This is a genomic window from Actinophytocola sp. KF-1, from assembly GCF_054661535.1.
The window spans coordinates 1-447,874 of record NZ_BAAFVK010000001.1 but is presented as its reverse complement, the minus strand read 5'-3'; the positions used below and the strand labels follow the sequence as shown (position 1 = coordinate 447,874).

451 protein-coding genes, 5 tRNA genes and 2 pseudogenes (1 of these 458 cut by a window edge) are annotated in these 447,874 nt (G+C 71.2%); 230 read left to right on the top strand and 228 right to left on the bottom strand.

Going from position 1 to position 447,874, the window contains the following annotated elements:
- The 13 genes from typA to dapC all read left to right on the top strand — a co-directional run.
- Positions 1–1,771, top strand: the 3' portion of a protein-coding gene (gene typA / locus ACYQ77_RS02290) for a translational GTPase TypA (protein ID WP_459706884.1). Its footprint begins 134 nt before the window's first position; only the last 1,771 of its 1,905 coding nucleotides appear in the window; the start codon falls outside the window, past its left edge; the stop codon is at positions 1,769–1,771.
- Positions 1,772–1,836: 65 nt separating this feature from the next.
- The gene (locus ACYQ77_RS02285; protein WP_459706882.1) at positions 1,837–3,522 is read left to right on the top strand and encodes an ABC transporter family substrate-binding protein; all 1,686 of its coding nucleotides are present in this window, start codon (positions 1,837–1,839) and stop codon (positions 3,520–3,522) included.
- Between the two features lie 488 nt (positions 3,523–4,010).
- On the top strand, positions 4,011–5,717 hold the full coding sequence (locus ACYQ77_RS02280) for a peptide ABC transporter substrate-binding protein (RefSeq protein ID WP_459706880.1): 1,707 nt from the start codon (positions 4,011–4,013) through the stop codon (positions 5,715–5,717).
- 122 nt (positions 5,718–5,839) lie between these two features.
- Positions 5,840–6,772: an ABC transporter permease gene (locus ACYQ77_RS02275; protein ID WP_459706878.1), complete on the top strand. Its 933-nt coding sequence runs from the start codon at positions 5,840–5,842 to the stop codon at positions 6,770–6,772.
- Positions 6,773–6,788: 16 nt separating this feature from the next.
- Positions 6,789–7,748: an ABC transporter permease gene (locus ACYQ77_RS02270; RefSeq protein ID WP_459706876.1), complete on the top strand. Its 960-nt coding sequence runs from the start codon at positions 6,789–6,791 to the stop codon at positions 7,746–7,748.
- 28 nt (positions 7,749–7,776) lie between these two features.
- The gene (locus ACYQ77_RS02265; protein ID WP_459706874.1) at positions 7,777–8,823 is read left to right on the top strand and encodes an ABC transporter ATP-binding protein; all 1,047 of its coding nucleotides are present in this window, start codon (positions 7,777–7,779) and stop codon (positions 8,821–8,823) included.
- 53 nt (positions 8,824–8,876) lie between these two features.
- A complete protein-coding gene (locus ACYQ77_RS02260; RefSeq protein ID WP_459708113.1) occupies positions 8,877–9,881 on the top strand; it encodes an ABC transporter ATP-binding protein in 1,005 nt (334 codons plus the stop codon).
- A 72-nt stretch (positions 9,882–9,953) separates the two neighbouring features.
- Entirely contained in the window at positions 9,954–10,901 is a 948-nt protein-coding gene (locus tag ACYQ77_RS02255; RefSeq protein WP_459706873.1) for an ABC transporter permease, read from the top strand.
- A gap of 4 nt (positions 10,902–10,905) precedes the next feature.
- Positions 10,906–11,856 carry an ABC transporter permease gene (locus tag ACYQ77_RS02250; protein ID WP_459706871.1) on the top strand — a complete coding sequence of 317 codons (951 nt, stop codon included), beginning with the start codon at positions 10,906–10,908 and terminating at the stop codon, positions 11,854–11,856.
- The gene (gene mshB, locus ACYQ77_RS02245; RefSeq protein WP_459706869.1) at positions 11,856–12,698 is read left to right on the top strand and encodes an N-acetyl-1-D-myo-inositol-2-amino-2-deoxy-alpha-D-glucopyranoside deacetylase; all 843 of its coding nucleotides are present in this window, start codon (positions 11,856–11,858) and stop codon (positions 12,696–12,698) included. Before ACYQ77_RS02250 ends, mshB begins: the two co-directional genes overlap by 1 nt.
- Positions 12,695–13,090, top strand: coding sequence for a hypothetical protein (locus ACYQ77_RS02240; RefSeq protein WP_459706867.1), 396 nt, complete (start codon positions 12,695–12,697; stop codon positions 13,088–13,090). The genes mshB and ACYQ77_RS02240 overlap by 4 nt, the downstream gene beginning before the upstream one ends.
- Before the next feature lie 86 nt (positions 13,091–13,176).
- Positions 13,177–13,503, top strand: a complete 327-nt coding sequence (gene fdxA, locus ACYQ77_RS02235; protein WP_459706865.1) for a ferredoxin — start codon at positions 13,177–13,179, stop codon at positions 13,501–13,503.
- On the top strand, positions 13,500–14,585 hold the full coding sequence (gene dapC / locus ACYQ77_RS02230; protein ID WP_459706864.1) for a succinyldiaminopimelate transaminase: 1,086 nt from the start codon (positions 13,500–13,502) through the stop codon (positions 14,583–14,585). Before fdxA ends, dapC begins: the two co-directional genes overlap by 4 nt.
- Here the strand turns inward: dapC and ACYQ77_RS02225 are convergent.
- Together ACYQ77_RS02225 and dapD are read right to left on the bottom strand one after the other, a co-directional pair.
- Positions 14,574–15,380, bottom strand: coding sequence for a CHAD domain-containing protein (locus tag ACYQ77_RS02225; RefSeq protein ID WP_459706862.1), 807 nt, complete (start codon positions 15,378–15,380; stop codon positions 14,574–14,576). The genes dapC and ACYQ77_RS02225 overlap by 12 nt on opposite strands.
- 14 nt (positions 15,381–15,394) lie before the next feature.
- Positions 15,395–16,366, bottom strand: a complete 972-nt coding sequence (gene dapD / locus ACYQ77_RS02220; protein ID WP_459706861.1) for a 2,3,4,5-tetrahydropyridine-2,6-dicarboxylate N-succinyltransferase — start codon at positions 16,364–16,366, stop codon at positions 15,395–15,397.
- A 43-nt stretch (positions 16,367–16,409) separates the two neighbouring features.
- Between dapD and dapE the strand changes: the two genes are divergently transcribed.
- From dapE to ACYQ77_RS02180, 8 genes are all read left to right on the top strand, one after another.
- The gene (gene dapE / locus ACYQ77_RS02215; RefSeq protein WP_459706859.1) at positions 16,410–17,474 is read left to right on the top strand and encodes a succinyl-diaminopimelate desuccinylase; all 1,065 of its coding nucleotides are present in this window, start codon (positions 16,410–16,412) and stop codon (positions 17,472–17,474) included.
- A 349-nt stretch (positions 17,475–17,823) separates the two neighbouring features.
- Positions 17,824–18,141 carry a DUF6235 family protein gene (locus tag ACYQ77_RS02210; RefSeq protein ID WP_459706857.1) on the top strand — a complete coding sequence of 106 codons (318 nt, stop codon included), beginning with the start codon at positions 17,824–17,826 and terminating at the stop codon, positions 18,139–18,141.
- A gap of 27 nt (positions 18,142–18,168) precedes the next feature.
- Positions 18,169–18,696: an NADAR family protein gene (locus tag ACYQ77_RS02205; protein WP_459706855.1), complete on the top strand. Its 528-nt coding sequence runs from the start codon at positions 18,169–18,171 to the stop codon at positions 18,694–18,696.
- A 10-nt stretch (positions 18,697–18,706) separates the two neighbouring features.
- Entirely contained in the window at positions 18,707–19,477 is a 771-nt protein-coding gene (locus ACYQ77_RS02200; protein WP_459706853.1) for an LOG family protein, read from the top strand.
- Positions 19,478–19,559: 82 nt separating this feature from the next.
- Positions 19,560–20,429, top strand: a complete 870-nt coding sequence (gene folP / locus ACYQ77_RS02195) for a dihydropteroate synthase (RefSeq protein WP_459706852.1) — start codon at positions 19,560–19,562, stop codon at positions 20,427–20,429.
- Positions 20,429–21,349, top strand: coding sequence for a glucosyl-3-phosphoglycerate synthase (locus ACYQ77_RS02190; protein ID WP_459706850.1), 921 nt, complete (start codon positions 20,429–20,431; stop codon positions 21,347–21,349). Before folP ends, ACYQ77_RS02190 begins: the two co-directional genes overlap by 1 nt.
- 33 nt (positions 21,350–21,382) lie before the next feature.
- Complete coding sequence (locus ACYQ77_RS02185; protein ID WP_459706848.1) at positions 21,383–21,694, top strand: DivIVA domain-containing protein; 312 nt, start codon at positions 21,383–21,385, stop codon at positions 21,692–21,694.
- Positions 21,691–22,266, top strand: a complete 576-nt coding sequence (locus ACYQ77_RS02180) for a DNA-3-methyladenine glycosylase I (RefSeq protein WP_459706847.1) — start codon at positions 21,691–21,693, stop codon at positions 22,264–22,266. Before ACYQ77_RS02185 ends, ACYQ77_RS02180 begins: the two co-directional genes overlap by 4 nt.
- Here the strand turns inward: ACYQ77_RS02180 and ACYQ77_RS02175 are convergent.
- Entirely contained in the window at positions 22,255–22,839 is a 585-nt protein-coding gene (locus tag ACYQ77_RS02175) for a DUF4245 domain-containing protein (protein ID WP_459706845.1), read from the bottom strand. The two genes, ACYQ77_RS02180 and ACYQ77_RS02175, sit on opposite strands and share 12 nt — an antisense overlap.
- 148 nt (positions 22,840–22,987) lie before the next feature.
- On the opposite strand from ACYQ77_RS02175, the gene glpX reads away from it, so the two are divergent.
- The 4 genes from glpX to ACYQ77_RS02155 all read left to right on the top strand — a co-directional run bounded on the left by glpX (position 22,988) and on the right by ACYQ77_RS02155 (position 26,232).
- On the top strand, positions 22,988–24,055 hold the full coding sequence (gene glpX / locus ACYQ77_RS02170; protein WP_459706843.1) for a class II fructose-bisphosphatase: 1,068 nt from the start codon (positions 22,988–22,990) through the stop codon (positions 24,053–24,055).
- A 139-nt stretch (positions 24,056–24,194) separates the two neighbouring features.
- Entirely contained in the window at positions 24,195–24,962 is a 768-nt protein-coding gene (locus ACYQ77_RS02165; RefSeq protein ID WP_459706841.1) for a S1 family peptidase, read from the top strand.
- Positions 24,963–25,067: 105 nt separating this feature from the next.
- Positions 25,068–25,652 carry a L,D-transpeptidase gene (locus ACYQ77_RS02160; RefSeq protein WP_459706839.1) on the top strand — a complete coding sequence of 195 codons (585 nt, stop codon included), beginning with the start codon at positions 25,068–25,070 and terminating at the stop codon, positions 25,650–25,652.
- A gap of 70 nt (positions 25,653–25,722) precedes the next feature.
- Positions 25,723–26,232, top strand: a complete 510-nt coding sequence (locus ACYQ77_RS02155) for a L,D-transpeptidase (protein ID WP_459706838.1) — start codon at positions 25,723–25,725, stop codon at positions 26,230–26,232.
- Between the two features lie 634 nt (positions 26,233–26,866).
- Here ACYQ77_RS02155 and ACYQ77_RS02150 read toward each other — a convergent pair.
- Together ACYQ77_RS02150 and ACYQ77_RS02145 are read right to left on the bottom strand one after the other, a co-directional pair.
- Positions 26,867–27,187 carry a DUF2784 domain-containing protein gene (locus ACYQ77_RS02150; protein WP_459706836.1) on the bottom strand — a complete coding sequence of 107 codons (321 nt, stop codon included), beginning with the start codon at positions 27,185–27,187 and terminating at the stop codon, positions 26,867–26,869.
- Complete coding sequence (locus ACYQ77_RS02145) at positions 27,188–28,183, bottom strand: NAD(P)/FAD-dependent oxidoreductase (protein WP_459706834.1); 996 nt, start codon at positions 28,181–28,183, stop codon at positions 27,188–27,190.
- Between the two features lie 89 nt (positions 28,184–28,272).
- Between ACYQ77_RS02145 and ACYQ77_RS02140 the strand changes: the two genes are divergently transcribed.
- Positions 28,273–29,667, top strand: coding sequence for a class II fumarate hydratase (locus ACYQ77_RS02140; protein ID WP_459706833.1), 1,395 nt, complete (start codon positions 28,273–28,275; stop codon positions 29,665–29,667).
- Here ACYQ77_RS02140 and ACYQ77_RS02135 read toward each other — a convergent pair.
- The gene (locus ACYQ77_RS02135) at positions 29,619–30,479 is read right to left on the bottom strand and encodes a DMT family transporter (protein ID WP_459706831.1); all 861 of its coding nucleotides are present in this window, start codon (positions 30,477–30,479) and stop codon (positions 29,619–29,621) included. The genes ACYQ77_RS02140 and ACYQ77_RS02135 overlap by 49 nt on opposite strands.
- A gap of 131 nt (positions 30,480–30,610) precedes the next feature.
- On the opposite strand from ACYQ77_RS02135, the gene pdxR reads away from it, so the two are divergent.
- Complete coding sequence (gene pdxR, locus ACYQ77_RS02130; protein ID WP_459706829.1) at positions 30,611–31,987, top strand: MocR-like pyridoxine biosynthesis transcription factor PdxR; 1,377 nt, start codon at positions 30,611–30,613, stop codon at positions 31,985–31,987.
- On the opposite strand, the gene ACYQ77_RS02125 is transcribed toward pdxR, so the two are convergent.
- Positions 31,974–32,993, bottom strand: coding sequence for a MerR family transcriptional regulator (locus tag ACYQ77_RS02125; protein WP_459706827.1), 1,020 nt, complete (start codon positions 32,991–32,993; stop codon positions 31,974–31,976). The two genes, pdxR and ACYQ77_RS02125, sit on opposite strands and share 14 nt — an antisense overlap.
- A 151-nt stretch (positions 32,994–33,144) precedes the next feature.
- Between ACYQ77_RS02125 and ACYQ77_RS02120 the strand changes: the two genes are divergently transcribed.
- Together ACYQ77_RS02120 and ACYQ77_RS02115 are read left to right on the top strand one after the other, a co-directional pair.
- A complete protein-coding gene (locus ACYQ77_RS02120) occupies positions 33,145–34,656 on the top strand; it encodes an ATP-dependent DNA ligase (protein ID WP_459708111.1) in 1,512 nt (503 codons plus the stop codon).
- 13 nt (positions 34,657–34,669) lie between these two features.
- Positions 34,670–36,142: a GuaB1 family IMP dehydrogenase-related protein gene (locus ACYQ77_RS02115; protein WP_459706825.1), complete on the top strand. Its 1,473-nt coding sequence runs from the start codon at positions 34,670–34,672 to the stop codon at positions 36,140–36,142.
- A gap of 68 nt (positions 36,143–36,210) precedes the next feature.
- Here the strand turns inward: ACYQ77_RS02115 and ACYQ77_RS02110 are convergent, their stop codons facing one another.
- Together ACYQ77_RS02110 and ACYQ77_RS02105 are read right to left on the bottom strand one after the other, a co-directional pair.
- Complete coding sequence (locus ACYQ77_RS02110) at positions 36,211–36,891, bottom strand: DUF998 domain-containing protein (RefSeq protein WP_459706824.1); 681 nt, start codon at positions 36,889–36,891, stop codon at positions 36,211–36,213.
- Between the two features lie 74 nt (positions 36,892–36,965).
- Entirely contained in the window at positions 36,966–38,309 is a 1,344-nt protein-coding gene (locus ACYQ77_RS02105) for a PhoH family protein (RefSeq protein ID WP_459706822.1), read from the bottom strand.
- Between the two features lie 590 nt (positions 38,310–38,899).
- Here ACYQ77_RS02105 and ACYQ77_RS02100 point away from each other — a divergent pair.
- Positions 38,900–39,178 carry a hypothetical protein gene (locus tag ACYQ77_RS02100; RefSeq protein ID WP_459706820.1) on the top strand — a complete coding sequence of 93 codons (279 nt, stop codon included), beginning with the start codon at positions 38,900–38,902 and terminating at the stop codon, positions 39,176–39,178.
- Between the two features lie 53 nt (positions 39,179–39,231).
- On the opposite strand, the gene ACYQ77_RS02095 is transcribed toward ACYQ77_RS02100, so the two are convergent.
- Entirely contained in the window at positions 39,232–40,023 is a 792-nt protein-coding gene (locus tag ACYQ77_RS02095) for an isoprenyl transferase (protein WP_459706819.1), read from the bottom strand.
- A 48-nt stretch (positions 40,024–40,071) separates the two neighbouring features.
- Here ACYQ77_RS02095 and ACYQ77_RS02090 point away from each other — a divergent pair, with 48 nt between their 5' ends.
- From ACYQ77_RS02090 to ACYQ77_RS02080, 3 genes are all read left to right on the top strand, one after another.
- The gene (locus ACYQ77_RS02090) at positions 40,072–40,509 is read left to right on the top strand and encodes a CoA-binding protein (RefSeq protein ID WP_459706818.1); all 438 of its coding nucleotides are present in this window, start codon (positions 40,072–40,074) and stop codon (positions 40,507–40,509) included.
- A 67-nt stretch (positions 40,510–40,576) separates the two neighbouring features.
- Complete coding sequence (gene trhA / locus ACYQ77_RS02085; protein ID WP_459708107.1) at positions 40,577–41,239, top strand: PAQR family membrane homeostasis protein TrhA; 663 nt, start codon at positions 40,577–40,579, stop codon at positions 41,237–41,239.
- 38 nt (positions 41,240–41,277) lie between these two features.
- Complete coding sequence (locus tag ACYQ77_RS02080) at positions 41,278–41,808, top strand: pyridoxamine 5'-phosphate oxidase family protein (RefSeq protein WP_459706816.1); 531 nt, start codon at positions 41,278–41,280, stop codon at positions 41,806–41,808.
- Here the strand turns inward: ACYQ77_RS02080 and ACYQ77_RS02075 are convergent.
- Positions 41,783–42,649 carry a LysR family transcriptional regulator gene (locus tag ACYQ77_RS02075; RefSeq protein WP_459706814.1) on the bottom strand — a complete coding sequence of 289 codons (867 nt, stop codon included), beginning with the start codon at positions 42,647–42,649 and terminating at the stop codon, positions 41,783–41,785. The two genes, ACYQ77_RS02080 and ACYQ77_RS02075, sit on opposite strands and share 26 nt — an antisense overlap.
- Before the next feature lie 70 nt (positions 42,650–42,719).
- Between ACYQ77_RS02075 and ACYQ77_RS02070 the strand changes: the two genes are divergently transcribed.
- Complete coding sequence (locus tag ACYQ77_RS02070) at positions 42,720–43,868, top strand: MFS transporter (RefSeq protein ID WP_459706812.1); 1,149 nt, start codon at positions 42,720–42,722, stop codon at positions 43,866–43,868.
- Here ACYQ77_RS02070 and ACYQ77_RS02065 read toward each other — a convergent pair.
- Together ACYQ77_RS02065 and ACYQ77_RS02060 are read right to left on the bottom strand one after the other, a co-directional pair.
- The gene (locus ACYQ77_RS02065) at positions 43,842–44,444 is read right to left on the bottom strand and encodes a hypothetical protein (protein WP_459706810.1); all 603 of its coding nucleotides are present in this window, start codon (positions 44,442–44,444) and stop codon (positions 43,842–43,844) included. The two genes, ACYQ77_RS02070 and ACYQ77_RS02065, sit on opposite strands and share 27 nt — an antisense overlap.
- 160 nt (positions 44,445–44,604) lie before the next feature.
- The gene (locus ACYQ77_RS02060; protein ID WP_459706808.1) at positions 44,605–46,611 is read right to left on the bottom strand and encodes a thioredoxin domain-containing protein; all 2,007 of its coding nucleotides are present in this window, start codon (positions 46,609–46,611) and stop codon (positions 44,605–44,607) included.
- Between the two features lie 73 nt (positions 46,612–46,684).
- Here ACYQ77_RS02060 and ACYQ77_RS02055 point away from each other — a divergent pair, with 73 nt between their 5' ends.
- From ACYQ77_RS02055 to ACYQ77_RS02035, 5 genes are all read left to right on the top strand, one after another.
- Positions 46,685–47,050, top strand: a complete 366-nt coding sequence (locus tag ACYQ77_RS02055) for a hypothetical protein (protein ID WP_459706806.1) — start codon at positions 46,685–46,687, stop codon at positions 47,048–47,050.
- Positions 47,051–47,258: 208 nt separating this feature from the next.
- Complete coding sequence (locus ACYQ77_RS02050) at positions 47,259–47,408, top strand: hypothetical protein (RefSeq protein WP_459706804.1); 150 nt, start codon at positions 47,259–47,261, stop codon at positions 47,406–47,408.
- A gap of 58 nt (positions 47,409–47,466) precedes the next feature.
- The gene (locus ACYQ77_RS02045) at positions 47,467–48,975 is read left to right on the top strand and encodes a serine hydrolase domain-containing protein (RefSeq protein WP_459706802.1); all 1,509 of its coding nucleotides are present in this window, start codon (positions 47,467–47,469) and stop codon (positions 48,973–48,975) included.
- On the top strand, positions 48,972–49,889 hold the full coding sequence (locus ACYQ77_RS02040) for a sensor histidine kinase (protein ID WP_459706800.1): 918 nt from the start codon (positions 48,972–48,974) through the stop codon (positions 49,887–49,889). The genes ACYQ77_RS02045 and ACYQ77_RS02040 overlap by 4 nt, the downstream gene beginning before the upstream one ends.
- Positions 49,886–50,527, top strand: a complete 642-nt coding sequence (locus ACYQ77_RS02035; RefSeq protein WP_459706798.1) for a response regulator — start codon at positions 49,886–49,888, stop codon at positions 50,525–50,527. The genes ACYQ77_RS02040 and ACYQ77_RS02035 overlap by 4 nt, the downstream gene beginning before the upstream one ends.
- On the opposite strand, the gene ACYQ77_RS02030 is transcribed toward ACYQ77_RS02035, so the two are convergent.
- Together ACYQ77_RS02030 and mca are read right to left on the bottom strand one after the other, a co-directional pair.
- On the bottom strand, positions 50,524–50,820 hold the full coding sequence (locus tag ACYQ77_RS02030) for a hypothetical protein (RefSeq protein WP_459706796.1): 297 nt from the start codon (positions 50,818–50,820) through the stop codon (positions 50,524–50,526). The two genes, ACYQ77_RS02035 and ACYQ77_RS02030, sit on opposite strands and share 4 nt — an antisense overlap.
- 35 nt (positions 50,821–50,855) lie before the next feature.
- Positions 50,856–51,737: a mycothiol conjugate amidase Mca gene (gene mca, locus ACYQ77_RS02025; protein WP_459706794.1), complete on the bottom strand. Its 882-nt coding sequence runs from the start codon at positions 51,735–51,737 to the stop codon at positions 50,856–50,858.
- A gap of 139 nt (positions 51,738–51,876) precedes the next feature.
- Here mca and ACYQ77_RS02020 point away from each other — a divergent pair, with 139 nt between their 5' ends.
- Both ACYQ77_RS02020 and greA read left to right on the top strand, forming a co-directional pair.
- Positions 51,877–52,317 carry a DUF4307 domain-containing protein gene (locus ACYQ77_RS02020; RefSeq protein ID WP_459706792.1) on the top strand — a complete coding sequence of 147 codons (441 nt, stop codon included), beginning with the start codon at positions 51,877–51,879 and terminating at the stop codon, positions 52,315–52,317.
- Between the two features lie 176 nt (positions 52,318–52,493).
- On the top strand, positions 52,494–52,991 hold the full coding sequence (greA, locus tag ACYQ77_RS02015; protein WP_459706790.1) for a transcription elongation factor GreA: 498 nt from the start codon (positions 52,494–52,496) through the stop codon (positions 52,989–52,991).
- 22 nt (positions 52,992–53,013) lie between these two features.
- Here the strand turns inward: greA and ACYQ77_RS02010 are convergent, their stop codons facing one another.
- Positions 53,014–53,502 (bottom strand): Lrp/AsnC family transcriptional regulator, encoded by a 489-nt coding sequence (locus ACYQ77_RS02010; RefSeq protein WP_459706788.1) that lies wholly within the window; start codon positions 53,500–53,502, stop codon positions 53,014–53,016.
- A 144-nt stretch (positions 53,503–53,646) separates the two neighbouring features.
- Here ACYQ77_RS02010 and hppD point away from each other — a divergent pair, with 144 nt between their 5' ends.
- Positions 53,647–54,816 carry a 4-hydroxyphenylpyruvate dioxygenase gene (gene hppD, locus ACYQ77_RS02005; RefSeq protein ID WP_459706786.1) on the top strand — a complete coding sequence of 390 codons (1,170 nt, stop codon included), beginning with the start codon at positions 53,647–53,649 and terminating at the stop codon, positions 54,814–54,816.
- 92 nt (positions 54,817–54,908) lie between these two features.
- Here hppD and ACYQ77_RS02000 read toward each other — a convergent pair whose 3' ends face one another.
- The 5 genes from ACYQ77_RS02000 to ACYQ77_RS01980 form a co-directional block, all read right to left on the bottom strand.
- Positions 54,909–55,178: a hypothetical protein gene (locus tag ACYQ77_RS02000; RefSeq protein ID WP_459706785.1), complete on the bottom strand. Its 270-nt coding sequence runs from the start codon at positions 55,176–55,178 to the stop codon at positions 54,909–54,911.
- 79 nt (positions 55,179–55,257) lie between these two features.
- Positions 55,258–56,415, bottom strand: coding sequence for a cystathionine gamma-synthase (locus tag ACYQ77_RS01995; RefSeq protein ID WP_459706783.1), 1,158 nt, complete (start codon positions 56,413–56,415; stop codon positions 55,258–55,260).
- 56 nt (positions 56,416–56,471) lie between these two features.
- On the bottom strand, positions 56,472–57,041 hold the full coding sequence (locus ACYQ77_RS01990; RefSeq protein WP_459706781.1) for a hypothetical protein: 570 nt from the start codon (positions 57,039–57,041) through the stop codon (positions 56,472–56,474).
- Between the two features lie 90 nt (positions 57,042–57,131).
- Entirely contained in the window at positions 57,132–58,358 is a 1,227-nt protein-coding gene (locus ACYQ77_RS01985; protein ID WP_459706779.1) for a hypothetical protein, read from the bottom strand.
- Between the two features lie 117 nt (positions 58,359–58,475).
- Positions 58,476–59,852, bottom strand: a complete 1,377-nt coding sequence (locus ACYQ77_RS01980) for a cystathionine beta-synthase (protein ID WP_459706778.1) — start codon at positions 59,850–59,852, stop codon at positions 58,476–58,478.
- Positions 59,853–60,048: 196 nt separating this feature from the next.
- Between ACYQ77_RS01980 and ACYQ77_RS01975 the strand changes: the two genes are divergently transcribed.
- Positions 60,049–60,894 carry an SGNH/GDSL hydrolase family protein gene (locus ACYQ77_RS01975; protein WP_459706776.1) on the top strand — a complete coding sequence of 282 codons (846 nt, stop codon included), beginning with the start codon at positions 60,049–60,051 and terminating at the stop codon, positions 60,892–60,894.
- A 13-nt stretch (positions 60,895–60,907) separates the two neighbouring features.
- Complete coding sequence (locus tag ACYQ77_RS01970) at positions 60,908–62,128, top strand: acetyl-CoA C-acetyltransferase (protein WP_459706774.1); 1,221 nt, start codon at positions 60,908–60,910, stop codon at positions 62,126–62,128.
- Here ACYQ77_RS01970 and ACYQ77_RS01965 read toward each other — a convergent pair.
- Entirely contained in the window at positions 62,125–63,225 is a 1,101-nt protein-coding gene (locus tag ACYQ77_RS01965) for a hypothetical protein (RefSeq protein ID WP_459706772.1), read from the bottom strand. The genes ACYQ77_RS01970 and ACYQ77_RS01965 overlap by 4 nt on opposite strands.
- Before the next feature lie 65 nt (positions 63,226–63,290).
- On the opposite strand from ACYQ77_RS01965, the gene ACYQ77_RS01960 reads away from it, so the two are divergent.
- Together ACYQ77_RS01960 and ACYQ77_RS01955 are read left to right on the top strand one after the other, a co-directional pair.
- Positions 63,291–63,794, top strand: a complete 504-nt coding sequence (locus ACYQ77_RS01960; RefSeq protein ID WP_459706770.1) for a SigE family RNA polymerase sigma factor — start codon at positions 63,291–63,293, stop codon at positions 63,792–63,794.
- A 3-nt stretch (positions 63,795–63,797) separates the two neighbouring features.
- Complete coding sequence (locus ACYQ77_RS01955) at positions 63,798–64,160, top strand: hypothetical protein (protein ID WP_459706768.1); 363 nt, start codon at positions 63,798–63,800, stop codon at positions 64,158–64,160.
- Between the two features lie 675 nt (positions 64,161–64,835).
- Here the strand turns inward: ACYQ77_RS01955 and ACYQ77_RS01950 are convergent.
- Genes ACYQ77_RS01950 through ACYQ77_RS01940 form a run of 3 tightly spaced genes read right to left on the bottom strand, consistent with a single transcriptional unit; the run spans position 64,836 to position 66,953 of the window.
- Entirely contained in the window at positions 64,836–65,027 is a 192-nt protein-coding gene (locus ACYQ77_RS01950; protein ID WP_459706766.1) for a hypothetical protein, read from the bottom strand.
- Positions 65,028–65,067: 40 nt separating this feature from the next.
- Positions 65,068–65,661 (bottom strand): histidine phosphatase family protein, encoded by a 594-nt coding sequence (locus tag ACYQ77_RS01945; RefSeq protein WP_459706764.1) that lies wholly within the window; start codon positions 65,659–65,661, stop codon positions 65,068–65,070.
- The gene (locus ACYQ77_RS01940) at positions 65,658–66,953 is read right to left on the bottom strand and encodes a geranylgeranyl reductase family protein (RefSeq protein WP_459706762.1); all 1,296 of its coding nucleotides are present in this window, start codon (positions 66,951–66,953) and stop codon (positions 65,658–65,660) included. Before ACYQ77_RS01940 ends, ACYQ77_RS01945 begins: the two co-directional genes overlap by 4 nt.
- 171 nt (positions 66,954–67,124) lie before the next feature.
- On the opposite strand from ACYQ77_RS01940, the gene ACYQ77_RS01935 reads away from it, so the two are divergent.
- From ACYQ77_RS01935 to ACYQ77_RS01925, 3 genes are all read left to right on the top strand, one after another.
- Positions 67,125–67,796 (top strand): DUF4328 domain-containing protein, encoded by a 672-nt coding sequence (locus ACYQ77_RS01935; protein WP_459706760.1) that lies wholly within the window; start codon positions 67,125–67,127, stop codon positions 67,794–67,796.
- A gap of 39 nt (positions 67,797–67,835) precedes the next feature.
- On the top strand, positions 67,836–68,906 hold the full coding sequence (locus tag ACYQ77_RS01930; protein ID WP_459706758.1) for a hypothetical protein: 1,071 nt from the start codon (positions 67,836–67,838) through the stop codon (positions 68,904–68,906).
- A gap of 191 nt (positions 68,907–69,097) precedes the next feature.
- Positions 69,098–69,631, top strand: coding sequence for a dienelactone hydrolase family protein (locus ACYQ77_RS01925; protein WP_459706756.1), 534 nt, complete (start codon positions 69,098–69,100; stop codon positions 69,629–69,631).
- On the opposite strand, the gene ACYQ77_RS01920 is transcribed toward ACYQ77_RS01925, so the two are convergent.
- From ACYQ77_RS01920 to ACYQ77_RS01885, 8 genes are all read right to left on the bottom strand, one after another.
- Positions 69,621–70,307: a demethylmenaquinone methyltransferase gene (locus ACYQ77_RS01920; protein WP_459706754.1), complete on the bottom strand. Its 687-nt coding sequence runs from the start codon at positions 70,305–70,307 to the stop codon at positions 69,621–69,623. The two genes, ACYQ77_RS01925 and ACYQ77_RS01920, sit on opposite strands and share 11 nt — an antisense overlap.
- Before the next feature lie 21 nt (positions 70,308–70,328).
- Positions 70,329–71,447 carry a glycosyltransferase family 4 protein gene (locus ACYQ77_RS01915; RefSeq protein WP_459706752.1) on the bottom strand — a complete coding sequence of 373 codons (1,119 nt, stop codon included), beginning with the start codon at positions 71,445–71,447 and terminating at the stop codon, positions 70,329–70,331.
- An 87-nt stretch (positions 71,448–71,534) separates the two neighbouring features.
- The gene (gene paaE, locus ACYQ77_RS01910) at positions 71,535–72,590 is read right to left on the bottom strand and encodes a 1,2-phenylacetyl-CoA epoxidase subunit PaaE (protein ID WP_459706750.1); all 1,056 of its coding nucleotides are present in this window, start codon (positions 72,588–72,590) and stop codon (positions 71,535–71,537) included.
- Positions 72,591–73,094, bottom strand: a complete 504-nt coding sequence (paaD, locus tag ACYQ77_RS01905; protein WP_459706748.1) for a 1,2-phenylacetyl-CoA epoxidase subunit PaaD — start codon at positions 73,092–73,094, stop codon at positions 72,591–72,593. It abuts the gene before it with no gap.
- A gap of 393 nt (positions 73,095–73,487) precedes the next feature.
- On the bottom strand, positions 73,488–74,378 hold the full coding sequence (gene paaC, locus ACYQ77_RS01900; RefSeq protein ID WP_459706746.1) for a 1,2-phenylacetyl-CoA epoxidase subunit PaaC: 891 nt from the start codon (positions 74,376–74,378) through the stop codon (positions 73,488–73,490).
- A gap of 73 nt (positions 74,379–74,451) precedes the next feature.
- Positions 74,452–74,739 (bottom strand): 1,2-phenylacetyl-CoA epoxidase subunit PaaB, encoded by a 288-nt coding sequence (gene paaB / locus ACYQ77_RS01895; RefSeq protein WP_459706744.1) that lies wholly within the window; start codon positions 74,737–74,739, stop codon positions 74,452–74,454.
- Positions 74,736–75,662: a 1,2-phenylacetyl-CoA epoxidase subunit PaaA gene (gene paaA / locus ACYQ77_RS01890; protein WP_459706742.1), complete on the bottom strand. Its 927-nt coding sequence runs from the start codon at positions 75,660–75,662 to the stop codon at positions 74,736–74,738. Before paaA ends, paaB begins: the two co-directional genes overlap by 4 nt.
- A 41-nt stretch (positions 75,663–75,703) precedes the next feature.
- A complete protein-coding gene (locus tag ACYQ77_RS01885; RefSeq protein WP_459706740.1) occupies positions 75,704–76,132 on the bottom strand; it encodes a DUF3592 domain-containing protein in 429 nt (142 codons plus the stop codon).
- Between the two features lie 219 nt (positions 76,133–76,351).
- Between ACYQ77_RS01885 and ACYQ77_RS01880 the strand changes: the two genes are divergently transcribed.
- Together ACYQ77_RS01880 and add are read left to right on the top strand one after the other, a co-directional pair.
- Complete coding sequence (locus tag ACYQ77_RS01880) at positions 76,352–78,733, top strand: immune inhibitor A domain-containing protein (protein ID WP_459706738.1); 2,382 nt, start codon at positions 76,352–76,354, stop codon at positions 78,731–78,733.
- 98 nt (positions 78,734–78,831) lie between these two features.
- Entirely contained in the window at positions 78,832–79,806 is a 975-nt protein-coding gene (gene add, locus ACYQ77_RS01875) for an adenosine deaminase (RefSeq protein ID WP_459706736.1), read from the top strand.
- 19 nt (positions 79,807–79,825) lie between these two features.
- Here the strand turns inward: add and ACYQ77_RS01870 are convergent, their stop codons facing one another.
- The 5 genes and pseudogenes from ACYQ77_RS01870 to ACYQ77_RS01850 all read right to left on the bottom strand — a co-directional run bounded on the left by ACYQ77_RS01870 (position 79,826) and on the right by ACYQ77_RS01850 (position 84,946).
- A complete protein-coding gene (locus ACYQ77_RS01870; RefSeq protein ID WP_459706735.1) occupies positions 79,826–80,677 on the bottom strand; it encodes an aldo/keto reductase in 852 nt (283 codons plus the stop codon).
- Positions 80,674–80,856 carry a DUF397 domain-containing protein gene (locus tag ACYQ77_RS01865; protein ID WP_459706733.1) on the bottom strand — a complete coding sequence of 61 codons (183 nt, stop codon included), beginning with the start codon at positions 80,854–80,856 and terminating at the stop codon, positions 80,674–80,676. The genes ACYQ77_RS01870 and ACYQ77_RS01865 overlap by 4 nt, the downstream gene beginning before the upstream one ends.
- Before the next feature lie 326 nt (positions 80,857–81,182).
- Positions 81,183–81,575, bottom strand: a pseudogene (locus ACYQ77_RS01860) (transposase); the annotation flags it as partial.
- 490 nt (positions 81,576–82,065) lie between these two features.
- Positions 82,066–83,751 carry a 2-succinyl-5-enolpyruvyl-6-hydroxy-3-cyclohexene-1-carboxylic-acid synthase gene (gene menD / locus ACYQ77_RS01855; RefSeq protein ID WP_459706732.1) on the bottom strand — a complete coding sequence of 562 codons (1,686 nt, stop codon included), beginning with the start codon at positions 83,749–83,751 and terminating at the stop codon, positions 82,066–82,068.
- 28 nt (positions 83,752–83,779) lie between these two features.
- The gene (locus ACYQ77_RS01850; protein WP_459706730.1) at positions 83,780–84,946 is read right to left on the bottom strand and encodes a hypothetical protein; all 1,167 of its coding nucleotides are present in this window, start codon (positions 84,944–84,946) and stop codon (positions 83,780–83,782) included.
- A gap of 51 nt (positions 84,947–84,997) precedes the next feature.
- On the opposite strand from ACYQ77_RS01850, the gene ACYQ77_RS01845 reads away from it, so the two are divergent.
- Positions 84,998–85,921: a 1,4-dihydroxy-2-naphthoyl-CoA synthase gene (locus ACYQ77_RS01845; protein ID WP_459706728.1), complete on the top strand. Its 924-nt coding sequence runs from the start codon at positions 84,998–85,000 to the stop codon at positions 85,919–85,921.
- On the opposite strand, the gene ACYQ77_RS01840 is transcribed toward ACYQ77_RS01845, so the two are convergent.
- On the bottom strand, positions 85,915–86,799 hold the full coding sequence (locus ACYQ77_RS01840) for an arylamine N-acetyltransferase family protein (protein WP_459706726.1): 885 nt from the start codon (positions 86,797–86,799) through the stop codon (positions 85,915–85,917). The genes ACYQ77_RS01845 and ACYQ77_RS01840 overlap by 7 nt on opposite strands.
- Positions 86,800–86,837: 38 nt before the next feature.
- On the opposite strand from ACYQ77_RS01840, the gene menE reads away from it, so the two are divergent.
- Genes menE through ACYQ77_RS01820 form a run of 4 tightly spaced genes read left to right on the top strand, consistent with a single transcriptional unit; the run spans position 86,838 to position 90,414 of the window.
- A complete protein-coding gene (gene menE, locus ACYQ77_RS01835) occupies positions 86,838–87,950 on the top strand; it encodes an o-succinylbenzoate--CoA ligase (RefSeq protein WP_459706724.1) in 1,113 nt (370 codons plus the stop codon).
- Positions 87,951–87,975: 25 nt separating this feature from the next.
- Positions 87,976–88,293 (top strand): DUF6191 domain-containing protein, encoded by a 318-nt coding sequence (locus ACYQ77_RS01830; RefSeq protein ID WP_459706722.1) that lies wholly within the window; start codon positions 87,976–87,978, stop codon positions 88,291–88,293.
- A 45-nt stretch (positions 88,294–88,338) separates the two neighbouring features.
- Positions 88,339–89,526, top strand: coding sequence for a hypothetical protein (locus tag ACYQ77_RS01825; protein ID WP_459706721.1), 1,188 nt, complete (start codon positions 88,339–88,341; stop codon positions 89,524–89,526).
- 12 nt (positions 89,527–89,538) lie between these two features.
- On the top strand, positions 89,539–90,414 hold the full coding sequence (locus ACYQ77_RS01820) for a 1,4-dihydroxy-2-naphthoate polyprenyltransferase (protein ID WP_459706719.1): 876 nt from the start codon (positions 89,539–89,541) through the stop codon (positions 90,412–90,414).
- Here the strand turns inward: ACYQ77_RS01820 and cds1 are convergent.
- From cds1 to ACYQ77_RS01805, 3 genes are read right to left on the bottom strand one after another with little or no spacing between them, the layout of a single operon-like run.
- Positions 90,400–91,497 (bottom strand): L-cysteine desulfhydrase Cds1, encoded by a 1,098-nt coding sequence (gene cds1 / locus ACYQ77_RS01815; protein ID WP_459706717.1) that lies wholly within the window; start codon positions 91,495–91,497, stop codon positions 90,400–90,402. The genes ACYQ77_RS01820 and cds1 overlap by 15 nt on opposite strands.
- On the bottom strand, positions 91,498–91,785 hold the full coding sequence (locus ACYQ77_RS01810; RefSeq protein WP_459706716.1) for a DUF4229 domain-containing protein: 288 nt from the start codon (positions 91,783–91,785) through the stop codon (positions 91,498–91,500).
- A gap of 10 nt (positions 91,786–91,795) precedes the next feature.
- On the bottom strand, positions 91,796–92,260 hold the full coding sequence (locus tag ACYQ77_RS01805) for an Lrp/AsnC family transcriptional regulator (RefSeq protein WP_459706715.1): 465 nt from the start codon (positions 92,258–92,260) through the stop codon (positions 91,796–91,798).
- Between the two features lie 145 nt (positions 92,261–92,405).
- On the opposite strand from ACYQ77_RS01805, the gene ACYQ77_RS01800 reads away from it, so the two are divergent.
- Both ACYQ77_RS01800 and ACYQ77_RS01795 read left to right on the top strand, forming a co-directional pair.
- Positions 92,406–92,621 carry a BldC family transcriptional regulator gene (locus tag ACYQ77_RS01800; protein WP_324922875.1) on the top strand — a complete coding sequence of 72 codons (216 nt, stop codon included), beginning with the start codon at positions 92,406–92,408 and terminating at the stop codon, positions 92,619–92,621.
- Positions 92,622–92,698: 77 nt separating this feature from the next.
- Positions 92,699–92,923, top strand: a complete 225-nt coding sequence (locus tag ACYQ77_RS01795) for a hypothetical protein (RefSeq protein ID WP_459706713.1) — start codon at positions 92,699–92,701, stop codon at positions 92,921–92,923.
- Between the two features lie 272 nt (positions 92,924–93,195).
- Here the strand turns inward: ACYQ77_RS01795 and ACYQ77_RS01790 are convergent, their stop codons facing one another.
- The 20 genes from ACYQ77_RS01790 to ACYQ77_RS01695 all read right to left on the bottom strand — a co-directional run bounded on the left by ACYQ77_RS01790 (position 93,196) and on the right by ACYQ77_RS01695 (position 113,461).
- Positions 93,196–94,620, bottom strand: a complete 1,425-nt coding sequence (locus ACYQ77_RS01790; RefSeq protein ID WP_459708105.1) for a MinD/ParA family ATP-binding protein — start codon at positions 94,618–94,620, stop codon at positions 93,196–93,198.
- A gap of 316 nt (positions 94,621–94,936) precedes the next feature.
- Entirely contained in the window at positions 94,937–95,704 is a 768-nt protein-coding gene (locus ACYQ77_RS01785; protein ID WP_459706711.1) for a hypothetical protein, read from the bottom strand.
- 101 nt (positions 95,705–95,805) lie between these two features.
- The gene (gene ccsB / locus ACYQ77_RS01780; protein ID WP_459706710.1) at positions 95,806–96,759 is read right to left on the bottom strand and encodes a c-type cytochrome biogenesis protein CcsB; all 954 of its coding nucleotides are present in this window, start codon (positions 96,757–96,759) and stop codon (positions 95,806–95,808) included.
- Entirely contained in the window at positions 96,759–98,297 is a 1,539-nt protein-coding gene (gene resB, locus ACYQ77_RS01775; RefSeq protein WP_459708104.1) for a cytochrome c biogenesis protein ResB, read from the bottom strand. The genes ccsB and resB overlap by 1 nt, the downstream gene beginning before the upstream one ends.
- A 100-nt stretch (positions 98,298–98,397) precedes the next feature.
- Positions 98,398–99,150, bottom strand: a complete 753-nt coding sequence (locus ACYQ77_RS01770; protein ID WP_459706708.1) for a cytochrome c biogenesis CcdA family protein — start codon at positions 99,148–99,150, stop codon at positions 98,398–98,400.
- A gap of 61 nt (positions 99,151–99,211) precedes the next feature.
- Positions 99,212–99,790 carry a TlpA disulfide reductase family protein gene (locus ACYQ77_RS01765; RefSeq protein WP_459706706.1) on the bottom strand — a complete coding sequence of 193 codons (579 nt, stop codon included), beginning with the start codon at positions 99,788–99,790 and terminating at the stop codon, positions 99,212–99,214.
- Complete coding sequence (locus ACYQ77_RS01760) at positions 99,787–100,419, bottom strand: histidine phosphatase family protein (RefSeq protein WP_459706705.1); 633 nt, start codon at positions 100,417–100,419, stop codon at positions 99,787–99,789. The genes ACYQ77_RS01765 and ACYQ77_RS01760 overlap by 4 nt, the downstream gene beginning before the upstream one ends.
- Positions 100,416–101,711: a glutamate-1-semialdehyde 2,1-aminomutase gene (hemL, locus tag ACYQ77_RS01755; protein ID WP_459706703.1), complete on the bottom strand. Its 1,296-nt coding sequence runs from the start codon at positions 101,709–101,711 to the stop codon at positions 100,416–100,418. Before hemL ends, ACYQ77_RS01760 begins: the two co-directional genes overlap by 4 nt.
- An 18-nt stretch (positions 101,712–101,729) precedes the next feature.
- Positions 101,730–102,050, bottom strand: coding sequence for a hypothetical protein (locus tag ACYQ77_RS01750; RefSeq protein WP_459706701.1), 321 nt, complete (start codon positions 102,048–102,050; stop codon positions 101,730–101,732).
- Between the two features lie 13 nt (positions 102,051–102,063).
- Positions 102,064–102,597 carry a hypothetical protein gene (locus tag ACYQ77_RS01745; protein ID WP_459706700.1) on the bottom strand — a complete coding sequence of 178 codons (534 nt, stop codon included), beginning with the start codon at positions 102,595–102,597 and terminating at the stop codon, positions 102,064–102,066.
- A 4-nt stretch (positions 102,598–102,601) separates the two neighbouring features.
- Positions 102,602–103,039, bottom strand: coding sequence for a hypothetical protein (locus tag ACYQ77_RS01740; protein WP_459706698.1), 438 nt, complete (start codon positions 103,037–103,039; stop codon positions 102,602–102,604).
- Positions 103,036–103,746, bottom strand: a complete 711-nt coding sequence (locus tag ACYQ77_RS01735) for a hypothetical protein (RefSeq protein ID WP_459706696.1) — start codon at positions 103,744–103,746, stop codon at positions 103,036–103,038. Before ACYQ77_RS01735 ends, ACYQ77_RS01740 begins: the two co-directional genes overlap by 4 nt.
- Positions 103,747–103,775: 29 nt before the next feature.
- Positions 103,776–104,747, bottom strand: a complete 972-nt coding sequence (hemB, locus tag ACYQ77_RS01730; RefSeq protein WP_459706694.1) for a porphobilinogen synthase — start codon at positions 104,745–104,747, stop codon at positions 103,776–103,778.
- Positions 104,748–104,806: 59 nt separating this feature from the next.
- On the bottom strand, positions 104,807–106,351 hold the full coding sequence (locus tag ACYQ77_RS01725; protein WP_459706692.1) for a bifunctional uroporphyrinogen-III C-methyltransferase/uroporphyrinogen-III synthase: 1,545 nt from the start codon (positions 106,349–106,351) through the stop codon (positions 104,807–104,809).
- Positions 106,352–106,377: 26 nt separating this feature from the next.
- Complete coding sequence (gene hemC, locus ACYQ77_RS01720; RefSeq protein WP_459706690.1) at positions 106,378–107,343, bottom strand: hydroxymethylbilane synthase; 966 nt, start codon at positions 107,341–107,343, stop codon at positions 106,378–106,380.
- Positions 107,340–108,755, bottom strand: coding sequence for a glutamyl-tRNA reductase (locus tag ACYQ77_RS01715; RefSeq protein ID WP_459706689.1), 1,416 nt, complete (start codon positions 108,753–108,755; stop codon positions 107,340–107,342). The genes hemC and ACYQ77_RS01715 overlap by 4 nt, the downstream gene beginning before the upstream one ends.
- Entirely contained in the window at positions 108,752–109,522 is a 771-nt protein-coding gene (locus tag ACYQ77_RS01710) for a redox-sensing transcriptional repressor Rex (RefSeq protein WP_459708102.1), read from the bottom strand. Before ACYQ77_RS01710 ends, ACYQ77_RS01715 begins: the two co-directional genes overlap by 4 nt.
- A 219-nt stretch (positions 109,523–109,741) precedes the next feature.
- Entirely contained in the window at positions 109,742–111,295 is a 1,554-nt protein-coding gene (locus ACYQ77_RS01705) for a molybdopterin-dependent oxidoreductase (RefSeq protein ID WP_459706687.1), read from the bottom strand.
- A 452-nt stretch (positions 111,296–111,747) separates the two neighbouring features.
- Positions 111,748–111,981: a glutaredoxin family protein gene (locus ACYQ77_RS01700; RefSeq protein ID WP_459706685.1), complete on the bottom strand. Its 234-nt coding sequence runs from the start codon at positions 111,979–111,981 to the stop codon at positions 111,748–111,750.
- 1 nt (position 111,982) lies between these two features.
- The gene (locus tag ACYQ77_RS01695) at positions 111,983–113,461 is read right to left on the bottom strand and encodes an AMP-binding protein (RefSeq protein ID WP_459706683.1); all 1,479 of its coding nucleotides are present in this window, start codon (positions 113,459–113,461) and stop codon (positions 111,983–111,985) included.
- A 212-nt stretch (positions 113,462–113,673) separates the two neighbouring features.
- Here ACYQ77_RS01695 and ACYQ77_RS01690 point away from each other — a divergent pair, with 212 nt between their 5' ends.
- The 5 genes from ACYQ77_RS01690 (at position 113,674) to ACYQ77_RS01670 (ending at position 116,968) form a co-directional block, all read left to right on the top strand.
- On the top strand, positions 113,674–114,294 hold the full coding sequence (locus tag ACYQ77_RS01690) for a sigma-70 family RNA polymerase sigma factor (RefSeq protein ID WP_459706682.1): 621 nt from the start codon (positions 113,674–113,676) through the stop codon (positions 114,292–114,294).
- A gap of 37 nt (positions 114,295–114,331) precedes the next feature.
- A complete protein-coding gene (locus ACYQ77_RS01685; RefSeq protein WP_459706680.1) occupies positions 114,332–115,510 on the top strand; it encodes a DUF5667 domain-containing protein in 1,179 nt (392 codons plus the stop codon).
- Between the two features lie 114 nt (positions 115,511–115,624).
- Complete coding sequence (locus ACYQ77_RS01680; RefSeq protein WP_459706678.1) at positions 115,625–116,527, top strand: HAD family hydrolase; 903 nt, start codon at positions 115,625–115,627, stop codon at positions 116,525–116,527.
- Entirely contained in the window at positions 116,524–116,646 is a 123-nt protein-coding gene (locus ACYQ77_RS01675) for a hypothetical protein (RefSeq protein WP_459706676.1), read from the top strand. Before ACYQ77_RS01680 ends, ACYQ77_RS01675 begins: the two co-directional genes overlap by 4 nt.
- Before the next feature lie 4 nt (positions 116,647–116,650).
- Positions 116,651–116,968: a hypothetical protein gene (locus tag ACYQ77_RS01670; protein WP_459706675.1), complete on the top strand. Its 318-nt coding sequence runs from the start codon at positions 116,651–116,653 to the stop codon at positions 116,966–116,968.
- Here the strand turns inward: ACYQ77_RS01670 and ACYQ77_RS01665 are convergent.
- From ACYQ77_RS01665 to proC, 5 genes are all read right to left on the bottom strand, one after another.
- On the bottom strand, positions 116,965–117,900 hold the full coding sequence (locus ACYQ77_RS01665) for a lysophospholipid acyltransferase family protein (protein ID WP_459706673.1): 936 nt from the start codon (positions 117,898–117,900) through the stop codon (positions 116,965–116,967). The genes ACYQ77_RS01670 and ACYQ77_RS01665 overlap by 4 nt on opposite strands.
- Positions 117,901–117,951: 51 nt before the next feature.
- Positions 117,952–118,872 carry an NAD-dependent epimerase/dehydratase family protein gene (locus tag ACYQ77_RS01660; RefSeq protein WP_459706671.1) on the bottom strand — a complete coding sequence of 307 codons (921 nt, stop codon included), beginning with the start codon at positions 118,870–118,872 and terminating at the stop codon, positions 117,952–117,954.
- 213 nt (positions 118,873–119,085) lie between these two features.
- Positions 119,086–119,187: a 30S ribosomal protein bS22 gene (locus ACYQ77_RS01655; RefSeq protein WP_018684825.1), complete on the bottom strand. Its 102-nt coding sequence runs from the start codon at positions 119,185–119,187 to the stop codon at positions 119,086–119,088.
- A 144-nt stretch (positions 119,188–119,331) separates the two neighbouring features.
- A complete protein-coding gene (locus tag ACYQ77_RS01650) occupies positions 119,332–119,550 on the bottom strand; it encodes a helix-turn-helix domain-containing protein (RefSeq protein ID WP_459708100.1) in 219 nt (72 codons plus the stop codon).
- A gap of 134 nt (positions 119,551–119,684) precedes the next feature.
- The gene (gene proC, locus ACYQ77_RS01645) at positions 119,685–120,500 is read right to left on the bottom strand and encodes a pyrroline-5-carboxylate reductase (RefSeq protein WP_459706668.1); all 816 of its coding nucleotides are present in this window, start codon (positions 120,498–120,500) and stop codon (positions 119,685–119,687) included.
- A gap of 351 nt (positions 120,501–120,851) precedes the next feature.
- On the opposite strand from proC, the gene ACYQ77_RS01640 reads away from it, so the two are divergent.
- Entirely contained in the window at positions 120,852–121,484 is a 633-nt protein-coding gene (locus ACYQ77_RS01640; RefSeq protein WP_459706666.1) for a ribosomal protein L7/L12, read from the top strand.
- On the opposite strand, the gene ACYQ77_RS01635 is transcribed toward ACYQ77_RS01640, so the two are convergent.
- From ACYQ77_RS01635 to ACYQ77_RS01600, 8 genes are all read right to left on the bottom strand, one after another.
- Positions 121,481–122,329: a thioesterase family protein gene (locus ACYQ77_RS01635; protein ID WP_459706664.1), complete on the bottom strand. Its 849-nt coding sequence runs from the start codon at positions 122,327–122,329 to the stop codon at positions 121,481–121,483. The genes ACYQ77_RS01640 and ACYQ77_RS01635 overlap by 4 nt on opposite strands.
- 58 nt (positions 122,330–122,387) lie before the next feature.
- Positions 122,388–123,314 carry a proline dehydrogenase family protein gene (locus tag ACYQ77_RS01630; protein ID WP_459706662.1) on the bottom strand — a complete coding sequence of 309 codons (927 nt, stop codon included), beginning with the start codon at positions 123,312–123,314 and terminating at the stop codon, positions 122,388–122,390.
- Positions 123,315–123,415: 101 nt separating this feature from the next.
- Positions 123,416–124,195, bottom strand: a complete 780-nt coding sequence (locus tag ACYQ77_RS01625) for a sugar phosphate isomerase/epimerase family protein (RefSeq protein WP_459706660.1) — start codon at positions 124,193–124,195, stop codon at positions 123,416–123,418.
- Positions 124,192–125,421 (bottom strand): hypothetical protein, encoded by a 1,230-nt coding sequence (locus ACYQ77_RS01620; RefSeq protein ID WP_459706658.1) that lies wholly within the window; start codon positions 125,419–125,421, stop codon positions 124,192–124,194. Before ACYQ77_RS01620 ends, ACYQ77_RS01625 begins: the two co-directional genes overlap by 4 nt.
- 118 nt (positions 125,422–125,539) lie before the next feature.
- On the bottom strand, positions 125,540–126,478 hold the full coding sequence (locus tag ACYQ77_RS01615; RefSeq protein WP_459706656.1) for a Ppx/GppA family phosphatase: 939 nt from the start codon (positions 126,476–126,478) through the stop codon (positions 125,540–125,542).
- A gap of 44 nt (positions 126,479–126,522) precedes the next feature.
- Positions 126,523–127,209 (bottom strand): response regulator, encoded by a 687-nt coding sequence (locus ACYQ77_RS01610; protein WP_459706654.1) that lies wholly within the window; start codon positions 127,207–127,209, stop codon positions 126,523–126,525.
- Positions 127,206–128,351, bottom strand: coding sequence for a sensor histidine kinase (locus tag ACYQ77_RS01605; RefSeq protein ID WP_459708098.1), 1,146 nt, complete (start codon positions 128,349–128,351; stop codon positions 127,206–127,208). Before ACYQ77_RS01605 ends, ACYQ77_RS01610 begins: the two co-directional genes overlap by 4 nt.
- Before the next feature lie 116 nt (positions 128,352–128,467).
- Positions 128,468–129,337, bottom strand: coding sequence for an oxidoreductase (locus ACYQ77_RS01600; protein WP_459706653.1), 870 nt, complete (start codon positions 129,335–129,337; stop codon positions 128,468–128,470).
- Positions 129,338–129,431: 94 nt separating this feature from the next.
- On the opposite strand from ACYQ77_RS01600, the gene ACYQ77_RS01595 reads away from it, so the two are divergent.
- Complete coding sequence (locus ACYQ77_RS01595) at positions 129,432–130,058, top strand: DNA-binding response regulator (RefSeq protein ID WP_459706651.1); 627 nt, start codon at positions 129,432–129,434, stop codon at positions 130,056–130,058.
- Positions 130,059–130,212: 154 nt separating this feature from the next.
- Here ACYQ77_RS01595 and ACYQ77_RS01590 read toward each other — a convergent pair whose 3' ends face one another.
- From ACYQ77_RS01590 to ACYQ77_RS01570, 5 genes are all read right to left on the bottom strand, one after another.
- Complete coding sequence (locus ACYQ77_RS01590; protein WP_459708096.1) at positions 130,213–130,962, bottom strand: phosphoglyceromutase; 750 nt, start codon at positions 130,960–130,962, stop codon at positions 130,213–130,215.
- Between the two features lie 410 nt (positions 130,963–131,372).
- Entirely contained in the window at positions 131,373–131,879 is a 507-nt protein-coding gene (locus ACYQ77_RS01585) for a type III secretion system chaperone family protein (RefSeq protein ID WP_459706649.1), read from the bottom strand.
- Positions 131,876–133,156 carry a D-inositol-3-phosphate glycosyltransferase gene (gene mshA, locus ACYQ77_RS01580; protein WP_459708094.1) on the bottom strand — a complete coding sequence of 427 codons (1,281 nt, stop codon included), beginning with the start codon at positions 133,154–133,156 and terminating at the stop codon, positions 131,876–131,878. The genes ACYQ77_RS01585 and mshA overlap by 4 nt, the downstream gene beginning before the upstream one ends.
- Positions 133,157–133,207: 51 nt before the next feature.
- Positions 133,208–134,026: an alpha/beta fold hydrolase gene (locus ACYQ77_RS01575; protein ID WP_459706647.1), complete on the bottom strand. Its 819-nt coding sequence runs from the start codon at positions 134,024–134,026 to the stop codon at positions 133,208–133,210.
- On the bottom strand, positions 134,027–135,211 hold the full coding sequence (locus tag ACYQ77_RS01570; RefSeq protein ID WP_459706646.1) for a L,D-transpeptidase: 1,185 nt from the start codon (positions 135,209–135,211) through the stop codon (positions 134,027–134,029).
- A gap of 159 nt (positions 135,212–135,370) precedes the next feature.
- Here ACYQ77_RS01570 and ACYQ77_RS01565 point away from each other — a divergent pair, with 159 nt between their 5' ends.
- Both ACYQ77_RS01565 and ACYQ77_RS01560 read left to right on the top strand, forming a co-directional pair.
- A complete protein-coding gene (locus tag ACYQ77_RS01565) occupies positions 135,371–136,084 on the top strand; it encodes an SDR family oxidoreductase (RefSeq protein WP_459708092.1) in 714 nt (237 codons plus the stop codon).
- A gap of 10 nt (positions 136,085–136,094) precedes the next feature.
- A complete protein-coding gene (locus tag ACYQ77_RS01560; protein ID WP_459706644.1) occupies positions 136,095–136,271 on the top strand; it encodes a hypothetical protein in 177 nt (58 codons plus the stop codon).
- A 22-nt stretch (positions 136,272–136,293) separates the two neighbouring features.
- Here ACYQ77_RS01560 and ACYQ77_RS01555 read toward each other — a convergent pair whose 3' ends face one another.
- Positions 136,294–137,361 carry a UDP-N-acetylmuramate dehydrogenase gene (locus tag ACYQ77_RS01555; RefSeq protein ID WP_459706642.1) on the bottom strand — a complete coding sequence of 356 codons (1,068 nt, stop codon included), beginning with the start codon at positions 137,359–137,361 and terminating at the stop codon, positions 136,294–136,296.
- A 25-nt stretch (positions 137,362–137,386) separates the two neighbouring features.
- On the opposite strand from ACYQ77_RS01555, the gene ACYQ77_RS01550 reads away from it, so the two are divergent.
- Complete coding sequence (locus ACYQ77_RS01550; RefSeq protein WP_459706640.1) at positions 137,387–137,875, top strand: DUF2505 domain-containing protein; 489 nt, start codon at positions 137,387–137,389, stop codon at positions 137,873–137,875.
- On the top strand, positions 137,854–138,651 hold the full coding sequence (locus tag ACYQ77_RS01545; protein WP_459706639.1) for a class I SAM-dependent methyltransferase: 798 nt from the start codon (positions 137,854–137,856) through the stop codon (positions 138,649–138,651). Before ACYQ77_RS01550 ends, ACYQ77_RS01545 begins: the two co-directional genes overlap by 22 nt.
- Here ACYQ77_RS01545 and ACYQ77_RS01540 read toward each other — a convergent pair.
- Positions 138,638–139,468: an ADP-ribosylglycohydrolase family protein gene (locus ACYQ77_RS01540; protein ID WP_459706638.1), complete on the bottom strand. Its 831-nt coding sequence runs from the start codon at positions 139,466–139,468 to the stop codon at positions 138,638–138,640. The two genes, ACYQ77_RS01545 and ACYQ77_RS01540, sit on opposite strands and share 14 nt — an antisense overlap.
- 62 nt (positions 139,469–139,530) lie before the next feature.
- Between ACYQ77_RS01540 and ACYQ77_RS01535 the strand changes: the two genes are divergently transcribed.
- The 4 genes from ACYQ77_RS01535 to ACYQ77_RS01520 all read left to right on the top strand — a co-directional run bounded on the left by ACYQ77_RS01535 (position 139,531) and on the right by ACYQ77_RS01520 (position 143,061).
- A complete protein-coding gene (locus tag ACYQ77_RS01535) occupies positions 139,531–140,283 on the top strand; it encodes a MerR family transcriptional regulator (protein WP_459706636.1) in 753 nt (250 codons plus the stop codon).
- A 257-nt stretch (positions 140,284–140,540) separates the two neighbouring features.
- Complete coding sequence (locus ACYQ77_RS01530; RefSeq protein ID WP_459706634.1) at positions 140,541–141,257, top strand: maleylpyruvate isomerase N-terminal domain-containing protein; 717 nt, start codon at positions 140,541–140,543, stop codon at positions 141,255–141,257.
- A 10-nt stretch (positions 141,258–141,267) separates the two neighbouring features.
- On the top strand, positions 141,268–142,119 hold the full coding sequence (gene purU / locus ACYQ77_RS01525; RefSeq protein ID WP_459706633.1) for a formyltetrahydrofolate deformylase: 852 nt from the start codon (positions 141,268–141,270) through the stop codon (positions 142,117–142,119).
- Complete coding sequence (locus ACYQ77_RS01520; protein ID WP_459706631.1) at positions 142,120–143,061, top strand: isopenicillin N synthase family dioxygenase; 942 nt, start codon at positions 142,120–142,122, stop codon at positions 143,059–143,061.
- An 80-nt stretch (positions 143,062–143,141) separates the two neighbouring features.
- On the opposite strand, the gene ACYQ77_RS01515 is transcribed toward ACYQ77_RS01520, so the two are convergent.
- The 5 genes from ACYQ77_RS01515 to ACYQ77_RS01495 form a co-directional block, all read right to left on the bottom strand.
- Complete coding sequence (locus tag ACYQ77_RS01515; RefSeq protein ID WP_459706629.1) at positions 143,142–143,993, bottom strand: SCO6745 family protein; 852 nt, start codon at positions 143,991–143,993, stop codon at positions 143,142–143,144.
- A 108-nt stretch (positions 143,994–144,101) separates the two neighbouring features.
- Positions 144,102–144,644, bottom strand: coding sequence for a YbaK/EbsC family protein (locus ACYQ77_RS01510; RefSeq protein ID WP_459706627.1), 543 nt, complete (start codon positions 144,642–144,644; stop codon positions 144,102–144,104).
- A complete protein-coding gene (locus tag ACYQ77_RS01505) occupies positions 144,641–144,934 on the bottom strand; it encodes a DUF2516 family protein (RefSeq protein WP_459706625.1) in 294 nt (97 codons plus the stop codon). Before ACYQ77_RS01505 ends, ACYQ77_RS01510 begins: the two co-directional genes overlap by 4 nt.
- A gap of 107 nt (positions 144,935–145,041) precedes the next feature.
- Positions 145,042–145,698: a hypothetical protein gene (locus ACYQ77_RS01500; RefSeq protein WP_459706623.1), complete on the bottom strand. Its 657-nt coding sequence runs from the start codon at positions 145,696–145,698 to the stop codon at positions 145,042–145,044.
- A gap of 5 nt (positions 145,699–145,703) precedes the next feature.
- Positions 145,704–146,096 carry a helix-turn-helix domain-containing protein gene (locus ACYQ77_RS01495; RefSeq protein ID WP_459706622.1) on the bottom strand — a complete coding sequence of 131 codons (393 nt, stop codon included), beginning with the start codon at positions 146,094–146,096 and terminating at the stop codon, positions 145,704–145,706.
- A 129-nt stretch (positions 146,097–146,225) separates the two neighbouring features.
- On the opposite strand from ACYQ77_RS01495, the gene ACYQ77_RS01490 reads away from it, so the two are divergent.
- The gene (locus ACYQ77_RS01490; protein WP_459706620.1) at positions 146,226–146,939 is read left to right on the top strand and encodes a VOC family protein; all 714 of its coding nucleotides are present in this window, start codon (positions 146,226–146,228) and stop codon (positions 146,937–146,939) included.
- Here the strand turns inward: ACYQ77_RS01490 and ACYQ77_RS01485 are convergent.
- Both ACYQ77_RS01485 and ACYQ77_RS01480 read right to left on the bottom strand, forming a co-directional pair.
- Entirely contained in the window at positions 146,883–147,548 is a 666-nt protein-coding gene (locus tag ACYQ77_RS01485; protein WP_459708090.1) for an AAA family ATPase, read from the bottom strand. The genes ACYQ77_RS01490 and ACYQ77_RS01485 overlap by 57 nt on opposite strands.
- 22 nt (positions 147,549–147,570) lie before the next feature.
- Positions 147,571–147,918 carry a TFIIB-type zinc ribbon-containing protein gene (locus ACYQ77_RS01480; protein WP_459706618.1) on the bottom strand — a complete coding sequence of 116 codons (348 nt, stop codon included), beginning with the start codon at positions 147,916–147,918 and terminating at the stop codon, positions 147,571–147,573.
- A 127-nt stretch (positions 147,919–148,045) separates the two neighbouring features.
- Between ACYQ77_RS01480 and ACYQ77_RS01475 the strand changes: the two genes are divergently transcribed.
- Genes ACYQ77_RS01475 through ACYQ77_RS01465 form a run of 3 tightly spaced genes read left to right on the top strand, consistent with a single transcriptional unit; the run spans position 148,046 to position 151,696 of the window.
- A complete protein-coding gene (locus tag ACYQ77_RS01475; protein ID WP_459706617.1) occupies positions 148,046–149,398 on the top strand; it encodes an MFS transporter in 1,353 nt (450 codons plus the stop codon).
- Entirely contained in the window at positions 149,395–151,305 is a 1,911-nt protein-coding gene (locus tag ACYQ77_RS01470) for a helix-turn-helix domain-containing protein (protein WP_459706615.1), read from the top strand. The genes ACYQ77_RS01475 and ACYQ77_RS01470 overlap by 4 nt, the downstream gene beginning before the upstream one ends.
- 43 nt (positions 151,306–151,348) lie before the next feature.
- The gene (locus ACYQ77_RS01465; RefSeq protein ID WP_459706613.1) at positions 151,349–151,696 is read left to right on the top strand and encodes a YdeI/OmpD-associated family protein; all 348 of its coding nucleotides are present in this window, start codon (positions 151,349–151,351) and stop codon (positions 151,694–151,696) included.
- A gap of 439 nt (positions 151,697–152,135) precedes the next feature.
- On the opposite strand, the gene ACYQ77_RS01460 is transcribed toward ACYQ77_RS01465, so the two are convergent.
- The gene (locus ACYQ77_RS01460) at positions 152,136–153,395 is read right to left on the bottom strand and encodes a tannase/feruloyl esterase family alpha/beta hydrolase (protein ID WP_459706611.1); all 1,260 of its coding nucleotides are present in this window, start codon (positions 153,393–153,395) and stop codon (positions 152,136–152,138) included.
- A gap of 151 nt (positions 153,396–153,546) precedes the next feature.
- On the opposite strand from ACYQ77_RS01460, the gene ACYQ77_RS01455 reads away from it, so the two are divergent.
- Complete coding sequence (locus ACYQ77_RS01455; RefSeq protein WP_459706610.1) at positions 153,547–154,494, top strand: extracellular catalytic domain type 1 short-chain-length polyhydroxyalkanoate depolymerase; 948 nt, start codon at positions 153,547–153,549, stop codon at positions 154,492–154,494.
- A gap of 416 nt (positions 154,495–154,910) precedes the next feature.
- Here the strand turns inward: ACYQ77_RS01455 and ACYQ77_RS01450 are convergent, their stop codons facing one another.
- From ACYQ77_RS01450 to ACYQ77_RS01440, 3 genes are read right to left on the bottom strand one after another with little or no spacing between them, the layout of a single operon-like run.
- Positions 154,911–157,235, bottom strand: coding sequence for an FtsX-like permease family protein (locus ACYQ77_RS01450; RefSeq protein ID WP_459706608.1), 2,325 nt, complete (start codon positions 157,233–157,235; stop codon positions 154,911–154,913).
- Positions 157,232–157,909, bottom strand: coding sequence for an ABC transporter ATP-binding protein (locus ACYQ77_RS01445; protein ID WP_459706606.1), 678 nt, complete (start codon positions 157,907–157,909; stop codon positions 157,232–157,234). Before ACYQ77_RS01445 ends, ACYQ77_RS01450 begins: the two co-directional genes overlap by 4 nt.
- Positions 157,906–158,430, bottom strand: coding sequence for a PadR family transcriptional regulator (locus ACYQ77_RS01440; protein ID WP_459706604.1), 525 nt, complete (start codon positions 158,428–158,430; stop codon positions 157,906–157,908). The genes ACYQ77_RS01445 and ACYQ77_RS01440 overlap by 4 nt, the downstream gene beginning before the upstream one ends.
- A gap of 108 nt (positions 158,431–158,538) precedes the next feature.
- On the opposite strand from ACYQ77_RS01440, the gene ACYQ77_RS01435 reads away from it, so the two are divergent.
- Both ACYQ77_RS01435 and ACYQ77_RS01430 read left to right on the top strand, forming a co-directional pair.
- On the top strand, positions 158,539–159,000 hold the full coding sequence (locus tag ACYQ77_RS01435; RefSeq protein ID WP_459706602.1) for a CGNR zinc finger domain-containing protein: 462 nt from the start codon (positions 158,539–158,541) through the stop codon (positions 158,998–159,000).
- Positions 158,970–159,908, top strand: coding sequence for a serine/threonine protein phosphatase (locus ACYQ77_RS01430; protein WP_459706600.1), 939 nt, complete (start codon positions 158,970–158,972; stop codon positions 159,906–159,908). The genes ACYQ77_RS01435 and ACYQ77_RS01430 overlap by 31 nt, the downstream gene beginning before the upstream one ends.
- Here ACYQ77_RS01430 and ACYQ77_RS01425 read toward each other — a convergent pair.
- A complete protein-coding gene (locus ACYQ77_RS01425; RefSeq protein ID WP_459706598.1) occupies positions 159,893–161,206 on the bottom strand; it encodes a DUF445 domain-containing protein in 1,314 nt (437 codons plus the stop codon). The two genes, ACYQ77_RS01430 and ACYQ77_RS01425, sit on opposite strands and share 16 nt — an antisense overlap.
- Positions 161,207–161,235: 29 nt before the next feature.
- On the opposite strand from ACYQ77_RS01425, the gene ACYQ77_RS01420 reads away from it, so the two are divergent.
- Both ACYQ77_RS01420 and ACYQ77_RS01415 read left to right on the top strand, forming a co-directional pair.
- Positions 161,236–162,396 carry a pyridoxal phosphate-dependent aminotransferase gene (locus ACYQ77_RS01420; RefSeq protein ID WP_459706596.1) on the top strand — a complete coding sequence of 387 codons (1,161 nt, stop codon included), beginning with the start codon at positions 161,236–161,238 and terminating at the stop codon, positions 162,394–162,396.
- A 243-nt stretch (positions 162,397–162,639) separates the two neighbouring features.
- Positions 162,640–163,407, top strand: coding sequence for a hypothetical protein (locus ACYQ77_RS01415; protein WP_459706595.1), 768 nt, complete (start codon positions 162,640–162,642; stop codon positions 163,405–163,407).
- Between the two features lie 380 nt (positions 163,408–163,787).
- Here the strand turns inward: ACYQ77_RS01415 and yczR are convergent, their stop codons facing one another.
- Positions 163,788–165,200: a MocR-like transcription factor YczR gene (gene yczR / locus ACYQ77_RS01410; protein WP_459706593.1), complete on the bottom strand. Its 1,413-nt coding sequence runs from the start codon at positions 165,198–165,200 to the stop codon at positions 163,788–163,790.
- A 61-nt stretch (positions 165,201–165,261) separates the two neighbouring features.
- On the opposite strand from yczR, the gene yczE reads away from it, so the two are divergent.
- Complete coding sequence (yczE, locus tag ACYQ77_RS01405; RefSeq protein WP_459706591.1) at positions 165,262–165,891, top strand: membrane protein YczE; 630 nt, start codon at positions 165,262–165,264, stop codon at positions 165,889–165,891.
- Positions 165,892–165,991: 100 nt separating this feature from the next.
- On the opposite strand, the gene ACYQ77_RS01400 is transcribed toward yczE, so the two are convergent.
- Positions 165,992–166,816 (bottom strand): hypothetical protein, encoded by an 825-nt coding sequence (locus tag ACYQ77_RS01400; RefSeq protein ID WP_459706589.1) that lies wholly within the window; start codon positions 166,814–166,816, stop codon positions 165,992–165,994.
- Positions 166,817–166,877: 61 nt separating this feature from the next.
- Between ACYQ77_RS01400 and ACYQ77_RS01395 the strand changes: the two genes are divergently transcribed.
- Complete coding sequence (locus tag ACYQ77_RS01395; RefSeq protein WP_459706588.1) at positions 166,878–167,087, top strand: helix-turn-helix domain-containing protein; 210 nt, start codon at positions 166,878–166,880, stop codon at positions 167,085–167,087.
- On the top strand, positions 167,088–167,597 hold the full coding sequence (locus ACYQ77_RS01390; RefSeq protein ID WP_459706586.1) for a Clp protease N-terminal domain-containing protein: 510 nt from the start codon (positions 167,088–167,090) through the stop codon (positions 167,595–167,597).
- Between the two features lie 368 nt (positions 167,598–167,965).
- Here ACYQ77_RS01390 and ACYQ77_RS01385 read toward each other — a convergent pair whose 3' ends face one another.
- Positions 167,966–169,270, bottom strand: a complete 1,305-nt coding sequence (locus ACYQ77_RS01385; RefSeq protein ID WP_459706584.1) for a UDP-glucose dehydrogenase family protein — start codon at positions 169,268–169,270, stop codon at positions 167,966–167,968.
- A 190-nt stretch (positions 169,271–169,460) separates the two neighbouring features.
- On the opposite strand from ACYQ77_RS01385, the gene ACYQ77_RS01380 reads away from it, so the two are divergent.
- From ACYQ77_RS01380 to ACYQ77_RS01325, 12 genes are all read left to right on the top strand, one after another.
- Positions 169,461–170,783 carry a nucleotide sugar dehydrogenase gene (locus ACYQ77_RS01380; protein WP_459706582.1) on the top strand — a complete coding sequence of 441 codons (1,323 nt, stop codon included), beginning with the start codon at positions 169,461–169,463 and terminating at the stop codon, positions 170,781–170,783.
- Positions 170,764–171,963, top strand: a complete 1,200-nt coding sequence (locus ACYQ77_RS01375; RefSeq protein ID WP_459706581.1) for a glycosyltransferase family 4 protein — start codon at positions 170,764–170,766, stop codon at positions 171,961–171,963. The genes ACYQ77_RS01380 and ACYQ77_RS01375 overlap by 20 nt, the downstream gene beginning before the upstream one ends.
- Positions 171,964–172,159: 196 nt before the next feature.
- Positions 172,160–173,425: an exopolysaccharide biosynthesis protein gene (locus ACYQ77_RS01370; protein WP_459706579.1), complete on the top strand. Its 1,266-nt coding sequence runs from the start codon at positions 172,160–172,162 to the stop codon at positions 173,423–173,425.
- Positions 173,422–174,885, top strand: a complete 1,464-nt coding sequence (locus ACYQ77_RS01365; protein WP_459706577.1) for a Wzz/FepE/Etk N-terminal domain-containing protein — start codon at positions 173,422–173,424, stop codon at positions 174,883–174,885. Before ACYQ77_RS01370 ends, ACYQ77_RS01365 begins: the two co-directional genes overlap by 4 nt.
- Positions 174,886–174,895: 10 nt before the next feature.
- Positions 174,896–176,791, top strand: a complete 1,896-nt coding sequence (gene asnB / locus ACYQ77_RS01360) for an asparagine synthase (glutamine-hydrolyzing) (RefSeq protein ID WP_459706575.1) — start codon at positions 174,896–174,898, stop codon at positions 176,789–176,791.
- 11 nt (positions 176,792–176,802) lie between these two features.
- Positions 176,803–179,583 (top strand): bi-domain-containing oxidoreductase, encoded by a 2,781-nt coding sequence (locus ACYQ77_RS01355; RefSeq protein WP_459706573.1) that lies wholly within the window; start codon positions 176,803–176,805, stop codon positions 179,581–179,583.
- Positions 179,580–181,556 (top strand): heparinase II/III family protein, encoded by a 1,977-nt coding sequence (locus ACYQ77_RS01350; protein WP_459706572.1) that lies wholly within the window; start codon positions 179,580–179,582, stop codon positions 181,554–181,556. The genes ACYQ77_RS01355 and ACYQ77_RS01350 overlap by 4 nt, the downstream gene beginning before the upstream one ends.
- Positions 181,557–181,575: 19 nt before the next feature.
- Positions 181,576–183,078, top strand: coding sequence for a right-handed parallel beta-helix repeat-containing protein (locus ACYQ77_RS01345; protein ID WP_459706570.1), 1,503 nt, complete (start codon positions 181,576–181,578; stop codon positions 183,076–183,078).
- A gap of 9 nt (positions 183,079–183,087) precedes the next feature.
- Entirely contained in the window at positions 183,088–183,945 is an 858-nt protein-coding gene (locus ACYQ77_RS01340; protein WP_459706568.1) for a class I SAM-dependent methyltransferase, read from the top strand.
- Between the two features lie 2 nt (positions 183,946–183,947).
- Positions 183,948–185,129, top strand: coding sequence for an O-antigen ligase domain-containing protein (locus ACYQ77_RS01335; RefSeq protein ID WP_459708088.1), 1,182 nt, complete (start codon positions 183,948–183,950; stop codon positions 185,127–185,129).
- 8 nt (positions 185,130–185,137) lie between these two features.
- Positions 185,138–186,337 (top strand): glycosyltransferase, encoded by a 1,200-nt coding sequence (locus ACYQ77_RS01330; RefSeq protein ID WP_459708086.1) that lies wholly within the window; start codon positions 185,138–185,140, stop codon positions 186,335–186,337.
- Positions 186,315–187,418, top strand: a complete 1,104-nt coding sequence (locus ACYQ77_RS01325) for a nucleotidyltransferase family protein (RefSeq protein ID WP_459706567.1) — start codon at positions 186,315–186,317, stop codon at positions 187,416–187,418. Before ACYQ77_RS01330 ends, ACYQ77_RS01325 begins: the two co-directional genes overlap by 23 nt.
- Before the next feature lie 136 nt (positions 187,419–187,554).
- On the opposite strand, the gene ACYQ77_RS01320 is transcribed toward ACYQ77_RS01325, so the two are convergent.
- Together ACYQ77_RS01320 and ACYQ77_RS01315 are read right to left on the bottom strand one after the other, a co-directional pair.
- Positions 187,555–188,691 carry an asparagine synthase-related protein gene (locus tag ACYQ77_RS01320; protein WP_459706565.1) on the bottom strand — a complete coding sequence of 379 codons (1,137 nt, stop codon included), beginning with the start codon at positions 188,689–188,691 and terminating at the stop codon, positions 187,555–187,557.
- Positions 188,692–188,747: 56 nt separating this feature from the next.
- Positions 188,748–188,888, bottom strand: coding sequence for a lasso RiPP family leader peptide-containing protein (locus ACYQ77_RS01315; RefSeq protein ID WP_459706564.1), 141 nt, complete (start codon positions 188,886–188,888; stop codon positions 188,748–188,750).
- 121 nt (positions 188,889–189,009) lie between these two features.
- On the opposite strand from ACYQ77_RS01315, the gene ACYQ77_RS01310 reads away from it, so the two are divergent.
- Entirely contained in the window at positions 189,010–190,743 is a 1,734-nt protein-coding gene (locus ACYQ77_RS01310; RefSeq protein ID WP_459706562.1) for an ABC transporter ATP-binding protein, read from the top strand.
- A 141-nt stretch (positions 190,744–190,884) separates the two neighbouring features.
- Here the strand turns inward: ACYQ77_RS01310 and ACYQ77_RS01305 are convergent, their stop codons facing one another.
- Positions 190,885–191,100: a hypothetical protein gene (locus tag ACYQ77_RS01305; RefSeq protein ID WP_459706560.1), complete on the bottom strand. Its 216-nt coding sequence runs from the start codon at positions 191,098–191,100 to the stop codon at positions 190,885–190,887.
- A gap of 62 nt (positions 191,101–191,162) precedes the next feature.
- Between ACYQ77_RS01305 and ACYQ77_RS01300 the strand changes: the two genes are divergently transcribed.
- Both ACYQ77_RS01300 and ACYQ77_RS01295 read left to right on the top strand, forming a co-directional pair.
- On the top strand, positions 191,163–191,990 hold the full coding sequence (locus ACYQ77_RS01300) for a helix-turn-helix domain-containing protein (RefSeq protein ID WP_459706558.1): 828 nt from the start codon (positions 191,163–191,165) through the stop codon (positions 191,988–191,990).
- A complete protein-coding gene (locus ACYQ77_RS01295) occupies positions 191,987–192,142 on the top strand; it encodes a DUF397 domain-containing protein (protein ID WP_459706557.1) in 156 nt (51 codons plus the stop codon). The genes ACYQ77_RS01300 and ACYQ77_RS01295 overlap by 4 nt, the downstream gene beginning before the upstream one ends.
- Here the strand turns inward: ACYQ77_RS01295 and ACYQ77_RS01290 are convergent.
- Genes ACYQ77_RS01290 through ACYQ77_RS01280 form a run of 3 tightly spaced genes read right to left on the bottom strand, consistent with a single transcriptional unit; the run spans position 192,104 to position 193,670 of the window.
- Positions 192,104–193,018 (bottom strand): AAA family ATPase, encoded by a 915-nt coding sequence (locus ACYQ77_RS01290; protein ID WP_459706555.1) that lies wholly within the window; start codon positions 193,016–193,018, stop codon positions 192,104–192,106. The genes ACYQ77_RS01295 and ACYQ77_RS01290 overlap by 39 nt on opposite strands.
- A complete protein-coding gene (locus ACYQ77_RS01285; protein ID WP_459706553.1) occupies positions 193,015–193,422 on the bottom strand; it encodes a lasso peptide biosynthesis B2 protein in 408 nt (135 codons plus the stop codon). The genes ACYQ77_RS01290 and ACYQ77_RS01285 overlap by 4 nt, the downstream gene beginning before the upstream one ends.
- Positions 193,419–193,670, bottom strand: a complete 252-nt coding sequence (locus ACYQ77_RS01280) for a PqqD family protein (RefSeq protein WP_459706551.1) — start codon at positions 193,668–193,670, stop codon at positions 193,419–193,421. Before ACYQ77_RS01280 ends, ACYQ77_RS01285 begins: the two co-directional genes overlap by 4 nt.
- 98 nt (positions 193,671–193,768) lie before the next feature.
- On the opposite strand from ACYQ77_RS01280, the gene ACYQ77_RS01275 reads away from it, so the two are divergent.
- On the top strand, positions 193,769–194,410 hold the full coding sequence (locus ACYQ77_RS01275; protein ID WP_459706549.1) for a phosphatase PAP2 family protein: 642 nt from the start codon (positions 193,769–193,771) through the stop codon (positions 194,408–194,410).
- 242 nt (positions 194,411–194,652) lie between these two features.
- On the opposite strand, the gene ACYQ77_RS01270 is transcribed toward ACYQ77_RS01275, so the two are convergent.
- The 15 genes from ACYQ77_RS01270 to ACYQ77_RS01200 all read right to left on the bottom strand — a co-directional run bounded on the left by ACYQ77_RS01270 (position 194,653) and on the right by ACYQ77_RS01200 (position 211,441).
- Positions 194,653–195,321 (bottom strand): response regulator, encoded by a 669-nt coding sequence (locus tag ACYQ77_RS01270; protein ID WP_459706547.1) that lies wholly within the window; start codon positions 195,319–195,321, stop codon positions 194,653–194,655.
- Complete coding sequence (locus tag ACYQ77_RS01265) at positions 195,291–197,543, bottom strand: ATP-binding protein (protein WP_459706545.1); 2,253 nt, start codon at positions 197,541–197,543, stop codon at positions 195,291–195,293. The genes ACYQ77_RS01270 and ACYQ77_RS01265 overlap by 31 nt, the downstream gene beginning before the upstream one ends.
- A gap of 206 nt (positions 197,544–197,749) precedes the next feature.
- The gene (locus tag ACYQ77_RS01260; protein WP_459706543.1) at positions 197,750–199,045 is read right to left on the bottom strand and encodes a glutamate-1-semialdehyde 2,1-aminomutase; all 1,296 of its coding nucleotides are present in this window, start codon (positions 199,043–199,045) and stop codon (positions 197,750–197,752) included.
- Complete coding sequence (gene rfbC, locus ACYQ77_RS01255; RefSeq protein WP_459706541.1) at positions 199,023–199,592, bottom strand: dTDP-4-dehydrorhamnose 3,5-epimerase; 570 nt, start codon at positions 199,590–199,592, stop codon at positions 199,023–199,025. Before rfbC ends, ACYQ77_RS01260 begins: the two co-directional genes overlap by 23 nt.
- Before the next feature lie 2 nt (positions 199,593–199,594).
- The gene (locus ACYQ77_RS01250; RefSeq protein WP_459706539.1) at positions 199,595–200,368 is read right to left on the bottom strand and encodes a class I SAM-dependent methyltransferase; all 774 of its coding nucleotides are present in this window, start codon (positions 200,366–200,368) and stop codon (positions 199,595–199,597) included.
- 68 nt (positions 200,369–200,436) lie between these two features.
- Complete coding sequence (locus ACYQ77_RS01245) at positions 200,437–201,630, bottom strand: polysaccharide pyruvyl transferase family protein (RefSeq protein WP_459706538.1); 1,194 nt, start codon at positions 201,628–201,630, stop codon at positions 200,437–200,439.
- The gene (locus ACYQ77_RS01240) at positions 201,627–202,559 is read right to left on the bottom strand and encodes a glycosyltransferase family 2 protein (RefSeq protein WP_459706536.1); all 933 of its coding nucleotides are present in this window, start codon (positions 202,557–202,559) and stop codon (positions 201,627–201,629) included. Before ACYQ77_RS01240 ends, ACYQ77_RS01245 begins: the two co-directional genes overlap by 4 nt.
- Entirely contained in the window at positions 202,556–203,749 is a 1,194-nt protein-coding gene (locus ACYQ77_RS01235) for a hypothetical protein (RefSeq protein ID WP_459708084.1), read from the bottom strand. Before ACYQ77_RS01235 ends, ACYQ77_RS01240 begins: the two co-directional genes overlap by 4 nt.
- 58 nt (positions 203,750–203,807) lie before the next feature.
- Positions 203,808–205,061 carry a DUF4910 domain-containing protein gene (locus tag ACYQ77_RS01230; RefSeq protein ID WP_459706534.1) on the bottom strand — a complete coding sequence of 418 codons (1,254 nt, stop codon included), beginning with the start codon at positions 205,059–205,061 and terminating at the stop codon, positions 203,808–203,810.
- On the bottom strand, positions 205,054–206,076 hold the full coding sequence (locus ACYQ77_RS01225; protein WP_459706532.1) for an NAD-dependent epimerase/dehydratase family protein: 1,023 nt from the start codon (positions 206,074–206,076) through the stop codon (positions 205,054–205,056). Before ACYQ77_RS01225 ends, ACYQ77_RS01230 begins: the two co-directional genes overlap by 8 nt.
- Positions 206,077–206,078: 2 nt before the next feature.
- Positions 206,079–206,723, bottom strand: coding sequence for a PIG-L deacetylase family protein (locus ACYQ77_RS01220; protein ID WP_459706531.1), 645 nt, complete (start codon positions 206,721–206,723; stop codon positions 206,079–206,081).
- Positions 206,720–207,502, bottom strand: a complete 783-nt coding sequence (locus tag ACYQ77_RS01215; protein ID WP_459706529.1) for a sugar phosphate nucleotidyltransferase — start codon at positions 207,500–207,502, stop codon at positions 206,720–206,722. Before ACYQ77_RS01215 ends, ACYQ77_RS01220 begins: the two co-directional genes overlap by 4 nt.
- Complete coding sequence (locus ACYQ77_RS01210; RefSeq protein WP_459708083.1) at positions 207,499–208,725, bottom strand: methyltransferase domain-containing protein; 1,227 nt, start codon at positions 208,723–208,725, stop codon at positions 207,499–207,501. The genes ACYQ77_RS01215 and ACYQ77_RS01210 overlap by 4 nt, the downstream gene beginning before the upstream one ends.
- Positions 208,725–210,224 (bottom strand): sugar transferase, encoded by a 1,500-nt coding sequence (locus ACYQ77_RS01205; RefSeq protein WP_459708080.1) that lies wholly within the window; start codon positions 210,222–210,224, stop codon positions 208,725–208,727. Before ACYQ77_RS01205 ends, ACYQ77_RS01210 begins: the two co-directional genes overlap by 1 nt.
- 347 nt (positions 210,225–210,571) lie before the next feature.
- Positions 210,572–211,441, bottom strand: coding sequence for a hypothetical protein (locus ACYQ77_RS01200; RefSeq protein ID WP_459706527.1), 870 nt, complete (start codon positions 211,439–211,441; stop codon positions 210,572–210,574).
- Between the two features lie 89 nt (positions 211,442–211,530).
- Between ACYQ77_RS01200 and ACYQ77_RS01195 the strand changes: the two genes are divergently transcribed.
- The 3 genes from ACYQ77_RS01195 (at position 211,531) to ACYQ77_RS01185 (ending at position 213,671) form a co-directional block, all read left to right on the top strand.
- Positions 211,531–212,337, top strand: coding sequence for a DUF6585 family protein (locus ACYQ77_RS01195; protein WP_459706525.1), 807 nt, complete (start codon positions 211,531–211,533; stop codon positions 212,335–212,337).
- A 581-nt stretch (positions 212,338–212,918) separates the two neighbouring features.
- Entirely contained in the window at positions 212,919–213,362 is a 444-nt protein-coding gene (locus ACYQ77_RS01190; protein WP_459706523.1) for an ATP-binding protein, read from the top strand.
- A gap of 108 nt (positions 213,363–213,470) precedes the next feature.
- On the top strand, positions 213,471–213,671 hold the full coding sequence (locus tag ACYQ77_RS01185) for a hypothetical protein (RefSeq protein WP_459706521.1): 201 nt from the start codon (positions 213,471–213,473) through the stop codon (positions 213,669–213,671).
- Between the two features lie 204 nt (positions 213,672–213,875).
- Here the strand turns inward: ACYQ77_RS01185 and ACYQ77_RS01180 are convergent, their stop codons facing one another.
- The 3 genes from ACYQ77_RS01180 to ACYQ77_RS01170 form a co-directional block, all read right to left on the bottom strand.
- Positions 213,876–214,142, bottom strand: a complete 267-nt coding sequence (locus ACYQ77_RS01180) for a GntR family transcriptional regulator (protein ID WP_459706519.1) — start codon at positions 214,140–214,142, stop codon at positions 213,876–213,878.
- Positions 214,143–214,425: 283 nt separating this feature from the next.
- The gene (locus ACYQ77_RS01175) at positions 214,426–214,965 is read right to left on the bottom strand and encodes a GNAT family N-acetyltransferase (RefSeq protein ID WP_459706517.1); all 540 of its coding nucleotides are present in this window, start codon (positions 214,963–214,965) and stop codon (positions 214,426–214,428) included.
- Positions 214,962–215,717 (bottom strand): GntR family transcriptional regulator, encoded by a 756-nt coding sequence (locus ACYQ77_RS01170; protein WP_459706515.1) that lies wholly within the window; start codon positions 215,715–215,717, stop codon positions 214,962–214,964. Before ACYQ77_RS01170 ends, ACYQ77_RS01175 begins: the two co-directional genes overlap by 4 nt.
- Before the next feature lie 118 nt (positions 215,718–215,835).
- Here ACYQ77_RS01170 and ACYQ77_RS01165 point away from each other — a divergent pair, with 118 nt between their 5' ends.
- The 12 genes from ACYQ77_RS01165 to ACYQ77_RS01110 all read left to right on the top strand — a co-directional run bounded on the left by ACYQ77_RS01165 (position 215,836) and on the right by ACYQ77_RS01110 (position 225,746).
- Positions 215,836–216,075, top strand: a complete 240-nt coding sequence (locus ACYQ77_RS01165) for a hypothetical protein (RefSeq protein ID WP_459706513.1) — start codon at positions 215,836–215,838, stop codon at positions 216,073–216,075.
- A gap of 178 nt (positions 216,076–216,253) precedes the next feature.
- Positions 216,254–216,550, top strand: a complete 297-nt coding sequence (locus tag ACYQ77_RS01160) for a hypothetical protein (RefSeq protein ID WP_459706511.1) — start codon at positions 216,254–216,256, stop codon at positions 216,548–216,550.
- A gap of 120 nt (positions 216,551–216,670) precedes the next feature.
- The gene (locus ACYQ77_RS01155; RefSeq protein ID WP_459706509.1) at positions 216,671–217,063 is read left to right on the top strand and encodes a hypothetical protein; all 393 of its coding nucleotides are present in this window, start codon (positions 216,671–216,673) and stop codon (positions 217,061–217,063) included.
- A 104-nt stretch (positions 217,064–217,167) separates the two neighbouring features.
- Complete coding sequence (locus tag ACYQ77_RS01150) at positions 217,168–217,608, top strand: NUDIX domain-containing protein (RefSeq protein WP_459706507.1); 441 nt, start codon at positions 217,168–217,170, stop codon at positions 217,606–217,608.
- Positions 217,605–217,820, top strand: coding sequence for a hypothetical protein (locus ACYQ77_RS01145; RefSeq protein WP_459706505.1), 216 nt, complete (start codon positions 217,605–217,607; stop codon positions 217,818–217,820). Before ACYQ77_RS01150 ends, ACYQ77_RS01145 begins: the two co-directional genes overlap by 4 nt.
- Entirely contained in the window at positions 217,820–218,209 is a 390-nt protein-coding gene (locus tag ACYQ77_RS01140; protein WP_459706503.1) for a hypothetical protein, read from the top strand. Before ACYQ77_RS01145 ends, ACYQ77_RS01140 begins: the two co-directional genes overlap by 1 nt.
- Positions 218,206–219,474 carry a hypothetical protein gene (locus ACYQ77_RS01135; protein WP_459706501.1) on the top strand — a complete coding sequence of 423 codons (1,269 nt, stop codon included), beginning with the start codon at positions 218,206–218,208 and terminating at the stop codon, positions 219,472–219,474. The genes ACYQ77_RS01140 and ACYQ77_RS01135 overlap by 4 nt, the downstream gene beginning before the upstream one ends.
- Before the next feature lie 14 nt (positions 219,475–219,488).
- Complete coding sequence (locus tag ACYQ77_RS01130; RefSeq protein WP_459706500.1) at positions 219,489–221,774, top strand: zonular occludens toxin domain-containing protein; 2,286 nt, start codon at positions 219,489–219,491, stop codon at positions 221,772–221,774.
- A 246-nt stretch (positions 221,775–222,020) separates the two neighbouring features.
- The gene (locus ACYQ77_RS01125; protein WP_459706498.1) at positions 222,021–222,995 is read left to right on the top strand and encodes a bifunctional DNA primase/polymerase; all 975 of its coding nucleotides are present in this window, start codon (positions 222,021–222,023) and stop codon (positions 222,993–222,995) included.
- Positions 222,992–224,050, top strand: coding sequence for an AAA family ATPase (locus tag ACYQ77_RS01120; RefSeq protein WP_459706496.1), 1,059 nt, complete (start codon positions 222,992–222,994; stop codon positions 224,048–224,050). Before ACYQ77_RS01125 ends, ACYQ77_RS01120 begins: the two co-directional genes overlap by 4 nt.
- A gap of 59 nt (positions 224,051–224,109) precedes the next feature.
- Positions 224,110–224,394: a helix-turn-helix domain-containing protein gene (locus ACYQ77_RS01115; protein WP_459706494.1), complete on the top strand. Its 285-nt coding sequence runs from the start codon at positions 224,110–224,112 to the stop codon at positions 224,392–224,394.
- On the top strand, positions 224,394–225,746 hold the full coding sequence (locus ACYQ77_RS01110; RefSeq protein WP_459706492.1) for a tyrosine-type recombinase/integrase: 1,353 nt from the start codon (positions 224,394–224,396) through the stop codon (positions 225,744–225,746). Before ACYQ77_RS01115 ends, ACYQ77_RS01110 begins: the two co-directional genes overlap by 1 nt.
- Before the next feature lie 55 nt (positions 225,747–225,801).
- On the opposite strand, the gene ACYQ77_RS01105 is transcribed toward ACYQ77_RS01110, so the two are convergent.
- The 4 genes from ACYQ77_RS01105 to ACYQ77_RS01090 form a co-directional block, all read right to left on the bottom strand.
- Positions 225,802–225,878, bottom strand: a tRNA-Phe gene (locus ACYQ77_RS01105).
- Between the two features lie 82 nt (positions 225,879–225,960).
- Positions 225,961–226,034: transfer RNA gene (locus tag ACYQ77_RS01100), tRNA-Asp, on the bottom strand.
- A 192-nt stretch (positions 226,035–226,226) separates the two neighbouring features.
- Positions 226,227–226,302, bottom strand: a tRNA-Glu gene (locus tag ACYQ77_RS01095).
- A gap of 104 nt (positions 226,303–226,406) precedes the next feature.
- Entirely contained in the window at positions 226,407–226,655 is a 249-nt protein-coding gene (locus ACYQ77_RS01090) for a hypothetical protein (protein WP_459706490.1), read from the bottom strand.
- A 380-nt stretch (positions 226,656–227,035) separates the two neighbouring features.
- Here ACYQ77_RS01090 and ACYQ77_RS01085 point away from each other — a divergent pair, with 380 nt between their 5' ends.
- Positions 227,036–227,248, top strand: coding sequence for a heavy-metal-associated domain-containing protein (locus ACYQ77_RS01085; protein WP_459708078.1), 213 nt, complete (start codon positions 227,036–227,038; stop codon positions 227,246–227,248).
- Between the two features lie 415 nt (positions 227,249–227,663).
- Positions 227,664–228,035 carry a hypothetical protein gene (locus ACYQ77_RS01080; protein ID WP_459706488.1) on the top strand — a complete coding sequence of 124 codons (372 nt, stop codon included), beginning with the start codon at positions 227,664–227,666 and terminating at the stop codon, positions 228,033–228,035.
- A gap of 67 nt (positions 228,036–228,102) precedes the next feature.
- Here ACYQ77_RS01080 and ACYQ77_RS01075 read toward each other — a convergent pair whose 3' ends face one another.
- Positions 228,103–228,306, bottom strand: coding sequence for a cold-shock protein (locus ACYQ77_RS01075; RefSeq protein WP_133905397.1), 204 nt, complete (start codon positions 228,304–228,306; stop codon positions 228,103–228,105).
- Between the two features lie 359 nt (positions 228,307–228,665).
- On the opposite strand from ACYQ77_RS01075, the gene ACYQ77_RS01070 reads away from it, so the two are divergent.
- Both ACYQ77_RS01070 and ACYQ77_RS01065 read left to right on the top strand, forming a co-directional pair.
- Positions 228,666–229,871 carry a L,D-transpeptidase gene (locus tag ACYQ77_RS01070; protein ID WP_459706486.1) on the top strand — a complete coding sequence of 402 codons (1,206 nt, stop codon included), beginning with the start codon at positions 228,666–228,668 and terminating at the stop codon, positions 229,869–229,871.
- Positions 229,872–229,962: 91 nt separating this feature from the next.
- Positions 229,963–230,799, top strand: a complete 837-nt coding sequence (locus tag ACYQ77_RS01065; protein ID WP_459706484.1) for a helix-turn-helix transcriptional regulator — start codon at positions 229,963–229,965, stop codon at positions 230,797–230,799.
- Here the strand turns inward: ACYQ77_RS01065 and ACYQ77_RS01060 are convergent.
- The 6 genes from ACYQ77_RS01060 to ACYQ77_RS01035 form a co-directional block, all read right to left on the bottom strand.
- Complete coding sequence (locus ACYQ77_RS01060; protein WP_459706482.1) at positions 230,772–231,335, bottom strand: hypothetical protein; 564 nt, start codon at positions 231,333–231,335, stop codon at positions 230,772–230,774. The two genes, ACYQ77_RS01065 and ACYQ77_RS01060, sit on opposite strands and share 28 nt — an antisense overlap.
- Positions 231,332–232,021, bottom strand: coding sequence for a hypothetical protein (locus tag ACYQ77_RS01055; RefSeq protein ID WP_459706480.1), 690 nt, complete (start codon positions 232,019–232,021; stop codon positions 231,332–231,334). Before ACYQ77_RS01055 ends, ACYQ77_RS01060 begins: the two co-directional genes overlap by 4 nt.
- Positions 232,015–232,293: a hypothetical protein gene (locus ACYQ77_RS01050; RefSeq protein ID WP_459706478.1), complete on the bottom strand. Its 279-nt coding sequence runs from the start codon at positions 232,291–232,293 to the stop codon at positions 232,015–232,017. The genes ACYQ77_RS01055 and ACYQ77_RS01050 overlap by 7 nt, the downstream gene beginning before the upstream one ends.
- On the bottom strand, positions 232,290–233,498 hold the full coding sequence (locus tag ACYQ77_RS01045; RefSeq protein WP_459706476.1) for a WXG100 family type VII secretion target: 1,209 nt from the start codon (positions 233,496–233,498) through the stop codon (positions 232,290–232,292). Before ACYQ77_RS01045 ends, ACYQ77_RS01050 begins: the two co-directional genes overlap by 4 nt.
- Positions 233,498–233,968 (bottom strand): hypothetical protein, encoded by a 471-nt coding sequence (locus tag ACYQ77_RS01040; protein ID WP_459706474.1) that lies wholly within the window; start codon positions 233,966–233,968, stop codon positions 233,498–233,500. Before ACYQ77_RS01040 ends, ACYQ77_RS01045 begins: the two co-directional genes overlap by 1 nt.
- Before the next feature lie 107 nt (positions 233,969–234,075).
- Positions 234,076–234,243 (bottom strand): hypothetical protein, encoded by a 168-nt coding sequence (locus tag ACYQ77_RS01035; protein WP_459706472.1) that lies wholly within the window; start codon positions 234,241–234,243, stop codon positions 234,076–234,078.
- 53 nt (positions 234,244–234,296) lie between these two features.
- On the opposite strand from ACYQ77_RS01035, the gene ACYQ77_RS01030 reads away from it, so the two are divergent.
- Entirely contained in the window at positions 234,297–234,851 is a 555-nt protein-coding gene (locus ACYQ77_RS01030) for a PaaI family thioesterase (protein ID WP_459706470.1), read from the top strand.
- An 11-nt stretch (positions 234,852–234,862) separates the two neighbouring features.
- The gene (locus ACYQ77_RS01025; protein ID WP_459706469.1) at positions 234,863–236,068 is read left to right on the top strand and encodes a metallophosphoesterase; all 1,206 of its coding nucleotides are present in this window, start codon (positions 234,863–234,865) and stop codon (positions 236,066–236,068) included.
- On the opposite strand, the gene ACYQ77_RS01020 is transcribed toward ACYQ77_RS01025, so the two are convergent.
- The 3 genes from ACYQ77_RS01020 to ACYQ77_RS01010 form a co-directional block, all read right to left on the bottom strand.
- The gene (locus ACYQ77_RS01020) at positions 236,065–238,584 is read right to left on the bottom strand and encodes a serine/threonine-protein kinase (RefSeq protein ID WP_459706467.1); all 2,520 of its coding nucleotides are present in this window, start codon (positions 238,582–238,584) and stop codon (positions 236,065–236,067) included. The genes ACYQ77_RS01025 and ACYQ77_RS01020 overlap by 4 nt on opposite strands.
- A 760-nt stretch (positions 238,585–239,344) precedes the next feature.
- Complete coding sequence (locus ACYQ77_RS01015; protein WP_459706465.1) at positions 239,345–240,331, bottom strand: glutamate ABC transporter substrate-binding protein; 987 nt, start codon at positions 240,329–240,331, stop codon at positions 239,345–239,347.
- Positions 240,328–241,689 carry a hypothetical protein gene (locus tag ACYQ77_RS01010; RefSeq protein ID WP_459706463.1) on the bottom strand — a complete coding sequence of 454 codons (1,362 nt, stop codon included), beginning with the start codon at positions 241,687–241,689 and terminating at the stop codon, positions 240,328–240,330. Before ACYQ77_RS01010 ends, ACYQ77_RS01015 begins: the two co-directional genes overlap by 4 nt.
- A 229-nt stretch (positions 241,690–241,918) precedes the next feature.
- Here ACYQ77_RS01010 and ACYQ77_RS01005 point away from each other — a divergent pair, with 229 nt between their 5' ends.
- Positions 241,919–242,539, top strand: coding sequence for a DUF5134 domain-containing protein (locus ACYQ77_RS01005; RefSeq protein WP_459706461.1), 621 nt, complete (start codon positions 241,919–241,921; stop codon positions 242,537–242,539).
- A gap of 5 nt (positions 242,540–242,544) precedes the next feature.
- On the opposite strand, the gene ACYQ77_RS01000 is transcribed toward ACYQ77_RS01005, so the two are convergent.
- On the bottom strand, positions 242,545–243,147 hold the full coding sequence (locus ACYQ77_RS01000) for a PadR family transcriptional regulator (RefSeq protein ID WP_459706459.1): 603 nt from the start codon (positions 243,145–243,147) through the stop codon (positions 242,545–242,547).
- Positions 243,148–243,199: 52 nt separating this feature from the next.
- Between ACYQ77_RS01000 and ACYQ77_RS00995 the strand changes: the two genes are divergently transcribed.
- The 5 genes from ACYQ77_RS00995 to ACYQ77_RS00975 all read left to right on the top strand — a co-directional run bounded on the left by ACYQ77_RS00995 (position 243,200) and on the right by ACYQ77_RS00975 (position 249,413).
- Positions 243,200–244,405: an FAD-dependent oxidoreductase gene (locus ACYQ77_RS00995; RefSeq protein WP_459706458.1), complete on the top strand. Its 1,206-nt coding sequence runs from the start codon at positions 243,200–243,202 to the stop codon at positions 244,403–244,405.
- Between the two features lie 355 nt (positions 244,406–244,760).
- The gene (locus ACYQ77_RS00990; protein WP_459706456.1) at positions 244,761–246,713 is read left to right on the top strand and encodes an AfsR/SARP family transcriptional regulator; all 1,953 of its coding nucleotides are present in this window, start codon (positions 244,761–244,763) and stop codon (positions 246,711–246,713) included.
- A gap of 468 nt (positions 246,714–247,181) precedes the next feature.
- Entirely contained in the window at positions 247,182–248,045 is an 864-nt protein-coding gene (locus tag ACYQ77_RS00985) for a hypothetical protein (protein ID WP_459706454.1), read from the top strand.
- An 89-nt stretch (positions 248,046–248,134) separates the two neighbouring features.
- Positions 248,135–248,776 (top strand): sensor histidine kinase, encoded by a 642-nt coding sequence (locus ACYQ77_RS00980; RefSeq protein ID WP_459706452.1) that lies wholly within the window; start codon positions 248,135–248,137, stop codon positions 248,774–248,776.
- Entirely contained in the window at positions 248,754–249,413 is a 660-nt protein-coding gene (locus ACYQ77_RS00975; protein WP_459706450.1) for a response regulator, read from the top strand. Before ACYQ77_RS00980 ends, ACYQ77_RS00975 begins: the two co-directional genes overlap by 23 nt.
- Before the next feature lie 250 nt (positions 249,414–249,663).
- Here ACYQ77_RS00975 and ACYQ77_RS00970 read toward each other — a convergent pair whose 3' ends face one another.
- Entirely contained in the window at positions 249,664–250,602 is a 939-nt protein-coding gene (locus tag ACYQ77_RS00970) for an NADPH:quinone reductase (protein WP_459706449.1), read from the bottom strand.
- A gap of 70 nt (positions 250,603–250,672) precedes the next feature.
- Here ACYQ77_RS00970 and ACYQ77_RS00965 point away from each other — a divergent pair, with 70 nt between their 5' ends.
- Genes ACYQ77_RS00965 through ACYQ77_RS00950 form a run of 4 tightly spaced genes read left to right on the top strand, consistent with a single transcriptional unit; the run spans position 250,673 to position 255,947 of the window.
- Positions 250,673–251,188, top strand: coding sequence for an SRPBCC family protein (locus ACYQ77_RS00965; protein ID WP_459706447.1), 516 nt, complete (start codon positions 250,673–250,675; stop codon positions 251,186–251,188).
- Between the two features lie 4 nt (positions 251,189–251,192).
- Positions 251,193–252,764 (top strand): class I adenylate-forming enzyme family protein, encoded by a 1,572-nt coding sequence (locus ACYQ77_RS00960; protein WP_459706445.1) that lies wholly within the window; start codon positions 251,193–251,195, stop codon positions 252,762–252,764.
- A 2-nt stretch (positions 252,765–252,766) separates the two neighbouring features.
- Positions 252,767–254,605 carry an FAD/NAD(P)-binding protein gene (locus ACYQ77_RS00955; RefSeq protein WP_459708076.1) on the top strand — a complete coding sequence of 613 codons (1,839 nt, stop codon included), beginning with the start codon at positions 252,767–252,769 and terminating at the stop codon, positions 254,603–254,605.
- Between the two features lie 37 nt (positions 254,606–254,642).
- Positions 254,643–255,947 carry an FAD-binding oxidoreductase gene (locus ACYQ77_RS00950; protein WP_459706443.1) on the top strand — a complete coding sequence of 435 codons (1,305 nt, stop codon included), beginning with the start codon at positions 254,643–254,645 and terminating at the stop codon, positions 255,945–255,947.
- 953 nt (positions 255,948–256,900) lie between these two features.
- On the opposite strand, the gene ACYQ77_RS00945 is transcribed toward ACYQ77_RS00950, so the two are convergent.
- On the bottom strand, positions 256,901–258,268 hold the full coding sequence (locus ACYQ77_RS00945; RefSeq protein ID WP_459706442.1) for an MFS transporter: 1,368 nt from the start codon (positions 258,266–258,268) through the stop codon (positions 256,901–256,903).
- Between the two features lie 25 nt (positions 258,269–258,293).
- Positions 258,294–259,766, bottom strand: coding sequence for an FAD-dependent monooxygenase (locus tag ACYQ77_RS00940; protein WP_459706440.1), 1,473 nt, complete (start codon positions 259,764–259,766; stop codon positions 258,294–258,296).
- A 108-nt stretch (positions 259,767–259,874) separates the two neighbouring features.
- Here ACYQ77_RS00940 and ACYQ77_RS00935 point away from each other — a divergent pair, with 108 nt between their 5' ends.
- The 7 genes from ACYQ77_RS00935 (at position 259,875) to ACYQ77_RS00905 (ending at position 267,465) form a co-directional block, all read left to right on the top strand.
- Positions 259,875–261,089, top strand: coding sequence for an aspartate kinase (locus ACYQ77_RS00935; protein WP_459706438.1), 1,215 nt, complete (start codon positions 259,875–259,877; stop codon positions 261,087–261,089).
- Positions 261,086–261,895, top strand: coding sequence for a 2-amino-3,7-dideoxy-D-threo-hept-6-ulosonate synthase (locus tag ACYQ77_RS00930; RefSeq protein WP_459706436.1), 810 nt, complete (start codon positions 261,086–261,088; stop codon positions 261,893–261,895). The genes ACYQ77_RS00935 and ACYQ77_RS00930 overlap by 4 nt, the downstream gene beginning before the upstream one ends.
- A gap of 9 nt (positions 261,896–261,904) precedes the next feature.
- Positions 261,905–263,008 (top strand): 3-dehydroquinate synthase II family protein, encoded by a 1,104-nt coding sequence (locus ACYQ77_RS00925; protein WP_459706434.1) that lies wholly within the window; start codon positions 261,905–261,907, stop codon positions 263,006–263,008.
- 4 nt (positions 263,009–263,012) lie between these two features.
- On the top strand, positions 263,013–263,753 hold the full coding sequence (locus tag ACYQ77_RS00920) for an amidohydrolase family protein (protein ID WP_459706432.1): 741 nt from the start codon (positions 263,013–263,015) through the stop codon (positions 263,751–263,753).
- Positions 263,750–265,048 carry an AMP-binding protein gene (locus ACYQ77_RS00915; protein ID WP_459706430.1) on the top strand — a complete coding sequence of 433 codons (1,299 nt, stop codon included), beginning with the start codon at positions 263,750–263,752 and terminating at the stop codon, positions 265,046–265,048. Before ACYQ77_RS00920 ends, ACYQ77_RS00915 begins: the two co-directional genes overlap by 4 nt.
- A gap of 12 nt (positions 265,049–265,060) precedes the next feature.
- Positions 265,061–266,230 (top strand): FAD-dependent monooxygenase, encoded by a 1,170-nt coding sequence (locus ACYQ77_RS00910; protein ID WP_459706429.1) that lies wholly within the window; start codon positions 265,061–265,063, stop codon positions 266,228–266,230.
- Between the two features lie 92 nt (positions 266,231–266,322).
- On the top strand, positions 266,323–267,465 hold the full coding sequence (locus ACYQ77_RS00905; RefSeq protein ID WP_459706427.1) for a Fic family protein: 1,143 nt from the start codon (positions 266,323–266,325) through the stop codon (positions 267,463–267,465).
- A gap of 13 nt (positions 267,466–267,478) precedes the next feature.
- Here ACYQ77_RS00905 and ACYQ77_RS00900 read toward each other — a convergent pair whose 3' ends face one another.
- From ACYQ77_RS00900 to ACYQ77_RS00870, 7 genes are all read right to left on the bottom strand, one after another.
- Entirely contained in the window at positions 267,479–269,323 is a 1,845-nt protein-coding gene (locus ACYQ77_RS00900) for an anthranilate synthase family protein (protein WP_459706426.1), read from the bottom strand.
- A complete protein-coding gene (locus tag ACYQ77_RS00895; protein WP_459706425.1) occupies positions 269,320–269,967 on the bottom strand; it encodes an isochorismatase family protein in 648 nt (215 codons plus the stop codon). The genes ACYQ77_RS00900 and ACYQ77_RS00895 overlap by 4 nt, the downstream gene beginning before the upstream one ends.
- Positions 269,968–269,976: 9 nt before the next feature.
- On the bottom strand, positions 269,977–270,762 hold the full coding sequence (locus tag ACYQ77_RS00890) for a 2,3-dihydro-2,3-dihydroxybenzoate dehydrogenase (protein ID WP_459706423.1): 786 nt from the start codon (positions 270,760–270,762) through the stop codon (positions 269,977–269,979).
- Positions 270,759–271,895, bottom strand: coding sequence for a 3-deoxy-7-phosphoheptulonate synthase (locus tag ACYQ77_RS00885; protein WP_459706421.1), 1,137 nt, complete (start codon positions 271,893–271,895; stop codon positions 270,759–270,761). Before ACYQ77_RS00885 ends, ACYQ77_RS00890 begins: the two co-directional genes overlap by 4 nt.
- 603 nt (positions 271,896–272,498) lie before the next feature.
- Entirely contained in the window at positions 272,499–272,882 is a 384-nt protein-coding gene (locus ACYQ77_RS00880) for a VOC family protein (protein ID WP_459706419.1), read from the bottom strand.
- A 40-nt stretch (positions 272,883–272,922) separates the two neighbouring features.
- Positions 272,923–273,591: a response regulator transcription factor gene (locus ACYQ77_RS00875; protein ID WP_459706417.1), complete on the bottom strand. Its 669-nt coding sequence runs from the start codon at positions 273,589–273,591 to the stop codon at positions 272,923–272,925.
- A complete protein-coding gene (locus ACYQ77_RS00870) occupies positions 273,588–274,736 on the bottom strand; it encodes a sensor histidine kinase (protein ID WP_459706415.1) in 1,149 nt (382 codons plus the stop codon). Before ACYQ77_RS00870 ends, ACYQ77_RS00875 begins: the two co-directional genes overlap by 4 nt.
- A gap of 162 nt (positions 274,737–274,898) precedes the next feature.
- On the opposite strand from ACYQ77_RS00870, the gene ACYQ77_RS00865 reads away from it, so the two are divergent.
- The 6 genes from ACYQ77_RS00865 to ACYQ77_RS00840 all read left to right on the top strand — a co-directional run bounded on the left by ACYQ77_RS00865 (position 274,899) and on the right by ACYQ77_RS00840 (position 281,164).
- Positions 274,899–275,357, top strand: coding sequence for a DUF1707 SHOCT-like domain-containing protein (locus ACYQ77_RS00865; RefSeq protein WP_459706413.1), 459 nt, complete (start codon positions 274,899–274,901; stop codon positions 275,355–275,357).
- Between the two features lie 13 nt (positions 275,358–275,370).
- Positions 275,371–275,838 carry a hypothetical protein gene (locus tag ACYQ77_RS00860; protein ID WP_459706411.1) on the top strand — a complete coding sequence of 156 codons (468 nt, stop codon included), beginning with the start codon at positions 275,371–275,373 and terminating at the stop codon, positions 275,836–275,838.
- Positions 275,835–276,596 (top strand): ABC transporter ATP-binding protein, encoded by a 762-nt coding sequence (locus ACYQ77_RS00855; protein ID WP_459706409.1) that lies wholly within the window; start codon positions 275,835–275,837, stop codon positions 276,594–276,596. Before ACYQ77_RS00860 ends, ACYQ77_RS00855 begins: the two co-directional genes overlap by 4 nt.
- Complete coding sequence (locus ACYQ77_RS00850) at positions 276,596–279,169, top strand: ABC transporter permease (RefSeq protein WP_459706407.1); 2,574 nt, start codon at positions 276,596–276,598, stop codon at positions 279,167–279,169. Before ACYQ77_RS00855 ends, ACYQ77_RS00850 begins: the two co-directional genes overlap by 1 nt.
- 82 nt (positions 279,170–279,251) lie before the next feature.
- The gene (locus ACYQ77_RS00845; protein WP_459706405.1) at positions 279,252–280,463 is read left to right on the top strand and encodes a helix-turn-helix domain-containing protein; all 1,212 of its coding nucleotides are present in this window, start codon (positions 279,252–279,254) and stop codon (positions 280,461–280,463) included.
- 77 nt (positions 280,464–280,540) lie between these two features.
- The gene (locus tag ACYQ77_RS00840; protein WP_459706403.1) at positions 280,541–281,164 is read left to right on the top strand and encodes a hypothetical protein; all 624 of its coding nucleotides are present in this window, start codon (positions 280,541–280,543) and stop codon (positions 281,162–281,164) included.
- 19 nt (positions 281,165–281,183) lie between these two features.
- Here the strand turns inward: ACYQ77_RS00840 and ACYQ77_RS00835 are convergent, their stop codons facing one another.
- Positions 281,184–281,519, bottom strand: a complete 336-nt coding sequence (locus tag ACYQ77_RS00835) for an aldo/keto reductase (protein WP_459708074.1) — start codon at positions 281,517–281,519, stop codon at positions 281,184–281,186.
- Between the two features lie 64 nt (positions 281,520–281,583).
- Between ACYQ77_RS00835 and ACYQ77_RS00830 the strand changes: the two genes are divergently transcribed.
- Together ACYQ77_RS00830 and ACYQ77_RS00825 are read left to right on the top strand one after the other, a co-directional pair.
- The gene (locus ACYQ77_RS00830; RefSeq protein ID WP_459706401.1) at positions 281,584–281,979 is read left to right on the top strand and encodes a transposase; all 396 of its coding nucleotides are present in this window, start codon (positions 281,584–281,586) and stop codon (positions 281,977–281,979) included.
- On the top strand, positions 281,903–282,481 hold the full coding sequence (locus tag ACYQ77_RS00825) for an IS5 family transposase (protein ID WP_459708072.1): 579 nt from the start codon (positions 281,903–281,905) through the stop codon (positions 282,479–282,481). Before ACYQ77_RS00830 ends, ACYQ77_RS00825 begins: the two co-directional genes overlap by 77 nt.
- On the opposite strand, the gene ACYQ77_RS00820 is transcribed toward ACYQ77_RS00825, so the two are convergent.
- Positions 282,467–282,928 carry an aldo/keto reductase gene (locus ACYQ77_RS00820; protein WP_459706399.1) on the bottom strand — a complete coding sequence of 154 codons (462 nt, stop codon included), beginning with the start codon at positions 282,926–282,928 and terminating at the stop codon, positions 282,467–282,469. The two genes, ACYQ77_RS00825 and ACYQ77_RS00820, sit on opposite strands and share 15 nt — an antisense overlap.
- A gap of 68 nt (positions 282,929–282,996) precedes the next feature.
- Entirely contained in the window at positions 282,997–284,004 is a 1,008-nt protein-coding gene (locus ACYQ77_RS00815) for a medium chain dehydrogenase/reductase family protein (protein ID WP_459706398.1), read from the bottom strand.
- A gap of 168 nt (positions 284,005–284,172) precedes the next feature.
- Between ACYQ77_RS00815 and ACYQ77_RS00810 the strand changes: the two genes are divergently transcribed.
- From ACYQ77_RS00810 to ACYQ77_RS00770, 9 genes are all read left to right on the top strand, one after another.
- Positions 284,173–284,643, top strand: coding sequence for an ester cyclase (locus ACYQ77_RS00810; RefSeq protein WP_459706396.1), 471 nt, complete (start codon positions 284,173–284,175; stop codon positions 284,641–284,643).
- Positions 284,643–285,563, top strand: coding sequence for an NAD(P)-dependent oxidoreductase (locus ACYQ77_RS00805; protein WP_459706394.1), 921 nt, complete (start codon positions 284,643–284,645; stop codon positions 285,561–285,563). The genes ACYQ77_RS00810 and ACYQ77_RS00805 overlap by 1 nt, the downstream gene beginning before the upstream one ends.
- 102 nt (positions 285,564–285,665) lie before the next feature.
- Entirely contained in the window at positions 285,666–285,983 is a 318-nt protein-coding gene (locus ACYQ77_RS00800; protein WP_459706392.1) for a TcmI family type II polyketide cyclase, read from the top strand.
- Between the two features lie 15 nt (positions 285,984–285,998).
- On the top strand, positions 285,999–286,247 hold the full coding sequence (locus ACYQ77_RS00795) for a phosphopantetheine-binding protein (RefSeq protein ID WP_459706390.1): 249 nt from the start codon (positions 285,999–286,001) through the stop codon (positions 286,245–286,247).
- A 9-nt stretch (positions 286,248–286,256) separates the two neighbouring features.
- Positions 286,257–287,150 (top strand): cupin domain-containing protein, encoded by an 894-nt coding sequence (locus ACYQ77_RS00790; protein WP_459706388.1) that lies wholly within the window; start codon positions 286,257–286,259, stop codon positions 287,148–287,150.
- A 155-nt stretch (positions 287,151–287,305) separates the two neighbouring features.
- A complete protein-coding gene (locus tag ACYQ77_RS00785; protein ID WP_459706386.1) occupies positions 287,306–288,571 on the top strand; it encodes a beta-ketoacyl-[acyl-carrier-protein] synthase family protein in 1,266 nt (421 codons plus the stop codon).
- Positions 288,571–289,788: a beta-ketoacyl synthase N-terminal-like domain-containing protein gene (locus tag ACYQ77_RS00780; protein WP_459706384.1), complete on the top strand. Its 1,218-nt coding sequence runs from the start codon at positions 288,571–288,573 to the stop codon at positions 289,786–289,788. The genes ACYQ77_RS00785 and ACYQ77_RS00780 overlap by 1 nt, the downstream gene beginning before the upstream one ends.
- Positions 289,785–290,102 (top strand): antibiotic biosynthesis monooxygenase family protein, encoded by a 318-nt coding sequence (locus ACYQ77_RS00775; protein WP_459706382.1) that lies wholly within the window; start codon positions 289,785–289,787, stop codon positions 290,100–290,102. Before ACYQ77_RS00780 ends, ACYQ77_RS00775 begins: the two co-directional genes overlap by 4 nt.
- A 14-nt stretch (positions 290,103–290,116) precedes the next feature.
- Positions 290,117–290,584 carry a hypothetical protein gene (locus tag ACYQ77_RS00770; RefSeq protein WP_459706380.1) on the top strand — a complete coding sequence of 156 codons (468 nt, stop codon included), beginning with the start codon at positions 290,117–290,119 and terminating at the stop codon, positions 290,582–290,584.
- A gap of 390 nt (positions 290,585–290,974) precedes the next feature.
- Here the strand turns inward: ACYQ77_RS00770 and ACYQ77_RS00765 are convergent, their stop codons facing one another.
- A complete protein-coding gene (locus ACYQ77_RS00765; RefSeq protein WP_459706378.1) occupies positions 290,975–291,391 on the bottom strand; it encodes a nuclear transport factor 2 family protein in 417 nt (138 codons plus the stop codon).
- A gap of 269 nt (positions 291,392–291,660) precedes the next feature.
- On the opposite strand from ACYQ77_RS00765, the gene ACYQ77_RS00760 reads away from it, so the two are divergent.
- The 8 genes from ACYQ77_RS00760 to ACYQ77_RS00725 all read left to right on the top strand — a co-directional run bounded on the left by ACYQ77_RS00760 (position 291,661) and on the right by ACYQ77_RS00725 (position 298,031).
- Positions 291,661–293,247 carry an MDR family MFS transporter gene (locus tag ACYQ77_RS00760; protein WP_459706376.1) on the top strand — a complete coding sequence of 529 codons (1,587 nt, stop codon included), beginning with the start codon at positions 291,661–291,663 and terminating at the stop codon, positions 293,245–293,247.
- Entirely contained in the window at positions 293,240–293,674 is a 435-nt protein-coding gene (locus ACYQ77_RS00755) for an ester cyclase (RefSeq protein WP_459706374.1), read from the top strand. The genes ACYQ77_RS00760 and ACYQ77_RS00755 overlap by 8 nt, the downstream gene beginning before the upstream one ends.
- Before the next feature lie 14 nt (positions 293,675–293,688).
- Positions 293,689–294,165 carry an HAD family hydrolase gene (locus ACYQ77_RS00750; RefSeq protein ID WP_459706372.1) on the top strand — a complete coding sequence of 159 codons (477 nt, stop codon included), beginning with the start codon at positions 293,689–293,691 and terminating at the stop codon, positions 294,163–294,165.
- Between the two features lie 38 nt (positions 294,166–294,203).
- On the top strand, positions 294,204–295,301 hold the full coding sequence (locus tag ACYQ77_RS00745; protein ID WP_459706371.1) for an RCC1 domain-containing protein: 1,098 nt from the start codon (positions 294,204–294,206) through the stop codon (positions 295,299–295,301).
- Between the two features lie 15 nt (positions 295,302–295,316).
- Complete coding sequence (locus tag ACYQ77_RS00740) at positions 295,317–296,042, top strand: DUF4386 family protein (RefSeq protein ID WP_459706369.1); 726 nt, start codon at positions 295,317–295,319, stop codon at positions 296,040–296,042.
- Positions 296,043–296,105: 63 nt separating this feature from the next.
- A complete protein-coding gene (locus ACYQ77_RS00735) occupies positions 296,106–296,768 on the top strand; it encodes a DUF4386 family protein (protein WP_459706367.1) in 663 nt (220 codons plus the stop codon).
- Positions 296,769–296,782: 14 nt separating this feature from the next.
- On the top strand, positions 296,783–297,523 hold the full coding sequence (locus ACYQ77_RS00730) for a dienelactone hydrolase family protein (RefSeq protein WP_459706366.1): 741 nt from the start codon (positions 296,783–296,785) through the stop codon (positions 297,521–297,523).
- 1 nt (position 297,524) lies between these two features.
- A complete protein-coding gene (locus ACYQ77_RS00725; RefSeq protein ID WP_459706364.1) occupies positions 297,525–298,031 on the top strand; it encodes a GNAT family N-acetyltransferase in 507 nt (168 codons plus the stop codon).
- A 269-nt stretch (positions 298,032–298,300) separates the two neighbouring features.
- On the opposite strand, the gene ACYQ77_RS00720 is transcribed toward ACYQ77_RS00725, so the two are convergent.
- Complete coding sequence (locus ACYQ77_RS00720) at positions 298,301–299,464, bottom strand: acyltransferase family protein (RefSeq protein ID WP_459706362.1); 1,164 nt, start codon at positions 299,462–299,464, stop codon at positions 298,301–298,303.
- Positions 299,465–299,542: 78 nt separating this feature from the next.
- On the bottom strand, positions 299,543–300,709 hold the full coding sequence (locus tag ACYQ77_RS00715) for an acyltransferase family protein (RefSeq protein WP_459706360.1): 1,167 nt from the start codon (positions 300,707–300,709) through the stop codon (positions 299,543–299,545).
- A gap of 181 nt (positions 300,710–300,890) precedes the next feature.
- Between ACYQ77_RS00715 and ACYQ77_RS00710 the strand changes: the two genes are divergently transcribed.
- Genes ACYQ77_RS00710 through ACYQ77_RS00695 form a run of 4 tightly spaced genes read left to right on the top strand, consistent with a single transcriptional unit; the run spans position 300,891 to position 305,135 of the window.
- Complete coding sequence (locus tag ACYQ77_RS00710) at positions 300,891–301,664, top strand: SDR family NAD(P)-dependent oxidoreductase (protein ID WP_459706359.1); 774 nt, start codon at positions 300,891–300,893, stop codon at positions 301,662–301,664.
- Positions 301,665–301,683: 19 nt separating this feature from the next.
- Positions 301,684–303,261 (top strand): outer membrane protein assembly factor BamB family protein, encoded by a 1,578-nt coding sequence (locus ACYQ77_RS00705; protein WP_459706357.1) that lies wholly within the window; start codon positions 301,684–301,686, stop codon positions 303,259–303,261.
- Between the two features lie 21 nt (positions 303,262–303,282).
- Positions 303,283–304,287: a methyltransferase gene (locus tag ACYQ77_RS00700; protein WP_459706356.1), complete on the top strand. Its 1,005-nt coding sequence runs from the start codon at positions 303,283–303,285 to the stop codon at positions 304,285–304,287.
- Positions 304,281–305,135, top strand: a complete 855-nt coding sequence (locus ACYQ77_RS00695) for an LLM class flavin-dependent oxidoreductase (RefSeq protein ID WP_459706354.1) — start codon at positions 304,281–304,283, stop codon at positions 305,133–305,135. The genes ACYQ77_RS00700 and ACYQ77_RS00695 overlap by 7 nt, the downstream gene beginning before the upstream one ends.
- 16 nt (positions 305,136–305,151) lie before the next feature.
- Here the strand turns inward: ACYQ77_RS00695 and ACYQ77_RS00690 are convergent, their stop codons facing one another.
- On the bottom strand, positions 305,152–305,955 hold the full coding sequence (locus ACYQ77_RS00690) for an SGNH/GDSL hydrolase family protein (protein WP_459706352.1): 804 nt from the start codon (positions 305,953–305,955) through the stop codon (positions 305,152–305,154).
- Between the two features lie 97 nt (positions 305,956–306,052).
- Between ACYQ77_RS00690 and ACYQ77_RS00685 the strand changes: the two genes are divergently transcribed.
- Genes ACYQ77_RS00685 through ACYQ77_RS00660 form a run of 6 tightly spaced genes read left to right on the top strand, consistent with a single transcriptional unit; the run spans position 306,053 to position 309,412 of the window.
- Positions 306,053–306,538, top strand: a complete 486-nt coding sequence (locus ACYQ77_RS00685; protein ID WP_459706350.1) for a cupin domain-containing protein — start codon at positions 306,053–306,055, stop codon at positions 306,536–306,538.
- Positions 306,539–306,544: 6 nt separating this feature from the next.
- Positions 306,545–307,471 carry an amidohydrolase family protein gene (locus ACYQ77_RS00680; RefSeq protein ID WP_459706348.1) on the top strand — a complete coding sequence of 309 codons (927 nt, stop codon included), beginning with the start codon at positions 306,545–306,547 and terminating at the stop codon, positions 307,469–307,471.
- Positions 307,468–308,208, top strand: a complete 741-nt coding sequence (locus tag ACYQ77_RS00675; RefSeq protein ID WP_459706346.1) for an SDR family NAD(P)-dependent oxidoreductase — start codon at positions 307,468–307,470, stop codon at positions 308,206–308,208. Before ACYQ77_RS00680 ends, ACYQ77_RS00675 begins: the two co-directional genes overlap by 4 nt.
- A 23-nt stretch (positions 308,209–308,231) precedes the next feature.
- Positions 308,232–308,609, top strand: a complete 378-nt coding sequence (locus ACYQ77_RS00670) for a SchA/CurD-like domain-containing protein (RefSeq protein WP_459706344.1) — start codon at positions 308,232–308,234, stop codon at positions 308,607–308,609.
- A gap of 58 nt (positions 308,610–308,667) precedes the next feature.
- The gene (locus ACYQ77_RS00665) at positions 308,668–308,811 is read left to right on the top strand and encodes a hypothetical protein (protein ID WP_459706342.1); all 144 of its coding nucleotides are present in this window, start codon (positions 308,668–308,670) and stop codon (positions 308,809–308,811) included.
- 10 nt (positions 308,812–308,821) lie between these two features.
- On the top strand, positions 308,822–309,412 hold the full coding sequence (locus ACYQ77_RS00660) for a phosphoribosylanthranilate isomerase (RefSeq protein ID WP_459706340.1): 591 nt from the start codon (positions 308,822–308,824) through the stop codon (positions 309,410–309,412).
- A 9-nt stretch (positions 309,413–309,421) separates the two neighbouring features.
- Here the strand turns inward: ACYQ77_RS00660 and ACYQ77_RS00655 are convergent.
- The 20 genes and pseudogenes from ACYQ77_RS00655 to ACYQ77_RS00560 all read right to left on the bottom strand — a co-directional run.
- Positions 309,422–310,243 (bottom strand): annotated as a pseudogene (locus tag ACYQ77_RS00655) (DMT family transporter); the annotation flags it as partial.
- Between the two features lie 9 nt (positions 310,244–310,252).
- A complete protein-coding gene (locus tag ACYQ77_RS00650; RefSeq protein ID WP_459706338.1) occupies positions 310,253–311,554 on the bottom strand; it encodes a Gfo/Idh/MocA family protein in 1,302 nt (433 codons plus the stop codon).
- Entirely contained in the window at positions 311,551–312,642 is a 1,092-nt protein-coding gene (locus tag ACYQ77_RS00645; protein ID WP_459706337.1) for an Ldh family oxidoreductase, read from the bottom strand. Before ACYQ77_RS00645 ends, ACYQ77_RS00650 begins: the two co-directional genes overlap by 4 nt.
- Complete coding sequence (locus ACYQ77_RS00640) at positions 312,639–313,913, bottom strand: M20/M25/M40 family metallo-hydrolase (protein WP_459706335.1); 1,275 nt, start codon at positions 313,911–313,913, stop codon at positions 312,639–312,641. The genes ACYQ77_RS00645 and ACYQ77_RS00640 overlap by 4 nt, the downstream gene beginning before the upstream one ends.
- A complete protein-coding gene (locus tag ACYQ77_RS00635) occupies positions 313,906–314,733 on the bottom strand; it encodes a sugar phosphate isomerase/epimerase family protein (RefSeq protein WP_459706333.1) in 828 nt (275 codons plus the stop codon). Before ACYQ77_RS00635 ends, ACYQ77_RS00640 begins: the two co-directional genes overlap by 8 nt.
- Entirely contained in the window at positions 314,730–315,833 is a 1,104-nt protein-coding gene (locus ACYQ77_RS00630; RefSeq protein WP_459706331.1) for a DegT/DnrJ/EryC1/StrS family aminotransferase, read from the bottom strand. The genes ACYQ77_RS00635 and ACYQ77_RS00630 overlap by 4 nt, the downstream gene beginning before the upstream one ends.
- Entirely contained in the window at positions 315,830–316,951 is a 1,122-nt protein-coding gene (locus tag ACYQ77_RS00625; protein ID WP_459706329.1) for a DegT/DnrJ/EryC1/StrS family aminotransferase, read from the bottom strand. The genes ACYQ77_RS00630 and ACYQ77_RS00625 overlap by 4 nt, the downstream gene beginning before the upstream one ends.
- Entirely contained in the window at positions 316,948–317,907 is a 960-nt protein-coding gene (locus ACYQ77_RS00620; RefSeq protein ID WP_459706327.1) for a Gfo/Idh/MocA family protein, read from the bottom strand. The genes ACYQ77_RS00625 and ACYQ77_RS00620 overlap by 4 nt, the downstream gene beginning before the upstream one ends.
- Positions 317,904–318,689, bottom strand: coding sequence for a tryptophan synthase subunit alpha (gene trpA / locus ACYQ77_RS00615; protein WP_459706325.1), 786 nt, complete (start codon positions 318,687–318,689; stop codon positions 317,904–317,906). Before trpA ends, ACYQ77_RS00620 begins: the two co-directional genes overlap by 4 nt.
- Positions 318,673–319,866: a tryptophan synthase subunit beta gene (gene trpB / locus ACYQ77_RS00610; RefSeq protein WP_459706324.1), complete on the bottom strand. Its 1,194-nt coding sequence runs from the start codon at positions 319,864–319,866 to the stop codon at positions 318,673–318,675. Before trpB ends, trpA begins: the two co-directional genes overlap by 17 nt.
- Complete coding sequence (locus ACYQ77_RS00605) at positions 319,863–320,645, bottom strand: indole-3-glycerol phosphate synthase TrpC (protein ID WP_459706322.1); 783 nt, start codon at positions 320,643–320,645, stop codon at positions 319,863–319,865. The genes trpB and ACYQ77_RS00605 overlap by 4 nt, the downstream gene beginning before the upstream one ends.
- A gap of 12 nt (positions 320,646–320,657) precedes the next feature.
- On the bottom strand, positions 320,658–321,947 hold the full coding sequence (locus ACYQ77_RS00600; RefSeq protein ID WP_459706320.1) for a nucleotide sugar dehydrogenase: 1,290 nt from the start codon (positions 321,945–321,947) through the stop codon (positions 320,658–320,660).
- A gap of 232 nt (positions 321,948–322,179) precedes the next feature.
- Positions 322,180–323,055, bottom strand: coding sequence for an LLM class flavin-dependent oxidoreductase (locus ACYQ77_RS00595; protein WP_459706318.1), 876 nt, complete (start codon positions 323,053–323,055; stop codon positions 322,180–322,182).
- Positions 323,056–323,060: 5 nt separating this feature from the next.
- Positions 323,061–323,264, bottom strand: a complete 204-nt coding sequence (locus ACYQ77_RS00590; RefSeq protein WP_459706316.1) for a hypothetical protein — start codon at positions 323,262–323,264, stop codon at positions 323,061–323,063.
- Positions 323,225–323,668 (bottom strand): hypothetical protein, encoded by a 444-nt coding sequence (locus tag ACYQ77_RS00585; RefSeq protein WP_459706314.1) that lies wholly within the window; start codon positions 323,666–323,668, stop codon positions 323,225–323,227. The genes ACYQ77_RS00590 and ACYQ77_RS00585 overlap by 40 nt, the downstream gene beginning before the upstream one ends.
- 1 nt (position 323,669) lies before the next feature.
- Positions 323,670–324,296, bottom strand: a complete 627-nt coding sequence (locus ACYQ77_RS00580; protein WP_459706312.1) for an NAD(P)-dependent oxidoreductase — start codon at positions 324,294–324,296, stop codon at positions 323,670–323,672.
- Positions 324,297–324,926: 630 nt separating this feature from the next.
- Positions 324,927–326,363, bottom strand: a complete 1,437-nt coding sequence (locus ACYQ77_RS00575; RefSeq protein ID WP_459706310.1) for an FAD-dependent oxidoreductase — start codon at positions 326,361–326,363, stop codon at positions 324,927–324,929.
- Positions 326,363–326,758: a nuclear transport factor 2 family protein gene (locus ACYQ77_RS00570; RefSeq protein WP_459706308.1), complete on the bottom strand. Its 396-nt coding sequence runs from the start codon at positions 326,756–326,758 to the stop codon at positions 326,363–326,365. Before ACYQ77_RS00570 ends, ACYQ77_RS00575 begins: the two co-directional genes overlap by 1 nt.
- 10 nt (positions 326,759–326,768) lie before the next feature.
- Positions 326,769–327,800 (bottom strand): alpha-ketoacid dehydrogenase subunit beta, encoded by a 1,032-nt coding sequence (locus ACYQ77_RS00565; RefSeq protein WP_459706306.1) that lies wholly within the window; start codon positions 327,798–327,800, stop codon positions 326,769–326,771.
- 10 nt (positions 327,801–327,810) lie between these two features.
- Positions 327,811–328,764: a thiamine pyrophosphate-dependent dehydrogenase E1 component subunit alpha gene (locus tag ACYQ77_RS00560; protein WP_459706304.1), complete on the bottom strand. Its 954-nt coding sequence runs from the start codon at positions 328,762–328,764 to the stop codon at positions 327,811–327,813.
- A 202-nt stretch (positions 328,765–328,966) separates the two neighbouring features.
- Here ACYQ77_RS00560 and ACYQ77_RS00555 point away from each other — a divergent pair, with 202 nt between their 5' ends.
- Positions 328,967–330,106 carry a trans-sulfuration enzyme family protein gene (locus ACYQ77_RS00555; protein ID WP_459706302.1) on the top strand — a complete coding sequence of 380 codons (1,140 nt, stop codon included), beginning with the start codon at positions 328,967–328,969 and terminating at the stop codon, positions 330,104–330,106.
- A 110-nt stretch (positions 330,107–330,216) separates the two neighbouring features.
- The gene (locus ACYQ77_RS00550; RefSeq protein WP_459706300.1) at positions 330,217–331,536 is read left to right on the top strand and encodes a hypothetical protein; all 1,320 of its coding nucleotides are present in this window, start codon (positions 330,217–330,219) and stop codon (positions 331,534–331,536) included.
- Positions 331,537–331,694: 158 nt separating this feature from the next.
- Here the strand turns inward: ACYQ77_RS00550 and ACYQ77_RS00545 are convergent, their stop codons facing one another.
- The 4 genes from ACYQ77_RS00545 to ACYQ77_RS00530 all read right to left on the bottom strand — a co-directional run bounded on the left by ACYQ77_RS00545 (position 331,695) and on the right by ACYQ77_RS00530 (position 339,605).
- Complete coding sequence (locus tag ACYQ77_RS00545) at positions 331,695–336,590, bottom strand: DNA repair ATPase (RefSeq protein WP_459706298.1); 4,896 nt, start codon at positions 336,588–336,590, stop codon at positions 331,695–331,697.
- Complete coding sequence (locus ACYQ77_RS00540; protein WP_459706296.1) at positions 336,587–338,647, bottom strand: flotillin family protein; 2,061 nt, start codon at positions 338,645–338,647, stop codon at positions 336,587–336,589. Before ACYQ77_RS00540 ends, ACYQ77_RS00545 begins: the two co-directional genes overlap by 4 nt.
- Positions 338,648–338,659: 12 nt before the next feature.
- Entirely contained in the window at positions 338,660–339,229 is a 570-nt protein-coding gene (locus ACYQ77_RS00535; protein ID WP_459706294.1) for a hypothetical protein, read from the bottom strand.
- A gap of 103 nt (positions 339,230–339,332) precedes the next feature.
- A complete protein-coding gene (locus ACYQ77_RS00530) occupies positions 339,333–339,605 on the bottom strand; it encodes a GlsB/YeaQ/YmgE family stress response membrane protein (RefSeq protein ID WP_459706293.1) in 273 nt (90 codons plus the stop codon).
- A gap of 120 nt (positions 339,606–339,725) precedes the next feature.
- On the opposite strand from ACYQ77_RS00530, the gene ACYQ77_RS00525 reads away from it, so the two are divergent.
- The gene (locus ACYQ77_RS00525; RefSeq protein ID WP_459706291.1) at positions 339,726–340,130 is read left to right on the top strand and encodes a VOC family protein; all 405 of its coding nucleotides are present in this window, start codon (positions 339,726–339,728) and stop codon (positions 340,128–340,130) included.
- 809 nt (positions 340,131–340,939) lie between these two features.
- Here ACYQ77_RS00525 and ACYQ77_RS00520 read toward each other — a convergent pair.
- The 4 genes from ACYQ77_RS00520 to ACYQ77_RS00505 all read right to left on the bottom strand — a co-directional run bounded on the left by ACYQ77_RS00520 (position 340,940) and on the right by ACYQ77_RS00505 (position 345,345).
- A complete protein-coding gene (locus tag ACYQ77_RS00520) occupies positions 340,940–341,194 on the bottom strand; it encodes a DUF6752 domain-containing protein (RefSeq protein WP_459706290.1) in 255 nt (84 codons plus the stop codon).
- Positions 341,191–342,726: a class I SAM-dependent methyltransferase gene (locus ACYQ77_RS00515; protein WP_459706289.1), complete on the bottom strand. Its 1,536-nt coding sequence runs from the start codon at positions 342,724–342,726 to the stop codon at positions 341,191–341,193. The genes ACYQ77_RS00520 and ACYQ77_RS00515 overlap by 4 nt, the downstream gene beginning before the upstream one ends.
- Positions 342,727–342,802: 76 nt before the next feature.
- Entirely contained in the window at positions 342,803–344,038 is a 1,236-nt protein-coding gene (locus tag ACYQ77_RS00510; RefSeq protein WP_459706288.1) for an MFS transporter, read from the bottom strand.
- On the bottom strand, positions 344,005–345,345 hold the full coding sequence (locus ACYQ77_RS00505; protein ID WP_459706286.1) for a GH1 family beta-glucosidase: 1,341 nt from the start codon (positions 345,343–345,345) through the stop codon (positions 344,005–344,007). Before ACYQ77_RS00505 ends, ACYQ77_RS00510 begins: the two co-directional genes overlap by 34 nt.
- Before the next feature lie 109 nt (positions 345,346–345,454).
- Here ACYQ77_RS00505 and ACYQ77_RS00500 point away from each other — a divergent pair, with 109 nt between their 5' ends.
- Positions 345,455–346,249 (top strand): hypothetical protein, encoded by a 795-nt coding sequence (locus tag ACYQ77_RS00500; protein WP_459706284.1) that lies wholly within the window; start codon positions 345,455–345,457, stop codon positions 346,247–346,249.
- Between the two features lie 10 nt (positions 346,250–346,259).
- Here the strand turns inward: ACYQ77_RS00500 and ACYQ77_RS00495 are convergent, their stop codons facing one another.
- Positions 346,260–346,808, bottom strand: a complete 549-nt coding sequence (locus tag ACYQ77_RS00495) for a GNAT family N-acetyltransferase (protein WP_459706282.1) — start codon at positions 346,806–346,808, stop codon at positions 346,260–346,262.
- Positions 346,809–346,852: 44 nt separating this feature from the next.
- Here ACYQ77_RS00495 and ACYQ77_RS00490 point away from each other — a divergent pair, with 44 nt between their 5' ends.
- Positions 346,853–347,443: a TetR/AcrR family transcriptional regulator gene (locus ACYQ77_RS00490; RefSeq protein ID WP_459706280.1), complete on the top strand. Its 591-nt coding sequence runs from the start codon at positions 346,853–346,855 to the stop codon at positions 347,441–347,443.
- Here the strand turns inward: ACYQ77_RS00490 and ACYQ77_RS00485 are convergent.
- Positions 347,427–347,927 (bottom strand): hypothetical protein, encoded by a 501-nt coding sequence (locus ACYQ77_RS00485; RefSeq protein ID WP_459706278.1) that lies wholly within the window; start codon positions 347,925–347,927, stop codon positions 347,427–347,429. The two genes, ACYQ77_RS00490 and ACYQ77_RS00485, sit on opposite strands and share 17 nt — an antisense overlap.
- Positions 347,928–347,997: 70 nt before the next feature.
- Here ACYQ77_RS00485 and ACYQ77_RS00480 point away from each other — a divergent pair, with 70 nt between their 5' ends.
- Positions 347,998–348,846, top strand: coding sequence for a LysR family transcriptional regulator (locus tag ACYQ77_RS00480; protein ID WP_459706277.1), 849 nt, complete (start codon positions 347,998–348,000; stop codon positions 348,844–348,846).
- Here ACYQ77_RS00480 and ACYQ77_RS00475 read toward each other — a convergent pair whose 3' ends face one another.
- The gene (locus tag ACYQ77_RS00475; protein ID WP_459706275.1) at positions 348,847–349,416 is read right to left on the bottom strand and encodes a TetR/AcrR family transcriptional regulator; all 570 of its coding nucleotides are present in this window, start codon (positions 349,414–349,416) and stop codon (positions 348,847–348,849) included. It abuts the gene before it with no gap.
- A 76-nt stretch (positions 349,417–349,492) separates the two neighbouring features.
- On the opposite strand from ACYQ77_RS00475, the gene ACYQ77_RS00470 reads away from it, so the two are divergent.
- Entirely contained in the window at positions 349,493–350,140 is a 648-nt protein-coding gene (locus ACYQ77_RS00470; RefSeq protein WP_459706273.1) for a class I SAM-dependent methyltransferase, read from the top strand.
- 532 nt (positions 350,141–350,672) lie between these two features.
- On the opposite strand, the gene ACYQ77_RS00465 is transcribed toward ACYQ77_RS00470, so the two are convergent.
- From ACYQ77_RS00465 to ACYQ77_RS00440, 6 genes are all read right to left on the bottom strand, one after another.
- Entirely contained in the window at positions 350,673–350,957 is a 285-nt protein-coding gene (locus ACYQ77_RS00465; protein ID WP_459706272.1) for a type II toxin-antitoxin system PemK/MazF family toxin, read from the bottom strand.
- 38 nt (positions 350,958–350,995) lie between these two features.
- Positions 350,996–351,307: a hypothetical protein gene (locus ACYQ77_RS00460; RefSeq protein WP_459706270.1), complete on the bottom strand. Its 312-nt coding sequence runs from the start codon at positions 351,305–351,307 to the stop codon at positions 350,996–350,998.
- A gap of 289 nt (positions 351,308–351,596) precedes the next feature.
- Positions 351,597–352,115 (bottom strand): hypothetical protein, encoded by a 519-nt coding sequence (locus tag ACYQ77_RS00455; RefSeq protein ID WP_459706268.1) that lies wholly within the window; start codon positions 352,113–352,115, stop codon positions 351,597–351,599.
- Between the two features lie 461 nt (positions 352,116–352,576).
- Positions 352,577–353,146, bottom strand: a complete 570-nt coding sequence (locus ACYQ77_RS00450; RefSeq protein ID WP_459706266.1) for a DUF6932 family protein — start codon at positions 353,144–353,146, stop codon at positions 352,577–352,579.
- A 514-nt stretch (positions 353,147–353,660) separates the two neighbouring features.
- Positions 353,661–354,326, bottom strand: a complete 666-nt coding sequence (locus tag ACYQ77_RS00445) for a YdcF family protein (protein WP_459706264.1) — start codon at positions 354,324–354,326, stop codon at positions 353,661–353,663.
- A 9-nt stretch (positions 354,327–354,335) separates the two neighbouring features.
- Positions 354,336–355,100 carry a GntR family transcriptional regulator gene (locus tag ACYQ77_RS00440; RefSeq protein WP_459706263.1) on the bottom strand — a complete coding sequence of 255 codons (765 nt, stop codon included), beginning with the start codon at positions 355,098–355,100 and terminating at the stop codon, positions 354,336–354,338.
- A gap of 217 nt (positions 355,101–355,317) precedes the next feature.
- On the opposite strand from ACYQ77_RS00440, the gene ACYQ77_RS00435 reads away from it, so the two are divergent.
- The 15 genes from ACYQ77_RS00435 to ACYQ77_RS00365 all read left to right on the top strand — a co-directional run bounded on the left by ACYQ77_RS00435 (position 355,318) and on the right by ACYQ77_RS00365 (position 363,026).
- Positions 355,318–355,674 carry a hypothetical protein gene (locus ACYQ77_RS00435; protein ID WP_459706262.1) on the top strand — a complete coding sequence of 119 codons (357 nt, stop codon included), beginning with the start codon at positions 355,318–355,320 and terminating at the stop codon, positions 355,672–355,674.
- A gap of 219 nt (positions 355,675–355,893) precedes the next feature.
- Positions 355,894–356,073 carry a hypothetical protein gene (locus tag ACYQ77_RS00430; RefSeq protein ID WP_459706260.1) on the top strand — a complete coding sequence of 60 codons (180 nt, stop codon included), beginning with the start codon at positions 355,894–355,896 and terminating at the stop codon, positions 356,071–356,073.
- Positions 356,073–356,249 (top strand): hypothetical protein, encoded by a 177-nt coding sequence (locus tag ACYQ77_RS00425; RefSeq protein WP_459706258.1) that lies wholly within the window; start codon positions 356,073–356,075, stop codon positions 356,247–356,249. Before ACYQ77_RS00430 ends, ACYQ77_RS00425 begins: the two co-directional genes overlap by 1 nt.
- A complete protein-coding gene (locus tag ACYQ77_RS00420) occupies positions 356,250–356,516 on the top strand; it encodes a hypothetical protein (protein ID WP_459706256.1) in 267 nt (88 codons plus the stop codon).
- Between the two features lie 6 nt (positions 356,517–356,522).
- Positions 356,523–356,786: a hypothetical protein gene (locus ACYQ77_RS00415; RefSeq protein ID WP_459706254.1), complete on the top strand. Its 264-nt coding sequence runs from the start codon at positions 356,523–356,525 to the stop codon at positions 356,784–356,786.
- Positions 356,786–356,989 (top strand): hypothetical protein, encoded by a 204-nt coding sequence (locus ACYQ77_RS00410; RefSeq protein ID WP_459706253.1) that lies wholly within the window; start codon positions 356,786–356,788, stop codon positions 356,987–356,989. The genes ACYQ77_RS00415 and ACYQ77_RS00410 overlap by 1 nt, the downstream gene beginning before the upstream one ends.
- 102 nt (positions 356,990–357,091) lie before the next feature.
- Complete coding sequence (locus ACYQ77_RS00405; RefSeq protein ID WP_459706251.1) at positions 357,092–358,480, top strand: FtsK/SpoIIIE domain-containing protein; 1,389 nt, start codon at positions 357,092–357,094, stop codon at positions 358,478–358,480.
- Between the two features lie 2 nt (positions 358,481–358,482).
- Complete coding sequence (locus ACYQ77_RS00400; RefSeq protein ID WP_459706250.1) at positions 358,483–358,734, top strand: hypothetical protein; 252 nt, start codon at positions 358,483–358,485, stop codon at positions 358,732–358,734.
- A 2-nt stretch (positions 358,735–358,736) separates the two neighbouring features.
- The gene (locus tag ACYQ77_RS00395; protein ID WP_459706248.1) at positions 358,737–358,949 is read left to right on the top strand and encodes a hypothetical protein; all 213 of its coding nucleotides are present in this window, start codon (positions 358,737–358,739) and stop codon (positions 358,947–358,949) included.
- A complete protein-coding gene (locus tag ACYQ77_RS00390) occupies positions 358,949–359,359 on the top strand; it encodes a hypothetical protein (protein WP_459706246.1) in 411 nt (136 codons plus the stop codon). Before ACYQ77_RS00395 ends, ACYQ77_RS00390 begins: the two co-directional genes overlap by 1 nt.
- A 5-nt stretch (positions 359,360–359,364) precedes the next feature.
- A complete protein-coding gene (locus ACYQ77_RS00385; RefSeq protein WP_459706244.1) occupies positions 359,365–359,565 on the top strand; it encodes a hypothetical protein in 201 nt (66 codons plus the stop codon).
- Between the two features lie 23 nt (positions 359,566–359,588).
- Complete coding sequence (locus tag ACYQ77_RS00380) at positions 359,589–360,236, top strand: DUF2637 domain-containing protein (protein WP_459706242.1); 648 nt, start codon at positions 359,589–359,591, stop codon at positions 360,234–360,236.
- Positions 360,237–360,316: 80 nt separating this feature from the next.
- Positions 360,317–361,666 carry a replication initiator gene (locus ACYQ77_RS00375; protein WP_459706241.1) on the top strand — a complete coding sequence of 450 codons (1,350 nt, stop codon included), beginning with the start codon at positions 360,317–360,319 and terminating at the stop codon, positions 361,664–361,666.
- The gene (locus tag ACYQ77_RS00370; protein ID WP_459706239.1) at positions 361,663–361,848 is read left to right on the top strand and encodes a helix-turn-helix transcriptional regulator; all 186 of its coding nucleotides are present in this window, start codon (positions 361,663–361,665) and stop codon (positions 361,846–361,848) included. Before ACYQ77_RS00375 ends, ACYQ77_RS00370 begins: the two co-directional genes overlap by 4 nt.
- Positions 361,848–363,026 carry a tyrosine-type recombinase/integrase gene (locus ACYQ77_RS00365; protein ID WP_459706237.1) on the top strand — a complete coding sequence of 393 codons (1,179 nt, stop codon included), beginning with the start codon at positions 361,848–361,850 and terminating at the stop codon, positions 363,024–363,026. Before ACYQ77_RS00370 ends, ACYQ77_RS00365 begins: the two co-directional genes overlap by 1 nt.
- Before the next feature lie 64 nt (positions 363,027–363,090).
- Here the strand turns inward: ACYQ77_RS00365 and ACYQ77_RS00360 are convergent.
- Positions 363,091–363,166: transfer RNA gene (locus tag ACYQ77_RS00360), tRNA-Lys, on the bottom strand.
- 43 nt (positions 363,167–363,209) lie between these two features.
- Positions 363,210–364,661: an FAD-binding protein gene (locus ACYQ77_RS00355; protein ID WP_459706235.1), complete on the bottom strand. Its 1,452-nt coding sequence runs from the start codon at positions 364,659–364,661 to the stop codon at positions 363,210–363,212.
- A 133-nt stretch (positions 364,662–364,794) separates the two neighbouring features.
- Here ACYQ77_RS00355 and ACYQ77_RS00350 point away from each other — a divergent pair, with 133 nt between their 5' ends.
- A complete protein-coding gene (locus ACYQ77_RS00350; protein WP_459706233.1) occupies positions 364,795–365,205 on the top strand; it encodes a helix-turn-helix domain-containing protein in 411 nt (136 codons plus the stop codon).
- A 3-nt stretch (positions 365,206–365,208) separates the two neighbouring features.
- Here ACYQ77_RS00350 and ACYQ77_RS00345 read toward each other — a convergent pair whose 3' ends face one another.
- On the bottom strand, positions 365,209–365,565 hold the full coding sequence (locus ACYQ77_RS00345; RefSeq protein ID WP_459706231.1) for a hypothetical protein: 357 nt from the start codon (positions 365,563–365,565) through the stop codon (positions 365,209–365,211).
- Positions 365,562–366,107: an RNA polymerase sigma factor gene (locus tag ACYQ77_RS00340; protein ID WP_459706230.1), complete on the bottom strand. Its 546-nt coding sequence runs from the start codon at positions 366,105–366,107 to the stop codon at positions 365,562–365,564. The genes ACYQ77_RS00345 and ACYQ77_RS00340 overlap by 4 nt, the downstream gene beginning before the upstream one ends.
- A gap of 160 nt (positions 366,108–366,267) precedes the next feature.
- Between ACYQ77_RS00340 and ACYQ77_RS00335 the strand changes: the two genes are divergently transcribed.
- Positions 366,268–366,993: a class I SAM-dependent DNA methyltransferase gene (locus ACYQ77_RS00335; RefSeq protein ID WP_459706228.1), complete on the top strand. Its 726-nt coding sequence runs from the start codon at positions 366,268–366,270 to the stop codon at positions 366,991–366,993.
- A gap of 54 nt (positions 366,994–367,047) precedes the next feature.
- Here the strand turns inward: ACYQ77_RS00335 and ACYQ77_RS00330 are convergent, their stop codons facing one another.
- Positions 367,048–368,748, bottom strand: a complete 1,701-nt coding sequence (locus tag ACYQ77_RS00330; RefSeq protein WP_459706226.1) for a bifunctional metallophosphatase/5'-nucleotidase — start codon at positions 368,746–368,748, stop codon at positions 367,048–367,050.
- A 111-nt stretch (positions 368,749–368,859) separates the two neighbouring features.
- Here ACYQ77_RS00330 and ACYQ77_RS00325 point away from each other — a divergent pair, with 111 nt between their 5' ends.
- Positions 368,860–369,336 carry a MarR family winged helix-turn-helix transcriptional regulator gene (locus tag ACYQ77_RS00325; RefSeq protein WP_459706224.1) on the top strand — a complete coding sequence of 159 codons (477 nt, stop codon included), beginning with the start codon at positions 368,860–368,862 and terminating at the stop codon, positions 369,334–369,336.
- Positions 369,336–369,716 (top strand): ester cyclase, encoded by a 381-nt coding sequence (locus ACYQ77_RS00320; RefSeq protein ID WP_459706223.1) that lies wholly within the window; start codon positions 369,336–369,338, stop codon positions 369,714–369,716. The genes ACYQ77_RS00325 and ACYQ77_RS00320 overlap by 1 nt, the downstream gene beginning before the upstream one ends.
- A gap of 11 nt (positions 369,717–369,727) precedes the next feature.
- On the opposite strand, the gene ACYQ77_RS00315 is transcribed toward ACYQ77_RS00320, so the two are convergent.
- From ACYQ77_RS00315 to ACYQ77_RS00290, 6 genes are all read right to left on the bottom strand, one after another.
- Positions 369,728–370,051, bottom strand: a complete 324-nt coding sequence (locus ACYQ77_RS00315) for a hypothetical protein (RefSeq protein ID WP_459706221.1) — start codon at positions 370,049–370,051, stop codon at positions 369,728–369,730.
- On the bottom strand, positions 370,048–370,254 hold the full coding sequence (locus tag ACYQ77_RS00310) for a hypothetical protein (RefSeq protein WP_459706219.1): 207 nt from the start codon (positions 370,252–370,254) through the stop codon (positions 370,048–370,050). The genes ACYQ77_RS00315 and ACYQ77_RS00310 overlap by 4 nt, the downstream gene beginning before the upstream one ends.
- A 118-nt stretch (positions 370,255–370,372) precedes the next feature.
- On the bottom strand, positions 370,373–372,553 hold the full coding sequence (gene helR / locus ACYQ77_RS00305) for an RNA polymerase recycling motor ATPase HelR (RefSeq protein WP_459706217.1): 2,181 nt from the start codon (positions 372,551–372,553) through the stop codon (positions 370,373–370,375).
- Between the two features lie 146 nt (positions 372,554–372,699).
- The gene (locus ACYQ77_RS00300; protein WP_459706215.1) at positions 372,700–373,902 is read right to left on the bottom strand and encodes a PQQ-dependent sugar dehydrogenase; all 1,203 of its coding nucleotides are present in this window, start codon (positions 373,900–373,902) and stop codon (positions 372,700–372,702) included.
- A gap of 127 nt (positions 373,903–374,029) precedes the next feature.
- Positions 374,030–375,115 (bottom strand): sensor histidine kinase, encoded by a 1,086-nt coding sequence (locus ACYQ77_RS00295; RefSeq protein WP_459706213.1) that lies wholly within the window; start codon positions 375,113–375,115, stop codon positions 374,030–374,032.
- Positions 375,115–375,771, bottom strand: coding sequence for a response regulator transcription factor (locus ACYQ77_RS00290; protein WP_459706211.1), 657 nt, complete (start codon positions 375,769–375,771; stop codon positions 375,115–375,117). The genes ACYQ77_RS00295 and ACYQ77_RS00290 overlap by 1 nt, the downstream gene beginning before the upstream one ends.
- A 97-nt stretch (positions 375,772–375,868) precedes the next feature.
- On the opposite strand from ACYQ77_RS00290, the gene ACYQ77_RS00285 reads away from it, so the two are divergent.
- From ACYQ77_RS00285 to ACYQ77_RS00265, 5 genes are all read left to right on the top strand, one after another.
- Positions 375,869–377,023 (top strand): glycosyltransferase 87 family protein, encoded by a 1,155-nt coding sequence (locus ACYQ77_RS00285; protein WP_459706209.1) that lies wholly within the window; start codon positions 375,869–375,871, stop codon positions 377,021–377,023.
- A gap of 11 nt (positions 377,024–377,034) precedes the next feature.
- Positions 377,035–377,550: a hypothetical protein gene (locus ACYQ77_RS00280; protein ID WP_459706207.1), complete on the top strand. Its 516-nt coding sequence runs from the start codon at positions 377,035–377,037 to the stop codon at positions 377,548–377,550.
- Between the two features lie 310 nt (positions 377,551–377,860).
- Positions 377,861–378,961: a hypothetical protein gene (locus ACYQ77_RS00275; RefSeq protein ID WP_459706206.1), complete on the top strand. Its 1,101-nt coding sequence runs from the start codon at positions 377,861–377,863 to the stop codon at positions 378,959–378,961.
- Between the two features lie 1,082 nt (positions 378,962–380,043).
- Entirely contained in the window at positions 380,044–380,196 is a 153-nt protein-coding gene (locus ACYQ77_RS00270; RefSeq protein WP_459706204.1) for a hypothetical protein, read from the top strand.
- Positions 380,197–381,480: 1,284 nt separating this feature from the next.
- Entirely contained in the window at positions 381,481–382,677 is a 1,197-nt protein-coding gene (locus tag ACYQ77_RS00265; protein WP_459706202.1) for a pentapeptide repeat-containing protein, read from the top strand.
- 134 nt (positions 382,678–382,811) lie between these two features.
- On the opposite strand, the gene ACYQ77_RS00260 is transcribed toward ACYQ77_RS00265, so the two are convergent.
- A tRNA-Ser gene (locus ACYQ77_RS00260) sits at positions 382,812–382,896 on the bottom strand.
- 543 nt (positions 382,897–383,439) lie between these two features.
- On the bottom strand, positions 383,440–384,987 hold the full coding sequence (locus ACYQ77_RS00255) for a M28 family metallopeptidase (RefSeq protein WP_459706200.1): 1,548 nt from the start codon (positions 384,985–384,987) through the stop codon (positions 383,440–383,442).
- Between the two features lie 150 nt (positions 384,988–385,137).
- Here ACYQ77_RS00255 and ACYQ77_RS00250 point away from each other — a divergent pair, with 150 nt between their 5' ends.
- On the top strand, positions 385,138–386,121 hold the full coding sequence (locus ACYQ77_RS00250; protein ID WP_459706198.1) for an NAD(P)H-quinone oxidoreductase: 984 nt from the start codon (positions 385,138–385,140) through the stop codon (positions 386,119–386,121).
- On the opposite strand, the gene ACYQ77_RS00245 is transcribed toward ACYQ77_RS00250, so the two are convergent.
- Positions 386,114–387,322: a cysteine desulfurase-like protein gene (locus ACYQ77_RS00245; protein WP_459706196.1), complete on the bottom strand. Its 1,209-nt coding sequence runs from the start codon at positions 387,320–387,322 to the stop codon at positions 386,114–386,116. The genes ACYQ77_RS00250 and ACYQ77_RS00245 overlap by 8 nt on opposite strands.
- Positions 387,323–387,398: 76 nt before the next feature.
- Between ACYQ77_RS00245 and ACYQ77_RS00240 the strand changes: the two genes are divergently transcribed.
- Positions 387,399–387,932, top strand: coding sequence for a bacterial proteasome activator family protein (locus tag ACYQ77_RS00240; protein WP_459708070.1), 534 nt, complete (start codon positions 387,399–387,401; stop codon positions 387,930–387,932).
- A gap of 289 nt (positions 387,933–388,221) precedes the next feature.
- Here the strand turns inward: ACYQ77_RS00240 and ACYQ77_RS00235 are convergent, their stop codons facing one another.
- Complete coding sequence (locus tag ACYQ77_RS00235; protein ID WP_459706194.1) at positions 388,222–388,707, bottom strand: methylated-DNA--[protein]-cysteine S-methyltransferase; 486 nt, start codon at positions 388,705–388,707, stop codon at positions 388,222–388,224.
- Between the two features lie 110 nt (positions 388,708–388,817).
- Here ACYQ77_RS00235 and ACYQ77_RS00230 point away from each other — a divergent pair, with 110 nt between their 5' ends.
- From ACYQ77_RS00230 to ACYQ77_RS00220, 3 genes are all read left to right on the top strand, one after another.
- Positions 388,818–389,558: an isocitrate lyase/PEP mutase family protein gene (locus ACYQ77_RS00230; protein ID WP_459706192.1), complete on the top strand. Its 741-nt coding sequence runs from the start codon at positions 388,818–388,820 to the stop codon at positions 389,556–389,558.
- 353 nt (positions 389,559–389,911) lie between these two features.
- Positions 389,912–390,280, top strand: coding sequence for a hypothetical protein (locus ACYQ77_RS00225; protein WP_459706190.1), 369 nt, complete (start codon positions 389,912–389,914; stop codon positions 390,278–390,280).
- A 397-nt stretch (positions 390,281–390,677) separates the two neighbouring features.
- Positions 390,678–391,439 (top strand): hypothetical protein, encoded by a 762-nt coding sequence (locus ACYQ77_RS00220; protein WP_459706188.1) that lies wholly within the window; start codon positions 390,678–390,680, stop codon positions 391,437–391,439.
- On the opposite strand, the gene ACYQ77_RS00215 is transcribed toward ACYQ77_RS00220, so the two are convergent.
- The 5 genes from ACYQ77_RS00215 to ACYQ77_RS00195 form a co-directional block, all read right to left on the bottom strand.
- Positions 391,436–391,921 (bottom strand): DUF6328 family protein, encoded by a 486-nt coding sequence (locus ACYQ77_RS00215; protein ID WP_459706186.1) that lies wholly within the window; start codon positions 391,919–391,921, stop codon positions 391,436–391,438. The two genes, ACYQ77_RS00220 and ACYQ77_RS00215, sit on opposite strands and share 4 nt — an antisense overlap.
- A gap of 9 nt (positions 391,922–391,930) precedes the next feature.
- The gene (locus tag ACYQ77_RS00210) at positions 391,931–392,812 is read right to left on the bottom strand and encodes a DUF1266 domain-containing protein (RefSeq protein ID WP_459706185.1); all 882 of its coding nucleotides are present in this window, start codon (positions 392,810–392,812) and stop codon (positions 391,931–391,933) included.
- Positions 392,809–393,687, bottom strand: a complete 879-nt coding sequence (locus ACYQ77_RS00205; protein ID WP_459706183.1) for a DUF1266 domain-containing protein — start codon at positions 393,685–393,687, stop codon at positions 392,809–392,811. The genes ACYQ77_RS00210 and ACYQ77_RS00205 overlap by 4 nt, the downstream gene beginning before the upstream one ends.
- Position 393,688: 1 nt before the next feature.
- Positions 393,689–394,186, bottom strand: a complete 498-nt coding sequence (locus ACYQ77_RS00200; RefSeq protein WP_459706181.1) for a hypothetical protein — start codon at positions 394,184–394,186, stop codon at positions 393,689–393,691.
- A gap of 65 nt (positions 394,187–394,251) precedes the next feature.
- Positions 394,252–394,899 carry a TetR/AcrR family transcriptional regulator gene (locus ACYQ77_RS00195; RefSeq protein WP_459706179.1) on the bottom strand — a complete coding sequence of 216 codons (648 nt, stop codon included), beginning with the start codon at positions 394,897–394,899 and terminating at the stop codon, positions 394,252–394,254.
- A gap of 170 nt (positions 394,900–395,069) precedes the next feature.
- On the opposite strand from ACYQ77_RS00195, the gene ACYQ77_RS00190 reads away from it, so the two are divergent.
- Complete coding sequence (locus ACYQ77_RS00190) at positions 395,070–395,654, top strand: TetR/AcrR family transcriptional regulator (protein WP_459706177.1); 585 nt, start codon at positions 395,070–395,072, stop codon at positions 395,652–395,654.
- Here ACYQ77_RS00190 and ACYQ77_RS00185 read toward each other — a convergent pair.
- Entirely contained in the window at positions 395,640–396,146 is a 507-nt protein-coding gene (locus ACYQ77_RS00185) for a hypothetical protein (RefSeq protein ID WP_459706175.1), read from the bottom strand. The two genes, ACYQ77_RS00190 and ACYQ77_RS00185, sit on opposite strands and share 15 nt — an antisense overlap.
- A 43-nt stretch (positions 396,147–396,189) precedes the next feature.
- Between ACYQ77_RS00185 and ACYQ77_RS00180 the strand changes: the two genes are divergently transcribed.
- Positions 396,190–398,526, top strand: a complete 2,337-nt coding sequence (locus tag ACYQ77_RS00180; RefSeq protein WP_459706173.1) for a serine/threonine-protein kinase — start codon at positions 396,190–396,192, stop codon at positions 398,524–398,526.
- Here the strand turns inward: ACYQ77_RS00180 and ACYQ77_RS00175 are convergent.
- From ACYQ77_RS00175 to ACYQ77_RS00160, 4 genes are all read right to left on the bottom strand, one after another.
- Positions 398,523–399,014 carry a signal peptidase II gene (locus ACYQ77_RS00175; RefSeq protein WP_459706171.1) on the bottom strand — a complete coding sequence of 164 codons (492 nt, stop codon included), beginning with the start codon at positions 399,012–399,014 and terminating at the stop codon, positions 398,523–398,525. The two genes, ACYQ77_RS00180 and ACYQ77_RS00175, sit on opposite strands and share 4 nt — an antisense overlap.
- A gap of 146 nt (positions 399,015–399,160) precedes the next feature.
- Positions 399,161–399,955, bottom strand: coding sequence for an FHA domain-containing protein (locus ACYQ77_RS00170; protein ID WP_459706169.1), 795 nt, complete (start codon positions 399,953–399,955; stop codon positions 399,161–399,163).
- Positions 399,952–400,761 (bottom strand): FHA domain-containing protein, encoded by an 810-nt coding sequence (locus tag ACYQ77_RS00165; protein WP_459706167.1) that lies wholly within the window; start codon positions 400,759–400,761, stop codon positions 399,952–399,954. Before ACYQ77_RS00165 ends, ACYQ77_RS00170 begins: the two co-directional genes overlap by 4 nt.
- Positions 400,762–400,796: 35 nt before the next feature.
- The gene (locus ACYQ77_RS00160) at positions 400,797–401,315 is read right to left on the bottom strand and encodes an ArsR family transcriptional regulator (RefSeq protein ID WP_459706165.1); all 519 of its coding nucleotides are present in this window, start codon (positions 401,313–401,315) and stop codon (positions 400,797–400,799) included.
- 42 nt (positions 401,316–401,357) lie between these two features.
- Here ACYQ77_RS00160 and ACYQ77_RS00155 point away from each other — a divergent pair, with 42 nt between their 5' ends.
- Genes ACYQ77_RS00155 through dusB form a run of 3 tightly spaced genes read left to right on the top strand, consistent with a single transcriptional unit; the run spans position 401,358 to position 406,232 of the window.
- Positions 401,358–402,557 carry an MFS transporter gene (locus tag ACYQ77_RS00155; protein ID WP_459706163.1) on the top strand — a complete coding sequence of 400 codons (1,200 nt, stop codon included), beginning with the start codon at positions 401,358–401,360 and terminating at the stop codon, positions 402,555–402,557.
- A gap of 10 nt (positions 402,558–402,567) precedes the next feature.
- The gene (locus tag ACYQ77_RS00150; protein ID WP_459706161.1) at positions 402,568–405,051 is read left to right on the top strand and encodes a DEAD/DEAH box helicase; all 2,484 of its coding nucleotides are present in this window, start codon (positions 402,568–402,570) and stop codon (positions 405,049–405,051) included.
- A 44-nt stretch (positions 405,052–405,095) separates the two neighbouring features.
- Positions 405,096–406,232, top strand: a complete 1,137-nt coding sequence (gene dusB / locus ACYQ77_RS00145) for a tRNA dihydrouridine synthase DusB (protein ID WP_459706159.1) — start codon at positions 405,096–405,098, stop codon at positions 406,230–406,232.
- Here the strand turns inward: dusB and ACYQ77_RS00140 are convergent, their stop codons facing one another.
- The 3 genes from ACYQ77_RS00140 to ACYQ77_RS00130 are packed head-to-tail and all read right to left on the bottom strand — an operon-like array spanning position 406,233 to position 409,479.
- Positions 406,233–408,311, bottom strand: coding sequence for a serine/threonine protein kinase (locus ACYQ77_RS00140; RefSeq protein WP_459706157.1), 2,079 nt, complete (start codon positions 408,309–408,311; stop codon positions 406,233–406,235).
- An 8-nt stretch (positions 408,312–408,319) separates the two neighbouring features.
- Positions 408,320–408,898, bottom strand: coding sequence for a hypothetical protein (locus ACYQ77_RS00135; RefSeq protein WP_459706156.1), 579 nt, complete (start codon positions 408,896–408,898; stop codon positions 408,320–408,322).
- A complete protein-coding gene (locus ACYQ77_RS00130; RefSeq protein ID WP_459706154.1) occupies positions 408,895–409,479 on the bottom strand; it encodes a hypothetical protein in 585 nt (194 codons plus the stop codon). Before ACYQ77_RS00130 ends, ACYQ77_RS00135 begins: the two co-directional genes overlap by 4 nt.
- 142 nt (positions 409,480–409,621) lie before the next feature.
- Between ACYQ77_RS00130 and eccD the strand changes: the two genes are divergently transcribed.
- Together eccD and eccB are read left to right on the top strand one after the other, a co-directional pair.
- Positions 409,622–411,004: a type VII secretion integral membrane protein EccD gene (gene eccD / locus ACYQ77_RS00125; RefSeq protein WP_459706152.1), complete on the top strand. Its 1,383-nt coding sequence runs from the start codon at positions 409,622–409,624 to the stop codon at positions 411,002–411,004.
- Between the two features lies 1 nt (position 411,005).
- Entirely contained in the window at positions 411,006–412,421 is a 1,416-nt protein-coding gene (gene eccB, locus ACYQ77_RS00120) for a type VII secretion protein EccB (RefSeq protein ID WP_459706150.1), read from the top strand.
- Between the two features lie 159 nt (positions 412,422–412,580).
- Here eccB and ACYQ77_RS00115 read toward each other — a convergent pair whose 3' ends face one another.
- From ACYQ77_RS00115 to eccCa, 3 genes are read right to left on the bottom strand one after another with little or no spacing between them, the layout of a single operon-like run.
- Positions 412,581–414,041, bottom strand: coding sequence for a hypothetical protein (locus tag ACYQ77_RS00115; protein ID WP_459706148.1), 1,461 nt, complete (start codon positions 414,039–414,041; stop codon positions 412,581–412,583).
- Between the two features lie 11 nt (positions 414,042–414,052).
- Positions 414,053–414,340, bottom strand: coding sequence for a hypothetical protein (locus tag ACYQ77_RS00110; RefSeq protein WP_459706146.1), 288 nt, complete (start codon positions 414,338–414,340; stop codon positions 414,053–414,055).
- Between the two features lie 14 nt (positions 414,341–414,354).
- On the bottom strand, positions 414,355–418,347 hold the full coding sequence (eccCa, locus tag ACYQ77_RS00105) for a type VII secretion protein EccCa (RefSeq protein WP_459706144.1): 3,993 nt from the start codon (positions 418,345–418,347) through the stop codon (positions 414,355–414,357).
- 171 nt (positions 418,348–418,518) lie between these two features.
- Between eccCa and ACYQ77_RS00100 the strand changes: the two genes are divergently transcribed.
- Positions 418,519–418,830 carry a hypothetical protein gene (locus tag ACYQ77_RS00100; protein WP_459706142.1) on the top strand — a complete coding sequence of 104 codons (312 nt, stop codon included), beginning with the start codon at positions 418,519–418,521 and terminating at the stop codon, positions 418,828–418,830.
- A gap of 34 nt (positions 418,831–418,864) precedes the next feature.
- Positions 418,865–419,164: a hypothetical protein gene (locus ACYQ77_RS00095; RefSeq protein ID WP_459706140.1), complete on the top strand. Its 300-nt coding sequence runs from the start codon at positions 418,865–418,867 to the stop codon at positions 419,162–419,164.
- A 54-nt stretch (positions 419,165–419,218) separates the two neighbouring features.
- Here the strand turns inward: ACYQ77_RS00095 and mycP are convergent, their stop codons facing one another.
- Positions 419,219–420,484: a type VII secretion-associated serine protease mycosin gene (gene mycP / locus ACYQ77_RS00090; protein ID WP_459706138.1), complete on the bottom strand. Its 1,266-nt coding sequence runs from the start codon at positions 420,482–420,484 to the stop codon at positions 419,219–419,221.
- 122 nt (positions 420,485–420,606) lie between these two features.
- Here mycP and ACYQ77_RS00085 point away from each other — a divergent pair, with 122 nt between their 5' ends.
- Genes ACYQ77_RS00085 through ACYQ77_RS00070 form a run of 4 tightly spaced genes read left to right on the top strand, consistent with a single transcriptional unit; the run spans position 420,607 to position 429,058 of the window.
- The gene (locus tag ACYQ77_RS00085; RefSeq protein ID WP_459706137.1) at positions 420,607–420,993 is read left to right on the top strand and encodes a YbaB/EbfC family nucleoid-associated protein; all 387 of its coding nucleotides are present in this window, start codon (positions 420,607–420,609) and stop codon (positions 420,991–420,993) included.
- A complete protein-coding gene (locus ACYQ77_RS00080) occupies positions 420,990–421,331 on the top strand; it encodes a hypothetical protein (RefSeq protein WP_459706135.1) in 342 nt (113 codons plus the stop codon). The genes ACYQ77_RS00085 and ACYQ77_RS00080 overlap by 4 nt, the downstream gene beginning before the upstream one ends.
- Before the next feature lie 12 nt (positions 421,332–421,343).
- Positions 421,344–428,690, top strand: a complete 7,347-nt coding sequence (locus ACYQ77_RS00075; RefSeq protein ID WP_459706133.1) for a WXG100-like domain-containing protein — start codon at positions 421,344–421,346, stop codon at positions 428,688–428,690.
- Positions 428,687–429,058 carry a hypothetical protein gene (locus ACYQ77_RS00070; protein WP_459706132.1) on the top strand — a complete coding sequence of 124 codons (372 nt, stop codon included), beginning with the start codon at positions 428,687–428,689 and terminating at the stop codon, positions 429,056–429,058. Before ACYQ77_RS00075 ends, ACYQ77_RS00070 begins: the two co-directional genes overlap by 4 nt.
- Here ACYQ77_RS00070 and ACYQ77_RS00065 read toward each other — a convergent pair.
- From ACYQ77_RS00065 to ACYQ77_RS00040, 6 genes are all read right to left on the bottom strand, one after another.
- Positions 429,055–431,178, bottom strand: coding sequence for a transglutaminaseTgpA domain-containing protein (locus ACYQ77_RS00065; RefSeq protein WP_459706130.1), 2,124 nt, complete (start codon positions 431,176–431,178; stop codon positions 429,055–429,057). The genes ACYQ77_RS00070 and ACYQ77_RS00065 overlap by 4 nt on opposite strands.
- Positions 431,175–432,335: a DUF58 domain-containing protein gene (locus tag ACYQ77_RS00060; protein WP_459706128.1), complete on the bottom strand. Its 1,161-nt coding sequence runs from the start codon at positions 432,333–432,335 to the stop codon at positions 431,175–431,177. The genes ACYQ77_RS00065 and ACYQ77_RS00060 overlap by 4 nt, the downstream gene beginning before the upstream one ends.
- Entirely contained in the window at positions 432,335–433,294 is a 960-nt protein-coding gene (locus tag ACYQ77_RS00055) for an AAA family ATPase (RefSeq protein ID WP_459706126.1), read from the bottom strand. Before ACYQ77_RS00055 ends, ACYQ77_RS00060 begins: the two co-directional genes overlap by 1 nt.
- Positions 433,291–435,435: a fibronectin type III domain-containing protein gene (locus ACYQ77_RS00050; protein WP_459706125.1), complete on the bottom strand. Its 2,145-nt coding sequence runs from the start codon at positions 435,433–435,435 to the stop codon at positions 433,291–433,293. Before ACYQ77_RS00050 ends, ACYQ77_RS00055 begins: the two co-directional genes overlap by 4 nt.
- 76 nt (positions 435,436–435,511) lie before the next feature.
- Positions 435,512–436,762 carry a sensor histidine kinase gene (locus tag ACYQ77_RS00045; protein WP_459706123.1) on the bottom strand — a complete coding sequence of 417 codons (1,251 nt, stop codon included), beginning with the start codon at positions 436,760–436,762 and terminating at the stop codon, positions 435,512–435,514.
- Positions 436,759–437,430, bottom strand: coding sequence for a response regulator transcription factor (locus tag ACYQ77_RS00040; protein WP_459706121.1), 672 nt, complete (start codon positions 437,428–437,430; stop codon positions 436,759–436,761). The genes ACYQ77_RS00045 and ACYQ77_RS00040 overlap by 4 nt, the downstream gene beginning before the upstream one ends.
- 167 nt (positions 437,431–437,597) lie before the next feature.
- Between ACYQ77_RS00040 and ACYQ77_RS00035 the strand changes: the two genes are divergently transcribed.
- From ACYQ77_RS00035 to ACYQ77_RS00005, 7 genes are all read left to right on the top strand, one after another.
- Positions 437,598–438,944, top strand: coding sequence for a type VII secretion protein EccE (locus ACYQ77_RS00035; protein ID WP_459706120.1), 1,347 nt, complete (start codon positions 437,598–437,600; stop codon positions 438,942–438,944).
- The gene (locus ACYQ77_RS00030) at positions 438,941–439,639 is read left to right on the top strand and encodes a LuxR C-terminal-related transcriptional regulator (protein WP_459706118.1); all 699 of its coding nucleotides are present in this window, start codon (positions 438,941–438,943) and stop codon (positions 439,637–439,639) included. Before ACYQ77_RS00035 ends, ACYQ77_RS00030 begins: the two co-directional genes overlap by 4 nt.
- Entirely contained in the window at positions 439,639–441,285 is a 1,647-nt protein-coding gene (locus ACYQ77_RS00025) for a right-handed parallel beta-helix repeat-containing protein (RefSeq protein WP_459706116.1), read from the top strand. The genes ACYQ77_RS00030 and ACYQ77_RS00025 overlap by 1 nt, the downstream gene beginning before the upstream one ends.
- A gap of 55 nt (positions 441,286–441,340) precedes the next feature.
- Positions 441,341–441,991 carry a response regulator transcription factor gene (locus tag ACYQ77_RS00020; RefSeq protein ID WP_459706115.1) on the top strand — a complete coding sequence of 217 codons (651 nt, stop codon included), beginning with the start codon at positions 441,341–441,343 and terminating at the stop codon, positions 441,989–441,991.
- Positions 441,992–442,034: 43 nt separating this feature from the next.
- Entirely contained in the window at positions 442,035–442,499 is a 465-nt protein-coding gene (locus tag ACYQ77_RS00015; protein ID WP_459706113.1) for a hypothetical protein, read from the top strand.
- Positions 442,500–442,879: 380 nt separating this feature from the next.
- On the top strand, positions 442,880–443,605 hold the full coding sequence (locus ACYQ77_RS00010) for a GGDEF domain-containing protein (protein ID WP_459708069.1): 726 nt from the start codon (positions 442,880–442,882) through the stop codon (positions 443,603–443,605).
- Positions 443,606–443,873: 268 nt separating this feature from the next.
- The gene (locus ACYQ77_RS00005; protein ID WP_459706111.1) at positions 443,874–447,755 is read left to right on the top strand and encodes an LCP family protein; all 3,882 of its coding nucleotides are present in this window, start codon (positions 443,874–443,876) and stop codon (positions 447,753–447,755) included.
- The last annotated feature ends 119 nt before the right edge of the window (positions 447,756–447,874 follow it).

Below are 447,874 nucleotides of genomic sequence, written 5' to 3'. Positions count from 1 at the left end.
CCGCGCCGAACCCGTGGACCGGGTCATGGACTCCGGCGACCTGGAACGCGAGAAGGGCATCACGATCCTCGCGAAGAACACCGCCGTGCACCGCGAGACGCCGGACGGTCCGGTCACGATCAACGTGATCGACACCCCCGGCCACGCGGACTTCGGCGGTGAGGTCGAGCGCGGCCTGTCCATGGTGGACGGCGTCGTGTTGCTCGTCGACGCGAGCGAGGGCCCGCTGCCCCAGACCCGGTTCGTGCTGCGCAAGACGCTCGCCGCCGGCCTGCCCGTCGTGCTCGTGGTGAACAAGGTGGACCGGCCGGACGCGCGCATCGAGGAGGTCGTCGCCGAGACGCACGACCTGCTGCTCGACCTCGCGACCGAGCTGGACACGATCGACACCAACATCCTCGACCTGCCGGTCGTCTACGCCTCCGCCCGCGCGGGCCGCGCGTCGCTCACCGCACCCGCCGACGGCGGCCTGCCGGACAGCGAGAACCTCGACCCGCTGTTCGACGTGCTGCTCGAGCACGTGCCGCCGCCGTCGGGCGACCCGGAGGCGCCGCTGCGCGCGCTGGTCACGAACCTCGACGCGTCCAGCTTCCTCGGCCGCATCGCGCTGTGCCGCGTCCACTCCGGCACCATCCGCAAGGGCCAGCAGGTCGCGTGGTGCCGCGAGGACGGCAGCGTCACCACCGTCAAGATCACGGAACTGCTGCTCACGCAGGCCCTGGAGCGGGTGCCCGCCGCGAGCGCCGAGGCCGGCGACATCGTCGCGATCGCGGGCATCCCGGAGATCACCATCGGCGACACGCTCGCCGACCCGGCCGACCCGGAGCCGCTGCCCCGCATCCACGTCGACGAGCCCGCGATCTCGGTGACCATCGGCGTGAACAACTCCCCGCTCGCCGGCCGCAACGGCGGCACCAAGCTGACCGCGCGGCTGCTGAAGAACCGGCTCGACTCCGAGCTGGTCGGCAACGTGTCCGTGCGGGTCCTGCCGACCGAGCGGCCGGACGCCTGGGAGGTGCAGGGCCGAGGTGAGCTGGCGCTCGCGATCCTCGTCGAGACCATGCGCCGCGAGGGCTTCGAGCTGACCGTCGGCCGCCCCGAGGTGGTCACCAAGAAGATCGACGGCCAGCTGTGCGAGCCGTTCGAGCGGCTCACGGTCGACGCGCCGGAGGAGCACCTCGGCGCGATCACCCAGCTGCTCGCCGCCCGCAAGGGCCGCCTCGAGCACATGGGCGGGCACGGCACCGGGCGCGTGAAGGTCGAGTACGTCGTGCCGTCGCGCGGCCTGATCGGCTTCCGCACCGACTTCCTCACCGAGACCCGCGGCACCGGCATCGCGAACGCCATCTTCGAGGGCTACTTCCCGTGGGCGGGCCAGATCCGCGGCCGCCACTCCGGTTCGCTCGTCGCCGACCGGTCCGGCTCGGTCACCAGCTACGCCATGATCCAGCTGGCCGACCGGGGCACGTTCTTCGTCGAGCCCGGCGCGGACGTGTACGAGGGCATGGTCGTCGGCGAGAACCCGCGTGCCGAGGACCTGGACGTCAACGTCACCAGGGAGAAGAAGCTCACCAACATGCGCTCCTCCACCGGTGACGAGCTGGAGCGGCTCGCCCGCCCGCGCAAGCTGGCGCTGGAGGAGGCGCTCGAGTTCTGCGCCCCCGACGAGTGCGTCGAGGTCGCGCCGGACGTCGTGCGGATCCGCAAGGTCATCCTCGACAGCACCCAGCGCGGCCGGGCCAAGGCGCGGGAAAAGGCACGCGACGCCTGAACCCGGAACCCGGTAGCCACCTGACACGTCGATTCGGGAGGATGGCAGGGTTCCGGGGTGGGGAGGTGAAGCTGTTGCGGAAGGTGCTGCTCGCGTTCGTCGCGCTGGTCGCCGTCCTGGTCGCGACAGCCGGCTGCACCCCGGCGCCCCGGCTGGTGGACACCCCGATCTCCTCGCCGGCGAACACCCCGGTGGACACGGGCGAGGTCGTGGTCGGGGTCGACACGATCGCCGGGGGCTACAACCCGCACAACTTCGCCGACCAGTCCGCCATCACCACGGCGCTGTCGACGCTGCTGCTGCCGTCGGTGTTCCGGCCCGGCCCCGACGGCACGCCCCGGCTCGACCGGACGCTGATGACGTCGGCCGCGGTCACCAAGTCCGAGCCGTACACCGTCACCTACCAGATCCGCGCCGACGCCTCCTGGTCCGACGCGGCGCCGGTGGCCGCCGAGGACTTCGTCTACCTGCGCGAGCAGATGACGAGCCAGCCCGGCGTGGTCGACTCGGCGGGCTACCGGCTGATCTCCGACATCAACGCCCGCGACGGCGGCAAGGTCGTCGAGGTGGTGTTCAGCGAGCCCTACCCGGGGTGGCGGACGCTGTTCGACAACCTGCTGCCCGCGCACATCCTCAAGGACGCGCCCGGCGGCTGGGCGGGTGCGCTGCAGACGAACTTCCCGACCACCGCGGGCCCGTTCACGGTCAAGACGCTGGACAACGACCGCGGCGAGGTCGTGCTGGAGCGCAACGACCGGTACTGGGAGCAGCCCGCCACGCTAGACCGGATCGTGCTGCGGCGCACGGAACAGGACACGCTGGTCGACGCGCTGGCGCAGGGCCACGACCAGATGGCGCTGGTGCGCACCGACTCGGTCGGCGCCAAGACCATCGGCGACCTCGCACCCGACGTCGCCACGTCGACGGTGGCGCGGCCGTCCGTGACCACCGTGTACCTGCGGCCGTCCCAGCAGCTCACCGACCTGCCGGTGCGCCAGGCGCTGGTCGCCATGCTGGACCGCACGCAGCTGGTGACCGTCGGCACCGGCAACGGCCCGGCCGCGCAGCTGCGCGCCGACGCGCAGGTGCTCGCGCCGACCGCGCCCGGCTACACGGCGACCAAGCCGGGGACCGTCGCCTTCAACCCGGCCACCGCGCAGACCCTGCTCACCGGCGCCGGCTACACCAGGACCAGCGCGGGCTGGGCCCGTGACGGCAGGCCGCTCGAGCTGGTCATCGGCGCCGCCGAGGAGCGGCCGGCCGACGTGCGGATCGCGAAGGACGTGCAGCGCCAGCTCGCGGCGGGCGGCGTGGCCGCCGAGGTCGCCGAGCTGCCCGGCCGCGAGCTCTACCAGCGGCTCTACGCGACCGACGGCACCGACGGCACCGACGCGGGCGAGGTCGTCGACATCGCGGTCACCTCCCGGCCCACCGGTGGCGACCCGGCCACCATGCTGGCCACCGACTTCGGCTGCGTCACCAGCGCCACCCCGCCGCGGCCGGTCAACCCGGCCGGCTACTGCGACGTGGCGATCCAGCCGACCATCGACGCCGCGCTCACCGGTTCACTCTCCGTGAGCGAGGCGTTGACCTCCGTGGAACCGGCGCTGTGGCGGGCGTCGATCGCGATCCCGCTCTACCAGGAGGCCGACGTGCTGGCGGTGCGCGGCGAGCTGGCAGGTGTCACGGCGGGCGCCGGGTTCGCCGGACCGTTTGCCGGCGCGGCATTCTGGAAGCGTTCCCCGAGTTAATCGAAAGCGGCCCGGTTACGGCGCTGTCACATTTGCCGCACACACTGTTCCCGGATTTACCAGTTTCCCGTTCCCGTTTCAGCGCGGTGGTCGGTTCCCAGGTGGACATCACTGCGTAACCGCCCTTTTAGGTGGCAACCCCCCGTTGGTCGGTTACCAGCCACGGTTTTCAGCGCGCCGTAATCAGGGCATCGCCCGCCGCCACCACCGTGTCACCCTTTGGTCACGATCAAGCCCAATCCCGTGACGGGGCCATGCGGAGTTCCTACCGTCCTGCAACGGTGCGTCGGCGACAGGGCTCCGACGCGTCACAAGATCGACATGACACGTGGTCAGCACAGCACAAAGAGACGACCTCGCGGCTGCACGGTGCTTCCCCCGACCTGGCCCCCGCCGCGCGGTACCCACCGGCTCCGTGCACGATGTGTCACGACAACACCGGGCGCACGCTCGTCGAGTGCGTGCTCGCTCATGGAGGAACTATCTTGATGAGGAAACAAGCGTGGCTCCGGGCCGCGGCCGGCCTCACGGCTGCCGCGCTGGTGCTCACGGCCTGCTCTCAGAAGTCGAACGAGGGCTCCGGCGACAGCGGTGGCGACAACGCCGCCCCGTCCGCGGGCTGGCCGGAGACCCCGGACGTCGAGATCAAGGAAGGCAAGCCGGGCGGCACGTTCCGCTTCGGCATCACCGAGCCGACCGCGATCGACCCGTACAACGCCCAGGAGTCCGAGGGCCTGCTGGTCACCAAGTACCTGTACACGGGTCTGATCCAGGTCGACCCCGACGGTGCGCCGCAGCCCGGTGTCGCGGACAAGTGGACGCCGAACGACGACTGCAGCGAGTGGACCTTCGACCTGAAGACGGGCACGAAGTTCCACAACGGTGAGGAAGTCACCTCCGCGTCGTTCAAGCGCGGCTGGGAGCGCGTCGCCGCCAAGTCGTCGGCGTCCGAGGTGGCCTACCACCTCGCCGGCATCGAGGGCTTCGACGAGATGCAGGCCGGCACCGCGAACGCGCTCTCCGGCGTCACCGCGACCGACCCGGCCAAGCTGGTCGTCAAGCTGACCGAGCCGAACTGCGAGTGGTTCCTCCGCACCTACCACCCGGTGTTCAGCCCGGTGCCGTCGACGGCGGGCTCGCCGACGACGAACACCGCGTACGTCGAGGCCCCCATCGGCAACGGGCCGTTCATGATGGACGGCAAGTGGGAGCACGACAAGGGCATCAAGCTCAAGCGCTTCGAGGACTACTCGATCGGCCACAAGGCGTACCTGGACTCCGTCGAGATCACGATCACGGCGAACGGTAGCGACGACGAGTACGCCGGCTACCAGAACGGCTCCTTCGACTGGGCGCGCATGCCGACGCCGGTGCTCGAGCAGGCCCGTGCGACCTACGAGCCGCAGGACCAGTGGATCACCCGCAACACCAACGGCATGAACTACCTGCTGGTGATGGTGACGCAGAAGCCGCTCGACGACGTGAAGGCCCGCAAGGCCCTCTCGATGGCGATCGACCGCAACGCGATCATCAACGGTGTGTTCAAGGGCTCGCAGACCCCGGCCGACTCGCTCGTGCCGCCGGTGTTCAAGGACGCCTACCAGAAGGGTCTCTGCGAGGCCTGCACCTTCAACCTGGACGAGGCCAAGAAGCTCGCCAAGGAAGCCGGCCTCACCGAGGGCACCGAGCTGAACTTCCAGTTCAACGTCGACGCGGGGCACGAGGAGTGGACCGCGGCGGTCAAGGACCAGCTCGAGACCAACCTGGGCCTGAAGGTCAACCTGTCCGGTGTCCAGTTCACCGACCTGCTGAACAACGAGCAGCAGCCGGGCGCGACCGGTATCTACCGTGCCGCGTGGGGCGCCGACTACCCGACGCCGGAGAACTTCCTCTCGCCGCTGCTGGCGACGTCCTCCATCGGCGCGGGCCCGACCGAGCCGGTCCTGGGTGACAACCGCGGCCGCTACAGCAACTCGAAGTTCGACGACCTGCTGAAGGAAGGCCGGGCGTCGAAGGACGAGGCGGAGCGGACGAAGAAGTACCAGGAGGCGGAGAAGATCGCGATCGCCGACGACCAGGCGCTGATCCCGCTGTGGAACCGCACCCAGCACCGTCTGGCGAACACCGAGAAGTTCATCAACCTGCGCATGGACTTCAGCGAGAACCCTGACCTCTACGAGATCAGCATCAAGTAACTGAATACCCTGGGTGGCCGTGGTCCGTACGCCGGACCACGGCCACCATCGGGTTGGGACCTCGATTCCAAACAGGGACGGGGTTTCGGGAACGCAACGCTGAAGAAAGCCGGCGCTAACCAATGGGGAAGTTCGTAATCCGCAGGCTCGCCCAGGCCGTCATGGTCGTGATCGCGGCGACGATCCTGCTGTTCATCGGTCTGTTCGTGCTCGGGGACCCGTTCGCCTCCACCGGCGACAAGGTGGTGCCGCCCGAGACCCAAGCGATCCTGCGTGAGAAGTTCGGCATGGACCAGTCCCTGCCGATGCAGTACCTGACCTACCTGGGCAACCTCGTGACCGGCGACCTGGGCATCGACCTGAACCAGCGCCGCCCGGTGTCCGAGATGCTGGGCGCGGCCCTGCCCAACACCGCGCGGCTGGCGCTGATCGCGATCATCATCGACATCGTCATCGGTGTGGTCGCCGGCATCATCGCCGCCGTCTGGCGGTACTCCTTCTGGGACGTCCTGGTCACCATCGTGACCACCCTCGCCATCGGCGTGCCGACCTTCGTGATCGGCGTCTGGCTGCGCCAGACCGTCTCCGGGGTCTGGATATTCCCGCAGGTACCGAGAACGTTCACCGAAACGGCGCCGTGGTACGCGGAAGTGCTGCTCCCCGCACTGACCCTCGCGATCGTCGACGCGGCGTTCATCGCGCGGCTCATGCGCGGCTCCATGCTGGAGGTGCTGCGGATGGACTACATCCGCACCGCCCGGGCCAAGGGCCTCGGCGAGCGCACCGTGATCATGAAGCACGCGTTCCGGAACTCGATCATCCCCGTCGTGACCTACGTGGGCATCGGCATCGGCGTGCTGCTGGGCGGCGCGATCATCACCGAGACGCTGTTCCAGTACAACGGCATAGGCTTCCTGCTGTACCGGTCGATCCTGCAGAACAACAACCCCGTGATCATGGCGATCGTGACGTTCGCCGTGCTGGTGTACGTGCTCCTCAGCATGATCGTCGACATCTTGTACGCATACTTGGATCCACGGATCAGGCTGAGCTGAGCGAGGCGGAACTGACATGACCACCACACCTGACCCGGCCACCGCCGCACAGGCGGTGTTCGTCGAGGCACCGTCCCACGACGAAGGCAGCCCGGAAGAACCCATCACGCCCGGCAAGGCGAAGCAGCCCTCGCGCGGCCAGTTCGCCGACATGTGGCGGCGGTTCAAGCGCAACAAGCTCGCGATGCTCGGCCTCATCGTCGTCGGGATCCTCGTCGTCGTCGCGATCCTGCAGCCGTTCATCTCGCCGTACGACCCGTACGACCAGAACCTGCTGAACACGCTGGCGCCTCCCGGCGGTGACCACATCATGGGCACCGACGCGCTCGGGCGCGACCTGTTTTCCGAGCTGCTGTACGGCCTGCGCCTCGCGCTGCTGGTCGGCCTCCTGACGATGCTCGGCTCGATGATCGTCGGCGTCGCGCTCGGCGCGCTCGCCGGCTACCGCGGCCGGTTCGCGGACGCCTTCGTCATGCGCACGACCGACATCTTCCTGGCGTTCCCGTTCCTGATCGGCGCGATCCTCGTGGTCCGCACGTTCGGCACGGGCGTGCCGCAGGTGATCATCGCGCTGGTGATCCTCGGCTGGCCGACGGCCGCACGGCTCATGCGCGGCCAGATCCTGGCGCTGCGCGAGTCGGAGTACGTCGAGGCGGCGCGCTCGATCGGCGCGTCCGACTGGCGCATCGTGACCAGGCACATCATGCCGAACGCCATCCAGCCGGTGTTCATCTACTCGTTCACCAGCATCGGTGTCGCGGTCGTCGCGATGGCGTCGCTGGCGTACCTCGGCGTCGGCGTGCCGCCGGACACCCCGGAGTGGGGCCGCCTGATCAACATGGGCATCGAGCAGGTGCGGGTCTCGGGCAAGGACTACCTGTGGATCTTCCCCAGCGCCGCGATCTGCCTGACCACCCTGGTGTTCGCGTTCGTGGCCGACGGCCTGCGCGACTCGCTGGACCCGAAGCTGCGATAGCCAGCCAGATTCAAGGAGAACCGCCCAGATGACCGGCTCTGCCGACATCGACCTCGACGGGCCACCAGCCCCACTGCTCGAGGTACGTGACCTGCGGGTCCACTTCAAGACCGACTACGGCATCGTGAAGGCTGTCGACGGCGTCTCGTGGAGCGTGAACGAGGGCGAGACCCTCGCGATCGTGGGCGAGTCCGGCTCCGGCAAGTCGGTGTCCGCGATGACGATCCTCGGCCTGGTGCCGTCGCCACCCGCGACGTTCCCGTCCGGCGACATCTACCTGCGCGGCCGCTCGCTGCTGAAGATGCCGGAGAAGCAGCAGCGCAAGCTGCGGGGCAGCCAGATCGCGATGATCTTCCAGGACCCGCTGACCGCGCTGAACCCGGTGTTCAAGGTCGGCGACCAGATCGCCGAGATGGTCCGCACCCACCAGGACGTGTCCAAGCACACGGCCAAGAAGCGGGCCCTGGACCTGCTCGGCGAGGTCGGCATCCCGAACCCGAAGGTGCGGATCAACCAGTACCCGCACGAGTTCTCCGGCGGTATGCGCCAGCGCGCGATGATCGCGATGGCGCTGGCCAACGACCCGCACGTGCTGCTGGCCGACGAGCCGACGACCGCGCTCGACGTGACCGTGCAGGCGCAGATCATGGCGCTGCTGGAGAAGCTGCAGGAGGACCGCAACACCGCGATCGTGCTGATCACGCACGACCTCGGCGTGGTGGCGTCCTACGCGGACCGGATCAACGTCATGTACGCGGGCAAGATCGTCGAGTCGGGCACCGCGGACGAGATCTTCTACTCGCCGCGGCACGCCTACACCTACGGTCTGCTGTCCTCGCTGCCGAGGATGGACCAGACCCGGCAGGAGCGCCTGCAGCCGATCAAGGGCATCCCGCCGTCACTGGCGAAGGTGCCGCAGGGCTGCCCGTTCCACCCCCGCTGCGCGTTCGCGACGGACGCCTGCCTGCCGCAGGTGCCGCCGCTGGAGCCGGTGGACGGACAGCAGCACCTCGCGGCGTGCGTGCACAGTGACCGCGTGGCGATGGCGTACGACGAGAGGGTGGCAGCAAAGTGACGGCGGCAGCTCCCCAGGGTGGGCTGGGCACGGCCGAGGCCCCCGGGCAGCCGATGCTCGAGGTGAGCAACCTCGTCAAGCACTTCCCCATCCGCTCCGGCGTGTTCTTCAAGCGCACGATCGGCCAGGTGAAGGCGGTCGACGGGGTCAACCTGGACGTCTACCGCGGGCAGACGGTGGCGCTGGTCGGCGAGTCCGGCTGCGGCAAGTCGACGACCGCGCGGGCGATCCTGCGCCTCCTCGAGCCCACGGCAGGCAAGGTCGTGCTCGACGGCGTCGACGTGACCGGGCTCGGCAAGAACGACCTGCGCAAGGCCCGCCGGGACATGCAGATCGTGTTCCAGGACCCGTACGCGTCGCTGAACCCGCGCATGACGATCCGGCAGATCCTGTCCGAGAAGTACCACCTGCTCGGGCAGGAGGTGAACCGCAAGACCATCAGCGACCTGCTGGACACGGTCGGCCTCGCCGAGGAGTACGCGGACCGCTACCCGCACGAGTTCTCCGGTGGTCAGCGCCAGCGCGTCGGCATCGCCCGCGCGATCGCGATGAACCCCAAGTTCATCGTGCTGGACGAGCCGGTGTCGGCGCTGGACGTGTCGATCCAGGCCCAGATCGTCAACCTGCTGGAGGACCTGCAGGACGAGCTGGGGCTGACGTACCTGTTCATCGCGCACGACCTGTCCGTGGTCCGGCACATCGCCGACCGCGTCGCGGTGATGTACCTGGGCAGCGTGGTGGAGATCGCCGACCGGGACGACCTGTTCGACCGGCCGCACCACCCGTACACCCAGGCGCTCATCTCCGCGGTGCCGATCCCGGACCCGAAGCTGGAGCGGCAGCGCGAGCGCATCGTGCTGCGCGGCGACGTGCCGAACCCGGCCAACCCGCCGTCGGGCTGCCGGTTCCGCACCCGCTGCTGGAAGTTCGAACAGCTGGCCGAGTCCGACCAGCGCCGTTGCATCGAAGAGCCGCCGCCGCTGTACGACGTCGGCGGCAGCTCAACGCACCAGGCGTCGTGCCACTTCGCCTCGTTGCGCGAGGTCGTGCGCGCCTGACGCGCCGGGAAGGCGCGTCCGGGACCCGCTCGACGTCCCGGACGCGCCTTCCGTGCTCTTGAGGGGGGCGGGATGGTCACGTTCCTCGTGCGCCGGTTCGCACGAATGATCTTCGTCCTGGTCGTGACGACCTTCGGCGCGCTGGTCGCGGTCACCGAGTGGGGCGACCCGTTCCGGATGATCGGCGAGCGGATGCAGACGCCGGAGGCGCGGGCGATGCTGAACGAGACGTTCGGCCTCGACCAGCCGCTGGTCGTCCGGTACCTGCACTTCATGGGCAACCTGGCCACCGGCGACCTCGGCATCGACTTCGAACGGCGGCGCCCGGTGTTCGACCAGCTCGCCGCCGCCGCGCCGAACACGTTCCGGCTCGCGCTCGCCGCGCTGGCGGTCCAGGTGGTCGTCGGCGTCACGCTCGGCGTCGTCGCCGCCTGGCTGCACCGCTCGTTCACCGACATGGTGATCACCGCGGCCGCGATCGTGATCACCATCGTCCCGCTGTTCGTGATCGGCGTGGTGCTGCGGCACACGCTGTCGGGCGTCTCCGTGTTCGGCTGGGAGGCGTTCCCGCTCATACCGCGGTCCATCGGCATCGAGACCACCTGGCTGCAGGACCTGCTCCTGCCCGCGCTGACGCTCGGCGTCGGGGCGCTCGCCTACACGGTCGGGCTGGCGCGGGGCTCGATGCTGGAGGCGCTGGCCGCCGACTACATCCGCACGGCCCGCGCCAAGGGCCTCACCGAACGCAAGATCGTCTTCAAGCACGCGGCCCGCAACGCCATGATCCCGGTCGCCGAGCTGTCCGCCATGCAGCTCGGGGCGCTGATGGGCGGCTCTGTCATGATCGAGGCGATCTTCCAGTACCCGGGTCTCGGCTACCTGTTCGTGCGATCCATGAACGAGAACAACCACCCGGTCATGCTGGCCGTGACCCTGTACTCCGTGGCGGCGTTCGTCGTCGTGCTGATGCTCGCCGACGTCGTCACCGCCTGGCTCGACCCACGTATCAGGACGGGGTGAGGAGATGGGCAAGTTCCTGCTCCGCAGAACGGCGAACGCCGTGCTCGTGGTCCTCGTGACCACGTTCGGGGCCCTGGTGGCCGTCACGGAATGGGGCGACCCGTTCCGGATGATCGGGCCGCGCATGCAGACGCCCGAGGCCAGGGCGATGCTCAACGAGACGTTCGGCCTCGACAAGCCGCTGTTCGTCCGCTACCTGGTCTACGTGGGGAACCTGTTCTCGGGTGACCTCGGCATCGACTTCGAGCGCAGGCGGCCGGTGATCGACATGCTCGCCGAGGCCGCGCCGAACTCGCTGCGGCTCGCGCTCGTCGCGCTCGCCATCCAGGTCGTCGTCGGGGTCACGCTGGGCATCGTCGCGGCCCGGCTGCGGCACTCGTTCGTCGACACCGTGATCACCTTCGCGTCGATCACCCTCACCGTGATCCCGCTGTTCGTGCTCGGCGTGTGGATCCGCAACGCGTTCTCCGGCCGCTCGGTCTTCGGCTGGGAGGCGTTCCCGCTGATCCCCAGGACCATCGGCATCGAGACCACGTGGCTGCAGGAGCTGATCCTGCCCGCGATCACCCTGGGGATCAGCGCGCTCGCGTTCACCGTGGTGCTGGCGCGTGGCGCGATGATCGAGGTGCTCGACGCGGACTACATCCGCACGGCGCGGGCCAAGGGGCTCACCGAACGCAAGGTCGTCTTCAAGCACGCCGCCCGCAACGCGATGATCCCGGTGGCCGAGCTGTCGGCCGTGCAGCTCGGCGCGCTGATGGGCGGCACGATCCTCGTCGAGGCGATCTTCCAGTACAACGGCCTCGGCTACCTGTTCGTGCGGTCCATGAACGAGAACAACCACCCCGTCATGCTCGCGGTCTCGGTGTACTCGGTCGCCTTGTTCGTGATCGTCCTGATGCTCGCCGATATCCTGACCGCCTGGCTGGACCCACGGATACGGACCTTTGACTGATGACCCTCTCAACAGCGCCGCGACTCCTGCTCGTGCACGCGCACCCCGACGACGAGAGCCTGTGGACGGGCGGCACCATCGCCCGGTACGCGGCCGCCGGTGTGCAGGTCACGCTGGTCACGTGCACCCTCGGCGAGGAGGGGGAGATCATCCCGGAGAGCCTGCGCGGCCTCGCCGCCGACGCGGCGGACCAGCTCGGCGGGTACCGCATCGGTGAGCTGCGGGCCGCGTGCGCCGCGCTGGGCGTCTCCGACCACCGCTGGCTCGGCGGCGTCGGCCGCTGGCGCGACTCCGGCATGGCAGGCGTCGGCGCCAACGCCCACCCGCGTGCGTTCGCGGGCGGTGACCTGGCCGAGCAGGCCGCCGCGCTGGCCGAGGTGCTCGCCGACGTGCGCCCGCAGGTCGTCGTGACGTACGGCCCGGACGGCGGCTATGGCCACCCCGACCACATCCGCGCCCACGAGGTCACCATGGCGGCCTGCGGGCCGGAGGTCGACCGGGTGTTCTACGCGGTCACGTCCCGGCGGGCCACCGAGGAGGGCGTCGCCGCGCTCGCCGGCCGCGACGGGCTGCCGTTCCGGCTGCCGGAGCCGGGCGAGCTGCCGGTGACCGACGACGAGCGGATCACCACCACGATCGACACCTCGGACGTGCTCTCGGTGAAGGTGGCGGCCCTCGCGGCCCACTCCACGCAGGTCAGCGTGTGGCAGGGCAGCGAGGGGGCGCAGGCGTACGCGCTGTCCAACGGCATCGCGCAGCCGCTGCCGCCGGCCGAGTTCTACCTCCTCGCCCGCGGTGACGGCGGCGGCGCGGACGCCGACCTGTTCGGCGGGCTCGCGTGACGGTCAGGGCCTGGCTGACCCTCGCGGTGCTGGTGGTGGACGCCGCCGTGCTCGCGGTGCTGGAGCTGCTGTTCCTGCCGCTGCGGTTCGACGGCTACCTGCTGCCGTACGCGCTGGGCGGGGTGCCGGTGCCCCTCAGCGCCGTCGTGGCCGCGCTGACCACCCCGTGGCTGGTCTCAGTCGCTGGGAAACTTTCGCCGAAACTGCTGGTGGCGGCGGCCCCGCTGCTCGCGTGGATCGTCGTCGTGGGGGTGTTCGGGATGTTCGGACCCGGCGGTGACCTGGTGCTGATCAGCGACTGGCGCTCACTGCTGCTGTTCGCCTGCGGCGCACTACCCTCAGCCGTCGTGCTGGGCAAGGTGCTCGCCACCACACTGGCCGCCCCACAGTGATACGAGACGATCGCTGAGAGGGATACTAGCGGCGGCCGGTAACCTCGTGCCTTGCTGGACACGCTGGACATCAAACAGGAGAAGCAGTGACCTACGTGATCGCCGAGCCGTGCGTCGACCTGCTCGACAAGGCATGCATCGAGGAGTGCCCGGTCGACTGCATCTACGAGGGTGACCGGATGCTGTACATCCACCCCGACGAGTGCGTGGACTGCGGCGCCTGTGAGCCGGTGTGCCCCGTGGAGGCCATCTACTACGAGGACGACGTCCCCGACCAGTGGAAGGACTACACCAAGGCCAACGTCGACTTCTTCGACGAGCTCGGCTCCCCGGGCGGCGCGGCCAAGGTGGGCAAGACCGCCAACGACCCGCAGTGGATCAAGGACCTGCCCCCGGTCCAGCACGACGAGTGACAAGCGGCCTCCCCGACTTTCCCTGGGACACGCTGGCGGACGCCGGTGCGAAGGCCCGTGCGCACCCGGACGGGCTCGTCGACCTGTCGGTCGGCACCCCGGTCGACGCGGTGCCCTCGGTCGTCCAGGAGGCGCTGACCGGCGCCGCCTGGATCCCCGGCTACCCGACGACCCACGGCACCCCCGCGCTGCGCGAGGCCGCCGCCGGCGCGCTCGCGCGGCGGTACGGGGTGCTGGTCGACCCGGTCGCCGTGCTGCCCACCATCGGCTCCAAGGAGCTGGTGGCGTGGCTGCCGACGCTCCTGGGCGCGGGCCCGGGCGACCTGGTCGTGATCCCGTCGCTCGCGTACCCGACGTACGAGGTCGGCGCCCGCCTGGCCGGTGCGGGCCTGCTGCGCACGGACAGCACGGTCGCCGTCGGCCCGGCGCGGCCGAAGCTCGTGTGGCTGAACTCGCCGTCGAACCCGACCGGCCGCGTGCTGCCGCCCGAGCACCTGCGCAAGGTGGTCGACTGGGCCCGCGCCCGTGGCGCGGTCGTGGTGTCCGACGAGTGCTACCTGTCGCTGGGCTGGGAGACCGAACCGGTGTCGGTGCTGCACGAGTCGGTCACCGGCGGCTCCCACGAGGGTGTGCTGGCGGTGCACTCGCTGTCGAAGTCGTCGAACCTGGCCGGGTACCGCGCCGGGTACGTCACCGGCGACCCGGACCTGGTGGCGCGGCTGCTGGCGGTCCGCAAGCACGCGGGCATGATCGTCCCGCACCCGGTGCAGGCGGCGATGACCGCGGCGCTGGGCGACGACGAGCACGTGGCCGCGCAGAAGGCCGTCTACGCGGCCCGCCGGGCGGTGCTGAAGCCGGCGCTGGCGGCGGCCGGGTTCACGATCGACCACTCCGAGGCGGGCCTGTACCTGTGGTCGACGCGGGGTGAGGACGCCTGGACCACCGTGGACTGGCTGGCGGAACGCGGCATCCTGGCCGCGCCAGGCACGTTCTACGGGCCCACCGGCGACAAGCACGTCCGCATCGCGCTCACGGCCACCGACGAACGCGTCGAGGCGGCGGCGAAGCGGCTAACCGCGTAGCACCTGCGCGCGGCGGTCGACCTCGAGCCACGCGCCGTGCCAGGCGGCACGCATGGCCTGTTGCTTGGCTCGTTCCCGCTCCACGAGACGCCCGGCGACGAACGCCTCCTCGAGGTCACCGGGCGTCAGCGCCCGCAGCCGCTCCTCGGCGACGCAGGCGTCGTGGAACTCGCCCAGCACGTCCTGGAACCGCCGCGTGGCCTTGACCAGCGCCTTGGCCGGCTTGCCGGTGGCCATCTCCGCCACGTACCGCAGCTTCTTCCCCAGGATCCGCAGGTCGTGCAGGTCGTCGTCGGCCGGGTCCGGCCCGATGGCCGCCACCTCGGTGCGGAGCCGGTCGTGCGGCTTCGCGATCTCCGCGACCAGGTCCCGCCCGGCCTCGCCCCGGCCGGACGGGGTGGCGGCGGCGAGGCCGTCGACGAGCCGCGCGTACCGCTTGCCGCGCAGTGCCTTGACCGCGCGGCGCAGCGCCTTCTCCCGGTCCGCCACCAGCCCGCCGAGCAGGCGTTCGACCGCGGCCAGCTCGTCGGCGGAGAACCCGCCGGTGTCACCGCGGAACCGCGTGAGCAGCACGTCCAGGTCCCGCAGCGGGCCGAGCCGCCCGAAGAACCAGCGCAGCTCGGCCCGCAGCTCGTCGTGCCCACCGGCCGTCTTCAGGACCGCCCGCGCCCGCCGGACGGCGACGCGCAGCCGGTGCACGCCCTCCGGGTCGGTGTCGGCCAGCGCCACCTCGGCCTGGGCACGCAGCTCAGCCACCTGCTCAGCCAGCCGGGCCCGCAGTGGATCAGCGGACATGTGCCCGATGTTAGTCAGTTCGCGTGCAATGCCGCGTTCAGCTCGATGCCGGCACCGGTGCGCGGGACGACCTCGACCGCGCCGGTCGCGGAGTTGCGGCGGAACAGCAGGTTGTCCGCGCCGGACAGCTCCAGCGCCTTCACGAGCTTGCCGTCGGGCAGCGTCACCTTCGTCCCGGCCGTGACGTACAGGCCCGCCTCGACGACGCAGTTGTCGCCCAGCGAGATCCCGATGCCCGCGTTCGCGCCGATGAGGCAGCCCTCGCCGAGCGAGATGGTCTCCTTGCCGCCGCCGGACAGCGTGCCCATGATCGACGCGCCGCCGCCGACGTCGGACCCGTCGCCGACCACGACACCGGCCGAGATCCGGCCCTCCACCATGGACGCGCCGAGCGTGCCCGCGTTGTAGTTGACGAAGCCCTCGTGCATGACGGTCGTGCCGGTGGCGAGGTGCGCGCCGAGCCGCACCCGGTCCGCGTCGCCGATCCGCACGCCGGACGGGACCACGTAGTCGACCATCCGGGGGAACTTGTCGACCCCGTACACCGTGACCGGGCCGCGGGCGCGCAGCCGCAGCCGGGTGGCGGCGAACCCGTCGACGCGGCACGGCCCGTGGTTGGTCCACACGACGTTGGACAGCAGCCCGAAGACGCCGTCGAGGTTGCACCCGTGCGGCTGGATCAGGCGGGCCGACAGCAGGTGCAGCCGCAGGTAGACGTCGTAGGCGTCGGCGGGCGGCGCCGACAGGTCGGTGATGCCGGTGCGCACCGCCACGACCTCGACGGCACGCGCGTCGTCCGGGCCGAGCAGCGCCGACACCCCGGCGCCCAGCTCGTCGGCGGCCTGCTGCTCGGAGAGCCGCTGCGTGCCCGGCACGGCGTTGTCGTCCAGCTTGGGGTTCGGGAACCAGGTGTCGAGCACGGTGCCGTCGTCGGTGACCGTCGCGAGGCCGACGCCGAGCGCTCCGGTGGTGTCTGCACTAGTCACGGCCGCAACGGTAGCCAAAGGCCCGGTGGGTAGCGTGTGCGGCGTGGCCGTTGAACTGGATCTTGCCGGTGACCCCGTCGAGCTGACCGCCGCGCTCGTGGACATCCAGAGCGTGTCCGGCGACGAGGCCCTGATCGCCGAGTCGGTCGAGGCCGCGCTGCGTGCCCAGGCCCCGCACCTCGAGGTGGCCAGGTCCGGCAACGCGGTGCTGGCCCGCACCACGCTCGGCCGCGGTTCGCGGGTGGTCATGGCGGGCCACCTGGACACCGTGCCGGTGAACGACAACTTCCCGTCCCGCAGGACCGACGGCCACCTCCACGGCCTCGGCACGGTCGACATGAAGAGCGGCGACGCGGTCATGCTGCACCTCGCCGCCACCCTGCCGGAACCGCGCCACGACGTGACGTTCGTCTTCTACGACTGCGAGGAGGTCGAGGCGGAGCGCAACGGCCTCGGCCGCATCGAACGCGACCTGCCCGAGTGGCTGGCAGGCGACCTGGCGATCGTGTGCGAACCGTCGAACGCGGTCGTCGAGGCCGGGTGCCAGGGCACCATGCGGGTCGAGCTGCGCACGTCCGGCAAGCGGGCGCACACCGCACGGGCGTGGATGGGCTCGAACGCGATCCATGCGCTGTCCGGGGCACTCGCGACGCTCGCCGCGTACGAGGCGCGCGTGGTCGACATCGACGGCTGCACGTACCGCGAGGGCCTGCAGGCCGTGCGGGTCGGTGGCGGGGTGAGCGGCAACGTCGTCCCGGACGAGGCCGTGCTGACGGTCAACCACCGGTTCGCACCCGACCGGTCACCCGCGGACGCGGAGGCGCACCTGCGGGATGTCTTCGCCGGGTACGACCTGGTGGTGACGGACATGGCCGCCGGCGCACTGCCGGGACTGTCCGCGCCCGCCGCGGCGGAGCTGGTGGCCGCGGCCGGTGGCGCGCCCGTCGCGAAGCTGGGGTGGACGGACGTGGCGCGTTTCGCCGCGCTCGGGATGCCTGCCGTGAACTTCGGGCCCGGTGATCCCGTGCTGTGCCACACGCACGAGGAGAACGTCCCGACGGCGCAGATCGGCCGCTGCGCCGAGGTGCTGCAGCGGTTCCTGTCCTGAGGCCTGGGGACTTTGTCGCTTGTCCGGCCTTGGCTGGATTCCGGACCCGTCGCCTGTGGATGACCCGGCTGTCGTCGGCCGGGACTGTCGGTGGTGGCGGCTAGGCTGGATTCCGGGGGGCCGGAGGCCGCGGTTGATCATGGTGCCCGGTCTGGCTTGATGGTTGACCTTGTCCGGCAGGCAGCAGTCCTTGTGGTGAGCTGCGCTCGGCTTCCCGCGTGGCGGAGGCCTCCCCAACCTCATTCCTTCTTCCCGCGTGCGCACCCCTGACCATTGGTTGACGCTGTTATATAACGTCGATATCGTATAAGTACGCCCCCAGGGACCTCCGCCAGACGGGAACCACGCCATGAAGAACCACAACGAGTCCGCGACCACCTTCCCCCGGTGCCGGATGCAGTTCGGCTCGGAGGTCCTGGCGGCGTGGAGCGAGCACGCGCGCCAGACCCACAAGAACGCCGTCCACGCTGCCCTCTTCTCGATGCTCGACCGCACCCTCTTCGCCACCCACCAGGTCATCGACGACCCCCACCGCCCCAGCGAGTTCTTCGTGGCCGTCAAGGAGAACCTCGTCCTCAAGCTCCGCGCCAACGGGTTCGACTCGTTCGACGTTCTCTACGTCGGCGCCTGGGAAGCCGCCCCCGGCTTCGAATTCACTCGCGCCTGACCGGCCACCCGCGCCACCATGTGCGGCATGCGTTCCGTTGCCGACGTGGAGAAGGCCGTCGCCTCCGGTGAGCGGGTGGAGTTCGTGTTCTTCTGGGGACCCGAGAACGGGCTCAGCCAGTGGCACCCGTCGTCGTTCACCGACGGCGAGCGCACGTTCGCCACCGCCGAGCACTACATGATGTGGCGCAAGGCGGTCCTGTTCGACGACCACGACACCGCCGAGCGGGTCCTCGCCGCCGACCACCCCAGGGCGGCCAGGGACCTCGGCCGCCAGGTCAGGGGCTTCGACCAGGCCACCTGGGAGGCCAACCGGTCCGGGATCGTCGTCGACGGCAACGCGCTCAAGTTCGCCCAGCACGACGACCTGCGGGCCGCCCTGCTCGGCACCGGTGACCGGGTGCTCGTCGAGGCCAGCCCGTTCGACCGGATCTGGGGCATCGGGCTGCGCGAGGACGACCCGCGCGCGTCCGATCCGGCGCGGTGGCGGGGGCTCAACCTGCTCGGCTTCGCGTTGGGTGACGTTCGCGACAGTCTCCTCGCACGGAACGCCTAGACTTGCGCGTGTGACGATTCAGCAGGAGGACAACGAGCACCCGGCGGAAAAGCAGCGCGGACCGGTCGTGCTGCGCAGGTCGCGGCGGGCCGAGACGTCGACGACCGACCAGCGGCTGCTCGACTCCCGCGGCAAGGGCGACTGGGTGCACACCGACCCGTGGCGGGTCCTGCGCATCCAGGCGGAGTTCGTCGAGGGGTTCGGCGCGCTGGCCGAGGTGCCGCGCGCGGTCACCGTGTTCGGCTCCGCCCGCACGGGACGCGACCACCCCGAGTACAAGCTCGGCATGGAGATCGGCGCCGCGCTCGCCAAGGCGGGCTACGCCGCGATCACCGGCGGTGGCCCCGGCGCGATGGAGGCCGTCAACCGCGGCTGCTCGGAGGCGGGTGGGCTGTCGATCGGCCTGGGCATCGAGCTGCCGTTCGAGCAGGGCATCAACCCGTGGGTGGACCTCGGCGTCAACTTCCGGTATTTCTTCGCCCGCAAGACGATGTTCATCAAGTACTCGCAGGCGTTCATCTGCCTGCCCGGCGGGTTCGGCACGCTCGACGAGCTGTTCGAGGCGCTGACCCTGGTGCAGACCAAGAAGGTCACCAAGTTCCCGGTTGTCCTCTTCGGACGGTCCTACTGGGAGGGGCTGTACAACTGGCTGCGGGACAGCGTCCTCGCCGAGGGCAAGATCGGCGAGAAGGACCTCGCGCTGCTGCACCTCACCGACGACGTCGACGACGCCGTCCGGGTGGTCGAGGAGGCCTACCAGGCCTGGGAAGAGACCCACTGACGCACGTTTCCCGGAGGTCACCAATTGTGACCTCGGTGTATCGCGTCCGGTTTTCCCCCGCGCCCCGTGGCACCCTTGCGTCGTGAGCACACTTCGCTTCGGCGGCCGTGAGGTCCCCCAGGACCGCGCACTGGTGATGGCGATCGTCAACCGCACCAGGGACTCCTTCTACGACCGGGGCGCCACCTTCGGTGACCGGGAGGCCCTGGCCGCGGTGGACCGCGTGGTCGCCGAGGGCGCGGACATCGTCGACGTCGGCGGCGTCCGCGCCGGCGCGCACGGCGAGCACGTGAGCACCGACGAGGAGATCCGCCGGGTCGTGCCGTTCGTCGAGCGGGTGCGGGACCGCTACCCGCACCTGGTCATCAGCGTGGACACCTGGCGGCACGAGGTCGGCCGCGCCGCGTGCGCGGCAGGCGCCGACCTGATCAACGACACGTGGGCGGGCGCGGACCCCCTGCTCGCCGAGGCGGCGGCCGAGTACGGCGCCGGCATCGTCTGCTCCCACACCGGCGGCGTCGCGCCCCGCACCGACCCGCACCGCGTCCGGTACCTGGACGTGGTGGCCGAGGTCACGGCGGAGCTCGTCGCCCGCGCGGAGCGGATGGTGGCGCTCGGCGTGCCCCGCGAAGGGGTGCTGATCGACCCGACGCACGACTTCGGCAAGAACACCTGGCACGGCCTCGAGCTGCTGCGGCGGCTCGACGAGCTGGTGGGCACCGGCTGGCCGGTGCTGATGGCGTTGTCCAACAAGGACTTCATCGGAGAGACGCTCGGTGCGGCCGTGACCGACCGGGTGGACGGCACGCTCGCCGCGACGTCCGTCGCGGCGATGGCCGGCGCGCGGGTGTTCCGCGCGCACGAGGTGGCCAGAACCAGGAAGGTGGTCGAGATGGTGGCGAGCATCAGGGGCACCCGCCCGCCGGCCCGATGCCTGCGAGCGCTGGCGTGATGCACGCCGACGCGCGGTCGTGGTTCGCGGAGCGGACGTGGCAGAGTCCTTCGTGGACGGTCCAGGAGCTGGTGGCGGCCAAGGGCGCCCGCACGGTCAGCGTCGTGTTGCCCGCGTTGAACGAGGAGGCGACCGTCGCCGACGTGATCGCCTCGGTCCGGCCGCTGGTGGGTTCCCTCGTGGACGAGCTGGTGGTGGTGGACTCCGGTTCGACGGACCGGACGGTCGAGGTGTCGCTGGCGGCCGGCGCTCGCGTGGTGCGGCGCGCCGACGTCCTCCCCGAGCTGGAACCCGTGCCCGGCAAGGGCGAGGTCCTGTGGCGGTCGCTCGCGGCGACCACCGGTGACCTGCTGGTCTTCCTGGATTCCGACCTCGTGGACCCGGACCCGGAGTTCGTGCCGAGGCTGCTCGGCCCGATGCTGCTGGAGCCGGGCGTCCACCTGGTCAAGGGCTTCTACCGGCGGCCGCTGACGTCCGAGGGTGCGTCCGGGTCCGGCGGCGGCCGGGTCACCGAGCTGATGGCGCGCCCGCTGCTGTCGACGCTGCGGCCCGAGCTGACCGGCGTGATCCAGCCGCTCGGCGGCGAGTACGCGGGCACGCGGGAGCTGCTGGAGGCGGTGCCGTTCGCGTCCGGGTACGGCGTGGAGATCGGCCTGCTGCTCGACGCGCACGCCATCGTGGGGCTGGACGGCATCGCGCAGGTGAACCTGGGGGTGCGCAAGCACCGCAACCAGCCGCTGCGTGCGCTGGGGCTGATGGCGCGGCAGATCCTGGGCACCGCACTGGCGCGCTGCGGGATGCTCCCGTCGCACGCGGGTGCGCTGACGCAGTTCGTGCAGGTGGCCGGCGAGTGGCTGCCGGACACGTCCGGTGTGGTGGTCGCGGACCGGCCGCCGATGCGTGAGTTGCTCGTCCGCTGAGAATTGTCGGTGGTGTGTGACACCATCCTCGGCGTGACAACGGCACTGATCTACCTGGTCGTCATGATGCTCGTGGCGGCCGTGGTGTTCCTGCTGGCCTCGGTCGTCTTCGGGCGCGGCGAGGAGCTGCCCGCGCTGCCGCCGGGCGCCTCGCCCACCCGCCTGCCCTCCTCGGGGGTGACGGCCGAGGACGTGCGGGACGTACGGTTCCAGCTCGTCGTCCGCGGCTACAAGATGTCCGAGGTCGACTGGGTCTTACGCCGCCTGTCCGTCGAGCTGGACGACTTACGGGCGGAGAACGCCGAGCTGCGTGAGCGCGCGGCACGCGGCGAGGCGGGCGAGTGACGGCCGCGCTGAAGGGCGCGGACGGCGTCACACGCTGCCCGTGGGGCAACACCACCGAGGACTACGCGGCGTACCACGACGAGGAGTGGGGCGTCGAGCTGCACGGCGAGGCCGCGCTGTACGAGCGGCTGTCGCTGGAGGCGTTCCAGTCCGGGCTGTCGTGGCTGACGATCCTGCGCAAGCGGGAGGCGTTCCGGCGCGCGTTCGCGGGGTTCGAGCCGAAGCTGGTCGCCGAGTTCGGCGCGGAGGACGTCGAACGCCTGATGAACGACGCGTCGATCGTGCGCAACCGGGCCAAGATCGACGCGACGATCCGCAACGCCCAGGCCATCGCCGACCTGGACGTGCCGCTCGACGACCTGCTGTGGTCCTTCGCCCCGACGGGGCGGCGGAAGCGCCCGAAGCTGCTCTCGGACGTCCCCGCCGTCACCGACGAGTCGAAGGCCATGGCGAAGGCGCTGAAGAAGCGCGGCTTCGCGTTCGTCGGCCCGACGACCGCGTACGCGCTGATGCAGGCGACGGGCATGGTGGACGACCACCTGGCGGGTTGCTGGCGCGCGTCACGGGGCTAGCGGGGTCGCCTCCTGCGCGGCCTTGGCGAGCCGCCGGAAGTCCGCCTCGGACGCGCTGCCCGTGACCAGCAGGACCACGTCGTCCAGGTCCGCCACCCAGGCGTGCTCGTCACGGCGGCCGGGGTAGGTGGTCCAGGTGGTGCCGTCGACGTCGACGGTGCCGGTCGGCTTCGGCGGCTCGGCCTGCCCGGTCTCCTTCGCGACGACCTCGCCCGCGTCCCCACCGGACTGGCTGAGCTGCACGAACGTGCCGCCGGGCGTCACGAACCCGACCCGCACGACCACGCTCGCGGTGGCCCCGGCGCCGACGGCGGTGGTCGACGTGGAGTTGGCCCGCCACCCGTCCGGCACCTCGGGCTCGCGCACCGGGAACGCCGCCGACCTGGCCGCCCGCCGCAGCTCGCCGGACGCGTCCGCGCTCGGCGCCGCGCCCGGGTCGACCGTGGGGCCGCCGGGGCTGAACTGGCAGCCGCCGTAGAACGCCAGGACCGCGCCGATGATCACCAGGAGCACGACCACCGCACCGATCATGTCCCGCATCCGCAGGCTGCCGCGCTCAGGCTTGTCCGTCACCGGCCCATACTCGCAAACCGGCCGAGACGACCCTCACGCACGCTCACCGACCACGGCATCCCGAATTCTGGGAGGATCGATGGGTCCGTGACGTGCGCGACTGCATCTACTGATCGCTCCGCAAGCTCCGCGATCCCGGGAGGACGGCATGACCACCACGACCCAGCCCAGAAGCCAGGAACGCAGGCCGGAGGAGCCGGACCGCAACCTCGCGCTGGAGCTGGTCCGGGTCACGGAGGCAGCGGCCATGGCCGCGGGCCGGTGGGTCGGCCGCGGGGACAAGAACGGCGGTGACGGCGCGGCCGTCGACGCCATGCGCAAGCTCATCGGCACCGTCTCGATGCGCGGTGTCGTGGTCATCGGCGAGGGCGAGAAGGACCACGCGCCGATGCTCTACAACGGCGAGCACGTCGGCAACGGCGAAGGCCCCGAGTGCGACGTGGCGGTCGACCCGATCGACGGCACCACCCTGATGTCGAAGGGCATGCCGAACGCGATCGCGGTGCTCGCGGCCACCGAGCGCGGCGCCATGTTCGACCCGTCGGCCGTGTTCTACATGGAGAAGCTGGCCGTCGGGCCCGAGGCCGCCGACGTCATCGACATCACCGCCCCGGTCGACGAGAACATCCGGCGGGTCGCGAAGGCCAAGCACACCGACGTGTCCGACGTGACCGTGTGCATCCTCGACCGCGCCCGCCATTCCGACCTGGTCAAGGCGGTCCGGGAGGCCGGTGCGCGCATCCACTTCATCTCCGACGGCGACGTCGCGGGCGCCATCTCGGCGGCGCGCCCCAACACCGGTGTCGACATGCTCATGGGCATCGGCGGCACGCCGGAAGGGATCATCGCGGCGTGCGCGCTGAAGTGCATGGGCGGCGAGATCCAGGGCCGTCTGTGGCCGAAGGACGAGGCGGAGCGGGACAAGGCGATCCAGGCGGGCCACGACCTGGACCGCGTGCTGCGCACCGACGACCTGGTGAGCGGCGACAACGCGTTCTTCTGCGCGACCGGCATCACCGACGGCGACCTGCTGCGCGGCGTGCACTACCGCAGCGGCGGCTGCACCACGCAGTCGATCGTGATGCGGTCGAAGTCCGGCACCGTGCGGATGATCGACGGCTTCCACCGCCTGGAAAAGCTCCGCCGGTACTCCACAGTGGACTTCGACCGGCTGACGGAGGCCGCGGCGGAGCAGCCCATCCCGCCACTGCCGTAGACCGTCCACTTCGGACTCACCCGACGATGGTAGGGAATTCGGGTCACCCCTACTTTCGAGGGTGCCCGGCGTTCCCGCAGGTCATCTACCTTCCGCAGAGTGCCCGACGCTCGGGCACGGGGCAGTGGGAGGAGAGAGAATGCGGGCACGTTCTCTGGTCGTGGGCCTTCTCGCCTGCACGGCAACGGTGTTCACCGGGATCGGTCCGGCGGCGGCCGACGACCCCGGCGTGACGCCGTACATCGTGGGCGGCGGCGACGCGGACCAGACCTACTCGTTCATGGTTTCCCTGCAGGACGGCGGCAGCCACTTCTGCGGCGGTTCGCTGATCAGCGCCGACTGGGTGCTGACCGCGGCGCACTGCGTGCAGGGCACGTCGCCGGAGGGTGTCGGGTTGCGGATCGGCAGCAACGAGTACGCGTCGGGCGGCGAGGAGGCGCAGGCCGCCGAGATCATCGTCCACGACGGCTACGACGGGACGTCGCCGGGCAACGACATCGCGCTGGTCAGGCTGGCCGCACCGGCCACGTCGGCGCCGATCGCGCTGGCCGGTGACGCGCCGGCCGGCACCGCGTCCCGGCTGCTCGGCTGGGGTCAGACGTGCCCGGAGCCGGGTGGGTGCGGCGCGCCGGACTACCTGCAGCAGCTGGACGTGTCGGTGCTCGACGCGGGTGGCTGCACCGGTATCGACGGGTCGCTGGAGCTGTGCACCAGCAATCCGGGCGGCAACGCGGGCGCCTGTTACGGCGACTCGGGTGGACCCCAGATCGTGGGTGACGGCAGCAGCTGGCAGCTGATCGGCGTGACCAGTCGCAGCGGCAACGGCGACTCGACGTGCGCGACCGGCCCGTCGATCTACACGGACGCCACGGCGTACGCGGACTGGATCGCCCAGCACACCGGCTGACCGATAAGTGCGAAATGCCGCATTCACCGAGGTGGGTGCGGCATTTCGCGTGTCACGGTTGGATCACCACGACAACGCCCACCCGGTTCGTGGCGTCTTCACCACATGCGGACGAGACTCCTGGCAGGTTTCGCGATCGCGGCCATCGGCCTCCTGTCGGCGTGCGCGAGCACCCCGACGAACGCCGCCCCAGCCCCCACCCAGCGCCCGACGTCGACCACGACGACGTCGACCGCGCCCACCACGGTGCCGGAGGTGGCGATGCCGCCGCTGCCGAAGGTGGCGGCAGCGAACGAGACGATCGTGAAGGAGACGCCCCCGCCACCACCCCCACCGGCGGGCGTCCCCTGCGGCGCGGGCGTCGATGCCTGCATCGACCTGTCCGCGAACAAGTCGTGGCTGCTCAGGGACGGTGCCGTGAGCTACGGCCCGGTCCCGATCACCCACGGCAGGCCGGGCTACGAGACCCCGCCGGGCACCTTCAACGTCGGCTGGAAGGACATCGACCACAAGTCGTCGGAGTTCGACGGCGCCCCGATGCCGTTCTCGGTGTTCTTCAACGGCGGGATCGCCTTCCACCAGGGCAGCCTGTCCGATCTGTCCCACGGCTGCATCCACCTGTCCCCGGCCGCGGCCGAGACGTTCTACAACGCGCTGTCCGTGGGCGACACCGTTCAGGTGGTTCCGTAGCGTGCAACCTTTGCCGCGTGTGCGTCGTGGGTAACCAGTGGTGCCCCCCCGATCACCGCGGAAGGTGGACATGAGACGCGGACTGGCCGCCCTAGCCCTGTTGGCAACCGCACTGCTGTCAGCGTGCGCGACACAAGCGGCGGCGGGCCCGCCCCCCAGCCAGCCCGACCCCCTGCCCACAACAACGACGACGACCACCACGACGACGACGCCGGCCCCACCCCCGCCTCCGCCTCCGTGCGGCCGGGGCATCAGCGCGTGCGTCAGCCTGTCACGGAAGCAGGCGTGGTTGATGGACAAGGGCACGATCACGCTGGGCCCAGTGCAGATCACCCACGGCGGCAAGACGAACCCCACCCCGACCGGCACGTGGCCGGTGGCGTGGAAAGACCAGGAACACACCAGCAGCATCTACGGCGACCGGATGCCGTACTCGGTGTTCTTCGCCCCGGGCGGCATAGCCTTCCACGAAGGCAAACTGAACGAGGACTCCCACGGTTGCATCCGCCTGGCGATGTCCGACGCGCAGGCGTTCTTCAGCACGCTGCAGGTAGGTGAGCTGGTCCAGGTAGCGGCCTGACACCAGCCGCCGCGGGCCCGGCTGGCCTCCGGCCCCCTCGAACCACGCTACCCGCACCCACCGACAATCCCGCCACCCCGCAGGGAAGTTGTCCACACCCCAAACAGCCGCGCCCGAGCGGGACCGCCCGAGGCGCCCACCCACTGCCCAACTCCAGACCCGCCACCGACGAACCACTCAAGCCAGAACGCCCTGCCCCACCCGCAACGGCCCGGCCCGGCTCACATCGCACCACCCAAGCCACAACCACCAGCCCGGCCCCCCAACGTCAACCGCTCCCCAAACCACCTCCCCCCGCCGAACCGATACCAGGTCCTCTTCAACAAGGGCGGCTCGCCAGCTTCAGCAGTCCAGCCAATCCTCAGTAGTGCCACCCAACCCGAGCCTTCGCGAGGCTCCCAGCAATCCGCCGCACCCGACAGCAGTCACGCCCGAGTTCACTTCCCGAACCGGGGTCGTCGCTCCGAGCCGCAGCAGTCTCAAAGCCCGGCACAGCCCCGCGCTCGCAGCGCCCACCCCGAGTTGTCCACAGCCACCCCGGCTATCCACAACCCAGCGGTCAACGCCCCGTCGTTGTCGGTCCCCGCCGGTACGCTGGTGACCGGGGGCCGGAGGCCGCCGTCCGGCGGCGGCCTCACGCGACGACCGCGCCCGCGTACGCGATGGCCACCACCACGGCCGCGAGCACCCGCGACGCCACCAGGTACTCGTCCGGGTAGAGCACTCCGTCCAGGTACTCCGCGATGAACCCGTCCGGGTCGCCGTTCCGTCCGCGCAGCCAGTTCTCCAGCTCCGTCAACGGGCACACGAACCCGAGGAACACGATCCCCAGGCCCCACAACAGGAACGGCACGTGCGCGAGCAGCGCACGCGGCCACCGCCACGCGAGGAACGCACCCAGGACGATGTAGGCCAGCACCAGGAAGTGCACGGCCATCACCGCCGTGGCGAGCACCTAGCTCACGTCGCTCGAATGGCCGGGGAACAGGTGCGCGTCCGGGTTGAGCGCCACCGCGATGTTGTTCACCGCCGTCGCCGCCTCGCCGAAGCCGGTCGCGATCAGCTTCACCTTGCCCGGGTACGCGGCGATGTCGCCCGCCGCGTAGATCCGCTCCCGCGCGGTCTTCATCGTCGTGTCGACCGCGATCGCGCGGCGCGTGATCTCCAGGCCCCACGACTCGATCGGGCCGAGGTCGGCGGTGAACCCGAGCGCCGCGACCACGGTCTGCGCGGGCAGCACGACCGGCGCCGGGTCCGACGCGACCGCCAGCTCCACCTCGGTCAGGCCGCCGTCGCCGCCGCGCAGTTCCGTCACCTGCGCGTCGGTGATGATCGGCACGCCCAGCTCCCGCACCTGCCGCACGGTCGCCGCGAACGCCCGGAACTTGTTGCGGCGGTGGACGATCGTCACCGACTTCGCGATCGGGTGCAGCGACAGCGCCCAGTCGAACGCCGAGTCACCACCGCCGACGACCACCACGTCCTGGTCCCGGTGCTCCTCCAGCACCGGCACGAAGTGCACCATCCCGCGCCCGAGCCACCCGTCGCCCGCGGGCAGCGGCCGCGGCGAGAACTCGCCCATGCCCGCGGTGATCAGGATCGCGCCGGCGCGCAGCTCGCCGCCGTCGTCGAGGCCCACGAGGTAGCCGCCGTCGTCCAGCTCCGTCACCGTCCGCGCCTTGCGGCCCAGCAGGTACGTCGGCTTGAACTGGTCCGCCTGCTCCACCAGCGCCGACACCAGATCACGCCCGATGATCGACGGAAAGCCCGCCACGTCGAAGATCTTCTTCTCCGGGTACATGGCGGTCACCTGCCCGCCCGCCTCCGGCAGCGCGTCGACGATCGCCGTGGACAGTTCGCGGAAGCCCGCGTAGTAGGCCGCGTACAGGCCGGTCGGACCCGCTCCCACGATCAGCAGGTCAACCTCGGACGGGGTCTCTACGGAACTCATGCGCACCTACCCGGCGTGGTGGGACAACGTGTCCGGCAACACCACAAGCTACCCGGGCAAGCCGCTCGTTGGGCGATCAAACTGGTTACATGACCGAGAATCAGTTCAGGATCGAGCACGACACGATGGGCGAGGTCAAGGTGCCCGCGGCGGCGCTCTGGCGGGCCCAGACCCAGCGCGCCGTCGAGAACTTCCCCATCTCGGGCCGCGGCCTCGAGCGCGCGCAGATCCGTGCGCTCGGCCTGCTCAAAGGCGCCACCGCGCGCGTGAACGAGCGCCTCGGCGTGCTGGACGCCGACGTCGCGAAGGCCATCGCCGCCGCGGCGGACGAGGTCGCGGACGGCAAGCACGACGACCACTTCCCGATCGACGTGTTCCAGACCGGCTCCGGCACCTCGTCGAACATGAACGCCAACGAGGTGATCGCGACCCTCGCCACCCGCGCCCTCGGCCGGGACGTGCACCCGAACGACCACGTCAACGCGTCGCAGTCGTCGAACGACACGTTCCCGACGACCATCCACGTCGCCGCGACCGAGGCCGTGGTCCGCGACGTCGTCCCGGCGCTGACCCACCTAGCCGAGGTCATCGAGGGCCGCGCCGCCGAGTGGGCCGACCTGGTGAAGTCCGGCCGCACCCACCTCATGGACGCGGTCCCGGTGACGCTCGGCCAGGAGGCGGGCGCGTGGGCCGCGCAGGTCCGCTACGGCATCGAGCGCCTCACCGACACCCTGCCCCGGCTCGGTGAGCTGCCGATCGGCGGCACCGCCGTGGGCAGCGGGCTGAACGCACCCGACGGCTTCGGCGCCGCGGTCGCCGAGGAGCTGGCACGGCTGACCGGCCTGCCCCTGACGGAGGCCCGCGACCACTTCGAGGCGCAGGCGTCCCAGGACAGCGTCGTCGAGGTGTCCGGCCAGCTCAGGGCCGTCGCCGTGGCGCTCTTCAAGATCGCCAACGACGTCCGCTGGCTCGGCTCCGGCCCGCGCACCGGCCTGGGCGAGCTGGCGCTGCCGGACCTGCAGCCGGGCAGCTCGATCATGCCGGGCAAGGTGAACCCGGTGATCTCCGAGGCCACGATGATGGTGGTCGCGCAGGTCATCGGCAACGACGCCGCGGTGGCGTTCGCGGGTTCGCAGGGCAACTTCCAGCTCAACGTGATGCTGCCGGTCATCGCGAGGAACGTGCTGGAGTCCGCCCGCCTGCTGTCCGCGGTCGCCCGTCTGCTGGCGGACAAGGTGTTCGCCGGCGTCGAGGCCAACGCGGACCGCATGCGTGAGCTGGCCGAGTCGTCCCCGTCGATCGTCACGCCGCTCAACCGCTACCTCGGCTACGAGGAGGCGGCCGCCATCGCGAAGCAGTCGCTCAAGGAGCGCAAGACCATCCGCGAGGTCGTGCTGGAACGCGGCCACGTCGCGAACGGCAAGCTCACCGAGGCTCAGCTCGACGAGGCACTCGACGTGCTGCGCATGGCCCGCGGCGGCTGACCGGAGCCACGCGCGACCCGCCGCGGCCGCGCGAGGCCGAGCGCACAGCCGGCGGCGACGAGCACCGCGCCGCCGGCCGCGACCAGCGTCAGCGGCTGGCGCCCGAGCACCACGGCGGCCACCAGCCCGGCGACCGGCATCAGCCCGACCAGGACACCCACGCGGTCCGCGCCCAGCACCGACATGCCCGTGTACCAGAACCCGAACGCCACCGCGGTGACCAGCGACCCGAGCACGACGATCGCCGCGACCTCGGTACCGCTCGGCGCCGGCCACGCCCCGGTGCCGTCCAGGAACGTGGACAGCACGGCCCCGCCGACCGCCGCGAGCACGCACGACCACATCGACGCGGCCAGCGCACCCATGCGCGCGACGACTCCGACACCGCCGAGCGTGAACGTCACCTCGCACGCCATCACCAGCAACGCGAGCGCCAGCCCCGGCCCGTGCCACGACCCGCCGCCGCTGAGCACGACCACGCCGAACCCCACGACCACGGCCCCCGCGATCGCGTAGGGCGACGGTCGCCTGCCCCGCAGCGCGGGGGCCGCCACCGCGAGCACCAGCGGCGACGCGCCGAGCATGGCCGCGATGAACCCGGGTGTCGCGTACCGCTGTCCCACCAGGATCGCGGCGTTGAACCCGAGCATGCCGAACCCGACCATCACGCCGAGCCCGACGAGGTCCCTGGCGGAGGGCACGGGCACTCGCCGTCCGATGGCGAGCAGCCAGCCGAGCAGGAGCACGGCGCCGATGCCGTAGCGCACGGCCTGGGCGGACAGGACGGGGTAGCCGTCAAGCAGGCCGGTCACGGGCACCGAAGCCCCGACCAGCACCGACGCGGTTGATGCGAGTCCGACGGCACGTCCGACCCGGGGAGTGGTCTCGAGTTGCACGACCACACCCTCGCCGAATTATTGGTACATACGTAAGCTCCACTTCGATGACTGCTAACTGGACCACTTTGCGGGAGCTGCTCCTCCCCGACGGCACGTCCGGTCGGGGCCGCGCCGTCGAGTCCGCACTGCGCAGTGCTATCCGCGACGGCCGGCTCGCCCCCGGCCTGCGGCTGCCGTCGAGCCGCGACCTGGCTGCCCAGCTCGGCGTCGCCCGCGGCACGGTGACCGCCGCGTACGGCCAGCTCACGGCCGAGGGCTACCTGACCGCGAAACGCGGCTCGGGCACGACCGTCGCGACCACCCTGGCCACCACGGCACCGGCAGCACCTCCGGCGCCCAACACCCGGCAGTGGCGCTACGACCTGCGGCCCGGCCTGCCCGCGCTCAGCGAGTTCCCGCGCGCCGAGTGGGTCGCGGCTACCCGCGCCGCCCTGGCCGAGCTACCGGACGAAGCGCTGGGCTACCCCAACCCGGCAGGCCTGCCGGAGCTGCGCACCGAGCTGGCCGCGTACCTGGGCCGCGTCCGGGCGGTCACCGCGTCCGCGGACGACGTGGTGATCACCCATGGCGGCGCGGAGGCCCTGTCCATGCTGACGGCCGTGCTGCGCGCGCAAGGCCACACCGCGATCGCCATGGAGGACCCCGGCCACCCCGGGCAGGCTGACCTCCTCCGTGAACACGGTCTGCAGCCGGTCCCCGTCCCGGTGGACTGCGACGGACTGGTGGTGTCCGCGCTTCCGCCGGCTGTGCGCGCGGTCGTGGTGACGGCAGCACACCAGTTCCCGCTCGGCACGACACTCCACCCGGCACGCAGGCACGCGTTGCTCGCGTGGGCCCGCGAGCGCGACGGGGTGATCATCGAGGACGACTACGACGCCGAGCACCGCTACGACCGCCCCGCACTACGCGCGATGCAGGCGATGGACCCGGGCCGCGTGGCCTACCTCGGCAGCGTGAGCAAGACCCTCGCACCCGCGCTGCGGTTGGGCTGGCTGGTGCTGCCCTCCGCGTTGCGCGCGAACATCGTGTCCCGCAAGCAATTGACTGATCTCGGTTGTTCTCCTCTCCCTCAGGCCGCGTTCGCCGGTCTGCTGCGCGGTGGCGGTTACGACCGTCATCTGCGCCGCACCCGCTCCGCCTACCGCCGCCGCCGTGATGCCTTGTTGACGGCGGTGGCCGAGCATTTGCCTGCGTGGCAACCGATCGGCGTCGCTGCCGGTCTTCATGTTGTGCTCAGGCTACCTGAGGGGACCGACGATTCCCTTGTCTCGCAACGATTGGATGACGCGGGCATCCACGCACCCGCACTGTCCGGATACACGCGGTTGGGTACGTACCCCGGACTGGTGATTGGCTACGCGGCCACGTCACCCGATCGATTACGGGACGCAGTAAGGGAAATCGCGCTCACTGTGCGATGAGGTGGGCGACGACGCAGCTGATGTTGTCCGGTCCGCCCGCGTCGTTGGCGAGCCCCACGAGGCGGTCGACGGCCTGCTGCGGTTCGTCCTCGGCGAGGACCCGCGCGATCGTGCCGAGGTCGAGCACGGTGTGCAGACCGTCGGAGCAGAGCAGGTAACGGTCACCTGCCTGCACGTCCCGCACCTGCACGCCGGGGCTCGTGTCCCCGGTGAGCGCCTTGAGGAGGATGGACCGCTGCGGGTGCGACGCGACCTCGTCCGGCAGCAGCTTTCCCTCGTCCACCATGGACTGCACGACGGTGTCGTCATGCGTGATCTGGAAGAGTTCGCCGCCGCGCAGCAGGTAGGCCCGCGAGTCGCCGATGTGGACGAGCCCGAGCTGCGAGCCCTCCCAGATGAGCGCGGTGAGGGTGGTCCCGCTGTCGTCGAGGCCCTTGACGGCTTCGTTCGCGTTGCGGGCGGCGTCGTCCATGGCGTTGAGGAGGTCGCCGACCGCGACCTGCCGGACGGCGTCGACGGCGGCCCGGGAGGCCCGGGTCCCGTGGTGGCCGAACCCGTCGGCGACGGCGAAGACCCGTTCCCCGGCGAACGCGAAGTCCTGGTTCGCGACCCTGACCAGGCCCCTGTCGGTGCGCACGGCGTACTTGACGGCAAGTGATGTGGACACGGCGGTGCCTTTCCCGGAGAGGTACTCGACGAGGACGGCCGCGAGCTGCCGCTTGTTCTCGGTGTCGTCCTCGACCCGCCGCCAGTACCCGGCCACCGCCTCGGCGGCCTGGCCTGCCGGCATGCCGAGCACGGCCCGGATCTCGGCGAGCGGCATCCCGATCCGCCGCAACCAGGCCACGACCCGCGCGGTCTCCAGCTGGTCGGGCGCGTACCGCCGGTACCCGTTGACCGGGTCCACGACGGCCGGGCGCAACAACCCCAGCTCGTCGTAGAGGCGCAAGGCCTTGGCCGACAGGCGGGACGCCCTGGCGAACTCGCCGATGGTGAGCAGCTCCACGACCTCTCCTCGTTCTGACGACGCCAGCGTGGGCCTTGCCCCTTGGTCAAGGTCAACGCCGTGCCCGGCCGGTTGTCCACAGGCCACCCGGTTGTCCACAGGCCGCGCAGCTGTCCGGAAATTGTCGGTGGTGCGAGGCATGATGGCTGACGTGTTGCTGAACGACGTGGTTGCCACCTCATCGGTGGTGTCCGCGACCCGATCCCGGTTGGCCAAGGTGGACGCCCTGGCCGACCTGCTCCGCCGTGCCGGTGACCAGGTCCGCGCCGTTGTCGCGTTCCTCGCCGGGACGCCGTTGCAGGGCCGCATCGGGGCGGGCTGGCGGACACTGGTCAAACTGCGCGAGACCCCCGCCGACCAGCCCGGTCTCACGGTCGCCGAGGTCGACCGCACCTTCGACGAGGTGGCCGTGACCAGCGGCAAGGGTTCCACCGCCCGCCGCAACGAGTTACTCGGCGGCCTGTTCGCCGCCGCCACGAAGGACGAGCAGGACTTCCTGTTGCGGCTGCTCACGGGTGAGCTGCGGCAGGGGGCGCTCGAGGGCGTCATGCTCGACGCGATCGCGAAGGCGGCCGAGGTCGACAAGGAGACGGTCCGCCGGGCGTTCATGCTCTCCGGCCAGTTACCCGACACCGCCGCCGCCGCTCTCACCGGCGGTGCGGCGGCCCTGAACACGTTCGGTCTGCAGCTGGGCAGGCCGATCCGGCCGATGCTGGCATCACCCGCGGAGAACCTGGAGGAGGCGCTCGAGGGCGGTCCGTGCGTGGTCGAGTACAAGCTGGACGGTGCCCGCATCCAGGTGCACAAGGACGGCGACGAGGTCCACGTGTACACCCGCACGCTGCGGGAGATCACGGCCGCGGTGCCCGAGCTGGTGGAGCTGGTGCGGAAGCTGCCCGCGCGGCAGGTCGTGCTGGACGGGGAGACCCTGGCGCTCGCCGACGACGGCAGGCCGCGACCGTTCCAGGAGACGATGAGCCGGTTCGGGGCGACCAGCGAGAGGGAGCTGCTGCTGCACCCGTACTTCTTCGACTGCGTGCACCTGGACGGCACGGACCTGATCGACGCACCGCTGCGGGAACGCAACGCCGCGCTGCGCGAGGCGGTGGGCGAGCTGGTGATCCCGGGCGCGCTGGAGCCGTCGCAGGAGGAGGCCGACCAGGTGCTCGCGGACGCGCTGCGGCACGGGCACGAGGGCGTGGTGGTCAAGTCGCTCGACTCGACCTACCAGGCGGGCAGGCGTGGCAAGTCGTGGCGGAAGGTCAAACCGGTGCACACGCTCGACCTGGTCGTGCTGGCGGCGGAGTGGGGGCACGGGCGGCGCACCGGCACGCTGTCGAACCTCCACCTCGGCGCCCGCGACCCGGACGGCGGGCCGCCGATCATGGTCGGGAAGACGTTCAAGGGCCTCACCGACGAGCTCCTTGCCTGGCAGACCAGCGAGTTCCCGAAGTACGAGGACCACAGGGACGACTGGACCGTGTACCTGAAGCCGCACCTGGTGGTGGAGATCGCGCTCGACGGGGTGCAGGTCAGCTCGCGGTACTCCGGCGGCGTCGCCCTGCGGTTCGCACGGGTGGTCCGGTACCGCCCGGACAAGGAGCCACCGGAGGCCGACACGATCGACACCGTACGCGCGATGCTGCCGAAGGGAGGTGCGTAAGTACGCTCGACACGTGCGCTTCTACTCGGACACACCTCCGTTCGACCTGACCTACGACGACGTCTTCCTGATGCCGAACCGCTCCGCGGTGGCGTCGCGGTTCGACGTGGACCTGGCGACCTCGGACGGCACCGGGGCCACCATCCCGGTCGTCGTCGCCAACATGACGGCCGTCGCGGGCAGGCGCATGGCGGAGACCATGGCCCGGCGCGGTGGGCTGGTCGTGCTGCCGCAGGACGTGGACCCGGCGGCGGTCGGCGACATCGTGTCGTGGGTCAAGTCACGGCACCCCGTGTGGGACACCCCGCTGGTGCTGACGCCGGGTGACGCGGTGGCGGACGCGCTGAACCTGCTGCCGAAGCGCGCCCACGGCGCGGTGGTCATCGTCGACGACGAGGGCCGTCCGGCGGGCGTCGTGGACGAGGCGGCGTGCGCGGGCGTGGACCGCTTCACACGGCTGAGCGACGTCGCGGACCCGGACGTGCTGACGATGCCGATCGGCGCCACACCCCGGGAGGTGTTCGACCAGCTGCACGGCCGCACCGCCGGCATCGCGCTGGGCGTGGACGACCAGGGCAGGCTGGCGGGTGTGCTGACCGGCGTGGGCGCGTTGCGCGCCGAGCTGTACCGCCCGGCGCTGGACGGGCGTGGCCGCCTGCGGGTGGCGGCTGCCGTCGGCGTGAACGGCGACGTGTCCGGCAAGGCACAGGCACTGCTGGACGCCGAGGTGGACACGCTGGTGGTGGACACCGCGCACGGCCACCAGGAGAAGATGATCTCCGCCCTGAAGGCCGTCCGCGCGGTGGTGGACGCGGCAGGCAGGAGTGTCCAGCAGCACGGGGACGGTGGCGTCGCGGTGGCGGCGGGCAACGTGGTCACCGCGGAGGGCGTGCGCGACCTGGTCGAGGCGGGTGCCGACGTGGTGAAGGTCGGCGTCGGCCCGGGTGCCATGTGCACGACGCGCATGATGACGGGCGTGGGCCGGCCGCAGTTCTCGGCCGTGCTGGAGTGTGCGCGGGCTGCCCGCGAGCTGGGTGCGCGCGTGTGGGCGGACGGCGGCGTGCGGCACCCCCGCGACGTGGCGCTGGCGCTCGCGGCGGGTGCGTCGAGCGTGATGGTGGGTTCGTGGTTCGCGGGAACGTACGAGTCGCCGGGCGACCTGCTGCGCGACGAGCAGGGCAACCCGTACAAGGAGAGCTTCGGCATGGCGTCGAAGCGCGCGGTGACGGCACGCACCCGAGCGGACAGCGCGTTCGACCGTGCGCGGAAGGCGCTGTTCGAGGAGGGCATCTCGACGTCGCGCATGAAACTGAACCCGGCGGCCCCGAGCGTGGAGGACCTGCTGGACAGCATCTGCTCGGGCGTCCGCTCGGCGTGCACCTACACCGGTGCGACGACGTTGGAGGAGTTCCACGCGAAGGCGGTCGTGGGCATCCAGTCGGCGTCCGGCTTCGCGGAAGGCGCCCCGCTGCCGCGCGGCTGGTAACGACGTCCGCCGACCGACCACAGAGGACGCACTGCTGACGGCTCCGGCATGGCGGGTCGGCCGGGGCGTCAGGCTGCCAGCGCGTAGCCGAACTGCGGGCGGGAGACCACCCGGATCAACTGGCCCAGCACCACCAGTTCCGACACGAACAGCAGGCGCTGCAGGAGGCCGCTCATCTCGCCCAGCGCGTCCGGCATCGGGCCCATGTGGCACGTGAGGAAGAGCGCCAGCAGCACCGACGCCACCGTCGCGCCGACGTGCAGTGCGCGCCGTCGCTCCATGCGTCGTGCCACCAGAACCGCGGTGATCGGTACGCAGAAGAACACGACTCCGGCCGCGTAGCGGTGGATCTGGGCGGACAGGGTCAGCGACACGTCGCCGAGATCCGTCGGGAACACGGCTGCCAGGAACAGGCCCAGCAGGGCCAGCCCCAAGGAGAGCTTCGGCAGAACGCCGCGGAGCAAGCCCTTCGCGGCGAGGCCAACGCCCGCCCCGATACCGGCGACGCACATCGCCAGCAGGGCCGCCGGGAACATCCAGCCCGCGCCCGGCACGAACACGTAGTCGGACATCGTCGTGTTCATGGGGTTCATGCGGTCGTACGCGACGACGTTGAGCCCGCCCATGAGCAGCGCGGCGAAAACCAGGCCCACGACACCCAGGAACACACCGATGGGCGCCGGCCGCGGCGTGGGGATCACCACGCCGCGGACCGGCAGCGAACGGGCGGTCAGAGCCAGGTTTGCCATGGCTCAACGGTCTCGTTCCGGCGACCGTCAAACCATCGGGGAAGCTCCCGAATCCGACCGGGGGTTACCCCTACCTAGGCCCCGTGGTCCTCCAGCATCTCCGTCACGAGCGCGGCGATCGGCGAGCGCTCCGACCTGGTCAGCGTGACGTGCGCGAACAGCGGATGCCCCTTCAACTTCTCGATCACCGCGGCCACGCCGTCGTATCTGCCGACCCTCAGGTTGTCGCGCTGGGCGACGTCGTGGGTCAGGACCACCCGCGACCCGGAACCGAGTCGCGAGAGGACCGTCAGCAGCACGTTGCGTTCCAGCGACTGGGCTTCGTCGACGATGACGAACGAGTCGTGCAGTGACCGACCTCTGATGTGGGTCAGCGGCAGCACCTCGAGCATCCCGCGGTCCAGCACCTCGTCGATCACCGGCTGGCTGACCAGCGCGCCGAGCGTGTCGTACACGGCCTGCGCCCACGGCGCCATCTTCTCGCTCTCGGAACCCGGCAGGTACCCGAGGTCCTGGCCGCCGACCGCGTACACCGGACGGAACACCACGACCTTGCGGTGGAGGTTGCGTTCCATCACGGCCTCCAGGCCCGCGCACAACGCGAGCGCCGACTTGCCGGTGCCCGCGCGGCCGCCGAGCGAGATGATGCCCACCTCCGGGTCGAGCAGCAGGTCGAGCGCGACCCGCTGCTCGGCGGAACGTCCGTGCAGGCCGAACGCCTCACGGTCGCCCCGCACGAGCTGCACCTGCTTGTCCTTCGTGACGCGGCCCAGCGCGCTCTGCGAACCCGACAGCAACCGCAGGCCGGTGTTCGTCGGGAAGTCGGCCGGGCTCGTCACGCCGAAGTCGGCCAGCTCGGCGACGCCGTCGCGGTAGAGCATGTCGAGCGTCTCCGCCGCGACCTCGAGGTCCACCATCCCGGTCCAGCCGGACGGGGTGACCTCGTGGGCGCGGTACTCGTCGACGTCGAGGCCCACCGACGCCGCCTTGATCCGCAGCGGCATGTCCTTTGTGATGAGCGCCACACCCGGGGTGTGCGCGGCCATGTTGAGCGCACACGCGAGGATCCGGGCGTCGTTGGTGTCGGTGCGGAACCCGGACGGGAGAACCGTCGGGTCGGAGTGGTTCAGCTCGACGTGCAGCGTGCCGCCCGCCGTCCCCACCGGGACGGGCGAGTCGAGCCGACCGTGGCGTTTCCGCAGGTCATCGAGTATCCGAAGGGCCTCTCGCGCGAACCAGCCAAGCTCCGGGTGATGACGTTTGCCCTCCAACTCGTTGATGACCACCAGCGGCAGGACGACCGCGTGCTCGTCGAACCGGGACATCGCCCAGGGGTCCGAGAGCAGCACGGAGGTGTCGAGGACGTACGTCCGGCGCTGGTCGCCAGGGTCAGGGGAAGAGGAATGCGAAGCAGTCACGGCAACTCCTCGGCGAACGCGCACCGACGTCCGCGTGTTCCTCGAAGGGCCGGGCACCTCCCTGACCAGGCGAAACGTCTGCGCCGGAGCGTCAGCCGCACCGCCCACGAGGGCCGGGTGCCGGCCCCCTCGCGATCGTTGCCGTCACGACCAGGGCCTCCCGGGACGGACCGCGTGGGCACGACCCGTCACTTTGGACGCTACCCGTGGATCGCCTTCTCGGACAGGCAGCCACGCAGGTGATTTTCGTTTCGTGACCGAGACGCGAGATCCACGCGAATGCCGCTTGCGCCGGATGACCCGACTACCCGGCGTGATCAACATCCTCGTTCGGATCATCAGCCGCCCGGGCGACACCGAGCGGCCCGCAAGCCTGCTACCAGGGACAAGTCACCAGCAGGTGATCACAGAGCGACCGCGAAGTAATCAGTCTGAGAACCAGAAATGGTGAATATTTCGGTTCTTGTAACACGATGGAGTATTCCGTGACGCGAATCGCGGAAAACACCGATAGCTTTGTGCCGACGGAGTGCAAAGAACGGACCCCGTGAAGTTTCCCGATACCCCCCAATGTTGAAGGAGATGGAAACGTGCTGAAGAAGGTTGGCGTTGTCGCCGCAGCCGCTGTCGGCCTCTCGATGATCGCTCCGGCGTTCGCCAGCGCGGCCCCGGTGGCGCAGCGTGACATGAGCGACCTGCCCGGCCTGGTGGAGGAGGGCTCGTACCCGACGTTCGGGGACGCCTACAACACCTTCATCATCGGCGGTGGCGCCCTCGGCTACGGTGCCGCCTCCCTCGTGGCCGGCGCCTACACCGGTATCGCCACGACCCCCGCGCTGATCGCGCACTCGTTCTGCGACGGGTGCTGAGCAGACGACAAAAACAACGGAGGCCCCGCTTTTCCGGGGCCTCCGTTGTTGTGTTATGAGCCGAATCGCCGGTGCCGAATGGCGTAGTCGCGCAGTGCGCGCAGGAAGTCGGTTCGCCGGAAGTCGGGCCAGTACGCCTCGCAGAACCAGAACTCCGAGTGCGCCGACTGCCACAACAGGAAACCGGAGAGCCGCTGCTCCCCGGACGTGCGGATCACCAGGTCCGGGTCGGGCTGCCCGGACGTGTACAGGTGCTCGGCGATGTGGTCGACGTCGAGGACCTCGACCAGCTCCTCGATCGTCTTCCCGGCCTCGGCCTGGCTCTGGAGCAGCTTGCGCACGGCGTCGGCGATCTCCCGGCGGCCGCCGTAGCCGACCGCGATGTTGACCTCCATGCCGGTGCGGCCCTCGGTGCGCCGCGCGGCGGCCGACAGCCGGGCCGCGGTCTCGTCCGGCAGCACGTCCAGCGCGCCGATGATCCGCAGCCGCCACGGCTGGTCCGGCTCGGCCAGCTCGTCCACCACACCCTCGATGACCTGCAGCAACGGCTTCAGCTCGGACTCCGGCCGCATGACGTTGTCGGTGGACAGCAGCCAGAGGGTGACCAGTTCGACCTCGGCTTCGCGGCACCAGCTGAGCAGGTCGGCGATGCGTTTCGCGCCGGCGATGTGACCGTGCTTGACGTCGGTGAACCCGGCCTCGCGCGCCCATCGTCTGTTGCCGTCGAGCACGACCCCGACATGCCGGGGGTGGCGGCCCGCGGCCTGCTGGATGAGCCGCTTGTCGTAGAGACCGTAAACGAGCTTCGCGGCTTTCTTGCGGAATCTCCGCCAGGCTGGTGTCACGTCCCTGCAGGGTACGCCGGTCCCCTGACGGTGGAGCACACTGGAAGCATGCGGCGAACGGAGATCGACCAGCGCTGGCAGGACCTCGCGGTGATCGAGCGGCTGGTGCACGAGTCACGGACCGTCGCGGTCGTGGGGCTCAGCGCCGACGCGGCACGGCCCAGCTTCGGCATCGCCAGGTACCTGGTGCGTGCCGGGCTGACCGTGTTCCCGGTGAACCCGGGCCTGACGTCGTGGCAGGGCCTGACCGCGTACTCCTCGCTCGCCGAGGTGCCGGAGCACATCGACATCGTGGACGTGTTCCGGCGCCCGGAGCACGTGCCCGCGATCGCACGGCAGGCGGTCGACGTGGGCGCAGGCGCGCTGTGGCTGCAACTGGGCGTGATCTCCCCGGAGGGCGCCGCGATCGCCGCCGACGGTGGCCTGGACGTGGTCATGGACCGCTGCCTCGCGGTCGAGCACCGCGAGGTCGTCGGCTGGTCGTGACCCGTTTCACAGCATTCCCGAAGCAGAACCTACGGTCCCGTAACCTGATGACGTGCCTGCCGCGACGATGAACCAACCCCCAGCACAGCACACGAAACCGCGCATGCGCGGCGTGATCCACTACTGGTCCTTCTGGGTGTCCCTGGTCCTCGGCGCCACCCTGATCTCGGTGTCCGCCGCGACGGTGTCCGCCACCGCGGCCGTCGCAACGTCGGTGTACGGCGTGACCGTGCTGGGCCTGTTCGGCGTGAGCGCGCTCTACCACCGGCGCTGGTGGGTGAGCCTGCGCGTGCGCGCGTGGATGAAGCGCCTCGACCACTCCATGATCTTCCTGTTCATCGCGGGCACCTACACGCCGTTCTCCCTGCTGGCCATGCCGAAGCCCACGGGGTACGTGGTGCTGTCGGTCGTGTGGGGCGGCGCGTTGCTGGGCGTGGCGCTGAAGCTGCTGTGGCCGCACGCGCCGAGGTGGCTGGGCACGCCCATCTACATCGCGCTGGGCTGGGTCGCGGTGTTCGTACTGCCCGAGCTGCTGGCGAACGCCGGCGTGGCCTCGTTCGTGCTACTGCTGGTCGGCGGCGCCTTCTACACACTGGGCGCGGTCTTCTACGCCACCCGCTGGCCCAACCCGTGGCCCACGATCTTCGGCCACCACGAGTTCTTCCACGCGGCGACCGTCCTGGCCGCGCTGTCGCACTACGTCGCGATCTGGCTCGCCATTTTCGCGTAGGTGTGTCGAGGACTGGGCGGCTCGTTCGACGCACAGGCATGACTGACACCAGGAAAGAGCCGGTTTCGACCACCAACCTCGACCAGTACGGGTCTGCTGAGCTGCCATGGAGCCGGGCGCGTGACGTGCTCGTCGCCGACTCGGCCGGTGCCGATCTGACGTTCTTCGTCGGCACTGTGCGGCCTGATGGGCGGCCCCATTCCGCCGGCGTGGGGGCGATCTGGGTCGACGACGCGCTGTACTTCGTGAGTGGGCCCGGTACGCGGCGTGCCCGGAACCTTGCCGTGAACCCCGCGTGCACCGTTTCTGTGCGGTTGCGGGGTGTCGACCTCGTGATGGAAGGCGAAGCCCACCGGGTCACCGATCCGGGGACCCTGGAGCGGGTCGCTGCCGCGTACCGGACCGCGGGCTGGCCTGCTTCTGTCGAGGGGGACGCCCTCACCGCACCCTTCACCGCGCCCAGTGCTGGGCCGCCGCCGTGGCACCTGCACCGGCTCACGTTGCGTACCGCGTTCGGGGTTGCCAGTGCCGAGCCGCACGGGGCTACCCGGTGGGACTTCGCGCACTGACGAGCGCGGTGAACGCTCGCACTGACGGGCGTCGGGCGCGTTCTTTCGTCGTGGCGATGTAGAGCGGCCAGCGCAGGTCTTCCACCTGCCGCTTGTGCACGGTCTCCGGGATCGGGATGCCGGTCGGCACGAAACCGATGCCGAGGCCCGCCGCGACGAACGCCGGCACCCAGCTCGAGTCCGCCACTTCGAGGGCCACCTCCCTGGTGAGGCCCGCTGCCGTGAACGCCGCGTCGACGATGGTGCGGTTGCCGAAGCCCTCCGGGCCGTCGATCCACGTCTCCTGCGCAAGGTCGGGCAGGGACACGTCGCCCGTGGTCATGGGGTGGCCTGGTGGGAGCAGCAGGTACATGGGCTCGTGCGTGATCAACGTGAGCGCGAGGTCCGGCGTGGCCGGGGTGGACAGGAACGCCACGTCGAGGCGCCCTGTCCGCAGCTCCTCAGCCAGGCCCGCCGAGCCCCTCGGCAGCACCTTCACGTGCACGCGGACGTTCGGGTGCGCCGCGCGGTAGCTCGCCAGCACCCCGGGCAGGTCCACCCCGCCGAGCGCCGACATCACGCCGACGTGCAGGTCGCCGGCGACCTCGGTGCGGACCACCTCGGCGGCCGTCGCCGCGAGGTCCAGCATGCGGCGCGCTTCCGGGATCAGCCGGCGGCCCGCGTCGGTCAATGCCGGGCGGCCCGGGCCGCGGTCGAACAGGGTGACCTTCAGCGACCGTTCCAGCGCCTTGATCGTGCTGCTCACCGCGGACTGGACCACGCGCAGCCGGGTCGCGGCCGCCGTGAACGTGCCCTCGTCGACCACCGCGAGGAAGCACTCCAGTTGTCGTAGCTCCACCATCTCGATAGTAGATGGCTTTCATCGGAAATCATCGCTTTTCAGGATGGCCGTCCGGGCACACGCTGGTGTCATGAAGTCCGGGTTCTGGATCGTCGCGGCCACGTTCCTCGTCGCGATGGCCTTCTCCACCGTGCCGACGCCGCTCTGGCCGCTCTACCAGGCCGCCGACGGGTTCCCCACGTCGATGGTCACCGTCGCGTTCTCCGCCTACGCCGTCGGGGTGCTGATCAGCCTCTTCCTCGCCGGGCACGTCTCCGACTGGGTCGGGCGGCGGCGGGTGCTGCTGCCGGGCGTGCTGCTCGAAGTGCTCGCCGCCGCGGTGTTCCTCGCCGGGCACTCGCTGCCGTTGCTGATCGTGGCGCGGGTGGTCTGCGGGCTCGGGATCGGGCTCATCACCGCGACCGCCACCGCGCACCTCGCCGACCTGGCGCCCGGGTCGCGCCGGGCCGCGCACGTCGCCACCGCTGCGAACCTCGGTGGGCTCGGCGTCGGGCCGCTCGTGTCGGGGTTCTTCGCGCAGTACGTCGACGGGCCGCTGACCACCGTGTACGCCGTCTTCCTCGCGCTGCTGGTGGTGTGCGCGTTCGCGCTCATGCTGGTACCCGAGACCGTGACGGCGACGCCGAGGCGGTACCGGCCGCAGCGGGTGTCCGTGCCCCGCGAACACCGGCGACGCTACGCCGTGGCGGCGGCCGGGGCGTTCACCGCGTTCGCCCTGTTCGGGTTGTTCACGTCGCTGACGCCGAAGCTCCTCACCGCGAGCGTCGGCACCACGTCGGCGGTGCTCGCGGGAGCCGTGTCGTGCGTCGTGTTCGTCGCCGGGGTGCTCACGCAGTTGTGGTCCGGGCGGCTGGAACTCGAGCGGCAACTCACCTTCGGGGTGGCGGCACTCGTCGCGGGGGTGGCCGTCCTGGCGGTCGCCGGCGTCGCGGGCTCGCTGCCGCTGTTCGTGGCCGCGGGGGCGCTCGCCGGGGCCGGCGCCGGTCTGGTGTTCAAGGGCGCCATGGGGTCGGCGGCCCGGATGGCCGCGCCGACCGCGCGCGGCGAGGCGGCGGCGGGGATCTTCCTCGCCGGGTACCTCGGGCTGACCGTGCCGGTGCTCGGGCTGGGCGCGGCCGCCCGGTGGGTGTCGCTCACCACCGGGCTGACCGCGTTCTGCCTGGTGATCCTGGTCGTGCTGACCGGGGTCGGGCTACAGCTCCGGGCCCTTCGCGCGTAGGTCGTCGACCTTCGACATCGCGTCGCGCAGCTCGGTCAGCCACTCCTCGGCGTGCTCGCCGACGAGCCGGACCGCCCAGGCGAGCGCCTCGGACCGGGACCGCGCGACGCCCGCGTCGACCAGCGTGTCGAGGACGAGCCGCTCCTCCTGCCGCAGCCGGGTCATCACCGGCACGGACAGGGTGGTGAACAGCTCCTCCGTGCTGCCGAGCTTCGCGCCCCACGCGACCTTGCGGCCGTAGCGGTGCTCGGCCTGGCGCGCGATCTCGATGCGCTCCTCGCGGGTGTCCTCGCGGAACCGGCTGATCCGGCCGGACTCGGCGGCCGCGCGGGCCGCGTCGTCGGCGAACTCGCCCTCCAGCGGCGGCAGCGTGCCGACCACCGTGATCTCCTCGCGGTCGACGACCACGACCGGCGACTCGGTGAACCACGCGTCCGGCAGCCTGCCCGCGAACCACGCCGACGCGTCCTCCGCCGACGGCAGGTCCGCCTGCTGCCAGCCGCCCCGGCCGCGACCGCGGCCACCGGGACCGCCCCAGCCACGTCCCGGACCCCAGCGGTGTCCTCTCGGTCCCATGTCACACCTCCTGCTTACATGATTACATCGATACCGAGCTTACGGAAGCACGGCTGAGAGGCGGCACAGGTTCGCTGCGGGCGGAAGTGGGCGCACGAAACCGACAACTCGGTGTGCGTGAGAGCGCGACTCGCGCTGTTTGGGAGGGGGACTCGCGGGGTTACGTCAGGGACTTGGTCAGGTCGGCTACTGCGGTGACCGGGCGGTCGCAGACGTAGCCGTGGCAGACGTAGGCCGCTGCCTGGTGGTCCACCAGGGGGCGGTCGCGCAGCAGCGGGGTCTGGTCGGGTTCGCCCGCCTGGATGACCGAGCCGCCCGGGGCGTGGTGCAGGGCGGTTTCGAGGAGGGCGGCCCGGCACGCGTCGTCCGCCGGGCCCACGATCGCGATCTGCAGCGGGCCCCGGGCCAGTGCTTCCGCCACGGACAGCCAGTTGCCCGCGAAGCGCGGGGCGCGCGCCGCGAGCTGACCCGCTCGGGCCACCGCCTCCTCCGCCGCGGTGCGGTAGCGCGCCGCGTCCGCCGGGCCCACCAGCGACGATGCGGTGAGGAGTGCACCAGCGAGCGCCGACGCGCCGGACGGGCTCGCGTTGTCGCTCGGGTCGGCCGGGCGCCACACCAGCGCGTCCGCGTCGTCGGCCGTGTCGTGGTAGGCGCCCGGGGCCTCCGGGTCGGCGAAGTGCGCCAGCGCCGTGTCCAGCAGCGACACCGCCGCGGTCAGCCAGCGCTCCTCGGCCGTCACCTGGTGCAGGGTCAGCAGGGCGTCCGCCAAGCAAGCGTGGTCCTCGAGGACACCCGCCGCCGCGCCGACGACCCCGTCACGGGAGGCGCGGCGGAGCCTGCCGTCGACCACGTGGGTGGACAGCACGAACTCGGCCGCCGCCACCGCCGCGGCCAGCCAGCGCGGCACGTCGAACGCGGCGCCCGCCGCGGCCAGGGCGCCGATGGCCAGGCCGTTCCACGCGGTGATCACCTTGTCGTCGCGGGCGGGCTGCGGGCGGGCCATGCGGGCGTCGAGGAGTTTGCGGCACACCTCGTGGAAGCGTTCGTCGTCGTCCGGCTCCGACAGCAGGCGCAGGGTGGACGTGCCGTGTTCGAACGTGCCGTCGACGGTCACCCCGAACAGGGCCGCCGCCCACGCGCCGTCCTCCGCGCCCAGCACCTCGGTGAGCTGGGCCGGTGTCCACGCGTAGGTCAGGCCCTCGACGCCGTCGGTGTCCGCGTCCAGGGACGCGGCGAAGCCGCCCTGGTCGGTGCGCAGCCGGTGCAGCAGGAAGTCCGCGGTCTGCTGGGCGACGACGCGGTACCGGGCGGTGCCGGTGCGCAGCGCGAGCCTGGTGTACAGGCGCAGCAGCAAACCGTTGTCGTACAACATCTTCTCGAAGTGGGGCACCACCCAGCCCGCGTCGACGCTGTAGCGGGCGAAGCCGCCGTCGAGCTGGTCGTAGATGCCGCCCGCGGCCATGGCCTTCGCCGTGCCCTCCACAATGGACAGCGCCTCGACCGAGCCGGTGCGTTCGTGGTGGCGCAGCAGGAACTCCAGCACCATCGACGGCGGGAACTTCGGCGACGTGCCGAAGCCGCCGTTGCGGCGGTCGTACTCGGCCAGCATCGCCGCGGCCGACGACGCGAGCACCTCGTCGTCCACTGTGGACGCCGGGAGGGCCGCGGTCTGCCTGCGCAGCTCCGCGACGATCCGGCCGCCCGCGTCCCGCACCTCCGCGTCGCGGGTCTGCCACGCCTCACCCACCGCGACGAGCAGCTGCCGGAACGACGGCATGCCGGGCCGCGGCGCGGGCGGGTAGTAGGTGCCGCAGTGGAACGGCTCGCCGTCCGGGGTGAGGAAGCACGTCATGGGCCAGCCGCCCTGGCCGGTCATGGCCTGCGTCGCGGTCATGTACACCGCGTCCACGTCCGGGCGCTCCTCGCGGTCCACCTTGATGTTGACGAAGTTCTCGTTCATGACCGCGGCCGTCTCCGGGTCCTCGAACGACTCGTGCGCCATCACGTGGCACCAGTGGCAGGCGGCGTACCCGACCGACAGCAGGACCGGCACGTCCCGCCGCCGCGCTTCCTCGAACGCCTCGGCCGACCAGGGCCACCAGTCGACCGGGTTGTCCGCGTGCTGCAGCAGGTACGGGCTCGTCGCGTGCGCCAGCCGGTTCGCCATGCACTCAGCCTGTCAGACGAACCGCCGTACCGCCGTCTTGCCCTGGTTTCCCCGGCGGAGGGAGTCTCGATGCATGCGCAGACGCAGCCTGGTACTCACCGCCGCGATCGTGCTCACCACGGCCGGCATCACCGTGCCGTTCCGGCAGTCCGCCGCCACCGCCGGGATCGACCCCGCCGCCGTCGAGCTGACGCTCGCCGCCGGTGCGAGCGCGACGTTCGCCGCGCACCTCACCACGCCCGTGATCGCACCGGCGCCGGACATCGTGTTCCTCGCCGACACGACCGGCAGCATGGACCCGGCGCTCGCGAACGTGCGCAACAACCTGCCCGCCATCATGGCGGAGGTCCGTGCGGCACAACCGGACGCGCGGTTCGGGGTCGCCGAGTACAAGGAGCAGGTCGACGGGCCGCGCGTGTTCCGCGTCAACGCCCCCTGACCGGCGCGGACGGCGCGGTCGTCGACGGCGCGCAGCAGTGGCTCCACGACGTCGGCGGCGGCGGGCGGCCGCAGACCGACTTCATCGACGCGCACTTCCAGCTCGCGACCGGCGCGGTCGCGTACCGGCCGGCCGGCACGCGGGTGATCGCGTGGTTCGGCGATGCCCGGTCCAACGACCCGGCCTGGGACACACCCTCGGCGACGCGGTGAACACGTTGCGCGCCAACGGGATCCGGGTCGTCGCGGTGCCCGTCACCGGCACGTCCGCGCCCGGCCTGGACGAACGCGGGCAGGCCACGACGATCACCGGCGAATCGTCGGTCGGCGTGACCGGGAACCCCTGCCGATCGTCGTAGTCGATCGTGGCCGGTCGGCAGATCCGCCGCTGACCTGCGGATTCGTACCGTTCCCGGCATGAAGTCACTGGTGGTGGGGCTGGTGCTGGCGGTCACGCCGGCACCAGCCCCCGTCGATGGTTATCTCGCCGACGCGCTCGCGGCGACCGGCCTGCCCGGGGTGTCGGTGGTCGTCACCCACGGCGACCGGGTCGTGCACGCGACCGGCGCCGGGCACGACTCGGCCGGCCGGCCCGTCACGGCGGACACGCCGATGCGGGTGGCGTCGGTGAGCAAGTCGTTCACGGCGGCGGGCGTGCTGACGCTCGTCGAGGACGGGCGGCTGTCGCTCGACGCCCCTGTCCGGCGGTGGCTGCCGACCGTGCCGGACGGCGTGACGGTTCGGCACCTGCTGAACCAGACGTCGGGGCTCGCCGACTCGACGGTGAACATCGGCGAGCTGGAGTCGGCGCGCACGCTCGCCGAGTACGCCGACCGGTTCGAGGCGACGCTCGCGGCGCCGCCGGGCACGAGGTGGTCGTACTGCAACGCGAACTACGACCTGGCGGCGCGGCTGGCGGAGGTCGTGTCAGGGCAGCCGTTCGACGAGTTCATGGCGTCGGCGGTGTTCGCACCGCTGGGCATGCACGACACGTCGGTCGGCGGCGCGGCGGCCGACGGGTACAACTCGCTGTTCGGCGTGTGGTTCTCGCGGCCGGAGCTCGATGGCGGGCCCGCGGTGAACGGGTCGGGCGGGGTGGTGACGACGGCGGCCGACATGGGGCGGTGGCTGGTCGCGCAGAACGGGCACGGGCCGTTCCCGGCGTCGTTGCCGCGGACCATGCAGGAACCGTCGGCCGTGGACGACTACGGCATGGGCTGGGCGCCCGACGGCGAGCTGCTCGTGCACAGCGGGAACCTGTGGACGTACAACGCGGTGCAGGCCATCGACCCGGCGACGGGGTACGGGTACGCGGTGATGACCAACGGGGCCGGCTTGTACGACGACACGCGGGACATCCTGGACGGGTTGGTGGCGCTCACGCGTGGGGAGTCGCCCGCGGTGCCGGGCGGGGGCAGGCAGACGTTCGAGTGGGTGCTGGCCGGGGTGGGCCTGGTCGCGCTCGCGCTGGGCGCCCTCGGCGTGGCCCGCGCACGCCGGTGGACGGTGAAACGCCTGGCGAAGCACCCGCGCAAATCCCGAGAAGAACCGGACAAAAACGCCGAAAGCCCCACCCTCAGTACGCACCTGGACCCCCACCCATTCCCGGGGGCCACCCGCCATGCCAGTCTACCGGGGGGTACCGACAATTCCAGGGCGTCGCGCGGATCTGTGGACAACCGGTGGGGCTGTGGACAACGTGGGTGGTGGGTGTGGACCTGCCTGCGGTTGGTGCCCTCCCTGCTCCCCGTGCTGGTGCTCGCGTGCTACCCGCAGGTGGTGTCGTTCATCAGTGCCGGGCGGACGGTGTTGTGGGCGCAGCTCTTCTACTTCGCGCTGCCGTTGACCGTGGTCGTCGCCGTCTGCGCCCTGGCCGGGTTCGCGGTCTTCGTGGCGCGGGTGTGGCGGCTAAGGTCGGCCTGGTGAGGCTCGGGGTGCTCGCCGTCCTCGGGCTGGTCGGCGGGCTGGACGTGGACAGCATGCCGGTGTGGCGGGTCGCCGCCTACCTGGTGCTCGGCGTCCTCGCGTACCTGCACGGGCGGCACGTCGACCAGCGCTTCGCCTGGTGGATCCTCGGCGGCGCCGCGCTCGCCGGGTGCGGGGTCGCGGTGGTCGTGAGCGTCCCCGAAGGTGTCTCCACCCTGCTGATCCTCGGCGTGGTCGTCGTGCTGCCGTGGCTCGCCGGGCGGTACCGGCGGCAGCAGGCGCTGCTCGTCGTCGCCGAGCGGGAGCGGGTGCGCCAGCTCGAACGCGAGCAGGAGCACGTCGCCGAGCGGGCGCGGCTCGCCGAACGCGGGCGGGTCGCCGCCGACCTGCACGACTCGCTCGGGCACGAGCTGGCGCTCATCGCGCTGCGGGCGGGTGCGCTGGAGCTCTCGCCCGCGCTGACCGACGAGCACCGGCAGGTCGCCGGCGAGCTGCGCGCGCTCGCCGTCGGCGCCACCGACCGGCTCCGGCAGACCATCGCGATGCTCCGCGACCGCGACGACGCGCCACCCGTCGCCGAGACCGTCGAGCGGGCCAGGGCCGCGGGCATGACCGTGCACGTCCACGGGCTCGCGCCCCTGCCCGACCTCGTCGACCAGGCGGTCCGCCGGGTCGTCCGCGAGGCGCTCACCAACGCCGCCCGGCACGCGCCCGGCGCACCCGTCACGATCGCGCTCGACGTCACCGCGCACACCGCGCGGCTCACCGTGTCCAACCCCGCCGAGGCGGTCGCGAGCACCGGCGGCAGCGGGCTCGTCGGGCTGGCGGAGCGGCTGCGGCTGCTGGGCGGGCACCTCGGCACCGCGGCCGGCGACGGCCGCTTCGACCTCACCGCGGAGGTGCCGCTCACGTGATCCGGGTCCTGCTCGCCGACGACGAGGCCATGATCCGCGCCGGGCTGAAGGCGATCCTCGCCACCGACCCCGGCATCACCGTCGTCGCGGAGGCGGCCGACGGGCGGGCGGCGGTCGAGCTGGCGCACGCGCACCAGCCCGACGTCGTGCTCATGGACATCCGCATGCCGCGGCTCGACGGGCTCGCCGCCGCGGCCGAGCTGGCGGGCACCGTGCCCGTCGTGATGCTGACGACGTTCGACGAGGACGCCTACGTCGCGCGGGCGCTCGCCGACGGGGCCAGCGGGTTCCTGCTCAAGGCCGCCGACCCGCGTGAGCTGCTGATCGCGGTGCGGGCCGTCGCGGACGGGGCCGCATACCTGTCCCCGAGGGTGGCGCACCGGGTCATCGCCGGGCTGCGCACCAGCGAGCTGACCAGGCCCGCGGCCGCCAGGAAGAAGGTCGACGCGCTCACGCCGAGGGAGCGGGACGTGCTCACGCTCGTCGGGCGCGGCCTGTCGAACCAGGAGATCGCCCGCGAGCTGCACCTGGCGGAGGGGACCGTGAAGGCCCACCTGTCGTCGATCCTGCGTGGCCTGGACGTGCAGAACCGCGTCCAGGCCGCCATCACCGCCTACGAGGCGGGGATGACGGACTAGCTCTTCTTGTCCTCGGCGGGTGCGTCCACCGGCTGCTCGGACTTCGCCTCGGCCGTGTCGGCCGGGTCGGCGGCCGCGGCCGGCTCCTGCTCCTTGTCGAACGACGCGGGCACCCGCTTGAGGTGCTTGGTCATCGACCGGACCAGGAACGCGACGGCGATGAAGAACAGCAGCAGCACCAGCAGGCCGACCGGCGACGACTTGCCGAAGTCCGCGCCCCGCCCACCCGGCTCGTTCTGCTCGGAGGGCTGGGACGCGACCTCGACGACCGCGACCGTCTGCCAGTCGGCCATGTCCGGCCCGGTGAAAAGTGGGCCGGAACCTGAAGTCATGCGCTTACCTTCTCCGTGATCCCCGAGAACAGGTCGTCCTCAGGCAGTGTCGTGTCCACCAGGGACCGCACCAGCTCGTACTCCTCGTACGGCCAGACCTCCCGCTGGATCTCCAGCGGCACGAAGAACCAGCGGCTGTTGGGGTCGATCTGCGTCGCGTGGGCGAGCAGCGCGGCGTCCCTCTTCTCGAAGTATTCCCCACACTCGACACGCGTCGTCACCCGGTCGGCGACATCGCCGCGCGATTCGTCCCATTTCTCGAGCCACTCGGTGTACGGGGACTCCAGGCCGCGGGCCAGCAGCGCCTCGTGGATGGCCGTCATCCGCTTGCGGGAGAAGCCGTGCGAGTAGTACAGCTTCAGCGGCGTCCACACCTCACCCGCCTCGGGGTAGAGGTCCGGGTCGCCCGCCGCGTCGAACGCCGCGACCGACACCTCGTGGCAGCGGATGTGGTCGGGGTGCGGGTAGCCGCCGTTCTCGTCGTAGGTGATGACGACGTGCGGCTTGAACTCGCGCATGAGCTTGACCAGCGGCGGCACCGACTCCTCGAGCGGCACCAGCGCGAAGCAGCCGTCGGGCAGCGGCGGCTTCGGGTCGCCCTCCGGCAGCCCGGAGTCGACGAAGCCCAGCCAGCGGTGCTGCACGCCGAGGATCTCGGCCGCGCGGGCCATCTCCTTGCGGCGGTACTCGACCATGTTCTCGAGCACCTCCGGCCGCTCCATGGCCGGGTTGAGGATGTCACCCCGCTCCCCGCCGGTGCAGGTCACGACCATGACCTCGTGCCCGTCGGCCACGTACTTCACCATCGTGGCGGCGCCCTTGCTCGACTCGTCGTCGGGATGCGCGTGCACCGTCATCAGACGCAGCTTCTCAGCCATGACCCTTCGGTTCCTCCCTGAACGTCCCCCGGAGTCACCCGCCGTCGGCGGTGAGCGGATACTCGGCTCGGACATACGAACCACTCCGGCGGGGTGCATTGTTCCCGCCGGCACCGACATTTTTGGTGGAGGCCCGAGGATGACCGCCCCCGGTGGCACGCTGCTGGAGGACCGCTACGGCGCGAAGCCGAAGCGCACCTCGCGGCGGACCTACTGGGTCATCGGCGCGATCGCGCTGGTCGTGAGCGGTGTGGTGGCCTGGATCGGCTATCGGAACCTCGGCACGGCCGCCATCGAAACCCAGGTCACGAGCTTTTCGAACCTGCCGGACGACCGCATGACGATGACGTTCGACGTCACCAGGGACGCGCCGGAGCGGCCCGCGGTGTGCATCGTGCGCGTGCGGGTGCTGGACGGCAGCGAGGGTGGGCGCAAGGAGGTGTACATCCCGCCTGGCGCGGGCACCATGACGATGGACACCGTCGTCACGAGCAGCGGCGAACCGGTCACCGCCGACGTGTTCGGGTGCTCCTATCAGGTACCGGCATATCTGTCCACGCACATGCCGCCATCAGGGTGAACTAGACCAATCCCCCCGGCCAATCGGACATAACGGACAAGCCTCGTCTGGCATCCGTGGTATTCTGACGTACCTGCACGGCCCCATGGCGGGCCGTGTTTTTCCATTCCGGGTGTCCGCCGCCCACCCGGGACTACCGCCCCGAATCCCCGGGATCCGGAAGTATTGACGAGGAGTTGGTGACCGTGAGCGACACCCAGGTGACCTGGCTGACCCAGGAGGCCTACGGTCGGCTCAAGCAGGAGCTCGACGAGCTGATCGCGAATCGCCCGGTGCTGGCCGAGAAGATCAACACGAGCCGCGAGGAGGGTGACCTCAAGGAGAACGGGGGTTACCACGCGGCCCGCGAGGAGCAGGGGCAGAAAGAGGCGCGGATCCGCCACCTGCAGGAGCTGCTGCGCAATGCCAAGGTCGGCGAAGCGCCCCGGAACGACGGTCTCGCCGAGCCCGGGAAGGTGCTCACCATCCGCTACGAGGGCGACGACGAGGACGAGAAGTTCCTCCTCGCCACTCGCGAGGAGGGCGCCGAGGGCGAGCTGGAGGTCTACTCGCCGGAGTCGCCGCTGGGCAAGGCCCTGCTCGGCGCCAAGGAGGGCGAGACCCGCTCGTACGAGCTGCCCAACGGGTCCACCCAGAAGGTGACCCTGATCAAGGCCGTGCCGTACGCGGGCTGAACGTGCGAGAAGGGCCCGGGCGTCAGCGTCCGGGCCCTTCTTCGTGTCCGGCGACCTTCTCCAGCAAGGGCCGCACCCGCGACGGGATCGGCGTGGACAGCGCGATGGACGTGGACGTCCTGCTGACCCACCGCACGTCGACCACCTCGTCGATCACCCGCTGCAGGTCCGCGTTCGACTTCGCCACCATCCGGACGAGGAGATCGCCCTCGCCGGTCGTGGCGTGCACCTCGCACACCTCGTCGATGGCGCGGAGCCGCTCCGTCACCTCGGCCCGCTTGCCCTGCGCGATCTCCAGCACCGCGAACGCCGTGAGGCCGTAGCCCATCGCGGCCAGGTCCACCTCCGGCGGGAACCCGGTCAGCACGCCGCGCTGTTCGAGCCGGTCCATCCGCGCCTGCACGGTGCCCCGCGCGACCCCCAGCCTGCGTGAGCACTCCAGCACGCCGAGCCTCGGCTCGTCGGTGAGCAGGAGCAGCAGCCTGGCGTCCAGCCGGTCGATTTCTCCCATCGTGCTCTCTCCCTGCGCATACTGCTCATCTTGTCCGACAACTGTGGCTTGGTTCTGTGCAGATTGTCCAGCAAATCGAGCCGCTGTTGCACAGACTGCCCTGGACGATCGATCCTGCGGTTACCGCACCACAGGGAGGACGCCATGACCGACACAATCGACGACGTCACCTTCGACCAGATGCGCCAGCTCGTCGGGCTGGTCGACTACGACGAGTCGAAGGACCCGTTCCCCGTCAAGGCGATGGACGCGGTCGTGTTCGTGGTCGGCAACGCCACGCAGACCGCGTGGTTCTACCAGGCCGCGTTCGGCATGACGCTGGTCGCCTACTCGGGCCCGGAGACCGGCAACCGCGACCACAAGTCGTTCGTGCTGAAGTCCGGGTCCGCCCGTTTCGTGATCAACGGCGGGGTCGCGCCGGACAGCCCGCTGCACGCCCACCACGCCAAGCACGGCGACGGTGTCGTGGACCTCGCGCTCGAGGTCGCCGACGTCGACCAGTGCATCGCGCACGCCCGCGCGCAGGGCGCGACCGTCCTCGAGGAGCCGCACGACGTCTCCGACGAGTTCGGCACCGTCCGCCGCGCCGCCATCGCCACCTACGGCGAGACCCGCCACACGCTGATCGACCGGTCCCGCTACGCCGGGCCCTACCTGCCCGGGTACGTCACGAAGACCTCGTCGGTGCCCGCGCGCAAGCGGCTGTTCCAGGCCATCGACCACTGCGTCGGCAACGTCGAGCTCGGCAGGATGGACTACTGGGTCGAGTTCTACAACCGCGTGATGGGCTTCGTGAACATGGCGGAGTTCGTCGGCGACGACATCGCCACCGACTACTCGGCGCTGATGTCCAAGGTGGTCTCCAACGGCAACCACCGGGTGAAGTTCCCGCTCAACGAGCCCGCGATCGCGAAGAAGAAGTCGCAGATCGACGAGTACCTCGAGTACTACGACGGCGCGGGCTGCCAGCACATCGCGCTCGCCACCAACGACATCGTCGAGACCGTCAAGGCGATGCGGGCGGCGGGCATCGAGTTCCTCGACACCCCGGACTCGTACTACGACGACCCGGAGCTGCGGGCGCGCATCGGTCAGGTGCGGGTGCCGATCGAGGAGCTCAAGGAGCACCGGATCCTGGTCGACCGCGACGAGGACGGCTACCTGCTGCAGATCTTCACGGCCCCCATCGGCGACCGGCCCACCGTGTTCTACGAGCTGATCGAGCGGCACGGCTCGCTCGGCTTCGGCAAGGGCAACTTCAAGGCGCTGTTCGAGGCCATCGAGCGCGAGCAGGAGCGCCGCGGCAACCTCTGACCCGGGCAGACGGGTCTGGGGGATCGCTCCCCGGAATTCGACAGTGGCGGTGGCCAATCTCCAAGGCCACCGCCACTGTCGCGTTTCCCGTCCTAGGGGGCCTGGTCGACCCGGCCCAGGTTGTTCAGCGCCGGCGCCACCTCGTTGCTGTCGCCCCGCTCGTCCGGCGCGGGCGGCAGGTGCTCCGGGTCGACACAGCTGCCGACCAGCTCGACCTGGCCGTCGTCGTGCTGGACGTAGTGGCCGGGATCCCCGCAGCCGGCTTCCTTGACCGTGAACACCGCGACCCCGGCCAACGCGACGGCGGCCAGCGTCGCCCCAGCCAGCGGAAGCACACCGGCTACCCGCGCCCCGACCGCCATGCTCGTCTCCTGCGTCCGAGATCCCTGTGTTGCATTCGAGAATACCCGCCGAGGGAGAACAAGTGTTGTCCGACGTGTGTCAGTCGAGCGCCTGGAGCAGGTCGCCGACCAGGTCGGTGGCCTCCTCGATGCCGACGGACAGGCGCAGCAGGTTGTCCGGCACCTCCAGCGGCGAGCCGACGGTGCTGGCGTGCGTCATCCGGCCGGGGTGCTCGATCAGCGACTCCACGCCGCCGAGCGACTCGCCGAGGATGAACAGCCGGGTGCGGGCCGCGATCGCCAGCGCCGCCTCCTCACCGCCCCTGACCTCGAACGACACCATGCCGCCGGACCGGCGCATCTGCTTCGCCGCGATCTCGTGACCGGGGTGGTCGGCGAGGCCCGGGTAGTAGACCTTCGTGACCTTCTCGTGGCCGAGCAGCGCCTCGACGACCCGCTCGGCGTTGTCGCTGTGCCGTTCCATGCGGACGGCCAGGGTCTTCGCGCCCCGCATCGTCAGGAACGCGTCGAACGGGCCGGGCACCGCGCCGACCGCGTTGCGCAGGAAGGCGAACTGCTCGTGCAGCGTGTCGTCGGAGGTGACGAGGGCGCCGCCGACGACGTCGGAGTGCCCGCCGATGTACTTGGTGGTGGAGTGCAGCACCACGTCGGCGCCGAGGCCCAGCGGCGACTGCAGGTACGGGGTCGCGAACGTGTTGTCCACGACCAGGCGCGCACCGGCGTCGGCGGCGACCTGCGCGAGCGCGGCGATGTCGGCGATGCCCAGCAGCGGGTTGGTGGGCGTCTCCGTCCAGATGACCTTGGTGTTGGGGCGCACGGCGTTGCGCGCGGCCTCGACGTCCGCGAGGTCCACGCTGGTGTACTCGACGCCCCACAGCGTCATGACCTTGTCCATCAGGCGGAACGTGCCGCCGTAGGCGTCGCCGCCGAGGATCACGTGGTCGCCGGGCCGCGTCATCGTCCGCAGCGCGACATCGGCCGCCGCCATGCCGGACGCGAACGCGAGCGCGTGCCTGCCGCCCTCGAGCGAGGCGAGTGCCTCCTCGAGCGCGGTGCGAGTGGGGTTCGCGGTGCGCGAGTACTCGTAGCCGCCCTCGCGCAGCCCGCCGACGCCGTCCTGGGCGAACGTGGCCGTCGCGTAGATCGGCACGATCACCGAACCGGTCCGCGGATCAGGCCGCTGACCAGCGTGGATAGCGCGCGTCTCGAATCCCCATCGACTCGTGTCCTCTGCCATGCCGTCAGCGTACGTGGCAGGGGTCAGGCGCCCAGCATGTGGGACTCGAGGAATAATCACCAACCCCGCGGGTAGGACCCGCCGCGCGCACCGCGCAGCCAGTTCAGCGACGGCGGCAGCACGGCGACGATCAGCAGGACGACGCCGAGCGCCAGCGCGACGGCTCGCAGCACGGCCTGCTCGTTGCCGAACTCGAACATGGCCTTGAAGTAGTTGCCGTAGTCACCGGACGGCTCGAAGTCGGGCAGCGAGCCGAGCATCGTGAAGAACAGGCCCTCGGCGAGCGCCGGGTCGAGGAGCAGCACGGCCACGGCCAGCAACGCGGCGGTCATCAGCAGGAACGCCCCCGCGACCTGCCGGACGAACACCAGGACCGCACCGAGCAGCGCGAACGCGGCGACCGCGAAGTGCATGACGTTCATGACCAGCCAGCCCGCCGGCAGGTCGGGCGCGTCGCCGATGTCGGACATCAGCATGATCGTCTGCGCGAGCAGCACACCGCCGACCCCGAGCCCCACGATCCCGGACGTGACCGCGAGCCCCGGCCCCGACTGGTTCGGGTCCGGCCCGACGTAGCCCATGGGCGGCTGCTGCCAGTTCTGCTGCGGATACCCCGGATAGCCCATTCCCGTTGCTCCCTCCCCGAAGAACGGGCCCATCAAAGCAGAAACGCCGGCCGGCCCGAGGGCCGACCGGCGAATTCTCCGCGCGTCACGTCACCACTGCGGCGGCTGCCCACCCTGCGGCGGCTGACCGAAGCCACCCTGCTGGGGCGGCTGCTGCCCGTAGCCCTGCGGCGGGCCGAAGCCCTGCTGGGGCTGACCGAAGCCCTGCTGCGGCGGCTGACCGAACCCACCGGGCGGCGGGCCGAAGCCGCCACCGCCACCGCTCAGGGCGGACTCCATGCCGAAGAACTTCTTCGTCTGCGGGAAGAAGCCCATCGCGCCCAGGGCACCGACGATGATGCCCGCGATCAGGGCGAAGATCGTCCCACCCGGCATCTCGATCGTGCCCTCCGGCGCTTCGATGCCACCGACCATGATCATCTGGATGATCGCGAAGATCAGCATCAGACCACCGCCGACGGCGAGCACGGTCGGCGCCAGCTTGTTCTTCATGAACACCAGCACACCGCCACCGATCGCGGCGAGAGCGCCGAGCAGCATGCCGATGGTGGTCAGCCACATCATGCCCGGCGACGGCAGGCCGGCCTGGTCGGCCGCGGCCTCGGGGACCGAGTCGTACAGGTCGCTGTAGTCGCCGAGGTCACCCATGTCGGTGAGGCCGATGATCGCGACGATCAGGCCGAGGACCGCGGCGATGCCCGCGATGCCCCAGGCGATCATCTGGGTGTTCTGCCCGGGACCGCCGAAGTTCGGCCCCTGCCCGAGGCCCTGCTGCTGGGCGAACCCGCCCTGCTGCGGCGGCGGGAACCCGGGCGGCGGCTGCTGCCCCGGGAAGCCCTGCTGCTGGCCGAACCCGTGCGGCGGCTGCTGACCGAAGCCCTGCTGCTGCCCGAAACCCTGCGGGGGCTGCCCGGGGAACCCACCGGGAGGCGACGCGTCGGCGCCGGGCGGCGGGGCGTACGGCGGCTGCTGCGGGGGCAGCGACCCCGGCGGCACCATCTGGGTCGCACCCGCGTCGGGCGCCTGACCGCCCGGCGTGGTCTGCTGCCCGAACGAGCCCGGCGACACGACCTGGGTGGCACCCGAGTCCTGGTCACCGGGCATCGGCTGGCCGGGCTGGATGTGCTGCGTGCGCTCCACACCGTCGGCACCGGTCTGGCCGCCCGGGGGCGGCAGCGGCTGACCCGGCTGGATCGCCTGCGTCGGGCCCGCGTTCGTCAGGGCCGGGTTCTGGCCGGAGTCCTGCGACCCGCCCTCCCCCTGCTGCGGTGGCTGGCCGCCCTGCCACGGTTGGTTCGGCGGCTGCGGAGCGCTCATCGGGTACAACCCCTCTTCACATCTACTTCACATCTACCTGATGTCGACTTGCGTGCGCGCCAACGCTAGTGCATCGTCCGGCGCTTTGCGTGTAACGCCCGAGATGACACCGACGATTCACCGGCCCGCCAGGAACCCGAGAAGGTCCTGCCTGGTGACCACACCAGCGGGTTTCCCGTCGACGAGCACGAGCGCGCCGTCGGCCGCCGACAGTGCCGCCATGGCCGCCGTGACCTGCTCACCCGCGCCGATGGTCGGCAGCGGCGGCGACATGTGGGTGTCGAGCCGGTCGGCCAGCTGCGCCTTGCCGGTGAACAGCGCCTCCAGCAGGTCCCGCTCGTTCACCGCGCCGACGACCTCGGCCGCCATGACCGGGGGCTCCGCGTTCACGACCGGCATCTGGGACACCCCGAACTCGCGCAGGATGGTCACCGCGTCGGCCACGGTCTCGGTCGGGTGCGCGTGCACCAGGTCCGGCATGGCGCCGCCGGTCCCCTTGCGCCGCAGCACGTCGCCGACGGTCGCGCCGGAGTGCTCGGGCGGCAGGAAGCCGTAGGAGGCCATCCAGTCGTCGTTGAAGACCTTCGACAGGTAGCCGCGGCCGCCGTCGGGCAGCAGCACGACCACCACGTCGTCCGGGCCGAGGCGCTTCGCGAGCTTGATCGCGGCGGCGGCCGCCATCCCGCAGGAGCCGCCGACCAGCAGGCCCTCCTCGCGGGCGAGGCGCCGGGTGACGTCGAACGACTCGGCGTCGGAGATCGCGATGATCTCGTCGGCGATCTCCCGGTCGTAGGTGGACGGCCAGAAGTCCTCGCCGACGCCCTCGACCAGGTACGGCCGGCCGGAGCCGCCGGAGTACACCGAGCCCTCCGGGTCCGCGCCGACGATCTTCACGCGGCCCTCGGACACCTCCTTGAGGTACCGGCCGGTGCCGGAGATCGTGCCGCCCGTACCCACGCCCGCGACGAAGTGCGTGATCCGGCCGTCGGTCTGCTTCCAGATCTCCGGGCCGGTCTGCCGGTAGTGGCTCTCCGGGTTCTCCGGGTTGGAGTACTGGTCGGGCTTCCACGCGCCCTCGATCTCGCGCACGAGGCGGTCGGACACGTTGTAGTAGGAGTCCGGGTGCTCCGGGGCGACCGCGGTCGGGCACACCACGACCTCGGCGCCGTACGCCTTGAGCGTGTTCCGCTTGTCCTCGGACACCTTGTCCGGGCACACGAACACGCACTTGTAGCCCTTGCGCTGGGCGACCATGGCGAGGCCGACACCGGTGTTGCCGGACGTCGGCTCCACGATCGTGCCGCCCGGCCGCAGCTCACCGGAGGCCTCGGCGGCCTCGATCATCCGCAACGCGATGCGGTCCTTGACGCTGCCACCGGGGTTGAAGTACTCGACCTTCGCGAGCACGGTCGCCGACACCCCCTCCGCCAGCGCTCCCAGCTTGACCAGCGGGGTGTTGCCCACCAGATCGGTCACATGCTCGACGTACTCCACCTGCGCTCCTCGTGAGAACTCGTCCCCCCGGCCCGCGAGCCTAGCCCGCATTACCACGGGGACATTCGTTCACCTAGCGAAATCGAGCCTTGTTCGAGTTACTCCCGAGTGACCGGACACACACTCGATAACGACCGAGCGATAACCATCGCAGAAGCGGTCACTGGCTGCGACACTGAGAGTTGGGAGGACGGCGATGGCTGGAGCGCGAGCACTCAAGGCGCTGATGTTCGCCGCCGGCTCGATCGGCGGACTGTCAGGCGCGGCATACGGCCTGCTCACGGGCCAGTCGAGGCGGGCGCGAACGATCATCGGCGTGCCGCGGGACCTGCCGTTGAACGCCGACGGGCAGTACCTGCCGGACGGCTCCGGGCCGCTTCCGCCGGTTCGTGGTGACGCTCTGTCATTCGCCATGTTGGGTGACTCGCTGGCCGCGGGCCTCGGCGCGGAGTCCCCGGAGCGGCTGCCGGGCGTGCTGCTGGCGAAGTCGCTGGCCGACGAGCTGGCCCGGCCCGTGCGGCTGGTGACGCACGCGATCAGCGGCTCCCGCACCGTCGAGCTGGAGCCGCAGGTGGACCGCGCGCTGATCGACCCGCCGGACCTGGCGCTGGTGATCATCGGCGGCAACGACGTGACCACGCGCCTGTCCATCGGCACGTCCGCGGCGATCCTCGCCGGGCAGGTCGAGCGGCTCATGGCGGCCGGCACCACGGTCGTCGTCGGCACCTGCCCCGACCTGGGCATCATCCAGCCGATCCCGCAGCCGCTGCGGACCATCGCCAGCCGGTACGGGCTCTCGCTTGCCCGTGCGCAGCGCCGCGAGCTGGACCGGATCGGCGCACGGGCGGTGTCGATCGCCGCGCTGCTGTCGCCGGAGTTCCTCGCCCGCCCGCACGACCTGTTCTCCGCCGACCGCTTCCACCCCAACGGCGCCGGCTACGAGCTCGCGGCGAACGTCCTGCTCGCCCCGTTGTGTGATGCTGTGCGGCAAGCACAAGGCCTCACCGGGGTCGGCCGCGTAGGGTCCTCGTCAGGTACCTGACGAAGGAGTTGGCATGCCAGAGGCCGTCATCGTTTCCGCGGTCCGTTCGCCGATCGGGCGGGCCGGGAAGGGTTCCCTGATCGACATCCGGCCGGACGAACTGGCCGCGCAGATGGTGCGCGCGGCACTGGACAAGGTCCCGGCCCTCGACCCGGCGGACATCGACGACCTGATGCTCGGCTGCGGCCTGCCGGGTGGCGAGCAGGGCTTCAACATGGGCCGCGTGCTCGCGGTGCTGCTCGGCTACGACCACCTGCCCGGCTGCACGGTCACCCGGTACTGCGCGTCGAGCCTGCAGACCACCCGGATGGCGTTCCACGCGATCAAGGCAGGCGAGGGTGACGTGTTCATCAGCGCCGGTGTCGAGACCGTGTCGCGGTTCGCGAAGGGCAGCTCGGACAGCTGGCCGGACACGCACAACCCGGTGTTCTCCGACGCGGAGGCCAGGACCGCAACCGCGGCCGAGAAGGGCGCGGACGAGTGGCACGACCCGCGCGAGGACGGCAACGTGCCGGACGTCTACATCGCGATGGGCCAGACCGCCGAGAACCTGGCGCTGCTGAAGGGCGTGTCCCGCCAGGAGATGGACGAGTTCGGCGTCCGGTCGCAGAACCTCGCCGAGCAGGCCATCAAGGACGGCTTCTGGGCGCGGGAGATCACGCCGGTGACGCTGCCGGACGGCCGTGTCGTCGACACCGACGACGGCCCGCGGCCGGGTGTCACGTACGAGAAGACGTCGACGCTGCAACCGGTCTTCCGGCCGGACGGCCGCGTGACGGCGGGCAACTGCTGCCCGCTCAACGACGGCGCCGCCGCGCTCGTGATCATGTCCGACACGAAGGCCGCCGAGCTGGGTCTCACGCCGCTGGCGCGGATCGTGTCCACGGGTGTTTCCGGGCTGTCGCCGGAGATCATGGGCCTCGGCCCGGTCGAGGCGTCCCGCCGTGCCCTGGCGAAGGCGGGCATGACCATCGACGACATCGACCTCGTGGAGATCAACGAGGCGTTCGCGGCGCAGGTCATCCCGTCCTACAAGGACCTCGGGATCGACATCGACAAGCTGAACGTCAACGGTGGCGCCATCGCGGTCGGCCACCCGTTCGGCATGACCGGCGCCCGCATCGCGACCACGCTCGTCAACTCCCTGCAGTACCACGACAAGCAGTTCGGGCTCGAGACGATGTGCGTCGGTGGCGGACAGGGCATGGCGATGGTCCTGGAGCGCCTCTCCTAGATCGCGTACGGCCACGCGGTGAGCGCGTAGCCGCCGAACCACCCGGACAGCAGCGCGGTGGCGGACAGCACGGCGAGCACCGTGCCGGTCCGCCGCCGCGCGAGCCCCGCAGCGACCGGCAGCAGGAGCGTGAACGCGGGCACCAGCAGGCGCATCTTCGAGTAGGTGACGCCGCTGGAGCCCGCGGTCATCACGAACAGCCCGACGCCGTACGCCACCAGCGGCCACGGCAGTTTCCTGCCCACCACGACCACGCACAGCACGAGCGCGCCCAGCACCGTCAGCACGTTGGCGGTCTCCATGAGCGGCGCGTCCGAGGTCAGCACGCGGCCGACGAACTCGGCGGTGTTCACGCCGCCGTCGAACGCCGTGCCCCACCCGGCCTCCTGCAACGCGAACCAGCCGAACAGGTCACCCGTCCGGTCCGCGACGAACAGCAGGTAGCCCGCCAGTCCCAGCGGGCAGACGACGGCGGCGAGCACCCCGCGGAACCCGCGTTCGCGCAACACCACGGCGACGATCACGATGAGGATCAGCACGCCCGCGCTCGGCCGCACGAGCCCCGCGCCGACGCAGCACAGGGACGCGAGCCACCACCGCTTTTCCATCACCCCGACGAGCGCCCACGCGGCCAGCGCGCTGAACAGGGCCTCCGAGTAGACCATCGAGAGCGTCACGGCCATCGGCGTCGACGCGAACAACGCGACCAGGACCAGCCCGGCGCGCCGGTCGTCGGCGAGCCGCGTGATGCCGTACGCGGCGGTGGTCCCGGCGGCGAGGCTGATCACGAGCCCAGCGAACACGGGCGCCACGCTGAAGAGGCTGATCAACATGGGGTAGCCGGGGAAGAACGCGAGCGTCGTGTTCTGCGTGAAGTTGCCCGCGGCGTCCACGAGCCCGCCGCTTTCCCGGTCGTACCCGTGCTCGGCGATCGAGAGGTACCAGTCGCCGTCCCAGGACTTCAGCACGTCGAACAGCGCGCGGTCGTGGGTGGCCGCCATGATCGCGAGCACGACGAGCCCGGCCAGCCGCACCGCGAGGTAGACCGCGGCGGGGGCGAGCGCGTGGCCGGTCAACGGCTGCTGCGTGGTCTGCACGCCGGTACCTATGCCGCGACCACGCGGACGGGTTGCACCGGATTCCCGCTGGCATACTCGCCGGCGTGGGGGCCCGGGACGACTTCAGCGAGTACTTCGTGGCACGGGCGCACGCACTGCGGGCCACGGCGTACCTGCTGTGCGGCGACTGGCACCGCGCGGAGGACATCACGCAGGTGGCGATGACGAAGCTGTACCTGGCGTGGCCGCGGCTGCGGGAGCACGGCATGGACGCGTACGCGCGCAAGGTCGTCGTGCGGACGTTCCTCGCGGAGAACCGCAGGCTGTGGCGGCGGCGCGAGCACCTGACGGAGTCGCTGCCGGAACCCGTGGCGGCGGAGGGCGATCCGGATCAGCGCATGCTGCTGGAGGCCGCGCTGCGGACCGTGCCGCCGAGGCAGCGGGCGGTGCTGGTGCTGCGGTACTGGAACGACCTGTCCGTCGAGGACACCGCCGACGTCCTCGAATGCTCCGCCGGCACGGTGAAGAGCCAGGCGGCGCGCGGCATCGCGGCACTGCGGAAGAAGCTGGGCCCGCACTTCGACGTGCTGTCCAAGGGCGGGAGGTGACCGGTGAACGACGACGACGAGCAGATGAGGGCGCTGTTCACCGCGGTCGGTGAGCAGCCGGGCCCTCCGCTGGGCTTCACCGCGGACGGCATCGCCCGGCGGGGGCGCCGGATCAGGTTGGCGCGCTGGGGCGCGGGCGCGGCGGCGAGCCTGGTGGTGGCGGCCGCACTGACGGTGACGGTCGCGCTGACCGCCAACCGGGAGGTCGAACCCGGCTCCCCGCTGCCCGCTCCCCCGGAACTGACGACGACGGACGTCCCGACGACACCACGCGGCGTCCCCACGACGTCGGGCAACGCCCCGGAATTCACGACCACGCACACGACGACAACCACGACGACGAACACGCCGACGACGACGGGGTAGGGCGGCCTCCGGCCCCCGGTTTCCACGCTACGGCACGCCACCGACATTCCTGGCGCACGCGGCGCGGGTTGTCCACAGGTCGACCGGTTGTCCACAGCCAAGATCGACATCCCGGGGCCTGTCGGTGGGTACCGGTAGACTGGCATGGCGGGTGGCCCCCGGGATCGGGTGGGGGTTGCCATCGCGCGCGCGAGCGGCGTGGGCCGACCCCGGCATGCCGGGCGCTGCCCGCCCGGCCCCGCGAAGCGGGGCGAAGCCCCCAACACCCTCTGAGGGTGTGCCTGCCATCCCGTCGACCTGGCGAAGCCCGATCACACCGGGTCAAGGGGGCCCGAAACCCAAAGCGCCCACATGCCCAAGCCGCCGGGCCCCCTTGACGCGGTGTGATAGCCCTCCGGGAGGTCGACGGGATGGCAGGCACCACCACGGACACCAGTCCTTGCCAAACCAGCCCCGTGCAAGACCCCCGCCATCCCGGAGACCAGCCCCTCCGGCGAGGAGGCCCGTCCGGCAGGACGCCCTCCGGCGAGGACGCCCGTCTGGCGAGGACACCACCCAGAACGGGGACAACCAAAAGAGGAACCCCGCACAAGGCAAACCAAACCACCAGCCCAGGAAAGACCCATCCGACGTGACGGACCCCCAACCGTCACCGGACGTGGAGCCTCGAGCGCGCTACGGCGTGATCGGGTTCAGCGGCACGACGTCGCCCAGTTCCTCCGAGTAGACCCAGCAGCGCGGCGAGCGGCTGCGAGCCCAGTCGATCGCTTCCTGCCGGGTCCCGTCGAACTCGCCGAGGAGGGTGCCCGCCTGCCACACCGCGTGCCATGAGCCGTCGTGCATCTTCATGACCACCGTCGAGTCCATGGGTCCACTGTGGTCAGTGTCGGCCCGGCCCGCAACTCGGTCACCACGCCTGCGCGCGTTCCGGCGGGAAACCCGTCCACCGCAACGGTTCCGGCAGGTGGGACTGGTCGTTGAACACCACCAGGTTCGGCGGCCAGCCCTGCCGGTACTGGATCACGGTCAGCGCCGCGTTCGCCGCGTTGATCCCCACCCACCGCGCGGCCGGCGCGTCGAGGGCGGCGCGCACGAACCACGTCACGATCTGGCTGTGCGTGATGATCAGGTCCGCGCGGGGCACCGGTGCGGTGAACTCCGCCAGCGCACGCTTCGCCAGGCCCGGCCCGGTCTCGTGCTGCAGCGTCGTGTAGTCGGCCACGTGCGCCAGCGCGACCGGCGCGAACTCCGGGGCCAGTTCGTCGGCCGTCGGCGCGTACGGCAGGTAGTCGCCGGCCAGCGGCGACACCGTCACCGGCACGTCCGGCAGCGCGGCCGACACCAGCGCCGCCGTCTCGGCCGCCCTCGGCACCGGGCTGTGGAACACGCCGTCCAGCCGTGTCCGGGCGAGCCGCTGCCCCAGGAGCCGCGCCTGCTCCCGCCCGGCAGGGGTCAGCGCACCCGACGCCTCGCCGTGCCGGGCCAGGTAGAGCGTCCTCACACGCTCGGGGCCATCCGGGTGGCGGCGGTGATCATGCGGTCGAACGCGTCGCCGTCCTTCGGGTCGTAGAGGCCCGCGAGCAGCTTCAGCACGAGCTTCATGAGCGTGGTCCTCGGCAGCCCGTACTTGGTGGCGGTGCGCATCACGAGCGGGTTGCCGATGAGCTTGCTGAAGATGTTGCCGAGCCGGTAGTAGCTGCCGAGCGCCTGCTTCAACGCGACGGGGTACCCGTGCAGCGCCTTCTCCCGCGCCGGGCCCTCCGCGCGTGCGAGCGCCTGCACGACCACCTCGGCGGCGATCTTCGCGGACTCCATGGCGTAGCCGATGCCCTCGCCGTTGAACGGGTTGACCATGCCGCCGGCGTCACCGACGAGCAGCAGGCCCGGCGAGTAGTGCGGCGTGCGGTTGAAGCCCATGGGCAGCGCGGCGCCGCCGATCTTGCCGGTCGCGTTGTGCTCGCGGAAACCCCACTCCTCCGGGGTGCCGTCGAGCCACGACCGCATGAGCGCGCGGTAGTCGGTCTTGCCGAACGCCTTCGACGTGGACAGGATCCCGAGGCCGACATTCACGGTGCCGTCGCCCATGCCGAAGATCCAGCCGTACCCGGGCAGCAGCCGGGGGTCGTCGGGGTTGGCGCGGTCCCACAGCTCGAGGTGCGACTCGAGGTAGTCGTCCTTGCTGCGCGGCGACGCGTAGTACCGGCGCACGGCCACGCCCATGGGACGGCTCTCGACCTTCTCGATGCCGACGGACAGCGCGAGCCGCGCGGACACGCCGTCGCAGGCGAGGACGATCGGGGCCCGGTAGGTGACGGGCGCGCGCTCCGGGCCGACCTTGGCGGTGACGCCGACGACCCGGCCGTTGCGCTCGTCGGTGACGGCGCCGGTGACGTTGGTCTGCTCCAGCAGCCGGGCGCCCGCGCGCTGCGCGGTGCGGGCGAGCATCTCGTCGAAGTCCTGGCGCGGGCGGACCACGCCGTACGGCGGGAAGGTCGCGAGGTCCGGCCAGTCCAACTCGAGGGTGACGCCGCCGCCGACCACGCGCAGGCCCTTGTTGTGCAGCCAGCCGGCTTCCTCGCGGGTGTCGACACCGAGGTCGATGAGTTGTTTCACACCGCGCGGCGTGAGGCCGTCGCCGCACACCTTCTCGCGGGGGAAGCTGCTCTTCTCGAGCAGCAGCACGTCGAGCCCCGCTCGGGCGAGGTACGTCGCCGCTGTCGAGCCTGCCGGCCCGGCGCCGACCACAATGACCTCGGCGTCCTCGGCCGGCTTGCGTCGGCTGGGCGTTCCCATGACGGCTCCTCGCGCTTGTGAAAACGTTCACGAACTGAGTGCATTTTATCCCGGGTGGAGCGATCCCGGTCGGCGCCGACGGTGTCTGGTCGATCGCTTCGCGAGCTCCGCGAAACAGACACCTGCTGACGAACGATTCCACAGTGTCACAACGCACACCTGGGGGCGGATTTGACGAGTCAGGACACCAGGCCGCTGGCTCTGCTCCCCGTGCGCCCGATCGCGGCCGTCGCGACCACCATGCTGTTCGCGAGCTGCGCGGCGAACGTGTTCGCGACGTGGACCGACTGGCACCGCTACCAGGTGGCGGCGGACTTCGTGGCCGAGGAGCCCGGCATCGGCATCGCGGACCTCGTGAGCGCGGACAACCTGGCGATGGGCGCCGTGTGGTTGACCGTCCTCGCCCTGCTGGCGGCGGCCGCGGTGTTCCTGACGTGGCTGTGGCGCACGAGGGTCAACGCCGAGCGCCTGTGCCCCGCCGAGCACCGGTTGTCCCGCGGCTGGACGGTCGGCGCGTGGTTCGTGCCGGTCGTGAACCTGTGGTTCCCGAAGCAGGTCGTGGCCGACATCTGGCGGACCAGCAGGCCGGGCGTGCCCGCGGACACGTACCGGGTGCACGGCCTCACGCAGAGCCCGCTGGTGCACGCGTGGTGGTACACGCTGCTCGCGAACATGGCGGTGGTGGTCCTGCTGCGGATCGAGACCCGGGGCGACGTGACCGTCGACGTGCTGAGGTCGGCCGCGCTGTACGGCACCGTCAGCACGCTGCTGCTCCTCGTCGCGGCCGTGCTGCTCAGCCAGGTGATCCGCCAGATCACCCGTTGGCAGTCCACGCCACGCTGACCGGGGACCGGTCCCCGGCGCGAGAGGCAGGGTGGCCCCGTGGACATGCCGAGGGTGCGGGGACTGAAGACCGACGCGACGACCCGTGCCCGGCTCGGCCCGCACCTGCTGGCGGAGCTCGAGGCGAACCTGTGGGCCGTCGACTGCCAGACGTGCGACCGGCCGCTGGGCAGGTGCACGCCGTCGCTGACCGTCGCCGACAGCGGTGGGGTCGCGGAGGCCGCGCTGCACCACCCGCGGTGCCAGAAGCCGCGCTGGGAGACGATGGCCACGCTGCCGCGGTTCGGGTCGCACCAGAGCTGGCGCGCCGGCGGGTTCGCCGTGCGCGGCATGACCGTGTTGCTGGTCAACCCGGCGTGCGAGGTCGCGATGCTCGTCGCCACCGACGCCGGCTGGCGCATGGCGAGCCTGGACGTCTACCTCCTGGCGGGCCTCGAAACCGGCTGGCCGGAGCACGGGACGACGCACCCCGGGCTCACCGGCGTGCTGGAGGACGGCACGCTGACCGTCCACTTCGCACTCGACGGCAGGCGGCTCGCGGGCTGGACGTGCGGGCTGCCCGCCGAGGCCGCGGTGGCGGTCGACCGGCGCGGCGCGGTGCTGGTGGGCGTGACGACGGCGGTCGACGTGACGACGGGTACCACGCCGGAGCTGCTGGAGTCGCTGGTCGCCCGCGGGCAGGTGGCGCTCGGGTGGGCGAGCGTGGCAGCGGAGTCGGGCGTGCTGTCCGCGGCGGTGGCAGCCGTCCGCGGCGACGCGCGCCCGCTCGCGGCGCTGGCGGACCCGGCACGGCGGGCAGGGGTGCTGCAGGTGGCGGCGGTGTCCGCGGCGCTGGCGAGCGGTGACGGGGAGGCCGCGCACATCGTGGTGGCCGACGAGCGGGCAGCGGCCCGGCTCGTGGAGCTGGGGCAGCCGCTGATGGACCGGTACGACATCGCACTCGTCCGGCTGCCCGCGGCGGAGACCGGTGGCGGGCGAGCCGTCGTGATCGGGACGCCGCGCCAGTTCGCGGCGCGCCCGCCGGGCCCCGCGACGCTGGCGATCGTTGTCGACGTGGACGACCTGCCGCCTGGGTTCGCGGACCGGTACGAACACTTCCTGTCCGTGTGACGAACGGCTCGGTCCGAGTTCCGTCGGCCAGCAAGCCTCTGACCTGCGAAAACACTCACTCCGATGCGTACCGAACCCCCACCCGATCCCGGGGGCCACCCGCCATGCCAGTCTACCGGTACCCACCGACAGGGACCGCGATGTCGATCTTGCCTGTGGACAACTCGGTGACCTGTGGACAGACTCGGCACGTGGCCCAGGTCGTCGTGTTCCACTCGGTGCTCGGACTGCGGCCCGCGGAGCTGCGTGCCGCCAAGCGGTTCCGCGCCGCCGGGCACGTCGTCCACACACCCGACCTCTACGCGGGCGCGACCGCCGCCACCCTCGACGACGGCTTCGCGATCATGGCCCGCGTCGGCTGGGACACCATCGCGCGCCGGGCCGCCGACGCCCTCCGCGACCTGCCCGCCGACACCGTCCTGGCGGGTTTCTCCATGGGCGCGGGCGTCGTCGACGCCGTCCTGCCGCACCGTACGGGCACCGCGGGCGTGCTGCTCTTCCACGGCCTCGCGTCCGTCCCCGCCGGCACCCGCGCCCAGCTGCACGTCGCCGACCCGGACCCGTTCGCGCCGCCCGCCGACGTCGCCGCGTGGCGCACCGCCGACGCCCAGGTGTTCACCTACCCCGGCGCCGGCCACTTCTACACCGACGAGGACCTGCCCGACCACGACCCGCGTGCGGCCGCGCTCACCTGGCGGCGCGCGCTCGACTTCCTCAGGGCTTGACGGCGCGGTGGAGCGCCACCACGCCGAACGTCAGGTTGAGCCACTCCACGTCGACCCAGCCGGCCTCCGAGATCAGCAGCGCCAGCGCCCGCTGGTCGTGCCAGTCGCGCATCGACTCCGCCAGGTACGAGTACGCCTCCTTGTTCGACGAGAACGGCCGCGTGATCCGCGGCAGCAGGCGCAGCACGACGTTGTAGTGGAGCCACCGGATCGGCCGGAACGGCGGCTGCGACACCTCGCAGATCACCAGCCGGCCACCGGGGCGCACGACGCGGCGCATCTCGCGCAGCGCGTCGACCGTCGGGCTCATGTTGCGCAACCCGAACGACACCGTGACCGCGTCGAAGGAGTCGTCGGCGAACGGGAGGTGGAACGCGTCGGCCGCGACCTTCGGGACGTCGCGGTGCCCACCGCTGCGGAGCATGCCGAGCGAGAAGTCGGCGGCGACGCACCACGCGCCCGACTTGGCGTACTCGGTCGTCGACACCGCGGTGCCCGCGGCCAGGTCGAGGATCCGCTCGCCGGGGCTCGCCTCCAGCACCCGCCTGGTCAGCCAGCGCCAGCGGCGGTCGAAACCCATCGTCATCACCGAGTTGGTCCGGTCGTAGCCCTTGGCCACGCCGTCGAACATCTCGGCCACGTCGCGGGGGTTCTTGTCCAGTCCGGCACGTGCCATGCGCGAACCCTACGACACCCGCTACGCCGCCAGCACGCTGGCGCTCACCTGTTCGTAGTGCGCCAGCAGCTCGTCGCACACCGCCGTCCACGTCCGCGCCAGCACCGACTCCCGCGCCGCCACTCCGAGCCGCCTGCGCAGCCCGCGTTCCCGCAACAGCTCGACGTACGACCACAGCTCGCCCGCGAACCTGTTGTCGTCGTACGGCTCCAGCAGGTAACCGGTCCGGTCGTGCGTCACCAGGTCGCGCGGACCGCCCGCGTCCGGCGCGAGCACCGGCAGACCGGACGCGAGCGCTTCCTGCGCCGCCTGGCAGAACGTCTCGTACGGGCCGGGGTGCACGAACACGTCCAGCGACGCGTACGCGGTCGCGAGTTCGGTGCCGGTGCGGAAACCGAGGAACGCCGCGTCCGGCAGCAACCGCCGCAGCCGCTCCTCCTCCGGGCCCTCGCCGACCACCACGACCCGCACGCCGGGCAGCCCGCTCAGCGTCGCGAGCCGGTGCACGTGCTTCTCCGGCGCGAGCCTGCCGACGTAGCCGACGAGCAGCTCGCCGTTCGGCGCCAGCCTCGACTTCAGCCGCAGGTCGGCGCGGTGCGGCGCGAACAGCTCGGTGTCCACGCCCCGCGCCCAGCGGTGCACGCGCGGCACGCCGTGGTCGGTGAGCGCGCGCACCGACGCGTGCGACGGCGCCAGCGTGCGGTCGGCGCCGGCGTGGAGCTTGCGGATCCACCGCCACGCCGCCCGCGCGCCGTGCCTGAGCCCGTACGCGGCGGCGAAACCGGCGACGTCGGTCTGGTAGACGGCGACGGTCGGCACCCCGAGGCGCCGCGCGGAGCGCAGCCCCGACGCGCCGAGCACGAACGGCGACGCCAGGTGCACGACGTCCGGCGCGAACTCCGCCAGCGCGGCGTGCACCCTCGGTGACGGCACCCCGATCGGCAGCGAGCTGATGACGGGCAGGTCGACCGCGCGGACGCGCCGGACCGCCGCGTGCCGGTACCGCTCCGGGCCGGGCCCGGGTGCCACGACCATGGCGTCGTGACCCCGCAGCTGCAGGTGCTCGACGACGCGGAGAACCGAGTTCGTCACACCGTTGACCTGCGGCAGGAAGCTCTCCGTGACGATGGCGACGCGCACGGCACGACCGTCGCAACCCGCACTGCCCGCGGGAGAACGGCTGCGTGACGTCCCGGCGAACGTTGCGCCAAGAGTTGTGCGCCGGTGTCAGGCGTCGTAGTCGACGGTGACCTCGGCGGACAGCGGCACCGCCTGGCAGGTCAGCACGAACCCGGCCGCGACCTCGTGTTCCTCGAGCGCGTAGTTGCGGCGCATCTCGACCTCGCCCGCGGTGACCTTGGCGCGGCAGGTGCCGCAGACGCCGCCCTTGCACGCGAACGGCAGGTCGGCGCGCACGCGCTGGGCCGCGTCGAGGATCGGGGTGTCGGCGGGCAGGTTCAGCGTGGTCTCGCGGCCGTCGAGCACGACGGTCACCTCCGCCACCGGACCTTCCACTGTGGACTCGTCGGCGCGCTTGGGCTCCGGCGGCGGCTCGTCGACGTAGAACAGCTCGCGGTGGATCCGCGCGCGGGGCACGTCGTGGGCGGCGAGCGCGACGTCCGCGTCCTGCAGCATGCCGAAGGGACCGCACAGCCACCAGTGGTCCACATCGGACGTCGGGACGACCGTGCCGAGCAGCCGCCGCAGGCGGTCGGCGTCGAGGCGCCCGGAGAACAGCTCGACGTCGCGCGGTTCGCGGGACAGGACGTGCACGAGCTGGAACCGCCCGGGGTACCGGTCCTTGAGGTCGGCCAGCTCGTCGGCGAACATCACGGTGTCGGTGCGGCGGTTGCCGTACAACAGGGTCACGTGCCCGCCCGCGGTCAGCACGGTGTCCATGATGGACAGTGCGGGCGTGATCCCCGAGCCCGCGACGATGAACGCGTGGTGCCCGGTGACGTCGTCGGGCGTGAACTTCCCCTGCGGCGGAAGGACTTCGAGCGTGTCCCCGGGCGCGAGCCGGTCGACGATGCGGGCGGAGAAGAGCCCGTTCTCGACGCGGCGGACCCCGATGCGCGGCGGCGCGCCCGCCGCGGCGCAGATGGAGTACGAGCGGCGTTCCTCGACGCCGTCGACGTCCTGGCGCAGCGTGAGGTACTGGCCGGGCCTGAAGGCGAAGGTGTCACGGAGGTGCGGCGGGACGTCGAAGGTGACGGCGACCGCGTCCGCGCACAACCGGTCGACGCGGGCGACCGGCAGTTCGTGGAAGGCGGGGCGGGCCATTCAGATCTCCTTGACGTGCTCGAACGGCTCCTGGCAGTCCCCGCAGCGGCGCAGGGCCTTGCACGCGGTGGACGAGAAGCGGGACAGCTCGGTGGTGCGCCACGACCCGCAGCGGGGACAGCGCACCTGCTGCGACGGTGGCGTGAGGTTCAACGTGACCGGCCCGGCTTTCCGCTGCGGCGGCGCGATCCCGTGCTCGGCGAGCTTGCGACGGCCGTCGTCGCTGATCCAGTCGGTGGTCCAGGCGGGGGTGAGTGCGGTGCGGATCTCGACACGCCCGTAGCCGGCGGCGACCAGCGCGCGGCGCAGGTCGGCACGCATCTCGTCGAGCGCGGGACACCCGGAGTAGGTGGGCGTGATGGTGACGGTGACGCGGTCGCCGTCCTCACGCACGTCGCGGAGCACGCCGAGGTCGGCGAGCGTCAGCACGGGCAACTCGGGATCGAGCACCTGCTCGGCGATGGCACGTGCTTGTCCACAGGTGGTGGAGTTATCCACAGCCACCCCCTTCCGACCCGCTTCTGTCGGTGGGCCCCGGTAGACTGGCATGGCGGGTGGCCCCCGGGATCGGGTGGGGGTTGGGCACCGTGCGCGCGCGAGCGATTGTCGCCGGGTTTGCCCTGGTCATGGGCCCGTCATCGGGCATTGGCGGTGCGGTGTGCCCTGACAGGCGCGTTGTGGACGTCCGCTCCTCCCCCAGGCGTGACATCGGGCGAAGACTCGGCGCCGTGCGAGCGTTGTGCACGGGCTTTGGTGGCCCGGGGTGTCCTGAACCGCGCGTTGTGGACGCGCGGGACGTCCTGACAGGCGCGTTCACGACACCAAGGCCGTTCGAGACACCGACCGCGTCCTGAACGCGCATTTCAGGACACCGCCAGCCACGGGCACGAGCAGGTTTCACCACTTCGCTCCCGGGAGCGAGCGGGCCAGGTGCTGCATCTCCGCCAGCAGGTAGCCCATCGCCTCGGTGTGGACGCCGTCGCGGCCCGACCTGCCCGCCACCGACGACATCGGTGCCACGTCCGGGCGGTCCAGTGCCGCGGCCGTGAACACCTGGTCCAGCACCTCGTCCACCTCGGCCCGCACGTCGCCGGCCGGCACCGCCACGCCCGGCAGCGCCTCCTCCACGGCGTGCGTCGTGAACAGCTCGTCCACCAGCGGCCACACCTTCGCCAGCCCCGCGACCATGCGCTCCCGCGAGAACTCCGTCCCGCCCGCCAGCCGCAGCGTCCACTGCGCCGCGTGGTCGCGGTGGTACGCCAGCTCCTTGACGCCCTTCGCCGCGATCGCTGCCAGCACCGGGTCCGCCGACGCCGTCAGCCGCTGGCACAGCGCCAGCCGCCACGTCGAGAACACCAGCAGCCGTGCGATCGTCACCGCGAAGTCGCCGCCCGGGCCGGGGCCGCAGTCGATCTCCACCAGCCGCACGTTGCGGAACTCGTGCTCGTCCCGCAGGTACGCGAGCGCGTCCTCGTCCCGCCCCCTGCCCTCGACCTCGCCTGCCCTGGTCAGCAGCAGCCGCGCCTGGCCGAGCAGGTCGAGCGCGATGTTCGACAGCGCGACGTCCTCCTCCAGCTCCGGCGCGCGCGAGCACCACTCGGTCAGCCGCTGCGACAGGATCAACGCGTCGTCGGCCAGCATCAGGCAGTACGCCGTCAGCGCCTCCGCGTCCACGTCCGGAATGGCGCGGTCCACGCCGGACAGCGGGTCGTCGAAACCGGTGCCGAACGCCCAGTGCTTGTCGTCGCCCGAATCAGTGATCGCGTCGTACGCGTTGTCGAAACTCACGACGACCCCTCGCAGGCTCGGTGTCGCCGCTCGCGGTCGCCCTGTGTTCGATGGTTCACTCCGCAAGCTCCGTTCACAGGTGCGGCACGTCCTCGGGAATCGCGTAGAACGTCGGGTGCCGGTACACCTTGTCGCCGGCGGGCGCGAAGAACGGGTCCTTCTCGTCCGGGGACGACGCCGTGATCGCCGCCGCGGGCACGACCCAGATCGACACGCCCTCGTTGCGCCGCGTGTACAGGTCACGCGCGTTGCGCAGCGCCATCTCGGGGTCCGGCGCGTGCAGCGACCCGACGTGCACGTGGTTCAGCCCGCGCTTGCTCCGCACGAACACCTCGTACAGCGGCCACGACGACCTGGTCATGCGACCGCCTCCTGACTCTGCTTGGCCGCGTACGCCGCCGCGGCCTCCCGCACCCACGCACCGTCCTCGTGGGCCTTGCGCCGGTGCTCGACGCGCTGCCTGCTGCACGGCCCGTTGCCGCCGACGACGCGCCAGAACTCGTCCCAGTCGATCTCGCCGAAGTCGTGGTGGCCGCGGTCGGGGTTCCAGCGCAGCTCGGGGTCGGGCAGGGTCACGCCCAGCGCCTCGGCCTGCGGCACGGTCATGTCGACGAACTTCTGCCGCAGCTCGTCGTTGGTGTGCCGCTTGATCCGCCACGCCATCGACTGCACGGTGTTCGCCGACTCCGCGTCCGGCGGGCCGAACATCATCAGCGACGGCCACCACCAGCGGTTCACCGCGTCCTGCACCATCCGCCGCTGCGCCTCGGTGCCGCTCATCATCGTCATCAGCAGCTCGTAGCCCTGCCGCTGGTGGAACGACTCCTCCTTGCAGACGCGGATCATCGCCCGCGCGTACGGCCCGTACGACGTGCGGCACAGCGGCACCTGGTTGCAGATGGCGGCGCCGTCGACCAGCCAGCCGATGACGCCGACGTCCGCGAACGTCAGCGTCGGGTAGTTGAAGATCGACGAGTACTTCTGGCGGCCCTCGATCAGCTTCTCGGTGAGGTCCGCGCGGTCGGCGCCGAGTGTCTCGGTCGCCGCGTACAGGTACAGGCCGTGCCCGGCCTCGTCCTGCACCTTGGCCAGCAGGATCGCCTTGCGGCGCAGTGACGGCGCCCGGCTGATCCAGTTGGCCTCCGGCTGCATGCCGATGATCTCGGAGTGCGCGTGCTGGGCGATCTGGCGGATGAGCGTGCGGCGGTAACCGTCGGGCATCCAGTCCCTCGGCTCGACCCGCTGCTCGGCCTCGACCAGGCGCGTGAAGTCGTCCTCATCCACGACCCGATGTTACACGCGGACGCGCCGAATGAGGAGAAGTGTTACAAACGGCGGCGGAGCCACCACACCGCCGGGATCACCACGGCCCACACGACCAGCAGCGTGAGCCCGACCGGCAGCAGCGTGACCACGGCGCCGCGGCCCGCGACGCGGACCAGCTCGGGGTTCTCCTGGTTGTACTCGACCTCGACGACGTCGCCGACCTTCAGGCCGGCGGGGTACAGCACGCCGACCTGCGGGACGTGCTCCGCACCGTCCGGCGTGTAGAAGCGGATCAGGGTGCGGGAGAAGTCGTCGGCGACGACCTCGGCGTTGACCTTGCCGAGGTTGCCGTCGATCGAGATGTCCTCGGTCCACGCGGCGACCACGAGCACGACGCACAGGAACGTGACGATCGCGCCGAGCGCCAGCAGGCCGCGCGAGGCCCACCGCCGCACCAGCGGCTTCCGCCCGTCCGTCACCTGGGTCACGGGCTGAGCCTAGCTCGCGGGGTCACCCGTTCGGCGGCATGGCGTCGGAGTGATAGCCGTCTCGGACCGTTGCCTTCGACCACCTGGCCCAACCCGGACTGCTTACTCCTTTTGGATTACTCCTTTCGTCGGGTCCAAAAGATATTCGCGGTCCGTAATATCTCGCTGCGCGCTAGGCCACTCCATCGGGTGACCAGCGCTGAGCCAATCCTGGAGGAAGTGTTGCAACGGAGAATTCTCGTCGGCCTGACGAGCGCCGCGGTGGTGGCGGCCGGGCTGACGGCACTCGGACCGACCGCGCAGGCGGCGCCACCGGCGGACACCAATGCGAAATCGGTCGCCGCGCCTGTCGACGACCTGCCGAGCCCCGCTGAGGAAAAGCGTCGCGCGCTGCGCCAGGAAGCGCTTTCCGACGTGCTCAGCGGTGCGAAGAAGGCGCAGAAACGCGGCTCCAGCACCGTCGTCAAGATGGGCGAGAAAGCCGCGCCGAAGACCAAGAACCGGCGGACCGCGGACCACGTCGACCAGTACGTCGAGCTGAGCCGGGAAAAAACGGACAAAATCTTCGTCGTCCTCGCCGAGTTCGGCAACGAGCGCCACCCGAACTACCCGGACCAGGACACCAACGCCAACGTGCCGGGCCCGGTCAAGTTCGACGGCCCGCTGCACAACGAGATCCCCGAGCCGGACCGCACCAAGGACAACTCCACGATCTGGCAGCCCGACTACAGCCGGGAGCACTTCCAGGAGCTGTACTTCTCGACCGACCCGGGTGCGGACTCGGTCGCGAACTACTACAGCAAGCAGTCGTCCGGCCGGTACTCGGTCGAGGGCTTCGTCACCGACTGGGTGAAGGTCCGCTACAACGAGGCACGGTACGGCCGCTCCAACGGCTACCCGTGCGGCGGCAACGTCTGCAGCAACTCCTACGCGCTCGTCGCCGACGGCGTGAACCAGTGGTACAGCGACCAGATCGCCGCGGGCGTGCCCGCCGCGGACGTCAAGGCCCAGCTGGCCGAGTACGACGTGTGGGACCGCACCGACTACGACGGCGACGGCAACTTCGACGAGCCCGACGGCTACATCGACCACTTCCAGATCGTGCACTCCGGCGGCGACCAGGCCGACGGCGACCCGATCCAGGGCGAGGACGCGCTGTGGAGCCACCGCAGCTTCGCGTACTCGAACACCCAGTCCGGTCCGGACGGGAACCTGCAAGGTGGCGTCGAGATCGGCGACACCGGCATCTGGGTCGGCGACTACACGATGCAGCCGGAGAACGGCGGCATCGGCGTGTTCTGCCACGAGTACGGCCACGACCTCGGCCTCCCGGACCTGTACGACTTCTCCGGCAGCGGCGGCTCGAACCACGTGAACTGGTGGTCGCTGATGGCGCAGCAACGCGTGTCCGGCCCCGGTGAGGTGCTGGGCTCGCGGGTCAACGACATGGACCCGTGGTCGAAGCTGCAGCTGGGCTGGCTGGACTACGAGGTCGTGGTCTCCGGCCAGACGAAGTCGCTCGAGCTGGGCCCGCACGAGTACAACTCGGCGAAGCCGCAGGCGGTCGTCGTGGTGCTGCCGGACAAGGCGGTGCAGTTCGAGTACGGCGCACCGGCCGCAGGCGAGAACATGTGGTACTCCACCACCGGCGACGACCTCGACACGTCGATGACCCGCACGGTGGACCTGACCGGCAAGTCGAGCGCGTCGCTCGACCTCAAGGCCAGGTACGCGATCGAGCTGGACTTCGACTACCTGTACGTGCAGGCGTCCACGGACGGCGGCGCGACCTGGCAGTCGCTGGACGGCACGGTGAACGGCCAGCCGTTCTCGCGCACCAGCGGTGAGCCCGCGGTGACCGGCACGTCCGACGACCAGTGGGTCGACATGCACGTGCCGCTCGACTCGCTCGCGGGCAAGCAGGCGCAGCTGCGGTTCCGCTACAAGACCGACGGCGCCACCTACGAGGCCGGCTTCTTCGCCGACCAGATCTCGATCACCGCGGACGGCCAGCAGGTGTTCACCGACGGCGCCGAGTCGGGCGCCAACGGCTGGACGCTCGACGGCTTCCGCACCGCGAAGGCGGTCGAGACGCACATGTTCGACAACTTCTACATCGCGTCGAACCGCACGTACGAGTCGTACGACAAGTACATGCGCACGGGTCCGTACAACGTGGTCAACCCGGCCAACACCGACTGGGTGGAGCACTTCCCGTACGAGACCGGCCTCGGCGTCTGGTACTGGGACACGTCCTACTCGGACAACAACACCAGCCAGCACCAGGGCGGCGGCCTCGCGCTGCCGGTCGACGCCCACCCGGCGCCGATCTACAACCTCGAGGGCGGCATGTGGCGTGAGCGGATCGCGGGCTACGACGCGCCGTTCTCGCTGGAGAAGGCGGACTCGTTCACGCTGCACGTGAACGGCAAGCCGAGCTACATCCGCGGCCAGGCCGCGGTGCCGCTGTTCGACGACACCAAGAAGTTCTGGTACGCCGAGCAGCCCAACGCGGGCGTGAAGCTCCCGGCCACCGGCACGACCATCCGCGTCGTCTCGATGAACGGCACGTCCATGAAGATCAGGATCGGCAAGAAGTAGGTGACCGGCGAAGGGCCCCGCACGCGACGCGTGCGGGGCCCTTCCCGTTTCTGCCGCCGCCTCCGTCACCCACTCGTGCGCGCGCCTAAGCTCCGGGCATGGAGGACTTCATCCGGCGGATGCCGAAATGCGAACTGCACCTGCACATCGAGGGCACCTTGGAGCCCGGGCTGCGGGACCGGCTCGCCGCGCGCAACGGGGTCTCGCTGCCGCCGCGGCCCGCCTACGACTTCCACGACCTCACGTCGTTCCTCGTCGGCTACTACGAGGGCATGTCGGTCCTCGTGCACGAGCCCGACTTCTACGAGCTCGCCTACGCCTACTTCGAGAAGGCGGCCGCCCAGGGCGTGGTCTACGCGGAGATCTTCTTCGACCCGCAGGGGCACACGTCCCGGGGCGTCCCGTTCGACACCGTGATCCGCGGGCTGCGGCGCGCACAGCTCGACGCGCGCAGGATCCTCGGCCTCCACTCGCAGCTGATCATGTGCTTCCTGCGTGACTTCCAGGCCGAGTACGCGATGGCCACGCTGCTGGAGTCGCTGCCGTACAAGGAATGGATCGTCGGCGTCGGGCTGGACTCCGACGAGCGCGACAACCCGCCGTCGAAGTTCGCCGCCGTGTTCGCGCGGGCCCGGCAGGAGGGCTACCTGCTCACCATGCACTGCGACGTCGACCAGCAGAACTCGGTCGAGCACATCCGGCAGGCGGTGGTGGACATCGGTGTCGACCGCGTCGACCACGGCGTCAACATCCTCGAGGACGCCGCGCTCGTCGCCGAGGTGAAGCGGCGCGGCATCGGGCTCACCCTGTGCCCGGTGTCGAACCGGTTCGTCACCGACGGCACCAAGTCGGCCGAGCTGAAGCGGCTGCTCGACGAGGGCGTGCGCGTCACCGTGAACTCCGACGACCCCGCGTACTTCACCGCGTACGTGCTGGAGAACCTCGTCACCGTGCAGCAGGAGCTGGACCTCAGCCGCGAGGAGATGATCACGTTGCAGCGCAACGCGATCGAGGCGTCGTGGGCGCCGCCCGCCGTGCGGCAGGAGGTGCTGGACCGCCTGGCGGCCCTGTGACACACACCCCGGCAGCACGCTACGCGCGGAAGTGCCCTTGTGCGCCGGCGGTGCGGTGCAGCTCGTCGAGCCGGACCAGTTCCTCCTCGGACAGCCGCAGCTCACCCGCGGCGACGTTCTCCGCGAGGTGCGCCGGGTCCCCGGTGCCCGGGATGACGAGCACGTGCGGACCGCGTGCGAGTGTCCACGCGAGACGAACCGGCGCGTCGGTGCCGCCGCCCGTCTCCCGGTTCGCGCCCGCGATGGAGAAGAACGGCACGAACGCCACGCCTTGCTCGCCGCACAACCGGATGAACGCGTCCTGCTGTGCGCGGTAACCGAGGCTGTACGAGTTCTGCACGGCCACCACCGGTGCCACCGCCTGCGCCTGCGCGAGCTGTGCCAGCCCCACGGCGGAGATGCCCAGGTGCCGGATCAGCCCGGCCTGCCGCAGTTCCGCGAGCGCGGCGAACCGGTCGGTGACGTCCCCCGGCCCCTCGGCCCGCAGGTACACGAGGTCGAGGTGGTCCCGCCCGAGCTGGCGGAGGTTCTCCTCCACCTGCCCGCGCAGGTCAGCGGGCCGCGCCGGTGGCCGCCACGCCCCGGACGGGTCGCGGCTCGGCCCGACCTTGGTCGCGATGACCAGGTCGTCCGGGTACGGCGACAGCGCGGAGTTGATCAGCTCGTTGGCCGACCGCAGCGACGAGAAGTAGAACGCCGCCGTGTCGATGTGGTTGACCCCGAGCTCGATCGCCTTCCGCAGCACGATGATCGCCTGACCGCGGTCGCGCGGCGGGCTGCCGGGCTCGAACGCGGGCCCGGTCTGCGGCAGCCGCATGGCCCCGAAGCCGACGCGGTTGACGACCCGGTCCCCGAGGAGCCAGGTGCTCATCGAGGCAGGAACGTCACCCACGCAGCGGCCGGGAACGACAGCACCGGCCCCGCCGGGTCCTTCGAGTCCCGCACCATCGCGAGCACGCCTTCGATGGACGCCACCTCGACGCAGGCCCCGCTGGCGCCGCTGCGGCTGCTCCTGCGCCACACGTGCTTCGACGAATCCGGTGCGGTCATCCGTACTCCTCCGGCAGGCGGACTGGGCGTACCACCATAGCCGCACCGGCGTTCCCCCGCGTGTGACGAAGAACGCCCAACCGGGTGCTCGTCCGAGCACGCGTCTTGGTGCGCCGGACGGCGAGCACTCGCGGACACCCTGGCGGTGACGAGGCGGCTCGACCTGACCGACGCGCAGCGGGCATTGCTGTCCTTGCCTCGGCCTGCGCGATCGGGTCGGCCGCGGTTGTGGTGCGGGCGGCAGGTGGTCGACGCGACCACCCGCGCAGACGAGGATCAAAGCAACGGCGGTTCCACGTTGTGGTTGCGACGGGGGATTGTCCGGTGAGTACGCGGTTGAGTGATGGGGTTGGGGTGAGCCAGCCGAGGGGTGGCGGGGTCTGCCGTTGAGTTCGGCGGCGATCGTGTCCCGGTGCTCGGCGGTGTGGATCTTCAGGTCGGTGTCTTGGGGAAGTACTGGCGGAGCAGTCCGTTGGGTGTTCTCGTTCGAGCCGCGCTGCCAGGGTGAGTGCGGGTCGCAGAAGTAGCACCACGAACCGGGTGGAGCGCGCCACCCGGGTACCGATCGCGGACCGGTTCGCCTTCCCGAAGATCAGGTCACCTTCCCAGTGGCCGGGCACCGCCCGGTCCCCGGCATCGGCCGGGCGTTCACTGATGTGGATCATGTCGGGGATCCCGGGGTGGCCGGACCGCAGGCAAGCAGCCAGCTCACAACGCAGCCCCGTCACGGGCTTGGACATAACAGCCAGCTTCGCCGGTTTCGGGCGCCGCGCCGCACCCGGGCAGCCAGATCGGCCTGGACCGCCCGGTACTCCTCCCCGCCGGGGTTACCGGCTACTTCACGGCAGACCGTGGATGCCGACCGGCCCCAACTCCTGCCCGATCTCCTGACACGAACACCCGTCGACCAGACCGCGGGAGATCTCCTCCCGCTCAACCACGACAGGAACCGGCCACTCAACCGGCGCGGGGCGCGTTATCGATCACCCGCCAGCCTGCGCGAACCACCGCCGACCCGTCTCACCCGACACCCCACCACCAACACCGCCCGCGAGACCTACAAGCAACGTCACGCCGTCGAGTGCGGCATCAACGACTCGGGCCCTACCGAGTGGTGGCTACCGGTTCGACGAAGTCGCTGTCCGTTACGAAGCCATCGGCCACGTCGACGCAATCAACTCATGGCTGTGAACGACTTCGGGTAAGGCCCTAGCGCAGCGCGGCGTTCGCCACCGTGGCGCGGAGGCGGGCGTGCAGGTCGCGGAGCAGGGCGCGGTTGGACCGCACCTCCACGACGCGTAGCCCTCGCGCGGGGGCGAGGGCCCGGCGTAACTCGTCCGGGGTCGTCGCGCTGGTGTGGTCCACGTGGTAGCCGCGGCACAGCGATGCCAGGTCGGCGCCGTGCGGGGTGCCGAAGACCCGCTCGAACGTCGGCTGGTACTCCGCCGCGCCCTGTTCCAGCAGCGTGAAGATGCCGCCGCCGTCGTCGTTGTGCACGACGATCGTCAGGTCCGGGCGCTGCTCCGGCGGCCCCACCAGCAGGCCGTTGAGGTCGTGCAGCAGCGTCAGGTCACCGACCAGCGCGTACGCGGGCCGGTCGGTCGCCAGCGCCATGCCCGCGGCCGTGGACACGTTGCCGTCGATGCCCGCCACCCCGCGGTTGGCGTGGATCGCCACGTCCGACCTCGGTTCGGCGACCAGGTCCACGTCCCGCACCGGGTTGGACGAGCCGAGGAACAGCGCCGCGCCGGACGGCAGCGCGTCCACCACCTCGGCCGCGATCCGCAGCCCGGTGGGCCATTCCTGTTCGCCGAGCAGCTTTTCCACCGCGGTGGCCGCCGCGGCGTCCGCGTGCCGCCACGCGGGTAACCAGTCCGGGTCGATGCCGTCCACACGGGACATGTCGTCGAGGTCGAGCCAGCCGCGGACGTGCGTGGCCACGTACTGCGGGTCGGTCCACTGTGGATGGTCGCCGATGCCGTACACCGGCGCCCGGCCCATCAGCCCGCGCACGCCGCGCGACAACGTGGGCCTGCCGACCACGACGACCGCGTCCGGGCGCAACGACTCCGGCAGCTCGCCCGCCGCGAGGAGCAGCGCGCCGCAGCGCAGCACGCTCGCGCCACCAGCGAGCGCGGCCGCTTGGCCGACGGGCTCCGCCACGGCAGGCCAGCCCGCGCTGGCCGCGACCGCCGCGGCGGCACGTGCCCGGTCGTCCCGGCCGCTGCCGAAGACCACCAACGTCTTCGCGGGTAACGGGAAGTCGACGCGGCTGCCCGCCATCGTGACCGGCGCGGCGGAGGTGGTCCAGCGCAACCCGTCCGGCCTGCCGTCGAGCGGCTCTGGCCAGCGCGGCTCGAAGGTGGGCACCAACGGCTCCCGGAACGGCATGTTGACCTGCACCGGCCTGCCCGCCTCGGCCTGCGCGACCGCCCGGCAGACAAGACCGCGCCACACCTGGTTCTGCCCGCCGCGCCGCTCCGCGACGGGGAACTCGACCGCCAGCGCGGCCGGGCCGAACAGGCCGCGCTGGTCGATGGTCTGGTTCGCGCCGGTGCCGTGCAGCTCCGGCGGCCGGTCGGCGGTGAGCAGCAGCATGCCGACGCCCGAGTGGTAGGCCTCCAGCACGGCCGGGTGCAGGTTGGCGACCGCCGTGCCGGACGTGCAGGCGACCGCCGCCGGCCGTCCGCTCGCCTTGCTGAGCCCCAGTGCGAGGAAGCCCGCGGACCGCTCGTCGATCCGGACGTGCATGGTCAGCCTGCCCGCCTCGGCCGCCTCGTGCAGCGCCATCGCGATGGCCGCGTTGCGTGAGCCGGGACAGACCACCACGTGCCGCACGTCGTTGCGGACCAGCTCGTCGACGATGACCGTGGCCTGGGCGGTGGACGGGTTCACGCGCCACCCACCCCCACGAGTCGCACGCTCATTCGTCCACTCCTCGCATCGCCCGTGCCCGGATCGCGGTCAGGGCCACCCGCCTGCCGTAGTCGGTCAGGCGCTGGTGCTCGCCCGGTGCGGTCAGCACGCCCGCCGTGTGCATGTCGGCCAGCAGCTCACCGGCCACCTCCCGCACGGTATCGCTCGGCGCCGGGCGGTCGTGCGCGCCCGTCTCGAAGAACACCACGCCGAGGCGGTCCATCAGCATGTCGACGTCGACCGAGCTCGCGAGCACCAGCATGGCCAGCAGGGGCAGCGCCACCTGCCGCGCCACCCGGTCCTCCGGCGCCGCGATGCCGTTCACGACCGCCTCGAACAGCAGGACCGGCTGCCGGAGCGCCAGCTCGCCGTCGTCCGTGCGCTCGCCGTTCCCGTCGAGCAGCCCGAACTTCTCCGCCAGCGCCGTCATGTGCGGGGGCCCGTCGCCCGCGTGCACCACCTGCGCGAGCGGCCGTGTGCCGGTGAGCAGGAGCTCAGGGGTCAGCTCCGCGGGTTTCGCCACGTCCGGCCCCACCCTGACCAGCAGCTCGCGCACGGTCTGGCTGCCGCTCAGGTGGTGCAGCCGGGCCATGCGCTCGGCCAGCATCAGCGCGTGCATGGTCTCCGTGTGCCCGTCCGGCGGCTGGTCGAGCACGCCGACCGCCACCGCCAGCCTGCCCGGTTCGTCACAGGGGTCCAGCTCCCCGGACGCGATCGCGCGCTCGAGCGCCCGGGTGATCGCGTCGTACAGGGCCTCCTCGCGTGGGCCCGGCCGGTCCAGCCACGTGATGTGCAGGCCGGGTGGCGGCATGAGACCCGACTCGTAGGTGGCCTGCGCGTACAGCTCGAACCCGAGCATCGGGTCGTGCGCGGCCTCCAGGATCTCCCGCGTCCGGGCACAGCGGCACAGGGCCGCGTAGCGGGGCTGGTCGAGCCGCTCGAAGAACCAGGCGGCCTCCTCGACCACCGCGTGCCAGTGCGGCATCGGGTGGAGGTCGTCCGGCGGGTCGCGGACCAGCTGCGGCAGCGTCAGCCAGAGGAAGTTCTGCACGTCGAACTGCGACATGAGGTAGTTCGGGCGGTCGTGCGAGGCCTCGTACCAGCAGGCGGCGACCACCAGCCCGGCGTCGTCACGGGCCGCGAGCTCCTCGACGACGGCCTCGACATCCGGCATGACCTCAGCTTGGCACGGCGGTCCGAGGGACCGCGATTTCTGACCACCCATATGCTCGGGCGCGTGGCTACCCCGACCGTGTCCGAGCTGTTCGACCCGACCGCCTGGCAGGTCGTCGAGGGCTTCGACTTCACCGACATCACCTACCACCGGGCCGTCTCGACCGGGGCCGTGCGGATCGCGTTCGACCGGCCGGAGGTGCGCAACGCGTTCCGGCCCCACACGGTCGACGAGCTCTACCGCGCGCTCGACCACGCCAGGATGTCGTCCGACGTGGGGTGTGTGCTGCTGACCGGCAACGGTCCGTCCCCCCGCGACGGTGGCTGGGCGTTCTGCTCGGGCGGCGACCAGCGGATCCGCGGGCGCACGGGGTACCAGTACGCGTCCGGCGAGACGGCGGAGACGGTCGACCCAGCGCGGGCGGGACGGCTGCACATCCTCGAGTGCCAGCGGCTCATCCGGTTCATGCCGAAGGTCGTGATCGCGGTCGTGCCCGGCTGGGCGGCCGGTGGCGGGCACAGCCTGCACGTCACGTGCGACCTGACGCTCGCGAGCGAGGAACACGCCCGGTTCAAGCAGACCGACGCCGACGTCGGCAGCTTCGACGGCGGGTTCGGCTCCGCCTACCTCGCCAGGCAGGTCGGCCAGAAGTTCGCGCGGGAGATCTTCTTCCTCGGCCGCACCTACACCGCCGAGGACATGCACCGGATGGGCGCCGTCAACGCGGTCGTGCCGCACGCCGAGCTGGAGGCGACGGCGCTGGAATGGGCGAAGGAGATCAACGGCAAGTCGCCGACGGCGCAGCGGATGCTGAAGTACGCCTTCAACCTGATCGACGACGGGCTGGTCGGGCAGCAGCTTTTCGCGGGCGAGACGACACGCCTCGCGTACATGACCGACGAAGCGGTCGAGGGCCGCGACTCGTTCCTGGAGAAGCGCGCGCCCGACTGGTCGCGCTTTCCGTACTACTACTGACGTGAACCGGCGAGCCACTTCTCGTGGGCTGCCGTGACTCTGTTCCACAACAACGTCTTTCTCTGGTTGTCCACATCGGACATATGGAGGCCGAACAGGTCGGCGAGGCAGGAGTGCCAGTCGGGGGCCGTGGTCAGCTCCCGGCTGGTCTCCCCGGTGGCATCGAGGCGCTTGAGGACGAGGCCGCGTAAGAAGTCGACGCCGTCCGCGTCGCGGCGGAACGCCACCAGGGTGCGCACGAAACTGGAGTCGGGGGCCGACTGGAGGCGCTCGTGCTCGGCCGTGAGGTCGGCCGGCGCCGCCTCGCCGGGCAGGAAGTCCATGCCGTGCAAAGACATGGACGGGTCGGCGTCGAACCGCCACCCACCCGGCGCGACCTCCGACGGGCGTAAGCCGTAGGTGTGCGGGCCCTGGGTGTACGTGCCCGCGCGCAGGGGCATGGGCTCGTGCGGCCCGTCGCCGAGACCGGCGTCGGCGAACCACTCGCCACCGGGGTTGTCGTCGGTCGGCAGGCCGGAGACGGTCAGGGCCAGGTGGTTGCCGTCCACGTTCGCCTTCGCGTCCGGGTGGCCCTGCACGCCGCCGACGTGCCAGTGCACGCGGAAGCCCAGCCAGCCGAGCAGCGTCGCCATCGCACCGTTCTGGTGGTAGCAGTAGCCGCCGCGGCCGCTGGTCACGTAACGGACGGAGTCGAGCGGTTCGATGGTCCGGCGCTCTCCCAGCCAGACCCACACCGACTCGTACGGCACGCGCTCCACCTGCGCCCTGTGCACCGCGAACAGCGTGGCCGCGGTGGGCGGTGGCGGCGCGTCGAAGCCCAGCCTGCGCAGGTACGCGTCCCTGAGCGGGCGGTCGACGGGTGGCCTGGTCGAAGTCATGGCGCGGAGCTTATGTGCGGTGTCCGACAATTTCGATCGTGTTGCTGACGCCTGTGGACAACTCCGCGATCGTGACCGCGCTCGCCGCCGCGCTGGACGGCGGACCTGCGGTTTTGCCGTTGTCGGCCACCGATCCACAGGCGCCGCGCCTGCGTGCTGCCATGAAGCCGGAAAAACCGGTTCTTGCCGGGACGGCCGTCGTCGTCGCGACGTCCGGCTCGACCGGCGCGGCCAAGGGCGTGGAGCTGTCGGCCGCCGCGCTGACGGCGTCCGCGACCGCCACGCACGCCCGGCTCGGCGGCCCCGGGCAGTGGCTGCTGACGTTGCCGGCCCACCACATCGCGGGTGTCCAGGTCATCGTGCGGTCGCTGCTGGCGGGCCGGACCCCGGTCGTCCGCGGGACGCAAACGTTTGCCGACGCCGTGGCCGCGATGACCGGGCCGCGCCGCTACACCTCGCTCGTGCCCACGCAGCTGCTCCGCCTGCTCGACGACCCCGCCGGGCTCGACGCGCTGCGGACGTTCGACGCCGTCCTGCTCGGCGGCGCCGCCACGCCGGAGCCGCTGCTCGCGCGCGCACGCGCGGCCGGGGTGGCGGTCAGCACGACCTACGGCATGTCGGAGACCGCCGGCGGCTGCGTCTACGACGGCAGGCCACTGGACGGCGTGCGGGTGCGGCTCGCCGACGGCGTGATCCACCTGGCCGGGCCCGTGCTCGCGAGCGGGTACCGGCTGGACCCGATGGCGACGGCCGAGGCGTTCGCCGACGGCTGGTTCCGGACCACCGACCTGGGCGAGCTGCGGCCGGACGGCACCCTCGCCGTGCTCGGCCGCGCCGACTTCATGATCAACACCGGTGGTGTGAAGGTGGCACCCGCCGCGGTCGAGGACGTGCTCACCGCCCAGCCGGGTGTCGCCGAGGCGTGTGTCGTCGACCTGCCCAGCGAGGAGTGGGGGCAGCTCGTCGCCGCGGCCGTCGTGCCCGCCGATCCCGCCAACCCACCCGAGGTCAGCGCGTTGCGCGCGGCCGTGCGCGAACGGCTCGGCGGTCCCGCGGCGCCGAAGCTCGTCCGGTTCACCGATCACCTTCCGTTGCGAGGACCGGGCAAGGTCGACCGGAACGGGGTAAAGGACCTGCTTCGCGGAACTTGACGGCCGGGCGCCACGTTGAGCGGGCATGGGAGTCCTGTGGGCCATGTCACTACCCGGGCTGGTGTTCCTGCTCGTGCTGGTGGCTGCCCTCGAGCGGTTCGGGCTGTGGGCAGGCAACCGAAGCTGGCTCCCGTGGCGCCGCAAGCGCGCGGGCACACCGGTCTCGGCCGCCGGGTTCGAGGAGCTCGACGCCTTCATGGGCGCCGGCAAGCGGCACGAGCTCGACCAGCGGAACCACTCGCTGATGATGCGGCAGGACGAGGACGACGGGGCGCCGCCCGCGATGGAGGTCGACCTGGACGGCAACCGGATCGTGCTGCGGGACCGATTACCTGGTCAGTGATCCTTCCGGTTGCGAGATCACCGAGGTGCGTCTTGGCTGCTCTGCATGAAGCTGAGCCGTTACCTGCTGGTCAGCACTGTGCTCACCGGCTCGCTCCTCGGCGTCCCCACCGCGTCCGCCGCGGCCACCGGCTGGCAGGTCGACCTCGACCGGCCCGGCACGGGCAGCACGAACGTCGCGACCGGCCCGGTGCGGCTCGGGTCGGACGACAACCGCGCGGCCAGTGCCGGCACGGCGACACGAACCGGCATGGCCGTCTACCCGCACACGCTCGCCGCGCCGGCCGGCGCGTTCACCGCCACGGTGGACAGCACCGTGCCGGACGGTGCCGAGGTCGCGGTCGACGTCCGGGGCAGGACGGACGGGCGGTGGACCGAGTGGGCCGAGATCCGGCCGGGCGCGCCGGGGGTGCTGCCGGTGGCGGCGAAGGACGTCGAGGTCCGGGTCGTGCTCAGCGCGCCGGACGGGGTGCCGTCGCCGTCGGTGGACGCGCTGACGGTCACACCGGTGGCGGGGCAACGGGCGCCCGCGACCCCGGCCGGCGCGTCGTACCGGGTGTACGCGACACGGGAGGGGCTGGTCGGTCACACCACGGCCAACGGGCACAAGATCGTCAAGCGGGACCACTTCGTGGCACTGCCCTCGCGGCGGGGGCTGTCCGCCAAGGGGTCCGGCGAGTACAGCGTCCGGGTGTGCGCGGCCAACGGCCGGTGTGAGTGGGCGCCGACGTGGGACGTCGGGCCCTGGAACACGCGGGACGACTACTGGGCCGCGCCCGGGGTGCGGCAGCAGTGGGCGGACCTGCCACAGGGCAAGCCCGCGTCGCAGGCGGCCTACGAGGACGGTTACAACGGCGGAAAGGACCAGTTCGGACGGACGGTGAAGAACCCGGCGGGCATCGACCTGGCCGACGGCACGTTCTGGGACGGGTTGAAGCTCGAGAACAACGCGTGGGTCACCGTGACCTACCAGTGGACCGGCTCGCACCCGCACGGGTTCGTGCAGACGCCCGGCCCGGCGTTGAACGTGCGGCCCGCGCCGAACAGCGACCTGCCGAACGTCGGGCTCGCGGCGAAGCACGCGCAGGTGCGGATCGAGTGCTCCGTGGCAGGCGAACAGGTCAAGGGCACGCAGGGCACCACGAACGTGTGGTACCGGCTCGCCAAGGGCATGTTCGTGTCAGCGGCCTACGTGGCCACCACGTCCGGCGGAAAGGCCGTACCGCCCTGCTAGTTAGATGGGGCCATGGCCGCAACCGCAGGACAGTGGGTGGCCGGTGCACGTGTTCGGACGCTGCCGAACTCCGTGGCGCCGGTGATCGTGGGGGCAGGCGCCGCGGGCGCGATCGGCGAGTTCAACTGGTGGGCCTCGCTGCTCGCTCTGGTGGTGTCGCTGGCACTGCAGGTCGGCGTGAACTACGCCAACGACTACTCCGACGGCATCCGGGGCACGGACGACACACGCGTCGGTCCGCTGCGGCTGGTGGCGTCCGGGGTCGCGTCGGCGTCGGCGGTGAAGCTGGCGGCGTTCGTGTGCTTCGGCGTCGCGGGTGTGGCCGGGCTGCTGCTCGTGGCACTGACCGGGCACTGGTGGCTGATCAGCGTCGGCGCGGTGTCCGTGGCGGCCGCCTGGTTCTACACGGGCGGGCCGAAGCCGTACGGGTACTCGGGCTGGGGCGAGGTCGCGGTGTTCGCGTTCTTCGGGCCGGTGGCCGTGCTCGGCACGCTGTACGTGCAGACGGGCGAGGTGACCTGGCCCGGCGTGGCGGGGGCGGTGGCTCTGGGCGCGATCTCGGCGAGCGTCCTGGTGGCGAACAACCTGCGCGACCTGCCCACGGACCGGGAGGCGGGCAAGATCACGATGGCCGTGCGGCTCGGGGACCGGCGCACGCGGGTTCTGTACTTCGTGCTGGTCGCCGTGCCGTTCGTGGTGAGCGTGGTCCTGGCGGTCGCGAACCCGTGGTCGCTGCTGGGGCTGCTCGCGGCCGTGCTGGTGGTGCCCGCACTGCGCGCGGTCGGCAGCGGCGGGACCGGTCTGGCGTTGATCCCCGCACTGCGCGACACGTCGCTGGCGATGCTCGCGTGGGCCGTGCTGACGACGGTGGCGCTAGCCCTGTCCTGACCACTCGCCGGTGGACAGGAACTTGGCCACGGTCTCCTTGTGGGGAGCGAGGTCGAGGTTGTGGGCGGCGAGCCAGTCCTGGTCGTAGTAGGTGTTCGCGTAGCGTTCGCCGCCGTCGCAGAGCAGGGTCACCACGCTGCCCTCGCGGCCGGTCGCGCGGAGTTCGGCCACGATCTGGAAGGCGCCCCACAGGTTGGTGCCGGTGGAGCCGCCGACGCGGCGGCCGAGGATCGGCTCGACGGCGTGGATCGTCGCCAGTGAGGCCGCGTCCGGGACCTTCATCATGCGGTCGATGACCTGGCCGACGAACGACGGTTCGACGCGGGGCCTGCCGATGCCCTCGATGCGGGAGCCCTGGCACGCGGTGAGGTCCGGCACGGTGTCACGCCACGCCTCGAAGAACACCGAGTGCTCGGGGTCGACGACCGCGAGGCGGGTGCGCAGCCGCTGGTAGCGGATGTAGCGGCCGATCGTGGCGCTGGTGCCGCCCGTGCCGGCGCCGACGACGATCCACTCCGGCTCCGGGTTGGGCTCGAGCGCCATCTGCTCGAAGATCGACTCGGCGATGTTGTTGTTGCCCCGCCAGTCGGTGGCGCGCTCGGCGTGCGTGAACTGGTCCATGAAGTGACCGTTCAGCTCGGCGGCGAGGCGGTGCGACTCGGCGTACAGCTGGCTCGGCTCGTCGATGAAGTGGCACCGGCCGCCCTCGCGCTCGATCAGCGCCACCTTCTCCGCGCTGGTCGTCCTCGGCACGACCGCGATGAACGGCAGGCCGAGCAGCCGCGCGAAGTACGCCTCCGACACGGCGGTCGAGCCGGACGAGGCCTCGATGACCGGCGTGCCCTCGACGATCCAGCCGTTGCAGAGCGCGTAGAGGAACAGGGACCGGGCCAGCCGGTGCTTGAGCGAGCCGGTCGGGTGGGTCGACTCGTCCTTGAGGTAAAGGCGGACTTTCCACTCGGCGGGCAGCGGGAACGGCAGCAGGTGGGTGTCCGCACTGCGGTTGGCGTCCGCGTCGATGATGTGGACGGCCTCGCACACCCAGTCGCGGGTCCGCTCGCTGCAGCGGTCGACGGCGGCCATCTACTCGGCGTCCCCGTCCGGCCCGGGCTGGTCACCGCGCAGTTCGGCGCGCAGGCGCTCGCGGGCGTCCATGCGGTCCTTGCCGCGTTCGGCGAGGGCCGCGGTGACCCGCTGGTTGAGGCCGCGGAACACCAGCAGGCCCAGCGGGAACCCGACCACGACCGCGACGGCGAGCGCCACCAGCAGCGGCACGTCGAACAGCACGAGCAGGGCGGTGACCGCGGCGATCAGCACGAGCCTGCCCAGCGTGTACAGGGTCAGGTCGCGTGCGAGGTTGTGGTCAGCCACCCGCATGACGTTACTCGTCATCCTTGCCGGCCTCCGAGGTGTTCGGCCTGCCCTCGAACCTGGTCGAGAGCACGAGCGTGGTGCGGGTGCGGGCGATGCCCTCGATGCGGCGGAGCCTGCCGAGCGTGCGCTCGAGGTCGTCGACGGTGGCGACGCGTACCTTGACGATGAAGGACTCGTCACCCGCGACGCGGTAGCAGGACTCGACCTCGTCGAGGCGGGCGAGCTCTTCGGCCACGTCCTCGTCGTCCGCGGTGTCGGTGGAGTAGATGCCGATCAGCGAGGTGACGCCGAGACCGACCGCGCTGGGGTTCACCACGGCGTGGTAGCCGGTGATGACGCCGCTGGTCTCGAGCTTGCCGACGCGCTCGTGCACGGCGGAGGCGGACAGGCCGACCTGCCTGCCCAGCTCGGCGTAGGTCGCCCGGCCGTGCTCTCGGAGTGCGGCGATGATGCGGCGGTCGACGTCGTCCACGGCGGCACTCTAGCGGGTACTTGATCGTGTCCGATCCCGCCGTTTTGTCCCTTACTACCTCTTTACCATCAGACAACCGTTCGAGTACCCGATGGTCGAGATGCAACGATTGGCGTGTCCAGTTCAGACCTACTGAGGAGGACACGTGACAGCGGCACATGTCGGTGAGCGGCTCCTGACCCCCGGCGAGGTCGCGGCGTTGTTCCGCGTCGACCCGAAGACCGTGACGCGGTGGGCGACCGCCGGCCGCATCGGTTCCATCCGCACACCGGGCGGGCACCGCCGGTTCCGCGAGTCCGAGGTGAAGACCCTGCTCGCCGAACTCACCACCGAGGCGAACCTCGGGAACGGCCACGCCTGACGCAGCGTTGACACCCCGAGGGCCCGAAATCGGTACAAAAGGGCTAACCTCGACGCCAGGACCTCGGGAGGTGGCAGATGCTGTACTTGCTCGCCGCGATCGGCGCCGTCTGCGTCGTTGTGCTGCTGTGGCGGGCGTTCGTCGCGAACCCCGAAACCGGGAGTGAGCGACGCGTGAGCCGTCCTGCCCGTCCGGCCCGTCGTCCGGCGCCCATCGCGCCCGACGACGACCCGGAGTTCCTGCGCAGCCTCAACGAGCGGAAGAACCCGCCGGACGCGGACGGCAAGCAGCCCCCGGTCTGACGAGCGATCGGGCTCGGCAGTCACGGATCGGCCGACCTCTCGCGAGGACGCCATGTCCGTGTTGTCGCTGTTCGGGTTCGTCCTGGTCGTCCTCGCGGTGGCGGGGCTGATCGTCGCCGGTCACCGCGTCGGCGGCGAGAACGCCCGCATCGAGTACCCGCGGGTCACGCGCGGCCGAGCCGGCGAAATCCCGGCTGACCCTGATCACCGAGGTGACCGGGATCGCCGGGTTCATCATCACCGTCGTCGGCCTGCTGATCCGCTGACCGCGGTCAGCGCATGTAGTAGAACTCGCTCGGGAAGCCGTCCGCGACGGTGGCGGCCAGCTCGAGCAGCGCCAGGCGAGTGGGGGCGGCCAGGCGGTCCAGCTCGATCTCCGCGCCCTCCTCCAGGTGCGGGTCGAACGGGATGCGGCAGACGGCACGGCAGCGGGCGCCGAAGTGCTGGGCCAGCTTGTCGAGGTCGACCGAGCCCGCGCGCGGGCGGACCGAGTTGATGACCGCGACCGAGCGGGAGACCAGGTCGCGGTAGCCGTGCACGTCGAGCCAGTCCAGGGTCGCCGACGCGGACCTGGCGCCGTCCACCGAGCCGGACGACACGACGACCAGCGCGTCCGCGATGTCGAGGACGCCCTTCATGGCCGAGTGCATCAGGCCGGTGCCGCAGTCGGTCAGGACGATGTTGTAGAAGTGCTCGAGCAGCGCGACCGTGCGGCGGTAGTCGTCCTCGCTGAACGCCTCCGAGACCGCCGGGTCCTGCTCGCTCGCCAGCACCTCGAGCCGGCTCGGGCCCTGGGACGTGTACGCGCGGATGTCGCTGTAGCGGTGGATCCGGTCGGCGTCGCGCAGCAGGTGGCGGACGGTGGCCGTGGTCTCGAGCGGGATCTTCTGGCTCAGGGTGCCGCGGTCGGGGTTCGCGTCGACGGCGATCACGCGGTCGCCGCGCAGGGACGAGAACGTCGAGCCGAGGGTGGTGGTCGTGGTGGTCTTGCCCACGCCGCCCTTCAGGCTCAGCATCGCGATCTTGTAGCAGCCGCGGAGCGGCTGGTTGACGCGGGCGATCAGCTCGCGCCGGTGCTGCTCGGCCGGGCTCTCACCGACGTTGATGAGGCGGCCGCTCGCCACGAAGACCGCCTTGCGCCAGCCCGACTGGGGCGGGCGCTTGGTCTGCTTGATGAGCTTGGCGGACGACAACTCCTCGCCGTGCGCTGGCTGGCCCTGGCGGACGGGGCCGGGCTGGCCCGGGTACTGCTGCTGGTACGGGAACGGCTGCGGCGGCACCTGGTGCGGGCCGGAGCCCTGCGGCACCTGGTGGGGGCCGGAGATGCCCGCCACGGGCTGGGAGCCCGACGGGGTCTGGTCCACGTAGTGCTGCGGGACCTGCTGCGAGCCCGACGGGTCCACGTACTGGGGCGAGCCGGTGGGGTTGGTGTACTGCGGCGCCACGGGCTGCGACCCGGACGGCGTCTGGTCCACGTAGTGCTGGGGCACGGGCTGCGAACCCGATGGATTCGTGTACTGCGGTGACACCGGCTGCGACCCGGACGGCGTCTGGTCCACGTAGTGCTGGGGCACGGGCTGCGAACCCGACGGGTTCGTGTACTGCGGCGACACCGGCTGCGAACCCGACGGCGTCTGCTCCGTGTACTGGACCGGCTGCCCACCCGACGGGGTCGGCTCGGTGTACTGCGGCTGCATGGGCTGCGTGCCCGGCGCGGGACCGTAGTTGGACACCAGGGGGTTGGGGCCGAAGTCGTGGGTGGGCCGCTCCGAGTCACCCGCCGGTGGTTGCGTGCCGGGCGGCACCCAGGAGAAGTCGCTCCTCGGCGCCGGTTCCTGCTCTACGCCTGCGCGGGGAACGCCCCCATCCGGCTCTCCTTCGCGCGCACTCACCGCTGGATTCCTCCCTGACGCACCGACCTGGACCGCCTCCGCACGCGACGGTAGTCGCAGGTGCTCGGCACCGTCGACCTGGGGGCGTCCGGTGTTCGCACCAGCAACCGGTGCGGAGCCGTCAGCCGCCCAGCAGGTCACCCAGCGGATTGATCATGGTGAGGGCCGGACCGGACGGCGCCGGGGCGCTCTGCGTCGACGTGGCGCTGCTGCCGGTCAGCGGGGAGAGGACACCGCCGACGACGTCGGTGACCGGCGTGAGCACGCCGCCGACCACGTCGGTCACGGGCGTGAGCAGGCCACCCTGCCGTTCCTGCTCCGGGGCCGGAGCCGGAGCAGGGGCAGGCGCGGGCGCCGGTGCGGACTGCTGCGGCGCGGGCTGCTGGGCAGCGGGTGCCGGCGTGGCCGTGCTCGCGCCACCCGCGGTGCCACCGCCCGCCTGGCTGCTGCCGCCCTGGTCGGCGCTGGCGCCGGGGGCCGAGGGCGCCTCGGTACGCGGGCCGCTCGCCGACGACGGCACGGTCTGCCCGCCGCGCGGGTCCTGCTGCTGCTCGTCGTCGGCCTGGCCGGGGACCGGGGCGCCGACGACGGGGCTGCCCGGGGTGTGGCCGGGGGACGCGGGGGCGTGCTCGGGCGCGGAGCCCGCGACGGGGGTGGCGGCGCCACCGGAGATGCCGAGCGCGCCCGCGGCGAAGGTGCCCGCGACGAGCAGTGCGCCCGCGGCGGCGCCGAACGTCCAGCGCTTGTTCGACGAGGCGGCCTCCGCGGCCTCCTCGGTGGCGATCTTCGTCGCTTCCTGGCGGCGGACACCCAGCGGGTGGTTCTCCCGGCGTAACAGCCGGTCGACCGGCAGCCGTTCTTCGCGCCCGTAAGCCCCTGCGTACGTCACAAGCCCTCCTGGCCCAGTTAAGCGTCACCCATATGGGTGTAACCCGGCGAACCCCGCAGCGGAGAGTACTGATAACGACGCGTGTTGTCCAACTACCGAGGTCAAACCCCTGCGTAGGAATGCAACCCGGTCGTTACCAGGTTGATGAAGAACAGGTTGAAGATCATCGCGGCGAACCCGACGATGTTGATCACGGCGGCCCGGCCGCCGCGCCAGCCCGCGGTCGCCCGCGAGTGGAGGTACGCCGCGTAGACGACCCACGCGATGAACGCGACGGTCTCCTTCGGGTCCCAGCCCCAGAACCGGCCCCACGACTGCTCGGCCCAGATCGCGCCGAAGATCACGCCCGCGGTGTAGATCGGGAACGCGAACACGGTCGTGCGGTAGGCCACCTGGTCGAGCACGTCCGCGGCGGGCAGGCGGGTCGCCCACGCCGGCTTCTTGACCTTCAGCAGGTACAGCACGCTCACCACGCCGGGCACCAGCACCATGCCGCTGCCGAGCGCGATCGCGAACACGTGGATCACGAGCCAGTACGACTGCAGCGCGGGCTGCACGGGCGCGGCCGTCGTGTACAGCACGACACCGCCGAGGAACATCAGCACGATGACCGGGCACAGCACCCACACGCCGAGGTGGCGGACGGTCGGGTACTTCCGCAGCACCACGAGCCACGTCCCCACGGCCACGAGGCACAGGGTGGCGCCGAACTCGTACATGTTGCCCCACGGCGCACGGCCCGTCGCCAGCGCGCGCAGCACCAGGGAGCCGAAGTGCAGCAGCGCGCCGAACGCGGTGAGCGACACCCCGAGCTTGCCGATGCGGACGGCACGGGCGACCCGGGAGGCCGGCTCGTCCGGCGCAGGCTCCGAGGACGGCTCGTCCGCGACGAGCGTGTCCCCGCCGCCGACCGCGACCAGCTCCTTCGCGGCCCTGCGCTCGCGGTACCCGAAGGCCTGCTCGTACAGGTAGAACAGCATCGCGACGACGTACGCGCCGACGGCGATGCCGTAGCACCAGTCGCTGTAGCTGGACAACGTCTCGTTGACGTCCATCATGGCTCCCTCGAAGCGGTGGCGCCTTGGTGTTCTTCTTCGCGCGGGGACAGCTCGGCGAGCAGTTCCTCGGTCAGCCTGCTGAACTCCTCGCCGTATCCGGCCTGGTCAGTGCGGGCGAGACCGCCGAACACGAGCACGGTACCGCCGCCGTCCTTCGTCGGTGTCGCACGCACCCACAGCCTGCGCCGTTTGATCACGAGCGACAGGCCGAGGCCGAACACGACCAGCACGGCGAACACCAGCACCCAGCCCTGCGCGGGGTCGTGCGAGACCTGCAGGTACACCCAGCGCTGCACGCCGTCGAAGCTGACCTTCGTGCCGTCGTCGAGCGTGATCTGGTCGCCGGGCCGCATGTTCTCGCGGGCGACGCGCTTGAGCCTGCCGGAGTCGACCATCTCCTGGTTGACCTCGTAGATCGACTGGCCGCGGCCGGAGTCGTTGCCGAGGTCGCCCTTCAGCACGTCGATCGCGACGGCCGGGTCGCGCAGGTCGGGGAAGCCCGAGCTGAGGATGTTGCCGTGGCCCATCACGGCGGTGGGTGCGAACAGGCCGGTGATGGCGAGCTGGCGCTTGCGGCGCTCGGCCGGGTCGCTGACGCCGGGTGGGTCGAACTTGGTCGCGCCCTCGGACAGGTACGTGAGCTGGTTGACCGGTCGCCACTGGACGGTCTGGGTGCGGGTCTGGCCGTCCGGGAAGGTGACGGTGAAGGTCGGCGAGTAGCCGTGGCTCAGCAGGTAGATCCGGTCGCCCGCGGTGCGCAGCGGCGAGTTGACCTCGAGCGTGTAGGGCCGCCACGTGCCGGTGTCCAGGTCGGCGCCGGACTGGTACCGCACGTCGGCGCGGTAGTAGTCGGGCTGGCCGGTGGGCAGGTAGTGCGCCCGGAAGTCGTCGACCTTCACGCAGAACGGGTTCAGGTCGGTGCCGTCGACGCGCAGGCCGGGGCGGAACGTGTCGTAGCCGACGGTGCCGATGTTGCAGAACTCCGAGCCGTTGGCCTGGACGATGACCTGGCCCTCGTACTGGAACATCTTGCCGATCGCGAGCGCGACGATCAGGCCGAGCATCGCGAAGTGGAAGACGAGGTTGCCGGTCTCGCGCAGGTATCCGCGTTCGGCGGAGACGCTGCGGGCGCCGCCCTCCTCCTCGCGCACCTCGTGGCGCCAGCCGTTGAGCCGCGCGGTGGTCCTCGCCATGACCTCGTCGGGGGTGGCGGCGGTGGTGGCCTCGCGGTGGTGCGGGAGGCGGGCCAGGTTGCGCGGCGTGAGCACCGGCTTGCCGCGCAGTGCGCGCACGTACTCGAACGAGCGGGGCAGCAGGCAGCCGACGAGCGAGATGAACAGCAGCAGGTAGATCGCGGAGAACCAGACGCTGCCGTAGACGTTGTAGAACTCCAGCCGCCCGAGCAGCTCACCCCACCAGCCGTGCGACGCGATGTACTCGTCGACCTTCTGCGAGTTCAGCGAGCGCTGTGGCAGGAGCGCGCCGGGCAGGGCCGCCACCGCGAGGAGGAACAGCAGCACGAGTGCCGTGCGCATGGAGGTGAGTCCGCGCCACGTGTTCCGGAGAAATGCGATCACGATTCCCCCTCGCAGGCTCCGGGGAATCGTTGTCCCTGTGCTCGATGGTTCGCTCCGCTCACAGGGGCAGCTCCGTCGTCGTGACCACCGTGTACTTGAGCCAGTTGGTCAGCTCGGCCCACAGGCCCGTGACGAGCAGCACGCCCACGACGAACAGCAGCCCGCCGCCGACGAGCTGGATGGTGCGGGTGTGGCGGCGCAGCCAGCCGTTGGCGCGGACCGTCCAGCGCGCGCCGAGCGCGATGAGCAGGAACGGGATGCCGAGGCCGAGGCAGTAGACGAGGACCAGCAGCAGGCCGCGGGCCGCGGTGCCGCCGGTGCTCGCGGCGATGACCATCACCCCGGACAGCGTCGGGCCGATGCACGGCGTCCAGCCGAGGCCGAAGATCGCGCCGAGGACGGGCGCGCCCGCGAGCCCCATGCGGGGCACCTTGTGGAAGCGGAACTCGCGCTGCAGGCCGGGGATGAAGCCGACGAACACCAGCGACAGCGCGATGATCACGACGCCGCCGACGCGCTGCAGCGTCGCCTGGTTGGCGAACAGCGTGTCGGACAGCCAGACGATGCTGCCGACACCGGCCGCGAACACGACGGTGAACCCGAGGACGAACAGGCCGACGGCGCCGAGCACCTTGATCTTCTTGCTCTTCTCGTCCTGCGTGTCGGCGCCGACGAGCGCGGCGAGGTAGGCGAGGTAGCCGGGGACGAGGGGGACCACGCACGGTGAGGCGAAGGACACCAGGCCCGCGAGCAGCGCGACACCAGCGGCCAGCACGAGCGGCCCGCTGGTGGCGATGGCGGTCGGGTCCACGGCGACCAGGGTAGGCGCGGGACTTAGGTCCTAGTCAGGACGGGTCCCCTCTCAGCCGCCGTTAAGACTTCTCCGCCAGCAGCTTGTCCAGGACCGGGGTCAGGTCCTCGGCGAGCAGGTCACGCAGGAAGATCATGGCCACGCGGTGCTGCTTGTCGAGCACGATCGTCGACGGGACCGCCGCCCTCGGGTAGCCCTTCAGCGGCAGCAGCGACCGGCCGGACGGGTCGTAGATCGACGGGTAGGTGAGGCCGGTGTCACGCATGAAGTCGGCGGGCTGCTGGCGGTCGTAGTCGCGGAAGTCGATGCCGAGGACCTGCACGCCCTTGTCGCCGTAGGTCTCCCACACCTTCTGCAACTGCGGGGCCTCGACACGGCAGGGCGGGCACCACGCGCCCCAGATGTTGATCACGACGACCTTGCCCTGGTACGAGGAGAGCTTGATCTGCTCCCCCTCCGCCATGAGGCTGTCGCCGCTCATCTCCGGGATCGGCTGGCGTTCGCCGCCCTCGTAGGGGATGTCGGTCTTGCCGCCCGGGCTGACGAAGTTGAACTCGGTGCCCGTCGCGACGGCGTCGGAGCCGGTCGAGCAGCCGGCGACCACGAACAGGGCGGCGAGGAGGAGTGCCAGCCGCTTCATGCGCCGGTCACCTTCGGGCTGCTCGCCCCGGCCGGTTCGCGGTAGCGGATCGCGACGAGGCTCTCGTTGTCGAACATGAGCGACGTCAGCGACGCCAGTGAGCACTGCCGACGGCGCGGGTCGTGCCACAGCCGCTTGCCCTCCAGGAACCGCCGCAGCGTCCAGATCGGCAGCTGGTGGGACACGCACACCGCCTCGTGGCCCTCCGCCGCCGCACGGGCGCGGTAGACGGCGCCGAGCATGCGGCGGGCGATGTGCAGGTACGGCTCGCCCCACGACGGCAGGAACGGGTTGTGCATGTGCGGCCAGTGCCGCGGTGAGCGCAGCGCGCCGTCGCCGATCGACACGCGCAGGCCCTCGAACACGTTGTCGGCCTCGATCAGCTGCTCGTCGGTGGCGAGGTCGAGCTGGTGGGAGTCGACGATGGGCTGGGCGGTCTGCTGCGCGCGTTCCAGCGGCGACGCGACGACGTGCGTGATGTCGTTGCCCGCCAGGTGCTCGGCCACGGTCAGCGCCTGCCGCTGCCCCAGCTCGGACAGCTTGAAGCCCTCGAGGCGGCCGTACAGGACGCCCGTCGGGTTGTGCACCTCGCCGTGCCGCAACAGGTGCACGACCGTTCTGACACTCACTTCGTCCCCTCCGCGGCGGCACGGGCAGCGGCGGGCATCGCCGCGCTGATGATGTCGAACGCCTCGTCGTCCATGGCGGCGTTGACGAACCACGCCTCGAACGCGCTCGGCGGTGCGTACACGCCGCCGTCGAGCAGCGCGTGGAAGAACGCGGGGAACCGGCCGGTGTCGGACGCCTTCGCCTCGGCGAAGTTCCGCACCGGCGACTCGGTGAAGAACACGCTGACCAGGTTGCCCGCGAACTGCACGTGGTGCGGGACGCCCGCGGCGGTCAGCTCGGCGCCGATCATCGCGCCCAGCCGGGTCGCGTTGGCGTTGAGCTGCCGGTACGTCTCGGGGGTCGCCTCCCGCAGCGACGCGAGGCCCGCCGCGACGGCGACGGGGTTCCCGGACAGCGTGCCGGCCTGGTAGACGGGTCCGGCGGGGGCGAGGTGCGCCATCACGTCCGCGCGGCCGCCGAACGCGGCGGCGGGCAGGCCGCCGGACATGACCTTGCCGAACGTGTAGAGGTCGCCGGGCACGGCGTCGATGGCGAACCAGCCTGCCGACGACACGCGGAAGCCGGTCATGACCTCGTCCATCACGAGCAGCGCGCCGTGCTGCCGGGTGATCTCGCGGAGGCCCTCGTTGAAGCCGGGCTCGGGCGGGATGGCGCCCATGTTGCCGGGCGCGGCCTCGGTGATGAGGGCGGCGATCTCGTCGCCGTGCTCGGCGAACGCGGCGCGGACGGCCTCGAGGTCGTTGTAGGGCAGGACGATCGTGTCGCCGGCCTGCGCGCCGGTGACGCCGGGCGAGTTGGGCAGCGCGTACGTGGCGACGCCGGAGCCCGCCTCGGCGAGCAGCGCGTCGACGTGGCCGTGGTAGCAGCCGGCGAACTTGACGATCTTGGACCGGCCGGTGAAGCCGCGGGCGAGGCGGATCGCGCTCATGGTGGCCTCGGTGCCGGAGTTCACGAGGCGCACGGCCGCGACCGGTTCGACGCGGTTGATGATCTCCTCGGCGAGGTCGATCTCCCCGGCGGTCGGCGTGCCGAACGACAGGCCGTCGACGGCGGCGTTCCGCACGGCCTCGACGATCGGCGGGTGCGCGTGCCCGTGGATCATCGGGCCCCAGGAGGAGACGAGGTCGACGTAGCGGTTGCCGTCGGCGTCCCACAGGTAGGCGCCCTCGCCGCGGACCATGAACCGCGGGGTGCCGCCGACCGCCTGGAACGCGCGCACCGGGGAGTTGACACCGCCCGGGGTCACCGACTGAGCACGCTTGAAGAGGGCCCGAGACTGTTCCGTCGTCACGGCCCCAGTCTTACATCGTCATCGACCGCGCTTCGGACGGGCACGGACCGCGAGCACGACCTGCCGCACGGCGTCGACGACGAGGACGGCCGCGATGGTGCCGAGCAGGATGGCGAAGGCCATCCAGCTGCCCACCCAGCGGGTGGACTCGAGCACCAGGCCGTTGGGGTAGTGCTCGACGATCTTCGCGACGCCGCGGGGCCAGACGTCGAAGGCGAACCACACGGCGACCGCGGCGGCGATCAGCTCGGCCAGCGCGACGAACGCGCGCACGGGCTTGTTCAGCCTGCCGGGCTCGGTCGGTGGCGGGGCGACGAGCTCGTCGGTGGCAGCGGTCACGCTGTCTACTTTCTCACGGTCGCTGCCGGGCCTGCAGGCGGCGCTGCTTGTGCTCGGCGAAGTACCTGGTCGACTCGGGGCGGAACATGTACACGACGGCGGTCACGCCGAACGCGACCTCGGCGAGGCTCCACATGAGCCCCAGCTCGGCGCCCACCGACGCCATGGCGGACAGGAAGCTCCAGACGCCGACGGCCGTGTAGACGGTGAGCAGGATCCGCGCCCAGTTGCGGCCCGTCCGCATCTTGATCGCGAACAGCAGCATGAGACCGGCGAAGAGCGCGATGCTGAAGCCGAGGATGACCTGGAAGGCGCCGACGGCGCCGGACACGGACATCGGCGCCTCGGTGCGCCCCTCGGGAAGGTCGGCCATCATCTGGTTGACCATGGCCGTGAGCTGGGACCGGTCGAGCAGGACGGTGAACACCGTGCCGAGTGCGCTGATGACGATGCTCGCGAGGACCGCGTGGAACGCCGAGTCGACCGCCTTGGGCCGCGTGATCGGGCCTTCCGACGGTGGCAGGGGCGGTGGGGGCGGCATGCTCACGGCGTCATTCTTCCTCTACGAGGCGGGCGAGGGCGGCTTTGAGGGCCTCGTCGTCGCGGGCCCACGCGAGGACCGTGCTGCCGTCGTCGAGGCGGACCGGGACCTCGACGGTCTTGCGGGGGACCGTCCAGCCGCCGCCGAGGACCTTGGCGCCCGGTGCGGCGCCGACGTCGGTGACCCGCGCGATGTCCTTCACGGGCAGGGCTTCGCGTCCCTGGTGCAGGGTCTCGGGGGTCAGCTCGACGCGGTAGACCTTGCGGCGCACGTTGACCCACAGCGCGAAGACGCCGAACAGGCCGATGCCGACGATGAGCCACTGCACGGTGTGCACGGGCCCGGTCAGCGCCTCGAGCCCGGCGCCGAGCGCGGCGAAGGCCGGCCCCCACAGCAGCGGCCACCGGGTCGAACCGGGTTCCGCGTAGAGGACCGGCCCGTCGCTCATCGGAGCTCGCGCGGCGGGAAATACCCGCGTGCCGACGGCGACCACAGCAGCGCGAGCCCGACCAGGCAGAACATGGCGGACAGGATGCCGGGCGGGGTGCCGTTGAGCAGCAGGTGGAACAGCACCAGGATGATGCCGAAGATCGTGACGAGGGTGCGGGCGCGGCGGGTGCCCTCGGTGGCCTTGTAGCCGAACAGGCCGAGGAACACGGTGAACGTGAGCGCCGCGATCGTGACGATCCACAGGATCTGCGTGACGCCGTTCGCGATCTGGTCCGGCGTCAGGTCGGTGCCCTTGCTGGCCTCGATCTGGGCGTCGATGATGTCCTGCTTGTAGATCAGCGAGATCACCATGCTGGCGAGCCAGATCAGGCCCGCGGCGACGAAGAAGTAGAAGGAGATGCGCAGCGTGCGCGGCGCGGGCTCCTCGAAGCGGCGCTTGGCCTGGGCACGCATGGCCGCCTCGCGGGCGGTCGGCATGACCGGCTCGTCGTCGGCGCGGATCGGGGGCGCCTTCTCGATCTTCGGCTTGGCCGTCGGCTTCGCCGCGTGCGTGGCCGCCGGCCCGGCCTTCTCCGGCTCGGCGTCGGCGGCCGGTGCAGGCTCCACCGGGTCGGGCGCCAGGGACGACGTGGTGTCCTCGTCCGGCACGGCCTTGTCCCCGTCCTCGTGGCGGTCTGCGGGGTCCGAATTGCCAGGCTTCGTCACGGCGCGCAGGTTACCTGTGCCTTTTCTCGTCAGCGCAGCCAGCCCGCCGCCTCGACCGCCCAGTAGGTGAGCACCACGTCGGCGCCCGCGCGGCGGATGGAGGTGAGCGACTCGAGGATGGCGGTGCGCCGGTCGCACCAGCCACCGGCCGCGGCGGCCTCGATCATCGCGTACTCGCCGGAGATCTGGTACGCGGCGACCGGCACGTCGGACTCCTCGGCGACCGCGCGGAGCACGTCGAGGTAGAGCATGGCCGGCTTGACCATGACCATGTCGGCGCCTTCGTCGAGGTCGAGCCGCACCTCGCGCAGCGCCTCGCGGACGTTCGCCGGGTCCTGCTGGTAGGTGCGGCGGTCGCCCTGCAGCGACGACTCGACGGCGTCCCGGAACGGGCCGTAGAACGCCGAGGAGTACTTGACCGCGTAGGCGAGGATGCCGGTGTCGGTGAACCCGGCGCCTTCCAGCGCGGTGCGGATGGCGCCGACCTGGCCGTCCATCATGCCGCTGGGGCCGAGCATGTGGGCGCCGGCTTCGGCCTGGGCGACGGCCATGCGGCCGTAGATCTCGAGCGTGGCGTCGTTGTCGACGCGGCCGTGGTCGTCGAGCACGCCGCAGTGGCCGTGGTCGGTGAACTCGTCGAGGCACAGGTCGGACATGAGGACGGTGTCGTCACCGAGTTCCGACCTGAGGTCCCGCAGCGCGACGTTGAGCACGCCGTCCGGGTCGATGCCGCCGGAGCCGGTCGCGTCCTTGTGCTCGGGGACGCCGAACAGCATCAGCCCGCCGACGCCCGCCTCGACCGCTTCGACGGCGGCTTTGCGCAGGCTGTCGCGGGTGTGCTGGAGGACGCCGGGCATGGTCGCGATCGGGACCGGCTCGGTCGCGCCCTCCTTGACGAACATGGGCAGCACGAGCTGGCTCGGCCGCACGGTCGTCTCGGCCACCATGCGGCGCATCGCGGCGGTGCCGCGCAGGCGACGGGGACGGTGCGCTGGGTACATCGGAACTCCTCGAAACCACGAAGGGCACCTCCGACGGTGTCGGAGGTGCCCTCCAGGGGTCAGCGACGGGCGCGCTTGGTCTTGCGGGGCGGCGGGAGGGCGCCTTCCGCGCGGAGGCGGGCGGCGTGCTCCGCGAGTGCGTCGACGAGCGCCGGGACCTGCGCGATCTCGGGCTGGACGTCGACCCGGAGGCCGAACTCGCGCGCGGTCTCGGCCGTCTTCGGGCCGATGCAGGCGACGAGCGTGCGGGTGTGCGGCTTGCCCGCGATGCCGACCAGGTTCCGGACGGTCGACGACGAGGTGAAGCACACCGCGTCGAAGCCACCGGTCTTGATCATCTCGCGGGTCTCCGCGGGCGGCGGGGCGGCGCGCACGGTGCGGTACGCGGTGACGTCGTCGATCTCCCAGCCGCGGTCGCGCAGACCGGCGGCGAGGGTCTCGGTGGCGATGTCGGCACGCGGCAGCAGCACGCGGTCCACCGGGTCGAGGATGTCGTCGTACGGCGGGAACTCCTCGAGCAGGCCCTCGGAGGACTGCTCGCCGGAGGGCACGAGCTCCGGGATGATGCCGAAGCCGCGCACCTTCTCCGCGGTGGACTCGCCCACACAGGCGATCTTCACGCCGGAGAACGCGCGGGCGTCGAGCCCGAACTCCTCGAACTTCTCCCACACCGCGCGCACGGCGTTGGTGGAGGTGAACACGAGCCACTGGTAGCGGCCGTCGACGAGGCCCTTGACGGAGCGCTCCATCTGGGCGGGGCTGCGCGGCGGCTCGACGGAGATCGTCGGCACCTCGGACGGGATCGCGCCGTGCAGCCGCAGCCGCTCGGACATCTCACCGGCCTGGTCCTTGGTGCGGGGCACGAGCACACGCCACCCGTAGAGGGCGCGGGACTCCCACCAGGACAGCTTGGTCCTGGCGGCGACGGCCTGGCCGACGGTGACGACGAGGTTGCCGGAGATCTCACCCGCGTCCTGCGCGAGCGTGGCGAGCGTGGAGTCCAGCGTGCGCTGGCCCGCGCCGGTGCCGTCGGCGGTGACCGCGACGGGCGTCTGCGGCGCGAGGCCGTGCTCGACGAGCGCGGACGCGGCCTCGGCGAGGTGGCTGGAGCTGGCGAGCAGCACGATCGGGCCCGGGGTCTTGGCGAGCCCGGCCCAGTCGACCTCACCGCGGACGTCGACCTCGGTGTGGGTGCCGCCGAGCGCGATGCCCGCGTAGGCGGGGACCGCGGTCGCGGCGGGGACGCCGGGCACGACGTCGAAGACGGCGGCCGTCTTCGCGACGGCCTGCGCCTCGGCGACGAGACCGGAGTGCGTGAGCGGGTCACCGGAGACGAGGCGGATCACGACGCGGCCCGCCTTGGCCTCGTTGACGAGGTCCTTCGCGACATCGGCAGGCTCGCCGACCGCGGGGCGGACCTCGGCCTCGCCCTCGATGTCGCGGCCGGCCAGCTCGAGCACGCCGGCGGGCACGTCCGGGTCGATCACCACGAGCTCGGCGCGCGCGATGAGCTCCTGCGCCCGGACGGTGAGAAGCCCGGCGTCGCCGGGCCCCGAGCCCACGAACGCGATGCGTCCGGAGGACTTACGGGTACGGGTGGTCATTCCTGGGCCACTTCCCTCTTGATTACTTATTGCTCGTCACCGGCGAGCGCGCCGGCGCCGAGCTCGAGCAGCTCGGCGGCCAACGCACGCCCGAGCTGTTCACCTTCGGTCAGGTCACCGGTGGCCGACGCGCGGATCAGGTCGACAGCAGGCCCTTCGGCCGTGCTGCCCGCTGTCCAGTTCGCGGCCGCGACCCCGCGCAACGACAGGCGGTGCACGACCTTGTCGTTCGCGTCGAGGTCCTCGACCACGTCGGCCAGAGCGCCAACCGGGGCCTGGCAGCCCGCCTCGAGCGCGGCCAGCAAGGCCCGCTCCGCGGCGACCGCCGCCCTGGTGGCTTCGTCGTCCACAACGGACTGGAGGAGGTGTTCGGTGTCCACGTCGGCCACCCGGCACTCCACCGCCAGCGCCCCCTGCGCGGGCGCGGGGAGCACCTGGATCGGGTCGAGCACCTCGGTGATCGCCTCGAGCCTGCCGAGCCGGGCGAGCCCGGCGCGGGCCAGGACGACGGCGTCGAGCTCACCGTCGTGGACCTTGCGGATCCTGGTGTCGACGTTGCCCCTGATGGGCACTATCTCGAGGCCCAGGCCGAGCGCCTGGAGCTGCGCCGCCCTGCGGGGCGACCCCGTGCCGACCCGGGCGCCCGCGGGCAGCTCGCCCAGCGTGAGCGAGTCCCGCGCGACCAGCGCGTCCCTCGGGTCCTGCCGCGGCGGGACCGCGGCGAGGGAGAGACGGGGGTCGGGTGCGGTCGGCAGGTCTTTGTAGGAGTGGACGGCGACGTCCACCTCACCGTTCGCGAGCGCGTCGCGCAGCGCGGAGGTGAACACGCCGACGCCGATCTCGGCGATGGGCGCCGACGACGTGTCGCCGGGCGTCACGACGGTGACGATCTCGACCTTGGCGCCCGCCGCCTCGAGCTGGGCGGCGACGGTGCCGGTCTGGGCGAGTGCGAGCGCACTGCCCCGCGTGCCGATGCGGATGGTCCTGCTCACCGGTCTTCACCGCCGGACATGTCAGTCCCCTGCGATAGCGTGGAATTCGGGGGGCCCCCTGCCGCGCGAATGGGACTTTCGCTCGGGGTGGTGGCCGGGGCGGGGTTGACAGCGGTCGCGGCGGCGCCCGGCTTCGCGGCGATCACCGCGGGGGTGGCCGGGTCCAGCTGGAACAGCTCGCGCAGCGCTTCCGCGTACTCGACGCCGTTCGGGCCGGACGCCAGTTCCTTCACGCGCACGGTCGGCGTGTGCAGCAGCTTGTCCACGACGCGGCGCACGGTCTGCGCCACCTCGGCGCGCGTGCCCGCGTCCAGGTCCAGCCGCGAGTCGAGGCGCAGCAGCTCGGCGTCCACCACCTCGGCGGCACGCCTGCGCAGCGCGGTGACGGTCGGTGTGACCGCCGCGGACCGCTGCGTCGCGAGGTACGCGCTCACCTCGTCGGCGACGATCGTGGCCGCGCGGTGCGTGTCCAGCCCGCTCGGCGACGCCGCGAGCCGCCGCTGCAGGCTCTCCAGGTCGACGATCGTCACGCCGGGCACATCGGCCACGTCGGCGGCGACGTCACGCGGCAGCCCCAGGTCGCACACCACCAGCGGGCGCACCCGCGCGGCCACCATGCGCGCGTCGACCACCGTGCCGGTCGCGCCGGTGCACGCGACCACCACGTCGGCGGCCGCGATGTGCGCGGGCAGGTCGTCGAGGCCCACGGCACGTGCCGGGGTGCCCTGCTCCAGCTGCAGCTCGGCGAGCCGGGCGCCGGTCTCGACCGTGCGGTTGGCGATGACGATCTCGCCGATGCCCGCGCGGCGCAGCGCGGCGGCGGACAGCCCGCCCATCGAACCGGCGCCGACGATCAGCGCGCGGCGGCCTGCCAGGCCGCCGAGCACGCGGTCGGCGTCGGCCAGCGCCTCGGAGACGACCGAGCCGCCCGCGGCGTCCAGGCCCGTCTCGGCGTGGACGCGCTTGCCGACCCGCAGTGCGCGCTGGAACAGCTCGTGCAGCGTGCGGCCCGCGGTGCCCGCCTCGCGCGCGGTGTTGTAGGCGGTGCGGACCTGGCCGAGGATCTGCGCCTCGCCGACGACCATGGAGTCGAGGCCGGCGCTGACCCGGAACAGGTGCTCGGCCGCGGCCGCCGCGTAGTGCACGTAGAGGTGCTCGTACAGCTCGGCCGCGTCCAGGCCGGAGTGCCTGCCGAGGACACCGACGACGTCCGCGAGACCGGCGTGGAAGGCCTCCACGACCGTGTAGACCTCGACCCGGTTGCACGTCGTGACCAGCGTGGCCTCGACGATGTGCTCGCACCGCATGAGCTCGTCGAGCACCTTGGCGACGTCGCCGGACGGGACCGTCGCGCGCTCCAGCACCCGCACGTCCGCTGACCGGTGCGACACACCGACCGCCAGCACACTCATCGTCTGACCACCGCCCCGTTCGGCCTGTTGTCGACACTGTGGCGCGGCGAACCGTTGACCCGGCCGTTGCTCCTGGGCTGCGGCGCCGTCTCCCCGGGGGGAGCGGTGTCCGCGCGCCTGGCCTGGTGGAACGACAGGATCTGCAGCTCGACGGCCAGGTCCACCTTGCGGACCTCGACCGTCTCGGGCACCTGCAGCACCACCGGGGCGAAGTTCAGGATGCACTCGACGCCCGCCTGCACCAGCCGGTCGCACACCACCTGGGCGGCGGCGGGCGGCGTGGCGATGACGCCGATGGTGATCTCCTTGGCCGCGCACACCGTCGGGATGTCGTCGATGTGGTGGACCGGGATCCCACCGACGGGCACGCCCATCAGGTCGGGGTCGACGTCGAAGAGTGCGGTCACCGGGAAGCCTCTGCCAGGGAACCCGCCGTAGTTGGCGAGTGCATGTCCGAGGTTACCGATGCCGACCACGGCCACGCTCTGTTCACGGGTGAGGCCGAGCACACGTTCGATCTGGTCGATGAGGACCTCCACCTCGTACCCGACACCACGCGTGCCGTAGGTGCCGATGTAGGAGAGGTCCTTGCGGAGCTTCGCGGAGTTGACGCCCGCCGCGACGGACAGCTCCTCCGAGGACACCGTGGTGATGCCCTGCTCCTTTATGCCGGACAGAACGCGCAGGTAGACCGCGAGGCGCGCGACGGCGGCCTCGGGGATCGCCCGCGGCGAGAGCGCGCCCTGACCGTTGGTCAGGGGCGGCATGGGCGCGGTCACTTCCGCAGCGTTCTCAGCGGGAACTGGCTTTCTACCGTTCGCGCCAGTCTGGCCACGCTGCGCCACGCTGATACTCCTCGAAAGACACGCCCATGGGAATGTTCATACGGTAGCCGCTTGTGAACGCAGGCACAAAGTCGCCGGTGAACGGCGGTTTTGTCCCTCCACCCCGAGTCTTGCACCGCGGGGTAACAGGGCCCTGGACGGTCAGTCGACCGAGACGTGGACCGTGTGCCACCCGGTGGCGCCGTCGGGTGCGGGCGGGGCCTCGGCTTCGGTCTGCGTGTACCCGAGGTTGTCGGTGGCGCGGACCTGGATGGTGTGCGCGCCCGGCCGCAGGTCGAGGGTGACGCGCCACATGCGCCAGGTGTTGACGTCCACTTCGGTGCTCAGCTCGGCGGGGTGCCACTCGCCGTCGTCGACGCGCACCTCGACGCCGCGGACGCCGATGGTCTGCGCCCACGCCGTGCCCGCGACCGTGGTGCGGCCGCGGCCGAGGACGAAGCCGTCGCGCGGGGTGTCGATGCGGGACTGGGTCTTGACCGGCCCCTTGGCGGACCAGCCGCGCGGGACCCAGTAGCCCTGCTTGTCGGCGAACGTGGTCAGCTCCATGTCCGTGACCCACTTGGTGGCGGACACGTAGCCGTACAGGCCGGGCACGACCATGCGCGCGGGGAAGCCGTGCTCCTGGGGCAGCGGTTCGCCGTTCATGCCGATGGCGAGCATGGCGCCGCGGCCGGGGTCCAGGAGCGCGTCGACGGGCGTGCCCGCGGTGAAGCCGTCGACGCTGGTGGAGAACAGCTGGTCGGCGCCCGGTTTGACACCCGCCTCCAGCAGCAGGTCGCGCAGCGGCACCCCGATCCAGTTCGCGTTGGAGATGAGGCCGCCGCCGACCTCGTTGGACACGCAGGCCAGCGTGACCGGCCGCTCGATCAGGCGGCGGTCGCGGATGTCGGCGAACGTGAACTCCACGGTGTCGTCGACCAGGCCGTGGATGCGCAGCCGCCAGTCCCGCGCGTCGACGCGGGGCAGGGTGAGGGCGGTGTCGATGCGGTAGAAGTCGCGGTTGCTCGTGATGAACCGTGCGGAGCCGTTCGCGGCGAAGTCGGCGCCGGGTGGCAGCGCGGGCGCGGGGCCGGCCGGTGTGAGGTCGCCGACGGCGGCGCGGGACGCCTCGACGTCCACGCGGTCGCCGACCAGCCGGCCGATCGTGCCCGCGACCCCGGCGCCGAGCACCGTGCCCGCGGTCGCGCGCAGGAACCGGCGGCGGCTCTCCCTGTCCTGCTCGACGGGCCACGCCCGGTTGTGCAGCCAGTTGAACACGACGAGCCCGACGACCGTGCTCGCGGCGGGGGCGGCGACGCCCAACTGCCCGAGGTCGGGGCGGGTGAGCACGGCGACGAACCCGACGACGCCCTGCCCGGCCGCGACGATCAGGCCCGGCGTCGGGCGCGTGCGGGACAGGAGCCCGGCCGCGGCGGTCACGGCCAGGACGACGACGGTGACGCCGATGAAGAGGACGGTCTTGTCGGCGGTGCCGAACGTGGCCTTGGCCCACTCGACGACCGCGTGCGGGGAGCTGTCCCGCACCCAGTTGCCGACCGCCAGGAACGGTGACGCCTCGGGCCCGACGAACCCCGCGACCAGGTGCCCGGCCCCGAGCGCCGCGACGAGCGAGACGAACGCGACGGTGACCGCCCGGCCCCTGGGGAGCCTGGACGCGGGATCGGCGGCCGTGGCGGGCCGGGTGTCGAGCTGCACACCTATACGTTCGGCCCGGCGGGGTGTTCGGTTCAACCTCGGCGCGATTACGGAGTTCTTACCTGGGCCGGGACGGGCCCTGGCGGGCCCCCGGCGGCCCCCGGCGGCCTCCGGCCCCCGGTTTCCAGCCTACCGGCGGGGACCGACGGAAACGGCCGCGCCGGAGCCCGCCTGTGGACAACTGCCTTCGGTGACCTCGACGGCGCGGCACCTGGGCCCGGCGGGCCGCACCCCGTGTGCACACGCTTGCGCAGCCTCCGCCCGACGCCTGAGCCACCGCCATCCGCGCAGGAGACGACCGGCGCCACCGAACCCGGACGACCTGCCCCGCAACACCCGGCTGGGTGACGCGATCCTGTGGACAACCCGCTGCTCAGCCCACGTCCCCGTCGGTGGTCGCCGGTACGCTGGTGACCGGGGGCCGGCGGCCGCCCGCGGGCACGCGCGGCGCGCTACCTCGAGGCCAGCGCCGCCCGGAAGCGGTCTTCCTCCACGCGCCAGTAGCCGTGCTCGTTGCCGTCGATGAGGATCACCGGGACCTGGTCGCCGTACTCGGCGCGCAGTTCCGGGTCGGCGTCGACGTCCGTGATCTCCCACGGCTCGCCCAGCTCGCCGCAGATGCGCTCGACGTCCGCCTCCGCCACCTCGCACAGGTGGCAGCCCTGCCTCGACACCACAGTGACCACGTCAGGCGACGCTACTCCGCAACGTCGCCCTGCGGACCTTGCCCGTCGCCGAGTGGGGCAGTTCGTCGACGAACCGCACCGCACGGGGCACCTTGAACCGCGCGAGGCGTTCGGCGCAGTGGTCGCGGGCCTCGTCCTCGGTGAGGGTCGCGCCCGCCCGCAGCACGACCACCGCGACGACGTGCTCGCCGGTGCGGTCGTCCGGGACGCCGACGGCGGCGCACTCCGCCACCTGCGGCAGCTCCTCCAGCACCCGCTCGACCTCGTTCGGGTACACGTTGAAGCCGTTCACGATGATCAGGTCGTTGGCGCGGTCGACCAGGCGCAGGTCGCCGTCGGCGTCGAGGTAGCCGACGTCGCCCGTGCGGAACCAGCCCTCGTCGTCCGGCCCGTGGGCGCCGTCGGGCCAGTAGCCGCTGAACAGGTTCGGGCCGCGGGCGGCGACGCGGCCGGTCTCGAACTCGTCGCCGTCGAACCACTCCGTCTCGTCCGGGTCGCCCGGGGCGCCGACCGGGCGGCCGTCGCTGTCGACGAGGCGCAGTTCGACACCGGGCAGCGGGCGGCCGACCGAACCGGGCTTCGCGACCCCGCTGACCAGCGTCGACGTCAGCACCGGGCCGGTCTCGGTCAGGCCGTAGCCCTCGTACACCGGCAGGCCCGTCACCTGCTTGATCGCGGACAGCACGGCAGGCGCGAGCGGCGCGGCGCCCGAGGTGAGCAGGCGGACCGTGGACATGCCCGCCGCGAGCCGGTCCGGGTCGGTCGCGGCGAACGCCTGGTACATCGCGGGCACGCCGACCAGCGCCGTCACCCGGTGCTCCGCGCACATCGCGAGCGCGCGCTCGACGCCGAACGTCTCCAGCAGCACCGCCGTCGCGCCGGCCGCGGCGACCTGCAGCAGACCGGGACCCAGGCCGTACAGGTGGAACAGCGGCACCACCAGCAGCACGCGGTCGGTGGCGGTCACCGGCGCCGGCTTGAGCTGGGCGCACTGGTCGACGTTCGCCAGCAGCGCGCGGTGGGACAGCATCACGCCGCGCGGCACGCCCGCCGTGCCCGAGGTGTAGCAGAGCACGGCGATGTCCTCGCCGCCGCGCGCGACGGGCCGCACGTCCGAGCCCGCGTCCAGGTCGGGTGCGTCGAACCCGTCGCCGACCACGAACCGGGCGCCGCTGTCCGCGAGCAGCCTCGGCAGCTCCGGCGAGTTCCCCGCGGCGGGGACCGCGATGCCGCCCGCGCGCAGCACGCCGAACAGCGCGACGCAGAACTCGGCGCCGTTGGGCAGCACGATGGCGACGCGGTCGCCTTCCCCGAGCCCCGTGTCCACCAGTCGCGCGGCGAACGCGTTGACGGCGCGGTCGGTGTCCTGCCAGGTCAGCGTGCGGCCGGAGGTGGTGTCGACCAGTGCGAGCCTGCCCGGCGCCCGCTCGGCGGCGCGGGTCACCAGATCCGCGACGTTGCCGGTCAGCGTGTCGGCCATCCGAAAACCTTTCCTTCCGCCTGCCTTTGGGGCAGTGTGGCACGACTCACTCACGTCATGGTTGATCCCTTCGTGCGTCCTGTTCCGAGAGATTCCGGGGAGCGACCCCCAGACCCCGGCGGAGCACTACCTACTATCGAGTAACTACACGTATGCTGCTGAAGTCTCCCCGGGCGGTGCGGCCCGTGGAGATTCAGCCGAGGGAGTCGAGGATGCCGTCCGTGCGCCCAGTTCAACGGGACGCAGTGGGGGCCGACGATGCCCACGGACCCGCACAGACGTCGGAGTCCAGCGCTTCGTGGGAGCTCGTCCACGCCGCGCAGGCGGGCGACCGGTCGGCGTTCGGCGAGCTGTACGACAAGTACGTCGACGTGGTGTTCCGCTACGTCCTCTTCCGGGTCGGCGACCGGGAGCTGGCCGAGGACGTCACCAGCGAGACGTTCCTGCGCGCCCTCCGCAAGATCACGTCGGTGACCTACCAGGGCCGCGACGTCGGCGCCTGGTTCGTGACCATCGCCCGCAACCTGGTCCTCGACCACGTGAAGTCGAGCCGCTACCGCCTCGAGGTGACCACCGCCGAGGTCGACGACTCACGTCCCGTCGACGGCGGCCCCGAGCAGCAGGTGCTCGCGGGCGCGACCAGGGACGCGCTGCTGGACTGCGTCCGCCAGCTGGGTGACGACCAGCGGGAATGCATCGTGCTGCGGTTCCTGCAGGGCCTGTCGGTGGCCGAGACGGCGGCGGTGATGGACCGCAACGAGGGCGCGGTGAAGGCCCTGCAGCACCGCGCGGTGCGCAGGCTCGCCCAGCTTCTGCCACCCGAGATCCGCTAGTGCGTAACTTCGGCCCCACGGAATCGTTTTCCCAGACGTGAGCAGCGAGAGCACGGACGAGCACGACCGCACCGTCGTGCGTGCCCTGCAATCGCTGGCACCGCTGACCGCGCCCACCGGCGAGGAACGCAGGCGCATCCGCGACCGCGTCCTGCTCGCGCTCGAGGACGACCCGGGCACGACGCAGGCGCCGACCGTGGCGGTCGGCGAGCGGCCGGACAAGCCGAGACCGGGCCGGTCACCGCGAGCCGGGGAGAGACCCGGGGACAGGAGACCTGCCTCCAGACCGGGGCCGTCCAGCCCCCGCAGCCGAGCGACCGGCCGCGCGTCCCGCCGTGCGGCGTTGTCGGGGGTGCGCGGCCGGTTCGCCGTCGCGGCGGTGGCTGTGCTCGCGCTCGTCGGGTCGCTCGCCGGGATGAGCCTGCTCCTGGCCAGGGACGCGCTGCCCGGTGACACGCTGTACGGCGTGAAGCGCAGCGCCGAGGCGGCCACGCTGGGCCTCACCTTCGGCGACGAGTCCAAGGCGCTCAAGCACCTCGAGTTCGCCGCCGCCCGGGTCAGCGAGATCGAGACCCTGGCACGCCGCTACCCCGACCCCGCCGACGCACCCGTCGGCGCCTACCTCACCGCGCTCACCGACTTCGAGACCGACGCCACCGCCGGGTCCCGCCAGCTCATCGCGCTCGCCACCGGCACCGACGGCAGGCTGCTCGGCTCGCTGCGCGACTGGTCGACCCAGCAGGCGTCCCGGCTGCGGGACGTGGCGCCCCACCTGCCGAGCGCGGCGCGCAACCGCGAGACCGCCACCCACGCCCTGCTGGACAAGATCACGGCCCGTGCCGAGGCCCTCTCGGCCCGCATGGACTGCTTCCAGATCACCTCCGGTTCCTACGACGACATCGGCGCGCTCCCCGCCACCAGCGCGTGCGAGCACCCGTCGCCCGCGCCCACCACGGGGGCGACGACGCCCAGTGTGCCCGCACCCACCGACAATCCCGCGCCGCCGACCGGAGCGGAGACGCCCAGCGCGCCGCTGCCGCCCGCCTCGCCGACCCCGGGCCTGCCGCCGGTCCCGCTCCCCGGCGCGACGGTGTCGGTGCCACCGCCGACCAGCGCGACACCCCCGCCCGGCAGCTCCACGCCCGAGGAGGAGCCGCCGCCGCTGATCGAACTGCCGCCGCTCCTGCCCGGGCTGCCCGGCCTGAGCATCGGCTGAGCAGCCCCCGGGGTGATGTGACGGGCACATGTGACAAGCGAGCGATCCTGTCGGACGTGCTCGCTACGCTGTCAGGTGGAACAGACGCGTAACCGAAACCGCGGAGGCGATGCCGTGTCCCTGTGGCGTGGCCGGGGGAAAGAGCCCGCGCTCGAGCAGATCGCCACGATCGCGGGTGAGGCGTCCGCCGAGGCGGCCGTCGCGCTGGAGCATGCCGACCGCGCGGCGCGGCCCGCCCCGCCGGCCGACCTGACCGCGGCGGCGTTCTTCGACGTCGACAACACGATGATGATGGGCGCGTCGATCTTCCACTTCGCCCGCGGCATGGCCGCGCGGAAGTTCTTCACCAGCTCCGACCTGGCGAAGTTCGCGCTGCAGCAGGTCGTGTTCCGGGTCGGCGGCCGCGAGACCCACGACGGCATCCGCAACGCCCGCGAGTCCGGCCTGTCGTTCGTCGCCGGGCACTCGGTGGCCGAGCTGATGGCGCTGGGCGAGGAGATCTACGACGAGCTGATGGCCGACAAGATCTGGCCCGGCACCCGCGCGCTCGCGCAGATGCACCTGGACGCCGGGCAGCGGGTCTGGCTCGTCACCGCCACCCCCGTCGACCTGGCCACGATCATCGCCCGCCGCCTCGGGCTGACCGGCGCGCTCGGCACGGTCCTCGAGAGCGAGAACGGCGAGTACACCGGCAGGCTCGTCGGCGAGATGCTGCACGGGCCCGCCAAGGCGCACGCCGTCCGCGCGCTGGCCGCCCGCGAGGGCCTCAACCTGCGGCGCTGCACGGCGTACTCGGACTCGGCGAACGACGTGCCGATGCTGTCCGTCGTCGGCACCGCCGTCGCCGTCAACCCGGACGGCAGCCTGCGGGAGACCGCCCGCAAGCGCGGCTGGGAGATCCGGGACTTCCGAACCGGCCGCAAAGCGGCGAAGATCGGGGTGCCGTCCGTGCTCGGCGCGGGGGCGCTGGCCGGGGCCGTCGCAGCGGGCCTCGCCTACCGGAAGCGGGGCACATGATCGCACTGCTGGTGCTCGTCGTCGCGGTCGTCTGCCTCGCCGTCGGGTTCGTCATGGGCCGCCGCAACGGCATCGAGTCGGAGATCCGCAGGCAGCTGCGCGAGCGCCCCGACCGCTAGCGCCGTGCACATCCACGTCGAACGGCAGGTCGTGCGCGCGGGCGCGGACTACCGCAACGTGCTCTCGACGACGCTGGGCAAGGCGATCGACGCCCCTGCCGAGGTCACCACGGGGTGCGGCATCCGGGTGCCGTACGCGACGACCTCGCCGCACCCGGAACGCGTCACCTGCCTGCCGTGCCGCGAGCACGCGCAGCGCGAGCACCGCGCGGTCGCCGACCAGCTGGAGAACCTCGCGCGGATGCCGGGCTCACCGATCAGCCCCGCGGACGCCGCGAAGGCCGCGCAACGCAGCCGCGACCTGGCGGACCGGTTCGGCTAGCCGCGGAACACGCTCTCCCGCTCGGCGACCATGCTGTCCAGCGTCCGCTGGATCGTCTCGCGGACCTCGGCGGCCACCTCGAGCACGAACGCGTTGTCGTCGGCGGCGTCCGGCGACGCGAGGTCGGTGCGGACGGGCGCGCCGAAGTCGATCCGCCACTTCGTCGGCAGCGGGATCGCGCCCAGCGGGCCCAGCAGCGGGAAGAACGGCGTGACGGGGAAGTACGGCAGGCCCAGCAGCTTCGCGAGCGGCTTGATGTCGGCGATCTTCGGGTGGATCTCCTCCGCGCCGACGATCGAGCACGGGATGATCGGCACCCCGGCCTTCGCGGCCGTGGCCACGAAGCCGCCGCGGCCGAAGCGCTGCAGCTTGTACCGCTCGCTGAACGGCTTGCCGATGCCCTTGAAGCCCTCCGGCCACACGCCGACCAGCTCACCGGCCTTCAGCAGCCGCTGCGCGTCCGCGCCGCACGCCAGGGTCTGGCCGGTGCGGCGGGCGAGCGTGCCCAGCACCGGCACCTTGAACACCAGGTCGGCGCCGAGCATCCGCAGGTGCTTGCCGCGCGGGTGGTTGTCGTGGACGGCGATCGCGGTCATCACCGCGTCCCACGGCAACGTGCCGGAGTGGTTGGCGACGATCAGCGCGCCGCCGTCGAGCGGCAGGTTCTTCTCGCCGGTGACCTCGACGCGGAACCACTTCTCGTAGACCATCCGCAGCGGCGGCATGACCACGGTGTCGGTGAGCTGGGCGTCGAAGCCGAACTCGTCGACCTCGTAGTCGCCGGTCAGGCGGCTGCGGAGGAACTCGGTGAACGACTGGGGCGGGCGCGGCGGGCGCAGCTCGGTGACCGAGGCGAGCTTGCGCGCAGGCCGCGGTGGCGCGTCGGTGCGCGCCGTCGGCAGCTGGATGACGTCGGCTTCCTGGACCGGCACGGTCGTCGTTCTCCTCAGAAGTGCTGCTGGACTGGTCAGCGATGGTGCTCGCTACGCGAGCTCCGCGCGGGAGCCGCGGACGTAGTCGTCGAACGCGGCGGTGGTGGTCCACCGCGGGGTGAACCCGAACGTGGTCTTCAGCCGGGTCGTGTCGAGGACACGGCCGTGGCTGAGCAGCCGGAACAGCCCCGGCGACAGCTCCACCCGGCCACCGGCGAGGCGGGTGGCGGGCCCGATCGCGGCCCTCGGCACCGGCAGCGGGACACGGCCCGCGCGGCGGATGGCCTGGGACAGCATGAGCACCCCGTCGCCGCCGACGTTGAACACGCCCGGCAGGTCATGGGTGATGGCGCGCTCGAACACCGCGAGCGCGTCCGCGATGTGCACGAACTGCACGCGGGCGTCGAACCCGAGCACGGTCGGCACCACAGGCAGCGAGAAGTACCTGGTCAGCGCGTTGTCCACGGCCGGGCCGATGACCTCGGCCAGCCGGATGGTGGTCACGCAGACGTCGGGCCTGCGGCGCGCGAGACCGCGGGCGTAGCCCTCGACCTCGAGCGCGTCGCCACCCCGGTCCGGCGCGTCCTGCTCGGTGAACACGGCGGGCGCACCGGCGCCGCCGCCGTACACCTCGGCCGTGGACTTCACCACGAGCTTGCGCACCGTGCTGGACCGCTGGCAGGCGGCGAGGAGCTGCATCGTGCCGATGACGTTGTGCTCCTTGAACGCCGCGCCGGAGCGCGGCGCCGCGTGCACGACGGTGTCGACCCGCGCCGAGTCGATCAGCTTGGCGATCCGCGGGTCGCGGATGTCCGCGCGGTAAAACCGGGCGCGGGTCGCCAACGACACGGACGGCGGGGCCGTGTCCACGCCCAGAACCCGTTCGATGGCGGGGTCGTCGGCCAACCGTGCGGCCAACTGGCCGCCGAGCTGGTCGGCGACGCCGGTGACGAGGACGACTTTGGGCGCCATACGACTCCGATGACCGATCACGACTGCGTCTGATGCTCGCCTCGCAAGGTCGGCGAGGCGGGGACGATCCGGCTAGCACACTGGCGGACCGGAAGGAACTCTACATCCGAATCGTGATCGACTCGTCGCTGGCAACGAGTAATTAACGCAGGTCACATGCCGTGTTGGTGGATGTCACCCTTTCGGCGGACATCCACCCCGGCACCCGCGGAACTACTTCTTCAACTTGCGACGCTGAACGCGCGTCTTGCGCAGCAGCTTGCGGTGCTTCTTCTTGGACATGCGCTTGCGGCGCTTCTTGATGACCGAGCCCATGCGGAACCTCTGCTTCAGTCGGTGGTCGGGTGAACCTGGAACGGCAACGACCACTCGACCAGTCCGGCCACGGACGCGCCCCATGACACCAGGCAACGAGCATCAAGGTTACCCGGACGTCATGGGGCGGTCGGCACCGGTCTCCTACCCCGCGTCGAAATACGCGCTGCGCAGGTAGTCGTGCACTGCTTGTTCCGGTACCCGGAACGACTTGCCCACTCGCACCGCGGGTAGCTCTCCGTTGTGCACCAGCCGGTACACGGTCATCTTCGAGACCCGCATCATCGTGGCCACCTCGGCCACGGTGAGGAACCGCACCTGTGCGAGGCCAGGCGGCTCCGGTTCTTTCTTGTTCGCCGGCATGCTCACCGCGTCCTTCGACACGTGTCGCGCCGTCAGCTTCCCCACTGACGGTATCGACACGCACGTGCTTCTCCCGAGACTAGCGGGACTGGTGTGACGAATGCGATCCCACGGACGGAATTGACTCCGAAAGATCAGTCCGCCTCGTGCTGGCGCCCCAGCTCCTGCGACCGGTCCCTGGCCGCCTCGATGGCGGCCAGCAGCGCGGCCCGCACGCCGTGTTTCTCCAGCTCACGGATGGCCATGATGGTCGTGCCCGCCGGCGAGGTGACCGCCTCCCGGAGGGTGACGGGGTGCTCCCCGGTCTTCGCGAGCATCGTGGCGGCGCCGACGGCCGACTGGATGATCAGCTTCTCGGACACCGCACGCGGCAGCCCGAGCAGGATCCCGGCGTCGATCATGGCCTCGACCAGGTAGAAGAAGTAGGCGGGCCCGGAACCGGACAGCGCGGTCACGGCGTCCTGCTGCGACTCGGGCACCCGCACGACCATGCCGACGACCGACAGCAGCTCCTCGACGGTCGCCAGGTGCTCGGTGGTGGCGTGCCTGCCCGGCGAGATCGCGGACATGGCCTCGCCGACGATCATCGGCGTGTTCGGCATGACCCGCACGACCGGCACCCCGTCGGGCAGCCGCCGCTCGTACAGCGCGGTCGGCAGGCCCGCGCACAGCGAGACCACGAGCGTGCCGGGGTCGATGTTCGGCGCCAGCTCGTCCAGCAGCGGCTCGATGTCCTGCGGCTTGACGGCCACGACGAGGACGTCTGCGTCCTTGGCGGCGGTGGCGACGTCCACGGCGCGGACGCCGTAGCGCGTGGTCAGCTCGGCGGCCCGCTCCGGGTGCCGTTCGGTGAACATGAGCTCGTCGACCCGGCGGCCGCCGTTGAGCAGCCCGGAGAGGAGCGCCTCCCCGATCTTGCCGGCCCCGAGCACCGCGATGGCATAGGTCATGCCGGACAGCGTCCCACGCCCCCTCCCAAACCCCGCGAGTCTCCCGTCGAGGACCCGCGAGTCTCCCGCCCACGACCCGCGAGTCTCCCGTCCGGGACGCGCGAGTCTCCCGTCCGGGACCGCCGAGTTGGCGGTTGGCGTCTGTCGCCGTCCGCCGCGAACCGCCGACTCGCGGGTCTGAAACGGCGACTCGCGGGTCCTGAGAGGGCGACTCGCGGGGTCTGGGAGGGGGACTCGCGGGGTTTGGGAGGGGGACTCGCGGGGGCGCTAGCGTTTGTGGGTATGTCCACGGGTGTGCAGGTTCTGGTTGGTGTCGTCGTCGCTCTGGTGCTGTTCGGTGGGTGGGTTCTGGTGCGGCGTCGGCCTGTCGAGCGGCGGCCGGTGACCTCGGCACTGGACGCGCGGTTGCGGGAGCTGGTCGAGGACGGCAAGGCCGTCGTGGCCATCAAGGAGTTGCGGGGCGCGACCGGGATGGGGCTGCGGGAGGCGCGGGAGCACGTGCTCGGGCTGGTGCCGGAGCCCAGCAGGCGTGTCACCGACCGGGTCCAGGCGCTGCTCGCCAGGGGCAGGAAGATCGAGGCGATCAAGGAGCTCCGCGACGCCACCGGCCTGGGACTGCGCGAGGCCAAGGAGTACGTCGAGCGCATGCCGGTGCCCGCGCACCACGGCAACCCCGACCACACCGGCAACCCGGACGACCTGGTGCGCGTCCGCGAGCTGGCCGCCGAGGGCAAGCCGATACAGGCCATCAAGGAGCTGCGTCAGCACACCGGTATGGGGCTGAAGGAGGCCAAGCGGTACGTGGACGCCCTCGGCGCCACCGGCGAGCCCCTCGCGCCACCGCGGGACGAGCTCAGCCTCGCGGCCATGGCGCGGGTCCGCGCACTGCTGGCGGACGGCAAGACCATCCAGGCCGTCAAGCTCGTCCGCGAGGACACCGGCTGGGGCCTCGAACAGGCCAAGGACTTCGTGGACCGGCTCTAGGCCTTCGCGGACAGGGCGAGCTGGCGGGACTGGCAGATCAGCCTGCCCGTCGAGTCCACGACGGTCGCGTCCGAGTCGAACCACGGGCCGTGCACCGCGCGGCAGTCGACGTGGATGCGGAGCCAGCCGGGGGCCGGGCGGGAGCGCAGCAGCGCGGTGATCTGGACGGTCGGGGTCCAGCCGAAGCGGCCCAGGTTGAACGTGACCGGCATCGAGATGTCACCGGCGAGCAGGGCGAACATCGGGTCCACCTGCTCGCCGCGCGGGCGGGCCCACAGGCGCAGCCGCGGCGGGTCGTTCGTCTGGCCGTGGAGGAAGCCCGCGCCGTTCGGGTCGAGCCGCACGTCGCAGCCCTCGGTGAGGCGGAACACCGACGCCATCGGCAGTGCCGAGATGTCCAGTGCGTTGCCGGGCGGCTCGGCGGGCTGGTTCGGCAGGTCCGACCACGCGGCACGCTCGCGCGGCAGCCTGCCGGTGGTCACCACGCCCTCCACACACGACTGGCCGCGCTGCTCCAGCTGCACGGCCACGACCGTGGCCTGGCGGCCCGTCTTGCGGACCTCGGTGCGCAGCAGCACCGGGCCCGGCTCGGGCGCGCGGAGGAACTGGGCGCTGACCGACAGCGGGTCGGCGACCGGCGCGCCGCTGCCCGCCGCCGCCACCGCCGCGCGCGCCAGCAGCGCGAGGAGGAACCCGCCGTGTGGCTTGCCGCCGATCGTCCACGGGCCCGACAGGGTGGCGGCGAAGGTGCCGTCGCCGAGTGAGCGCACGCGTGACGCGGTCGTGAAGGGACCGGCGCCACCGTGTCCCGGGCGCGTGTCGCCCTGGCCCGCAAGACTGCTCATGATTATTACCCTGCCACGTCCGGGGGAGCTTGATCAGATCGCGGTACCCGAAACGCGCTTACTTGCGGGATACCAAGGCGCGCAAGAAGAACGCCGTGTTCGCCGGCCGCTCGGCGAGTCTGCGCATGAGGTAGCCGTACCACTGCACACCGTAGGGAACGTAGACGCGGACCGTGTGCCCGAGCCCCGCGAGCCGCAGCTGCTCGTCCGGGCGGATGCCGTAGAGCATCTGGAACTCGAAGCTGCCCGGCTTGCGGTCCAGCGCCTCCGCACGCGTGTGCACGATCTCCACCAGCCGGGGGTCGTGGGTGGCGAACATCGGGTAGCCGTCGCCGCGCAGGAGGGTGTTCGCGCACCGCACGTAGCTGAGGTCCACGTCGTGCGCGTCGGCGAACGCCACCGACGACGGTTCGGCGTAGGCGCCCTTGCAGAGGCGCACGCGGGAGCCGTCGGTCGCGAGCCGGGCGCAGTCGTCCTCTGTGCGGTGCAGGTAGGCCTGCAGCACCGCGCCGGTCCACGGGTAGGTGGCGCGCAGCTCGGCGAGCACCCGCAACGTGGAGTCGGTGGTGGTGTGGTCCTCCATGTCGAGGGTGACCGTCGTGCCGCACTCCCGCGCCTTCGCGCAGATGCGGGCGGCGTTCTCGAGCGCGAGGCCCTCGTCGAGCGCCTGGCCGACCGCGGAGAGCTTCACGCTCACCTCGGCGCTCTTGGCCAGGCCGTCGCGGTGCAGGCCGTCGAGCAGCTCCAGGTAGGCCTGCACGGTCTGCTCGGCGAGCCCGGAGTCGGTGGTGTCCTCGCCCAGGTAGTCGAGGGTGACGGTCAGCCCCTTGGCCACGAGGCTCTTGGCGACCTCGATCGCGTCGGCGGTGGTCTCGCCTGCCACGAATCGACGAACGACGTCCCGGCTCACCGGGGCGGTCGCGACCAGACGACGGATCACGTCGTTGCCGGCCGCGGCCAGGATCAGGCTACGAAGCGGGTGCACAGCCGGGACTTTACGGCCCGCCGGTCATCCATGGGTGGCTTCCGGCTCGTGGACGGGCTCCCACGAGGTGGTAACGGGGTCCGATGTGGGCGACTCCACCCTCACTGACCAAGGTGGAGCCTCGCGAACAGCAGTGCCTCCGCGAGGTCCTTGGCACGTTCCGCCGCCGTCCGCGCACGCCGCGTGTTGATCTCCAGCACGACCTGGCCCGCGAAGCCGTCCGTGGCGAGCGACTCGCACACCTCCGCGCACGGCTGGCTGCCGCGGCCGGGCACCAGGTGCTCGTCGCGCGGCTGGCCCGTCCCGTCGGCGAGGTGCACGTGGGTGAGGCCCGCGCCCATGCGCTTGCGCAACGCCACCGCGTCCTCACCCGCGGCCGACGTGTGCGACAGGTCGAGCGTGTAGTTCCGGTAGCCGACGTCGGTGGGGTCGATCGTCGGGTCGAACGCCGACACCTGCCTGCCGAACCGGCGCACCGGGAACATGTTCTCGACCGCGATCGCGATCCCCGACGAGTCCTCCAGGTCCGCCACGAGCTCCGCGAAGCCCTCCGCGTACTTGCGCTGCCACCGGAACGGCGGGTGGATCACCACGGTCGGCGCGTCCAGGTCCTGCGCGGCCTGCACGGACCGCCGCAGCCGCTCCTCCGGGCGCGGCGACCACACCCGCTGCGTGATCAGCAGGCACGGCGCGTGCACGGCCAGCACGGGCACCCCGTACTGCCGGGAGCGGCGGCGCAGCGCGACCGGGTCCTGGCTGATCGGGTCGGCCCAGACCATCACCTCGACGCCGTCGTAGCCGAGCGTGGCGGCCAGCTCGAACGCCGTGGTCGCCGTCCGCGGCCACACCGAGGCGGTCGAGACGCCGACGTTGATCGTCACTTGTCGAGCAGCAGCAACGCGGCGGGCGAGACCGTCACGACCAGGCCGACGAGCACCGCGAGGAACGTGGTCTGCAGGTCCTCGGCGCGGCGGATCTTCCTGACGATCAGCACGAGCCCGACGATCACCGCGAGCGCGGCGACCAGCGCGGCCGCGGGCATGAAGCCCCACAGCCAGTTGAACCCGAGCCAGATCGCGGCGCCGCCGATGACGCCCAGCGCGAGCTGGCCGCCCATGATCGCCCACTCCTTGGCGGGCGACCGGACGCGGTCATCGTCGTCGTCGAGGTCGTCGTCCTCCAGCTCGTCGAGGTCGCGGTCGTAGTCGCGGTCCTCGCGCACGTCCTCGTCGACGAGGTTCTCGTACTCGGCGGAGTCGTAGCGGTCGTCGGTGTCGGGGTACTCGTCGCTCTCCGGCACGTCCGCGTACGGGTCGTGCGGCGGCGGGTACACCGGCTGGATGCGGGTGCGGCTGTCCGCGCCGGGCACCGGGCGGCGGCCGGTCATGGCGCCGTCGACCGGGACGCGGCCGGGGACCCTCGGCAGCTCCTCCGTGGTCGGCTCCGGCGGCGCCACGGGCATCGGCGGCGGTGGCGGCGGGGCCTCGACCCCGTCGAGCCGCGAGCGCAGGGACGGCTGGACGCCGCCGCGGTCCCGGGTACCGCCCGGGGGCGGCGGCAGCGGCATGCGCTGCGACGGCTGCGGGCGCGGCATCGGCTGCGACGGCTGTGGCCTGGGCAGTTGCTGCGACGGCTGCGGGGTGCCGCGGACCGGCGTGGTCGGCTCGGGGCGGGCGATGGCGGGCATGCGGCCCGACGACTGCTGCCCCGGCGACGGCTGCGGGGCGGGCTGCGGCCTCGGCAGCGGCTGGGACGGCTGCGCCGGCGGCGCGGGCATGGGCCTGGGCAGCTGCTGGGACGGCTGCGGCTGCTGGCGGCGCGGCGGTGGCGGCGGTTCCTGCTGCCGCTGCGGGCGCGGGTACTGGCCGGTCGAGTGGCCCCTGCGGTGCGAGGTGCGCTCCGGCGGCGGCATGTCGTCGCGGATGGCCTGCAGCTCGCCGGACTCCGACAGGACCCGGTCGATGATCGCCTGCGCGCCGGTGTCGCTCACGTCGTCCGCGCGCCGACGACGCCGCCGGGGGGCGCGTTCGCCCGACTCGGCGCCGTACTTGGCGAGCAGCTCCGCGACCGTGCGCTGCGGCTGCTCGGGTCCGCCTTCGTGACTCATCGACTCCACCGTGCCCGGCGCCGGCCAAATCGTCCAGCGGCGACGCGCGAGTGCCCTTCATGCTCGCAGGGATCGACCGACATTATGAACGGCCGCACGGCGCGGTGTCCGCCGAGCATCACGACTCCTCCCCATTCGCCTGGTCAAGCCGGCGCAGGATGACTCCCTCACGCAACGCCCACGGGCAGATCTCGAGTTCCTGCCGTGACAGAGCACGCATCGTGGCCTGTGCCACCAGTGCCCCCGCGACGAGCTGGTGCGCACGGCTCGGGCTCACGCCCTCCAGCTCGGCGAGGTCCGCCGCGCTCATTCGCGTGATGAACGCGATGAGCTGCCGCAACCCCGGCTCGGTCAGCGTCCGCCGCACCCTCGGGCCCGCCGACGACGGCGCGGCGCCGGTCAGCCGCGCGAGCGTGCGGAACGTCTTCGACGTGGCGACCACCCGGTCGGGTTCACCCTTCTTGGCGACCTTCTTCGCGACCGGGCCGAGCTGCTCGGTGAGCCACTCCGCGGTCTCGGCCACCTCGGCCTTGCTCGGCGGGTCGCTCGAGAACCGCTCGCGGGTGATGCGGCCGGCGCCGAAGGGGACGGACTTCGCGTAGTCCGGCGCCTCGTCCATGCCGATCGCCAGTTCGAGGGACCCGCCGCCGATGTCGAGCACCAGCAGCCTGCCCGCCGACCAGCCGAGCCAGCGGCGGGCGGCGAGAAAGGTCAGCTTCGCCTCGTCGGTGCCGGTGAGCACCTTCAGGTCGACGCCGGTCTCGTCGTGGACCGCGGCCAGGACGTCGGCGACGTTGCCGCAGTCGCGGACCGCCGAGGTCGCGAAGGCCATCAGGTCCTCGCAGCCCAGCTTGCTGGCCGACTTCTTGGCCTGCGCGACCGTGTGGACCAGGTCCTCGATGCCCGTCTCCGACAGGTCACCGCCGTCGGTCAGGCGCTCGGCGAGGCGCAGCATGGTCCGCTCGGAGGACGCGGGCATCGGGTGCGCGCCCCGATGCGCGTCCACGACGAGCAGGTGGACCGTGTTCGAGCCCACGTCAAGAACCCCAAGGCGCACGGGGCGCAAGGTTACCGGGCGGTCGCGCTTTGGGAAGTGTTTCCTTACGATTCGAACTTGTACCCGAGGCCACGCACGGTGACCAGGTGCCGCGGCGACGCCGGGTCCGGTTCGATCTTGGACCGCAGCCGCTTGACGTGGACGTCGAGCGTCTTCGTGTCGCCGACGTAGTCCGCGCCCCACACCCGGTCGATCAGCTGACCGCGGGTGAGCACCCGGCCGACGTTGCGCAGAAGGTACTCGAGCAGGTCGAACTCCTTCAGCGGGAGCGGGACCTCGGCGCCGTCGACGGTCACCACGTGCCGCTCGACGTCCATGCGGACCGGGCCCGCCGCGAGCACCTGCGGCAGCAGCTCCCCGTCCGGCGAGTCGCCGCCGCGGCGCAGCACGGCACGCACCCGCGCGATCAGCTCGCGGGCCGAGTACGGCTTCGTCACGTAGTCGTCGGCGCCGATCTCCAGGCCGACGACCTTGTCGATCTCGCTGTCGCGTGCCGTCACCATGATCACCGGCACGGTCGAGCGCTGGCGCAGGGCCTTGCACACGTCCGTGCCGCTCATCCCGGGCAGCATCAGGTCGAGCAGCACGATGTCGGCACCGTTGCGGTCGAACTCCTCGAGCGCCTGCTGGCCGGTGCTCGCGACGGCCGCGGTGAAGCCCTCCTTGCGCAGCAAGAACGCGAGTGGGTCGGCGAACGACTCCTCGTCCTCGACGATCAGCACCCTGGTCACTGCTTGCCTCCTGTGTTGACGCCGTTGCCGCCGGCGGAGTTGGGGTGGGCCGGGATGCGCAGGGTGAACGTGGAACCGGTGCCCGGGCGGCTCCACAGCTTGACCTCGCCGCCGTGGTTGGCGGCGACGTGCTTGACGATGGCGAGGCCGAGGCCGGTGCCGCCGGTCGCGCGGGACCGGGCCTTGTCCAGCCGGTAGAAGCGCTCGAACACGCGCTGCTGCTCCTCCTCCGGGATGCCGATGCCGCGGTCGGTGACCGCGATCTCGACGAACTCGCCCGCGCGGCGGCGGCTGATCGAGACCGGGCTGCCCGGCGTGGAGTAGGCGACGGCGTTCTCGAGGAGGTTGGCGAGCGCGGTGACCAGCAGCGTGCGGTCACCCTCGACGAGCAGGCAGCTGTCGGCGTCGGTCGCGATGTCGATGCCGGTGTTCTCCGCCGACAGCTTCGCCCGGGACAGCGCGTCGCGGACGACGGCGTCGACCTCGACGGCGTGCATGTCGGGCAGCCGCTCGGCGCCCTGCAGGCGGGACAGCGCGATCAGCTCGGTGACCAGCGTGCCGAGGCGGGTGGCCTCGTGGAGGATCTTGCCGGTGAAGCGGCGGACCGAGTCCGGGTCGTCCGCGGCGTCCAGCACGGCCTCGGCCAGCAGCGCCATGGCGCCGACCGGGGTCTTCAGCTCGTGGCTGACGTTGGCGACGAAGTCGCGGCGGGTGGCCTCCAGGCGGACCGCCTCGGACTCGTCGGCCGCGTCCACGGCGAGGAACCCGTCGCCGAGCGGGCGGATCTCGCCGCGGACGGCCTCCGGGCCGCGCCCGTAGGAGCGCTCCTGCGGGCGCAGCTCGATCTCGACCGGCTCCCCGGTCTCCTTGACCAGCTCGGCGGCCTTCTTGGTGTGGCCGTCGACCCGCCGGTTGCGCACCACGCCGAGTTCCTCGGCGCGCGGGTTGTGCTGCACCACGTCGCCGAACTCGTTGAGGATCACGACGGCGTCGTGCGAGGACTGCACGAGGCGCTGGAGGAGGACGGAAACGGTCGGGCCGGCCGGGGGCTGCGCCGCCGACCGGTACCTCGCTCTGGTGATCGCCGAACCGGCCAGGAGGCCGACGACGAGCGCACCGGCTGCCAGGACGATCCAGACCACGTCGGTCACGAGCGAATCGTAAGCAGGTCAGGGGTGGTGCGGACCAGTCCGGAAAGGCCGGAGGTGATTGTCCCGACACCGGAAGCGGCGTTGTTCTTCCGGACGCAAGCCCGTGTTCACCCGATCGTGTCCAAACGGGCCAGCTCGTCGTCGCTCAGCCGCAACCCGGCGGCCGCCACGTTCTCCTCGAGGTGCGCCGGGTTGCCGGTGCCGGGGATGGCGAGCACGTTCGGTCCCTTGTGGAGCGTCCACGCCAACCGGACCTGGGCGGCGGTCACGCCGTGCGCCCGCGCGACCTCGTCGACGGCGGCCGCCTCGGCGCCGGCGGCGATCGCGAAGAAGGGGACGAACGCGATGCCGTGCTCGGCGCACAGCTCGATCAGCGCGTCGTCCTCGCGGCGCGTGGTGAGCCCGTACTGGTTTTGGACGCACACCACCTGGGCGATGTCCAGCGCCTCCTTCAGGTGGTCGGGGCCGACGTTGGAGATGCCGAGGTGCCGAATGAGACCCTCTCGCTGGAGGTCGGCGAGCGCGCCGAAGCCCTCGGCTAGCGACCCCTCGCCCCGGTCCAGCGTCTGCCCGATCCGGAAGTTCACGACGTCGAGGTGGTCGAGGCCGAGCTGGCGGATGTTCTCCTCGACCTGGCCGCGCAGCTCCTCCTTCGTGTGCACGTGGTGGAAGCCGCCGGCCGGGTCGCGCCCCGGCCCGACCTTGGTGGTGATCACGAGGTCGTCCGGGTAGGGCGCGAGCGCGGAGTTGATCAGCTCGTTGGCGGAGCGGAGGTTCGAGAAGTAGAACGCGGCGGTGTCGATGTGGTTGACACCCAGCTCGACGGCCCTGCGGAGCACGGTCATCGCGCGCTCGCGGTCGCTGGGGGTGCCGTCGGCGTTCTGCATGAGGCGCATGGCCCCGAAGCCCATGCGGTTGACGGTGCGGTCGCCGAGCTGCCACGTGCCGGCCGCCGCTGCGTTGATCGAAGTGGTCATGGCTCCAGCGTGTCCACGGCGGTGTCCCGCCGCCGGGATTGGCAACTTCTTGCCGACTTCGACGGCCGGGTTGCCGCGCGGGCAGACTGGTGGCATGACGGTGACGATCGTGCGGGGCGAGGAAGAGCTGTTCGCACGGACGGCCCACCTGTTCGCGACGGCCAGCGAGATCGTCTGCGCGGCGCGCGACCTGAACACGTGGGCCACGGCCCACCGGGCCCCGGAGCGGCCGGTGCAGGAGACGAAGCCGGTGGTCCGCAAGCTGTACCAGCCCGCGACGCTGCTCAACCCGTCGTCGGCGCGGCACGTGCGGGAGGTCGCCGCCCACGCGGCGGTCCGCATCACGAACGACGCCGTGAACGAGACGATCATCATCGACCGCAGGTTCGCGATCCTGGCAGGCGACCTCGCGGACGGACAGCGCAGCTACGGCGTGGTCACCGAGGCGGCGGTGGTGCAGAACGTCCTGTCGCTGTTCGAGGCGGCGTGGCGCGCGGGGATGGACCTGGCGGTCTACGACGCACAGCACGCCGAGCTGACCACACTGGCGCCGAAGGTGATGGAACTCCTGGCATCGGGCTGCAAGGACGAGACCGCGGCCCGCACCCTGGGCCTGGGCGTCCGCACCTACCGCCGCCGCGTGGCCGAACTGATGACCGCGCTGGGCGCCGAGTCCCGCTTCCAAGCAGGCGCAAGAGCCCGAGAACTAGGCCTGATCTGACCCCCACCCCCGCGAGTCCCGCGCTCAAACACCGCGAGTCGCGCTCTCACGCACATCGAGTTGTCAGTTTCGTGCATCAACCTGCTGCACGAAACTGACAACTCGGTATGTCCGAGAGCGCGACTCGCGGTGTTCTGGGGCGGGACTCGCGGGGTTAGCGGCCCTGGTTGGCTACTGCTGCGGCTGCTGCTTCGGCTGCTGCCGGGTCCAGGTAGGTGCCGCCCGGGGTGCGGGGTTCCAGGTTGTCGTTCAGGTCGTAGCGCAGCGGGATGCCGGTCGGGATGTTCAGGCCCGCGATCGCCTCGTCGCTGATCCGGTCCAGGTACTTGACCAGGGCGCGCAGCGAGTTGCCGTGGGCGGCCAGCATGACCGTCTTGCCCGCGCGCAGGTCCGGGACGACCTCCGACTCCCAGTACGGGAGCATGCGCGCGACCACGTCCTTCAGGCACTCCGACAGCGGCGCGTCGATGCCCGCGTACCGGACGTCGGCGTCCTGGGAGAACTCCGAGCCCTTCTCGATCGGCGGCGGCGGGGTGTCGTAGGAGCGGCGCCAGAGCATGAACTGCTCCTCGCCGAACTCCTGCAGCGTCTGCTTCTTGTTCTTGCCCTGCAGCGCGCCGTAGTGGCGCTCGTTCAGGCGCCAATCGCGCTTCACCGGGATCCAGTGGCGGTCCGCCACGTCCAGCGCGATGTTCGCCGTCGAGATGGCCCTGCGCAGCACCGACGTGTGCACCACGTCCGGCAGCAGACCCGCGTCGCGGATCAGCTCGCCGCCGCGCTGCGCCTCGGCCTTGCCCTTCTCCGACAGCGCCACGTCCACCCAGCCGGTGAACAGGTTCTCGGCGTTCCAGACGCTCTCGCCGTGGCGGAGCAGGATCAGCGTTCCCACCGAGGATTCGTGCATCGATCCAGACATGTCGAGCAGCCTGCCAGAGAAAGATGAACCACACGGTCCGGGCCACCCATTCGGGCCAACCTGAGTGCTCCAATCAACACTCCGTCGAGCTTTCGAGTAAGGGTCGTAGCCGAATCGTTACCTACGGAACGCAATTACCCTATCGCGGCGCGGTTAGTGGCCTTGTGTAACCGCCCGACTTCTGACAGGTTGACAGCGCCCTTGCGGATCAGCTCCCACGCACTCCCTGATCCGAGAGGGCAGCAGTACGGCTCGTCTCCCCTGCCGAGCCGTACCCCGCCCGGATTCCCATGGGTGCCCCCCGCTCAGGGCTCCGACGCGGCGGGAACCTAACGCGCGGCGGCTCGGGATCGCGACTCCCCCCTCGCCCGAGCCGCCGCGCGAACCTGCATACAAAATCAAACCTCAGGCGTCGCCGCCGTCGATGGCGTCAGCATGTGCTCGAACGCCTTCAGGTTCGCGAGCGACTCGCCGCGCGCGACCCGCCACTCGTACTCCCGCTGGATCGACGACGCGAAGCCGATCTCCAGCAGCGTGTTGAAGTCCCCGTCCGCCGCCTCGAGCACCTGGCCGAGCAGCCGGTCCAGCTCGTCGGGCGTCACCGACTCGTGCGCGACCCGCCCCACCAGGTAGATGTCGCCGAGCTGGTCGATCGTGTACGCCACCCCGTAGAGCTTCGCGTTGCGCCGCAGCATGAACCGGTACACGTCCTCGAACGCCTCGTCCGGCCGCCTGCACACGAACGCCTCGATCACCAGCGCGTGCGGGTTCACCCGCAGCCACACGTTGGTCTGCAGCTTCTTCGTGCCGGGCAGTGTGACGAAGTAGCGACCCGCGCCGGGGCTGGTGTACTTCAGCTCCCGATCGGCCAGCGTCTCCTCGATGACCTTGTTCAGGTCACTCACACCGCCACCTCCGTCTCGAACAGCGCACGCCGGAACGCGCTCGCCGCGTCGGCGTACCCCGAGATCAGCGCGTCAGTCGTACGGTCCCACGAGAACCGGGCCGCGTGCTCGACGGCGCCGGCCGCCAGCGACGTCAGCACATCCGGCCGCAGCGCGACGTACGACAGCGCGGACGCCCACGTCGCCGGGTGGTGCCCGGTGACGAGCAGGCCCGACCGGCGGTTCGCCACCGCGACCGGCAGCCCGCCGACCGCCGCCGCGACCACCGGCGTCCCGCACGCCTGCGCCTCCAGCGCGACCAGCCCGAACGACTCGTTGTGGCTCGGCACCGCCACCACGTCCGCGGCCCGGTACACGTCCCGCAGCTCGGCGCCCCTGCGCGGCGGCAGGAACCGCACGACGTCGGCGATGCCGAGGTGCGCGGCCAGCTCCTGCAGCGCGGTCGGCGCCTCCAGCCCGGTGCCCGACGGCCCGCCGACGACCACCACGACCAGCTTCTCCCGCGCCACGGCACCCCGCGCCAGCAGCTCGGCGGCCGCGCGCAGCAGCACGTCGGGCGCCTTCAGCGGCTGGATGCGGCCGACGAACGCGAACACGGTCGCGTCCGGTGCGATGCCCAGCGCGGCACGCGCCGCGGCCTGGTCACCGGGCCGGAACATGTCCAGGTCGACGCCGGGCGCCACGGTGTGCACCTTGTCCGGCGCGGCGTCGTACAGGTCGGTGAGCTGCGCGGCCTCGACGTCGGTGTTCGCGATCAGCTGGTCCGCCTCGTCCACGACCTGCTGCTCGCCGATCTCCCGGCTGCGCGGCTCGGGGGTGTCGCCGTCGGCGAGCGCGGCGTTCTTGACCTTCGCGAGCGTGTGCGCGGAGTGCACCAGCGGCACGCCCCAGCGGTCCCGCACCAGGTAGCCGACCTGGCCGGACAGCCAGTAGTGCGAGTGCACGAGGTCGTAGTAGCCGGGTTCGTGCCTGGCCTCCGCACGCAGCACGCCCGCGGTGAACGCGCACAGCTGCGCGGGCAGCTCGTCCTTGCCGAGGCCCTCGTACGGGCCCGCGGTGACGTGCCGGACCAGCACGCCCGGCGCCAGCTCCGCCACCGGCGGCAGGTCCGACGACGTGGCGCGCGTGAACACCTCGACCGCGATGCCGCGGCGGGCCATGCGGGTGGCGGTCTGGGTGATGTAGACGTTCATGCCGCCCGCGTCGCCGGTGCCCGGCTGTTCCAGCGGCGACGTGTGCAGTGACAGCACGGCCACTCTGCGTGGCAACCGCCGCATGCGCAGCACCGAACCCACGGGATCGTCTCCGACCGTCACATCCACTCCCGACTAGTGGTTGGCGACCGGCCCCGCGAACTCGAGCAGGGCCGCGTTGAACTCCGCACGGCGTTCCACGAACGGCATGTGTCCCACTTCTTCGAACCAACGCACGGTGGCGGTGGAAATCTTCCCCGCCGCGTACTCGGCGCTCGACGGCGCGACGACCGTGTCGGCCGTGCCGTGCGCGATCAGCACCGGCACGTCGATCGCGGCGAGCACGTCCGCACTGCCCAGATCCCGCTTGAACAGCGCTTTCCGGACGCGCGGCGGCACACGGAGCATGTTGCCCACGTGCCGCTGGAGGTCGGGGCCGGGCAGCGGCTCGACGGTCATCCGCTTGGCGAACGCGGTCAGCGCCGGGATGGCCTCGTCGGGGTCCTCGGACATCATCGGCCGCATCACGCCGTCCCACGCCGGGCCGATCGCGCCGCCGGGCCGGTCCCGTCCCAGCTCGGTCACCGCGCCCGCGTACACGACGCCCGCCACCCCGGCGGTTCCGCGTTCCCGCAGGTAGTCGGTGACGACGAGACCGCCGTAGGACCAGCCGACGAGCACCGCCGGACGGCCGAGACCGGCCAGGACCCCGGCGAGGTCGGCGGCCCACACGGCCGGGTCGTCGTAGCCGTCCGACGGGGCGCTGGAGGCGCCGTGCCCGCGGAGGTCGACGGCCACCATCCAATGCCCGCTGAGAGATTGGTCACTCAGCTGTCCGGCCCACGACTCGCTGGACGCCGCCCAGCCGTGCACGAACACGATGGGCGGTCCCTGCGGATCACCGGCGGTGCGGAAGGCGATGCGGGCACCGCCCCCGCCCGTGGCGCCCGCCATTCAGTTCAGCGCCGACATCGACTGCCACTGCTCCCACGGGATGAGCCAGTCGAACACGTCGGACGTGGTCGGGAAGTTGGCCCGGGAACCGGTGATCTCCACGGGGTCGCCGATCAACGCGCTGTCGAAGTACGCCTTGGCGTCGGTCTCGTAGAGGTTGATGCAGCCGTGCGAGGTGTTCGCCTTGCCGATGTTGGCGTGGTTCTCCTCGTTCTCGTGGATGAACTCGCCGTGGTTGGAGATGCGGACGGCCCACTTCTTCTTGACGTTCGTGTACCCGTAGCGCGGGTTGGAGAAGTCGCCGACCGGCTCCTTCGACATGACGATGACCGTGCCGTTGGGCGTGTTCAGGTTCGGGTCGCTGTCCTTGCCGTTGCTGGACGGGTAGCTCGCCACCAGCGCGCCGTCGCGGTAGACGTTCATCTTGTGGTCCGGCGTGTTGACCTTCACGACCTGGTTGCGGCCGATGGTGAACTTCGTCGACAGGTCGGACTTGCCGTACGCGCCGCCGCCGTAGGCCACGCCGTACAGCTTCGCGTTCACCGTGACCTGCGTGTTCGCCGGCCAGTACTCCTTGGGGCGCCAGTCGACCTGGCTGTCGCTGATCCACGCCCACGACCCCTCGACGGGCACCGAGGTCTCCACGGTCAGCGCCTTCTCGACGGCCGCCTTGTCCTCGGGGCCGCCCTCGGGGAACTTGATGCTGACCGGCATGCCGACGCCCACCGTGGCGTCGTCGCCCGGGTTGATCGTGGCGCGCGGGGTGGCGGCGGGCGCGATCGTGTTGAAGGCGCCGGTCTTCTCGGTCACCTTGCCGTCGGCGTTCTCCGCCTTGACCGTGTACGTGTAGGCCTTCGCGTAGCCGAGCACCTCGGCGCTGGTCCAGCTCTTCTTGTCGGGCGCGATCTCCCCGGCGACCGGTTTGCCCGCCGGGTTGGTGACGGTGGCCTCGACCAGCTCACCGCCGGACACGGTGATCTTCACCGGCGAGATGGGCGAGACGTCCTTCGCGCCGATCGCGGGCTCGAACGCGACCTTCGCGGCGGGCGCCTTCTTCTCGAACGGTTTGCCGCCACCGCTGCCGCCGCTCGCCCCGTCGCCGCCGTCCGACGTACAGGATGCGAGCAGCGCAATCGCGGCGACCAGAGTCGCGACCGTGCCGAGAAACCGCCGTCCGGATCTCACGTTCCAACCTCCGCCTGGCTCTAATCCCTCTTGCCTATTGACGCCCCAGCCCCGTGATGGTGCGCGGCTGAGAGTGTGACAGTGGTCACCCGCCACCCTCTCACCGACCGGGTTACCCGCGTGTGCAGGATCGTCAACGTGAACAACCTCGGCACAGCGATTGTTACCGGAGCCAGTTCGGGCATCGGCGCCGCCACCGCCCGCCACCTCGCCGACGCCGGTTTTCGGGTGGTTCTGGGCGCCCGCCGCCTGGATCGGCTGACCGATTTGGCGGATTCCATCGGCGGTGTGGCGGTTCCGCTCGATGTGACGGATCCCTCGTCGGTTTCTTCCTTCGTCGAGGCGGCGGGCCCGTGCCGCGTGCTGGTGAACAACGCGGGCGGCGCGCGCGGCCTCGCCCCCGTCGCCGAGGCGGACGAGGACCACTGGCGGTGGATGTGGGAGACGAACGTGCTCGGCACCCTCCGTCTCACCAAGGCACTGCTGCCGGCCCTCGTCGAGTCCGGCGACGGCCACGTCGTGACGATCACGTCGATCGCGGCGACCGAGGTGTACGACGGCGGGGCCGGCTACACGAGCGCCAAGCACGCGCAGTCGGCGCTGCACCGCACGTTGCGCGGCGAGCTGCTCGGTTCGCCGGTGCGGTTCACGGAGGTGCTGCCGGGGATGGTGGCGACGGAGTTCTCCCTGGTCCGCTTCGACGGCGACGCCGACCGCGCGTCGTCGGTGTACGAGGGCATCGAGCCACTCACCGCGGACGACGTCGCGGAGGTGGTGACGTTCGCGGTGACCCGGCCCTCGCACGTCAACCTGGACCAGATCGTCATGAAGCCCCGCGCACAGGCCTCAGCGACGAGGGCGTTCCGGGCGTAGCGTCGGGTGGGTGGGTAGGCCGCCCAGTGGGGTGTCCGCGTTGACCGCGGGTGCGTTCGCGATCCTGTGCGTGGTCACCGTGATCGCGGTGATCGTGCACTGGGTGCCCGCCTACGTGCTGCTAGCGTCCGCAGCGCTCGCGGGCGGGGTCGTGTTCAACGTCTGGGCGGCCCGCGGGTCGGACTAGCCGAGCTGGAGCTGGACCTGGGCTAGAGGGAGCAGCCCACCAGGACCGGTTCCGGGTGCAGGTCGACGCCGAACTTCGTGGACACGCCGTCGCGGATTTCCCTTGCCAGGGCTACCACATCGGCGGCCTTCGCGGTGCCCCGGTTGGTCAGTGCCAGTGTGTGCTTTGTGGACAGTGTGACGGGGCGGCCGTCGCCCGGGTAGCCCTTCGCGAAGCCCGCTCGTTCGATCAGCCACGCCGCCGACAGCTTCGACGTGCCGACACCCGCCGGGTACTGGGGCACCGGGGTGTCCGCGCCGACCACCGACGCGATGCGGGACAGCACGCCGGGCAGCTCGCTGTCCGCCACCACCGGGTTCGTGAAGAACGAGCCGACGCTCCACGTGTCGTGGTCGGCGTCGTCGAGGACCATGCCCTTGCCACGCCGCAGTTCGAGCACCGCCGCGCGGGCGTCCGCCGCCGGGACCTGGCGGCCCTGCCGCACGCCGAGAACCCGCGCCAGCTCCGTGTACCGGATCGGGGCGGACAGCCCGCCGTCCGCCAGTTCGAAGCGGACGCGGAGGACCACCGCGCGTTCGGTGTTCTTCAGCATGCTCGTGCGGTAGCCGAGACCGAGCTCCGACGCGGACAGGGTGCGGATCTCGCCCGACGCGCGGTCGAGCAGGTCCACCGAGATGAGCAGCTGCGCGATCTCGACGCCGTACGCGCCGACGTTCTGCACCGGCGTTGCGCCGACCGAACCGGGGATGCCGGACAGGCACTCGAGGCCGCCCAGCCCCGCCTCGACGGTGCGGCACACGACCGCGTCCCAGTCCTCGCCCGCCTCGACGGTGAGGGCCACGCGGCCGTCGCCGAGGGAGTCGATCTTGCTGCCGCGGTTGGCGACGCGGACGACCGTCCCGGCGAAGCCGTCGTCGGAGATCACCAGGTTCGAGCCGCCGCCGAGCACCAGCAGGCGGTCCTCGGTGTCCCGGACGGCGGCGACCACCTCCTCCGCGGACTCGGCCGACACGAACCGGGTTGCGGGTCCGCCGACGCGCAGCGTCGTGTAACCGGACAGCGGCACGGCGGCGAGGGGGAGGCTCGTCATGGGCTCCAACGGTAACCTCCCGTTCATGCCCAGCCGCTTCGAGCACCGCGCCACCTTCGCCGCGACCGCCGACGAGGTCTTCGCCACCCTCGTCGACGAGGCCTTCCTCACCGCGCGCCTGCGGGACATCGGCGGCAAAGGCGCCGCGCTGCTCGACCACGAGGTCGAGGGCGACACCGCCGCCTACCGCCTCCGCCAGGGCGTCGACGCGAGCCGCCTGCCCGGCGCGGTCCGGTCCATCCTCAACGGCGACCTCGTCGTGGAGCGGGAAGAGCGCTGGCGCGGGTTCGAGTCGGCGGGCAAGGCCACGATCAGCGGCGTGCCCGCCCACATCTCCTCGCGCGGGCAGCTCACCGCGCGCGGCGCCGGCAGCGAGCTGCTGATCAGGGCCGAGGTGAAGGTCGGCATCCCGCTGATCGGCGGCAAGATCGAGAAGGTGGTCGCCGAGCAGGTCACCAAGCTGCTGGCGGCCGAGGCGGAGTACGCCGAGAAGTGGCTGGCCGAGCGCGACTGAGGCCGCTCGGCACCCCGACCCGCGGCACCACCAACCCCAACCGGCTGCGGCGCTCCGACCGCTGGGTGACCGGCACGCACGCCGTCCGCGCGGCCGTCGAGAACGCCGCGGACCCGCTGGTCGTCGACCTCGGGTACGGCGCGACGCCGGTGACGACCGTCGAGCTGGCGCGCAGGCTCGCGAGCGTGCGCGCCGACGTGCGGGTGCTCGGGCTGGAGATCGACCCGGCGCGGGTCGCGGCCGCCGAGCACGCCGCCGACCCGCCACGGCTCGAGTTCCGCCGCGGCGGGTTCGAGCTGGCGGGCACCCGGCCGGTGCTGGTGCGGGCGTTCAACGTGCTGCGGCAGTACGAGGAGGCGGAGGTGGCCGCCGCCTGGGCCGCCATGCTGGAGCGGCTCGCGCCCGGCGGGCTGGTCGTCGAGGGCACGTGTGACGAGCTGGGCCGCCGCTGCTGCTGGGTCACGCTCGACGCGGCCGGTCCGCGCACGCTCACGCTCGCGTGCCTGCCCAGCGACCTGGCGCAGCCGTCCGACCTGGCGGAACGCCTGCCCAAGGCGCTGATCCACCGCAACGTGCCCGGCGAGCGGGTGCACGCGTTGTTCACCGCGCTGGACCGCTGCTGGGCGCACGCCGCCCCGTACGCCAACTTCGGGCCGCGGGCCCGGTGGACCGAGGCGGTCGCGTTGCTGGCGCGGGACTGGCCCGTGCTCGACCGCCGCAAGCGCTGGCGGCTCGGCGAGGTCACGCTCGACTGGGCGGCGGTCACACCCAGCTAGGCAACGGCTCCGCGGACGCGCGCCACGCGGCGGGGATGCCCTCGATCCCGACGCGGGCCGCGATCACGCCGCCGACGATCGCGCACAGGGTGTCGACGTCCCAGGCCACCGTGGCGACCTCCCACACGGCCTGCTCGTAGTCCAGCGGGTGGCGGGCGAGCACCCACAGCGCGAGCGGGACCGTGTCCGGTGCGCTCAGCCGCACCCCGGTGCCCAGCTCGGCGGCCGCCTCCTCCGGGGTGGCGTCGAGCGCGACGGCCTTCTCGATCCCGTCCCGCACCAGACCCGGCGGGGTGAGCCGCAGGACCTCGGCCACCATCGCATCCGGGGGCACCGCCGCCGCGACCGCGACCGCCACGGCCCCCGCGATGCCCTCGGGGTTGGTGTGCGTGACGGCGGCCGACACCTCGGCCTCCGCCGCCGCGCGGTCCGGGTCGCCGGTGAACCACGCGCCGAGCGGCGCGACCCGCATGGCGCCGCCGTTGCCCCACGACCCGGTGCCGCCGAAGGTCGACGCCGCGAGCGTGCGCAGGTCCGCGCCCCTGGCGACCTTCGCCATCATCGCGTCGATGCCCGCGCCGTAGCCGCGGTCGACGTCGTAGTGCGCGACGAAGCTCGCGGCGAGGGCGTCCGGGTCGGCGCGGCCGTGGGTGTCGAGGACGTGGAACACCGAGCACGCCATCTCGGTGTCGTCCGTCCACGGCCACGGACCGGGCGGCAGGCGGCGCGCGGCCGCGTCCTCCTGCCGGAAGAGGGCCTCGCCGAGGGCGTCCCCGACGGCCGTGCCCACGAGGCTGGCGTAAGCGTGTTCGCGCACGGGGTGGTTAGTACCACATCGGGTTTGACTTTGACGTTGCGTCAACTTCTATCGTTCTTCTCATGGCGTGGTCGATCGCTCAGGTCGCGAGGATGTCGAAGGTGACGTCCCGGACGCTGCGGCACTACGACGAGATCGGGTTGCTGCCGCCGGCGTGGGTCGGCGGCAACGGCTACCGCTACTACGAGCAGGAACAGCTGCTGCGGCTGCAGCAGATCCTCGTCATGCGGGAGCTGGGCGTCGGGCTGGACGTGATCAAGGAGATCGTCCAGCAGGGCCGTGACCAGGTCGAGGTGCTGAGGATGCACCGGCGCTGGCTGCTGGCCGAACGGGACCGCTTCGCGCGGCTCGCGCGGACGGTCGCACGCACGATCGACGAGTTGGAAGGAGGTGAGAACGTGACATCGATGGACCACTGGTTCGAGGGGTTCGACTCCGCGAAGCAGGAGGAGTTGCGGCAGGAGGCGCGTGAGCGCTGGGGCGCCGAGCACGTGGACGCGGCGAACGCGCACGTCAAGGGCAAGTCCAAGGAGTGGTGGCAGGCCCAGGGCAAGCAGTGGGCCGAGCAGTTGGGCGCGCTGGTCGCGCTGATCGACGCCGGCCACGAGCCCGGTGACACCGAGGTGCTGGACGTGCTCGACGGGCACTACCGCTGGCTGTCCGGCTACTGGACGCCGAACCGCGAGTCCTACACCGGTCTCGGCAACACGTACGCCGACGACCCGAGGTTCCGCGCGAACTTCGACAAGACGGACCCGCGGCTGGCCGAGTTCATGCGCGCGGCCATGGCGGCGTACGCGCAGGCCCGCCTGTAAACCGTCGCCGGGCCGCCACAACGGCCCTGACCTGCGAAAACGCCGTCCGCCCAGTACGTACGGAACCCCCACCCGATCCCGGGGGCCACCCGCCTTGCCAGCTTACCGGCAGGGGGTGACAGTTCGGGGGGTTCGTGGCTGGGCTGTGGACAACCGGTGCGGTTGTGGACAAGTGGGCGGGGGAGCTGCAGATCCCCCGGTCACCCCGGCGCCGTCACGATCACCGGAGCCGGCCCCCGGCCACTAAGGTCTGGGCCGTGGAGTTCGCCGAATACCTCGAAGAGACGCGGGAGCAGGCGGCGGCGCTGCGTGCCGCGGCGGTGGCCGCCGGACCGGACGCCCAGGTTCCGACGTGTCCGGGATGGACGGTGCACCGCCTGGTGCGGCACATCGCGCGCGTGCAGGCCCAGGTCGTGCTGTCGCTGGACGCCGACCCCGCCGGGGAGGCGCCGCGCACCGAGCGGCCGCCCGAGGACTGGGACGAGCTGCTCGGCTTCTGGGACACCACCCTCGGCACGATGCTCGACGAGCTGGCGCGCCGCGGGCCCGGCGCACCCGCGTGGGCGTTCGCCGGCTTCGGCGGCACGGACTTCTGGTCGCGGCGCCAGGCCCACGAGACCGCGATCCACCGGCTCGACGCCGAACACGCCGCGCACGGCGACGACGTGCCGCACCTCGTGTTCGAGCCCGGGTTCGCCGCGGACGGGGCCGACGAGGCGCTCCACGTGATGGTCGCCCGCTTCCCCACCGACGTCGCGGGCACCGTGCTCGTGCACGCGGCCGACGCGGGGCGCGCCTGGCTGGTCACCCTGACCGAGGGCGGGAAACCCGTGATCGGCAAGGCCACCGACATCGACACCGACGCGTCGCTGGTGGGCACCGCGGACGCGGTCTACCGTGCGCTGTGGAAGCGGCCGAGCACGGCCGTGGTCAACGGGGACCCCGCTCTCGTCGCCGCGCTGCGCACTCCCTGAGAGGACGGCCATGGCCCGCCGTTACGTGATCACCTTCGGCTGCCCGGACCAGATCGGCATCGTCGCGACGATCGCGTCGTTCCTCGCCGACGCCGGCGGCACCATCGTCGAGGCCGCGTACCACACCGACCCGGACACCGGCTGGTTCTTCACGCGCCAGGAGGTCGCCGCCGACTCGTTGCCGTTCGACGCGGCCGAGCTGCGGACCCGGTTCGGCGCGACCGTGGCACCGCTGGGTGGCGAGTGGCAGATCCTCGACACCGGCGAGCGCCGCCGCGTCGTGATCCTGGTGTCGAAGGAAGGCCACTGCCTCTACGACATCCTGGGCCGGGTCGCGGCCGGGGAGCTGGACGTGGACGTGTCCGCGGTGATCGGCAACCACGCCGACCTCGCGACGATCACGGAGGCGCACGGCATCCCGTTCCACCACGTGCCGTTCCCGCGCGAGGACAAGGAAACCGCGTTCGCGAAGGTCGCCGAGCTGGTCGACGCCGCGGACCCGCACGCGATCGTGCTGGCGCGGTTCATGCAGATCCTGCCCGCCGACCTGTGCGCGAGGTGGGCGGGCCGCGCGCTGAACATCCACCACAGCTTCCTGCCGTCGTTCGTCGGCGCGCGGCCCTACCACCAGGCGCACCGGCGCGGCGTGAAGCTGATCGGCGCGACCTGCCACTACGTCACCGCCGAGCTGGACGCGGGGCCGATCGTCGAGCAGGACGTGATCCGCGTCGACCACGGCGACTCGGTGCCGGACATGGTGCGCAAGGGCCGCGACATCGAGAAGGTCGTGCTCTCCCGCGGGCTGCGCTGGCACCTGGAGAACCGGATCCTGGTGCACGGCAACAAAACGGTGGTGCTGTAGGTGCTGCCGGTCATCGACCTGTCCGGACCGGACGTGCCGGCGCGGATCGAGGCGGCGTGCCGCGAGACGGGGTTCTTCTACGTCTCCGGGCACGGCGTGCCACGCGCGCTGCGCGAGTCCCTGGACGTGGCGGCACGCACGTTCTTCTCCTTGCCGGAGCACGAGAAGGACGAGATCGCGATGGCCCGCGGCGGCAAGGCCTGGCGCGGCTGGTTCCCCGTCGGCGCGGAGCTCACGTCCGGTGAGGAGGACCGCAAGGAGGGCCTGTACTTCGGCACGGAACTGCCCGCCACGCACCAGCTTCCCTTGCACGGCCCCAACCTCTTCCCGCGCCAGGTGCCGGAACTGCGTGCGCTCGTGCTGACCTACCTCGACGAGATGACCAGGGTCGCGCAGGAGGTGCTGCGCGGCGTCGCGCTGAGCCTCGGCCTCGCCGCCGACTACTTCGCCACCGGGTACACCGCGCACCCGACCGTGCTGTTCCGGATCTTCCACTACCCGCCCGCGCCGCCGGGCGACACCGGCTGGGGCGTCGGCGAGCACACGGACTACGGGCTGCTGACGTTGCTGATGCAGGACGACAACGGCGGCCTCCAGGTGCACACGCCGGACGGGTGGCTCGACGCGCCGCCGCTGCCGGACACGTTCGTGTGCAACATCGGCGACATGCTCGAACGGCTCACCGGCGGCTGGTACCGGTCGACGCCGCACCGGGTGCGGAACACGTCCGGGCGCGACCGGTTGTCGTTCCCGTTCTTCTTCGACCCGGACTTCGGCGCCGAGGTGCCGCCGCTGCCCGACCGCGCCGCGGTCGCCGGGGACGGGCGGCGCAGGTGGGACGGTCAGTCACCGCTCGCGTTCGAGGGCACCTACGGCGACTACCTCACGGCGAAGGTCGCGAAGGTCTTCCCGCACCTGCGACGCAACCTTTCCGATCTGTGAGGCGTCTTACTCCTTGGGGCCCTTGAGCTAATCATCCAGGGCGGGGAGTTCGCGTGCGGCGGGCTCCCCGCCCGTCCATGTCAGCGACTGAGACCGAGCGTGCTCTGCCGCGGCAACAGACCCGTGTGGACGACCGCCGTGGTGACCGGCATGACGAGCTGCGCGAACCGTCCCACCCGTGCCGCGCCCAGCGCCCGGTAGGCGGGCGCGGCCAGTTCGTCGGTCATGCGCTCGACCTCGTCGCGGCCCGCGTGGCCCGCCTCGGTGGCGGTGCCGTCCTCGTTCAGCCAGCCCCGCTCGACGAGCCTGCCCGCGGCGGCGTCCCACTCGTCGTCGGACCAGCCGCGGCTCGCGAACACCGCGCGTGGCGCGGCGCCGACGCCCGCGAACGAGACCAGCGACTCGACGGGGTCGAGGCCCGCGGTGAGCAGCGCGGCCACGTGCCCGTCGCCGCGGACCTCACGCAGGACGGTCGCCGCGTGCCACAGTGCGAGGTGCGGCTCGTCCGGCCACGGCAGGCCGGCGTTGGCGGCGCCGAGCGGGCGGCCGACCGTGCTGACGGCGTCGACGAGCCGTCGGGCGAGGTCGGCGGCCGCACGCAGGTCGAGGTCCGCGGTGAGCGCGCCGAGCGCCTCGTCGATCCCGTCGCGGCGGGCGGCGAGGACGTCCTCGGGGGTGGCGATCCGCCAGGCGGCGGGGATGTGCTCGCGGACCATGGCGGGGTTGAAGCTGTAGAAGGTGGCCGCGACCAGTTCCGGTCCGGCCGCGCCGAGCGGCGCCGCGCGGAGCGGGAAGTAGGCGGGCCAGCGGGTCTCGGTGTCGAAGCCGAGCTTCGCGAAGCGGGCGACCACCTCCGGCGCGTAGTAGACGAGCGCGTGCACCGGCTCCATGAGCCGCCACATCTGCCGGACCATCCCCAGGTCGATACTCATTCTCGGATCCCCTCCAGTCTTGTCACTGACAAGATAGCGGTGGATCTTTCCGATGACAAGATCAGGGGTGTGATGAAGGGCTCCTTCATCACACGCGGGCGGGGGCGGTCAGCGGCCCAGGGACTCGATGACTTCCGCGTTCGGGAGGGCGGCCAGCGCCGGGCCGGGGATCAGGAGCTTGCTGCCGCGGATGCCGCTGCCGATGACCAGCTCCGGTGCTGCCGCGACCGCCGCGTCGATGAGCAGCGGCCACTCCGCGGGCAGGCCGAGCGGCGTGATGCCGCCGTACGCCATCCCCGTCAGCGCCACCGCGGTGTCCATCGGCGCGAACGACGCCTTCCGGACGTCGAGGCGCCTGCGCACGGTCCCGTTCACGTCGGCGCGGGTGGTCGCCAGCACGAGGCACGCCGCGAAGCGCTCCTCGCCTGCCCGCTTGCCCGACACGACGACGCAGTTCGCCGACGCGGTCAGCGGTGAGCCGTACGCCTCGCAGAACGCGGCCGTGTCGGCCAGCTCGGGGTCGATCGCGGCGACGCCGACGTCACCGGGTTCCGGCAGCGCGGCGAGCGCCTTCGCGACGGGGTCGGCCAGCAGTTCCGGGTGCTCGTTGGCGGGCTTGACGGTCAGCGAGCCCGAGATCGACCACTTCACCAGCGGTTCCCGCGCTGCACCTCGATGAGCCGCGGCCGCACGTCCACGATGTACACGAGCACGGCGACCAGGCCCGCGATCCAGAACATGAGGCCGATGCTCGCGGCGTCGAAGAGGATGAGCGCCACGGTGCCGCCCGCGGTGATGCCCAGCCAGGCCGGTTTCGTCATTCTGTCGATCGCGGTGTAGGCGTCCGGACGCTGCATCAGTGCGTGGATGAACGCGAAGACCCCGACGGGGACCGCGAGCCACTTGATGATGAAGAGGATCCACAACGCTTCTGCCGGCACGCACCCAGACTACGTGCGGACGCCGCGCCGTGACCAGTGGACCGGTATGCGGACATAACGCGCCCCCGGTACCAAACCGGCACCGGGGGCGCTGACCTGCGCGGTTGCTACTTGCCGGCAGAACCGTTGGTCTTGCGGGTCGTCGCGGCGGGCTTCTTCGCGGCGGTGCGGTTGGCGGCCTTGCGGGTCGCGCTGCGCACGTCGTGCGCGACGTCGGCGCCCACCTCCTCGACCGCCAGCGCGGCGTCCTCGGTCACGCGCTCGACCTTGCTCGCGGCCTTCTCGCCGACCGAGCGGGTGCGGCGGGTCACCTTGCCGAGGACCTCCTCGGCCAGCTCGCGGGCGTCACCGGCCACGTCGCCGACGCGCTCCTGCAGCGTGGCGATGGCCTCCTCCAGCTGGTCGATGGCCTTGCCGACGCGCGGGTCGGCCTTCAGCTTCGCCAGCGCGTCCTCGCCCTGGTCGGCCAGCTTCTGGTACAGCTTCTGGGCGGCCTCGGCGTACTCGTCGACGAGCTTGCGCAGCTCGGCCGGGTCCACCTTCTCGCGCAGGCCGGCCAGGTCGGTCGGCACGGCGGTGGTGCCCTCGTTGACCCGGGTGCGGGCCTTGTTCACCGCGTCGATCACGGCGTGCGTGGCCAGGTCGCCCGCGCCGAGCGCGGCGAGCAGCGGCGTGCGGACGCTCTCGGCGGCGGTGTTCAGCACCGCGACGGCCTGCTCACGGGCCTTGCGCACGTCTTCGGTGGTGGGCAGCAATGCGGCCATGTCTCTCACTCCTTGTTCTCAGGTTCAGACGCTGTGGCGGTGGCGTTCTCGCGGCGGAAGGACTCGTACACGTCGAGCAGCACCTGCTTCTGACGTTCGGTGAGCGACATGTCCGCGCGCACCGCGTCCACCACCGGTCCGCCCTGCGGCAGGTCGAGAATCCCGGCCTGTACGTAGAGCGCCTCCGCCGAGATCCGCAGACCCTTGGCGATCTGCTGCAGGATCTCCGCGCTGGGTTTGCGCAGGCCCCGCTCGATCTGGCTGAGGTAGGGGTTGGACACCCCGGCGAGCTTCGACAGCTGGCGCAGCGAGATCTTGGCATTGCTGCGCTGCTGCTTGATGTACTCGCCGATGTCCCGTCCGAGGTCGGCGACCTTGTCGATGGGGTTCTCGTTCATCCGCCACCTCCTCGTGACACCACCGACGGTACGCCCAAGTGCTAGCAGTTGCAAGCACGATGCTTGCAACCGTGGCGCACGTCGCAAGTAGGACTCGACTTGTCCTACATGCCCCGTAGCGTCCCCATCATGAGCATCGTGAACGAGCACCAGCCACTCGGAACGCCCACGTGGGTGACACTGCGCGTGCCGGACGTGGCCGCCGCGCAGGACTACTACGGCAGGGTCTTCGACTGGTCCTTCCAGGGCAGCCCGCTGGGCACCCTGTGCTTGCTGAGGGGCGAACCGGTGGCCGGGATCAGCGCCGGCACGGGCGGCTGGACCGTGTACCTCGCCACCGACGACTGCGACGCCACCGCCAAGGCGGTCACCGCGGCGGGCGGCACGGTCACCGAGGAGCCGCACGACGTCGGTGACCTCGGCCGGGCGGCGCTCGCGACCGACCCTGCGGGCGCGGTGTTCGGGCTGTGGCAGGGCCGGACGTTCCCCGGCTGCCGGCTCGTGAACGAACCGGGCACGCTGGTGCGCAACGACCTCGTGACCGGGAACCCCGGCCCGGCCAGGGCGTTCTACCCCGAGGTCTTCGGCTTCACCCTCGACGGCAACCCCGACCTGCCGGACGTCGACTTCACGTTCCTGCGCCGCCCGGACGGGCACGAGGTCGGCGGCATCATGGGCGTACCGGGAGCGCCGTCGGCGTGGGGCACGTGCTTCGAGGTCGCCGACACCGACGCGACGCTGGCGAAGGCGGGTGGCGGCACGGTCGACGACACGCCGTACGGCAGGTCAGCGGTGTTCCGCGACCCGTTCGGCGTCGAACTGTCGATCATCGCCCGGCCCTAGCCGCGCGCGCACCCACGCCTCGATCACGTCGGCGGTCGCGGCGACGGTCGCGGTCGTGGTGTCGAGGCGGGTCATCGGCGGCTCGGTCTCCGCGGTGCGCACCCACTCCGCGAAGTCGAGCATCTCGTCGATGCGGTCCTCGTCCCAGCCGCGCCAGGCGGGACGGGCCCGCAGCCGCGCGCGGAGCACCTCCGCGTCGCACACCAGCGCCAGGTAGTGGATGTCGCTGAACAGCACGCGTTCGGGCAGGAGCTCGAACTGCGGCGGCGCGACCGTGCCGCACAGCACGACGGGACGGCCCGACTGCCCCAGGCTCGCCGCGAGCCGCAGCCACGTCTCGCGGAACGCGGTCGAGTCACCGGTCGGGTCGCGCAACGCGCCGACCCACAACAGGTCCTGCTCCACGACGACGCACGCGTCGGCGAGCCGGTCGACCAGCACCCGGCCCACGGTGGACTTGCCCGTGCCGGACGGACCGGTGACCGCGAACAGCGGAAGACGCCGGTACGGCTCTCGGTGTCCACAAGCGACACACACGAGAACCGTGCCGGCGTCGTCGGTCTCGACCCGCGGTTCGTCGGTCCAGCGACCGCATCCCGCGCAGATCATCGGGTTCACGGGCGGGGGAACCTCAGTCGAACAACTGCTCCAGGAAGCTCTTGCGGCGCCGGTGGCCGTGACCACCGTGGTAGCCGCGCGGCGAGTCCGAGTACCCGCCGTGGCCGTAGCCGCGCGGGGAGTCCGAGTAGCCGCGGGGCGAGTCGCCGTACCTCGGCGGCGGGCCGCCGTACGGGGCCGCGGGCGCACCACCCTGGTACGGCGGCGGCGCGGCCTGGGCCGAGTACTGGCGCTCGGCGTTCAGGATGGTCTCCAGCTCGCCGCGGTCCAGGAAGATCCCACGGCAGCCGTCGCACTGGTCGATGTGGATGCCTTGACGGTCCACGGTGCGCATCGTGTTCTGACACTTCGGGCAAATCACGCCTTCAACAGTAGCGATGTCCTGATGTGGCGGGCCACCTGTGGCCGCGGTCACCACTGCGACGCGGGATGATATGTCCGGTTCACACATGGTTCACAGGCCGGTGCGAAACCTACCGTTTTCTTCCATGACCAGTGGCCCTGCTCACACCTCTCCCCGCTCACTAGCCCGGATCGTGTCGGCGAGCCTCGTCGGCACCACCGTCGAGTGGTACGACTTCTTCCTCTACTCGTCGGCCGCCGCGCTGGTGTTCAACAAGCTGTTCTTCCCCACCTCCGACCCCCTGACCGGCACGCTGCTCGCGTTCACCACGTACGCGATCGGCTTCCTCGCCCGGCCCGTCGGCGGGCTGATCTTCGGCCACTTCGGCGACAAGGTCGGCCGCAAGAAGCTGCTCGTCATCAGCCTCCTGCTGATGGGTGGCGCCACGTTCGCCATGGGCCTGCTGCCCACGTACGCGACGATCGGCGTCGCGGCCCCGCTCCTGCTGACGCTGCTGCGCCTGGTCCAGGGCTTCGCGCTCGGTGGCGAGTGGGGTGGCGCGGTGCTCATCGTGTCCGAGCACGGCGGCGCGTCCCGGCGCGGGTTCTGGGCGTCGTGGCCGCAGTGCGGCGCGCCCGGCGGCAACCTGCTCGCCACCGCCGTGCTGGCGATCCTCGCCGCCGTCCAGACGGACGAGGCGTTCCTGTCGTGGGGCTGGCGGATCCCGTTCCTGCTGTCCGCGGTGCTCGTGGTGATCGGCCTGTGGATCCGGCTCGCGGTCGCCGAGTCGCCGGTGTTCCTCGCCGCGCAGCGCAAGGCCGAGGAGCGCGGCGTCGCCGAGAAGGCGCCGATCGTGCAGGTCTTCAAGCACAGCTGGCGCCAGGTGCTGATCGCGATGGGCGCGCGGATGGGCGAGAACGTCTCGTACTACGTGATCACCGCGTTCATCCTCGTGTACATCACCGAGTCGCTCGGGCTCGCGAAGTCCATGGGCCTCAACGCGGTGCTCATCGGCTCGGCGATCCACTTCGTGACGATCCCGCTGTGGGGCATGCTGTCCGACAAGGTCGGGCGGCGCGCGGTGTACCTGTTCGGCGCGGTCGCCATGGGCGCGTGGGGCTTCGTGTTCTTCGCGCTGCTCGACACCAGGTCGTTCGCCGTGATCGCGTTCGCCACCACGGTCGGCCTGGTGCTGCACGGCGCCATGTACGGGCCGCAGGCGGCGTTCTTCTCCGAGCTGTTCGGCACCCGCGTGCGCTACTCGGGCGCGTCGGTCGGCTACCAGCTCGCGTCGATCCTCGCCGGCGCGCTGGCCCCGCTGATCGCGGTGGCGCTGCTCGACGCGTGGGACTCGACGCTGCCGGTGTCGCTCTACCTCGTCGCGATGTGCCTGATCACGGTCGTCGCGGTGCTCGTGGCCAAGGAGACCAAGGGCGCCGAGCTCGAGGAGGACGCGGCGACGGCCGCTGCCGAGGAAGCACCTCTAGTGACACGATGACCGGCGTGGACACAGCCGTCAACGACGCCGTGCGCAAGCTGCTCGACCTGCTCGCCGCCGATGCGAGCGGCGAGCAGCTCGCGCACGTGCCCGTTGCCGCGCGGTCGGCCGGGCTGTCCGACGCCGAGCACCAGGAGCTGGCCAGGGCGACCGAGGTGGCGCTGCGGATCCGGCACACGCTGACCGAGCACCGCCGCCGCGAGGCCGAGCTGCGGGCGCTGTTCGACACGGCGAGCGACCTGTCGAAGCTGCGTGACCTCGACGCGGTGCTGCGGTCGATCGTGCACCGGGCGCGGATGCTGCTGCGGGTGGACCTGTCGTACCTGTCGCTCAACGACGAGGCCGCCGGGACCACGTACATGCGGGTCACGGACGGTTCGGTGTCGTCGCTGCTGCCGCGGCTGCGCATCGGCCACGGCGAGGGGCTCGGCGGTCTCGTCGCGCAGACCGCCCACCCGTACGCGTCGGCCGACTACCTGTCGGACCCGCGGTTCGCGCACACGTCGTCGATCGACGACGCGGTGTCGGCGGAACGCATGGTCGGCATCCTCGGCGTGCCGCTCATGCTGGGCAGCAAGGTGATCGGCGTGCTGTTCGCCGCCGACCGGCAGCGCCGCGAGTTCACCGCGGAGGAGGTCGCGCTGCTGTCGTCGCTCGCCGACCACGCCGCCATCGCCATCGACAACGCGCAGCTGCTGGAGGAGACCAGGCGCGCGAACGAGACGATCAGCGCCGGCAACGAGGCGATGCGCCGGGCGGAGGACGCCCACGACCGGCTGATGGAGCTGGTGCTGCGCGGCGGCGACGTCGCGGAGGTGGCGGCGGAGGTCGCGGAGGTCCTCGGCGGCGGCATCGTGTTCTTCGACGCCGCAGGCGCCGAGCTGGCCCGCGTCGCGGCGGCCGCCCCGCCGATCGTCGGCACCGGCAACGCGCCGGTCCGGTCCGGCTTCGCCGCGGCGAACGCGAAGGTCACGTGGCCCGAGGAGGCGGTCGCCGCGTCCCGCGCCGCGGGCCGGGCCGTGCGGGTCGGCGACCAGTGGGTGTGTGCGGTGCTCGCGGGCCCCGAGTTGCTCGGCAGCCTGGTGCTGACGGGCCGCGCGGCCCTGGACGAGGCGGACCGGCGGCTGTTCGAGCGCGCGTGCGTGGTGGCGGCGCTGCTGTTGCTGCTGCGGCGGTCCGTGGCCAAGGCGGAGGACGAGGTCCGCGGCGAGCTGCTCACCGACCTGCTGACCGCGCCGGACCGGAACCCGGCGGCGCTGCTCGCGCGGGGCCGCAGGCTGGGGATCGACCTGGCCGCACCGCACGCCGTGCTGATCGCCCACGTCGACGGCGTGCCCCGGCGGCGGCTCGCGATGGCGTGCGGCCGGTTCGCGACGCTCGTCGGGTTGCACGCCGAGCAGGTGGTGCTGCTGGTGGCGGACGGCGATCCGGCGGAACTGGCCGCGCGGCTGGCGACGTCGCTGTCGGCGTCGGTGGAGGCGCCGGTGACCGTCGGCGCGTCCGGTCCCGCCGCGGGTCCCGCCGCGCTGGCCGCGGCCGCGGACGAGGCACGCCGGTGCGTGCGGTCGCTGCTCGCGCTGGGCCGCGTCGGGCACGGGGCCGCCCTGTCCGACCTGGGGTTCGTGGGGCAGCTGATCGGGGACCGGACCGACCTGGCCGGGTACGTGCGGGCGACGCTCGGCCCGGTGCTCGACTACGACGCACGGCGCGGGACCGATCTCGTCGCGACGCTGCGGGCGTACTTCGAGTGCGGGACCAACCTGACGCGCGCCAAGGACGTGCTGCACGTGCACGTGAACACGGTCGTCCAGCGGCTGGACCGGATCGCCTCGCTGCTGGGTGAGGACTGGCAGACGCCCGCGCGGGCACTGGAGATCCAGATCGCGTTGCGGTTGCACCAGTTGTGAAAGTGCTCATTCGGTGCGCACTTTGCGCTGGAGCATGGGTCGCATGGATGTCATCGAGGTGCGGTCTGTCGAGGAATGGCGGTCGTGGCTGGCCACGCACTGCGCGTCGGTTTCCGAGGTGTGGCTGGTGATCCCGCACAAGGGGCTGCCCGGGGTGCGGTACCAGGAGGCGGTCGAGCAGGCGTTGTGCTTCGGGTGGATCGACGGGTTGCACCGCAAGCACGACGCCGGGCACTCACGGTTGCGGTTCACGCCTCGGCGGGCTCGGAGTTCGTGGAGCGCGTCGAACCGGGAACGCGCGGAGCGGCTGATCGGGCAGGGGTTGATGACCGACCGCGGACAGGCGGCCATCGACGCCGCGAAGGCTTCCGGTCGCTGGGCTGTGTCCTGATCGGTCTGCGGCGCTTCGCCCTCACGGGCGAGGCATGTCCGGGCAGGGCGCGGTTGACGCCGCGGAAGCTCCCGTCGCTGGGTTGCGGGTGTCGGTTCGGTCCTGGTTGGTCTGTGGTGCTTTGTCCTCGCCGGACGGGCGTCCTCGCCGGAGGGGCTGGTCTCCGGGATGGCGGGGGTTCGGTCTCGGGTTGGGTTGGCAAGGACTGGTGTCCGTGGCTGCCTGCCATCCCGTCGACCTCCCGTGGGGCTATCACACCGCGTCATCGGGCTTCGCCAGGTCGACGGGATGGCAGGCAGGCAGTCCTTGTGTGGTGAGCTGCGCTCGGCTTGGGCGGGCGAAGCCCCGCTTCGCGGGCCGGGCGTTTCGCGCCCGGCTTCCGTCGTCGCGGTCGCCGCCGTCGGTGGGGCGGCCGGGTTCCTGCGGCTCGGCGCGGTGGTCAGCCCAGCCAGTTCTCCATCTCGGTGATCGCCTTGTGGAACTCCGGCGCCAGCGGGACGAGCTTGTCCGGGAACGCGTCCACGAGGCCGTCGGTGTGGGTGCCGTTCTCGATGCGGTGGTAGCGGTGCAGCGGGGCGCGGCCCTTGTCGCGGATCATGGCCGCGTACGTGTCGCCGCTCTGGCTGATCGGCAGCAACGTGTCGAGCGTGCCCTGCAACGTGATGAGCGGCTTGCCGATGCGGCCCGTCAGCGCGACCTTCGCGACCGCCGCCTTCACCGACGCGGGACGCGACGCGTAGTCGTAGTCGGCGTCGCAGTTCGGCGTGCCGCTCGCGCAGTACGGGACACCGGCGTCCAGGTCACCGTCGTAGGACGGGTCGAACTCCTCGCGGTACGTGCGCTGCGTGAGGTCCCAGTAGACCTGGTTGTGGAACGGCCACAGGAACTCCGAGCCCGGCGCGTACCCCGCCGCCAGCATCGCCTGGTGCGCTTCCTCCGAACCCGCCGCGTACGCCGGGTAGTTCTTCATCGCCGGCGGCAGGAACGTCAGCAGGTTCGGGCCGTTCGTCGTCCAGAGCGTGCCCTCCCAGTCGACGCCGCCGTCGTACAGCCACGGCACGTTCTCCAGCTGCCACCGCACGAGGTAGCCGCCGTTGGAGATGCCCGCCGCCAGCGTCCGGTCGGGCAGGCGGCCGTACCGTTGCGCCACAACGGCTTTCGCCGCGATCGTCAGCTGGGTGACGCGGTGGTTCCACTCGGCGACGGCGTCGCCGGGGCGGCGGCCGTCGTGGTAGAAGGTGACGCCGGTGTTGCCCTTGTCGGTCGCGGCGAACGCGTATCCCTTGGCCAGCACGAAGTCCGCGAGCGCGCGGTCGTTCGCGTACTGGCGGCGGGAGCCCGGCGAGCCGCTCACGACCAGCCCGCCGTTCCACCGGTCGGGCAGCCGCAGCACGAACTGGGCGTCGTGGTTCCAGCCGTTGTTGGTGTTCGTGGTGGACGTGTCCGGGAAGTAGCCGTCGACCTGGATCCCCGGCACACCACTGGGTTGCGGCAGCGACGCCTGGGTCAGACCGGTCCAGTCGGCCTGCACGGTGTGACCGGAGGCGACGGTGCCCGCGGTCGTCAGCTCGTCGAGGCAGGACACCACCTGGTGTTCGGCCATCGGCACGTGGAGGCGGGCGCAGTCGTGCGGTTGCGCCGCCGCGACGGCGGGGGTGGACATGGCGACCAGGGCTACAGCGACCAGGGCAGCACGCATAGCGCAGAACGTAGAAGCCTTCCGCGCGCGCGGAAATGAGTGCGGCCACCACAAACCGGGCGCCGAATGTGGTGGCGGCCACCCTGAACACACGGCGACCGCGCACCTACCGTGAGTGAGAACAGCCGAAACACAACGAGGTGGTGACGGCATGTTCCGAGCCATGGCCCTGGTGGCCGCACTCCTGTTCACGTTCGTCGGCGCGACCCCCGCGGCGGCCGCCGTCGAACCCGTGCCGAGCTTCGGGAGCAACCCCGGCAACCTGAAGATGTACCGGTACGTCCCCGCGAACCTGCCGACGGGCAGACCGGTGGTGGTCGCGCTGCACGGCTGCACGCAGAACGCGACCGGGTACGGCACCGGCTCCGGGTGGACGCAACTGGCGGACCGGCTGAAGTTCACCGTCGTGCTGCCGGAACAGCAGAGCGGCAACAACTTCAACAAGTGCTTCAACTGGTTCGAGCGCGGCGACACGACGCGCGGCCAGGGTGAGGCGGAGTCGATCGCGCAGATGGTGCGCAAGACGATCACCGACACGGGCGCGAACCCGGCACGGGTGCACGTCACCGGCCTGTCCGCGGGCGGCGCGATGACGGCGGTCATGCTGGCGACCTACCCGGAGATGTTCGCGGGCGGGGGCGTCGTCGCGGGCATCGCGTACCGGTGCGCGGCGAGCATGGTCGACGCGTTCTCGTGCATGAACCCCGGCAAGAACCTGACGCCGACCGCGCTGGGCGACGCGGTCCGGGCGGCGTCGGCGCACACGGGTCCGTGGCCGACGGTCAGCATCTGGCAGGGCAGCGCCGACTACACGGTCCGCCCGGCCAACGCGACCGAACTGGTCGAGCAGTGGACCAACGTGCACGGCATCCCCGCGACCCCGACCAGCACGGACACGGTCGCGGGCTACCCGCACGCGACGTACGCGGCGAACGGCAGGACGGTCGTGGAGACGTACACGATCACCGGCATGGGCCACGGGCAGCCGCTCGACCCGGGCACGGGCTCGACCCAGTGCGGCACGGCGGGCGCGTACCTGCTGGACGTCAACATCTGCGCCGCGTGGCACATGGGCGCCGCCTGGAACCTGGCGGCCTGACGTCACGAACGTGCGACTCGGCGGCTGACCACTCGGCGTCGGCCGCCGAGTCCTGTCCGCGACGGACAGTAGCGCGCCGAAGTCAGCAGACGAACCGCGGTGCATGGATGGATGACGAGGGTCAGCGAACTCTCCTGCGCGTACGGATCGGCCGCACACTGGACGAACTCACTTCGCTGGTGCGCAAAGAGATGGGCGCAGAACACGTTCTGCCATCCCGCCCGCACGGCCTTGCGTCGGGAACCACATCCGGTCAAACGCGCAGTGCAGCAGATGGCTGCCCGAAGGAACCCCGGTTTTTCGGCGAACCAGCCAAGCCGCGACGACGACGGTCGGTAGACCACGGCGGGATTGCCGAAGCAAGGCGAAGGGGCGCGTCCGGCGTTCCGGGCGCGCCCCTTCCGGCATCCCCCGAGCTACTCGGTCCGCAGTGCCGTCAAGCGGGTGGCGTTGCGGAGGGAGGGCATGGTCATCGCGCTCACCAGGAGGCTCAGGGCGATCGCGCCGGCGCACAGGAGCGCCACGCCTGCCCAGTCGACGACCATCGGGTCCTCGGTCAGGCGCATCACCAGGGCCGCCAGGCCGATGCCGGTGATCAGCGCGACCACCACGCCCAGCGCGATCGGCAGCGCCACCTGCCACAGCAGCGACCGGCCCAGCACGGCGCGGGGCACGCCGCTCGCCGTCAGCATCGCCAGTGTGCGGCGGCGTTCGCGGATCTGTTCCAGCGCCAGCACCAGCAGGCTCACGCCCGCCAGCAGCAGCGTGAAGATCGAGCCCGCGTACAGGGCGGTGCGGATCGCCACGTAGGTCTGCTGGTTCTCGTTCAGGTCGGGGCCCGTGTTGAACGAGTACACGTACGTCCCGATGCGGTGCTCGGCCACCGAGTTGCGGATGCCTTCGAGCTGTGCCGCCGTCAGGTCGGGGCCGACCATCGCGAAGACCGTCGCCGAGTCGTCGTCCGGCAGTGCCGCCAGGTCGATCGCGCCCGGGGTCACGATCACCGACGAGTAGACGCTCGTGCTGGCGGGGCGGTCGATGGTCCGCGCGTCCGCCGGCACCGTCCACGTGCCCGTGACCACGTAGTTCTCCGGGTCCCAGTCGGCGTTCGACTTGTTCTGGTACTCGCGCCACTCGAGCTCCGCGCCCGGCTTCGGCGGGGACGAGTACTCGTCGCGGACCAGGAAGACGTCGCCGTCGGCGCAGTCGCGGACGTGGACCAGGTCGGCGATGCCCGCGCAGTCCAGCACGACCATGCTGAACCCGGAGTCGGTGCGCTCCGTCTCGGACAGCGACGAGTACCGCATCGTGTGCACGGCCTCGACCCCGTCTGCCGCGGCCACCTCCTCCGACACCGCCGCCACCCGGTCCACGGCCGTCGACACCTCGACGGCGGGCGGTGGCAGTTCGACGCCGTCGGGCAGCCCGATCTCGCCCTCGACCGACATGAGCACGGTCTGCAGCGTGATGGCACCGGCCAGCACGACGGCGACCCCGCCGACGACCCGCGCGGACGTGCCGCTGTCCAGCTGGAGCCTGCGGATCGCGAGCAGCCACGACGTCGGCCCGCCCGCCACCTGCCCGGCCACCCGTTCGATCAGCCACGGCAGCAGCACCGGCACCCCGACCAGCAGCAGCGCGGCGCCGCCGCTCACCGCCCACGCCCACGTGTCGCTGTTGTCGTCCGCGCCGAGCTGCGTGGTCAGCAGCACCACACCCAGCACGATCAGCGCGAGCCGCCACCACAGGCGCCTGCGCACCGGCTTGCTCTGCCGCACGACGCCGAGCGGTTCGATGATCGTGCGCCGCAACGCGAACAGCGCGGTGAGCACCGACAGCGCGGGGACGAGCAGCACGATCAGGACCGTCAGCACCGGGTCGGGCACCACGTCGGAGACGTACGCCCGCTCGCCGAACAGGTCGATCTCCTCGGTGAACTGGCGCGCCACCACGAACACCACCGCGCCGAGCAGCATGCCGGCGAACGCGCCCGCCAGCGACTCGGCGGCCGCGATCCTGCGCACCTGCCGCGACCCGGACCCGACGAGCCGCAGCGCGGACAGCCTGCGGTCGCGTTCCGCGCCCGCGATCCGGCTGGCGGACGTCACGAAGATGAACACCGGCAGCAGCAGCACCACCGCGCCGACCAGCAGGAGCGCCATCATCGCCGGCTCGAGGTCGATCGCCTCGGGCGGGACGCCGAACCCGTACGCCGAGACGACGCCGGGCACGTCCGCCAGGACCTCCTCGTCCACGCCAACCCAGGCCCGCAGGTCACCGGGCAGCTCCACCATGTCCTGGGAGAGCGTGCCGATCACCTTCTCCGGGAACCGCGGCTTCAGCAGCTCCCCGTCGGGTGACGCCAGCAGGTCCGCCAGCGCGGGTGACGCGTACATCTCGCCCGGCCCCGGCAGTGCGGGCAGCGCGTCCGGCTTCGCCGCGTTCGGCCCGGTCGCCGCGACGTAGGAGACGTTGACCGGCTCGCCGAGGAACTCCGTGTGGTTGCGGTCGACGTAGGTCGGGTCGACGCCCTCGACGGGCTGGTCGGCCACGAAGTCGGCGTACTGGCGTTGTTCCCGCTGCTCCTGCATGCTGCCCGCGGACGCGGCCACCAGCAGCACCGCGGTCGCGATCGCGATCCCCACCGCCGTGAGCGTGAGCCGCGCCCAGGAGGTCCGGCCACCCCCGACGGCCAGCCGGACCCCGAGGACGAGGTCGTTCGTCCACCCCCGGAAGCTCACGCGAACTCCACCTGCCTCGTGTGGCCGTCCCGCACGATGACCTCGCGGTCGGAGTAGGCGGCCACGCGCGGCTCGTGGGTCACGAGGATCACGGCGGCGCCGGTGTCACGGGCGGCCTCGGTGAGCAGGCGCATCACGTGCTCGCCGTTCAGCGAGTCCAGCGCGCCGGTCGGCTCGTCGGCGAAGATCACCCGCGGGCCCGTGACCAGCGCGCGGGCCACCGCGACCCGCTGCCCCTGGCCACCGGACACCTCGCCAGGGCGCTTGGCGGCGACGTCGCCGACCTCGAGGCGGTCCAGCCACACGCGGGCCTTGGCCTCCGCGTCGCGGCGCTTCATGCCGCCGAGCCGCATGGGCAGGGCGACGTTCTCGAGGCACGACAGCTCCGGCACGAGCTGGCCGAACTGGAACACGAAGCCGAACTCGGTGCGCCGCAGCGTGCTGCGCGGCTGGTCGGGCATGGCCGACAGCTCCTTGCCGTCGTACACGACGGTGCCCGAGTCGGGCTGGATGATGCCCGCCAGGCAGTGCAGCATCGTGGACTTGCCGGACCCGGACGGGCCCATCACGGCCACGACCTCACCGGCGCGGACGGACATGGTGGCGCCGTCGAGGGCCTTGGTCGGGCCGAACGACTTGACGACGTCGGTCGCCGCGAGCAGGGGTTGCGTCATGGGGTCACTTGCTTTCGTAGTTCGTCGATGCGGGCCGCCGTCAGCTCCAGCCAGCGCAGGTCGGCCTCGAGGTGGAAGAGCGCGTGGTCGCAGATCAGCTGGTCGGCGAGGTCACCGTCGCGCTTGCGGGCGGTGAGCTCGCGCATGGCACGCAGGTGCGCGTGCCGCTGGGTGTCGAGCACGTCCTGGGCGTCGCGCTCCGACATGAGCGCGATGACGACCTTCGTGTAGAGCGTGCTCTGCATGTACAGCTCGGGCTTCTCCGGCGTGCCGAGCCACTTGTCGACGTCGGTGACACCCTCCGCGGTGACGGTGTACCGCTTGCGGTCCGGTCCGCCGCCCTGCTCGACGCCGCTCTCCTCGATGAGGCCGTGCTTCAGCAGCCGCGAGAGGGTCGCGTAGACCTGCCCGTAGTGCAGCGGCCGGTCGTGCCCGAAGTGCTCGTCGTAGGCCCGCTTGAGGTCGTACCCGTGCCGCGGTCCGCGTTCGAGCAGTCCTAACAGAGTGTGTCCGATCGACATGCCCGCTGACTGTACACGCGGTGTATAGCCACGGTCTATACACCTGATGAATAGCTGTCTGAGCTGGCCTTTTGTTCAGCGAACCAGCGTCGGGCCTACAGTGGTTGCGTGACTGACGTGGACTTGGTGGTCGACTTCCTGAACACCGTGGACCACGAGGCGGGCACCGACGTCGTGGCCGACCCGGCCGCCTGGCGGCGGTGGCTGGCGGACCGGGACCTCACCGACGCGAGCACCGACGTGCGTGCCGTGCGCGGCGCGCTGCGGGCCGCCGCGGGCGACCGGCGGGATGCCCCCGGCGGGGTGTCCGTGCCCGTGCTCGCGGAACTGCCCGCGGGCGGCACGCCACGGCTCGCGGCCACGGACGTGGTCGGCGCGGTGCTCGCGGCCGCCACCCGGCTGGCCGTGCTCGGGCAGTGGACACGGGTGAAGATCTGCCCGGCCGACGACTGCCGGTGGGCGTTCTACGACCGGTCCCGCAACAGGTCCCGCACGTGGTGCTCCATGCAGGTGTGCGGCAACCGGGAGAAGGCCCGCTCATGGCGGGGGCGCAGAACGGTCAGCAGGTGAACGGGCTCGCCAGGTACGACGACGGTGAGTTGGCCGAACTCGCCGGTGCCGACGGCGCCGTGGGTGTCGGCGGTGGATCGTCGGTGGTCGACGTCGACGGTGTGCCGGTGTTCGCCAAACGGATCCCGCTGACCGACCGGGAGCTGACCCGTCCCCGCTCCACCGCGAACCTGTTCGACCTGCCGTTGCTCTGCCAGTACGGGGTGGTGAGCCCGGGGTTCAACGCCTGGCGCGAGCTGGCCGCGAACGAGATCCTCACCGGGACGGGGGCGATCCCTCGGCTCCTCCACTGGCGCGTCCTGCCTGGTCGCGCGCCGGTCGCGGCCGAGCACGCCGACGTCGACGCGGTCGTCGCCGCCCTGCACGGGAGCCCCGCCGTACGGGCCCGCCTCGAGGCGCTGGCCGCCGCGACGCACAGCCTCGTGCTGTTCTCCGAGTACGTGCCGCTCTCGCTCAGGGACCGGCTGCGGGACGATCCCGCGGGCAAGGCCCAGGTGCTGGAACAGCAGCTCACGCACCTCGTGGCCGTGCTGCGCGAGCACGAGCTGCTGCACATGGACGGGCACTTCGACAACCTCCGCACCGACGGCGAGCGGCTCGTCCTCACCGACTTCGGGCTGGTGACGTCGCCGCGGTTCGAGCTGTCGGTGGCCGAGCGCGCCTTCGTGCGGCGGCACGCCACGCACGACGCGGAGTACGCCGCGATGCGCCTGGTCAACTGGCTCGCGACCGAGGTGTGCGGCGTGAGCCGCGTCCCGGCCGCGCGGAACGAGTTCGTGGGCCGGTGCGCGCGAGGCGAGATCCCGGACGGCGTGCCGCCCGCCGTGGCGGCGATCCTCACGCGCCACTCACCGGCGGCCGCCAGGATGAACAGCCTCTACTGGCAGCTGTTTCAGAGGACCAGCTGAGCCACCGTGTAGATCAGCAGGCCGGCCAGCGCGCCGACGACCGTGCCGTTGATGCGGATGAACTGCAGGTCGCGGCCCACCTGCAGCTCGATCTTGCGGGAGGTCTCCTCGGCGTCCCAGCGCTGCACGGTGTCGGTGATCAGCGTGGTGATCTCGTCGCGGTAGTTGACCACCACGTACGCGGCCGCGCCCTCGACCCAGCTGTCGACCTTCTCGCGCAGCCCGTCGTCGCCGGTGAGGCGGTGGCCCAGGTTGACCAGGCCCTCGCGCACACGCCTGCGCAGCTCGCTCGACGGGTCCTCCGCGGCGTCGAGCAGGAGCCGCTTGGCCGTCGACCACGCCGAGCCGATCACGTTCTGCACCTCGGGGTGCGCCAGCACCTGCTGTTTGACGGCCTCGGCCCGTTCCATGGTGGCCGGGTCGGTCTGGAGGTCGGCGGCGAACTCGGCGAGGAACTTGTCGACCGCGAGGCGCATCGGGTGGTTCGGGTCGGTCTTGACCAGCCACGCGAACGACAGCACCTCGCCGTAGACCTTGTCGGCGACCATCGAGTCGACGAACTTCGGCGACCAGCTCGGCGCGCGGTCGGACACCACCCGCATGACCGTCGAGTGGTTGTCCTTCACCCACTCGTAGGCGCGGTCGCAGACGAGGTCGACGAGCTTGTGGTGGGAGCCGTCGGCGAACACGCCCGCCAGCAGCTTGCCCAGCGGCGGGCCCCACGGCACCGCGACCACGCGCTTGACCACGGCCTGCTCCATGACCGCCTGCACGTCCTCGTCCCGCAGCACGGCCACCACGCCACGCACCACGGTCGCCAGCTCGGCGGTGACACGTTCGGCGTTCTCCGGCTCCGCCACCCACGCACCGAGCCGCGACGCGACGCCGACCCGGCGCAACCGCTCGCGCACGACCTGCTCGGACAGGAAGTTCGCGCCGACGAACTCGCCAAGGCTGTTGCCGATGGCGTCCTTGCGGGTCGGGATGATCGCCGTGTGCGGGATCTTGATCCCCATCGGGTGCCGGAACAGCGCGGTCACCGCGAACCAGTCGGCGAGCGCGCCGACCATGCCCGCCTCGGCCGCCGCCTTCACGTACCCGGTCCACGCCGGCTCGCCCGGCCACAGCGACATGACCACGAACACCAGCGCCGCACCGATCAGGAAGGACAGCGCGACCAGCTTCATCTTGCGCAGGGCACGCCGCTTCTCCGCCTCACCGGGGATGGGCGCGGTGCCAAACGGTTCGCTCCGCGAGCCCCGCTCACGGATGTGTTTGCTCTCGGTCAGTTGCCGCACACCACCATTGTCCGTGAGGATGCGAGACCGTGCGTCGTCCTGCTCTCGTGTCCCGCCTGACCCCCTTCACGTCGACGATCTTCGCGGAGATGACCGCGCTCGCGACCAGGACCGGGGCGGTGAACCTCGGCCAGGGCTTCCCCGACACGGACGGCCCGGCGAGCATGCTCGCCGCGGCCCAGGAGGCCATCGCGTCCGGCGTGAACCAGTACCCGCCCGGCCCCGGCCGCCCGGAGCTGCGGGCCGCGATCGCCGCCCAGCGCGCCCCGTACGGGGTGGAGTTCGACCCCGACACCGAGGTCCTGGTGACCGTCGGCGCCACGGAGGCCATCGCGTCGGCCCTGCTGGGGCTGGTGGAACCGGGTGACGAGGTCATCCTGTTCGAGCCCTACTACGACTCGTACGCGGCCTCCGTGGCACTCGCCGGGGCGACCAGGAAGGTGGTCTCCCTCGTCGACGGGGAGCGGTTCTCCGTCGACCTCGGCGCGGTGCGGGCCGCGATCACGCCGAAGACGCGGGCGATCCTCGTGAACTCGCCGCACAACCCGACCGGGACCGTGTTCACCCGCGACGAACTGGCCGGGATCGCGGCGCTCTGCGTCGAGCACGACCTGATCGCGATCACCGACGAGGTGTACGAGTCGCTGACCTACGACGGTCTGCCCCACCTGCCGCTGTGCACGTTCCCCGGCATGGCGGAGCGGACGGTGACGATCTCGTCGGCCGGGAAGATGTTCAACTGCACCGGCTGGAAGATCGGCTGGGTCTGCGCGCCGGCCGAGCTGGTCGGCGCGGTGCGCGCGGCCAAGCAGTTCCTGACCTTCGTCGGCGGCGCGCCGTTCCAGCCCGCCGTGGCGCACGCGCTGGCGCACGAGTCGGCGTGGGTGGCGAAGCTGCGGGACGACCTCGCGGAGAAGCGGACCCGGCTGTCGGAAGGGCTCGCCGCGGCCGGTTTCGGCGTGCGGCCGAGCGCGGGCACGTACTTCGTGTGCGCCGACGTCCGGCCGCTCGGGTTCACCGACGGCCTCGAGCTGTGCAGGCAGCTGCCGGAACGCATCGGCGTCGCCGCGGTACCCGTTCAGGTCTTCACCGATTCACCACAGCAGTGGAGGCACATCGTCCGCTTCGCGTTCTGCAAGAAGGACGAGGTGCTCGACGAGGCGATCGAGCGGCTCCACAAGCTGGGGTGACGGAACGCATCCGCGCGAAAACCTGAACGGGTGGGGCGGATGGGCACCGCCACGTCGGCGGCACAAAGGATCACCAGACGTGATCAACATTGCCCCATACGGCCGATACGGTGCGCTTTTGCCGTCTTTCCGGGTGGATCTCACGCGGCTAGGGTGCACAGTGTCGGTGTGGTGCTAGATAGTGTGCACTGTCGGCACGGCACCCTGCCGACTTACTCGCGTTGACGGACGGTGGTGGTCGCGGTGGAGCTGGGTCGCCTGCTTCGCCGCGGGCTGCTCCTCGCCGCCATGGCGGCGGCGGGGTGGCTCCTGTCCGTGGTGTTCGCCGGTGCCGCGGGCGCGACCGCGCTGCACGACGAGCAACCGCACACGCAGGAGCAGCCCTCCGGTGGTCTCCTCGGTGGCCTCCTCGGCGGGGTCACCCAGACGGTCAGCGGGCTCACCGACACGATCGCGGGCATCACCGCACCGGTCACCGACGTGACCACGGCGCTGCTGGTGCCCGTCGAGAAGGACACACCGGAACCGGTCGACCTGCCCGCGGTGCTGCCCGCCGACGACTGGACGACCGGCACCGCCGTGACGGAGCGCGCCGAGACGCCCCCCGCGCCCGCGCCCGCACCGAAGCCCGTCGCCCCGGCGCCGAAGCCGGTGGCACCGGAGCCCGCGCCGCCGGTCCAGGCAGCCGCCCCGGTGGCCGCCGCCCCCAAGCCAGCCGCTGCGCCGGTCACCGCGCCGCGGACCGCCGTCGCCGAGGAGCACGACCCCGCAGGCGACCGGGCAGGCACCGGCTCCGACCCGGAACCGGTCAAGTCCCCCGCCGGCCCGTCCGCGCCCGGCACCTCGGTATCGGCAGCTCACGACCACGCGGGCAACGCCCGCGCCACCCACGGCGTGCTGGTCTCGCACGCCACGCTCGCCCACCCGGCGGACGCCGGTTTCACCACTCGCAGCCGCGCGGTGAACGCCGCGGGCCGGGACGCCGGCTTACCCGCGTCCACGCCTGACTGAACGAGCCGGCGACACCGGACACCTGTGTCCCCAGCTGCCCACAACGACGTTTGACGTAACCCAGGCGGCCGAACCCACTGGTCCGAACGAACGCTCCCGGCGTCCCCCGAAAACACCACAAGCTACCCGACCTGCCGACCGCGCCCGGTCAGGTCGGGACCTGGCCCCGGCGCCGCGATGCCCCCGCGGCGCCGGGGCTCCTCCCCTCTGGCAGCTCGCCCGGCCGGCACAACGAGGGGCTGTGCCGGCCGGCCCCTGCCGAGCACCCAGAGGTGAGCAGTGCGCTGGATGGCGTTCCCCCTCGACCGACCGATCGGCCGACAGTGGACTAGGCCATCCAGCGCACTGCTTTCTACCCTGTATACAGTCCTCCGGTCCAGTCATGTGACCGGAATGAACCCGTTCTCCGCGATCGGGGCACGACATTCAGCCACTGAGGCGGCCGCGGCGGCGAGCCTGCGTACCGCTTCACCCAGCACGTCAACCGGTTGGGTGTACGGCACGCGCAAGTAGCGCTCGAGTCCCCCGTGCGGGGTGAAGAACGAGCCGGGGGCGATCCGGACACCGAAGTTCTGCGCCACGGCCGCGAGCCGCGTGCTGACCGGCGCCGGCAGGCGGCACCACAGGCTCAGCCCGCCGGCCGGCACGGTGAACGTCCAGTCCGGGCACTGGTCACGGAGCAACGTGACGAGGGTGTCCCGCCGTTCGACCAGCACACGGCGGCGGTCGAGCATCGGTTCGGGCGGTGCGTCGAGCAGCTCGCTCAGCACGAGCTGCTCGAACACGGGCGACCCGAGGTCGAGGCCGCGGCGCGTGGCGGTGAGCCGGGCGACGACCTCCGTGGTGGCGCGGATCCAGCCGAGCCGCAACCCACCCCAGTAGGACTTGCCCGCGGAGCCCACGGCGACGGCCAGGTCACCGCCGAACGCGGCGAACGGCGGCACCGGCTCGGCGGTGAAGTCCAGGTCGACGTTGGTCTCGTCGATCACGACGGGGGTGCGGGCGCGGCGGAAGGCGGCGCCGAGCCGCCTGCGCCCGTCCTCGTCGAGGCGGGCGCCGGTGGGGTTCTGGAAGTCGGGGATCAGGTAGGCGAGGCGCGGCGCGGCCTGCCGGAGCGTGGCCTCGACGCCGTCGAGGTCCCAGCCGTGGTCGGCCATGGCGACCGGCACGGGCACGGCGTGGGCGCCGAGGATGGCCTCGATGGCGTTCGGGTAGGTGGGCTGCTCGATGAGCACGCGGTCGCCGGGGCCGGTGAACAGGCGCAGCGCCATGGCGAGCGCGACGTGGGCGCCGTTGGTGACGAGGATCTGCTCGGGCGTGGTGGGCAGGCCGCGGGCGGTGTACCGGTCGGCGAGGCGGGCCCGCAGGTCGGGCATGCCCTGTTCGTAGTAGCCGTGCGAGCACAGCTCGGCGGCGAGCCGCGGCGCGGCGGTCTCGGCGGCGGCCGCGATCCCGGCGATGGCGGGTGGCACGGCACGGGCGAGGTCGATGGTGCCCGGCTCGTCGGGTGGTTCGCGGTGGGCGGCGGGCGCGGGGATCGCGGTCCACGACCCGGCGCCGCGGCGGCTGACGACGAGCCCGTCGGCCTTCAGCCGCTCCCAGGCCCCGGCGATCATCGTGCGGCTGACGTCGAGGGCGGCGGCCAGTTCCCGTTCGGGTGGCAGGGCCGTGCCCGCGGGGAGGCGGCCGTCGAGGATGAGGAGCCGCAGGCCGGCGGCCAGGTCGGCGGCGCCCTGCCGGGAGCCGTGCCGGCGCCAGTTGCCGAGCAGGTGTGCCAGACGTCTCGCGTTCACCAGGCCAATTTATGAGGATTGGTTATTGATGACAAGCCAATGGCGGTTGAAGCATGGCCACATGGCTTTGGTCGATCTTCATCAGGTTCCTGTCCGCACGTCCCCGGTCCGGCGTCTCGCCCAGTTGCTCGGCGGGCTGGCCCTGTACGGCGCGAGCATGGGCCTGATGATCAGGTCGGGTCTGGGCCTCGACCCGTGGGACGTGCTGCACGAGGCCCTGTCGGAGCTGACGGGGCTCACGTTCGGCACGGTCACGGCGCTGACCGGCGCGCTGGTGCTGCTGTGCTGGATCCCGCTGCGGCAGCGCCCCGGCATCGGCACGGTGTCGAACATCCTGGTGATCGCGGTGGCGGTGGACCTCACGCTGGCCGTGGTGGCGCCGGCGTCGGCACTGGTGCCGCGGATCGTGCTCATGGTGGCCGGGGTGGTGCTGAACGGGCTCGCGTCGGCGGCGTACATCGGCGTCCGTCTGGGCCCTGGACCGCGGGACGGGCTGATGACCGGGCTGCACGCGCGGACGGGGTGGTCGATCCGGCTCGTCCGCACGGCGATCGAGCTGACCGTGCTCACGGCGGGCTGGCTGCTCGGCGGCACGGTCGGCGTCGGCACCGTCCTGTACGCACTGGCCATCGGCCCCCTGGTGCAGGCGTTCCTGCCGTACGTCACCTGGCACGAACGCCCCACCGCCTAGCCCCGGACCTCGCGAGTCGCGCTCTCACGCATACCGAGTTGGTGTTTTCGTGCAGGTGCACGAAAACACCAACTCGATGTGTCCGAGAGCGCGACTCGCGTTACGTGAAGTCGACGACCACCAGGGCCTGGTCGTCGTGGGGTTTGGCGCGGGGCCAGCGGGTGCCGTGCGGGTCGTCGTGTTCGGCGGCGCGGACCGCGTCCAGGACGGCTTCGGCGCCCCTGGTGTGCGCGAGGTCGCGGACGGCGGCCCAGTCGGGGAACACGCCGTAGGTGTCGACGCCGCACGAGACGCCGTCGGTCGCCATCAGGACCGTGTGGACGTCGGCGCGGGGCCAGGTCGCGCGCTCGGCGTGGTGTGCGGCGTCGGGGTCGGCCTCCGCCACCCAGAACCCGCCCTCGGTGTTGCGGCGGCGGCTCATGGACGTGGCCGCGGCGCGCAGTGCCACCAGGTGGTCGTCGCCGTAGCCCGCGCCGGAGGCGAGGCGGTCGCGGTAGCCGCTGCCCCTCGGCATGGTCGCGAGGCGGTTGTCGGTCAGCAGCCGCGGCCCCGCGTCGGTGAACGCGACGACCGGGCTGTCGGCCAGCACCAGGGCCTCGACGACCGCGTCGTTCCAGCGCAGCAGCGCGACCGTGCTGGACGGGGACTCGCCGGGCACGAGGCCCTGGTCGCGGGCGAGGGCCTTGATCGCGGCGGCGAGCAGGTCGGCGAGGTCGGCGTCCGGGTAGCCGACGAGGCGGCCGGACAGTTCGCGCGCGAGCCGGGTCGCGTACCAGCCGCCGGACGGCAGCGCGGGGTCGATGGAGGTCGCGCCGTCGAGCAGCACGACCGCGTTGGGCAGCACCACCACCACGTCCTCGCTGGGACGGACCGCGCCGTCCAGCCCGACGCCGGGCCGCTCGGCCACCTCGATGCTGGGCACCATGATCAGAATATAGTTGTCAACCCAAGTTGACAGTGCCGCGCTGTCAACCTATGTTGACACCATGACGGAAGCGACACAACTGGCCGCCGCCGCGGGCGACCGGGACCCCCGGGTCGGGCTCCAGGCGGTCGCGGCGCTGCGGAAGCTCCTCGAACGGCTGGAGGCCGTGCAGGTCCGCAACGCGCGGGCGAAGGGCTGGTCGTGGCAGGAGATCGCCGCCGAGCTGGGCGTCTCGCGCCAGGCGGTGCACAAGAAACACGGGAGGGCGTAGATGTTCAACCGGTTCACCGCCGTCGCGCGGCACGTGGTGCGCGCGGCGGCGCGGCAGGCCCGCAACGAGGTGACCGACGAGCACCTGCTCCTCGCGCTCCTCGACCAGCCGGGCACGACCTCGGCGCGGCTGCTGACCGACGCAGGCGTCACGGCGTCCACGGTCGACGCGGCTTTCCGCGCGGCCGAGCGCAAGGGCGGCCTGTCGGACGCCGAGGCCGCCGCGGTGCTGAGCGAGCTGGGCATCGACGTGGACGAGGTGGTGGCGACCGTCGAACGCGCACTGGGCAAGAACGCGCTGGTCCCACCGGCGGGCCGCCCGCGCTTCACCCGCACGGCGAAGGATGTGCTCCGCGGCGCGCTCGACCAGGCGAAGTCCCTGCGCGCCCGCGAACTCGACGACCAGCACCTCCTCCTGGCACTGGCCGCCCACGAAGGCGTGGCAGGCCAGCTACTGACCACCCACGGCCTGTCCTACCTGGACATCCGAGCCCACCTGAACAGGCACTAACCCCCGCGAGTCCCCCGCCCAGACCCCGCGAGTCTCCCGTTCAGGACGCGCGAGTCTCCCGTTCAGGACGCGCGAGTCTCCCGTTCAGGACCGGTGAGTTGGCGCTTCGCGACACACGGCCGAACACACGAACCGCCAACTCGGCAGTCGCGAAGGAGGGACTCGCGGGTCCCGGAAGGGGGACTCGCGGGTCGCGAGAGGGCGACTCGCGGGTTCCGAACGGGAGACTCGCGGGGTCTGGACGGGAGACTCGCGGGGTCTGGACGGGAGACTCGCGGGGTCTGGACGGGAGACTCGCGGGGGCTGGACGGGAGACTCGCGGGGGCTGGACGGGAGACTCGCGGGGGCTGGGCGGGGGACTCGTGGGGTTAGCGGCGGCCCAGGCCAAGCCATTCGAAGCCGGCTCGGCGGAGGACGTCCGGGTCCAGGAGGTTGCGGGTGTCGACCACGATGGGGCGGTTGACGACCTCCGCGAGCTTGGACCAGTCGAGGCCGCGGAACTCCGGCCACTCCGTGAGGACCACCAGGGCTTCGACGCCCTCCGCCGCGCGGTACGGGTCGTCGACCAGGGTGATGCCGTCCAGGTCGGCCCGGGGGTCGCCGGTGCGCAGGGCCGGGTCGTACGCGGTCAGCTTCGCGCCTGCCTGGCGCAGCAGCGCGGACACCGCCAGTGCGGGGCTGTCGCGCAGGTCGTCGGTGCCTGCCTTGAACGTCAGGCCCAGGACGCCGAGGCGCACCTTCGACAGTGAGCCGCCGCGCTTGCCGGTCACGGCCAGGCGGACCTTCTCGACCATGCGCTGGCGCTGGCGGTTGTTGGTGTCGATGGTGGCGCGGATGAGCCGGAACTCGAAGTCGGCCGCGTCGGCGAGCTGCAGCATCGCCGAGGTGTCCTTCGGCAGGCAGGAGCCGCCCCAGCCGGGCCCGGGCTGCAGGAACGCCTGGCCGATGCGCTTGTCGTAGCCCATGCCCTCGGTGACGTCGGAGATGTCGGCGCCCAGGCGGTCGCACAGTTCGGCGACAGCGTTGACGTACGACAGCTTCATCGCGAGGAAGCAGTTGGCGGCGTACTTGACCAGCTCGGCGGACGCGGCGTCGGTGAGCACGGTCGGGGCGCCGAGGCGGGCGTAGAGCGCGGCCACCTTCTCCGCCGCGTCCTGCTTGTCGCAGCCGACGACGATGCGGTCGGGGTGCAGGAAGTCGTGGACCGCGGAGCCCTCGCGCAGGAACTCGGGGTTGGACACGACGGCGATGTCGTCGCGCTCGAGCAGTTCGGCGGTGCGCTGGGCGGTGCCGACCGGCACGGTCGACTTGTTCACCACGACGGCGCCGGCGGGCAGCAGCGGCCCGATCTCCTCGAGCACCGACTCGACCACGGACAGGTCGGCGACGCCGCCGACACCCATGGGCGTCGGCACGCACAGGAACACGACCTCGCTGCCCTCGACGGCCGCGGCCGCGCCGAGCACGAACGAGAGCCGCCCGGCGGCGAGACCGCCGGACACCAGGTCGGCGAGGCCCGGTTCGAGGATGTCGACCTCGCCGTTGGACAGGCGCTTGACCTTCTCCGCGTCGACGTCCGCGCACACCACGTGGTGACCGAGCGAAGCCAGGCACGCACCCGTCGTCAACCCGACATATCCGGTTCCCACCACCGCAATCCGCCGTACGAACACGGGCCGGACTCCCCTCCTGATCCCCAACACGTCAGCAAGAACGCTACATGTGTCGTAACGGGAACCCCCCGACGGCCGACTCACTGTCTGAACCAGGTGCGGTCGTCGGGGCCCCGCACAACATCCCATCGGAGGAACGCGTGGTAATGGCACGCTTCTTTTGTGCTGCCCGCGAACAGGCAGGCACGAGATGAGAGTCAGCGTCTTCGGCCTCGGCTACGTGGGCTGTGTCTCGGCCGCGTGCCTCGCGTCACGGGGCAACGACGTCATCGGCGTCGACGTCAACCCGACGAAGGTCGACCTCATCATGGGCGGGCACGCCCCGGTGGTCGAGGAGCGGATCGGTGAGCTGACGGCGGAGGTCGTGGCGACCGGGCTGCTCCGCGCGACCACGGACGTCCGCGACGCGGTCGCGCACTCCGACGTGTCGCTGGTGTGCGTCGGCACGCCGTCCGCGCCGAACGGCAGCCTGTCCACGGCCTACCTGGAGCGGGTGGCGGAGGAGATCGGCGAGGCGATCGCGGAGCGCGACACCCGCCACACGGTGGTGTTCCGCAGCACGATGCTGCCGGGCACCTGCCTGAACCTGCTGGTGCCGATCCTGGAGAAGGCGTCCGGCAAGACCGCGGGCGTGGACTTCGGCGTGGCGGTGAACCCGGAGTTCCTGCGCGAGGGCACGAGCGTCCGCGACTTCTTCGACCCGCCGAAGACCGTGATCGGCGAGCTGGACGCCGTGAGCGGGGACGTGGTCGCCGCGCTGTACGAGGGGCTGCCGGGCGAGGTGTTCCGGGTGCCGATCCCGGTCGCGGAGATCACGAAGTACGCGGACAACTCCTTCCACGCGCTCAAGATCGGTTTCGCGAACGAGCTCGGCGCGATCTGCGGGGCGCTGGGCCTGGACTCGCACGCGGTGATGGACGTGTTCCTCGCCGACCGCAAGCTCAACATCAGCCCCGCCTACCTCAAGCCGGGGTTCGCGTTCGGCGGGTCGTGCCTGCCGAAGGACCTGCGCGGCCTGGTGCACGCGGCGCACCGCGCGGACGTGTCCGTGCCGATCCTCGCGCACGTGCTGCCGTCGAACGAGGAGCACCTGAAGCGCGCGTTCGAGCTGGTGGCCCGCACCGGCAAGCGCAAGATCGGCCTGTTCGGCCTGTCGTTCAAGCCGGGCACGGACGACCTGCGTGAGAGCCCGATGGTGGAGCTGGCGGAGCGGCTGCTCGGCAAGGGCTACGACCTGAAGATCTACGACGCGAACGTGAGCATGTCGCGGCTGCTCGGCGCGAACCGCGAGTACATCGAGCAGCGCCTGCCGCACCTCGGCCAGTTGCTCGCGCCTGCCGTCGAGGACGTCCTCGCGCACGCGGACGTGTACCTGGTCGCCACGACCGACCCGGCCGTGCTGGCCGCGCTGCCCCAGGGCGGCGACGCCGACCGCACGCTCATCGACCTGGTCCGCCTGCCCGACGCGGAGACGCGCCGGACTGACAAGGGGTATGTCGGCCTTGCCTGGTAAAGCTCTGATCCTGGTCGAGAACCTGTCCGTGCCGTTCGACCGCAGGGTCTGGCAGGAGTCGCAGACGCTGCGGGACGCGGGCTGGGACGTGCACGTCATCTGTCCACAGGGGACGAAACGGGACAAGGAGCCGTACGTCGAGCTGGACGGTGTGCAGATCCACCGCTACCCGCTGACCGCGGCGACGGGCGGCCCGCGCGGCTACGTCAAGGAGTACGGCGCGGCGCTGTGGCACACGATGCGGCTCGCGCGCAAGATCAACAAGGCCGGGAAGATCGACGTGGTCCACGCGTGCAACCCGCCGGACCTGCTGTACCTGGTGGCGAAGATGTTGCGGCGCACGGGCACGCGGTTCGTCTTCGACCAGCACGACCTGTGCCCGGAGCTGTACCTGTCGCGGTTCGCCGACCGGGGCAAGGACGCCCTCTACAAGGTGGTGTGCCGCCTTGAGCAGGCCACCTACCGGGCCGCGGACGTGGTGATCTCGACGAACGAGAGCTACCGCGAGGCCGCGATCACCCGCGGCGGCATGGCCCCGGACAAGGTGTTCGTGGTGCGCAGCGCGCCGATCATCGACCGGTTCCGGCAGGTCGAGCCCGAGCCGGAGCTGAAGAAGGGCAAGCCGCACCTGCTGTGCTACCTGGGCGTGATGGGCCCGCAGGACGGTGTGGACTACGCGCTGCGGTCACTGTCGCTGCTGCGTGACGAGCTGGGCCGCGACGACTGGCACGCGGTGTTCGTCGGCGCGGGCGACACGTTCGACGAGATGGTGGCGCTGGCGAAGCGGCTGGGCATCGACGACGTGGTGGAGTTCACCGGCCGCATCCCGGACGAGGACCTGGTGCGGTACCTGTCGACGGCGGACGTGTGCCTGTCGCCGGACCCGCACAACCCGCTGAACGACGTGTCGACGATGAACAAGGTCATGGAGTACATGGCCATGTCGCGGCCGATCGTGTCGTTCGAGCTGACGGAGGCGCGGGTGTCGGCGGGCGAGGCCGCCGTGTACGCGCCCGCCAACGACGAGCTGGAGTTCGCGCGGCTGACCGCGCGGCTGCTCGACGACCCGGAGGAGCGGGCCCGGATGGGCAAGCTCGGCAAGGAGCGCGTCGAGGGCCCGCTGGCGTGGAGCAACTCGCAGAAAGCACTGCTGGCGGCTTACGAGGCCGCCACATCTTGACCAAGAGTAACCGTCGGGGTGTAACCAAAGTCAGGCCAACCGCGACGGGACTCGTGAGGCGCCCGGCCCGATCAGGTGCCGAAGTACCTCGAAAGGGGGGCCCGACGCGATGACCCACGCTGTCTCCGACACCGCTGACACGGCACGGCTCGCCATCATCTGGCATGTGCTGCGCCTCAGATGGCGGTTACTCTCAGTGATCGCAGTGTTGGGCGCCGTGGTGGGTGCGGGTGCCTCGGTGGTGTTCTCCCCCGGCTACGAGACGTCCGCGAACGTGCTGTTGCAGGGTCCGCGTGACCCGGACGAGTTGCTGACCGAGGCGCAGGTGGCGCACAGCTCGGTGGTGATGGACCGCACGGCGGCCGCGCTGCAGTGGGGCGTGTCGGGCGCGGAGCTGGCCGACGACGTGGTGGCCGGGGTCGCCGACGGCAACATCATCGAGGTCACCGCGGTCGCGGACACCCCGGAGCACGCGCAGCAGCTCGCGGACCGGGTGGCGCAGGAGTACGTGACGTTCTCCACGCAGTTGATGGCGAACTCGGCGGACCCGTCGGCGCAGCTGTCGCAGGAGCAGCAGGAGACGCTGCGCCAGCAGATCATCGAGACCAACCAGAAGATCTCCGACCTGCACAACTCCGCGGGCAAGGGGCAGACGATCGACAGCGTCGGGGTGCGGACCGAGCTGGAGTCGCTGCGGTCGGCGCTGGCGCAGGCGGTCGCGAAGCTCGACGAGCTGGAGACGGTGTCGAGCTCGTCGAAGATCGTGGTGATGGGCCCGGCGGACCGCCCGCTGGGGCCCGCGGCGCCGACGATGACGCACTTCGTGGCCGGTGGCGCGGTGGTGTTCTTCCTGCTCGGCCTGTTCGGGCACCTGTTCGTGGCCCGCACGGACAAGCGGCTGCGGGACGAGACGCAGATCGGCGCGGCGCTGAGCACGACGGTGATGGGCGCCATCGACGTGCCGGAGGAGCCGTCGGCGGCACACGCGCCGTCGTCGGTGTGGCAGCGGCTGGCCGGGCTGGTCGTGGACGACCGGCCGTGGCGGGTGGCGGAGCTGCCGCCCGCCGCGGACGAGGCGGGGCTGGAGATCCGTTACCGCCGCGCGGTGGCGCGGTTGCGCGAGCACCTGCCGCCGGGGCCGGGGCGGGTGCTGGCGGTGGTCGGCACGGACGACGCCGCCGCGCACCGGGCGGCGGCCCGGCTGGCGGACTTCGCGGCCGAGACCAGGTTGACGGTGCAGCTGGTCGAGGTGGACCCGGACCGGCCGACCGTGCCGGACGACGCGGTGCCGGGGGTGCTGGTGGTGGTCACCGTCGGCACGTGGACCGGCTGGCAGCTGGTGGGGTTGACGGAGGCCTGCGCGGACGCCGGGCACGAGGTCCTCGGCCTGGTGGTCACCCACCGCACGCGCGCGGTGGTGCGTGAGGCGCCGACCGAACCGGTCCTGGCAGGTGCGACGTGACCACGCAGTCGACCACCCCGCAGCACCTCCTCGACTTCTCGCGGCTGTGGACGGCGATCCGCCGCAGGCGCCGCATGTGGATCGGCTTCGCGCTGCTCGGGTTCCTCGCGGGCGGGCTGCTGACGGTCTTCATGCCGCCGACGCCGAGCGCCGTGACCCGGATCCTCGTGGTGCACGAGCAGGACGGCCCGTCCGACGGCGGCAGCCTGATCCGCACGGACGTGGCGTTGATGAGCACGACCAGGATCGCGGCGGACGCGGTGAAGCGGCTCAAGCTGTCGGAGCGGCCGGAGGAGTTCCTGAAGACGGTCACCGTCGTCGGTCTCACCAACAACGTGCTCGAGGTGACGGTCGAGGGCCCGACGGGCGCGGAGGCGGCGCGGCGGGCGAAGGCCATGGCGGAGGCGTTCATCGCCGACCACATCGGCCGCATCCAGTCGGCCGCGCAGGCGGAGGCGAAGGCGCTGACCGACCAGCGCGCCCAGGTGCAGGCCGAGCTGAAGCAGGTCAACGGGCAGATCTCGGGCGCGGAGGCGCAGGTCGCGCAGAACGAGGAAGAGAACGGCGAGGACGCGCCGCCGCCGTCGAACGCGGCGAACCTGGACTCGCTGTACGCGCGGCGGGCCGAGCTGACCGACCAGATCAGCCAGCTGACGCAGCAGGCGCAGCAGGCGGGGCTGGGTGCGCCGAGGGTGTCGGCAGGCACGCAGATCGTGGACGCGCCGCGCCCGGTGCGGACGTCGTTGAAGCGCACCGGCGCCACGCAGGCGGGCATCGGGATGGCGTTCGGCCTGGTCGTCGGCTTGACGCTGGCCGCGGTGAGCGGCGTGGTGCGGGACCGGCCGGTGCTGCGCAGGGACGTGGCCGAGGGGCTCGGCGCGTCGGTGATCGCGCAGCTGCCGAGCCGCGGCCGCAGGCTGCTGTCGAAGAAGGCGGCGGAGCAGGAGCACGCACGGGTCACGGCGACGCTGGTCCGGCTGGTGCACGAGGGCGCCGACCCGGTGTCCGTGCTGGAGCTGGGCGCGCCGAAGGTCGCGGCCGGCCTCGTCGCCGCGGTCGAGGCGGAGACCGGGGAGAAGCTCGGCGCCGGGTCGGTGGCGCCGGGGGCGGCGTGGACGGACCTGCCGCACCTGGGTTCGGAGACGCTGCTGGTGGTGCGAGCCGGGTTCGCGAACACGGCGTGGCTGCACACGGTGGCCCGCCAGCTCGCGGAGCTGGGCATCCCGATCGTCGGCGTGGTGCTGGTCGACCCGGATCCGCGCGACAAGACGGACGGGACGTTGTGGGACGGCCTGCACACCGCGCTGCGCGGGCGGGCGCGGCACGCGGCGTCGGCCAACGGCACGAACGGCACCAACGGCACGAACGCGGACCTGCCGACGAAGCGGTTCGCGCCGGTGTCGGCGCCGGTGCACGACCTACCCACGAAGAAGCTGGCCCAGCGCAGGACACAGGGCTGAGAGGGCATACATGTGTGGCATCGCAGGCAGCTACCTGTGGCCGGACGGCGGTCCGCTGACGGACCGGCTGACGAAGACGCTCGCGCACCGCGGCCCGGACGGGTCGGGACGCTGGTCCGGCCGTGCGGGTGACGGCGAGGTCCACCTGGGGCACCGGCGGCTGTCGATCATCGACCTGACGGAGACGGGCGCGCAGCCGATGGTGGCGGAGGGCCTGGTCCTCACCTACAACGGTGAGCTGTACAACGCGCCCGAGCTGCGCCGGGAGCTGGCGTCGCTGGGTGAGCGGTTCCGCGGCACGTCGGACACGGAGGTGCTGCTGCGGGCGTGGCGGCGGTGGGGTGTGGACTGCCTGCCGCGGCTGCGCGGGATGTTCGCGTTCGGCGTGTTCGACGAGCGGACCGGTGAGCTGACGCTGGTGCGTGACCAGCTGGGCATCAAGCCGCTGTTCTACGTGCGGCGCGGCGGCGGCGCGGTGTTCGCGTCGGAGCTGAAGGCGATCGCGAACGAGCTGGGTGACCTGACGGTGGACGACGCGGCGCTGGTGGCGTCGCTGCTGTACTACTGGGTGCCGGACAGCCGGTGCGCGTACCGGGAGGCGTCGAAGCTGCCGCCGGGTTCGTGGTTGCGGCTGCGCCCGGACGGCACGTCGGAGCGCGGCACGTACTGGTCGCTGCGCGAGGTGGCCGCGTCGGCCCGCGAGGTGTCCGATGTGGACCTCGCGGCGGTGGTGGAGGAGTCGACGAAGGCGCACCTGCTGTCGGACGTGCCGGTGGCGACGTTCCTGTCCGGTGGTCTCGACTCGAGCTACCTGACGGCGCTCGCGGCGAAGCACCAGCCCGGGATCTCCGCGTACACCATCGGGTTCCGCGCGGAGGACGCGAAGTTCGAGGCGATGCCGGACGACCTGCGCTACGCCAGGGTGGTGGCGCGGAAGTTCGGTGTGGACCTGCACGAGATCGAGATCGCGCCGCGGGTGCTGGACCTGCTGCCGAAGATGACGTACCACCTGGACGAGCCGATCGGCGACCCGGCGGCGATCAACACGTTCCTCATCTGCACCGCGGCCCGCGAGGCCGGGGTGAAGGTGATGCTGTCGGGCATGGGCGCGGACGAGCTGTTCGCGGGGTACCGCAAGCACCTGGCGAACAAGCTGGCGCTGGGCTACCAGCGGATCCCCGGTGCCGTCCGCAGGCCGGTGCACTCCCTGGTGGACCGGCTGCCGGTGGCGACGTCCCGCCGTGGCTACCGCTCGGTGCGGTTCGCGAAGCGGTTCCTGTCGTTCGCGGACCTGCCGGAGGAGACCGCGTTCCGCCGCAGCTACACCATGTACGACCGGGCGGAGCTGACGGCGCTGGTGAGCCAGGACCTGGCGGGCACGGTCGACGACGTGCTGACCGAGCACGCGGACACCTACCACGACAACGAGCTGACGGATTTCGTGAACCGCATGTGCCTCGCCGACTCGCGGATGTTCCTGCCGGGACTGAACCTCGCGTACACGGACCGGTCGAGCATGGCCGCGTCGACCGAGGTGCGGGTGCCGTTCGTGGACGTCGAGGTGGTGAAGGCGGCGTTCGCGATCCCGGGGAACCGCAAGATCGTGCGCAGGCAGGGGAAGGTGGCGTTGAAGAAGGCCGCCGAGCAGATCCTGCCGAGCGAGATCGTCTACCGGCCCAAGGGGCTGTTCTCGGCGCCGCTGCGCGCGTGGATGAGCCGCGACCTCGCGCCGCTGGTCCACGACGTCGTCGAGGATGGCCTGCTGGTGCGCAACGGTTTCCTGCGCCGCGACGCCCTGCGGCGGTTGGTTGACGAGGACAGGTCCGGTCGGGAGGACCGGTCGAAACACCTCTGGCACGTGCTGACGCTCGAACACTGGTACCGCGCCGCTCTCTCGGCTGAGTAAAGGAAAAGGTCTTGAAGCAGGTTGTGCAGAACTACAAGAGCGGCGAACTGGCGCTCCTGGACGTACCGGAGCCGGCGTGCAAGCCGGGCGGGGTGCTGGTGCGGACGCTGTACTCGCTGATCTCCACCGGGACCGAGCTGATGAAGGTCAGCGAGGCGAGCAAGTCGCTGCTCGGCAAGGCGAAGGCCCGTCCCGACCAGGTCGCGAAGGTGATGCAGAGCGTCGCGACGAACGGCCTCGCGGCGACGTACCGCAAGGTGACCAGCAAGCTCGACTCGTACACCCCGCTCGGCTACTCGCTGTGCGGCGTCGTCACCGCCGTCGGCGACGGTGTCACGGACGTGTCGGTGGGTTCGCTGGTCGCGTGCGCGGGCAACGAGCACGCGTTGCACGCGGAGCTGAACTGGGTGCCGAAGAACCTGTACGCGCCGGTGCCGGCCGCGCTGGCGCCGCAGCACGCCGCGTTCGGGACCGTCGGTTCCATCGCCATGCAGGGCGTGCGCCGCGGCGAGCCGCAGCTCGGGGACGTCGCGCTGGTGATCGGGCTGGGGTTGATCGGCCAGCTGGTGGTGCAGCTGCTGGTGGCGTCCGGCGTGACGGTGATCGGCGTCGATCCGGACCCGGTGCGGTGCGAGCTGGCCGAGTCCGTCGGTGCCTCGCTGTGCGCCGCCCCGGGTTCGGACACGGTGGAGAACGCCGTGGCCGCCCTGACCAACGGGTTCGGCGTCGACCAGGTGTACCTGGCCGCGGGCGGGTCGACGAACCAGCCGGTGGAACTGGCGGCCAAGCTGTCCCGGGACCGCGGGACCGTGGTCGACATCGGCAAGTGCAGCCTCAACCTGCCGTGGAACGCGTACTACGAGAAGGAGCTCGACGTCCGGTTCTCCCGCTCCTACGGGCCGGGCCGGTACGACCCGTCGTACGAGCTGGAGGGGCGCGACTACCCGATCGGGTACGTGCGCTGGACGGAGCGGCGGAACCTGGAGTGCTTTCTCGATCTCGCCGCCCGCGGCCGGATCGACGTCGCGCCACTGATCACGCACATCGCCCACTTCGACGACGCGGTGGAGACATATCGTTCGTTGAACGACGGCGAACTCAAGGCCGTGGCGGTCCTTTTCGACTACCCGGAATTGTCGGTGCCCGCTGGTAGCGTGGAAAACGGGGGACCCCGGGACGCGCGAATGGGACTCTCATCCGGACACGTTTCCGGGGAGGCTTCCGCGAACCCCGCCGCCGACGGTAACGTCGAAAACGGGGGGCCCCAGGGCGCGCCAATGGGACTCTCGTCCGGGCAGGTTTCCGAGGACGCTTCCCCAACCTCCACCTCCAACGGTAGCGTGGAAACCGGGGGACCCCGGGACGCGCGAATGGGACTCTCATCCGGACACGTTTCCGGGGAGGCTTCCGCGAACCCCGCCGCCGACGGTAACGTCGAAAACGGGGGGCCCCAGGGCGCGCGAATGGGACTCTCGTCCGAGGACGGTTCCACGGATGCTTCCCTCGATGCCGCCGTTGACGGTAACGTCGAAAACGGGGGACCCCCGGACGCGCGAATGGGACTCTCATCCGGACACGTTTCCGCGGACGCTTCCGCGAACGGCGGATTCGACGGTAATGTGGAAAACGGGGGGACCCCCGGTGCGCGAATGGGACTTTCGTCCGGGCTCGATTCTGCGGGTGCTTTCGCTGCTGGTGGCTCCGGCGGTAATGTTGGAATCGGGGGGTCCCCGGGTGTGCGAGTGGGACTTTCGTCCGGGGTGGGGGATGTTTCTGGGTTGACCGGGCAGGGTGGGGGTGCTGCTTCCGGGGTTCGGAAGTCGACCGTTCGGGTTGGGTTCATCGGGGCCGGGAACTACGCCTCCTCGATGTTGTTGCCGCACCTTGCCGAGAACTCGCTCGTCGACCTGCACCACGTGGTCACCACCTCCGCGCTTTCCGGGGCCAACGCCAAGCGGAAGTTCGGGTTCCGTCACGCTTCCACCGATCTGGACGACCTGCTCGCCGACGATTCCGTGGACGCCGTCTTCGTCGTCACTCGGCACAGTTCGCACGCGGCGCTCACCAACCGGGCCTTGCGGGCCGGCAAGGCCGTGTTCGTCGAGAAGCCGCTTGCCTTGTCCGAAGTGGAGCTGGAGTCCATCCGCGCGACCATCGACGAGACCGGGAACGACCGGCTGCAGGTCGGGTTCAACCGCCGGTTCGCGCCCCTGCTGAACGAGACCCGGCGGCAGTTCGGGCGGCGGGTCGGGCCCGCGTCCGTCCGCTACCTCGTCAACGCCGGGCGGCTGGACGGCGGTAGCTGGTACACGCAGTCCACCGAGGGCACGCGGTTCGCCGGTGAGGGTGGGCACTTCATCGACACCGTGTCGTGGTTGCTCGCCGACGATCCCGTTTCCGTGTACGCCACCGCCACGCCGGGGCACGCCGATCTGCAGGTGCTGCTGACCTACGCCGACGGCTCCACCGCGACCGTCACCTACACCACGACCGGCTCCGCGCAGTTCCAGAAGGAGACCATCGACTTCACCGCCGACGGCAAGGTGCTGCGGTTCGACGACTTCACCCGCGGTGCCGTGTTCGGGCGCAAGAAGTGGGTCAGCTCGCGGCTCCCCAAGGCCCGCGACAAGGGGCAGGCCGCCGAGCTGCGTGAGTTCGTCGAGGCGATCGCGTCCGGTGGGCCCATGCCCGTCCCGTTCGAGTCGCTCGCCGCCACCACCCGGGCCACCTTGGCGGTCGAGACCAGTCTCAGCACCGGCGTGCCCGTGCACATCCGCGAGCACGCGCCATGAGACCCACCTGGTACCTCCGACGCCTCTCCCGCATGGGGCCCCGTGAAGTCGCGGCCCGCGCGGTCGTCGCCGCGCGGGTGCACCGGTGGCGGCGCGTGCTCGACGACGACGTCGCGATGAACGCCGTGTGGTTGCCGCGCCGGCGGTTCCTGCCCGTGCTGCCCGACCAGGCGCTCGCCGCCGTCACGCCCGTCGCCAAGGCACAGCTCGTCGCCACCGCCGACGAGCTGATGGCCGGGCGCGCCGAGTACTTCGGCGTCGTGCGGGACGACATGGTCGCGCCGGACTGGTCGTGGGATCCCAAGACCGGCAGGCAGGCGCCGACCGACCGGTACGCGTTCGACATCCCCTACCGTGACGAGCACGCCGTCGGTGACATCAAGCAGCTGTGGGAGCCGTCGCGGCACCAGCACCTCACCGTCCTCGCCGCCGCGTACGCGCTCACCGGTGAGGAGCAGTACGCGGACAGGGTCGCCGAGCACCTGCGTTCGTGGTGGGCGGAGAACCCGCCGCTGCGCGGTGTGCACTGGGTGAGCGGCATCGAGCTGGGCATCCGCCTGATCTCGTGGGTGTGGGTGCGCAGGCTGCTCGACCGCTGGTCCGGCGCCGCCGAGCTGTTCGAGGACAACCCCGAGGCGCTGCACCAGATCTGGCACCACCAGCGGTGGCTCGCCGCGCTCGGCAGCCACGGGTCGTCCGCCAACAACCACGTCATCGCCGAGACCGCCGGGCAGCTCGTCGCTGCGTGCGCGTTCGACTGGTTCCCCGAGTCGCCGTCGTGGCGGAGCGCCGCGTTGCGGCAGTTCGACGAGCACCTGCACCGGAACACGTTCGCGTCCGGGCTCAACCGCGAGCTCGCCACCGAGTACCACGGGCTCGTGCTGGAGCTGGGGCTCGCGGCCGCCGTCGAGGCCGACGCCGCCGGGATGCGGGTGCCGGACACGACGTGGCTCGTGCTGATGCGCATGTGCGACACGCTCGCCGCGATCGTCGACGTGCGGCTCAACCCGCCCCGCCAGGGCGACGCCGACGACGGGCACGGCCTGATCCTCGACGGCGCCGGGGTGCACCGCTGGGCCAGCCTCCTGCACGTCGGCGACGAGCTGTTCGGCAGGCAGCGCTGGTGGCCGCGGGTGCCGGTCGACGACGTCCGCACCCCGCTCGTCGCGTCGCTGTCCAACGGCGCGCGCAACGACGCGGTGCGGCCGAGCAACCGGCCCGACCACCTCTCCGACGCCGGCATGACGATCCTGCGCACGGCCGAGCGGGAGCCCGGGGAGATCTGGTGCCGGTGTGACGGCGGACCGCACGGGTTCCTGTCGATCGCCGCGCACGCGCACGCCGACGCGCTGTCGATCGAGGTACGCCACGACGGCGTCGACATCCTCGCCGACCCGGGCACCTACTGCTACCACGGGCAGCCGGAGTGGCGCGGCTACTTCCGGTCCACGCTCGGGCACAACACGCTGGAGCTCGACGGCCGGAACCAGTCGCAGTCCGGTGGGCCGTTCATGTGGACCCGGCACGCACGCACCCAGGTGCTCACCGCCAACCCGGGTCAGGGCGCGGTCGCGACGTGGCGTGCGGAACACGACGGGTACGGCCGCGGCCGCGAACCGGCCGTGCACCGCAGGACCGTCCGGCTCGACCGGAAGTCCCGCGAGCTGGAGATCCACGACGAGGTGCTGTCGGCGGGCGGGCACGACTGCCGCCTCGCGTTCCACCTCGGTCCGCGGGTCACGGCGTTGCTGGACGGCAGCACCGCGCTGCTGTCGTGGGACGACCGGACGGCGGTGCTCGAGCTGCCGAGGGGCCTCGAGTGGACCGCGCACCGCGGCGCGGAGAACCCGCCGCTGGGCTGGTACTCCCCGGACTTCGGGCTGCTCGAACCCACCACCGCGCTCGTCGGCACCGGCCGGGCGGGTGGTGACCAGGCCGCATCGTTCGTGACCGTGCTCCGCTTCCCCTGCTGACCCCTCCGGAGGTTCTCCCGTGCGCACCCCACAGTGGACCCGCTGGGCACTGCTGTGCGCGCTGCTGGCGTCGCTCACGTCCTGCACGAGCAGCGCCGAGCCGACCAACGGCGACCGCACGACCGCGCCCTCGAAGGTCGCGGCCGTCTGCGGGCACACCAAACCGGGGCCCGCGCGGGCACCGGACGGCGCGATCACCGTCGACCCGGCGGTCGCCGGCGACCTGTCGGCCAAGAACGCGGCCAACCCGCCGGGCACCACGTTCTGGCTCGCGCCCGGCACCCACACGCTGGGCGCCGACGAGTACGGCTCGATCGAACCGAAGGACGGCAACACCTACCTCGGCGCGCCCGGCGCGGTCCTCGACGGCAAGGGGATCAACAAGTACGCGTTCGTGTTCCACGCGAGCGACGTCACGATCCGCGGCCTGACGATCCGCGGGTTCGTGCCGCCGCCCAACGAGGGCGTGGTGAACCACGACTCCGGCGACGGCTGGGTCATCGAGGACAACACGATCGAGAAGAACGGCGGCGCCGCGCTCATGGCCGGGTCCCGCCAGGTGGTGCGCGGGAACTGCCTGCGGGACAACGGCCAGTACGGCATCAACGCGTACAAGGACGGCGATCTCACCGACCTGGTGGTCGAGGGCAACGAGATCACCGGCAACAACACCGACGACTGGGAGACCAAGCTCGAGGGCTGCGGCTGCACCGGCGGCGTCAAGTTCTGGGCGGTCGACGGCGCCGACGTGCGCGGCAACTGGGTGCACGACAACCGCGGCGCCGGGCTGTGGGCCGACACGAACAACAACGACTTCCTCATCGAGCAGAACGTCATCGAGGACAACGACGGGCCCGCGATCTTCTACGAGGTCAGCTACAACGCGGTCATCCGCGACAACACGTTGCGGCGCAACAACATCGTCGAGGGCCGCAAGTTCGCCAACCGCGGCGACAACTTCCCGTCGGCGGCGATCTACCTGTCCGAGGCGGGTGGCGACGCCCGCGTGCCCGCCCGCACCGACAAGATCGACATCTACGACAACGTGCTCGTCGACAACTGGTCCGGCATCACCCTGTGGGAGAACGCGGACCGGTTTTGCAACAGCGCGGCCAACACGTCCGGCGGCTGCACGCGGCTCGTGCACGACATGGCGAAGTGCTCGCCACCGGGCATCTCCAAGGACCCGCTGTTCGACGACTGCCGCTGGAAGACGAAGCGGGTGGACATCCACGCGAACAAGTTCTCCGTGGACACCCGCAAGATCGGCTGCAACGCGCTGTGCGCGCGGATGGCGATCATCTCCAACTACGGCACGTTCCCGGACTGGTCGCCGTACCAGGGCGACATCGTGCAGCAGGCGATCACGTTCGCGCAGGACAACACCTGGCACGACAACCACTACACGGGCCCGTGGACCTTCATGGCGAAGGACACCGGCCGCGTCATCCACCCGGCTCAGTGGCAGTCGGCGCCGTACTCGCAGGACAAGAACAGCACGTTCGTTCAGTCGGGGGGCTGAAGGAGAGACATGAACGAGACCCAGGTACAGGACTTCTGGAACGCGCACCCGTGCGGCGACCACATCGTCGGCGGGCTGCGGCAGGAGTTCGCCGACGACTACGAGCGGTTCTTCGCCGCCTACGACCGCTGGCGCTACGACCAGGAGGGCCACATCCCGGCCTGCCTCGACCGCTTCGACTGGCAGGACAAGAAGGTCCTGGAGATCGGCCTGGGGCAGGGCGCGGAGTCCGAGCAGCTGATCCGCCGCGGCGCCCGCTGGTCCGGGCTGGACCTGACCGCCGAGTCCGTCGCCAGGGTCGGCGCCCGCCTCGCGCTCCGCGACCTGCCGCACGACGACCTCAAGCAGGGTTCGGCGCTCGCCATCCCCTACCCGGACGACAGCTTCGACCACGTGTTCAGCCACGGCGTGCTGCACCACATCCCGGACATCCGCACCGCGCAGGCCGAGATCCACCGCGTGCTCAAGCCCGGCGGCACGCTGGTCGCGATGCTGTACGCGCGGCGGTCGCTGAACTTCCAGGTCAGCATCCGGTTCGTGCGGCGCGCGGTGCTGGCGGGCGCGTACCCGTTCCGCGGCTTCGTGCGCGGCGACGGCATGCTGCGCAAGCACCTGGACAACGCGTCGTCCACCGGGCTGCGGAACTACCTGTCGCTGGAGACGTTCACGCACCGCAACACCGACGGGCCGCAGAACCCGTTCGCCCGCGTGTACTCGCTCTCCGACGTTGCTCGCGATTTCTCCTCCTTCGAGATCGTGGACTCGTTCCAGCGGTACATGCACGCACCGCCGCTGCCCGTGCACCGCCTCCCGTTCGGTGACCGGCTGGGCTGGCACCTCTGGGTGACGCTGAAGGCACGGCCGTGAGCATCGCCCCCGCGCAGACCTTCCTGCCCGAGCGGACGGCACCCCGTCTGCTCGGCGCGGTGTGGGCGCTGCTCGTGATCAACACCCTGGGCTCCCAGGGCGCGATCACGGTCATCCCCATCCCGCGGCCGGTGGCGCAGATGGTCACGATGGGGGCGGTCGTCGCTGCTTTCCTGCTGGCGCTGTTGCTGAACCCGAGGGTTCAGATGCGGTCCAGCGCGTATCTCCTCCTTCTCACGTTGCTGCTCGCGGTGAGCATCGCGTCGAGCCTCCGGCTGGAGTCCGGGTTCGGCGCCTTGTTCCGGTGCTTCCGGTTCGCCATGTTCGTCGGCACGCTCTGGCTGGTCAGCCGCTGGTGGGACGACTGGCTCTCCCTGCTGCGCCACCACGTCCGCGCGTTCGCGGCGGTGTTGTTCACCGTCGCGCTCGGCCTGGTGGTCGCCCCCGGCCTGGCCCGGCCGGAGACATACGGCGGCCGGCTCGTCGGCGCCATCTGGCCGCTGACGCCGCCGCAGATCGGCTTCTACTCGGCCACCATGACCGGCCTGGTGATCCTCCTGTGGCTGGGCAACAAGACGACACGCTCGAGCCTCGCCTGGCTCGCGGTACCCGGGATCGCGCTGCTGTTGCTGAGCCACACCAGGACGGCGCTGCTCGGGCTGGTCGGCGGTCTCGCGGTCGCGTTGCTGGCGCTCGCGACCACGTCGGCACGGGCGAGGAAGGTGTTCACCCGTTCCGCGCTGGTCGGCGGGGTCGGCGCCGTGGTCGTCGGCTCGGCCGTGCAGGCGTGGTTCCGGCGCGGGCAGGACGACCTGAGCTCGCTGACCGGCCGCGAGAAGGTGTGGGACGCGCTCCTCGCCGCACCCCGCTCCCTCGACGAGAAGATCCTCGGCGTCGGGCTGACCAACAAGTCGTTCGACGGGCTGCCGATCGACTCCAGCTGGCTGGCCGTGTACCAGGAGCAGGGCTACCTCGGGCTCACGATCGTCGCCGCGTTCCTGGTGACCCTTCTCGCCGTCGCGTGCCTGCGGCCGCCGTCGCTGCCGCGTGCCATCGCGCTGTTCCTCATCTTCTACTGCGTGATCGCCTCCTACACCGAGGCCGGGCTCGGTGACGCGTCGCCGTACCTGTTGAACCTGACGCTCGCCGCGGCGTTGCTGACCAGAACCAAGGAGGCCGGCTGATGGACGCCATGCGTGTGCTCGTCGTGCACAACCGGTACCGCTCCGAGCAGCCGAGCGGCGAGGACAACGTCGTCGACCAGGAGGTCGCGCTGCTGCGCGAGGGTGGCCACCACGTGGACCGCTTCGAGCGGCGCAGCGACGACATCGCGGACATGTCCTTGGCGCGCAAGGCACTGGTGCCGCTGCGCGTGCCATGGAATCCGGCCGCTCGCTCCGCGCTGGCCGAGCGGCTGCGGCGCGAGCGGCCGGATGTCGTGCACGTGCACAACACGTTCCCGCTGCTGTCGCCCGCCGTGCTCGACGCGTGCCACTCCGAGGGTGTGCCGGTCGTGGCCACGCTGCACAACTACCTGCAGGTGTGCCCGTCCGGCACGCTCTACCGCGACGGCGCCACCTGCACCGCGTGTGTCGGGAAGCTCCCGCTGCCCGCGCTGCGCCACGGCTGTTACCGCGGCTCCACGGTGGCGACCGTGCCGCTCGTCGTGAACCTGCTCGCGAACCGCCGCCGCTGGTGGTCCACGGTGTCCCGGTTCCTCTGCATCTCCGACGCGCAGCGCCGCACCCTGATCGCCAACGGCATGCCCGCCGACCTGCTGACCGTCAAGTACAACTTCGTCGAGGACACCCCGCTGCGCCGGACCGGCCCTGGTGATCACCTCCTTTACCTGGGGCGGCTCACGGAAGAGAAGGGTGTGCGGCTGCTCATGGCGGCCTGGGACCGGGTCACGCGTGCGGGTGGTCTCGGGGTGCCGCTCGTGATCGCGGGCGCCGGCCCGCTCGCCGACGAGGTGAAGGAGTGGACGCGGTCCCGTACCGACGTGCGGTTCGCCGGTCTGCAGGACAAGGCTTCGAGTCGTGCACTGATCTCCCGTTCCGTGGCTGTGGTGGTGCCGTCCCAGTGGCTGGAGACGTTCGGGCTGGTCGTGGTGGAGGCGATGGCCGCCGGTGTGCCCGCGGTGGTCGCCGGGCACAGTTCGCTCGCCGAGCTGGTGGACGACGGCGTGACCGGTCTGACCCACACGCCGGGCGACGCCGCGTCGCTCGCGGCGGCGCTCGGTCAGATCATGCGTACTCCCTCCTCGCTGGGGCAGGCGGCGCGTGCTCGGTATGACCGCGAGTTCACGCCGTCGGTCGGGCTCGCGAACCTCGTCGCGCAGTACCGACGCGTCATCGAGGAGAGCCGTCGTGGCGCGCAGACTGTGCGGTGAGGACAACTATCCGGCGGCCCTGCTCGCGGTCGCCGGGCACGGGTTGCCGGGTGCCACGCGACCGTTCCCGGTGGAACCGACGGCGTCATGGGACTCCCTTCTGGCGGCGGCCAAGACACATCGCGTGCTGGGACAGTTGCGGGCGGCGGTGGACTCCGGCCGACTGCCGGTGACGGACGAGCAGCGGCAGCAGGCACGTGGTGCGCACCGGGCGGTGCTGTTGCGGGTGTTGTCGTTGGAGCAGCACCTGGTGGCGCTGCACGACGTGCTGGACGGGATCGAGTGCCGGGTGTTGAAGGGCAGCGCGTACGCGCACCTCGACTACCCCGAGCCCGCGTTGCGGTCGTTCATCGACCTGGACCTCCTGTTCCGGCCGTCCGACTTCGGGCGTGCGGTGGCCGTGCTTTCCGAAGCCGGGTTCACGCGGATACTCGCCGAGCCGCGGCCTGGGTTCGACCAGCGCTTCGACAAGGGCACCACGTTGCGCGGCAACGGGTTCGAGATCGACCTGCACCGGACGTTCGTGCTCGGGCCATGGGGTGTGCGGGTCAACATCGACGAGTTGTGGGACGCCGGCGAGGAGTTCACCGTCGGGGGGCGAACGCTCGTGGCGTTGTCGGCGCAGAACCGGTTCCTGCACGCGTGTTACCACGCGGCGCTGGGTGACTGGCCGTTGCGGCTGGGGTCGTTGCGGGACGTCGCGCAGTTGCTGCCGAGCTCGATGGAGGTGCTTGACCGGGCTCGCGCGTGGGGGGTGCAGGCTGTGGTCGCCGCGGCCGTCGCCGACGCGACCCGGTTGCTCGGGCTGCCCTCGGCTGTTCCGTTGCAGGACTGGGCGCTGTCCTACGTGCCGACGCGGCGGGAGGAACACTGGCTCGGGTTGCACACGCAGGCTGACAAGACCTTTGCCGCGCAGGCGGTTGCCACCTTGCCGGTGTTGCCCGGGCTGCGGTCGAAGGCCGCTTACTTGCGCGCGTTGGTGCTGCCGGACTCGGGCTACACCGCTGGGCGGCACGGTTCCGCGTTGGCTCGTTTTCGGTTCGGGGTAAGGGAAGCGTTGCGTGGACGCGGTCGACGTTGATTCGAACATATGACCAGGTTACGCCGATTGGCGTAGTCGTCCAGCGCGTTGGCGGAGTTCACTCGTTCGGGTATTTGTGTTGACCTGGGGCCGAGTTTGGCTTCAGGGAAGGGTTTTGGCCGGGGTGATCCGCTGACTACCGGCGGGGTGTGCGAGAGGCGTTTTCTGCCAGCCACGCCTGTTGCAGCAGGGACATCGATGGGGCGTGCGGTGTCGGTGACAGCCAGTTGTCGCGTAGGGCTTCTGGGTTCACCAGGTCGGTGTCGACGCCTGTGCCGTTCCACGTGCGGGCGAACTCTCGGGTGTGTCTGGTGAACACGGCGTTCGCGAACAACGCCTTCGAGCGGCGTTCCAGTACCTCGCGCGGCAGCAGGTCGCCGAACAGGGTGCGCATGGTGGCTGTTCTGCCTGTCCAGCCCAGGAACCCCGCTCGCGCCGCTACCGCGGCCACCACTGACGGCTCGGCGAAGGCCTGTACGTACTCCACGTTCATCTCCGCGCCGAGTGCTCGCATGGTCTCGTAGCCGATGCGGGCGCAGCGGCGAGTGGCGAACTGCCACGTGTTCCGGCCGGCGTGCAGCGCGAAGGCCGCCATGTCGGCCGCGTCCTTGCGGGCCAGTTCCGCTTCCACGTCCGGGTGGAGCCACGGTCTGCGGTAGCGGCCGCGCATCGCGGTGCGGCGACGCAGCAGCGCTGGGGCCAGGGCTCCCGGGACGTCCTTGTACACCCTCGGGGAGACCCTGCCCCGTGACTTCAGGACCTTGGTCAGCGGGGTGATCCGCTTCAGGCCGAACGTCTCGTCGCCGCCCTCGCCCGTGAGGAGGACGCCGCCGCGGGCCATCGTCATCATGCGGAGTGTCGGGGCGAAGTTCGGGGGCCACACCAGGCCGTGGCCGCGGAGGATCGGGGTGGCGACCGGGCCCAGCGGGTCGTGTTCGTCGTGGACGGTCAGCACGATCCGGTTGGTGATGCCCAGGTGGTCCAGCACCTGCTGTTGCCAGGTCGCCTCGTCCGTGTCCGCCGCGTCCGGATAGGACAGTGTGATCGGGGTGGGCAGCGGTAGCCGTTCCCGGCGGGCCAGCAGCACCGCCGCGGCCAGCAGGACCGACGAGTCGCGGCCGCCTGAGAACGCCACCAGGCACGGCGAGCGGTGCAGGTGGGGCAGCAGCAGGTCGTCCAGGACCTGTCTCGGCGAACCGGCCGGGGGCATCGGCAGCGGGTCGTAGCCGTTGACCCAGCCGCCCGCCACCTCCAGGGGGTCCAATGTGTACAACAGGCGCTCCTTGTGAGCGGTGGCGGGCCCGACGGGTCGGACCCGCCACTGCCGGCTCACGAGTAGTCGTCGCGATCGCCGAGGATCGGCAGGATCCACGTCAGGTTGTCGCTGGACTGTCCGAACAGGTTCGCCTGGGTCAGGTCCGACAGGGTGCCCAGTGCGGTGATCTCCGGCGCTTCGTACGGCTGGCGCATTCTTTCACCTCCTCACGGTGTGACTGGTACGTCGCCGATCCGTCCGAATCATTACCGAATGAGACGGTCCGGGCAGTAACGAAAGCGGTGCGTAATCGACCTTCTAGGTATGCGCCGGTTGGTGAAGACCCCACGACTGATCGCCGCCGCCGCTCGGGAGGTTCGGCGGGCCGATCCGGGTGGCGCCCTGCTCGCTTCCGTCTACCAGCTGCTGGGAGCCGTTGCGGCGCTTGGGGTTGTGGCGGCGGGGAAGCTCACCTTCGACGCTCTGCTCACGCCCGGTCACGCGGCGGTGGGGCTCACGCCGTCGTTGCTGTTGCTCGCCCTCGCCACCGCGGTGTCCGGGTCCGTCGGTCCACTCCAGACACAGCAGCACCGCATGCTCGGCGAGCGGGTGTCACAGCGGGTGTGGGACCGGTTGCTGGACACCACCGCGCGTGCCGACCTCGTCACGTACGAGTCGACCGGGTTCGCCACGGCACTCGAACGGGTGCGGCAGCACGCACTCACGCGACCGTTCGCGGTCACGGCAGCGTTGCTGGGGCTCACCGGCAGCCTGCTGGGGGTCACCGCGATGTCCGTTGTGCTGCTGACAGTAGAACCGCTGCTGCTGCCGCTCCTGCTGGCCGCCGGCGTGCCCGCGGTGTTGCTGGCGCGCTGGGCCAGCCGCACCGAGTTCGCCTTCGCGCAGCGGCTCACCGGGTTGTTCCGACGGCGCCACTACCTCCAGGAGCTGCTGACCCAGCGGCCTTACGCGGCTGAGGTGCGGGCGTTCGACGCGGCCGGGCGGCTGCGTGCGAAGCACGACGCGCTCAACGCCGAGGTGAACGTGGCCCTGCGGGTGCAGGTGCGGCGCAGGCAGGTGATCGCGGCGCTCACCACGCTCGGGGTGGCCACCGCTCTCACCGGCGCGCTCGTGGCCATCGTCCAACTGGTACGGACGGGCCGGATCGACCTGGCCGAGGCCGGGGCCGCCGCGATCGCCGTGCGGCTGCTAAGCGGACAGCTCGGGACGTTGTTCGGGGCCATCGGCGGGCTGCTGGAGTCGGCGCCGTTCCTCGCGGACCTGGAGCGGTTCGTCGCGAGTGGACCGCCCGCCGGGCCTACCGGGCGCAAGCACGCGTTGCACGATCGGGTGGCGTTGCGCGGCGCCCGGTTCAGCTACCCGGGGCAGGAGCGGACCGCAGTCGACGGCGTGGACATCGAGATCCGGGCCGGTGAGGTGGTCGCCGTCGTCGGGGAGAACGGGTCGGGCAAGACGACGCTCGCCAAGCTCGTCGCCGGGTTGTACGAGCCGGACGACGGGGTGCGGCGGTGGGACGGCGGGGAGCTGGCCGCGCAGGACGTGCGCGCCTCCGTCACCGTGATCTTCCAGGACTTCGTGCGGTACCAGATGACCGTGCGGGACAACATCGTCATCAGCGGTGACGGCACCGACCCCGAGGCCGCCGCGCGGGCCGCCGGGCTGCTGCCGACCGTGCGGGCGTTGCCGGACGGGATGGACACCATGCTCGGGCGTGATCTCGACGAGGGCGTGGACCTGTCGGGCGGCCAGTGGCAGCGGGTGGCGCTCGCCAGGGCACTGCACCGGGACACGCCGTTGATCGTGCTCGACGAGCCGGCCGCCGCGCTGGACCCGCGGGCCGAGCACGACCTGTTCGCGAACGTGCGCGCCACGCTCGGCGGGCGGGCGGCTCTGCTGATCTCGCACCGGTTCTCGAGCACGCGGATGGCGGACCGGATCTACGTCATGGACGCCGGCCGGGTCGTGGAGTGCGGCACCCACGACGAGCTGATGGCCGCCGCCGGGCAGTACGCGGAGCTGTACCGGTTGCAGTCGGCGGCGTATCACTGACGCTGGATCGGGAGCCAGACCTCCCGGCACGGCCAGCCGACGCCGCACACGAGGCACAGCCCGGACCGTTCGCCGGGGCGGTGGTGCCGGAGGGTGACGACGAGCAGTTCGTACTGGGCCGTGGCTTCCAGGACGCCGGACTCATTCCGCCGATGCCTGCCCACGCTCGTCCATCTCGCGCAGGGCCATGGTGGCGAGGTGCAGGAAGTCGCGCAGCGCGGTGGCGTCGAAGACGAACTCGAACGGGTCGCGGATCCCGCCGAACGAGAACTCGACGATGTTGGCGTCGACCACGTGGTAGCGCATCGGGCAGTGGCCCCGGATGGTGACGTACGAGTTCACGCTGGGGTTTGTCATGCAATCGGATAGTAGTGTCCTTCTCGACAGCACTGGCCTGATTGCACGGGGTGACAGGAACCATGGGGAAGAGCGATCCGCGCGCGCGGGATCGGATCATTGGAGCAAAGCTGCGGGCGATCCGCACTGAGCGGGCGGATATTTCGCTCGAACGTGCGGCGGAGATGGCCGGGTGGTCACCGAGCAGGCTCAGCCGGAGCGAACGTGGGCTGCGGAACGTGACCACGGACGAGGTGGCCACACTGCTGACCGCCTGGCGGATTCCTGTCGCGGAGCGGGAGGAGGTCCTCGCCGAGGTTCAGGCCGGGTCCTCGTCGGGGTGGTGGGATCGGCCGCTGCCGGGAGTTCCGGCGCATGTGGGGGCGCTCGCCAGCTATGAAGCGGACGCCTACGAACTGGTGGACGTGTCACCCAGCGCGGTGCCAGGACTGCTCCACACTTATGAGACCGCGGTTGCCGTGATGCGGGCGAGCGGCGCACCCGAAGAAGATGTTGAGACCCGATGGATGGCTCGGCTACGGCGGCAACAGATCCTCGGGAAGGTGGACTACACGGCCTACATCGGCGAAACCGCGTTGCGGACGCCGTTCGGCGGCCGCGAGCCGCTCAGAGGACAGCTCGAACACCTTCTGGGCGCTCAGGACAGGGCGATGCGAATCCGCGTCATTCCTGCGCACCAGACGAAGGTGCTGCTCCTTCACTCGTGGATGTTGATGCGTTTCCCGAACACGAAACCCGTGGTTTATGTTGAGCTGTCGGCGGGGGCGTTCTACATCCACGACCAGGACGTGGTGCCCTACACAGCAATGCTTGAACGGCTGGATCAGGTGGCCCTGTCCCAGGATGACAGTCGTCAGCTGATCGGCGATCTGGTGAAGAGGTTGCGATGATGTGGCGCAAGTCAAGCAAGAGCAACACGGGGGACTGTGTCGAGGTGCGGCGGGATCTGGGCGCGTTGCGGGACAGCAAGCAGCCGGACGGGCCTCAGCTGCCCACGCCTGAGTTACACATGCTGATCAAGCGGTTGAAGAGCGGCCAGTAGGTCTGCCAGGACGCCGTCCGCGAAGGGCGGGCCCCAGGGGATCCGTGCTTCGAAGACCGGCACTCGTTCCACCAGGTCGCCCAGGCCCTGGAAGGTCGCGGCCATGGACGCCGTGTCGCGCCAGCCCAGGACTCTCGGGTAGCGGCTCAGTCTCAGCAAGGCTTCCGCCGCGCCCAGGCGGCGTAGCGCCACCGCGCTGACCTCCCGGCTCGGTCTCGGGACCACGCACGCGGCGAGGGGCACCGGGGTCGCCGCCAGGGTGTGCGGGCGTTGGGCCAGGCGGCCGTCGGCGGTCTCGTACGTCTCGCCTGTCGCCAGCTGGCGGGCGTTGTCACGCAGGCGGTTTTCTGTCCCGCCCGGGTGGGCCATGCCGTTCTCGACGCGCAGCACGTCATCCGTCAGCAGGGCGCAACCCAGGTTGCACAGTGCCGCCGCGAGCGTCGACTTGCCCATGCCCGACGAACCCACGAACGCGATCGCCGATCGTCGTGTCTCCACCGCGCTGGCGTGGAGGACCAGGGCTTCGTGGAGCATCAGGTGGATCGCCACCACCGCGCCCGCGATCAGCACGGGGAGCAGGGCCTCGTCGGCGTCCGGGTGCTTGTGCACCGTGATGTGCTCGAAGGCGGGGTCTCCTTCGAAGTCGCACAACGACGGGTAGCGCAACACCGTGTGGTCGCCGCGGGAGAGGGTGTAGAAGATCGTCTGGTTCGGGCGGGCCACCTCCGCCAGGCGTTCGCCCGGGGGACGTTCGTGGGGGATCTCGCGGTCGTCGCCCCGGCACAAGGTCAGGTTCGGGGTGCCGGTGCCGGGTGGCATGGGCAGCGGGATGTCGCTCGCTATGTGCAGGCCGTGGGCGCGGTAGGTGTGGGTCATACCGCGCCCAGGGTGGCGTAGCGGGCCGACTCCGGGTCCAGGGTCCGGCCGTCGACCTCCAGCCACGAGTGGGCCACGAACTCCGCGCCGTCCTTGCGCACACCGATGCGCAGCACCGGGTTCAGGTGGCGGAGCCGTCGGCCGAGGACCAGGCAACGGCGCAGGCAGGTGTTGCCGGGCGGCCAGTGGGCCACCGCGTACTGGCACGCGTGGACCGGGGTGCGGGTGTTGCGTGGCAGCACGGCCCGTTTCGTGGCGGGTGGGGTGGCGCTTTCCAGGTCGCTGGTGATGCCGAGGGTGCGGCAGACCGCGGGGAGGTCGGCACGGCGCAGGCCGCGTTCGATCCTGGCCAGCCAGTAGTAGGCCCTCGCCACCTCGAGGGCGAACCTCGCTCGGCGTCTCATGCCAGCAGCCGCGCCTGGCGGAGGCGGTCCACGAACGCGCCCACGTCCCGGCGGGCCGTCGGCTCGTCGACGTCGTACTCGGCGACGACCGCGGTGACCAGGTCGTCCAGGGACCGTTCCTCGCCGAGCAGCTCGAACACGCGGCTGCCCACGCCGGTGATGGCGAAGTACCGCGAGTTCGGCAGGTCCAGCACGATGGTCTCGCCGCCGATGGTGCGTGCGGAGATGTCGGTGGTGCGCAGTCGCATGGCATCTTCCTTCCCGCGCTCCACTGTGGATTCGGGCGAAGGCGGCATCGCGTTACCGGCGGAGAAACAATCGTGACCGCTTCGACGACATGGTGGGTGTGCGGGTCGATTCGGAGGTGCGTGCGCTGCCTGCGCGGGTCGGTCCGCCACTCGGTGTGACGTCTGCGCTCGCGGCGGTTGTGCTGGTGGCACTGGGGTTCCTGTTCGCGGGCGAGTCCGTCGGCGCGGCCGTCGACGTGGGAATCCGCAGCGATCTGCGGCACCTCGGGTCGCCGTGGCGGCAGATCGCGCTCGTCATCGACTGGACCGGGGAACCGGTGGGCGCGGCGGTGGTGCTCGCCACCATCGTGATCGTCCTGCTGCGCACGGGGAACCGGCGAGCCGCCGTGCTGGCCGTCGCGGGGCCTGCCGCCGCGGTGGTCGTGACGACCGGCATGAAGCCGTTGGTGGGACGGACGATCAACGACGGCTTCCTGTCGTTTCCCAGTGGCCACACGGCGACCGCGACCGCGTTCGCGCTCGTCGTGATGCTGGTCGTGGTGCGGGAGCGGACCGCGGTGGCGGGCATGGCGCTGATCGGCGCCGTGACCGTGGCGGCCGCGCTCGCGATGGCGTGGGCGCAGGTGCTGCTCAACGCGCACTACCCCACCGACACGCTCGGCGGGTTCTGCGCCACGTTCACCGTCGTGCCGCTCGTGGCATGGGGCATCGACCGGCTCGCCGACCGCCGCGACACGTGAGTAGGGCGGTCGCCGCCCCGGGCTGCCCCTGCCCGTGACGGCCGACCGCCGCGGGAACTCACTCTCCCTGCGCGCGGCGGCGCACCGATCCGTGCCGCCGTCACCGCGGGCTACCCACGACTGACCTGGGGGTCTCGCCGTCGCCTGTGGAGCTGGGTGCCTCTCTCGGTGCCGCGCGTGATGTTCCCGTCACTCTCCAGAGTAGGGCGGGTTCGCCCGCGCGAATGAGACACGTTCGTACCTCAAAGCTCGTCGATCGTCACCAGACCGTCCTGGAGGGCGCGCGCGACCAGCGCCGCCTTGGTCGGGGCGGCGCGGCCCGCGCTCGCGTACTTGGCCCGGACCCTGGTCAGGTACGTGTTGACGGTGTTCACCGTGATGTTCAGCGCGTCCGCCACGGTCTTCTTCGACTCGCAGTGGAACCACTCGCGCAGCACGTTGATCTCCTGCTCGGAGAGCTTCGGGCGGTTCGGGTTGGTGTCCGTGCCGAGCGCGCCGGCCAGCGCGGGCGGCGTGTAGGGCTCGTGGCGGGCGGCCGCGTGGATGGCCGCGACCAGGTGCGACTCGCCCTCGGCCTTGGTGAGGTAGGTGAACGCGCCGATGTCGAGGCAGGTCAGCGCGGTCTCCTGGTCGTCACGCATGGTGCTCACGACCACCGTGCGGCCCGCGTCGACGAGGCGTTTCAGCTCGCCGTACGCCGGGCCGGTCATGTCGAGCTGCAGGTCGAGCACCACCACGTCGGCGTCGGCGCCGGGACCGACCCACGCCGTCGAGACCGTCGGGCCCGACGCGACCACCTCGATCGGCGGGTCGGCGAGCGCGCACCACGCCCGCACCCCGGCCACCACGACCGGGTGGTCGTCCACCACCGCCACCGTGATCATGTCCGCCGCCACGTCGTCTTGACCCACAGCTTTCCCCCGTTGTCCACAGTAGACATCCTGATGGCCGGGTCGGTGGTCGTCGGCACCAGCTCCAGCGGAGCGTCCGCGACCACCGACACCGTGACCTCGTCGTCGGCGCCGAGCACCGTCACCCGCGCCGTGCTGGCGGCCGTGGCCAGCGCGGCGACCGCGGGATCGGTCAGCGCGCGGCGCACCGCCTTGGGCACCTGCGGCCGTTCGCCGCGCTCGGTGAACTGGACCGTGATCCCGTTGCGCTCGGCCAGCTCCACACAGGCCCGCAGCTCGTGGGAGAGCGGGTCGGGCACGCTCGTGTCCTCCGCCAGCAACCGCCGCACCCGCGCCGCCTCCACCGCGCACGCGCGGCGGAACACCGGGTCGCCGGGGTCGGCCTCGCCGGACGCGAGCGCGGACAGCAGCGGGGCGGTCGAGTCGGCGAGGGCGGCGTACCGCTCGGTGCGGTCGCGGTGGACCTGCTCGGCCACGGCCCGTTCGGTGCGCAGGCGCTCCTCGCGGTAGGTCACCGCCGCCGCGGTCATCGCGACCGGCCGCAGCACGACCGTGACCACGCCGACCGCCAGCTGGTAGCTGAACACGACGACCGTCGCGTTCACCGCCTCCGCCACCGTGATCGCCGCGTCGCCGCCGAGCGCGGTCTGCGTGAACGTCATCGCGTAGTGGGCGGCGAGCGCCACGGCGATCACGGCGACGCGGTAGTCGAGGACGAGCAGCAGGAGCGTCCACGCGGCGTCGCCTTCGGACCAGTGGGGCAGGCCGAGGCGCAGGTCGGGCGGGATGGCCTCGGTGCACAGCGCGGAGATGCCGAACACGACCGCCACCAGCGGCCAGCGCAGGAACCCGAGCGGGCGCTTGCGCCACAGGTGCCACGCCACGACCAGCGTCACGGCGGTCAGCACGCCCAGCGTCAGCACCTGGACGGCCAGCGACCGGTAGTGCTCCTGGTTGGCGACGAGGCGCGGCAGGTCCAGGCCGAACAGGATGATCAGGTTCATCACCACGACCGCCCACCGCAGCGCGGTGCCGACACCCGTCTTGATCGTCTCGAGGTCGGCGCCGGAACGCACCTGCTCGGTGCGGGTGGCGAGCGGGCGGGTCAGGCGGACCCGCGTGCCGTTGCCGGGGCTGCTGATCACCTCGGCAGAACCACCCGCGCGGGTGAGGCGTTCGACGATGGAGCGGGTCACCCCGTAGCGGTGGCCGTTCACGCGTGACGGGTCGAAACCGGCGCCGCGGTCGGCGACCTCGACCACCACGTCGTCGTCGCTCGTGCCGACCTTCACGGTGGCCTCGGCGACCCCCGCGTGGCGGACCACGTTCGTCAACGCCTCGCGGACACCGCCCGCGAGCGCGACCGCGTCGGCGGCGGGGACCGTCAGGGCGTCGGGCGCGTCCCAGCGGACGGTCAACGGCATGTGGCGGGCGACGTCGCGCAGGTGGGCGACCAGGTCGATCTCGCCTGCCGGGGACGCGTGGTCGCCGCTGATCGCCGCCAGGTCGCGGGCGGCCTGCGCGGACAGCCACGCGGACGGCTTGTCGGCGACGCCGGAGCCGACCATGAGCAGCGTCGCGCTCGCGGTGTCGTGCAGTGCGGCGAGGTACTCGCGTTCGTCGGCGCGGCGGGCCTCGGCGACCGCGGCGTCCCGGCGTGCCTGCTCGCTGCGGGCGACCGCGCGGTCGGCGTCGCGGGCGCCCTTGCGGACCAGCAGGTAGAGGGCGCGGGACAGGCCGGCCTCGATGACCGTCCACAGTTGCAGCGGGAGGACGTCGAGCCAGCCGGGCGAGTCCGCGGCCGCCGCGCCTGCGAGGAAGGCGGCCATGACCGTCAGCGTCGCGACGGCGTGCGCGACGAGGCTCATCTGCCACGCGTAGGCGATGACGGTGATGCCGATGACCGCGATCACCCAGGTGATGCCGTGCGCGGAGCCGGTCGGGACGGTCCACGGCTGCGTCAGGCAGACGACCGAGACGGCGACGACGTCCAGGGGGATCAGGAAGCGGCCGCGGCGCGGGTAGCGGAGGTAGTAGAAGACGGTCCAGGTGACGAAGCCGAGGACCACGAAGACGGTGAAGACCGGGGCCGTGGTGGTTTCCAGCGCGAGGGAGACCATGCCCGCGACGGCCGACATGAGGATGCGCAGGCCGATCGCGTAGCGGGTTCCGGCACGCAACAGTTCCCGCTCAGTGCTCCCGAGCTGGGTGTCCGCCGCCACGCGCCACCGCCTTGCCGGATGGATGCGTCATCGGCATGTTACCCAGCGCTGTGATCTTTCAGGCAAACGTGCCATGGCGAGGGTTGAGGTGCTGGTCATGGCGGTTGGTCGTGCAGGCCGAGCCCTGGGCACCTGCACGAAACCACCAACTCGGTATGCGTGAGAGCGTGACTCGCGGGGTTCGGGGGCGTGTGGTCCCGGGGACGTCAGGCGAACTTGCGGAAGACCGGTTTCACCGGGCGGCCGCCCAGCCATGGCGTCGGGTCGCCCGCGTCGAGGGCCTGGCGGTACACGGCGCACGCGTCCGCCACGACGTCGACCGTCCGGTCGATGTCCTCGTCCGTCAGTGCGCTGCTCACCACGAACGACGGGCCGATCACGCCGCCCAGGATGAGCCTGCGCATGAACAGCGTCCGGTACGCCTGGGACGGTCTGCCGTCCCTGTCGAGGGTCGCGAACACGAGGTTGCTGTCGCGGCCGCGGACCATCACGTGGTCGGCCACCCCGGCGTCGCGGGCCACCGCCCGCACGCCGGCGGCCAGGCGGGCGCCGATGTCGTGGAGGCGTTGGGCGATGCCCTCCTCGACGTAGGTGTCCATGACGGCCATCGCGGCAGCCAGTGCGTGGGTTTCGCCGCCGTGGGTGGTGGACAGGAGGAAGACGCGTTCGCGGGGGTCGCGCAGGCCGCCCAGTTCCATGAGGTCCCGCTTGCCGGCCAGGGCGGACACCGCGAAGCCGTTGCCGAGGGCCTTGCCGAACGTCGACAGGTCCGGGGTCACCCCGTACACACCCTGGGCACCCGCCTCGGACCAGCGGAAACCGGTGATCATCTCGTCGAAGACCAGTACCACGCCGTGGCGGGTGCACAGGTCGCGCAAGCCCCGCAGGTAGCCCGCGGGCGGGTCGGTCTGCGTCGCCGCCTCGAGGATCAGGCACGCCACCCGGTGGGTGGCGAACAGGTGCTCCACCGCCAGGAGGTCGCCGTACGGGAACGTGACCACGTCCTGCGCCGGGATGCCCGCGTCCATGGCCGTGGTGCCGATGAACCAGTCGTCCGTGGAGAAGAACGGCTGGTCCGCGCACAGGGCGATGGCGGTGCGACCGGTCACCGCGCGGGCCAGGCGGACCGCGGCGGTGGTGACGTCCGACCCGTTCTTCGCGAACTTGACCATCTCCGCGGTCGGCACGGTCGCGAGGAACTTCGCGGCCGCCTCGACCTCCAGCGCGGCCGGCCGGACGAAGTTGCTGCCCAGCTCCAGCTGCGCGCGCACCGCCTCGACGACGCGCGGGTGCGCGTGGCCGAGGCTCACGGCACGCAGCCCGGAGCCGTACTCGATGTACTCGTTGCCGTCGACGTCCCACACGTGCGCGCCGCGCCCGTGGGAGATCACCGGGGCCATGGCCTCCGGGTACTGGTCCTCACCCTTGGCGTACGTGTGGGCGCCGCCGGGCACCATGTCGTGGAGGCGCTTGTTCGCTTCAGCTGAGCGGGCGAAGTCCATCGGGTGTTCCTTCCAGCGCCGCGGCCAGGCTCGGCGCCTGCCGATCACGCTGCGACATGAGCGCCGGCGGCAACGGCCACGGGATCGCGAGCTCCGGATCGTCGAAGGCGATCGCCACGTCCTCCGCCGGGTCGTGTGCCCGATCGATGCGATAGGACACGTCGGCGGGATCGGTGAGCGCCTGGAACCCGTGCGCACAACCGGCGGGCACATACAGCGTCACCTGTGTATCGTCCGAAAGCTCCAGATGTTTCTGATTTCGGAAGGTTGGTGAGCCCGGCCGCAGGTCCACGATCACGTCGAAGACCCGGCCGTGGGAGCAGCGCACCATCTTCGCCTCCCCGCGCCCGGACCGCAGGTGCATGCCGCGCAGCACGCCACGCGCGGACCGCGACACGCTGTCCTGCACGAACCCGTCCGGGTCGATGCCCACCGACCGGACCACGTCGGCGTCGAACGTGCGGCAGAAGAAACCGCGTTCGTCGACGTGCGGGGTCGGTTCGAACAGGTACGCGCCCGCGATCTCGGGCACGGGGATGGCTTTCATCGCTAGTCCTTCGACACCAGGAAGTAGGCGTACCGCTTGTCCAGCTCGTTCTCCGGCACCAGGGTCAGACCCTCCGGGCGCAGACCGGCCCGGGTGACCATGTCCCAGAACTCGGGGACCGAGTAGGTGGTCATGCCCGCCACGCTGGTGCGGTAGCCGCGGCGGCGCGGGCGGGACCAGAAGTCGCCCTCGTGGTACTTCACCTGGATCAGCGCCAGGCCGCCCGGCGCCAGCACGCGGGACGCGATGCGCAGCAGCCGTTCGCCGTACTCGGGGGTGGGGATCAGTTCGAAGAGGTAGAAGCAGAGGAAGAGATCGCAGGTGCCGATCTCCCGCACGACCCGTTCGGGACGCGCCACCTCGGCGAGCACCGGGGTGAACGGGACGTCGGTGTGCGCGGACACCTGCCGGGCGCACTCGTCGAGGGTTTCCGGCACCACGTCGACGCCGACGAACTCGGTCGCCCTCGGTGCGAAGTGGACGGCGTTGGCGCCGCCGCCGCAGCCCCACTCCACCACGCGCCCGAGCGGGCGGTCGAACCCGACCGCACGCGCGCCGCGCTCGTACATCTCCAGGTGCCGCTTGCCGATCTCGTACCAGAGGTCACCGTCGTCGCCGAAGACGTGTGCGTCCCGCCAGTGCGAGTTCGCCTTCCACGACGCGCTTCCCGTCGACGCCCAGTAGTCCTGTGCGTCCGCGGCGATCCGGGACTCCGAATGGGACAACCCGACGCGGGTGAGGACCCGCTGTACGAGATCCTCCGCCCGGCTGCCCACCTGCCGCACACATGCCGAAACACTCGGGGGACGAACGGACCCGTGCCGCCGTTCTCCAGCCCTGATGGTCAAGACACCACTTCCTTCACGGTCGTAGCCGGCAACCCCAGAGATGCCGACAGGACCTCGAACTGGCGTGTCAGGAGTGCGGTCTTGCGTGCCGATTCCCCGGCGAGAGCCGGCGTGATCTCCCCCGCCGCGGCCGCCACCGCGGTGAACTGGTCGATCAGCCGGTCCACGTCGACGGCCCTGGCGTCCTGCGTGTACTCGCCAAGGCCCATGTCGGCCATGATCCGGTCGTTCTTCGTCGAGTAGCTGACCGAGATGGTCGGCTTCGCCTGCTTCAACGCGCAGAGCACGTTGTGGTAGCGGGTGCCGACCACCACTTCCGCCGTCGCGATCCGGGTCATGACGTCGCCGAGGGTGCTGATGGGCTCGTAGGTCACCGCGCCGTCCGGGTGCTCGGCGAGCACCTGCCGGACGATGGCCTCGTCCACCTCGTCGCCGATCAGCAGCCGTACCCGCCTGCCGCTGTCGACCAGAAATCGTACGAACCGCCGCATTCCGTCCACATAGGTCCTGTGGATGGAGTCGGCGCGGGCCCGGTCGTCGTTACTACCGTGGAAGTCCATGAGACCCACCGCGACCGTGCCGTTCTCGACGGTGACCTCGGGGCTCGCCATGGCGAACACGAGGTCCGGGTAGACCTCGTCGCGGGACGTGTCGACGCCCATCTCGGCGAGCGCGTCGCGGGTCAGCGTGTCGCGGAACGAGCGGTAGTGCGCGAGTCTCGTGGCCCAGCGGATGAAGAACCGCATCATCCGCTGCCGGATCACGTTCGACCCGACGTTGACGAACGCGACCTTGGTGCCGGTGAGCTTGCCGAAGAAGCTCAGCAGGAACAGCGACAGCGGGAAACCCCACGCCCGCAGCGGGAGCGTGTTCTCCAGCACGCCCGCGCCCGGCACGATCACCACGTCCTGGCGGCGCACCCAGCGCAGCACCCGCGCCGAGTCGCGGAACTTGCAGACCGCCTTGACGGCGACCCGCACGGGCAGCACGGGGTCGCGGTGGCGCGTGTAGTACCAGTACAGCGGCGTCGACGGGATGCCGTAGCGCTCCTCGACGACCTCGGGACCGGAGCACAGGGCGCTCATCTCGGCGTCCGGGTGGTGGTCGCGCAGGTACGCGAGCACGACCTCCAGGGAGCCGTCGTTGCCCATGTTCCCCGCGCCGAGCAACCCGAACAGACCGACCTTCACTGGTGCGCTCCCCGTGGGACGATGCCGTCGATCGACAGGACCTGGTTCTTCGGCGCCACGGCCGGCCTGCTGGAGGCGCTCACGACCTTCCTCGTGACCCGGCTGCGCAGGTACTCGGCGAGGTGGCGGTAGCACTTCCGCTTCTCCTCCGCGCTGATCGGGGCGCGGCGGATGAGGGCGACGTACGCCCACGCGTACTCGGCCAGCAGGCGTGGCGCCGGGTTGAAGCCCTTGGCCCGCTTGGGGTCGAGGTTCGCGCAGCGGCTGCGGACGCTCGGGTTGGCGCGTTCGGCGCGGGTCTCGTGGTCGCGGCGGAAGTACAGCAGCTCCGGCACCTGGTGGAAGCGGCCCTGCATGGCGACGTCCATGACGAAGACGCGGTCCGCGTGGTGGAAGCTGTCGTGCGGTTTCACGCGGCGCAGCCGCGCGGTGCGCATGACGCCGTAGAAGTCGTCGCCGCCCGGCGCGTGCAGCAGGCCGCGGAACCGTTCCGACGGCGACGGCGAGTCGGTGGGGATGCGGTAGTCGTACGGCTCGATGACCTTGCCGTGGCTGTCGATCGTCGCGTTGTAGGAGTGCGCGAGGACGTGGTCCGGGCGCTCGTCCAGCGCCTCGACGCAGCGTTCGAGGAGCGTGCGGCCGTACAGGTCGTCGTGGGACGCCCACTTGAACAGCTCGCCGCGCGCGAGGGAGAGCACGTGGTTGTGGTTCGGCGCCGCGCCGATGTTCACCGGCAGCCGGTGGTAGGTGATGCGGGAGTCGGCGGCCAGGTACCGCTTGCAGATGTCGGGGGTCCCGTCGGTCGACGCGTTGTCGGTGATGATCAGCTCGTAGTCCTCGTACGACTGGCCGAGCAGTGCGTCCAGCGACTCCGCGAGGTATTCCTCGCCGTTGTAGACCGGCAGGCCGATCGTCAGTCGCGGGGTCATGACGTCCTCGATTCCACGAGTTCCGGGGAGGGGGTGTGCTCGCGCAGCGCCGCGCGCAGTTGCAGCCACCACAGGCCCGCGCCGAGCCACATGGCGGTGGTGGAGCCCCAGCTCATGCCGACCGCGCCACCCAGCCACGCGCCGGCGAGGCCGAAGCCGAGGTAGCCGGCGGACGCGATGAGCTGGGCGCGCAGGCTCCGTGGTGCCGCGCCGAGTGCGCGAAGCCCGGCGGCCGCGCCCGCGACGATGCCGGCGCCGGTCACCGACAGGGACACGGGCAGGATCAGGGGTTCCGCGTGTGCCCACACGTCGTCGAGGACGAGCCTGCCGAACGCGTCGGGCACGAGGAAGAGCAGGATCGCGCCCCAGGTGGCGGCGGCGATGGCCTGCACGCCGCCGAGGGTGAGGCAGAAGCGGGCCAGGCGTTCCGGTGCGCGGCGCAGCACGCGGGCCGCCTCCGGCACCGCCACCAGGTTCAGGCCCATGAGCAACGCCAGGAACGGGCCCAGCAGCAGTTCGGCGCCGCGGATCGCACCGACGTCGGCGAGGCCGGCGATGGCGCCCAGCCCGTACATCCGCAACTGGGAGGCGCCCGAGTTGCTCACGTTCTCCACGAGGTAGCGGGAACCCAGCTCCTTGTGCTGCCGCAGCCACCCGGTGACACCGGCGAAGTGCGGCACGATCCCGCTCTGCAGCCAGCCGCACCCGGCGGCGAGCAGCGACGCGCCGCCCCACGCGAGGACGAAGCCCTGCACGGTGCCGTGCGCGGACGCCAGCAGCAGCAGCGGAACCATCGCCACGGCCCACACGACGTCGTTGACGAACGCCTTGTGGCCCTGGCCGTTGGCGAAGAACGCGAACCGCCAGCTGTCCTGCAGCAGCATGCCGGGCGCGACGACGGCCAGTGCGACGAACGCGCCGCCGAGCGTGCCGCCCAGCGCGAGACCGGCCACCAGGGACAGCACCCCGAACGCGGCGCCGACGGCGATCGCCGTGCCCGCCGCTCTGCTCGTCGCCTGTCGCCAGTCCGCGGTGGGCACCCCGCTGAACCGCACGACGAGCGGGTCGGTGGCGAGGCCGCGCGAAACGTTGAGCAGCACGCCGTAGGTGACCCACGCGAGGCTGAACACGCCGAACGCGGCCACGCCGAGCTCGCGGGCGACGAAGACGCCGACCACGAAGTTCGTCATGCTCGACACGGCCTGGTCGCCGAGCCCCCACGTCAGACGCCGTGCGATGCCAGGCAAGCTAACCCTCTTTCAGGAGACCGGCGGCGCACAGGGCGTCCGCCGCGGCGGCCACGGCGGGGAACGGCAGTCGGGCGCGTTCGGCGATCGCGAGCAGGTCGTGGTCGCCGTCGGACAGGTTCAGCACCCACAGCATCGCGAGCTGCGCGTCCTTCGCGTCGCTGCGGCCGCCCAGCGACTCGTACAGGCCCCGCTTGCCCAGCTGCGGTTCGCCGTACGGGCTGAGGTTGACGTACCGGCGGTTGCGGTCGAGCACGTCGACCGCCTCCCGGCACACCGCCAGCGTGTCCACCATGGACTCGGGCGTCACGAAGTCCGGGTTGTCGCCCGACGTGTGGTACTCCGGGTAGCCCGCGTACGGGGTGCGGGTGAGCGAGCCGACCCCCAGGTCGTAGCCGGGTGAGCAGTACTGGCGCTCGTCGTAGCCGTAGGGCGAGAACTCGCGGATCTCGTGCGGCCGGTCGCGGAGCACGTGCGCGAGGACGCGGTCGATCTCGGCGTTCCCTCGCCTGCTCTGCTTGTAGGTCAGCGACCCCCGGTCGCCCGCGCAGGCGAGCACGAGGCCGTGCTTGACCTTCGTGGCGTCGTTGCGGGCCAGCCAGGTGATCGCGCCGATCGTGCCGGGCGCGAAGATGAAGCGGTACGTGTAGTACGGGTCCACCAGCGACTTCGCCAGCTCCACCGCCACGGCGACACCGGCCAGGTTGTCGTTGGCGAGCGAGGGGTGGCACACGTGGCAGGACACGATGACCTCGTCGTCCACGCGGCCGGGCACCACGTGCTCGGCGTAGGTGAGCGACCCGTCGGCCAGCGTCGAGTCGATGACCACCTCGTAGTCGCCGTCCGGCATGGCGTCCAAGGTGGACTGTGCGAGGCAGAAGCCCCACGTTGGCGCGTAGTAGGACGTGCGGTACGGGACCAGCCACGGCTGCTCGGGCAGCGTGTGCAGGTGGCTGCGCAGCTCGGACAGCGGCATGCTCCGGTTCACCGGCACGCTGTAGCCGACGACGTGCAGGTTCAGCGCCTGGAAGTCCACGACCCGCTTGCCGTCGCGGGCGATGTACGCGTCGCGGATGTTCCACTCCTGCGGCACCGTCCAGTCCAGCACCTGCGTGCCGGTCGGCACCTCGTGCACGGTCAGGTCCAGGTGCTCGCCGACGACGGCGAGCGTCTCGCGCACGCCGTCGCCGGTGATGCTCCGGCACAGCGGGTACAACCGCCGCACCAGAGCGTGCATGCGGTCACCTTCAGACATGCCGCAACGTTCCATCCACGGCGCCGTCGTCCGCCCGGTCATTCAGCCACGCCAGGCGCGTGAACCGGCGGTCGAACGCCTCCTTCGTCAGCCCGTGCTTCTGGTAGGCCTCGATCAGCTCGACCGCGCCCGCCTTGACCGACCACTCGCAGTCGAAGCCCGGGATCGCGGCGCGGAAGCGGGAGAAGTCGACGCGGTAGGACCGCGGGTCGGCACCGGCCTCGCCGGTGATCCGCAGCGTCGAGCCGGGCACCGCCTCGACGACCTCGTTGGCGATCTCGGCGACCGTCACGTTGTTGCGCTCGGTGCCGATGTTGAACGCGCGGTCGTGCACGGCCTCCTTCGGCGCCACCAGCGCCGCGGCGAACGCGCGCGCGATGTCGGCGGCGTGCACCAGCGGCCGCCACGGCGTGCCGTCCGACAGCACCAGCACCTCGCCCGACAGGAACGCGTGCCCCACCAGGTTGTTCAGCACGATGTCGGCACGCAGGCGCGGCGAGTAGCCGAACGCGGTGGCGTTGCGCAGGTACACCGGCGTGAAGTGGTCGTCGGCGAGCTCGTGCAGGTCGTCCTCCACCCGCACCTTCGACTCCGCGTACGGGGTCACCGGGCGCAGCGGCGCGTCCTCGCCGACCAGGCCGTCGCCGCCGGACGCGCCGTACACCGAGCACGTCGACGCGTACAGGAACCGGCTGACGCCCGCGTCCCTGGCCAGGCGCGCGAGCCGGGTGGAGGCGCGGTGGTTGATGTCGTAGGTGAGGTCCGGGGCGAGCGCGCCCAGCGGGTCGTTCGACAGCGCCGCCAGGTGGATGACCGCGTCGAAACCCTCCACGTGCGACAGGTGCACGTCCCGCAGGTCCACCGTGTGGCCGGGCGGGTCGAGCGGCGCCGGGCCGAGCAGGCACGGCGCGAACAGGCCGGAGTCCAGCCCCACCACCTCGTGGCCGGCGGCCTTGAGCACCGGCGCCATGACCGTCCCGAGGTAGCCCTTGTGCCCGGTGAGCAGCACTCGCATGGCTAGCCCTCCCAATCGAGTAGCAGCTTCGTCACCGAGAACGCCTCCGCGTAGCGCGCGTGGCACTCGATGCCGCGGACCCGCGCCAGGCCGAGGAAGGCCTCCCGGTCGTACCAAGGACGGTGTCGCTGCGAGGCGTAGTGCTGTTGCAGCAGCTCCACCTTTTTCTCGGCGACGTCCGTCGTGAGCGGCTGGTACGCGGTGGGACGGCCGAGGTCGGCGTCCCACTTGACGATCTCGTAGCCCAGCGCGAGGTGGTTGCGGTAGACCGTCGGCACCAGCCGCGCGAGGCCGCGGTGGTCCTGGTGGGCGTCCTCGGTGCGAGGCGCGAGGATCAGGTCCGGGTCGGTGCGGGTGCGCAGCTCCTCCAGCGCCGACTTCGCCTCGTCCCAGTGCGCGGGCAGGCGGCCGTCGGGCAGCTTGTGCACGGTGACGTCCAGCTCGGCGCCCGGGCAGAACGCCGCCAGCGCCGCCCGTTCCTCGTCCTCGCGTTCCGTGCCGCCGCCGGACAGGACCAGCGCGTCGACCCGCAGGCCGGGGTTGGCCTCGCACAACGTGAGCAGCGTGCCGCCCGCGCCGATCGCGATGTCGTCGCAGTGGGCCCCGAGCGCGACCACCTCGCGGACGCGCGCGCCGAGACCGATCACGCGGGCACCTGCTCCCACAGCGCCCAGGGGCGGACGCCGCGCGTGTAGCCGTCGTCGAGCATGGTGCGTTCCTTGACCGTGTCGGTCGGCTGCCAGAAGCCGCGGTACGGGTAGGCCAGGAGCCTGCCGCGCTTGGCCAGCTCACCGCAGCCGTCGGCGACGAGGTCACCACCGCGCGGGATGTGGTCGAACACCTCCTGCCGCAGCACGAAGTAGCCGCCGTTCTCCCACAGCGGCATCTCGCTCACCGCGGTGATCGCGCCGACCTTGCCGTCCGTGCCCATCTCGACGCAGTGGAACGACGACTGGGGCGGCACGACCATCATGGAGGCACCCGCGTCGGCGTTCTCGAAGCGCTCGATCATCGCGGGCAGCGGGGCGTCGGTGAGCACGTCCGCGTAGTTGGCGAGGAACATCTCGTCACCGTCGAGGTGGTCGCGCACCCGCCGCAGCCGCTCGCCGATGGCCGACTCGATGCCGGTCTGCACGAACGTGATCGTCCAGTCCGCGATGTCCGTGGACAGCAGCTCGGCCTTGCCGTCGCGGAGCACGAAGTCGTTGGACGTGGTCTCCTCGTACTCGAGGAAGAACCGCTTGATGTGGTGCGCGCCGTAGCCCAGGCACAGGATGAACTCCGTGTGCCCGAAGTGGGCGTAGTAGCGCATCACGTGCCAGATCAGCGGGCGCGGGCCCACCATGGCCATCGGCTTGGGCACGTCGTCGGCAGCGCCGTTGCGCATCCGCATGCCGTAGCCGCCGCAGAACAGGACCACCTTCATGACTGAGCCTCGACGATCTCCAGGTGCGGGATGGGGAAGACGAGCTTCCCGCCCCATTCGCCCACATAGGACAGCTGAGCGGTCAGCTCCGCGCGGAGGTTCCACGGCAGGACCAGCACGTAGTCCGGCTTGTCCGCCGCGATCTGCTCGGGCGGCAGGATCGGGATCCGCGTGCCCGGGGTGAACCGGCCGTGCTTGTACGGATTGCGGTCCACTGTGTACTGCATGAGGTCGGTCCGGATGCCGCAGTGGTTGAGCAGCGTGTTGCCCTTGCCGGGCGCTCCGTAACCGACGACGGTCTTGCCCTGCTCGGCGGCGTCGACGAGGAACCGGAGCAGGTCGCGGCGGACCTTCGCGACCCGCTGGGCGAACTCGGTGTAGCCCGCCAGCTCGTGGAGACCGGCGGCCTTCTCGCGGGCCAGCACGTCGAGGACCCGCTGCGTGGGTTCGCCCGCGTTCTCGGTCGGCTGGGCCAGCAAGCGGATCGAGCCGCCGTGCGTCGGCACCAGCTCGACGTCCACGAGGGACAGACCGCCGCTCGCGAGCGCGCGCTGCGCCGACGCGACCGTGTAGTACTGGAAGTGCTCGTGGTAGATGGTGTCGTACTGGTTCAGCTCGATCAGCGTCAGCAGGTGCTGCACCTCGATCGACACCCAGCCGTCGTCCGCGACCAGCGCCCGCAGGCCCTCGGTGAACCCGACGACGTCCGGGATGTGGGCGTACACGTTGTTGGCGACCACCAGGTCGGCCGGGCCGTGCTCGTCGCGGACCGCCTGCCCGGTGGCCGGGGACAGGAACGCGGTCAGCGTCGGCACGCCCTTCGCGCGGGCGGCCTCCCCGACGTTCACCGACGGCTCGACGCCCAGGCAGCGGATGCCGCGCGCGACCACGTGCTGCAGCAGGTAGCCGTCGTTGGAGGCCACCTCGACCACGAACTTCGGGTCGATCCTGGCGACCTGCGCGTCGACGAAGTCCTTCGCGTGGCGCACCCACGAGTCCGAAAAGGACGAGAAGTACGCGTACTCGGTGAACGTCTCCTCGGGGGTGATCAACGGCGGCAGCTGGGCCAGCAGGCAGTCCGTGCACAGCCGCAGGTGCAGCGGGTAGGTCATCTCCGGTTCGTCGACCGCCTCGGCCGACAGGAACAGCTCGCAGGGTGGCGTGGCGCCGAGGTCGACAACGCTGGCGAGGTTCGTCGAGCCACAGAGTCGGCAGTTCATGATCAGTAAGCCCCTTGCCCGCCGAGCACAGCCCGGAAGGTCTTCCACAGGATCATCGCGTCGAGCGCGAGTGACCAGTCCTCGACGTAGCGCAGGTCCAGGCGCACCGCCTCTTCCCACGGCAGGTCGCTACGTCCGCTGACCTGCCACAACCCGGTCAGACCGGGTTTCACGAGCAGCCGCCGCCGCACGTCCGCCTCGTAGCGGGCGCTCTCCTCCGGCAGCGGTGGCCGTGGTCCCACCAGCGACATGGCGCCGGTGAGCACGTTGAACAGCTGGGGCAGCTCGTCGATCGAGTACCGCCGCAGCAGCGCGCCGACCCTGGTCACCCTGGGGTCGCGGCGCATCTTGAACAGGACCCCGGCGCCCTCGTTGGCGTCGGCGAGGTCCTTCTTGATCCGGTCCGCGTCCCGCACCATCGTGCGGAACTTCAGGATCGTGAACTCCTTGCCGTCCTTGCCGACCCGGCGCTGGCGGTAGAACACGCCGCCCCGGCTGTCGACCGCGATCGCGACGGACGCGACCAGCATGATCGGCAGACCCACGGTGAGCAGCAGGAACGCACCGATCCGGTCCACCACGCCCTTCACCACGCGGCGGACGCCGGTGAACGCGGGCGCGCTGACCCGCAGCAACGGCATGCCGAGCACACCCGAGACGTGCAGGCGCGGGCCCGCGACCTCCATGAGCGTCGGCGCCACCACCATCTCCGCGCCGCTGCCCTCGAGGCTCCACGCGAGCTGCTGCAGGCGCCGCGGTGTCCAGTACTGGTCGGCGGTGATCGCGACGATGCGGTAGCCGCCGCGGCGGACGTGGTCGGCCAGCTCGTCGAGCGTGCCGATCACGGAGACCCCGTCGACCTCCATGGCGCCGTCACCCGCGTCGCCGTCGACGGTGCAGATCGCGTCGACGCGCCACCCGACGTGCGGAGCGGCCTTCGTGCGCCTGATCAGGTCGCGGACGGTCTCGATGCCGCCCGCCGCCATCACCGGCAGCAGGCACTCGCCCTCGTAGCGTGCCCGGTGCAGCACCTGCCGCAGCAGGTAGCGGGCCAGGAGCGCGAGGACCGCCGTCGCCGGGATGACGACGAACACCCACGGCCGGGTCGACACGACACCGGTGGCGAGGCCGGCGAGCCCGAGCGCGACGGCGCCCGCGAACATGCCGCGGCCGAGCCGCACGTACTCGTCGGCGCCCTGGCCCAGCACCGTCGGGTGCCACGCGCGGTTCATCGCGAGCGAGCAGATGACGGAGATCACGGACAGGAAGCCGAGCGTGAGGTCCTTGAACAGGGCGGCGCCGTCCACGCTGAGCAGGCCGCCGACGACCACCGCGGTGACGATCGTCACCAGGACGTCGCTCGTGATCACGTAACGCCGGTACCGCGGCTCCCACCCGCCCACCGGCGGGTGCGAGGGTTCCTGCGGGAGACGGCGGTTCGCAGACAGGCCCCGCAGGATCACCGGTCTCCGCCGTGGGGCCCCTAGTTGCTGGTCACGCATCGTGGTCCCCCCAGCCATGAACGCATGCGCGCATGGCGGGTTGTTGGGCGTCCCCGCTTGCCCAGAAATGGCCTAATGTCGTTGCGACCCAACGATTCGGATTGCCCCTGCCGCTCCGCGGTCGCGTTCACTGATTCGCTCGGAACCGGGACGCCGTTACACGCACAGTGAGTCGGCCTGGAAAACGCCGCCCTGCTTACGAGTGGTTATCGGTCGGGTAACCCGCGTGACCAGCCCAGTTTCACTATTGTCCGCACCCCCGATGGTCCGTTCGGGTAACCGGATACCACTCTTCCGTAGCAGAGCGGCGTCGAGGTCCCGCGCTCGGAGACGGCGTTGCGGACAGGTCAGCGGGTGAAGCTCGTGCGGCGTGGCGGGGGCGGCGGGGCCGCCGCCTTCCTCGACCCCACGGACGCGACGATGCCACCGACGACCACCGCGAGGCCGCCGACGCCGCAGACGATCCACGCGATCGTCAGCACCTGGCTGGTCAGCGCGTCGTAGAAGGAGCCGGCCAGCTCGGGGCGCGGGCTGCGGGCGGTCACCTGGCTGCGGGCGATGAACTGGAACAACACGAGCAGCAACATCATCACGACGAGCCCGATGCCGGCGACGATCAGCACCCGGCCGCGCCGGGCGGCGATCAGCACCCCGCCGACGAGCAGGAGCAGCGACACGATCGGCAGCACCACGGACAGCTTCTCGAGCAGGTCGAACGCGGGCACCAGCTGCCGCACGGCCGGCCGGGAGATCAGCTCGACGGACGCGTCGATCCGCGGGATCTGCTCGGCGAACGGCACCCCTTCGGCCGACATCCGGTCCCGGAGCTGGGTGGTGACGTCGCCGAGGTCCAGCACGATCGCGTCGCCCTGCACGCTGAGGCTGCCGCTGTCCTCGCCGCGCAGCATGGCGAGGACCTCCGGGTGGGCCTCCTTGTTCACGGTCAGCCACAGCTGCCGGAACTCGTCGCTCGTGACGAAGGAGTTGATGCTCTGGTCGACCAGCGGCTGCGCGGCCTCCGGCACCTTGTCGCCCAGCGCCGCGTCGATCTGCGACGCGACGGACTGCTGGATGGCGGGGTCGTCGGCGAGCGGCTCGACGGCGTCGAGGTACCGCTGCTGGTCGGTCACCTCCCCGACGAGCGCGTAGGCCGCGACCGCCGGCGCGGCGAGCAGACACCCGAGCAGGACGAGGATGGTGCCGAAGGTGGTGCGCACGCGCCGCACCCTAGCGGCTCCCGGGCGGCCGTGTGTGCGAGCGGAAAGATCCTCGGCCACCGCGTCCTGCGGCACGCCAGGATGGGGGCATGGGCAAACCCGCGGTCACACCGCCGTCACCTGCCGTGCTCGAGGCCGCGAAGACCCACGACCTCGGCGCGTACGTCCGCGGCTATGTCGCCGTCTACCGGAGCAGCGACAAGCCCCCGGCGGGCAAGGGCATGAACGCGCTGATGTTCGTGGCGGTGATGGCCGCGGCGGCGCTGCCGCTGGTGCTGGGGCTGCTGGTGGCGTGGTGGCTGGGGGTGCTGCTCCTGGTGGCGTACGCGGTGGGCATCACGGTGTGGCTGCGCCGGCCGAAGGACCTGGTCCACGAGTTCCGGCACGGCCTGGTGGCGCGGACGAGGAACGAGGTGGTGCCGGTCCGCTGGGCGGACGCCACCTGCGTCTACCAGGGCGTGTCGCAGATCTACGTCAACGGTGTGTACGGCGGCACCGCCCACGAGTACCGCCTGCGCATGGCGGCCGGACGGGACGTGGTGCTGCGGGGTTCGGTGCACGAGGGCGATCCCGACAAGAGCCAGACGGACATCGACGAACTGGGCGAGGCCGTCCTCCGCGAGATCCCCCCGCGCCACCTGCGGGCGGCGGTGGACACCGTGAACGCGGGCGGCGAGGCCCGGTTCGACGGGGTGACGATCACCCTGCGCGGCATCACGGTGCCGCAGGGCAGCGTGGCCTGGCGAGAACTGCGGGACCTGGCAGCGGGCTCGGGCATCGTGTGGCTGCACACGGCGAACAAGAAGCCGTGGCAGGTCACCATCGCGGAGATCCCGAACTTCCCGGTCTTCTGGACCCTGGCGAAACAACTACACACCCAGTCCCACCACCACTGAAGAGCCCCACCACACAAACGCCCACACACAAGGACCGACACACAAGGACCGACAGAAGGACCGACACACAAGGGCCCACACACAAGGACCAACAGAAGGACCCACACACAAGGGCCCACACACAAGGACCAACAGAAGGACCCACACACAAGGGCCCACACACAAGGACCAACAGAAGGACCCACACACAAGGGCCCACACAGAAGGAACCACGCTGGGTCGGGAGCCCCCCGCACCGTGGGGCCTGCGGGGGTCGCCCCCGCAAAATAATGAAGGAAGGCCGACCCCAGCGAGGTTGCGCAGCAACCGAGCAGGGTCGACCTTCGGACTTCCGTGGCCAGGGGCGGGATCGAACCGCCGACCTACCGCTTTTCAGTTCGCCGGAACATCGTTCACCAGGGGCTACGGAGGAAACCTCACCCAGCTCACCAGCCATCCGCGCACTCGCGAACCAGCCTGAACGGACCTGAACTGAGACCCGAAGTGAGACCCGAGGCCGGTGTACCGATGTGGACATTGGGGTACAGACGACGCCGTAGGCGGCTTCAACAGAGAGGCCGCGCCGGGTCCCGGGGGTACTTATGTCTGCGAACGGTCATGGCCCACCCACTGGACCCGGTGACGAATGGACCTTCGTCGTCGACGACAACACCCCGCAACTGCTGGCCCGGGTCCGCAGATGGACCGCAACCGCACTGGCAGATCTCGGCGACGACCACCTCAACGACGTCATGCTCATCCTGGTGGAGTTGGTCAGCAACGCTTACGAACACGGGGGCGGTTGTCGCTCAGTCCGGTTGGCTCGCTCCCGCACCCCGTGCCGGATTGATGTCGAGGTTGACGACAACAACGCCGACCAGCTCACCCCTGGTGTGTCCCGCTTCGGCACGAAAGCCAACCGCGGTCGAGGGCTAATCATGATCGACAAAATCGCCGAGAGCTGGGGTGTCCGCAATGCGGACGGAGTCGGCAAGACTGTCTGGGCTCACATCTCTTGCGAGAACGCCACCCCCTGCCCCGCTTAAGCAGACGCGGAATCTGTCGAGTTTGGGCAGATCGGGGCAAGCTCCCGGCTCCGTGCGCGGGCCATTCGCGGGCCTTCGTTGGAGAGCAAAGCGGTAGAGTCTCGGGCCATGGCTACGACGTTCGCTGATCTTGAGGCACGTGTTCGAGGGCTGGAGTCGCGCACCCAGCGTGCCGAGGAGGACGTAACGGCGATCGTCACGACAGTCGTCGAAATCCGAGACGACGTGAGGTGGCTCAAGCGCGCCGTCCAGGCGCTCCTGGACGACCGGAACCTCTCCGTCCCGGAGGATGACTCCAGCGAGGACTGAGAGGGGCTCTCGACAGGCTGAACCACCCCCGGCCCGGGTGGTTCAGCCTGTCCTGTGACGCTGTGACAGGACGAGAGAGTGGGAGAGTGACACCAGACCTACGTGTCACTCGACTGTCACACCGATATCCGCAGGTCAGCCCGAGTGCAGTGACAGAGCGACAGGTGTGACACCGGCGAGGTGCGCCCGCCACTCCGCCGCTGCCTACTCGCTGGTCTTCTGTGCGACGTAGGTGCCGCGACCGTGCACGACCTTGAGTCGTCCCTGTTCGACCAGCGCAGCAATAGCCCTGCGCACGGTCGGGCGACTCACGCCGTAGATGTCGTCGGCCAGGGCTTGCTCGGATGGCAGACGTGCGCCAGGAGGCAACTCACCGCTGTCGAGGTCTGCGAGCAGGTCGGCGTACACCTGCTCCCACACCAGCTCAGGCCCGTCGTGGTCGATTCGGTCAGCACGGTTGTCCCACGACATGCGGCCACAGTAGACATCCTCTCACCTGCGAAAACGGTAAGATACGTCACGTGACGTCAAGTGACGTAAGCTGACGTAATGTCGAACAACGAACCGGACTGGGTGCCCCTCACTCGGGAGCCTCCCAGCGTCCTCTACGGCAGCGAGATATGGCTTGTGTGCCCGCTGAATGGCTTCGAGTGCGCCCGCGTGCCTCGCAACCCGTTCGGGGAGCCATGGGCTGTAGACGTGATGGCTGTACATGTAGCCCTCCATCATCGCCGGTGGGACCACCACAGGTGAACTAGACAGCATCGACAATGGTCGGCCCCAAGCTGAGACGAACCGATGCCGGCCGCTGGAAGCATGCACCCGACCCGCTCGGGTCGGGAACGATGCGCACCAGCTCGAACCCGCGATCCTGGTAGTACCGGTGCAGAGCTTGATTCGAGCGCCAGGCGTCGAGCCGTAGCCAACGACGTCCGCTTGCCTCAGCTCGCTCCCCTGCCCAGTCGAGCAACGCCGATCCGATCTCCTCTCCTCGCCCAGCTTCCTCGACCACCATTCTGTGTACATACAGCGCATTGCTTGGCTCATCCTCCGGGTACCAATACTGCGGTTCCGCGTTCGTGTCGAGAGTTATCGTGCCGATTGGCGTGCCATCCCGATGAGCCAGCCAACATGCTTCAGCCGCCACGGCGGCTTCTATGTTCTCCATCTTGACCGGATACTGCCATTGGTCGGACCCCTTGCTCCGCAACCAAGCCGCGGAGCGAATCCACATTGCGGCGACCAGGTCGATATCGCTCCGGCTTTTTGCGCGCCGAATAGCCACCGGTTTCACTTCTTCCCTCCCGTCGGGTGCACACGCTCGTAGAGGATTACGTGCCGGTCTCCGGGAAGGACGAACACGTCAACACGAACAACCTTGCCCTCTGCCGTGTAGCCCGTTACATAGTGGACTGCTACGGGCGTGCCCTGGCTTAGCCCGAGGCGTTGCACTTCCTCTGGCGTCGGCATCCGGATGTAAAACTCATCGATAGCCCTCACTTCATCTCCGATGAGGTCCTCGACAACGCGATTCGAACCCCGAGGAATATCGGCCGGGCTCATAACCGCGGTGTCTTTTACAACCTCATGCAGGTAGTAAGTGTCATTAATATTGAATGGCTCGCCGTCAACGCTGCGCACTCGCTTTCGCGCGACAACCGGTGTACCAACCTCGACGCCAAACCTCTTAGCTACAAGCTCGTTTGCCTCTTCGATACTGACTTCGATCGTTTGCGACGGCTTGCGTCCTTCTTTTGAGAGGAAAGACATGAACCGGTCCATGGTGGACGAAATTCGAGGTTCATTCTCCTGTTGCGGCCGGTAGACCATGGGGCGCTGTTCGCGAACGAACCGGCCACGGCCGGACTGCGACGCGATCAGCCCCTCTTGCTGGAGACGGTCCAGGGCTCGCCGCACCGTGACGCGGCTGACGCCGTACTTGTCGCCGAGCTGGGCTTCCGACGGAAGAAGATCGTTCGGTTTCAGGGCTCCTGAGCGGATCTGTTCCCGCAGGTCAGCAGCCATTTGGTCAGTCAACGTGGTCACCGGGCATCGGCTCCTCGGGTGAGTTGGCGGTTGACATGTCGAGCATACCTGTTGCAACATCTCTGGTGCACCTGTTACAACAGGTACACCAGATAGGCCAACGAGCGAAGGGCAAGACATGGCACCCGAAGAGGGCAAGGGCTTCTACCCGGACGGCCTGACGGTCGACGCGATCGACGCCCTGTTGAGCGAGATGGAGAGCCACTGGGCTACCTCGGCGCGGCCGACGTCGGCGCTGCTGGACGGGAGCGCTGTTCTGCGTCGCGAGCGCCGGACGACTCGCCGCGCGATCGGTGCGGTGGTGCGTGCGCTCCCGATGCGTCCGCAGACCGCTTCCCCGGCCGGGGAGGTGGCCTGAGATGTGGGACAGCCTGATTGCGGTCGGTGGGACGTTGGCCGGTGGCCTGGTGGCCAGCGTGACCCAGTTGCGTGGGGCGCGTGCTGAGCGGCGGGAGAACCGTCGTGAGGCTCGCCGGAGTGAGGCGCTGTCGGCGGTGACCGCGTTGTCGGGTGCGTTGGCGGATCACCGTCGTGCGATGTGGCAGTGCGAGGACGCGAAGCTGACCGGCAAGCCCGCGCAGGTCGTGGCGGAGCTGGAGACGGTGCAGCACGGCACCCGGTCGGCGATCAACGCGCCGATGACCACGGTCGCGATCCTCACCCCCGCCCTGGCCGGACCCGCGCGGGAAGCCGCGCAGGCCACCTACGCCATGCGTGACGCCGGTTCCGTGGACGTGTTGGAAGCGCGTCGGGCGGTGGCGCTGGGCGCGGCTGACCGGTTCGTGGAGTCGGCGGCGGAGTTCTTCGCCGAGGTCGGGCTGGTGGTCGCGTGAGCAAGTACGGCAAGTGCACCTGCGGGTCCGACCTCAACGCGAACGGCAACTGCTTCAACGACAAGTGCTGGAACTCCAACAGCAAGCGCCACGACGGCCAGAACTGAAAGGGCCTCTGCCATGAGCACGTTTCTGAAGTTGAACGCCTACGTCACCGAGCAGAACCGGCAGGGTGTGGCCGTTGCCGCGCCGACGATCACGCTCACGCTCGGGGACGGGACCACGGTGGAGTTCCCCGTGCCGTTCGTGCCGGTCGGCGGTCACCTGGCGCTGGTTCCGCGGATCTCGGTCGTGGGTGAGACCGGTGTGCGGGTCGACCTGTCGCGGTGGTCCCCGGCCTATGTCAGTGCCGCTCACATGGTCATCTTCCCGGCCAGGTTCGACTCCCAGGCTGTTGCGGTGCGGGTGGCCCGTGGGTTCGACGCGGACCCGGCCACGTCGTGGAACGACCCGCGCGACCAGATGGCCGCGTGGCTGCGTGAGTGGGGTCCGGCGAACGGGGTGCGGCCATGAGCAACGCATGGGAATCCGAGTTCACCCGGCCTGGCGCTCACTCGGCCAAGAACGCGCGCCAGACCGGGGCTCCCAACCACCTGCAAGGAAGTGGAGAGAAAGCCATGCTAGACCTGGAAACCCCGGCCCCGGACACCGCCGATGTGGTGCTGTTCGCGTTCGACGCGTCCGGTGTGCTGCACGTGCTGCTGATCAAGCGCGGGTGGGAGCCCTTCAAGGGGTGCTGGGCGCTGCCCGGCGGCTACCTCGACCCCGGTGAGACCAGCGAGCAGGCCGCGCGCCGGGAGCTGGCCGAGGAAACCGGGCTGTGCGCGCCGGAGCGGATGACACGCGTGGGCCGGTACGGCGAGCCCGGCCGGGACCCGCGCGGCCTGGTGGTGTCGGAGGCGTTCACCGCCATCCTGCCCGGCCTGGCCGCACCGACCGCCGGGGACGACGCCGCTGCGGCGATGTGGGTGCCGGTCGGCGAGCTGCGCGCGGGTGCGCTGGCGTTCGACCACGCGGTCATCCTGCGCGATGCCTACGCGTTGGGGGTGGCCCGGTGAGCGCGTCGGATGTGCTGGCCCAGTTCGGGACGTGGGCGCTGGTGAAGTTCGTGGGCGCGTTGCTGGTGTTCGTGCTGCTGGTTCTGATGCGGATGCCGGTGCGGCTGTTGGTGGTGTTCCTGGAAGCGCTGATGTCGCGTGTGGACAACGCGGTGACGGGTGTGGTGTCCCGTGCCGGTGCGCCGAGGGCTTCCGCCGGGGAGGGGGCGTGATGAGCGAGAACGGGAAGGAACTGGTGATGCGGCGAGTGGAGCCGGGTGAGCCGGTGCCGGGCGTGCCGGACCGGGCGACGCGGGTCGCGTCGTGGCTGGGGTGGCACACGCCGGAGCTGCTCGGGGTCACGGTTCCCGTGCTGGCAACGGGAATGACGCCGTGGGCATGGCTGGTGTCCGGTGTGGTCGGTGCCGGGTGGACGGTGCGCGCGGCGAAGACCGCGCGGGACCAGGCCGCGATCAAGGCCGGTCGTGACCTGCCCGCCCTCAAGTCCGGTGAAGACGTGTCCGGTGAGGACAGCGGGCGTGAGTCCGGCGAGGACCGCCCGGTGTCGGATGCGCCGGTGTCGGGTGTGGACAGCAAGCGTGCGGAAGGTGGTGCGCGGTGAACTGGCAGGAACAGCGCAGGCTCAACCAGGCCGCGCAGGCGGAGCAGGCCCGCCAGGACGCGATCGCGGCTGCGCAGGTGGAGGCGATCCGGTCCCGCACGCAGGTTGAGGCGGTGGCCGCGGACCGGGCGCAGCGTGCCGAGCTGGCCGCCGCGCAGCGTGCCGAGCGGCTGGCGGAGAAGAAGCAGCGCGAGGCCGACCGCAAGGCGCGGTGGGCCGCCCTGCGCGGCTGGGCGTCCGCGCACACCGTGGACCTGCTGATCTACCCGCTGGCGGTGGTGTCGGCGGTGATGGCGATCCCGGCCATGGCGACGTTCGGGCACGAGGTGTACGGCACCGCCGCCGGGTACGCGCTACCGGTCATCACCGAGCTGGGGATGTGGGCGTTCGCGTTCGCCGTCCACGTGGCCCGCACCCGCTCGGAGCGCGACGGGCAGGACCGGCCGGTGTGGGCGCTCCAGCTGGGGGTGTGGTCGTTCGCGACCGTGGCCGCCGCGCTGAACTTCCTGCACGGCCTCACCGGCCCCGGTCTGTCCGCGGGGCTGGTGATGGCGACCGCGAGTGTGGCCGGCGTGATGGCGCACCAGCTCGTGACCGCCGCACCCCGGCGGGGTCGCGCGGAGCGGGACGCGGCGCGGATCGAGCGGCAGGCCGCCGCGAAGGTCACCGCCGTACGGCAGGCGGCCGTACGCGCGGCCGTCGCCCGGATCGACGAGCAAGGGCAGGCGCGGCTGGTGTTCCAGCCCGGCCACTATCAGCTCACCCCGCCTCGCCTGGCGCGGTGGCTGCGGATCGGGCGACGGGTGCGCCTGGAGACCGCCGCCGTCCCCGGCCTGCCCGTTGACCCCGCGATCGAGGGCGAGTGGGACGAGATGGATCGGGAACTGGCGCGGCTGCTCGCCACCGTCGACCCCTACCCCGGCCCGACCACGGGTCCGACGCACAACGCGACCGGCGGCGGGATCGGCACGCTGGACCCGGCCCCGGAGACTGGCCCGGAAACCGGCGGTGACCAGCAGGAATCGACCCCGATCGATCGGGGCACGGATCGAGGCAGCAAGCCTGCCCGCACGTCTCGCCGGAAGGCGAAGCGGATCGCGCCGGAACGCCGGTCGATCGAGGACCTGCGCGCCGAGCTGGCGGCACGGATCGAGGCCGACCCCACGTCGGTGAACCCGCTCTCGGCGGAGTCGATCCGCAAGGCGCTGCGCTGCTCCCCGGAGCGTGCCCGCGCGCTGCGCGACAGCTACCGCGACGACCACTGATCGAGGGGGACGAGATGACCAACCAGCACACCAACCAGCCCGACGACCGGACCGACGAGAACGGGGAGGTGTCGAACGTGCGCTACCTGCCCGCCCGCCGCGCCGACCGCCCTGACGACCATAGGGAGATCGAGCCCGTCGAACAGCACGCGATCGAGCCCGCCGGGCCGATCCTGGAAGGCGAGGTCCTGACCGCGCGGGAGTACAACGAGCGCCAGAAGGCGCTGGCCCTGGCCCGGTGGAAGGGTTACCGCCAGGACGTGGTGACCGTCTACAAGGGCGCGCGCACGGTGGTCACGCACCAGCGCACGAAGACGCTGGCGCGGCACGTGCTCGCCTACCCGGTCGCCGGGATGGGTGTGGTGTGGCGGCGCTGGCGCGACGCGCACGGGGTTGGCCGTTACGAGCGGCAGATGCGGGCGGCGGAGATGGCCGGTGACCAGGAAGCGTTGCGGTACTGGCAGGAAGCCGACGTGGCGGAGAAGGACCGTCGCCACCGCCGGGTCATGGACTGGATGCGGTTCCTCAACCCGTGGTTGTGGATCAAGTACGGCACGCTCGCGGTCGTCGGGTTCTCGCTGTTCTTGCTGGTCATCGGCGTGATCACGGCTATCAACACCGGCGACCTGGCCGATGTGATCGGCCCGATTTCTGCGGTGCTGGATGCGATCGCGTTCGCGGTGTGGTTCGTCACCGCCTACAGCGTGTTCATGCTGATCGGCGGCACCGCCGCGACCTATTTCTACCTGTACAGCCAGGGTCGGCGGCATGGTGACGTGCCGGAGTGGTTGCAGGCCCGCACTGCCGAGACCGCGCGGACCGATCTCGCCGTCGACGAAAGCGTGATCATGAACGCGCTGCGCAACCTCGGGCACCCGGCGCTGAACAAGAAGTTCAAGGAGGGCTGGGGCTCCACGGTCCAGCCCACCTGGGTGCAGCCGCCGCTGCCGGTCGGGCACGGGTGGGAGTTCGCGTTGCGGCTGCCCGGTGGCGTCCCGGCGACCAGCATCAACGCGCGTAAGTCGGTGCTGGCGCACAACCTGGGCCGCCGCCCGGAAGAAGTGTGGGTGGAGGTCGAGGAGTCCGACCCGATGGCGATGAAAGCGCTGGTCCTGGACCCCGGCTCGCTGCGTGAGCCGGTGCCGGACTACCCGCTACTCGCCGACATCAGCAGTGCGCAGACCGACTTCTGGACCGGGTTCCCGGTCGGGATCGACGCCCGCTGGAACGAGGTCGTCACGCCGGTGTTCGAACGCAACTTCGTCAAGGCCGGAATCATGGGGTCGGGCAAGTCCACGCTGATCCAGAACGAGCTGGCCGGTGCCGTGCTCGATCCCGTGGTGGACATCGACGTGTTCTGCTTCGCCGAGAACAACGACTTCGAGTGGCTGCGGCCGGTCGCGTCGGTGATCTCGATGGGCGACACCGCCGAGAACGTCCAAGCCTGCATGGACCACATCCACCAGCTCAAGGACAGCCTCGCCGAGCGTGGCCGCCTGCTGCGTGAGTACGGCATCAACTCCGTCACCCGCGAGGCCGCCGAGGCGGACGAGCGGCTGCGGCCGCGGTTCGTGGTGATCGACGAGTGCCAGTCCTTCTTCCGGCAGGACAAGCCCGAAGACCGCCGCGAGCTGGTCAACCTGGTCGTCCGGTTCTACTCCGCCGCCCGCAAGTACGGGATCGTGCTGTGCTTCGCCACCCCCACCCCGTCTGACCAGTCGCTGCCGCGTGACCTCGTTGCGGTCACCACGAACAAGGCGTGCTTCGCCATCGGCGACAAGACCCGCAACAACGTCGTCCTCGGGGAGAAGGCGTACGAGAACGGGCTGTCCGCGCTGGAACTCAAGCCCGCCGTGAAGAAGGCAGGCAAGGTCGTCGCACTCAACGACGTCGGCACCTGCGTCGCGGTCGGGTTCACCGACCAGCCCGGCCTGCTGCGCTCCTACAACCTCACCGACCAGCAGAAAGCCGCGATCGTCGCCCGTGGCCTGGAACTGCGCGGCGGACGCACCCGCCGCCTGGCCCTCGCCGAGCCGGAGCAGCGGGACCTGCTCGCCGACGTCGCCGCCGTCCTCGCACCCGGTGAGGACAAGGTCAAGGCCACCGACGTGTGTGCCCGTCTGCGCGAACACGCCCCCAACCACCGCCCCTACGCGACGCTCACCGCCGAGTCGCTGCGTGACCAGCTCGCCGACCACGGCTGCAAGGTCACCAAGGTGGGTGTCCTCATGGTGTTCACCGACCGTGTTCACGCTGCCCTCGCCGAGCGCGATGCCGGCCGCGAGGGAGGGAACGCGTAACCGAGGCCAGAAACCCGCCCGCAACCCGCGCACGCGGGCGGGTTCTCCCTCGCCTCCCTCGTTCCCTTCGACTACGAAACCGCAGCTCAACCTTAGGGAACGCCGTCCTACGGCCAGGAAGGGAATTCTCCCTCTCCGCCAGCGAATTCCCCCGCTGATTCCCTACCCATTCCCTCACCCGCTGCGGCACCACCTACCCATCAGCCGTCACACACAGTGACAGTCTGCCAACAGGGAGACAGCCAGATGTCCACTCAGCACAGCAACACCAGCCACACCACCGACCTGCTCGCCGCCGCGCTCGCCGCCACCGCTCGGGGCTGGCACGTGTTCCCGCTCCGTGCGGGCAGCAAGGAACCCGCGATCCACGGCGAGGCTCAGTGCCCTCGCACTGGTGACTGTCGGGATGGCCACCGCACGCCCGAACAGCGCGCCACCGTCGCCCTCTCCGCCCAGGATCAGGCCGCGTGGACGGTCAGGCGGTGGAACACCGCCGTGGCGACCGGCCCGTCCGGTCTCCTCGTGATCGACCTGGACGTCCCGAAGCCCGATGACAAGCCCCGGCCGGACGTGTGGAACCTGCCCGGTGTCCACGACGGGTTGGACGTGTTCGTCGCGGTCTGCGAGCAGGCCAGGCAACCCGTGCCATGGGACACCTTCACCGTCCGCACCCCCAGCGGCGGCACCCACCTCTACTTCCGCGCGCCACATGGGGTCAGGCTCCGCAACACCAGCGGGGACCGTGGCCGCGGACTGGGGTGGAAAGTGGACACCCGCGCCTGGGGCGGGCACGTCGTCGCCCCCGGTTGCGTGGTGGACGGTCACCGCTACGAGATCACCAACGACCGGGACCCCGCACCGCTGCCCCCGTGGCTGTGCGAACGCCTGGCACCGCCACCGCTGCCCACGGCCCCGGCCCGGCCGGTCACGGTCGGCCGTGACCGCCGCGCCCGCTACCTCGAGTCCGCCATCCGCGCGGAGGCAGGCAAGGTCGCCAACGCGGCATCCGGGGAACGCAACCACACCCTCTACACCGCCGCGTTCGCCCTCGGGCAGCTCGTGGCCGGTGGCGAGCTGGCCGCCGCCGACGTGGAGGCCGCGTTGCTGACTGCGGCCGGTCGGCACATCGCGGCCGGCGCGTTCACCGAACGGAAGGCGCGCCAAACCATCCGCTCCGGGATCCGTAACGGCGCAGTCCGGCCCCGGCGGGTGGCGGCATGAGCGCCACCCCCGCACGGCTGCACGCCGTCAAGCCGCGCCCCGAACGCCGGACCCGGTGGACTGACGCCGAACTCGCCCAGGAGCACTTCCCCGAACCCCGGTGGGCCGTGCCCGGCCTGCTCTCCGAGGGAGTCAACCTGCTCGCCGGGCCACCCAAACTCGGCAAGTCGTGGCTGTCCCTCGGGCTCGGGGCCGCCATCGCCAACGGTGACCCCGCACTCGGCGCGATCAAGGTGGAGCGCGGCCCGGTGCTGTACTGCGCGCTGGAGGACACCGGCCGCCGGTTGCAGCGCCGCCGCCGTCAGATGATCGACGCGGGCGGCAGCAAACCCAGTCCGCTGCTCACCCTGGAAACCGCCTGCCCAACCATGACCAACGGTGGCGACGCGGTGATCGTGGACTGGCTGGAAGCCAACCCCACGGCGCGGCTGGTCATCATCGACACCTTCGAGAAGATGCGCGGCGCGACCCTGCCCGGCGCGTCCGCCTACTCCGCCGACTACCTCGCCGCCTCCCGATTCAAGAACCTCGCCGACACCTACAGCGTGCCGTTCCTGCTCATCCACCACGTCCGCAAACAGGGCGCCGAGGACTGGCAAGACCTCGTGTCCGGCACCAACGGCCTCACCGGCGCCGCCGACGCCACGTTGGTGCTCAAGCGGTCCCGTGGCAGCGCTGACGGCGTGCTGTACGTGACCGGCCGCGACGTCGAAGAAGCCGAGTACGCCATGAACTTCGACCCGCACAGCGGCGCGTGGACCAAGCTCGACGGCCCTGCTGCGGACTACGAGCTGCGCGACACCCGGGCCGACCTGCTCCGGACCATACGGGAGCACCCCGGCCTCACACCCAAGCAGCTCGCCGAAATCGTCAACGCCAACCCGGCCACCGTCCGCCAGACCCTTGCCCGCATGGCCAAGGACGGACAGGTCCGCAAGACCCCCGGCGGGACCTACTTCCCGCCGGAAACGAGTGACACCAGCAGCGACACGTCACCAGTGTCACACCTGTCACTCAGTCACTCCATGCCCCCTGACCAGGGAGAACCGCTGTGACACCTGCTGTGACACCCACAAGGACCCGTCACTCTGACACGAGGGGAGAACAGGTCGAGATGACCGCCGCGACGAACGTTGCTGACCTGCTCGCGCAGCTGGCGAAGGTGATCACCGAGCACACCGCGACACCGCCGACGCCCGCGCCGACGAAACCCGCGTCCCAGCGGATTCTCCTGACGGTTGAGGAAGCCGCGGAGCGTCTCGGTATCGGCCGGACATTCGCGTGGCGACTCGTGCGGACCGGAGAACTGGAGTCGGTGCAGATCGGTCGGCTACGTCGTGTCCACGTCGACGCAATCCGCGAGTACGCCGCCCAGCTCGTAGCGAAGGGAGCCGCGTGATGGCCAAGGCAACAGGCAAGGGCACCCGGAACGCGAATGGCGCGTCGACGATCTACTACAGCGAGTACGACGGCTGTTGGCACGGCCGCGTCACTGTGGGCGTGAAGGACAACGGCCTGCCGGACCGGCGGCACGTCAAGCGCAAGGCCACCGGCGAGGACGACACGAAGGCGTACAACGAGGTCCGCGAAGCCGTGCGCAAGCTCGAACAGGACCGCGACACGGGGAACGTGCGCAAGGCCGGACGGGCGATGTCGGTCGAAGAGTGGCTGTTGCACTGGCTGGAGAACATCGCGCGACCGTCGTTGAAGAAGAAGGCTTACGCCGCGTACCGCACGGCAGTACACCATCACCTGATCCCCGCGTTGGGAAAGCACAAGATGGACCACACCCGCCTCAAGCCGGAGCACTTCGAGCGGCTGTACGCGGCGATTCTCAAGGCGGGCGGCAAGCCGGGCACCGCGCACCAGGTACACCGCACGGCACGGACAGCGTTCGGCGAGGCGTACCGGCGCGAGGTCATCATGAAGAACCCCGTCGCGCTGGCGAAGGCACCGCGGCTCGATGACGAGGAGATCGAGCCGTTCGAGGTCGAGGAAATCCAGCGCCTGATCAAGGCCGCGCTCGAACGCCGCAACGGGGCGCGTTTCGTGCTGGCGCTCGCGCTCGGCACCCGCCAGGGCGAGTCCATCGGGCTGAAGTGGGACCGGCTGGACCCGAAGACCAAGACGCTGCGGATCACCAAGCAGCTCCAACGGCACACGTGGGAGCACGGCTGCGACGACCCGCACGCATGTGGCGCGAAGTACCACAAGACGAGGCCGTGCCGGGAGACCTGCAAACGGCACAAGCGCAAGCCGTGCCCGCCACCGTGCCCGCCGGACTGCACCAGTCACGCTCGCTGGTGCCCCCAGCGGCACGGAGGTGGCCTGGTCGAGGTCGACGTGAAGTCGCGCGCCGGAAAGCGCGGGATCGTGCTTCCAGACCAGCTCTACGACCTGCTGGAGAAGCACCGCGCGGAGCAGGAACGCGAACGGGAACGCGCCGCCGACCTGTGGGCCGACGAAGGCTGGATGTTCGCTCAGCCGAACGGGCGCGCGATCGACCCACGGCGGGACATGGACGAGTGGAAGGCCCTGCTCGCCGACGCTGGCGTGAGAAACGCCCGGCTGCACGACGCCCGGCACACCGCGGCCACGGTGCTGCTGCTCTTGGAGGTGCCTGAGCGGGCCGTCATGGAGTTCATGGGCTGGTCGAACAGCAGCATGGCGAAGCGCTACCAGCACGTCACGGCGGTCCTGCGCGGCAACATCGCGAGACGGCTCAACAGCTTCCTCTGGGAGGGCAACTGAGACCCTAAATGAGACCCGACAGCCCCCGGTGATCTTCGCCGGGGGCTGTTTGCGCTGGTGGCCAGGGGCGGGATCGAACCGCCGACCTACCGCTTTTCAGGCGGTCGCTCATACCAACTGAGCTACCTGGCCAGAAACACCAAAGTGGCCCACCACCCAACCAAGGCAGGGACCACGCTGGGATCAGAAGTTCCGAGATCTCTCGGAACTTCCGCGACCCTGACGGGACTCGAACCCGCGACCTTCGCCGTGACAGGGCGACGCGCTAACCAACTGCGCCACAGGGCCTTGCAAGCTGCTCCGTGCAGGTCTGATCAGCACCTCCGGAGCGACGTGAGGAACTCTAGCAGACGCCGCGGGGCCGTTTCCCGGGGGTGGGGATCGCCGGCTTCCGGCCGCACCACATGCAAAAAGACGGTCGACCGGTGATCACCGGTCGACCGTCTTCTGTGGTTCGGGAGGCCTGCTCGAGAGGCCAGGTGGTGCTCCCAACGGGATTCGAACCCGCGCTGCCGCCTTGAAAGGGCGGAGTCCTAGGCCGCTAGACGATGGGAGCCCGGGCTGCCCGCTTTGGAGCACCGAAACTATATGACACGCGCGGGCCCCGACCAAGCGGGTATGCGAACACCCTTCGACCTGCTACGACACCACCCGCGTCGATCAGCGGCGCACCGGTGGGATGCCATCCTCTCCGGGCACGAGGCCCAGCATGTCCAGCAGTTCGCGGCAGTCCTCGACGTCGCGCGACCCGAAGGCCACGGCGAGCTGCGCGCGGCGCACCTGCTCGTCCGTCACGCGTGAGGTCTCGCCGGTTCGCTGGGCCGGCACGCTGCCATTTCCGAAGTTGAGGCTGCTGTTGCTCGTCTCGTGCTGCAGCAGGAAGTCACGAACTTCGACCGGTCCGCTCATGTCGCCTCCCCGACCATCAGGTTTCGGGGAAATCTATGAGACGCGGGGCCCCTACCACAGCCCCCCGAGGAGTGAATCCGGCCCCCACGGATAGTAGTCGTGGCCGATGCGGTGGGGGGTCGCACGGCGGGCGCGGTTGCTCGCGGGCCGGGCGCGGTCACTCGAATGGCCGCATCCGATCACCGGTCACGAGCCGGCCACGTTGTCTGAGTGGGCGCGCTGGTCGAGGTACCCCGATCGATCCGCCCGCGACCAGCAGTAACGGCATTTCGGACAAGGCGACCCATGTGGGGGACACATGATCCCTCAAGCGCGGCGTGTCGAGGGTCGAAGCCTAAGTGGGGAGGCCGTACGAGAAAGGAAGCCTGAGACCAGTGCCGATGCACACGATCTACAACGTGTACCGGGTCGCCGGCATGACCTGCGACCACTGCGCCGCCTCGGTGACCGAGGAGCTGTCGGGGCTCGACACCGTCACGGACGTCGCCGTGAACCTGTCCACGGGCGCCGTCACGGTCACGAGCGCCGACGAGCTGAGCCGCCCCCGCGTGGCAGCGGCCCTCGCCACGGCGGGACACCGCCTGACCGAGTGAACCGGCGTCGCTGAAACGTTTGACGCCACACCACGGGATCGGTCCACAAGAAACCGGGGAACCTCGCCCATAGCGGAGCTCCGGCCCCGGCGGGGTCGGCGTCCCCGCTGGTCACGACGTCGCTGGGTGGAGAGTTGAGCGTCGTGGCGAACACCAGGTGAATAGTTCCCTAGATTTTTTCACCTTCGCCCTCTCCCACGAGGCGCGTGCGCGTGCAACAATCGACTCGCTGACACACCCCCGGTCAGCGCCTGTGGAGATCCCCTCCGGCCCCCGCGTTCCTCCCCCTGGCGCGGGGGCCTCTCCATGTCCGCACCCGGTTTGCGCAGCACAAATACCCAGAGTGACGCAACCCTTACCCGTGATTTGGGTTGCTTTGCTGGTGAGACCGCAATCTGTTCGTTATCCTCCTCTGGTGCTTTTCACCGGACGTAGTCGACCAAGCGCCAAGGCGGCGGCAGAGCGTGCCGACGCCGGGCGCCATCGCACCGAGGTGGAGCAGGGCGAGGCCCTGCCGGACCACGAACTCGAGTCGTACCTGGCCGCTCTCTCCCCCGAGGGCGACCCGGAGTCGACCGGCTCTGGCCGTCGCTTCGGTGGGTCGCAGGTCTACCAGCTGCGCCTGTCGCTGATGGCGAACGAGCAGCTGCGTGAGATCGCGGCACACAACCAGACCTCGCCGCTCGCGCTCGCCCAGGAGTGGGTCATGCAGCGCCTCGAGTGGGAGGCCCAGCAGCTCGACAACCGGCGCTGGCCGAGCGCAAGCCCCGACAACAACCACTACTGAGCAACCTCGGACAACAACACGAAGGGCCCCGGTCGCACCCGACCGGGGCCCTTCGCCGCTGAGCTACCTACAGTGCGCGCACGTTCGTCGCCTGGGGGCCCTTCGTGCCCTGCCCGACCTCGAACTCGACACGCTGGTTCTCTTCCAGAGTGCGGAAGCCCTTGCCCTGGATCTCCGAGTAGTGCACGAAGACGTCGTCGCCGCCCTCGTCGACGGCGATGAAGCCGAAGCCCTTCTCGGAGTTGAACCACTTCACAGTGCCCTGTGCCATCCGCCTGCCTCCATCGCAGGATCAGCATGGGGTTACACCGTGCAACCCCGGCAGCCCACTCGGGCGTTCCTCCGCCGGTTTCCCGCCGGACAAGCGGCACGCCCGCGTTTGTCGTTCCGCGAGCGTGTAAAGCACGAACACAGAAACTACTAACGGCCTGCGCGGCAGAGCGTAGCGCGACGAACACCCGCAGCACTACTACTTGCACACGGTTGATTACACCCGCCAATCGATCGCCGCTGGCTACGGGCGGGCGAACCCGCGTGATCTGCATCACACGCTATCGAGCCAACGCAGATCCACTCAAAGGCGTCGAAACAGGTGTGAGCACGACGCTGCGGCGTGAACAGGGGGAATCAATGGGTGAGCGGTCGTCTCGGTGGGTGCCGAGAGCCTGTGTCGCGATGGGGATCGTGGCCGTACTGGGGTTGACGGCCTGCAGCACCGGGAACGACCCGGCGGACGCTTCCGGCGGCGGCACGACGTCCTCGGAGACGCCGGAACAGCAGGCGGCGCCCAAGCCGCCCGCGAAGGTGACGCTGGCGCCGGCGTCCGGCGCGACGGACGTCTCCCCGGTCGCGCCGGTGCGGGTCACGGTCGCCGACGGCACGATCGAGGCGCTGACCCTCACCAACCCGGCGGGCAAGAAGGTCGCCGGCCGGCTGTCGGCGGACAAGACGTCCTGGACGGTCGGGGAGCCGCTCGGGTACGGCAAGACGTACACGTGGTCGGGCACCGCGAAGGGGACGGACGGCGAGACGGCGCCGATCTCGGGCTCCTTCACCACCGTCACCCCGGCGGGGACGGTCGACGCGTCGCTGAACGTGGGTGACGGCAAGACCTACGGCGTCGCCATGCCGATCGTCGTGCGGTTCGACAGCCCCGTGACCGACAAGGCCGCGGTCCAGAAGGCCATGACGGTCACCACGTCCGTGCCGACCGAGGGCGCGTGGGCCTGGCTCGACGACCGCAGCGCGCACTGGCGGCCCAAGACGTACTGGGCGCCCGGCACGCAGGTGAACCTGGACGCAAAGCTGTACGGCCTGTCGTTCGGCGACGGGGTGTACGGCGCCGAGGACCGGACCGCGCACTTCACCATCGGCCGCGCCCAGATCGTGAAGGCCAACACCCAGACCCACCGCCTCGTGGTCATCCGCGACGGCAAGCAGGTCGCCGACTTCCCGGCGAGCTACGGGCTGGAGGAGGACCCGGGCCGCGTCACGAACAGCGGCACCCACGTGGTGATGTCGAAGCACGAGTCGTACGCGATGACCAACCCGAAGTACGACTACGAGAACGTGGTCGTGCCGTGGGCGGTGCGCATCTCGAACAACGGCGAGTTCATCCACGGGTACGCCCCCTCGATGTGGGCCCAGGGCAAGCAGAACGTGTCCCACGGCTGCGCCAACCTGGCCCCGGCCAACGCCAAGATCTACTTCGACAGCGCGATGACCGGTGACCCGGTCGAGATCACCGGCAGCACCCAGCAGCTCGGCCCCGAGGACGGCGACTACTACGACTGGGCCCTCACCTGGGACCAGTGGCTGGGCAAGTCCGCCGTCTGAGCCCGCGGGAAGAACCCGGTCCGGAGTATTGCTCCCGGGCCGGGTTCTTCGCTTAGGGTGTTCCCCCGTGTCCGGGCCATCCCCTTCCCGCGTGCTGGCGTCGTTGTCGTCCGCGCTGCCGACCGCGGAAACCGGCGAGACCGACGACGAGGTCGCCGCCGGTTATCTCGTGGTCCGGGCCTCCGGCGCCAGCGCCGCGCGGATGGCCATCGACTCGCCGTCCGCCGCCGCGCGTGAGCCGGCGCAGATTCAACTGGTCATGCGCGCGTCGCTGCCGAAGTACGTGCCCGCGCGCGGCGTCAGCCTGTCGTTCCCGGAATGCGCGCTGCGGGCCCGGCCCGCAGGCCGCAGCGGGACGGTGCTGCTGACCGTCTCGACCGGGAAGCTGTCGCTCAGCTTCGCGGAACTGCGGCCGCTGATGTTCCGGCCCGTCCCGCTGGACCGGTCACTGCAGACGTTGTTCGCGGCGGCGGTGTCGCACCTGCTGGTGGTGTCGGATGCCCTTGATCCGCACGGGATCAAGCCGTACCTGACCGGGCTCGCGGAACTGGTGCTGCGCAGCGCCCTGCGCACCGAGCTGAACCGGGCGGACGCCATCGCCACCCGGCGCAGGGACGCGGTCGCCTACATCAAGGAACACCTGGCCGACCCCGCGCTGACGGCCGAGCGGATCGCCGAGGCGCTGTTCATCTCGCGGCGGCGGCTGTACCAGTTGTTCGACGACGGCGACGGGGTGTCCGGGCGCATCCGGCAACTGCGGATCGACCGCGCGAAAGAGCTCCTCGGCGACCCCGCGCACGCGAAACGGGGCATCGGGGAAATCTCCCGCCAATGCGGCTTCGCGAACGCGGCGCACTTTTCCCGGACATTCCGGAAAGTGGTCGGGGAAACGCCCAGGGACTACCGGGACAAACTGCTCGCGGAATGAGCGAAATCCACCGACGAGACGAGCTGGCCCAGCACGGTCGCCAGTTCCAGCCAGCCGCGGCCCGTCGTCGAATGCAGCGTGAACACCGCCATCCGGCGCCCGTCCGGCTCGACGACCACGGCCTGTAGTTGCGCGCCGGCCGTCGGCGGGCCGGACAGCAGGATGCGTTCCGCGATCACCACCGGGTAGCCGCGGCCGGTCACCGACGACGTGACCTCGCGGATGTCCTGCCCCTCGCCCTCCGACAGGTGCCGGGCCAGCTCGTCGGCCGCGTCCGGGCCGAGCGGGCTGTCGGCGGTGACCACCATGCCGACGAGGATCGCCGGGTCGGCCTGCGCGTGCTCGACGACCGCGACGAGGCTCGCGCCGTTCTCGTGCGCCAGCTCGGCCGCGTCCCGCGCGGCGAGCGCCACCCCGGGGTCGTGCGCCGACTCCGGGCCGCGCACCGACACGAGCAGGTCGGTCAGCGCGGCGGTGGTCGCGTCGACCGAGCCCATCGTCACCGGGGTGATCCCCGGCACCGCGGCCAGCTTCACCGGACCTCGCCCAGCACCGCGGCCACGGCGCCGTCCGGCGGCGTGGTGAACGTGCCGGGGGCGACCAGCGTGGCCAGCGCCGCCGACACCCGGGACGTGCGGTTCAACGCGCCCGTCAGCGCGCGGATCGCCGGGGTCTCCCGTGCGGGCGCGGCGGCGGGGTCGAGGGCGTCGGCCACCTCCTCGGCGGCCCGCCGGTGCGCGCGCTCCAGCTCCCGCGCCTCCGACAGCACCTCCTCGAGTGCCGTCTCGGCCGCGGCGACCCGGTCGGTGGCCGCGGCCACGTCGACGCTGGCGCTCGCGGCCGCGGCGGGGGTCGCGGCGAGGTCCAGCGCGTTCTGCCGGTCCTGCAGGGCGTCGCGGGCGTCGTCGAGCGCACGGCGGGCCCGGAGGGCGCGTGCGTCGAGGTCCTCGGTGCGCCGCTTGTGCTCCGCGAGCGTCCCGGCCCACCGTTCCAGCACCGGGATCGCCGCCCGCAACCTGCCGGTGTCGGCTGTCGGCAACCCGGTGCGGAACGCGTCCGCGGCGGCGCCCTGCCACGACTCGGCGTGCCGGGCCGCGGTGCGCACGGCAGGCGCCACCGACGCCAGCGCGTCCGCGGCCGCCCGCAGCTGCGCGATCGTCTGAGCCACCGCGTCGACGCTGCCGGGCGTGGGGTCGAAGCCGAGCCCCCGGTAGGTCACCACGGGCCCCGATCGAACCGGCTCGCCGCGTCGGTGTCCAGTTCCTCGTAGGTGCGGCGGACCTGCGTGACGGACTCGGCCAGCGCCGCGACCGCGGCACGGGCACGCGTCACGTCGGCCTCCGCGCCGGCGAGCAGCCCGCCGACGACCGCGCCGAGCCTGCCCGGTCCGACGTCGCCCGGTGCGGTGAACGACACCTCGAGGTCGTCACCCGCGGCCCGCAGCGCCGCCTCGGCCGCCGCGATGCCGGGCAGGTCGGCCGAGAAGCCGGTCACGCGCCGAACACCGGCGGGTAGGCCGGGGGCAGGTCGTCGAAGAAGTCCATGCCCTCGTCGTACTTGTTGCGGTGCTCCTTGTCCTCCTCGCCCTGGGCGCCGTGGCCGACGGGCATGCCGCCGAAGGCACCCGCGCCGCCCGCGCCCCGCGCACCTCCGAGCAGACCACCCGCACCGACCGCACCCCGGCCGGGAACCGGGCCGACCCCGGCGAGCCCACCCGCGCCGAAGCCGGGCGAGTTGCGGATGACGTCCGACCCGCCGGAGCCCAGGCTGCCGAGACCGCCGACACCACCCAGGCCACCGGACCCGCCCGGTCCGCCGAACGCACCCGGCGCCCCCGCGGTGCCGCGGCCGCCCGCCAGCGCCGGGTCGACGAAGCTCGACGCCGACGTGGCGGAGTTGCCCGGCACGGAAACCGACGGCGGTGCGTCGATGGGTGGCTGCGACGGGGACCGGTTCAGTCCCGGGTCGTCCGACCACCGCGACCCCGTCGGCCCGTCCCCGACGCCCTGGTTGGTCGTCGGCGTGGCGTCGGAGAAGTGCGGCATCGTGTCGTGGACGTCCTTCGACTGCGCCTCGTAGGCCTCCATGACCTGCACGGCCTCGGCCTTGCGGGAGCGGGCCTCCTCGTGGCTCACCAGTCCGTCGGACAGCAGTTCCTTCAGCAGGACCGCGGTGCTCGGGCCGCCTGTGCCGACGACCGTGTAGCCGTCGCGGAAGTTGCGTTCCGCGGTCGCGAAGCCTGGCTCCGGCATGCGTGCCTGCGCCCGGTCCACCGCCTCGGCGTACGACGACATGCCCTGCGCGATCTTGCTCGCGGTCTGGCTCGCCGTGCCGGCCCACTGCATGAGCCGCGAGCTCGACGCGGCCGAGCTGACCGCCGCCTGGCCGTGCCACGCGCCCATCACGCGTTCCATCACCCGCTGCACGTCACCGGTCGTCGCCTCGATCTTGGCGGCGAGCGCGTGCCACTGTCCCGCGCGGCTCGCCATCTCGCCGACGTTCGCGCGGTGGATCATGTCGAACAGCTGGTCGTGCTGGTAGGCCTCCCAGTTGACCTTGCCGAACCGGCCCGGCTCGCGGTTGCGCTTGCGCTTCTTGCGCAGGTCGTCGCGCCGCTTCTTCGCCTTCTCCGACCAGCCGTGCACCTCCCGCCACGTCTCGTTGCGGCGGTCGCGGTCGTAGTCGTCGGGGACGTGCATCAGGACAGCTCCTCCAGCTGGCCGAGCTGCCGTCGCAGCTGGCCGACCGTCTCGTTCTCCACGCCCTCGTAGGTGGCGAGCGTCTGCAGGATCGCCAGGCGGACCCCGATCAGCTCCTCCATGTAGTCGAGCAGCGCGGTCTGGACACCGCCCTCGAGGTCGGCGCGGTCGCGGAACGCCTTGCGCATGGCGCGGGTGACCGGGCTGGTCCCGTCCCCCAGCGGGCCGGTCAGCTCGGCGGCGTCCTTCAGGTGGGCGAGCAGGTCGTCGTGCAGGGCGGCGAGGTCGCGCTCGGCCTGCCGCAACGTGGTGAAGTCGGCCTCGATGCCGTCCATGCCGAGGCCGGTGACGCCGTGCTGGACGTCCGGGAGCGCCGAGGTGTCCGGCACGACGTAGGCGACCAGGTCCTCCCGGTACTCACCCCGCAGCCGTTTGGCGTCCGTGAGATTGTCGATCCGTTCGCCCGCCATGGGCTACCTCCACCCCGATCCTGCTGTCCCGGGCTCCAGCCTGTCCATCGTGACCGGCCGGGAACAGCAATTCCAGCACAGAGTGCACGGCTGGACACAAGAGTCGCTCAACTGAACAAGCCCTCCGGCAGCAGCAGCCGCGCCAGGCGGTCCGCCAGCACGGAGCAACGCTCCAGCTCCGGCCCCACCAGGTCCAGCACCGTCACGTCGTCCTCGTCGTCCACCCGTCCATTGCAGCCGGTGAACCGCGCGGTGTGGACCGGCGTTGCACCCATGGGCACGGGGGCGACTCATCCGGACAACACGGTGCCCGAACTAGTCTGAACGAGTGAGTCGCGTACCCCCGAAGTGGCCGCCGGTCGAGGTGGAGCACCCGGACCCGCACCCGGACGCCCCGGCCCCGGGCACCAAGCTCGGCCCGCACTACGCCCAGTGCTTCGGCTGCGGCGACGAGACCGAGGGCGGTCTCCACCTGCGGACCGAGTCCGGTCCCGACAGCACGATCATCGCGCAGTTCCAGGTCACCAAGGCCCACCAGGGCGCGCCCGGCCTCGCCCACGGCGGGCTGCTGGCCTGCGCGTTCGACGAGGCGCTCGGCTCGACCGTCGGACAGCTGCTGCGCAAGCCCGCGGTCACCGGCAAGCTGGAGACCGACTTCCTGCGGCCCGTGCCGGTGGGGTCGACGCTGCACATCGTGGGCAAGCTCGACGGCGTCGCGGGCCGCAAGGTGTACGCGAGCGCCGAGGGCAGGCTCGACGCCTCGGACGGCCCGGTCGCGCTGCGGGCCAGGGCGTTGTTCGTGATCGTCGACTTCAGCCACTTCACCGAGCACGGCACCGCGGACCCGCGCGACGTGCATCCCGACCGCGACATCAACCCGTAGGGGACCTCCGCATGTTCGGCGTGATGCTCAGCGCGCTGGTCGCGCTGATGCACTGGTACATCTGGAAACGGCTGGTCAAGGACACGCTCAGACCCGGCCGCGCGCGGCGGGTGCTGACGGTCGTGACCGTGCTGCTCGCCCTGCTGGTGGCGGCGACGCTGGTCCTGCCGCGTGCGGTGGGCCTCACCGGTGCGGGGTACTACGCGTGGCCGGGCTACATCTGGTTCGGGCTGCTCGTGTACCTGTTCCTGATCCTGGCGGTGCTGGAGCTGCCCCGGCTCGCGCTGCGTGGCTGGGTGCGCCGCACGCCGCTCGAAGCCACGGCCGCGGCCCCCGGTTCGCCCACGGTGCCCGCCGAGACCGCGCCTCCGGCCGAGCCCACACCCGACCTCAGCAGGCGGCTCTTCCTCGCCCGCGGCGCTGGCCTCGTCGCCGGCGCCGCGTCGGTGAGCCTCGTCGGCGTCGGCATGGCGAACGCGCTGGGCCCGCCCGACCTGCTGCGCGTCCCGGTGCGGCTGCCGAAGCTGGACACGGCGTTCACCGGGTTCCGCATCGCCGTGGTGTCCGACATCCACCTCGGCCCGCTGTCGGGGCGCGCCCACACGGAACGCATCGTCTCGATGATCAACGAGACGTCCCCGGACATGGTCGCGATCGTCGGCGACCTGGCCGACGGCACGGTCGCGGCGCTGGGCCCGGCGGCGGAGCCGCTGGCCGACCTGGTGTCCCGCGAGGGCACGTTCTTCGTGACCGGCAACCACGAGTACTTCGAGGAGCCGTTCGAGTGGCTGCGTGAGCTGGAGCGCCTCGGCCTGCACCTGCTGCGCAACGAGAACACGGTGATCCGGCGCGGTGGTGCCGCGTTCGACCTGGCCGGCGTGAACGACCTGTCCGGCCGCATGGCGGACGACGGCCCCGACTTCGACAAGGCACTGGCCGGCCGGGACCCGTCCCGGCCGACGGTGCTGCTGGCGCACCAGCCGGTGCAGGTGTCGGAGGCCGCGAAACGCGGCGTGGACCTGCAGTTGTCGGGCCACACGCACGGCGGTCAGCTGTGGCCGTTCCACTACATCGTCGGCATGCAGCAGGGCGCGGTCGCGGGCCTGTCGACGGTGGACGGGACGCAGCTGTACGTGACCCGCGGCGCCGGCTTCTGGGGCCCACCCATCCGGGTCGGCGCGCCACCGGACATCACGGTGCTGTCGCTCGAGGCCTAGGTGAGGGTCCGGGGGCGGATGGCGTTCGCCTTGTCGACGAGTTCGTAGCGTCGTTCCTGGTCGCTGGTGAGGCGGGCCAGGGAGCGGTAGCAGCGTTCGAGGCCGAAGCGCAGGTCGCGTTCGGTCAGTCTGCAGCCGAGCACCATCCGGTTCGCGGACTCGCCCGACCCGCCGGGACGGCCGGCGCGGACCCACGCGTGGGCCGCCTCCAGCACCTCGGCGGACAGCGTGGTGGCGCGTTCCGCGTCCAGGGACAGGCGTTCCAGCCTGCGGGCCGCGTCGTGGAGGTCCTGTTCGGTGATGCGTGCCGCCTCGGCTGCCCGCGTCTTGATCTTGATGGCCGCGACCTGGGCGGCGACATGGTGGCTGGACGTGTCGGGGACCGCTTCGAGCACCTCGATCGCACCGGTCCGCGCGCCCTGCGCCAGGTAGACACGGGCGAGGCCGAACGCGGCGCTCACCCAGGAGCGGTCGGTGCGCCAGACGAGTTCGTAGTACCGCGCGGCCTGGAAGTAGTTGCCCGCGTACTCGGCACTGACCGCGAGCGCCAGCTTCGGCGGGATCTCACCGGGCACGGCGTCGTAGACGCGGTCGAAGGAGGCGGACGCGTCGGCCGGCCTGCGGGCCGCGATCGCGATGAGCCCCTGGTACCAGTCCGGCCGCCAGTCGGCGGGGTCGGTGGCCAGGCGGCGCGCGGCCTCCAGCTCGCCCTGGGCGGCACGCAGGTCGCCGAGTTCGAGGCGCGCGCGCACCATCCGCAGCCGCACCTCGATGGAGTCCTGCGGGGCCGACTGCAGGGCGGCCACCATCTCGGCGGGTTCGGTGGCGGTGATGCTGGCGAGGGTGCTGGCGGCGTGGTCGTGGGTGTCGACCATGGGCAGCGGCAGGATCGAGGCGACCTCGAGCGGGTCGGGGGACGGCAGCGACCCGCGCTCCCCGACGACCATGCCCGACCCGAAGGTGCGGGTTTCGAGGGCGAACACGTTCGACACCCCGGGCCGCGGCCTGCCGGTGCCGAGCGCCATGACCTCGCGCAGCACCCCGGTCAGCTGGTCGGCCATGTCCTCGGCGGAGGCGAACCGCTGCTGCGGGTCCTTGTGCGTGGCCCGCTTGAGCACCCGGTAGTACGACCCGAAGAGGGCGAACAGCGGCTCCTCGTCGGGGCCGGGCAGCGTGTACTTGTGCCGGGTCGTGTACCCGGCGAACTCGATGGAGAGGACCGCGAGCGTCCGGCCCACCGTGTAGATGTCGCTCGCGACGGAGGCGCCTTCGGTGGCGAGCTCCGGCGCCGAGTACCCGAGCGTGAAGAACAGCGGGGACTCGTAGTCGTCCGTCTGCCGGACCGCACCCAGGTCGATCAGCTTGAGCTGCTCACCGGACTGGATCACGTTGTCCGGCTTGAGGTCGCAGTACAGCATGTCGATGCTGTGCAGGTAGCCGATGGCGGGCAGGATCTCCAGCCCGTACGCGATGACCTGCCCGATCGGCAGCGGTTCCGCCTTGCCGGTCTCCCGGTGGTGCTCGAGGGCGAGCTGCCGCAGCGACTGCCCGCCCACGTACTCCATCACGATGTACCCGACCAGGTTCCCGGTCTTCGGGTCGGGGTGCTGGACGAAGTTGTAGATCCGGACGACGTTCGGGTGCTCCACCTCGGCGAGGAACCGCCGCTCGGCCACGGCGGACGCCATCGAGGTCGCGTCCCCCGTGTCGATCATGCCCTTGAGCACGACCCACCGGTCGCTGACGTTGTGGTCCTTGGCGAGGTAGATCCACCCCAGCCCGCCGTAGGCGAGGCAGCCGAGCACCTCGTACTGCCCGGCGACGAGGTCCCCGCGGAACAGCCGGGGCCGGAAGTTGAAGTAGGTGCCGCAGGTGGCGCACTCACCCTCGGTGGCACCCGGCTGCCCGTCCGTGGACCGCCCCACTTCCGCGCCGCAGTTGCTGCAGAACCGCTTGTTCTCGGACACCGCGGGGTCGGTGAGGACAGCGGAAGCCGGATCCTTGACCGGCACCACCGGCACCTCGACCAGCCCGGCCCCAAGCCGTCCCCGCCCAGAGGTCCGCGACGACGTACGCCGGCCGGTACCCGGGAACGAACTGGACCCGGTGTTGATCGGACTCTCCGCCCCACGGGTGGGCGGCGGCGAGTCCGGGTGCTTGGGCGGCGGCTCGACGCTGTGCGTGACCGGTGTTTCGTCGAGCACGCTCGTCGGCAGCGGCTCGTCCGGCGCCAGTGCGGTGGAGGGTCGCACGCCAGGCTGCCGGGGCACGACGTTCGGCACAGGTACTCCCTGCGCCCATTGCATGCCAGGCTGAGAACCGGACTGCGGGGCAGGCCTGGCGACCGGCCGCGCATATCCCACGGAAGCCTGCTGAACAGAGTGCGCCCCGGTCCCCGGCTGCCCGACCGACTGCGCCCCAGTCCCCGGCTGCCCAACCGACTGCGCCCCAGTCCCCGGCTGCCCAACCGACTGCGGCCCAGTCCCCGGCTGCCCAACCGACTGCGGCCCGGTCATCGGCTGCCCAACCGACTGCGGCCCGGTCATCGGCTGCCCAACCGACTGCGGCCCGGTCACGGGCTGCCCGGCCGAAGGCTGTCCGACAGACTGCGGCCCGGTCCCCGGCTGCCCGGGTGCGGCCCATCCACCGGGAGGCGTGTTGGTCCCAGGTCGCTGCCCAGCAGCCCAACCAGTCCCGCCCTGGGCGTGCCGCGTCTGTCCCGGCTGAGAACCAACCCCGGGCTGCGGAGCCCACCCACCACCGGGCTGAGCCCCGGTCCCAGGCTGGCCCCACCCCGGCGGCGCATACCCACCACGCCCAGGTCCACCTGCCTGCCCGGGCTGAGAACCCGTCGGCTGCCCAAACCCCCTGGGCCCGGGCTGCTGCCCAGCCCCCGTCTGCCCCGGCTGGGACCCGCTCACCTGCCCGAAACCCGGTTGCCCAGCCTGTCCGGCACCGTCCGCGACCGGCCGACCAGCCGGTTGCGCGGCCCACCCCGGCTGCCCCCCACCCGGCTCCGCGTCGTCCGGCTTGCGGTGCGCACCGCGGCCGCGCGGCGGCTCGCCGTCGAGCGTGTCCGGGGAAGCGAACCACCCCGTGCCGTCCTCACCGCTCATGTGAGGCAGCCGAGCCGCACGCTCCTCCGCCTCGCGGCGCAGCCGGGCCGCGGCCTGTTCCGGTGTCTCGGCGACCGCGATGCCGCACTCCTGGCAGTTGCCGTTCACGACCTCGCCGGAGCAGCCGGGGCGGGGACACGAAAGCGCCATCACCAACCCCCTAGTCCCGGTACTGCGGCGTCGGCGGCGCGGGCCGTGACCCGCCGGTCTGGCCGAGCCACCTGTCGTAGCTCCGCGCCCACGTGCCGTCGGCGATGGCCTTGGCCAGCACGCCGTTGACGAACTTCACCATGTCCACGTTCGCCTTCGGGATGCCGATGCCGTACGGCTCCTCCGTGAACCGCGGGCCCGCCATCTTCACGTTCGGGTCCTGCGCGACCATGCCCGCGAGGATCGTGTCGTCCGTCGACACCGCCGCGACCTGACCCTGCTGCAGCATGATCAGGCAGTCCGACCAGTTGTCGACCTGCACCGGGATCAGCTTGGCCGGGTTCGCCGCGATGGTCTTGATGGACGTGGAGCCCTTGGCCGCGCACACCTTCTGCCCGCCGAGCTGGTCGAGGCTGGTGACCTTCGACCCGCGGTCGACGAGCAGGCGCTGCCCCGCCGTGTAGTAGATGGCGGAGAAGTTGATGTCCTTCCACCGTTCGCAGGTCGCGGTCATCGTGCGGACGACGACGTCCACGTCGCCTTCCTGCAGCGCCTTGATGCGCCCGGCCGACGTGACGACCTTGAACTGCACCTTGTTCGGATCGCCGAAGATCGCCTTCGCGATCTCGCGGACGATGTCGATGTCGAAACCCTCGAGCGCGTTGGTCGTCGGGTTGCGGAAACCGAAGAGGAACGTGTTCTGGTCCACGCCCGCGATCAGCTGGCCCCGTTGCTGGATGGCGCGCATGGTGCTGCCCGCGGGCATCTGCCCGGCAGACGGCAGGGGACCCTCCGGGCGGAAGCTCGCCTTCGGGTTGCAGTCGGGGGCAGGCGCGGACGCACCGGACGACGCGGGCGGGTTCTCCTCGGCGCCGACCGGAACCGGGCGGTCCACGGACGTGACGTTGGCGAGGTCGACCGGCTGCCCACCGCCCGCGCACGCGGACACGGCGAGCAGCAGCGCCACGAAGACGAGGCTTGCCCGTACAGCCCTCACCGGTACTCCTGCAGTCGGTCCCTGATCCCCATTGTCACTCCTGCCGCCGCCACCAGGGCCAGCACCGCGATGCCCGGCCCGAGCCCGGTCACCACGTTGCTCGCCGCGCTGGTCTCCTCGGCGAAGTGCTCCCTGCCGTTGCGCAGCGCCTTCATCAGGTTGTCGTCGAGCTGGGTGAACATGGTGGCCGCGCTGGTCTTGGCCGCCGTGCTGATCGCGAGCGACACCGCCTCCTGGTAGGCGCCGCCGTCGTCGAGCTCGCGGACCCGCTGGTGCGCGGCGAGCCAGTCGTCCGCGTTCTTCTGCGCGGCGTCGATCAGGTTCTGCGTCTCCTGGTCCTCGGCCAACCCGCGCGCCTGGTTCAGCAGGTTGCGTTCGCCGTCGCCGCTGATCTCCTCCGCGAGCTTCCTGAACTCGGCCTCGTAGTCGCCGCCGTCGCCGCGCGCGACCAGTGTCAGCGTCTCGTTCGCACGCATCTTCAGCGCGACGATCCTGGCCTGGACGATCACCTCGACCTGCTTGCTGCCGTGGTCGTGGCCCGCCGTCACGCGCGACGACTCGATCAGCAGCGCGGCCGCGCCCCAGATGAGCGCGAGCACCACCGCCCCGGTCGCCACCACGAGCCCGACGTTGAGCAGCCGGTTCGTCCGCCGCGTCAGGTACCGCTGCGCGGCGAGCAACGCCCCGAGCAGCACGATCACCAGCGCGAGCGAGAACCACGGCACCGAGCTCGCGGCGTCCTGCTCGGCGGCGAGCCGCTCGAAGTCGATCTCGTACAGGCGCTGCGCGGCGGGCAGGAGCTTCGCGCGCATCAGGCCGGAGGCCTCCCGCAGGTACGCGGCACCGGCCGGGAAGCCCTGCCGGTTGTAGGCACGCGCCGTCTCGACCAGCCCCGTGTAGACCGGCAGCTGCTGGGACAGGACGTTGACCTGCGCCTCGGCGTCCGGCACGCCACCGACGTCCGCGGACGCCTTCGCGAGGTTCGCCCCGGCGGTCGCGATGTCCATGTCGTACCGCTCGCGCAGCTCGGCGGGGATGGTACCGCCCGCGAGGAACGCGCTGGCCGCGGTGGCGTCGGCGTCGGACAGGGACCGGTAGATCTGCTGCGACGCGGCGGCCACCGGTTCGCGGTGCGAGATCAGGTTGTCGATCGTGCTCTGCTTCCGCTGGATCTCGATCGCACCGAACGCACCGGTCAGCACGGCGAGCAGCGCGAGGGACACGCCGATCAGGAACAACCTGCCCGGGGTGCTCGACGCGGACTTGCGGACGCTGCGGACCGCGGTCGCGGGCAGGCTGAGCACCCGCCGGGCACCTGGCGCCGTCGACTCCTCGCCGACCGGGGTGGTGGTCACCATCGGTGATCCACGGGACCACTCACGATGTCCATGCCCCCCTCGCGCCCGCCGAGCCGTCGTTCGCAGACGAACTTAGTGCAGCGACGACCTGGGCTGCCACCGAAACGATGACGTCGTTGACCGTCGTGTGGTGACAGCAAGTGAACGGGCACGGTGCGTGACGAAACGTCCCCCGGATGTGCGCTAGCCCGGCGTCGACGGGGTCTGCGAACCTCGAACCGAGGTGGTCATGGACTGGCTGCGGGACTCGCTCGGCTGGCTCGGCACGGCGGCCTTCGCCGCGGTGGCGGGCTACTGCGTGGCCCGGCTGGTCGCGGCGGCCAGGGCCCCCGAGTCGTATCCCGGCCGCCACCGGGCCGTGGACGTGGCACACGTGCTGATGGCCGTGGGCATGGCCGCGATGCTGTCGCCGGTCGGCGGACCGCTCCCGATGGCCGCGTGGCAGACCGTGTTCCTCCTGCTGACCGTGTGGTTCGCCGCGTCGTGGTGGCACTCCCGGGGCGCCGCGGACACCGGGTGGCACGGCGGCTGGCACGGCAACGGGCTGCACCACGCCCTCGGCGCCGCCGCGATGCTCTACATGCTCACCGCGATGCCGCACGCCGGGCACAGCGGCGCGCCCTGGCTGCCGGGCGGTCTGGGGCCCGACATGACCGGGATGGCGCTGCCTGCGCTCGGGTGGGTGCTGGCGGCGTACTTCCTCGCGTCGGCGGTCGTGCTGGTGCGGTGGCGGTCGCCTGCCGGCCCCGACGGGCTGCCCGCCGTGATCACCGGGCAGGCGGCCATGACCGCCTGCCAGACCACGATGGCAGCCGGCACCGGCGTGATGTTGATCGTGATGCTCGCCTGAGCCGGTCAGGCGAACTTCCCGGCGATGTTCCTGATCCACTCCTCCGACCAGGTCAGCTCCCCGGACCGCAGCGCGTCGAGCACACCGTCGACCCAGCGCAGCTCGGCCTCCCGGACCGCGATCGAGTACTCCTCGTCCAGCAGGAACAGGCGGGGCAGGTCCGACACGGCCGCGAGGTCCGCCTTGTCCTCCTCGAGCGACCTCCGGAGGTCGGCGGACCGCTGTTCCAGCCGGGTCATGGCGTCTTCGGGACTGAGGACCATGAGCGAGGCGAGCGCCGCCGGGAACTCCGGGTAGTCCCGCGCCGGGCTCGCGATCATGTCGGCCGTCCACTCGCGCAGCGCGTACCAGCCGTCCGGGGTGATCGCGTAGACCGTGCGCTCCGGCCTGCGCTCGTCCCGCGTCGTCTCCAGCACCGTGATCAGTCCGGCCCGCTGCAACCGGTCGATCGTCTGGTAGACGCTGTTGCGCTGCGCCACGTTCGCGACCCGGTCCTTGCCGCGCTCCTTGATCACCTCGTGCATGCGGTACGGGTGCATCGGCCCCTCGGCCAGCACCGACAGCACCACGAGCGCGAGCGGCGACCGCCGATGAGTACTCCTCGCCACCCGCAGAAGGTACCGCGCTTGACGACTTAGTCATGTTATGTATAGTCATGGCATGACTGTAGCACTCATCGCAGGCGGCGGCATCGCGGGACCGGTCACCGCCATGGCACTGCGCAAGGCGGGCATCGACGCGACCGTGTTCGAGGCCTACGACCGGGCGGCGGACGGCGTCGGCGCGTTCCTGACGCTCGCGACCAACGGGCTCGCGGCGCTGCGTGCGCTCGACCTGCACACGCTCGTCCGCGACCTGGGCTTCGACACCCCGTCGATGTCCATCGGCATGGGCGGCAGACCGTTCGCGGCGTTCGACTTCGGCGATCCGCTGCCCGACGGCACGGTCACGCAGACCATCGCCAGGGCCGCGCTGTACACGGCGCTGCGCGACGAGGCGGTGCGGCGGGGCGTGCGGATCGAGTACGGCAAACGCCTGACGTCGGCGTCGTCCACCGCGGACGGCGTCACGGCCACGTTCTCCGACGGCACCACCGCGCAGGGCGACCTGCTCGTCGGCGCGGACGGCCTGCGCTCGGCGACCCGCACGATCATCGACCCGGCGGCGCCACCGCCCCGGTACGTGCCGCTGCTCAACGCGGGCGGCTACGCCCGCGGCCTCGACCTGGACGCGGAGCCGGGCCGGATGCACATGGTGTTCGGGCGGAACTGCTTCTACGCGTACGTGGTCCACCCGTCCGGCGACGTCTGGTGGTTCGCGAACCCGCGCCAGCCACGTGAGCTGAGCCGGGACGAACTCGCGCGGGTGCCGTGGCGGGAGACGCTGCTCAGCCTGTTCACCAGGCAGGACGGTCCGGCCCTCGACCTGATCGACGCGACCGGGGAGATCTTCGCGGGCTGGAACACCTACGACTTCCCGAAGGTGCCCACGTGGCACCGCGACCGCATGGTGATCATCGGCGACGCGGCGCACGCGACCTCGCCCGCGTCCGGGCAGGGCGCGTCGATGGCGATCGAGGACGCGGTGACCCTGGCGAAGTGCCTCCGGGACATCAAGGACGTCCCCACCGCGTTCAGCCGCTACGAGTCGCTGCGGCGGGAACGCGTGGAACGGGTCGTGAAACAGGGGAAACGCAACGGTGACGGCAAGACGCTCGGCCCCGTGATGCGGCACGTGCTGCCGCTGGTCCTGAAGTTAGCCAAGCCGAGCGCGTCCGGCATGCGGTGGCTCTACGGGCACCGCATCGACTGGGACGAGCCGGCAGGCCGGGTGGATGTCGGGGGTCAGCGGACGACAGCGAGGTGATGCGGTACGGCGCTCAGTGCCGGCCACAACGGATGGCGGTGGGCCACCCGTCGGGCCGGCTTGCCCACAACGGCCAGGCGACGCCCGCGAGTGTCCTCACCAGACAGTGGCCGCAGATTCGCCTGCGGCGGTTGGGCATTCTGGTCATGGTCCACGCTCCAGGTGTCGCCTCGCGTTGTGCAGAGCGAGAGTGAGGCGGGCGCCTCAAGGCTCGCTCAAGGATCGACAGAGACGGACAGGAGGTCGAGTCATGGTCGAAGAACGCTGACGGTCGCCGACGTCCCCTGTGTGCGGTGCCACCATGGTTTGCCGGAGCGACGGTCTATTTGTCGGCAAAGCGGGATGTGGAGTTTCCATGCAGAATCGTCACACCGGAGCGGCGCATTTATCCGTGTCGCACGACGCGAGTCCCTTTCCGGAGAACGGCAACACGCACGGCGAGAACCGGGCGATCATGCTCGGGCTGCTCGGTCCGCTCCTGCTCGTGCGCGCCGGCAAGCAGATCACCCCGTCCGCGCCGAAACTGCGGCTGGTGCTGTCGTTGCTCGCGGTGCAGGCGAACGCCGTCACGCGCGTCGACCAGCTCGTCGAGGAGCTGTGGGGTGAGTCGCCGCCGCCGAGTGCGCTGACGACCGTGCAGACCTACATCTACCAACTGCGCAAGCTGCTGCGGTTGGACGACCAGCCGGTGCCGGAGGGCGACACGACACGGCCCGCGCTGCTCAGCCACCCCGGCGGGTACATCCTGCGGCTGCCGGACCTGGCCGACGTGGACGCGAACCTGTTCGAGGAGCTGGCACGGCGTGGGCGGACGGAGCTGCTGGCCGCACGGCCGGAAGCCGCGGCGGAGACGTTCCGGGACGCGCTCGCGTTGTGGCGCGGGAACGTGCTGGAGGGCGTGACGACCGGGCCCGTGCTGTACGCGCACGCGACACGGCTGGAGGAACTGCGCCGGACGGTGGTGGCGCTGCGGATCGAGGCGGACCTGCAACTCGGCAGGCACCACGAGCTCGTCGGCGAACTGAACAGCATGGTGGCGGCGGAACCCACGAGGGAGGACATCTGCGCGAAGCTGATGATCGCGCTGTACCGCAGCGGAAGGCGGGCTGACGCGCTCGGCGTGTACCAGCGGATCCGGACCGCGCTGGTGGACGAGCTCGGGCTGGACCCGGCGGCGGAGCTGCAGCGGCTGCACCAGCTGATGCTGGAGGCGAACCCGGAGCTGGACCTGCAGATCCAGCCCACCACGCCCGCGGCGGTGGTCACCACGGCGTCGGCGCCGGCGCAGCTGCCCGCGGACATCCCGGACTTCGTCGGCAGGCAGGAAGAGCTGGCGACCCTCACGCGGCTGCTGTCGGTCGGTGACGGGGTGCGGGTGGTGAACGTCGTCGGGCGGCCGGGCACGGGCAAGAACACGCTCGTGGTGCGGGCGTGCCGGGCGGTGCGCGCGAACTTCCCGGACGGTCAGCTGTACGTGGACCTGACCGGCGGCGACGGTCGGCAGATGCCGACCATGCAGCTGCTGACGGGGATGCTGCGGGCGCTGGGCGCCGACGAGGCGGACATCCCGGAGAACCTGCCGGAGGCGGCGCTCATGTTCCGCAGCTTCACCGCGGACCGGCGCGTGCTGGTGGTGCTGAACCGGGCGTGCACGTCGGACGTGCCGCACCACCTGTTCCCCACCGGGGCCGGGTGCGCGCTGGTGGTGGTCAGCAGGGCACCGATCGCCGCGTTGTCCGGGGCGGTGCGGCTGCGGGTGCCCCCGCTGTCCGGGGAGGACGCGGTGGCGCTGCTGGCGTCGGCGATCGGCAGGCCGCGGGTGGACCAGGAACGCGCGGCGGCGGTGGAACTGGTGGAGCTGGCGGACCGGCTGCCACTCGCGCTGCGCGCACTGGGTGCCCGGCTGGCGGCACGGCCCGGCTGGCACCTGGCGCGGCTCGTGGAACGCCTGCGCGACGAGAGCTGCCGGCTGACGGAGCTGTCGTACGGCGGCTTCGACATCCAGGACCGCCTGGCGTCGGCGTACCAACGGCTGACGGCACAACAACGCTGGGTCCTACGCCGCCTGGCGAGCACGGACGACACCCCGCTGACCGCGGAGGAACTGGCACAACAGGCCAGCATGAACCTGTCGACGGTCCACGCCACGCTGGACGAACTGGTCGACGCGGACCTGGTGGAAGAACTCCCCGACGACGACGGCGAACCCCGGCACCAGGTCCCGTCCCTGGTCCAGCTCATCAGCCGATCCGGCCTGGTGGGCAGCACGTGGTGGCGCACCACAACCGGCCGACGAGCACCAGGCTGAGCACACCGCCACGCCCGCCCGACGCGCAGCCGGTGAGAACAGCGGCCGCGGACCCACCCCTGCCCGGGTCGGGTCCGCGGCTGGGAATCCGCGTCGGCGCCCGGCAAGGTGCGCCGAAGGTCGCAGCCGGTGACCCGTTGCCAGCTGAGTTCGCGGAGGAATTCCCGGCAGGAGAAGCGATCGGTACCGGAGCGCCACGCGGTCGCCGAGCTGCTGGCGCAGCTGTTCGGTGAAGTCCTCCTCGGGTGCGGTGGCGATCTCGTCCATGATCGCGCCGGGCTCGCGCCTGGTCTCGCGAACGGAAGCCCAACCAAGCCACAGCGTCCGGCAGCACCGCACGTCCACCCCTGCCCGCGAACCCAGCCCCGCCGGAGCGTTCGAGCGGTTCTCTAGCGGTGTTCATGCGTCGTTTCCTTACCTGGAGCTACCGGCCGATTCGCGGTCGGTGGGCAGGGAAGAGAGAACGCCGTGCGGTCCGAGACATCGCGGTCCACCGCGCCTCCCGCGGAAGCTGAGATCACCGTGCTCGCCGCTGCTCGTGGGGCGCTCCGGGCCGGGGTGCGGGTGTTCACGCTCGGGCGGTGGATGGCGCGGCGGCCTGCCGTCGTCGGGGACGAGGTCGCTGTCACCGCTCGGTTGCTCGACCAGCTGCCCGTCGTGCCCGCCGTGGTGGTGGTCGTCGCGCCCGGGGTCGAGGTCCAGGCCTGTGTGGACGATCTGCTGCCCGGGGTGCGGGGGATGCTCGGCACCCTGGGTGCGCTGACCGTCAACGTCGCCTGTCCCGGGCCCACCGGACCGGAGCTGGCCGGTGTGCTCGCCATGTACAACCAGCCCGTCGACGCGTTGCCCGAGGCGCTCGTGGAAGCGGTCGAGGCTGGGCGGCGGTGCGGGTTGACCACATCCGACGGCAGCTGTGTGCTGCTGCTGCAGCGGTTCGTGCCCGGGCACGCGTCCGCCGTGGTGCACGCCAGCCCGCACCGCGCCACGCCGGTGCACGTCGACGGGCGCTGGGGGTTGACGGAGCGGTGGTCGGCGGCCGACGAGTTCGTCGTCGACGGGGCCCGGGTGCGGGAATCGCTTGCCTGGAAGCCGACGGCGAGCGTCGCCGCGGCCGGGGGTACGCACACCGTCGCCACGCCGGAGAAGTTGCAGCGGCAGGGGTCCCTTCCCCGGGACACGGTGCGGCAGCTGGCCGCCATGGCCAAGGACGCGGCCGTCACCGCCGGGCGGCGGCTCGCGCTGGACATCGTCCTCGGTGAGCACGGTCCCGCCGTGTTGAGGTGCCGTCCCAGTCCGGTTGGGCGAATGTCCCGGACCGGCACTGACGCGTGACTCAACGGGACGCTGCTCTGCCTTCGAGATTCCCTCCAGACCACCGGCTGACGCTCGGGACACCAAGCCCGCGTCGCTAGGAGGTCACCGTGGGACGGGTCGTCAAGCTCCGTGCCGGCCGGTGCGCGCACCAGGCCGAGGTGCAGCGCCTTCGCCGCGACCTGCACGACGGGCTCGGTCCCGGCCTGGCCGGGATCCTCATCCGCGCCGACCTCCTTGCCCGCCAGCTCGAGCGCGGCCCGGCCGAGGAGACGCTGCGGGAACTGCGGCGCGAGGCGGCCGCGTTCATGGCCGAGTTCCGCCGCGTCCTCGCCGACCGGGAACCCGCCGAGCTGGAAGGCCGCTCCCTCGCCGACGGGCTCCGGGTGCTGACCGGGCGGATGCACGTGCCGGGTCTGGCCATCGACCTCGACGTGACCGGCGACGCGAACCGGGCGACGGAGGTCGCCGCGTTCTGGATCGTCAAGGAAGCGCTGACGAACGTGGTGAAGCACGCCCACGCGACTCGTTGCGCGATCACGGTCACCGCCGCGGGCGACGGCCTCCGGTTGTCCGTTGTGGACGACGGAACCGGTGGCCTGCACGACGGCGGTGTGGGTCTCACGTCGATGCGGGCGCGGGCCGAGGAACTCGGCGGCTGGTGCGAGGTCGTGGACACCGGGCACGGCGTCACCGTGTCCGGACACCTACCGGAAGGGCGGTCGTGCGATGACCACGCAGCTTGCGCCTGAGCACACCCGGGTCGTGATCGCCGACGACCACCCCGTCTACCTGTCGGGCCTGCGGATGCTGCTGGAGGCGATCGAGGAGGTCGAGGTCGTCGGCGAGGCGCGGTCCGGCACGGAGGCGCTCGCCGAGATCTACCGGCTGCGCCCGCACCTCGCGCTGATCGACGTGAACATGCCGGGCGCCAGCGGTATCGAGGTGACGAAGACGCTCGCCAGCCGCTGCCCGGAGGCGTCGGTGATCGTGCTCAGCATGCTGGAGGACCGCGACACGTTCTTCGCCGCCGTGCGGGCCGGCGCGCGCGGGTACCTGGTGAAGGGCGCCAGCACCGACGACATCAGCCAGGCCATCGGCACCGTCCGCCGCGGCGGGGTGGTGTTCGGGCCGGAGGTCGCGCCGTGGGCGCTGGACTACCTGACGAAGCCACGCGAGTCGAGCAAGCCGTTCCCGGAACTGACCGACCGCGAACGCGCGGTGCTGGAACTGGTCGCGGACGGCATGGGCAACGCCACGATCGCGCGCAAACTCGGCCTGTCGATCAAGACGGTCCGCAACTACCTGTCACGGATCTTCGTGAAGCTGCAGATCGCGGACCGCACGGAAGCCGCCGTCGCCGCCCGCAGAGCAGGCCTCGGCAGCTGAACGACGCTGACCTGCGCAACCCAGCACGCGCCCCACCGGATCGCCGGCGACGACCGGCACATCGTGTGCGTCTCAGACCCAGCCCCACGGCGCGACAAACCGCTCTGACCTGCGGAAACTCCGCGCCCAGTACGTAACTCAGGCCCCACCCGATCCCGGGGGCCACCCGCCTTGCCAGTCTACCAGGGGGGACCGACAACGGTGGGGGTTCGGTGGGTGGCTGTGGACAACTGGTGGGGCTGTGGACAACTCACGGGTGCAGTACCGCTCTGCGGCCGTGCAGTGCGCCTTCTTCCAGGCGTTTGTGGGTTTCCGCCATGGCGGTCAGTGGGTGTTCCTCCACGTGGCGTGGGGTCAGGGTGCCCGCCGCCAGGAGGGCGTTGAGGTTCTCCGCTGCTTCGGCCAGTTCGGGGGCCGTCGCGTGGGAGATGACGAAGCCCGCTATCGAGCAGTCGTTCGTGTACAGGGGCCCTACCGGCAGCACCGGGCGGGTTGCCGCGCCTGCCAGCAGCACCACGCGTCCTCTCGGGGCCAGGAGCCCAACCGCGGTCTCCAGGTCGTTCCTGCCCGCGCAGTCCACGTACAGGTCCACTTCGGACGGTAGCCGGGGGTTGCGGTAGTCCGTTGCCGTCGCGCCCAGGGATTCGCAGTACTCCAGGTCCCGCGCGGACGCTGTCGCGAAGACTTCCGCGCCTGCCGCGGCCGCCATGGCCGTCACCGCGCTGCCCACGTTGCCCGCGCCGCCGATGACCAGGACCCGGGCGCCGGGCCGGAGGGCGCCGTGGGTGTGCAGGGCCAGGTACGCCGTCGCGCCTGGGTGTACCACCGCGACCGCTGTCGTCGGGTCCACGCCCGCGGGCAACCGGTACAGGCGGTCCGCTTGCACGACCGCCTTCGTGGCCGCCGCACCCTGGCGGCCGCCGTGGCCCAGGCTGTTCGACCACACCAGGTCGCCTTCCGCGAAGCCGTGGGCGGCCATCGCCACTCTGCCGACCAGGTCTCGGCTCATCACCAGCGGGAGCACCACGTCCGTGCGGAACGTGCCTGACCGGACGAACGTGTCGACCGGGTTGACCGTCGTCGCCAGCACCTCCACCAGTACCTCGTCCGCGCGTGGTTCCGGGTCGGGGAGGGTGCCGTAGCGGATGTTGTCCGCCGGACCGAGCCGTTCTACGTACGCCGCCTGCATGTGGGTCACGGTAGGGCGCATTGCTCAGGTTTCGAGCGAGGCTGGGCCAACGACGCCGACCCTTCCGGACATGACTTTGTTCCAGGTGCGGGCCGCGGTGGCGGTGGCCGCTTCGCCGGACGTTGTCTACGGCGTCGTGTCCGACCTGCCGCGCAGCGGGGAGTGGAGCACCGAGTGCCGTGGCGGGACGTGGGTGCACGGCGAGCCCGCCACCGTGGGCGCCGTGTTCCGCGGGGTGAACGTGCGGGCCGACGACGTCGTCGCCTGGGCGCCCGTCGTGCGGGGTGAGTGGACCACCGAAGCGGAGGTCGTCGCCGCTGAGCATGGGCGGCGGTTCAGCTGGTCCATGCGGGACAGCAAGGGCCGCAAGCAGGACAGCGTCTGGACCTACGAGGTCGAGGCCACCCCCACCGGGAGCCTGCTCGTCCACCACTTCCGCATGGGGCGCGCCACCGAGGGGATCAAGGGCATCACCGCGGACATGGACGACGTGGAGAAGCAGCGGTTCTTCAGCGAGTGGGGCAAGAAGCTCGAGGGCGACCTCGCCGACACCCTCGACCGGATCAAGGCCGTCATCGAGGGGTGAGGCGATGTTCCTGCAGCGCATCGGCAACCGCGGGATCGGGCTCGGGCGGCTGCTTGAGCGGGCCGCCCGCCGCCACCCGACGAACGTGGTGATCCTGGACCACGACCTGGACATCGCGCCCGAGGTCGGGCGGCGGGTCACCGTGCCCGAACTCGCCGACGTGGTCGACGACATCGCGTCCCGCCTGTGGGCCGCCGGTGTCCGGCCCGGTCAGCGGGTGGTCGTCTACAAGTCCGACGGGTTCGACATCACGTTGCTCGCGCTCGCCGCGGCGCGGATCGGCGCGGTGCCCGCACTGCTGTCCCCCAAGCTGGACGGGGCGACCGTCGCCGAGCTGGTGCGCCGCGCCGAGCACCCGCACCTGGTCACCGACGCCGCGAAGATCAGCGGGGAGCTGCCCGCCGAGGTGTTCACCGACACCGCGCGGGTGCTGCTCACCTCCGGCAGCCACCCCGGCGCGGTCGAGCTGCGGGCGCTCGCGGGGACACCGAGGGTGCGGCCGGTCGACATGCCGCCGGACCACCCCGCACTGATCACGCACACGTCCGGCACCACCGGCATCCCCAAGCTCGCCGTGCACACCAGCCGCACGCTGCAGGCCCGCTACCGGCCGCAGTACGCGGTCACCCGGCCGGTGCTGCGGCGCCGCGAGACCATCGCCATCCACGTCTCGTTCGTCCACTCGCGACTGTTCACCGCACTCGCGATCGCCCTGCACCGCGGGTTCCCGATCGTGGTGATGGTCGACTCCGACACCGAGAAGGCCGCCGACCTGTTCGTGCGGGTGCGGCCCGGCATCCTCGAGGCGCACCCGAACTCGTTCATGGCGTGGGAACCGCTCGCCGACGACCCGCGCGGGCCGCTCGCCGGCGTGAAGCTGTTCAGCAGCACCTTCGACGCGATCCACCCGAGGACCGTGCACCGGCTGCTGCACGCGTCGAAGCGGCGGCTTCCCCTGTGGGGCCAGCTGTACGGGCAGAGCGAGATCGGGCCGACGGTCGTGCGCGGCTACACCAGGCGGCGTTCGCTGGACGCCGACGGCCGCTGTGTCGGCATGCCGTTCCCCGGCATGACCGGCGTGCGGGTGGTGTCCCGCAACGGGAAGCCGCCGTCGAAGGACAACCCCGGGTACGTGGAGATCCGCAGCGACGGGCGCGTGGTGACCTACCTCGGCGAGCAGGAGCGCTACGACGCGCAGCTCACCGACGGGTGGTGGCGGATGGGTGACGTCGGCTACCGCACGAAGTGGGGCTGCCTGCACCTGCTCGACCGCGAGGTCGACCTCATCGAGGGGTTCGGCAGCACGCTCGCCGCCGAGGACACGCTGTTCACCAGGCTCGACGAGCTGGCCGAGGTGATCATCATCCCGGGCGCGGACGGGCGGGCGGTGCCCGTGGTGTGCACGAAGGACGACGCGCCGCTGGACCTGAACGCGTGGCGGCGCGCCGCCGCGACGCTGCCGCCGATGGCCGATCCCGTGCAGCTGCGGCACGAGGACCTGCCGCAGACCGCCACGACGAAGATCAAGCGGCTGGAGCTGGCGCGGAGGCTCGGCGGCGCGCAGAAGGCGGCGTGATCATGGAGATCGCCATCGTCGGGGCCGGGCCCAGGGGGTTGTCCGTCCTGGAACGCTTGTGTGCCAACGAACGCGCTGAGCCGCGGCACGACGCCCTCGTCATCCACGTCGTCGACCCGGCCGCGCCGGGCGCGGGCACGGTGTGGCGCACCGACCAGTCGCGGCACCTGCTGATGAACACGGTCGCGTCGCAGATCACCGTGTTCACCGACGACAGCTCACGCATCGACGGGCCCATCGAGCCGGGGCCGTCGCTGTGGGAGTGGGCGGAGGGGCTGCTCGGGCCGAACGACTACCCGACGCGCGCGTTCTACGGCGCGTACCTGCACGACTGCTTCCAGCGGGTCGCCGGCCGCGCGCCCGCGCACGTGACCGTCCACGTGCACCGGTCGCACGCCGTCGCCATGGCCGACACCCACGGGATCACGGGCGGGCCGCAGGGCATCCGGCTCGCCGACGGCACCCGGCTCAACAACCTCGACGCCATCGTGATGGCACAGGGGCACGTGCCGGCCCGCCTCACACCGCAGCAGGAACGCACCGCGAGCCTCGCCCGCATCCACCACCTCACGTACGTCACGCCCGCCAACCCCGCCGAGGTGGACCTGTCGGTGATCGAGCCGGGCGAGGCCGTGCTGCTGCGCGGGCTGGGGCTGAACTTCTTCGACTACATGGCGCTGCTGACCGTCGGGCGCGGCGGTGTGTTCCGGGACGGCGTGTACGTGCCGTCCGGGCAGGAGCCGGTCATGTACGCCAGCTCGCGGCGCGGCGTGCCGTACCACGCGCGCGGCGAGAACGAGAAGGGCGCGCACGGGCGGTACCTGCCGCGGCTCCTCACGCCCGAGCGGATCGCCGCGCTGCGGACGCGGCCGCTGCGGTTCAGCGAGGACCTGTGGCCGTTGATCGCGCGCGAGGTCGAGTGCGTCTACTACGAGACGCTGCTGGGCGACGACACGTTCGGCGACGAGTACCTCGCCGACCCCGAGGCCGCGCTGGCGGCACGCGGGATCACCGAGCGGTTCGACTGGGAGGCGCTGACCAGGCCCCACCGCGGCCTGCGGTTCGCCGACCGGGACGAGTTCCGCGACTGGCTGCTGGCCTACCTGCGCGCGGACGTCGCGCACGCGCGCGCAGGCAACGTGCACGGGCCGGTGAAGGCGGCCCTCGACGTGCTGCGCGACCTGCGCAACGAGGTGCGGCTCGCGGTCGACCACGGCGGGCTCGACGGCACGTCCCACCGCGACGAGCTGGAGGGCTGGTACACGCCGCTGAACGCGTACCTGTCGATCGGGCCGCCGGTGTCGCGGATCGAGGAGATGATCGCGCTGGTCGAGGCCGGGGTGCTGGTGCTGACCGGGCCGGGCACGCAGATCCGGCTCGACACGGCCGAGCCGACGTTCCTCGCCGCGTCGACCGAGGTGCCGGGGCCGCCGGTGCGGGCGCGGGTGCTGATCGAGGCGCGGCTGCCGGAACCGGACCTGCGGCGCACCGTGGACCCGTTGCTGCGGCACCTGCTGAACACCGACCAGGCCGCGCCCTACCGGATCCCCGGCGCGGACGGGACGGTGTACGAGACCGGCGGCCTCGCGGTGACCGAGCGGCCGTACCGGCTGCTCGACGCGCAGGGACGGCCGCACCCGCGGCGGTTCGCGTACGGCATCCCGACGGAGGCCGTGCACTGGGCGACCGCGGCGGGCATCCGGCCGGGCGTGGACTCGGTGACGCTCGCCGACTCGGACGCGATGGCGCGGGCGGTGCTCGCGTTGCCCGCGGTGACGGAAGTACCCTTCGCGGTCCGGCCGTCACCGACAGAGACAGACCTGACCGGGGTGGTCGTGTGAGGCCGGAACTGTCGGTGGGTGCCGTTAGGTTGGCGCCGTGAACGTTGTCAAACCTGGGGAAGCCGGCTACGAGATCGGCCGGTTCAACACAGCTGTCCAGGAGCGGCCCGCCGCCGTGGTCACCGTGACGTCCGCGCAGGACGTCGCCGATGCCGTGCGGTACGCCGTCGACCAGGACCTGCCGGTCGCGGTACAGGCGACCGGCCACGCCACCACCACCCCCGCGGACGGCGCGGTGCTGATCAACACGCGCGGCCTGACGGGCGTCGAGATCGACCCGGCCGCCAGGACCGCGCGCGTCGCGGCGGGCACGCAGGCCGGGGCAGTGGTCGCCGCGGCGCACGAGCACGGGCTCGCGCCGATCAACGGCGCGTCGGGGAACGTCGGGTTCGTCGGCTACACGCTCGCGGGCGGGCTCGGTCCGCTCGGGCGGCAGTACGGGTTCGCGGTCGACCACGTGCGGTCGCTGGAGATCGTGACCGCCGAGGGGAAGCTGGTCACGGCGTCGCCGTCCGAGAACGAGGACCTGTTCTGGGCGGCGCGCGGCACGCGCGGGAACTTCGGGGTGGTCACCGCGCTGACCGTCGACCTCGTGCCGGTGTCGCGGCTGTACGGTGGCGCGCTGTTCTTCGACGCGTCGCCGGAGCTGCTGTCGGTGTACCGCGAGTGGGTGGCGTCGGTGCCCGAGGAGATGACGTCGTCGATCGCGTTGCTGCGGCTGCCGCCGATCGAGGCGATCCCGGAGCCGCTGCGCGGGAAGTTCCTCGTGACCGTGCGGATCGCGTACACGGGCGGCGCCGCCGACGGCGAGAGCCTGGTGAAGCCGCTGCGCGACGCGGCGCCCGCGATCGTCGACGCGGTGCGGGAGATGCCGTACCGCGAGGTCGCGAGCATCCACAACGACCCGACGGACCCGGCGCCGGGCGTCGAGCGGTCCGGGCTGCTGGGGTCGCTGCCGCAGGAGGCGCTGGACGTGTTCTTCGCGGAGGCGACGCCCGAGCTGACGATCGTGGAGCTGCGCCACCTCGGCGGTGCGCTGGGACGTGCGCCGTCGCGACCGAGCCCGGTCGGGTTCCGGTCGTCGGCGGAGTTCTCGCTGTTCACGGCCACGTCCGGCCCGCCGGAGGCGCTGGCGGCCGCGCGTGCGCAGGGGACGCGGTTGGTATCGGCGCTGGCGCCGTGGCGCGTCGGCGGCGGGTTCGTGTGCTTCCTCGGTGGGGAGGACCTGGCGGACATGGCGTCCGTGTACGAACCGGACGACTACCGGCGGCTTCGCGAGTTGAAGGGCGTGTGGGATCCGGGGAACGTGTTCCGGATCAACCACAACATTCCGCCTGCTTGACGGTGATGTGGTGAAGGGGCCTTCCTCGCGTTCGGTGTGCGGGAGGGCCTCTTCGGCGTTTGGTGGGGGCCGGAGGGTGAGAGGGCCGTTTCGGCGCAGCCGATCACGCTTCGCGGACGAGGGGGCGGGCCCGGTGCGCGGGGCGGCGCGCAGCGCCGCGTCCTGTAAGGCGCGTTCAGGACACTGAGACCGACAGGACGGAACCCGAAAGACCGCTTCGGCGCAAACGATTGCGCTCCGCCACCGCCGGGGGTGGCCCGCTACGCCGGGCGGCGCGCAGCGCCGCGTCCTCAAAGGCGCGTTCAGGGCACCGCCACCGACAGGTCGAGCGCAAACGAACACGCTCCACCGCCGCGGGGGGTGCCCGCTACGCGGGCCGCGCGCAGCGCCGCGCCCTGAAGGCGCGTTCAGGCCCTGGGACCGACAGGCCGAGCGCGAAGGACCGCTCCGGCGCAAACGAAGGCCCTCCACCATCGCGGGGGTGCCCGCTACGCGGGCGGCGCAGCGCCGCGTCCTCAAAGGCGCGTTCACGACACCAGCACCGACAGGAGCGGAGCCCGGAAGCACCGGAGCGGCGCGGCCGAACACGCTCCGCCGCGGGTGGCCCGCTACGCGGGCGACGCAGCGCCACGTCCCGAAAGGCACGTTCACGACACCAGCACCGACAGGAGCGGAGCCCGGAAGCACCGGGGCGGCGCAGCCGAACACGCTCCGCCGCGGGTGGCCCGCTACGCGGGCGGCGCACCGCCACGTCCCGAAAGGCACGTTCACGACACCAGCACCGCCCGGAGCGGAGCGTGCCAGAGCCGCTTCGGCGCGATCGGTTGCGCTCCCCCGCGTGGCGGGCCGAGCGCGACCGGGCCGCCTCGGCGCTACCAATCCACCGCCGAGGAGCGGACCGGCACAACAGCGCCGCCGGGCCGACCGAAGCCCGTGATGAAGGACCCCCTTCGTCACGGGCTTCGGCGGGCGGCGCGCAGGGCCAGGAGCACGCCGAGCGCGGCCAGCGCGATGCCGCTCGCCAGTGCGGTCGCGTTGCCGACCACCTGATCGCTGTGCGCGGCGGCGACCGTGCTGAAGATGGCCACGCCGATCGCGCCGCCTACCTGCAGTGTCGTGTTCACCAGGCCGGAGGCGGCGCCCGCGGCCGGGCCCGCCACGCCTGCCGTGCACACGACGTAGCCCGCCACGATGCCCGCGCCCGCGCCGAAGCTCCACACCATGCCCGGCAGCACGAACGACGTCACGATGTTGCCGTCGGCGCTGAGGGTGAGGGTCCACCACAGCAGGCCCGCGCCCAGCAGTGCGAGTGTGCCTGCCAGTGCCAGTGGCGGCGCGACCCGGCGGAGGACCCGGGGCAGGGACTGCGAACCGAGGAACAGCGCCACGCAGATCGGCAGCGTGGTCAGCGACGCCCGCACCGGCGAGTACGCGCGGTCCTGCTGCAGGTGCAGCGTCAGCACCATGAAGATGCCGAACATCAGGGCACCCACCATCAGGTTCGCCAGGTTGCCGAACACGACCGTGCGCAGCCGGAACAGTTCGCGCGGGATCAGTGGGGCCACCGCCCTGGTCTGCCGGTACGCGAACGCGCCCAGCAGCACCACTGCCAGCGCGAAGCCCGTCACCGTCGAACCCGCCAGCCAGCCCGCGCCGTCCGCGTTCAGGACCGCCCAGATCAGGGCGCACATGCCTGCCGTCGCGGTGACGGCACCGGTCAGGTCCATGCCCGTCGCCCGCGGAGTGGGTGGGGCCGGGACCAGGCGCACCGCCGCCACCAGCAGCACGACCGCCACCGGGGCGTTGAACAGGAACACCCACTGCCAGCCGATCGACGTCAGCGGGCCGCCGAACGCCGTGCCCAGCACGCCCGAGACCGCGCCGACGCTCGCGAAGATCGACAGGCCCTTGGTGCGATCAGCTTCCGCGGTGAAGAGGCCCAGTACCAGCGCCATCGCGGCCGGGCACGCCACCGCCGCCGACAGGCCCTGCCCCGCGCGCGCCGCCACCAGCTGCCACGGTTCCGTCGAGATCGCGCACAGCACCGACGTGATCGTCAGCGCGGCCAGGCCGGCGAGCAGCACTCGCTTGTGGCCGAACACGTCCGCTGCCCTGCCGCCGAGCAGCAGGAAGCCGCCGAAGGTGAGGCCGTACGCGTTCAGGACCCAGGCCAGGCCCGTCTGGGAGAAGCCCACCGAGTCCTGAATGGACGGTAACGCCACCAGCACCACGCTGACGTCCAGCACCAGCAGGAACTGCGCACCCGCCAGCACGCAGAACGCCACCCATGGACTTCGCACCCGCTGCTCGACCGCCGTCATACCACTCTCCTTACCGGGTCGGTGCTCAAGAGCGGCTCGTCACCTGGTCGAGGACCGCGTCCCAGTCGTCCGGTGGGGCGTCGCCGCGCCACGCCACGTGCTGGTCCGGGCGGACCAGGACCAGGTCCCGTTCCCACTCCGCGCGTAACTCCGCGGGTGCCCGCAGGTGGGTCATCGGGATGCCGCGCCGCTTGGCCTCCTTCACCAGCACCTCCCCGCTGTCGGTGAAGTCGACGAGGGTGAAGCCCGTGCCGAACCGGTCGTGCAGCGACGGCGGGCGGCCGCCCGGCCACGTCGTCGGCACGTAGGCGCCCCAGGCCCAGCGCGGCGCCGGGCCCTCCTCCGCGCAGATCACCGGGGACGTGTACCGGTAGCCGAAGTGGATGCCCGTGTTCGCCACCTGCGCGGTCTCCTGCGCGAGGAAGCCGGCCAGGTGCGCGTCCGACGCGCCCTGCGCCGACAGCCGCGCGAAGCGCCGGGCCACCTCCAGGAAGTTCTCCGACATCTCCCGGTTGAACAGGGCCACCGGCCTGCGTTCGGTCTCGTAGCTGTCGAGCAGGCCGGGGCCCGCCCAGCCCTGCGTGACCGCGGCCAGCTTCCAGCCCAGGTCGACGGCGTCGGCGATGCCGGTGTTCGCGCCGTGGCCGCCGAACGGGTAGTACTGGTGGGCCGCGTCGCCCGCGAGGAAGACCGAGCCGACGCGGTACCGGTCCGCCACCGCGAGCGCGCCCGTCCACGAGCTGACCGCCAGCACCTCGTCGACCACCACCGGGACCCGCAGCTTCGCGCGCAGCACGGTCACCGGGTCGTCCACCTCGGACGCCTCGAACGACGCCGTCCACAGCTCGTCCTCGTCGCGGGACACCAGGGTGACGCCGGTCGACACGGTGGTGACGAACGCGCGGCCGTACGGGCGCAGCGCCGCGTCCGCCGACCGGAAGTAGATGGAGATCCGGCGGGTCGGCGGCGCGGACACCGGCATGCCGACCTGCACCGCGCGCCGGACCGCGCTGCCCGCGCCGTCGCAGCCGACCACGTACGGGGCCGCCAGGTGCTGCTCCGCGCCGGACGGCGTCCGGACCAGCGCACCTTCCGGCGCCAGGCCCAGGAACGTCCAGCCTTCCCGCAGGTCCACCAGCGGGTGCTCGCGCAGCGCGGCACGCAGCGTGTCCTCCAGCACCGAGCCCGGGATGCGCAGGTACGCGGTCGCCGGGTCGAGCGACGCGGGCGCCGGGTACGGCCACACCGCGATCGCCGGGCGGTCGAGGCCCGCGGTCCACACGAAGTTCGCCGGGTGCTCGGGGGCGACGCCTGCCGCCCGGATCCGGTGCTCGACGCCCAGGCGCCGCAGCAACTCCACCGTGCGGCCGTTCAGGAAGTCCATCTTCGGGAACAGCGGCGCGGCGTACGAGCGCTCCACGACCGTGCTCGCCACGCCGTGCCTCGCCAGCTCCAGCGCGAGGACGGCCCCGACCGGGCCCGCTCCGATTATCAGCACCACTCCACGGTCGCCGCCGCGCGTCCCACCGTCGTGAGCCCGATGTCCCAGCCGGGGACGGACTTCTTGCTCACGACGGCGGGAACCCGCGCACCCAAGCTGGAGGTCATGGTTGTCCTGGTGCAGAAGTACGGCGGCAGCTCGTTGTCCACGTTGGACAAGGTGCGGGCCGTCGCGCAGCGCGTGGCAACCGAGCACCTCGCGGGCCGCCCCACCGTCGTCGTGGTCTCCGCGCGCGGGGACACCACCGACGACCTGCTCCGCGCCGCGCACAACATCGGTGAGCTGCCCGAATCCCCCGCGACCGCCCGGGAGCTGGACCACCTGCTGGTCACCGGCGAGTGCGCGTCCGCCGCCACGCTCGCGATGGCGTTGCTGTGCCTGGACGTGCCCGCCGTGTCCCTGTCCGGGCGGCAGGCGGGCATCAAGGTGACCGGCAGGCACGGCGCCGGCGTGGTCGACGCCATCGACACCACACGGATCGTGCGGTTGCTCGAGGCGGGGAACGTCGTGGTGGTCGGCGGGTTCCACGGGGTCAACGAGGCCGGCGACATGATCACGCTCGGCCGCGGCGGGTCGGACACCACCGCGGTCGCGCTCGCCGCCGCGCTCGGCGCGCGGGAGTGCGAGATCTACACCGACGTCGACGGCGTCTACACGGCCGACCCGAGGATCGTGCCCACCGCGCGGAAGGTGCCGAACATCGGGCCCGCGGTGATGGCCGAGATGGCGTTCGCGGGCGCCGGTGTCCTGCACTCGCGTGCCGTCGAGCTGGCCGCCATGCGCAAGGTCGCGGTGCACGTCCGCAGCTCGACCGGCGCCGACCTCGGCACGGTCGTGGCCGACGACCTGGAGACCGGCAACCCGGTCGTGGCCGTCACGCACGACCTCGACGTGGCGCGCGTGCTGATCAGGGGCAACGGCGACCTGGCCGCGAAGATCCTCGACGTCCTCGCCCGCAACTCGGTGCCGGTCGACCTGATCGCGCGCTCCGGGCCGCACGAGGACGAGTTCCGCATGGGGTTCACGGTGCGCCGCAGTGACGTGGTCGAGGTGCGGCTGGCGCTGGAACGGGCCGCCGAGGACGGCGGGGTGCGGATCGACGAGGACGTCGCGAAGGTGTCGCTGGTCGGCATGGGCCTGCTCAGCAGGCCGACGTACGTCGCGCGGATGCTCGCGGCGCTGTCCGCCGCCGACATCCCCACGAGCTGGGTGTTCACCTCGCAGGTGCGCGCGTCGGTGACCGTGCCGCGGGACCGGGTGGCCGCCGCCGTCGCGTTGCTGCACCAGGAGTTCGGGCTGGCAGAGGAGAGGGCAGCATGACCGCGGGTCACTTCGCACGAGAACTGCGGTTCCGCCGCCTGTTCCGGTTCGGCGGGAACCGGCTCGTCGTCGTCCCCCTCGATCACCCGATCAGTGACGGGCCGGTGATCCGGGGCAAGGCGATGGACGCGCTCGTCGGGCAGCTCGCCGTCAACGGCGTCGACGCCGTGGTGCTGCACAAGGGCAGCCTGCGGTACGTCTCACACACCCGCTTCGCGCACATGTCGCTGATCATCCACCTGTCCGCCAGCACCATGCACGCCGCCGACCCGGACGCGAAGTACCTGGTCAGCCGGGTCGAGGAGTCGCTGCGGCTCGGGGCGGACGCGGTCAGCGTGCACGTCAACCTCGGCTCGCTCGACGAGCGGCAGCAGATCGCCGACCTCGGCGCCGTGTCCGACGTGTGCGACCAGTGGAACGTGCCGCTGATGGCGATGGTCTACCCACGCGGCCCGAAGATCACCAACCCGCGTGACCCGGAGCTGGTCGCGCACGCCGCGACCCTCGCCGCCGACCTCGGCGCGGACATCGTGAAGACCCCGTTCACCGGGGACGCCGCGGAAATGCGGGACATCACCGAGGCGTGCCCGATCCCGCTGATCGTGGCGGGCGGCCCGGCGAAGGGCACGTCCGACGACGTCCTGTCCTACGTGGACGAGGCGTTGCGCGGCGGGGTCGCCGGCGTGGCCATGGGCCGCAACATCTTCCAGGCCCCGGATCCCGGCCTGATGGCCCGGGAGGTGGCCGACCTGGTGCACGGTGTGCGCCCGGCCGGCGCGCTCGAGTCCCTACCGAAGGCCAGTTAGGAGCGGAAAGTGAAACTGTGTTGGCTCGACCTGCGCGCCCTCGACGGCGCGGTCAAGCAGGCGATCGTCGAAGAGGCCGTGCACCAGCGCGTCGACGGCGTGGTCAGCGACGACGTCGCGGACTTCGCCGGGCTGCCGCCCACGGTCAAGAAGGTGCTGCTGCTGGAGAAGGGCCCGCTGCCCGCGGAGTTCACCGGCGCGGACGTGGTGGTCGTCGGCCAGGAGCACCCGAGCACGGCGGAGCTGTCGCTCAAGCACCCGGACGTGGAGTTCGGCACGTTCGTCGAGATCATCGACAAGGACACCCTCGACGTCGCGTGCGACGCGGCGGCCAAGGAGCGCTGGAGCGTCCTGCTCTTCCGCGACCCCACCAAGATCCCGCTCGAGATCGTGCTGGCCGCGGCCGACAAGGCGACCGGCAGCAACATCACCGTCGCCGCCGACGTCGAGGAAGCGGAGATCATCTTCGGTGTGCTGGAGCACGGCTCCGACGGCGTCATGCTGGCGCCGAGGGCCGTGGGCGACGCGACCGCGCTGAAGGTCGCCGCCACCGCCGAGCCCGGCAACCTCGAGCTGGTCGAGCTGACCGTCACCGACACCACGCACGTCGGCATGGGCGAGCGGGCCTGCGTGGACACCTGCTCCCACCTGCGTGAGGACGAGGGCATCCTGGTCGGCTCGCACTCCAAGGGCATGATCCTGTGCGTCAGCGAGACCCACCCGCTGCCGTACATGCCGACGCGGCCGTTCCGGGTGAACGCGGGCGCGATCCACTCGTACACGGTGTCGGCGGGCGGCCGGACGAACTACCTGTCCGAACTGAAGTCCGGTGCGAAGGTGCTGGCCGTCGACATCAAGGGTGACACCAGGGTGGTGACCGTCGGCCGGGTGAAGATCGAGTCGCGGCCGCTGCTGTCGATCAACGCGGTGGCGCCGAACGGGACCGTCGTGAACCTGATCCTGCAGGATGACTGGCACGTGCGCGTGCTCGGTCCGGGCGGGGTCGTGCTGAACAGCACCGAGCTGAAGGCGGGCGACAAGGTGCTCGGCTACCTGCCGACCGAGGACCGGCACGTCGGCTACCCGATCGCCGAGTTCTGCCTGGAGAAGTAGCCCGGTGATCGTCGACGCGCACGCCAGGCTGGGCCCCACCGCGGCCGCCCGCGACCGGCTCCTGTCCATGATGGACGGCGCGGGGATCGACCGGGCGGTCGTGGTGGCGGGCGGCGTGATCGACCTCGACACGCTCGCCCGGCAGCTCGTGTCGGGCGACGGCATCACGGCCGACGCGCACAACGAGTTCGCGCTGGAGTCCTCGGTGTGGACACAGGGCCGCCTGATCCCGTTCTTCTTCGCCAACCCGCACCGGGACCCGGCGGTGTACCTGGCACAGGCAGCCGACTACCGCGGCGTGGAGATCTCGCCCGCCGTGCACGGCGTGCCGCTCGACGACCCGCGCACGGTCGGGCTGGTCGAGGTGGCCGCGTCGGCCGGGCACCCCGTCTACACGGTGTGCCTGTACCGGCAGGGCTGCGGGGTGAGCGACCTCGTGGCGCTGGCGCGGAAGTTCCCGTCGACGACGTTCATCCTCGGCCACCTCGGCGTCGACCTCATCGACACGTACGCCGTCGACCTGGTGTCCGAGGTGGACAACGTGCTGGTGGAGACGTCCGGTGGCTACACCGTGCTGCTGCGGGTCGCCTACGAGCGGCTCGGGCCGTCCCGGTTGCTGTTCGGGAGCGAGGCGCCGCACCAGCACCCGTCGGTCGAGCTGGCCAAGTTCGCCGCGCTCGACCTGCCAGAGACCGACCAGATCCTGGGCGGCAACGTGCTCCGCCTGTTGGGAGAGGACCGATGAGCTTCGGCAAGTGGTCGAGCATCGACGAGCTGACCGCGTTGCAGGACAAGGAGCTGCCGCGGCTGCTGGCCTCCGTCGCCGCGTCGCCGTTCTACCAGGCACGGCTCGGCGACCGGGTGAAGCAGCTGCGCACGCGCGCCGACCTGGAGACCGTGCCGCTGACGTCCAAACAGGACCTCCGCGACGCGTACCCGTTCGGGTTCCTGGCCGTGCCGAAGCGGAAGGTGGCCTCCTACCACGAGTCCAGCGGCACCGCGGGCATGCCGACCGCCTCCTACTACACCGAGCGCGACTGGCAGACCATCAACGACAACTACGCGCGCAAGTGGATCGGCATCACGCCCGACGACGTGTTCCTGGTCCGCACCCCGTACGCGCTGATGATCAGCGGCAACATGGCGCACGCGGCCGCGCGGTCGCGGGGTGCGCTGGTCGTGCCGGGTGACAACCGGTCGCTCGCCATGCCGTACTCGCGGGTGCTGCGCGTGCTGCACGACCTGGGCGTCACGCTGAGCTGGTCGATGCCGACCGAGCCGCTGATGTGGGCGGCCGCCGCCCGCGCACACGGGTACGAGCCGGGCGAGGACTTCCCCGCGTTGCGTGCGCTGTACGTGGGCGGCGAGCCGCTGTCGGTCAACCGGCGCAGGCGGATCAGCGAGCTGTGGCGGGTGCCGGTGATCGAGGAGTACGGCGCGACCGAGACGCCGTGCCTCGGCGGCCAGTGCCCGCACGGGCGCATGCACCTGTGGGCCGACCAGGCCGTGTACGAGGTGTACGACCCCGTTTCCCAGGAGCTGCGCCGGGACGGGCGCGGGCAGCTGGTGGTGACGCAGCTGTACCGCGAGGCCATGCCGTTGCTGCGCTACAACATCGGCGACGAGGTGGAGATCAGCCTGGTCGACGACTGCCCGTGCGGGTGGCACCTGCCGACGGTGCGCGTGCTCGGCCGCGCCGGGTTCGGTCACCCGGTCGGGGACGCGCGCGTGACGCAGAGCGAGCTCGAGGAGCTGGTGTTCGACCTGCCGGTCGAGCACCAGGTGCTGTTCTGGCGCGGCCGGGCGCTGCCGTCGGTGCTGGAGATCGAGATCGAGGTGCCGTCGGCGCACGCCGCGGACGCCTGCGCGGCGCTCACGGCCGCGGTCGACGCGTACTTCGGCTGCCCGGTGTCGGTGCGGCCGGTGCCGGTCGGGACGCTGGTGCCGACCGAGGTGTTCACCGGCATCCACGACGTGGTGAAGCCGCGCAGCCTGTTCGGCGCGGACGAGGACTGGAGCAAGGCCCTGCTCTACCAGTGAGGTGTGTGTTCGATGCGGGTTGTGGTGATCGGCGGCGGGATCTCGGGGCTGGCCGTGTCGGCGGCGCTGGCGCGGGCCGGGGTGCGTGCCGAGGTGTACGAGCAGGCGCCGGCGCTGGGTGAGATCGGCGCGGGCATCCAGGTGTCGCCGAACGGGGCGCGGCTGCTGCACCGGCTGGGCCTGGCCACCGCGCTGTCGGCGGTCGCCGTCCAGCCGTCGGCGATCGAGGTGCGGCGGTGGAACGACGACGTGCCCCTGGCCGTGACCCCACTGGGGGACGCCTGTACAGGGATGTACGGGGTGCCGTACTACACGCTGCACCGGGCCGACCTGCACGGCGCGTTGCTGTCCCTCGTGGACCGCGTGCACCTGGACAAGCGGTGCGTGGCCGTCACACCGTCGGGGGACGGGGTAACCGTGTCGTTCGCGGACGGCACGTCGGTCGAGGCGGACGTCGTGCTCGGCGCGGACGGCATCAAGTCGACCGTCCGCGAGCACCTGCTGGCCGACCGGCCGCGGTTCTCCGGGCACGCCATCTTCCGCGGTCTGGTGCCCGCGTCCTCGGTCGGTCACGAGGACAAGGTCCTGATCCGGATGGGGCCGGGGCAGCACTGCGTGAGCTACCCGATCTCCGCGGGCCGGCTCGTGAGCTTCGCCGCCAGCTCTCCCGCGGCCGAGTCGCACGGCGAGTCGTGGACGTCGCGGGCGTCGACCGCCGAGGTGCTGGCCGCGTACGAGGGCTGGCACCCGTCGGTGCGCGCCCTCCTGTCCGCGACGGACGAGGTGTCGGTGTACCTGCTGTACGACCGGGAGGCCGTGCCGAGCTGGGGCACCGGGCGGATCATGCTGATCGGCGACGCGGCGCACCCGATGCTGCCGTTCGGTGCGCAGGGCGCGAGCCAGGGCATCGAGGACGCGCTCGCCGTGGCGGCGGCACTGGCTGCCGCGACCCCGGCCACGGCGCCCGCCGCACTGCGCCGCTACGAGGCCGTCCGGCGGGCCCGGATCCGCGACGTGCACGCCTTCATCCAGGCCAACGAACGCAACCACCACGTCGACGACGACCAGGCCACCGCACGCGACGAGCACATGGCGTCGGACTTCGGCCTGCGGCAACGCGAGTGGCTGTTCGCCTACGACGCCGAGGCCGCCATGCGCGAGGTCACTCGGCATGTGGCATAACCGCTGCGATACTCACACGATGTTGGTAAGATATCCGACATGGAGGAGGTAGCGTTACCAACACCATGTTGGTTAGTTGCCTAGTTACACACATGTTGTTTACGACGCCAGAACCTGACGAGGCCGAGTTCCGCGTTCTGGCCATGATCGAGGAACTGAAAACCAGCCTCCGCCTGCAACTGACCGAGCCGCGCAGATGGGTCGGCTCGCTCCGTCGGGTGTCGCTCGCGCGAGCCATTCAGGGTTCCAACAGCATCGAGGGCTACGAGGCGGGGCTCGACGACGCCGTCGACGTCGCGGCCGGGGAGGAACCGCTCGAAGCCAACGAGGAGACCCGACTCGCCCTCCGTGGCTATCGAGACGCAATGACCTATGTCCTCCAACTCGCAGGCGACCCCGAGTTCGAGTACAGCACGCAACTCGTCAAGAGCATGCACTACATGATGACCAACTACGCGCTGAAGAACCGGCCTGGCAGGTGGCGCGCAGGGAGCATCTACGTGCGCAACGACGAGAGCGGCGAGATCGTTCACGAGGGCGTCGACATCGATCAAGTCCCCGGGTTGATGAACCAACTGATGACCGAGCTGAACGAGGACACGAAGCACCCGGACGTCATCCGTGGCGCGATGGCGCACCTCAATCTCGTGATGATCCACCCCTTCAGGGATGGGAACGGCCGGATGGCGCGATGCCTCCAGAGCCTTGTGCTCGCACGCAGCGGTGTCCTCAGCCCGGTCTTCATGAGCATCGAGGAATACCTGGGCCGCAACACCCAGGCCTACTACGACGTACTCGGTCAAGTCGGCGGCGGTTCCTGGCAACCGGAACGGGACGCGCGTCCCTGGGTGAGGTTCATCCTGCTCGCGCACCTCCGACAAGCACGCACAATGGTGCAACGTGTTCGGGAGAGCGAACGGATGTGGCTCGAACTCGAGAACCTGGTGCGAGATCTCAAACTGCCCGACCGCAGCGTGATGGCGTTGTTCGACGCGATGATCGGTCTTCGCGTCCGCAACGCCACCTACCGCGCCTACTTCGAGGACGGGCCGGAGGAAATCACCGAAGCGACGGCGAGCAGGGATCTCCAGAAGCTCGTGCAAGCCGGTCTCCTCGCCCCCCGCGGGGAGCGTCGAGGACGCCACTACGTCGCCCGTCCGACCCTGGTGGCGATCCGGCAGGAGGTGCGCCGAATGCGAGCGCCACGGGACGACTCGGATCCGTTCGCAGAGTGACGAGGGACGATTCTCAGCTCGCCGCCACCGCCGGGAGGGAAGCCAGCAGGTCGGTCACCATCCCGTGGACGATGGCCAGGCCGTCCGGGCTGAGGACCGACTCCGGGTGGAACTGCACCGAGCGGAACGTGCCGCCGCGCAGGGCGTGGACCTGGCCGGTCTCCTCGTCGCGGCTCACCTCCACCGGGTCCGGCAGGCCGACGCAGCGGGTCCACGCCGTGTCGCAGCAGCTCGCGAACGTGTTGTAGAAGCCGACGCGGACGCGCGAGCCGAACAGGTCGATCTCCTTCTGCACGCCCTGGTTGGGCTCGTCGCGGCGCACGACGTCGAGGCCGAGCAGGGTGCTCAGCACCTGGTGGCTCAGGCACACCGCCAGGAACGGCTGCCCGGACCGCAGCAGCGCCCGCACAGTCGTGCGGAGGTGTGCGATCTTCGGGTCCGCCACGTCGCGGGGGTCGCCGGGGCCCGGGCCCATCACCACCAGGTCGTGGTCGCCCGGTGTGTACGGCTCGTCGAAGCGGCGGACGGTCACCACCAGGCCCAGCGCACGCAGCTGGTGCGCGAGCATGGCCGTGAACGTGTCCTCCGCGTCCACCACCAGCACCGTGCGGCCCGCCAGCGACGGGTCCTCGGTCACCGCCGGGTCCAGCCAGAACGACGCGATCCCGGCGTTGCGGGACGCGAGCGCGTCGCGGACCGCCGGGTGGGCGCCGAAGCTCGCCGGGGCCGTCAGCGCGGCCAGCACACCGGCCGCCTTCGCGCGGGTTTCCGCCACCTCCGCGAGCGGGTTCGAGTGGCGGACCAGGGTCGCGCCCACGCCGATGGACACGCGGCCCGCCTGCGAGATGTCGGCGGTGCGGATGAGGATCGCCGAGTCCAGGGTGCGGTTGCCGGACCGGTCCCAGCCGATCAGCGCCGCCACGCCGCTGTAGTAGCCGCGGCCGTGCGGCTCGTAGTCGGCGATCACGCGGCTCGCGCTCTCGAGCGGGCTGCCGGTGACGGTCGGCGCGAACAGGGTCTCGCGCAGGATGTCGCGGACGTCGGCGGTGGTGCGGCCCTCGATGAGGTACTCGGTGTGCGCGAGCCGCGACATCTCCTTCAGGTACGGGCCGACGACGCGGGTGTCCGCGCAGACCCGCGACATCATCTTCAGTTCCTCGTCGACGACCATGAACAGCTCGTCGGTCTCCTTGCGGTCGCCCAGGAACTCGATCACGTCCGGCAGCGTCGGGCCGCCCGCCGGGTAGCGGTACGTGCCGCTGATCGGGTTCATCACCGCGACCCCGTCGTGCACGCTGACGTGCCGTTCCGGGCTCGCGCCGACCAGCGTGCGCTGTCCGGTGTGGACGATGAACGTCCAGTACGCGCCGGACTCGCCCGCCAGCAGGCGCCGGAACAGGGTCAGCGCGGCCGCGGGGGTGTAGCCGGTGATGTCGGCGACGAACGAGCGTTTGACCACGAAGTTGGCGCCCTTGCCGCGGCCGATCTCGTCGGCGATGACGCGCCGGACGATGTCGGCGTACTCGTCGTCGGACAGGTCGAAACCGCCGTCGGACATGGTGATCGGGACGTCCTCGACGCGGTGCAGCACCTCGCGGACGCCGACGACGTCCTGTTCGGACACCCGCATCGCGAGCAGTGGCGTGCCGTCGTCGGCGGCCGTGAAACCACGCTCGGCGATTTGTCGATATGGCACCACGGCGAGGACGTCGTGGCCCGTGCCGGACGCGCGCAGGGGCAGGTCCGCCAGGGTGTCCACTTCGAACACGTCGCCGAGCAGCACGTCGACGCCGTCGCCGCGGTGCAGCAACGCGAACGGAGGCGGCGAGGTGACCAGCACCTTGTCCAGTGCGCTCACGCCGCCGCCTCCGTCACGTCGATCTGTGCCAGTACCTCGTCGGTCGTCGTCACGACGGCGCACCGGCCGGCCGCGTAGTCCAGTGCGAGGCGGTGTTCCGCCTCCGAGAAGTCCGCGATCGCGTCCGCCACCACGAACGGCTGGATGTCGTACGTGAACGCCTCCACCGCGGACATCAGCACCCCGACGTGCGCGTACACGCCGCACACGATCAGCTGGTCGCGGCCCGCGCGCCACATCCGCGACCGCAGGTCGGTGTTGAAGAACGCGCTGTAGCGCCACTTCGTCAGCAGCCAGTCGCCGTCGTGGGGCGCGACCGGCGCGATCACCTCGCGGTCCGCGGGCGACGGGGTCATGCCCGGGCCCCAGAAGTCCTTCAGCAGCCCGCGCTGGGCCGGGGTCATGCCGCCGGGTTGTGCCGTGTAGGCGACGGGGATGCCCATCGCGGCGGCGGTCTGCCGGAGCAGGGCGGCGTTCGCGATCAGCTCCGTCACCGGGGGCTGGCCACCGAACGGGCGCAGGAAGAACTGTTGCATGTCGTGCACCAGCAGCACGGCGCGCCGTGGGTCGACCGTCCACTGTGCGGTGTTGGCCGGCACGTCGGCAGGCATCCGGTACGGGACGATCTCGGGGATTCCTGGCATGGTGTGCTCCTAGTGGCCGAGGGTGGCGCCGCCGTCGACGGTCAGGTGGTGCATGGTGATGTGGCCCGCGCGGTCGGACAGCAGGAACAGCACGGCGTCCGCGACGTCCGCGGGCTGCGCGACCTTGCCGAGCGGGATGCCGAGCCGGAACTGCTCGGCCACCCCGTCGATGGACGACCGCCGCCAGTCGCCGTCCGTCCACAACGAACTCAGCATCTCGGTCTCGGTGGACCCGGGCGCGACGACGTTGCAGCGGATGCCCAGCTGCGCGACCTCGAGCCCGACGACCTTCGTGAAGATCGTGGTGGCCGCCTTCGACGCGGCGTACGCGGCCATGCCGGTCCTCGGCGTCCCGGCCGCGTTCGACGCGACGGTCACCACGGCGCCCCGGCCGCGGTCGGCCATCCGGTTCACCACCGCGCGCGTCACGTAGAAGACGCCGGTGGTGTTGACGTCCAGCGTCAGCGACCAGTCCTCATCGGACAGTTCGCGGGCCTCCCCGACCCGCAGCACACCGGCCGCGTTCACGAGGTAGTCGATCGGGCCGAGGCGCTCCTCGGCGTGCTCGACGGCAGCCGACACGTCGGCGCTCGACCGCACGTCGACGGGGAACGCCTCGGCCACCACGTTGTCGTTGGCGAGGTCCTTCGCCACCCGCCGCAGCCGCTCCGCGTCCCGGTCGACCAGCGCGACCCGGGCACCGTTGGCACCGAGCCGGGCCGCGATCACCGAGCCCATGCCGCCCGCCGCGCCGGTGACCAGCGCGACCCGTTCACTCATCTCGGGATAGCTCATCGCGTTCCTCCCCATGCCTGGACGACGGTCATCGCCTGCGCCGGGTTGAGCCGCGGGTCGCAGAACGTCGTGTACGCGTCGACCTGTTCGGACAGGTCGCTGACGCATTCGGTGACCGCGCTGGGCGTGACCTCGAGGTGCAGCCCGCCCGCGACGCCGCCCGCCGCGGTGACCACGCGCTGGAACAGCTCCACCTCGCGGACCATGGTGGCCAGCAGGCGGGTCTTGCGGCCGCCGACCGCGATCGTGTTGCCGTGCATGGGATCGCACAGCCAGATCACCCGCCGGCCGGTCGCCCGCACGGCCGCCACCAACGGCGGCAGCCGTTCTTCGACGTGGTCCGCCCCCATCCGCGCGATGAGCGTGAGCCGCCCCGGCTCGTGCCGGGGGTCCAGGCACGCGACGACGTCGAGCAGGTCGCCGGCGGTCGTGGTCGGCCCGACCTTGCACGCCACGGGGTTGACGACCGCGGCGAGCATGGCGACGTGCGCACCGTCCGGCTGGCGGGTGCGGTCCCCGATCCACGGCCAGTGCGTCGAGGAGAGCAGCAGGCGGCCGTCTTTTCTCGGGCGCAGCATGGGTTCCTCGTAGTCCAGCAGCAGCGCCTCGTGGCTGGTCCACAAGCGACCCGGGCGCAGGATCTCCATGGCTTCGCTGGCCGCCCAGTAGCCGTGGAGGATGCGCTTGGGGTCGGGTCTGCGCGCCGCGGGCTCGGGTTCGGGGTCGTTGACCATGTGGCCGCGGTACACCGGCAGCTCGACACCGTTCACGATCTCGGTCGCCGACGAGCGGGGTTTCGCGTACTGGCCCGCGATCCGGCCCACCCGCACCACGGGCTTGCCGGTGGCGGCGTTCATCAGGCCGGCGAGCGTGTCGAGGAGCCCGGTCTTGCGCGCGAGATGGCCCGGCGTCGACTCCGCCGGGTCCTCTGCGCAGTCTCCGGCCTGCAGCACCAGCGCACGCCCGGCCGCCACCTCGGTGAGCGCGGCCCGCAGCGCGTCGACGTCGTGCTCGGTGACCAGGCCGGGCAGCCCGGCCAGCTCGTCCCGCACCTGTGCGACCAGCTCCGGGGCGCCCCAGTCCGGCTGTTGCGCGGCCGGGCGTGCCCGGTCCGCCGCCTCCGCCACGGACATCTGCTTCCTCCCAGTCGTCGAGGACGCACTGAGATTCGGCCGCATACCTCAAGACCGGCTCAAGACGGGGTCAACCGGCTCCGTCCGGCGTCGTCTGGATTGAAGCGGAAACGTCGCCCCCCGGAGACGGACAAGATCAACGGCGGCCTCCGGCCCCCCGGAATCCAGCGTAACGCGGGGCACCGACAGTTCCGGTTCGTCGAAGGCCGGTTGTCCACAGGCAGGCCGCGACAGGGACGTCTGCCCCGGTTATCCACAGCGAGGGCGGTTATCCACAGCGGATGCCCTCGCGGGCTGGAACTGTCGCCCCCGCCCGGTACGCTGGAAACCGGGGGCCGGAGGCCGACCGGCGCTTGGCACTTCCGCCGGAAGACCTTGTCGTCGCGCCGAATGCGCTCGCCACTCCACCGAACGAGGCCGTCGCTGGCGGGAAACAAGCCCGCCGCTCCAGCGAAGACGGCGAGTCTCCCGTCCAGAACCGGTGAGTCGGCGGTTCGTGCCCCGACAGCATCACACGCGAACCGCCGACTCGGCCGTCCCGAACGGGAGACTCGCGCGTTCCCAACGGAAGACTCGCGGGTCCTGGGCGGGGGACTCGCGCGGTTAGTGGAGTTCGTAGTCTGTGGTCATGATTTCGAGGTTGTGGCCGTTCGGGTCCTCGAAGTAGACGCCTCGGCCGCCGAACTCCGTGTTGGTTTCGCCCGGGCGGTGGTGGAACGGGTCGGCCCAGTAGTCGAGGCCGCGCTCGCGGATCCTGGCGAAGATCTCGTCCCATTCCTGGTCCGACACCTTGAAGGCGTAGTGCTGCGACGGGATGCGGCCGTCGCCCACCGAGACGAAGTCCAGCGTGACCTCGTTGTCGAGTGCCACCACCACGAACGGGCCCATGCGTCCTGCCACCCGCACGCCGAGCACGTCGGCGTAGAACTTCGCCGACGCTTCCCGGTCCTTCGCGAGCACGATCGTGTGGTTCAGCTGCACCGCCATGTGCCCAGTGTGCCCAACGCGCGCTCAAGGGCCACTCGAGCTACTCCGCCCAGCCCGGCCGGACCAGGCCGGACTCGTACGCGAGCACCACCAGCTGCGCCCGGTCCCGCGCCGCCAGCTTGATCATCGCGCGGGAGACGTGGGTCTTCGCCGTCGCGGGGCTGACCACCAGGCGGGCGGCGATCTCGTCGTTCGTCAGGCCCTCGCCGACCAGGGCGACCACCTCGCGTTCGCGTTCGGTGAGCACGTCCAGCCGGGCCGGGGACTGGACCTTCTTCGCCTTGCTCGCGAACTCGCCGATCAGGCGGCGGGTGACGCTCGGCGACAGCAGCGCGTCACCCGCGGCGACGACACGGACGGCGTGCACCAGCTCCGCGGGCTCGGTGTCCTTCACGAGGAAACCGCTGGCGCCGACGCGGATGGCCTCGAAGACGTACTCGTCCTCCTCGAACGTGGTGAGGATGAGGATGTGCACGTCCGCCAGTGCCGGATCACCCGAAATCCTCCTGGTGGCCTCGAGGCCGTCGATGCCGGGCATGCGGATGTCCATGAGGATCACGTCCGGCTTGTGCTCGCGGGCGACCTTCACCGCCTCGTCGCCGTCCGCGGCCTCCGCCACGACCGTCACGTCCTCCTGCGCGTTCAGCAGCGCGCGGAAACCCGCCCGCACCAGCGCCTGGTCGTCGGCCAGCACCACGTTGATCGTCATGTGTCGCCCCCTGTCGGAAATGTCGCGCGCACCCGGAACCCGCCGCCCGGCTTCGGTCCCGCCTCGAACACACCGGACAGCGCCTCGACGCGCTGCCGCATGCCGGTCAGGCCGCTGCCGGTGCCGATGCTGCTGTCCGCGCTGCCCCGGCCGTCGTCGTCGATCCGGACCGCCAGCTCGTCCGGGCGGTAGCTGAGTGTGACAGTGGCGGTGGTCGGACCCGCGTGCCGGTAGGTGTTGGTGAGCGACTCCTGCACGATCCGCAGCGCGGCCGCGTCCACGCCCTTCGGCACCGGCCGCTTCTCGCCCTCGACCTGGACGGTCACCGGCAGGCCGGCCGTGTCCATGCGCGCCACGAGCCGGTCCAGCTGGTCGAGGCTCGCCACCGGGTGCCGGGGCGCGGCGCCGTCACCGTCCACGTTGCGCAGCACGCCCAGGATGTTCCGCAGCTCGACCAGCACCTCCTTCGACGACTGCTTGATCGCCGTCAGCGCCTCTTTCACCTGCTCGGGCTGCGAGTCGATCAGGTGCAGGGCCACGCCGGACTGCACGTTGATGAGCGAGACGTGGTGCGCGAGCACGTCGTGCACCTCGCGGGCGATCTTCAGCCGTTCCTCGCTGGCCTGCCTGCGGTCCTGCTCGGCGCGCGCCTCCGCCTCCTGCGCGACGCGGTCGCGGCGGGCCTTCGCCAGCTCGCCGACGCCCATGACCAGGGAGATCCACGCGAACACCGCGCCCGCGGCGACCCAGTTGAAGTCCCAGTCGGCGCGGACCAGCATCGCGGCGAACAGCACGACACCGCCCACGTACCCGGTGGTCCACGCCGGCACGCGGGGGCCGTGCATGGTGGCGTTCAGCAACGCGACCACGAGGCTGAGGAAGATCGGGCCGAACGGGTTGTGCAACGCGAAGTAGGCGGTCAGCAGCGCGTACACGACGGCAAGTACCCAGATCGGGTGACTGCGGCGCCAGGTCAGCGCGACCGCCGACGCGAGCACGAGCGCGATCGTCAGCGCGTTGATCCGGTCGGTCTCGCGCTGCCCGTACGCCGCGCCGAACGTGAACACGACCTGGACGAACGCGATCGGCACCACGATGGCGAGCGGGTGCAGCGAGCCGAACGAGAACGTGCGGTACGTGTTCATGTCCAACCCCCTCTCACCTGTGCCGAAGCGTACGGGGCGCCCGTCCCGCGCGCGTACTACGCGGGGCGTAGATCGGCGTGCCCCGGAGCCGCCACGCGCGGTACCCGAAGTGCCGTCGCGGACCCGACGATTTCCGCGGCCGGAACGGCGACAGTGGTAACCATGAACGAGCGACAGGACATCGAGAAGGCGGTGCGGGCCTCGGACACCGAGCGCGAACGCATCGCGAAGCTGGTCAGTGAGGCCGCGGGCGAAGGCCGCCTCACCATCGCCGAGGCGGACGACCGCCTCGAACGCATCTACACCACCCGGTTCCGGCACGAGCTGGCCGAGTTCGTCGCGGACCTGCCCGCCGGCCGGCCGCAGGCGCCGCGACCGGCGCGGGGTCTCGACCGGTTCCCGACCCGGCTGCGAGTGCACGCGGCCGCCGCCGTGGTTCTGTCGGTGGTGCTGATCCTCCGGTGGGCCGCGATGGACGTGCCGTTCTTCTGGCCGGCCGGTCCGATGTTCCTGCTGTGGGGCAGTTTCCTGCTGCACGCCCGGTTCGTCCGGTCCGGCGCGGTTCCTCCATGGGCTCGTCAGCGCGTCGGACCACCATGGGGTGACCGGCACATCGGCTAGCGGGGAGTGGGTCATGAGGATCTCGGCGACGGGCGGCCTGCAGCCGCTGCCACGACCCGTGCGACAGGCCTGGATGATCCTCCACGTCGCGTGTTCCGTCGGCTGGCTCGGCGTCCTCGTCGCCTGCCTGGCCCTGCGCATCACCGCGCTCGGCAGCGCCGACGCGGCCCGCGCCGCCGCCCTCGACGCCGCGACCACGACCCTGACCAGCGCGTTCTTCCTGCCCGCCACACTGCTCGTGCTCCTCACCGGTGTGGTGCTCGGGCTCGGCACCAAGTGGGGCCTCGTGAAGTTCTACTGGGTGCTCGCCAAGCTCGTCATCGCGCTCGTGCTGCTGGCCGTCGCGAACCTCGTCGCCCCCGACGGCGCCGTGCTCACGTTCCTCACGGCCGCCACGTCGCTCGCTCTCGTCCTGTCGATCCTCAAGCCGTGGGGTCGCGTCAGCCGGCGCCGCGCACCAGTTCTCCAGGAGTCCTCATGACCACCACCGCTGCCGAGACGATCACCGGCCTCGCGGCCCGCGCGGTCGGCGTCACCAAGGCGTACGGCACCGGCGCGACCGCCGTGGTCGCGCTCGACGACATCTCCGTGGACGTCCGCCGCGGCCGGTTCACCGCCATCATGGGCCCGTCCGGGTCCGGCAAGTCCACGCTCATGCACGCGCTCGCCGGTCTGGACACAGTGGACTCGGGCGAGGTGTGGATCGGCGACACACGGCTCGGCGACCTGTCCGACAAGGGCCTCGCCGACCTGCGGCGCAACCGGGTCGGGTTCATCTTCCAGCAGTTCAACCTGCTGCCGACGCTGTCCGCCGAGGAGAACATCGCGCTGCCGCTCGCGATCGCCAAGCGCAAGCCGGAGCAGGCGTGGTTCGACCTGGTCGTCGAGGCCGTCGGGCTGGCGGACCGGCTGACGCACCGGCCGAGCGAACTGTCCGGCGGGCAGCAGCAGCGGGTCGCGTGCGCGCGTGCGCTGCTGCCGAAGCCGGACGTGATCTTCGCGGACGAGCCGACCGGCAACCTCGACACCCGCTCCGGCGCGGAGATCCTGCGGTTCCTGCGCCGGTCGGTGGACGAGTTCAACCAGACGATCGTGATGGTCACGCACGACGCGGGCGCCGCCGCGTACGCCGACCGGGTCGTGTTCCTGCAGGACGGCAAGCTCGTGCACGACCTGCTCGAGCCGTCCGCGGACGAGGTCCTCGACACGATGAAGCTGCTCTCCGAGGGTGATTCCTGATGTTGAAGGCAGCGCTCAAGGGCCTGCTGGCCCGCAAGCTGCGGCTCACGCTCGCGGGTTTCGCGGTGGTGCTCGGCGTGATGGCGGTGTCCGCCGCCATGATCACGACGACGACCATCGGCAGCGGCTTCGACTCGATCTTCGCGTCGACCAACGCCGACATCGACGTCTCCGTGTCCAAGAAGTCCGATGTGGACGCCGGGATGGGTGGCAAGGCGTTCACGCCGCCCGTGCCGTCGTCGGTCGTGGCGTCGTTGCGGGACGTGCCGGGCGCGACGTCGGTCCGGGGTGAGGTGTCGGTCGACGGCGCCCGGCCGGTCGGGCACGACGGCAAGGTGATCAGCGTGCAGGGGCCGCCGCGCAGCGGGGTGGCGTGGCACGGGGAGACCGGGCTGGTGCGCCTGTGGTCGGGCCGGGGGCCGTCGGCGCCGGACGAGGTGGCGATCAACGGCGGGCTCGCCGACCGCGGTCAGTTCAAGGTCGGCGAGAAGATCGACGTGCTGACGCTCGCGCCGCGGCAGACGTTCACCATCGTCGGGATCTACGGCTACAGCAACGGCCGCGGCTCGATGGGTGGCGACACGCAGGTGGCGTTCACCGAGCCGGTGGCGCAGAAGCTGATGCTGGGCGCGGCCGACGTGTACAGCTCGGTGACGGTGACCGCCTCGCCCGGCGTGTCCCGGGAGGAGCTGCGGGACCGGGTCGCCGATGTCCTCGGCGACGGGTACACCGTGCGCACCGGCGACGAGCTGGCCGCCTCGACGGCCGCGGACGGCAAGGCGTTCCTGGACATCGTGCGGATCGTGCTGCTCGGGTTCTCCGGGTTGTCGCTGCTGGTGGGGATCTTCCTGATCCTGAACACGTTCTCGATCCTCGTCGCGCAGCGGACCGGCGAGCTGGCGTTGATGGCCGCGCTCGGCGCGCGGCGGCGGCAGATCGTCGGGTCGGTGCTGGTGGAGGCCGTGATCGTGGGCGCGGCGGCGTCGGTGGTCGGGATCGGGCTGGGCATCGGGGTGTCGGTGCTGCTGAAGATGGTCATGGAGGCCAACAGCGGCGCGTCGCTGCCGGTCGGGTTGATCGTGCCCGTGGCCGACCTGGTGCTGGCGTTCGCGCTGGGCGTGGTCGTGACCGTGGTGGCGGCGCTCGTGCCCGCCGTCCGGGCGTCGCGGGTGCCGCCGGTGCAGGCGATGCGCGCGTCGGCGGCGGAACAGCGGTCGCTGACCCGGATCACGTGGCTGGGTGCCGTGCCCGCGGTGCTGGGGATCGCGGCGGTCGTGGTGTCGCTGGCGGACATCGGGTCGCTGCGGTGGGTGGCGCTGGCGGGCGGGGTCGTGCTGGGCCTGTTCGGGCTCGCGCTGCTGACTCCTCTTCTGAGCCGTTCGCTCCTGCCGTTCCTGGGCCGGGTGGTGGGCTGGTCGATGCCGTCGAAGCTGGGCAACCGCAACGCGGCCCGCAACCCGCGCCGCACGGCCATCACCGTGTCCACGTTGGTCATCACGCTGGGCCTGGTCGGCGGCGTGAGCGTGATCGCGGAGTCGATGCGCGCGGACCTGTCCGCGTCGGCGACCCGCGACCTGGGCGCCGACCTCGTGATCAGCGGCGACGGCGTCACCGGCCGCGCAGGTGGTCAGGGCGGCGGCCCGCCCACGGCGGCCGACGGCCGGATCATGCCGACGTTCGACGCGTCGGTGGTCGACGAGGCCCGCGCGGTGCCCGGGGTGTCGCGGGCGGTCGCGCAGTACGTGGACACGGCCCAGTTCTCGTGGGGTGCGTCGCCCGCCGCGGCCGCGGACCTGTCGCAGCTGTCGGGTGTGCTGAAGCTGTCCGGTTCGCCGCGGACCCCCGCGCCGGGTTCCGTCGTGCTGGACACCACGACGATGTCCGACCACGGGCTCTCGGTGGGCGACACGGTGCGGCTCGCGACGCAGCGGGCCGGGTGGCAGGAGTTCCGCATCGCCGGCAGCTACGAGGCGAACTACCTGCTGCGCGGTCCGGTGTTCAACCCGTCCGAGGTGGCGTCGCTGTTCGTGTCGTCCGCGCCGGCGATCGGGTACGTGCAGCTCGCGCCGGGCGCCGACGCCCCGGCGGTCACCCGCGCGGTGTCCGAGCTGGTGGCGGACAACCCGGAGGTGTCGGTCCAGGACCAGACCCAGCTCGCGGACGACGCGGCCGGCCAGATCTCGATCGCCGAGACCATGCTGTACGTGCTGCTCGGGCTGTCGGTGGTGATCGGAATCCTGGGCATCATCAACACGATGGCACTGTCCATCCTGGAACGGACGCGGGAGCTGGGGCTCCTGCGAGCGGTCGGCATGCGGCGGTCGCACATGGTGCAGATGGTCGTCACCGAGTCGGTGATGATGTCGCTGTTCGGGGCCGTGCTCGGATTGGCCGCCGGCGGCGCTGCCGGGGTCGCGGTGGTGCGGGTCCTCGGCCTGTCGGCGATCGAGATCCCGTGGGTGTCGCTGGCGGTGTTCCTCGGGTTGGCTGTGGTGGCCGGGTTGCTGGCGGCCCTGGCCCCGTCCGCCCGGGCGGCACGGGTGAACGTGCTGTCGGCCATCGCTTACGAGTGACCGCGAAGGGTGTGTTCGGAGCGCGTTCCGAACACACCCTTCGCGATGTTTACGTGTGCGTACAACAGGTACGCTCGACGGTGTGGAGCACGACCACATAGGGCGTCGCGTGCGGGAGATTCGCAGCTGGCGCGGCATGGATCTGGCCACGACCGCCGGGCTCGCCGGTATCTCCCCGTCGGCTCTTTCGTTGATGGAACGCGGAAAACGCCCCATCTCCAAGCGAACCGTGCTGGAGGCGATCGCCCGAGCGCTTCGTGTCTCCCCGTTCGAACTGACCGGCCAGCCCCATCCGCCGTCCGGCGAAGGAACGGCCGAAGCGCGAACCGCCATGGCGGCGCTCGCCGATCTCCTGGGCGGATGGCGGATCGGCGAGGTACCCGACGGCCCTCGGCGGCCGCTTCCCGAGGTACTCGCCGAACTGGAGCGGTTCCACGCGGCGAGGAACGGCTCCGGTTCGCGTGGCGCCGGCGACTACGCGACGCAGGTCGCGACCCTGTCGCCGCTGATCCGGGACCTTCTCGCGGCGGCAGCGGATCCCGGGGATCGACGACGTGTTCTCGTGCCGCTGCTGCTGGCGTACCACGTTGCCGGGAGCACGTCGGCCCGTCTCGGCATTCCCGGTCTGCCCTCGCTGGCGGCCGAGCGCATGCGCGAGGTCGCGGCCGAACTCGACGACCCGGTGTGGCATTCGGTGGCCGACTGGGGACGCGCGCACTTCCTCTCGGCGACCAACCGGGAGCGGCAGTACCACCTCGCGGTGGCGGTGGCCGATCGCGCGCCGGCGGAACGTCCCGAGACACGCGGAATGGCCAACCTGACAGCAGCTCTCGCAGCCGCTGCCATGGCACGTCACGACGTCGCCGAGTCGCACCTCGCGGCGGCCGCGGAGCTGGCCGAGTCGATCGAGCCCGACGTGAGCCCGTGGCCGTCCGGGATCATGCAGTTCGGGCGGACCAACGTCGGGATTTTCGCGGTCGCGGTGGGGGTCGAAGTGGGCGACGGAGCCCGCGTCGCCGAAGCCGCCTCGCGGATCAGGCTGGCGTCCGCGTCTCGTGGACGGCAGGCGTCGTTCTGGGTGGACTACGGCCGCGGGTTGATCACCGAGCGCCGGACGCGGGAGAAGGGGCTTCGGGCGCTGTTGCGTGCGGAGGAACTCGCGCCGCAGCAGGTCCGCAACAACGTGTTCGCCCGGGAAGCGGTGACGGCTCTGCTGTCGACTGCGCGTGGTCACGCCGGTGGGCCTGACCTGCGCGGTCTCGCCTGGCGCATGAACATAGCCCCGAAAGGGTGAACCTCGCGGCGTTTGACAAAACGACAAAGACGTCGCCCGGACCGCCAATAACGTCGCCTCCCGTTGTGGGAGGTGAGATGTCCGCGAAGAAGGAAACGCGCGTTGTCGCGCCGTACATCACGACCTGGAGTGCCGAGGTCGACCCGGCGGTCACACTGGTGGAGCGGCATGGTGGCGGAATCGCCTACGCGGACGAGGTGGTGGCGGACCGGGACGGGAACGGCGTCCTATGGTGGCGCACGTCGCTTCGACCGGGTTCGGGAAGGCCGTTGTTCGGCCAGGTGCATCCGCTGCGTCAACGTCGCGCGATGCGGCGCCTGCTGTGCCAGGTCTGCGCCGGACCGGCCGACCGCACCGATGACGGTGTGCTCTGGCTGCTCAAGGATCACCGGGACGACTGGCCATCCTGGCCCGACGGAATGGGCGTGATGGAACCGCCGATCTGCGTGTCGTGTGTGGCGTTGTCTGTACGACTCTGCCCGGCGTTGCGTCGGAGTGCCGCGGTGGTGAGGGCCCGGCGATTCCCCGTCGCCGGGGTGCGTGGCGCGCTGTACCGGGGTGGCCCGAGGCCAGTGCCCATCGCCGAGGCGACTCTGCGAATCGGTGACCCTCGCACCCGATGGCTTCGGGCGACGAGTCTGATTCGCGAACTGAACGACACCACCGTCATGCCGTTCGACATCGGGGGAAAGGTTGGGTGAGCGACCGGACCGCCGCGGGTCAGGCGGCCTCCCTTCTCGCCAGCGCGGTGAGGTCTTCGGGGGTGAGGGTGATGTTCGCTGCGGCGACGTCTTCGGTCAGGTGGGCGAGGGTGCTGGCTCCGGGGATGGCGACGGTCACCGGGGAGATGGCCAGCAGCCACGCCAGGGCTATCTGTGCGGGTGTCGCTTCGTGGCGGGCGGCAATGCCTGCCAGGGGGCTCAGGTCGGCTCGGCCGCCGCCCAACGGGAAGTACGGGACGTACGCGATGTCGTGCTGTTCGCAGTGGGTCAGGACCTCCGTGTCCTCGCGGTGGTGGATGTTGAAGTGGTTCTGCACGGCGGCTACCGGGGCGATCGCCTGTGCCTCGGCTAGGGCGTGTCTGACAAAGGTTGTGCGTAGTGGCTGGGATGCTGCGGGTGTGTCGCGGTTTCAGTTGCTGTCGGATGAGCAGTGGGTGTTGATCGAGGATCTGTTGCCTGCTCGTACTGGCAAGCAGGGCAGGCCGTTTTCGGATGCCAGGTCGATGGTTGAGGGGATCATCTACCGGTATCGGTGCGGGATTTCGTGGCGGGACGTGCCTGAGGTGTTCGGGCCGTGGCAGACGATCTGGACCTGGCATCGCCGGATGGCCAAGAACGGCACTTGGGACACGGTGCTTGCGCGTCTGTTGGCCGCTGCGGACGCTGCTGGGTTGGTGGACTGGGCGGTGTCGGTGGACTCGACGATTACGCGGGCGCATCAGCACGCCACGAACATCACCCGGCACACAGGGGGCTGGATCGAACTACACGAATCTGCTCGACGAGCCGCCTGACCACGCGGTCGGCCGGTCCCGGGGCGGCTGGAGCACCAAGATCCACCACCTCGTCGACGGGAACGGCCGACCGATAGTGACGTTGGTGGGGCCCGGGCAGGCCGGTGACGCACCGATGTTCCCGCACCTGATGCGGCATCTGAGAATCCATCGTGTCGGACGAGGCCGGGCACGCACCCGACCCGACCGCGTCCGTGGCGACAAGGCCTACTCCTCACGCGCCATCCGCCAGCATTTGCGGACCCGCGGCATCACCGCCGTGATCCCAGAACCGGCTGATCAGGTCGGGCACCGGCAACGCCGCGGCTCCCGCGGAGGCCGTCCACCCGCCTTCGACCCCATCGACTACCGCGGACGCAACGTCGTCGAACGCGGCTTCAACCACCTCAAGCAATGGCGCGGACTGGCCACCCGCTTCGACAAGCTAGCCATCACCTACCGCTCTGCGGTAGTCCTCCACGCGGTGATCACCTGGACCAAAGCATTGTCAGACACGCCCTAGTTGGGTGAGGTCGACGTGGCTGACGCCCAGGTGGCGGATCAGCCCGTCGCGGCGTAACTCCGCCAGTGCCGAGAAGCGTTCGGCGAGTGGTTCGCCGCCTGGGTCGCCCATGCCGCCTACGCGTAAGTAGACGAGGTCGAGGTGGTCGACGCCGAGGCGGCGTAGGTCCTGTGCGACCAGGGCGCGTAACTGGCCTGCGTCCGCTTCCGTCGGGACGGTGACCTTGGAGGCGATCACCAGGTCGTCCGGGTAGGGGGACAGCGCCTGTCTGATCAGTTCGTGGGCGTGTACGTCGCCGTAGCCGTAGGTGCCCGCGGTGTCTATGTGGTTCACGCCCAGTTCGACCGCGGTGCGCAGGACCGTGACGGCGGTGGCCGGGTCACGCACCGAGCCGCCCAGGGCGAGCCGCATCGCCCCGAGGCCGAGTCGGTTCAGCAGGAGTTCCATGTCAGGAACGGTACGCGCGAAGGTGCGCACGCGCAAGATTGCGTGTGCGCACTTTCGGGTGAAGGGGCTCAGCAGGTCAGGACGAGCTTGCCCGTGACGCCCTCTTCCAGGCGGCGGAAGGCCTCCTGTGCCTCGCGCAGGGGCAGGGTCGACACCTCGCGCGGGGCGATCTTGTCCGCGGACAGCAGGTTCAGTACCTCTGCCAGGTCCTCCCGGTAGGCCGTGGGCTGGGCCTTCTCCAGGGACCACGCGTTGTAGAAGCCCGTCAGCTTCCCGTCCGGCCTCAGCTTGGGCAGGATGATGCCGCCCAGGAAGCCCTGCATGCCGACCAGCAGGTTGCGCTTCCCGTTGCGCAGCGCGTTGTTCTGGCCGTAGGCGACGAGGCGTCCCCCCTTGCGCAGCACCGCGTACGAGCGCCAGAAGTGGCCGCCGCCCATGGGGTCGAACGCCGCGTCGACGGCGCCGGCCTTGTCGCGGACCGCGTTCGCGAAGTCCTCCGCGCGGTAGTCGACCGGGATGGCGCCGTGGCGCCGCACCAGGTCGGCGTTGGCCGCGGACGCGGTGCCGAAGACCGTCACGTTGCCGATGTGCTCCGCCAGCTGCAGGAACGCCAGGCCGACGCCACCGGAGGCGCCGTGGACCAGGATGCTCTGGCCGGACTCGACGCGGGCCACCCGGTGGAGCATCTGGTAGGCGATGAAGTAGTTCAGGGCCACCGACGCCGCGGACACCGCGTCGACGCCGTCGGGGACCGGGACCAGGCGTTCCTCGGGCAGGGTGATGCCGGTGGTGTAGCCGCCCGAGACGACGAGCGCCGTCACGCGCTGGCCCACCGCCAGGGACACGCCCGGGCCGACCGCCTCGACGACACCGGTCAGGTCGCAGCCCGGCACGAACGGGTGTTTCGGCCCGCCGGGCACCACACTGCGCTGGAACAACAGGTCACCGTACGAGACGCCGGCCGCCTCCACCCGCACCCGCGCATGACCGGCGGGCGGCTCCGCCAACTCGTGCGTGCGGACCTCGAGGCTGCCGGTCGCGTCCCGGTTGACGGCGTACACCGAAGTGGTCTGCATCTCGCCCTCCGTGGCTGGGATTCCGTCCGGTTCTCGACGCTAACAACGGGTTTTCCCACCACACAGGGGAAAACGTCCCGCCGGGCTGGGACCACGTGTGGACGACGGTGGGCGTTCCGGCTGGGAAGTTCGAGGTCGACCGTGTTCCCACTTCCGGAGGTCCTCGGCATGTCAGAGGAGAACATCGAGCTGGTCCGGTTCATCACCGAGGAAGGCTTGAACAAAGGCAATCTCGACTTCATCGGCGACGTCTTCGCGCCTGACTACGAGGTGCACACCGCCGGCCTCCAGCTGCCGAAGGGCCCGGCCGCGTTCCGGATGGCCGTCGAGTTCTGGAAGCGCGCCTTCCCGGACTTCACCTGCGGCATCCAGGACATGTTCGCCTCCGGCGAGCTCGTCGGCCTGCGGTTCCGCACCACCGGCACGCACACCGGGCCGCTGATGTGGATGCCGCCGACCGGCAACTCGTTCGTCGTCGAGGGGGTCGACCTGCACCGGGTGCGGGACGGGAAGGTCATCGAGTCCTGGATCAGCGACGACTTCCCGCGGATCCTGTTCGAGCTGGGCATCGTGAAGGAGCCCGCGCCGCCCGCCGGTGCGCGTCCGCCCGAGGGCGTCGCGCTGCCCGAGGCCAGCTGATGGGCGCGCCGAAGATCGCGTTCATCGGCCTCGGGTCGATGGGCGGCGGGATGGTGTCGCGGCTGCTCGACAGCGGCGCGCACGTGACGGTCTACAACCGCACGCGCGCCAAGGGCGAGGAGCTGGCAGGCAAGGGCGCGGTGCTGGCCAGCACGCCGTCCGAGGCCGCCGCGGGCGCGGACGTCGTGTTCCTGTCGCTGGCCACCAGCGAGGTCGTCGAGAACCTGCTGTTCGGTGTGGACGGTGTGGTCGAGTCGCTGCCCAAGGGCGCGATCGTCGCCGACATGTCCACCGTGGCACCGGCGTTCGCGATCGGCTTGCACGAGCGGCTGGCGGCGACCGGGCACCGCGGGCTGGACGCGTGCGTGCTCGGCAACGCCCAGCACGCCAAGGACGGCGAGCTGCGGTTCATGATCGGCGGCGCGGCCGAGGACGTCGAGACGATCCGGCCGGTCATCGCGCACCTCGCCAAGGAGATCGTGCACCTGGGCGGGTCCGGCAAGGGCGCCACGGCGAAGCTCGCGCTGAACCTGCTGATGGGCGTGGAGATGCAGGCACTGGCCGAAGCGATCGTGTTCGGCGAGAAGGCGGGCCTGGACCGCGGCACCCTGATCCGGCTGATCTCGGCGAGCGGCTACAGCGCGCCGGTGATGAAGTTCAAGGCCGGCGTGATCGCCCGGCGCGCGTTCGAGAACCCGGACTTCCGGCTCAAGCTCATGCGCAAGGACCTCGGCCTGGTGCTGGCGGAGACCGCCGAGCTCGGCGTGCCCATGCCGGTGACGGCTGCGAGCCACGACTGGCTCACCAACGCGAAGAACCAGGGCCTCGGCGAGCACGACTGCGCGTCGATCGTCGCGATCCTCGAGCAGGCGGCCGGGCTCGCGGACGACTACCCGTGGCCGGGACCCGTCGAGTCGTAACCGCGTCCTGGCGAACAGAGGACCCGGGACTCCTCCGCGTGGGACCGGCCCGACGGATGCTCGAAGGAACCCAACGAAGACGCAGGAGCTGGAGTGAGTGGCGTGCACCGATCACTGATTGTCGCGAAGATCATGCCCGACTCGCACGACGAGGTCGCCGAGATCTGGGCCGAGTCCGATGCCACGGAGCTGCCGAGGATCGCGGGGGTCCGGCACCGCTCACTGTGGACGCTCGGGGACGTCTACATCCAGCTGCTGGAAACGGACGAGCCGGGTCAGGAAACCATCAACCGCATCAAGGGTCACCCGGAGTTCGTGCGGATCAGCGACCGGCTGAGCGAGTTCATTTCCCCGTACCTGCCGACCTGGCGCTCGCCGAAGGACGCCCAGGCCAGGAACTTCTACACGTACGAGAAATAGAGGGAGAGTCCGGAAATGGCGAACGTCACCTTCGACGACGTCGAGTCGATCCTGGTCACGAAGGTGGGTCTGGCCCCGCAGACGCTGGCGGCCAACCCGGAGGGATCGTTGGAGGACCTCGGCCTCGACTCGCTGGCCGTCCTCGAGCTGCAGATCGTGATCACCAAGCAGTACGGCGTGGAGATCCCCGACGAGTCCGGCGAGCTGAACGTCGGCCAGATCGTCGACTACATCAACGAGAACTCCGCCGAGCAGGCGGCGTAAGGGGACACCATGGCCGGGCACACCGACAACCAGATCCGCATCGAGGCGCCGTTCCAGCTGGTCTGGGACATCACCAACGACGTCCCGAACTGGCCGGACCTGTTCACCGAGTACGCGGCGGCGGACGTGGTGAGCGAGGACGGCGACACGATCACCTTCCGCCTCACCATGCACCCCGACGAGGACGGCGCCGTCTGGAGCTGGGTTTCCGAGCGCACCCGCTACCACGACGAGCGCCGCACGCACTCGCACCGCATCGAGACCGGTCCGTTCGAGTACATGAACCTCGACTGGTACTACGAGGAGGTCGAGGGCGGCGTCGTCCTGCGGTGGGTGCAGGACTTCCACATGAAGGACACCGCGCCGGTGGACGACGAGTGGATGGTGAACAACATCAACAAGAACTCGAAGGTCCAGCTGCAGATCATCAAGGACAAGATCGAGAAGATCCACCACTCGAAGCGGGCGTCCGAGGACAAGGTCGTCGCCATCCACAACTGCCCGCAGGACCACCGCCGCGGCGGCACCATCCAGACGCTGCTGTCGCCGCGCACGGTCGGCTCGACGTCCGGGTTCATGGGCGGCGCGACGCTGCAGCCGGGCGAGGCGATCGCCGAGCACCTGCACCCGTACAGCGAGGAGTTCGTGTTCTGCATCCGCGGGCACCTCGAGGTCGACATCGACGACAAGATCGTCGACCTGCCCGCGGGCTCCGCGATCCTCGTGCCGAAGGACACCCGGCACCGGCTGCGGAACGTCGGCGGCGACGAGGTGTTCGCGGTGTTCCACCTCGGTCCGCTCGCGCCGCGGCCCGAGCTGGGGCACGTCGACACGGAGACCCGTGAGGAGGCGGCCGCGGTGGCCGCACGCATCCTGGCAGCTCGGGAAAAGAAGGCAGCATGAGCGGGAGCGGAGCGACGGAGCGGGCGCCGTCTGGACTGACGAGCAGCGCAGGAAGCCCGGCCACGGGCGAGCGAGCAGCGCAGGAGGGAAGACCGCTGCCGAGCGGAGCTCGCGGAGCGAGCCGTCGAACACCGAGCGGAGGAGCGCAGCGACCCATGCAACGCCGCGTTGTGGTCACCGGGGTCGGCGTGGTCGCCCCCGGTGGCGTCACGAGAACGCAGTTCTGGGACACCCTGACCGCGGGCCGCACCGCGACGAGGAGGATCACCTTCTTCGACGCGGCCAAGTTCCGGTCCAGGGTGGCCGCGGAGGCCGACTTCGACCCCGTCGCCGCCGGCCTGTCCGCACAGGAGATCCGCCGCGCCGACCGGTACGTCCAGTTCGGACTCGCGTGCGCCGCCGAGGCGCTCGCCGACTCCGGTCTGGTGCTCGACGAGCAGACCCTCGACAACACCGGTGTCGTCATGGGTTCCGCGGTCGGCGGCACGATGGCGCTCGAGGACGAGTACGTCGCCGTGTCCAACACCGGCAAGGAGTGGCTGGTCGACCACACGTACGCGGGCCCGTTCCTGTACCAGGCGCTGGTCCCGTCGTCGCTGGCGGCGGACATCGCCCACCGGTACGGCACGCACGGGCCCACGCAGGTGGTGTCGACCGGCTGCACGTCCGGCATCGACGCCATCGGCTACGCGTGGAACCTGGTGCAGGACGGCGAAGCGGACGTGATCATCGCGGGCGCGTCCGACTCGCCGATCTCGCCGGTGACCGTGTCGTCGTTCGACGCGATCAAGGCCACCACGCCCGAGAACGACGACCCCGAGCACGCGTCGCGCCCCTTCGACGCCACGCGCAAGGGGTTCGTGATGGGTGAGGGCGGCGCCGTGCTGATCCTGGAGGAGCTGAACCACGCGCTTCGCCGCGGCGCCAAGGTGTACTGCGAGGTCACCGGGTACGCGTCGCGGTCCAACGGGTTCCACATGACCGGGCTGCGGCCGGACGGGCTGGAGATGTCCGAGGCCATCCGGGTGTCGCTGGACCAGGGCCGCACCAACCCGACCGACGTCGACTACATCTGCGCGCACGGTTCCGGCACCAAGCAGAACGACCGGCACGAGACCGCGGCGTTCAAGCGGGCGCTGGGCGACCACGCGTACCGGACGCCCGTCAGCTCCATCAAGTCGATGATCGGGCACTCGCTCGGCGCGATCGGCGCGATCGAGATGGCGGCGTGCGCGCTGACCATCGACAACAACGTGGTGCCGCCGACCGCCAACTGGTCGGAGCGGGACCCGGAGTGCGACCTCGACTACACGCCGAACACCGCGCGGGAACGCAAGGTCGACGTGGCGTTGTCGGTGGGCAGCGGGTTCGGCGGGTTCCAGTCGGCGATGGTGTTCAGCCGGTTGAAGGAGGCGGCCTGATGACGAGGTCGGTGATCACGGGTGTCGGGGTGGTCGCACCATCCGGCATCGGTGCCGACGCGCACTGGAAGTCGGTGCTCGACGGCGAGTCCAAGCTCGGGCGGATCACGCGGTTCGACCCGTCGTCGTACCCGGTGACGCTCGCGGGCGAGGTGCCGGAGTTCGACGTCGAGGACTACGTGACCGCGCGGCTCAAGGTCGCGACGGACCGGTGGACGTGGCACGGGTTCGCGGCCGCGCAGGAGGCGCTGGACGACTCCGGTGTCGATCTGTCGACAGTGGACCCGTACGAGGCCGCGGTCGCGCTGGCGTCGTCGTCCGGCGGCAACGAGTTCGGCCAGGGCGAGCTGCAGGCGCTGTGGGCGACGCCGGACGGCAAGGTGTCGGTGTACCAGTCGATCGCGTGGTTCTACGCGGCGAGCGTCGGGCAGATCTCCATCCTGCACCAGCTCAAGGGGCAGTGTTCCGTGCTGGTCGCGGAGTCGGCCGGCGGGCTGGACAGCTTCGCCCAGGCGGCGCGGACCATCCGGCGCGGCACCAAGGTGGTGCTGGCCGGCGGGACCGAGGCGCCGCTGTCGCCGTACGCGCTCACCTGCCAGCTGTCGACGCGCAGGCTCTCCACCTCCGTCGACGCGGAGACCGCGTACCAGCCGTTCTCGGTGGGCGCACAGGGTTACGTGGCCGCCGAGGGTGGCGCGGTGCTGCTCGTCGAGGAGCTGGACCACGCGCTGGAGCGGGGCGCCGACATCCACGGCGAGGTGCTCGGGTGGGCGGCCACGCACGACGGCCGCGCCACGCGCCCCGGTGACGGCGGCTCGGAGGCGCAGTACGTGCGGGCCATGCGGGTCGCACTGGAGCGTGCCGGGCTGTCGCCGTCCGATGTGGACGTCGTGTTCCCGGACGCGGTCGGCGTGCCGGAGGCGGACCTCGTGGAGGCAGCGGCCATCCGGTCGGTGTTCGGGGACGTGCCGGTGACCACGCAGAAGGCGCGGATCGGGCGGATGTACCAGGGCGGCGCGGCCCTGGACGTCGCGACCGCGCTGCAGGCGATGCGCAACGACACGCTGCCCGCCGCGCACGGGCTCGGCGAGATCGCGCCGGGGTGCGAGCTGAACTTCGTGCGGGAGAACACCGCGCGGCGCACGTCGGTCGCGGTGGTGAACGCGCGTGGGTACGACGGGTACAACACGTCGCTGGTGATCGGGAGGTACTCGTGACGGCACGGATCGTGTTCCTGGTGCGGGTGCCCGCCGCCCGGACCGAGGAGTTCCTGCGGGCGTACGAGAACATCCGGTACGAGGTGGCGGCCGGCGTGCCCGGGCACATCCTCGACCAGGTGTGCCAGGCGCCCGCCGACCCCGAGCAGTGGCTCATCACCAGCGAGTGGGAGACGCTCGACGACTTCCTGCGGTGGGAGCAGAGCCCGAAGCACCGCGAGCAGGCGGGGCCGATGCGGGCGTGCATGACCGAGGCGCGGTCGATCAAGTTCGTGGTTCGCGAGGAGACCAGCAAGAGCCGCCTGGCCGGCTGAGACAGGAGAAGGAAATGACCAACGCTCTGATGATCATGAGTGTCTGGGTGCTGGCCGCGTCCGGCATCCAGCTCGGCACTCTGTGGATCATGAAGTTGTCGATCCTGCCGTTGTTGAACGGGCTGCCGTACGACCGGTACGTGTCGACGTGCCAGCGCATCGACATGCACGTGTTCCACCCGATCGCCGTGTGGAACGGGGTGATCGCCGCCGGCGTCGGCGTGATCGCGGCGTTCGCGGCGCCCGAGGCGGGCGCCGCCACGCTGTTCATCGTCGGCTCGGTGGGCATGGCCGTGGTCGGGCTGACGTCCGAGGGCATCAACCGGCCGATCTGGCGGCAGGTCGAGAAGTGGTCGATCGACAAGGTCGACGACGAGCAGTGGGCGCAGAAGCGGCACACGTGGCACATCGCGCACCAGGTGCGGACGTACGGGGCCATCGTGGCGGTCGCCGCTTACATCGCGGCCATCCTCGCCATCTGAGGGGTTTCCCCCCAGCCGGTCCCGCGGGTTGCCGCGGGGCCGGTTTTCGCGTGGATACGCAGGCCGGGACGGTCCGTTGGAATGGAAGTTCGGCAACGCGTCCGGCGGGATCACGTTCCTCATGATGCTCGGCGAAATGGCTGATTCGACCGGATTCGGCGTCGCGAAAGCCCGCTTCGGGGCATTTCACTCGGTGACCGCTACCGGGTGGCTCGAGGACGGGTCGAGGACGGTCGCCGGGAAAGGGGCGGGTCCCTACCGTTGATCTGTTGATCCGCGGAAAGGGATTCTCCCCATGACCGACATTTTATTCGTGGTGGTCACGTGAGGTCCCGGCGTGCGAGAAAGCCCGGGCGTCGCGCGAGGCCCGGGCTTTCTTCTTGTCCTGGCTCAGCTGGGACGCGGACCGCCCTGGGGCATGCCGGGGGGCGGCCCCATCGGAGAGAGCTGGAAACCCGCGATCCTGCCGGCGACGACCGTCGCCGAGAAGCGGAGCTTGCCGCCCGGGACCGGGTTGCCCTGGTAGGTGGCGACGGCGTCCTGGACGCCGATGACCAGCACCGTGTCGCCGTACTGGCGGACCTGCGGGTCGACCAGCCTGAACTGGCTGTACTTCAGGTCACCGGACTCGTGGCGCTGCAGCCACTCCGCCTTGGTGAGGGTGAAGCCGAACGGGCCGATGCCGACGTAGTCGTCGTCGAGGAACGGGCCGATCGCCGCCGGGTCACCGGACAGCTCCGCCTCGGACCAGCGGTCGAGGAGGTCCGCGATCTCCTTCTCGACGACGTCTGTGTTCTGTGCGCTCATGATGTCCTTTCCGCGGCATATCAGGCGACCTCGATGGTCGCAGCCGGTGCTGACGTATTCGTGACGGCTGGCTTGGCGCTGACTCAAGAATGCCGCGCCCGGAGCCCGCCGTCGTCCACCGGCGGTCGGTTGTTCGCCTACTCCCCGGGGAGTACGGCAGAACACTTCGCTCGCTTGACTCGTTCGTCAGTATTCGCGGCCACACTCGAGGTCGGCATTGGCGCGCGGATTCACACAGCCAGAAATTGCCATCGGAGGGATTGGTCAACATGGCCGGAACCGGAAACAGCTACGCGCCCCCCGGGCCCGCGCTCAGCAAGCGGACGGTGGTCGGGGCGTTCTGCGGGCTGTTGCTCGTGATGCTGCTCGCCTCGATCGACCAGACGATCGTCGCGACCGCCTTGCCGACGATCGTCGGCGACCTCGGCAGCCTCACCGACGTGTCGTGGGTCGTCACCGTCTACCTGCTCGCGTCCACCGCGACGTCACCGATCTGGGGGAAGCTCGGTGACCTGTTCGGGCGCAAGCGCATCCTGCTCATCACCATCGGCATCTTCCTGGCCACGTCCGTGCTGTGCGGGCTCGCCCAGACGATGACGCAACTGGTCATCTACCGGGCGCTGCAGGGCATCGGTGGCGGCGGCATGATGGCGATGGCCATGGGCGCCGTCGGCGACATCGTCTCGCCCCGTGAGCGCGGCAAGTACCAGGGCTGGATCCAGGCCACGTTCGCGCTGGCCAGCGTCGTCGGGCCGCTCGCGGGCGGGTTCTTCGTCGACCACGCCACCTGGCACTGGATCTTCTTCATCAACGTGCCGCTCGGCCTCGTCGCCGTCGGCTTCCTCGTCGCGCTCTTCCCCGGCCAGGCCGCGGTCCGCGCCGCGAAGGTCGACTACCTCGGGTCGGCGCTCATGGCGGCGTCGGTCGTCTGCCTGCTGCTGGCCGTCACGTGGGGCGGACAGCGCTACGAGTGGGACTCGCCGACGATCATCGGGCTCGGCGTCGCGTTCGTGGTGCTCGCCGCGGTGTTCCTGTTCTGGGAGACCAAGGCCGCCGAGCCGGTGCTGCCGCTGCAGCTGTTCCGCAACCCCGTGATCGCGGTGTCGGCGGTCGTGCTGTTCATCGGCTTCCTGTCGTTCTTCTCCGTGCTGGTCTACCTGCCGCTGTTCATGCAGGTGGTGCAGGGGGCGAACGCGACGAACTCCGGTCTGCTGCTGGTGCCGATGATGCTCGGCGTCATCGTGTCGACGTTCATCTCCGGCAGGCTCATCCACAAGACCGGCAAGTACAAGATCTACCCGGTGCTCGGGCTCGCCGTGGTCCCGGTCGCGATGTTCCTGTTCTCCACCATGGACACCACGACCTCGATGGTCACCACCTCGATCTACATGGTGATCTTCGGTCTCGGGTTCGGCGTGGTCTCGCCGGTGCTGATGATCGCCGTGCAGAACGCGGTCGACCGCAGGCACCTCGGCACCGCGTCCGCCGGTGTGCAGTTCTTCCAGGCACTCGGCAGCTCGATCGGTGTCGCCGTGTTCGGCGCGCTGCTCAACCACCAGCTCGACGCGAACCTGGCGCGTGAGCTGCCGCCGGGCGCCGGCATCCAGGGCGACGCCAAGCACCTGCTGTCGAGCCCGGAGCAGATCCGCGCGCTGCCGTCCGACGTGCACGGCGCGGTCGTGCGGTCGGTGGAGCAGGGCCTGCACGTCGTGTTCCTGACGGCGATCGGGGTCGCGGTCGTCGGGTTCCTGTTCATGTTGGCGCTCAAGGAACTCCCGTTGAAGTCCCAGCAGCACGGCGCGCCGCCCCAGGGTGCGAAGCAGCCTGCTGCCGCCGGAGGTGAGGCACGTGGCTGACCACAAGGAGATCGTCACCCGGATCGTCGACGAGGTCGTCAACCGCGGGGACTACGCGCCGGTGCGGGAGCTGTTCTCGCCGGACTTCGCCATCCACAAGGCCGGCATGAGCTTCCCGCCGGGACCGGAGGCGTTCAAGATGGCCGTCCGCGAGTGGCGGGACGCGTTCCCCGACTACCGCGTGACCGTCGTCCAGCTGATCGCCGAGGACGACCACGTCACCGTCCTCTACACCGCCGAGGGCACGCACACCGGCTCGCTGCGCGGGATGCCGCCCACCGGCAAGGCGTTCACCTACACCGGCGCCGAGGTGCACCGGTTCGCAGGCGGGCTGGTCGTCGAGTCGTGGCTCGCCGACGACCTGCCGCGCATCCTCACCGACACCGGCCTGATGGCGCCAGCCTCGTCCGGCAACCAGTGGTCATGAAAGGAAGTTGAGTGATGGCCGACCGCTACCTCCTGCTCTACGACGCCGAGGGCGTGCTGATCCGGACGACGGACGCCGGGGAGAAGACCAGGACGGCCGGGTCGTGGGAAGCGATGTCCCAGCTGTCCGGCCGGACCGACGCCGTGCAGGCGCCGGTGACCGGGCTGGACCGCGACGAGACCGCGGTGCTGATGAAGGAGGTCACCGGGCTCGGGCTCGACCGCTACCTCGACCTCGAGGTCGGCGCGTACGGCTCGGCCGACCTCGCGGCACTGGTCACCGAGGCACGCCGGCTCGCGAACGCCAAGCACGGCGCCGAGCTGGTGGCGGTCGCCATCACCGACGCGGCAGGCGTGCCTGCCGTGGTCGACGCCGCGGACGTCGTCGTGGCGGTCGCCGACGACGACGGGCCGCGTGCCGACGGCGCCAAGCACGTCGTCAAGAACCTGCTCGAACTGGTGCCACTCGTGCTCGAGAACCGAGTCGCCTGAAAGAAGTACGCAAACCCTTCCAGAAATGAGGAGTCCTGATGCCGGAAACTCACGGCGGCCTCGGCACGGTGTGGATCTGGGGCGACAACATCTGGTCCCAGCAGTGCGACGGCACCACCGACCCGCGCCTGATCCCCGCCCAGATCGACGGGCTGTCCGATGTGGAGACCGTGGTCGGCGGCGGCGGGCACGGCGCCGCGCTGCGCACCGACCGCACCGTGTGGGGCTGGGGCCGCAACGACCACGGCCAGGCCGGTGACGGCACCTACGAGAACCGCAGCACGCCCGCGCAGATCGAGGGGCTGGAGAACATCCAGCAGCTCGTCGGCGGCGGCGGGCACACGGTCGCGCTGGCCGACGACGGTACCGTCTGGGCGTGGGGCCACAACGGCCGCGGCGACTGCGGTGACGGCACCTCGGACAACCGCCCGACCCCGGTGAAGGTGAAGAACCTGACCGAGGTCAGGGCCCTCGGCTGGGGCGGCGGCCACGGTGTCGCGCTGCGCGGCGACGGCACGGTGTGGGCGTGGGGTCACAACATCGTCGGCGCCTGCGGTGACGGCACCAGCATCACCCGCCTCGAGCCGGTGCAGGTGCACAACCTCGCGAACGTCACGCAGATCGCGGGCGGCGGCTCGCACACGCTCGCGCTCACCGAGAGCGGCGAGCTGTGGACGTGGGGCCGCAACGACCGCGGCCAGCTCGGCGACGGCACCAACGAGACCCGGTTCGAGCCGGTGCGCGTCGTCGGCCTGGACGACGTGGCGATCACGTCCTTCACCTGCGGGTACTTCCACACCCTCCTCCTGGACGGCGACGGCTACGTCTGGGCGTGGGGCAACAACGACATGGGGCAGCTCGGCATCGGCGGCAGCGAGAACACCAACGCGCCGGTGAAGACGGGCATCGGCGGAGTGACGGCGCTCGCGGGCGGCGGCGGCCGCAACGAGTGGGGGCCGGGCGGGCACAGCCTCGCCATCCTCGAAGACGGGACCGCGGTGGGCTGGGGCCTGAACGACGCGGGCCAGCTCGGCGACGGCACCACCGACAACCGCGAGGAACCAGTCGAGGTCAAGGGCCTCGTGAACGTCCAGCAGGTGGTCGCCTGCGGCGGTTACAGCATCGCGCTGCTCTGAGAATGGAGTTCCCCCATGTCCTTACTCGCCTCCCGTGAGTCCACAGAGGACGTCGCGCCGGGCAGGCCGCCCGTGCCCGGCGCCGCGACCGGCTACCTGAGCGCGATCGCGTTCCTCGGGTTGTTCGTCTTCGGCATCCTGCTGAACAGCGTGTTCGCCAAGGGCCTCTACCCGATGCCGACCGTGCCCGCGTCCGAGACGGTCGCCTACCGGCTCGCCAACCCGGAGGTCATGCGGATCTCCGGTGTCGTCAACGTGCTCGCCGGTGTCGCCGCCATCTGGTTCGCGTCGTGGCTGGCCGCGGTCGTCGGGCGCAAGGCACCCGGTGGCCAGGCGTCGTGGCTGACGTTCGCGGGCGGCGCCATCTCCGGCGCGTTCCTCATCCTGTCCGGTGCCATGCAGTGGGTCGTGCAGCGGCCGGACGTGCTGGCCGACGAGGGCCTCACGCAGACCGTGAACTCGCTGATCTTCGTGATCGGCGGCGTCGGCGTGGTGCTCGGGTACGCGGGACTGGTCGGCGTCAGCTCGCTGGTGCTGGTGCGGGCGCGGCTGATCCCGACGTGGCTCGCCGTGGTCGGCGTGGTGTCCGGCGCGCTGTCGCTGGTGGCGGCGTTCGGCCTGGTGCCGGAAGGCACTGAGCTGGTCTACCTGATCCCGTTGGGCCGTTTCCCCGCACTGCTGTGGATCGCGATCGCGGTGGTGTTCATCGTGCGCCGACGGCGGTTGACTGTGCCCGCCTGACGCAGAAATGTGAGAAGCCCGCGGAGATTTTCCGCGGGCTTCTCGCGTTTACCGGGAGGGCGCATGACCAGGCGGAACGGAATTGTCAGCATTGCCGCTTTTCTGGCGATGTTCATCCTCGGCGCGATCATCAACAGCTTTCTCTCCGACGGCGGCACCTACCCGGTGCCGAACGACACCGCGGAACACGTGCTCCAGTGGCGGTCCGACAACGGCGGCAGCGTGCGGATCACCGGGGTGGCCGGCGCGCTGGCCGGGCTCGCCATCATCTGGCACGGCGCGTGGCTGTCGGCCGTCGTGCGGGAGCGCACGAGCAACCGGGAGGCCTCGCTCGTCGTGTTCGGCGGCGGCATCGTCGCCGGCGCGTTCATGCTGATCGCCGGGATGCTGCAGTGGGTCGTCGAGAGCCCGGAGACGCTGTCGGACGTGCCGCTGATGCGTGCCGTCGACCGGATGATCTACGCGACCAGCGGGCCGGGCTCGGTGGTGGGCTTCCTGCTGCTCGTCGGCGGTGCCGGACTGGCGCTGCGGCGCACGGGTCTCGTGCCGGTGTGGTTCGCCTGGCTGGGCGTGGCCGCCGGTGTCGTGTCCCTGCTGTCGCTCATCCTCCTGCTCCCCGAGGACGGCAGCGCGTTCGGCTTCGTGAGCCTCGGCCGGTTCCCGTCGCTACTGTGGTTGCTGGCGGCAGCCGTGCTCCTGAACGGGCGGTTGCGGCGCACCACGTGACCGGGGAGGAACGCATGCCACGCCAGGACGTCACCGTGACCACAGTGGACGGCGAGTGCGCAGCGACGCTGCACACGCCCGCCGGCGGGGGTGCGCACCCAGCGGTGCTCATGTACCCGGACGCGGCGGGGGCGCGGGAGACCTTCGCCGCGATGGGTGACCGGCTCGCCGGGCTCGGCTACACCGTGCTGGTGCCGGACGTCTACTACCGCGACGCGCCGTGGGCGCCGTTCGACGCGGCCACCGTGTTCACCGACCCCAAGGAGCGGGCGCGGCTCGGTGTGCTGGCGAGGAAGGTGACGACCGAGCGGGCGATCGCCGACGCGGGTGCGTTCCTCGACTTCCTCCTCGCGCGGCCCGAGGTGTCCGGGCCCGCGGCGGGCACGACCGGGTACTGCATGGGCGGCAAGCTGTCGCTGCTCGCCGCGGCCCACCACCCCGACCGGGTGGCGGCGGCCGCGTCGTTCCACGGCGGCAACCTGGCGGTGGCGGACGACCCGGACAGCCCGTACCGGGTGGCGGACCGGATCCGCGCCACCGTGCTCGTCGCGGCGGCGCGGGGCGACCGGTCGTTCCCGCGCGAGCAGTACGACCGGCTGGAGAAGGCGCTGACCGAGGGCGGCGTGCGGCACACGATGGTGGTGTACCCGGCCCGGCACGGGTTCGCCGTGCCGGACAACGACACCTACGACGAGGCCGCCGCCGAGCGCCACTGGGCGGAGCTCGCGGCCCTGTACGCGGAAGCGCTGCGCTGACATGAGCGTCCCATGGCCGCCCGCACCGATCCGGACCGAGCGGCTCGTGCTCCGCGAGTCGCAGGCCCGGGACCGGCAGGCGTACGTCGAGCTGTTCGCGTCACCCGAGGTGGGCACCTACCTCGGCGGTCCCCGGCCGCGGGAGGAACTCGAGCGGACGGCGCCCGCGGTGCCCGGACGGCGGCCCGGCGTGTTCGTGGCCGACCTCGACGGGACGATGATCGGCACGGTCACCGTCGAGCGGCGGGACCCGGAACGCCCGGGCAGCGGCGAGTTCGAGCTCGGCTACATGTTCCTGCCGAGCGCGTGGGGCCACGGGTACGCCTTCGAGGCGTGCACGGCGGTGCTCGGCTGGTTCGCCGAAGCGGTGCCCGGCGAGCCGGTGGCGCTGTGCACGCAGACCGCCAACGAGCGGTCGCTGCGCCTCGCGACGAAGCTGGGGTTCACCGAGGTGAGGCGGTTCGAGGAGTTCGGCGCGGAGCAGTGGTTCGGCGTGTGGTCGGCGTGACGAAGGGGTCCTTCCTCACGCTCACGATGGAGGAAGCCCGCTGCGCGGGGGTGGGCGCGAGCCCACCACACAAGGACTGCTGTCTGCCATCCCGGAGACCAGCCCGTCCGGCGAGGACCCCCCCGGAGGGAAACCCAGGCAAGGCGTCCCAGAGAGCCCGGAGCACCACGAGGACGATCAGGACTTCGCCGACTTTGACCGAACCCTGACGTGACGAAGGGGTCCTTCCTCACCACCGGCGTGAGGAAGGACCCCTTCATGGCACGGTGTCAGCGCACCGGGGCCGGCGCCTTCCGATTCGGGCGGGCGTAGCGGCGCATCAGCGGCTTCTCCACGTACGTGTGCAGCAGTGCCGCGAAGCCGAGCGTGACCGCGAACGTCACCACCCCGAACCCGAGCCAGAACGGCAGGCTCCACTGCGCGTCCCACTGGTCGCCGTTGATGGCGCCCTGGCCCCAGCTCATCACGATCTTGTGGAACAGGTAGAAGGCGAACGACGCCTCACCGAGCCACACCATCCGCCTGCCGCGGAACGGGGTCCACTCGCCGCGGATGTCCTTCATCGCCAGGTAGGGGATCACCAGGACGATCGACAGCGCCGGCAGCGCCACCAGGCCGAGCAGGTACGACGGCGAGTTCATCGCGAGGACCTGGAACACCACGAACACCGCGGCGACCGGGAACCACGTGATGCGCGGGAACTTCCCGGCCAGCACGACCCTGGCGAGCACGATGCCGAACACGAACTCCAGCGCACGCACCGGCGGGAACCAGTACGTCAGCCACAGCTGGTCGAACGACACCGGGCCGAGCGTCGGGTACGGGATCTTCGGCGTGCCGGGCACGAGCAGCTCGATCAGGACCGGCGCCGCGACGATCGCACCCAGCGACAGGCCCGCCGCCAGCCACAGGCGGTGCACCGGGATCCTGTTGACGGCCCACAGCAGCAGCGGGAACAGCGCGTAGAAGAACACCTCGCAGGTCAGCGACCAGCTCGGCGCGTTCATGGAGATCCAGTAGTCCAGGTCCGGCACCCAGGTCTGCACGAGGAAGATGTTCGCCAGGTTCGGGCCGCTGAACAGGGCCTCGCCCGCCGCGATCATCAGCAGTGCGGTCACCAGGAACGTCACCCAGTGGTTGGGGAAGATCTTCACGAACCGGCCGCGCCAGAACGTGCGTGCCTTCTCCCCCGGCCGCGCGCCCCAGGTGAGCACGAAACCGCTCAGGATGAAGAAGAACGACAATCCGGCGTGACCGGCGCGACCGACGACGGAATGGATCCCGAGGCCGGTCGCGCCACCCACGTAGCCGAGGTGGAACAGGAACACGAGCACGGCCGCGACCCAGCGCAGGCCGGTGAGGGAGTGAAGTCGGGGCGCGTTCTGCCGCACGCGCTGCTCTGCCGCGACGGGTGCGGCCGTAATGGTTGCCATGTCGCCCAGCTCTTTCGTTCGTACCGTCACTTGCTTGCCGCAAATGGGACGGCCGCACCCTCGATGGCGGCTCGAGAACTAATCGGACAGCACGGTACGAGGTGCTCGAGACCGCCCGAACCGGTTGAGGCACGGGATCTCGACGAACCGGTACAACGCGGCGGCGGCGACCAGCGTGATCGCGAAGCACGCCACCGAGAACAACAGCCACTGCGACACCGGCCACGGCGCACCCCACTGCTCGTCGCCGCCCGTGAAGACCTGCTGCAGGTACGTCATCACGATCTTGTGCACCATGTAGAACGCGAACGACACCTCACCGAGCCACACCATGCGCTTCCCGCCGAACCCGGTCCGCCGTCCGGTGGCGTCCGCGTGCGCGACCGCCGCGATCAGCAGTGCCACCGGCAGCGCGGGCGCCGCGGACGTGCTGACGAGGTAGGAGGTGTCGGCGACGGCGAGCGCGAACACCTGGCCGAGCACGACGAGCAGCGCCGCGGCGGGGATGTGCACCGCGATCCAGCGGCCCTCGCGGACGATCCGCGCCAGCACGATGCCCAGCACGAACTCGAACATCCGCGACAGCGGGAAGAAGTACACGAGCCACAGCTGGTCGAACGAGATCGGGCCGAACGTGTCGTACGGGATGCGCGGCTGGTCGGACACGAACCCCTGCACCAGCAGCGGCACCGCGACGATCGCCGCCGCCACCAGGCCGGCGGTCGCCCACAGCGCACGCACCGGCACCCGGTCGAGCAGCCGCTTCCACGCCGGGAAGGTCAGGTAGAACACGAGTTCCGCCGCGAGCGACCAGCTGACCGAGTTGACCGAGATCCACGCGTCCAGCCGCGGGATCCACGTGTGCACGAGGAAGAAGTTCGGCAGCACGTCGGCGAACGCCAGCACCTGCCCGGTCAGCAGCATCAACGCGATCGTGATCGCGAACGTGGCCCAGTGATTCGGGACGATCTTCGCGAGCCGCCGTCGCCAGAACGCGACGACCCGGTCGTTCGGGCGGGCGGACCACGTCAGCACGAAGCCGCTGAGGATGAAGAAGAACGCCACACCGAGGTGGCCGGCACGGCCCAGAACGGTGTGCAGCGCGGTGCCGGTCGGGCCACCGACGTAGCCCAGGTGGAACACGAAGACCAGCAGCGCGGCGACCCACCGGAGTCCGGTGAGCGACGGAAGTCGTGTTTGGACGGTTGACGTCCCGCTCGAACCTTTGTCCACGATTGTTGCCATTGCGGCTGCCTTTCCCTTAATGTCTGATTCGCTATTTCCGAACTTATGCAGAAATTCGTCCCGCTTGCGCGTCGAGGGCGACTCGAAGGCCAGTCGAGAGGAATTCGGATCCCATTCGGGGTGGGACACCGGACCCGTGACGGTGGGACGTCCCGACGAGACACTGGACAAGGAATTCGCCATGACAGCAGTGATTTCGCGCTACCCCGGCATCAGCGGCCGGGTGGCGGTGGTGACGGGCGGCTCACGGGGCATCGGCGCGGCCCTGAGCAGGCTGCTCGCGGCGCAGGGCGCGTCGGTGGTCGTCAACGGGCGCGACAAGGAGGTGATGGACCAGGTGGTCACGGACATCCGCGCGGCGGGCGGCCAGGCACACCCGGTCGTCGCCGACGTCACCGACCCGGACGCGGTGCGGCGCCTGCGCGAGGAGACCGAGCGCGTGTTCGGGCCGGCGGAGCTGCTGGCGGTCGTGGCCGGGATCGGCGGCAGACCCAGCGCCGTCGAGGACGTGACGCCCGAGGCGTGGCGGGCCGGTCTGGAGGGCAACCTCACGTCCGCGTTCCTCACCCTGCGGGAGTTCCTGCCCGGCATGAAGGAACGCGGCGCCGGCGCGGTCGTCACGATGTCGTCGAACTCCGGGCGGCTGCCGTTCCACCCCGCACCGCAGTACGCGGCCGCGAAGGCCGGGCTGCTGATGCTCACGCGGGAGGCGGCCGACCAGGCGGCGAAGGCCGGTGTGCGGGTCAACGCGCTCGCACCCGCGACCACCATGAACGACACCATCCGGGCCAACGCGTCCGAGGAGCAGATCCAGCACCTCGGCCGCACCTTCCCGCTCGGCCGGATCGGCACCCCCGAGGACAGCGCCGAGGCGGCCGCTTTCCTGCTCAGCGACGCCGCCTCGTGGATCACCGGGGCGACGGTCGACGTCGCCGGCGGAAAGGTCATGGTCTAGCGGCCCGAGGAGGTCCGGCGTGCGCGTACGCAGGTGGGGAACGGTGTTGTCGGTGCTCGTGGCCGTGCTGCTGTGCACGGCACCGGCGAGCACCGGCACCACGGCACCGTGGACCCCCGGCTGGGACAGCTGGAACGCGGGCCTCGCCGGTGCGCGCCACGCCGCGGCGGAACGGCGGATCACCCCGGGCAACGCGGCGAACCTGAAGCTCAAGTGGGCTTTCCAGCTGCCGCGCCTCGCCAACACCATGGGCAAGAGCCAGCCCGCGGTGGTCGACGGCACGCTGTACGTCGGGTCCACCGACGGCACGATCAACGCGCTCGACGCGAAGACCGGCGCCGCCCGGTGGACCTTCGACACGGCCGCCGTCGGCAACCAGCACAGCTCGGCCATCTGGTCCGGCCCCGCGGTCGTCGGCGACCGGGTTTACGTGGCGGGCCAGTCCGGCTACCTGTACGCGCTCGACCGCTTCGACGGGGCGCTCGTGTGGGCGCGGCGGGTCGCCGACCACCCGCAGGCCAACTTCACCAGCTCGCCGGTGCCGTACCGCGGCAGGCTCTACATCGGACTGTCCAGCTACGAGAGCGGCACGCAGCAGGACTACCCGTGCTGCACGTTCCGCGGCCAGGTGATCGCGGTCGACATGGCGACCGGCGACGTGGCGTGGCGGTACCACACGGTGCCGGCGCCGCGACCCGACGGCACGTGGCCCAACGGGGTCACGCGGTACGCGCCGTCGGGTGGCGCGGTGTGGGGAACGCCGTCGATCGACACGCGCACCGGTGTGCTGTACGTGGGCACCGGCCAGAACTACACCGGCAACGAGGGCGACTTCGACACGATGCTCGCACTGTCCACCCGCGACGGCTCGGTGGTGTGGAAGCGCCGCATGACCGACGTCGACACGTGGCGGCTGCTGTGCCGCAACCCGTCCGCGACCGGCTACTGCGAGGGCGCCGACGGCGACGCCGCCCTGGACTTCGACCTCGGCGCGGTGCCGAACCTGTTCACCGCGGGCGGGCGCAGGCTCGTCGGCATCGGGCAGAAGACCGGCGTGTACCACGTGTTCGACGCGCTGACCGGGGAGCTCGTGTGGCAGCGCGAGCTGGGGCTGCCCATCGCCAACGGTGGTGACGGCGGCATCCAGTGGGGCGCGAGCTACGACGGCGAGAAGCTGTACGTGGCCACGTACATGGCGCGGCCGGGCACGCTGTTCGCGCTGAACCCGGCCGACGGCGACATCGTGTGGCAGACACCGAACCCGGCCGACGGCTGCCAGTGGGGCGGCGCGGCGGAGTTCCCGCAGATGTGCACGCTCGCCCACACGCCCGCCGTGACCACCAGCCCCGGGCTGGTCTACCTCGGCAGCATGGACGGCAAGTTCCGCGTGTACTCGTCGCGCACCGGCCGGGTGCTGTGGCAGTACGACACCGTGCGCGACTTCGCCGCCGTCAACGGGCCGGGCCGCGGCAGCGCCGTGTCCGGCAACGGCGGCGCGGTGGTCGCCGACGGGATGGTCTACGTGCACTCCGGCTACTACCCGTTCTACCCGAGCCCATCGGACAAGGGTTTCGTGCTACTCGCTTTCGGTTTGTGACTAGGTAAGGAGAGCAGGGACGTGACGGAGAAGCCGACGGTCGCGGACATCACCGCGTTGCAAGAGCTGATGTTCCCGTCAGCCGCCATGTGTGTGCGGGTCGCCGCCGAGTTGCGGCTCGCGGACCTGCTCGCCGACGGACCGCTGCCGGTCGCCGAGCTGGCCACCCGCACGGGGGCCGCTCAGCGGCCGCTGTCGCAGGCGCTGCGGATCCTCGCGGTGGAGGGCGTGTTCGTGGAGGTGTCGCCGGGCGTGTTCGCCAACACGCCGCGCTCGACGCTGCTGCGCGAGGGGGTGCCGGACTCGCAGTACGTGATGGCCGGGCTGGGCGCCGCGGACTGGCTGTGGGACAGCTACGGGCAGCTGGGGCACTCGATCCGCACCGGCGGTCCGGGGTTCGAGAAGGCGTACGGCACGAACCTGTGGGCGTGGCTGGGCCGGAACCCGGGTGCGGCACGGCAGTTCAACGACGCCATGGCCGAGTTCTCGGCGACGTTCGGGCCGCGGATCGTGGCGTCGTACACCAAGTTCGGGGACGCCGACGTCGTCGCGGACCTGGGTGGCGGCACGGGCTCGTTCGTGTCGGCGATCCTGTCGCGGTACCCGTCGGTGCGCCGCGGTGTGCTGGTGGACCAGCCGTCGGTGATCGAGCAGGCCCGCGCGGGCGACGTGCACGAGCGGCTCGACTTCTTCCCCGGCGACTTCTTCGCGGACGTGCCCACCGGGATCGCGCTGTACACGACGAAGCAGATCACCCACTCGTGGAACGACGCGCAGCTGGTGTCGCTGTTGAAGCGGTGCCGGGACGCGTCACCGGACGCCCGGTTCGCGGCGGCGGAGCTCGTGCAGAGCCACGACGCGTCCCGGTTCCTCCGGCAGTTCGACATCATGATGTACGCCACCATGGCCGGCTTCCTGCGCACCGAGGACGAGTACGCGGACGTGTTCGCGCAGGCGGGCTACCGGCTGACCGCCATCGTGCCGACCGGCACGCCCTTCTCCGTCATCGAGGCCTCGCCATGTTGATCAGCATCGGACTGCCCACCACCGTCCCCGGCACGCCCCGCGACTCGGTGCTGGAGTGGGCGCAGGAGGTCGACCGTTCCGGGTTCTCCGGCGTGGCGACGCTCGAGCGGCTGGTGTACGACAGCTACGACAGCCTCACCACGCTCGCCGCGGCGGCGGCCGTGACGAAGCGGGCGAAGCTCATGTCGTCCATCCTGCTCGGCCCGCTGCACGCGAACGTGGCCCTGTTCGCGAAACAGGTCGCGACGATCGACAAGCTCTCCGGCGGCCGGCTGACCGTCGGCATCGCGGCTGGCTCGCGCCCGGACGACTTCACGGCGAGCGGGGTCCCGATGAAGGGGCGCGGGGCGGCGCTCGCCAGGCAGGTGACGGAGGCACGGGCCATCTGGGCCGGTGAGCGACGCGGGTTCGCGGGCGGCATCGGGCCGGCCGGCGGACCGCCGGTGCTGCTCGGCGGGCACTCCGGGCCCGCCATCGACCGGGCCGCGCGGCTCGGGGACGGGTGGATCTCCGGCGGCGGCGGGGTCGACATGTTCCGGGCGGGGGCGGAGAAGTTCCGCGCAGCGTGGCGCGATCACGGGCGTGCCGGGTCGCCGCGGGTGGTGGCGCTGTCGTACTTCGCGGTCGGACCGTCCGCTGCCGAACTGGCGGACGAGTACCTGTTGAAGTACTACGCGTTCGCGCCGCCGTACGCGGGCATGGTGCGTGGGACCACGCCGGCGGGCGCGGCCGCGCTCCGGGAGACGATCGAGAAGTTCGACGCCGCAGGGTGCGACGAGCTGGTGCTCTCACCGTGTGGCAACGACATCGCGCAGTTGCACACCCTGCGGGAGACGTTGCACCTCTAGAGCCGGCGCCGGACGGTCAGCGCGTCGCCGTCAGGTGTTCCACCAGAGCGCGGGCCGTCGCCGTCTGGCCTTCCAGTGTCGGGTGGACGCCGTCCGGGCCCTGGTAGTCGGGGTTCGGTGGGATGCCGTACACCGCCTGCACGTCGACGACCGGGTCCGCGAACGCGCGGATCCGGTCGCCGAGTTCGACCAGGTCCGCGTTGCGCCACGTGGCCAGGCCGCGGCTGAACGGGACGAACGCGTCCACGCGTTCCTCGTGCACGGGAGGCGGGGTCAGCCACACCCAGTCGACGTCGCCGACCGTGGTGCGGAGGGCGCGCAGGACGCGTTCCGTCTCGTCGACCGAGGTCTGCAGTTCGCCGTTCACCCTGGACATGTCGCCGTTGCCCAGCATGCACAGCACCCAGTCGGGGCGGTCCTGGGCGAGCTGGGGCGCGAGCCTGCGCAGCGCCATGGCGCTCGTGTACGCGGACCGGCCGTGGTTGACGATCATCGGCGCGTCGCCGCGGACGTCCAGCAGGTGGCGCAGGATCTCCGGCCAGCCCAGCCAGTCGTCGGTGATGCTGTCGCCGACGGCCGCGACGGTCTGCCCCGCGGTGAACGGGAGGCGGGCGACCCGCTCGGCGAACTCGGCGTCGGTGAGCAGGCCCAGTGCGGCCTGCCGTGCCCGCGCGTCGTGTTCTGCCCGCAGTCGCTGGTAGGTGGCGAAGTCGAGGCCCAGCAGCTGCGCCATCGTCGCGGGCGTCATGCCGGGGAGGTAGTCGAATTCCTTGTCCAGGTGGGTGAAGCGGACGAACATCTCGATCATCGGATCGGGCACCCGGCAATGGTGGCACACCTCGACCCTTGTTGCACCCACCCTTGAGGACGCCTCGGTACAAATGTAGGTGGAATTCCTTATCTCCCAAGGAGTCTTCATGTCGGAAACGAAGCCGTTCCTGTGCGGGCCTTCCGAGGGGCGCGCCATTTGGCATTTCGGGTCGCTGGTGGTTTTCAAGGCCACGGGCGCGGACACGGACGGCCAGTACTGGCTCGCCGAACTGTCCTGCAACCGCGGTTACGGCTCGCCCGTGCACGTGCACGGCAACGAGGACGAGCTGTTCCACATCCTCGAGGGCGAGATGAGCATCGAGGTCGGCGGCCAGCTCTTCCACGCGACGCCCGGTTCGTCGGTGTTCCTGCCGCGCAACGTCCCGCACTCCTACAAGGCCGAGTCCGACACGGTGAAGACGCTCGTGCTGGGCACGCCCGCAGGCTACGAGGGCTGGTTCGTCGAGACCGGCACGCCGGCCGAGCGCCTGGAGATCCCCGCGTTCGACCCGAGCACGTTCCCCGACTTCGGCGCGGTCATGGCGTCCACGCAGAAGTACGGCGGCCAGGTCCTCGGCCCGCCCCGGGACTGACCACAGATGACCATTGACGTGCACGGGCATGTCACGCCGCCCGAGCTGTTGAAGAAGTTCCCCATGCCGCCGGTGCTCGGCGACGTCGACGGGATGATCGAGCGCAAGGCCGCGCTCGGCATCACGACGACCGTCGTCGGCAGCCCGGTCGGCTACGGCACGATGCTCCCGGTGCCCGGCAACGACAACTACGCCCAGTCGCCGGCCGACCTGTTCCGCTTCCACGAATGGGTGGCGGAGACGGTCCGGGACAAGGCGGGTGCGCTGACCGGGTACGTCTACGCCAACCCGTTCTCGGCCGACGACGTGGCGCGGGCCGCGGAGTGGTTGCGCGAGAAGGAGTTCACCGGGCTGATCGTGAACTCCTCGGTGCGCGGGGAGTTCCTGGACGACGCCCGCACCGACGACTTCTTCGCCATGGCCGAGGAAACCGGGGCGCCCGTGCTGCTGCACCCGCCCGCGGCGCCGGTCGCGGCCGGCGCGATGAAGAAGGTCGGCGCGATCGAGCACGTGGTGCGGCCGTGTGACATCACCATGGGTGTCGCGGCGATCCTCCTCGCGGGGCGGTTGCAGCGGTTCCCCGGGCTCAAGCTGATCGCACCGAACGCGGGCGGCGCGCTGGCCCTGCTGCGGGAAAAGCTCGACATGGCACAGCGCCGGGACAACGTGGCCGGACCGCCGATCAGCGAGCAGCTGACAAAGATCCATGTCGACACGGCGACACCGTCGCTCCCCGCGCTGAAGGCGGCGCTGGCGGTGTTCGGTCCGGGACAACTGCTGTTCGGCACGGACTCGCCGCCGCTCGCCACCTCGCTGGACGCGGCACTCGGCATGGTCGAGCAGCTCGGCCTGTCCGATGTGGACGCGGTGCTGCACCGCAACGCGGCGGCGTTGTTCGGGCTGGAGCAAGAGACTCTGAGGAGAGCGTCATGAGGGTCTTGGTCGTCGGCGGGTACGGCGGGCTCGGCACGGTGATCTGCGAGCAGTTCGCCGAGCAGGGCGCGCGGGTCGCCATCGCGGGCCGGTCGTTCGACAAGGCCACCGAGCTGGCCGACAAGCTGCGCGCGAACGACGCGACCGCGCTGGGTGTCGCGGTCGACGTGACCGACCCGGCGGCCATCGACGCCGCCGTCGCGACCGTGGTCGAGGCGTGGGGCGGCATCGACGTGCTGGTGAACTCGGCCAGCAAGCTGATCACCGTGCCCGCCGAGCACTTCGACCCCGTGCAGTGGGCGTCGGTGGTCAACGCGAACCTGGTCGGCGCGTTCCTGCTGTCCCAGTCGGTCGGGCGGCACATGCTCGAGCGCGGCGAGGGCCGGATCATCCACCTGTCCTCGGTGCGCGGCGACGCGGGCGGCCGGATGGGGTTCTCCGCGTACGGCGCCAGCAAGGCGGGGGTGAACCTGCTGGTCAAGCAGCTCGCCACCGAGTGGGGCGGGCGCGGGGTGACCGTCAACGCGGTCGCGCCCGGGTTCATGCGCACCGACTTCGTCGAGCAGGCGCAGCAGAACCCCCAGTTCGTGGCCCGCCTGCGGCAACGGATCCCGGTCGGCCGGTTCGCCGAGCCGGACGAGGTGGCGAGCGCGGTGCTCTACCTCGCGCAGCCGCTCGCCCGGTTCGTGAACGGGCAGGTCATCTACGTCGACGGCGGCGTGACCGCCAGCCACTGAAGCACCAAACGGAGGTTGAGGGAATGTCCACCTGGCACGCGCTGTACTACCCGATCAAGGAAGGCAGCGAGGAGGTCGTCAAGGAGCTGTTCCGCACCAGCGGGCGGCCGAACTTCGAGATCACCGGCCCGGACGGGCAGGTCGTCGGCAAGCTGCTCGCGACCATGGCGTTCGTCGGCACCGGCATCGCGATCCGCGTGATCGAGGTCGAGGGGCCGCTGCCGGTGGTGGCCGCGCACATGAGCAGGCAGCCGGAGGTGCGTGAGTTCGAGCGGCAGCTGGAGGAGCACCTGACCGAGCCGCGCGACATGGTCACCCCGGAGGGCGCGCGGGCGTTCTTCCAGAAGGCGGGCATGGAGAACGTGCTGAACCGGCGCGCACCGGGCGCGGCGGCGGCCTGATGGCGATCGGGGTCGCGCTGCCCAGCACGGTCCGGGACACGTCGGGGGACGCGGGCGCGTGCTCGAAGAGCAGATCGGCGCAACCCCGCTCCGCGAGACGCTCACGAGGCCGGCGGAGGCCCGCTGCGACGAGGTGCTGCTCGCACCCTGCGGCAACGGCCTCGACCAGCTGAAAGAGCTGCGGGAACACCTCGGCGAGTAGGGTGGTGCGCATGTTCGTGAAGGTCTGCGGGCTCCGCACACCCGCCGACGTCGACGTCGCGGTGTCCTCGGGCGCCGACGCCGTCGGGTTCCTGTTCGCGACGAGCCCGCGCCAGGTCGACCCGGCCACCGCCCGTTCGCTCGTGGCGGTGGCCGGCTCCGCGCTGACCGTCGGCGTGTTCCACAAGCAGCCGGTCGACGAGGTCCGCGCGATCGCGGAGGCCACCGGTGTCGACGCCGTCCAGCTGCACGGCGACTACCCGAAGGACGCCTTCACCGCGCTCGCCGACCCGCGGTGGCAGCTGATCCGCGCCGTCCCGTTCTCCGCGCCTGACCTGCGGGTCGGCGCGTACGGCGACGACCTCCTGCTCGTCGACGCGCCGAAGGGCGGGTCGGGCGAGACGTGGGACTACACGTCAGTCGCGGACCTCGGCGGGCAGTGGCTGCTGGCCGGGGGCCTCACCCCCGGTTCGGTCGCCGCCGCGGTCGCCGCCTCCGGGGCCTGGGGGGTCGACGTCTCCAGCGGGGTCGAGTCCAGCCGGGGGGTCAAGGACCACGGGCTCATCCGGGCCTTCGTGGCGGCGGCCCGGGGCCAGGCCTAGCACCACCCCGATCCCCACGATCACCGCGCCCGCGATGTCGGCCGCGGTGGGTGCCCCCGTGCCCAGCAGGAACGCGGCGACCACGGTGCTCGCCGGTGCGATCCCGGCGCACAACCCGGCCCGGTCGGCGCCGAGCCGCTGCAGGGCGACGTACCAGAGCACGAACGCGAGCGCCGTGACCACGACGGCGAGCCACAGGAGCGCAAGCACCTCGGCGCCGGCCGGCACCGGCAGCGGCTCGCCCGACGCGAACCCGGCGACGAGCAGCATGGGCGCCGCGAGCCCGGACGCGTACGTCGAGACCCGCAGCGGCCCCAGCCGCGGCAGGACCGGCACGGCGATCAGCGAGAACGCGACCTCACCGGCCAGCGAGCCGAGCGCCCACAGCAGGCCCGCGACGCTGCCGCCGCCGAAGCCCTGCGAGAGCGCCACCCCACCGGACACGACGACGGCCGCGGCGACCACCCTGGCCTGGGGTTTCGTCCGGGCGAACAACGGCCCGAGGACCGCGAGCACGATCGGCACGCCGCCGATGACGGCGCCGACGCTGGACGGCTCGGCGTGCTTGACGGCCTGGACGTAACAGACGTTGAACGCGGCAAGGCCCGTGCCCGCGAGGAGCGCGAGCCTGCCGAGTTCCCGCGCGGACAGGCGCAGGTGCGGCACCCTGCGCACGGCCATGATGAGCAGGAGGGTGAGGAACGCGCCCGCGTACCGCAGCGCCTGCCCCCCGAACGTCGGGTAGTCCTCGATGACCACCAGCACGGCGGCCGAGCTCCCGACGGTGACCATGGCGGTGACGCCACTGGCGACACCGAGCCCGTTCCTCATCTCCCGCTCCTACCTGGCCTCGACGAAGCGGACCACGTCCGCCACCCGGAGGTCGATGTCGCCCGCCGACACCAGCGTGTCCGTGTCGATCAGGATGTTGTAGTGGTTGGGGAAGTGGCACTCGTCGAAGCCCGCGACCGTCCCGATGCGACGGTCGCCGGCGTACACCTCGTCGCCCCGGCCGATGACGGTCGCGTCGGCGAACTCGACGAAGCCGAGGAAGCCGACGCGGTGGATCCGGTCGCCGGGGTCCTCGGGCTCGTCGGTGGTGGTCACGAGCTCGTGGATCTCGCCGGCCTGGATGGCTCTGGTCCGCCACTCCGACAGCCGCATGCCCCGGTCGTCCCGCGAGTGGTACAGCAGCTTCACCACCCTGGCCGTCGCCGCGCCCTTGCTGCTCATCCGCAGCCGGGTCTCCTTGCGCCGCGCCACCCGGTACGCCTCCTCGACGACCGCGACGATCTCCGGCCCGGGGTCCACCCAGTCCGGTCCGGCGATCGCGGCGCGGAACTCGGCGAGGATGCCGACGTACTCGTGTTCGAGGGACGACTTGAACTCGTCGTACCCCGCGAGCATGTCGGCGTGCAGCACCGTCCCGTCCCGGAGCGTCACCGACACGTCCTTGACCTCGCCCGTCGGCAGCGCCCAGTCCAGCTCGACGGTCACCGGGATCGCGTCCGGGGTCTCCAGCCGCACCTCGGCCACGAACTCGCAGCCGCCGCGGACGTCCCCGATCGACGCGTCCACCACGCGCATCGGGCCGACCAGGTGGCGCACCGAGTCCAGCGCGTTGGGGCCGTTGTCGATCAGGCACCCGCCGCCGCAGCGGGAGAGGTCGAGGTACCACGCGTCGCCGCCGGTGTGCTCGGCGATGTTCTCGTGGTACCGCGCCCGCACGGACGCGATCTCCCGCCGCTCCGGCAACGCGGCCAGCAGCTCCAGGAGGTTCGTGTTGTACCGGCGGTGGAACGCCGTGAACAGCGTCGCCCCGCTCGCCCGCGCGCGGCGCGCCATCTCGACGGCCTCCGCCGACGTCACGGCGAGGGGTTTCTCGCAGCAGACGTGGATGCCGCGGTCCAGCGCCGCGTGCACCGCAGGCGCGTGCAGGAAGTTCGGCAGCGTGATGACGACCGCCTCGACGCCGCTCTCGTCGAGCAGCTCCTCGTAGGAGGTGTACCTCGCCACGTCGAACGGGTCCATCCTGGCCTCGTCGAGATCGCACACCGCGGCCAGCGTCAGCTCCGGGTCGGTGTCCAGGGCACGCAGGAAGTACGGCGCGATGGCGCCGAGCCCGATCACTCCCACCTTCATGGCCGCATCCCCTCCGGTGCCTCGACGTCCAGCTCTCCCAGCAGGTCCGCGAACGCGACCGCGACGGGCTTGTCGAGCGGCACGCCGTCGCGGTCGGCCGCCTCCGCCCGCGCGGCCTCCGGCGCGCCCGGGTAGGTCACCGACGTGGCGTACCCGGCCGGCGGGCACGCGGCGACCGTGCTCAGCAACTCGGCGGCCCTGGCCTCGACGTCGTCGCCGAACGCACGGGTGTCGAGCGCGAGCACGAAGTGGCCGACGTCGGTGTCGTCCGCGGGTGGCCCGCCGTCGAGCACCTCCCGCCGCGGCCCGAACGCGGCGCCCGCGACCGGTCCGCACAGCAGGTCGACGAGCAGCCCGAGCCCGAACCCCTTGGCGCCACCGGTGACCAGCGACCCGCCGAGCCACTGCACGTCCGCGGTCTCGTCGACGTACGCCCGCGGCGCGGTGACCGGCGTACCGTCCGCACGGGACACGAGCCAGCCGGGCGGCACCTCCTCGCCGTCCCGCAGCGCGGCCTTCACCCGGCCGGTCGCGACGACCGTCGTGCTCATGTCGAGCACGAACGGCGCCACCGGGCCGGCGGGCACGGCCGCCGACAGCGGGTTCGTGCCGAGCATCCTGACCGCCCCGCCGAGCGGCGGGACCACGCCCTGCGCGCCGCAGTTCGTCATCGCGACACCGACCATCCCGCGGCCGGCGAGCCGGTGCGAGTAGTACCCGGCGGCACCGAAGTGCCCGCTGTTGCGCACCGCGACCGCCCCCACCCCGTGTTCGGTGGCCAGTTCGGCTGCCCTGTCGACCGCGAACGTCATCGTAACCAGGCCCAGCCCCGCACGACCGTCGACGACGGCCACCGCGCCCGCCCCGCCGACCACCTCCGGAGCGGCGGAAGCGGGGATCCGGCCGGACCGCAGACCCGGGGCGTAGTTGTTCACCAGCTGGTTGACGCCGTGGGTCGCGAAGCCGTGCCGGTCCGCGTAGCAGACCGCATCGGCGGCCGCGTCCGCCGCGTCCGCATCGAGTCCACATCGGACGAACACGTCCCGCACCGCGCGGTGCAGCGCGGCCGGTGGCACATGCACTGTCATGTCGAGGTCCCTCCAAAACGCCTTACCAGGTCACGGATCCGGGTCGCGTAGTCGTCGAGCGCGTCCAGCTCGACGTGCTCGTCCGGGGTGTGCGCGCCGTTCGCGTCGAGATGCCCCGGGCCGCAGATCGCGGTGTAGCCGGGGCTGTCGGCGGCCCAGATCGCGTCGCACGTGAAGGCCGTCCCGTCGGCGATCCCGTCGTGCCTCACCAGCCCGACGGACGCCAGCAGCGCCTCCATCTCACCGTCCCGATTGGACAGTGGCGGCAGGTCGCGCTTGAGCCAGTCGAGGCGCACGACATCCGCCCAGTCCTCGACCAGCCGTCGAGCGATGCTCGAGTTCCCGTGCTCCGCGGCGAACGCGGGACCGGCCGCGGCGACCAGCGTCTCGACCTCGAACGCCAGCCGGTCGGCGGCGCCACGGTCGAAGTACGCCAGGTTGAGCAGCAGCTGCCCGGTGCCGTACACGCGGTTGTGCGCGTCGCCGGTGTGCAGGCCCGCCACGCACACCTTCGCGCCGAGCCGGTCGGCGAGCGGCGCGAGGCCGCGGCCGAGGTACCCGGCGAGGAAGCCCAGCGCGAGCGTGGCGTTGTGGCCGTCACGCGGGTGGTCGTCGGTGCTGTCCACGCCGGCGACCGTGACGCGCGGGGTCATGGCGGCACTGCACGCGTCGAGCACCCGGTTGCCGGTGGGCTCCGCGAAGATCGTCAGCCGGCCGGCAACACCCTGGTCGACGAGCCAGCGCGTGCCGTAGCACCCCATGGCGCCGCCCTCCTCGCCGGGCACGCTGCACACCACGACCTCGACCCGCTCGGCCAGCGACGGGTCCTCGGCGAACGCCCGCGCGACGCCGACGATCGCGGCCACGCCCGGCCCCTTGTCGTCGACGGCGCCGCGGCCGTGCAGCGTGCGGCCGGTGAGCCGGGGCGGGACGTGCGGGCCGACGGTGTCGACGTGGAAGTTCAGCACGATCCGCCGCTCGGCGGGCTGCGCGTCACCGAACGCCAGCACCAGCGACGGCTGCGCCGCGAGGAACGACTCGTCGGCCACGTCCCGCACGGGCCGCGGCACGCCGGTCGCGGGCAGGTCGGCCACCGTCGGCGCGGTCAGCCACGTGCTGCGCACGCCGTGCAGTTCGGCGCCCTCGGCGAGGATCTTCTGCGCCTGCCGCACCGCTTCGGGGTCGCCGCCCTCCAACGGTGACACCGACGGCACGTCCATGAGCGCACGCAGCCAGTCCACGTCCGCGTCGCGCAATCCGATGTCACCCATCGAGCATCCTCAGGAACTTCTCCGCACACGTGCGGTAACCGGCTTCGAGCGTGGCTGGGTCGGCGGTGACCCCCAGGTGCGGGATGTGCGCGACGTGCGGTTCGAGGCTGTACCAGCCCTCGTAGCCCGCGTCGTCCAGCAGCCGCAGGCAGTCGGCGACCCCGGCCTCGCCGTCGCCCGGCACGCCGAACTCGACGCCGCCGCCGGTGCGCACGCCGTCCTTGACGTGCACGTGCGCCACCCACGGCAGCACGTCCCGCAGGAACGGCAGCGCGTCGTAGCCGTAGGCGAGGCCGTTGCCGACGTCGAACAGCAGCCGCAGGTGCGCGCTGTCCACCGTGGTCACGAGGTCGACCGACGCGGCCGCCGACGTCGACGCCCAGCCGTGGCAGTTCTCGTGCAGCAGCACCACGTCCAGCTCCTCGGCGAGGCGGGTCAGCCGGGTGAGCCGCGCCAGCGCGGCCGCCCGCCACTCCGCGTCCGGCCTGCCGTCGTTGGGGTACGACATGACCCGCAGGTACCGGCAGCCGACCAGGCTCGCGACCTCCGCGGTGCGCCGCAGGACCGCGAGGTCCGGGGCGAGCGGAGCGCCGACGGACGTGCCCCAGTTGCCGATCGGGGTGGCCACGACCGGCACCTCCAGGCCCGACGCGAGGACGCGGGCAGCCATCAGCGCGGCCTGGGCGTCGGTCAGCTCGTGCAGCCCCCGGCCGTCGATCGTGCGCAGCTCCAGCCCTTCGAGACCCAGCTCGCGGTGGATGCGGAGCTGGTCGGCGAGACCGGCGGCGGCCTCGTCGCCGATCCCGCTGACCCTGGTCACGACCCGCTCCGGAAGAAGCGGGCGACCAGCTCAGCCACGCGGTCCACCTCGGCCAGCGGCTGCTCCGGGTACAGCGGCAGCGCCACGCACTCCTGCGCGAGCCGTTCCGCGTTCGGGAAGTCGCCCGGGCCGTGCCCGAGATGCGCGAACGCGGGCTGCAGGTGCAACGGCTTCGGGTAGTACACGACGGTCTCGACACCGTGCTCGGCAAGGAACGCCCGCAACCGGTCCCGTTCCGGCACGCGCACCACGTACGTGTAGACCGACCGGTCACCGAAGCCGTGCGGTGCGGCGACCTCCGGCGGCAGCGCGGCCGCGTACCGCTCGGCCCGCTGCCTGCGCGCGGCGAGCTGGCGGTCCAGCGTGGGCAGCCGCCGCAGCAGGAACCCGGCGACGATCTCGTCCATGCGGCAGTTGAAGCCGACCAGGTCGTGCCGGAACCGGACCGCGCCCTGGCCGTGGTTGCGCAGCGCGCGGACGGTCGCGGCCAGCTCGTCGTCGGCGGTGACGACCATGCCGGCGTCCCCCGGCCCGCCGAGCGGTTTCGCGGGGAAGAAGGAGAACACGCCCACGTCACCCGCGGTGCCCGTGCGGCGGCCCGCGACCGTGCCGCCGAGCGTGACCGCGCTGTCCTCGACGAGCTTCAGCCCCCGCCGCGACGCGAGCGCGTGCAGCCGGTTCATGGGCGCGACCTGGCTGAACAGGTGCACGGCCATGATCGCCTTCGTGCGGTCGGTGACCGCGGTCGCCGCGGCGGCCGGGTCGAGCGCGTAGTCGACGAGGTCCACGTCCGCGAACACCGGGGTGGCGCCGGTCAGCGCGATCGTGCTGGCGGAGGAGACGAACGAGAAGGCCGGTGTGACCACCTCGTCGCCGGGGCCGATGCCGAGCGCGGTCAGCGCGAGCGTGAGCGCGCCGGTGCCGCTGGCGCAGCCGATCGCGTGCGCGGTCCCGACCTGGCCGGCGATGGCCGCCTCCAGCGCGGCGACCCGGGACTTGAGGATGAACTCGTCGGACTGGCCGACCTCGCGGACCACGTCGACGAGGTCGTCGACCCAGCCTTCGTAGCGGCGGTCGAACGCCGCGAAAGCGATCGTCATCGGGCCCTCCTCGGGTCGTGGAAGTCGCGGATCAGGTCGGCGACGTGGTCGACCTGCTCGGCGGTCAGGTCCGGGTAGAGCGGCAGGCCGACGGCACGCTTCGCCGCCGCTTCGGCGACCGGGATCGGGTGCCGCGGCAGGTGGACGAGCGCGGGCTGGTGCGGCATGGGCCGCGGGTAGTACACCTCGGTGCCGACGCCGTGCGCGGCGAGGAACTCGACCAGCTCGTCGCGGCGGTCGGTCTCGATGAGGTACACGTAGAACGTCAGGCCCCCGTCCCCCTTCGCCGGGGCGAGGTAGGGCGTGTCGACGATCTCGCCGAGCCGCTGCGTGTACCGCTCGGCCAGCACGCGCCGGCGCTCGATGTCCTCGTCGAGGTGCTCGAGGCGGGTGACGAGGACCGCCGCCTCGATCTCGTCGCAGCGGCTGTTGTAGCCGAGGTCCTGGTACTCGTAGGCGCCGTCGGTGGTCTGCCCGTGGCACCGCAGGCGGCGGACGCGGGCGGCGACCTCGTCGTCGTCGGTGAGCACGGCGCCCGCGTCCCCCAGCGCGCCGAGTGTCTTGGTGGGGAAGAACGACAGGACGCCCGCGGTGCCGAACAGTCCGGCGTGGACACCGCCCTGCCACATGCCGATGCCCTCCGCGCTGTCCTCCAGGAGCAGCAGGCCGTGGCGCTCGGCGACCTCCGCCAGCTCGACCATCGGCGCGAGCTGGCTGAACAGGTGCACCGCCATGATCGCCCTGGTGCGCTCGGTGATCGCGGCCTCGACCCGGTCCGGGTCGAGCGCGTACGAGCCGGGCAGGACGTCGACCATGACCGGCGTCGCGCCGGCGTGCAGCACCGACGACGCGGTGGCGAAGAACGAGTACGCGGGGACGATCACCTCGTCGCCGGGCCCGACGCCGGCGGCGCGGAGCATCATGATCAGCGCGTCCGTGCCGTTGCCGACCACGATGACGTGCTTGGCGCCGGTGTAGTCGCACAGTTCCCGTTCGAGCCGCTCGACCCACGCGCCGGACGTGAACCGGCCCGACTCGGCGATCTCCCGGATGCGCGGCTCGAGCACCGGCCAGTCGCGGCGCATGGTCTTCGCGCCGGAGAAGAAGGGGACACTCATGCCGCGTACTCCTCGTCGATGGTGCGTGCGTGCTGGGTGGCGTCCTCGACCAGCTCGGCGACCCGCACGTGCAGTGCGAGGTCCCCTGGCGGTGGTGGCCCGTCGCCCGCGAAGTACGCGTAGGCGGCGTCGAGGAACTGGGTGATCGGCAGGTCCCGGACCAGCTCCCGGTCCCGGCCGGGCAGGATCACCTGGCCGGTGTGGTCGTCGGAGCTGATCGGGTAGTGGGCGACGAGCGTGCCGCGGGTGCCGGTGACGCGCAGGCGCCGCAGGCGGACCGGGCACGTCAGGTCCGACATGAGCCGGGTCGTGACGCGGTTCGGCTGGCGCAGCGTGACGTCCACGCCACCCGCGCCGGGCAGTTCCGTGCCGTCCGGCAGCGGCATGCCCCACGTGAGCGTGTCGGCCAGCTCGCCGGGCCCGCCGCCCAGGTGGAGCGCGAGCAGGAGCTGGTGCGGCAGCTCGACCTCCGTGGCCTGCGCCGCGTCGACCGCCCCCGCGGACCGGGTGAAGCGCGGCTTCATCTGTTCCATGCGGATCGAGCGGACCGGGCCGATCACGCCGTCGGCGATGGCCTGCTCGACGCGGCGGGTCACCGCGCTCGACAGCCACACCCCGACCGGCACGATCCGCGTGCGCCCGGCGAGCGCGGCGATGGCACGCGCCTCGCCAGCCGTGGCGGCGATCGGCTTCTCCAGCACCACGTTGCGCGCACCCGCCGCGGCGAGCCACCCGAGCACGGCGTGGTGGTCGGCGACCGGCGTGGTCACGTGGAACACGGCCCGGTCGAGGTCGACCCGCTCCAGCGCGGCGGCCACGGTCGGCAGCCACGTCACCCCGGGCGCGGCGACCGGGCGCGGGTCCACCGCGACGATCTCCGAGCGCCCGAGGCGGCGCAGGCTCGCGTGGTGCAGGTCCCGCCCGGCCCGGCCGTAGCCGACGATGACGGGGATCATCGTGTCGCCGCCGTCAACGCGGACACGGTGTCCCGGACCGCCTCGATCCGCCCCGCCGCGTCGTCGGCCGCGCCGATGGCCCTGGCCAGAGCGCTGCCGACGATCACGCCCTCGGCGTGGCCGCGGAGACGGGCGACGTGCTCCGGCGTGGAGATGCCGAAACCGACCGCACGCGGGGTGTCCGTGAGCTTCCCCAGCCGGGCGAGGAAGTCGATCAGCCCGGGGTCGAGGTCGGCGCGGACACCCGTGACACCGTTCGTCGCCAGGCAGTACAGGAAGCCGCGGCTGGCTTCTCCATTGGCGGCGAGGCGCTCGTCCGGGCTGCCCATGGCGGCGAAGAACACCGTGTCGACGTCCTTCGGCCGGGCCGCGGCGATCAGGTCGTCGGCCTGGTGCGCGGGCACGTCCGGGATGATCAGTCCGTCCACCCCGACCTGCGCGCACGTGTCGGCGAGCCGCTTCCAGCCGTAGCGCAGGAACGGGTTCACGTACCCCATCAGGGCGATGGGTGCGTCCACACCGGACGCCCGGATTTCCGCGACCAGGTCGAGCACCAGCGGCAGCGTGGTGCCCGCCGCCAGCGCGACCCGGCCGCACTCCTGGATCACCGGCCCGTCGCCGAGCGGGTCCGAGAACGGCACACCCAGCTCGATCACGTCGGCGCCCGCCTCGACCGCGGCCGTCACCAGTCCGACCGTCTCCGCCGGGTCCGGGTAGCCCGCGCACAGGTACGCGACCAGCGCCATGTCCTCCCGCGCGAACGCGTCACCGATCCTGGTCATCGGTCTCCTCCATGCCGAGCGCGGCCAGTGCGGTCGCGAGGTCCTTGTCGCCGCGGCCGGACAGGTTGACCAGCACGTTGCCGCCCGGGAAGTCACCTGCCAGCCGCAGCGCGGCGGCGACCGCGTGCGCGGACTCGAGCGCCGGGATGATCCCCTCGAACCGGGACAGCAGCGCGAACGCGTCCAGCGCCTCGGCGTCCGGGACGCCCACGTACGTGACCCGCCCGGTGTCCCGCAGGTGCGCGTGCTCCGGGCCGACGGCCGCGTAGTCCAGGCCGGGGGCGACCGACGAGGTGTCCCGCACCTGCCCGTCCTCGTCCTGCAGCAGGTACGACAGCGCGCCCTGCAGCACGCCCGGCTGCCCGTACAGCAGCGGCGCCGCCTGGTGGCCGAGCCGCTGCGAGCCGTCGCCCGTGGCCTGCGCGCCGAACAGCGGGACGGGATCGTCGAGGAACGCCCGGAACACACCGATCGCGTTGCTGCCGCCGCCGACGCACGCCACCACCGCGTCCGGCAGCCCGCCGGTGGCCTCGACGACCTGGCGCCGCGCCTCCCGGCCGATCACCGACTGGAACTCGGCGACGATCGACGGGAACGGGTGCGGTCCGACCGCCGACCCCAGCAGGTAGTGCGTGTCGTTCGGGTCGGCGAGCCATTCGCGGATGGCGGCGTTGACCGCCTCCCGCAGCGTGCCCGTGCCCGCGTCGACGAGCCGGACGTCCGCGCCGAGCAGCCGCATGCGCTGCAGGTTCGGCGCCTGGCGCCGCGCGTCGACGGCACCCATGTAGATGACGCAGTCGAGGCCCAGGTACGCGCAGACCGCCGACACCGCCACCCCGTGCTGGCCCGCGCCCGTCTCGGCGACGATCCGCTTGCGGCCCATGCGCCGCGCCAGCAACGCCTGCCCCAGCGAGTTGTTGATCTTGTGGGCGCCGGTGTGCGTGAGGTCCTCGCGCTTCAGCCACAGCGTCGTGCCGCCGTCCGCGCCGAGCTGCCGCAGCCGGGTGATCGGCGTGGGCCTGCCGACGAACTGGGCGAGGAGGGTGTCCAGTTCGGCCGTGAAGGTCTCGTCCGCCTGCGCCGCGTCGTACGCCTCGGCGAACTCGGTCAGCGGCGGGACCAGGGTCTCGGTGACGAACTGGCCGCCGTAGTCGCCGAAGAAGCCGTTCCCGATCACGCCGCCGCCTCCCCGCGCGTCGGCACGCCGGTGAGCGCGCGCACGGCCTGCTCCTGGTCGGGGCTGGTCAGCAGCGTCTCGCCGATGAGGCAGCCGGAGAACCCGAGCTCCGCGACCCGTTCGACGTCGGCGCGGTCCCGCAGGCCGCTCTCGCTGACCGCCGGGATCTCGGCGGGGATCAGCTCCCGCAGCCGGGCCGAGTTGCGCAGGTCGACCTCGAACGTGTCGAGGTCGCGGTTGTTGACGCCGACGAGCGTGGCGCCCGCGGTCAGCGCGCGGTCGACCTCGGCGGCGGTGAACGTCTCGACGAGCGCGTCGAGGCCGAGACCCCGCGCCGCGTCGAGGATGTCGGTCAGCAGCGGATCGTCGACCGCGCGGACGATCACCAGCACGGCGTCCGCACCTGCCGCGTACGCCAGCTTCACCTGCCGCGTGTCGACGACGAAGTCCTTGAACAGCACCGGAACACGCACCGCGTCGGCCACCTGCCGGACGAGGTCCGCGCCGCCGCCGAAGAACTGCTCCTCCGCGAGCACGGACACCGCGGCGGCCCCACCGGCCTCATAGGACAGTGCGAGCGGCACCGCCGCGTCCCGCGGCCAGAGGTCCCCTTTGGACGGTGAGCGCGGCTTGACCTCGGCGATGATGCCGACGCGGGGGCCGCTCACCGCCTTGGTGAACCGGCCGGGGCGCAGCGGCCGGGTGCGTTCCCCCGGCAGCGTGCCCGCGATGCCCGCCCACTGCTCCCGCTTGTGGGCGATGATCTGGTCGAGGTGCATCTGTCGTCCCCTCTACAGGTGGTGGACGCCGTTGCCGGCGGGGAGCAGGTGCCAGGTGTCGAGCACGAGCGGCGCCGCGTCCCACAGCGGCTGCCCCATCAGCTCGGCGTGCGGGGTCACGAGGACCACGCAGTCGAACTCGGACACGTGGTCGCCGTGCCAGTCGATGCGCTCCACGGCCTCCCCGTCCACGACCAGGTCGGTGACCAGCGGGTCGGCGTAGCTCGGCTTGGCGGCCCGGTCGCGCAGCTCGCGGATGACGTCGACGCCGGGCGAGTTGCGCGTGTCGGCGACACCCGGCTTGTAGGCGACACCGGCGACGAGCACCCGTGCACCCGACAGGTCGGAGTCGGCGTCCTTGAGCAGGTCCGCCAGCCGGTCCACCACGACGGCCGGGCGGGCGCTGACGTGCTGGTGCGCCAGCTCGACCAGCCGCATCGGCCTGCCGTGCTCCTGCCCCAGCGCGGTGAGGAACCGCGGGTCGACGGGGATGCACTCGCCGCCCACGCCGGGGCCCGGGTAGTGCGGCAGGAAGCCGTACGGCTTGGTGGCGGCCGCGTCGATGACCTCGCGCGGAGCGAGCCCGAGCGCGTCGCACAGCTCGGAGAGCTCGTAGGAGAGGGCGATGTTGACCAGGCGGAACGTGTTCTCGAAGACCTTCGCGATCTCGGCCACCTCCGGTCTGCTGACCGGCACGACGGTGCTGGTGACGCGTGCCATCAGCCACGCGGCGAGCCGCGTGCACTCGGGCGTGAGCCCACCGACGAGCTTGGGCGTGTTCCGGACGGTCCAGCCACCGCCGCCCGCGGAGGCGGGGTCGATGCGCTCGGGCGCCATGGCGACGTGGAAGTCCACGCCCGCGACGAGCCCGCTGCCGCGCGCCAGCCGATCGGCCAGCTTCGCGGTGGTGCCCGGCGGCACGGTCGACTGCAGGACCACCAGCGCCCCGGCGCGGACGAGCGGCGCCACCACGTCCACCGCCGCGTCCACATAGGACAGATCGGCGACTCCGTCGCGCGCGGTCGGCGTCGGCACGCAGATGACGTACGCGTCGAGCCCGGCGAGCCGCGCCGGGTCGGCCGTGGGCTCGAACCACTCGGCGGTGGCGGCCAGCTCGTCGTCGGCGATGTCAGGCAGGTAGGACCGCCCGGCTCGCAACGCGGAGATCTTGTCCCGGTCGATGTCGAGGCCGATGGTCAGCAACCCGGACCCGGCCAGCGAGAGGGCCAGCGGCAGTCCGGTGTACCCCAGCCCAACGACCCCCACCGTGCCCGGGGTCTGTCGGTTGAACGTCGCGGTCATCGCGCTCCCTTTCCCGTCGGTACTGATGCCAGGGTCAAGGCACGGGTCGAGAGCGACTCAAGAACCGGTCAGGGATCGGTGCCGTGACCGCCTTGACCGGCCGAACGGGTGGTAGCGGCCAGCACGACGAGTAGTGCGGGACCGCGGATATCTGCGCGACGGATTTCCGGTCGAATCCGTTCACCTGATCGGTTGATGGACGCGGTCGGTCCGAGCGGGCCGACCGCGTTCGTCACACGAGTGCCCGTGCGGCGGGCACGACGTCTCGTGCGAAGCGCTCGACCTGGTCGACGGTGCCCTGCTCGGGCCAGAAGACGAAACAGCGGAACGGTTGCTCGGTCGCGAGCCGCGCGATGAGCGCCGCCCACTGGTCGGCCGTGCCGCGGACCGGGGCGGAACCCGCGCGTGCCTCGGCGTCGCCGGGTTTGTCGGTGATCGTGCCGACGAGCTGGGCCATGCGCAGCACGTCCGCGGGGTCGCGGCCGGCTTCGGTGGCGGCCCTCGAGATGGTCTCGTTGGCGGCGGCCCACGTCTCGTACGGCAGGTAGGACGGGATGGGCGCGGCCCAGCCGTCGGCGAGGCGGCCGGTCAGCGCGAAGCTGCGCGGGCCCTGCGAGCCGACCCAGATCCGGATCGGGTGGGCCGGGTGCGGTCCGGTGTGGACATCCCGGACCGAGTGGTGCGCACCGCCCGCGGTGGCGTTGCCCGGGGTCCACAGCGCGCGGAGCACGGCGATGGCCTCCGCCAGCGCGACCAGCGCCTCGCGGCCGGACAGCCGGGGCACGCCCATCGACTCGATGCCGTGCCAGTTGCCGCCCGCGCCCAGGCCCAGCTCGAACCGGCCACCGGACAGCACGTCGAGGGTGGCGGCGGTCTGCGCGAGCATGGCCGCGGGGCGGAGCGGGAGCGCGGCGACGTCCGGGAAGAACCGGAGGCGTTCCGTGCGCGCCAGCAGTGTCGCGATCAGCGCGAACGTCTCGACCAGCGGCGGCGCGTACGGGTGGTCCTGCACGCCGACGAGGTCCAGGCCGTGCTCCTCCGCGGCGTCGACGAGCGCGAGGTGCGCCCGGAGGTCCGCGGTCGGGAGCAACGAGAAGCCGAACTGCATGCTCCTCACCGTAGTGCGTAGCCCACGGCGACGAGCCAGACGAGCGCCGGGAACCGGCCGATCGGGATCAGCAGCGTCGCCGCCTCCGTGACGAACGTGAACAGCGACAGCAGCGAGATCGCCGCGAGGACCCACCCGATCTGCCGCAGCACCTTGGGCAGCGCACCGGTCATGCAGAGCCCGGCGACCAGCACACCGGCGGCGGCCACGTGCCCGACCCGCCGAGGCCGAAGAACAGCAGGTGGAACCCGCGGCGCGTCTCGGGCGAGGCGATGACGCCGTCGAAGGTGAGCACCCACTGGGTGAGCGCGTTGACGGCGAGCAGCCCGGCGGCGAGGTACCCGCCCGCCGCGGCGATCCGGGCGTTCGCCACCCGCTCGGCGACGGTCGCGGTGAACACCAGCAGCGCGAGCGCCGACAGGAACTGGGCGAACGCGATCCAGCGCAGGGCGCCCGCGTTGCCGGTGTAGTAGCGGGCGATCTCCCCGTCGTCGACGAACGGCGACGAGTACACGCTGCCGGTGAACGCGACCCCGAGGACGAGGCTGACGAGGAACAACCCGAGCACGGCGACGGCGGGCGGCGCGGTGCGGGGCGCGGTGAGCGTGGTCATGTCAGTACGCCACCTCGACGGTGTGCCGGAACGTGTCGGCGTCCGCGGCGTGGGTGAGGCAGAAGTGGGCGACGTCGGCACGGGAGATCGACCAGCAGCCGCGCAGCTTGTCGTCGACGGCCGTCCGGTACCGGCCGGTGACGGCGCCGTTGGTGAGGCGGGCGGCGCGGACGAGGGTCCAGTCGAGGTCGCTGGCCCGGACCGCGGCCTCCATCAGCGCCATGTCGGCGTAGGGCTTGGCGAGGATCCGGTGCAGCACCGCCGCGACGGCCCGCTCGGCCAGGCGGCGCGGCAACTCCAACGACGACGTCGAGACGACGAGCAACCGCACGACCCGTGCGTCCCGCATCGCGGCGACGATGTTGGCCGTGCCCTGCGAGTAGACGGTGGTGGCGTGCCGGTGCATGCCGATGCCGAGCGCGGAGATCACGACCTCCGCCCCGTCCACCGCGGCGGTGACGTCCCCGAGGTCGAGCACGTCCCCACCGACGACGGTGATCTCGTCCCCGAACTCGGCGAGCGCCTCGGGCCTGCGCGCGAGCACGGTCACCTTGTCACCGGCGTCGAGCGCCTGCCTGATCACCGACCGCCCGGTACCCCCGGTCGCGCCGAACACCGTCAACCGCATGTCGCCCTCCAGTTGTCCACAACCGCCTCGGTTATCCACAGCCGCCGCCTGAAACCCCCGGACTGTCACCCCCACCCGGTAAACTGGCAAGGCGGGTGGCCCCCGGGACAGGGTGGGGCCTGCGACGCGCGCGCGAGCTTGTCGCGGCGGGTCCACGTTTCGTGTTTGTCCACAGCCGACTCGGTTGTCCACAGCCACGGCCCGAAACCCCGTGACTGTCACCCCTGCCCGGTAAGCTGGCATGGCGGGTGGCCCCCGGGACAGGGTGGGGGCCGCATCGCGCGCGCGAGCGGTTTGCCGCGGTCCGGCCGGTGTTGTGCTCCGGCGCTGTGGCTCGGGGTCGCCGGGCCGATGACGGTCGTGCCCCTGGTCTGTGGGCCGCCTCGTGGGTTCTCGTGGTGTGACGGCGTCCTGGGGGTACGGGGCCGCGGGTGGCCTCGCGTTCCCGCGACGCCTCGCCGGTCCCGCCGGAACCCAGCGGGCCGACGACGTCCCGCCGGTTCGTGCGGTGTCCGGAAAGGCGCGTTCAGGTCGCTGGGTGACCTGAACGCGCCGTTCAGGACAGGCGGCCAGACACTGCGCGACCGGCCACCCACGCGGGCGTGCACCGGGCCGCGCGCTGCCGCACGTTCACGCCGCCTTCGGCTCCGCCACTGCCGCCGCCAGCGCCGCGGTCAGTTCCGCCCGTGACGCGCCCGGCAACTGCGGCGGCGGACCGCCCGCCATCGCCGCGCCGATGCGCCGCGCCATCTCCTCGTTCGCGTACAGCTCGGCGGGCGAGGTCAGCGACATCATCACGTGCGCGACGCGCCGCCACACCTCGACGTCCTTCAGCGACGCCGCCACGGCCGCCCCGAAGTGCACCACGCCCGGCGGGGGCATCTGCGGCCGCTGGCCGGCCGCCACCGCCTCCCACAGGCCGGCGCGCCCGCGGTCGTTCGCGATCGCCTCGCCGAGGAACGGGGCCAGCAGCGCCTTCGTGGCACCGGCGAAGCGGGCCGCCTGTGCGCGGTCCACGGCCGGGTGAACGTCAAGCAGGTCCGCCAGCTCGTACACGTGCGCCAGCGCCAGCGACACACCGCGCCCGTTCGCCGGGTTCGTCGTGCACACCGCGTCGCCCAGCGCGTAGAAGCCGACGGTCAGCCGCTCGGCGCCGGGGTCGACGAAGCGGGAGCTGTTGTCCAGCCCGCCCATCGCGTACACCGGCGAGATCGGCTCCGAGTTGCCCGGCGCGACCCAGCCGGCGAGCAGCGGCGTCGCGCGGATCGCCGCCGTGAACGCGGCCTCCTCGCGCAGCGCCTTCATCGGCTTGTCGTCCGGGAGGACGCCCACGGAGATGGAGAACGTGTCGCCTTCGCCCAGGAACAGGACGGCCGTGTAGCTGTCCCACATGCCGCCCGCGCCGAAGCCGCGGTTCAACGGGCCCGGCGGGGCGGGCGTCAAACGCCGGTAGTACCGGGTGTAGTAGGTGATCCGGCAGCTCTCGCTCTGCGCCTCCGGCACCGGCAGCCCCGCCTCCGCCAGCCACTTCGCGGACGACGTCTTGCGACCGCTCGCGTCCAGCACGAGGTCGGCGGACAGCTCCGTGCCGTCCGACAGCCGCACCCCCGTCACGCGGTCCCCGTCGGTCACCAGACCCCGGACCGTCGCGCCCGTGCGCAGCGAAACACCCTGCCGCGCCAGTGCCCGGGACCGCAGCACCCACTCGAACGTCGACCGGCGCACGGTCAGCATGTTCAGCAGGTCGTCCGACGGGACGCGCTCGACCTGGCCCAGTGTCGGCGGCGTGAAGTCCGCCAGGTTCACCTCGCCCGCGCCCGCCTCGACCAGCGCGGAGTACACGTCCGGCAGCCGCTCCTTCAACAGGTTCGTGCCGCGTGAACCGAACGCGTGCGAATGCGCGGCCTGCGGCACCGTCGGACGCGGCCAGCCGCCCGCCGCCGCCGCCAACGTGGACGGTGGCTCTGCGGCCTCCCGCTCCAGCACCAGCACCTCGTGCCCGCGGTCCGACAGCGCGGCCGCGGCCGCCAGACCGGTGACGCTCCCGCCAACAGCGATGATCTTCATCAGGCGTTCCAGAACTCGTCGAGGGCGTACACGTCGTTCGGGTAGGTCCAGAACTCCTTGATCTTGCCGTCGACGATCAGCGCGACGTTGATGAACGGCATCTCCAGCACGAGGCCCTTGCGCTCGTAGTGGGTCTCGAGCACGGCGAACGCGTAGTTGTCGCTGCCGCCGATCTCCTTGACCTCCATGCGGAGGTTGCCGTTGGTCAGCTCCCACATCTTGTTCGCGAACGCGGTCGAGTCCGCGATGCCGACGTGCTCACCGGACAGCGGGTTGCGGCCCGGGTAGTGGTGCACCGAGTCCTCGTGCCAGTACGTGCCCGCGGTCTCGACGTCGCCGACGCCGAAGGCGGCGTACACCTTCTCCATCAGCTGGACGTTGGGGTTCTCCGACATGGTCAACTCCTCAGGATGCCTTGCTGGTGACGGAACTCGGGAGGGTGGAACGGACGGCGTCGACGATCTTGGCGGCGTCGGGCGGGAACGCGTCCTCCAGCGACGCCGCGAACGGCACGGGCGCGTGCGGGCCGGTGACGGTCCGCACGGCCGAGGACAGCGACGAGAAACGGTGCTCCGCCACCGTGCCCGCGATGTCGGTGGCGATGGAGCAGCGCGGGTTGGACTCGTCGACCACGACCAGCCGCGACGTCTTCTCCACGCTCGCGTACACGGTGTCGAAGTCGAACGGCGACAGCGTGCGCGGGTCGATGACCTCGGCCGACACGCCCTCCTCGGCGAGCGTGGCCGCGGCCTTCGTCGCCTCGTGGACCATCCGTCCGATCGCGACGATGGTCACGTCGTCGCCTTCGCGCACGACGCTCGCGACGCCGAGCGGCACCGTGTAGCGCTCCTCCGGCACCACGCCGCGGCTGCCGAAGTAGAGCAGCTTGTGCTCGAAGAAGATCACCGGGTCGTCGTCCTGGATCGCCGACGCCATCAGGCCCTTGGCGTCCACCGGGTTCGACGGCGCGACCACCTTCAGGCCCGGGATGTGCGTGAACAGCGAGTACAGCGCCTGCGAGTGCTGCGCGGCACGCCGCATGCCGGTGCCCCACATCGCCCGGATCACGAGCGGCACGGACGCCTTGCCGCCGACCATGTACCGCAACTTGGCGGCCTGGTTGAGGATCTGGTCGAAGCACACCCCCGCGAAGTCCACGAACAGCAGGTCAGCCACCGGCCGCAGCCCTGTCGCGGCCGCGCCGACCGCGGCGCCCACGAACGCGGCCTCGGTGATCGGCGCGTCGAAGATCTGGTTCGGGAACCGGTTGTGCAGGCCGCGGGTCGGGCCCCACGCGTGGCCGAGCGTGCCGTCGCAGCCCGTGCCGCCGATGTTGTCCTCGCCGAACACGACCACCGACGGGTCGGCGGCCATCTCCAGCGCGAGCGCCTCGTTCAGTGCCTCCAGGTAGGAGAGCACGCGCGGTGTCTCGGTCATCGCTTCCCTCTCAGTACGACACGTAGACGTCGGTCAGCAGCTCGGACAGGTCCGGCTCCGGCGCGGCCTTGGCGGTGGCGACCGCCAGCTCGACCGCCGCGTCCACCGTCACGTCCACTTCGGACAGCGCGGCCCCGGCCAGCCCCGCCTTGGCCGTGAAGATCGTCAGCGGGTCCTGCTCGGCCCGCAGCCGCTCGACCTCGCCCTCGCCGCGGTAGCCCTGCTGGTCGAAGCCCTCCATGTGGCCGAAGAACCGGCCTGCCTTGCACTCGATGAGCGACGGGCCGCCACCGGAGCGCGCCCTGTCGACGGCCTCCGACGCGGCCGCGTGCACGGCGAACCAGTCGGTGCCGTCGACGGTCACCGCGGGGATGCCGTACGCCTCCGCACGGCGGGCGACGTCGAGGCCCTTCAGGTGGTAGCGGGTGCCGGTGGCCTGCGCGTAGAAGTTGTCCTCCACCACGAACACGACCGGCAGCGTCCACACCGACGCGAGCGTGAGGCTCTCCGCGAACGACCCCTGGTTGGCGGCGCCGTCACCGACGAACGCGACCGACACCCGGTCCCTGCCCAGCACCTTCGCCGACAGCGCGGACCCGCACGCCAGCGGCGCGCCCCCGGCCGCCACGCCGTTGGCGCCGAGCATGCCCTTCTCGAAATCGGCGATGTGCATCGAGCCGCCCTTGCCGCCGCACAGGCCGCCCGCCTTGCCGTACAGCTCGAGCATCATCGCGGTGATGTCGCAGCCCTTCGCGATCGCGTGGCCGTGCCCGCGGTGCGTGGACGCGATGTAGTCGGACTCGCGCAGCGCGGCACAGACGCCTGCGGCGACGGCCTCCTGGCCCGCGTACAGGTGCACCGCGCCCGGGATCCCCCCGTTCGGCAGCTCCTCGTGCACCCGCTCCTCGAACGCGCGGATCGTGCGCATCACCCGGTACGCCTCGAGTAGTTCTGTCTGCGCCATAAGGGGATTTCCTTTCGGGGCCCGCGAAATGCCACCGCTGACGGTAGGTCCGGTCCGCCCGGTGACCGGGAAACGTCGAGCCCGCCTCGACCGGACGTCAGCCCGTTCTGTCAAGGGGTCGTCAGCGGGCGGGAAACCGCTCGAGGCTCGACGTAGGCTCGACCGTGGCTGGGTGGCCGCCCGCTAGGAGGAGGTTCTTCACATGCGTTTCGACACACTCGCGGTCCACGGGGGCGAGCTGGTGCCGGGTCCGGAAGGCTCGGTCGTGTTCCCGATCTTCCAGGGCACGGTGTTCACCAGCGAGCCGGGCGAGTCCTACCACGACATCAAGTACCACCGGCTGAACTCGACGCCGTCGCAGAAGTACCTGCACGGCAAGCTGGCCGCGCTGGAGGGCGCGGAGGCGGCGGTGGCCACGTCGTCGGGCATGGCCGCGGTGACGACGATCCTGCACACGCTGCTGGGCGCGGGCGACCACCTGCTGGTCGGTGACGTGCTGTACGGCGGCACCCACGACTTCGTCACCGGGCACGCCGAGCGGCTCGGCTGGGAGTACAGCGTCATCGACCCGCACGACCCGTCGTCGTGGGAGGTGCGGGACAACACGAAGGCCGTGCTGGTGGAGACCATCACGAACCCGCTGATGCGGGTCGGGCGGCTGCGGGAGGTCGTCGACTTCGCGCGTGCGCACGGGATCGTCAGCGTGGTCGACAACACGTTCGCGTCCCCGGTGAACTTCCGGCCGGTCGTGGCGGGCTTCGACCTGGTGTTCAACAGCGCGACGAAGTACCTGAACGGCCACTCGGACCTGGTCGCCGGCTCGGTCGCGGGCTCGGCGGAGCTGGTCGAGAAGGTGCGGCACACGCAGAACCTGTACGGCGGCAGCCTCGACCCGCACGCCGGCTACCTGCTGGCACGCAGCCTGAAGACGCTCGGGGTGCGCGTGCGGCAGCAGAACGCGAACGCGCTGGCGCTCGCGACGTTCCTGGCGGAGTCGCCGAAGATCGCCGCGGTGAACTACCCGGGGCTGGCGTCGCACCCCGACCACGGGCACGCGCGTGAGCTGCTGAGCGGGTTCGGCGGGATGCTGAGCTTCCGGCTCGCCGGCGGGGTCGCCGCGGCGGAGGAGTTCCTGGCGGCGCTGACGCTGCCCGCGGTGGCGCCGAGCCTCGGCGGGGTGGAGACGCTGATCACCCGGCCCGCCGTGACGTCGCACGCGGGGATGTCACCGGAGGACCGGGCGACCGCGGGCATCACCGACGACCTCATCCGCCTGTCGGTGGGCATCGAGGACGAGGAGGACCTGCTGGCCGACTTCGCGCAGGCCCTCGACAAGGTCTGACCGGCAGTTCTTCACGCAGTTTCACCCCTGTTCGGGAACATCGCACGGGCGCGTCGCGATGTCCCGGGTGCACGGGTCCGGACCAGGGCCCGGTGACTCTGGGGAGAGACATGCGAAGAACTTCACGGCTCGTCGTCGCCGCGGCCGGCGTACTCGCCGCGCTCGCGGCGACGCCACCGCTCACCGCGAGCGCGGCCACGCCGCCGGTGGTGAACTGGGCGCACAGCGTCGAGGACGACCTCGGCACGCTCGAGGTCGCGGCGCGGGCGGAGGCGGGCGTCACCGCGCTCCGCGCACACATCCGGAAGTACGGCGTCGACCAGGACATCGCCGTCGTCGACGACTTCGTGCTCGTGTCGGGCACCGTCCAGGACGGGGTGTGGCGCACCCCGCAGCCGGTGCAGCTCGCCGAGTTCGACTACTACGACGTGGTCGTCGACGTGACCGACGCCGACGGCAACGTCGCCAGCGGGCCCAGCCGCGGCACGCTCACCTACGCGGTCCGGACGACGTTCAGCCCGCTGCGGATCGACCCGCCCGCCGTGACCTACACCGATCGCGAGGTGACGGTGAGCGGCACGCTGACCGGGACGCGGCCCGACAACCGGGAGGTCGTGCCGGTCCCCGGCGGTGCCGTGGACGTCAGCAGCATCGCGGCCGAGGGCCAGCCCGCGACGGTGACGACGGCGGCCGACGGCACCTTCGCGGCGACGCTGGTGATGGCGGGCCCGGGCGACGTGTACGCCGTGTTCGGCGCGGAGGGCTACTACATGCGCGCCAACTCCGAGCCCACGCCGGTCGAGGTCGTCCCGGCCGAGTCGCGGATCAGCCTGCGGCTGTCGGCCACCGAGGTGGACCAGGGCGCGCCGGTGACCGTGTCCGGGCAGCTCACGTGGCTGTCGCCGGACAACGGGTGGCAGCCGCTCGCCGGCAAGCAGATCGGGGTGCTGCACTGCTCCGACTCGCTCGGGTACTGCAACACCTTCGAGTACCCGATCACGGACGCGGAAGGCCGCTACTCCGTGGTCATGACGCCGTGGAGCACCGGGCACTTCCGCGTCGGCTACCCGTCGGACGACCCGTTCGTCGGACGGGCCGTCGCCGAGGCGGACATCGTCGTGTGGGAGCCCGCGTCGTTCACCGACTTCACCGCGGCACGGGACGCGGCCGGGGACGTCGTCGCGCAGGGCCACATGGAGTTCGGGTACACCACGCCGTGGCCGGTCGAGGTGGAGATCCAGTTCCAGCGCGCGGGCAGCCGCACGTGGACCACGGTGGCCACCGACGACGACGCCGAGTGGGACGGCACCGGCGGGTACCTGTTCACGGCGACCGTCGACCAGCCGAGGAAGGGGCACTGGCGCGCGTACTTCGCCGGGCGGCCCGACCTGTTCCGGCCTGCCACGTCGGATCCGGTGTTCGTGCGCTGACAGCCCGGTACCGGCGGCACTGGCCGGGGTCCGCCCCGGCCAGTGCCCGGTCCAGCGCGGACAGTGCGATCGACGGGGTCGCCCGCGGTCACCGCACCGCGTTCGACCCCGCCGGTCACCACGCCGCCGGGAACACGTCCTCGGCCGGCATGAGGAAGTCAGCCACGCCGTTCCGCGGCTCGGGTGATCGCCGACTCCACCGCCGCCACGCGATCGGCCAGCAGGCCCACCGCGCCGACCGCACGCACCATCGGGTCGTCCTCCGCGCCGCCCAGGGCCTTGTCGCGCAGGAACGCGGCCTTCACCTCGGCCCAGCGCGTCGCCTGCTCCGGCGTCAGACGGCCGCGCAGCTCGGCGAGCTTCAGCAGGTTGGCCTCCGCGCCCGCGGTGAGGGTCTGCGCCTCGCCGAGGTAGTGGTCGTCGATCAGGGTCTCGAGTTCGGCGTCGTTCATCACCGGGACGATGCGTTCCGCCAGCTTGTTCATGTTGCGGTACGAGCCCTGCAGCTGGAACGGCGGCTCCACCCGCGACGACTCGGCCTGCGCCGCCGACGCGATGTACGCCTGGTTGTTCTTGAGCACGACCTCCTGCACGCGCAACAGCTTCCGCAGCACGGACGTGATCTGGTCCAGCTCCACCGCCGAGTACGGGTGCGACAGCGCGTCGGACCGGACCTCCTCGCCGCGGGCGAGGCGGACGAGCTGCTCGACGTCGCCACGCTCGCGGGTGGACAGTGGCGCCAGCACCTGGTTGGACGTCAGCGAGTTCTCGATGTAGCTGAGCGCGAACAGGTCCTCGCGGCCGGACAACACGTCACCGAGGTTCCACACGTCCGCGCGGTTCGCCAGCATGTCCGGGATCCGGAACCGCTTGCCCTGCTCGGTGTACGGGTTGCCCGCCATGCACACCGCGAACCGCTTGCCGCGCAGGTCGTACGTCCTGGTTCGGCCGTCCCACACGCCCTCCATCCGGCGCTGCGCGTCGCAGAGCGAGATGAACTTCTGCAGCAGCTCCGGGTTGGTGTGCTGGATGTCGTCCAGGTACAGCAGCGCGTTGTTGCCCAGCTCCAGCGCGAAGGAGATCTTCTCGACCTCCTGCCGCGCGGTCGCGTTGGGCGCGTCCGCCGGGTCCAGCGACGTCACGTCGTGGCCCAGCGCCGGGCCGTTGACCTTGACGAACACCAGGCCCAGCCGGTTCGCGACGTACTCCATCAGCGTCGTCTTGCCGTAGCCGGGCGGGGAGATGAGCAGCAGCAGGCCCATCTGGTCGGTGCGCTTGCCGTCGCCGGTCGCGCCCAGCTGCTTGGCGAGGTTGTCGCCGATCAGCGGCAGGTACACCTCGTCCAGCAGCCGGTTGCGCACGAACGCGCTCATCACCTTCGGCTTGAACTCGTCCAGCCGCAGCCGGGCGCGTTCGCGGTCGAGCAGTTCGTTGCGCTGCTTCTGGTACGCGCGGAACGCGGGCACGCGTGCCAGCCGGAACCGGCGGGTCCTGGCCAGCGTCTCGTCCAGCCGCAGCGTCAGCGTGCGGTCGGTCACGCGCGGGTGCGCGCCCAGCAGACCCTCCACCGTGGCCGACACCGCCGCCGACGAGTCGTGCCGCGGCAGGTCGCACAGCAGCAGCGCCACCGCCTCCGGCAGTTCCTCGGCGGGCAGCTCGTCCGATGTGGACACGAACGCGGTCAGCCACGCGGTCGCCAGCTGGTGGCGGGCCGCCACGTCCTCGCCGAGGGCACGCAGGTCGTCGTCGAACTCGCGCCGGCCGCCCAGTTCGCGGCGGAACCTCTCCACGATCGTGCGCGCGCCCGCGCTGGTCACGAACCCGGCCGGGGTCGAGCCCAGCTCCTCGAACAGGTACTCGGCGGCCAGCCCGGTGTCGCCGTCGGCCAGCGGGAACTCCGCCATGGCGGTCGCGAACTCGGCGCAGAGCGCCGCGATCGCGGCGACCGGGCCGAACGCGGCACGGGCTCGCGCGAGCGACGCCGCCCGCGTCGTCCACGCCTTGCGCTCGTCCTCGGGTGCGCCGAACGCCCAGAACAGCTGGGCCAGCGCGCGGGCGGCGGGCGGGTACCGCAGCAGCCCGGCACCGGCCCGCAGGCGGACCAGCACCTCGAGGATCGCGGCCGCGTCGTGGTCGTGCACGCCGCGCTCGTAGCCCTCGTCGTAGCGGGACTCGGCCGCCGTGCGCACCAGCGCGAGCAGGTCGGCGTCGTCGGGCACGCCGGCTTCCAGCACGGTCGCCGCCAGGTACTCGGCGCGGTAGACGTCCGCCGACTCCGACACCAGCAGCTGGTCCCAGAACGGCTTGGTCTCGAGGAACGCGGGGTCGCGGACCGGGGTGCGGAAGTCGGTGCCGGTGACGGCGAGCGACATGCCGCCGTCCTTGGGCACCAGCGTCAGGTCGATGGCCTGCGTGTTCACCGCGAACCGGTGCCTGCCGAGCCGCACGGTCTCGCCGCCGTCGCCGAACAGGTCGGCGCGGTCCCGCAGCGACCGGCCCGCCTCCTGCCGGGCGGCCTTCAGGCGGCCGTCCAGTTCCTCGGCGCGGACCGCGTCGTCCAGCTCCCGCAGCTCCGCCGCGACCGAGCGGACCTTCGCGACCATCGGGTCGGACGCGAAGTACGTGTTGATCTCGTCCAGGCTGGACAGCGTGGCGACGCGGCGGTTGATGCTGGTCAGCACGCGTTCCGCGGAGTCGACGAGGCGGTCGGCGCGGCGGGACTGCTCGTCGACGAGCGCCTGCTTGCGGGACGAGAACGCCTCGTAGACGTCGGTGCGCTTGGCGGTCAGCTCGGCGAGGAAGTCGTCGAACTCGCTGAACCGCGACTCGAGGTTCTCGAGCTGCAGCAGCAGCCTGCCGAGCTGTTCGTCGCAGCGCTGCGGGGTGTCGGCGACCGCGAGCGCACCCGTGATCGACTGGCCGAGCAGCGCGAACTCGGCGGCGAACGCGGCCCGGCCCTCGGTCGCGAGCAGTTCCCGGCGCCGTCCGTCCACCGTGGCCCGAGCGCGGTTGACGCCGCCGAGCACCTCGCCGATCCGCTCCAGGATCTGGGTGCGCACGGTCGCGTCGGCGATGTCGAGCGAGCCGACGACCTCGGTGACGATCTCCAGCCCGGCGGCCTGCTCGGTCAGCCGCTCGACGACCGGGCCCGCCTCGGCGACGGTCGTGATCGCGGCCGCGTCGGCGACCAGCGCCTCGACCTTCTCGTGGTAGGAGGTGAAGGCGTCCTCGCCGCGCAGGAAGTCGACCGCCCGCTTGGCCGCGCTGTCCAGTTCGGACTCCAGCGTGGCGGCCAGCTCGTCGATCCGCCCGGTGTCGACGTACCGCAGCTCGCGCAACGTCACGAGCCGGCCCTGCGCGCGGCGCAGCGACGCCAGCTGCCCGACCCACTCGTCGGCCGACTTCGGCGCCTCGCCCCGGACCCGCCGCACGAGCGACGCGATCTCGTCACCGGCCTTGCCGAGTTCGGCCGCGGCCGTGTCGGTCAGCGACTGGACGTTCTCGAACTCGGCCAGCACCTGCTCGGCGGTCGCCCGCACGTCGGTGAGCGCGCCGCGCAGGTCGCCCAGCTCCTGCTCACCGAGCCAGTGGTAGCTGTCGAAGGCCCGCGCGCACGCCGCGATGAGCCCCTCGAACATGGCGGTCGACGGGCCCATCTCGTCGATCATCCGGGTGACCGAGAGGCAGTCGGAGATGCCGCGCACCAGGTCCGCGTTGCCGACCCGCTCCAGCGGCCCGGTGCCGACCGGCTGCGCCGCCGCGTAGGAGTCGGACACGAACGGCGTCTGCCACACCTGCATGGGGTGCACCCGCGTCGGTTCTTCCGACGTGGCGCGGAACGCGACCAGCGTGCCGTCCTCGAACAGCGAGTAGCCGTGGCACGGCAGCGGGTTCGCGACCTCCTTGCGGATCACGTTGTAGGGCAGCAGCAGCGTGCGGCCCTCGCGGCGGGCGTGGAAGGCGTACAGCACGTCCTCGCCGTTGGGCGACCGGATGACCCGCTCGAACTCCAGGTCGTCGGTCTCGGTGTTCTCGAACGTGCGGGACACGCCGGTGGCGAGGTAGTAGCCGCCGGGGAAGATGATGCCCTGGTCCTCCGGCAGCCGCTGGCACGCCTGACCGATCCCGTCGAGCCGCACCACCGTCTTGGTGCGCGTGTTGAACACCAGGTAGCGGTGGACCTTCTCGTTGTACGGCAGGATCCGCAGCAGGATCAGCGGACCGATGCGGGCGTACCGCACGTCCGCGTCCGCGAGGCTCTGCAGCGGCTCGTCCACCGGCTCGCTGTAGATGCCCTCGCCGACCTCGGTGTTGTTCTCGACCTTGATGGTGAGGTCGCCGTTGACCGTCTCGATGAACAGCTCGTTCTCGATCGAGATGTGCGGGTGGCGGCCCAGCACGTGGTCGTCGCGGCTGGTCTCGGTCCACTCGAAGTCGTGCGAGGACGGGAACACGTGGTCCCGCTCGCCCGCGTTGTCCACGTAGGACAGCGTGCCGTCCGCGCCGACCAGCCACCGCAGGACCTTGATGTCCTCGGTGCGCGGGCCGGTCTGGAAGATCGCGAGCAGCTTGCCCTCGATCGGCCGCAGCTGCAGCAGCCGCGTCTCCCGGTAGTACTTGTACAGCTCGGTGAAGTCGCGGCGGAACCGCTCGTCGCCCAGCAGCTCGGGCCGTTCGGCAGGCGCGTCCTCGAACCGGAACGCGTCGCCGTCGCGGGTGAAGCGGTGCAGCGAGAACACGTCCCGCACCGTGGTCTCCGGCTTGAGGCCGATGAACACGTTGTAGCCGAACAGCATCAGCCCGCTCGCGCCGCCGTCGCCGTCCGGGATGGACACGATGTCGCGCGGCACGCAGTTGTGCTCGGTGCGGATCCGCTCGCCGCCGACGAGCCGCAGTTCGGTGCTGCCGAACACTTCGAGGCGGCGGGTGTTGAGGGCCTCGGCCCGCCGAGCAAGCTCTCCTGCTTGCTCGGCGAGCCGCTGCCGCAGCACCTCGTAGGTACGGGCGTCCAGCCCGTCCTGTGCCGGGGCGGGCGCTTCGACGGTCTGCGTCACGGCTGCGGGGCGATCTCAGGCACCCGCTCGACCGGCGCCTGTGTCATCGCGGCGCCGCTCAGCAGCTCCTGGATGCGCGAGGCCTGCGGGCCACCGTCCTTCATCATCTTCATCAGCGCGGCCGAGATCGACAGGTTCTTGACGTCGTCGCTGCCCAGCGCGCCGAGGATCTCCTTGAGGTCGTCGGCGAAGCTGGCGGTGCCGTTCAGCCACGGGCCTGCCAGCTTCTGGGCGACGTCGGAGCCGTTGACGAACCCGTCGACGCTCTTGCCGAGGGTGATCGAGCCCATCAGCTTGTCGAAGAACACGCTGTCGCCGCCGACGATGTCGATGTCGGCCTTCTCCAGCCCGGCGGAGAGCACCATGGCCTGCGACTCGGCGACCTCGCGCTGCGCCTGGATGCCCGCCATCCGCAGGTCCTTCTCCATCTCCAGCCGGAGGCGGAACTCCTCGTGCTCGCGGGTCGCGTCGTCCAGCGCGGCCATGGCCGCGGCCTTCTCGGTGAGGCCCTCTGCCTCGCCCTTCAGCTTCTCGCGCAGCGCGTCGGCGCCCGCCATGGCCTTCTCCCGCTCCACAGTGGCCTCCGCGACGCCGCGCTTCTCGACGGCTTCCGCGGTGGCGAGGCCCTTCTCGCGCTCGACGACCGCCTCGGCGCGGCCTTCCTTCTCGATGACCTCGGCGTTGCGCTCGCGCACCTGCACCTCGGCGAGGCCCTTCGCGGCCGTCTCGGCCTGGATGCCCTCCGCGAGGCGGATCTTGGCGCGGGCCTCGAGGTCCGCGGTCTGCTGGCGCGCCTCGGCGAGCGTGAGCTCCTCGCGGGCCTTGTGCTTGGCCGCGGCCTCGGCCGCCTCGGCGGCCTTGATGTCCTTGACCAGGTGCTCCTGCGCCTCGGCCTCGGCGGCGATGATCGTGGCCTGCCGCAGCCGCTCGGCCTCCTCGACCGCGCGGAGGCGCTTGATGTTCTCCTCCTGCTCGGCGACGGTCTTGTCGACGGCGACCCGCTCGCGCACGACCTCGGCGACGGCGCGGCGCTCGACCTCGACCTCCTTCTCCTTGGCCGCGTTGGCGAGCGCGATCTCCCGCTCGCGCGCCACGACCTCGAGCATGCGGTCCTTCTCGATGCGCTCGGACTCGATCGCGATGACCCGCTCGCGGTTCTTCTCGGCGACGGCGATCTCGCGGGCCCGGTTCTGGTCCTGGATGCCGAGCTGCTCGTCGGTGCGCAGCATCGCGGCCTGCGCCTTGAGACGCTCCTCGGCCTGGACCTTGGCGGTCTCGGCCTCCTCGCGGGCCTTCATGGTCTCGATCTCGCGGCGCTGGCGGTTCTCCGCGTCGGCCTGGCGGCGTTCCAGCTCGAGGATCGCCTCGCGGGCGTCCACGTTCTGCTTGGTGATCTCCTTCTCCTCGTTGCGCTGGAACTCGTTGGTCCGCACGTGCTCGATCGCCGTCAGCTCGGTGATCTTGCGGATGCCCTGCGCGTCGAGGATGTTGTTGGAGTCCAGCCGCTCGAGCGGGGTCTGCTCGAGGTAGTCGATCGCCGCGTCCTCGAGGCTGTAGCCGTTGAGGTCGGTGCCGATGACGGCGAGGATGCGGTCGCGGAACTCGTTGCGCTTGGTGTACAGGTCGACGAAGTCGAGGTGCTTGCCGACGGTCTTGAGCGCCTCGGAGAACTTGGCGTTGAACAGCTCCTGCAGGGTGTGCTGGTCACTGGCGCGCGCGGTGCCGATCGCCTGCGCCACCTTGATGACGTCCTCGCTGGTCTTGTTGACCCGCACGAAGAACGTGATCCGGATGTCGGCGCGGATGTTGTCCTGGCAAATCAGCCCTTCCTGGCCGGTGCGGGCGATCTCGATCGTCTTCACCGAGATGTCCATGACCTCGGCCCGGTGCAGCACCGGCAGCACGACGGCGCCGGTGAACGTGACGTGCACGTTGCGTGCCTTGGAGACGATCAGCGCCTTGCCCTGGTCGACCTTGCGGTAGAGCCGGCTCACGGCGATCAGCAGGACCAGCAGCACGACGAGCGCGACGCCGCCTGCGATGAGGATTGTTTCCATTCAGATTCCCTTTCAGGCAGGCGCGACCCAGAAGAACTCGCCGTCGGTGTCGTAGTCGAAGATCAGGGCCCGGCGGCCGTTGCTCAGCTCGTGTTCACCGGTCTGTCGCACTTGGATGATCGCGGTGGACCCGTCGACGGCCGTCACCTCGGCCTGTCCGAAGTCGCCGGTGACGCGGCCGGTGCGGATGACGCACTCACGGCCGACGAAGTCGTTGCGGGAGGCCTCGCCGCCCGGGGCGTACAGCTTGCGCAGGGGCGCGGCGACGAGCCGGGCGGCGAACAGCCCGGCGACGACGCCGGCCACCAGCACGCCGATGCCCAGCAGGGTGTGCACGACCGCGACGTCGGGGATGACCAGACCACCCACGAGGGTGACGAACCAGGAGACGACGATCATCACGGAGGCGGTCACCGTGACCGGGACGCCACCGAGGCCGAGACCGTCGCCGATGTCGAGGTCGCCGATCTCGACGTCGAGCGTGCCGAGGAGCACGAGCAGCCAGTAGAGCAGAACGGCCGCGAGGAGGAAGGAGAAAACGACGGCGGGGAACGACAAAGCGGCAGCCACGAAGTCGCCCATGTGCCTGTGCCTCCCCACCCGGACGATCTCCCACCGATCGCCGCGGCAGGACTATATCCAGGTGAGGAGGCGGTTGCGGACGGGAACGCCCGAAATTGCGCCCTTAGTGCGCGTTCGTGTGCTGTCGGGAACGGCTCAGTAGCGAAACGCCACCACCGGCGAAGATCACCTGCAGCGCGATCTCGGTCCAGTCGATGCCCGGCGTGTCCGCCACCCCGATCAGCGCGGCCACCCCGGTACCGGCCACCGCGGCGACGATCCCCACGAGAATCGTGACCAGCAGCGACATGTTGTGACGCCCCGGCACCACCGCGCGACCGAGCCCCCCGATGACCGCGCCGAAGATGATGGCCGAGATGAGTCCCGTGATCTCCACAGCCCTTCCCCTTTCTCCTGAAACCAGCATCGCGCGCGGGACGGATTCCGGGATCGGGAGAATTCCCTGAACCCGTCTCAGGGTTGGCGCCCCGGGGAGACGTGGGTCACGATCGGAAGCATGCTGGACCGATTCGAGACCGCGACCCGCTTACCCGCCCAGAACCTCGACCGGGCCCGCGCCTTCTACGCGGACAAGCTCGGCCTCACCCCGGCGGAGGAACGCCCGGGCGGCCTGCTCTACCGCTGCGGCGGCTCGAGGTTCGCGCTGTTCGCGTCGAACGGCCGCCCATCCGGCGAACACACCCAGATGGCGTGGACGGTCGACGACATCGAGGCGGTGGTCGACGAACTGCGGCGCAGGGGCGTCCGCTTCGAGGACGTCGACGTACCCGGCCTGCGGACGGTCGACGGCATCGCCGAGGTCCATGGCAACTACCCGTCGGCCGGCAAGGGCGAGCGAGCGGCGTGGTTCCGCGACAGCGAGGGCAACCTGCTGGGCATCGGCGAGCCGATCCGCGACTAGCCCTGCCGCGCAGAGCACCGACGAGCCCGTACGAGGGCCATGCGTGCGAATCACGTTCCCACCAGAGAACAAGCCAAGCAGCGGCGGCAGCGAAAGCGAGCGCAGCTCACCAAAGGGCTGCCTGCCTGCCATTCCCCCAGGAGGGAAACCCACAACAAGGCCAACCACAAAGCCCGGGACACAAGCCACTGACCTGCGAAAACTGAAAGAAAGCCGAGCCCCCAGTCATACGGGCAGCCCCTACTACTCCCGTGGGCACCCAGGTGAGCGCGAGCCCACCACCGACGGGCCCCACCACTGCACAGCCCGAACCACGGGGGCGCATGCCCACCACACGCCGGGGCTGCTGCCTGCCATCCCGTCGACCTGGCGAAGCCCAATCACACCGGGTCAAGGGGGCCCGAAGCACGACGCGCCCACATGCCCAAAGCCGCCGGGCCCCCTTGACGCGGTGTGATAGCCCTCCGGGAGGTCGACGGGATGGCAGGCACACCCTGGACACCAGTCCTTGCCAACCCAACCCCGTGCAAGACCCGCCGCCATCCCGGAGACCAGCCCGTCCGGCGAGGACCCCCCGGAGGGAAAACCCAGGCAAGCCACACCACCAAACCCGGGGCACACAAACCGCCACAACGGCACTGACCAGCGAAAACCGAAAGAAAACCGCGGCCCCAGTACATACGGACAGCCCCCACCACTCCCGGGGGCACCCCGCTGTCCAGTCTACCGGTGACCACCGACAGGGGGACGGAAGTCGATCTTGGCTGTGGACAACCACCCCACCTGTGGACAACCCACCAGGCAAGCGCCTAGAACGACTCCCGGTTGTACGCGGCCAGCCGCTCAGCGAGCTTCTTGTCGTCGCGGTCCGCGGCGGGGACCAGCACCTCGGCGACGACATCCGTCAGCTCAGCCATCCGCTGGTTGAGCTGCCGCGCCTCCTGGACCTCGCGCTCCAGCTCGGCGACCCGGTCCCGCAACCGCCGCAGTTCCTCGTCGACACCGACGATGCGGGCCACCCGCCTGCCCTGCTTCGCCACCACGGCGCGCAGTCGCGACTTCACCGCTTCCATGTTGCCACCAGCCTGCATACGTGCGGATCCTCATCCTTGTAGACGGCGTACCCGTAGCCCTCTTCGCGGTGCTCGATGGCGCCGCCCCACGACTCGATCTCCTCGACGACCTGGTCGCCGGGCAGGTACTTGCGGAAGTGCTCTCCGTACACCTTGGCCGCGGACGCGTTCTCGTCGGTGCGGAACTCCAGGTAGAACCGGCCGCCGCGGCGCAGGCACATGCTCGCGATGCGCCACAGCGCGTGCCGCCCGGCGTCCTCCAGCGCGTGCACGAGGAACCGGGCGTACAGCGTCGGCGGCTCGTCGCGGTGCGCGAGTTCGCCGCCCGCGGCCAGCACCTGGCGCAGGTCGTACAGGTTGAACGTGCGGAACTCGGCCGGGATGCCCTCCGCGCGGGCGGTCTTGCCCGCGCGTTCGGTTGCCGCCGGGATGTAGTCGAAGCCCAGCACGTTCCTGCCCTGCCGCGCGAACCACAGCGAGTCGCGGCCGGTGCCGGAGCCGATGTCGACCACGGCCTGTCCCTCGGGTTCGCGCGAGTGCACCCACTCGGCGAACGGCGACGGCTGCTCGGACACCGTCGACTGCGCGCGGCCGAAGTAGAACGGCCACCAGTGGTTGCGGTTCAGCACGTTGCCGCGCGTCCAGCCGTCGAGCCTGCGGCGCACCCAGTGCGGCGTCTCGAACTTGAACGACGGGTCCGGGATCCGCCAGTGCGGGCCGTAGGTGATGGCCAGCAGCGCCTCGGGGTCGGCGGGCGCGGTGATCCTGCGGCCCTCCAGCTCGACCTCGCCGAGCGGCAGGATCACCGACCGGTCGAAGTCCTTCGCGTGCACCTCGGGCATCAGGTAGAACGTGCCGTCGACGACGAACCCGGCGAACACGTCGATCGCCCGGCCGCCCTCCGGGTCGGGGACGATCACCTTGAAGTCGGCCGCGGAGAAGCGCCACGTCCAGTAGCCGGCGCGGATCATCACGCGTTCCAGCGCGAACGACTCGCGCGCCACCTCGGCCGGGGTGGTGTGCCGGGACAGGTACGCGACGTCGGCGTCCGAGTCGTGCGGGATGAAGTGCCCGTCGCGGACCGCGCCGAGCAGCGCGCCGAACGCGAGGAACGCGTCGACGCCACCCTCGTCGCGCAACCTGGCCAGCACGTCCTCGATCGCGTCGAGCAGCGTCTCGCGGGTGGCCTCGCCGCGGTGGGAGAACCCGCACTGCAGGTCGCCGCCCTTGTCCACGATCAGCGGCCTGCCCGCACCGTCGACGATCCGCACGCGGTGGTCGGAGTCGTCGAACACCACGTCACCGCTGAACAGGACCTTCTCGCCGAACCGTTCGCGGACGGTGACCGTGCCGGTGCCGCGCAGGAACGGCCGCAGGTTCACCGGCCACGGCGCGAGCCGGTGACCGTTCTGGGGGTGCGCGTCGCGTTCGGCGTTGAACGACCACGTCCACTGGTCGTCGAACAGCACGTCGACGACGGACTTCTGGTCGGCGGCGACACGAACGCCGTCCTGGTCGACCACCGGTGCGCGACTGTGTGTCCCATTCATGATTCGGAGAACTCTAACAGCGGGTGAACAAAAGGTGGAATCTCCGCTATTAGGTCACGGAACGTATTCGGTACACGAGGACCGATCCGGCCACTCCCACCAGCGCGGACAGCACGTACAGGACCGGGTACCCGCCGAGGTGCGTGACTATGGGTGCCGCCAGCACGGGTGCCAGCACCTGCGGCAGCGAGTTCGCGATGTTGATCACGCCGAGGTCCTTGCCGCGGTCGCCCGCCGCGGGCAGCACCTCGGTCATGAGCGCGAAGTCGACCGACAGGTACACGCCGAACCCGAGCCCCAGCACGGCCGCGGCGACGATCGCGCCCGGCCACGTCGGCCAGAACGCGAGCACCAGCGACGCCGCCGCCATCACGTTCCCCGCCCAGCACACGAACACCCGCCGCCGCCCGGCCCGGTCGGACCAGACGCCGCCGATGACCACAGTGGACAGCAGGGTGGCCGCGTAGATCGCGGTGAGGACGAAGACGCCGCCGTCCGGGTCGTCGTAGCCGACCTCGTCCTGCAGGAAGTACAGCAGGTAGACGATCGCGACCGAGTTGCCGAGGTTCAGCAGGAACCGGGTGAACCAGGCCCAGCCGAAGTCGGGGTACCGCCTGGGGTTGATCCAGAAGTCCCGGACCCGCAGGCGTGGCCGGTCGGCCGGGTCGATCACGGTGTCCCTGCGCAGCAACAGGTACGGCACGGTCGTGACCACCAGGAACGCCGCGCACACCAGGTACCCCGCGGCGATCCCGCCGACCGCGGCCGCGAGCCCGGACCCGACGACGATGCCCAGCGTCTGCCCGACCCCCAGCCAGCCCCCGACCATGCCGCGCTGCCGGTACGGCACCTGGTCGGGCACGGCCGCGAACAGCGCGGCCTGCATGGCGTTCAGCGTGAACTGCGCCGCGCACCAGCCGAGCACCATGACCACGATGTTCGGCGCCCCGGCGAGGATGCCGAGGCTCGCCACCCCGCCGAGCGCGCCGAGCGCGGTCCACGGCAGCCGCCTGCCCGCGCGCCACGTGGTGCGGTCGGAGATCGCGCCGAACAGCGGGTTGGCGATCACGGACACGGCCGCGCCGAGCCCGGAGACGACGCCGAGCGCGACCTCCTTGTGCTCGGGCACGAGCGCCTCGGCCTGCAGCCCGAGCAGGACCTGGATGGGCCCGTAGAACGCGGTGAAGAGGCCGAGGCTCGCGAGGGAGACGAACGCGGTCCACCGCCTCGGGACGGGGGCCGTGGGTTCCGTCAGCGCTGGGCTCTGATCAGGTCTCGGTACCAATGGAAGGAGTCCTTCTTCGTACGGGCGAGGGTGTCGTAGTCGATGTGCACGAGCCCGAACCGCTGCGAGTACCCGGCCGCCCACTCGAAATTGTCCACAATGGACCAGACGAAGTACCCGCGCACGTCGATCCCGTCGGCGATCGCCTGGTGCGCCGCCCTGATGTGCCCGTCGAGGAAGTCGATGCGCCGCTTGTCGTGCACCTCGTCGTGGTAGGCGCAGCCGCTCTCGGTGACGTAGACGGGCGGCAGGCGCTCGCCGTACCGGCCGGCGAGCGTCGCGAGGGTCTCCCGCAGCCCGTCCGGCACGACCGGCCACCCGAAGTCGGTGACCGGGTAGCCCTCGACCGGCGGGAAGTCGAACGGCAGCGCCGACGGCATCGCCACCCCGTCGATGACGGTCTCCCGGCCCGACGGCGCCCCCACCCTGCTCGGCAGGTAGTAGTTGACGCCGTACCAGTCCAGCGGCGCGGAGATGACCGCCAGGTCCTCGGCGACCGGCCCCGGCATGGCGGCGGCGAGTTCGTCGGTCGGGTACCGCCCGGTGAGCACCGGCGCGGCGAACATGTCGTTGACGAGGGTGTCGTAGAGGTCCGCCGCGCTGCGGTCGGCCGGGTCGTCGGAGGCCGGGCGAACCGGCACGTGGTGGTTGGCGATGCCGACGCTCGTCGCGCCACCCGCCCGCAGCGCGCGGGTGGCGAGCCCGTGCGCCAGCAGCTGGTGGTGCGCGGCGGGCAGCGCCTCGAACATCAGCTCACGCCCCGGCGCGTGCGCGCCGACGGCGTACCCGAAGAGCGTGACGACCATGGGTTCGTTGAGCGGCATCCACATCCGCACCCGGTCGCCGAGCCGCGCGACGACGGCCTCGGCGTAGTCGGCGAACCGGAACGCGGTGTCGCGGTTGAGCCAGCCGCCCTCGTCCTCCAGGGCCTGCGGGGTGTCCCAGTGGTAGAGCGTGACCGCGGGGGCGATGCCGGTGGCGCACAACTCGTCGACGAGCCGGTCGTAGAAGTCGAGGCCCTCGGTGTTCACGGCGCCGCGGCCGGCCGGGACGACCCTCGGCCAGGAGATCGAGAACCGGTACGCGCCGACGCCCAGCTCCGCCATGAGCGCGACGTCCTCGCGGTACCGGTGGTAGTGGTCGGTGGCCGTGCGCCCGGTGTCGCCGCCGAGCACCTTGCCCGGCACCGCGGCGAAGGTGTCCCAAGTGGACGGACCGCGGCCGCCCTCGTCGACGGCGCCCTCGATCTGGTAGGCCGAGCTCGACACGCCCCAGAGGAAGCCGTCGGGAAACCGTGGCACTGTCATCGCGGTGGGGTTCCTCTCCGGAGCACGGGCGGAGCGCGAGACAGCTTGAAGGTTGAACGGTTCGGGGTCAAGCCTCAAGATCGATCCAGCCCGCACCGATAATGGACGAATGCCCGTGCGAGCCGACCGGCCCCTCCTGCGCCGACTCGAGGAGGTCGCGAAGACCGCGGCCACCGACGCGGTCGCGGAGCCGATCACGGCCGCGTGCGAGTACATGAAGAGCGGCAGGACCAACCGGCTCCGCGGTGGTCAGCGGCTCGTCACCCTGCTGGCGGCGGCCCGCCAGCGCGCGGCCGACGAGGGCGAATGGGACGTGGTCAGGGGCCTGCTCGACGCGTTCGACCACGCCACCGGACGCGTTCCCGCGCCGGAGGAGAACGACGACGGCCTGGCCGAGCTGTGGCAGGCGATCGCGGCGCCGGACGCGGACGTGGCCGAGTTGCGGCGGGTCCTGTCGGCGCGGCCGTGGATCTTCGGCGGCCGCTGGGTCGACGACGCCGACCGCAGGCTGCTCCTGCCGGACAGCGAGTCCGACCTCCTGCTGATCCGCGGCGACGGCAGCGTGCACATCGTGGCGATCCACCCGGCCATGGGGCTGCCGGGCCTGATCAAGCGGGACCGCGGCGGCTGGTCCCTCATGCCCGAGGTCCGCGACGCGGTCGGCCAGGCGGAGAGCTACCTGGTGAGCCTCGACGAGAACCGCGACTGGGTGCGGGAGCGGTTCGGCGTCGACACGCGCCGGGCGGGCGCGACCGTGCTGATCGGGCACCCGGCCGTGCAGCCGCACATCCCGGAGGAGCAGGTCAACGAGGTCCTGTCACGGTTCAACGCCCAGCGCACCCGCATCGCGGTGCTCACCTACAAGGCCCTGGCCGACAGCGCGGAGCGGTCGCTGTCGTTCTGACGCGCCGCGGTCAGCCGCCGGCCTGCCACTCCGACGCGAGCACGGCCCACAGCTCGATGTCATGCCGCACGCCGTGCAGCGGGGCGGCCTCGCGCAGCACGCCCTCCTTCGTCATGCCGAGCCTGCGCGCGACCGCGCTGCTGCGCGTGTTGCCCGTGGCACAACGCCACTCGACGCGGTGCATGCCGCGCTCCCGGAACGCGTAGTCGATCATCGCGGTCGACGCACGGGTGACCAGCCCGCGGCCAACGGCCTCCGGCGCGAGCCACACGCCCAGCTCGCACATGCCCATCTTCTCGTCCCACACCCGGAACAGGACGCCGCCCGCGAGCTTCCCGCCGACCCAGATGCCGAGGATCCGGCCCTCGCCGCGGGCCTGCGCATCGGCGTACCGCTGCAGCAGCGCCCGCGCCCCGTCGACCTCCGCCGCGCTGTCACCCCATGGCAGCCACTCCATGAGGTGATCCCGCGCCGAGGCGACGTGCGCGGCGAACTCCGCCGCCTGCCACGGCTCGAGGGCACGCAGCTCGGCGTCGTCGGTCAGCGATCTGGACAGCATGGGGCACCCTCCGTACCAAACGTTTGTTATGTACCCTAGCCGTCATGCCGGCGAAGGGCGACCACGTTTCCAGGAGGGCGGACGTCGCGGCGGCCGTGTGGCGGGTGCTGGCGAGCCGCGGCTTCGGCGGCCTCACCCTGCGCGCGGTCGCCACGGAGATGGGCGCGTCGACCGGCCTGCTCACCCACTACTTCACGAACAAGCGCGACCTGGTCCGGTACGCGCACGACATCGCGTCGGAACGCTCGGACACCCGGCCGCGGCTGGCGGCGGACGAACCCGGTCTCGCCGCGCTGCGGGTCGCGCTGGTCAACGTGCTGCCGCTGACCCCGGAAGGTGCCGCCATGAGCCGCGTCTGGGTGAGCTTCTGGGACGCCGCGCTGGGCGACGAGCTGCTGAGCGAGGCGCAACGCGCCAGGTACGAGCGGTGGCGCGGCCGGCTGCAGGCGTGCGTCGAGGCAGCACAGGACCGTGGCGAACTGCCCCCGTCGCCACCGGAGGACGTGGCGATCGAGGCGGCGGCGTTCGCGCACGGCCTCGTGGTGCAGGCGCTGTTCGACCCGGACCGCCTCCCCGCGGCGCGGCAACTGGCGCTGCTGGACGATTTCCTGGCGGGCCTCACAGGTCGCCGATGACGGCGTCCTCCAGGTCGTCCCAGGTGAGGGTGTGCCGCACCCAGTCGGGCGCGGGCCCCTTCTGCCGCCCGAACAGGTAGCGGCACGGGACGATGTCGAGCAGCGCGCGGTGCACGTCGATCCGGTCGTCGACCATGTGCGTGATCTTCAGCGACGTGCAGTGGCCCGCCTTCTCCTCCCGCTTGCGGCAGAAGCGGACGTTGCCGCGGGGGACGCCCGTGCGGGCGTGGAAGTCGTGGTGGTCGAGCCAGGCGAGCGTGCGTTCCTGGATGCGCGGGCCGCACTTGGAGATCACCCAGACCCGCCCGCCGAACGCGTCGACGAGGCGGGGCAGCACGTCGAACGCGCCGTCGGTGGGCGGGGACGCGAGTGCCTCTTCGAAGCTGCCGTCCAGGAACACCGTGTCCTGCGGTCCGTCGGCAGCGGCGGCGCCGTGGATGACCCTCCCGAAGTCGACGCCGAGACGTGGTTGTTTCGTGTTCACGCCGTCCACGGTGCCCCACCGAGCACTCGAACAGAACTATTGATAGGTGCGGCTTCTATAGTTTCAGACTATGGTCCCGACCGACGCACTGGCGGCCTTCGCCGTCTTCGCCGACCACATGAACTTCACCCGCGCGGCCGCCGACCTGCACATCTCCCAGCCTGCCCTGCACGTGAAGATCACCAAGCTGGCCGCCACGGTGGGCCGCCCGCTGTACCGCCGCACCGGCCGCACCCTGACCCTCACCCCGGAGGGCGAGGCGGTGGCGAGGTTCGCCCGCGACCTGGACAAACGCATGTCGGCGTTCCTCGACGAGGTCCGCGCGACCGAGCAGGTGCGCCCGCTGACGCTGGCCGCGGGCGAGGGCGCGTACCTGTACCTCCTCGGCGACGCCGTCCGCACGTTCCGCCCGCTGAAGCTCGTCAACTGCGACAGCACCCGCATGCTCGCGGCGGTCCGCACGGGTCGTGCGGACCTGGGCGTCGGCGTCCTGGAGTCGATCCCGGACGACGTCACGGCGGTGCTGCTGGCGTCGTACCCGCAGACACTCGTGCTCCCGGCGGCCCACCCGCTGGCGGAACACGCGGAGCTGACCGTCGGAGACCTGCACGGGCTGTCGCTGGTGCTGCCACCCGCCAACCGTCCACATCGGAAGACGGTGGAACGAGCCCTGCGGTCGGCGGAGGTCGAGTGGACACTGGCCATCGAAGCGGAGGGCTGGCCACTGACCCTGCACTTCGTGAGCCTCGGCGTCGGACTGTCCATTGTGAACGGCTGCGTACGACCCCCGGCAGGCTTCACCAGCCGCCCGATCACGGACCTGCCGCGGGTGCCGTACTACGCCGCGCACCTACCCGCCCGCACCGACGACGCCCGGCTCGCGGCCCTGCTGGCGGCAGTCCGCGCCTCGGTGGGGTGATCACCGCGTCAACTGAGCGAGGTGCGCGTCGAGCATGGCGAGCGCTTCGCCGGGTCCATGGTGACCGGCAAGGGTGTGCGCGGTGAGCCCGTCAGCGACGGCGACGAGCAGGCTCGCCGCCCGCTCGGGATCAGCCACGCCCGCGGCTCGCAGCTGATCGGCCAGGTAGGCGTGCCCCTCGGCGTACTCGGCGCGGAGGTACTCGGCGATGCGCGGGTCCACCGGCGCCCGGGTGAGGAAGGTGGCGGAGACCTGGGCTTCGAGCCGCCGCTCGTCGTCGAGCGGCAGGGTCTCGACGAGGACGGCCCGGACACGTGCCAGCGGTTCGTCGGGCAGCGCGTCGAGCGCGACCGCCATCCGCCTGCCGACCCGCTCCGTCATGCCGCGAAGGGCGAACAGCACCATCTCCTCCTTGTCGGAGAAGTAGTGCTGGACCATCCCCATGGACACGCCGGCCTCGGCGGCGACGTGGCGGAGGCTGACGGCCTCGAGCCCGCTGGCGGTCACGATCCGCCACAGGGCCTCGGCCAGCCGGCGGCGGCGCGCCTCGTGATCGATCCTCCTGGGCACGTCTTCCTTTCCAATGCACTCGCATTGTAACCTCGTAACCAATGCGACTGCATTGTAAACCGAGGAGGGCGCGGTCATGGCACGCGACGTGACGTACTGGAACACCGTGAGCGGCCGAGCGAGCGACATGCTGGAGAAGCTCGGTTCGAGAAACGAGTACGAACACCTGATCCAGGCGACGCTCGCACTGCGCCCGGGTGATCGGGTACTGGACCTCGGTTGCGGCGCCGGCCTCAACTTTCGAGCACTGCGCACGGCGGTAGGCCCGGACGGCGAGGTGACCGGGATCGACTACAGCCCGAAGATGGTCGAGAAGGCCAGGTCGCGCGCTGCGGCGTGGCGCAATGTGGTGGTGCACCAGGAAGACGCGACAACGGTGTCCCTGCCGATGGGCCACTACGACGCGGTGCTGGCATCTTTCTCCATCAGCGCGACGCAGAACGTGCCGGCGGTGGTCAGGTCCGTCCACCGGACACTGCGACCGGGTGGTCGCCTGTTCGCCCCGGACATGCACCTGGCGCCCCGCGGCGTCGGCGCGCCGGTCACCTGGCTGTTCGGTGTGCTCTACCGGCTGGCGGCCCGGTGGACCGGCGTTGACGTGCTGACCACCATCCGCGAGGAGTTCGGCAACGCGACAGTCGTGAACGGCAAAGGAATCCCGCTGACGACGTTGCCGAAGTTCGCCCCGGTCCTGATGATCACGGCGACGCGACATCAGAGATGAGGTGCGGCCTCGACAAGACGTTCGTACGCGGCCTCACCACGCGGAAACCGATCGACGGCCGTCGGCGCAGTGGCCCCGGTGAAGACGATCAGCCTCAGGCACACAGGATCGCAGAGACCACGCCCACCAGACCACGCTGGGCCGGGAGCCATGAACGGCCACAACCTGCCCCAAGCAGCGGCCAGCACCCACCCGAACCACGCCGGGTCGGGACGGCCCGCACCGTGGGGTCTGCGGGGGTCGCCCCCGCAAGATGATGACGACCGACCCGGCGAAAGTTGCGCAGCAACTGAGCAGGGTCAGCCCGAGGTCGTGGGCCGCCTGGGGCTCGAACCCAGAACCTACGGTTTCAAGATCAAGCCTGTCGGTCTCCTGCCGTCGTCTATCGAGATGCCGCACTATCTGCGACATTTACGGTCGCGAATGCTCAACGTAGGGTGTCCAACATGATCATTTGTGGTCGTTTTCTGGGGGTAGACCGGGGGATGGTCTTGATGGCAATGCAGCAGCGAAAGCCCAACCTACGTTGAACTCATGGAATGCCCAGCGCCTGAGCCAAGGCCGTGTTCAAGCTGAGGAGAGTCCTGGGAGCAAGCGCACCCAGGTACTCTCCCTCTTCTAGCTCGTCCTTCCAGAGCTCAAGGATGTCATCAGCCAAGACGTATCCCACCAAAGGATCGTCTGGGGTCAACTGGACAGCAGTAGGAATATGGGACTTGTCAGTGCTCGTGATCCGGGCGGCGAGCACCGAGTCGAGCGCACGGTTTCGCTGGTTATTGCTTACAACGACGAACGGCTTCAAACCGATGTTGCTCATGGACACTCGAAAGACGTGCCCACGGAGAGGAGTTACGCTCATTCAGCAAACCTTGCCCGTGCCCTCCCGATCGCGCGGTCGCGCAGAGCACGGCGTTCGTGCTGGTCTTCGTCTCGCGTAGCAGCAAGCTTGGCATAGCCCGCCTCAAGCGCCTTCTCACGCAGAGCCTCCGCCCCGGCCCGGACCAGCGTCCGCACAATGGCAGCATCCGAGTCATCGCGAACGCTGAGTCCATGCTGACTCGCCCACGCTTCAAGCGTCGCGTGCTCAGGCCGCGACGGGTCAGCGAAGACCTCGATCGCCTGCTGGTCCGGCGCGTCAAGGGTCACAGAGATCCGTCGACTAGTCATGCCTCCACTATGCATCACTATGTGCAGCACTTCAAGCAGCACTAAGCGCTACTGATGCCTCAGGCGGCCATCCGTCCACAGCGAGAAGCGACACCAAACGTTCTGACCTGCGGAAACAGCGAGACGTGGAGGGAGACCGGATCTCGGACTAGGTCCGTCACAGTTTGCCTCAGCGAAGATTTCGGCGACGGATCCTAGTCCGAGATCCGGGTCTCGTTGCTGTGACACGCCGGGCTGCTACAGACCTGCAACACATCAAGCCCGCATCGATTACACCCAGTCACCCCGATCAGAACGACGGCGCATCCGATGGCTGAGCAGGCGTAAGGCGTTCCACGGTGTAACCACGTCCGGTAGGTCTGTCGCTCCCGGCTCCATACTTGGTAACTACCGTGAACACGACATCGAGTTGTAGGTCTCGCTGAGCGCCTAGTCGAGCAGCTTCGTTCGCAAGCCGTTCTGGGACATAGGCGCGGAAACGCGACCCGACTACGGGGCGGAACTTGATGGTGCTCGACGACCACTCCCAGCCGTCGATGATGCCGCTCATCGACGCCGTGGTGACCTCTTCGGTAGCCATCGATGCAGCATCGGTTAGACGACGGGCCGCACGCTGAGTTAGGCGCAGCCGACTCGTTCCGCGCCCGGGATCCACCCACGTGCCCTCGACGTCATATTCGCCTTCGATGGCAGCCCTCGCAAACGAGCTAAGTGCTCTACGTGCAGCAGGGGCAAGATCTTGGACTGCGGCCAGCATCTCTGCACCACTGATGTCTTCGGTCGTCTGCGCGACGATCATGAGGTTCACAAGTCGACGAAGGCCGACAACTTCGGTCGTGACAAGGGCCTGATCTGACAAGCTACCCGGCGGTGGGACACTCACCCGCGGCATGAAGGTAAGGCGCACACTTCCCGGACCTGGTATCACCTGGAGCCCAGGAGCAAGCCTCCGAAGTCCGCCCAAGCTCTTGGTTACCTCTTGCACAGCACGTGACGCCGCTCCGATGAACCTAGCCAGGTGAGTCGCGTCGGTGGCATGCCCTCTTACAGACTCACCGTCGAGATGCAGGTCAAGTTCGGGCACGCCTCCGTGGACCGCAGTTGCCAGTTCTTCCCTACGACGCCTCAAGGCATGCAACCCTGGGTAGTCGGATGGAACTGAAAGTAAGAACTCGTCAAACTTGACTAGATCTTCTTCAGCATCCACCAGCCTTCCCGGCTCGCTGCTTCTTCGCGTGAAGAGGACAGGAGGCAGCGACTCTGGCACAGCTACCACCTCACCTCTACGAAGCCTTTGCTGTCTGCGTACCGCTTGAAGTCTGGTACCTCCCCAGTGTGCGCATCTGACTCAACCTTGACACGCGACCAGCAAGAAGACCAGTACTCAAGTTCCCCATAGCTGCTGGCATGAAGCCCGTGACCTTCTGGATACCACCGAGCGTAGTGGAAGTCTGTTAGATGCTGCGTAGCCGTCCCGCCCGGCTCATATCGCTGTTCTTCATAGTGGCGTATCCGCTCCATGAGCTCTTCCGAAGGCACCAGTCCTGATTGCCACAGCTCGGCAACCCGAGGGCCATCGATGATCACCACAACATCGATATCTGAAGGCTTCTGCTTGCTGGTCACGAAAGATCCGTTCACCCAGACCGCAGCGACAGGAACAGAGTCAGCGATCATCGCCTCAAGTCGGCCGCGTGCCACATAGAGCATGCTCTTGCGCTCAGCCGTGCCGCCAAATATCGCCTCTAAGTCCTCCCAAGTAGCACGATGAGGTGACATCGTGAACGGGAGCACATGCAGCGTGGAGTCAAATTCCGACACGACCATCTCGGGCAACACATCGACTCCTCTCGCTCTCACGAACGCATCGAGCTGTGGTCACCATCCGTTACCAGGTTGGGTGAACATTTCGGACACAACCTCCAAGGAGGGGCTTCCTGCCATCCCGTCGACCTGGCGTAGCCCGATCGTGCCGGGTCAAGGGGGCACTTCCTCGCGGCCGGCGCTTTGGGCTGGGTCTGCCCCCTTGACGCGGTGCGATAGCCCTTGTGGAGGTCGACGGGATGGCAGGACGTTCCCCCGACGAACCGCAGCCTGACTGCGGTCCCCGCCATCCTGTTGGCCTGCCCGTCCGGCGAGGACATCTCTTCTTCGTTCAGTGCGGCTACTGCTGCTGGCCCGCCTCCAGCCGACCGGCGCGCGCTGGGACCGGCGCCAGCCGCACGCCCAGCGCGCAGTGCCGCGTCGGCAATGAGCACAGCGGGCCAGCGGGCGCCGACAGGCGCCCGCCTTGAACAAGTAGAGAAAGTCTGAACACACCAGCCGTCGCAGGTGGACGACCGGCGTGGACTGATCAGGCGGCTTCGGGAATGAGGTGCGCCGTATACCCGGCGGCGACTAGGCGTTCGTAGGCTGCCTGAACCTCGGCGGGGATGTGCTGCGGGATGGCGTAGCCGTGTTCCGCGTGTAGGCGGATGCGTTGTGTGTCGCCGACCATTACGTTGATCATTCGGGGGATGTCGCCAATGCCTGCCGCGTAGGTGTCGAGGTCGACTTGTTGGGACGTGCACACCACCTCGACCTCCGGCCACAGCTTCCGACACGTGGCATACGCACGACGCTCCTGGTATGGGCGCGAAATGAGCATGACCGACTTCGGCGTGAGGCCCTCGGCGCGCAACAGGTCGCGCGTGAAGGTCATGTTCTCGCCGGTGTTCCGGGCCTTCGGCTCGACCCGGATCGCCTGGTCGGGCACGCCTTCCTCCAGCGCGCGTTCCCGGTAGTGCACCGCCTCACCGCGCGGGAAGCGATCGATGGTCGTCGGCGCGTTGGCACCGGTGAACACGATCAGCGGGAACAGGCTCCGCTTGTACAGTTCGGCCGTTCGTACCGCGACACCGATGTCGTGGCTCCCGAGGCCGATGCCGGCGTCCGTGTGCCGCAACTCGTGCCCCAGACGGTGGTAGCGCCACAGGGTCTCCACGTCGTCGTGGACCTTGGCAGGAATGGTGTCGGGCACGGTTCCTCCTTAGTCGGGGAGCTTGAAGCTGTACGTCCACGAGAAGCGGCTTGCGGCGTGGATACCCCGCGCAAACTCGATAGGCACGTCGTCGGCGGTGTACGTCGTGCGATGGAGGACCATGACGGGTTCTCCGGCCGGTAGCTCCAGCTCCTCCAGCTCGTCGGGCGTTGGCATGCGAGCATGGAACGTCTCGGTCATGTGGTCTGGCTCCAAGCCCTGCATGGTGAGGACTGCGAACCCGCCGCCTGGCGTAGCGGTACCTGGCTTCGAGTCCACCAGCGGCGTGCCCTCGACATGGTCGGGCCGGTAGTAGCTCGTGAGGGTGTGCGTGGGGACACCTGCGTCCTTGATCAGGCGGGCGCGCTCGTAGACAGGCGAGCCTGGCTCGATGCCGAGCGCTTTGGCTGCCTCGGCATCCGCGTCGACACGCTGGACCTCGTTGGTTTGGTCGTCGCGCTTCCAAGCCCGGCCGGACGCCTCCCGGTCTGCGGCAAACGCCACCAGGCCGAACTTCCACTTGCTCTTGGCGTAGCGCTCGATACCAAGCCTCCGCATGGGCGGACGTGCCCGGACTACCGTCCCCTTGCGCCGGACAGGTGTCACCAGCCCTTCGGCTTCGAGCACGCTCACGGCTTTGCGGACCGTGTTGACGTTGACGCCATGTTCGGCTGCGATCTCGTCTTGCTTGGGCAGGGTGCTACCAGCCGGGTACGTCCCGGCCTGGATGGCGTCCCGCAACGCCGACGCCAGCTCGCGGTAGCCGATGCCCATACAGCCTCCACATGTCGTCGATAGCTGTGGATGACATCTCCGCAGCTCAGACACCGCCGGGCGGTCACTGATGACGGGCCGCCTCCACATGTCGCGATAACTCTATCTCTACTCGTCTACCTGAGGAAGTTGGATAGATAGAACTAGCTCTATTGACAGGTGTTGTGAGGCGATGTTCAATAGAGATAGCTCTAACGATGAGCCTCAGGAGGCGCACATGCTGCAGAACATCCCCGTCGAGCTGTCCGGCCACAAGGTGCTGGTGACAGAGGCTCCGACGGTGAAGACCCGGGAGGGCGAGAACGGTCAGCCGGAGGTCGTTACGGACCGCCGTACCGGCGCGACGCAGTTCGTGGTGGCGCTGTTCGTGAAGCCGCGGCCCAACGGTGAGGGCTACGCGGGCAAGGGTGCGGAGATCAAGTGCACGTTGGAGACGGACCCGGGTGACGAGGTGTCCGAGGGTGACCTGGTGGAGCTGATCAACCCGCGTGTGTCGCATTGGGAGAACGAGCTGAACGGCCGACAGATGTCGGGCCTGGCGTGGCGCGCGACGGGGATCAAGCCGATCGCCTGATCCTCCCTTCCGCCGAATAACCGATTTCGAGCGTTTTTTCTAAGCCGTTTTCTGGGCTGCTTGTTCTTTGAGAATTCCACAGTGGGCCGATCTATGCCTTCTTCCGGCGCTGCAAGAGGTGTCGGGAGAGGAAGGGTTTCGTTTGTTCCCGCGCTGGTCGTTGTGGCTGGTGCGGGGGCATTCGTGGCGCTTTCTGTTGGCAGGAAGGGAGGTTGGGCGGTGACGCGGAGAGTCCGGCCGGTCGTGGTGCGGCAGCGGATCGTGGAGCGGCTGGAGCGTGAGCGGGTGCGGATGGAGTCGTGCCCCGATGAGGAGTTGTTGGTGTCGCCGGTGTGGCGGCAGGGCTATGTGGCGGGGTTGCGGGTCGCACGGGTGATCGTGCGGGAAGGCGGCGAGTAATGCGGGAGATCGAGCGGATTATCGAGGCGGCGAACGACGCGTACCGGGAGTTCGCGGCGACCAATCCGGACCGGGAAGTGCGGGATCTGGTGCGCAACGCGGTGCGGTTCCTAACGGTGGATCTGACGACGGCAGCGGAGTTCGCGTCCGTTGCACTCATCAGGGGGGCGGCCTAGGTGGGTGCGCACGGCAGCCTCGACCAGGAGTCGAGTCGACGGGTAGCGGATTCGGCCGGCAAAGCGGTGGGGTACCTGCTGCTGGCTGAGGAGCACCTGTGGGACATGAAGGACGTATTGGGCGCGATGCCGACTGCAGGTGAGGAGTGCGAGAAGGACGCGGTTCGGTACGTGCACGCGTTGGCCGAACACGTATGGACGGGCCGCCGTCACGTGATCGAGATCAGCGAGCAGTTGCTCGCGAAGCATCAGTGCGAGGAAAGGTGATCGAAGGTGCAGATCGAGTCGATCAATCGGAAGGCGCGGGAGCGGTACGCGTCGTTTGTGTCCGCGATGGACATGGTGCGTGAGGCGCTGGACAACCTGACTCCGCTGATCGCGAAGGTTCGCGAGCGCTCAGGCGGTTCGGGGTGGACGGTGCCGACCCGGGAGGAGCTGGCCGGGATGAAGCGGACCGTGGGTGAGGAGCTGGAGCGGTTGCGGTCCAAGACGAAGAAGTACGAGGCGGAGCTGGTTTCGCGGGAGTGGAGGCTCTGATGTCGCAGCAGGTGGACCGGGCCGTGGAGGACGTGGACAAGGCGATGGCGATGCTGCGGCAGGCGATCCGCCTGGTCCCGGCGCGACGGCAGGCGTTCAAGGCGAACCATGACCGGATGGCGCGTGAGATGGCGCGGTTGACGGTGGCGCTGATGGATGCGCGCCCGGCGATCGAGCCGGACAAGAAGCGGCGTAAGCGCTAACGGGACAGCAGAACAAGTCCAGGCAGAGAGTCGGCCCCGATCAACCCCAGCGGTGGGTGGTCGGGGCCTTCTCATGCCTGCATGACGGGAGGTGAACGGATCGTGAGCAAGACGAGCCGCGGGAACGCGGGCAAGCAGGAGTCGACACGTCGGCCCGGTGCGGAGTGGCGTGCCGCTGGATGGGCTGTGCGGCACCCGGCGAGCCTGGTGGTGCCGGGTGCTCTCGGCTGGGGCTGCGCTGAGCTGGGGCCGCAGACGATGGGGATCGGGGCTGGGGTAGCCGCTGCGGCGGTCGGCGCGTGGTACCGCGGGCATCCGAACAGCTTCGACCGGTTGGTCACGCCGCGGGTGCGGTCGGCGCGGCGGCGGTGGTGGACCTATGCGGGTGGCCGGTGGCGCAAGGCCATGACCGACTGCGAGCTGTTCACCACGCACCGCAAGACCGGCGCGGACCATTTCCCGCGGGTGCTCAAGGTGCGGGCGCACTCGCCGACCGTGGACACGGTGTGGGTGGAGCTGGCCCGCGGCCAGTCCGTGCGGTCGTTCACGGATCGGGTGGAGGAGCTGTGCGCGGCGCTCAACGTGGAGCGGGTCGGGATCGAGAAGGTCAAGCCGCGGGTGATCGGGCTCGTGGTGCAGCACGCCGAACCGTTCACCGAGGTCATCGACGCGCCGGAGATGCCGGCGGAATCCGACGCGGTGGACCTGTCCTCGATCTACCTCGGGGACGACGAGTTCGGCGGGGAGTGGCGCGAGTCGCTCAAGGGCAACCACTGGTTCGTCGCCGGTGCCACCGGGGCGGGCAAGAACAGCATCGGCTGGTCGCTGCTGCGCACCCTCGCGCCCTTGTTGCGGGATGGGCTGGTGCGGCTGTGGGTGTGCGACCCCAAGCAGATGGAGTTCGCCAAGCTCGCGCCGATCGCGCACCGCTACGCGGCCACCGATGAGGACTGCGCCGACCTGATCGCCGACTACGTCGAGGACCTCAAAGAGGGTCAGAGCCGCCTGGGCGGCAAGGGCAAGCGCACCCTCACCGTGTCCGCCGAGACGCCGGTCAATCTGCTGATCGCCGACGAGATGGGTGCGCTGCTCGCTTACGGCGACTACGCCCGGGACAACCGGCGCAACCTCGCCATCGTGGGGTCGCAGGGCCGCTCGTCGGGGCACCACATGGTCGGGTTCGTCCAGGAACCCACCAAGGACACGGTGCCGGTGCGGGACCTGTTCACCGTGCGGGTGTGCCTGCGGCTGACCTCGGCCGGTCAGGTTGACGGCGTGCTCGGGGAAGACGCGCGGCTGCGCGGTGCGCTCGCCGACGAGATCCCCAACATCCCGGAAACCGCGGGCATCGGCTACGTCGTCCGTCCGCGCACGCGGGTCCCGATGCGGGTCCGCGCGGCCTATGTCGACGACCGCGAGATCGATCAACTTGTCAACTTCGTCCGCACCGGCAGCTCGGGCGGACGCGTCAGCCTGGAAGTGGTGGCATAACCATGCCTTACAACAGTGAGCGCTCGGCGGTCATGCTGGGCTTCGTTGTCCTGTTCGTACTCGCGGTCTTCACGATGGCGGTGCCGGTCGTCGGATACATCCTGCTCGCCCTGGTCATCCTGGCGGGTCTCGCCCTGGTCGGCGGGTTCGTGGCGATGTGGTGGCAGACCCGCTGGCAGCCCCTCGACGACCGGCACCGCCCGGCCCGCCCGGCCGCATCGGTGACGGCGTCTAGTGAGCGGGAGGTGGCGTGATCATGCTGCGCACGACAGGACAACTGATCGGGACCTGGCTGCGGGTCACGTTCTTCCTCGGGCTCGCGGTGCTGATCGTCGGCTGGATCTGGGGCTTCGGCTCCGGTTGGTTCGTGCTGGCCGTCATCGCCGCGGTCGTCGTCGAGCTGCTGGCACTCCGTGGGCTGGCGCGTGAGTGGGTGTTCGAGGCACGGGGCCGCTGGTGGTGGTTGTGATGGCCGATCAGCTCGACCTGTTCGCCACCCGCACCGACCCGGCTGCGGCCCCGGCAGACAGTCCACGCGGCCGTCGGCGGCGTTCCCGGTCGACGGGCCGCCCGGAGGTCGCCGCGGAGGTGCTCGCCGAGGTGCACCACGGCCGGTACGGGCTGCTCGACGACGGCGACCGGTACGTGGTGTTCGAGGACGACACCCGCGTCCGGCTCGCCACCGACGAGAACGTGCTGGCCTCCCTCGCCGCGAACGGCTACGTCGAACGCCGCCCGATCCGGGACACCGTGTCCTGCCGGCACGGCGCGATCCGCCGACCCGTGACGCCGCTGCGGCTGACCAAACGGGGACACGACCTGATGCACCGGTGGGGCGCGCTCGCTTCCTACCGCACGGCAACCTCCGGAAAGGACTAACACCCATGTCCGCTACCGACACGGCCGCGTCCCGCTACGACGACGCGATCCGCCGCCTCGACGAGGTCATCAAGACCATCGAGGACGTCCCCGCCAACAGCCTCCCGCACGAGCACTACCGCACCTCGGTCCGGCTCCTGCGAGACGCCTACGACCTGTGGCGCGGGCTGTCCGCCGCCCGCGACGCGCTCACGGGTTCCGGCTGACACCACAGAGAGGAGAACGGGCCATGCGCGGCAAGCTCGCCGACGTGATCCGGATCGGTGTCGCGGTCATCCTCGGCGGGATCGGCGCGGCGGCCGGGTTCACCCACACCCACGACTGGGCTGTCTCTCACGGCCAAACCGGGTGGCTGGCCTGGGCAACGGCGGTGGTCATCGAGGGCATGGCCGTGGTCGCCGGGTTCGAGATCCACCACGACCGGGCCGCGGGCCGCCCGTACGCGCTCCCGGCGACCGTGCTGGTGTTCGGGGTGCTGGTCCAGATGACCGCCCAGGTCGCCGAGGCTGAACCGTCCCCGGCTGGGTGGCTGGTCGCCGCGATGCCCGCGTTGGGCTTCCTCGCGGTCGTCAAGCTTCTCATGCGGCGCGCACCGTCCACACCACCCGCACCCGTGGAGACGACGCAGCGGGCTGAACCGCCAGAGGAAGCACCCGCACCGCGCCCGGCACCGGAGACGGCGGCCGTTCCTCGAGTGCGACTGCCCGCCGACATCACCGCCCGCATCGACGCCGCCATCACCGCGGCACGGGAAGAGGGCCGCGAACCCTCGATCGAGGACATCCAGCGCGTTGCCCGCGTGCCTGCCGACCTGGCGCGGCGCGTGCTCGCCGACCGCCCACCGACCAACGGGCACCCGATTCCCGCGATCGACTGACCCGCACAACGTCAGGGCGGGACACGGTCACCGGCTGTGTCCCGCCCTCGTCGTCGTGCCCAACTTGGAGGTGATTCCGCATGTGGACGGTCGAGGACCGCATCCGCGCCCGGCTCCAATCAGCCGACTACGGCGACTGGCGCGCCCGCGTGGAAGCCATCGGCGGCTGTGCCAAACCGATCCTGCTCACCGGGGGCTCCACCCTCATGCACACACCCAGCGGGCAGGTGATCGACGAACACAGCGGCACCGCGTGGGCGCCCTGCGGCAACCGGCGCGCCGCGGTCTGCCCGACCTGCTCGGACCGGTACGCCGCTGACGCGTTCCATCTCATCCGCGCCGGGCTGTCCGGTGGGTCCAAGGGTGTGCCGGAGTCGGTCACCGACCGGCCCCGCGCGTTCGTCACCCTCACCCCACCCTCGTTCGGGCAGGTGCACAACCGGGCGTTCTCCAGCGGTGGGCGGCCGTTGCGGTGCCCGTGCGGGGAACGGCACCACGAGCACGATCCGCGCATCGGCGCACCGCTCGACGCCGACCGGTACGACTACATCGGCGCGGTGCTCTGGCAGGCACACACCGGCGTCCTGTGGCACCGGTTCGTCACCCGCCTACGCCGCGAGATCGCCAAACGCGCTGGCATCCGCGTCCGCGACTTCGCACAGGTCGCCCGCGTCTCGTACGGCAAGGTCGCGGAGTACCAGCGGCGCGGGCTCGTCCACTTCCACGCCGTCGTGCGCCTCGACGGCCCCGAGGGCGCGACCACTCCACCTCCGGCGTGGGCCACGGCCGAACTGCTCGACGAGTCCGTGCGGGCCGCTACTGGTGCCGTGGTGGTGAAGACCTCCCGGCCGGACGGGTCCGCTCTCACGCTGGCATGGGGTGGACAAGTCGACATCCGGCCGATCGTCCGCACGTCCGAAGTGGAGGACGACGATGGCCAGATCAGTGAACAGCGACTCTCGGGCTACATCGCTAAGTACGCCACCAAGGGCACCGGCAAGACCGAAGCCGCCGACCGACCGATCCGGTCCCAACTGGACATCGACCACCTACGGGTCTCCGACCACCACAGGCGCATGATCCAAACTGCCTGGGACCTCGGCGGACTGGAGTCCTACCAGGACCTCAACCTGCGGCGCTGGGCGCACATGCTCGGGTTCCGCGGCCACTTCCTCACCAAATCCCGCGCCTACTCCACCACGTTCAAGACCCTCCGCGGGGACCGCCAAGCCCACCGACTCGCCGAACGCCTGACCGCCCTGGGCATCCCGCCTGAGGACTTCGACGACATCACCGTGATCAACGACTGGGAATTCACCGGCACCGGCTACACCGACGACGCAGAACGCGAACTCGCCGCGGCCATCGCCGACCGCACACGACAAGCACGCCTCAACCGGCACCGAACAGAACAGGAACAAGCAGCATGAACACCAACAAACTGTGGGGCATCAAAGACGTCGCCGAATACCTCGGCATCCCCGAACAGACCCTCTACCAGTGGCGAACCAAAGGCTACGGCCCGCCCGGACGCCGCGTCGGCAAGTACGTCAAGTACTTCCCCGCGGACGTGATCGAGTGGTTCGAGAAGCTTCCCGCGGAGGTGGCCTGATGCCTCGTCCGCCGCTTCCGGTGGGCACGCACGGCAAGATCACCACGTACGAGGTCGCACCGGACAAGTTCCGCGCTCGCTGCGGCTATCGGCACTACGACGGCAAGGTGTACCCCGTCGAGCGCTACGGCACGTCGCGGGCGCAAGCCGAGCGCCGGTTGAAGGAAGCTATCCGGGACTGGAAGGCTCCGGCCGCGGCTGGCGAGTTCGGGCCGAACAGCCGGTTCCGCGAGATCGCGATGGGGTGGCTTGCCGAGTACGAGCGGGACGCCGACCGCGGGTTCAACTCGTGGGGCTCGGTTGACACGTACAAGAACCGGCTGACGGTGATCGTGCTGCCGAAGATCGGGGAACTGCGGGCGCACGAGATCGAGGCGTCACCGGTGGTCCTCGACCGGGTGTGCCAGACCACGCGAGATGAGAAGAGCGCCAGTTCCGCCAAGATCGTGAAGTCGGTGATCCGGAACGTCTGCATGTTCGGCGTCCGGGTCGGCGCGTTCGAGACCAACCCGGCGCGCGACATCGGGCGGATCGAGTCGAAGAAGGCCAGGAACCGACCGGCCAAGCCGCGGGCTATGACCGCCGACGAGGTGTTCGACCTGCTCGGCAAGCTCGACGCCGACGAGGCCGCGGTGGCCGCCGACCTGCCCGACCTCGTGCGGCTGTTCCTCGCCACCGGAGAGCGGACCGGCGAGGCGCTCGCGGCCGACTGGGCGGACTTCGACCCCGACGCCAAGCAGCTCACCATGTCGGGCAACGTCATCCGGGCCACCGGGAAGGGGAAGATCCTCAACCGCGGCAAGACCGACAACGCGGTGCGGCCGATCCCGCTCGCCGACTGGTGCGTGCGGATGCTCGTCGACCGGCACGATGCCCTCGGCTGCCCGACGGCAGGGCCGATCTTCCCCAGCTCGACCGGCACCATCCGGGAGGCCAGCAACGTCCGCAACCGGGCGTGGAACCCGTTCAAGCAACGCGCCGGGTACGAGTGGGTCACCTTCCGCACGTTCCGGAAGACCGTGGCGACGCTGCTCGACGCGGCCGGACTGACCGCGCGCCAGATCGCCGACATCCTCGGCCACGCGCACCCGTCGATGACGCAGGACGTCTACATGGGCCGCGGCGCGGTCAGCCGAGAGGGCGCGGACGCCCTGCACGCCGCCCTCGGCCGTGAGTAAACCGGGGGTTTTCTGGGGGCGCGATCATGGACCGTGGGCGCAGGGCCTTCGTGACCAGGCCGTTTGGTGGGCCGCCTGGGGCTCGAACCCAGAACCTACGGATTAAAAGTCCGCAGCTCTACCAATTGAGCTAACGGCCCGTGGGGGTCATGCTACCCAGGGCCTGGCGAGCCGCGGTGGGGGCTATCGGAAGATCGCCTGGCCTGGGGTGAGGACGTTCTTCGGGTCGTAGGTGTGCTTGGCCGCGCGGAACGCGGGCCACACCGGGCCGTAGTGCCGCTTCCAGTCCTCCTCCGTCAGTTCGATGGCGCCCACCGGGTAGTGGGTCCCGCCGACGGCGACCACGCGGTCGTACTGCGCGCGGTTGACGGCGAGCAGCCTTCGGGTCTCCGCGTCGTCGGGAGGGCTGACCGCCCTGAGCAGGGCCAGGAGGAACACGACCGGGCTGTCCGGGAGCCGGACGAAGGGCTGGCGGATGACGTCGTTGGCGACCGGGTACAGCAGGACGACACCACCCGCGTCGGCCGGTGTGGTCTCGGCCAGGACGTCCGCCACGTAGGCGTCGGTGGCCTCGTCGGGGATGAAGACGTTGATCCACGGGCCGGGCATGCGCAGGGGCAGGAGCTGCTGGACGAGGTCGTAGATCCGGTTGAGCCACGCGAAGTACGGCATGTCCGTGATCTCGACCGCGGCCGGGGCGAGGTCGGCGGTGAGTGCCTCGTTGTCCGGTTCGGACGGTGGGGTGTAGTACTGCACGCCCTCGAGCAGGTACGTCCAGCCGCCGTCGGCCGGGATGAGCTGGCCCTCCAGGTAGCTGAAGCGGCGATCGGCGAGTGCCTTGCGCTGCGCGGCGGTCATGGACGGCAGGTCGGGGTAGGTCAGGTGGTACACCCGCGCCGTCGTCTCGGCCGGGATCAGGCGGACCGTGGCCCTCGCGATCACCGCGAACTGGCCGAGTCCGCCGAGCACCGCGTGGAACAGGGCCGGGCGGATGGACGGGGTGCACCGCACGATCTCGCCGGTGCCGGTCACGACCTCCAGCGCCAGGACGTTGTCGACCAGCAGGCCGTGGTGGGAGGTGGCGCCGCCGATGCCGCCGAGGGACAGGGTGCCGCCGACGGACAGGCCCAGGTAGTCGGTGGCGACGGGCGGGGTCTGGCCCTGCGCGAGCGTGGCCTTGATCAGGTCCAGCCACTGCACACCCGCGTCGACGACGGCGTGGCCGGTGCCGATGCGGTGGATGGTGGCGAGCGTGCGCGAGTCGATGACGATGCCGCCGCCCGCCTGCGCCTGGCCGAACGTCGAGTGGCCCTGGCCGCGGGTGGCGACCTTGAGCCCGTGCCGGTTCGCGAAACGGATGACCGTCGCGATGTCTCTGACGGAACCCGGTCGCAGGACGGCGACCGGCATGCGGTGCACGATGTGGCCGTAGTCGTCGGCGGCCTCGGTGCGGGACTCCTCGTCGACGACGAGCTCGCCGTCCAGGCCCGGCACGCGGACGGCGGCCGGCTCGGTCTCGGCGGCGGCTTCGGTCAGCCAGCCGAGGTTGACGGGGTCGAACGCGACGACGGAGGCGGCGGCCGTGGCGGTGGCGCCGGCCAGCACGGCCCGGCGGCTGATCTGCAACTTGCGCACGCGGCGCACCCTAACCCAGAAGTGACCATGAAAGTTCACCCGTTCGCCGGATGGACACCGGCTGGTCGAACCAATGTGTGAGGTTTCGCCGCCCCGCGCGTCTTCCCGGGCAAGAAGGAGATCGGAGGGCGCTATGGGTGGGTACGAGACCTTCGCGGTCATGGTGCGGCGCTGGCGGCACATCGCCAACCTCACGCAGGAGGAGCTCGCCGAACGGTCCGGGCTCAGCCCGCGCAGCATCCAGAACCTGGAGCACGGCCGGGTCAGCAGGCCGCGGCGCGACTCGGTGCGGCTGCTGGCCGACGCGCTGGGGCTGACCGGCGCCGACCGCGCCGCGTTCGAGCACGCGGCACGGCTGGGCGCGGCCGCCCACCCCACCCCGTGGCGCGGGCACGTCACCGGCCTGCGCAAGCTCGTCTCGCAGACCGGCAGGCAGCCCGTCGACCTGCGTGGACTGTCGCACAGCGCGCCGCCGGAAGAGGTGCTCGACCGGCTGCTGGCGGCTTTGGGCGTGGACGAACCGGCGGAAGCGGTCGCCGTCTGACGGTCAGCGTCCCGGGGAGGTGGGGGTGCTGGGGGGACTGGGGGTGGTCGTCGACGGAGCCGGGCTGGTCGTCCGGTCCGGCCCGTCGATGATCATCGTGGGGTCGGTGGGCGGCGCGTCCTCGAGCAACCTGCCCATCACGACGACCCCGCCGAGACCGACGATCCCCACCACCGCGGCGGCGACCGCGAGCGAACGGGTCTTGTGCTTGCGCGGGCGCAGCTCGGTGACCGTCCCGCCGTCGTGTTCGGTGTGCTCGTGCTCGACGTGCACCTCGGCGATGCGTTCCCGCCACCGGTCCAGCCCGGGTGGCGCGTCGATCTCGCCGAAGAGGTCGCGGAGGCGCTGCTCGTCGCTCACGCGGTCACCCCCATGTGCCGCTGCAGGCGGGCCAGGGCCCGTTTGCACGCCATCGTCGCCGCGTGGTCGGACAGCCCCATGACGCCGCCGACCTCGGCGTACGACAGGCCTGCCGCGATGCGCAGACCGAGCACGGTCCGGTCCTTGTCGGACAGGTGGGCCATGGCGGCGAGCACCTGACGCACCTCGTCCCGCACCACGACCTCCCCTTCCACGTCGACCCTCGGGTCGGCCTCCGTCTGCCCGCCGAGGAAACGCGCCACCAGCGCGGACCGCCGGGAGTGCTTGCGCCGGTAGTCGATCACGGCGTTGCGGGCGATCCGCAACAGCCACGACGGCTCCGCCTCCGGTGGCACGTCCGCACCGGCGTAGGCGTGGAACGCGGCCGCGAACACGTCCGCTGCCAGGTCCTCCGCGTCACCCCGGTCACTCACCTGCGAGAGGCAGTACCGGTACACGCGGGCTGCGTGGTCGCGGTACACCTGCTCGAACGGCCTCGTCCTGGACTCGGCCGCGTCTTCAGGGAGAACGCGTGAGCTCACGAAATCTCACACCCCGATTCCCCAGTCGCATGAAGGTGAGCAAGCCTAACAATCGCGACGGCGCGAATCGACGTTCAAACCGTTACCGAGACCGGTGTAACGGTTTCGTCGTGGACCGAAAGCGTTGGCACCGCCGTGGGGCGGTGCCACCTTGGTCGGCATGGCTACTTTCGATCCGCGCCTGTACGGGGCGCGCTGGGCGGACAACTACGACGAGTGGCACAAGGGCCTGATGGACGACGAGGGCGCGGTCGCGGCGCTGGCGGGGTTCGCGGCGGACGGGCCCGCGCTGGAGTTCGGCGTCGGCACGGGACGGCTCGCGGTTCCGCTGGCCGAGCGGGGCGTCGACGTGACCGGCGTCGACATCTCACCGGAGATGCTGGCGAAACTGAAGGAGAAGTCGTCCGCCGTGACGGTGGTCGAGGCCGACATGGCGACGGTGTCGCTGGAGCGCGAGTTCGCGGTCGCGTTCATCGCGTTCAACTCGATCTTCATCCTGGAGACGCAGGAGGAACAGGTCGCGCTGTTCCGCAACGCGGCACGGCACCTGCGGCCGGGCGGCCGGTTCGTGCTGGAGACGGTGGTGGTCCAGCCACCGTCGCCGGACCAGGGGAAGCTGTCGGTCGTGAAGGTGATGGCGGACCAGGTCATCCTCGCCGGCGGCACGACCGACCCGGTGACCGGCAACTACACGGGCACGTGGATGGTCGTCAGCCCGGACGGCACGAAGTTCTACCCGCAGGGCGGCAGGAGCTGCACCCACCACGAGATGGACCTGATGGCCCAGCTGGCGGGTCTGGAACGCGAGAACCGCTGGGGCGACTGGAAAGGCACCCCGTTCGGCCCGAAGTCCGAACTGCACATCTCCGTCTACCGCAAGCCGTGAACGACGAACGTGGCCCGCGGTGCGCACCGCGGGCCACGTTCGCAGGGCGTTCCGTCAGGGCAGGACCGTGATGCGGTCCGCCGCCGGGGGCGCGATGCCCGGGTTCGCCGTCAGGTAGGCGGTGAACGCGTCCAGGTCGACCGGACCACCCGCGATGTCGGTGCCGTTCGCGAACTCCGCGAAGCCGTCACCGCCCGCGGCCAGGAAGTTGTTCACCGACACCCGGTAGGTGGCGTCCGGGGTGACCGGTTCGCCCGCGACCGTGATGTTCGAGATCTTCGACCCGATCGGCGCCGACCGCGACCACGAGTAGTGCAGTGTGGACGAGATCTGCAGGATCCGCACCTGCACGGAACCGTCCGGCTGCGGCTGCCACTGCTGCTCCAGCACGGTCTTCAGCTGCGCGCCCGTCAGCGTCATCGTCTGCATGATGTTGCCGAACGGCTGCACCGCGAACGCCTCGCCGTACGTGACGACCCCGTCGCCCTCACCAGCGGCCGACCCGGCGTAGGTGAGGTCGGTGCGGATGCCGCCCGGGTTGGTGATCGCGATCCGCGCGTCGTTCGACGTGGTCGCGGCGAGCTGCGCGTCGGCGATCACGTCCCCGAGCGGGGACTCACCGGACTCGGGCGCGGCCCGCACCAGGTCCGCGGCGATCGTGCCGACCTGCTGGTTCGCGATCGGCGCGGCCTTCGTCCTCGCCTCGTCGACCAGCGCCTGCACGACCGGGTCCGGCGTGACGTCACGGGTGACGATCTCGTTGTGCGCCACGGTCGACTCGCGCACGACGTCGCGCGTCCGCTTGTCGATCTTCAGGTCCACCACGGACAGCAGGCGGCCGAACGACGCGCCCTGGATGAGCGTGCGCGGCTTGCCTGCCGGGTCGGTGACGGTGCAGTTGTACTGCTGGTGGCTGTGGCCGGTGAACACCACGTCGACCGACGCGGACGCGGCCTTCGCGATCGCCGTCGCCGGACCGGGCTTGGTGCGGCAGTCGTCCGGGCCGCCGCCCTCGGTGTTGTCGCCCTGGTGCACGAGCACGACCTGCGTCTTGATGCCCAGCATGTCCAGCAGTCGCGAGGACCGGTTGATGGCCCGCACCTCGTCGCCGAACTCGAGACCCTCGATGGCCTCCGGCGTCACGACGAGCGGCAGGTCCTTCAGCGTCACACCGATGATGCCGATCGGCACGCCACCGGAGACGGTCACGGTGAACGGCAGTGCCGCGTTCACGCCGTTGTCGAAGTAGACGTTGCCGCCGAGGATCGGGAAGTCCGCGCCCGGGTAGCTGTCCCGGAACCGGCAGCCGTCGTCGGGGTGGCACCCGCCGAACTGCATGCGCAGCAGTTCCTTGTAGCCCTCGTCCAGTTCGTGGTTGCCGATGACGGACGCCGTCAGGCCGATCTCGTTGAGCAGCGCCATGGTCGGCTCGTCGTGGAACAGAGCGGAGTCGAGCGGTGACGCACCGACGTTGTCGCCGGCGGACAGCACGACCGAGTTCGCCACCTGGCCGCGCAACCGCTTGATGTGCGTGGCTAGGTAGGCGGCGCCGCCCGCGTTCACGGTGGTGCCGTCGGGCAGCGTGACGCGGCCGGACGAACCGGACGGTGGCTGCAGGTTGCCGTGGAAGTCGTTGAACGTGATGAGCCGAACGTCCGTGGTGGTGCCGGGCGCGGCGGCCGCCGGTCCCGCGGCCAGCCCCGCGCAGGTGAGCGCGGCCGCCGCCACGGCGGTCAGCTTGGTGAGTGCCCTCATGATCCTCCGTCCAGGCGCCCGGTATCCCCGCCAGGCGCATGCGCTGGGCAGTCTGCACAAGTGACGACGCGTTTGCCAGCCCCGAAGGGTGGAGGATCTAACCTGGTGGATGTGACCGCGACAGCAGGAGAGCCGCGCTGGCTGGACGACAGCGAGATGCGGGCTTGGCGCGCGTACGTGATCGGCAGCGAATTGTTGCGGAAGCAACTCAACCGTGAGCTCCAGGAGCGGCACGGACTGGCGCTCGCGGACTACGAGGTACTGGTGCGACTGTCCGAACAAGACGGTGGCCGGATGCGGATGGCGCACCTCGCCGGTGAGGTGGCGTCGTCGAAGAGCAGGTTGTCCCACCAGATCGGCCGCATGGAGGCCGCAGGCCTGGTCCAGCGCGTCGAGTGCGGTGACGACGCCCGCGGCGTGTTCGCGGAGATCACCGACGCGGGGCGGGAACGGCTGCGCGAGACCGCGCCCACGCATGTGGCCGGTGTCCGCGCGCACCTCGTGGACCTGCTGAAACCCAGCGACCAGGTCGCGCTCGCGGAGATCTTCGAACGCGTGCTGGACCACCTCGACCACCCGGAACACTGATGGACCTGGCGGCCTTCTACCGGCGCTACCTCGCGGTGTGCGACGCGCACCGGTTCGGCGACATCGGCGAGTTCGTGGCGGGCGACGTGCGGGTCAACGACGCACCGACCGGGCTCGACGGGTACGCCGCCGGGCTGCGGGACCTGGTCGCCGCGTTCCCCGACTACCACTGGGACCTGCGGCAACTCGTCGTCGACGGCGACTGCCTGGCCGCCCGCCTCACCGGCACCGGCACGCACACCGGCACCTTCCTGGACGTGCCCGCGACCGGCCGCGCGGTCACCGTGCGGGAACTCGCGATGTACCGGATCGAGGACGGGAAGATCGTCGAGTGCTGGGGCGACCTCGGCTCGTCGATCCGCGACCGGCTCACGACCTGAGGCGTGGTCCGTCACCCGCTGCGACCGATCATCGCCAACGGTGACGACGTGCCGTCGAAATTCGCCAGCCGGTCATCCATGTAGGCGCCATCGTCCACTTGGCGCAGCTCAGCCCACAGGTCCCGCAGGTGTCGGCCGAGCCGCCCGCTGTCGACGAATTCACCCGGCGGTTCGGTGCCTTGACCGCTTTCCTGGTGTCCCTCGCCGGACTGATCACGGCCATCGCGGTTTTCGTTCCCGGGACGCCGAAAAACGTGGCGCCGGGTAACAACCCCGAAATGGACGTACCTTCGGAAACGACTGTCCCGCCACGACCGGAAGCTGAAGTGGATCACGAAGAGGCGGCACCTGCCCCTGACCAGTCCGCGGAGAAGGCAGCCCCTCCGGACGTACGTTCCTCCTCGACGACTCCGTCGGCGACCGACGCCACCACCTCAAGCTCGACACCGGAGCCGACGGAGAGCACACCGACCTCCGAAACCACCACGACCTCGAGTCCTCCAACCACGACGTCACCCACTCCGGCATCGACGACCACACCACCGCCGCCACCCGACCTCCTGGCCTCCATCGGCGCGGGTCTCTTGACGGTCGTGTGGGACGACCAGGTGCGCTGAGCGGCCGGTCCGCACGCAGGACCGGCCGCATCCACGCGGCTAGACCGGCTGCCCGGCGACCTCCATGAGCCCGGACAGCGCCGCGGGCAACGGTCCCCTGTGCAGCACGCCGAGCCGCTGCGTGGCGCGGGTGAGCGCGACGTACAGCTCAGCAGCGCCCCGTGGCCCGTCGGCGAGGATGCGGTCCGGGTCGACGACGAGGACGGCGTCGAACTCCAGCCCCTTCGTCGCCGAAGCGGGCACCGCGCCCGGCACCCCGGGCGGTCCGATCACGACACTCGTGCCCTCGCGGCCCGCTTCGTCCCGTTCGAACTCCGCGATGGCGGCGGCCAGTTCGTCGTCGGTGACCTGCCGCGACCACGGCCGCACCCCGGTCGCGCGCACCGACTCCGGCGCCTGGACGTCCGGGGCGAACTCGGCGAGCAGTGCCGCCGCGACCGCCATGATCTCCGCCGGCGTGCGGTAGTTCACCGTCAGCGACCGGTACACCCAGCGGCCCGGCACGTACCGCTCCAGCATGGCGTCCCACGAGGTCGCGCCCGCCGGTGACCGGCGCTGCGCGAGGTCGCCGACCACCGTGAACGACCGGCCGGGGCAGCGCCGCATCAGCACCCGCCAGTCCATTTCGGACAGCTCCTGCGCCTCGTCGACCACGACGTGCCGGTACGTCCAGTCCCGGTCCTCGGCGGCGCGTTCGGCCAGGTCACGCGTGTCCACCTCGACGAACCGCGCCGCCAGGTCCTCCGCGTAGAGGAGGTCGGTGGCATACAGGTGGTCCTCGTCGTCCATCGAGTCCGCGCGGCCGACCAGGCTGTCCAGCACGCGGGCGGCGTACTCGGCCTGCGCCTTGCGTTCCCGCTCTGCGGTGTCGTCGGCCGGCTTGTCGGGGCCGAGGAGGTCGACCAGCTCGTCCAGCAGCGGCACGTCCGACACCGTCCACGCGGCACCGTCCGCCCGGTGCAGCACCGGGTCGCCGCCCGCCGCGGTGAGCCGCTCCTCGGACTCGTACAGCGAGGCCAGCAGCGTCTCCGGCGTGAGGACCGGCCACAGCTCGTCGATGGTGGCGGTGAAGCGGTCGTCCTCCGCCAGCTCCTTGACCAGCTCGGCCCGCAGCCGCTCCCAGGCGTCCTTGTCGTCCCTGGTCAGCCAGCCGCGGCCGATCCTGGCGAGCGCCCGCTCGGTGAGCACGTAGGTGATGATCTCGACGAACGTGGCGCGGGCCTCGTTGTGCGGCAGGCCGCTCGCACGCGCCTCGTCACGGGCCCACTCGGCCACGGCGGCGTCGATGCGCAGCGGCGCCTCCCGCAACCCGATCTCGATCGGCTCCTCCGGCAGCCGCTGCCGGTCGGCGATCGCCGCCTTGAGCACGTCCAGCATCTTCAGCGAGCCCTTGAGCCGCGCGGCCTCCGGCCCGTCCTCGGCGGTCACGTGCAGGCCCGGCACGAGGTCGCCGGGTGTCATGAACACGACGTCGGACTCCCCGAGCGACGGCAGCACCCGGCTGATGTGGTTGATGAACGCCGGGTTCGGCCCCACCACGAGCACGCCGTGCCGCTCCATGCGTTCCCGCTGCGTGTAGAGCAGGTAGGCGACGCGGTGCAGCGCGACCACCGTCTTGCCCGTGCCGGGGCCGCCCTCGATGACCAGCACCCCGGGGTGCTCGAGCCGGATGATCTCGTCCTGCTCGGCCTGGATCGTGGCGACGATGTCCCGCATGCCCTCGCCGCGCGGCGCGTTGACGGCCGCGAGCAGCGCCGCGTCCCCGCGCACGTCGTCGCCGGGCCGCCCGAACACCTCGTCGGTGAACTCGACCACCCGGCGTCCCCGCGTCAGGAACTGCCGCCGCCTGCGCATGCCCTCCGGATTCGCCCCGGTCGCCGTGTAGAACGGCCGGGCGGCAGGCGCCCGCCAATCCAGCAGCACCGGTTCGTAATCGTCGTCCTCGTCGAAAAGCCCGATCCGCCCGACGTAGGAATGTTCCCCCGAAACGGCGTCGAGCCGCCCGAAACACAACCCGTGGTCCGCGACGTCCAGGCGCCGCACCTCCCGCGCCGTGGCCCGCACCTTGTCGTCCCGGTCCATCGGCGTCCCGCCGTCGTACCGCAAGGCGGCCCTGAACTGCTCCTTCGCCCGCACCCGCTCGGCGTCGAGCCGCTCGTAGAGCCCGGCCACGTAGTCCTGCTCGGACCGCAATTCCTCTTCGTACCCCTGACTTGACACGAGCCCCTCACAGCGCTTAATCTGGTTCCAGGTTCGGCGAGTTCTCCACGTTCTTTTGGAGAGCACGCCGATTTTTTATTGTCCCCGTAATGTCAAGCCCCCCGGGCTCCGGGGGGCTTGAGCGCTGTGCCGGGACTCCGGTTTTCTCAGGGACGGACCACCTCGAACCGCACCTTGCTCAGGTAGCCGGGGAGGTCGCTGAGCACGTACAGCTCCCCGTGCACGTCCCGGTCGATCGCCGTGGGCTGGGTCGGGAAGTTGCCGATCACGGCCGACTCGTAGGTGCCGTCGGCCTTGGGCCGCACGGCGAACGCGAGGGTCGAGCAGTAGTCGCTCGCGATGTAGGTCCCGCGCGCCTCCGGGGTCGCGGATCCGCGGTACACGACGCCGCCGGTCACCGAGCAGCTTTCGGTCATGAAGTGCGGGTACTCGAAGACCGGGTCGGTGTACCGCACGCCGGGCTGGCACTGCTCCGGGTCGAACACCGGGGTGCCCTCCCGGCACGACCAGCCGAGGTTCGCCCCACCCTGCCACGGCTTGATGTGGTCGATCTCCTCGACGAGCCCCTGCCCGACGTCCCCGATCCACAGCGAGCCGTCGGCGGGGTCGATGGAGAACTTCCACGGGTTGCGCAGGCCGTACAGCCAGATCTCCGGCCGCGCCCCGGGCCGCCCGACGAACGGGTTGCCGTAGGGCACGCAGTAGGGCTTGGCGCCACACGTGCGGTTGACGTCGATCCGCACGATCTTGCCCAGCAGGGTGCCGAGGTTCTGACCCGACTTGAACGGGTCGTTCGCGTGGCCGCCGTCGCCGGTCGACCAGTACAGATAGCCGTCGCGGCCGAACGCGACCTGCCCGCCGTTGTGGTTGCCGTACTCGGCGTGCTCCTGGGTGAGCAGGACCTGCAGGCGGTCGGGGGCGTTGAGGGGGACACGTGCCAGGGTCAGCGTGCCCGACGGGAGGCTCGTGAAGGAGACGTAGAGCATCCCGGTCCGCGCGAAGTTCGGCGCCGGCGTGATGCCGAGGAGACCGCGTTCGTTGTCGGAGGTGTCGACCCGCGCGGTCAGGTCGAGCACCGGCGCCGCGGCGAGACCCGTGTCCGGGTGGTAGGCGCGGACGGTGCCGTTCTTCTCGGCGATCAGCATCCGGCCGTCGGGGAGGCCCGTGATCGCGATCGGCCGTTGCAGGCCGTACGCCACCTGTTCGGACACGACCCTGAGCTCGGCGAGCGGCACCGAGCGGTGGTGGGAGGTGCCCGCGGTGGCGGCCGGTGGCAACACGAGCGCGGACAGGGCAAGCACGAACAGGCCGACCAGGATGGCGGCCGAGCGACAACGCCGTCGCAGCATGGTTGAGCTCCTCGGTGCAGGGGGCGGTGAAATCGTTTTGGGAGCGCTCCCAACGGTACAGCGGCCACCCGGTGACATCCAGCCCCCAGTTACCCGGCCCGCCGATATGGGAGCGCTCCAATGCCGTTCATGGCAGGTCGACGGTCACCCGGAGGCCGCCGCGGTCGCCGGGTTCGGCGCTCGCCGTGCCGTGGTGGGCGGTGGCGATCGACCGGACGATCGCAAGGCCGAGACCTGCGCCGTTGCGGTGATCCCGGTCGTCGGTGAGCCTGCGGAACGGCTCGAACAGGGCCGGCACGTCCTTGGCGGGGACGCGTTGCCCGCTGTTGTGCACCGTCAGCGCGGGCGTGCCTGCGACGACGACCTCGACGACACCGTGCGGCTCGTTGTACTTGATCGCGTTGTCGACGAGGTTGGTGACGAGCCGGTCGAGCAGCACCGGGTCACCGGCCACGGTCCGCTCCGCCACCGTCCTGTGCAACGTCACCAAGTGGTTCTCCGCCTGTTCGGCGAACCGGTCCAGCACGGCGCCGACCAGCTCGTCCAGCCGGACCGGTGCGGTGCCGGGCAGCCCGCGGTCGCTCTCGGCGAGCACCAGGAGCCCTTCGATGATCCGCTCGCTGCGCGCGTTCACCGCCAGCAGCTGGGCGGCGAGGGCGTCCACGTTCTGGCTGCCCGTGTCGACGGCGACCTCGACCAGCGTCCGCTGCACGGCCAGCGGGGTGCGCAGTTCGTGGGAGGCGTTGGCGGCGAACCGGCGCTGGCCCTCGTAGCCGGTCGCCACCCGGTCGAGCATCTCGTTCAGCGCGTCGGCCAGGGCACGCACCTCGTCGTTCGGGCCGCCGTAGGAGATGCGCTGCCCGAGGTTCTGCGGTCCCAGCCGCCGCACCGAGGTCGCCATGGCCGCGAGCGGCCGCAACACGCGCCGGGCGACCAGGAACAGGACCAGGAGGACGACGCCGAGGCAGGCCAGCACGATCGCCACGCCGAGGAACCGGACCGGCACCGGGAACGGAGCGCACTCGTACTCCATGTCCAGGGGGCTGAGGCCGCCGTCGGGGTAGCGGAGGTCGTAGACACACATCCCCCGGCCTTCGACGACCGAGTACCACAGGCTCGTCAGGCGGTGCTTCACGACCCAGATCACCGCGGCGCCGACGAGGAACGACACGAAGCAGGCGACCACGATCCGGGTCCTGGGGTGCCCGAGCATCAGCCGAACCGGTAGCCGGCGCCGGGGACGGTGTGGATGACCGGCGGGTCGCCCAGCTTGCGGCGCAACGTCATCACGACCACCCGCACCGAGTTGGTGAACGGGTTCGCGTGCTCGTCCCACGCCTTCTCGAGCAGCTGTTCCGGGCTCACCACCGCGCCCGCGGACCGCATCAACACGACCAGCACGGCGAACTCCTTGGGTGTCAGCGCCAACCGGCAACCGTCCCGGGCGACGTGCCGCCGGGCGACGTCGAGCACGACACCCGCGTGGTCGAGCACCGGCGGGTGCGCGGCGACCGCGCGCCGCCCGAGCGCGTGCACCCTGGCAACCAGCTCGGCGAAGGCGAACGGCTTGGTCAGGTAGTCGTCGGCGCCGATGCCGAGCCCGTCGACCCGGTCGCGGATGCCGGCGGCCGCGGTCAGCATGAGCACCCGCGTTTCGCGGCCGGCGGCCACGATCCGGCGGCACACCTCGTCCCCGTGGACCTTGGGCAGGTCACGGTCCAGGACCACCACGTCGTACGCGTTGGCCGCCGTGCGCTCGGTGGCCGCGTCGCCGTCGTAACAGACGTCGACCGCGAAGCCGTGGTGCCGCAACCCGTCGGCCAGCGTGTCGGCAAGCACCCGTTCGTCCTCCGCGACGAGCAGCCGCACGTGATCACCCCCGCGCGGATGGTCCCGCAGGGCGGATAAGGACGGCATAAGTCGCGGACTTAGCCGATCGCGACCGCGGGGTGCCTAGACCGTCCCCATGCTCCCAAGAGTGGCGACCGCCGGTGTCGTGGTCGCGAACGTCGGTGTGCTGTGCTGGTTCCTGCTGTCCTTCCGGCACGGCCTGTACGTGTACCGCGCGGACCTGGACGTGTACCGCCTGGGCGCCGACGCGTGGCTGCGCGGCGCTGACCTGTACGGCGTCCTCCCACCTCTGCGCATCGGCACCGTCATGCCGTTCACGTACCCGCCGATCGCCGCCGTGCTGTTCACGCCACTGGCAGCCATCCCCTTCACCGCGGCGAGCCTCGTGCTGTCCGCCACCACGATCGTGCTGGTCGCCGCCGTGCTGGTGGTGACGCTGCGTGCCCTGGCGGTGCGGGCGTCGTGGCTGCTGGTCGGCGCGCTGCTACCGGTCGCACTCGTCACGGAGCCGGTCCGCACCACCCTCTACCTGGGGCAGGTCAACGTCGTGCTGATGGCGCTCGTCGTGTTCGACTGCCTGGCCCGCAACCCCCGATGGCCACGCGGCGTGCTGGTCGGCGTGGCGGCCGCGGTGAAACTGACGCCTGCCGTGTTCGTGCTCTACTTCCTGGTACGCGGCGACCGCAAAGCCGCGGCGATCACGGCGGCGTCCTTCGCGGGCGCCACGGGTCTGGGTTTCCTGCTGGCAGGCCGCGACTCACTGCGGTACTGGACCACGACGGTGTTCGACAGCGACCGGATCGGCGGCGCCACCCGCACCGCGAACCAGTCGATCAGAGGTCTGCTGGCCCGCCTCGGCATCGAGTCCAGCGCGGTGTGGCTCGTGCTGTGCGCGGCCCTGGTCTGCCTGACTTTGGTCGCCATGCGCGCGGTGGAGGATCGTCCGGTGTGGACGCTGGGCGTCAACGCACTCGGCACACTGCCCCTCGCGCCGGTGTCCTGGTCGCACCACTGGGTCTGGTGCGTGCCGGTACTGCTGGCGGCGGGTGTGCACGCCCGGCGTGCTGCGGTCGGTGGGCTACTGCTGTTCGTCCTGTCCCCACACTGGTGGTGGTCACCTGACCACGAGTGGACCTTCTGGCGCCTGATGACCGGCAACCTGTACGTCTGCTTCGCGATCCTGGTCGTGGCACCCCGCAGGGGAGCCGCACCGAAGGTCGGCCCTGGCATGCTGACGTGCGCGACGGATCCCGTCTGCGGAAGAGTGTGAGGTGGAGGCCGATGGCGGAGCAGCAGGATGACTGGGTGCAGGTCCACCTCCCGGGTGGCCCGTCCGTCCCGGTCCGCCGCGGCAGCCCGGCGGAGGCGGTGTTCAGCGGTCGGCCGAACGCCCCCACCCCGGCGTGGCGCATGCAGTGGAGCACCGGATTCCTCGGCGACTTCCTGTGGATGACCCTGCCGGAATGCCGCCCGTTCTTCGCGGAGCGGATCAAGGCGGAACTCGAGGACGCGATCGACCTCGGCCGCGAACTGCAGCCCATCGGTCCACTGGACATCGCATGTGACGTGCTGTGGTACCCGCTCGTCCGGCCAGCCCTGAACGCCGACCCGATGGACGAGGAGTGGGTGACCCGGCTGCTCCGTGTCGTGCGGGAGGCGTTCGAACTGGAACCGCCACCCTGGGAGGACACCCGCTACGGCCTGCGCGTGTACGTGCTGGAGAACCTCGACGTGCCCGAGTACATCGGCACCGTCAAACGCCTCGACCCAGCACTGTTCGCCCTGATCAGGGGCTGAGCCGTCGACAGTTGTGCCCAGCAGGCTTCAGGGGACTCTGCCACCGTACTGCGCGGTCACGCTGGCGGAGGCGGAGGGATTTGAACCCCCGGTCCCGTGAAGGACTCCTGTTTTCACGATCTACGCAACACCGTTCAGCCTTGTTCATGTGAGCACATCTTCGCAGGTCAGAGGCTCGTGCTATGCACGCCGGACGCCCTCGAACGGGGTTGGATGAGACTGTCATTGAGACTGAGCGCGCCCCAGCCGCGATGCCCAGTTGACGACGGTCACAAGAGCCTCTCGCTGGGGGCGGCGCATACTACGGCTCGTGCGTACGTCACGACCGCCGGGCGGTGTCGATCCAGCCTGGCCGATCTCAATCGAGAGCTGGACGAAGGACGAGTTCAACTCGGTGTGGGTCGCTGCCGATGAGTCGGGCACGACCGGCGAGGACCTACTCAGCGACCAGCCGGTGATGGCCCATGCCACGGTACGCATTGATGATCACACCGCAGCCGAAGTCCTGGCGGATCTACGCGCCCGCGCGAGATCGATCCAAGCCGAGGAGCTGAAATTCCGGCATGTTCGCCGCGGTCGTGCGGCGGAGGTTCTTGCGGAGATGTTGGTGCCGGGAGGCGCTCTCGCCGGTCGCGTCAACCTAGTTGTGGCGTTCAAGCCGTACATGGCTGTCAGCAAGGTTATCGACCTGCTCATCGAGGAGTGGGCGAACGAACAGGGCATCGACCTGTACGAGGGCCGTCGAGCCCGAACCATGGCCCGGACGCTGTTCCGGGACGGCCCCCGCGGTCTCGGCGAGATGTGGAGCCCCTTCCTCGATGCCTTCGTCCGACTGGCCCGGCCAAGCCAGACCGGACGCCCCGAAGAGCGCCTGGAGGCGTTCTTCACAGTGGTCGAAGGGGCCCAACGACGGAACCACCGGCGATCTCTGGACCCGATCCTGTTCATGCTGGGACGCTCCGCACAGCACGCCGAGGATCTGGTAGCCGCAATCAACCGAGAGGACGAGCCCTTGCTGTCCTCGCTGGACCCGCACGTCGCGTTGCTGCCGGATAGTCTCCGGTACTGGTATCGAGAGATCGGCAAGCCCTACCGGCTGCTCCACGACGAACATGTCGTCCTCACCTCACGCATGGTCACACAAACCATGACCGGGTTAGCCAACCGGTTCCCAGGCATACCCTGGGGCGGAAGGGCCGAACTCGCCCTATTCGGCGTTGGAACCTCACACGCACATCCCTCGATACAACTAGCAGACCTCGTCGCAGGCGCTGGCAGAACGCTGACCAGCGATTTCCTGAACGACACAACGACTCTCCCCCCATCCCTGACCGATGCGTTAACACCCGCGATCACCTGGGGCTTGTTGCCAGACGACAGCTTCTGGAAGCGCCGACGCTATTTCCCGTGAGGAGATCTTGGGCGCGGCCATTCGTAGCAGTTATTAGGACAGGAACCTTGAGAGCGTTGCATTGCCAGTACCCGACCTGACGATTACTGGTGGTGGCCAAGTTATATTGATACTGCTACGGCGGGACCAGTCGCACGATTCGGACAGCGCGGTTGTTACAGCAGCTCCCACAACGGAAGTCGCCGATCGGCGGGTGACGGTAGCGGTCGCGTCACCTACTGCCCGCCGTTTCTACCGCGCCATCAGCAACCGACGTGAACAGCAACGCATACGATCCGACTATGCCAGCTACCCCAAGCCGCCCCGATACACCAAAACCGACTCTGGTAGTCAAGTCCTGCCTGGCCTTGACAAAGGAGCTCGAAGATCTCAAGCGCAACGTCGAGGAGTACGCATCAGCTCCACGAGCAGGCTGTCACTATCTTCGAGAGTCGAAGGCCTGGAAGGATGCACCACAGCACTCGCAGCGCGCTCACCGACGACGGCTATGGCTGCAAGCATTGGGCCTGTCCAGGCTGACAATTGTCAACGTATTGGACCATCTCTGGACAATTACTCACGTACTAAGCGCTGACTCTATCCCGTTGTACAGCCATCAGACGCTCACGCGAGTCGCCTGCGAGGGAGCAGCACGAATCGCACACCTGTTGGACGAGAGCGCAAGCTATGAGTCCCGCCTGTTACGCGCTGCCGCGCCAATTCTGGCCGACGCTGATGCGAAGATCACTGAGATCCGTGAGGTTATAGCTGCTAGACCTGACCTTCCGATAACGCTCGATTCTGCCAACAACCATCGAGACGCCGTGCTGCGAATGATCGATTTGGCAGGCATCAGAATCACATATAACACGAGGCATACCCCCGTGCGACTTGAGCTTGGCGACTCAGGTCAGCACGAACCCTATAAGCCGAACTTTACGACCCTGATGGCTAAATACTTTCCCGAGCGACCGGCTTCATACAGATCCACTTCGGGTATTGTACACAGCAACCCAACTACCCTCGGTACAACCGTTGTCTCGTCACCCTTAGCCCCAGAGTTGGAACTGGGACCGGATGTTCCGGGCATCGGAGCAGCCGTAATGACCGCGATCGACGCGTCCATCATCGTCACGGAAGCGTACGCACGGTTCTACGGGCACACACCCGGGTCCGCCGTACGTGCGAGCAGACGACGCCAGCATGCCATCGACGTTTTCATGCAGCGATGGTTCATCGAACAGCATGCCAACTGATCAACCGACCATGGACACGCCAGCACAAAGGTAGCCAAGCAACGGCACAGCGCCGGAGTGTCGGCTTCCTAGGGCCCAGTTGGGGTGCTCTACTACAGACAGCAGGCTCGAACGTCTGTTCGACCTTCGTAGCGCACCTCCATGGCGATCATCAGCCATGGGACAACAATCGGAGATGCCAGTGTCTGAACGTCCACCAGGCGGTCCCATCGATATCTCGCAAGATCCCGACCTTTTGAAGGTTGCTCGCCGCGGTCGGCGACGCTACTCACAGGGGAGTCGCGGCCGAAGGAAGCGCAAGGCCCGCCAGGCTCTCCTGAGAGGCACCGTGGTGCCGATGTCCGTGTATACATCCACGGACGAGCCTCCCGAGGAATTGTTACGCGCCTTAAACCAGCTGCTACGCAAAACAGGGCTTGTAGTGTCATACGAGGGAGATATCCAGCGTGGATCCTGGTTCAGGTCATGGCGTGTTCGAGAAACAAGAGTCGGCGGCCTACGAAAACTCGCCCGCCTTGCAAAGAAGGCAGAGCGGGTCGGAGAACTGCGATACATATACGCCGCAAGAGCTGAAAGCGACGAGCATGAAGCCAACGCCGTGGCAACAGTCATCGCATCCCTAGATAGTGTAGATAGCGCAGTTATTCAACTAAGCTCGATGATTATCGTGAAACTCAATGGTGAACTCATCTGTAGGGTGCTTTCCGAGACCGAACTGCAGCATCTGCAAAGCCATCCCGAACTACTAAAGGCCCCCAGCCAGTTGTTTCACGCAATATCAGGGCAATCCATCGACAAGATGACTTCGTAAGCGCTGGACCACCGCGCCTCCGAGATGTCCACTTTCGCAGACTCGACATCCAGGTTGCTCGGGTAACGTCGCTAACAGCCGCAACACTGCAGGCAAGGGGCACATTTGATTGGTAATCGTTCCGCAAACCGTCCGGGCTAGTTACCACACAAACGCCCGTTACCGATGTCGTCAATGATCATCAGTTCTCTACCTCGGGCAACCCAGCAGTTACCGCACTGGTGTCTACCACATTCGTGTCCAAGCGAAGACAAGCAACGGCGGCGGCAGATGGGGACACCTCCGTCCGGAGCAGTAGAGAGTCCTCATCCAACACCGAGGGCAAGCAGTACGTGCGTGTGCGGACGTTGTGCCGCACAAACATCGCGACGCGCATCCTCCTTGATGCGCTTACGTGGGCCTGCAGCCAACAAAATCGCTGTCGCACGAAACATAGAGCCAGATATAGCGATGCATCTTCAGTGATGAAACGAATGAAGATCACGGTCCGTGACTGGTGGCGCGCACGCCGCGGCACATGGTGGTGGGCGATAGTTGTTGTCGTCGTTCCAGTGATCGGCTTGACCACGGCAGCCGCATGGCTCCTGCCGGTAATGGTAGACGTGACATCCTCAAACGATCGACTGGAAGTGGCCCGTATCGCGCTTACCGTCGGAGCTGGCACCGGAGGTGTGGTGGCGCTAGTAATAGCTGGTCGTCGCCAATGGTCGACTGAACGAGCGCACCATGCCAACGACCACGACGCCACTGAACGTCGTATCACCGAGTTGTACACAAAAGCTGTTGACCAGTTAGGCTCAGAACGAGCAGCCGTCCGCCTGGGTGGGTTGCATGCATTGGAACGGCTCGGCGACTCTAACCCCTCCCAACAACGCACCATTGGTGACGTCATCTGCGCATATCTACGGATGCCGTACACCAGTCCACCAGAGCTAGACGCGGACGCCGACGCGGACGAACGCCAAGAGCACGATCGACTCGTCCAGGAACTGGAGACGCGAAGGACTGCGCTTGAAATCCTCATCCGCCACGCACCCGACCAAGACATGCCTTGGCCTGAACTCCGCATCCGCCTCCAAAGAGCGAACTTGACCAACAGCGACCTAGGCGGCGCTAACTGGCACAACGCGAACCTAGCCGATGCTGATCTCACTGACGCGAACCTCATCGACGCTGACCTCACCGGCGCGAATCTAACCGGCGCTGATTTGACCAGAGCGCTGCTTACCAGAGCAAAACTGATCACAGCGAGTATGAGCAAAGCTACTCTGATCGGAGCAAACCTGGCGTCCGCCGACCTGCCCAGGGCGGACTTGAGTCACGCAAACCTCTCCTACGCGAATCTAAGTCGCTCGAACCTGACGGATACGCATCTGTTCTATGCAGAGTTGATCGAAGCAGACCTAACCGACGCGGACCTGACCGACTCAAGCATGTCTTGCGTCGATCTGACAGATGCGAACCTGACCAGAGCAAGCCTGGTCAGCGTGCACCTGTCTGACTCAAACCTGATCAACGCGAACTTGACCGGAGCGGATCTGAGCGACGCGGACCTGACCAACTCAGACGTGGCCGGAGCTGACTTCACCGGCGCATACCTGGCTGGCGCGAACTTGACCAACTCGAATCTGACCGACGATCAGCGTAGCGCTGCGCAAAGGGAGAGCTAGCCTCGAAGTGCGCGGTGGACCGCATCCGAGACGCTTACCTGGGTGGGGCAAATGAGACCCGGAATGAGACCCGCCGGTGACCGACCCGCGCGGCGAAACGTCACAGCTTTGACGTTTCGCCTGGTCAGACTGTGCGGAGGCGGAGGGATTTGAACCCCCGGACCCGTGAAGGTCTCCTGTTTTCAAGACAGGTGCATTCGGCCGCTCTGCCACGCCTCCCTACCTGCAGGGTAGCGGGCCCGCGAGCGCCGGTTTCGAGGGCTTCCGGCCATCGGGAAGTGGTCACTGTCTGTTTCGGACAGTGACGATGAGTTTCACCAGTTCAGGACACCTGCGTGGGGTTGTGACGCGGGGCACACGGGTGCATGCTGGAAGCACGGCCGGCCAAGGAGGGCCCGTCGGGAAAGGGCAGGTGGTGCCATGGCAATGCTGAGTGAACGGCGTGGTGGGCCGCGGCTCGCTGTGACCCCGCGGGTGAGCTGACAGGCATCGGCTCGGTCGCGATTGCGGAGCAGCGCCAGAGTTCGGGCGCTCGAGTGCGCACAACGCACCTCCCGCGCGCCTCGACGTTGTTGATCCCTCCGTCTGGGCAGCATTCCGGCGCTGTCCGGTGTGGATCCACGCCAGTCTGGACGCGAGTGGGCCACCACAGAACTTCGACAACCTGGGTGCGGCGGCCGCTGGCGCCGCACCCAGGCGCTTCACGCGAAGAGGGCCGCATCCCTACGGCGGGGTGCGGCCCTCTTCGTTCTTCCTCAACCTCTAGATGAGGACGCCGTGGTGGTCGTCCGGCTCGGCCTTGGCCACCGACGCCGCCGCGGTGCGGGCCGCCGCGGTGCGGGTCTTGGCGCGGGTCGCGCGGGGCGGGACGCCGTTGATGTCCTCCGTGGAGATCGCGTACGAGCCCAGGACGAAGGCGATCGCGTCCGAGTTGCGGTCCAGCGCCACGCGGTCGACGTTGCCCAGGTTGTCGCACGCCTGGTGGTAGCACTGGTCGAACGCCTCACCGGCGATGCCGCCCCACTTGGCGGCCTGGGCCTCGGTCTTCACCATCTCGGCGCCGGTGAACAGGCCGCCCGCCGGGATGCCGTTCAGGATGAACTCGCCGTAGTCCGAGCGGCCGTCGAAGTCGCGGCCCTCGATCTGGATGCCGGTGTAGTCGAAGTAGTCGACGAACGCCTGCTCGATCTGCGCCGAGCCGTACGGGCCGGGGCCCGCGCCGACACCGTCGGAGTTGTCACCGTCGAAGGTGAAGTAGCCGGCGTTCGGCGAGCCGATCATGTCGAAGTTCAGGTACAGCGCGATGTTCAGCTGCTCCTCGAAGTCGAGGTTCTGCACGTAGTACTCCGACCCGACCAGGCCGAGCTCCTCCGCGCTCCACCACGCGAAACGCACCGCGTTGTTGACCCTCGGCGACCCACCGAGCTGTAGCGCGGTCTCCAGCAGCGCCGCGGAACCGGTTCCGTTGTCGTTGATGCCCGGGCCGACGGCCACGCTGTCGAGGTGGGCACCCGCCATGACGACGTTGTTGTGCCGCCCCGTCTGGGTCTCCGCGATCACGTTGTACGAGACGCGGTCCTCCATGAAGCCCTGCAGGTTGAGCGTCACCGCGGCGCCGTCCTGCGACGACAGCGCCTGGCCCTGCGCCTGCGTCAGGCCACCGGCCGGGGCGCTGCCCTCGACCGGCGCGCCGAGTGTGCCGTTCAGCGTGCCCGCCGTGTTGTTGTAGACCAGCACCGCCAGCGCGCCACCCTCGGCGGCGGCCAGGGCCTTCGCGCCGAACGTGCACGCGCCGCGGCTGATCAGCGCGACCTTGCCGACGGCGTTCGCGTAGTCGGACGCCTCGCAGCCCGGGGTCGCGTCCGGCGGGACCACGGCGAGCGTGCTCGTCACACCGCCGGCGGGCGTCGACTGGCTGTAGCTCATGCGAATGACGGGCACGGCCGTGCCGCCCACGGTCAGTGACTGACCACGGGTCTCGTCGTACACGAACGGGAACTCCTGCCGTTCGACCGTGTACCCCGCCGCCTCGAGCTTCGTGGCGATGTACTCGGCCGACGCCTCGTGCCCCGCCGTGCCCGCCGCGCGGGTGCCGCCGTTGCGGTCGGCGAGCCGCTGCAGCGCGATCAGGTGGCGGTTGGTGTTCTCGACCTTGACCTTGTTGACCAGCTGACGGGCCAGCGCGGGCCCGTCGGGGATCGGGGCCGCGACGCGCGGGGCGGCCGCCGCGGGAATGGTCGCGAGGCCGACGCCGGTGGCGGCCGCGAGTAACGCGACCCCGGCGCGGAATGTCGTCTTGCGGGACGGCATGGGCGGGTTCCTCTCGTCTTGGCTCAGACGCCGGCGCCTGGATCGTCCCGATCTCGATCGCCACGCCCGGCGTGCGCAGCTTTGTCGGGAACTCCGCACTGGTCAAGCCCCGGACACGGACTGTTATGCACCACGGATTACCGTTCGTCCATGCACGCGATCACGATCACGCAACCGGGTGGTCCGGAAGTTCTGGCCTGGACGGAGCAACCGGATCCGCAGGCCGGACCAGGCGAGGTTGTGCTGGATGTCGCCGCCGCGGCCGTCAACCGCGCTGACCTGCTGCAGCGCCAGGGCAACTACGCGCCGCCGCCCGGCGTGACGGACGTGCCCGGTCTCGAGTGCGCCGGCACGGTCGCCGCGCTCGGCGAGGGCGTCACCGGGCTCGCGGTCGGCGAGGAGGTGTGCGCGCTGCTGTCCGGCGGCGGTTACGCGACGAAGGTCGTGGTGCCCGCGGGCCAGGTCATGCCGCTTCCGTCCACTGTGGACGTGGTGACCGCGGCCGGGCTGCCGGAGGTCGCGGCCACCGTGTGGTCGAACGTGGTCATGGTCGCCGGTCTCGCTGCGGGTGAAACCCTGCTGGTGCACGGGGGCGCGAGCGGCATCGGCACGCACGCCATCCAGGTCGCCAAGGCGCTCGGCGCGCGCGTCGCCGTGACCGCGGGGTCCGCGGAGCGGCTCGAGCGGTGTGCCGAGCTGGGCGCGGACATCCTGGTGAACTACCGCGAGCAGGACTTCGTCGAGGCGGTGCGCGCCGCGACGGACGGCCGCGGCGCGGACGTGGTGCTCGACAACATGGGCGCGAAGTACCTGCCGCGCAACGTGGACGTGCTCGCGCGGCTCGGCAGGCTCGTCGTGATCGGCATGCAGGGCGGCGTCAAGGGCGAGCTGAACATCGGGAAGCTGCTGGCGAAGAACGGCACGGTCACCGCGACGTCGCTGCGGTACCGGCCGGTCGCCGAGAAGACCGCCATCTGCCGCGAACTGGTGGAGAAGGTGTGGCCGCTCGTCGAGGCGGGCGAGGTCCGGCCGATCACGCACGAGGTGCTGCCGGTCGAGCAGGCGGGCAACGCGCACCGCAAGCTCGAGGAGGGCGGCGTGCTCGGCAAGCTGCTGCTCAGGATGCCTAGCTGATCGACGTCAGGGCGGCGACCGCCTCGACGAGTGCGTCGATCTCGGCCGACGTCGTGTAGTGCGCGAGGCCGATGCGGACCGCGCCGCCGACCTCGGCCACGCCCAGGGCGGCGAAGACGCCGCTCGGCACGTCATCGGAGAACGCGCAGATGCCGCGGTCGGCCAGGTGCGCGACCGCGGTGGACGCCTTGACGTCGGTGACCGTGAACGCGAGCGCCGGGACGCGGCGCATCGCGTCGCCGATGACCGTCACGTGCAGCAGGCCGCGCAGCTCGGAGATCAGCTTGCCGAGCATGCCCGCCTGGTAGGACTTGGCCGAGCCGATCGACGTCTGCAGGCGGTCGCGACGGGTACCGGTGGCGGCGTCGTCGAGGCTCGCGAGGTAGTCGACGGACGCGACCAGGCCCGCGAGCAGCGGGTACGCGTGCTGCCCCAGCTCCATGCGGCCCGGCCCGGTCTGGTTCGGGCCCAGCGCGGACGCGGGCAGCCGGTCCAGCAGCGACGGGTCGGCGAACGCGAGCGCGCCGACCGCGGGCCCGCCCCACGCGGTCGCGTTCAGTGCGATCACGTCGGCGCCGATGGCCTTGATGTCGAGCGGCACGAACGGCGCCGCGGAGGACGCGTCGACGACGACCAGCGACCCCGCCTCGCGGGCCAGCGCGGTGATCTTGCCGAGGTCCGGCCGGGTGCCGACGACGCCGGACGCGGCGGTCACGGCCACGACCTTCGTGCGGTGCGTGATCAGCGACTCGTACTGCCAGGCGGGCAACTCGCACGTTTCAATGTCGATCTCCGCCCACCGCACGGTCGCGCCCGCGCGCTGCGCGACCCGCAGCCAGGGCGCGATGTTCTGCTGGTGGTCGAGGCGGGACAGCGCCACCTCGTCGCCGATGACCCAGCCGCCGCCGACCGCCTCCGCGAGCCGTTGCAGGAGCACGGCCGGGTTGGGGCCGAGGACGACACCGGACGGGTCACACCCGACGAGGTCGGCGATGGCGCGGCGGGCGGCGTCGACGATGGCCTCCGCGCGCTGGGATGCCGGGAACACGCCGCCCGGGCCGGACACGGGTGCCCGCAGCGCGGTGGAGACGGCCGTGGCGACCTGCTCCGGCACCTGCATGCCTGCCGGGGCGTCCAGGTGGATCCAGCCATCACCCAACGCGGGGAACCAGCCCCGAATCGCAGCGACGTCGAACGCCATGGCTCAACACCGTACGGAGCCGCGCGGGGCCGTCGTTTGCGGGGTCGCGATGACGACTACCCTCGCATGCGTGCAGATGAACCCTGGCCAGGAGAACGAGCAGCCGCAGCACGTGGTCGTGATGGGCCCGGACGGCGCCCCCGTCGGCGCCGCCTCGCTGAAGGACGGCGAGAACGCCGAGCAGGTCGGCGACATGGTCGAGCAGCCCGCCAAGGTCATGCGCATCGGCACGATGATCAAGCAGCTGCTCGAGGAAGTGCGGGCGGCACCGCTGGACGAGGCCTCGCGCAATCGTTTGCGGGAGATCCACATGCGGTCGATCGCCGAACTGGAGGACGGGCTCGCGCCCGAGCTCCAGGAGGAGCTGGAGCGGCTGTCGCTGCCGTTCACCGAGGAGAACACGCCGTCGGACGCCGAGCTGCGGATCGCCCAGGCCCAGCTGGTCGGCTGGCTGGAGGGGCTGTTCCACGGGATCCAGACCGCGTTGTTCGCGCAGCAGATGGCGGCGCGGGTGCAGCTGGAGCAGATGCGGCGCGGCCTGCCGCCGGGCGCCGGTGGCGGGGACGCGCAGGACGGGCCCGGGATTCGCGGGACCGGGCAGTACCTGTAGCCGCGGCCGGAATGCCCTGAAAGCGCCTTTCAGGGCATTGCCGCCTGCCCGGAAACGGCTCTGAACCGCGAGAACTCCGGGCTCAGCACGGTTTGACGTCCGTGGTGTGCCCGCCATGGGCGCTACGCGCCCGTCATTCCGGGGTAGGCGCACACCGCTCGCGCGCGCGATGGCAACCCCCACCCGATCCCGGGGGCCACCCGCCATGCCAGTCTACCGGTGTCCACCGACAATTCCAGGGCGCTGCGCGAAACTGTGGACAACCGGGTGACCTGTGGACAACTCCTGGTTACAGGAGGACCGGGGTGCCCTTCTCGAACGCCAGCAGGTAGCGCTTGCGGGGCAGGCCGCCGCCATAGCCGGTGAGGTTGCCCGTCGAGCCGATGACGCGGTGGCACGGGACGATGATGCTGATCGGGTTCTTGCCGTTCGCGAGGCCGACCGCGCGCGCGGCCGTGGGGCGGCCGAGGCGTTCCGCCAGCTCGCCGTACGTGGTGGTCTCGCCGTACGGGATCGTCGTCAGTTCCGTCCACACGCGACGCTGGAACTCCGTGCCGTGGAAGGCGAGCGGCACGTCGAACTCCGTGAGGTCGCCCTCGAAGTACGCGATCAGCTGCTCGACGACGTCGTGGCAGATGCTGTCGTCGCGGAGGCCGAAGATCTCCTCGGCCGGGCGGTGCCGCTGTTCGTCCATGTACAAGCCGCACAGCACGCCGTCGCTCGCCACGAGTGTGAGCGGGCCGACGGGGCTGTCCATGACGGTGTGCGTGCGCATGGGACCACCGTGCCCGCTCACGCGCGTGGCCGCTGGCCGTTTTCGGACATCGACGTGGTCGTGTCCGAAAACGGCCGGAACCGTGGTGCCCGCGCTGGTGGAGTACCCGCATGACCTTTCGTGAACGCCACCTGAGCGGTGCGCCCCTCATCCTCCCCAACGCCTGGGACGCCGCCAGCGCACGGCTCGTCGAGCGGGCCGGCGCCGAGGCCGTCGCCACGACCAGCGCCGGGGTCGCGTGGAGCCTCGGCGTGCCGGACGGTGGCCACCTGAGCGCCGACGACGCGGTGGCCGCCGTCGCGCGGATCGTGCGTGCCGTCGACGTGCCCGTGACCGCCGACGTCGAGAGCGGGTACGGCGACGTGGCCGGGACGGTGCGGCGGATGCGGGACGCCGGCGTCGTCGGGATCAACATCGAGGACGGGGCGGACGCGGCGCCGGAGCGCATCGCGGCGGCGCGGGCCGCGGGCGGGGACCTGTTCGTGAACGCGCGGATCGACACGTTCCTGTTCTCGGTGGGCGGGATGGACGAGACGGTGGCGCGGGCGAAGGCGTACGTGGACGCCGGCGCGGACGGGGTGTTCGTGCCCGGCGTGCACGAACCGGAGGTGATCGCCGAGTTGGTGTCGCGGATCCCCGCGCCGCTGAACGTGATGGCCGGGCCGGGCGCGCCGTCGGTGGCCGCGCTCGCGGAACTGGGGGTGCGGCGGGTGAGCGTGGGGCCCGCGATCGCGGTGGCGGCGTACGCCCTCGTCGAGGCCGCCGCGGCGGAAATCCTGACCGCCGGGACGTACGACAAATCGGACGCGGCCCTGACGTTCGGTGACCTGAACGGCTATTTCGCTCACTGACCGAAGTTCCTGAATAAAACCAGCCGGTCGGTATTGACATACCGGCCGGTTGGTTTTGTACTTGTGACGTACGACACGACGTACGGACCAGGTCAGGAGGGGCGCCGCGACGCGGCGGCGCATTTCCGGTGGCGAACTCCATGCCGATTCCAGTGGCGGTCGTCCGCGCCGTGAAACTCTGAGAACGTGCCGGTTTCACCGGTGCGACATAAAAAACGGGGAACATCATGACAATCTCGATCACGAACCGGCCGGCGCCGGCGTGGCTACGAGAACTCGCCCACGGCCGTGCCGAATACGAAGAGTTACTCGGGTGGCCGGTCTCTGTGCAGGTGGGCAACAGGTTGCTCATCGTGGCGATCGGTCCGACCGTGGAGGCGGTGACGATGCCCGCGGGCTTGGGCAGGCGTGTCCAGGCGGAGCTGGCGATCGCGATGCAGTCGGGCCCCGTGGTGTCCGACCCGGACGGCGGCCGGTGGACTTTCCTGACGAAGCCCCTGGACCGGCTGCGGGCGAACACGGCGGCCGACCTCTCGCACATGCGGGTGACGGTGGCGCCGCACGGCAGTCACGTGGTGATCCCGGCGAGCCCGACGGTGACGACGGGGCTGGTGTGGCGGTGGGTGGAGCGGCCGGCGCCGGGGCGGGTGCTGCCGCCCGCGTACGCGGTGATCGCCGTGACCCGGCGGCTCGCGGAAGCCGACCACCTGCAGGCGGCCTGACCAGGCGAAACACAATCGTGCGGCCGGTGCCCAACCCCCACCCGATCCCGGGGGCCACCCGCCTTGCCAGTCTACCAGGTGGGGGTGACAGGACGGGAGGTTCGGGCGCTGGCTGTGGATAACCGGGGCGGCTGTGGACAAGTCGCGGCCTCCGGCCCCCGGTGTCCAGCGTAGGCGCGGGCACCGACAGTTCCGGGCGACGTGGTGGCGCCCTTGTGGACAGTCGTGTCCGTTTTGTGGGGTGGCGGTCGTTATGGGGCGACCGCCACCCCTTCTCGCGCGCCGGAACGATCCGCCGCCGGGCGGTGGGCAAACCTGGCAGACTCCGTGCGGAACCGCGGCGGCGGCTCGCGCATCTACGTTCCGAGATCCTGACCAGAGGCCCCCGGGGGAGTGCATGTCCGACATCGAGTACAGCTTCGGCACCGGAGAGGGCGACCCGAACGTCCACCACTCGGAGGCGAACGTCGACGTGGACGGTGACGGTGTCGCCGACGGCGTCGCGCTGGACTTCGACGGGGACGGGCGCGTCGACGACGTCATGTGGGACTCCGACGGGGACGGGGTCGCCGACACCGCGCTGCTCGACATGGACGACGACGGTGTCGCCGAGGACGCCTACAGCGACCCGTCCGGGGAGGGCACCTGGAACGAGCACGGCCAGGGCGGCAGCGCGCAGCCCGCGACCGAGGAGCCGGCGCCCGAGCCGCAGCCGTCACCGGGGCCCGCGGACACCGACGACGTGCCCGACCAGTCCGACCCGGTCGACCCCACCGACACGAGCGACACCGGGGACACCGGCGCCGAGGACAGCGGCGACGACACCGACAACGGCTACGAGCCCTACGGCGACGACGAGGACAACGCGGGCGGCGGCGAGCTGCCCGACGGCATGCCCGAGCCCGGCAGCGACGAGGACACGGGCGGCGACGCCGACGTGCCCATGCCGGACGGCGAGGACGGCAGCGACAGCGGCAGCGACGACGGCAGTGACGACGGCAGTGACGACGGCACCGACAGCGGCACCGACGGCTCCTCGGACTACGAGCCGCACGAGGACGAGGACGGCGACGCGACCGGCCTGTTCGACACCCTCGAGGACGCGCCCGACGTCGACCGCGACTCGATCAGCGAGTGGTACGACGACCTGATGACCTAGGAGTCCCCGTTGCCGTTGCGCCGGATGCGCAACGGCATCAGGAACCACAGCACCAGGAACATCACCGAGACCGCCACGGTGAACACCGTCGCCACCACGGGGCCCGCGACGACCTTGAACAGCAGCAGCACGGTCGCCGCCATCGCGACCGCGAGGCACGCGAGCCCGGCGACGGTCAGCCCGTTGGCGACGCGCAGGATGCGTGGCCGCTCGCCCTGGCGGAACAGCAGCCGGTGCCACGCGGCCGGTGCGGTCAGCAGCGCGACCGCCGCCGTCGCGAACACGACCGCGATCAGGTGCACGACCTGCTCGAACCCGGACGCCCGCGCGTAGTGCTCGGTGAACGCCACCGCCAGCAGGAAACCGAAGAGGAACTGCACGCCCGCCTGCGCCACCCTCAGCTCCTGCAGCAGCTCGCTCACGTTGCGGGCGAGCTGCTGGTCACGGGACTCGGACGTGTTCTCCGGGGACTCCACCGCCATTCCCCATGTTTACCTCGCGGTCGCCAGCCCGAAACCGCCGTGCAGCGGCACCCGCAGTGGGCTGACCGGGTCGTGCAGCAGCCGCTGGGCGGCCCGCAGGCGCCACCGGATCTCCGGCTCGTCGTCGTTCAGCATCGGGGGCAGCAGCTGCGCGGCGAGGACCGTCGACCAGCTCGGGTACCAGCGGACGGCCAGCTCACCCGCCCGCGCCAGGTACTCGAAGCCCTGCGTCCGCTGCAGCCAGTCCGCCGCGAGCGCCGTGCGGACGACGTGCACGCCCTCCGCCCAGTGGCACACCAGCAGCGACGGCACCAGCTCCCGCGGCCCCAGCACGCCCTCCCGCCGCAGCCGGTCCTCGGCGCGCGGGATGTCGGTGGCCAGTGAGAGCAGCGCCGTCCGCTCCCCGTACGGCAGGCCGCGGACGGTCGCGAACTCCTCCAGCGCGTGTGCCCACAGCTCGGGGCCGACTCGCATCCGGTGCCGCAGTGCCTCCTCGACGAGCGCGATCCCGGCGGCGGGCACCTCGGCCTCGCCGCCGAGCAGCGCACGCAACGCCCTCGGCACGGTCGCCCTGGCGGCGTCGGCGTCCTCCGCGTCCCTGCTGAGGAGCGCGCGGGCCTGCCGCCGCGTCCGCGCGTACGCGAGCCGGTCGACGGGTTCGCGGTGCGCGACGGCCCGCAGCGCGCCCACCCCCAGCGCGACCGCGAACGGGCCGGGTGCGGCGCCGGTGTACACCGGCCGGTCCGGCGCCGGCCTGCGCCGCTCACGCAGCTCCGCGTACTTGCGCCACGCGAGGCGGCCCGCGTACACCGCGTACCCGACGGCGATCGCGCCGATGACCACCAGCGCGAGCACGAACCGCCGCTCGGCGACGGTTTCGGGCCAGTTCACCCAGGCGTCCTGACGGGCCACGGGACCAGCCGGAACGGGCTGTCCGGCGCGTCGAGGAGCGTGCGGTGCGCCTCGCGGACGGTCACGTAGTGCACCGGGAAGTCCTCGTCGTCGAAGAACAGCATGCGGCCCAGCGCGAAGCCCGCCGACAGTTCGGCCCACGAGCGGTAGTGCCCGGCACACAGCTGCGCGACCCGGTGCACGACGTGCTCCGCCTGGCCGCGGTCGCAGTAGCCGGACCGCAGGCCCCAGCGGGCGAGGTTCACCGCGCGGCCCCAGTCGTAGGCGCGGACGCTCGACACGACACCGGTGATCAGGCCGTCCGCGCGGAAGCGCTCCTCGTAGCGGGAGATCCGGTCCGCGGCCGCCACGAGCCCGGCCACGCTGTGCACCGGGACGAGGCCCCGGCGCGCGGCGTCGTCGATGGCCATCCGCCAGCCCGCGTAGTCGGCCGCGCCTGCCTCGCGGCGGAGGTCGACGGCCACGTGCTCCAGGTCGTCGGTGCGCTCCGCCAGCTTCGCCTCGGTGACCTGCCGCCAGTCGTCGTGGTTGTACACGCCCCACATCTCGGCGAGGTTCTCCCGCAGCTCCAGCTTCGCGAAACCGGTGCCCTCCAGGTCGTTCCACGCGACGCCCTGGTTGACGGCCATGTGCGCGCCGCACGCGAGGCCGAACGCGATGGGGCCGTGCACCGGCGCCGAGGAGTCGGTCACGATGTCGCCTGCCCGGAAGACCTGCTTGATCCGCTTGGCTTTCGCCTTCACCTTGAACACGATCTGCAGCACCAGCACGAGGACCAGCACGGGCGCGCCGATCGCGACGGCCCAGAACGCGCCGCCCATCTGGGTCCGCAACTGCTCGATGACGTCACCCACGTCAGCGCACCCGGTCGCCGGGGACCGGGTAGATCCAGTCCTTGCCGTCGACGACGCAGTGCGCCACGTACGGCCGGTCCGGTCCCTTCGGGCTCGTCACCGCGACGAACACGTGCACGCCGGGGTGCGGGTCGCCGAGCGCTTCGATGGTGTGGTCGTTCGGGTCGTACGAACGCGGGTGCCAGTGCAGCGGCATGAGCGACGTGTACGACATGGACTCGTAGCGGATCGTCCCCAGCGGGAAGCGATCCGCCTGCGCGGCGAGGAGTTCACGGGTCGGCAGGTCGAGCGGGCCGTCCGTGGCGAACGCGAAGATCGCGTAGCCGAACGACTCGTGCGTCGCGAAGCGCAGCTCGACGGCGTCGTGGACCCCCTTGCGCTGCGCGGAACTCCAGACCGCGTGTGCCTTCTTCGCCTTGCCGCTCCGGAACATCCCCTTCATCACCGCCGCGAAGCCCGACGGGCTGTCGAACGACGCGGCGAGTGCCTGTGCGTTCACTTCTCTCCTCGATCAGTGCATGACTGGGAGACCCCCTCGGCTCAGGGGGCCTGTGGTGCATGGGTTCACGCGCCGGGGGCGCGCAGGCGGCCGACCGGCGGCGGGTCGTCGTCGACGAGCGCGCCGCACGGGCCGGGCAGGTCGAACATCGCGTAGACGCGGCGGCGCATCCGCTCCAGCGGGAAGGTGTCCTCGTAGACGGTCGCCTTGAAGACGACGCCCTCCAGCACGCTGCGGAGCGTGACCTCCTCGAGCGCCGGGTCGTCGGCGCCTCGGGCGGCGAACAGGTCGCGCAGCGTGTCCTCGATGGCACGCAGCTGGTCGTCCTTCTGCTGCTCCACGGCCGCGAACACGGGACGCGTCGACGGGTGGGTCATCAGGCTGATCGCCATCCGCTGCACCGGCATGCTCTCCGCCACCGCGCGCAGGACGCCGTCGATGATCGCGGCGAGGCGCTCGTCGGGAGTGCCGGTGACGCGGGTCAGCGCGGCGATGCCGTCGAGGTACCGGCCGAGCAGCTCGTGCGCCATTCGCTGCTTGCCCGGGAAGTAGTAGGTGATGAGACCCCGCGAGACCCCTGCTCTCGCGGTGATCTCGGAGATCGTCGCGTTGTGGTAGCCCTTCTCGGCGAACACGGCCAGCGCCGCGGCGAGGATCTTCTCGCGCGACTGCTCCCTGAGGTGCTCGTTGACCTCGGCCGATCGTGGCGACACGCGTTCTACCTCACCATTCGCGGCTCGCTTCGGCCAAATCCCCCTTCCTGACAGGACCCGTGCGCGGTTGACTGTACATCCGTCCAGTGAAACTGGGAAGTGTGAATGTGAGTTTTTCTCACACCGACTTGGGATTACGAGACGCGCGTACCGTATCATAGGGTCTGCGGGTGCAGAAAGAACCCGGGAGGGGCCGCCCCCGCATCGCCGAGCTGGACGAGCGGATCCTGTCCGCCACCCGGGAACTGCTGGCCGAGCACGGGTACCTCGGCCTGTCGATGGAGGCGGTGGCGAGGAAGGCGGCGGTCGGCAAGCAGACGCTGTACCGCCGCTGGCCACGCCGTCCCCTGCTCGTCTACGCGGCCTGGTTCGGCGGGCGGGAGCAGACCGAGACGTGGCTGCCCGACACCGGCAACCTCGCCGACGACCTCGCGGCCGCGACCGCCGTGCAGCAGGCCGTGTTCACCGCACCCGGCGCCGTGGAGCTGGTGAGCGGGCTCGTCGCCGACTGCCTGGCAGAACCGGCGCTGATGGCCGAGCTGCGGGCCCGCATGATGCGCCCGGACCTCGAGGTGGCGGAGACCATGTTCACCCGCGCCGTCGACCGCGGCGAGCTGCCCGGCGACACCGACGCCGGTGCGCTCGCCCAGATCCTCGCCGGCGCGATGTTCGCCCACCACGTCCTGTACGGCGGCGGGCTGCCCGGCTTCGACCGGGTGCTGGCCGCCGTGATGGCAGGTTCAGGACGGCGGTGACATCCGCAGGACCGCCACCCCGTCCACCGTGTACAGCGCGGTGATGGTGAAACCGTTGACCGTGGCGGTCGACTCGAAGCCCGGATCGGCGTACACGGACACGGACACCGTGCCGCCGCCCACCGCCGTGCCGGACAGCTGGGCGCCGTTCACACCGTCCACTCTGGTCAGGTTCAGCTCCACCAGGCCCGTCTTCGGGTCGAACGGGATCGTCACCGGCGCACGCAGCACCACCTCGCACGTCCCGTCGTAGCAGGCCTTCACGTCCGAGCCGTCGGCGGCGGGCGGGATGTCCTCGTTCGCCGGTGGCGGCGGCTCGGCCGTGCCGCTGCCGGACGGGCCGGGCGCGGTCACCGACGGGTCCGAGTCCACGATCTGCCCGGTGCCGATCGGCGACCCGGCGACCTCGTTCGTGCACGCGGCGAGGAGCAGCGACAGCGCTGAAACGGCGGCTGAGACGGCGCCGGAGCGCCTGGCATCATGAATCGGCACGGCGGGTCCAGTCCTTCTCGGGGGGAGTTTCTGGTTGGACGACATGACCGACGACCAGTTTCCCAGCCAGCCGGAGCTGGCCGGGCAACTTCCCCGGTTCCGGCTGATCCGGAAGCTGTCGGAGACGCGGATGAGCGTCATCTACCTGGCGGAGGAGAAGCACCTCGGCGACCGGCCGGTCGCGCTCAAGGTCATCGCGCCCGCGCTCGCGTACGAGCCGTCGTTCCGCGAGCGGTTCCGCAGGGAGATGCTGTCGGCCGCGAACCTCAGCCACCCCAACATCGTCCCGCTCTACTCGGCGCCTGCCGACGACGAGCTGCTCTACCTGGTCATGCCGTACATCGACGGCCCGAACCTGCGCGACCTGCTCAAGGCGGGCCCGCCGGACCTCACGTGGACCGTCCACATGATCCAGTCGGTGGCCTCGGCGCTGGACTTCGCGCACGCGGCCGGGGTCGTGCACCGGGACGTCAAGCCAGGCAACATCCTCGTGGAGCGCCGGTCGGGCCGGGTCCTGTTGTGCGACTTCGGGATCGCGGCGCCCGCGCTCGGCGAACGGCTCACCGAGGTCGGCCGCCGCGTCGGCACACCCGGCTACCTCGCGCCGGAGCTGATCCCCGGCGGTGCGGCCGAACCGGCGCCCGTCGACCCGCGCGCGGACGTGTACTCGCTCGGTGTCGTGCTGTACCAGTGCCTCACTGGCCGCGCGCCGTACGTGCACTCGGACACCAGCGCGCTGCTGTGGGCGCAGCGGCACGAGGACCCGCCGCCGGTGACCGCGGTGCGCCCGGAACTGCCCGCTGCGCTGGACAGGGTGATCGCGACCGCGCTCGCGAAGCGGCCCGCGGACCGGTACGCGTCGTGCACCGAGCTGGCGACGGACTTCGCCAACGCGGTCAACGGCGGCCCGGTGCGCGGGGCACGCAGGCGCAGGCCACCGCGTCGGCCGGGGCGGTGGAAGCCGGTCGCCGCGATCGCCGCCGCGGTCGCGGTCGTCGCCGCCACCGTGGTGGTCGTGGTGCAGCTGACGGGCGGCACCTCCAGCGCCAGCCCGGTCTTCCGGGTCCCGCCGCCGCTGCGCGGGGACTGCGACCCGGTGTCCCCCGCGCTCGCGGGCGGCGAGGACGCGCTGGACTGCCGCGACGGCGACCAGCACGTGCGGTTCACCCTCTTCGCCGACCGGCCGGCGATGGACAACGCGTACGCCGGGCTGGTGCGGGACGCCGGCGTCCCGCGCGACCGCGGCGACTGCACGGTCTCGACCGGCGCGGAACACCGCTATCCCAACGGGGGCAACCAGGTCGGCCGTGTCCTGTGCTACACGGACGGCGGCACGACCCGTCTCGTGTGGACGGACGACGGGCAGCGCACGGTCGCGCAGGCGGAGCTCCGCGAGGCGGACGACCAGCGGCTCGTCGACGCGTGGCGGGGCTGGGTCGGCATCCCGCCGTTCCCGACCGCCGCGGAGCAGTCGCTGATCGACCTGGTGGAGCTGCAGCGGTGCGAACGCACGCAGGCGGGCACGCTCGCCACGTTCCGCGACCTCGAGGCGGCCATCGACTGCGACCCGGTCAACGACGGCGCGGCCGCCGTGTCCTACTACCGGTTCAGCGACCTCGACGCGTTGCGCCGCACGTACGACCAGCACGTCGACGAGGCGAACGCGCCGACCGGCGTGGACTGCACCGCCGATCCCGTCCCGGCGAACTTCCTCGGCAACCGCCCGTTCGACCTGCGCAGCGTCGACCTCGGCTCGATGCTCTGCTACCAGGGCGCGCGGGGCGAAGCGGTGCTGGAGTGGACCGTCGAGCCGTTGCGGCTGATGGTGCGGGCGACCGGCAGCGGCGCGCCCGCGGACCTCGTGGACTGGTGGGAGCGGACGTACGGGCTGCCGCTGGCGAAGGTCGTCGACGCGGCGAACCGGACGGCGTCGCCGTCGTTCCCGCAGCCCGCCGAGGCCGAGCTGCTGCGGCACGTCCCGGAGAACACGCGCAAGAACTGCATGCGCCCGTCGCGGGGGCAGGTCGAGACGAACGAGGCGGCGGCGAGCACCGCCGCCGTGGTGTGCGGGCCGTCGCCGGGCGCGCGGATCGTCTTCTACTACCAGTTCCCCGACAAGGCGACCATGGACGCCGCGCACGTCGCGCAGTCCACGGTGAGCGGCGGCAACTGCCTGGCGAGCCCGCCGGGGTTCAGCGCGGACGCGCCGTACGCGCGGGGCGGGGACACCGGCAAGCTCATGTGCGGCACCGGTCCGCACGAGAACTTCTACCTGATCTGGACGTCGGACAAGACCAACATCCTCGGCCTCGCGTTCCAGGGCTACACGCGGGAGGACCTGATCACGTGGTGGCGGGACGGGGCCGGGCCCGCGCTCTAGTCGCGGGACTCGGCGGGTTCCGGCTGCCTTGCGGTGACGATGACCGCGAACACCGCGCCGACGGTCAGCGCGATGTCGGCGACGTTGCCGACGAACCAGCCGTGGTAGTCGATGAAGTCGACCACGTGCCCGCGCGCGAAGCCGGGGGCGCGGAACAGGCGGTCGCCCAGGTGCGTGGTCGCGCCGCCCAGCAGCAGCGAGAACGCGACGACCTGGCCTGCGGTGTGCGGGCGCGTGACGTACCAGAGCAGCCAGCCCGCGGCGACGGCCGCGATGATCGTGAAGAGCCACGTGGCGTTCTCGCCCATGGAGAACGCCGCGCCCGGGTTGTACAGCAGCCGGAACCGGATGAAGTCGCCGATGACCGGTACCGGTTCGCGCCCGGTGAGCGTGCGTTCCGCCCAGAACTTCGTGACCTGGTCGACGACCACCACGACGGCCGCGATCCCGAGGGCGAGCGGCACCCGGCGCGCTGAAGAGGCTCCCACCCGCCCCAGGGTAACCACCCGCCCGGCCCTCGCGAGTCACGCTCTCACGCACACCGAGTTGTACGTTTCGTGCACACCCCGCACCTGCACGAAACTGCCAACTCGGTGTGCACGAGAGCGTGACTCGCGGGGTTCGGGGGCGGGGGTCAGTCGGCATCCGTGGTCAGCAGGCGCAGGTCGGGTGGGCGGAGGGTGGCGGTCTGCAGGAGTTCCTGGATCAGCTGGTGGTTGACCATGTTGCCCGCGGGGTCACCCCAGTCCTCCAGGCGCAGGCCCTCGACGTACGGGCTGAGGCGTTCGCGGACCTTCAGGACCACGTTCGCGGCCTGCTTGTGCGTCCAGTCCGACCGGGTGCCCGCCGCCGCGTTCAGGTCGAGCGCGACCTGCTTCCACGACTGCGGCTGCGGGTGCGGCTCCTGCCGCAGGTAGCGCAGCGCGAGCGCGGTCAGCACGAGCCGTTCGGTCGGGTCGATCTCCCAGCTGTCCGGTGCGGCGGTCTCGGTCGGCTGGTCGGCGCCCGCCAGGGTGTCCTTGCGGCCCGCGCCGACGACCCGCACCTCCAGCAGGTGCTCGCGGCGGCTGGACGTGCGGATGAACAGCGGGCTGTAACCCTCGCCGAGCGGGATCTCGTTGCCGGACAGCAGGAACCGGGACTGCGGCAGCCGGATCGGCAGGCGGCCCTCGTTGCGCAGCCACCACTCGTCACCGTCGCGGGTGATGCGGCCCTGGAACCGGCTCATCCTCGGGTCGTCGGGGCCGATGCACACGTGCACGTCCGGCTCCTTGCGGCCGAACACCACCTCGAACCTCGGCCTCGGCGGCGCCGCGAACCCGCCACCGGCGGCGAGCACGAACAGGCTGCCCGGCGGCGCGGGTGGCACCCGGCCCGCGAGCCCGCCCGGGGACGGCGGCAGCGGCCGCGGCGGGAAGCTGTCGCTCATGGCCGCGCGTCTCCGTCGTCGGAGTCGATCGACCGCAGGTCCGGCGGCACGAGCGTGGTCGACAGCAGCAGCTCGCGCAGCAGGTTGTCGTTGAGCTTGTTGCCGACCGGCTCGCCGACCTCCTCGCGGGTCAGGCCGGGCACCCCCGCCTTGGACAGCCGTGCGCGCACGGCGGTGATCGTGTGCTCGACCTTGCGGGCGGTCCACGCGCCGGGCTCCAGCTCGTTGAGCTGGTCGGCGACCTGCTGGCGGCCCAGCGGCTGCGGGTCGGCCTCGTGGAGGAGGTAGCGCCGGCCGAGCGCGACGAGGACGAGGCGCTCCTCGGGGAGCAGCCGCCACGTGCGGGGCGGTTCGGTGACGTCACCCGGGCGCGGCGCTGGCCGGGCGCCGTCGTCGCCGGCGACGTACAGCTCCAGCAGGTGCTCGCGGCCACGCGTGCCCGGCACGAACAGCGGCGTGTACCCGGCGGCGAGCGGCAGCGACTCCTCGTCGGCGAACAGCCACTGCGAGCCGGGCAGCCGGATCGGCAGGCGGCCGGTGTTCCGCACCCACCAGCGGCCGTCCTGGCAGGTCAGCAGGCCGTGCTGGCGGCTGACGCGCCGGTCGTCCTCGCCGATGCAGACGTGCACCTCCGGCTTGTTGCGGCCGAACACGACCGTGCGGCCCTCGCGCGGGCCGACGGCGAACCCGCCGCCGATCGCCAGCGCGTAGATCGCGCCGGGGGCGGAGCGGGGCACCCCGAACGCCAGGCTGTCGTGGTTGCCCGACAGCGGCTGACCGTCGGCGAGCAGGGTGCTCCCGTCCATGCGACCTCCCCGGGTCCGTCCTTCGCGTCCCAGTATCAGTCCGGGTGCCCGGGACCGGTCCCCGGTGACATCTCGAACGCCATCAGGGTGGCCCCGATCGGTGTCGTGCCCGGGGTGCGTGGTGGCCGGGAGTGCTCGTGCAGCTCGTGCATGAGGTCGTGCAAACGTTTGCGGACGTCGAGCCACACCTCCGGGTCGAGCCACAGCTCGGCGTCGGTCACCACCATCTCCGAACCCGGCGCGCGCTGGGCGAGCCGCTGGCGCAGGTTGTTCACCATGGCCTCGGTGAGCAGCGGCGACGCGTCCGTGCGGTCGGACAGCGGGCTGCCCTTCACGGTCCGGTAGAGGCGCTCGCGACCGCCCCGCTTCGCGCGCACCTCCACCAGCTGGACCAGGCCCGCCCGGTCGAGGGTGCGCAGGTGCTGGCTCGCGAGGCCGTGGGAGATGCCCAGTTCGGCGGCCAGCGCGGCGGCGGACAGCGGGCCGCTCCACATGAGCGACAGCATCCGCAGCCTGGTCGGGTGCCCGAGGGCACGCAGCACGGGGTCTGCCATTGCCCGAGTATCGCACCCCCTAGCAGTTGCTAGGGTGTCGTCATGGACTTCCGCCGGCTGTGGCTGGCCGACGCGATCAGCCAGATCGGCACCCGGATGACGTTCCTGGCCGCGCCCCTGCTCGCGACGCTGTACCTGCACGCGTCGACGTTCGAGGTCGCGCTGGTGCGGACGTTCGAGTCGCTCGCCCACCTGCTGTTCGGGCTGCTCGCGGGCGCGTGGGTGGACCGGGTGCGGTGCAGGCCCGTGCTCGTCGCCACCGACCTCGGGCGGGCCGCGCTCATGCTGACCGTGCCCGCCGCCGCGCTGTTCGGGGTGCTCGCGCTCTGGCAGCTGTACGTGGTGATGTTCGCGGTCGGGCTGCTGACCGTGTTCTTCGACGTGGCGCACCAGTCGTACCTGCCGCGCCTGCTGCCACCGGCGAAGCTCGTGGACGCGAACGCCAAGCTCGCCGCGAACGCGTCGGTGGCCGCGCTGGCCGGGGCGGGTGCGGGCGGCTGGCTCGTGCAGCTGCTGACCGCGCCGTTCGTGTTCGTGGTGGACGCGCTGTCGATGGTGTGGTCGGCGCTGTGGGTGCGGTCGATCAAGCACCGCGAACCACCCGTGCCCCGGGCCCCCGACCGCCACCTGGGCCGGGAGATCAAGGAGGGCGTCCGGTTCGTGGCCACGCACCCGCTGCTGCGGCCCATCGCGCTGAACACCGCGACGGTCGTGCTGTGCCAGTCGGCGGGGATGGGCGTGAGCATCGTCTTCCTGGTGCGCGACATCGGGCTGTCCGCCGGGGTGATCGGGCTGCTCGGCGTGATCGGCCTGGTCGGCGCGCTGCTGGCGGCGGCGGTCACGCGCCCGCTCACGACCCGGTTCGGGCAGGTCAGGGCACTGGTGGCGGGCGCGGCCTGCATCGGGCCCGCATTCCTCGCGCAGGGGTTCACCACGCCCGGCTGGGGCCTGGCGTGGTGGGTGGTGAGCGGGTTCGTCGCGAGCTTCTGCATCGTGCTGACGAACGTCGTGACGGCGACGATCCGGCAGACGGTCTGCCCGCCCGCGCTGCTCGGCCGGGTCAACGCCACGATGGAGCTGACGATGTGGGGCGTCATGCCGCTGGGGAGCCTGCTCGGCGGTGTGCTCGGCACCGTGCTGGGCACCCGCGCGACGCTGCTGTGGTCGGGGGCGGTCGCCTGCCTCGGGGTGTCGTGGCTGGTCGCCGCGCGGCGGACCGGGATTGTCGGTGGCGCCGGATAGCTTGGCGGGCATGCAGTCAGCATTGCTGTCCGGTGTCGACATCTCCGGCCTCGAGGAGGCGGCCGGGCGGACGTCGTACGCGCGCGGGGTGCGGTACGCGCGGGACCGTGCCGTGGTGTCGTTGTGGTGGGACGACGACGCGAACGCGGTGCGGGGCACGGTGCGCGGCTCGTGGGGCGAGGTCTACGAGACCACCGCGTACTTCAGCTCCGGCCGCGGCCCGGCGCTGACGTTCGCGGAGGGCGAGTGCAGCTGCCCGGTGGGGATGGACTGCAAGCACGCCGTGGCCCTGGTGCTGACCGCGACCGGGCAGCCGGAGCGGCGTGCCGACGTCGGTGGCGAGCTGTGGTCGATGCTGCGGGCGGCCACCGAGGCCTGGCGCAACGGCCCGCCCAAGGTCTCGCCGCCCACGCTCGTGGTGCACGCCGCCTACGGCGAGGCGCACCGGCTGGAGGTGTCGTGGGCGTGGGAGTACCAGGTCGGTGAGCGGCTGGTGCGCAGCGTCCCCGGCGGGCAGGCCGAGCCGCACCGCGACCTGGCCGCCGAGTCGCGGCTGCTGGCCGACCTGGACGACCTGCCGCTGGACGGGTTCGGCCTGCGCCGCGGGCGGCGGCTGCAGCCGGGCCGGTTACGCGGCATCGAGACCATGCGGTTCACCACCGAGGTGCTGCCGCTGCTCGCCCGGCCCGGCGTGCTCGTCTCGGCCGACGGCGCACCCGCCGACTACCGCGAGGTCGGCGACTCGCTGACGATCGGCGTGTCCACGTCGGACCTGCCGGGCGACAACGACTGGTTCGGGCTCGGGGTGACCATCACCGTCGAGGGGCGCGAGGTGCCGTTCCTCGACGTGTTCGTCGCGCTGGCCAGGGACCGGTCGCACCTGCTGCTGCCCGACGGCGCGTACTTCTCGCTGGAGAAACCGGAGCTGCGGGCGCTGCGCAGGCTGATCGACGAGGCGCGGTCGCTGCACGAGGCGTCCGACGGGACGCTGCGGATCAGCCGCTACCAGGCGGGGCTGTGGGACGAGCTGACCCGGCTCGGGGTGGTCGAACGGCAGGCGTCGGCGTGGGAGCGGCAGGTGCAGGGCCTGCTGTCGCTGGACTCCGTGCGCAGGGCGGCCGTACCGTCGACCGTCCAGGCGACGCTGCGGCCGTACCAGGTGGACGGGTTCCAGTGGCTCGCGTTCCTGTGGGAGCACCGGCTCGGCGGCATCCTGGCCGACGACATGGGGCTGGGGAAGACGCTGCAGGCGCTGGCGCTGATCTGCCACGCGGCCGCGGACGAGCCGTTCCTGATCGTCGCGCCGACCAGCGTGGTGGGCAACTGGGTGGCGGAGGCGGCGCGGTTCGCACCGCACCTTCGGGTGGCCGCCGTGACGAAGCGGGGGCCGTTGCCCGTCGGCGCCGACGTGGTCGTGACCTCGTACGCGGTGCTGCGGCTCAACGTCGAGACGTACGCGGACGTGTCGTGGGCCGGGCTGATCATGGACGAGGCGCAGTACACCAAGAACCACCAGTCGAAGGTGTACCAGTGCCTGCGGCGGGTGCCCGCGCCGGTGAAGATCGCGATCACCGGCACGCCCATGGAGAACAACCTGATGGAGCTGTGGTCGCTGCTGTCGATCACCGCGCCGGGGCTGTTCCCCAGCCCGGCCAGGTTCAAGGACTACTACGCGCGCCCGATCGAGAAGGAGGACGACACGGCGCTGCTCGCGCAGCTGCGGCGGCGGGTGCGGCCGCTGATGAAGCGGCGGACGAAGGAGCAGGTGGCGAAGGACCTGCCGCCCAAGCTGGAGCAGGTGCTGGAGGTGGACCTGCACGCCAAGCACCGCAAGCTGTACCAGACGGTGCTGCAGCGGGAGCGGCAGAAGGTGCTGGGCCTGCTCGAGGACATGGACGCCAACCGGTTCTCGATCCTGCGGTCGCTGACATCGCTGCGGCGGCTGTGCCTGCACGCGGGGCTGGTCGACGCCGATCACGCCGACCTGCCGTCGGCGAAGGTGGACGCGCTGGTCGAGCAGCTGCGGGACGTGCTCGGCGGCGGGCACCGGGCGCTGGTGTTCAGCCAGTTCACCGGCTTCCTGGCGACCGTGCGTGCGCGGCTGGCGGCGGAGGGCGTCGAGTACTGCTACCTCGACGGCCGGACCAGGAACCGGGCCGAGGTGCTGGCCCGGTTCAAGGAGGGCACCGCGCCGGTGTTCCTGATCAGCCTCAAGGCCGGCGGGTTCGGGCTGAACCTGACGGAGGCCGACTACTGCTTCCTGCTGGACCCGTGGTGGAACCCGGCGGCCGAGGCGCAGGCCGTGGACCGGACGCACCGCATCGGCCAGCAGCGGACCGTGATGGTGTACCGGCTGATCGCGCGGGACACCGTCGAGGAGAAGGTGCTGGCGCTGCAGCGGCGCAAGGCGGCGCTGTTCAAGGGCGTCATGGACGACGGCGACCTGTTCAGCCCGGCGCTGACCGCGGAGGAGGTGCGTGAGCTGTTCGCGTGAACCCCCTCGGCGAGTGGCGCCGGCCACCGCTCACAATGGAGGGCATGGCAGCCCCGTCGACAGTGCAGACACCGCTGCGGATCGGCCAGTACCAGGTCGACCCGCCGGTGGTGCTCGCCCCGATGGCGGGGATCACGAACGTGGCGTTCCGGCGACTGTGCCGCGAGTACGGCGCGGGGCTGTACGTCTGCGAGATGATCACCGCGCGGGCGCTGGTCATCCGTGATCCCAAGACGTGGCACATGATGACCTTCGACCCGTCGGAGCACCCGCGGTCGGTGCAGCTGTACGGCGTCGACCCGGCCACCATGCGCGAGGCCGTGAAGATCATCGTGGGCGAGGGGCTCGCCGACCACATCGACACGAACTGGGGCTGCCCGGTCGTCAAGGTCACCCGCAAGGGCGGCGGCGCCGCGCTGCCGTACAAGCGGAAGCTGTTCGCGAACATCATCCGCGCGACCGTCGAGGCGGCTGGCGACATCCCGGTGACGGCGAAGTTCCGCATCGGCATCGACGACGAGCACCACACGTACCTGGACGCGGGCCGCATCGCGGAGGCGGAGGGCGCGAAGGCGGTGGCGCTGCACGCGCGGACGGCGGCGCAGCGCTACTCGGGCCAGGCGGACTGGACGCACATCGCGCGGCTGAAGGAAGCGGTCACGTCGATCCCCGTGCTGGGCAACGGCGACATCTTCACCGCCGCGGACGCGCTGGCCATGGTGGAGAAGACCGGCTGCGACGGTGTGGTGGTCGGCCGCGGCTGCCTGGGCCGCCCGTGGCTGTTCGGTGAGCTGCAGGCCGCGTTCGAGGGCCGCCCGCTGCCCACGCCGCCGAACCTCGGCGGGGTGGCTCATGTGCTCCGCCGCCACGCCGAACTCCTCGTCGAACACGACGGCGAGGAGAAGGGCATGCGTGACCTGCGCAAGCACATGGCGTGGTACTTCATGGGCTTCCCGGTGGGCAGCGCGCTGCGCCGCAAGTTCGCGATGGTCACCGCGCTGTCCGAGCTGGACGACTACCTGGGCGAGCTGGACCACGACGCCCCGTTCCCGACCACGGGCGAGGGCCCGCGCGGCCGCCAGGGCTCGCCGGGCAAGGTCACGCTGCCGTACGGCTGGCTGGACGACCCGGACGACCCGACCGTCCCCGCGGGCGCCGACATGATGCACTCGGGCGGCTGACTACTCCCGGCAGGTGGCGCCGCGCAGCGGCACGGGGTCGCTGGTGTAGACGCCGTCCCCGTCGGTCGCCTGCACCTGGAAGCAGTACCGGAGACCGGGCTCCACGTCGACGGTCATCGAGTGGTTCCGCTCGGCGAGCAACACCTTCGCCTCCCGCCCCTCAGCGGCGACGACCACCGCGAAGTCGAACTCCCGGGAGGCCGTCCAGGTGAGCCGCACCTTGTCGGTCAGATCGGTCGGCTCGGCGAGCTCCACCTCGACGTCCCCGGCGCCGCCTGCCGAGGGCACCTGCGGCGCCGTGGAGATCTCCTCGGGATCGCCGCGCAGGAGGAGCAGGGGCACCATCGCGAGCAGCGCGAGCAGCAGCGCCGCACCGGCGAGCAGGTCGTACCGGATCAGGCGCCCGCGCTTCTTCGGCTTGCCCGGCGAGACGGTGGTGAGCAGCTTGACGCCGGAGCGCCCGTGCTCGCGGGAGAGGTCACCGAAGTCGCTGAAGACGTCGTCGTCGCCGTAGGTGGCCGGGATGCGGTCGGTGGGCAGGAACTCGGGAGGCGCGGCAACGGGCGGCGGAGCGAGCGGCAACCGCTGCGGCCCCAGCACCACGGCGGGAGTGGCCGGGGGGACGGGCGGGCGCGGGGTGTCCGGTGCGGCGGTCGCAGGCAATGACACACCGGCAACCGGCGCGGGAACCACCGTTCCAGGGGTGGGAGAGGCCGGCTGCGTCACCCCCCGCGATGGCGTCGGCTCGATCACCGGCTCAGCGCCGGGAGAGGCGGCCTGCGCCGGCGCAACAGGCACCGACACCGGGGCGAGAACGTTGGCCGCGACCGGCGGCCTGGCTTCACCCGGTGCGTCCGGCGGGTTGCCAGGTTCCGTTGCGGGAACGGGAGACTCAGTCCCCAGAACAGCTTCAGGCACAACCGCATCCGCTGCCGGACCGGCCACAGGCTCGGCCGCCGAAACAGGCGCGCTCGGAGCCCCTGCCGGGTGGGCGGGTGCCGGGGCCGTGGTGGGAATCGGTGTCGCTGTCGTGGCCGGGCTGGGTGTCGCGGCGGGGAACGGCGGCACGAACGGACCCGTGGCCCGAGGGGTGCCGGGGTTCGCCGCCACTGGTGCTGTGGCGGGGAACGGCGTGCCCGGGGCTGGGCCTCCTGGCGGGAGCGGGGGGATCCGGGGCGCCGGGTAGTGGCCGCCGCCGAAGTCGTCGAAGGCGTCCTGTGGGGGCTGGGGCCGGTAGGCCGGGGTCGCGCGCGGTGGCTGTGGGGACGGGACGAAGTCGTCCCAGTCTTCTTGTGGGGGGTGGGGGGTGGTCGCGGGGAGCATGGTGGCCAGTTGCCGGGCCACGGTGGCGGCGTCCGGCGGGCGGCGCTCCGGGGTGGCGGACAGCAGCCTCGCCACCAAAGTGGACAGTCCGACCGGGACGTTGGGCACGGTCAGGGCCGGGACCGGTTCGCCCAGGATTCGTAGTACTCGTTCGCCTGGTTGTTCGCCGAGGCGGCCCGGGTGGGGGGAGCGGCCGGAGAGGGCGAAGTGGAGCACGGCGCCCAGGCCGTAGAGGTCGGTGCTCTCGTTCAGGGTGCCGCTGCGCAGCGACTCCGGTGGCAGGTACTCGATCGCGTGGAGGGGGTCCCTCGAGAACGCGTGGCGGAGGGTCACCCCGAAATCCGACAGCACCGGGTCGCCGGTGAAGCGGAAGAGGACGTTGCCCGGCGAGACACCGCCGTGGATGACGCCCGCGCTGTGGGCGGCCGCCAGCGCGGTGGCCATGGCGTGGCCCAGGACCACGACGTCGGTGGCCGCCAGCCTGCCGGTGCGTTCCATCAGGCGGGCCAGCGAGTGTGCGCACAGCTCCATCCACAGCGCCGACGCGCCACCATCGGCCTCGCCGACCGCCGTGACCTGGAGGATCGACGGGACGCGGCGGACGGTCGCGAGCTTCGCCTGTTCCTTGGTGAACGCCGACAACGTCCTCTTGTCGAAGCGCCTCGGGAACACCTTCAGCGCCATCGGGACCCCGCCGCGGTGTCCCGAGTAGACGGTCGCGACCGGGCCGTCGTCGATGCGGGTCAGCTCCCCCATGGCCCTGCTCATCCCTGTCGTGCCGTGTCCAGGTAGGCGCAGCTGTTCGCCAGCAACGGCCGGAGGTCGTCGAGCAGGTCGCCGACCAGGTCCGCCGCCGGGGTCGGGTCGCCCATCCCGGCACCCACCTTCGCACGTACCTCGCACGTGTGCCACAGGCTCGGGGCCAGCGCCGACCACTGCCACAGCTCGTAGCTGCCGCCGTCGAGCATGGCCACCGGGGGCTGGCCGGGGAGCCCGACCGCGTACGTCTCCGGCAGCTCCGGTGCGTTGCCGAGGCCGACCAGCAGCGGCTCAAGGCGATGGCCCTCGGCGAAAGCGACCTGGGTCTGCGGTGTCACCCTCGCCAGCAGGCCCGTCTCCGCCAGGCGGTCGACGACGGCCTCGGGGGAAGGCAGTTCCGCCTGTTCCGCCAGGGCGGTCACGTCCGCCTCCGTCCACGTGGTCGCGGCGCCTGCGCCGTGCGCGAGCACCCACACGCCGAACTCGTCGGGCGTCAGCGTCCGGTGTGCCAGGCCGACCCGCACGACGTGCACCCCGTCGGGGTGCCGCTCGCCGACGTAGTGGCCGATCGGGAAGACGTTCATCGGCCCTCGATCCGCACGTCGAAACACGCCACCCGCGCCGCGAGCAGCTGCGGCAGCGAGCCGAGCGCGCCGGTGAGCACCTGGTCCGGGTCCGTCTGCTCCGGCTCGGTCACGCCGGCGCGGACCGCGACCGACGCCAGTTCGCGGCACGCCCACCACAGGTCCGGCGACAGGTGCGCCCACTGCCACAGGTCGTACAGCGCACCGGTCATCGCCACCACCGGCTGGTACAGCAGGCCCGCCGAGAACAGGTACGGCTGCTCCTCGGTGTTGCCGAGCCCGAGCGCGAGCGGCACCAGCCGGTGCCGTTCCGCGAACTCGACCGCGGGCGCCGTCCGTGCCAGCAGCCGCCGTTCGAGCAGCTCGTCCACCACCGCGTCGCCGTGGGCGGCACGCAGCGCCCGCTCCTCGACGGCCGACACGCGGCCGTCGGCGTCCGCGGTGCCGTGGGCGGCGGCCCACACGGCGTACCGCGCGTCGTCCAGTTCGGCGAGCTCCGCGCCGACCCTGACCTGCCGCGTGCGGCCGCCTTCGCCGTCGTGGTGCTCGCCGAGGTCGTGGCCGACCGGCAACAACTCCACCGCGGCCTCCTCGCATGTCCGCTAGCTGCCGAGCCCGTTCCACGGGCCCTCTCGTCAGGTCATGGTAGGCAGGCCCCGCCGGACCGGTGGGCCCGTCGGCAGGAACCTGTCGCCGGAGGAGGAGCCCGTCAGGAAGAGCGACATGAACACCACAGGCCTGGTCCGGGTGACCGTCGCGGCGCCCGCACGCCGGATCGATCTCGCCCTGCCAGAACGCGCGCCGCTCGCGGAGCTGCTGCCCGCGCTGCTCGGCCACGCCGGTGAGGACCTCGCCGACACCGGTGCCCGGTCAGGCGGCTGGGTGCTGCGCCGCGCGGACGGCCGCGTGCTGGACCCGTCCCGCACGCTCGCCGCGCAGCGCGTCCGCGACGGCGAGGTCCTGCACCTCACCCCCGCCCACACCGACTGGCCGGAACTCGAGTACGACGACCTCGTCGACGCGATCGCCACCGGCTCGGCACGCACCGGCGCCGCGTGGGGACCCCGCCACACCAGGACCGCGGGGCTCGCGCTCGGCGCGCTCGCCGTCGTGCTGTGCCTCGCCGCCGTGCTGCGGGCAGGCCCGCCGTGGACCGGCCCCGCCTGGTGGTCCCTCGGGGTCGCCGGGGTGCTGCTGTCGGGCGCGCTGCTGCTCGCGCGGGCCGTCGGCGACACCGGGGCGGGCGCGGTGGCCGCCGGTGTCGCGCTGCCGTTCGCGTTCACCGGCGGTGGGCTCGTGTTCGCCGGTGACCGCGGCCTGTTCGACCTCGGCGCCGCGCACCTGCTCGGCGCCGGCGCGGCGCTGCTGCTGGCCGCGGTGGTCGCGCTGCTCGGGGTGGTCGACCGGGCCGCGTTGTTCGTGGGCGCCGCGACCGTCGGGGTGCTGGGGTCGATCGGCGGGTGGCTCGCGACCCTGGACGCGCTGGAGGGTTACGAGGCCGCCGCGATCGTCGCCGGGCTCGGCCTCGCGTTCTCGCCGGTGCTCGCGCCGCTGTCGATACGGCTCGCGCGGGTGCCGATGCCGGTGCTGCCGCGCGCGGCGGCCGACCTGCTGCGCGACGACCCGCAGCCGCCGAGGGCCGCCGTGTACGCGGCGGTCGTGCGTGCCGACGGGCTCCTCACCGGCATGGTCGGCGGGCTCGCGCTGGTCGTCGTGCCCTGCCAGGTGCTGCTGATCACCAGCGGCAGCACGGCCGGGCTGATCCTCGTGGTCCTGCTGACCGTCGGCTACCTGCTGCGGGCGCGGCTCTACCCCATCCTCCGGCAGCGCGTGCCGCTGCTGATCGCCGGGCTGACCGGCGCGGTCTGCCTCGCGCTCGGCCCGCTGATGGCCGACCGGGACGACCTGCTGTCGACGGCCGGGCCGATCCTGCTGGCCGCCGGCGCGCTCGCCGCCGTGCTGGGGGTCGTGCACAGCACCCGCGAGGCCAGCCCGTACCTGGGCCGGTACGCGGAGATCCTGGAGGTGCTGGTGGTGCTGGCGATCGTGCCGGTGATGTGCTCGGTGCTCGGCCTGTACGGCTACGTGCGCGGGCTGGGGGGCTGACGTGGCGTCCAAACGCGACCAGCTCCACGCCCACCAGTTCGTCGTCCAGCGGGTGATCTCGGCGCTGGTGACCAGGGAGAGCGACCCCGAGCAGCCCCCGTTCCGCAGGCCGGGCCACGCGGCCGTCGGCGGCATCGCGATCGCCGTGATCGCGCTGGCCGCGGTCGGGCTGTACGGCCTGATCAACCCCGGCGGCAAGGACGCGTGGCAGGACGGCAAGTCCGTCGTCGTCGAGAAGGAGACCGGGACCAGGTACGTCTACCTCGACGGCAGGCTGCACCCGGTCGAGAACTACACGTCCGCGCTGCTGGCGATCGGCAACCCGGCCGAGACCATGAGCGTCTCGCGGGACTCGCTGGTCGGCGTGCCGAGGGGCCCGCGGATCGGCATCCCGGACGCGCCGGACGCGCTGCCCGCCAAGGACCAGCTGCTGTCCGGCGCGTGGACGCTGTGCTCGAAACCGACGGAGGACCTCACGGGCGCGCTCGTGCCGAGGTCGGTGCTCCTGGTGGGCAGGCAGGGCCGCGGCGGCACGCGGCTCGAGGACGAGGCGGTGCTGGTGGACGTGCCGGAGACCGGTGACCGGTACCTCGTGCTGCGCGGCTACCGGCACCTGATCAGCGAGGAGGACGCGCTGGCCGTCGGTCTGGCGCTGCGTGCGAAGCCCGCCGTGCGGGTCAGCCCGGCCGTCATCGAGGCGATCCCGGCGGGCAGGCCGATCGCGCCGATCCCCGTGGCAGGCATGGGCAAGGCGGCGAAGGTGGTGCCGGGCAAGCTTGACATCCGGGCCGGGCAGCTGTTCGAGGTGGCGACCTCCCGGGGTGTCCAGTACTACCTGGCGGAAGTCGGGCAGCTGCGGCCCATCACCGAGCTGCAGTACGACATCCAGCGCGCCTACAAGGGCACGGCCGCGGCCTACCCGGGCAGTTCGCCGAGGGCGCTGCCGATGGGGCTGATCGAGGCGGGCAACGCGCCCCAGCCCGCGGCGACGCCCGCGAAGGCCGGTGACCCGCCGACCGAGCGGCCGGAGTTCGTGGACGGCGGCGACGCGGTGACGCTGTGCCTCGGGTTCGCCCCGGGCGCGGACGTGCCGACGGTGACGATGAACCCGGCGCTGCCCGCGATCGACGAGCTGACCGCGACCCCCATGCGCACGGACCGGGGCGCACCACTCGCGGACCGCGTGGTGGTGCCCGCCGGGCACGCCGTCGTCGTCGAGGCCACGCAGACGCGGGAGACGCCGCGCGGCACGTTGATGGTGGTGTCCGACCTCGGGGTCGCGTACCCGCTCGGCGAGCCGAAGGTGCTGGAGGTGCTCGGGTACGGCGGCGTGCGGCCGGTGCGCATGCCCCCCGGGCTCGTGGCCCGCATCCCCGTCGGCAGCGGGCTCTCGCACGCCGCGGCGCTGCAACGCTGACACGGCAACGGAAGCCGCCCCCGGGGAGCTTCCCGGGGGCGGTTTCTTGTTGTGTGGTCCTTCAGTCCTTTGTGCGCCGAGGGCCCCTTCGTCACACTGCATGCTGCGAAGGGCGCCTCCGAGGCGTCGTGCCTCGGAGGCGCCCTTCGCTTGGTGTGGTCAGTGCCGGCTGGCCGGGGTGCGCTGCTCCACCTGCCACAGGTCCTCGTCGATCAGCTGGACCGTGCTCGGGATGTCCGACTCCTCGGTCGTCCTGCGGTTGCGGGCGGCGAAGGCGTTCGGGTCGGCCTTGCCCGCCTTGCCGCTGAGCGGTCCGACCAGGCCCGGGGGCCGGCCGTCCCGGGCGCGGCCTCGGCCCGGGGCCGCCCGCTTCGCCGCGCCGGAACCCGGGGTGCCGCCACCGCCGCCGAGTCCCGCACCGGCGCCCGCGGCACCCATCGGCGGCATCATCGGTGGCATCGCCCCGCCCGCACCCGACGTGCCGCTCGCGGCTCCCAGCGCGGAGACGCTCGGGCCCGTGGCGGTCGGCATCTGGTTGACCGGTGTCGCGGACGCCGCGCCCGCGACGGGGATCGTGCCGCCGCCCGCGCCGCCGCTGCCCAGGCTCACGCCCGGCACGCGGATGCCACCACCACCGCCGATCGGCCGGCCACCGCCACCGCCGCCGATGCCGAGACCGCTCGCCGCGCCGGCCGGCGGGATCAGCGGCGGGATCAGCGGTGCGCCACCGCCCGGGATCGACGGGGTGCCGGGCAGCTGCGGCACGGTCGGGGGCGGGATCTGCGGCACGCTGCCGAGACCGCCGCTCAGCTGCGGGTCGGACGAGCCGGTCGGGCCGCCGCCACCGGTCGGACTGCCACCCGTGGGGCTGCCGGTCGGGCTGCCGGTCGGGCTGCCGGTCGGGCTGCCGGTGGGCGTGCCCGGCGGGGTGCCGGTGGGTGTGGTCTGCGGGTTCTGCTGCACCGGCGCCGTGGACTTCTCCATGTTCGGCGCCATGTTCTGCGGCCCGGTGTTGGTGGTGGGGGTGCTCGCCGGGCCGGTGCCGGTGCGGTTGTTCGGGCCGACCGGACCGGTGTCCTTGGTGGTGGGCGCCGCGTCCGACACGCCGCGCCACTCCGGGGCGCCGACGAGCTGCTGCATCGTCTGCGCGGACTCGTTGGCGGCCTTGCCGAGCTCGTTCATCGCCGCGCCGGCGACCCGCCGCCACTTCAGCTCGATGGCGCGGATCTGCTCGGCGTTGACACCGGCCTCGGCCGCGGCCTTCACCTCGTTGTTGTAGCCCTCCACCGCCTGCTGGACCTTGTCGTAGGTCGGCTTGATCAGCGCCGCGACCCGCTCGAGCGCCTGCGCGGGCCGGGCGGCGGTGACCCGCTTCTCCCAGTCGTCGAGGACCTTCTGGGTCTGCGCGGACTTCGCGAGGAACTGGGTGCCCACGTCGTCCTTGTCCCACTCGGCGTCCTTCGCCTTGTGCGTCGCGGCCAGGAAGTCCTTGGACACCTGGGGGAGCTCCTGGGCCGCCGCGTCCCACATCTTCGCCCGCTGCCGGAGCACCGCGTCGTTGCAGTACTCGCGGAGGATCAGCTGCGACTGTTGTGCCAGCGGCATCTGGGTGTAGTCCACGATCGGTCCTCTCAGCCCTGCGGCGTGATGCCGTCGAAGTGCATGCCGCCGTTGACGTCCGTCTGGTAGTAGTCCCGCACGGACCCGGTGACCTGGTTCTTGTAGGCCTGGAAACCCGCGTTGGCGTCGCGCGCGAACTTCTGGAACGCCGGGGTCACCTTGGCGTCCACCTGTGCCAGCGCGACCATCTCCGCCATCGCGCACTGCATGTTCGTGCCGCCGTTCACCTCACCGAACCCCGGTGGCGGCGTGTAGCCCGCCATCACGGTGGTGTTCATGGAGATGCCGTCGTATCCCATCTCTCCTCCTGTCCTCACACTGTGGAATCACGTTCGTCGGCGGGCGGCAGCCACGCGAGCTGCACCGTCTCCGGCTCGCCCCGCCTGGTCACCAGCACGCCCCGGCCCGGGGGCAGCACCTCCGGTTTCACGTCGCCGAGCAGCCGGCCCTCCGCCTTGTCGCCGGAGAGCATCAGACCGATCGACCCGACGTCCCGCATGCGCGTGAGGAACGGCTCGTACATGGCCCGGCCCGCGCCACCCATGCGGCGCGTGACGACCAGGTGCATGCCGATGTCGCGGCCCTGCGCGAGGAACTCGGCGACCGGCAGCAGCGGGTTCGTGCTCGACGAGGCGACCAGGTCGTAGTCGTCGACGAGGATGAACAGCTCCGGGCCGTCCCACCAGCTCCGCTTGCGCAGCTGCTCCGGCGTGACGTCCGTGCCGGGCAGCCGGTCGCGCATCACCGCGGCGGTCGTCTGCATCAGGCTCTGCGTCTTCGCCGCGTCGGTGCCGTAGCCGACGAGGTGGCTCTCCGGCACCTCGCCGAGCATGCTCCTGCGGTAGTCGACGAGCAGCACCCGCGCCTCCTCCGGCGAGTACGTCTCGACGATCCGGCGGGCGAGGGTGCGCACGAAGGTGGTCTTGCCGGACTCCCGGTCGCCGAACAGGATCAGGTGCGCGTCCGCGGCGAAGTCCAGCCGCACCGGCGCCAGGTCGGTCTCCGCGATGCCGACCGCGAGCTTGCGGGCCGCCGGGTCGTCGCGTGGCGGCAGCGAGTCGTACGGCAGCGTGCCCGGCAGCAACCGCACCGCGGGCGCCGGCGCGCCCTGCCACGCGCCGCGCACCGCGGCCACCAGGCCCGCGACGCCGTCGGACAGGTCGTCGGTGGTGCCGGCGCCGTCGAGCCTCGGCAGCGCGGTGAGGACCTGGTGCTTCGACGGCGCGAGCCCGCGGCCCGGCGTGTTCTCCGGCACCAGCAGCGCGCCCGTGCGGTCGAAGGCCGTCTCGATCGGGTCGCCCAGCCGCAGCTCCAGCTTGCTGCCGAACAGGTCGCGGACCTGCATGCGCAGGTCGAACCAGCGGGCCGTGGTGACGACGAGGTGCACGCCGTACGCGAGACCGCGGCCTGCGATCGCGGTCACGACCCGCTCCTGCTCCTCGAAGTCCTCCCGCAGCGTCAGCCAGCCGTCGATCACGAGGAACACGTCGCCGTGCGGATCGTCGACCGTGCCGTTCGCGCGCAGCGCCCGGTAGGCGGCCATGTTGTCGATCTCCAGCTCGGCGAACCGGCGCTCGCGCTCGGCGAGGATCGCGCCGACCTCCGCGATGGTGCGGCGGACCGCGCCGGTGCTCTGCCTGCCCGCGACGCCGCCGACGTGCGGCAGGTCGCGGATCGAACCGAGGGAGCCGCCGCCGAAGTCGAGGCAGTAGAACTGCGCGTCGCGCGGGGTGTTGGTGAGCGCGAGGCTCACGATCAGCGATCGCAGCGCGGTGCTCTTGCCGGACTGGGGGCCACCGGTGATCACCGCGTGGCCGGCCGGGCCGGACAGGTCCATGACGAGCGGGTCGCGGCGCTGGTCCAGTGGCCGGTCCACGATGCCGAACACCGCACGCAGCGCGCCGACGTGCGCCGGGTCGACCGGGCGGAGCCCGCGTGCCGGGTCGGCGGTGAACTCGCCGAGCAGCTCGTCCATGGTCGGTGGGACGTCCAGCGGCGGCAGCCACACCTGGTGCGCGGGCACGCCGTGCCCGGCGAACCGGTCGACGAGGATGTCGAGCAGGCTGTCGCCGACGGCGTCGTCGTCGACCTCGTCCGGCGTCCCGACCTGGGGCTCCTCCTCGACGGCCGGGGCGACGTACGCGGTCGAGTACACGTTGAGCCCCAACGGTTCCTGCCCGTCCCGCTGCGTGCCGTGCGCGTCGTTGCGGCGGTGCACACCGGAGACGTACGCGGAGCGGAACCGCATCATCGGTTCGTCGCCGTACCGCAGGAAGCCGTGCCCGGGCGCGCGTGGCAGGGAGAACGCGTCGGAGACGCCGAGGACCGTGCGCGAGTCCATGTCGGAAAACGTGCGCAGGCCGATGCGGTAGGACAGGTGCGCGTCGAGGCCGCGGAGCCTGCCCTCCTCGAGGCGCTGCGACGCGAGCAGCAGGTGCACGCCGAGCGCGCGGCCGATCCGTCCGATCTGGACGAAGATGTCGATGAAGTCGGGGCGGGCGGACAGCAGCTCGGAGAACTCGTCGCACACCACGAACAGCGTGGGCACCTCGGCGAGCGGGGCGCCCGCCGCACGCGCCTTCTCGTAGTCCCGCAGCGACGCGAAGTTGCCCGCCGCGCGCAGGAGTTCCTGGCGCCGCAGCAGTTCGCCGTTGATCGCGTCCGCCATGCGGTCGACCAGCGGCAGCTCGTCGGCGAGGTTGGTGATCACCGCGCTGGTGTGCGGCAGCTTGTCCAGCCGCGCGAACGTGGCGCCGCCCTTGAAGTCGACGAGCGCGAAGTTCAGCGAGTTCGGCGGGTGCGTCACCGCGAGCGCGAGCACCAGGGTGCGCAGCAGCTCGGACTTGCCGGACCCCGTCGCGCCGATGAGCAGGCCGTGCGGGCCCATGCCGTCCAAAGCGGACTCCTTGAGGTCCAGCTCGATCGGCGTGCCGTCGGGCTGGATGCCGAACCGCACCCGCAGCCGGTCCCGGTTGGGCCTCGGCACCCAGGTGTCGTTCGGGTCGAACGCGAACGGGTCGCCGAGTTCGAGCAGTTCCTCCAGGCCCAGCTCGGTGCTCAGCGGCTGCTCGCCGCGCGTGCCCTCGGTGAGGCGCAGCGGCGCGAGCTGGCGGGCCAGCGCCTCGACGGCGGCCACCGGCATGGTGTCCGCCCGGCCCAGCTCGATGTCACCGTCGGCGGTGCTGCTGGTGAGCGCGCCGTCGTCGGCGACGTGCAGCACGACCGCCGACCGGTCCGGCACCCTCGGCGGCACCGACGTCAGGTCGATCACCGTGGCGCCCTCGACGCCGGTGCCCGCCACCAGGTGGTCCGAGCCCGCGGTCTCGCCGCCGTCGACCACGACGACCAGGTGCGGCCCCGCGACGCGGACGCCGTCGTCCGGGTCGAACCTCGGGCGGTTGCCGAGCAGGTCCTCCAGCATCGCCTCGAGCATCGAGATCGTCGGCGCCACCAGGCGGAGCGGGCCGAGCGCGTCGACGCGTTCCTGGTGCAGCGCGTGCGGCAGCCATTTCAGCCACTCCCACTCGCCGCGCCGCTCCTGGCTCACGCACACCGCGATCCGCAGGTCGTCCGGCGACTGCAGGGTGGCGAGCTGGGCGATGATCGCGCGGACCAGCCCGTGCGCGCGTTCCCCGCCGCGCACGTGGATGCGCGCGAAACCGTTGACCGCCATGGCGAGCGGCAGGTTCGGCAGCTCCGAGTACGTCGTGATGAACCGGCGCAGCGCCAGCGCCGACAGCGGCTCCAGCTGCTCGAGCGGCTTGGTGTCCGGCGCGACCAGCGTGGTCGCGATGCTCTGCGGGCCGAGGCCGATGCGTGCCACGCCGAAGTCCTGGTCGGACGCGCGGCGCTCCCACAGCCGGTAGCTAGCCGCCACCGACCACAGCGTCGCCGGGTCGGGGTGCAGGTACCAGAGCGCGGTGCGCTGACGGCGTGCCGTCCGTCCAACCCGGACACGGTGCTGGGCGAGGCCGCGCAGGTACAGCCTGCGCGCGTGCCCCATCTCGCGCTTGCTCGGGCCGCCGCCGTTGAGGAACGCGACACCGACCATCGCGAGCATCGCGACGCCGAACATGCCGAACGCGACGTAGCGGATCGTCATGTAGCCGCCACCGGCGCCGAAGCTCCCGCTGAACAGCAGGATCATCGCGCCCATCATCAGCACCATGGGCAGCGCCATCAGCGCCTGCGTCCACTGCCTGCCGGACGGCGCCGGGATCTCCGGCGGCGCCTCGAGCACGAGCTCACCGGCCGGCATCTCCGGCGCGGGCCGCCGCAGCGGCCTGCGCACCACAACCGTCCCCACCACGACCTCCCGAATCGTTTCCCGGTACCGATCCTCACGGCAGCCGTGCCCGCCGCGGGCCGTCGTGGCAGGAAGGTGCCGGTGCGCCGTCGCGGGTTCCCGCGCGCACCTAGCGTCGATGCCGTGCACCACAGGTGCGGCCCAGACCGCGTGTGAGAGAGGGAGCAGTCGATGGAGCAAGTCCATCTCGATACGGCAGGCGTGACGCAGGGCGTTCAGCTCGGCCACGACACCGCGTCCGGTCGCCAGGACGCCATGAACATGCTGATGAACATCTGGCTGGACATCGAGAGCAGGTGGAAGGGCGAGGCCAAGAACGCGTTCGGCGCGCTCTACCAGCTGCTGCACGAGGACCAGGACCGGATCCGCCTCGACGGCACGGACGTCACCGAGCAGACCGACCTCGCCATGCGGGACACCGTCGGCCAGGACCAGGAGAACGGTCAGCTCTTCAGCGCGCTGAAGGGCTCGGCGCTGGCCTGAGCCGGCGTCTGACCAGGACACAGGAGGAGACGAGATGGTTGACGCAGGCGTTATCTCCGCCAAGTACGGCGACCTGCAGTCGCTGCGCGAGAACATCGCCATCGCGAAGGGCAAGCTCGCCGAGCTGGCGGCGGACACCATGTCCTTCACCAAGGGCACGGAGAGCGCGGCGTGGGAGAGCGACGACTTCATGGCGAAGTTCTCCCGCGTGCAGCAGAGCGACAACTGGGTGCAGCGGGCCACCGACGCGCTGACGCAGACCGAGTCCGCGATCGACGCCTGCGAGGGCGGCTACCGCGGTTGCGTCAGCAGGAACGTGGGCCGGTTCGTCTGAGCCCCACGGGAAACAGCCCGGACGTCGCGGTGACGTCCGGGCTGTTCGTCGTCGTCACCGCGCGGGGAACAGGTAGACCTGGTCCGGGGTCTCGTCCGCGGTGCGGGTCGCGGGCAGCGGTGCCGTGCGTGCCGGTGCCCAGCGCCTGCGGTGGCCGCGCGGCAACGCGATCGCGAGCACGACCGCGACGAGGATCGCGAGCGCGGTGAGGCCCGTGGTGATCCGTGCGCTGACGCTCATCCGCGACCACCACGCCGCGTCCGCCAGCGCGTCCTGGTCCGGCGGGGCCGGGGAGATCGCGGGCAGCACGACGGGGTCGCGGTCGCTCAGGTCCTCGGTCACCGCGCGGTACGGGTCGACGATGCCCGCGCCGTACTCGAGGCTGCCCGTGCCGCCGCGGGCCGGGTCGGCTGTCGCGAGGAGACGGTCGGCGACCTGCGCCGCGGTCAGCTCCGGCCACGCGGACCGGACCAGCGCGGCGGTCGCGGCCACGAACGGCGCCGCGAAGCTCGTGCCCGTCCAGTAGCCGTGACCGCGCACCCGGGACGCGCCCACCACGTCCTTCCCCGGTGCGACGAGGTCGACGTACGGGCCGGTCTGCGAGCTGTCGACCCGCCCGCCCTCGATGTCGATCGAGCCGACGCCGAGCACGTTCTCGTAGGAGGCGGGGAACGACGGGACCGCGCCCATGTCCGCGCGGTTGCCGACGGCGGCGACCAGCAGCGCGTCCTTCGACTGCGCGTACCGCACCGCGTTGCGGATCACCGGGTAGTCGCCGTAGCCCGACAGCGACAGGTTGATCACCTTGGCGCCGTGGTCGGCGGCGTAGCGGATGCCGGTGGCGACCGCGTCCGGGTTGATCGGCACCGGGTTGCCGCCGTCGGACAGCTCGCGGTCGGTGACGCGGACCGGCAGGATGCGCGCGTTCGGCGCCACACCGCGGAATCCGACGCCCTCGGCGGCCTTCGCGGCGATGATCGACGCGACCGCGGTCCCGTGCGAACCGCAGTCGAAGTTCCCCGGCAGCCCGCCGACGAGGTAGAAGTCCCTGCCCGGCAACACCTTCCCGCGCAGCTGCGGGTGGTCGGCGTCCACTCCGGAGTCGACGACCGCGACCGTGACACCGGCGCCGGTGCTGTGCGGCCACGTTCGTTTCAGGTCCAGGAGTTTCTGCGCCCACGGCAGCTCGCTGATCACGCCCTGCGGCGGGTCGGTGGCACGGCACGCGCCCGCGGGCGGCGCCGCGACCGCCGGTGCCGGGGCGAGCAGCGGGGCGGCCGCCACGAGGCACGCCACCGCGGTGGCTCCGAGTCGGCTCATGGGCCGATCCTCCTTGCCCGGCACCGAATCCCCGGACGGCGTGGCCGGAAGCGGTCAACGCGGCTCGCGCGGGCGGGCGCACCGGCCAGGCTGGGGCGGACGCGAACGCGGGAGGTGCTGCGATGGAGTCACTGCCGGGTGGCCTGACCGGGCGGTTGGCCGAGTACGAGCGGATCGGCGAACAGGTCCGCGCGCTGCGCGACGGCATCGACGACGTCCGCGCCACCGCGTACTCCGACGACGGGCTGGTGACCGCGGTCGTGAGCGGCCGGGGTGAGCTGCTCGACCTGGAGCTGGACCCGAGGGTGTACCGGGACCAGGACTCCGGCGCGCTGGCGGACACGATCCGCCGCACCGTCCGCGACGCCGCCCAGGCGGCGGGCACGAAGGCGGCCGACCTCGCGAAGAGCCTGCTGCCGCTCCGCGGTGACGTCGACCCGCAGTTCGACCCGGCACTGCACGTGCTCGAGTCGGAGCAGACCCGGGGGCGGCGGCTGTGGGGGGCGTGAACGAGCCGGGCATCGACCTCAACGGCGCCGGGATCGACATGTACCCGGCGCAGACCGACGGTCTGGTGACGGCCGTCGGCACCGCGCAGAGCACGCTCGACGGGGCGTGGAAACCCAAGCTGGACCAGATCATGGCGCTCAGCGGCCAGCTCGGCAAAGGTCCCATGGGACGTGCGCTCGCGGCGCAGTACAACCCGGCGGAGAAGCAGATCGTCGACGGCATGACGACGGTGAAGACCCGCGTGGACGAGCTGGTGACCGACGGCCACGCGGCGGTCCAGGACTACGTGAAGACCGACCAGCAGCAGGCGCAGCGGTTCAGGGTGAACGGGAAGTAAGGCAGGCACGCCATGGGGATGCCGGAGCCGAACGACCCGCAGGGCCTGTGGGCGACGGTCAAGGACATGACCGTCGACAGCGTCTGGCCCCCGGACGACGAGGACATCGCCTTCCAGCTGGCCGCGGTCTGGCACGCGGCCGCCGCCGACGTCGACGCCGCCGCGGGCGCGATCGAGAGCACCGCGGGGAGTTTCGGTGCCGCGTGGACGGACGACGCGGGCGTCAAGTACCAGCAGGCGCTGGCTCCGCAGGCCGAGTACTACCGCAAGCTCGCGGAGGCGATGCGCGGCCTCGGCGACGGCGTGCACCAGTACGGGCAGCAGGTCAAGGAAGCGAAGATCAACGTCTGGGTGGAGATCGGCGTCAACGCCGTGCTGTTCGGCGCCCTGTCCCTGCTCCCCGGCGGCGGCTTCCTCGCCATGGGTCTCGCGCGCGGTGTCGCGGGCCGCCTGGTCTCGATGATCACGTCGATGACCGGCCGCGTCGCGTCCAACGGGTTGTCCAGGGCCGTCAGCGGGCTCACCCACCTCGGTATCGAGGTCGGCAAGGAGGCCTTCGACGAGGCGGTGGTCAACGCCGCCACGCAGGGCATCAGCATGGCGACCGGCAACCGCGACAAGTTCGACCTCGGCGAACTGGGCAAGGCAGCCGTGACCGGTGCCGTCGGCGGGGTCATCGGCGAGCCGATCGGGAAGATGACGTCGCCGGTCGGCAAGGCCGCGAACGCGGCGTTCGGCAAGGTGATGCCGGACAGCATGGCCCAGAACCTGGCGGCGGGCGTCGGCTCGGCGGCGAACAACGCGGTGACGTCCCCGACGGCCGGCTACATCGTGGAGAACCACGACAACCTCGCCGCGCTGACCAATCCGCAGGGGTACCTCAACGCCGTCAAGGACAACGGCGCAGCGGCGGCGATCATGGGCGCCCCCCGGTCGATGACCATCGACGCCGTTCAGCAGATGAACCCCGGCGGGCAGGCGGTCGCGGACAACCTCGCGGACCGGATCGCGGGCCCGGACGGACCCGTCGACGGCGGACCGGACGACGACGGGCCTGATGGCGGCGGGCCCGGCGAGAGTCAGCTGGCCGGGGATCCTTCGAGCGACGGTGGGCAGGGTGGTTCCGGGGCTGGAGCCGGTGGTGCGGGCGCGGGAGGGGATGCAGGCGCTGGGTCTGGCGCGGGGGCTGATGCCGGGGCTGACGCGGGCGCGGGGGCAGGAGCCGGAGCAGACGCGGGGGCGGGCGCTGGGTCCGGCGCGGGCACTGACGCCGGAGCTGGCGCGGGCGCCGGAGCCGGAGCCGACGCAGGCGCAGGTGCAGGTGCAGGTGCAGGTGCCGGAGGCGACGCGGGCGCCGGAGCCGGAGGCGACGCGGGTGCCGGAGCCGGAGGCGACGCGGGTGCCGGAGCCGGAGGCGACGCGGGTGCCGGAGCCGGAGCGGGCGCTGGTGCCGACGCTGGGGCTGGAGCGGGAGCCGGAGGCGACGCGGGCGCCGGGACCGGAGCGGGCACCGATGCCGGGGCAGGCACCGGAAGCGGAGCGGCCGACGGCGCAGGCGCTGGGGCTGGAGCGGGAGCCGGGACTGGAGCGGGCACTGACGCGGGCGCTGGCACCGGAAGCGAAGCAGGCGCAGGCGCCGACGCTGGGGCCGGAGCCGGGGCGGGCACCGATGCGGGCACTGGCACCGGAAGCGAAGCGAGCGCTGGCGCAGGCGCCGACGCTGCGGCAGGAGCGGGCGCCGGAGCCGGAGCGGGCACCGATGCGGGCGCCGGGACCGGAGCCGGAAGCGGATCCGGAGCGGGCGCCGATGCCGGGGCGGGAAGTGATGCAGGCGCCGGAATGGGCGCCGATGCCGGGGCTGGCACTCACGCCGAAGCGGGCGCCGATGCCGGGACGGGCGCGGGCACCGGCGCGGAAGCCGGAGGCGGCGCGGGTTCCGGAACGGACGTGGCCGGATCGAGCCCTGGGCGCGGAGCGGACGCGGGCACCGGAGCCGACACGAACGTCGGCGCGCGGTCGGACGAAACCACCACCGGGACCGGCTCCGCGAGAGGCGGCAGCGAGCCCGTCGGCGCGATGGGTGGTGCGCCCGTGCACACCACGAGCACGTCGAGCCCGCAAGCCGACCAGACGAGGACCGGCCAGAAATCCGCCAAGGCCGACGGTCTCCAGGACGGGGACACGCAGTCTCCCGGAGCGGGAGCCCCGTCCCAGGCCCAGCCAGGCCGGTCGGCCGACGCCCAGCCCGCCGAAGCAGGCACCCCGACCCAGACCGAAACCGGCCCGCACGCCACGACTTCGGAAACAGGCACCCCGACTCCGGCCGACACCAGCCACCCTGCCAACGCCCAGCCCGCTGAAGCAGGCGCCGGGTCCTCTGGCCCGGGCACCGCGACCACCACCCAAAACGGCACCGCGGGCACCACCCAAAACGGCACCGCGGGCACCACCCAAACCGGCACCGCGGGCACCACCCAAACCGGCACCGCGGGCACCACCCAAACCGGCACCGCGGGCACCACCCAAACCGGCACCGCAGCCACCAGCAAAACCAGCACCGCAGCCGCCACCCACACCGGCACCACGACCACCAGCCAAACCAGCACCGCGGGCACCGGCCACACCGGCACCCCGAGCCCGGCCGACAACAGCCGCCCGGTCAACGCCCAGGTCAGCCCGGCTCAATCCCCCGCGAGTCCGGCGGCGGCCGGGCCCGTGGTGGTGGCCGGTGGTGCGGCGATGCAGGCCGCCGCCGCGCAGGCCGCCGCCCCGAGCGCACCCGCGACACCACGGGCCCCGAAGGCCGCGCCTGCGCACACCCGCGTCGGCGGGCCGCCTGCGCGGCCGGAGCCGCAGCCGGACGCGACGCCGATGCGGCCCGTCAGCGCGAAACCCTCGTATCTCGGCACCTTCGCGGAGGAGCGGCTCACGCGGGACGCTTCCGGGCGCATCACGATGGTCGACGATGCGCCGGTCGCGGTGGCCTTGCGGTGGCTCGCCGAGATGCGGGCCGAGCAGTACTGGAACGCGCAGCGGTACGAGGACTCGACCCGCCCGGACTCGGGGCGGCCCGCGATCCCGTTCGGGACGCCGCCGTTCCAGCGGCCGAACGTCGCCTTGAACCACGAGTTCACGACCAACGCCAAGGGCAAGACGGTCCGGCAGAACCGGAACCGGACGGGGAACACCGTGGCGGTCGTCGTCAACGCGATGACCGGGGAGGTGTTCGAGGCCGTCAACGGAGCCACGCCCGACGACGAGGTCCACGAGCTGCTCAAGGAGCGCCGCGGGCGGCTGGACCCGGCTGGGTACCTCCAGTTCGACAACGACGGCAACGTCGACACCACGCCGGACGGCGAACCGGTGCGGAAGCCGACGCCCTACCCGCCGGACCTGTTCTCGCACGCCGAGGTGCGTGCCGTGAACGAGGGGCTGCACCGGCATCCCGGGGCCGTGCCGGGGGACTTCATCGCCGACGTCCAGTTCATGCGCGGGGAAGGGGTGCGATCGGCGCCGTTCTGCATGAACTGCGACCTCGTGCTCCACGACGTCACGACCAACGTCGGCCGGCGCCACTACACCGACGGCGGGCCCGTCAGCGAGCCCGGCCACTTCCACGACGACCCGCACGCGACCGTGCGGCGGCCGGGCAGTCCCATCAGGCCGAACGGGCCGAACGGGCCGAACGGGCCGGACCACCACGCCCCGGACGACCACACCGCGGACGGGCCCGCCAGAGGGTCAGCGCGGTCCGGGGCCGCTCAGTCCGGCACGCACCCCGTCCGCGCCGTGCCCCGCTCCGGGTTCGCCGCCGATCCGAAGCGGGCGCCGGACGAGTTCGTCGTGCGGACCGAGGCGCGGATCGCCATGTCGCGGGTCCAGGAGGACGCCGGGGTCACCGTGCGGAACCTCGGCAACGGGCGGTTCACCGTCACCCGTGCGGACGGGTCGCGGTTCCCGGTCCGGGTCATGTCCGGCGACACCGCCGACGGGAACCCCGCCGAGGTCGTCGTTCGCCAGGGGGCCTCGCCGATCATCCGGGTGTCCTCGCGGCTCGACCGGGTCCACATCGACCGGGCCGTCGCCAGTGCGCTCGGGCAGCTGTCCGCGCGGCTGGCCGGCAACGACGTCAGCGAGGACGTCCTCACCAGCGCCCACCACCCCGGCGGCCGGGCCGAGCGGTCCGCGCACGACGAGGGGCGCCAGACCGAGCTGCGGCACCTCGACCGCACGCTCGCCGAGAAGAGCAACCAGGTCCGGCTGCTCCGCAGGCGAAGGCTCACCGCCGAGATGCGTGCCCTCGTCGAGGACATGGGGGTGCACGCCGACGCCGGTGGCGGCAAGCAGCGCATCGCCGCGGCCGCGCCCGAGACCCGTGCGCTGCTCGACCGGCACGCCCCCGCCGGGTCGCGGCGGCCCAGCTGGGCGCGGGAGCTGACCGGCTACCCCGCATGGCACTCCTTCCGCCACCACCTCGCCGCCGAGGTCGCGCCGGGCCTCGCCGCGTCCGCCACCATCGCGGCCACCGGGGCGCCGCTGCCCGCGCTCGCCGTCGCGGCCATGACGCTCGGGAGCGGGATCGCGGGCACGTTCATCAAGAAGCGCTACGGGTGGCACGAGAAACAGCTCGTCGACGCCGGGCACGGGTACTTCGGGAAGGTCCGCGAGCACGAGGCCGCGCTGCGCCGCAAGCAGCTGCTCGACCCGCTGCTCGAACGGACCGGCGCGGCGGGCGTCGACGTCGCCGCCACCGGCCCCGCCGAACCCGCGCCCGGGGCCGCGCCGCCGATGGTGCAGTCGTACGGACAGCGGTTCCTGTTCCGGGGCGTGCCGGGGCTGGTCGGCGGGGCCGCGGTCGCCACCCTCCTGCCGCTCGGGCTGCCGATCTGGACCGCCGCCGCGCAGTGGGGCGTCGCGGGCCTGGCCGCGGCGTTCGGGCCGTTCGTCGAGGGGTACCTGCGCAAGCGGATCGTGCCGATGGAGTGGAAGGCCATCGACAACGAGTTCCGCACCGCCGACGAGGTCGCCGCGAAGTTCGACGAGGAGTTCGCCGGCGAGCTGCACAAGGTGCTCGACCGGCTCGAGCGGCTCGCGGGCGGCACGCCGAACCAGACCGGGGCGCTCGCGATCCCCGTGCGGCAGAACGAGGTGACCGACCCCGGTGTGCGGCACTTCGCCGCCAACGCCGCGCCCGGCTCGCTCGGTGACGTCGCGCGCGGCCTCGCCGACTACGGCGGCAAGGTCACCGGCGCGCAGCAGGAGGCGGCGGGCAAGACCGGGCAGGCGGCCTCGGACATCCTGGCCAAGGGCATGGTGGCCGCGGCGGACGCCGCCGCGCTCGGGACCACGCGCGGGTTGATCGGCACGCTCGTCTCGACGTTCCTGGACCGCGACTTCACCCGCGCCGAGTACGGGAAGATCCTCGAGCAGGTCGCCTTCGACGCCACCGGCACGGTCGCCGAGCAGGTCCAGCTCGAGCACTCGCGGCTGACCGGGCTGCTCGCCGACGTCAACGCGCGGCTCGACCAGGCCGAGGCGGCGCAGCGGGTGCACGGGTCGGCGCCGAGCCGGGCCACGCACCTCGCGCTCAGCACACCACCGGCCTCGAACGACCCGGCACAGCGACCCGCCGGGCAGCAGGACAAGAAGGCCTTCCGCAAGCTGGGTCTCAAGCAGGCCGTCGCCATGGAGACCGTCGCCGTCGGGGCCTCCGTGGCGTTCGACCAGGGCACGTCGTGGCTCGCGGTCCCCGGGTTGCCGTTCACGCTGCCCGCCACGGGTGTGGTCATCGGCGCCGTGTCGACGGCCGTGGCGTTGAGCGCGACCCTGCGGTACCTGATGCGGCGGGCCGAGCAGCTCGCGGTCGACGAGAAGGTGCTCGCCGACCGCGCGGCCGCCCGGGTCGTGGAGGCGGTGCAGGCCGAGGAGCGGCGGAAGTTCGACCTCGAGTTCTGGACGCGGCGGATCGAGGCGGCGGCGCGGGCGAAGGCGGCGGGCACCCCCATCGCCGAGGCGCCCGCGCCCACCCCGCCCGCCGTGCCGACGGCGCTCGACCGCCGCGACGCCGCCTATCCCGACCACGTGCGGGCGATCACCGCGTACGAGCGGGAGTCGATGCTGCGCGACCCGCGGCCGTGGTCGCTGACCAACGCGCGGCTCGACGGGCTGCGCCGCCTCAACGTCCAGGCCGAACGCGTGCGGGACTTCCTTACCAGGCAACGACAGGGCACGCTCGCCGAGCCCGGCCTGCTGGCGCAGGCGCAGCTCGACCTGTCGAACCTCCTTGCCGCGTACCAGGAGCTGGTGAAGGACGGCACCCCCATGCCCGCCGACCACGAACTCCTCGGCAACGCGAAGAAGCCCGGCAGCGCGCGCAGCGACCACGGCCAGGCGCCGGGGCAGAAGCTCAGCGGGAAGCTGCGGAAGATCTACGCGCAGAGCATCGAGACCCCGGGCGGCCGCGCCTTCCACGACCCGAACGACACGGGCATCATCCGCGACGCGCTGGAACTGCCCGCGCAGCCCGGGATGTACACAGTGGACATCCACGGCCACCCGGACAAGGTGACGTTCCTCGGCAGGCCGCTCACCGAACAGGACCTCGCCGCGCTGGTCCGCAACGACCCGGCGTGGCAGGGGCAGCCGATCTGGCTGTTCTCCTGCGAGACCGGGCAGCTCGACGACGGGTTCGCGCAGCGGCTCGCCGACGAGCTGGGCGTGCCGGTGGTCGCGCCCACCGAGATCGCCGTGTCCGACGAGGACGGTGACTTCTTCGTCGCGACCGAGGTCGGCGCCGACGCCTACGGTGACCCGGTCTACCACTCGCCGCCGGACGGGGTGTGGCGGAAGTTCGTTCCTGCCGGCCTGCTCGCGCCGGGTGAGGTGTCCGGCGAGGTGGTGGACATGGCCCCCGGGAGCGGCACGGGCAGCGGGCGGGCGAGCACCCCGGCCCGGCCAGGCCCCGGACCGCTGCCGTCGGGCAGCCACTACTACCCGGACCGGGAGGACGTGGTCCTCGCGGTCCCGACCGTCGACGTCGGGCCGGACCCGGTCCGCCCGGTCCACACGATCACCGCCCGCCTGTGGCCGGACGAGCTGGTCGACCTGGTCACCGAGGGCGGCCGGTGGACGCCGGGCGAACCGGTCCGCGTCGCGATCGACGGCACGCTGTCGGCGGACTACCTGCAGCGGACCGCCGACCTGCTCGGCGCCGACGTGTCCGTCGCGCCCGGCGTGGTGACGGACGGGCCCGCGAACCCGTCTTCCGGCATGCTCGAGGTGTTCACCGGCGCGCCCCCGGACGGCGAGATGCGCACGTTCCGCCCCCGCGTGCCCGCGACCAGCGAGGAGACACCGTGAAGAGGGCCCGGTTGTTCGACGGCGTCGACGAGGCGGGGGAACCGTTCTTCGCCCCCGACCACCCACGCCTGTCCGACGAGCAACGCGAGCTGGTCGTGCGGTTCCTCGACTCGGGCACGACGGTCCGCCGGGTGAGCCGCCTCGACGTCGACCGCGTGGACCGCAGCCGCGGCAACGTGGTGCCCATGACGTCCCGCACCGACGGGACGTGGCTGTGGAACAGCGGCCTGCGGTACTACGTCGACCGGTACGGCATCGCGCCGGAACCGGAGTTCCTGCGCCACATGGCGGCGTGCGAGTACGTGGCCGTGCCCGCCGACGAGCAGGGCAAGCAGGAAGCACTCGCCGTGCTCCGCGGTGCCCGCTAGGGACGCAGCAACGACCGGACGTCCAGCGCCGCCCGCAGGCGTGCCCGCCACGGACGACGGGCCAGCCCGCCACGCACGGCCTTGACCGCCGACCACGCCTCGTCCGCCGTGCCCGGACCGGGGCCGTGCTTCGACCACAGCGCGGTGTCGACCGCGGCCGCCAGCCGGTGCAGGCCGGCCGCCACCGGCTGGTCGGATGCCACGGCACCCGCCAGGTCCCGCACGGTCATGCCCGGGGTGTACGGCATGCCGTGCGCACGCAACCGGTCCCGCGCCTCTGCCCACGCGCCGACCACGGACCGCGCGCCGGGCCGTCGTCTGCGCACCTGGGTGCGCACGGTCCTGGTGAGCGGCACACCGGCCAGCCACACCAGGAGCAGCGCGCCGACCGCGACCAGGACCGGCACGACCGGCACCGAGAACCCGCCGCCCCCGCCGCCTTCCGCCGCGGCCTGGTCGTCCTCCGGCAGTTCCGGGTCGCGCACGTCCGCCGGCGGCGGCAGGTTCTCGCGGGCCTTGGCGGCCACCTCGGCGAGCCCCTTCGCTTCCTTGCCGGACCCGTTCGGTGCGCCCGCCGGGTCGAGCGGCACCCAGCCGATACCCGCGACCGCGACCTCCGGCCACGCGAGCGCGTCCCCGTTGCGCACCACCACGTCCTCGCCCGCACCGTCCGCGCGGAACCCGACGGCGATCCGCGCCGGGATGCCGACGATGCGCGCCAGCACCACGTACGCGGCGGCGAACTGTTCCGTGGTGCCGCGTTTCGTGTCGGTCAGGAACGTCACCAGCTGCGGCCACCCGCTGCCGCTCGGCAGGTCCGCGCCGGTCGCGAGGTCGTAGTTCTCCCGCAGCCACCGTTCGAGCACCAGCGCGGTCTGGAAGGCGGGCCGGTCCTCCTGCACGGCCTCCTCGGCCAGCTCGACGATCTCGCCGGGCACCTGGCCGAGGCCGCCGAAGCCGGTGCGGGCGGCCGGGTCGATGGCGGCGGCGCCGAGGTCCTCGGGCGCCACGGTCGGTTCCCACCACGACAGGTCGTAGCTCGCGGTGCCCTCGCGGCCGGGCGCGAGCAGCGTCCCGGACGTCTCGTCGACCAGCGGCGCCAGCCCCGTCACGGACGCGAGCAGCGGCTGGCTCGGCAGCCACGGCCCGTCCGCGGCGGGGTAGGTGACGTGCGCGCGGTGCTCGGTCGGGCGGGTCACCGGCGGGGCGGGCAGCACGGTGCCGAGCCGCCTCGGCCGCACGCCGGGGGTCCACGTGACGCCGTTGAACTCGTCCAGCACGACCAGCCGCCACCGGTCGACCGGCGCGGCGGTCGAGTAGGTGAAGACCTCCTCGTCCGGGTGCAGCACGCGGTCGGTCAGCTCGTCGAGCGGGCTCGCCACCCGGTCCGGCGGCAGCGGCACGAACTGCTTGTCCCGCAACGAGTAGGTGTCCCGGTCGACCGGGTCGAACGCGGCGCCGAGGACCGCGCCGAGCACGCTCAGCACGAGCGTCGGCACCACCAGCACCACCGCCACGAACCGCCGCCTGCCACCGGACGGCGCGGTGACGGTGCCCGGTTCGCCGTCGACGGTCGCGAGCAGCACGGCCGCCAGCACGGCGAAGCCGAACCCGGCGAGCATCGCGGTGAGACCGGTGAGCGCCACGTACGCCTGGCTCAGGCCGAGCACCGCGAGCCCCGGCAGCAGCGCCACGAGCGGCCACCGCAGCCGGACCAGCAGCTCGACCGCCAGCACGGCGGCGGCGAGCGCGGCCAGCGGCACGAACAGCACCAGCTCGGCGTCCGGGCGTGCGGGCCACGTGGACTGCAGCGTCAACTGCCACGAGTCGGTGAGCCCGGCGACCAGCGCGCGGACGGTGTCGCCGGTCGGCAGCCCGCCGACCGTGGTGGGGAACAGCAGCGCCTCGGACAACGCGAGCAGCCCCGCAAGCAGGGCGAGCAGCGCACGCCACGGCGCGAGCGCGGGCCACCGCCGGGCCGCCTCGGCCACGACGAAGCCGGTCGCGACGACCAGGCCGAGCGGCAGCAGCAGCGGCACGAGCCCGAACACGGGCGTGAACAGCAGCGCGGGCCCCGCGGCCGCGACGAGCACGGCGAGGACGGCGGCACGGGAGGTCATTCGTTCACCCACACGTTCCAGCGGCGGGTGGCGCCGCGCGCGTTCGGGGCCCTGATCACCCGGACACCCGGGATGCGGACGTCCACACCGGTGTGCGCCCCGCCGGCCAGGGTGATCACGACGGTCGACGCGTAGTGCGGGCGCAGCGCGGCGACGGCCGCCAGGTCCTGCTGGTGCGCGCTCGCCAGCACCACGACGAGCGAGCCGCCGCGGTCGGCTGCGCGGGTGAGGGGCACGGGGACGAGCGGCGGGGTGGCGGTGTCCTGCGTGAGCTCGCACAGCTCGTCCAGGACCTGCCGCACGGCCTGCGGGCCGCCGCGCAGCTTCAGGTCCACCCCGCAGCTGGTGACGAACCGGCACCAGTAGCCGGCGTCGGCGGCCGCGTTCATCAGCGACGCCGCCAGGTCGACGGCCTCCTCGAACCCGTCGGCCGGCGCGAGCGCGGCGCGGGTGTCGAGCAGCGTGGTGAACCGCGGCTGGTTGGGGTCCACGTAGTCGCGGACCATCAGCCGCCCGGTGCGCGCGATCGCCTTCCAGTGCAGGTGCCGGACCTCGTCGCCGATCACGTACTCGCGCACGTCCCGCAGGTCCAGCGAACCGTGCAGGGAGTCGTCGGTGGTGCGGCCCTCGTGGTGGTGGCGCGGGTGCCCGGCGACGAGCGCGCGGACCGGGTACGTCTTCGGGTGCACCCACATGGTCGTGGTGTCGCCGGTGGTGAGGCGGCTGCGGCCGAGGCCGAGCGGGTCGACGCGTTCCAGCGTCAGCGGGCCGACCTGGAACCGGCCGCGGCGGGTCGTTGGCAGCTCGTAGTGGTAGACCGCGTCCGCGCCGGGCGCGAGCGGGCGGACGGCGACCGCGTGGAAACCACCGCCGCCGACCCGGTCGCCCGCGGTGAAGCCACCGTGCCTGCGCGGCGAGTCGTTGTGCACGCGCAGCCGCGCGAACGCGGGCCTGCCGCGCTGCACCCGGTCCGGGTAGACCTCGCGGCTCACGGCCACCCTCGGCCTGCGCGCGGTGACGACGAGCGCGGCGGCGACCGCACCGAGCGCGGCGCCCGCGAGTGCGCGCAGGATCGGGAAGCCCAGCCACTCCCCGGCCGCGTACGCGACGAGAGCCGCCGCCAGCACCGCCCACCCGCGGCGGGTCAGCCGGGGCACTACGCCACCGAGGAGCCGACCGACGGCGCCGGGATCGCCGCCAGCACCTCGTCGACGATGTCGCTCGTGGCCCGCTGGTTCAGCTCGGCCTCGGAGGTGAGGATCAGCCGGTGCTCCAGCACGGGCTTCGCCACCTCCTTGATGTCGTCCGGGGTGACGAACCCGCGGCCGTGGGTCGCGGCGACCGCCTGCGCGGCACGCACCAGCGCGATGCTGCCGCGCGGGCTCGCGCCGTACCGCAGCGCGGCGTGCGTGCGGGTCGCGGCGGTGAGCCGGGCCGCGTACTCGACGACCGCCGGGTCGATGTGGGCGGACCGCACCTCGGCGACCGCCTGCCGCAGCATGGGGATGTCGACGACCGGCGACAGCTCGTCCGGGCCGATGCCCGCGCAGTCGCTCATGATCACCAGGACCTCGGACTCGATGTTCGGGTAGCCCACCGACAGGCGCATGAGGAACCGGTCCAGCTGCGCCTCCGGCAGCCGGTAGGTGCCCTCCATCTCGATCGGGTTCTGCGTGGCCACCACGAGGAACGGCCTCGGCACCTCGTGCCGGACCGAGTCGACGGTGACGGTCCGCTCGCTCATCACCTCGAGCAGCGCCGACTGCGTCTTCGGCGTGCCGCGGTTGATCTCGTCGGCCAGCACCACGTTCGCGAAGACGCCGCCCGGCCGGAACTCGAACTCCTCCGCGCCCTGCCGGTACACCTGCACACCGGTGATGTCGCCGGGCAGCAGGTCGGGGGTGAACTGGATGCGGCTGTAGGAGCCGCCGATGCTGCGGGCGATGCACCGGGCGAGCGTGGTCTTGCCGAGGCCGGGCACGTCCTCGATGAGCAGGTGCCCCTCGGCGAGCAGCCCGGCCACCGCGAGCCGCACCAGCTGTGGCTTCCCCCGGATCACACCTTGCACGTTGGCCGCGATCAGCTCGTACACCTGACCGGCGGTGGGGTGTGTCACCCAGCCTCCCAGACGTAGTCGTTCGACCGGACCACGGTGCCGTCGGCCTCCGACGTCGCCGTGACCCAGACAGTGTGGCCGACGCCCGCGTAAGCGAAGCGTTCGGTGGAGTAGTCGCCGTTCTCGTCGGTCGTCACACCCGCGCCGGGGTTGCCGTACTCGGGGTCGCTCGAGTGCGGCATCAGCGTGTACGTCGTGTTGGGCTGCAGCCCGTCCAGCGTGATCGCCATCCACGCGCACGCGTCGTACACCCCGCAGTAGTCCTCGGTCGGGGTGCCCTTGGTGACCGTCACCGAGCCGGCCGACCCGGCCTCCACGGTCGCGGTCGCCGTCGCGCCCTCGACGAGGCGGCCCGCGCTGTCGGTGGTGCGGGCCCGGACCGTGAACGTGAGCGTGCCGGTCGCCTGGATGTTGTCGAAGGTCCACGTGGTGCCGCCGACGCTGGACTCGCCCCAGCCCTCACCGGTCACGTAGTAACCACCCGGCGTGCCGCCGCCGTAGTCCGCGGGCGGCGCCCACGTCATGGTCGCGGTGCGGGTCCCCGGGTCCCAGTCCACCCGCACGTCGGTCGGCGCGCTCGCCGGCCGCACGGGTGCCACCGGGGTGACCGGGTTGGACGCGGCCGACGGGCCCGTGCCGACGCCGTTCACCGCGGCGACGGCGAACGAGTAGGTGGTGCCGTTGGCGAGGCCGGGGATCCGCAGCGTCCTGGCGTTGGGCCCGGCCGTGGTCGAGCCACCCGCCCACGTGATCCGGTAGGAGGTGATGGCGGACCGGTTGGCGGGCGCCGGGCCCCAGTTGACCGTCGCGAACCCGTTGCCCGCGGTGGCGGACACCCCGGTCGGCGCGCCCGGCGGGGTCGCGGGCACCTCCGGCGGGGGTGGTGGCGGCGTGGTCTCCCGCGCCGGCGGCTCCGGTTTCTCCTCCTGCTGCCGCGGCGGGTCCTGCTTCGGCGGCGGGTCCTGCTCCGGCTCCTCGTCGGCGGGCTTCGGCGGCACCGACACCCGCGCGTCCGGGTCGCCGCCACCGGTCGGCCGGGGCTTCGCGCCCTTGCCGCTGTCCTCGGTGATCGGCACGTCGGCGAACCCGCCGTCCCGGTCGACGACCACGACGTGCGTGCCCTCGTCGCCGTCGACGTAGATCCGGTCGTCCTCACCGCGGGTCATCCGCGGTTCGCCCTTCTCGGCGGGCAGCTTCTTGGCCTGGCGGTTGCCGCCGTCGGCGTCGAACGTGACGAGGGTGCCCGTGGTCTTGTCGACGACCGCGACGACCGAGCCGGTCGAGACCGGGCCGCTGTAGTCGCCCTCGCCGAGGTCGACGGTCACCGGCTCGTCCACCTCGCCGTCGAGCCCGGCGTCGACGAGGTGCATCCGCTCGCCGTCGAGCATCGCGAGCTTGCCGCCGACGTCGGTGCCGGCGAGGCGCACGTCGTCCGGTGCGTCGACGCCGAGGTCGTGCCCCGCGCCGAGCCCGTCGCGGTCCACGACGTGCACGGTGTCGGCGGTCGTGTCGACGAACACGAGCCGCCTGCCGACGACCGACAGCGCGCCCTCGTGGTTCTTCGGCAGCGCCACCGGGCAGGCGACGCTGGTGGCGTCCTTCGGCAGCCTGCACAGGATCCCGGCGCTGGTGCGCGGCAGCCACAGCGTGCCGTCGTCGGTGGCCACCGGCACGCCGACCGGACCGCCGAGCGACAGCACCGCGCTCGGGTCACCGAGCCGCACGATCTGGCCGTCCTCCCGGTAGACGAGGTACGGCCCGCCCGCGGTCTCCACCCCGACCGGCTTCTCCCGCGACGGCGGCGCGGTCGTGTCCGCCACCTCGAGGCTGGACTTGCCGAACTCGGTGATCCGCGAGCTGCCGACGACGTACCCGCTCGTGTCGCCCTGGAAGACCTGGTCGCCGGGGCCGCCGGGCACGTTCGCGCGCGCGTCCACGTTCCCCGTCGACCCGTCCACGTGGAACACCGACTGCAGCGCCGAGTTGTAGACCCAGTGGCCGGGCAACAGGAACTGCACGGCGCTCACCGGGTTCGCGGCCCCGGTCACGGCGGCGACGACCCCGGCCACGCACGCGACGACCACCGCGACCACGGGCAGACGAGACCGCCACGTCGCGAGACGTCCCCCCTTGCCAGTCATGCCCACACCGTAAAAGTAACCGGTTGCCCGCGTCCAACGACCGCCCGTGGCAGGTTCCGGACAACCCCCTGGCCGGTCAGGGGAGCACCGGCAGCGCGAGCTCGAAGATCGCGCCCGCGTCCTCGGCGTTGTAGACCGACAGCGTGCCGCCGTGCGCGGTCGCCACCCAGCGCACGATCGACAGGCCGAGACCCGACGAGCCGCTGCCCGTGCGGAACCGGTCGAAGGCCTCGTCGGCGAAGTCGCCGTCCACGCCGGGGCCGTGGTCGGCGACCGTCACCCGGCCGCCGGCGACGGAGATGTGCACGATCGCGGGCTGGTTGGGCTGGCGGCCGTAGCGGATCGCGTTGTCCAGCAGGTTGCCGATCGCGCGCTGCAGCAGCGTCGGGTCGGCCATGACCTTGCACGGGGCGGCGGTCAGCGTGACGTTCGCGCCGTCCGCCGGGGTCTCGTCGACGACCCCCGCGACCAGCTGGTCCAGCCACACCGGCTGCGCGGCCAGCCGCTCGACGCCCGCGGCGAGACGGGCGCGCACCAGGAGGCCGTCGATGATGCTGCCCATCCGCGACGCGAGCCGGACCGTGCGGGGCAGCAGGTCGCCGCGTTCCGTCGGGTTCCGCAGCGCCGTCTCGGCCAGCGCGCGCAGCGCCGCGACCGGGGTCCGCAGGTCGTGCGCGGTCTCGGCCAGCAACGTCTCCTGCTGCTCCAGCGCCGCGACCGCGGGCCGGATCGCCCGCGCCGCGATGAGGTGCCCGGCGACCGCGAGGCTGCCGATCAGCACCGTCGCACCGACGATCACCCACACCACCAGCTCGCGGTGCTCGTCGAGCATGGGCTCCGCGTCGGCGACGGCCACGACCGCGCCGAGGTAGCCGGACTCGCCGCGGAACGGCTGGGCCCGCACCCACACCATCCGGTCGTCGAGGCCGCGCTGGTACCCGTACACCTCGCGGCCGGACCTCGTGGCCTGCGCGGCCAGCCCGTCGAGCACCGCCGGGTCCACCCGCACGCACTCGCGTTCGCTGTAGTGCTTGTCGAAGCCGCTGCCGGTGTCGCCGGGCAGCACCGCGAACTGCGGGCACAGCCGGTTGATCTCGTCCGACTCGATGTAGCCGGTGACCACCGCGTCGCCGTCCCTGCCGATCAGGCGGACGACCGTGGAGGTGACCTTGGCCAGCTCGAGGTCCAGCTGCTGCTCGCCGCGGTCGGCGTCGGTGTCGACGACCAGCCACGCGAACACGATCAGGCCGATCGCGTTCATGACCGTGAACACCGCGGTCAGCACCCACCGCAGGCGCCGCAGCCGGTCGGCGGAGGATCGGTTCACGACACCGGACCGTATGCCCCGAGCCGGTACCCGCGACCGCGGACCGTGTGGATCAGCTCGGGCGGCCCGAGCTTGCGGCGCAACCGCTTCACCACCACGTCCACCACGTTGGACATGGGGTCGGCCTCGGCGTCCCAGCAGTGCTCGATGAGGTCGGTGCGGGACACCACCTGCTCCGGCCGGATTGCCAGGTACTCCAGGACCGCGAACTCCTTGTCGGACAGCGTGAGCAGCACCCCGCCGCGGCGCACGGCCCGGCGCGCGCAGTCGACCTCCAGGTCCGCGTGCCGCAGCACCGACGGCCTGCCGTCCGGGCGGCGGCACAGGATCATCACCCGCGCGGCCATCTCCGCCACGGAGAACGGTTTCACCAGGTAGTCGTCCCCGCCCGCGGCGAACCCGGCCACCCGGTCGGCCACCGCGTCCCGCGCGGTCAGGAACAGCACGGGGGTGTTCCAGCCCGACTGCCTGCGGTACTGGACGTAGTCGAGCGCGTCACCGTCGGGGAGCATCCGGTCGAACACGACGCAGGAGAACGGTTCCTGGCGCAGTCGCACGTCCGCGGTGGCGAGATCGGCCGCCTCGACCACGTCGAGACCGGCCGCGCCCAGCTCCACCGACACGGAAAACCGCAGGTCCTCGTCGTCCTCGACCACCATCACGCGCATGTCATCGAAACCTAATGTGCGCTGCTCGATCGTGGTCCACGACGGAACCGTAGCCGTCCGCGAGGAGCCGGGGGCCGCACTGGCCGGAACCGGACGCGGGTGAACCGCGCGGAGGGACCGGTCCCGGCGAGTCGTTCCTACCGTTCCGGACGAAGAGGAGGTGACCGGTGGACGCTCCAGTACGGAACACGGGCGCGGCCGCCCTGGGCGGCGGCCAGGTCCAGGCACAGCCGGTGGCGCCCGCGGCCGCGCAGGCCTCGCCGCGGCGGTGGGCGGACCCCAGGGCCGCCGCGCGCCCCGCGCAGGCCGCGGTGTCCAGGCCCATGCCGCAGCTGCTGTCCGAGGCGGACCTGCGCACCCGGCCGCTGCTGCTCGCGCCCCCGGTCCGGCAGGTGCCCGCGGAGCCGGTCACGCGGCCCGCGCTGCCGGAGCGGATGACGGCGGCCCGGCACGCCCGCGAGTACCTGCGGCGGTTGTCGCCGCTGCAGGTGATCTGCTGGCAGGTCGCCGCGATCGCGGTCGTGCTGACCGTGCGCCAGCCGTGGCCCGTGCTCGCCGGCACGTCCACCGCGGCGGCCGTGCTGCTCGCGCTGACGAGCGTGCGCGCCCGCGGCTGCTGGCTCTACGAGCTGACCGGGCTCGCCATCGCGTTCGCGACCCGCACCCGCAGGCGTGACCTGCCGGGCAACGGCGGCGCCGCGGGCATGACCCCCGCGCTGCTCGACCTGCTGCTGCCCGGTTCGACGCTGCGGACGCTGGAGACCAGCCAGGGCCCGGCCATGGCGCTCAGCCACCAGGGCGGCATGACCACGCAGCTGCGGCCCCGTGCCGTCACGCCGGAACTCGTCAACGCGCTGCCCATGCCGGCCGCGCTGCTCCCCTCGGTCGCCGACAACGCTGGCCAGCACCACCTGTTCGGCGTGCAGCACGTGCTCCACGTCGGTGTCCGGCCGGACCAGCCGCGCAGGCTGGTGGTCGCCGTGCACGCCACCCGCACCGTCGACACCCCGGTCGACGCCGAGCTGAGCCTCGCGCTGCGCAACGCGGTGCGCCGCGTGCGCAGGGCGCTCGGCCGCGCCGGGGTGCCCGCCGAACCGCTCGGCGAGGAGCAGGCGCTGGCCGCGATCGCCGGCCTCGCGCACGTCACCGGCGGCCGCAACGAGGTCCGCGAGGACTGGGCGTTCTGGCGCACCGGCCCGGTCAGCCAGGCCACGTTCGCGCTCACCGGCTGGGACGCCCTCACCGACACGCAGGCGCGGCGGCTCGTCTCCGGGCTGCTCGCCGGGATCCCGGGGGTCGCCACCACCATCGCGCTCGGCGCCAGGACCCAGCGCGGCGGCGACCCCCGGGTCAGCGCCGCGGTCCGCCTCGCCGCCACCACCGAGGCCGCCGTCGCCGCGGCCGCCACGACCATCACCGACCGTCTCGCGCCATCGGGGGTTCGCCCCGCTCGGCTCGACGGCGCACACGTCCAGGGTGTCGCCGCCTCGCTTCCGATCGGAGTGTTGCCATGACTGTCCTCGCTGAGAACCCGGTCTCCGTCCTGCGGCCCGTCGCGCACGCGACCGCGTGCCCGTCGGGCGCGGGGGTCGAGGCGCTGCTCGCGTCCGCGCACCGCGAGGTGCTCGTGATGAGCACACTCGCCGTCGCCGACCGCGACCCGATCGGCGGGGTGCGCCGGGTCGACCACGAGAACCTGCGCCGCGGCGTGCGGTACCGCGTGATCGTGCCGGACACCGCGCGCACCGCCCCGGTGCTCGCGACCCGCCTCGGCACGCTCGCCCTCGCGGGCGCCGACACGCGGACCGTCCCCGAGGTGCCGACCGACGCGCTCGTCATCGACGGGTCCGTCGTGGTGCTGCCGGTGGACCGCACGTCCGGTGGCCGATCGCTGGGCACCGCCGTGTTCCGGCTGTCGAGCGTGGTCACCACGACCATGGAGCTGTTCGAGCGGGTGTGGCTGTCCGCGGTGCCGATGACGCCGTCGGACATGCCGGACGCCGCGGAGCTGAACGCCCGTGAGCGGGAGCTGCTGTCGCTGCTGTCGTCGGGCAGCACCGACGAGTCCGCCGCCGTCCGCCTCGGCGTGTCCGTGCGGACCGTGCGCCGCATGGTCGCCGACATCATGAACCGGCTCGGCGCCCGCAGCCGCTTCCAGGCCGGGGTCAAGGCCGCCGACCGCGGCTGGCTCATCGAGAGGGCCGGCTGATGACCGTGATGGCAGCACGCACCCTGCTCGTGGCGCCCGGACGGCACGGCGCCTACCCCACCATCGGCGACGCGCTCGGCAACGCGCCGGACGGCGGCGTCATCGCGATCGCCGCCGGCACCTACGCGGAGACGTTCGAGCTGGCCGACCGGCGCCTCACGCTCAGCGCGCACGACGGCGGCGAGGTCGTCCTCGACGGCAGCGGCGGCGACTGGCCCGCGCTGACCGTGCGCGGCGGGTCGCTGACCCTGCGGGGCCTCACGATCAAGGCGGGCGCCGCGGCCGTGCAGGTCGAGGACACCGACCTGACCGTCGAGCGGTGCACGCTGTCCACCGAGGCCGGGCCCGCCATCGCGGTGCGCGGCTGCCGGCGGTTCACCGTCAGCCGCTGCGTGGTCGAGGACTCCGACCAGGGCATCGTGGTCGAGAGCTCGTCCGGCCGGATCGACGGGACGACCGTGCGGAACATCGCGGGCGACGGGATCGTCATCGGCCTCGGCGCCGACCCGGAGCTGCGGAACTGCGTGGTCAGCGACTGCGGCCAGCGGGGCGTGTACGTCTACCGGTACGCGCGGCCGGTGCTCGAGGCGTGCGAGGTGTCGCGGACCGCGCGCGAGGGCGTCGCGGTCGCGCAGCGGAGCAGGCCGGAGCTCCGCAAGTGCAAGGTCCACGACGTCGGCGGCGCCGGCATCGCGTTCGCCGCGGGCTGCGCGGGCGCCATCGACTCCTGCCACGTCGACAACGCGGCCCCGCCCGGCATCCTCGTCGCCGCGGGCGCGACGCCGACCGTGACCGAGCCGGCGAAGCGGGTGGCGAGCGGCGACGCGGGCCTCGACGACCTGCTCGCGGACCTCGACGCGATGGTCGGGCTGCCCGGGGTGAAGGCCGAGGTGCACGCGGTCGTCGACGAGATCCAGGTCAACGAGTGGCGCCGCGGCGCCGGCCTGTCGGTCGGCACCGTCAGCCACCACCTGATCTTCGCGGGCGCGCCCGGCACCGGCAAGACGACCGTCGCGCGCACCTACGGCAAGCTGCTGAAGTCGCTCGGCGTGCTGTCGAAGGGGCAGTTCCGGGAGGTGTCGCGGCGCGACCTCGTCGGCCAGTACATCGGCCACACCGCGGAGAAGACGTCCGTGGTGTTCGAGGAGTCGCTCGGCGGCGTCCTGTTCATCGACGAGGCGTACACGCTGTCCCGGCAGGCCGGGTCCGGCGGCGGCGACTTCGGCCAGGAGGCCATCGACACGCTCGTGAAGCTCATGGAGGACCACCGCGACGAGGTGGCCGTGATCGTCGCCGGGTACACCACCGAGATGGCCGAGTTCCTCGACGCCAACCCCGGTCTCGCGTCCCGCTTCTCCAAGACCATCGAGTTCGAGAACTACTCGCCGGACGACCTGGTGCAGATCATCGGCCGGATGGTCGCCGCGGGCGACTACCGCATCGACGAGGACGCGCACCCGGTGCTGCGGGCGTACTTCGCCCGCATCGCCGACGACCCGAACTTCGGCAACGCCCGCGACGCGCGGCGGCTGTTCGAGGGCGTGCGGAAGGTGCAGTCGCAGCGGTTGCGGCTGCTCGGCCGGATGCCGGAGACGGCCGAGCTGCGGACGCTCACCGTCGAGGACGTCCTCGCCGTGACCGGGTAGCCCGGCCCGGTGACCGAGCGGAGCCCGCGGAGCGCGCTTCGATACTGTCGGATACGTGCGGGTGCTGGTGGTCGAGGACGATGAGAACCTGCGGATCGCGATCACCGGCTCCCTGCGTGCCGCCGGGTTCGCCGTCGACCAGGTCGGCGACCTCCCCGCCGCCGACGAGGCGCTCATGGTGAACTCCTACGACTGCGCCGTGTTCGACCGCATGCTGCCCTCCGGCGACGCCCTCCATTACATACGTGTGCGCCGCCCGCCCGTGCCCGTGCTGTTCCTGACCGCCCGCGACACGGTCGCCGACCGGATCGCCGGGCTCGAGCACGGCGACGACTACCTGGTGAAGCCGTTCGCGGTCGAGGAGATGGAAGCGCGGGTGCGGCGCCTGTGCAGGCGTGTGCCGAGCGGGCTGCCGCCCGTGCTGCGCTGCGGCGACCTCGAGGTCGACAGCGGGCGGCACGAGGTGCGGCGCGCGGGCGTGCTGCTCACGCTGACCGCCAAGGAGTTCGACGTGCTGCGGCTGCTCGTCGCCCGCCAGGGCACCCCGGTCGGCCGCGCCGAGCTGCTCAAGGAGGTGTGGGACCCGCTCGTGGACCCCACCTCCAACGTGCTCGACGTGGTGATCAACCAGCTGCGCCGCAAGCTGCGGCACCCACCCATGATCCACACCGTGCGTGGTTTCGGATATCGCATCGAACCCGCGTGAGCACGGTTAGCCTGGAAGCACACCGCACTCCCCGGGGGACCACATGCGCCGCGTCCTGTTCGCCGTTCTCGGGCTCGCGAGCCTGCTGATCGCGGGCTGCACGTCCGCGGTGGCCGGCATGCCGCGTGCCGAGGACTCGCCGGACGACGACCGGCGGCTCGTGCAGGAGTACTTCGACGACCTGAACGCGGCGGCCGAGGACGGGCCCGCGACCCAGCGGGACTTCCTGCGCCGCAGCCAGCACCCCGACTACACCGACGACCTGTGCGACCTCGGCGACCTCACCCTGAACATCGACCCGGCCATGTCGACGCTGCGGGTGGACCCGGACTGGGTGCCGCCGGACGCGGGCCGCGACGCGGCACACCCGCGCGGGCTGGTGTACGTGCTCGGCGTGTCGATCAGCATCCGGCAGGACGGCGCGTTGCTCGGCGAGCAGATCGGCTCGCAGCGCGTCGTGGTGCTCGACGGGAAGGCGTACGGCTTCGCGCCGTGTCCCACTGGCTAGTGACTCAGGGCGACGAGAACGCCTCCGCTTGTGCGCTCCGCCAACCGACCGGAGTAGCCGTCACTGGTTCGGAGCAGTCCGAGTTCCACCGGTAGGGGGAAATCCGAACACGCACCCGTCAACATCTCAAGACCGCTCCGCCTCCCGTCGAAACAAGACCAAGTAGGGAGGTGAGCGCGATGGCAGTACTGGACACCCAACCCGAACCGGTCCAGCGGGACGCCCGCTGGCGGGACCGCAGGATCAACGAGCCGACGGTGCCGATCCAGCACCCGTCCCGGCGGAGCGAGCCGAGGACGGACGCTCGTGCCGAGCCCCGGGCGGAACGGGCAGGGTCCCGTGCCGGCTCCCGTGTCGAGGCCCGGGTCGAGTCCGAAGAGATGAGCCTGGTGGAACTGCACCAGTCCATCGCCTCCCTGCTGGCGTCGCGCGGCGAGTGGCGGCAGGCGTACGAGCACCTGCGCCACGCGCTCGACCTCGCCACGGCGGAGCGGCCGCCCCAGGTGCCGGAACAGTTCCGGCAAGAGGTGGCCCGGCTGCGCCGCGAGCACGCGGAGGCCCGCGAGCAGAGCATCCGCGACGCGCTCACCGCGAGCTACAACCGCCGCTACCTCGACCAGCGGCTGCTGGAGGTGGACCACCCGCGCGGCGAGTTCGCGGTGGCGCTGGTGGACCTCGACCTGTTCAAGCGCGTCAACGACACGTTCGGTCACCTGGTCGGCGACCGCGTGCTGCAGCAGGTCGTCGAGCTGCTGCAGATCGGCCTGCCCGAGGGCGGGTTCTGCGCGCGGTACGGCGGCGAGGAGTTCGTGCTCATGCTGCCGGGCCTCGAGGGCGCGGCCGCGTGGGCGGTCGCCGAGGCGGCACGCGCGCGCGTCGAGCAGTTCCCGTGGTCGACGATCGTCCGCGGCCTCCACGTGACGGTGTCCATCGGCGTCGCGCACGAGTCCGGGACCAGCGGCGTCACCAGTCCCGAGCAGCAGCTGCGGCTCGCGGACGGGTTGTTGTACACGGCCAAGCAGTCGGGCAGGAACAGCGTCGCCTACCGTGTGGGTGGCCAGGTCCGCCTCTCCGGCGCGGCCGGGCAGAGAAGCAGGCGTGTGTAGTTCCGGTCACCCTTGACCGGACCCTTGCGTCGGTTCGATAACATTTGAGGACACAAAGTCGATACCCCGATCGGGCGATCGGCTTGAGCCCAGTTGCCCACTGTTAGTGAGCAAATTTCGGTTGGCTGTCGTCAGAAGTGCCATCCGTCCGTACTATCTGGGCGCGGCGTAGGACACTGTGGGTCGGCAACCTAGTTGCGACACGCAACGTCTTGATAAAGAAAGAGCCACGACACCGTGGCCCGTACACGAGGTGAGAGGAGTCCGGGTGCCCGACGACGAACGCCTCGGCGGCACCCGCGATCCGCACGAGTACGGCAGGAGGCACCGCCGCGAGGAGCCCCCCAGTGGTGGCGGCGGCGAGGAGAAGCCGAGGCGCCGCAGGCGCTCCATGGAGGCGGGCGGCGGCCTGAGCGTCGCGGACCTGGTGCAGAAACACAGCGCGTCGAGGGCGGACCTCACGCCGGTCGACCCGCTCCAGTTGCAGCAGAACGGCCTGATGAGCGGCCGTCGGGCCCGGCAGGACAGACAGAGCGCCGAGGGCCTCGCCGGCCGCGGCCACCCCGGCGAAGCCCCCCGGCGCCAGGCGCCGCCACCACCGTCCATCGCCGATGCCCTGGGCGGCCCCGACTTCCCCCGCGACGACGCTCCCCGCCCCACCCGCCGCGCGGCCCGCTTCCCCCAGGACGACAACCCCCGCCGTCCACACCCCGGTGAAGCCGCCCGCAACGGCCGCCGGGCGGCGGAAGCCCCGGGTGAGACCTCCGGTCCCCGGCGCGCCACGGGCGCCTTCCTCCCCGGCCCGGCCGCACCGGCAGGCGAAACGTCCGGCCACCACGCTCTCCCGGCGGACACCCCCGCACCGCGCAGGCGCGCCGGTGAGACCTCCGGCCACCAGGCCTTCCCCGGCGACGCCCCCAGCCCGCGCCCCCGGCGTGCCCGCAGGGCAGGCGAGGCGTCGGCCCACCACGCCATCCCAGGCGACGCGCCCGCGTTCCCGCAGGACGAGGCCGCCAACGGCCGCCGCACCACCCACCGCGCGGCCGAGGCCTTCCCACCCGACGAGGCCCGCAACGGCTTCGCCCCTGGCGAGGGCTCCGGCCCGCACGCCATCCCCGGCACACCCCCGGCCCGCAACGGCCGCCGCGCAGCCGAACCCCTCCCCACCCCCGGCGAGGCAGCCTTCCCCCGCGACGAGGCCCGCAACGGCTTCGCCCCTGGCGAGGGCTCCGGCCCCCACGCCATCCCAGCCCGCAACGGCCGCCGCGCAGCCGAACCCCTCCCCACCCCCGGCGAGGCAGCCTTCCCCCGCGACGAGGCCCGCAACGGCTTCGCTCCCGGCGAAGGCTCCGGCCCCCACGCCATCCCAGCCCGCAACGGCCGCCGCGCAGCCGAACACCTCCCCACCCCGGGCGAGGGCTCCGGCCACCACGCCATCCCCGCCGAGCCCCCCGTCCGCAATGGCCGCCGCGCAGGCGCCCCGGGCGAAGCCTCCGGTCCGCACGCCATCCCCGGAACGCCGCAGGCCCGCAACGGCCGCCGCACAGGGGAAGCGTCCGCCCACCACCCCGTCCCCGGCGAGACCCCGGCCTTCCCGCCCGACGAGGCCCGCAACGGCTTCGCCCCCGGCGAGGGTTCCGGCCCGCTTGCCATCCCCGGGGCGCCCCCGGCCCGCAACGGCCGCCGTGCGCCCGAACACCTCCCCGCCCCCGGCGAGACCCCCGTCTTCCCGCCCGACGAGGCCCGCAACGGCTTCGCCCCCGGCGAAGGCTCCGGCCCGCACGCCATCCCCGGCACACCCCCGGCCCGCAACGGCCGCCGCGCGCCCGAACACCTCCCCACCCCCGGCGAAACCCCCGCCTTCCCGCCCGACAACCCGCGCACCGGTTTCCGCAGCGGCCGCCGCACAGGCGAAGCCTCCGCGCACCACGCCGTCCCGGGCGATCCCGATTTCCTCAACGCCGGCGCCCCCCACCTGCCCGGCCCTGGCGAGGTCCCCGCCTTCGCCCTCGACGGCCGCCGCCCCGGCGAAGCGTCCATCCACGTCCCGGTGCCGGGTGAGCCCCCGGTCCGCCGCCCCGGCGAGGCGTCCGCCCACCTCCCCGTCCCCGGTGAGCTCCCGGCCTTCCCCCGCGACGACACCCCCCGCAACGGGCGCCGCCCGGGCGAGGCGTCCGCGCACCTCCCGGTGCCCGGCCGGTTCCCCGTCGACGAGGCCCGTCGCCAGGGACCGCCGACGCCGCCGCCCGGCCAGTGGCCCGCGGACCCGCTGTCCGAGCCCCGCCTGACCCCGGCCGCGATCGACGCGCCCGACGCGCGTCCCAAGACCACCGGTGTCCCGCCGGTCCCGCCGCCGGTGCCGCCGCGCGGCGACGACGACCTCGTCTCGATGACCACCGAGATGGAGGCCATCGGCGAGGAGGTGCAGAAGCGGCGCAGCATCGACCACACGCTGGCGCGCTTCTCCGCCGTCCACGACGAGATCAAGGCCGAGGAGCGGGAGAAGAAGGCCAAGCGCCGCAAGCTCCTGCCGTGGCAGAACGCCGACGACGAACTGGACCGCCTCGACGAGCTGGAGGCCCAGCAGTCGATGGCGATGCGGATCCCCGTGATCCCCCGGGAGGACGACGAGCCCGAGGAGGACACGAAGAAGGGCCGCAAGAAGAAGCGCAAGAAGTTACGGGGCCGGAACGCGGGCAAGGCGTTCGTCGTGATGGTGGCCGGCCTGGTGTTCACGTCCACCGCCGCCGCGTGGGGGTTCAAGGCCTACATCGAGGGCGAGGCGAACACCGTCGACGCGCTCGACCCCGACTCCAAGGCCATCCAGGACGCGGCCGCGCAGGCCGGTGACGAGAACTTCCTGCTCGTCGGCTCCGACACCCGCGCCGGTGCGGCGAAGGAAGAGGGCGTCGGCGACGAGAACGAGGTCCAGGGCGCGCGTTCCGACACGGTGATGATCGCCCACATACCCAAGAACCGCGAACGCGTGGTGGTGGTTTCTTTTCCCCGTGACCTCGAGGTGACCCGGCCGGCCTGCGAGGGATGGGATCCGAAGACCGGGGAGCTCACGGGTGAGCAGCACCCCGCCGAGGAGCGGGTGAAGCTCAACACCGCGTACCAGGTCGGCGGGCCCAAGTGCGTCACGAAGATGGTGCAGGAGCTGTCCGGCCTCGCCATCAACCACTTCGTGGGCATCGACTTCCACGGCTTCAAGGACATGGTCGACGCCGTCCAGGGCGTCGAGGTGTGCGTCGAGCGGCCGATGAAGGACGACGTGCTCGGCACGATCGTGCCGCAGGCGGGCAAGAAGGTGCGGCTCACCGGCAACCAGGCGCTGAACTTCGTGCGCGCCCGCCACGTGCAGGGCGACGTCACCTCCGACTACGGCCGCATCATCCGCCAGCAGCGGTTCCTGTCCTCGCTGCTGCGCAAGGCGATGTCGACCGAGGTGCTGCTGCACCCGGGCAAGCTCACCGACTTCGTCGACGCGTTCTCCAATGCCACGTTCGGCGACAACATCGGCGTCGACCAGCTGTTCACGCTCGGCCAGTCGATGCAGGGCGTGCAGGCGGGGCGGGTCACGTTCATCACCGTGCCGACCGTCGGCGAGGCCAACGAACGCGGCAACGAGGAACTGCGCGTCGAGGCCAACCAGGCGCTGTTCGAGGCGATCCGCCAGGACACGCCGCTGCCCGGCGAGGAGCCGGTGAAGAAGCCCGCGGACGACGCGTCGAAGAAGCCGCGGCAGTCGACGCTCGCGCAGGACCAGCCGCAGGGCCCGGTCGACCCGAAGACCATCAAGATCCAGGTGCTGAACGGCGGCAACCCGACCGGCGGCATCGCGGGCGACACCGCGGACGCGCTCGCCGAGTACGGCTTCCAGATCATGCGCGTGGACGCCGCGCCGGAGAACGTCGACAAGCCTGCCGTCATCAAGTACAGCAAGGCACGCAGCGCGGAGGCGCAGACGCTGCAGGCGGCCGTGCCCGGCTCGGTGCTGGTCGAGGACCCGTCGATGGCGGGCGCGATCATGCTGATCGTCGGCCCCGGTTTCGACGGCGAGGTCGTGTCGCCGAACGGCGGCGGGAAGACCGCCGAGGTGCCCGCGGGCCTGTCCACGGTCAACGCCGGTGACGTCTCCTGCGCCTAGACGAGTAATGCGTAAGTCGGGGCGGTGGCTGGAGACGGACGAAGGGTGTTCAAGATCCGTTTGTGACGACAGACCTGAACACCCTTCTGACCGCACTCTACGTCAAGATCGATGACTAC

What these genes read in the sequence shown, in the direction of transcription:
- ACYQ77_RS02280 (WP_459706880.1), top strand. Translation starts at nt 4,011, where the DNA reads ATGAGGAAACAAGCGTGGCTCCGGGCCGCGGCCGGCCTCACGGCTGCC.
- ACYQ77_RS02275 (WP_459706878.1), top strand. Translation starts at nt 5,840, where the DNA reads ATGGGGAAGTTCGTAATCCGCAGGCTCGCCCAGGCCGTCATGGTCGTG.
- ACYQ77_RS02270 (WP_459706876.1), top strand. Translation starts at nt 6,789, where the DNA reads ATGACCACCACACCTGACCCGGCCACCGCCGCACAGGCGGTGTTCGTC.
- ACYQ77_RS02265 (WP_459706874.1), top strand. Translation starts at nt 7,777, where the DNA reads ATGACCGGCTCTGCCGACATCGACCTCGACGGGCCACCAGCCCCACTG.
- ACYQ77_RS02260 (WP_459708113.1), top strand. Translation starts at nt 8,877, where the DNA reads ATGCTCGAGGTGAGCAACCTCGTCAAGCACTTCCCCATCCGCTCCGGC.
- ACYQ77_RS02255 (WP_459706873.1), top strand. Translation starts at nt 9,954, where the DNA reads ATGGTCACGTTCCTCGTGCGCCGGTTCGCACGAATGATCTTCGTCCTG.
- ACYQ77_RS02250 (WP_459706871.1), top strand. Translation starts at nt 10,906, where the DNA reads ATGGGCAAGTTCCTGCTCCGCAGAACGGCGAACGCCGTGCTCGTGGTC.
- mshB (WP_459706869.1), top strand. Translation starts at nt 11,856, where the DNA reads ATGACCCTCTCAACAGCGCCGCGACTCCTGCTCGTGCACGCGCACCCC.
- ACYQ77_RS02225 (WP_459706862.1), bottom strand. Translation starts at nt 15,380, where the DNA reads ATGTCCGCTGATCCACTGCGGGCCCGGCTGGCTGAGCAGGTGGCTGAG.
- ACYQ77_RS02210 (WP_459706857.1), top strand. Translation starts at nt 17,824, where the DNA reads ATGAAGAACCACAACGAGTCCGCGACCACCTTCCCCCGGTGCCGGATG.
- ACYQ77_RS02205 (WP_459706855.1), top strand. Translation starts at nt 18,169, where the DNA reads ATGCGTTCCGTTGCCGACGTGGAGAAGGCCGTCGCCTCCGGTGAGCGG.
- ACYQ77_RS02190 (WP_459706850.1), top strand. Translation starts at nt 20,429, where the DNA reads ATGCACGCCGACGCGCGGTCGTGGTTCGCGGAGCGGACGTGGCAGAGT.
- glpX (WP_459706843.1), top strand. Translation starts at nt 22,988, where the DNA reads ATGACCACCACGACCCAGCCCAGAAGCCAGGAACGCAGGCCGGAGGAG.
- ACYQ77_RS02165 (WP_459706841.1), top strand. Translation starts at nt 24,195, where the DNA reads ATGCGGGCACGTTCTCTGGTCGTGGGCCTTCTCGCCTGCACGGCAACG.
- ACYQ77_RS02160 (WP_459706839.1), top strand. Translation starts at nt 25,068, where the DNA reads ATGCGGACGAGACTCCTGGCAGGTTTCGCGATCGCGGCCATCGGCCTC.
- ACYQ77_RS02155 (WP_459706838.1), top strand. Translation starts at nt 25,723, where the DNA reads ATGAGACGCGGACTGGCCGCCCTAGCCCTGTTGGCAACCGCACTGCTG.
- ACYQ77_RS02145 (WP_459706834.1), bottom strand. Translation starts at nt 28,183, where the DNA reads ATGAGTTCCGTAGAGACCCCGTCCGAGGTTGACCTGCTGATCGTGGGA.
- ACYQ77_RS02140 (WP_459706833.1), top strand. Translation starts at nt 28,273, where the DNA reads ATGACCGAGAATCAGTTCAGGATCGAGCACGACACGATGGGCGAGGTC.
- pdxR (WP_459706829.1), top strand. Translation starts at nt 30,611, where the DNA reads ATGACTGCTAACTGGACCACTTTGCGGGAGCTGCTCCTCCCCGACGGC.
- ACYQ77_RS02110 (WP_459706824.1), bottom strand. Translation starts at nt 36,891, where the DNA reads ATGGCAAACCTGGCTCTGACCGCCCGTTCGCTGCCGGTCCGCGGCGTG.
- ACYQ77_RS02090 (WP_459706818.1), top strand. Translation starts at nt 40,072, where the DNA reads ATGCGGCGAACGGAGATCGACCAGCGCTGGCAGGACCTCGCGGTGATC.
- trhA (WP_459708107.1), top strand. Translation starts at nt 40,577, where the DNA reads ATGAACCAACCCCCAGCACAGCACACGAAACCGCGCATGCGCGGCGTG.
- ACYQ77_RS02080 (WP_459706816.1), top strand. Translation starts at nt 41,278, where the DNA reads ATGACTGACACCAGGAAAGAGCCGGTTTCGACCACCAACCTCGACCAG.
- ACYQ77_RS02075 (WP_459706814.1), bottom strand. Translation starts at nt 42,649, where the DNA reads ATGGTGGAGCTACGACAACTGGAGTGCTTCCTCGCGGTGGTCGACGAG.
- ACYQ77_RS02070 (WP_459706812.1), top strand. Translation starts at nt 42,720, where the DNA reads ATGAAGTCCGGGTTCTGGATCGTCGCGGCCACGTTCCTCGTCGCGATG.
- ACYQ77_RS02065 (WP_459706810.1), bottom strand. Translation starts at nt 44,444, where the DNA reads ATGGGACCGAGAGGACACCGCTGGGGTCCGGGACGTGGCTGGGGCGGT.
- ACYQ77_RS02060 (WP_459706808.1), bottom strand. Translation starts at nt 46,611, where the DNA reads ATGGCGAACCGGCTGGCGCACGCGACGAGCCCGTACCTGCTGCAGCAC.
- ACYQ77_RS02055 (WP_459706806.1), top strand. Translation starts at nt 46,685, where the DNA reads ATGCGCAGACGCAGCCTGGTACTCACCGCCGCGATCGTGCTCACCACG.
- ACYQ77_RS02045 (WP_459706802.1), top strand. Translation starts at nt 47,467, where the DNA reads ATGAAGTCACTGGTGGTGGGGCTGGTGCTGGCGGTCACGCCGGCACCA.
- ACYQ77_RS02030 (WP_459706796.1), bottom strand. Translation starts at nt 50,820, where the DNA reads ATGGCCGACTGGCAGACGGTCGCGGTCGTCGAGGTCGCGTCCCAGCCC.
- mca (WP_459706794.1), bottom strand. Translation starts at nt 51,737, where the DNA reads ATGGCTGAGAAGCTGCGTCTGATGACGGTGCACGCGCATCCCGACGAC.
- ACYQ77_RS02020 (WP_459706792.1), top strand. Translation starts at nt 51,877, where the DNA reads ATGACCGCCCCCGGTGGCACGCTGCTGGAGGACCGCTACGGCGCGAAG.
- ACYQ77_RS02010 (WP_459706788.1), bottom strand. Translation starts at nt 53,502, where the DNA reads ATGGGAGAAATCGACCGGCTGGACGCCAGGCTGCTGCTCCTGCTCACC.
- hppD (WP_459706786.1), top strand. Translation starts at nt 53,647, where the DNA reads ATGACCGACACAATCGACGACGTCACCTTCGACCAGATGCGCCAGCTC.
- ACYQ77_RS02000 (WP_459706785.1), bottom strand. Translation starts at nt 55,178, where the DNA reads ATGGCGGTCGGGGCGCGGGTAGCCGGTGTGCTTCCGCTGGCTGGGGCG.
- ACYQ77_RS01995 (WP_459706783.1), bottom strand. Translation starts at nt 56,415, where the DNA reads ATGGCAGAGGACACGAGTCGATGGGGATTCGAGACGCGCGCTATCCAC.
- ACYQ77_RS01990 (WP_459706781.1), bottom strand. Translation starts at nt 57,041, where the DNA reads ATGGGCTATCCGGGGTATCCGCAGCAGAACTGGCAGCAGCCGCCCATG.
- ACYQ77_RS01985 (WP_459706779.1), bottom strand. Translation starts at nt 58,358, where the DNA reads ATGAGCGCTCCGCAGCCGCCGAACCAACCGTGGCAGGGCGGCCAGCCA.
- ACYQ77_RS01975 (WP_459706776.1), top strand. Translation starts at nt 60,049, where the DNA reads ATGGCTGGAGCGCGAGCACTCAAGGCGCTGATGTTCGCCGCCGGCTCG.
- ACYQ77_RS01970 (WP_459706774.1), top strand. Translation starts at nt 60,908, where the DNA reads ATGCCAGAGGCCGTCATCGTTTCCGCGGTCCGTTCGCCGATCGGGCGG.
- ACYQ77_RS01950 (WP_459706766.1), bottom strand. Translation starts at nt 65,027, where the DNA reads ATGGACTCGACGGTGGTCATGAAGATGCACGACGGCTCATGGCACGCG.
- ACYQ77_RS01940 (WP_459706762.1), bottom strand. Translation starts at nt 66,953, where the DNA reads ATGGGAACGCCCAGCCGACGCAAGCCGGCCGAGGACGCCGAGGTCATT.
- ACYQ77_RS01920 (WP_459706754.1), bottom strand. Translation starts at nt 70,307, where the DNA reads ATGGCACGTGCCGGACTGGACAAGAACCCCCGCGACGTGGCCGAGATG.
- paaE (WP_459706750.1), bottom strand. Translation starts at nt 72,590, where the DNA reads ATGGCCCGCCCCGCCTTCCACGAACTGCCGGTCGCCCGCGTCGACCGG.
- paaB (WP_459706744.1), bottom strand. Translation starts at nt 74,739, where the DNA reads ATGACCAGGTCGTCGTGGCCGCTGTACGAGGTGTTCGTGCGGAGCAAG.
- add (WP_459706736.1), top strand. Translation starts at nt 78,832, where the DNA reads ATGGAGGACTTCATCCGGCGGATGCCGAAATGCGAACTGCACCTGCAC.
- ACYQ77_RS01870 (WP_459706735.1), bottom strand. Translation starts at nt 80,677, where the DNA reads ATGAGCACCTGGCTCCTCGGGGACCGGGTCGTCAACCGCGTCGGCTTC.
- ACYQ77_RS01865 (WP_459706733.1), bottom strand. Translation starts at nt 80,856, where the DNA reads ATGACCGCACCGGATTCGTCGAAGCACGTGTGGCGCAGGAGCAGCCGC.
- ACYQ77_RS01850 (WP_459706730.1), bottom strand. Translation starts at nt 84,946, where the DNA reads ATGCCGGATGTCGAGGCCGTCGTCGAGGAGCTCGCGGCCCGTGACGAC.
- ACYQ77_RS01845 (WP_459706728.1), top strand. Translation starts at nt 84,998, where the DNA reads ATGCTCGGGCGCGTGGCTACCCCGACCGTGTCCGAGCTGTTCGACCCG.
- ACYQ77_RS01840 (WP_459706726.1), bottom strand. Translation starts at nt 86,799, where the DNA reads ATGACTTCGACCAGGCCACCCGTCGACCGCCCGCTCAGGGACGCGTAC.
- ACYQ77_RS01830 (WP_459706722.1), top strand. Translation starts at nt 87,976, where the DNA reads ATGGGAGTCCTGTGGGCCATGTCACTACCCGGGCTGGTGTTCCTGCTC.
- ACYQ77_RS01825 (WP_459706721.1), top strand. Translation starts at nt 88,339, where the DNA reads ATGAAGCTGAGCCGTTACCTGCTGGTCAGCACTGTGCTCACCGGCTCG.
- ACYQ77_RS01820 (WP_459706719.1), top strand. Translation starts at nt 89,539, where the DNA reads ATGGCCGCAACCGCAGGACAGTGGGTGGCCGGTGCACGTGTTCGGACG.
- cds1 (WP_459706717.1), bottom strand. Translation starts at nt 91,497, where the DNA reads ATGGCCGCCGTCGACCGCTGCAGCGAGCGGACCCGCGACTGGGTGTGC.
- ACYQ77_RS01795 (WP_459706713.1), top strand. Translation starts at nt 92,699, where the DNA reads ATGCTGTACTTGCTCGCCGCGATCGGCGCCGTCTGCGTCGTTGTGCTG.
- ACYQ77_RS01790 (WP_459708105.1), bottom strand. Translation starts at nt 94,620, where the DNA reads ATGCAGCCGCAGTACACCGAGCCGACCCCGTCGGGTGGGCAGCCGGTC.
- ccsB (WP_459706710.1), bottom strand. Translation starts at nt 96,759, where the DNA reads ATGGACGTCAACGAGACGTTGTCCAGCTACAGCGACTGGTGCTACGGC.
- resB (WP_459708104.1), bottom strand. Translation starts at nt 98,297, where the DNA reads ATGCGCACGGCACTCGTGCTGCTGTTCCTCCTCGCGGTGGCGGCCCTG.
- ACYQ77_RS01765 (WP_459706706.1), bottom strand. Translation starts at nt 99,790, where the DNA reads ATGAAGCGGCTGGCACTCCTCCTCGCCGCCCTGTTCGTGGTCGCCGGC.
- ACYQ77_RS01740 (WP_459706698.1), bottom strand. Translation starts at nt 103,039, where the DNA reads ATGAGCGACGGGCCGGTCCTCTACGCGGAACCCGGTTCGACCCGGTGG.
- hemB (WP_459706694.1), bottom strand. Translation starts at nt 104,747, where the DNA reads ATGTACCCAGCGCACCGTCCCCGTCGCCTGCGCGGCACCGCCGCGATG.
- ACYQ77_RS01725 (WP_459706692.1), bottom strand. Translation starts at nt 106,351, where the DNA reads ATGACCACCCGTACCCGTAAGTCCTCCGGACGCATCGCGTTCGTGGGC.
- ACYQ77_RS01715 (WP_459706689.1), bottom strand. Translation starts at nt 108,755, where the DNA reads ATGAGTGTGCTGGCGGTCGGTGTGTCGCACCGGTCAGCGGACGTGCGG.
- ACYQ77_RS01710 (WP_459708102.1), bottom strand. Translation starts at nt 109,522, where the DNA reads ATGCCGCCCCTGACCAACGGTCAGGGCGCGCTCTCGCCGCGGGCGATC.
- ACYQ77_RS01695 (WP_459706683.1), bottom strand. Translation starts at nt 113,461, where the DNA reads ATGGCCGACACGCTGACCGGCAACGTCGCGGATCTGGTGACCCGCGCC.
- ACYQ77_RS01690 (WP_459706682.1), top strand. Translation starts at nt 113,674, where the DNA reads ATGCCGTCCGTGCGCCCAGTTCAACGGGACGCAGTGGGGGCCGACGAT.
- ACYQ77_RS01675 (WP_459706676.1), top strand. Translation starts at nt 116,524, where the DNA reads ATGATCGCACTGCTGGTGCTCGTCGTCGCGGTCGTCTGCCTCGCCGTC.
- ACYQ77_RS01660 (WP_459706671.1), bottom strand. Translation starts at nt 118,872, where the DNA reads ATGGCGCCCAAAGTCGTCCTCGTCACCGGCGTCGCCGACCAGCTCGGC.
- ACYQ77_RS01655 (WP_018684825.1), bottom strand. Translation starts at nt 119,187, where the DNA reads ATGGGCTCGGTCATCAAGAAGCGCCGCAAGCGCATGTCCAAGAAGAAG.
- ACYQ77_RS01650 (WP_459708100.1), bottom strand. Translation starts at nt 119,550, where the DNA reads ATGCCGGCGAACAAGAAAGAACCGGAGCCGCCTGGCCTCGCACAGGTG.
- proC (WP_459706668.1), bottom strand. Translation starts at nt 120,500, where the DNA reads ATGACCTATGCCATCGCGGTGCTCGGGGCCGGCAAGATCGGGGAGGCG.
- ACYQ77_RS01635 (WP_459706664.1), bottom strand. Translation starts at nt 122,329, where the DNA reads ATGAGCAGTCTTGCGGGCCAGGGCGACACGCGCCCGGGACACGGTGGC.
- ACYQ77_RS01620 (WP_459706658.1), bottom strand. Translation starts at nt 125,421, where the DNA reads ATGAGTCACGAAGGCGGACCCGAGCAGCCGCAGCGCACGGTCGCGGAG.
- ACYQ77_RS01600 (WP_459706653.1), bottom strand. Translation starts at nt 129,337, where the DNA reads ATGACCACTTCGATCAACGCAGCGGCGGCCGGCACGTGGCAGCTCGGC.
- ACYQ77_RS01595 (WP_459706651.1), top strand. Translation starts at nt 129,432, where the DNA reads ATGACGGTGACGATCGTGCGGGGCGAGGAAGAGCTGTTCGCACGGACG.
- ACYQ77_RS01590 (WP_459708096.1), bottom strand. Translation starts at nt 130,962, where the DNA reads ATGCACGAATCCTCGGTGGGAACGCTGATCCTGCTCCGCCACGGCGAG.
- mshA (WP_459708094.1), bottom strand. Translation starts at nt 133,156, where the DNA reads ATGCGGCGGTTGCCACGCAGAGTGGCCGTGCTGTCACTGCACACGTCG.
- ACYQ77_RS01575 (WP_459706647.1), bottom strand. Translation starts at nt 134,026, where the DNA reads ATGGCGGGCGCCACGGGCGGGGGCGGTGCCCGCATCGCCTTCCGCACC.
- ACYQ77_RS01555 (WP_459706642.1), bottom strand. Translation starts at nt 137,361, where the DNA reads ATGACGAGCCTCCCCCTCGCCGCCGTGCCGCTGTCCGGTTACACGACG.
- ACYQ77_RS01550 (WP_459706640.1), top strand. Translation starts at nt 137,387, where the DNA reads ATGCCCAGCCGCTTCGAGCACCGCGCCACCTTCGCCGCGACCGCCGAC.
- ACYQ77_RS01535 (WP_459706636.1), top strand. Translation starts at nt 139,531, where the DNA reads ATGGCGTGGTCGATCGCTCAGGTCGCGAGGATGTCGAAGGTGACGTCC.
- purU (WP_459706633.1), top strand. Translation starts at nt 141,268, where the DNA reads ATGGCCCGCCGTTACGTGATCACCTTCGGCTGCCCGGACCAGATCGGC.
- ACYQ77_RS01515 (WP_459706629.1), bottom strand. Translation starts at nt 143,993, where the DNA reads ATGAGTATCGACCTGGGGATGGTCCGGCAGATGTGGCGGCTCATGGAG.
- ACYQ77_RS01500 (WP_459706623.1), bottom strand. Translation starts at nt 145,698, where the DNA reads ATGGCCGCATTGCTGCCCACCACCGAAGACGTGCGCAAGGCCCGTGAG.
- ACYQ77_RS01495 (WP_459706622.1), bottom strand. Translation starts at nt 146,096, where the DNA reads ATGAACGAGAACCCCATCGACAAGGTCGCCGACCTCGGACGGGACATC.
- ACYQ77_RS01490 (WP_459706620.1), top strand. Translation starts at nt 146,226, where the DNA reads ATGAGCATCGTGAACGAGCACCAGCCACTCGGAACGCCCACGTGGGTG.
- ACYQ77_RS01485 (WP_459708090.1), bottom strand. Translation starts at nt 147,548, where the DNA reads ATGATCTGCGCGGGATGCGGTCGCTGGACCGACGAACCGCGGGTCGAG.
- ACYQ77_RS01475 (WP_459706617.1), top strand. Translation starts at nt 148,046, where the DNA reads ATGACCAGTGGCCCTGCTCACACCTCTCCCCGCTCACTAGCCCGGATC.
- ACYQ77_RS01470 (WP_459706615.1), top strand. Translation starts at nt 149,395, where the DNA reads ATGACCGGCGTGGACACAGCCGTCAACGACGCCGTGCGCAAGCTGCTC.
- ACYQ77_RS01465 (WP_459706613.1), top strand. Translation starts at nt 151,349, where the DNA reads ATGGATGTCATCGAGGTGCGGTCTGTCGAGGAATGGCGGTCGTGGCTG.
- ACYQ77_RS01460 (WP_459706611.1), bottom strand. Translation starts at nt 153,395, where the DNA reads ATGCGTGCTGCCCTGGTCGCTGTAGCCCTGGTCGCCATGTCCACCCCC.
- ACYQ77_RS01455 (WP_459706610.1), top strand. Translation starts at nt 153,547, where the DNA reads ATGTTCCGAGCCATGGCCCTGGTGGCCGCACTCCTGTTCACGTTCGTC.
- ACYQ77_RS01445 (WP_459706606.1), bottom strand. Translation starts at nt 157,909, where the DNA reads ATGACGCAACCCCTGCTCGCGGCGACCGACGTCGTCAAGTCGTTCGGC.
- ACYQ77_RS01440 (WP_459706604.1), bottom strand. Translation starts at nt 158,430, where the DNA reads ATGTCGATCGGACACACTCTGTTAGGACTGCTCGAACGCGGACCGCGG.
- ACYQ77_RS01430 (WP_459706600.1), top strand. Translation starts at nt 158,970, where the DNA reads ATGGCGGGGGCGCAGAACGGTCAGCAGGTGAACGGGCTCGCCAGGTAC.
- yczE (WP_459706591.1), top strand. Translation starts at nt 165,262, where the DNA reads ATGGCTTTGGTCGATCTTCATCAGGTTCCTGTCCGCACGTCCCCGGTC.
- ACYQ77_RS01400 (WP_459706589.1), bottom strand. Translation starts at nt 166,816, where the DNA reads ATGGTGCCCAGCATCGAGGTGGCCGAGCGGCCCGGCGTCGGGCTGGAC.
- ACYQ77_RS01395 (WP_459706588.1), top strand. Translation starts at nt 166,878, where the DNA reads ATGACGGAAGCGACACAACTGGCCGCCGCCGCGGGCGACCGGGACCCC.
- ACYQ77_RS01390 (WP_459706586.1), top strand. Translation starts at nt 167,088, where the DNA reads ATGTTCAACCGGTTCACCGCCGTCGCGCGGCACGTGGTGCGCGCGGCG.
- ACYQ77_RS01380 (WP_459706582.1), top strand. Translation starts at nt 169,461, where the DNA reads ATGAGAGTCAGCGTCTTCGGCCTCGGCTACGTGGGCTGTGTCTCGGCC.
- ACYQ77_RS01375 (WP_459706581.1), top strand. Translation starts at nt 170,764, where the DNA reads ATGTCGGCCTTGCCTGGTAAAGCTCTGATCCTGGTCGAGAACCTGTCC.
- asnB (WP_459706575.1), top strand. Translation starts at nt 174,896, where the DNA reads ATGTGTGGCATCGCAGGCAGCTACCTGTGGCCGGACGGCGGTCCGCTG.
- ACYQ77_RS01350 (WP_459706572.1), top strand. Translation starts at nt 179,580, where the DNA reads ATGAGACCCACCTGGTACCTCCGACGCCTCTCCCGCATGGGGCCCCGT.
- ACYQ77_RS01340 (WP_459706568.1), top strand. Translation starts at nt 183,088, where the DNA reads ATGAACGAGACCCAGGTACAGGACTTCTGGAACGCGCACCCGTGCGGC.
- ACYQ77_RS01330 (WP_459708086.1), top strand. Translation starts at nt 185,138, where the DNA reads ATGCGTGTGCTCGTCGTGCACAACCGGTACCGCTCCGAGCAGCCGAGC.
- ACYQ77_RS01315 (WP_459706564.1), bottom strand. Translation starts at nt 188,888, where the DNA reads ATGCGCCAGCCGTACGAAGCGCCGGAGATCACCGCACTGGGCACCCTG.
- ACYQ77_RS01305 (WP_459706560.1), bottom strand. Translation starts at nt 191,100, where the DNA reads ATGACAAACCCCAGCGTGAACTCGTACGTCACCATCCGGGGCCACTGC.
- ACYQ77_RS01300 (WP_459706558.1), top strand. Translation starts at nt 191,163, where the DNA reads ATGGGGAAGAGCGATCCGCGCGCGCGGGATCGGATCATTGGAGCAAAG.
- ACYQ77_RS01295 (WP_459706557.1), top strand. Translation starts at nt 191,987, where the DNA reads ATGATGTGGCGCAAGTCAAGCAAGAGCAACACGGGGGACTGTGTCGAG.
- ACYQ77_RS01290 (WP_459706555.1), bottom strand. Translation starts at nt 193,018, where the DNA reads ATGACCCACACCTACCGCGCCCACGGCCTGCACATAGCGAGCGACATC.
- ACYQ77_RS01285 (WP_459706553.1), bottom strand. Translation starts at nt 193,422, where the DNA reads ATGAGACGCCGAGCGAGGTTCGCCCTCGAGGTGGCGAGGGCCTACTAC.
- ACYQ77_RS01280 (WP_459706551.1), bottom strand. Translation starts at nt 193,670, where the DNA reads ATGCGACTGCGCACCACCGACATCTCCGCACGCACCATCGGCGGCGAG.
- ACYQ77_RS01260 (WP_459706543.1), bottom strand. Translation starts at nt 199,045, where the DNA reads ATGGACTTCGCCCGCTCAGCTGAAGCGAACAAGCGCCTCCACGACATG.
- rfbC (WP_459706541.1), bottom strand. Translation starts at nt 199,592, where the DNA reads ATGAAAGCCATCCCCGTGCCCGAGATCGCGGGCGCGTACCTGTTCGAA.
- ACYQ77_RS01240 (WP_459706536.1), bottom strand. Translation starts at nt 202,559, where the DNA reads ATGACCCCGCGACTGACGATCGGCCTGCCGGTCTACAACGGCGAGGAA.
- ACYQ77_RS01235 (WP_459708084.1), bottom strand. Translation starts at nt 203,749, where the DNA reads ATGACGAACTTCGTGGTCGGCGTCTTCGTCGCCCGCGAGCTCGGCGTG.
- ACYQ77_RS01230 (WP_459706534.1), bottom strand. Translation starts at nt 205,061, where the DNA reads ATGTCTGAAGGTGACCGCATGCACGCTCTGGTGCGGCGGTTGTACCCG.
- ACYQ77_RS01225 (WP_459706532.1), bottom strand. Translation starts at nt 206,076, where the DNA reads ATGCGAGTGCTGCTCACCGGGCACAAGGGCTACCTCGGGACGGTCATG.
- ACYQ77_RS01215 (WP_459706529.1), bottom strand. Translation starts at nt 207,502, where the DNA reads ATGAAGGTGGTCCTGTTCTGCGGCGGCTACGGCATGCGGATGCGCAAC.
- ACYQ77_RS01205 (WP_459708080.1), bottom strand. Translation starts at nt 210,224, where the DNA reads ATGCGTGACCAGCAACTAGGGGCCCCACGGCGGAGACCGGTGATCCTG.
- ACYQ77_RS01195 (WP_459706525.1), top strand. Translation starts at nt 211,531, where the DNA reads ATGGGCAAACCCGCGGTCACACCGCCGTCACCTGCCGTGCTCGAGGCC.
- ACYQ77_RS01190 (WP_459706523.1), top strand. Translation starts at nt 212,919, where the DNA reads ATGTCTGCGAACGGTCATGGCCCACCCACTGGACCCGGTGACGAATGG.
- ACYQ77_RS01185 (WP_459706521.1), top strand. Translation starts at nt 213,471, where the DNA reads ATGGCTACGACGTTCGCTGATCTTGAGGCACGTGTTCGAGGGCTGGAG.
- ACYQ77_RS01180 (WP_459706519.1), bottom strand. Translation starts at nt 214,142, where the DNA reads ATGTCGTGGGACAACCGTGCTGACCGAATCGACCACGACGGGCCTGAG.
- ACYQ77_RS01165 (WP_459706513.1), top strand. Translation starts at nt 215,836, where the DNA reads ATGGCACCCGAAGAGGGCAAGGGCTTCTACCCGGACGGCCTGACGGTC.
- ACYQ77_RS01160 (WP_459706511.1), top strand. Translation starts at nt 216,254, where the DNA reads ATGTGGCAGTGCGAGGACGCGAAGCTGACCGGCAAGCCCGCGCAGGTC.
- ACYQ77_RS01155 (WP_459706509.1), top strand. Translation starts at nt 216,671, where the DNA reads ATGAGCACGTTTCTGAAGTTGAACGCCTACGTCACCGAGCAGAACCGG.
- ACYQ77_RS01150 (WP_459706507.1), top strand. Translation starts at nt 217,168, where the DNA reads ATGCTAGACCTGGAAACCCCGGCCCCGGACACCGCCGATGTGGTGCTG.
- ACYQ77_RS01140 (WP_459706503.1), top strand. Translation starts at nt 217,820, where the DNA reads ATGAGCGAGAACGGGAAGGAACTGGTGATGCGGCGAGTGGAGCCGGGT.
- ACYQ77_RS01130 (WP_459706500.1), top strand. Translation starts at nt 219,489, where the DNA reads ATGACCAACCAGCACACCAACCAGCCCGACGACCGGACCGACGAGAAC.
- ACYQ77_RS01125 (WP_459706498.1), top strand. Translation starts at nt 222,021, where the DNA reads ATGTCCACTCAGCACAGCAACACCAGCCACACCACCGACCTGCTCGCC.
- ACYQ77_RS01120 (WP_459706496.1), top strand. Translation starts at nt 222,992, where the DNA reads ATGAGCGCCACCCCCGCACGGCTGCACGCCGTCAAGCCGCGCCCCGAA.
- ACYQ77_RS01115 (WP_459706494.1), top strand. Translation starts at nt 224,110, where the DNA reads ATGACCGCCGCGACGAACGTTGCTGACCTGCTCGCGCAGCTGGCGAAG.
- ACYQ77_RS01110 (WP_459706492.1), top strand. Translation starts at nt 224,394, where the DNA reads ATGGCCAAGGCAACAGGCAAGGGCACCCGGAACGCGAATGGCGCGTCG.
- ACYQ77_RS01090 (WP_459706490.1), bottom strand. Translation starts at nt 226,655, where the DNA reads ATGAGCGGACCGGTCGAAGTTCGTGACTTCCTGCTGCAGCACGAGACG.
- ACYQ77_RS01085 (WP_459708078.1), top strand. Translation starts at nt 227,036, where the DNA reads ATGCACACGATCTACAACGTGTACCGGGTCGCCGGCATGACCTGCGAC.
- ACYQ77_RS01075 (WP_133905397.1), bottom strand. Translation starts at nt 228,306, where the DNA reads ATGGCACAGGGCACTGTGAAGTGGTTCAACTCCGAGAAGGGCTTCGGC.
- ACYQ77_RS01070 (WP_459706486.1), top strand. Translation starts at nt 228,666, where the DNA reads ATGGGTGAGCGGTCGTCTCGGTGGGTGCCGAGAGCCTGTGTCGCGATG.
- ACYQ77_RS01045 (WP_459706476.1), bottom strand. Translation starts at nt 233,498, where the DNA reads ATGCACGTCCCCGACGACTACGACCGCGACCGCCGCAACGAGACGTGG.
- ACYQ77_RS01040 (WP_459706474.1), bottom strand. Translation starts at nt 233,968, where the DNA reads ATGGCGGGCGAACGGATCGACAATCTCACGGACGCCAAACGGCTGCGG.
- ACYQ77_RS01035 (WP_459706472.1), bottom strand. Translation starts at nt 234,243, where the DNA reads ATGGGTGCAACGCCGGTCCACACCGCGCGGTTCACCGGCTGCAATGGA.
- ACYQ77_RS01025 (WP_459706469.1), top strand. Translation starts at nt 234,863, where the DNA reads ATGTTCGGCGTGATGCTCAGCGCGCTGGTCGCGCTGATGCACTGGTAC.
- ACYQ77_RS01020 (WP_459706467.1), bottom strand. Translation starts at nt 238,584, where the DNA reads ATGACCGGGCCGCAGTCGGTTGGGCAGCCGGGGACTGGGCCGCAGTCG.
- ACYQ77_RS01010 (WP_459706463.1), bottom strand. Translation starts at nt 241,689, where the DNA reads ATGGTGACCACCACCCCGGTCGGCGAGGAGTCGACGGCGCCAGGTGCC.
- ACYQ77_RS01005 (WP_459706461.1), top strand. Translation starts at nt 241,919, where the DNA reads ATGGACTGGCTGCGGGACTCGCTCGGCTGGCTCGGCACGGCGGCCTTC.
- ACYQ77_RS00995 (WP_459706458.1), top strand. Translation starts at nt 243,200, where the DNA reads ATGACTGTAGCACTCATCGCAGGCGGCGGCATCGCGGGACCGGTCACC.
- ACYQ77_RS00990 (WP_459706456.1), top strand. Translation starts at nt 244,761, where the DNA reads ATGCAGAATCGTCACACCGGAGCGGCGCATTTATCCGTGTCGCACGAC.
- ACYQ77_RS00975 (WP_459706450.1), top strand. Translation starts at nt 248,754, where the DNA reads ATGACCACGCAGCTTGCGCCTGAGCACACCCGGGTCGTGATCGCCGAC.
- ACYQ77_RS00970 (WP_459706449.1), bottom strand. Translation starts at nt 250,602, where the DNA reads ATGCAGGCGGCGTACGTAGAACGGCTCGGTCCGGCGGACAACATCCGC.
- ACYQ77_RS00965 (WP_459706447.1), top strand. Translation starts at nt 250,673, where the DNA reads ATGACTTTGTTCCAGGTGCGGGCCGCGGTGGCGGTGGCCGCTTCGCCG.
- ACYQ77_RS00960 (WP_459706445.1), top strand. Translation starts at nt 251,193, where the DNA reads ATGTTCCTGCAGCGCATCGGCAACCGCGGGATCGGGCTCGGGCGGCTG.
- ACYQ77_RS00955 (WP_459708076.1), top strand. Translation starts at nt 252,767, where the DNA reads ATGGAGATCGCCATCGTCGGGGCCGGGCCCAGGGGGTTGTCCGTCCTG.
- ACYQ77_RS00945 (WP_459706442.1), bottom strand. Translation starts at nt 258,268, where the DNA reads ATGACGGCGGTCGAGCAGCGGGTGCGAAGTCCATGGGTGGCGTTCTGC.
- ACYQ77_RS00935 (WP_459706438.1), top strand. Translation starts at nt 259,875, where the DNA reads ATGGTTGTCCTGGTGCAGAAGTACGGCGGCAGCTCGTTGTCCACGTTG.
- ACYQ77_RS00930 (WP_459706436.1), top strand. Translation starts at nt 261,086, where the DNA reads ATGACCGCGGGTCACTTCGCACGAGAACTGCGGTTCCGCCGCCTGTTC.
- ACYQ77_RS00915 (WP_459706430.1), top strand. Translation starts at nt 263,750, where the DNA reads ATGAGCTTCGGCAAGTGGTCGAGCATCGACGAGCTGACCGCGTTGCAG.
- ACYQ77_RS00910 (WP_459706429.1), top strand. Translation starts at nt 265,061, where the DNA reads ATGCGGGTTGTGGTGATCGGCGGCGGGATCTCGGGGCTGGCCGTGTCG.
- ACYQ77_RS00905 (WP_459706427.1), top strand. Translation starts at nt 266,323, where the DNA reads ATGTTGTTTACGACGCCAGAACCTGACGAGGCCGAGTTCCGCGTTCTG.
- ACYQ77_RS00895 (WP_459706425.1), bottom strand. Translation starts at nt 269,967, where the DNA reads ATGCCAGGAATCCCCGAGATCGTCCCGTACCGGATGCCTGCCGACGTG.
- ACYQ77_RS00890 (WP_459706423.1), bottom strand. Translation starts at nt 270,762, where the DNA reads ATGAGCTATCCCGAGATGAGTGAACGGGTCGCGCTGGTCACCGGCGCG.
- ACYQ77_RS00885 (WP_459706421.1), bottom strand. Translation starts at nt 271,895, where the DNA reads ATGTCCGTGGCGGAGGCGGCGGACCGGGCACGCCCGGCCGCGCAACAG.
- ACYQ77_RS00880 (WP_459706419.1), bottom strand. Translation starts at nt 272,882, where the DNA reads ATGGCGGTGCAGCTGAACCACACGATCGTGCTCGCGAAGGACCGGGAA.
- ACYQ77_RS00875 (WP_459706417.1), bottom strand. Translation starts at nt 273,591, where the DNA reads ATGACGATCAACGTGGTGCTGGCCGACGACCAGGCGCTGGTGCGGGCG.
- ACYQ77_RS00870 (WP_459706415.1), bottom strand. Translation starts at nt 274,736, where the DNA reads ATGAACACGTACCGCACGTTCTCGTTCGGCTCGCTGCACCCGCTCGCC.
- ACYQ77_RS00865 (WP_459706413.1), top strand. Translation starts at nt 274,899, where the DNA reads ATGAACGAGCGACAGGACATCGAGAAGGCGGTGCGGGCCTCGGACACC.
- ACYQ77_RS00860 (WP_459706411.1), top strand. Translation starts at nt 275,371, where the DNA reads ATGAGGATCTCGGCGACGGGCGGCCTGCAGCCGCTGCCACGACCCGTG.
- ACYQ77_RS00855 (WP_459706409.1), top strand. Translation starts at nt 275,835, where the DNA reads ATGACCACCACCGCTGCCGAGACGATCACCGGCCTCGCGGCCCGCGCG.
- ACYQ77_RS00850 (WP_459706407.1), top strand. Translation starts at nt 276,596, where the DNA reads ATGTTGAAGGCAGCGCTCAAGGGCCTGCTGGCCCGCAAGCTGCGGCTC.
- ACYQ77_RS00840 (WP_459706403.1), top strand. Translation starts at nt 280,541, where the DNA reads ATGTCCGCGAAGAAGGAAACGCGCGTTGTCGCGCCGTACATCACGACC.
- ACYQ77_RS00820 (WP_459706399.1), bottom strand. Translation starts at nt 282,928, where the DNA reads ATGGAACTCCTGCTGAACCGACTCGGCCTCGGGGCGATGCGGCTCGCC.
- ACYQ77_RS00815 (WP_459706398.1), bottom strand. Translation starts at nt 284,004, where the DNA reads ATGCAGACCACTTCGGTGTACGCCGTCAACCGGGACGCGACCGGCAGC.
- ACYQ77_RS00810 (WP_459706396.1), top strand. Translation starts at nt 284,173, where the DNA reads ATGTCAGAGGAGAACATCGAGCTGGTCCGGTTCATCACCGAGGAAGGC.
- ACYQ77_RS00805 (WP_459706394.1), top strand. Translation starts at nt 284,643, where the DNA reads ATGGGCGCGCCGAAGATCGCGTTCATCGGCCTCGGGTCGATGGGCGGC.
- ACYQ77_RS00795 (WP_459706390.1), top strand. Translation starts at nt 285,999, where the DNA reads ATGGCGAACGTCACCTTCGACGACGTCGAGTCGATCCTGGTCACGAAG.
- ACYQ77_RS00790 (WP_459706388.1), top strand. Translation starts at nt 286,257, where the DNA reads ATGGCCGGGCACACCGACAACCAGATCCGCATCGAGGCGCCGTTCCAG.
- ACYQ77_RS00785 (WP_459706386.1), top strand. Translation starts at nt 287,306, where the DNA reads ATGCAACGCCGCGTTGTGGTCACCGGGGTCGGCGTGGTCGCCCCCGGT.
- ACYQ77_RS00780 (WP_459706384.1), top strand. Translation starts at nt 288,571, where the DNA reads ATGACGAGGTCGGTGATCACGGGTGTCGGGGTGGTCGCACCATCCGGC.
- ACYQ77_RS00770 (WP_459706380.1), top strand. Translation starts at nt 290,117, where the DNA reads ATGACCAACGCTCTGATGATCATGAGTGTCTGGGTGCTGGCCGCGTCC.
- ACYQ77_RS00765 (WP_459706378.1), bottom strand. Translation starts at nt 291,391, where the DNA reads ATGAGCGCACAGAACACAGACGTCGTCGAGAAGGAGATCGCGGACCTC.
- ACYQ77_RS00760 (WP_459706376.1), top strand. Translation starts at nt 291,661, where the DNA reads ATGGCCGGAACCGGAAACAGCTACGCGCCCCCCGGGCCCGCGCTCAGC.
- ACYQ77_RS00750 (WP_459706372.1), top strand. Translation starts at nt 293,689, where the DNA reads ATGGCCGACCGCTACCTCCTGCTCTACGACGCCGAGGGCGTGCTGATC.
- ACYQ77_RS00745 (WP_459706371.1), top strand. Translation starts at nt 294,204, where the DNA reads ATGCCGGAAACTCACGGCGGCCTCGGCACGGTGTGGATCTGGGGCGAC.
- ACYQ77_RS00740 (WP_459706369.1), top strand. Translation starts at nt 295,317, where the DNA reads ATGTCCTTACTCGCCTCCCGTGAGTCCACAGAGGACGTCGCGCCGGGC.
- ACYQ77_RS00735 (WP_459706367.1), top strand. Translation starts at nt 296,106, where the DNA reads ATGACCAGGCGGAACGGAATTGTCAGCATTGCCGCTTTTCTGGCGATG.
- ACYQ77_RS00730 (WP_459706366.1), top strand. Translation starts at nt 296,783, where the DNA reads ATGCCACGCCAGGACGTCACCGTGACCACAGTGGACGGCGAGTGCGCA.
- ACYQ77_RS00725 (WP_459706364.1), top strand. Translation starts at nt 297,525, where the DNA reads ATGAGCGTCCCATGGCCGCCCGCACCGATCCGGACCGAGCGGCTCGTG.
- ACYQ77_RS00720 (WP_459706362.1), bottom strand. Translation starts at nt 299,464, where the DNA reads ATGGCAACCATTACGGCCGCACCCGTCGCGGCAGAGCAGCGCGTGCGG.
- ACYQ77_RS00715 (WP_459706360.1), bottom strand. Translation starts at nt 300,709, where the DNA reads ATGGCAACAATCGTGGACAAAGGTTCGAGCGGGACGTCAACCGTCCAA.
- ACYQ77_RS00710 (WP_459706359.1), top strand. Translation starts at nt 300,891, where the DNA reads ATGACAGCAGTGATTTCGCGCTACCCCGGCATCAGCGGCCGGGTGGCG.
- ACYQ77_RS00695 (WP_459706354.1), top strand. Translation starts at nt 304,281, where the DNA reads ATGTTGATCAGCATCGGACTGCCCACCACCGTCCCCGGCACGCCCCGC.
- ACYQ77_RS00685 (WP_459706350.1), top strand. Translation starts at nt 306,053, where the DNA reads ATGTCGGAAACGAAGCCGTTCCTGTGCGGGCCTTCCGAGGGGCGCGCC.
- ACYQ77_RS00680 (WP_459706348.1), top strand. Translation starts at nt 306,545, where the DNA reads ATGACCATTGACGTGCACGGGCATGTCACGCCGCCCGAGCTGTTGAAG.
- ACYQ77_RS00675 (WP_459706346.1), top strand. Translation starts at nt 307,468, where the DNA reads ATGAGGGTCTTGGTCGTCGGCGGGTACGGCGGGCTCGGCACGGTGATC.
- ACYQ77_RS00670 (WP_459706344.1), top strand. Translation starts at nt 308,232, where the DNA reads ATGTCCACCTGGCACGCGCTGTACTACCCGATCAAGGAAGGCAGCGAG.
- ACYQ77_RS00660 (WP_459706340.1), top strand. Translation starts at nt 308,822, where the DNA reads ATGTTCGTGAAGGTCTGCGGGCTCCGCACACCCGCCGACGTCGACGTC.
- ACYQ77_RS00650 (WP_459706338.1), bottom strand. Translation starts at nt 311,554, where the DNA reads ATGAAGGTGGGAGTGATCGGGCTCGGCGCCATCGCGCCGTACTTCCTG.
- ACYQ77_RS00645 (WP_459706337.1), bottom strand. Translation starts at nt 312,642, where the DNA reads ATGACAGTGCATGTGCCACCGGCCGCGCTGCACCGCGCGGTGCGGGAC.
- ACYQ77_RS00640 (WP_459706335.1), bottom strand. Translation starts at nt 313,913, where the DNA reads ATGGGTGACATCGGATTGCGCGACGCGGACGTGGACTGGCTGCGTGCG.
- ACYQ77_RS00630 (WP_459706331.1), bottom strand. Translation starts at nt 315,833, where the DNA reads ATGACGATCGCTTTCGCGGCGTTCGACCGCCGCTACGAAGGCTGGGTC.
- ACYQ77_RS00625 (WP_459706329.1), bottom strand. Translation starts at nt 316,951, where the DNA reads ATGAGTGTCCCCTTCTTCTCCGGCGCGAAGACCATGCGCCGCGACTGG.
- ACYQ77_RS00620 (WP_459706327.1), bottom strand. Translation starts at nt 317,907, where the DNA reads ATGATCCCCGTCATCGTCGGCTACGGCCGGGCCGGGCGGGACCTGCAC.
- trpA (WP_459706325.1), bottom strand. Translation starts at nt 318,689, where the DNA reads ATGACCAGGATCGGTGACGCGTTCGCGCGGGAGGACATGGCGCTGGTC.
- ACYQ77_RS00605 (WP_459706322.1), bottom strand. Translation starts at nt 320,645, where the DNA reads ATGCACCTCGACCAGATCATCGCCCACAAGCGGGAGCAGTGGGCGGGC.
- ACYQ77_RS00600 (WP_459706320.1), bottom strand. Translation starts at nt 321,947, where the DNA reads ATGACCGCGACGTTCAACCGACAGACCCCGGGCACGGTGGGGGTCGTT.
- ACYQ77_RS00595 (WP_459706318.1), bottom strand. Translation starts at nt 323,055, where the DNA reads ATGCAGTTCGGCTTCTCGTTGCTCCCGACCGCGGACCTCCGGGCGCAC.
- ACYQ77_RS00585 (WP_459706314.1), bottom strand. Translation starts at nt 323,668, where the DNA reads ATGACCACGCTCACCGCGCCCCGCACCGCGCCGCCCGCCGTCGCCGTG.
- ACYQ77_RS00580 (WP_459706312.1), bottom strand. Translation starts at nt 324,296, where the DNA reads ATGCGGTTGACGGTGTTCGGCGCGACCGGGGGTACCGGGCGGTCGGTG.
- ACYQ77_RS00575 (WP_459706310.1), bottom strand. Translation starts at nt 326,363, where the DNA reads ATGAAGATCATCGCTGTTGGCGGGAGCGTCACCGGTCTGGCGGCCGCG.
- ACYQ77_RS00570 (WP_459706308.1), bottom strand. Translation starts at nt 326,758, where the DNA reads ATGTCGGAGAACCCCAACGTCCAGCTGATGGAGAAGGTGTACGCCGCC.
- ACYQ77_RS00565 (WP_459706306.1), bottom strand. Translation starts at nt 327,800, where the DNA reads ATGACCGAGACACCGCGCGTGCTCTCCTACCTGGAGGCACTGAACGAG.
- ACYQ77_RS00560 (WP_459706304.1), bottom strand. Translation starts at nt 328,764, where the DNA reads ATGGCGCAGACAGAACTACTCGAGGCGTACCGGGTGATGCGCACGATC.
- ACYQ77_RS00555 (WP_459706302.1), top strand. Translation starts at nt 328,967, where the DNA reads ATGCGTTTCGACACACTCGCGGTCCACGGGGGCGAGCTGGTGCCGGGT.
- ACYQ77_RS00550 (WP_459706300.1), top strand. Translation starts at nt 330,217, where the DNA reads ATGCGAAGAACTTCACGGCTCGTCGTCGCCGCGGCCGGCGTACTCGCC.
- ACYQ77_RS00540 (WP_459706296.1), bottom strand. Translation starts at nt 338,647, where the DNA reads ATGGAAACAATCCTCATCGCAGGCGGCGTCGCGCTCGTCGTGCTGCTG.
- ACYQ77_RS00535 (WP_459706294.1), bottom strand. Translation starts at nt 339,229, where the DNA reads ATGGGCGACTTCGTGGCTGCCGCTTTGTCGTTCCCCGCCGTCGTTTTC.
- ACYQ77_RS00525 (WP_459706291.1), top strand. Translation starts at nt 339,726, where the DNA reads ATGCTGGACCGATTCGAGACCGCGACCCGCTTACCCGCCCAGAACCTC.
- ACYQ77_RS00505 (WP_459706286.1), bottom strand. Translation starts at nt 345,345, where the DNA reads ATGACAGTGCCACGGTTTCCCGACGGCTTCCTCTGGGGCGTGTCGAGC.
- ACYQ77_RS00500 (WP_459706284.1), top strand. Translation starts at nt 345,455, where the DNA reads ATGCCCGTGCGAGCCGACCGGCCCCTCCTGCGCCGACTCGAGGAGGTC.
- ACYQ77_RS00495 (WP_459706282.1), bottom strand. Translation starts at nt 346,808, where the DNA reads ATGCTGTCCAGATCGCTGACCGACGACGCCGAGCTGCGTGCCCTCGAG.
- ACYQ77_RS00490 (WP_459706280.1), top strand. Translation starts at nt 346,853, where the DNA reads ATGCCGGCGAAGGGCGACCACGTTTCCAGGAGGGCGGACGTCGCGGCG.
- ACYQ77_RS00480 (WP_459706277.1), top strand. Translation starts at nt 347,998, where the DNA reads ATGGTCCCGACCGACGCACTGGCGGCCTTCGCCGTCTTCGCCGACCAC.
- ACYQ77_RS00470 (WP_459706273.1), top strand. Translation starts at nt 349,493, where the DNA reads ATGGCACGCGACGTGACGTACTGGAACACCGTGAGCGGCCGAGCGAGC.
- ACYQ77_RS00465 (WP_459706272.1), bottom strand. Translation starts at nt 350,957, where the DNA reads ATGAGCAACATCGGTTTGAAGCCGTTCGTCGTTGTAAGCAATAACCAG.
- ACYQ77_RS00460 (WP_459706270.1), bottom strand. Translation starts at nt 351,307, where the DNA reads ATGACTAGTCGACGGATCTCTGTGACCCTTGACGCGCCGGACCAGCAG.
- ACYQ77_RS00440 (WP_459706263.1), bottom strand. Translation starts at nt 355,100, where the DNA reads ATGGGCATCGGCTACCGCGAGCTGGCGTCGGCGTTGCGGGACGCCATC.
- ACYQ77_RS00435 (WP_459706262.1), top strand. Translation starts at nt 355,318, where the DNA reads ATGCTGCAGAACATCCCCGTCGAGCTGTCCGGCCACAAGGTGCTGGTG.
- ACYQ77_RS00425 (WP_459706258.1), top strand. Translation starts at nt 356,073, where the DNA reads ATGCGGGAGATCGAGCGGATTATCGAGGCGGCGAACGACGCGTACCGG.
- ACYQ77_RS00410 (WP_459706253.1), top strand. Translation starts at nt 356,786, where the DNA reads ATGTCGCAGCAGGTGGACCGGGCCGTGGAGGACGTGGACAAGGCGATG.
- ACYQ77_RS00400 (WP_459706250.1), top strand. Translation starts at nt 358,483, where the DNA reads ATGCCTTACAACAGTGAGCGCTCGGCGGTCATGCTGGGCTTCGTTGTC.
- ACYQ77_RS00395 (WP_459706248.1), top strand. Translation starts at nt 358,737, where the DNA reads ATGCTGCGCACGACAGGACAACTGATCGGGACCTGGCTGCGGGTCACG.
- ACYQ77_RS00390 (WP_459706246.1), top strand. Translation starts at nt 358,949, where the DNA reads ATGGCCGATCAGCTCGACCTGTTCGCCACCCGCACCGACCCGGCTGCG.
- ACYQ77_RS00385 (WP_459706244.1), top strand. Translation starts at nt 359,365, where the DNA reads ATGTCCGCTACCGACACGGCCGCGTCCCGCTACGACGACGCGATCCGC.
- ACYQ77_RS00380 (WP_459706242.1), top strand. Translation starts at nt 359,589, where the DNA reads ATGCGCGGCAAGCTCGCCGACGTGATCCGGATCGGTGTCGCGGTCATC.
- ACYQ77_RS00375 (WP_459706241.1), top strand. Translation starts at nt 360,317, where the DNA reads ATGTGGACGGTCGAGGACCGCATCCGCGCCCGGCTCCAATCAGCCGAC.
- ACYQ77_RS00370 (WP_459706239.1), top strand. Translation starts at nt 361,663, where the DNA reads ATGAACACCAACAAACTGTGGGGCATCAAAGACGTCGCCGAATACCTC.
- ACYQ77_RS00365 (WP_459706237.1), top strand. Translation starts at nt 361,848, where the DNA reads ATGCCTCGTCCGCCGCTTCCGGTGGGCACGCACGGCAAGATCACCACG.
- ACYQ77_RS00350 (WP_459706233.1), top strand. Translation starts at nt 364,795, where the DNA reads ATGGGTGGGTACGAGACCTTCGCGGTCATGGTGCGGCGCTGGCGGCAC.
- ACYQ77_RS00335 (WP_459706228.1), top strand. Translation starts at nt 366,268, where the DNA reads ATGGCTACTTTCGATCCGCGCCTGTACGGGGCGCGCTGGGCGGACAAC.
- ACYQ77_RS00330 (WP_459706226.1), bottom strand. Translation starts at nt 368,748, where the DNA reads ATGAGGGCACTCACCAAGCTGACCGCCGTGGCGGCGGCCGCGCTCACC.
- ACYQ77_RS00320 (WP_459706223.1), top strand. Translation starts at nt 369,336, where the DNA reads ATGGACCTGGCGGCCTTCTACCGGCGCTACCTCGCGGTGTGCGACGCG.
- ACYQ77_RS00300 (WP_459706215.1), bottom strand. Translation starts at nt 373,902, where the DNA reads ATGCTGCGACGGCGTTGTCGCTCGGCCGCCATCCTGGTCGGCCTGTTC.
- ACYQ77_RS00295 (WP_459706213.1), bottom strand. Translation starts at nt 375,115, where the DNA reads ATGCTCGGGCACCCCAGGACCCGGATCGTGGTCGCCTGCTTCGTGTCG.
- ACYQ77_RS00285 (WP_459706209.1), top strand. Translation starts at nt 375,869, where the DNA reads ATGCTCCCAAGAGTGGCGACCGCCGGTGTCGTGGTCGCGAACGTCGGT.
- ACYQ77_RS00280 (WP_459706207.1), top strand. Translation starts at nt 377,035, where the DNA reads ATGGCGGAGCAGCAGGATGACTGGGTGCAGGTCCACCTCCCGGGTGGC.
- ACYQ77_RS00270 (WP_459706204.1), top strand. Translation starts at nt 380,044, where the DNA reads ATGACCGCGATCGACGCGTCCATCATCGTCACGGAAGCGTACGCACGG.
- ACYQ77_RS00265 (WP_459706202.1), top strand. Translation starts at nt 381,481, where the DNA reads ATGAAGATCACGGTCCGTGACTGGTGGCGCGCACGCCGCGGCACATGG.
- ACYQ77_RS00255 (WP_459706200.1), bottom strand. Translation starts at nt 384,987, where the DNA reads ATGCCGTCCCGCAAGACGACATTCCGCGCCGGGGTCGCGTTACTCGCG.
- ACYQ77_RS00250 (WP_459706198.1), top strand. Translation starts at nt 385,138, where the DNA reads ATGCACGCGATCACGATCACGCAACCGGGTGGTCCGGAAGTTCTGGCC.
- ACYQ77_RS00245 (WP_459706196.1), bottom strand. Translation starts at nt 387,322, where the DNA reads ATGGCGTTCGACGTCGCTGCGATTCGGGGCTGGTTCCCCGCGTTGGGT.
- ACYQ77_RS00240 (WP_459708070.1), top strand. Translation starts at nt 387,399, where the DNA reads ATGAACCCTGGCCAGGAGAACGAGCAGCCGCAGCACGTGGTCGTGATG.
- ACYQ77_RS00235 (WP_459706194.1), bottom strand. Translation starts at nt 388,707, where the DNA reads ATGCGCACGCACACCGTCATGGACAGCCCCGTCGGCCCGCTCACACTC.
- ACYQ77_RS00230 (WP_459706192.1), top strand. Translation starts at nt 388,818, where the DNA reads ATGACCTTTCGTGAACGCCACCTGAGCGGTGCGCCCCTCATCCTCCCC.
- ACYQ77_RS00220 (WP_459706188.1), top strand. Translation starts at nt 390,678, where the DNA reads ATGTCCGACATCGAGTACAGCTTCGGCACCGGAGAGGGCGACCCGAAC.
- ACYQ77_RS00215 (WP_459706186.1), bottom strand. Translation starts at nt 391,921, where the DNA reads ATGGCGGTGGAGTCCCCGGAGAACACGTCCGAGTCCCGTGACCAGCAG.
- ACYQ77_RS00180 (WP_459706173.1), top strand. Translation starts at nt 396,190, where the DNA reads ATGACCGACGACCAGTTTCCCAGCCAGCCGGAGCTGGCCGGGCAACTT.
- ACYQ77_RS00170 (WP_459706169.1), bottom strand. Translation starts at nt 399,955, where the DNA reads ATGAGCGACAGCTTCCCGCCGCGGCCGCTGCCGCCGTCCCCGGGCGGG.
- ACYQ77_RS00165 (WP_459706167.1), bottom strand. Translation starts at nt 400,761, where the DNA reads ATGGACGGGAGCACCCTGCTCGCCGACGGTCAGCCGCTGTCGGGCAAC.
- ACYQ77_RS00160 (WP_459706165.1), bottom strand. Translation starts at nt 401,315, where the DNA reads ATGGCAGACCCCGTGCTGCGTGCCCTCGGGCACCCGACCAGGCTGCGG.
- ACYQ77_RS00155 (WP_459706163.1), top strand. Translation starts at nt 401,358, where the DNA reads ATGGACTTCCGCCGGCTGTGGCTGGCCGACGCGATCAGCCAGATCGGC.
- ACYQ77_RS00150 (WP_459706161.1), top strand. Translation starts at nt 402,568, where the DNA reads ATGCAGTCAGCATTGCTGTCCGGTGTCGACATCTCCGGCCTCGAGGAG.
- dusB (WP_459706159.1), top strand. Translation starts at nt 405,096, where the DNA reads ATGGCAGCCCCGTCGACAGTGCAGACACCGCTGCGGATCGGCCAGTAC.
- ACYQ77_RS00140 (WP_459706157.1), bottom strand. Translation starts at nt 408,311, where the DNA reads ATGGGGGAGCTGACCCGCATCGACGACGGCCCGGTCGCGACCGTCTAC.
- ACYQ77_RS00135 (WP_459706156.1), bottom strand. Translation starts at nt 408,898, where the DNA reads ATGAACGTCTTCCCGATCGGCCACTACGTCGGCGAGCGGCACCCCGAC.
- eccD (WP_459706152.1), top strand. Translation starts at nt 409,622, where the DNA reads ATGAACACCACAGGCCTGGTCCGGGTGACCGTCGCGGCGCCCGCACGC.
- ACYQ77_RS00110 (WP_459706146.1), bottom strand. Translation starts at nt 414,340, where the DNA reads ATGGGATACGACGGCATCTCCATGAACACCACCGTGATGGCGGGCTAC.
- ACYQ77_RS00100 (WP_459706142.1), top strand. Translation starts at nt 418,519, where the DNA reads ATGGAGCAAGTCCATCTCGATACGGCAGGCGTGACGCAGGGCGTTCAG.
- ACYQ77_RS00095 (WP_459706140.1), top strand. Translation starts at nt 418,865, where the DNA reads ATGGTTGACGCAGGCGTTATCTCCGCCAAGTACGGCGACCTGCAGTCG.
- mycP (WP_459706138.1), bottom strand. Translation starts at nt 420,484, where the DNA reads ATGAGCCGACTCGGAGCCACCGCGGTGGCGTGCCTCGTGGCGGCCGCC.
- ACYQ77_RS00085 (WP_459706137.1), top strand. Translation starts at nt 420,607, where the DNA reads ATGGAGTCACTGCCGGGTGGCCTGACCGGGCGGTTGGCCGAGTACGAG.
- ACYQ77_RS00075 (WP_459706133.1), top strand. Translation starts at nt 421,344, where the DNA reads ATGGGGATGCCGGAGCCGAACGACCCGCAGGGCCTGTGGGCGACGGTC.
- ACYQ77_RS00065 (WP_459706130.1), bottom strand. Translation starts at nt 431,178, where the DNA reads ATGACCTCCCGTGCCGCCGTCCTCGCCGTGCTCGTCGCGGCCGCGGGG.
- ACYQ77_RS00050 (WP_459706125.1), bottom strand. Translation starts at nt 435,435, where the DNA reads ATGACTGGCAAGGGGGGACGTCTCGCGACGTGGCGGTCTCGTCTGCCC.
- ACYQ77_RS00040 (WP_459706121.1), bottom strand. Translation starts at nt 437,430, where the DNA reads ATGCGCGTGATGGTGGTCGAGGACGACGAGGACCTGCGGTTTTCCGTG.
- ACYQ77_RS00030 (WP_459706118.1), top strand. Translation starts at nt 438,941, where the DNA reads ATGACTGTCCTCGCTGAGAACCCGGTCTCCGTCCTGCGGCCCGTCGCG.
- ACYQ77_RS00025 (WP_459706116.1), top strand. Translation starts at nt 439,639, where the DNA reads ATGACCGTGATGGCAGCACGCACCCTGCTCGTGGCGCCCGGACGGCAC.
- ACYQ77_RS00015 (WP_459706113.1), top strand. Translation starts at nt 442,035, where the DNA reads ATGCGCCGCGTCCTGTTCGCCGTTCTCGGGCTCGCGAGCCTGCTGATC.
- ACYQ77_RS00010 (WP_459708069.1), top strand. Translation starts at nt 442,880, where the DNA reads ATGAGCCTGGTGGAACTGCACCAGTCCATCGCCTCCCTGCTGGCGTCG.